467 protein-coding genes, 8 tRNA genes and 1 other RNA gene (1 of these 476 cut by a window edge) are annotated in these 434767 nt (G+C 64.7%); 204 read left to right on the forward strand and 272 right to left on the reverse strand.

Annotated features, from left to right (window positions below):
* On the forward strand, positions 1–110 hold the end of the coding sequence (locus HWV23_RS04845; protein WP_178289298.1) for a mechanosensitive ion channel family protein. Its footprint begins 793 nt before the window's first position; 110 of the gene's 903 nt are visible here — the last part of the coding sequence; its start codon lies off the left edge, out of view; its stop codon occupies positions 108–110.
* A gap of 30 nt (positions 111–140) precedes the next feature.
* On the opposite strand, the gene HWV23_RS04850 is transcribed toward HWV23_RS04845, so the two are convergent.
* Both HWV23_RS04850 and mvaD read right to left on the reverse strand, forming a co-directional pair.
* Positions 141–881: a DUF429 domain-containing protein gene (locus HWV23_RS04850; protein ID WP_178289299.1), complete on the reverse strand. Its 741-nt coding sequence runs from the start codon at positions 879–881 to the stop codon at positions 141–143.
* A gap of 302 nt (positions 882–1183) precedes the next feature.
* Positions 1184–2158 carry a phosphomevalonate decarboxylase MvaD gene (gene mvaD, locus HWV23_RS04855; RefSeq protein WP_178289300.1) on the reverse strand — a complete coding sequence of 325 codons (975 nt, stop codon included), beginning with the start codon at positions 2156–2158 and terminating at the stop codon, positions 1184–1186.
* 137 nt (positions 2159–2295) lie between these two features.
* Between mvaD and ffs the strand changes: the two genes are divergently transcribed.
* Positions 2296–2610, forward strand: an RNA gene (gene ffs / locus HWV23_RS04860) — signal recognition particle sRNA.
* A 200-nt stretch (positions 2611–2810) separates the two neighbouring features.
* Here ffs and HWV23_RS04865 read toward each other — a convergent pair.
* The gene (locus HWV23_RS04865) at positions 2811–3254 is read right to left on the reverse strand and encodes a DUF7548 family protein (protein WP_178289301.1); all 444 of its coding nucleotides are present in this window, start codon (positions 3252–3254) and stop codon (positions 2811–2813) included.
* Positions 3255–3341: 87 nt separating this feature from the next.
* Between HWV23_RS04865 and HWV23_RS04870 the strand changes: the two genes are divergently transcribed.
* Positions 3342–3662, forward strand: coding sequence for a DUF5798 family protein (locus tag HWV23_RS04870; protein WP_178289302.1), 321 nt, complete (start codon positions 3342–3344; stop codon positions 3660–3662).
* Here the strand turns inward: HWV23_RS04870 and HWV23_RS04875 are convergent, their stop codons facing one another.
* Together HWV23_RS04875 and HWV23_RS04880 are read right to left on the reverse strand one after the other, a co-directional pair.
* The gene (locus tag HWV23_RS04875; RefSeq protein ID WP_178289303.1) at positions 3663–4070 is read right to left on the reverse strand and encodes a CoA-binding protein; all 408 of its coding nucleotides are present in this window, start codon (positions 4068–4070) and stop codon (positions 3663–3665) included.
* Positions 4071–4100: 30 nt separating this feature from the next.
* Positions 4101–4934 carry a geranylgeranylglycerol-phosphate geranylgeranyltransferase gene (locus HWV23_RS04880; protein WP_178289304.1) on the reverse strand — a complete coding sequence of 278 codons (834 nt, stop codon included), beginning with the start codon at positions 4932–4934 and terminating at the stop codon, positions 4101–4103.
* 91 nt (positions 4935–5025) lie between these two features.
* Between HWV23_RS04880 and HWV23_RS04885 the strand changes: the two genes are divergently transcribed.
* Positions 5026–5100 (forward strand) — tRNA-Arg (locus HWV23_RS04885).
* A 79-nt stretch (positions 5101–5179) separates the two neighbouring features.
* Positions 5180–5794: a TetR/AcrR family transcriptional regulator gene (locus HWV23_RS04890; RefSeq protein ID WP_178289305.1), complete on the forward strand. Its 615-nt coding sequence runs from the start codon at positions 5180–5182 to the stop codon at positions 5792–5794.
* A 124-nt stretch (positions 5795–5918) separates the two neighbouring features.
* On the opposite strand, the gene HWV23_RS04895 is transcribed toward HWV23_RS04890, so the two are convergent.
* The 4 genes from HWV23_RS04895 to HWV23_RS04910 form a co-directional block, all read right to left on the reverse strand.
* Complete coding sequence (locus tag HWV23_RS04895) at positions 5919–6479, reverse strand: NAD(P)/FAD-dependent oxidoreductase (protein WP_178289306.1); 561 nt, start codon at positions 6477–6479, stop codon at positions 5919–5921.
* Positions 6480–6614: 135 nt separating this feature from the next.
* A complete protein-coding gene (locus HWV23_RS04900) occupies positions 6615–6806 on the reverse strand; it encodes a MarR family transcriptional regulator (RefSeq protein WP_178289307.1) in 192 nt (63 codons plus the stop codon).
* A 71-nt stretch (positions 6807–6877) separates the two neighbouring features.
* Complete coding sequence (locus tag HWV23_RS04905) at positions 6878–7411, reverse strand: GNAT family N-acetyltransferase (protein ID WP_178289308.1); 534 nt, start codon at positions 7409–7411, stop codon at positions 6878–6880.
* Positions 7412–7468: 57 nt separating this feature from the next.
* Positions 7469–7777: a hypothetical protein gene (locus HWV23_RS04910; RefSeq protein WP_178289309.1), complete on the reverse strand. Its 309-nt coding sequence runs from the start codon at positions 7775–7777 to the stop codon at positions 7469–7471.
* A gap of 105 nt (positions 7778–7882) precedes the next feature.
* Here HWV23_RS04910 and HWV23_RS04915 point away from each other — a divergent pair, with 105 nt between their 5' ends.
* Positions 7883–8122, forward strand: coding sequence for a DUF7120 family protein (locus HWV23_RS04915; RefSeq protein ID WP_178289310.1), 240 nt, complete (start codon positions 7883–7885; stop codon positions 8120–8122).
* Between the two features lie 104 nt (positions 8123–8226).
* On the opposite strand, the gene HWV23_RS04920 is transcribed toward HWV23_RS04915, so the two are convergent.
* From HWV23_RS04920 to HWV23_RS04935, 4 genes are all read right to left on the reverse strand, one after another.
* Positions 8227–9849, reverse strand: a complete 1623-nt coding sequence (locus HWV23_RS04920) for a cytochrome P450 (protein ID WP_178289311.1) — start codon at positions 9847–9849, stop codon at positions 8227–8229.
* Positions 9850–9938: 89 nt separating this feature from the next.
* On the reverse strand, positions 9939–11201 hold the full coding sequence (locus HWV23_RS04925) for a Glu/Leu/Phe/Val family dehydrogenase (protein WP_178289312.1): 1263 nt from the start codon (positions 11199–11201) through the stop codon (positions 9939–9941).
* Positions 11202–11299: 98 nt separating this feature from the next.
* Positions 11300–12148 (reverse strand): HpcH/HpaI aldolase/citrate lyase family protein, encoded by an 849-nt coding sequence (locus tag HWV23_RS04930; protein ID WP_178289313.1) that lies wholly within the window; start codon positions 12146–12148, stop codon positions 11300–11302.
* Positions 12149–12207: 59 nt separating this feature from the next.
* On the reverse strand, positions 12208–13560 hold the full coding sequence (locus tag HWV23_RS04935; RefSeq protein WP_178289314.1) for a hypothetical protein: 1353 nt from the start codon (positions 13558–13560) through the stop codon (positions 12208–12210).
* A 157-nt stretch (positions 13561–13717) separates the two neighbouring features.
* Here HWV23_RS04935 and HWV23_RS04940 point away from each other — a divergent pair, with 157 nt between their 5' ends.
* The 3 genes from HWV23_RS04940 to HWV23_RS04950 are packed head-to-tail and all read left to right on the forward strand — an operon-like array spanning position 13718 to position 15284.
* Entirely contained in the window at positions 13718–14179 is a 462-nt protein-coding gene (locus HWV23_RS04940) for a MaoC family dehydratase (protein WP_178289315.1), read from the forward strand.
* A gap of 50 nt (positions 14180–14229) precedes the next feature.
* A complete protein-coding gene (locus tag HWV23_RS04945) occupies positions 14230–14748 on the forward strand; it encodes a PH domain-containing protein (RefSeq protein WP_178289316.1) in 519 nt (172 codons plus the stop codon).
* Positions 14745–15284 carry a PH domain-containing protein gene (locus HWV23_RS04950; protein ID WP_178289317.1) on the forward strand — a complete coding sequence of 180 codons (540 nt, stop codon included), beginning with the start codon at positions 14745–14747 and terminating at the stop codon, positions 15282–15284. Before HWV23_RS04945 ends, HWV23_RS04950 begins: the two co-directional genes overlap by 4 nt.
* Here HWV23_RS04950 and HWV23_RS04955 read toward each other — a convergent pair.
* Positions 15272–15802 carry a redoxin domain-containing protein gene (locus HWV23_RS04955; protein WP_178289318.1) on the reverse strand — a complete coding sequence of 177 codons (531 nt, stop codon included), beginning with the start codon at positions 15800–15802 and terminating at the stop codon, positions 15272–15274. The two genes, HWV23_RS04950 and HWV23_RS04955, sit on opposite strands and share 13 nt — an antisense overlap.
* Before the next feature lie 111 nt (positions 15803–15913).
* Between HWV23_RS04955 and HWV23_RS04960 the strand changes: the two genes are divergently transcribed.
* A complete protein-coding gene (locus HWV23_RS04960; protein ID WP_178289319.1) occupies positions 15914–16417 on the forward strand; it encodes a DedA family protein in 504 nt (167 codons plus the stop codon).
* A 21-nt stretch (positions 16418–16438) separates the two neighbouring features.
* Here the strand turns inward: HWV23_RS04960 and HWV23_RS04965 are convergent, their stop codons facing one another.
* Entirely contained in the window at positions 16439–17200 is a 762-nt protein-coding gene (locus HWV23_RS04965; RefSeq protein ID WP_178289320.1) for a response regulator, read from the reverse strand.
* Between the two features lie 72 nt (positions 17201–17272).
* Positions 17273–18973 carry an acyl-CoA carboxylase subunit beta gene (locus HWV23_RS04970; RefSeq protein ID WP_178289321.1) on the reverse strand — a complete coding sequence of 567 codons (1701 nt, stop codon included), beginning with the start codon at positions 18971–18973 and terminating at the stop codon, positions 17273–17275.
* Positions 18974–19110: 137 nt separating this feature from the next.
* Here HWV23_RS04970 and HWV23_RS04975 point away from each other — a divergent pair, with 137 nt between their 5' ends.
* From HWV23_RS04975 to HWV23_RS04985, 3 genes are read left to right on the forward strand one after another with little or no spacing between them, the layout of a single operon-like run.
* Entirely contained in the window at positions 19111–20268 is a 1158-nt protein-coding gene (locus tag HWV23_RS04975; RefSeq protein ID WP_178289322.1) for an alpha-1 4-glucan-protein synthase, read from the forward strand.
* A gap of 40 nt (positions 20269–20308) precedes the next feature.
* Positions 20309–21442 (forward strand): extracellular solute-binding protein, encoded by a 1134-nt coding sequence (locus HWV23_RS04980; RefSeq protein WP_178289323.1) that lies wholly within the window; start codon positions 20309–20311, stop codon positions 21440–21442.
* Positions 21443–21446: 4 nt separating this feature from the next.
* On the forward strand, positions 21447–23567 hold the full coding sequence (locus HWV23_RS04985) for a DUF7846 domain-containing protein (protein WP_178289324.1): 2121 nt from the start codon (positions 21447–21449) through the stop codon (positions 23565–23567).
* 9 nt (positions 23568–23576) lie between these two features.
* Here HWV23_RS04985 and HWV23_RS04990 read toward each other — a convergent pair whose 3' ends face one another.
* The 4 genes from HWV23_RS04990 to HWV23_RS05005 form a co-directional block, all read right to left on the reverse strand.
* Complete coding sequence (locus tag HWV23_RS04990) at positions 23577–24305, reverse strand: hypothetical protein (RefSeq protein ID WP_178291604.1); 729 nt, start codon at positions 24303–24305, stop codon at positions 23577–23579.
* A 122-nt stretch (positions 24306–24427) separates the two neighbouring features.
* Complete coding sequence (locus HWV23_RS04995; protein ID WP_246282746.1) at positions 24428–25075, reverse strand: dolichyl-phosphate hexose transferase; 648 nt, start codon at positions 25073–25075, stop codon at positions 24428–24430.
* Between the two features lie 161 nt (positions 25076–25236).
* On the reverse strand, positions 25237–26820 hold the full coding sequence (locus tag HWV23_RS05000) for a GMC family oxidoreductase (protein ID WP_178289326.1): 1584 nt from the start codon (positions 26818–26820) through the stop codon (positions 25237–25239).
* Positions 26817–27347, reverse strand: a complete 531-nt coding sequence (locus HWV23_RS05005) for a gluconate 2-dehydrogenase subunit 3 family protein (RefSeq protein WP_178289327.1) — start codon at positions 27345–27347, stop codon at positions 26817–26819. The genes HWV23_RS05000 and HWV23_RS05005 overlap by 4 nt, the downstream gene beginning before the upstream one ends.
* A gap of 72 nt (positions 27348–27419) precedes the next feature.
* Between HWV23_RS05005 and HWV23_RS05010 the strand changes: the two genes are divergently transcribed.
* Complete coding sequence (locus tag HWV23_RS05010; protein ID WP_178289328.1) at positions 27420–29012, forward strand: ABC transporter permease; 1593 nt, start codon at positions 27420–27422, stop codon at positions 29010–29012.
* Between the two features lie 21 nt (positions 29013–29033).
* Here HWV23_RS05010 and HWV23_RS05015 read toward each other — a convergent pair whose 3' ends face one another.
* On the reverse strand, positions 29034–29924 hold the full coding sequence (locus HWV23_RS05015; protein ID WP_178289329.1) for a class 1 fructose-bisphosphatase: 891 nt from the start codon (positions 29922–29924) through the stop codon (positions 29034–29036).
* Positions 29925–30719, reverse strand: coding sequence for a class I fructose-bisphosphate aldolase (locus HWV23_RS05020; protein WP_178289330.1), 795 nt, complete (start codon positions 30717–30719; stop codon positions 29925–29927).
* Between the two features lie 259 nt (positions 30720–30978).
* Between HWV23_RS05020 and HWV23_RS05025 the strand changes: the two genes are divergently transcribed.
* Both HWV23_RS05025 and HWV23_RS05030 read left to right on the forward strand, forming a co-directional pair.
* Positions 30979–31839 carry a 3-hydroxyacyl-CoA dehydrogenase family protein gene (locus tag HWV23_RS05025; RefSeq protein WP_178289331.1) on the forward strand — a complete coding sequence of 287 codons (861 nt, stop codon included), beginning with the start codon at positions 30979–30981 and terminating at the stop codon, positions 31837–31839.
* Between the two features lie 100 nt (positions 31840–31939).
* Entirely contained in the window at positions 31940–33082 is a 1143-nt protein-coding gene (locus HWV23_RS05030) for an acyl-CoA dehydrogenase (protein WP_178289332.1), read from the forward strand.
* Here the strand turns inward: HWV23_RS05030 and HWV23_RS05035 are convergent.
* On the reverse strand, positions 33079–33348 hold the full coding sequence (locus HWV23_RS05035; protein WP_178289333.1) for a PadR family transcriptional regulator: 270 nt from the start codon (positions 33346–33348) through the stop codon (positions 33079–33081). The genes HWV23_RS05030 and HWV23_RS05035 overlap by 4 nt on opposite strands.
* 85 nt (positions 33349–33433) lie before the next feature.
* Here HWV23_RS05035 and HWV23_RS05040 point away from each other — a divergent pair, with 85 nt between their 5' ends.
* From HWV23_RS05040 to HWV23_RS05055, 4 genes are all read left to right on the forward strand, one after another.
* Entirely contained in the window at positions 33434–33703 is a 270-nt protein-coding gene (locus HWV23_RS05040; protein WP_178289334.1) for a DUF7111 family protein, read from the forward strand.
* Between the two features lie 267 nt (positions 33704–33970).
* Positions 33971–35146: a thiolase domain-containing protein gene (locus tag HWV23_RS05045; RefSeq protein ID WP_178289335.1), complete on the forward strand. Its 1176-nt coding sequence runs from the start codon at positions 33971–33973 to the stop codon at positions 35144–35146.
* Complete coding sequence (locus tag HWV23_RS05050; RefSeq protein WP_211693322.1) at positions 35143–35526, forward strand: Zn-ribbon domain-containing OB-fold protein; 384 nt, start codon at positions 35143–35145, stop codon at positions 35524–35526. Before HWV23_RS05045 ends, HWV23_RS05050 begins: the two co-directional genes overlap by 4 nt.
* A 46-nt stretch (positions 35527–35572) precedes the next feature.
* Positions 35573–36601, forward strand: coding sequence for a response regulator (locus HWV23_RS05055; protein ID WP_178289336.1), 1029 nt, complete (start codon positions 35573–35575; stop codon positions 36599–36601).
* Here HWV23_RS05055 and HWV23_RS05060 read toward each other — a convergent pair.
* From HWV23_RS05060 to HWV23_RS05070, 3 genes are read right to left on the reverse strand one after another with little or no spacing between them, the layout of a single operon-like run.
* Positions 36598–37503 (reverse strand): alpha/beta fold hydrolase, encoded by a 906-nt coding sequence (locus HWV23_RS05060; RefSeq protein WP_178289337.1) that lies wholly within the window; start codon positions 37501–37503, stop codon positions 36598–36600. The genes HWV23_RS05055 and HWV23_RS05060 overlap by 4 nt on opposite strands.
* A 43-nt stretch (positions 37504–37546) precedes the next feature.
* Entirely contained in the window at positions 37547–38590 is a 1044-nt protein-coding gene (gene meaB, locus HWV23_RS05065; protein ID WP_178289338.1) for a methylmalonyl Co-A mutase-associated GTPase MeaB, read from the reverse strand.
* Positions 38591–39019, reverse strand: a complete 429-nt coding sequence (locus HWV23_RS05070; protein ID WP_178289339.1) for a cobalamin B12-binding domain-containing protein — start codon at positions 39017–39019, stop codon at positions 38591–38593.
* 187 nt (positions 39020–39206) lie between these two features.
* On the opposite strand from HWV23_RS05070, the gene HWV23_RS05075 reads away from it, so the two are divergent.
* A tRNA-Ala gene (locus tag HWV23_RS05075) sits at positions 39207–39278 on the forward strand.
* A 179-nt stretch (positions 39279–39457) separates the two neighbouring features.
* Here the strand turns inward: HWV23_RS05075 and HWV23_RS05080 are convergent.
* Entirely contained in the window at positions 39458–39898 is a 441-nt protein-coding gene (locus tag HWV23_RS05080; protein WP_178289340.1) for a DUF8159 domain-containing protein, read from the reverse strand.
* Between the two features lie 224 nt (positions 39899–40122).
* On the opposite strand from HWV23_RS05080, the gene HWV23_RS05085 reads away from it, so the two are divergent.
* On the forward strand, positions 40123–40314 hold the full coding sequence (locus HWV23_RS05085) for a hypothetical protein (RefSeq protein ID WP_178289341.1): 192 nt from the start codon (positions 40123–40125) through the stop codon (positions 40312–40314).
* An 18-nt stretch (positions 40315–40332) separates the two neighbouring features.
* Here the strand turns inward: HWV23_RS05085 and HWV23_RS05090 are convergent, their stop codons facing one another.
* A complete protein-coding gene (locus tag HWV23_RS05090) occupies positions 40333–40566 on the reverse strand; it encodes a DUF7385 family protein (protein ID WP_178289342.1) in 234 nt (77 codons plus the stop codon).
* 90 nt (positions 40567–40656) lie between these two features.
* Complete coding sequence (locus HWV23_RS17320; protein WP_484549436.1) at positions 40657–40755, reverse strand: DUF7989 family protein; 99 nt, start codon at positions 40753–40755, stop codon at positions 40657–40659.
* Between the two features lie 255 nt (positions 40756–41010).
* Here HWV23_RS17320 and HWV23_RS05095 point away from each other — a divergent pair, with 255 nt between their 5' ends.
* On the forward strand, positions 41011–42483 hold the full coding sequence (locus tag HWV23_RS05095; protein ID WP_178289343.1) for a DUF7289 family protein: 1473 nt from the start codon (positions 41011–41013) through the stop codon (positions 42481–42483).
* Positions 42484–42486: 3 nt separating this feature from the next.
* Here the strand turns inward: HWV23_RS05095 and HWV23_RS05100 are convergent, their stop codons facing one another.
* The 8 genes from HWV23_RS05100 to HWV23_RS05135 form a co-directional block, all read right to left on the reverse strand.
* Positions 42487–43248 (reverse strand): DUF7289 family protein, encoded by a 762-nt coding sequence (locus HWV23_RS05100; RefSeq protein WP_178289344.1) that lies wholly within the window; start codon positions 43246–43248, stop codon positions 42487–42489.
* On the reverse strand, positions 43241–43711 hold the full coding sequence (locus HWV23_RS05105) for a DUF7266 family protein (RefSeq protein WP_178289345.1): 471 nt from the start codon (positions 43709–43711) through the stop codon (positions 43241–43243). Before HWV23_RS05105 ends, HWV23_RS05100 begins: the two co-directional genes overlap by 8 nt.
* Positions 43699–44295, reverse strand: a complete 597-nt coding sequence (locus tag HWV23_RS05110) for a DUF7288 family protein (RefSeq protein WP_178289346.1) — start codon at positions 44293–44295, stop codon at positions 43699–43701. The genes HWV23_RS05105 and HWV23_RS05110 overlap by 13 nt, the downstream gene beginning before the upstream one ends.
* 1 nt (position 44296) lies before the next feature.
* A complete protein-coding gene (locus tag HWV23_RS05115) occupies positions 44297–44875 on the reverse strand; it encodes a DUF7287 family protein (protein WP_178289347.1) in 579 nt (192 codons plus the stop codon).
* Between the two features lies 1 nt (position 44876).
* A complete protein-coding gene (locus tag HWV23_RS05120; protein ID WP_178289348.1) occupies positions 44877–46898 on the reverse strand; it encodes a type II secretion system F family protein in 2022 nt (673 codons plus the stop codon).
* Entirely contained in the window at positions 46895–49414 is a 2520-nt protein-coding gene (locus tag HWV23_RS05125) for a type II/IV secretion system ATPase subunit (RefSeq protein WP_178289349.1), read from the reverse strand. The genes HWV23_RS05120 and HWV23_RS05125 overlap by 4 nt, the downstream gene beginning before the upstream one ends.
* A gap of 149 nt (positions 49415–49563) precedes the next feature.
* Positions 49564–50706: a pyridoxal phosphate-dependent aminotransferase gene (locus HWV23_RS05130; RefSeq protein ID WP_178289350.1), complete on the reverse strand. Its 1143-nt coding sequence runs from the start codon at positions 50704–50706 to the stop codon at positions 49564–49566.
* The gene (locus HWV23_RS05135; protein WP_178289351.1) at positions 50703–51191 is read right to left on the reverse strand and encodes an Lrp/AsnC family transcriptional regulator; all 489 of its coding nucleotides are present in this window, start codon (positions 51189–51191) and stop codon (positions 50703–50705) included. The genes HWV23_RS05130 and HWV23_RS05135 overlap by 4 nt, the downstream gene beginning before the upstream one ends.
* A 176-nt stretch (positions 51192–51367) precedes the next feature.
* Here HWV23_RS05135 and HWV23_RS05140 point away from each other — a divergent pair, with 176 nt between their 5' ends.
* Positions 51368–51550 carry a DUF7317 family protein gene (locus HWV23_RS05140; RefSeq protein ID WP_178289352.1) on the forward strand — a complete coding sequence of 61 codons (183 nt, stop codon included), beginning with the start codon at positions 51368–51370 and terminating at the stop codon, positions 51548–51550.
* 124 nt (positions 51551–51674) lie between these two features.
* Positions 51675–52925, forward strand: a complete 1251-nt coding sequence (locus HWV23_RS05145) for an MFS transporter (RefSeq protein WP_178289353.1) — start codon at positions 51675–51677, stop codon at positions 52923–52925.
* 25 nt (positions 52926–52950) lie between these two features.
* Here HWV23_RS05145 and HWV23_RS05150 read toward each other — a convergent pair whose 3' ends face one another.
* Positions 52951–54105, reverse strand: a complete 1155-nt coding sequence (locus HWV23_RS05150) for an acyl-CoA dehydrogenase family protein (protein WP_178289354.1) — start codon at positions 54103–54105, stop codon at positions 52951–52953.
* A 95-nt stretch (positions 54106–54200) separates the two neighbouring features.
* Between HWV23_RS05150 and HWV23_RS05155 the strand changes: the two genes are divergently transcribed.
* From HWV23_RS05155 to HWV23_RS05165, 3 genes are all read left to right on the forward strand, one after another.
* Complete coding sequence (locus HWV23_RS05155; protein ID WP_178289355.1) at positions 54201–55160, forward strand: mechanosensitive ion channel family protein; 960 nt, start codon at positions 54201–54203, stop codon at positions 55158–55160.
* Positions 55161–55210: 50 nt separating this feature from the next.
* Complete coding sequence (locus HWV23_RS05160; protein WP_178289356.1) at positions 55211–55867, forward strand: O-methyltransferase; 657 nt, start codon at positions 55211–55213, stop codon at positions 55865–55867.
* 80 nt (positions 55868–55947) lie between these two features.
* Positions 55948–57597 carry a long-chain fatty acid--CoA ligase gene (locus HWV23_RS05165; RefSeq protein WP_178289357.1) on the forward strand — a complete coding sequence of 550 codons (1650 nt, stop codon included), beginning with the start codon at positions 55948–55950 and terminating at the stop codon, positions 57595–57597.
* Between the two features lie 39 nt (positions 57598–57636).
* On the opposite strand, the gene HWV23_RS05170 is transcribed toward HWV23_RS05165, so the two are convergent.
* Together HWV23_RS05170 and HWV23_RS05175 are read right to left on the reverse strand one after the other, a co-directional pair.
* Positions 57637–58209 carry a thioredoxin family protein gene (locus HWV23_RS05170; RefSeq protein WP_178289358.1) on the reverse strand — a complete coding sequence of 191 codons (573 nt, stop codon included), beginning with the start codon at positions 58207–58209 and terminating at the stop codon, positions 57637–57639.
* Positions 58210–58260: 51 nt separating this feature from the next.
* On the reverse strand, positions 58261–58680 hold the full coding sequence (locus HWV23_RS05175; protein WP_178289359.1) for an EamA family transporter: 420 nt from the start codon (positions 58678–58680) through the stop codon (positions 58261–58263).
* Positions 58681–58794: 114 nt separating this feature from the next.
* Here HWV23_RS05175 and HWV23_RS05180 point away from each other — a divergent pair, with 114 nt between their 5' ends.
* A complete protein-coding gene (locus HWV23_RS05180; protein WP_178289360.1) occupies positions 58795–59397 on the forward strand; it encodes a DUF420 domain-containing protein in 603 nt (200 codons plus the stop codon).
* Positions 59398–60099: a 5-formyltetrahydrofolate cyclo-ligase gene (locus HWV23_RS05185; RefSeq protein ID WP_178289361.1), complete on the forward strand. Its 702-nt coding sequence runs from the start codon at positions 59398–59400 to the stop codon at positions 60097–60099.
* 21 nt (positions 60100–60120) lie between these two features.
* On the opposite strand, the gene HWV23_RS05190 is transcribed toward HWV23_RS05185, so the two are convergent.
* The 3 genes from HWV23_RS05190 to HWV23_RS05200 all read right to left on the reverse strand — a co-directional run bounded on the left by HWV23_RS05190 (position 60121) and on the right by HWV23_RS05200 (position 62457).
* Positions 60121–60915, reverse strand: a complete 795-nt coding sequence (locus HWV23_RS05190; RefSeq protein ID WP_178289362.1) for an ABC transporter permease — start codon at positions 60913–60915, stop codon at positions 60121–60123.
* Complete coding sequence (locus tag HWV23_RS05195; RefSeq protein ID WP_178289363.1) at positions 60912–61832, reverse strand: ABC transporter ATP-binding protein; 921 nt, start codon at positions 61830–61832, stop codon at positions 60912–60914. The genes HWV23_RS05190 and HWV23_RS05195 overlap by 4 nt, the downstream gene beginning before the upstream one ends.
* Positions 61833–61944: 112 nt before the next feature.
* On the reverse strand, positions 61945–62457 hold the full coding sequence (locus HWV23_RS05200) for a DUF6789 family protein (protein ID WP_178289364.1): 513 nt from the start codon (positions 62455–62457) through the stop codon (positions 61945–61947).
* Between the two features lie 76 nt (positions 62458–62533).
* Between HWV23_RS05200 and HWV23_RS05205 the strand changes: the two genes are divergently transcribed.
* The gene (locus tag HWV23_RS05205; RefSeq protein WP_178289365.1) at positions 62534–62719 is read left to right on the forward strand and encodes a hypothetical protein; all 186 of its coding nucleotides are present in this window, start codon (positions 62534–62536) and stop codon (positions 62717–62719) included.
* Positions 62720–62726: 7 nt separating this feature from the next.
* Here HWV23_RS05205 and HWV23_RS05210 read toward each other — a convergent pair whose 3' ends face one another.
* From HWV23_RS05210 to coxB (HWV23_RS05230), 6 genes are all read right to left on the reverse strand, one after another.
* Entirely contained in the window at positions 62727–63383 is a 657-nt protein-coding gene (locus tag HWV23_RS05210) for a DUF7546 family protein (protein ID WP_178289366.1), read from the reverse strand.
* Between the two features lie 4 nt (positions 63384–63387).
* Positions 63388–63666, reverse strand: coding sequence for a cytochrome C oxidase subunit IV family protein (locus HWV23_RS05215; protein ID WP_178289367.1), 279 nt, complete (start codon positions 63664–63666; stop codon positions 63388–63390).
* 149 nt (positions 63667–63815) lie between these two features.
* Positions 63816–63947 carry a hypothetical protein gene (locus HWV23_RS17165; RefSeq protein WP_281362692.1) on the reverse strand — a complete coding sequence of 44 codons (132 nt, stop codon included), beginning with the start codon at positions 63945–63947 and terminating at the stop codon, positions 63816–63818.
* A gap of 24 nt (positions 63948–63971) precedes the next feature.
* On the reverse strand, positions 63972–64436 hold the full coding sequence (locus tag HWV23_RS05220) for a hypothetical protein (protein WP_178289368.1): 465 nt from the start codon (positions 64434–64436) through the stop codon (positions 63972–63974).
* Positions 64437–64920: 484 nt separating this feature from the next.
* A complete protein-coding gene (locus HWV23_RS05225; RefSeq protein WP_178289369.1) occupies positions 64921–67395 on the reverse strand; it encodes a cbb3-type cytochrome c oxidase subunit I in 2475 nt (824 codons plus the stop codon).
* Positions 67392–68156, reverse strand: coding sequence for a cytochrome c oxidase subunit II (gene coxB, locus HWV23_RS05230; protein ID WP_178289370.1), 765 nt, complete (start codon positions 68154–68156; stop codon positions 67392–67394). The genes HWV23_RS05225 and coxB (HWV23_RS05230) overlap by 4 nt, the downstream gene beginning before the upstream one ends.
* Positions 68157–68295: 139 nt before the next feature.
* Here coxB (HWV23_RS05230) and HWV23_RS05235 point away from each other — a divergent pair, with 139 nt between their 5' ends.
* Positions 68296–68739 (forward strand): hypothetical protein, encoded by a 444-nt coding sequence (locus tag HWV23_RS05235; protein WP_178289371.1) that lies wholly within the window; start codon positions 68296–68298, stop codon positions 68737–68739.
* A gap of 2 nt (positions 68740–68741) precedes the next feature.
* Here the strand turns inward: HWV23_RS05235 and HWV23_RS05240 are convergent, their stop codons facing one another.
* From HWV23_RS05240 to cyoE, 3 genes are read right to left on the reverse strand one after another with little or no spacing between them, the layout of a single operon-like run.
* The gene (locus HWV23_RS05240; protein WP_178289372.1) at positions 68742–68972 is read right to left on the reverse strand and encodes an Rdx family protein; all 231 of its coding nucleotides are present in this window, start codon (positions 68970–68972) and stop codon (positions 68742–68744) included.
* Between the two features lie 22 nt (positions 68973–68994).
* Positions 68995–69690, reverse strand: a complete 696-nt coding sequence (locus tag HWV23_RS05245) for a DUF7546 family protein (protein WP_178289373.1) — start codon at positions 69688–69690, stop codon at positions 68995–68997.
* Positions 69687–71048 carry a heme o synthase gene (gene cyoE, locus HWV23_RS05250; protein ID WP_178289374.1) on the reverse strand — a complete coding sequence of 454 codons (1362 nt, stop codon included), beginning with the start codon at positions 71046–71048 and terminating at the stop codon, positions 69687–69689. The genes HWV23_RS05245 and cyoE overlap by 4 nt, the downstream gene beginning before the upstream one ends.
* 99 nt (positions 71049–71147) lie before the next feature.
* Between cyoE and coxB (HWV23_RS05255) the strand changes: the two genes are divergently transcribed.
* Positions 71148–71906: a cytochrome c oxidase subunit II gene (coxB, locus tag HWV23_RS05255; RefSeq protein WP_178289375.1), complete on the forward strand. Its 759-nt coding sequence runs from the start codon at positions 71148–71150 to the stop codon at positions 71904–71906.
* A gap of 58 nt (positions 71907–71964) precedes the next feature.
* Here coxB (HWV23_RS05255) and HWV23_RS05260 read toward each other — a convergent pair whose 3' ends face one another.
* On the reverse strand, positions 71965–72354 hold the full coding sequence (locus tag HWV23_RS05260) for a zinc ribbon domain-containing protein (protein WP_178289376.1): 390 nt from the start codon (positions 72352–72354) through the stop codon (positions 71965–71967).
* A gap of 166 nt (positions 72355–72520) precedes the next feature.
* On the opposite strand from HWV23_RS05260, the gene HWV23_RS05265 reads away from it, so the two are divergent.
* From HWV23_RS05265 to HWV23_RS05300, 8 genes are all read left to right on the forward strand, one after another.
* Positions 72521–73402 (forward strand): cytochrome c oxidase subunit 3, encoded by an 882-nt coding sequence (locus tag HWV23_RS05265; protein WP_178289377.1) that lies wholly within the window; start codon positions 72521–72523, stop codon positions 73400–73402.
* Positions 73403–73755: 353 nt separating this feature from the next.
* A complete protein-coding gene (locus tag HWV23_RS05270; RefSeq protein WP_178289378.1) occupies positions 73756–75123 on the forward strand; it encodes a hypothetical protein in 1368 nt (455 codons plus the stop codon).
* Position 75124: 1 nt separating this feature from the next.
* On the forward strand, positions 75125–75412 hold the full coding sequence (locus tag HWV23_RS05275; RefSeq protein ID WP_211693325.1) for a C2H2-type zinc finger protein: 288 nt from the start codon (positions 75125–75127) through the stop codon (positions 75410–75412).
* A 56-nt stretch (positions 75413–75468) separates the two neighbouring features.
* Positions 75469–75870, forward strand: a complete 402-nt coding sequence (locus tag HWV23_RS05280) for a DUF7541 family protein (RefSeq protein WP_246282731.1) — start codon at positions 75469–75471, stop codon at positions 75868–75870.
* Between the two features lie 32 nt (positions 75871–75902).
* Entirely contained in the window at positions 75903–76217 is a 315-nt protein-coding gene (locus tag HWV23_RS05285; RefSeq protein ID WP_178289379.1) for a DUF6684 family protein, read from the forward strand.
* A 131-nt stretch (positions 76218–76348) separates the two neighbouring features.
* Positions 76349–78127: a cytochrome c oxidase subunit I gene (ctaD, locus tag HWV23_RS05290; RefSeq protein WP_178289380.1), complete on the forward strand. Its 1779-nt coding sequence runs from the start codon at positions 76349–76351 to the stop codon at positions 78125–78127.
* Positions 78128–78498: 371 nt separating this feature from the next.
* Positions 78499–78768, forward strand: coding sequence for a DUF7520 family protein (locus tag HWV23_RS05295; protein WP_246282732.1), 270 nt, complete (start codon positions 78499–78501; stop codon positions 78766–78768).
* Between the two features lie 42 nt (positions 78769–78810).
* Positions 78811–79230 (forward strand): universal stress protein, encoded by a 420-nt coding sequence (locus HWV23_RS05300; protein WP_178289381.1) that lies wholly within the window; start codon positions 78811–78813, stop codon positions 79228–79230.
* Between the two features lie 3 nt (positions 79231–79233).
* On the opposite strand, the gene HWV23_RS05305 is transcribed toward HWV23_RS05300, so the two are convergent.
* The 18 genes from HWV23_RS05305 to HWV23_RS05390 all read right to left on the reverse strand — a co-directional run bounded on the left by HWV23_RS05305 (position 79234) and on the right by HWV23_RS05390 (position 97971).
* The gene (locus HWV23_RS05305) at positions 79234–80844 is read right to left on the reverse strand and encodes a long-chain-fatty-acid--CoA ligase (RefSeq protein ID WP_178289382.1); all 1611 of its coding nucleotides are present in this window, start codon (positions 80842–80844) and stop codon (positions 79234–79236) included.
* Between the two features lie 126 nt (positions 80845–80970).
* A complete protein-coding gene (locus HWV23_RS05310) occupies positions 80971–82668 on the reverse strand; it encodes an acyl-CoA mutase large subunit family protein (protein ID WP_178289383.1) in 1698 nt (565 codons plus the stop codon).
* Between the two features lie 51 nt (positions 82669–82719).
* Complete coding sequence (locus HWV23_RS05315; protein ID WP_178289384.1) at positions 82720–83544, reverse strand: CBS pair associated ParBc domain-containing protein; 825 nt, start codon at positions 83542–83544, stop codon at positions 82720–82722.
* Positions 83545–83577: 33 nt separating this feature from the next.
* A complete protein-coding gene (locus tag HWV23_RS05320; RefSeq protein ID WP_178289385.1) occupies positions 83578–85038 on the reverse strand; it encodes a DHH family phosphoesterase in 1461 nt (486 codons plus the stop codon).
* 55 nt (positions 85039–85093) lie between these two features.
* The gene (locus HWV23_RS05325; protein WP_178289386.1) at positions 85094–86602 is read right to left on the reverse strand and encodes an NADH-quinone oxidoreductase subunit N; all 1509 of its coding nucleotides are present in this window, start codon (positions 86600–86602) and stop codon (positions 85094–85096) included.
* A complete protein-coding gene (locus HWV23_RS05330; RefSeq protein ID WP_178289387.1) occupies positions 86602–88131 on the reverse strand; it encodes a complex I subunit 4 family protein in 1530 nt (509 codons plus the stop codon). Before HWV23_RS05330 ends, HWV23_RS05325 begins: the two co-directional genes overlap by 1 nt.
* The gene (nuoL, locus tag HWV23_RS05335) at positions 88132–90165 is read right to left on the reverse strand and encodes an NADH-quinone oxidoreductase subunit L (RefSeq protein ID WP_178289388.1); all 2034 of its coding nucleotides are present in this window, start codon (positions 90163–90165) and stop codon (positions 88132–88134) included.
* Between the two features lies 1 nt (position 90166).
* Positions 90167–90481: an NADH-quinone oxidoreductase subunit NuoK gene (gene nuoK / locus HWV23_RS05340; protein WP_178289389.1), complete on the reverse strand. Its 315-nt coding sequence runs from the start codon at positions 90479–90481 to the stop codon at positions 90167–90169.
* The gene (locus tag HWV23_RS05345) at positions 90481–90774 is read right to left on the reverse strand and encodes a hypothetical protein (protein WP_178289390.1); all 294 of its coding nucleotides are present in this window, start codon (positions 90772–90774) and stop codon (positions 90481–90483) included. The genes nuoK and HWV23_RS05345 overlap by 1 nt, the downstream gene beginning before the upstream one ends.
* Positions 90771–91052 carry an NADH-quinone oxidoreductase subunit J gene (locus HWV23_RS05350; RefSeq protein ID WP_178289391.1) on the reverse strand — a complete coding sequence of 94 codons (282 nt, stop codon included), beginning with the start codon at positions 91050–91052 and terminating at the stop codon, positions 90771–90773. The genes HWV23_RS05345 and HWV23_RS05350 overlap by 4 nt, the downstream gene beginning before the upstream one ends.
* A 90-nt stretch (positions 91053–91142) precedes the next feature.
* Positions 91143–91349 (reverse strand): DUF8149 family protein, encoded by a 207-nt coding sequence (locus HWV23_RS05355; protein WP_178289392.1) that lies wholly within the window; start codon positions 91347–91349, stop codon positions 91143–91145.
* Positions 91350–91631: 282 nt separating this feature from the next.
* Positions 91632–92093, reverse strand: a complete 462-nt coding sequence (locus HWV23_RS05360) for a NuoI/complex I 23 kDa subunit family protein (protein WP_178289393.1) — start codon at positions 92091–92093, stop codon at positions 91632–91634.
* 2 nt (positions 92094–92095) lie between these two features.
* The gene (locus HWV23_RS05365) at positions 92096–93145 is read right to left on the reverse strand and encodes a complex I subunit 1/NuoH family protein (protein WP_178289394.1); all 1050 of its coding nucleotides are present in this window, start codon (positions 93143–93145) and stop codon (positions 92096–92098) included.
* Entirely contained in the window at positions 93145–94830 is a 1686-nt protein-coding gene (locus HWV23_RS05370) for an NADH-quinone oxidoreductase subunit D (RefSeq protein WP_178289395.1), read from the reverse strand. The genes HWV23_RS05365 and HWV23_RS05370 overlap by 1 nt, the downstream gene beginning before the upstream one ends.
* Before the next feature lie 79 nt (positions 94831–94909).
* Positions 94910–95596 carry an NADH-quinone oxidoreductase subunit B gene (locus HWV23_RS05375; protein WP_178289396.1) on the reverse strand — a complete coding sequence of 229 codons (687 nt, stop codon included), beginning with the start codon at positions 95594–95596 and terminating at the stop codon, positions 94910–94912.
* Positions 95593–95997 (reverse strand): NADH-quinone oxidoreductase subunit A, encoded by a 405-nt coding sequence (locus HWV23_RS05380; protein ID WP_178289397.1) that lies wholly within the window; start codon positions 95995–95997, stop codon positions 95593–95595. Before HWV23_RS05380 ends, HWV23_RS05375 begins: the two co-directional genes overlap by 4 nt.
* 146 nt (positions 95998–96143) lie before the next feature.
* Entirely contained in the window at positions 96144–96767 is a 624-nt protein-coding gene (gene purE, locus HWV23_RS05385; RefSeq protein WP_178289398.1) for a 5-(carboxyamino)imidazole ribonucleotide mutase, read from the reverse strand.
* A gap of 49 nt (positions 96768–96816) precedes the next feature.
* The gene (locus HWV23_RS05390; RefSeq protein WP_178289399.1) at positions 96817–97971 is read right to left on the reverse strand and encodes a 5-(carboxyamino)imidazole ribonucleotide synthase; all 1155 of its coding nucleotides are present in this window, start codon (positions 97969–97971) and stop codon (positions 96817–96819) included.
* 116 nt (positions 97972–98087) lie between these two features.
* On the opposite strand from HWV23_RS05390, the gene HWV23_RS05395 reads away from it, so the two are divergent.
* From HWV23_RS05395 to HWV23_RS05405, 3 genes are all read left to right on the forward strand, one after another.
* Complete coding sequence (locus HWV23_RS05395; protein ID WP_178289400.1) at positions 98088–98819, forward strand: GNAT family N-acetyltransferase; 732 nt, start codon at positions 98088–98090, stop codon at positions 98817–98819.
* 195 nt (positions 98820–99014) lie between these two features.
* Positions 99015–99425, forward strand: coding sequence for a 6,7-dimethyl-8-ribityllumazine synthase (ribH, locus tag HWV23_RS05400; RefSeq protein ID WP_178289401.1), 411 nt, complete (start codon positions 99015–99017; stop codon positions 99423–99425).
* A complete protein-coding gene (locus HWV23_RS05405) occupies positions 99422–100570 on the forward strand; it encodes a pyridoxal phosphate-dependent aminotransferase (protein ID WP_178289402.1) in 1149 nt (382 codons plus the stop codon). The genes ribH and HWV23_RS05405 overlap by 4 nt, the downstream gene beginning before the upstream one ends.
* 253 nt (positions 100571–100823) lie before the next feature.
* Here the strand turns inward: HWV23_RS05405 and HWV23_RS05410 are convergent, their stop codons facing one another.
* The 5 genes from HWV23_RS05410 to HWV23_RS05430 all read right to left on the reverse strand — a co-directional run bounded on the left by HWV23_RS05410 (position 100824) and on the right by HWV23_RS05430 (position 105149).
* Positions 100824–102407 (reverse strand): bacterio-opsin activator domain-containing protein, encoded by a 1584-nt coding sequence (locus HWV23_RS05410; protein WP_178289403.1) that lies wholly within the window; start codon positions 102405–102407, stop codon positions 100824–100826.
* Positions 102408–102544: 137 nt separating this feature from the next.
* Positions 102545–102961: a hypothetical protein gene (locus HWV23_RS05415; protein WP_178289404.1), complete on the reverse strand. Its 417-nt coding sequence runs from the start codon at positions 102959–102961 to the stop codon at positions 102545–102547.
* A gap of 47 nt (positions 102962–103008) precedes the next feature.
* Positions 103009–103329, reverse strand: coding sequence for a DUF8060 family membrane protein (locus HWV23_RS05420; protein WP_178289405.1), 321 nt, complete (start codon positions 103327–103329; stop codon positions 103009–103011).
* Positions 103326–104324 (reverse strand): DUF7490 domain-containing protein, encoded by a 999-nt coding sequence (locus tag HWV23_RS05425; protein ID WP_178289406.1) that lies wholly within the window; start codon positions 104322–104324, stop codon positions 103326–103328. The genes HWV23_RS05420 and HWV23_RS05425 overlap by 4 nt, the downstream gene beginning before the upstream one ends.
* 54 nt (positions 104325–104378) lie before the next feature.
* Positions 104379–105149 (reverse strand): DUF2797 domain-containing protein, encoded by a 771-nt coding sequence (locus HWV23_RS05430; protein ID WP_178289407.1) that lies wholly within the window; start codon positions 105147–105149, stop codon positions 104379–104381.
* A gap of 79 nt (positions 105150–105228) precedes the next feature.
* Here HWV23_RS05430 and HWV23_RS05435 point away from each other — a divergent pair, with 79 nt between their 5' ends.
* On the forward strand, positions 105229–105555 hold the full coding sequence (locus HWV23_RS05435; RefSeq protein ID WP_178289408.1) for a BsuPI-related putative proteinase inhibitor: 327 nt from the start codon (positions 105229–105231) through the stop codon (positions 105553–105555).
* On the opposite strand, the gene HWV23_RS05440 is transcribed toward HWV23_RS05435, so the two are convergent.
* A complete protein-coding gene (locus tag HWV23_RS05440; protein WP_178289409.1) occupies positions 105547–106485 on the reverse strand; it encodes an NAD-dependent epimerase/dehydratase family protein in 939 nt (312 codons plus the stop codon). The genes HWV23_RS05435 and HWV23_RS05440 overlap by 9 nt on opposite strands.
* Positions 106486–106606: 121 nt before the next feature.
* Here HWV23_RS05440 and HWV23_RS05445 point away from each other — a divergent pair, with 121 nt between their 5' ends.
* The 7 genes from HWV23_RS05445 (at position 106607) to HWV23_RS05475 (ending at position 113813) form a co-directional block, all read left to right on the forward strand.
* Positions 106607–109003 carry a PAS domain S-box protein gene (locus HWV23_RS05445; RefSeq protein WP_178289410.1) on the forward strand — a complete coding sequence of 799 codons (2397 nt, stop codon included), beginning with the start codon at positions 106607–106609 and terminating at the stop codon, positions 109001–109003.
* Positions 109004–109027: 24 nt separating this feature from the next.
* Positions 109028–109570, forward strand: a complete 543-nt coding sequence (locus HWV23_RS05450) for a tRNA (cytidine(56)-2'-O)-methyltransferase (protein ID WP_178289411.1) — start codon at positions 109028–109030, stop codon at positions 109568–109570.
* A 116-nt stretch (positions 109571–109686) separates the two neighbouring features.
* Positions 109687–110214 carry a transcription factor E gene (gene tfe, locus HWV23_RS05455; RefSeq protein ID WP_178289412.1) on the forward strand — a complete coding sequence of 176 codons (528 nt, stop codon included), beginning with the start codon at positions 109687–109689 and terminating at the stop codon, positions 110212–110214.
* The gene (locus HWV23_RS05460) at positions 110214–110888 is read left to right on the forward strand and encodes a DUF2110 family protein (protein ID WP_178289413.1); all 675 of its coding nucleotides are present in this window, start codon (positions 110214–110216) and stop codon (positions 110886–110888) included. The genes tfe and HWV23_RS05460 overlap by 1 nt, the downstream gene beginning before the upstream one ends.
* A 6-nt stretch (positions 110889–110894) precedes the next feature.
* Positions 110895–111719: a DUF5803 family protein gene (locus tag HWV23_RS05465; RefSeq protein ID WP_178289414.1), complete on the forward strand. Its 825-nt coding sequence runs from the start codon at positions 110895–110897 to the stop codon at positions 111717–111719.
* A gap of 65 nt (positions 111720–111784) precedes the next feature.
* A complete protein-coding gene (locus HWV23_RS05470; RefSeq protein WP_178289415.1) occupies positions 111785–112471 on the forward strand; it encodes a competence/damage-inducible protein A in 687 nt (228 codons plus the stop codon).
* 262 nt (positions 112472–112733) lie between these two features.
* Positions 112734–113813 (forward strand): ATP-NAD kinase family protein, encoded by a 1080-nt coding sequence (locus HWV23_RS05475; RefSeq protein ID WP_178289416.1) that lies wholly within the window; start codon positions 112734–112736, stop codon positions 113811–113813.
* Between the two features lie 10 nt (positions 113814–113823).
* Here HWV23_RS05475 and HWV23_RS05480 read toward each other — a convergent pair whose 3' ends face one another.
* The 4 genes from HWV23_RS05480 to HWV23_RS05495 all read right to left on the reverse strand — a co-directional run bounded on the left by HWV23_RS05480 (position 113824) and on the right by HWV23_RS05495 (position 119497).
* On the reverse strand, positions 113824–114783 hold the full coding sequence (locus HWV23_RS05480; protein ID WP_178289417.1) for an isocitrate lyase/PEP mutase family protein: 960 nt from the start codon (positions 114781–114783) through the stop codon (positions 113824–113826).
* Positions 114784–114899: 116 nt separating this feature from the next.
* Positions 114900–115541 (reverse strand): isochorismatase family protein, encoded by a 642-nt coding sequence (locus tag HWV23_RS05485; RefSeq protein WP_178289418.1) that lies wholly within the window; start codon positions 115539–115541, stop codon positions 114900–114902.
* 39 nt (positions 115542–115580) lie between these two features.
* A complete protein-coding gene (locus HWV23_RS05490; protein WP_178289419.1) occupies positions 115581–117437 on the reverse strand; it encodes a hydantoinase B/oxoprolinase family protein in 1857 nt (618 codons plus the stop codon).
* On the reverse strand, positions 117434–119497 hold the full coding sequence (locus HWV23_RS05495; protein WP_178289420.1) for a hydantoinase/oxoprolinase family protein: 2064 nt from the start codon (positions 119495–119497) through the stop codon (positions 117434–117436). The genes HWV23_RS05490 and HWV23_RS05495 overlap by 4 nt, the downstream gene beginning before the upstream one ends.
* A 97-nt stretch (positions 119498–119594) precedes the next feature.
* On the opposite strand from HWV23_RS05495, the gene HWV23_RS05500 reads away from it, so the two are divergent.
* Positions 119595–120359 carry a helix-turn-helix domain-containing protein gene (locus HWV23_RS05500; RefSeq protein WP_246282733.1) on the forward strand — a complete coding sequence of 255 codons (765 nt, stop codon included), beginning with the start codon at positions 119595–119597 and terminating at the stop codon, positions 120357–120359.
* Here the strand turns inward: HWV23_RS05500 and HWV23_RS05505 are convergent, their stop codons facing one another.
* Complete coding sequence (locus tag HWV23_RS05505) at positions 120360–121502, reverse strand: acyl-CoA dehydrogenase family protein (RefSeq protein WP_178289421.1); 1143 nt, start codon at positions 121500–121502, stop codon at positions 120360–120362. It lies immediately after the preceding gene.
* Positions 121503–121607: 105 nt separating this feature from the next.
* Here HWV23_RS05505 and HWV23_RS05510 point away from each other — a divergent pair, with 105 nt between their 5' ends.
* Together HWV23_RS05510 and HWV23_RS05515 are read left to right on the forward strand one after the other, a co-directional pair.
* Positions 121608–122417: an RIO1 family regulatory kinase/ATPase domain-containing protein gene (locus HWV23_RS05510; RefSeq protein ID WP_178289422.1), complete on the forward strand. Its 810-nt coding sequence runs from the start codon at positions 121608–121610 to the stop codon at positions 122415–122417.
* Between the two features lie 48 nt (positions 122418–122465).
* Positions 122466–122963 carry a LabA-like NYN domain-containing protein gene (locus HWV23_RS05515; protein ID WP_178289423.1) on the forward strand — a complete coding sequence of 166 codons (498 nt, stop codon included), beginning with the start codon at positions 122466–122468 and terminating at the stop codon, positions 122961–122963.
* A gap of 48 nt (positions 122964–123011) precedes the next feature.
* Here HWV23_RS05515 and HWV23_RS05520 read toward each other — a convergent pair whose 3' ends face one another.
* Both HWV23_RS05520 and HWV23_RS05525 read right to left on the reverse strand, forming a co-directional pair.
* On the reverse strand, positions 123012–123245 hold the full coding sequence (locus tag HWV23_RS05520) for a hypothetical protein (RefSeq protein WP_178289424.1): 234 nt from the start codon (positions 123243–123245) through the stop codon (positions 123012–123014).
* A 34-nt stretch (positions 123246–123279) separates the two neighbouring features.
* Complete coding sequence (locus HWV23_RS05525) at positions 123280–124569, reverse strand: amidohydrolase (RefSeq protein ID WP_178289425.1); 1290 nt, start codon at positions 124567–124569, stop codon at positions 123280–123282.
* Positions 124570–124656: 87 nt separating this feature from the next.
* Between HWV23_RS05525 and HWV23_RS05530 the strand changes: the two genes are divergently transcribed.
* Positions 124657–125133, forward strand: a complete 477-nt coding sequence (locus HWV23_RS05530) for a hypothetical protein (protein ID WP_178289426.1) — start codon at positions 124657–124659, stop codon at positions 125131–125133.
* Here the strand turns inward: HWV23_RS05530 and HWV23_RS05535 are convergent.
* The gene (locus tag HWV23_RS05535; protein WP_178289427.1) at positions 125130–125459 is read right to left on the reverse strand and encodes an uS10/mL48 family ribosomal protein; all 330 of its coding nucleotides are present in this window, start codon (positions 125457–125459) and stop codon (positions 125130–125132) included. The genes HWV23_RS05530 and HWV23_RS05535 overlap by 4 nt on opposite strands.
* Positions 125460–125582: 123 nt before the next feature.
* Here HWV23_RS05535 and HWV23_RS05540 point away from each other — a divergent pair, with 123 nt between their 5' ends.
* Both HWV23_RS05540 and HWV23_RS05545 read left to right on the forward strand, forming a co-directional pair.
* Positions 125583–126035 carry a bis(5'-nucleosyl)-tetraphosphatase gene (locus tag HWV23_RS05540; protein WP_178289428.1) on the forward strand — a complete coding sequence of 151 codons (453 nt, stop codon included), beginning with the start codon at positions 125583–125585 and terminating at the stop codon, positions 126033–126035.
* 103 nt (positions 126036–126138) lie between these two features.
* On the forward strand, positions 126139–126906 hold the full coding sequence (locus HWV23_RS05545) for a CPBP family intramembrane glutamic endopeptidase (RefSeq protein WP_178289429.1): 768 nt from the start codon (positions 126139–126141) through the stop codon (positions 126904–126906).
* A 14-nt stretch (positions 126907–126920) separates the two neighbouring features.
* On the opposite strand, the gene HWV23_RS05550 is transcribed toward HWV23_RS05545, so the two are convergent.
* Positions 126921–127658, reverse strand: a complete 738-nt coding sequence (locus tag HWV23_RS05550; RefSeq protein WP_178289430.1) for a proteasome assembly chaperone family protein — start codon at positions 127656–127658, stop codon at positions 126921–126923.
* Between the two features lie 130 nt (positions 127659–127788).
* Here HWV23_RS05550 and HWV23_RS05555 point away from each other — a divergent pair, with 130 nt between their 5' ends.
* The 3 genes from HWV23_RS05555 to HWV23_RS05565 are packed head-to-tail and all read left to right on the forward strand — an operon-like array spanning position 127789 to position 129733.
* A complete protein-coding gene (locus HWV23_RS05555; protein WP_178289431.1) occupies positions 127789–128700 on the forward strand; it encodes an RsmB/NOP family class I SAM-dependent RNA methyltransferase in 912 nt (303 codons plus the stop codon).
* Positions 128697–129197, forward strand: a complete 501-nt coding sequence (locus HWV23_RS05560; RefSeq protein WP_178289432.1) for a DUF7122 family protein — start codon at positions 128697–128699, stop codon at positions 129195–129197. Before HWV23_RS05555 ends, HWV23_RS05560 begins: the two co-directional genes overlap by 4 nt.
* A 2-nt stretch (positions 129198–129199) precedes the next feature.
* On the forward strand, positions 129200–129733 hold the full coding sequence (locus HWV23_RS05565; protein ID WP_178289433.1) for a metallophosphoesterase: 534 nt from the start codon (positions 129200–129202) through the stop codon (positions 129731–129733).
* 1 nt (position 129734) lies between these two features.
* Here HWV23_RS05565 and HWV23_RS05570 read toward each other — a convergent pair whose 3' ends face one another.
* Complete coding sequence (locus HWV23_RS05570) at positions 129735–131237, reverse strand: DUF790 family protein (protein ID WP_178289434.1); 1503 nt, start codon at positions 131235–131237, stop codon at positions 129735–129737.
* 92 nt (positions 131238–131329) lie between these two features.
* On the opposite strand from HWV23_RS05570, the gene HWV23_RS05575 reads away from it, so the two are divergent.
* Positions 131330–132247, forward strand: a complete 918-nt coding sequence (locus HWV23_RS05575) for a hypothetical protein (protein WP_178289435.1) — start codon at positions 131330–131332, stop codon at positions 132245–132247.
* A gap of 1 nt (position 132248) precedes the next feature.
* On the opposite strand, the gene HWV23_RS05580 is transcribed toward HWV23_RS05575, so the two are convergent.
* Positions 132249–133070, reverse strand: coding sequence for an endonuclease III domain-containing protein (locus tag HWV23_RS05580; protein WP_178289436.1), 822 nt, complete (start codon positions 133068–133070; stop codon positions 132249–132251).
* Positions 133071–133154: 84 nt separating this feature from the next.
* The gene (locus HWV23_RS05585; protein ID WP_178289437.1) at positions 133155–133571 is read right to left on the reverse strand and encodes a DUF371 domain-containing protein; all 417 of its coding nucleotides are present in this window, start codon (positions 133569–133571) and stop codon (positions 133155–133157) included.
* A gap of 317 nt (positions 133572–133888) precedes the next feature.
* On the opposite strand from HWV23_RS05585, the gene HWV23_RS05590 reads away from it, so the two are divergent.
* The gene (locus HWV23_RS05590) at positions 133889–134779 is read left to right on the forward strand and encodes a coiled-coil protein (RefSeq protein WP_178289438.1); all 891 of its coding nucleotides are present in this window, start codon (positions 133889–133891) and stop codon (positions 134777–134779) included.
* 339 nt (positions 134780–135118) lie between these two features.
* Here HWV23_RS05590 and HWV23_RS05595 read toward each other — a convergent pair whose 3' ends face one another.
* On the reverse strand, positions 135119–135445 hold the full coding sequence (locus HWV23_RS05595) for a transcription factor S (protein ID WP_178289439.1): 327 nt from the start codon (positions 135443–135445) through the stop codon (positions 135119–135121).
* Between the two features lie 42 nt (positions 135446–135487).
* Positions 135488–135745, reverse strand: a complete 258-nt coding sequence (locus HWV23_RS05600) for a DUF5789 family protein (RefSeq protein ID WP_178289440.1) — start codon at positions 135743–135745, stop codon at positions 135488–135490.
* Between the two features lie 79 nt (positions 135746–135824).
* Here HWV23_RS05600 and HWV23_RS05605 point away from each other — a divergent pair, with 79 nt between their 5' ends.
* Complete coding sequence (locus HWV23_RS05605; protein ID WP_178289441.1) at positions 135825–137117, forward strand: MFS transporter; 1293 nt, start codon at positions 135825–135827, stop codon at positions 137115–137117.
* A 6-nt stretch (positions 137118–137123) separates the two neighbouring features.
* Here the strand turns inward: HWV23_RS05605 and HWV23_RS17170 are convergent, their stop codons facing one another.
* The 5 genes from HWV23_RS17170 to HWV23_RS05625 form a co-directional block, all read right to left on the reverse strand.
* Complete coding sequence (locus tag HWV23_RS17170; RefSeq protein WP_281362693.1) at positions 137124–137252, reverse strand: hypothetical protein; 129 nt, start codon at positions 137250–137252, stop codon at positions 137124–137126.
* Positions 137253–137321: 69 nt separating this feature from the next.
* Complete coding sequence (locus tag HWV23_RS05610; RefSeq protein ID WP_178289442.1) at positions 137322–137510, reverse strand: hypothetical protein; 189 nt, start codon at positions 137508–137510, stop codon at positions 137322–137324.
* A 92-nt stretch (positions 137511–137602) separates the two neighbouring features.
* Positions 137603–139222, reverse strand: a complete 1620-nt coding sequence (locus HWV23_RS05615; protein ID WP_178289443.1) for a hydroxymethylglutaryl-CoA reductase — start codon at positions 139220–139222, stop codon at positions 137603–137605.
* A 140-nt stretch (positions 139223–139362) separates the two neighbouring features.
* A complete protein-coding gene (locus HWV23_RS05620; protein WP_178289444.1) occupies positions 139363–140109 on the reverse strand; it encodes an enoyl-CoA hydratase/isomerase family protein in 747 nt (248 codons plus the stop codon).
* A 70-nt stretch (positions 140110–140179) separates the two neighbouring features.
* Positions 140180–141439, reverse strand: a complete 1260-nt coding sequence (locus HWV23_RS05625; protein WP_178289445.1) for a hypothetical protein — start codon at positions 141437–141439, stop codon at positions 140180–140182.
* A gap of 139 nt (positions 141440–141578) precedes the next feature.
* Between HWV23_RS05625 and HWV23_RS05630 the strand changes: the two genes are divergently transcribed.
* From HWV23_RS05630 to HWV23_RS05645, 4 genes are all read left to right on the forward strand, one after another.
* Positions 141579–142274, forward strand: coding sequence for a helix-turn-helix domain-containing protein (locus HWV23_RS05630; RefSeq protein ID WP_425487435.1), 696 nt, complete (start codon positions 141579–141581; stop codon positions 142272–142274).
* A gap of 53 nt (positions 142275–142327) precedes the next feature.
* A complete protein-coding gene (locus HWV23_RS05635) occupies positions 142328–142816 on the forward strand; it encodes a DUF5797 family protein (protein ID WP_178289447.1) in 489 nt (162 codons plus the stop codon).
* Between the two features lie 142 nt (positions 142817–142958).
* Positions 142959–144002 (forward strand): NAD(P)/FAD-dependent oxidoreductase, encoded by a 1044-nt coding sequence (locus HWV23_RS05640; RefSeq protein WP_178289448.1) that lies wholly within the window; start codon positions 142959–142961, stop codon positions 144000–144002.
* A gap of 244 nt (positions 144003–144246) precedes the next feature.
* Positions 144247–145281 (forward strand): phosphate signaling complex PhoU family protein, encoded by a 1035-nt coding sequence (locus tag HWV23_RS05645; RefSeq protein WP_178289449.1) that lies wholly within the window; start codon positions 144247–144249, stop codon positions 145279–145281.
* A 178-nt stretch (positions 145282–145459) separates the two neighbouring features.
* Here HWV23_RS05645 and HWV23_RS05650 read toward each other — a convergent pair whose 3' ends face one another.
* Together HWV23_RS05650 and HWV23_RS05655 are read right to left on the reverse strand one after the other, a co-directional pair.
* Positions 145460–145897, reverse strand: a complete 438-nt coding sequence (locus HWV23_RS05650) for a DUF7528 family protein (RefSeq protein WP_178289450.1) — start codon at positions 145895–145897, stop codon at positions 145460–145462.
* 104 nt (positions 145898–146001) lie between these two features.
* Positions 146002–147126: an LEA/WHy family protein gene (locus HWV23_RS05655; RefSeq protein WP_178289451.1), complete on the reverse strand. Its 1125-nt coding sequence runs from the start codon at positions 147124–147126 to the stop codon at positions 146002–146004.
* Positions 147127–147241: 115 nt separating this feature from the next.
* Here HWV23_RS05655 and HWV23_RS05660 point away from each other — a divergent pair, with 115 nt between their 5' ends.
* From HWV23_RS05660 to HWV23_RS05670, 3 genes are read left to right on the forward strand one after another with little or no spacing between them, the layout of a single operon-like run.
* Entirely contained in the window at positions 147242–147430 is a 189-nt protein-coding gene (locus HWV23_RS05660; protein WP_178289452.1) for a DUF7525 family protein, read from the forward strand.
* A 39-nt stretch (positions 147431–147469) separates the two neighbouring features.
* Positions 147470–147694 (forward strand): DUF7123 family protein, encoded by a 225-nt coding sequence (locus HWV23_RS05665; protein ID WP_178289453.1) that lies wholly within the window; start codon positions 147470–147472, stop codon positions 147692–147694.
* Between the two features lie 5 nt (positions 147695–147699).
* Entirely contained in the window at positions 147700–148506 is an 807-nt protein-coding gene (locus HWV23_RS05670; protein WP_178289454.1) for a carbon-nitrogen family hydrolase, read from the forward strand.
* Positions 148507–148742: 236 nt separating this feature from the next.
* Here HWV23_RS05670 and HWV23_RS05675 read toward each other — a convergent pair whose 3' ends face one another.
* On the reverse strand, positions 148743–150257 hold the full coding sequence (locus HWV23_RS05675; protein WP_178289455.1) for an aldehyde dehydrogenase family protein: 1515 nt from the start codon (positions 150255–150257) through the stop codon (positions 148743–148745).
* A gap of 85 nt (positions 150258–150342) precedes the next feature.
* Between HWV23_RS05675 and HWV23_RS05680 the strand changes: the two genes are divergently transcribed.
* The 3 genes from HWV23_RS05680 (at position 150343) to HWV23_RS05690 (ending at position 152562) form a co-directional block, all read left to right on the forward strand.
* Entirely contained in the window at positions 150343–151389 is a 1047-nt protein-coding gene (locus HWV23_RS05680; protein WP_178289456.1) for a DUF5787 family protein, read from the forward strand.
* Between the two features lie 61 nt (positions 151390–151450).
* Entirely contained in the window at positions 151451–151786 is a 336-nt protein-coding gene (locus HWV23_RS05685) for a glutaredoxin family protein (RefSeq protein WP_178289457.1), read from the forward strand.
* Positions 151787–151911: 125 nt separating this feature from the next.
* Entirely contained in the window at positions 151912–152562 is a 651-nt protein-coding gene (locus HWV23_RS05690; protein WP_178289458.1) for a DUF7110 family protein, read from the forward strand.
* Positions 152563–152692: 130 nt separating this feature from the next.
* Here HWV23_RS05690 and HWV23_RS05695 read toward each other — a convergent pair whose 3' ends face one another.
* Entirely contained in the window at positions 152693–152902 is a 210-nt protein-coding gene (locus tag HWV23_RS05695) for a hypothetical protein (protein ID WP_178289459.1), read from the reverse strand.
* A 160-nt stretch (positions 152903–153062) separates the two neighbouring features.
* On the opposite strand from HWV23_RS05695, the gene HWV23_RS05700 reads away from it, so the two are divergent.
* Positions 153063–154031 (forward strand): phosphoadenosine phosphosulfate reductase family protein, encoded by a 969-nt coding sequence (locus tag HWV23_RS05700; protein WP_178289460.1) that lies wholly within the window; start codon positions 153063–153065, stop codon positions 154029–154031.
* Between the two features lie 223 nt (positions 154032–154254).
* Here the strand turns inward: HWV23_RS05700 and HWV23_RS05705 are convergent, their stop codons facing one another.
* Together HWV23_RS05705 and HWV23_RS05710 are read right to left on the reverse strand one after the other, a co-directional pair.
* Positions 154255–154995, reverse strand: coding sequence for a hypothetical protein (locus tag HWV23_RS05705; protein ID WP_178289461.1), 741 nt, complete (start codon positions 154993–154995; stop codon positions 154255–154257).
* Positions 154996–155040: 45 nt separating this feature from the next.
* Positions 155041–155829, reverse strand: coding sequence for an aldo/keto reductase (locus HWV23_RS05710; protein WP_178291609.1), 789 nt, complete (start codon positions 155827–155829; stop codon positions 155041–155043).
* A 171-nt stretch (positions 155830–156000) separates the two neighbouring features.
* Between HWV23_RS05710 and HWV23_RS05715 the strand changes: the two genes are divergently transcribed.
* Positions 156001–157371, forward strand: coding sequence for a geranylgeranyl reductase family protein (locus HWV23_RS05715; RefSeq protein ID WP_178289462.1), 1371 nt, complete (start codon positions 156001–156003; stop codon positions 157369–157371).
* 542 nt (positions 157372–157913) lie between these two features.
* Here HWV23_RS05715 and pan2 read toward each other — a convergent pair.
* From pan2 to HWV23_RS05795, 16 genes are all read right to left on the reverse strand, one after another.
* Positions 157914–159131 carry a proteasome-activating nucleotidase Pan2 gene (pan2, locus tag HWV23_RS05720; RefSeq protein WP_178289463.1) on the reverse strand — a complete coding sequence of 406 codons (1218 nt, stop codon included), beginning with the start codon at positions 159129–159131 and terminating at the stop codon, positions 157914–157916.
* Positions 159132–159237: 106 nt separating this feature from the next.
* On the reverse strand, positions 159238–161028 hold the full coding sequence (pepF, locus tag HWV23_RS05725) for an oligoendopeptidase F (protein ID WP_178289464.1): 1791 nt from the start codon (positions 161026–161028) through the stop codon (positions 159238–159240).
* Between the two features lie 37 nt (positions 161029–161065).
* Positions 161066–161872, reverse strand: coding sequence for a tRNA pseudouridine(38-40) synthase TruA (truA, locus tag HWV23_RS05730; RefSeq protein ID WP_178289465.1), 807 nt, complete (start codon positions 161870–161872; stop codon positions 161066–161068).
* Positions 161873–162122: 250 nt separating this feature from the next.
* The gene (locus tag HWV23_RS05735; protein ID WP_178289466.1) at positions 162123–162368 is read right to left on the reverse strand and encodes a hypothetical protein; all 246 of its coding nucleotides are present in this window, start codon (positions 162366–162368) and stop codon (positions 162123–162125) included.
* A gap of 47 nt (positions 162369–162415) precedes the next feature.
* Positions 162416–163714: a histidine--tRNA ligase gene (hisS, locus tag HWV23_RS05740; protein WP_178289467.1), complete on the reverse strand. Its 1299-nt coding sequence runs from the start codon at positions 163712–163714 to the stop codon at positions 162416–162418.
* 135 nt (positions 163715–163849) lie between these two features.
* Entirely contained in the window at positions 163850–164125 is a 276-nt protein-coding gene (locus tag HWV23_RS05745; RefSeq protein WP_178289468.1) for a DUF5808 domain-containing protein, read from the reverse strand.
* A gap of 55 nt (positions 164126–164180) precedes the next feature.
* The gene (locus HWV23_RS05750) at positions 164181–165797 is read right to left on the reverse strand and encodes a bifunctional N(6)-L-threonylcarbamoyladenine synthase/serine/threonine protein kinase (RefSeq protein WP_178289469.1); all 1617 of its coding nucleotides are present in this window, start codon (positions 165795–165797) and stop codon (positions 164181–164183) included.
* Positions 165798–165800: 3 nt separating this feature from the next.
* Complete coding sequence (locus HWV23_RS05755; RefSeq protein ID WP_178289470.1) at positions 165801–165935, reverse strand: 30S ribosomal protein S27ae; 135 nt, start codon at positions 165933–165935, stop codon at positions 165801–165803.
* Positions 165936–166265 carry a 30S ribosomal protein S24e gene (locus HWV23_RS05760; RefSeq protein ID WP_178289471.1) on the reverse strand — a complete coding sequence of 110 codons (330 nt, stop codon included), beginning with the start codon at positions 166263–166265 and terminating at the stop codon, positions 165936–165938. It lies immediately after the preceding gene.
* A 138-nt stretch (positions 166266–166403) separates the two neighbouring features.
* Positions 166404–166601 (reverse strand): hypothetical protein, encoded by a 198-nt coding sequence (locus HWV23_RS05765; protein WP_178289472.1) that lies wholly within the window; start codon positions 166599–166601, stop codon positions 166404–166406.
* Positions 166602–166659: 58 nt separating this feature from the next.
* Positions 166660–168894, reverse strand: a complete 2235-nt coding sequence (locus HWV23_RS05770; protein ID WP_178289473.1) for a CocE/NonD family hydrolase — start codon at positions 168892–168894, stop codon at positions 166660–166662.
* A 104-nt stretch (positions 168895–168998) separates the two neighbouring features.
* Entirely contained in the window at positions 168999–169538 is a 540-nt protein-coding gene (locus HWV23_RS05775; RefSeq protein ID WP_178289474.1) for a GTP-dependent dephospho-CoA kinase family protein, read from the reverse strand.
* A complete protein-coding gene (gene spt4 / locus HWV23_RS05780) occupies positions 169539–169736 on the reverse strand; it encodes a transcription elongation factor subunit Spt4 (RefSeq protein WP_178289475.1) in 198 nt (65 codons plus the stop codon).
* Positions 169737–170306: a DNA-directed RNA polymerase gene (locus HWV23_RS05785; protein WP_178289476.1), complete on the reverse strand. Its 570-nt coding sequence runs from the start codon at positions 170304–170306 to the stop codon at positions 169737–169739. It lies immediately after the preceding gene.
* Position 170307: 1 nt separating this feature from the next.
* The gene (locus HWV23_RS05790) at positions 170308–170682 is read right to left on the reverse strand and encodes a PIN domain-containing protein (RefSeq protein ID WP_178289477.1); all 375 of its coding nucleotides are present in this window, start codon (positions 170680–170682) and stop codon (positions 170308–170310) included.
* The gene (locus tag HWV23_RS05795; RefSeq protein ID WP_178289478.1) at positions 170682–171905 is read right to left on the reverse strand and encodes a translation initiation factor IF-2 subunit gamma; all 1224 of its coding nucleotides are present in this window, start codon (positions 171903–171905) and stop codon (positions 170682–170684) included. The genes HWV23_RS05790 and HWV23_RS05795 overlap by 1 nt, the downstream gene beginning before the upstream one ends.
* Before the next feature lie 143 nt (positions 171906–172048).
* On the opposite strand from HWV23_RS05795, the gene HWV23_RS05800 reads away from it, so the two are divergent.
* The 4 genes from HWV23_RS05800 (at position 172049) to HWV23_RS05815 (ending at position 175970) form a co-directional block, all read left to right on the forward strand.
* Positions 172049–172726, forward strand: coding sequence for a haloacid dehalogenase type II (locus HWV23_RS05800; RefSeq protein WP_178289479.1), 678 nt, complete (start codon positions 172049–172051; stop codon positions 172724–172726).
* A 73-nt stretch (positions 172727–172799) separates the two neighbouring features.
* Positions 172800–173687: a winged helix-turn-helix domain-containing protein gene (locus tag HWV23_RS05805; protein WP_178289480.1), complete on the forward strand. Its 888-nt coding sequence runs from the start codon at positions 172800–172802 to the stop codon at positions 173685–173687.
* 59 nt (positions 173688–173746) lie between these two features.
* Entirely contained in the window at positions 173747–174715 is a 969-nt protein-coding gene (locus HWV23_RS05810) for a DUF5787 family protein (RefSeq protein WP_178289481.1), read from the forward strand.
* A 73-nt stretch (positions 174716–174788) separates the two neighbouring features.
* Positions 174789–175970 (forward strand): NHL repeat-containing protein, encoded by a 1182-nt coding sequence (locus tag HWV23_RS05815; RefSeq protein WP_178289482.1) that lies wholly within the window; start codon positions 174789–174791, stop codon positions 175968–175970.
* On the opposite strand, the gene HWV23_RS05820 is transcribed toward HWV23_RS05815, so the two are convergent.
* Positions 175960–176784 carry an MBL fold metallo-hydrolase gene (locus HWV23_RS05820; protein WP_178289483.1) on the reverse strand — a complete coding sequence of 275 codons (825 nt, stop codon included), beginning with the start codon at positions 176782–176784 and terminating at the stop codon, positions 175960–175962. The genes HWV23_RS05815 and HWV23_RS05820 overlap by 11 nt on opposite strands.
* A gap of 76 nt (positions 176785–176860) precedes the next feature.
* Positions 176861–178180, reverse strand: coding sequence for an ATP-binding protein (locus tag HWV23_RS05825; protein ID WP_178289484.1), 1320 nt, complete (start codon positions 178178–178180; stop codon positions 176861–176863).
* A 220-nt stretch (positions 178181–178400) separates the two neighbouring features.
* On the opposite strand from HWV23_RS05825, the gene HWV23_RS05830 reads away from it, so the two are divergent.
* Complete coding sequence (locus HWV23_RS05830) at positions 178401–179555, forward strand: thiolase family protein (protein WP_178289485.1); 1155 nt, start codon at positions 178401–178403, stop codon at positions 179553–179555.
* Between the two features lie 88 nt (positions 179556–179643).
* Complete coding sequence (locus HWV23_RS05835; RefSeq protein WP_178289486.1) at positions 179644–179865, forward strand: hypothetical protein; 222 nt, start codon at positions 179644–179646, stop codon at positions 179863–179865.
* 6 nt (positions 179866–179871) lie between these two features.
* Here HWV23_RS05835 and hisB read toward each other — a convergent pair whose 3' ends face one another.
* Positions 179872–180459: an imidazoleglycerol-phosphate dehydratase HisB gene (gene hisB, locus HWV23_RS05840; protein ID WP_178289487.1), complete on the reverse strand. Its 588-nt coding sequence runs from the start codon at positions 180457–180459 to the stop codon at positions 179872–179874.
* 655 nt (positions 180460–181114) lie between these two features.
* On the reverse strand, positions 181115–183142 hold the full coding sequence (locus HWV23_RS05845) for a DEAD/DEAH box helicase (RefSeq protein WP_178289488.1): 2028 nt from the start codon (positions 183140–183142) through the stop codon (positions 181115–181117).
* 153 nt (positions 183143–183295) lie between these two features.
* Here HWV23_RS05845 and HWV23_RS05850 point away from each other — a divergent pair, with 153 nt between their 5' ends.
* Positions 183296–183592, forward strand: coding sequence for a GYD domain-containing protein (locus tag HWV23_RS05850; protein WP_178289489.1), 297 nt, complete (start codon positions 183296–183298; stop codon positions 183590–183592).
* 18 nt (positions 183593–183610) lie between these two features.
* Here HWV23_RS05850 and HWV23_RS05855 read toward each other — a convergent pair whose 3' ends face one another.
* Complete coding sequence (locus tag HWV23_RS05855; RefSeq protein ID WP_178289490.1) at positions 183611–184036, reverse strand: cupin domain-containing protein; 426 nt, start codon at positions 184034–184036, stop codon at positions 183611–183613.
* 93 nt (positions 184037–184129) lie between these two features.
* Here HWV23_RS05855 and HWV23_RS05860 point away from each other — a divergent pair, with 93 nt between their 5' ends.
* Complete coding sequence (locus HWV23_RS05860; RefSeq protein WP_178289491.1) at positions 184130–185401, forward strand: site-2 protease family protein; 1272 nt, start codon at positions 184130–184132, stop codon at positions 185399–185401.
* On the opposite strand, the gene HWV23_RS05865 is transcribed toward HWV23_RS05860, so the two are convergent.
* The 3 genes from HWV23_RS05865 to HWV23_RS05875 form a co-directional block, all read right to left on the reverse strand.
* Complete coding sequence (locus HWV23_RS05865; protein WP_178289492.1) at positions 185398–185535, reverse strand: hypothetical protein; 138 nt, start codon at positions 185533–185535, stop codon at positions 185398–185400. The genes HWV23_RS05860 and HWV23_RS05865 overlap by 4 nt on opposite strands.
* A 62-nt stretch (positions 185536–185597) precedes the next feature.
* The gene (locus HWV23_RS05870; RefSeq protein ID WP_178289493.1) at positions 185598–186311 is read right to left on the reverse strand and encodes a competence/damage-inducible protein A; all 714 of its coding nucleotides are present in this window, start codon (positions 186309–186311) and stop codon (positions 185598–185600) included.
* A 60-nt stretch (positions 186312–186371) separates the two neighbouring features.
* Positions 186372–187085, reverse strand: coding sequence for an HNH endonuclease (locus HWV23_RS05875; RefSeq protein ID WP_343045281.1), 714 nt, complete (start codon positions 187083–187085; stop codon positions 186372–186374).
* 357 nt (positions 187086–187442) lie between these two features.
* Between HWV23_RS05875 and HWV23_RS05880 the strand changes: the two genes are divergently transcribed.
* The gene (locus tag HWV23_RS05880) at positions 187443–187898 is read left to right on the forward strand and encodes a DUF5814 domain-containing protein (RefSeq protein WP_178289495.1); all 456 of its coding nucleotides are present in this window, start codon (positions 187443–187445) and stop codon (positions 187896–187898) included.
* An 18-nt stretch (positions 187899–187916) separates the two neighbouring features.
* Here the strand turns inward: HWV23_RS05880 and HWV23_RS05885 are convergent, their stop codons facing one another.
* Positions 187917–188342 (reverse strand): DUF8146 domain-containing protein, encoded by a 426-nt coding sequence (locus HWV23_RS05885; protein ID WP_178289496.1) that lies wholly within the window; start codon positions 188340–188342, stop codon positions 187917–187919.
* A gap of 167 nt (positions 188343–188509) precedes the next feature.
* Between HWV23_RS05885 and HWV23_RS05890 the strand changes: the two genes are divergently transcribed.
* The gene (locus tag HWV23_RS05890) at positions 188510–189085 is read left to right on the forward strand and encodes a DUF8121 family protein (RefSeq protein WP_178289497.1); all 576 of its coding nucleotides are present in this window, start codon (positions 188510–188512) and stop codon (positions 189083–189085) included.
* Positions 189086–189229: 144 nt separating this feature from the next.
* Positions 189230–190063, forward strand: coding sequence for a ribose-phosphate diphosphokinase (gene prs, locus HWV23_RS05895; RefSeq protein WP_178289498.1), 834 nt, complete (start codon positions 189230–189232; stop codon positions 190061–190063).
* Here prs and HWV23_RS05900 read toward each other — a convergent pair.
* The 3 genes from HWV23_RS05900 to HWV23_RS05910 all read right to left on the reverse strand — a co-directional run bounded on the left by HWV23_RS05900 (position 190060) and on the right by HWV23_RS05910 (position 195538).
* A complete protein-coding gene (locus tag HWV23_RS05900; RefSeq protein WP_178289499.1) occupies positions 190060–192015 on the reverse strand; it encodes a CARDB domain-containing protein in 1956 nt (651 codons plus the stop codon). The genes prs and HWV23_RS05900 overlap by 4 nt on opposite strands.
* Positions 192016–195201 (reverse strand): isoleucine--tRNA ligase, encoded by a 3186-nt coding sequence (ileS, locus tag HWV23_RS05905; protein ID WP_178289500.1) that lies wholly within the window; start codon positions 195199–195201, stop codon positions 192016–192018.
* 109 nt (positions 195202–195310) lie between these two features.
* Complete coding sequence (locus HWV23_RS05910; RefSeq protein WP_178289501.1) at positions 195311–195538, reverse strand: DUF8151 family protein; 228 nt, start codon at positions 195536–195538, stop codon at positions 195311–195313.
* A gap of 80 nt (positions 195539–195618) precedes the next feature.
* Between HWV23_RS05910 and HWV23_RS05915 the strand changes: the two genes are divergently transcribed.
* A complete protein-coding gene (locus HWV23_RS05915; protein WP_178289502.1) occupies positions 195619–195855 on the forward strand; it encodes a DUF7860 family protein in 237 nt (78 codons plus the stop codon).
* Positions 195856–195873: 18 nt separating this feature from the next.
* Here the strand turns inward: HWV23_RS05915 and HWV23_RS05920 are convergent, their stop codons facing one another.
* Positions 195874–196047: a hypothetical protein gene (locus HWV23_RS05920; RefSeq protein WP_178289503.1), complete on the reverse strand. Its 174-nt coding sequence runs from the start codon at positions 196045–196047 to the stop codon at positions 195874–195876.
* Between the two features lie 101 nt (positions 196048–196148).
* Here HWV23_RS05920 and HWV23_RS05925 point away from each other — a divergent pair, with 101 nt between their 5' ends.
* From HWV23_RS05925 to HWV23_RS05935, 3 genes are read left to right on the forward strand one after another with little or no spacing between them, the layout of a single operon-like run.
* The gene (locus HWV23_RS05925) at positions 196149–196790 is read left to right on the forward strand and encodes a uracil-DNA glycosylase (RefSeq protein WP_178289504.1); all 642 of its coding nucleotides are present in this window, start codon (positions 196149–196151) and stop codon (positions 196788–196790) included.
* A 38-nt stretch (positions 196791–196828) separates the two neighbouring features.
* A complete protein-coding gene (locus tag HWV23_RS05930) occupies positions 196829–198076 on the forward strand; it encodes an outer membrane protein assembly factor BamB family protein (RefSeq protein WP_178289505.1) in 1248 nt (415 codons plus the stop codon).
* 59 nt (positions 198077–198135) lie between these two features.
* Positions 198136–198570 (forward strand): HIT family protein, encoded by a 435-nt coding sequence (locus HWV23_RS05935; protein WP_178289506.1) that lies wholly within the window; start codon positions 198136–198138, stop codon positions 198568–198570.
* A gap of 39 nt (positions 198571–198609) precedes the next feature.
* Here HWV23_RS05935 and HWV23_RS05940 read toward each other — a convergent pair whose 3' ends face one another.
* Positions 198610–199425: a hypothetical protein gene (locus HWV23_RS05940; protein WP_178289507.1), complete on the reverse strand. Its 816-nt coding sequence runs from the start codon at positions 199423–199425 to the stop codon at positions 198610–198612.
* Positions 199426–199533: 108 nt separating this feature from the next.
* On the opposite strand from HWV23_RS05940, the gene HWV23_RS05945 reads away from it, so the two are divergent.
* Positions 199534–200406, forward strand: coding sequence for a hypothetical protein (locus HWV23_RS05945; RefSeq protein WP_178289508.1), 873 nt, complete (start codon positions 199534–199536; stop codon positions 200404–200406).
* 31 nt (positions 200407–200437) lie between these two features.
* Here the strand turns inward: HWV23_RS05945 and HWV23_RS05950 are convergent, their stop codons facing one another.
* From HWV23_RS05950 to HWV23_RS05965, 4 genes are all read right to left on the reverse strand, one after another.
* On the reverse strand, positions 200438–201583 hold the full coding sequence (locus HWV23_RS05950; RefSeq protein ID WP_178289509.1) for a tyrosine-type recombinase/integrase: 1146 nt from the start codon (positions 201581–201583) through the stop codon (positions 200438–200440).
* Positions 201576–202064 (reverse strand): hypothetical protein, encoded by a 489-nt coding sequence (locus HWV23_RS05955; protein ID WP_178289510.1) that lies wholly within the window; start codon positions 202062–202064, stop codon positions 201576–201578. Before HWV23_RS05955 ends, HWV23_RS05950 begins: the two co-directional genes overlap by 8 nt.
* 399 nt (positions 202065–202463) lie before the next feature.
* Complete coding sequence (locus tag HWV23_RS05960; RefSeq protein ID WP_178289511.1) at positions 202464–204746, reverse strand: copper-translocating P-type ATPase; 2283 nt, start codon at positions 204744–204746, stop codon at positions 202464–202466.
* A 151-nt stretch (positions 204747–204897) separates the two neighbouring features.
* Entirely contained in the window at positions 204898–205095 is a 198-nt protein-coding gene (locus tag HWV23_RS05965) for a heavy-metal-associated domain-containing protein (RefSeq protein WP_178289512.1), read from the reverse strand.
* A gap of 130 nt (positions 205096–205225) precedes the next feature.
* On the opposite strand from HWV23_RS05965, the gene HWV23_RS05970 reads away from it, so the two are divergent.
* Positions 205226–205825: an AsnC family transcriptional regulator gene (locus tag HWV23_RS05970; RefSeq protein ID WP_178289513.1), complete on the forward strand. Its 600-nt coding sequence runs from the start codon at positions 205226–205228 to the stop codon at positions 205823–205825.
* Between the two features lie 174 nt (positions 205826–205999).
* Here the strand turns inward: HWV23_RS05970 and HWV23_RS05975 are convergent, their stop codons facing one another.
* The 3 genes from HWV23_RS05975 to HWV23_RS05985 form a co-directional block, all read right to left on the reverse strand.
* Positions 206000–206734 carry a hypothetical protein gene (locus HWV23_RS05975; RefSeq protein WP_178289514.1) on the reverse strand — a complete coding sequence of 245 codons (735 nt, stop codon included), beginning with the start codon at positions 206732–206734 and terminating at the stop codon, positions 206000–206002.
* The gene (locus tag HWV23_RS05980) at positions 206734–207480 is read right to left on the reverse strand and encodes a hypothetical protein (protein WP_178289515.1); all 747 of its coding nucleotides are present in this window, start codon (positions 207478–207480) and stop codon (positions 206734–206736) included. The genes HWV23_RS05975 and HWV23_RS05980 overlap by 1 nt, the downstream gene beginning before the upstream one ends.
* Before the next feature lie 1096 nt (positions 207481–208576).
* The gene (locus HWV23_RS05985; RefSeq protein ID WP_178289516.1) at positions 208577–212242 is read right to left on the reverse strand and encodes an LAGLIDADG family homing endonuclease; all 3666 of its coding nucleotides are present in this window, start codon (positions 212240–212242) and stop codon (positions 208577–208579) included.
* Positions 212243–212427: 185 nt separating this feature from the next.
* Between HWV23_RS05985 and HWV23_RS05990 the strand changes: the two genes are divergently transcribed.
* Positions 212428–213132, forward strand: coding sequence for a helix-turn-helix domain-containing protein (locus HWV23_RS05990; protein ID WP_178291610.1), 705 nt, complete (start codon positions 212428–212430; stop codon positions 213130–213132).
* A 42-nt stretch (positions 213133–213174) separates the two neighbouring features.
* Here HWV23_RS05990 and HWV23_RS05995 read toward each other — a convergent pair whose 3' ends face one another.
* The 5 genes from HWV23_RS05995 to HWV23_RS06015 form a co-directional block, all read right to left on the reverse strand.
* Positions 213175–213507 carry a HalOD1 output domain-containing protein gene (locus HWV23_RS05995; RefSeq protein ID WP_178289517.1) on the reverse strand — a complete coding sequence of 111 codons (333 nt, stop codon included), beginning with the start codon at positions 213505–213507 and terminating at the stop codon, positions 213175–213177.
* 147 nt (positions 213508–213654) lie between these two features.
* Positions 213655–214443: a VOC family protein gene (locus HWV23_RS06000; protein WP_178289518.1), complete on the reverse strand. Its 789-nt coding sequence runs from the start codon at positions 214441–214443 to the stop codon at positions 213655–213657.
* An 89-nt stretch (positions 214444–214532) separates the two neighbouring features.
* The gene (locus HWV23_RS06005) at positions 214533–217202 is read right to left on the reverse strand and encodes a M14 family metallopeptidase (protein WP_178289519.1); all 2670 of its coding nucleotides are present in this window, start codon (positions 217200–217202) and stop codon (positions 214533–214535) included.
* Between the two features lie 69 nt (positions 217203–217271).
* A complete protein-coding gene (locus tag HWV23_RS06010) occupies positions 217272–218066 on the reverse strand; it encodes a group I intron-associated PD-(D/E)XK endonuclease (RefSeq protein WP_178289520.1) in 795 nt (264 codons plus the stop codon).
* Between the two features lie 168 nt (positions 218067–218234).
* Positions 218235–218309, reverse strand: a tRNA-Pro gene (locus HWV23_RS06015).
* A gap of 82 nt (positions 218310–218391) precedes the next feature.
* On the opposite strand from HWV23_RS06015, the gene HWV23_RS06020 reads away from it, so the two are divergent.
* Entirely contained in the window at positions 218392–218676 is a 285-nt protein-coding gene (locus HWV23_RS06020; protein WP_178289521.1) for a pro-sigmaK processing inhibitor BofA family protein, read from the forward strand.
* An 18-nt stretch (positions 218677–218694) separates the two neighbouring features.
* On the opposite strand, the gene nreA is transcribed toward HWV23_RS06020, so the two are convergent.
* Positions 218695–219963, reverse strand: coding sequence for a DNA repair protein NreA (nreA, locus tag HWV23_RS06025; RefSeq protein ID WP_178289522.1), 1269 nt, complete (start codon positions 219961–219963; stop codon positions 218695–218697).
* Positions 219964–220037: 74 nt separating this feature from the next.
* Entirely contained in the window at positions 220038–221003 is a 966-nt protein-coding gene (locus tag HWV23_RS06030) for a transcription initiation factor IIB (protein ID WP_178289523.1), read from the reverse strand.
* A gap of 161 nt (positions 221004–221164) precedes the next feature.
* On the opposite strand from HWV23_RS06030, the gene rnhA reads away from it, so the two are divergent.
* Positions 221165–221755 (forward strand): ribonuclease HI, encoded by a 591-nt coding sequence (gene rnhA, locus HWV23_RS06035; RefSeq protein WP_178289524.1) that lies wholly within the window; start codon positions 221165–221167, stop codon positions 221753–221755.
* On the forward strand, positions 221748–222344 hold the full coding sequence (locus tag HWV23_RS06040) for a DUF7108 family protein (RefSeq protein WP_246282734.1): 597 nt from the start codon (positions 221748–221750) through the stop codon (positions 222342–222344). Before rnhA ends, HWV23_RS06040 begins: the two co-directional genes overlap by 8 nt.
* Here the strand turns inward: HWV23_RS06040 and HWV23_RS06045 are convergent.
* Positions 222341–222700 carry a PadR family transcriptional regulator gene (locus HWV23_RS06045; RefSeq protein ID WP_178289525.1) on the reverse strand — a complete coding sequence of 120 codons (360 nt, stop codon included), beginning with the start codon at positions 222698–222700 and terminating at the stop codon, positions 222341–222343. The genes HWV23_RS06040 and HWV23_RS06045 overlap by 4 nt on opposite strands.
* Before the next feature lie 235 nt (positions 222701–222935).
* On the opposite strand from HWV23_RS06045, the gene HWV23_RS06050 reads away from it, so the two are divergent.
* The 8 genes from HWV23_RS06050 to HWV23_RS06085 all read left to right on the forward strand — a co-directional run bounded on the left by HWV23_RS06050 (position 222936) and on the right by HWV23_RS06085 (position 231330).
* Entirely contained in the window at positions 222936–223475 is a 540-nt protein-coding gene (locus HWV23_RS06050; RefSeq protein ID WP_178289526.1) for an inorganic diphosphatase, read from the forward strand.
* A 478-nt stretch (positions 223476–223953) separates the two neighbouring features.
* The gene (locus tag HWV23_RS06055) at positions 223954–225297 is read left to right on the forward strand and encodes an alkaline phosphatase family protein (protein WP_178289527.1); all 1344 of its coding nucleotides are present in this window, start codon (positions 223954–223956) and stop codon (positions 225295–225297) included.
* A 95-nt stretch (positions 225298–225392) separates the two neighbouring features.
* Positions 225393–227789 carry an ATP-dependent DNA helicase gene (locus HWV23_RS06060; RefSeq protein WP_178289528.1) on the forward strand — a complete coding sequence of 799 codons (2397 nt, stop codon included), beginning with the start codon at positions 225393–225395 and terminating at the stop codon, positions 227787–227789.
* A gap of 719 nt (positions 227790–228508) precedes the next feature.
* Positions 228509–228682: a 50S ribosomal protein L18Ae gene (gene rpl18a, locus HWV23_RS06065; RefSeq protein WP_178289529.1), complete on the forward strand. Its 174-nt coding sequence runs from the start codon at positions 228509–228511 to the stop codon at positions 228680–228682.
* The gene (gene pfdA / locus HWV23_RS06070; RefSeq protein ID WP_178289530.1) at positions 228679–229137 is read left to right on the forward strand and encodes a prefoldin subunit alpha; all 459 of its coding nucleotides are present in this window, start codon (positions 228679–228681) and stop codon (positions 229135–229137) included. Before rpl18a ends, pfdA begins: the two co-directional genes overlap by 4 nt.
* A 5-nt stretch (positions 229138–229142) precedes the next feature.
* Entirely contained in the window at positions 229143–230195 is a 1053-nt protein-coding gene (gene ftsY / locus HWV23_RS06075) for a signal recognition particle-docking protein FtsY (RefSeq protein ID WP_178289531.1), read from the forward strand.
* Between the two features lie 12 nt (positions 230196–230207).
* On the forward strand, positions 230208–230597 hold the full coding sequence (locus HWV23_RS06080) for a type IV pilin N-terminal domain-containing protein (RefSeq protein WP_178289532.1): 390 nt from the start codon (positions 230208–230210) through the stop codon (positions 230595–230597).
* A gap of 109 nt (positions 230598–230706) precedes the next feature.
* Positions 230707–231330: a hypothetical protein gene (locus tag HWV23_RS06085; RefSeq protein WP_178289533.1), complete on the forward strand. Its 624-nt coding sequence runs from the start codon at positions 230707–230709 to the stop codon at positions 231328–231330.
* A gap of 38 nt (positions 231331–231368) precedes the next feature.
* Here the strand turns inward: HWV23_RS06085 and HWV23_RS06090 are convergent, their stop codons facing one another.
* Entirely contained in the window at positions 231369–232121 is a 753-nt protein-coding gene (locus tag HWV23_RS06090; protein ID WP_178289534.1) for a crotonase/enoyl-CoA hydratase family protein, read from the reverse strand.
* Positions 232122–232572: 451 nt separating this feature from the next.
* On the opposite strand from HWV23_RS06090, the gene HWV23_RS06095 reads away from it, so the two are divergent.
* Positions 232573–233034 carry a YqaA family protein gene (locus tag HWV23_RS06095; RefSeq protein WP_178289535.1) on the forward strand — a complete coding sequence of 154 codons (462 nt, stop codon included), beginning with the start codon at positions 232573–232575 and terminating at the stop codon, positions 233032–233034.
* Positions 233035–233067: 33 nt separating this feature from the next.
* Here HWV23_RS06095 and recJ read toward each other — a convergent pair whose 3' ends face one another.
* Positions 233068–234501, reverse strand: a complete 1434-nt coding sequence (recJ, locus tag HWV23_RS06100) for a RecJ family nuclease (RefSeq protein ID WP_178289536.1) — start codon at positions 234499–234501, stop codon at positions 233068–233070.
* Positions 234502–234555: 54 nt separating this feature from the next.
* On the opposite strand from recJ, the gene HWV23_RS06105 reads away from it, so the two are divergent.
* Positions 234556–235032: a GNAT family N-acetyltransferase gene (locus tag HWV23_RS06105; protein ID WP_178289537.1), complete on the forward strand. Its 477-nt coding sequence runs from the start codon at positions 234556–234558 to the stop codon at positions 235030–235032.
* On the opposite strand, the gene HWV23_RS06110 is transcribed toward HWV23_RS06105, so the two are convergent.
* From HWV23_RS06110 to hemC, 3 genes are read right to left on the reverse strand one after another with little or no spacing between them, the layout of a single operon-like run.
* Complete coding sequence (locus tag HWV23_RS06110) at positions 235029–235745, reverse strand: uroporphyrinogen-III synthase (protein WP_178289538.1); 717 nt, start codon at positions 235743–235745, stop codon at positions 235029–235031. The two genes, HWV23_RS06105 and HWV23_RS06110, sit on opposite strands and share 4 nt — an antisense overlap.
* A 57-nt stretch (positions 235746–235802) precedes the next feature.
* A complete protein-coding gene (cobA, locus tag HWV23_RS06115) occupies positions 235803–236573 on the reverse strand; it encodes a uroporphyrinogen-III C-methyltransferase (RefSeq protein WP_178289539.1) in 771 nt (256 codons plus the stop codon).
* Positions 236570–237634: a hydroxymethylbilane synthase gene (gene hemC, locus HWV23_RS06120; protein ID WP_178289540.1), complete on the reverse strand. Its 1065-nt coding sequence runs from the start codon at positions 237632–237634 to the stop codon at positions 236570–236572. The genes cobA and hemC overlap by 4 nt, the downstream gene beginning before the upstream one ends.
* Positions 237635–238008: 374 nt before the next feature.
* Here hemC and HWV23_RS06125 point away from each other — a divergent pair, with 374 nt between their 5' ends.
* On the forward strand, positions 238009–239001 hold the full coding sequence (locus HWV23_RS06125) for an Hsp20/alpha crystallin family protein (protein ID WP_178289541.1): 993 nt from the start codon (positions 238009–238011) through the stop codon (positions 238999–239001).
* A 320-nt stretch (positions 239002–239321) separates the two neighbouring features.
* Here HWV23_RS06125 and HWV23_RS06130 read toward each other — a convergent pair whose 3' ends face one another.
* On the reverse strand, positions 239322–240281 hold the full coding sequence (locus HWV23_RS06130; protein ID WP_178289542.1) for a transcriptional regulator: 960 nt from the start codon (positions 240279–240281) through the stop codon (positions 239322–239324).
* A gap of 142 nt (positions 240282–240423) precedes the next feature.
* Here HWV23_RS06130 and HWV23_RS06135 point away from each other — a divergent pair, with 142 nt between their 5' ends.
* Positions 240424–241689 carry a tRNA(Ile)(2)-agmatinylcytidine synthase gene (locus HWV23_RS06135; RefSeq protein WP_178289543.1) on the forward strand — a complete coding sequence of 422 codons (1266 nt, stop codon included), beginning with the start codon at positions 240424–240426 and terminating at the stop codon, positions 241687–241689.
* Positions 241690–241741: 52 nt separating this feature from the next.
* Positions 241742–241951 carry a hypothetical protein gene (locus HWV23_RS06140; protein WP_178289544.1) on the forward strand — a complete coding sequence of 70 codons (210 nt, stop codon included), beginning with the start codon at positions 241742–241744 and terminating at the stop codon, positions 241949–241951.
* 2 nt (positions 241952–241953) lie between these two features.
* Here HWV23_RS06140 and HWV23_RS06145 read toward each other — a convergent pair whose 3' ends face one another.
* Both HWV23_RS06145 and HWV23_RS06150 read right to left on the reverse strand, forming a co-directional pair.
* Positions 241954–243042, reverse strand: a complete 1089-nt coding sequence (locus tag HWV23_RS06145) for a pyridoxal-phosphate dependent enzyme (RefSeq protein ID WP_178289545.1) — start codon at positions 243040–243042, stop codon at positions 241954–241956.
* A gap of 369 nt (positions 243043–243411) precedes the next feature.
* Positions 243412–244368, reverse strand: coding sequence for a succinylglutamate desuccinylase/aspartoacylase family protein (locus tag HWV23_RS06150; protein ID WP_178289546.1), 957 nt, complete (start codon positions 244366–244368; stop codon positions 243412–243414).
* Between the two features lie 139 nt (positions 244369–244507).
* On the opposite strand from HWV23_RS06150, the gene hisI reads away from it, so the two are divergent.
* Together hisI and HWV23_RS06160 are read left to right on the forward strand one after the other, a co-directional pair.
* Positions 244508–244870 carry a phosphoribosyl-AMP cyclohydrolase gene (hisI, locus tag HWV23_RS06155; RefSeq protein ID WP_178289547.1) on the forward strand — a complete coding sequence of 121 codons (363 nt, stop codon included), beginning with the start codon at positions 244508–244510 and terminating at the stop codon, positions 244868–244870.
* Position 244871: 1 nt separating this feature from the next.
* Complete coding sequence (locus tag HWV23_RS06160; RefSeq protein ID WP_178289548.1) at positions 244872–245987, forward strand: DUF7118 family protein; 1116 nt, start codon at positions 244872–244874, stop codon at positions 245985–245987.
* 15 nt (positions 245988–246002) lie between these two features.
* Here HWV23_RS06160 and glmM read toward each other — a convergent pair whose 3' ends face one another.
* On the reverse strand, positions 246003–247373 hold the full coding sequence (glmM, locus tag HWV23_RS06165; protein WP_178289549.1) for a phosphoglucosamine mutase: 1371 nt from the start codon (positions 247371–247373) through the stop codon (positions 246003–246005).
* A gap of 203 nt (positions 247374–247576) precedes the next feature.
* On the opposite strand from glmM, the gene HWV23_RS06170 reads away from it, so the two are divergent.
* Both HWV23_RS06170 and HWV23_RS06175 read left to right on the forward strand, forming a co-directional pair.
* Positions 247577–248350, forward strand: coding sequence for a helix-turn-helix transcriptional regulator (locus tag HWV23_RS06170; protein WP_178289550.1), 774 nt, complete (start codon positions 247577–247579; stop codon positions 248348–248350).
* Between the two features lie 33 nt (positions 248351–248383).
* A complete protein-coding gene (locus tag HWV23_RS06175; RefSeq protein WP_178289551.1) occupies positions 248384–249172 on the forward strand; it encodes an HVO_0234 family beta-propeller protein in 789 nt (262 codons plus the stop codon).
* A 6-nt stretch (positions 249173–249178) separates the two neighbouring features.
* Here HWV23_RS06175 and HWV23_RS06180 read toward each other — a convergent pair whose 3' ends face one another.
* Together HWV23_RS06180 and HWV23_RS06185 are read right to left on the reverse strand one after the other, a co-directional pair.
* A complete protein-coding gene (locus HWV23_RS06180) occupies positions 249179–250276 on the reverse strand; it encodes a DUF373 family protein (protein WP_178289552.1) in 1098 nt (365 codons plus the stop codon).
* Positions 250277–250498: 222 nt separating this feature from the next.
* Positions 250499–251155 carry a DUF6517 family protein gene (locus HWV23_RS06185; RefSeq protein ID WP_178289553.1) on the reverse strand — a complete coding sequence of 219 codons (657 nt, stop codon included), beginning with the start codon at positions 251153–251155 and terminating at the stop codon, positions 250499–250501.
* A gap of 152 nt (positions 251156–251307) precedes the next feature.
* Here HWV23_RS06185 and HWV23_RS06190 point away from each other — a divergent pair, with 152 nt between their 5' ends.
* Together HWV23_RS06190 and HWV23_RS06195 are read left to right on the forward strand one after the other, a co-directional pair.
* On the forward strand, positions 251308–252306 hold the full coding sequence (locus HWV23_RS06190; RefSeq protein WP_178289554.1) for a radical SAM protein: 999 nt from the start codon (positions 251308–251310) through the stop codon (positions 252304–252306).
* Between the two features lie 210 nt (positions 252307–252516).
* A complete protein-coding gene (locus HWV23_RS06195) occupies positions 252517–252783 on the forward strand; it encodes a hypothetical protein (protein WP_178289555.1) in 267 nt (88 codons plus the stop codon).
* Here HWV23_RS06195 and HWV23_RS06200 read toward each other — a convergent pair.
* Entirely contained in the window at positions 252780–253433 is a 654-nt protein-coding gene (locus HWV23_RS06200; protein ID WP_178289556.1) for a hypothetical protein, read from the reverse strand. The genes HWV23_RS06195 and HWV23_RS06200 overlap by 4 nt on opposite strands.
* 97 nt (positions 253434–253530) lie before the next feature.
* Between HWV23_RS06200 and HWV23_RS06205 the strand changes: the two genes are divergently transcribed.
* The 4 genes from HWV23_RS06205 to HWV23_RS06220 all read left to right on the forward strand — a co-directional run bounded on the left by HWV23_RS06205 (position 253531) and on the right by HWV23_RS06220 (position 256269).
* A complete protein-coding gene (locus HWV23_RS06205; RefSeq protein WP_178289557.1) occupies positions 253531–254037 on the forward strand; it encodes a TRAM domain-containing protein in 507 nt (168 codons plus the stop codon).
* A 69-nt stretch (positions 254038–254106) separates the two neighbouring features.
* Positions 254107–254562: a Tfx family DNA-binding protein gene (locus HWV23_RS06210; RefSeq protein WP_178289558.1), complete on the forward strand. Its 456-nt coding sequence runs from the start codon at positions 254107–254109 to the stop codon at positions 254560–254562.
* 63 nt (positions 254563–254625) lie between these two features.
* The gene (locus tag HWV23_RS06215) at positions 254626–255414 is read left to right on the forward strand and encodes an SDR family oxidoreductase (protein ID WP_178289559.1); all 789 of its coding nucleotides are present in this window, start codon (positions 254626–254628) and stop codon (positions 255412–255414) included.
* Positions 255415–255498: 84 nt separating this feature from the next.
* Entirely contained in the window at positions 255499–256269 is a 771-nt protein-coding gene (locus HWV23_RS06220) for a DICT sensory domain-containing protein (RefSeq protein WP_178289560.1), read from the forward strand.
* On the opposite strand, the gene HWV23_RS06225 is transcribed toward HWV23_RS06220, so the two are convergent.
* From HWV23_RS06225 to HWV23_RS06235, 3 genes are all read right to left on the reverse strand, one after another.
* Complete coding sequence (locus tag HWV23_RS06225) at positions 256270–256698, reverse strand: universal stress protein (protein ID WP_178289561.1); 429 nt, start codon at positions 256696–256698, stop codon at positions 256270–256272.
* 36 nt (positions 256699–256734) lie between these two features.
* A complete protein-coding gene (locus HWV23_RS06230; RefSeq protein ID WP_178289562.1) occupies positions 256735–256998 on the reverse strand; it encodes a hypothetical protein in 264 nt (87 codons plus the stop codon).
* Between the two features lie 72 nt (positions 256999–257070).
* Entirely contained in the window at positions 257071–257355 is a 285-nt protein-coding gene (locus tag HWV23_RS06235; protein ID WP_178289563.1) for a DUF7091 family protein, read from the reverse strand.
* 189 nt (positions 257356–257544) lie between these two features.
* Between HWV23_RS06235 and HWV23_RS06240 the strand changes: the two genes are divergently transcribed.
* Together HWV23_RS06240 and HWV23_RS06245 are read left to right on the forward strand one after the other, a co-directional pair.
* Complete coding sequence (locus HWV23_RS06240; protein ID WP_178289564.1) at positions 257545–258474, forward strand: replication factor A; 930 nt, start codon at positions 257545–257547, stop codon at positions 258472–258474.
* Positions 258474–259064: an RPA family protein gene (locus HWV23_RS06245; protein ID WP_178289565.1), complete on the forward strand. Its 591-nt coding sequence runs from the start codon at positions 258474–258476 to the stop codon at positions 259062–259064. Before HWV23_RS06240 ends, HWV23_RS06245 begins: the two co-directional genes overlap by 1 nt.
* Before the next feature lie 54 nt (positions 259065–259118).
* Here the strand turns inward: HWV23_RS06245 and HWV23_RS06250 are convergent, their stop codons facing one another.
* Positions 259119–260135 (reverse strand): A24 family peptidase, encoded by a 1017-nt coding sequence (locus HWV23_RS06250; protein ID WP_246282735.1) that lies wholly within the window; start codon positions 260133–260135, stop codon positions 259119–259121.
* A 139-nt stretch (positions 260136–260274) separates the two neighbouring features.
* Between HWV23_RS06250 and HWV23_RS06255 the strand changes: the two genes are divergently transcribed.
* Positions 260275–260859, forward strand: a complete 585-nt coding sequence (locus tag HWV23_RS06255) for a cysteine hydrolase family protein (protein WP_178289566.1) — start codon at positions 260275–260277, stop codon at positions 260857–260859.
* A gap of 54 nt (positions 260860–260913) precedes the next feature.
* On the opposite strand, the gene fer is transcribed toward HWV23_RS06255, so the two are convergent.
* Both fer and HWV23_RS06265 read right to left on the reverse strand, forming a co-directional pair.
* On the reverse strand, positions 260914–261303 hold the full coding sequence (fer, locus tag HWV23_RS06260) for a ferredoxin Fer (RefSeq protein WP_178289567.1): 390 nt from the start codon (positions 261301–261303) through the stop codon (positions 260914–260916).
* Positions 261304–261482: 179 nt separating this feature from the next.
* A complete protein-coding gene (locus tag HWV23_RS06265) occupies positions 261483–262634 on the reverse strand; it encodes an inorganic phosphate transporter (RefSeq protein ID WP_178289568.1) in 1152 nt (383 codons plus the stop codon).
* An 87-nt stretch (positions 262635–262721) separates the two neighbouring features.
* Here HWV23_RS06265 and hisA point away from each other — a divergent pair, with 87 nt between their 5' ends.
* The gene (gene hisA / locus HWV23_RS06270) at positions 262722–263438 is read left to right on the forward strand and encodes a 1-(5-phosphoribosyl)-5-[(5-phosphoribosylamino)methylideneamino]imidazole-4-carboxamide isomerase (protein WP_178289569.1); all 717 of its coding nucleotides are present in this window, start codon (positions 262722–262724) and stop codon (positions 263436–263438) included.
* A gap of 6 nt (positions 263439–263444) precedes the next feature.
* Here hisA and HWV23_RS06275 read toward each other — a convergent pair whose 3' ends face one another.
* Both HWV23_RS06275 and HWV23_RS06280 read right to left on the reverse strand, forming a co-directional pair.
* Positions 263445–263582, reverse strand: coding sequence for a hypothetical protein (locus tag HWV23_RS06275; protein WP_178289570.1), 138 nt, complete (start codon positions 263580–263582; stop codon positions 263445–263447).
* A 70-nt stretch (positions 263583–263652) separates the two neighbouring features.
* Positions 263653–263826 (reverse strand): hypothetical protein, encoded by a 174-nt coding sequence (locus tag HWV23_RS06280; RefSeq protein WP_178289571.1) that lies wholly within the window; start codon positions 263824–263826, stop codon positions 263653–263655.
* A 118-nt stretch (positions 263827–263944) separates the two neighbouring features.
* On the opposite strand from HWV23_RS06280, the gene HWV23_RS06285 reads away from it, so the two are divergent.
* Positions 263945–264874 carry a branched-chain amino acid transaminase gene (locus HWV23_RS06285; protein WP_178289572.1) on the forward strand — a complete coding sequence of 310 codons (930 nt, stop codon included), beginning with the start codon at positions 263945–263947 and terminating at the stop codon, positions 264872–264874.
* Between the two features lie 65 nt (positions 264875–264939).
* Positions 264940–265779 (forward strand): ABC transporter permease, encoded by an 840-nt coding sequence (locus HWV23_RS06290; protein WP_178289573.1) that lies wholly within the window; start codon positions 264940–264942, stop codon positions 265777–265779.
* A gap of 66 nt (positions 265780–265845) precedes the next feature.
* Here the strand turns inward: HWV23_RS06290 and HWV23_RS06295 are convergent, their stop codons facing one another.
* Positions 265846–268272, reverse strand: a complete 2427-nt coding sequence (locus HWV23_RS06295; protein ID WP_211693329.1) for a hypothetical protein — start codon at positions 268270–268272, stop codon at positions 265846–265848.
* 86 nt (positions 268273–268358) lie between these two features.
* Between HWV23_RS06295 and rnz the strand changes: the two genes are divergently transcribed.
* Positions 268359–269285 (forward strand): ribonuclease Z, encoded by a 927-nt coding sequence (rnz, locus tag HWV23_RS06300; RefSeq protein WP_178289574.1) that lies wholly within the window; start codon positions 268359–268361, stop codon positions 269283–269285.
* A gap of 604 nt (positions 269286–269889) precedes the next feature.
* On the opposite strand, the gene twy1 is transcribed toward rnz, so the two are convergent.
* On the reverse strand, positions 269890–270855 hold the full coding sequence (twy1, locus tag HWV23_RS06305) for a 4-demethylwyosine synthase TYW1 (protein WP_178289575.1): 966 nt from the start codon (positions 270853–270855) through the stop codon (positions 269890–269892).
* 241 nt (positions 270856–271096) lie between these two features.
* Between twy1 and HWV23_RS06310 the strand changes: the two genes are divergently transcribed.
* Both HWV23_RS06310 and argS read left to right on the forward strand, forming a co-directional pair.
* Positions 271097–271585, forward strand: a complete 489-nt coding sequence (locus HWV23_RS06310; RefSeq protein WP_178289576.1) for an HTH domain-containing protein — start codon at positions 271097–271099, stop codon at positions 271583–271585.
* 168 nt (positions 271586–271753) lie between these two features.
* Positions 271754–273496, forward strand: a complete 1743-nt coding sequence (gene argS, locus HWV23_RS06315) for an arginine--tRNA ligase (protein WP_178289577.1) — start codon at positions 271754–271756, stop codon at positions 273494–273496.
* Positions 273497–273821: 325 nt separating this feature from the next.
* Here the strand turns inward: argS and HWV23_RS06320 are convergent, their stop codons facing one another.
* The 3 genes from HWV23_RS06320 to HWV23_RS06330 form a co-directional block, all read right to left on the reverse strand.
* The gene (locus tag HWV23_RS06320; RefSeq protein WP_178289578.1) at positions 273822–274685 is read right to left on the reverse strand and encodes a universal stress protein; all 864 of its coding nucleotides are present in this window, start codon (positions 274683–274685) and stop codon (positions 273822–273824) included.
* Between the two features lie 40 nt (positions 274686–274725).
* Positions 274726–275646, reverse strand: a complete 921-nt coding sequence (locus tag HWV23_RS06325) for a sodium:calcium antiporter (RefSeq protein WP_178289579.1) — start codon at positions 275644–275646, stop codon at positions 274726–274728.
* Between the two features lie 147 nt (positions 275647–275793).
* Positions 275794–275934, reverse strand: coding sequence for a hypothetical protein (locus HWV23_RS06330; protein WP_178289580.1), 141 nt, complete (start codon positions 275932–275934; stop codon positions 275794–275796).
* Positions 275935–276035: 101 nt separating this feature from the next.
* On the opposite strand from HWV23_RS06330, the gene prf1 reads away from it, so the two are divergent.
* Positions 276036–277277 carry a peptide chain release factor aRF-1 gene (prf1, locus tag HWV23_RS06335; protein ID WP_178289581.1) on the forward strand — a complete coding sequence of 414 codons (1242 nt, stop codon included), beginning with the start codon at positions 276036–276038 and terminating at the stop codon, positions 277275–277277.
* A 178-nt stretch (positions 277278–277455) separates the two neighbouring features.
* Here the strand turns inward: prf1 and HWV23_RS06340 are convergent, their stop codons facing one another.
* The 12 genes from HWV23_RS06340 to ahaH all read right to left on the reverse strand — a co-directional run bounded on the left by HWV23_RS06340 (position 277456) and on the right by ahaH (position 288881).
* Entirely contained in the window at positions 277456–277845 is a 390-nt protein-coding gene (locus HWV23_RS06340) for a DUF6276 family protein (RefSeq protein WP_178289582.1), read from the reverse strand.
* Positions 277846–277884: 39 nt separating this feature from the next.
* Positions 277885–279270 (reverse strand): wax ester/triacylglycerol synthase family O-acyltransferase, encoded by a 1386-nt coding sequence (locus HWV23_RS06345; protein WP_178289583.1) that lies wholly within the window; start codon positions 279268–279270, stop codon positions 277885–277887.
* Between the two features lie 139 nt (positions 279271–279409).
* Positions 279410–280093, reverse strand: coding sequence for a V-type ATP synthase subunit D (locus HWV23_RS06350; RefSeq protein WP_178289584.1), 684 nt, complete (start codon positions 280091–280093; stop codon positions 279410–279412).
* Positions 280094–280121: 28 nt separating this feature from the next.
* Positions 280122–280646 carry a DUF7504 family protein gene (locus HWV23_RS06355; RefSeq protein WP_178289585.1) on the reverse strand — a complete coding sequence of 175 codons (525 nt, stop codon included), beginning with the start codon at positions 280644–280646 and terminating at the stop codon, positions 280122–280124.
* Between the two features lie 117 nt (positions 280647–280763).
* Positions 280764–282176, reverse strand: a complete 1413-nt coding sequence (locus HWV23_RS06360) for an ATP synthase subunit B (RefSeq protein ID WP_178289586.1) — start codon at positions 282174–282176, stop codon at positions 280764–280766.
* Positions 282177–282178: 2 nt separating this feature from the next.
* Positions 282179–283936, reverse strand: coding sequence for an ATP synthase subunit A (locus tag HWV23_RS06365; RefSeq protein WP_178289587.1), 1758 nt, complete (start codon positions 283934–283936; stop codon positions 282179–282181).
* Positions 283937–283938: 2 nt separating this feature from the next.
* Complete coding sequence (locus HWV23_RS06370; RefSeq protein WP_178289588.1) at positions 283939–284259, reverse strand: V-type ATP synthase subunit F; 321 nt, start codon at positions 284257–284259, stop codon at positions 283939–283941.
* Positions 284256–285317 carry a V-type ATP synthase subunit C gene (locus tag HWV23_RS06375; RefSeq protein WP_178289589.1) on the reverse strand — a complete coding sequence of 354 codons (1062 nt, stop codon included), beginning with the start codon at positions 285315–285317 and terminating at the stop codon, positions 284256–284258. The genes HWV23_RS06370 and HWV23_RS06375 overlap by 4 nt, the downstream gene beginning before the upstream one ends.
* On the reverse strand, positions 285314–285895 hold the full coding sequence (locus HWV23_RS06380; RefSeq protein WP_178289590.1) for a V-type ATP synthase subunit E: 582 nt from the start codon (positions 285893–285895) through the stop codon (positions 285314–285316). The genes HWV23_RS06375 and HWV23_RS06380 overlap by 4 nt, the downstream gene beginning before the upstream one ends.
* 23 nt (positions 285896–285918) lie before the next feature.
* The gene (locus HWV23_RS06385; RefSeq protein WP_178289591.1) at positions 285919–286185 is read right to left on the reverse strand and encodes a F0F1 ATP synthase subunit C; all 267 of its coding nucleotides are present in this window, start codon (positions 286183–286185) and stop codon (positions 285919–285921) included.
* A gap of 181 nt (positions 286186–286366) precedes the next feature.
* Positions 286367–288562 (reverse strand): V-type ATP synthase subunit I, encoded by a 2196-nt coding sequence (locus tag HWV23_RS06390; RefSeq protein WP_246282736.1) that lies wholly within the window; start codon positions 288560–288562, stop codon positions 286367–286369.
* Positions 288543–288881 carry an ATP synthase archaeal subunit H gene (gene ahaH / locus HWV23_RS06395; protein WP_178289592.1) on the reverse strand — a complete coding sequence of 113 codons (339 nt, stop codon included), beginning with the start codon at positions 288879–288881 and terminating at the stop codon, positions 288543–288545. Before ahaH ends, HWV23_RS06390 begins: the two co-directional genes overlap by 20 nt.
* Positions 288882–289030: 149 nt before the next feature.
* Here ahaH and HWV23_RS06400 point away from each other — a divergent pair, with 149 nt between their 5' ends.
* The gene (locus HWV23_RS06400) at positions 289031–289702 is read left to right on the forward strand and encodes a methyltransferase domain-containing protein (RefSeq protein WP_178289593.1); all 672 of its coding nucleotides are present in this window, start codon (positions 289031–289033) and stop codon (positions 289700–289702) included.
* Between the two features lies 1 nt (position 289703).
* Here HWV23_RS06400 and HWV23_RS06405 read toward each other — a convergent pair whose 3' ends face one another.
* Both HWV23_RS06405 and HWV23_RS06410 read right to left on the reverse strand, forming a co-directional pair.
* A complete protein-coding gene (locus HWV23_RS06405) occupies positions 289704–290171 on the reverse strand; it encodes a type IV pilin domain-containing protein (protein ID WP_178289594.1) in 468 nt (155 codons plus the stop codon).
* 47 nt (positions 290172–290218) lie between these two features.
* Positions 290219–291472, reverse strand: coding sequence for a DUF7096 domain-containing protein (locus HWV23_RS06410; protein WP_178289595.1), 1254 nt, complete (start codon positions 291470–291472; stop codon positions 290219–290221).
* 153 nt (positions 291473–291625) lie between these two features.
* Between HWV23_RS06410 and HWV23_RS06415 the strand changes: the two genes are divergently transcribed.
* From HWV23_RS06415 to HWV23_RS06445, 7 genes are all read left to right on the forward strand, one after another.
* Positions 291626–292744 carry a helix-turn-helix transcriptional regulator gene (locus HWV23_RS06415; RefSeq protein WP_178289596.1) on the forward strand — a complete coding sequence of 373 codons (1119 nt, stop codon included), beginning with the start codon at positions 291626–291628 and terminating at the stop codon, positions 292742–292744.
* A gap of 124 nt (positions 292745–292868) precedes the next feature.
* Positions 292869–293663 (forward strand): electron transfer flavoprotein subunit beta/FixA family protein, encoded by a 795-nt coding sequence (locus HWV23_RS06420; protein WP_178289597.1) that lies wholly within the window; start codon positions 292869–292871, stop codon positions 293661–293663.
* Complete coding sequence (locus tag HWV23_RS06425; RefSeq protein ID WP_178289598.1) at positions 293660–294628, forward strand: electron transfer flavoprotein subunit alpha/FixB family protein; 969 nt, start codon at positions 293660–293662, stop codon at positions 294626–294628. Before HWV23_RS06420 ends, HWV23_RS06425 begins: the two co-directional genes overlap by 4 nt.
* Before the next feature lie 472 nt (positions 294629–295100).
* Positions 295101–295976, forward strand: coding sequence for a polyprenyl synthetase family protein (locus tag HWV23_RS06430; RefSeq protein WP_178289599.1), 876 nt, complete (start codon positions 295101–295103; stop codon positions 295974–295976).
* Between the two features lie 68 nt (positions 295977–296044).
* A complete protein-coding gene (locus HWV23_RS06435; protein ID WP_178289600.1) occupies positions 296045–296932 on the forward strand; it encodes a DUF7536 family protein in 888 nt (295 codons plus the stop codon).
* Between the two features lie 65 nt (positions 296933–296997).
* The gene (citZ, locus tag HWV23_RS06440; protein WP_178289601.1) at positions 296998–298131 is read left to right on the forward strand and encodes a citrate synthase; all 1134 of its coding nucleotides are present in this window, start codon (positions 296998–297000) and stop codon (positions 298129–298131) included.
* Positions 298132–298341: 210 nt separating this feature from the next.
* Positions 298342–298923 carry a hypothetical protein gene (locus HWV23_RS06445; RefSeq protein ID WP_178289602.1) on the forward strand — a complete coding sequence of 194 codons (582 nt, stop codon included), beginning with the start codon at positions 298342–298344 and terminating at the stop codon, positions 298921–298923.
* 9 nt (positions 298924–298932) lie between these two features.
* Here HWV23_RS06445 and HWV23_RS06450 read toward each other — a convergent pair whose 3' ends face one another.
* Both HWV23_RS06450 and HWV23_RS06455 read right to left on the reverse strand, forming a co-directional pair.
* Positions 298933–299568 (reverse strand): DedA family protein, encoded by a 636-nt coding sequence (locus tag HWV23_RS06450; RefSeq protein WP_178289603.1) that lies wholly within the window; start codon positions 299566–299568, stop codon positions 298933–298935.
* Positions 299569–299645: 77 nt separating this feature from the next.
* Positions 299646–300125, reverse strand: a complete 480-nt coding sequence (locus HWV23_RS06455; RefSeq protein ID WP_178289604.1) for a TspO/MBR family protein — start codon at positions 300123–300125, stop codon at positions 299646–299648.
* 80 nt (positions 300126–300205) lie between these two features.
* Between HWV23_RS06455 and hemB the strand changes: the two genes are divergently transcribed.
* The 3 genes from hemB (at position 300206) to HWV23_RS06470 (ending at position 303699) form a co-directional block, all read left to right on the forward strand.
* Positions 300206–301186: a porphobilinogen synthase gene (gene hemB / locus HWV23_RS06460; RefSeq protein ID WP_178289605.1), complete on the forward strand. Its 981-nt coding sequence runs from the start codon at positions 300206–300208 to the stop codon at positions 301184–301186.
* A 391-nt stretch (positions 301187–301577) separates the two neighbouring features.
* Positions 301578–303254, forward strand: coding sequence for an ammonium transporter (locus HWV23_RS06465; RefSeq protein ID WP_178289606.1), 1677 nt, complete (start codon positions 301578–301580; stop codon positions 303252–303254).
* Between the two features lies 1 nt (position 303255).
* Positions 303256–303699, forward strand: coding sequence for a winged helix-turn-helix transcriptional regulator (locus HWV23_RS06470; RefSeq protein ID WP_178289607.1), 444 nt, complete (start codon positions 303256–303258; stop codon positions 303697–303699).
* A 122-nt stretch (positions 303700–303821) separates the two neighbouring features.
* Here the strand turns inward: HWV23_RS06470 and HWV23_RS06475 are convergent, their stop codons facing one another.
* The 5 genes from HWV23_RS06475 to nasA form a co-directional block, all read right to left on the reverse strand.
* Positions 303822–305360: a sodium:solute symporter family transporter gene (locus HWV23_RS06475; RefSeq protein WP_178289608.1), complete on the reverse strand. Its 1539-nt coding sequence runs from the start codon at positions 305358–305360 to the stop codon at positions 303822–303824.
* 37 nt (positions 305361–305397) lie between these two features.
* Positions 305398–306057: a thiaminase II gene (tenA, locus tag HWV23_RS06480; protein WP_178289609.1), complete on the reverse strand. Its 660-nt coding sequence runs from the start codon at positions 306055–306057 to the stop codon at positions 305398–305400.
* 195 nt (positions 306058–306252) lie between these two features.
* A complete protein-coding gene (locus tag HWV23_RS06485) occupies positions 306253–308013 on the reverse strand; it encodes a nitrite/sulfite reductase (RefSeq protein ID WP_178289610.1) in 1761 nt (586 codons plus the stop codon).
* A gap of 218 nt (positions 308014–308231) precedes the next feature.
* Positions 308232–308831 carry a molybdenum cofactor guanylyltransferase gene (locus HWV23_RS06490; protein ID WP_178289611.1) on the reverse strand — a complete coding sequence of 200 codons (600 nt, stop codon included), beginning with the start codon at positions 308829–308831 and terminating at the stop codon, positions 308232–308234.
* A 93-nt stretch (positions 308832–308924) separates the two neighbouring features.
* The gene (nasA, locus tag HWV23_RS06495) at positions 308925–310997 is read right to left on the reverse strand and encodes an assimilatory nitrate reductase NasA (RefSeq protein WP_281362694.1); all 2073 of its coding nucleotides are present in this window, start codon (positions 310995–310997) and stop codon (positions 308925–308927) included.
* A 647-nt stretch (positions 310998–311644) separates the two neighbouring features.
* Here nasA and hemL point away from each other — a divergent pair.
* Positions 311645–312985, forward strand: a complete 1341-nt coding sequence (gene hemL, locus HWV23_RS06500; protein WP_178289612.1) for a glutamate-1-semialdehyde 2,1-aminomutase — start codon at positions 311645–311647, stop codon at positions 312983–312985.
* A 5-nt stretch (positions 312986–312990) separates the two neighbouring features.
* Here the strand turns inward: hemL and HWV23_RS06505 are convergent, their stop codons facing one another.
* From HWV23_RS06505 to HWV23_RS06535, 7 genes are all read right to left on the reverse strand, one after another.
* Complete coding sequence (locus HWV23_RS06505) at positions 312991–313245, reverse strand: glutaredoxin family protein (RefSeq protein ID WP_178289613.1); 255 nt, start codon at positions 313243–313245, stop codon at positions 312991–312993.
* 104 nt (positions 313246–313349) lie between these two features.
* Positions 313350–314771 carry an aryl-sulfate sulfotransferase gene (locus tag HWV23_RS06510; RefSeq protein WP_178289614.1) on the reverse strand — a complete coding sequence of 474 codons (1422 nt, stop codon included), beginning with the start codon at positions 314769–314771 and terminating at the stop codon, positions 313350–313352.
* Positions 314772–314853: 82 nt separating this feature from the next.
* A complete protein-coding gene (locus tag HWV23_RS06515) occupies positions 314854–316332 on the reverse strand; it encodes an NCS2 family permease (RefSeq protein ID WP_178289615.1) in 1479 nt (492 codons plus the stop codon).
* A 111-nt stretch (positions 316333–316443) separates the two neighbouring features.
* On the reverse strand, positions 316444–317157 hold the full coding sequence (locus HWV23_RS06520) for a phosphoribosyltransferase family protein (protein WP_178289616.1): 714 nt from the start codon (positions 317155–317157) through the stop codon (positions 316444–316446).
* Positions 317158–317259: 102 nt separating this feature from the next.
* Positions 317260–317805: an orotate phosphoribosyltransferase gene (pyrE, locus tag HWV23_RS06525; RefSeq protein WP_178289617.1), complete on the reverse strand. Its 546-nt coding sequence runs from the start codon at positions 317803–317805 to the stop codon at positions 317260–317262.
* Positions 317806–317872: 67 nt separating this feature from the next.
* Positions 317873–318379 carry an NUDIX hydrolase gene (locus tag HWV23_RS06530; RefSeq protein WP_178289618.1) on the reverse strand — a complete coding sequence of 169 codons (507 nt, stop codon included), beginning with the start codon at positions 318377–318379 and terminating at the stop codon, positions 317873–317875.
* Between the two features lie 259 nt (positions 318380–318638).
* The gene (locus HWV23_RS06535; protein WP_178289619.1) at positions 318639–319235 is read right to left on the reverse strand and encodes a conditioned medium-induced protein 4; all 597 of its coding nucleotides are present in this window, start codon (positions 319233–319235) and stop codon (positions 318639–318641) included.
* Positions 319236–319330: 95 nt separating this feature from the next.
* Between HWV23_RS06535 and HWV23_RS06540 the strand changes: the two genes are divergently transcribed.
* Genes HWV23_RS06540 through HWV23_RS06550 form a run of 3 tightly spaced genes read left to right on the forward strand, consistent with a single transcriptional unit; the run spans position 319331 to position 321323 of the window.
* Positions 319331–319915 carry a biotin transporter BioY gene (locus tag HWV23_RS06540; RefSeq protein WP_178289620.1) on the forward strand — a complete coding sequence of 195 codons (585 nt, stop codon included), beginning with the start codon at positions 319331–319333 and terminating at the stop codon, positions 319913–319915.
* Positions 319912–320610: an energy-coupling factor ABC transporter ATP-binding protein gene (locus tag HWV23_RS06545; RefSeq protein WP_178289621.1), complete on the forward strand. Its 699-nt coding sequence runs from the start codon at positions 319912–319914 to the stop codon at positions 320608–320610. Before HWV23_RS06540 ends, HWV23_RS06545 begins: the two co-directional genes overlap by 4 nt.
* A complete protein-coding gene (locus HWV23_RS06550; protein ID WP_178289622.1) occupies positions 320604–321323 on the forward strand; it encodes an energy-coupling factor transporter transmembrane component T family protein in 720 nt (239 codons plus the stop codon). The genes HWV23_RS06545 and HWV23_RS06550 overlap by 7 nt, the downstream gene beginning before the upstream one ends.
* Before the next feature lie 13 nt (positions 321324–321336).
* Here HWV23_RS06550 and ribB read toward each other — a convergent pair whose 3' ends face one another.
* Entirely contained in the window at positions 321337–322062 is a 726-nt protein-coding gene (gene ribB / locus HWV23_RS06555; protein ID WP_178289623.1) for a 3,4-dihydroxy-2-butanone-4-phosphate synthase, read from the reverse strand.
* Positions 322046–322747, reverse strand: a complete 702-nt coding sequence (locus tag HWV23_RS06560; protein WP_178289624.1) for a DUF120 domain-containing protein — start codon at positions 322745–322747, stop codon at positions 322046–322048. The genes ribB and HWV23_RS06560 overlap by 17 nt, the downstream gene beginning before the upstream one ends.
* A gap of 222 nt (positions 322748–322969) precedes the next feature.
* Between HWV23_RS06560 and HWV23_RS06565 the strand changes: the two genes are divergently transcribed.
* Entirely contained in the window at positions 322970–323554 is a 585-nt protein-coding gene (locus HWV23_RS06565) for a class I SAM-dependent methyltransferase (protein ID WP_178289625.1), read from the forward strand.
* 19 nt (positions 323555–323573) lie between these two features.
* Here the strand turns inward: HWV23_RS06565 and HWV23_RS06570 are convergent, their stop codons facing one another.
* Complete coding sequence (locus HWV23_RS06570) at positions 323574–324029, reverse strand: MaoC family dehydratase (RefSeq protein WP_178289626.1); 456 nt, start codon at positions 324027–324029, stop codon at positions 323574–323576.
* Positions 324030–324134: 105 nt separating this feature from the next.
* Here HWV23_RS06570 and HWV23_RS06575 point away from each other — a divergent pair, with 105 nt between their 5' ends.
* From HWV23_RS06575 to HWV23_RS06590, 4 genes are read left to right on the forward strand one after another with little or no spacing between them, the layout of a single operon-like run.
* Positions 324135–326114, forward strand: a complete 1980-nt coding sequence (locus HWV23_RS06575) for a DUF460 domain-containing protein (protein WP_178289627.1) — start codon at positions 324135–324137, stop codon at positions 326112–326114.
* Between the two features lie 56 nt (positions 326115–326170).
* Entirely contained in the window at positions 326171–326398 is a 228-nt protein-coding gene (locus HWV23_RS06580) for a hypothetical protein (protein WP_178289628.1), read from the forward strand.
* Between the two features lie 34 nt (positions 326399–326432).
* Positions 326433–326678: a hypothetical protein gene (locus HWV23_RS06585; RefSeq protein ID WP_178289629.1), complete on the forward strand. Its 246-nt coding sequence runs from the start codon at positions 326433–326435 to the stop codon at positions 326676–326678.
* A gap of 2 nt (positions 326679–326680) precedes the next feature.
* Positions 326681–326905 carry a hypothetical protein gene (locus HWV23_RS06590; protein ID WP_178288259.1) on the forward strand — a complete coding sequence of 75 codons (225 nt, stop codon included), beginning with the start codon at positions 326681–326683 and terminating at the stop codon, positions 326903–326905.
* On the opposite strand, the gene HWV23_RS06595 is transcribed toward HWV23_RS06590, so the two are convergent.
* Together HWV23_RS06595 and HWV23_RS06600 are read right to left on the reverse strand one after the other, a co-directional pair.
* The gene (locus HWV23_RS06595) at positions 326902–327111 is read right to left on the reverse strand and encodes a hypothetical protein (protein WP_178289630.1); all 210 of its coding nucleotides are present in this window, start codon (positions 327109–327111) and stop codon (positions 326902–326904) included. The genes HWV23_RS06590 and HWV23_RS06595 overlap by 4 nt on opposite strands.
* A gap of 224 nt (positions 327112–327335) precedes the next feature.
* Positions 327336–328403: a zinc-dependent alcohol dehydrogenase family protein gene (locus tag HWV23_RS06600; RefSeq protein ID WP_178291616.1), complete on the reverse strand. Its 1068-nt coding sequence runs from the start codon at positions 328401–328403 to the stop codon at positions 327336–327338.
* Between the two features lie 275 nt (positions 328404–328678).
* Between HWV23_RS06600 and eif1A the strand changes: the two genes are divergently transcribed.
* Complete coding sequence (gene eif1A / locus HWV23_RS06605) at positions 328679–328972, forward strand: translation initiation factor eIF-1A (RefSeq protein WP_178289631.1); 294 nt, start codon at positions 328679–328681, stop codon at positions 328970–328972.
* A gap of 49 nt (positions 328973–329021) precedes the next feature.
* On the forward strand, positions 329022–329903 hold the full coding sequence (gene rio1 / locus HWV23_RS06610; protein WP_178289632.1) for a serine/threonine-protein kinase Rio1: 882 nt from the start codon (positions 329022–329024) through the stop codon (positions 329901–329903).
* Here the strand turns inward: rio1 and HWV23_RS06615 are convergent.
* A complete protein-coding gene (locus tag HWV23_RS06615; protein WP_178289633.1) occupies positions 329894–330280 on the reverse strand; it encodes a DUF2237 family protein in 387 nt (128 codons plus the stop codon). The two genes, rio1 and HWV23_RS06615, sit on opposite strands and share 10 nt — an antisense overlap.
* 96 nt (positions 330281–330376) lie before the next feature.
* On the opposite strand from HWV23_RS06615, the gene HWV23_RS06620 reads away from it, so the two are divergent.
* The gene (locus tag HWV23_RS06620) at positions 330377–330889 is read left to right on the forward strand and encodes a metallophosphoesterase (RefSeq protein WP_178289634.1); all 513 of its coding nucleotides are present in this window, start codon (positions 330377–330379) and stop codon (positions 330887–330889) included.
* Positions 330886–331380 carry a GNAT family N-acetyltransferase gene (locus tag HWV23_RS06625; RefSeq protein ID WP_178289635.1) on the forward strand — a complete coding sequence of 165 codons (495 nt, stop codon included), beginning with the start codon at positions 330886–330888 and terminating at the stop codon, positions 331378–331380. The genes HWV23_RS06620 and HWV23_RS06625 overlap by 4 nt, the downstream gene beginning before the upstream one ends.
* Here HWV23_RS06625 and HWV23_RS06630 read toward each other — a convergent pair.
* A complete protein-coding gene (locus HWV23_RS06630; RefSeq protein ID WP_178289636.1) occupies positions 331375–331770 on the reverse strand; it encodes a DUF5518 domain-containing protein in 396 nt (131 codons plus the stop codon). The two genes, HWV23_RS06625 and HWV23_RS06630, sit on opposite strands and share 6 nt — an antisense overlap.
* A 192-nt stretch (positions 331771–331962) precedes the next feature.
* Between HWV23_RS06630 and HWV23_RS06635 the strand changes: the two genes are divergently transcribed.
* On the forward strand, positions 331963–332511 hold the full coding sequence (locus HWV23_RS06635; RefSeq protein WP_178289637.1) for a KH domain-containing protein: 549 nt from the start codon (positions 331963–331965) through the stop codon (positions 332509–332511).
* A 7-nt stretch (positions 332512–332518) separates the two neighbouring features.
* On the opposite strand, the gene HWV23_RS06640 is transcribed toward HWV23_RS06635, so the two are convergent.
* Positions 332519–334147, reverse strand: coding sequence for a GMC family oxidoreductase (locus tag HWV23_RS06640; RefSeq protein WP_178289638.1), 1629 nt, complete (start codon positions 334145–334147; stop codon positions 332519–332521).
* Between the two features lie 213 nt (positions 334148–334360).
* On the opposite strand from HWV23_RS06640, the gene thsA reads away from it, so the two are divergent.
* Together thsA and HWV23_RS06650 are read left to right on the forward strand one after the other, a co-directional pair.
* Positions 334361–336040 (forward strand): thermosome subunit alpha, encoded by a 1680-nt coding sequence (gene thsA / locus HWV23_RS06645; protein WP_178291617.1) that lies wholly within the window; start codon positions 334361–334363, stop codon positions 336038–336040.
* A gap of 279 nt (positions 336041–336319) precedes the next feature.
* Positions 336320–337066 (forward strand): SprT-like domain-containing protein, encoded by a 747-nt coding sequence (locus tag HWV23_RS06650; protein WP_178289639.1) that lies wholly within the window; start codon positions 336320–336322, stop codon positions 337064–337066.
* An 80-nt stretch (positions 337067–337146) separates the two neighbouring features.
* Here HWV23_RS06650 and HWV23_RS06655 read toward each other — a convergent pair whose 3' ends face one another.
* Positions 337147–337692 (reverse strand): CDP-2,3-bis-(O-geranylgeranyl)-sn-glycerol synthase, encoded by a 546-nt coding sequence (locus HWV23_RS06655; RefSeq protein WP_178289640.1) that lies wholly within the window; start codon positions 337690–337692, stop codon positions 337147–337149.
* Between the two features lie 87 nt (positions 337693–337779).
* Between HWV23_RS06655 and HWV23_RS06660 the strand changes: the two genes are divergently transcribed.
* On the forward strand, positions 337780–338616 hold the full coding sequence (locus HWV23_RS06660; RefSeq protein WP_178289641.1) for a proline dehydrogenase family protein: 837 nt from the start codon (positions 337780–337782) through the stop codon (positions 338614–338616).
* Here HWV23_RS06660 and HWV23_RS06665 read toward each other — a convergent pair.
* The 6 genes from HWV23_RS06665 to HWV23_RS06690 all read right to left on the reverse strand — a co-directional run bounded on the left by HWV23_RS06665 (position 338613) and on the right by HWV23_RS06690 (position 344825).
* Positions 338613–339254, reverse strand: coding sequence for a DUF502 domain-containing protein (locus HWV23_RS06665; protein ID WP_178289642.1), 642 nt, complete (start codon positions 339252–339254; stop codon positions 338613–338615). The two genes, HWV23_RS06660 and HWV23_RS06665, sit on opposite strands and share 4 nt — an antisense overlap.
* Before the next feature lie 124 nt (positions 339255–339378).
* Positions 339379–340683, reverse strand: a complete 1305-nt coding sequence (locus HWV23_RS06670) for an MATE family efflux transporter (protein WP_178291618.1) — start codon at positions 340681–340683, stop codon at positions 339379–339381.
* A 279-nt stretch (positions 340684–340962) separates the two neighbouring features.
* On the reverse strand, positions 340963–341616 hold the full coding sequence (locus tag HWV23_RS06675) for a CRISPR-associated protein Cas4 (RefSeq protein WP_178289643.1): 654 nt from the start codon (positions 341614–341616) through the stop codon (positions 340963–340965).
* A gap of 55 nt (positions 341617–341671) precedes the next feature.
* Positions 341672–342061, reverse strand: coding sequence for a MaoC/PaaZ C-terminal domain-containing protein (locus HWV23_RS06680; protein WP_178289644.1), 390 nt, complete (start codon positions 342059–342061; stop codon positions 341672–341674).
* 63 nt (positions 342062–342124) lie between these two features.
* A complete protein-coding gene (locus HWV23_RS06685; protein ID WP_178289645.1) occupies positions 342125–344302 on the reverse strand; it encodes a heterodisulfide reductase-related iron-sulfur binding cluster in 2178 nt (725 codons plus the stop codon).
* Positions 344303–344477: 175 nt separating this feature from the next.
* A complete protein-coding gene (locus HWV23_RS06690; protein ID WP_178289646.1) occupies positions 344478–344825 on the reverse strand; it encodes a hypothetical protein in 348 nt (115 codons plus the stop codon).
* A gap of 88 nt (positions 344826–344913) precedes the next feature.
* On the opposite strand from HWV23_RS06690, the gene HWV23_RS06695 reads away from it, so the two are divergent.
* Genes HWV23_RS06695 through HWV23_RS06710 form a run of 4 tightly spaced genes read left to right on the forward strand, consistent with a single transcriptional unit; the run spans position 344914 to position 349077 of the window.
* Complete coding sequence (locus HWV23_RS06695; protein ID WP_178289647.1) at positions 344914–346014, forward strand: tRNA (guanine(26)-N(2))-dimethyltransferase; 1101 nt, start codon at positions 344914–344916, stop codon at positions 346012–346014.
* A gap of 60 nt (positions 346015–346074) precedes the next feature.
* Positions 346075–346899, forward strand: coding sequence for a YihY/virulence factor BrkB family protein (locus HWV23_RS06700; protein WP_178289648.1), 825 nt, complete (start codon positions 346075–346077; stop codon positions 346897–346899).
* Between the two features lie 16 nt (positions 346900–346915).
* Complete coding sequence (locus HWV23_RS06705) at positions 346916–348184, forward strand: YihY/virulence factor BrkB family protein (protein ID WP_178289649.1); 1269 nt, start codon at positions 346916–346918, stop codon at positions 348182–348184.
* Positions 348181–349077, forward strand: a complete 897-nt coding sequence (locus tag HWV23_RS06710) for a phosphatase PAP2 family protein (RefSeq protein WP_178289650.1) — start codon at positions 348181–348183, stop codon at positions 349075–349077. The genes HWV23_RS06705 and HWV23_RS06710 overlap by 4 nt, the downstream gene beginning before the upstream one ends.
* A gap of 229 nt (positions 349078–349306) precedes the next feature.
* Here the strand turns inward: HWV23_RS06710 and glnA are convergent, their stop codons facing one another.
* Positions 349307–350680, reverse strand: a complete 1374-nt coding sequence (gene glnA / locus HWV23_RS06715; RefSeq protein WP_178289651.1) for a type I glutamate--ammonia ligase — start codon at positions 350678–350680, stop codon at positions 349307–349309.
* 127 nt (positions 350681–350807) lie between these two features.
* On the opposite strand from glnA, the gene lrp reads away from it, so the two are divergent.
* Entirely contained in the window at positions 350808–351260 is a 453-nt protein-coding gene (gene lrp / locus HWV23_RS06720; RefSeq protein ID WP_178289652.1) for an HTH-type transcriptional regulator Lrp, read from the forward strand.
* A 63-nt stretch (positions 351261–351323) separates the two neighbouring features.
* On the opposite strand, the gene hisH is transcribed toward lrp, so the two are convergent.
* From hisH to HWV23_RS06755, 7 genes are all read right to left on the reverse strand, one after another.
* Positions 351324–351968 (reverse strand): imidazole glycerol phosphate synthase subunit HisH, encoded by a 645-nt coding sequence (gene hisH, locus HWV23_RS06725; RefSeq protein WP_178289653.1) that lies wholly within the window; start codon positions 351966–351968, stop codon positions 351324–351326.
* Positions 351969–352043: 75 nt separating this feature from the next.
* A complete protein-coding gene (locus tag HWV23_RS06730; protein WP_178289654.1) occupies positions 352044–353099 on the reverse strand; it encodes a PhnE/PtxC family ABC transporter permease in 1056 nt (351 codons plus the stop codon).
* Positions 353099–353917 carry a phosphonate ABC transporter ATP-binding protein gene (phnC, locus tag HWV23_RS06735; protein WP_178289655.1) on the reverse strand — a complete coding sequence of 273 codons (819 nt, stop codon included), beginning with the start codon at positions 353915–353917 and terminating at the stop codon, positions 353099–353101. The genes HWV23_RS06730 and phnC overlap by 1 nt, the downstream gene beginning before the upstream one ends.
* A gap of 26 nt (positions 353918–353943) precedes the next feature.
* On the reverse strand, positions 353944–354951 hold the full coding sequence (locus HWV23_RS06740; protein ID WP_178289656.1) for a PhnD/SsuA/transferrin family substrate-binding protein: 1008 nt from the start codon (positions 354949–354951) through the stop codon (positions 353944–353946).
* Positions 354952–355052: 101 nt separating this feature from the next.
* A complete protein-coding gene (locus HWV23_RS06745) occupies positions 355053–355637 on the reverse strand; it encodes a uracil-DNA glycosylase (RefSeq protein ID WP_178289657.1) in 585 nt (194 codons plus the stop codon).
* Between the two features lie 24 nt (positions 355638–355661).
* On the reverse strand, positions 355662–356246 hold the full coding sequence (locus HWV23_RS06750; protein ID WP_178289658.1) for an endonuclease dU: 585 nt from the start codon (positions 356244–356246) through the stop codon (positions 355662–355664).
* Positions 356243–356419 (reverse strand): DUF5786 family protein, encoded by a 177-nt coding sequence (locus HWV23_RS06755; protein ID WP_178289659.1) that lies wholly within the window; start codon positions 356417–356419, stop codon positions 356243–356245. The genes HWV23_RS06750 and HWV23_RS06755 overlap by 4 nt, the downstream gene beginning before the upstream one ends.
* Positions 356420–356570: 151 nt before the next feature.
* On the opposite strand from HWV23_RS06755, the gene HWV23_RS06760 reads away from it, so the two are divergent.
* Positions 356571–357185: an MBL fold metallo-hydrolase gene (locus HWV23_RS06760; RefSeq protein WP_178291619.1), complete on the forward strand. Its 615-nt coding sequence runs from the start codon at positions 356571–356573 to the stop codon at positions 357183–357185.
* A 56-nt stretch (positions 357186–357241) separates the two neighbouring features.
* Here the strand turns inward: HWV23_RS06760 and HWV23_RS06765 are convergent, their stop codons facing one another.
* The 3 genes from HWV23_RS06765 to HWV23_RS06775 all read right to left on the reverse strand — a co-directional run bounded on the left by HWV23_RS06765 (position 357242) and on the right by HWV23_RS06775 (position 358537).
* Positions 357242–357391 (reverse strand): 50S ribosomal protein L40e, encoded by a 150-nt coding sequence (locus HWV23_RS06765; RefSeq protein WP_178289660.1) that lies wholly within the window; start codon positions 357389–357391, stop codon positions 357242–357244.
* Positions 357392–357712: 321 nt separating this feature from the next.
* Complete coding sequence (locus tag HWV23_RS06770) at positions 357713–357928, reverse strand: hypothetical protein (protein ID WP_178289661.1); 216 nt, start codon at positions 357926–357928, stop codon at positions 357713–357715.
* Between the two features lie 90 nt (positions 357929–358018).
* Positions 358019–358537, reverse strand: coding sequence for a DUF367 family protein (locus tag HWV23_RS06775; protein ID WP_178289662.1), 519 nt, complete (start codon positions 358535–358537; stop codon positions 358019–358021).
* A gap of 100 nt (positions 358538–358637) precedes the next feature.
* Here HWV23_RS06775 and HWV23_RS06780 point away from each other — a divergent pair, with 100 nt between their 5' ends.
* The gene (locus HWV23_RS06780; RefSeq protein ID WP_178289663.1) at positions 358638–358982 is read left to right on the forward strand and encodes a nuclear transport factor 2 family protein; all 345 of its coding nucleotides are present in this window, start codon (positions 358638–358640) and stop codon (positions 358980–358982) included.
* Between the two features lie 89 nt (positions 358983–359071).
* A complete protein-coding gene (locus HWV23_RS06785; protein WP_178289664.1) occupies positions 359072–359335 on the forward strand; it encodes a zinc ribbon domain-containing protein in 264 nt (87 codons plus the stop codon).
* Here HWV23_RS06785 and serS read toward each other — a convergent pair whose 3' ends face one another.
* Positions 359336–360724 carry a serine--tRNA ligase gene (serS, locus tag HWV23_RS06790; protein ID WP_178289665.1) on the reverse strand — a complete coding sequence of 463 codons (1389 nt, stop codon included), beginning with the start codon at positions 360722–360724 and terminating at the stop codon, positions 359336–359338. It lies immediately after the preceding gene.
* Between the two features lie 716 nt (positions 360725–361440).
* On the opposite strand from serS, the gene HWV23_RS06795 reads away from it, so the two are divergent.
* The 3 genes from HWV23_RS06795 to HWV23_RS06805 all read left to right on the forward strand — a co-directional run bounded on the left by HWV23_RS06795 (position 361441) and on the right by HWV23_RS06805 (position 365173).
* Positions 361441–362298, forward strand: a complete 858-nt coding sequence (locus HWV23_RS06795) for a hypothetical protein (RefSeq protein WP_178289666.1) — start codon at positions 361441–361443, stop codon at positions 362296–362298.
* A gap of 56 nt (positions 362299–362354) precedes the next feature.
* Positions 362355–363254 carry an MBL fold metallo-hydrolase gene (locus tag HWV23_RS06800; protein ID WP_178289667.1) on the forward strand — a complete coding sequence of 300 codons (900 nt, stop codon included), beginning with the start codon at positions 362355–362357 and terminating at the stop codon, positions 363252–363254.
* 68 nt (positions 363255–363322) lie between these two features.
* A complete protein-coding gene (locus tag HWV23_RS06805) occupies positions 363323–365173 on the forward strand; it encodes a cation:proton antiporter domain-containing protein (protein WP_178289668.1) in 1851 nt (616 codons plus the stop codon).
* Between the two features lie 9 nt (positions 365174–365182).
* On the opposite strand, the gene HWV23_RS06810 is transcribed toward HWV23_RS06805, so the two are convergent.
* Positions 365183–366148, reverse strand: a complete 966-nt coding sequence (locus tag HWV23_RS06810; protein WP_178289669.1) for a hypothetical protein — start codon at positions 366146–366148, stop codon at positions 365183–365185.
* A 167-nt stretch (positions 366149–366315) separates the two neighbouring features.
* On the opposite strand from HWV23_RS06810, the gene HWV23_RS06815 reads away from it, so the two are divergent.
* The gene (locus HWV23_RS06815; protein ID WP_178289670.1) at positions 366316–368013 is read left to right on the forward strand and encodes an aldehyde ferredoxin oxidoreductase family protein; all 1698 of its coding nucleotides are present in this window, start codon (positions 366316–366318) and stop codon (positions 368011–368013) included.
* A gap of 193 nt (positions 368014–368206) precedes the next feature.
* On the opposite strand, the gene HWV23_RS06820 is transcribed toward HWV23_RS06815, so the two are convergent.
* Positions 368207–368635 carry a PaaI family thioesterase gene (locus tag HWV23_RS06820; protein ID WP_178289671.1) on the reverse strand — a complete coding sequence of 143 codons (429 nt, stop codon included), beginning with the start codon at positions 368633–368635 and terminating at the stop codon, positions 368207–368209.
* A gap of 110 nt (positions 368636–368745) precedes the next feature.
* On the opposite strand from HWV23_RS06820, the gene trpY reads away from it, so the two are divergent.
* The gene (gene trpY, locus HWV23_RS06825; RefSeq protein WP_178289672.1) at positions 368746–369249 is read left to right on the forward strand and encodes a TrpY family transcription regulator; all 504 of its coding nucleotides are present in this window, start codon (positions 368746–368748) and stop codon (positions 369247–369249) included.
* A 106-nt stretch (positions 369250–369355) separates the two neighbouring features.
* Here trpY and HWV23_RS06830 read toward each other — a convergent pair whose 3' ends face one another.
* Positions 369356–370063 (reverse strand): DUF5828 family protein, encoded by a 708-nt coding sequence (locus HWV23_RS06830; RefSeq protein ID WP_178289673.1) that lies wholly within the window; start codon positions 370061–370063, stop codon positions 369356–369358.
* An 81-nt stretch (positions 370064–370144) separates the two neighbouring features.
* Here HWV23_RS06830 and upp point away from each other — a divergent pair, with 81 nt between their 5' ends.
* The gene (gene upp / locus HWV23_RS06835; protein ID WP_178289674.1) at positions 370145–370816 is read left to right on the forward strand and encodes a uracil phosphoribosyltransferase; all 672 of its coding nucleotides are present in this window, start codon (positions 370145–370147) and stop codon (positions 370814–370816) included.
* A 153-nt stretch (positions 370817–370969) separates the two neighbouring features.
* Here the strand turns inward: upp and HWV23_RS06840 are convergent, their stop codons facing one another.
* On the reverse strand, positions 370970–371596 hold the full coding sequence (locus tag HWV23_RS06840) for an IMPACT family protein (RefSeq protein ID WP_178289675.1): 627 nt from the start codon (positions 371594–371596) through the stop codon (positions 370970–370972).
* A 95-nt stretch (positions 371597–371691) separates the two neighbouring features.
* Here HWV23_RS06840 and HWV23_RS06845 point away from each other — a divergent pair, with 95 nt between their 5' ends.
* The gene (locus HWV23_RS06845; protein ID WP_178289676.1) at positions 371692–372864 is read left to right on the forward strand and encodes an inorganic phosphate transporter; all 1173 of its coding nucleotides are present in this window, start codon (positions 371692–371694) and stop codon (positions 372862–372864) included.
* Between the two features lie 23 nt (positions 372865–372887).
* On the opposite strand, the gene HWV23_RS06850 is transcribed toward HWV23_RS06845, so the two are convergent.
* Complete coding sequence (locus tag HWV23_RS06850; RefSeq protein ID WP_178289677.1) at positions 372888–374261, reverse strand: hemolysin family protein; 1374 nt, start codon at positions 374259–374261, stop codon at positions 372888–372890.
* A 117-nt stretch (positions 374262–374378) separates the two neighbouring features.
* On the opposite strand from HWV23_RS06850, the gene HWV23_RS06855 reads away from it, so the two are divergent.
* The 5 genes from HWV23_RS06855 (at position 374379) to HWV23_RS06875 (ending at position 378518) form a co-directional block, all read left to right on the forward strand.
* On the forward strand, positions 374379–374687 hold the full coding sequence (locus tag HWV23_RS06855; RefSeq protein WP_178289678.1) for a glutaredoxin family protein: 309 nt from the start codon (positions 374379–374381) through the stop codon (positions 374685–374687).
* The gene (locus tag HWV23_RS06860) at positions 374684–375199 is read left to right on the forward strand and encodes a redoxin domain-containing protein (RefSeq protein WP_178289679.1); all 516 of its coding nucleotides are present in this window, start codon (positions 374684–374686) and stop codon (positions 375197–375199) included. The genes HWV23_RS06855 and HWV23_RS06860 overlap by 4 nt, the downstream gene beginning before the upstream one ends.
* A gap of 24 nt (positions 375200–375223) precedes the next feature.
* Complete coding sequence (locus HWV23_RS06865) at positions 375224–375817, forward strand: L-threonylcarbamoyladenylate synthase (RefSeq protein ID WP_246282738.1); 594 nt, start codon at positions 375224–375226, stop codon at positions 375815–375817.
* 82 nt (positions 375818–375899) lie between these two features.
* Entirely contained in the window at positions 375900–376277 is a 378-nt protein-coding gene (locus tag HWV23_RS06870) for an Hsp20/alpha crystallin family protein (RefSeq protein ID WP_178289680.1), read from the forward strand.
* Between the two features lie 60 nt (positions 376278–376337).
* Entirely contained in the window at positions 376338–378518 is a 2181-nt protein-coding gene (locus tag HWV23_RS06875; protein ID WP_178289681.1) for a PAS domain S-box protein, read from the forward strand.
* Here HWV23_RS06875 and HWV23_RS06880 read toward each other — a convergent pair.
* The 3 genes from HWV23_RS06880 to HWV23_RS06890 all read right to left on the reverse strand — a co-directional run bounded on the left by HWV23_RS06880 (position 378496) and on the right by HWV23_RS06890 (position 381963).
* Entirely contained in the window at positions 378496–379359 is an 864-nt protein-coding gene (locus tag HWV23_RS06880; protein WP_178289682.1) for an ATP-grasp domain-containing protein, read from the reverse strand. The genes HWV23_RS06875 and HWV23_RS06880 overlap by 23 nt on opposite strands.
* Before the next feature lie 52 nt (positions 379360–379411).
* Positions 379412–381358, reverse strand: coding sequence for an ABC transporter ATP-binding protein (locus HWV23_RS06885; protein WP_178289683.1), 1947 nt, complete (start codon positions 381356–381358; stop codon positions 379412–379414).
* 74 nt (positions 381359–381432) lie between these two features.
* Positions 381433–381963, reverse strand: a complete 531-nt coding sequence (locus HWV23_RS06890; RefSeq protein ID WP_178289684.1) for a DUF192 domain-containing protein — start codon at positions 381961–381963, stop codon at positions 381433–381435.
* An 85-nt stretch (positions 381964–382048) separates the two neighbouring features.
* On the opposite strand from HWV23_RS06890, the gene HWV23_RS06895 reads away from it, so the two are divergent.
* From HWV23_RS06895 to HWV23_RS06905, 3 genes are all read left to right on the forward strand, one after another.
* Positions 382049–382122: transfer RNA gene (locus tag HWV23_RS06895), tRNA-Val, on the forward strand.
* A gap of 350 nt (positions 382123–382472) precedes the next feature.
* A tRNA-Phe gene (locus tag HWV23_RS06900) sits at positions 382473–382546 on the forward strand.
* 246 nt (positions 382547–382792) lie between these two features.
* A complete protein-coding gene (locus HWV23_RS06905) occupies positions 382793–383434 on the forward strand; it encodes a class I SAM-dependent methyltransferase (RefSeq protein WP_178289685.1) in 642 nt (213 codons plus the stop codon).
* Positions 383435–383534: 100 nt separating this feature from the next.
* Here HWV23_RS06905 and HWV23_RS06910 read toward each other — a convergent pair whose 3' ends face one another.
* From HWV23_RS06910 to HWV23_RS06925, 4 genes are all read right to left on the reverse strand, one after another.
* The gene (locus HWV23_RS06910; RefSeq protein ID WP_178289686.1) at positions 383535–384254 is read right to left on the reverse strand and encodes an MBL fold metallo-hydrolase; all 720 of its coding nucleotides are present in this window, start codon (positions 384252–384254) and stop codon (positions 383535–383537) included.
* Between the two features lie 75 nt (positions 384255–384329).
* Positions 384330–385559, reverse strand: a complete 1230-nt coding sequence (locus HWV23_RS06915; RefSeq protein WP_178289687.1) for an MFS transporter — start codon at positions 385557–385559, stop codon at positions 384330–384332.
* 156 nt (positions 385560–385715) lie between these two features.
* Complete coding sequence (locus HWV23_RS06920) at positions 385716–386039, reverse strand: hypothetical protein (RefSeq protein WP_178289688.1); 324 nt, start codon at positions 386037–386039, stop codon at positions 385716–385718.
* A gap of 88 nt (positions 386040–386127) precedes the next feature.
* Positions 386128–386388 carry a zinc ribbon domain-containing protein gene (locus HWV23_RS06925; RefSeq protein WP_178289689.1) on the reverse strand — a complete coding sequence of 87 codons (261 nt, stop codon included), beginning with the start codon at positions 386386–386388 and terminating at the stop codon, positions 386128–386130.
* 93 nt (positions 386389–386481) lie between these two features.
* On the opposite strand from HWV23_RS06925, the gene HWV23_RS06930 reads away from it, so the two are divergent.
* Together HWV23_RS06930 and HWV23_RS06935 are read left to right on the forward strand one after the other, a co-directional pair.
* Positions 386482–386952, forward strand: a complete 471-nt coding sequence (locus tag HWV23_RS06930) for a carotenoid biosynthesis protein (RefSeq protein ID WP_178289690.1) — start codon at positions 386482–386484, stop codon at positions 386950–386952.
* 58 nt (positions 386953–387010) lie between these two features.
* Complete coding sequence (locus HWV23_RS06935) at positions 387011–387910, forward strand: restriction endonuclease (RefSeq protein WP_178289691.1); 900 nt, start codon at positions 387011–387013, stop codon at positions 387908–387910.
* Between the two features lie 6 nt (positions 387911–387916).
* Here HWV23_RS06935 and HWV23_RS06940 read toward each other — a convergent pair whose 3' ends face one another.
* Positions 387917–388210 (reverse strand): hypothetical protein, encoded by a 294-nt coding sequence (locus HWV23_RS06940; protein ID WP_178289692.1) that lies wholly within the window; start codon positions 388208–388210, stop codon positions 387917–387919.
* A 122-nt stretch (positions 388211–388332) separates the two neighbouring features.
* Between HWV23_RS06940 and HWV23_RS06945 the strand changes: the two genes are divergently transcribed.
* From HWV23_RS06945 to HWV23_RS06965, 5 genes are all read left to right on the forward strand, one after another.
* Positions 388333–389139 carry a tetratricopeptide repeat protein gene (locus HWV23_RS06945; protein WP_178289693.1) on the forward strand — a complete coding sequence of 269 codons (807 nt, stop codon included), beginning with the start codon at positions 388333–388335 and terminating at the stop codon, positions 389137–389139.
* Complete coding sequence (locus HWV23_RS06950) at positions 389139–389429, forward strand: DUF424 domain-containing protein (RefSeq protein ID WP_178291621.1); 291 nt, start codon at positions 389139–389141, stop codon at positions 389427–389429. The genes HWV23_RS06945 and HWV23_RS06950 overlap by 1 nt, the downstream gene beginning before the upstream one ends.
* Before the next feature lie 83 nt (positions 389430–389512).
* A complete protein-coding gene (locus HWV23_RS06955; protein ID WP_178289694.1) occupies positions 389513–391201 on the forward strand; it encodes a sensor histidine kinase in 1689 nt (562 codons plus the stop codon).
* Positions 391202–391256: 55 nt separating this feature from the next.
* Positions 391257–392360 carry a mandelate racemase/muconate lactonizing enzyme family protein gene (locus HWV23_RS06960; protein ID WP_178289695.1) on the forward strand — a complete coding sequence of 368 codons (1104 nt, stop codon included), beginning with the start codon at positions 391257–391259 and terminating at the stop codon, positions 392358–392360.
* Between the two features lie 99 nt (positions 392361–392459).
* Positions 392460–393701, forward strand: a complete 1242-nt coding sequence (locus tag HWV23_RS06965) for an aminotransferase class V-fold PLP-dependent enzyme (RefSeq protein ID WP_178289696.1) — start codon at positions 392460–392462, stop codon at positions 393699–393701.
* Between the two features lies 1 nt (position 393702).
* On the opposite strand, the gene HWV23_RS06970 is transcribed toward HWV23_RS06965, so the two are convergent.
* Positions 393703–394071 carry a hypothetical protein gene (locus tag HWV23_RS06970; protein ID WP_178289697.1) on the reverse strand — a complete coding sequence of 123 codons (369 nt, stop codon included), beginning with the start codon at positions 394069–394071 and terminating at the stop codon, positions 393703–393705.
* Between the two features lie 171 nt (positions 394072–394242).
* On the opposite strand from HWV23_RS06970, the gene HWV23_RS06975 reads away from it, so the two are divergent.
* Genes HWV23_RS06975 through HWV23_RS06985 form a run of 3 tightly spaced genes read left to right on the forward strand, consistent with a single transcriptional unit; the run spans position 394243 to position 395927 of the window.
* A complete protein-coding gene (locus HWV23_RS06975) occupies positions 394243–394659 on the forward strand; it encodes an iron-sulfur cluster assembly scaffold protein (RefSeq protein ID WP_178289698.1) in 417 nt (138 codons plus the stop codon).
* A 47-nt stretch (positions 394660–394706) separates the two neighbouring features.
* Entirely contained in the window at positions 394707–394991 is a 285-nt protein-coding gene (locus HWV23_RS06980) for a DUF7130 family rubredoxin-like protein (protein WP_178289699.1), read from the forward strand.
* A gap of 39 nt (positions 394992–395030) precedes the next feature.
* Complete coding sequence (locus tag HWV23_RS06985; RefSeq protein WP_178289700.1) at positions 395031–395927, forward strand: ketopantoate reductase family protein; 897 nt, start codon at positions 395031–395033, stop codon at positions 395925–395927.
* 18 nt (positions 395928–395945) lie between these two features.
* Here HWV23_RS06985 and HWV23_RS06990 read toward each other — a convergent pair whose 3' ends face one another.
* The 4 genes from HWV23_RS06990 to HWV23_RS07005 all read right to left on the reverse strand — a co-directional run bounded on the left by HWV23_RS06990 (position 395946) and on the right by HWV23_RS07005 (position 398680).
* Complete coding sequence (locus HWV23_RS06990; protein ID WP_178289701.1) at positions 395946–396437, reverse strand: GNAT family N-acetyltransferase; 492 nt, start codon at positions 396435–396437, stop codon at positions 395946–395948.
* A gap of 67 nt (positions 396438–396504) precedes the next feature.
* Positions 396505–397995, reverse strand: a complete 1491-nt coding sequence (locus tag HWV23_RS06995; protein WP_178289702.1) for a sulfatase — start codon at positions 397993–397995, stop codon at positions 396505–396507.
* A gap of 72 nt (positions 397996–398067) precedes the next feature.
* Complete coding sequence (locus HWV23_RS07000; RefSeq protein WP_178289703.1) at positions 398068–398220, reverse strand: hypothetical protein; 153 nt, start codon at positions 398218–398220, stop codon at positions 398068–398070.
* 91 nt (positions 398221–398311) lie between these two features.
* A complete protein-coding gene (locus HWV23_RS07005) occupies positions 398312–398680 on the reverse strand; it encodes a NifU family protein (RefSeq protein ID WP_178289704.1) in 369 nt (122 codons plus the stop codon).
* A 131-nt stretch (positions 398681–398811) separates the two neighbouring features.
* Here HWV23_RS07005 and HWV23_RS07010 point away from each other — a divergent pair, with 131 nt between their 5' ends.
* On the forward strand, positions 398812–399261 hold the full coding sequence (locus HWV23_RS07010) for an Ig-like domain-containing protein (protein WP_178289705.1): 450 nt from the start codon (positions 398812–398814) through the stop codon (positions 399259–399261).
* Here the strand turns inward: HWV23_RS07010 and HWV23_RS07015 are convergent.
* Complete coding sequence (locus HWV23_RS07015) at positions 399258–399566, reverse strand: DUF5783 family protein (RefSeq protein WP_178289706.1); 309 nt, start codon at positions 399564–399566, stop codon at positions 399258–399260. The genes HWV23_RS07010 and HWV23_RS07015 overlap by 4 nt on opposite strands.
* Before the next feature lie 92 nt (positions 399567–399658).
* Here HWV23_RS07015 and HWV23_RS07020 point away from each other — a divergent pair, with 92 nt between their 5' ends.
* Both HWV23_RS07020 and HWV23_RS07025 read left to right on the forward strand, forming a co-directional pair.
* Positions 399659–400162 (forward strand): deoxyuridine 5'-triphosphate nucleotidohydrolase, encoded by a 504-nt coding sequence (locus HWV23_RS07020; protein WP_178289707.1) that lies wholly within the window; start codon positions 399659–399661, stop codon positions 400160–400162.
* A gap of 254 nt (positions 400163–400416) precedes the next feature.
* Positions 400417–401787 (forward strand): winged helix-turn-helix transcriptional regulator, encoded by a 1371-nt coding sequence (locus tag HWV23_RS07025; RefSeq protein ID WP_178289708.1) that lies wholly within the window; start codon positions 400417–400419, stop codon positions 401785–401787.
* Positions 401788–401829: 42 nt separating this feature from the next.
* Here HWV23_RS07025 and HWV23_RS07030 read toward each other — a convergent pair whose 3' ends face one another.
* Together HWV23_RS07030 and HWV23_RS07035 are read right to left on the reverse strand one after the other, a co-directional pair.
* On the reverse strand, positions 401830–402138 hold the full coding sequence (locus tag HWV23_RS07030) for a hypothetical protein (RefSeq protein ID WP_178289709.1): 309 nt from the start codon (positions 402136–402138) through the stop codon (positions 401830–401832).
* Between the two features lie 69 nt (positions 402139–402207).
* Positions 402208–402711, reverse strand: a complete 504-nt coding sequence (locus HWV23_RS07035; protein WP_178289710.1) for a hypothetical protein — start codon at positions 402709–402711, stop codon at positions 402208–402210.
* A gap of 224 nt (positions 402712–402935) precedes the next feature.
* Here HWV23_RS07035 and HWV23_RS07040 point away from each other — a divergent pair, with 224 nt between their 5' ends.
* On the forward strand, positions 402936–403406 hold the full coding sequence (locus HWV23_RS07040; RefSeq protein WP_178289711.1) for an FKBP-type peptidyl-prolyl cis-trans isomerase: 471 nt from the start codon (positions 402936–402938) through the stop codon (positions 403404–403406).
* A 117-nt stretch (positions 403407–403523) separates the two neighbouring features.
* Here the strand turns inward: HWV23_RS07040 and HWV23_RS07045 are convergent.
* The 7 genes from HWV23_RS07045 to HWV23_RS07075 all read right to left on the reverse strand — a co-directional run bounded on the left by HWV23_RS07045 (position 403524) and on the right by HWV23_RS07075 (position 409343).
* Positions 403524–403595, reverse strand: a tRNA-Ala gene (locus tag HWV23_RS07045).
* A gap of 159 nt (positions 403596–403754) precedes the next feature.
* The gene (gene rpsJ / locus HWV23_RS07050) at positions 403755–404063 is read right to left on the reverse strand and encodes a 30S ribosomal protein S10 (protein ID WP_178289712.1); all 309 of its coding nucleotides are present in this window, start codon (positions 404061–404063) and stop codon (positions 403755–403757) included.
* Positions 404064–404066: 3 nt separating this feature from the next.
* Positions 404067–405332, reverse strand: coding sequence for a translation elongation factor EF-1 subunit alpha (gene tuf, locus HWV23_RS07055; protein WP_178289713.1), 1266 nt, complete (start codon positions 405330–405332; stop codon positions 404067–404069).
* Positions 405333–405482: 150 nt separating this feature from the next.
* Complete coding sequence (locus HWV23_RS07060; protein ID WP_178289714.1) at positions 405483–406430, reverse strand: homoserine dehydrogenase; 948 nt, start codon at positions 406428–406430, stop codon at positions 405483–405485.
* Positions 406427–406951, reverse strand: a complete 525-nt coding sequence (locus HWV23_RS07065; protein ID WP_178289715.1) for an amino acid-binding protein — start codon at positions 406949–406951, stop codon at positions 406427–406429. The genes HWV23_RS07060 and HWV23_RS07065 overlap by 4 nt, the downstream gene beginning before the upstream one ends.
* Before the next feature lie 91 nt (positions 406952–407042).
* The gene (locus HWV23_RS07070; protein WP_178289716.1) at positions 407043–407933 is read right to left on the reverse strand and encodes a DUF7537 family lipoprotein; all 891 of its coding nucleotides are present in this window, start codon (positions 407931–407933) and stop codon (positions 407043–407045) included.
* 27 nt (positions 407934–407960) lie between these two features.
* The gene (locus HWV23_RS07075) at positions 407961–409343 is read right to left on the reverse strand and encodes a hypothetical protein (protein ID WP_178289717.1); all 1383 of its coding nucleotides are present in this window, start codon (positions 409341–409343) and stop codon (positions 407961–407963) included.
* Positions 409344–409490: 147 nt separating this feature from the next.
* On the opposite strand from HWV23_RS07075, the gene HWV23_RS07080 reads away from it, so the two are divergent.
* On the forward strand, positions 409491–409901 hold the full coding sequence (locus tag HWV23_RS07080; RefSeq protein ID WP_178289718.1) for a hypothetical protein: 411 nt from the start codon (positions 409491–409493) through the stop codon (positions 409899–409901).
* Positions 409902–410175: 274 nt separating this feature from the next.
* Here the strand turns inward: HWV23_RS07080 and HWV23_RS07085 are convergent, their stop codons facing one another.
* On the reverse strand, positions 410176–412365 hold the full coding sequence (locus tag HWV23_RS07085) for an elongation factor EF-2 (protein ID WP_178289719.1): 2190 nt from the start codon (positions 412363–412365) through the stop codon (positions 410176–410178).
* 191 nt (positions 412366–412556) lie between these two features.
* On the opposite strand from HWV23_RS07085, the gene HWV23_RS07090 reads away from it, so the two are divergent.
* Complete coding sequence (locus HWV23_RS07090) at positions 412557–413309, forward strand: DUF5781 family protein (RefSeq protein ID WP_178289720.1); 753 nt, start codon at positions 412557–412559, stop codon at positions 413307–413309.
* An 85-nt stretch (positions 413310–413394) separates the two neighbouring features.
* On the opposite strand, the gene HWV23_RS07095 is transcribed toward HWV23_RS07090, so the two are convergent.
* From HWV23_RS07095 to HWV23_RS07105, 3 genes are all read right to left on the reverse strand, one after another.
* On the reverse strand, positions 413395–414732 hold the full coding sequence (locus tag HWV23_RS07095) for a PQQ-dependent sugar dehydrogenase (protein WP_178289721.1): 1338 nt from the start codon (positions 414730–414732) through the stop codon (positions 413395–413397).
* 94 nt (positions 414733–414826) lie between these two features.
* Entirely contained in the window at positions 414827–415438 is a 612-nt protein-coding gene (locus HWV23_RS07100; RefSeq protein ID WP_178289722.1) for a 30S ribosomal protein S7, read from the reverse strand.
* Positions 415438–415866 carry a 30S ribosomal protein S12 gene (locus tag HWV23_RS07105; protein ID WP_178289723.1) on the reverse strand — a complete coding sequence of 143 codons (429 nt, stop codon included), beginning with the start codon at positions 415864–415866 and terminating at the stop codon, positions 415438–415440. Before HWV23_RS07105 ends, HWV23_RS07100 begins: the two co-directional genes overlap by 1 nt.
* 171 nt (positions 415867–416037) lie before the next feature.
* Between HWV23_RS07105 and HWV23_RS07110 the strand changes: the two genes are divergently transcribed.
* On the forward strand, positions 416038–416358 hold the full coding sequence (locus HWV23_RS07110) for a hypothetical protein (protein WP_178289724.1): 321 nt from the start codon (positions 416038–416040) through the stop codon (positions 416356–416358).
* A gap of 249 nt (positions 416359–416607) precedes the next feature.
* Here the strand turns inward: HWV23_RS07110 and HWV23_RS07115 are convergent, their stop codons facing one another.
* Genes HWV23_RS07115 through HWV23_RS07140 form a run of 6 tightly spaced genes read right to left on the reverse strand, consistent with a single transcriptional unit; the run spans position 416608 to position 424834 of the window.
* Positions 416608–417033 (reverse strand): NusA-like transcription termination signal-binding factor, encoded by a 426-nt coding sequence (locus tag HWV23_RS07115; protein WP_178289725.1) that lies wholly within the window; start codon positions 417031–417033, stop codon positions 416608–416610.
* 28 nt (positions 417034–417061) lie between these two features.
* Complete coding sequence (gene rpoA2 / locus HWV23_RS07120) at positions 417062–418267, reverse strand: DNA-directed RNA polymerase subunit A'' (protein ID WP_178289726.1); 1206 nt, start codon at positions 418265–418267, stop codon at positions 417062–417064.
* On the reverse strand, positions 418260–421214 hold the full coding sequence (locus HWV23_RS07125; protein WP_178289727.1) for a DNA-directed RNA polymerase subunit A': 2955 nt from the start codon (positions 421212–421214) through the stop codon (positions 418260–418262). Before HWV23_RS07125 ends, rpoA2 begins: the two co-directional genes overlap by 8 nt.
* Positions 421214–423040 (reverse strand): DNA-directed RNA polymerase subunit B, encoded by a 1827-nt coding sequence (rpoB, locus tag HWV23_RS07130; protein WP_178289728.1) that lies wholly within the window; start codon positions 423038–423040, stop codon positions 421214–421216. Before rpoB ends, HWV23_RS07125 begins: the two co-directional genes overlap by 1 nt.
* A 1-nt stretch (position 423041) precedes the next feature.
* On the reverse strand, positions 423042–424607 hold the full coding sequence (locus HWV23_RS07135) for a DNA-directed RNA polymerase subunit B'' (RefSeq protein WP_178289729.1): 1566 nt from the start codon (positions 424605–424607) through the stop codon (positions 423042–423044).
* Entirely contained in the window at positions 424604–424834 is a 231-nt protein-coding gene (locus HWV23_RS07140; protein WP_178289730.1) for a DNA-directed RNA polymerase subunit H, read from the reverse strand. The genes HWV23_RS07135 and HWV23_RS07140 overlap by 4 nt, the downstream gene beginning before the upstream one ends.
* A 299-nt stretch (positions 424835–425133) precedes the next feature.
* Here HWV23_RS07140 and HWV23_RS07145 point away from each other — a divergent pair.
* The 3 genes from HWV23_RS07145 (at position 425134) to HWV23_RS07155 (ending at position 426280) form a co-directional block, all read left to right on the forward strand.
* Positions 425134–425206: transfer RNA gene (locus HWV23_RS07145), tRNA-Asp, on the forward strand.
* A 154-nt stretch (positions 425207–425360) separates the two neighbouring features.
* A complete protein-coding gene (locus HWV23_RS07150) occupies positions 425361–425780 on the forward strand; it encodes a group I intron-associated PD-(D/E)XK endonuclease (RefSeq protein ID WP_178289731.1) in 420 nt (139 codons plus the stop codon).
* Positions 425781–425833: 53 nt separating this feature from the next.
* Positions 425834–426280 carry a pyridoxamine 5'-phosphate oxidase family protein gene (locus HWV23_RS07155; RefSeq protein ID WP_178289732.1) on the forward strand — a complete coding sequence of 149 codons (447 nt, stop codon included), beginning with the start codon at positions 425834–425836 and terminating at the stop codon, positions 426278–426280.
* A 20-nt stretch (positions 426281–426300) separates the two neighbouring features.
* Here HWV23_RS07155 and HWV23_RS07160 read toward each other — a convergent pair whose 3' ends face one another.
* Positions 426301–427605: a ribonuclease catalytic domain-containing protein gene (locus HWV23_RS07160; protein WP_178289733.1), complete on the reverse strand. Its 1305-nt coding sequence runs from the start codon at positions 427603–427605 to the stop codon at positions 426301–426303.
* Positions 427606–427672: 67 nt separating this feature from the next.
* Positions 427673–427972 carry a DUF7562 family protein gene (locus HWV23_RS07165; RefSeq protein ID WP_178289734.1) on the reverse strand — a complete coding sequence of 100 codons (300 nt, stop codon included), beginning with the start codon at positions 427970–427972 and terminating at the stop codon, positions 427673–427675.
* Positions 427973–428056: 84 nt separating this feature from the next.
* Between HWV23_RS07165 and HWV23_RS07170 the strand changes: the two genes are divergently transcribed.
* Positions 428057–429148 (forward strand): aminopeptidase, encoded by a 1092-nt coding sequence (locus HWV23_RS07170; protein WP_178289735.1) that lies wholly within the window; start codon positions 428057–428059, stop codon positions 429146–429148.
* A 42-nt stretch (positions 429149–429190) separates the two neighbouring features.
* Here the strand turns inward: HWV23_RS07170 and HWV23_RS07175 are convergent, their stop codons facing one another.
* The 3 genes from HWV23_RS07175 to HWV23_RS07185 form a co-directional block, all read right to left on the reverse strand.
* Positions 429191–431425: an LVIVD repeat-containing protein gene (locus tag HWV23_RS07175; protein ID WP_178289736.1), complete on the reverse strand. Its 2235-nt coding sequence runs from the start codon at positions 431423–431425 to the stop codon at positions 429191–429193.
* 376 nt (positions 431426–431801) lie between these two features.
* Positions 431802–431905, reverse strand: a tRNA-Arg gene (locus tag HWV23_RS07180).
* A 41-nt stretch (positions 431906–431946) separates the two neighbouring features.
* Positions 431947–432324, reverse strand: coding sequence for a YccF domain-containing protein (locus tag HWV23_RS07185; RefSeq protein ID WP_178289737.1), 378 nt, complete (start codon positions 432322–432324; stop codon positions 431947–431949).
* Positions 432325–432408: 84 nt separating this feature from the next.
* Here HWV23_RS07185 and HWV23_RS07190 point away from each other — a divergent pair, with 84 nt between their 5' ends.
* Together HWV23_RS07190 and HWV23_RS07195 are read left to right on the forward strand one after the other, a co-directional pair.
* The gene (locus HWV23_RS07190) at positions 432409–432948 is read left to right on the forward strand and encodes an AAA family ATPase (protein ID WP_178289738.1); all 540 of its coding nucleotides are present in this window, start codon (positions 432409–432411) and stop codon (positions 432946–432948) included.
* Positions 432945–433361 (forward strand): RNA-binding domain-containing protein, encoded by a 417-nt coding sequence (locus HWV23_RS07195; RefSeq protein WP_178289739.1) that lies wholly within the window; start codon positions 432945–432947, stop codon positions 433359–433361. Before HWV23_RS07190 ends, HWV23_RS07195 begins: the two co-directional genes overlap by 4 nt.
* A gap of 6 nt (positions 433362–433367) precedes the next feature.
* Here HWV23_RS07195 and HWV23_RS07200 read toward each other — a convergent pair whose 3' ends face one another.
* Positions 433368–434429, reverse strand: a complete 1062-nt coding sequence (locus HWV23_RS07200) for a molybdopterin-dependent oxidoreductase (RefSeq protein WP_178289740.1) — start codon at positions 434427–434429, stop codon at positions 433368–433370.
* 61 nt (positions 434430–434490) lie between these two features.
* Positions 434491–434700, reverse strand: a complete 210-nt coding sequence (locus HWV23_RS07205; RefSeq protein ID WP_178289741.1) for a hypothetical protein — start codon at positions 434698–434700, stop codon at positions 434491–434493.
* Positions 434701–434767 lie beyond the last annotated feature (67 nt).

Consider the following 434767-nt stretch of genomic DNA (forward strand, 5'->3'; position numbering starts at 1 on the left):
TCCGGAACGTCAAACAGCGGTTCGACGAGGAAGGCATCGACATCCCCTACCCGCACCGCACCCTCACCGGCGGCATCGAGTTCGCCGACGGCCCGGTTGCCGAATCCTAACGGCGGACTGCACCCTTTTCGCGTTTCTTCTTATTCACCGGTAACGAGCGGCGTGTCGCTCCGGTAGACGTACTGCATCGGCAGGCCCTCCTCGTCGGTCGGCGGGTCCGCCGGCAGCGACCGGAGGTCGCCAGCCCCCGGTCGCATCGTCAGACCGAGCGCGACCGCGTCGAGAACGGCCGGAATCGGAACCTCGCGTCCCTCGGTCGCCTCGGCGACCGACTGGACCGTCGGCGGGGCGTCGCGGTCGAACCCCGCAAGCACGCGCATCCGCTCGGCGTAGCCGGCGGCGACATCGGGAGAATGAGAGAGCGGGTCGCCGGCAAAGGCACGATAACAGAGTTCGGGCAGCGCCTCGACGAACATCGGCCGGGCCTCGTCGATGGTCGTCATGAACTCGTCCATGCCGGTGGTCACGCGGGCACGCTCGAAGGCGTCCCGCGAGAGACTGCGTCCCGTCTTGCGCTCGTGGACGCGGGCCGCGGCCCGGTAGCGCTGCTTGCGCGCGGCCTCGCGGACGGGCGCCGGCACGAGCGCCTGGCGTCGCTCGCCGAGCAGTTCGGCGGCCGCGGCCTCGTTCGGCCGCGGCGCCTCGGTGGATTCGAGGCCGATGGGAACGTCGACGGCCACGCGTTCGGCGGTCTCCTCGTAGCGCGTCCACAGTTCGCCGACGCCATCGAGGACGGCCGCGTGGTCGTAGCCGTCGTTCGTGTAGGCGACCGCGAGCCAGACGCCGCTTCGGGCGACCGCCCCGACGTAGTAGTCGCTCACAGGCGTGTGCTACAACTGCGGGAAGGTAGGTGTATCGCCGGCGTCGGACGCGCGTCGTGCGTGCGTCTGCCGGTTCGTCGGCCGGAATCGGGATTCATCTACGGCCGAAACAGCAGCGGCCGAACGACGAACCAGGCGACGATCGCCAGCACGAGGAGGCCGAAAAAGAGCCACATCGCGACTGGCAGCGTCGTCTCCATATCCAGTCGTACTTGATACAACTATTTAAAAGAGCTAGAAAACCCGAGTATTTGTCGCCCACACTCCGCCATCTTGGCGCGGCGAACGCCGCTGTCGGCGCCTTAGAACAGCGCCTCGCTCTCGTCGAGGACCTGCGCCGGGCCGCCGACGCCCCAGACGTGGGTGTCGATTCCGAGGTCCGCGATGGCTGCCTCGACGCGGTCGACGAATTGGTCGGTCGTGTTGACGTAGACCGACGCGCCCGTGTCCGTCGAGAAGTAGACTGGAACGTCCTCTTCCTCGCGGAGGGTCCGGACCGTCTCGAAGACCTTCAGGGATTCCGGTTGCCAGTAGACCCACCCGGAGGGGCCGGTCATCGTCGTCGCCGCCAGCGACAGCGAGTCGTGTTCGGCGGTCTCGAAGGTCGTCTCGAAGTCCCCCTCCCGCAAGGCGTGTCGGGCCGTCGCGATTTGCTCGTGGATGTGGGCCATCCGCGCCTGGAACATGTGGCTGTCGGCGGCCTCCTTGTGGGCCTCCTCGGTTTCCTTGTAGGCCGGCACCTCCGCGGCGACGACGCGTAGGTCGTCCTCGAGGTCCGTCTCGATGCGCTCCGAGCGGCAGTCGATGTCGTCCTTCCCGGTACGGAGATGGGAGAACGCGCCGGTGACGGCCCGCGCCGCCGAGGCGGACCCGCGGCGAGCAATCGTCGACATCTCCGGATGTGAGAGGTCGAGGTCGGCGGCGGCACACAGCGCGACAGCGGCGGCCGCAAAGCCGGATGCCGAGGAGCCAAAGCCGATGTTCGTCGGGAAGTCGTTGACCGACTCGAAGCGCACGCGCTCGTCGATGCCCGCGAGTTCGCGGACCCGGTCGACGACGCCACGGATGCGGTCGGCGCCGTGGCCCTCGAGCACCTCGCCGTCGACCACGTACCGGTCGGCATCCAGAGCCGAATCGAACTCGACGGTGGTCTTGGAGTGACTCGGCGCGGTACAGACGGAAATCGAGTCGTGGTAGGGAAGCCGCAACTCGTGGTCGAACATCCCGTGGTACTTGACGATGCCCTGAATCGGGTGGGCCTTGGCGGTCGCTTTCATACCCGCAGGTCCGGCGGAGGCGCCTTGGCAGTTTCGTTGTCCGCTCTCTCGTCGGCACGCCCGTGTATTTCGGAAAACCGCCAGACAGCAGTCGTATCCATTGACGAAAGACACTTAAGTCGGTGTCGTCTACGATAGGGTGGACTCAGGTCGGGCGGTTAGGCCCCGCTCGCTACCCGCGCTATGGTCTTTAGCGGGGACCGAATCCGGGGTTCGTCTGGCCCGACCAGTACGGGCCCCGCAAGCCAACGTCGAAGCCTCGTCCTACGAGGGCAGCGGTCCGGGTGCTGGCGTCTGCAAGGACGTTCAGGCCAGGTTAACCGTGGGTAATCCGTCAGGCACGGAAGTGAGCAGCGGGCCCACGGACAGCTGTCGCCCGTAGGGTCGCGGGGCTGAGGAGGCAAGCGGGACTCCCCGTATTGGAACGGCCAGGCAACCCCCGGCGTCCAACCATTCATCTCGAACTTTTTGCACGGCGAGCCTTCGGCTCGCCGGCAAAAACTTCGATGAAAAAGACACTGCGGCCCTCCCTACGGTCGGGCCTTGGTCCCGCGCCTCACTTCGTTCGGCGCGGCGGAACCGCGAGCACGCCTTCGGCGTGCTCGCGGATGCTTAACCACGTATTCTGCTGCGGTTAGCTACGAAGAGTCATTTAAATTAGCCGCAGCGCTCGCGCATACCAGCCGCCAGCGACGGGGACCAGCACCGACACCGCGGCGAGCGCCCAGCGGTGATATTCGAGGACGACACCGGTCGTCAACGGGCCGGCGAGTGGGTCATCGGTCGCCAACTGGAGCGGTACCTCGGCGGGCACGGTGACGGCCCACAGAAGCGAGATGAGGAAGACGACGAAACCGAGACCGACGCCCGCGCCTGCGGCCGTTTCGGGGTCGGTTCGGTCCTTGAGGCCCGCGGCAAAGATGATGATGCCAGCCAACGCCATCAGGCCGGCCGCCCACGGGGTCGGGGTGCCGGCGCCGTAGTAACTCGAAATCGCGGCGCTGTCGGCGACGATGAGATACGGGACGACGAGGAGAACGACCACGAGCAACGACGCGACGATGCCGAGTTGCGGTGCGGCGCGACGGCTATCCATATCGGGAATCCGTCGCCGGGCGCCTTAACGCCCGTGGATACGCTGCGACACCGCAAGGCACACCACCACGGCCGCCGATATACGGGTATGGGACTCGGAGGCGCGACCAAGAAACTCCAGAAAGTCGCCGACATGGGCGACGAACTGTACAGCAAGATCAACGAACTCCGCGAGCAAATCATCGAGATGCGCGAGACGGTTCAGGACACGAACCAGCGGGTCGACACCCTCGAGAACAAACTCGACCAGCAGGGCGCCATCCTCGAAGCCCTCGCAGAAAAGGAGGGTCTCAACGTCGACGAACTCCTCACCGAAGTCGCCATCGAGGAGGCCGAACCCGCGGTGACGAAAGCCGAGGACGGCGTCGACGACGCCGAATCAGGTACCGGCACCGGCAGCGGCGAGTAACTACTTCAGGCGGTTATACTCTACTTTCAGACACTTGTCTTCGACGTATTTCCGGCCGGATTCCTCGACGCGCTCGCCGGCCTCGGAGTCACGGATTCCGAGTTGCGTCCAGACGACCTCGACGTCGTCACGCTCCAGCACCTCGTCGACGATGTCGCTGACTTCCTCGCTCGGCCGGAAGATATCGACCATGTCGATTTCTTCCTCGACCTCCACGAGGGAGTCGTATGCCTCCTTGCCGAAGATTTCGTCGGCGTAGGGATTGATGGGAATGATTTCGTAGCCCCGCTCCAGCATGAACTTCGGAATCGCGTGGGCGTCCTTCTGGGGCGTCGTCGAACACCCGACGACGGCGATGGTATCGACATCGAGTGCGTCTCGGAGTTCGTCGTCGCTCTCGACAGGCATACCAGAGGGGAGGGTCGGCGCAGCAAAAACCTACACGACGACGGCAAGCCGTCCGACGACGAACGCGACTGCCGCAGCGAACATCGACGCCTTGAGCCACTTTTGCCCCGTCGTCGGGTCCTCGAAGGACCGGTAGGTCGCGACGGCCATCGCGACGACTGACGGCACCAGCGCGACGAGATACACCGGCCCGAAGATATCGAGCACGTACGGCGCTGGACTGGCGAGAATCGCCGCCGCGACGAAGGCCGCCGCCACGTACAGCGCTCGCCGTTCGCCGATGGCGATTGGCAGCGTGTTCAGTCCCTCCTCGCGGTCCCCCTCGACGTCCTCGACGTCCTTGACGATTTCACGCGCCATCGTCGCACCCGCGGCGAGCGCGAACAGCACGAGCACCGCGACCAGACTCCCGCCAACGGCGGCGCCGCCGTAGAGGAACGTACTCCCCGTCAGCGCCGCCACCAACGCGTTGCCGACGCCCGGCATACCCTTGAAAACCTCCGTGTAGGCGACCAAGCCGACGAGGTTGATAACCGCGATAGCGATTGCCAATGGTGGCAACAGCAGCGTCAGTGCGACTGCGCCGCCGAAAAGGGCGACACTGAATGCCAAGGCGCCACGTGGGGAGACCGCACCCCGAGGGATGGGACGGTCCGGCTGGTTGATGGCGTCGATTTCCCGGTCGAAGTAGTCGTTGATGGCGTTACCGCCGCCGGTCGCGAGTACCGTCGCCACCACGGCGAACGCCGTCGGCAGGGGCGCGTTCAAGCCGCCGGCTACGAACGCGCCGATAAAGGTCAACCCGCCCGCGGCGATAGAATTTCCGGGGCGCGTCAACTCCACTAACCCACGCACCTGCACCATATTTCGGGGTCCGACGCCGACCGCTTGAAGCCACCGGAACTTCGCCCGAATGAACAGGGTTAAGAGCACGACTCCAGTTAGGTACGGGTGCGGGCGCTTAGCTCAGCTTGGACAGAGCACTTGGCTTCGGACCAAGATGCCGCGGGTTCAAATCCTGCAGCGCCCATTCTTTTGCCACACGTTTCGACGCTAATCCCGAATGATGGAGAAACCGACTTGTATCTCCTTCGCCAAGAGGAGTCGAGATGAGTAGACGGGAAGGCGGGACCGATTCGCAGGACACCCGCGAGGTTATCATGGAAGCGACCTTCCGGGCGCTGAGCAAGCACGGGTACAAGGACCTGCGAGTCCGCGATATCGGCGAGGAGATGGACGTCTCCCGACAGCTGATTCACTACCACTTCGACGGGAAGTACGACCTGCTGTCGTCGTTTCTGGAGTACGTCATCGACCAGTACGAGGGCAGCGTCGAAGTCGACGAACAGACGGGCCCTCGTGCGGAACTCGATGCCCGAATCGACCGGTGTCTGTTCGGCCCGGAGTTCGACGAGTTCTCCCACTGGGACCGGATGAAGGTCTACCACGAACTCTACGCCTACGCCCGGAACGACGAGGACCATCGGGAACTCTTCGACGAGCATTACGACAGGCTCCGCGGAAGCATCGTCTCGGTCATCGAGGTCGGCATCGAGCAGGGTGAGTTCCGCGAGGTGAACGCCAAGCGGATGGGGCAACTCATCACCGACGTGATTCATGCGGCCAGAGAGCGACGCATCGCGCTGGGCCACGACGACGCCCCGGAAGAGGCCCGGCAGGCCATCGACGAGTTCATCCTCGATTCGCTGTATCCGCCCCAGTAGCGACTCACAGCGGAGACCCCTCTGAAAGGCGGAATATCACGTTGTACGACAGAGAACGAACGGCCGGTAGAATACCCAAATTGCGTGATGCCACTCGCTAGAGCTTACTGCGGGGCCGTCCGATTCAGAGTTCCAGGACGTCCGAGGGCATATCGAAGTCGTGGTAGTATTCGCCCTTCTCCTTCGAGAGGATGTCGAGGACGGCAGCGGAGCCGTCGCCGGCGGCGATGGCGGCCTGCCACTTCTCGGCGCGGCCCATCGCGCCGGTCGCGTAGACGTTTTCGACGGACGTCTCCATGTCGAGGTTCACGTCGACGACCTCCTCGTCGGTGAACGCACAGCCGAGTGCTTCGGCGAGGCTACGGTCGCCACCGGTCGCGAGAACGACGTACGTCGCGGTGTATTCCTCGTCGTCAGTCGTCACGACGAACCCGTCGTCGGTCTGCTCGACGTCGGTGACCTCCGCGTCGTGGAGCGTCGCGCCGCGGTCGCGGGCCTGCCCGCGCGCGATGGTGAGGAACTCGTCGCCGCTGATGCTCCGAATGCCCGGGTAGTTGAACAGGTGGGCCTTGTGCATCCACGACTCGTCGGTGTCGAAGAGGACGGTCTCGAGGTCGTTTTTCGCCGCGAACTGTGCTGCACTCAGGCCGGCGGGACCCCCGCCGACGACTGCTACGTCTACCATACAATCTGTTATTGCTCGCTCGGGGAAGTAGTTTACCATCTGGTAAAGAGCGAGTCACATGCGGTTTCCGACGAGGAGGAAGAAGAGGCCCGAACCCGCGGATAATGATTCGTCGTCGTTCCCGGCAACAGGGGCCTACGCGACGGTGTAGGCGTCGTCGCGCCGTTCGACGAAGGCGGCCGCTTCGAGGTCCGAGAGAATCGGCAACAGCGTCAGCAGACGGAGGTCCAGCGCCTCGCGCAGTTCGTCGGCGGTCGCCGCCCCGTATTCGCGGAGGTACAGGTACACCAGTTTCTTCCGTTCGGTCGGGAGTTCGTCGAGGGTCATATCCGGGCCAAGGAATCGACTATTCCTAAACCTTTCTACGACAGTTGTCGAACCTCGCGAGTGAGGCGCACTCACAGCGACAGCGCCATCACGACGGCGTGGTCCTCGTCGTCCGTGACGGTAAACCCGACGTCGTCGTACAGCTGCCGCGCGGGCTCGTTTTCATGTTCGACCAGCAGCCAGACGTTGTCGACGCCCTGGTCTTTACCGTAGGCAAGCAGCGCCTCGACGAGGTGCGTGCCGATGCCGGCGTGGTGGTAGTCCTGATGGATGAACACGGCGAGTTCGTGGTTGGTGTGTTCGTCTTCGACGAGGACCGCCTGTCCGATGGCTCGCTCGTCGTCCCACGCGAGGACGCAATAGCCGTCGAGAATCCGGCCCTGCCACGTTCGAATCCGGGACTCCCGTATCGGTGGAACCCCGAGGGACCGCTCCGCGGGGTCGAAAGCAAGATACATATCAACGAGTGCTTCCCGTTCGTCATCGACGGGATCGTTACCGAACGTACGGAGTGCAATCGCACGGCCCTCGTCGTCCTCGAAGTCGACCGGCGGCGCGTGCCGCGACCGCCCGAGAGTCAGTCGCGGAAAACGGCCCGTATACATGGAGACGAGGTTCGATGGGCGCGTCCGTAAACGCTCCCCCGCTCGGAAACGTCGCGGTCACCCCCGGTCGTCCATCGGCCGTCCACAGCGCTCGCACTCACAGAACGGCCCCGTGGCACACTCAACCGCGTGCCCGACGGTGTGGCAGACGAGGACGACGCCACCGGCGAAGACGGCTCCCGTCGTTCCGAGCGCGGCGAGAGCCACCGCGATGGAGACGCCAAGCACGGCCTGCAACACCACGAACACGACAACTCCGACGAGAACCGCAAGGGCACCGAGTACCCGACGCTGGGTAGTCACCGACCCGCCGTCGCCCAGTATCGGCGGGAAGCGGCCCTCATCGTCCGGTTCGCTGTGCGCCATGTCACGCCAACACACGCCCGCGTCGGACAAGTACGTTTCCCCGCAACCGGCAGGGGCGGGCGAGGGAACCAAGGGTTTAGGCCCATGAGCCCCGAAACGGCTGATATGCCCGACGTAGAAGTGTCGTTGCCGGACCGCATCGACAGCGAGATCGACCGACTCATCGAACAAGGCGAGTTCCTCAACCGCGAGCAGGCGGTCGAAGAACTGCTCTCGATGGGCGTCTCCGCGTACGCACCGACCGAGGAAGAGGACGATGAGGAGAAGCTCTTCACCCAGATGACCGACGACCAGCAGGACCCCGCCGCCCGACAGGACGACGAAGGCGACGAGTACACGCTCTAACCCCGCCGGCCCAGTTTATGTCCGTCGGCGTCGACTGTCGAAGCGGATTTTGAAATCGCGGACTCGCTCGAATCCAACAGTCACGGCTTCGACCCTCGGCACCCTTATTCTCCGTCCGCCTCCGTCTCGCGGGGCACGAACCGAACCACGATATCCCGGTCCGGCTGGAGATTGATGGCCGAATCGACGCCGACCTCCGGCGCCGCGTGTGGGTCCTCGACGTCGGGGCCGGCGAACTCGATGCGGTGGGTCGCGAGCATCGTCGCCAGCACCGTCGTTGCCTCCGTCGTGGCGATGGCCTCGCCGAGACAGGCGTGGCGGCCGCCCGAGAAGGGGAAGTAAGCGAACGGCGGCCGGCCGTTGTCGCCCTCGAACCGAGAGGGGTCGAACGTCTCGGGGTCGTCCCACCAGCGTTCGTCGCGGTGGACGACGTAGGGACTCGTCAGCACGTGGCTGCCGGCCTCGATATCGATGCCGTCGAATTCGACCGACTCGTCGACGGTGCGGCCGAAGACCGGCAGCGAGGGGTAGAGTCGGAGCGTCTCCTTCCAGACCCGCTTGGTGTAGGGGACCGACTCCAGAAACGCCGCTCCCTCGACGGGGTGGCAGGCGTCGGCGCGTTCGGGGCCCTCCTCGCCGATGGCCTCGGGACCGGACAGCAGCGTCGTCGCCCGGGCCTCCTCGTGGATGCGCTCCTGTGCTTCGGGGCGGGCCGCAAGCAGGTAACAGGCCCATGTCAGGCCGGCACTCATCGTTGCGTGGCCGGCGATGAGCAGGCCCATCACCTCCTGTCGGAGCGCTGCCGGCGGGATGCGCTCGCCGGTGACCGGGTCGCGGCGCCGGAGCCACTCGCCGAGGGCGTCGTCGAAGACCAGCGGCGTCCGCTCCCGGCGGGCGACGACGTCGCTGGCGGCCGCCTGAAGGGTTTCGACGGCCTCGGTCGTCCGGCGCTCGTGGCGGCCGGTCAGCCGGATGTGCGGATTGACACCGAGCGGCCGGTGGACCCACCCCGGCAGCGGCACCCGGTCCGGTAACTGCCGGGTCACGTAACTGGTGACGAGATGGAGTTGGCGGCGCTTGAACAGCGACCGTAGCGTGTGAACCGCCTGAATCACCTCGGCCTCGTGGGCGCGCATATCCCGGCCGAAAAGCGAGACGCCGAGCAACCGGAGCGTCAGTCGACGCATGGCGGGCAACAGCCGGACGCCGTCGCTTTCGGGCGTCCAGACGCGAGCGCCGTCGGGCACCGATGAGGGGTCGCCCGCGCTCACCTGCCCCGGCAGGCCGTCGGCGAACTCCCCGAGGGTGGCCAGCGTCGTCTCGGCCAGTTCCGGGACGTGTTCCTGGGCCGCCTCCTCGCCGAACTCGGTGCCGACCAGACGGAGTCGCTGCGTCCACGACCCCTCCTCGCTGTCCGAATGGAGGCTGACGATGCTGTTGCGGACGACGCGACTGAAATCCCGCGACCCGGGTACGTCGAGGGCTCGAAACGACGATGGGTGCGACTGGAGGACGTACTGGATGTCCTCGGGGTTCGACAGGAGGTAGACATCCGAATCCAGCGCCGGGTGGAGCGGCGGCACCGCGACGACGTCGCCGTAGCGCTCCCGAAGCCTCTCGGCGACGACCACCGGGTCGTCGTTGACGAGCATCGGCACGAACTCGACGAGTTCCGTCAGCGTCGGCCCCGGTTCGCCGCCGTCGCCGCCCGGATTCAGAATGCTCATAGTTGTGTGTTAGCAATACACACGTTTTAATTCGTTGGCCGGCCCCCGATTCGCGAGAAACCGTCGGAAAAGGAAACGTCGCTACCGCGTTACGGCCACGAACCGGCTTCCTCGTAGGCCGAGAGGACGCGCTTGAGGGCGACGACGTAGGCGGCGGTTCGGAAGTTCGGCAGGTCGTACTCCTCGTAGGCGTCGACGAGGCCGTCGAAGGCCTCGACGATGTGGCGTTCGAGTTCGTCGTTGACCTTCTCCTCGGTCCAGTAGAAGCGCTGGCGGTTCTGGACCCACTCGAAGTAGGAAACGGTAACGCCGCCCGCGTTGGCGAGGATGTCGGGGAAGACGTAGACGTCGCGGTCGGTCAACACGTCGTCGGCGTCCGGCGTCAGCGGCCCATTGGCCGCCTCGACGATGACGTCGGCCTCCACGTCCTCGGCGAGGTCCGCGTCGATGGCGTTTTCCAGCGCGGCGGGTACCAGCAGGTCGACGTCGAGGGTCAGCAGTTCCTCGTTGGTCAACTCCCTGGCGGAGTCGCTCTCGAAGTCGGTGACGGCGCCCGTCTCGTTTTTCTTTGCTTTGACCTCGTGGGCGTCGAGGCCGGCCGGGTCGTGGACCGCACCGGAGGAATCGGAGACCGCGACGATATTCGCGCCGAGTTCGTCCTGCAGGAGTTTCGCGGCGATGCTGCCGGCGTTGCCGTAGCCCTGCACCGCGACGGAGGCGCCGGTCATGTCCTTGCCGAGCAGGTCGAAGGCCTCCCGGGCGGTGAGCATCGTCGACCGACCCGTCGCCTCGACGCGGCCACGGGAGCCACCCGATTCGATTGCTTTCCCGGTGACGACGCCGGGTTCGGTCGTGTTCTCCAGCGTCTCGTAGGTGTCTTTGATCCAGTTCATCTCCCGCTGGCCGGTGTTGACGTCCGGGGCGGGGATGTCCCGGTCCTCGCCGATGAGGGGCCGCAGTTCCTCGGCGAAGGCGCGGGTGATACGTTCGAGTTCGGTCTCGGAGTACTGATGAGGGTCGATGACGATGCCACCCTTCCCGCCGCCGTAGGGGATATCGACGACCGCGCATTTATAAACCATCCAGCCGGAGAGCGCCTTTACCTCGTCGCGGGAGACGCCCGGATGATAGCGGATACCGCCCTTATAAGGGCCTCGGTCACCGTTGAACTGGGAGCGGTACGCACGGAACACGCCGATGTCCCCATCGTCTAGTTCGACCGAGAGGTTCGTCTCCAGTACACGTTCGGGGTTTTTCAGGCGTTCGAGCGTGTCCGCACCGATATCAAGATAGGCGGCGGCGTCGTCTATCTGTTCCTGCAGACTCTCGAAGGGATTGACATCCTCGGCCATACCTGCACGGTCGTTCAGTCAGCGCTTAAGCGTGGCGACTCAATATAAATAAATATTGATAACGTTCCTGAGATTTATGCCGAACCGGGCGGGGCCGGTCACTCCTCGGCGGCGCGATACCGTTCCATGATGCGTTCGGCGCGGGCGATAAGCGGGGCGTCGATCATCTCGCCGTCGACGCGAAACACCCCTCGCTCCTCGTCGTCGGCCTCCTCCCGGGCGTCGAGGACGCGCTCGGCCCATTCGACATCCCCCTCGTCGGGCGTAAACGCCTCGTTGATGACCGGCACCTGCCCGGGATGGATAGCCATCTTGCCGCCGTAGCCCAGTTGGGCCGCGAAGGCCGTCTCCTCGGCCAGTCGGTCGGTGTCCTCGATATCGGTAAAGACCGTATCGATAGCGTCGATATCGGCCGCGCCTGCTGCGAGGACGACGTGCTGGCGGGCATACGAGACCTCCTCGCCGGATTCCGTGCGAGTCGCCCCGATGTCCGCCGAGAGGTCCTCGGCACCGAACGCGACCGCATCGACCGCGGGCGTGGCTGCTATCTCCTGTGCGTTGAGCACGCCGGCGGCCGACTCACACAGCGCGAACACCGGCAGGTCGTAGCCGTGTTCGCGGACCAACTCGTCCATCTCGCGGACGCCCGCCGCCGACTCGGCTTTCGGTACCATCACCGCGTCGAGACGGGGGTCGCCGGCCAGCGCGGTTTCGAGGTCCGCATCGGCCGTCGCGGGGTCGGCGTTGACGCGGAGACACACCTCACAATCGGGGTCGAATCCCGGGTCCGTCAGGACGTCGTTGACCGCCTCGCGGGCCTGGGCCTTCCGGCCGGGGGCGACGGCGTCTTCGAGGTCGAAGACGACCGTATCCGCGCCCGCGTTCGGGGCCTTGTGCATCAACGCCGGCTGGTCGGCAGGCGAGAAAAGTACGCTTCTGCGGGCCATGTCCGGAGCAACGAACGGCCGCCTTGTAAAGAATCAGGCCGAAAAGAGGGGGGTTGCGGTTACAGCCGCCGGCTGGCGAGCAGCGCCACCGCCAACAGCGCGAGAGCCGTTAGGACGGCGAAGGCGATGCCACCCTCACCAGCGGAGCCGTCGGGTTCGGTGGTGGCGGTGTTCTCGCTGGCGTCGGAGGCCGCGGCTTCATCCGCGCTCGCGTCATACACCTCGTAGACCGAGTACGGACTCGTCATCGAATCGTTCGCGTTGGGCGCCTCGTCGCCCAGCCGTTCCTGGCCGGAGACGGCGATGTAGTGTCTGAGGTCCTCGGTCAGTTCCGCGTTGCCGGGGCCGAGCTGGACGAGCCACACCGCATCGACCGTGAAGCTCGTCCGGTTGTCGTCGACGTCGAACGTCACGCGCACCGTCGTGTTGCCGTCGTTCTGGTTGACGTTCTGGTCGACGAGCGTGGCGTTGTGCACCTCGCTGTCGTTGACCCGGACGTTCAGGCTATCGAGGTCGAAGTCGGCCGCCTCGAGACTCGTGACGTTGATGTAGATGTCAACCTCGTCCTGCCCGGGGTCGGTGTTACTGACCTCCAGGTCGTAGATTGGCTGCTCGGTGCTCTCGACCGTGATGTGGCCCGCGTCGGCGTCGGTGATTTCGGGGGTGTCGGGCGTTGGTGTCGGCGTCGGGGTGGGAGTCGGCGTCGCCGTGTCAGTATCGCTTCCACCGCCGCTGTCACCACCACCGCCGGAGTCGCTCTCGGTCGGCGTCGGGGTGGGTGTCGGCGTCGCCGTCGACGTAGACGACGTCTCCGTCGGCGTGGATGTGGACGTTTCCGTCGGCGTCGACGTGGACGTTTCCGTCGGCGTCGGCGTGGATGTCGCAGTCGGCGTCGGTGTGCTCTCGGAAATCGAAAGCGTTCCACTCGACGTATCGGATGCCGACTGCGGGTTCACGATGAACTCGATTTGGTAGTCGCCCGCGTCCGGGTTCTGGACGTCGGCGTACTCGGCGATGACGTGGTCGCCATCGGTGAGGTCGTAGGACCCACCAAGGTTGATTTCGAGCGTTTCACCGTTGTTCGACGAACTGACACCCTGTACGTCGTTGCTGACGTCGGTTTCGATGCTCCCGTCGTCGTCGGTGTCGATACCGATACGCTGGATGTCGTTCTCGCCGACGTTGCTGACGTCACCGTTCTGACCGGTGGCCTGATAATCGACGTTGAGCCCGTTCAACGACGAGCCGCCGGCGTCCGACCCGACGGACGCCACGACGGTGTGGGTCGAGGTGTCGCCAGGGGTGTCCGGTTCGGCCGTAATAGAGGCACTCGATGCGCTACCGACGAACGCGAACGTGCTCGCCACGACAAGCACGGCGAGCAGTACGCTGAGTGTTGTTTTCCGGTTCATGAATGGAAATCACAGGGTTGGCTCCCTGAAATGTTCAACCGCACGTTATGATTGAAAAGAGACAACAGTATACGGATTAGGCCAAACAAATTAGGTATATCTTCGCTGCCCCGGCACCTCCGATATCGTTTTGCGTCTGCCCGCCGTCGGCCGGTCCATGCCCGGACTGTACTACGAGGAGTTCGAGGTCGGCGAGACCATCGAACACGACAAGCGACGCACGATAAGCGAGGCCGACAATCAGCAGTTCTGCGACATGACGATGAACCAGCAACCGCTCCATCTGGACGCGGATTTCGCCGCCGACACCCAGTTCGGCGACCGGCTCGTCAACGGCCTCTACACGATGAGTCTCGCCGTCGGCCTCTCGATTCCCGATACGACGGACGGCACCATCGTCGCCAACCTCTCCTACGACAACGTCGAGCACCCCAACCCCGTCTTCCACGGCGATACCGTCTACGCACGGACCACCGTCACCGACAAGCACGAGACCTCCGACGGCGAGCGCGGCATCGTCGAGATGCACGTCGAGGCCTATAAAGCCGAATCCGACGGCGAGGATACCCTCGTCTGTGAGTTCGACCGGACCGCGCTGTCGCTGAAGAAGCCGGAGTAATCGCGGAATCGCCGCGGGTATTTATAATGGACGGCCGATAACGGCGGCGTATGGCCGATCCCTCCACCGGTTCGCCGTCGCTCGATTGGTTGACGCTGGACGACGACGAGGAACTCCTGTGGTCGAGCCGTCCTCACCGGAGTAGCGTCGTCCCCGCACTCGTCGTCGGGATTCCGCTTTCCTTCGTCCTCATCGGCATCCCCATCGTCCTCGGGGCGTATCTCACCTATCAGAACACCCACTACGTCGTCACCGACGCCGGCCTCTACAAGAAGACCGGCATCCTCTCTCGGGACGTACAGAAGATCGGCTTCGACAAGGTCCAGAACACCTCCTACAGCCAGTCGGCCGTCGGCGGCTACTTCGGCTACGGCAACGTCGACGTCTCGACGGCCGGCGGCAGCGGCGTCGAGATGCGCTTCCGGTCGGTCCCGAACCCCGCGGACGTCCAGCAGCGCATCAACAAGCGCGTCAAATCGAAGGAACCGGCGACCGACGACAAAAGCGAGGTCCTCGAAGACGTGCTGACGGAACTCCGGGCCATCCGCGCCGAACTCGAAGAGCGATGACCGACGCGTGGCTGACGCCCGAACCCGGCGAAACCGTCGAGTGGGAGGCCAGTCCACGGCTGATGCGCGCCCTCCCGGCATTCCTTATCAGCCTCGCGCTCGTCGTCGGGGCCGTCGGCGGTGCCGTCGTGGTCGACCGTCTCGCGGTCGCCGGTCTGTTCGTGGCACCGCTTCCCGGAGCGTACGCCTACCTCCGGGTCGTCAACACCCGGTTCGTGCTCACGAACCGCGCTCTGTATCGGAAGACCGGCATTCTCGGGGTCGACGTACGGACCGTCGAACTCGACCGCGTCCAGAACAGCAAATCCTCACAGGGCATTCTCGGAACCGCCTTCGGCTACGGGAGCGTCACCGTCGACGTCGCCGGCGGTTCCGACCTCCGGTATTTCGACATCTACGACCCCGACGAGGTCCGTGCGGATATCGAACGCCTCGCTGGCGGCAGCAACGAGATCCCGGGCACCATCGAGCAGTGGCGCGAGGTCCGCGAGGAACTGCGGGCGATTCGCCGCCTGATCGATGGTCAGCCGAAATAGGCGTCGTAGTCGACGGACACGTCCGTCTCGATGTTCGGAAACATCTCGTCGAGTACGGACGCGACGTCCGCGACCGGCGAGGGGTCCGACCGCGCGAACGCGTCGTCGGTCGCCCACGCGAAGGCGACGTCCCAGTCCGAACCGACGAGGAAGACCGCCCGTTTCGGCGGCCCGTAGTGGCCTTCCCACTCCTCGTGGCGGACGCCGTAGTAGTCGGCCGCGCTCCCGCCGTCGCCGAGCAGGGCCATCGGCAGGTCGTACTGGTCGGCGTAGGACGACGCCGCGTAGATGCTATCCATCGAGATACCCCACACCCGGAGGCCGTCGGCGTCGTGCCACCCGGCGTCCCGAATCGCCGCCAGTTCCGCGGTCGCCGTCGGCAGAAACGTCGCCGGGAAGAACCACAGCAGCACGGCGTCGCCGGCCTCGATAGCCCGAAAGAGTTCGTAGACGTCCGGTTCACCCCGCTCGATGCCCGGGAGCGCGAAATCCGGGGCTTTCTGACCCTGCTGAATCATACGCGAAGGTCGTCCGGGACGGCCTTGGCGCTGCCGGTCGTGGCGTCGTGAGGTGTGGTATCATGAAAGCAAGAAGACGTAAATACGGCGGCCGACTCCCTACGAGGGAGTATGTACACCACCGTCATCGACGCTGGGGCGTCGCTCGTCGCCCAGTACGGGGTTTTCGCCCTGCTGGTCGTCTTCGCCCTGGAGGGTGCGCTCGTGGGGAAGGTCATTCCCACGCGCACGCTGTTCGTCGCCGCGGTGCTGGCTATCGGCACCACGACGGCCGGGATGCTGTCGGTGGCTGCCGCCGCCGTCGCCGGCGCGACGGCCGGACAGGTAGTCCTCTTCGCGCTCGTCCGCCACACCGACGTGGCATCCGACCGGTTCGCAGGCGAGGCCACGGACGAGTCGAGTCGCGTCGCCCGCTGGTTCGACCGCTGGGGACTGTCGGCTGTCGCCCTATCGAACACCCTGCCGGTCGCTCGCGGGACGCTTACCGTTCCGGCGGCGATGACCGACGAGAACGCAGTCCGGTTTTCGGCCTCCTCGATGGTCGGCTCGTCGATCTACGCCTGTGGCCTGCTGGCGGTCGGTGGCGGTATCGAACTGCTGTTGACCATCGCGTAGCCATCGACCGCTCCCTGCGGTTCACTGAACGTTATTTATAAACCAGACGTGGGCGCCGTTGCCGATGTTGCTCACGCGGAGTTGCTGTTTGATTCGGGTACCGTCGGCACGCACGGCGGTCGCCTCGCCGCTCCAAGACGTCTGGTGGTCCAGTTGCGGCAGAACCTCCTCCTCGAAGCGCCTGATTTCGCCCTTCGGGTAGAGGCGGTGCCAGGATTTGCCGATGAGGTCCTCCGGCTGGAGGCCGTAGGTCGCCGCATAGGAGGGGTTGACGAACATGTATCGACCGTCGGTGTCGATGATTCCCACCGACTGTTTGCCGTTGTAGAGCGCCGTAAATGCCTGCATGAGGCGGCTCTCGGCCCGATAGCCTTCGACCGCGTTGATGATGCGGTTGAGCAGCACCCGGTACTGGTCGCTCCCGCGTTTCTTCTGGAGGTAATCGGTCACGTCGTGGGAGATGGCTTCGCTGGCGACTTCCTCGCTCCCCTTGCCGGTAAAGAGGATGAAGGGCACCCGCGGGTCCGCTCGCCGGACGCGTTTCAGGAACTCGATGCCGTTCATCTCGGGCATATCGTAGTCACTGACGATACAGTCGACGTCCTCGTCATCGAAGACCTCCAGTCCCTCGGCCGCGGATCCGGCGGAGATGACGGACACACGGTCGTCCTCGGATTCGAGGAACTCGGCCGCCAGTGCGCCGAAATCCGGGTCGTCCTCGACGTGGAGCAGCCGGATGGTATCCGGAACGAGGGACGGAAGCAGGTCCTGAACGGCACCCATCTCAGGTGTTTCGTCCTGACCTCACAGCAAGAAACTATCGCCTAATTCACTCGGCGAACCGCGGTCGGCCGGTCAGAGAACGGTGCCGTGTTTCTTCGAGGGCCGGTCCTTCTCGACGTCCTCGTAGAAGCGGAACCGCGTGGCCAACTCCTCTCGCAGGCTGGACGGCGGGATGATTTCGTCGATGACGACTTCGCTGGCCATCCGCCGGACGTCGATGTCCTCGCGGTACTCCTCGCGGAGTTCTCGTTCCTTCTCCTTGCGCTCTTCCTCGTCGTCGATTTCGGCGAGTTTGCGGGCATAAACGGCGTTGATGGCCGCCTCGGGGCCCATAATCCCGATTTCGCCGGAGGGGAGCGCGATGGTCGATTCGGGGTCGTAGGCCGGCCCGGACATGGCGTAGATACCGGCGCCGTAGGCCTTCCGGACGACGACGCTCTGTTTCGGCACCGTCGCCTCGCTGGTGGCGTAAATCATCTTTTTGCCCTTTTCGAGGATGCCCTCCTTTTCGACCTGTGAGCCGGCCATGAAACCGGGCGTGTCACAGAGATACAGCAGCGGGATATTGTAGGCGTCACACTTCCAGACGAACTGGGCGGCCTTCTCGGCGGCATCGGGGAAGATGGCACCCGCGCGTTCGGCCGGCTGGTTGGCGACGATGCCGACCGGACTGCCGTCGAGATGGGCAAAGCCCGTCAGGATTTCGGGGCCGTAGTCGGGCTGGAGTTCGAAGAAGGAATCCCGGTCGACGACGCGGTCGATGACGTCGTGCATGTCGTAGCCCTTGTTCGGTTCCTGCGGGATGACCGAGTCGATGCCGTTGGGCTGGTATTTCGGCGGCTTCGAGGCGACCTCGGGTGGGTCCTCGTCGCTGTTGTTCGGGAGGTACTGAACGAGTTGGGCGACCAACTCGCGGGCGTGTTCCTCGTCGCGAGCGATAAGGTCGGCACTGCCGGATTCGGTGGTGTGGACCTTCGGACCGCCCAGCGTATCGAGGTCGATGTCCTCGCCGGTGACCATCTTCACCATCCGCGGCGAGGCGATGGCCATCGAGGACATCCCCTCGACCATGACGGTGAAGTCGGCGAAGACGGGCGTGTAGGCGGCCCCGGCGATACACGGCCCATAGAGGACACAGATCTGCGGGACGCGACCCGAAAGCCGCGAGTGGTTGTAGTAGTACTTCCCGATGCCCTCGCGGTTGGCGAAGAAGCCGGTCTGCTGGTCGATGCGGCCGCCCGAGGAGTCCATCAGATACAGCACCGGCTTGCCCGTCTTGAGGGCGCGCTGCTGCATCCGGAGGAACTTCTCGACGCCCTTGGCGGCCATACTGCCGCGTTTGACCGTGTAGTCGTTGGCCATGAAGTGGACGTCCCGGCCCTCGAACTCCGCGCCGCCGGTGATGAGGCCGTCCGCCGGCAGTTGGTCGTCGGCGTCGAACTCCGCGAACTTGCCGTCCTCGAAGAGGAAGCCGTCGTTGAACCACAAATCGATGCGGTCCCGGACGAAGCGTTTGCCCTGCTCGGGCAGTTGTTCCTTGTACTTCTCGGGGCCGCCCGCTTCGATTGCCTCGATCTGCTCGAGGAGTTCCTCCTCGCGTTCGGTCGGGCCGAGGTCGTCCTCGATTGGCGACTGGTCGGCCTCGCTGGTCGCGGCCGGTTCGTCGGCGTCGCCGATGTAAACCTCCACGTCGGCCTCGGCGTGGGTCGCCATGGCTTGGGCGATGGCCTCGGCCTCCTCGACGCTGGCCTCTCCCGCGATGCGGACTCTCATACACCTATCGTCCAGCGTCGCCACTAAACCGTTTTCCATCACCAGAAACGAACATCGTGTTCTGTGTTTATCAGTTCGTTTAGGGCCGCCTAAACATCGACAACCTCTTTAGGGTAGCCTAAATCTAACCGGATAGGATGAGTCAGGACATCTGTGTCGTCGTCCCCACGATACGGGAGTACGACTGCATGCGGGCGTATTTCGACAACGCTCGGCAACACGATTTCGACCTCTCGCGACTGCACGTCGTCCTCGTCACCGAGGACTTCTGTGAGACCGACGCGATGCGTGAGATGCTCGACGAGGAAGGCGTCTCCGGCGAGGTTTTCGACGGAACGCGCCGTCAGGAATGGTACGACGAGCAGGGCATCTCGGAGTACAGCCACCTCGTACCGGCCGCCAGCCACGCCGAGACGAGTTTCGGTCTGCTGTACATGTGGGCCAACCCGCAGTTCGAGTACGGCTTCTTCATCGACGACGACACCCTGCCGCACGACGAGGACGACTTCTTCGGCCAGCACCTCCGCAACCTCGCCTTCGACGGCGAAATCGAGTCGGTCTCCTCCGACGAGAACTGGGTCAACGTCCTCTACCAGAACCACGACGACCACGGCCTCTATCCGCGCGGATATCCCTACTCCGCGATGCACGAGTCCGTCGAAACCGAGACGACCCACGTCGACAGCGTCGTCGCCTCGCAGGGCCTCTGGACCAACGTCCCGGACCTCGACGCCGTCCGCATCCTCATGGACGGCGACCTGCAGGGGCAGGCCCAGACCCGCACCACGCGCGAGGACTTCACCAACGACTTCGTCGCCGCCGACGGCGACTACCTCACCGTCTGCTCGATGAACCTCGCCTTCGAGCGGGAGGTCATCCCCGCCTTCTATCAGTTGCCGATGGACGACAACCAGTGGGACGTCGGCCGCTTCGACGACATCTGGAGCGGCGTCTTCCTCAAGCGGGCCTGCGACGTTCTCGGCAAGCAGATTTACAACGGCTTCCCGCTGTGTGAGCACAACAAGGCGCCGCGGTCGACGTTCGACGACCTCCACAACGAGGTCGCCGGCCTCGAACTCAACGAACACGTCTGGGAACTCATCGACGGCGTCGGCTCCGATTCCGATTCCTACGCCGGCGTCTTCGAGGCGATGGGCCAGCGACTGGCCGACGGCGACTTCGAGGAGTACCAGAACGGCGCGTTCTTCAACCACGTCGGCGAGTACATGCTCGATTGGCTGGACTGTCTCGACCAACTGGAATCGGCACGCGTCCCCGCCGCGGCGGACGACTGAAACGACGCTTACAAACACGCCACAATCGACCCACACAACAATGACTGAACGACCATATTTCAACGACGCACAGAGTCGCCGTCGGTTCCTCGTGACCGCCGGGACGGCCGGTGCGGTCGGCCTCGCCGGCTGTTCCGACGTCCTCCCCGGCGGCAATGGCAACGGCAACGGTGAGGACCCGCCCGTCGGCCAGATCGGTTCCGGCCGCGAGGGCCGTTCGCCCGGCGGCGTCTCCATGGAGGAGATGCCCGACCTCGAAGGCGAACTGACCGTCTACTCCGGCCGCGGGGAGTTCCTCGTCGGCGAGCTCGTCGAGTACATCGAGAGCCTCTACGACGACTTCACGCTCAACATCCGCTACGGCGGCTCGACCGACCTCGTCAACCAGATTATCAACGAGGGCGAGGGTACGCCCGCCGACGTCTTCTACTCTGTCAACTCCGGGTCCCTCGGCGCACTCGCTTCCGAGGGCCGTACCCAGCCCCTGCCCGACGAGGTGCTGGATTTCGTTCGCGAGGAGTTCCACACCGACGAGTGGGTCGGCACCTCCGGTCGCGCGCGGACGGTCCCCTTCAACACGAACGCACTCTCGGAAGGAGACCTCCCCGACGACATCATGGAATACCCCGACGTCGACGCCGACCTCGGGTGGGCGCCGTCCTACGGCTCCTGTCAGGCGTTCGTGACCGCGATGCGCCTCCTGGAGGGCGAGGAGGCCACCAAGCAGTGGCTCGAAGGCGTCCTCGATGCGGGCATCACGAGCTACCCCGACGAGTTCGTCGCCTGTCAGGCCATCGCCGACGGCGAAATCGACGCCGCGTTCACCAACCACTACTACATCCAGCGCGTCCTCGATGGCTCGCCGGACGCGCCCATCGCGACCTCCTTTACCGAGGGCGACGCCGGCGCGATGTTCAACGTCGCCGGCGCGGCCGTCACCGACGCCGCCTCCGACGCCGACCTCGCCTCGAACTTCGTCCGTCACCTCCTGTCCGGCGAGGCCCAGGACTACTTCGCCCGCACCACCTTCGAGTACCCGCTCATCCCGGGCGTCGAACCCATCGGCGACCTGCCGACCATCGACGAACTCGACGTGCCGGACCTCGACCTCACCCAGCTTTCGGACCTCGAACCGACCATCGACCTGATGCGCGAGGCCGGCGTCAACATCTGACGTGATGGACGCGGGTCGGGACAGGCTGGAAACCCTCGTTCGCGGCGCGGGCGCCCGCGAACGACTCCTCGCCGCCGCCATCGCCGTAGCCGCCGGTCTCTTCACGTTCCTCATCGCCGCGACGATTTTCAAGTATCACTCCATCAACCACGACGAGGGCGTCTACCTCCAGCAGGCCTCGATGATTCTGGCGGGGCAACTCGAACTCCACGCCGGCGAACTCGCCGACGCTTTCCACCCCTGGTTCTTCATCGAGGACGGGGGCCGTCTCTACCCGAAATATCAGCCCTATCCTGCCGTCCTCTTTGCCGCGGCTATCGGTCTGTTCGGCGAACCGCGGGTCGCACTGGCAGCCGTCGCGGCCGCCAACGTCGCCCTCGTCTATCTGCTGGCAAGCGAGGCCCTGGACCGACGGGTCGGCGTCGTCGCCGCCGCCGTCTTCGCCGCCGCGCCGCTTTCGGTCGTCACCACCTCCGTCTTCCTGCCCTACGCCCCGACGACGATGCTCAATCTGACCTTCGCAGTCCTGTATTTACGGGGCGTTCGAAGGGGCCACCTCCCGAGCGCTCTCGGCGCCGGCCTCGCTATCGGACTGGCCTTCTTCGGCCGGCCATACACCGCCGTCCTCTTCGCGACGCCGTTCATCCTCCATGCGCTGGTCGCTGTCGTCGGCTCGCTCCGCGCCGACGGATTGCAGCCGTTTCCCGACGCGCTCCGTCGGAACCTGCTCACGGCGGCCGGCGGCCTCTCGGGCGTGGCGCTGACGCTTGCGTATAACGTTCGGATAACGGGCGCTCCCTTCCGGTTTCCCTACGCCGTCTTCGCTCCGGAGGACGGCCCCGGTTTCGGCCACCGGCAGATTCTCGGCCACTCGCTGGAGTACACCCCCGAACTGGCCGTCGAGACCAACGCCTACGTCCTCTGGTATTTCGTCACCCGATGGTTCACGCTGGGGTCGGTCGGCACTGTCTGTGCGCTCGCCGGCGTCGCCCTCGTCGCGTACCGACTCCGGAGTGCGGCCGATTCGGTCGTCCCCGATATCGAATCGCCCGCCGCGTGGACGCTCGGCGGCGTCCTGCTTTCCGTGCCGCTCGGCAACATCGCCTTCTGGGGCAACTACAATATCCTCGGGGACATGACGGACCCGACGGACGGATTCATCTCGCAGTTCGGGCCGTTCTATCACTTCGATCTGCTCGTCCCGCTCTCGGTTTTCGCGGCCGTCGCCCTCGTCGCAGGGTATCGCTTCGCGAGACGCCGACTGGCCGCCGGCTACTCGCCCGAGAAGGCCCGCGTCGCCCTCGCTATTGCCCTCGTCCTCACGCTTCCGGTGGTCGGCGTCGCCAACGCCGGCCTCGTCAACGAACCGCTGGAACGACACGCCGCCTACACCGACAAGTACGAGGCGGCCTACGAACCCTTCGAGAACGAATCGTTCGACAACGCCCTGGTGTTCGTCCCGACACCGTACGGCGAGTGGCAGAACCACCCCTTCCAGTCGCTCCGCAACGACCCCGGCTTCGACGGCCCCGTCGTCTACGCGCTGAACCGCGACCCCGGCGAGGACTTCGCGGTGCTGGACGCCTACCCCGACCGGAGCCACTACCGCTACACCTATCGCGGCGAGTGGACGCCCAGCACCGAAGGCCACGTCACGCCGAAACTCGAACCGCTCGACGTCCGCGAGGGCGAACGACTGGCCGCGAGTACGACCGTCGGTATCCCCGACCGCGTCGACCGGGCGCAGGTCCGTCTGACGGTCGATGACCGCTACCAGACCTACACCGTCGAGGACCCCGGCGACAGCCAGACCGTCGACTGGGAACTGGCCGGCGACGGCGTTCGTCTCCGGGACACCGACCGGGAGCCGTTGGCCGTCGACGGCCCCGAGGAAGTCGCTCTGACGGTCACGCTCGTCGCCCCCGGCGGGTCGACGTTTACCTACCGCCAGGAGGCGCTGGTGCGGGCCGACGGCGAGCAGGTCGACGTCGTCTGGCCGCCCGACCGGAGCGTCTGTCCGCTGGTCACCGACTGCGGTCGCGAAGGGACCTATCTCCCGAACCAACCCGATGAACACAGCGAGTGGGTCGTCTTCGAGACGCGACTGGAGGAAGGGGCGGCCTGACGCCGGGGCTTACGGCGGGTTCCAGCGCAGATAGACCATCAGCGCGATGATGGCCAACTGGAAGAACCCCTGGACGCCGCTGAGTTTCGCGTTCCGCATCCCGAGGCGACTGATGCGCTCCTTGTCAGGGTCCGACGACAGCAATTCCCGATAAACCAGCACCTCGTTCGGCAGGAGGAAGCCGAAGCCCTGCACCGTCAGGATGAACATCACCGCGAGGATGGCCAGTATTATCGTCGACGTGCTCGGCATCGTCATGCCCGCCGCCGCGAGTTCGCTGGCGAAATAGGCGCCGTTGCCGATTACGACGAGCGCGAAGAACGCCTGCCAACGGCGGTCGCCGAAGGCGTCGAAGACCTTGCCCAGAAGCAGCGTCGCGACGCCGAAGGTGACCAGCGTGAACAGGCCGATCCACGGCCCGGAGTTCGGGAAGACGCCGATTCGGACCGCGAGCGTGATGCCGGCGAAAATCGTCACCATCGCCAGCGTCGGCAGCAGAAACGACATCTTCGGCGTGAACTTCTCGAACCAGTCCGCCCGGGCCGAGAGCCCAAGCGACCCCAATACAGGGCCCATCACCATCGCCATGAACAGGTCGATGCCCGTCCACAGCACCCCCGCCATCACGTGGACGTAGATGTGTGTCTCCACCGAACCGACCGTCGCCGCCAGCAGGAAGGCCGCGAGCGGAATCCCGACCGCCCCCGCGGCGAAGGCCGGGTTGGCTCGCTCCGCCATCCCCCGAATCGTGTTTCGAACCGTCATACGGGTTCGTCGTCTGGCGGTTGGAACTTATAATGTCGTGTGGGCCCGTGTTTTGCGGCGAGCCCTCCTCGGAAAAGGGGCCGTGACGAACGCCGTTACCGGAACCGCTCTTCGAGGCCGACCTTGATGATGGATTTCGCGATTTCGGCGCCGCCCTGCAGCGGGTCGAGTTTGGTCTCACCGAGGCGCTCGGCGTACTCGATGGGGTGCTCGCGCACGTCGTAGCCGCGAGCGAGCGGGCGCATCAGCAGTTCGGCCGACAGCCCCGTGTTCTCGGTCCACTCGATGTCCTGAACGACCTCGCGCCGGTAGGCACGCATCCCGGTCGTCGTGTCGTGGACGCGCTCGCCGAGCAGGACGCTCGCGATGGCGGCGAAGGCGTGGTTGCCGAAGCGGTTGAACGCGGGCATCGCGTCGGCGCCGTGGTAGAGTCGGTCGCCGCTGACGACGTCGTAGCCCTCGTTGATGTACTCGAGGAACTCCGGCAGTTGCTCCATCGGGTAGGTGTCGTCGCAGTCGGTGGTGACGACGATGGAGCGGTCCGGCGTCAGAACCGCCTCCCGGACGGCGACGCCGTAGCCCTGCGGTTCCTGTCGGATGACCGTCGCGCCGTGTTCCTCGGCGATTTCGGGCGTCCGGTCCGACGAGCCGTCGACACAGACGACTTCGGCCTTGCCGTCGGTGACCTCGTCGATGTCGTTCAGGACCGTCTCGATGGCCTCCTCCTCGTTGTAGGTGCCCATGACGACCGCGAGATCGTCGAAGGTGAATTCGTCGCTATCGGCGTCAGCGTCGGCGTCGGTTCCGGTGCCGTTTTTCGTCGCGTCTCCGCTCTGGGTCTGACTCATTGATTCGTCTTTTCTACCACATACACTTGAGTTTTTAGGTTCGCCTAAACCAGCAGTCAGAGCGACGCTTCGATGCTGTCGGCGGCTTTCAGCGCGAGCGCGGCGATGGTCAGCGTCGGGTTCATCGCGCCGCCGGTCGGGAAGACTGACGAGGATGCAATCCAGCAGTTCTCGAGGTCGTGGGTCCGGAGGGTCGAGTCGACGACGCCCTCGGAGGGGTCCGCACTCATTCGGGTCGTTCCCATGTGGTGGTAGGCCGGGCCGGTGCTTTCGGGGCCGGCGGTCCACTGGATATCGGCGCCGAGAGTCTCCAGAATCTCGTGTTGGATGTCGTTGACGCGCTCGATGGTCCGAAGGGCGCGGTCGCCGACGTTCCAGTGGACGTCCGGCACCGGATTGCCGAGGTCGTCGGTGCGCTCGGGGTCGAGACCGACGTAACTGTCCTCGCGGGGGAGTTGTTCGACCAGGCCGCCGAGGGCGACGTGGTTGCCGTAACTCCCCTTGAGCCGGTCGAGTTGCTCGTCGCCCCAGTCGTCACCGGACAGCGCCATCTCGACCGGCGAAGGGCCGGCGTAGTTGAAGAACTCCAGTTTGAACGGCGCGAACTCCGCGTCGGCGTCGTCGTAGAACTGGTGGCTCTCGCTGGTCAGGAAGCCGACGTGGTTCTGTCGGGTCTGCTCGTCGAGGACGCCGCCGGCGCCCGCAAAGAGGTGGTCCATGAAGTACCGGCCGACGAGGCCACTGGAGTTGGCGAGGCCGTCGGGGTAGTGTTCGGACTCCGAGAGAAGGAGCAGGCGCGGAATCTCGACGCCACCTGCGGCGAGAACGAAGGCATCGGCTTCCTGTCGGTGTTCGGTGCCGTCCGGCGTGACGTAGACCGCCGATTCGATGCGGTCGGGGCCGTGTTCCAGTTCAGTCACGCGCGCCCGGTCAATGACCGCCGCGCCCTTCTCCTCGGCTGATTCGGCGTGGACCGTCCCGTCGTACTTCGCGCCGGAGGGACAGACCGGCTGGCAGGTCCCGTAGCCGACGCATTCGCTGCGGCCGTCGTAGGACTCGGAGTTGCGGGCGTTCGGTACCGGATGCATCGCGATGCCGAGTTCGTCGCAGGCCTCGGCGAACAGCGAGTCGCTGTAGGAGGGCGGAAACGCGCCCATCGGATGCGGTTCCTCCCGTGGCGGCCCGAAGGGGATATCCGCGCCCGAGACGCCGAGTTCGTCCTCGGCGTCCGCATAGTACGGCCGCAAGTCCGCGTAGTCGATGGGCCAGTCGGGACCGACACCCCGCTCGCTGCCGGAGTTGAAATCAGCCTCGTGAAGCCGCATAACCATCCCCTGCCAGTGGAGCGTCGACCCGCCGATTCCCTTCACGCGTGCGTGGTTGAGGGGGTAGAACCACTCGCCGGTGGCCGAATAGGCGTCGCGTTCGGGGTCGCCGTCCCAGACATCGGGGCGGCCGTAGTACGGTCGAATCGCACGCTCCTGCCGGCGGCGGCGGTCTTCGGGGTCGAACCGCGGGCCGGCATCGAGAACGACGACCCGATAGCCGGCACCCGCGAGCCGGTCCGCGACAAGCGACCCCGCGGGGCCGCCGCCGACGATGCAGACGTCCGCGTCCGAAACGGGTGTGCGGTCGTTCATCGCTGCGGCCCCCGCTGGTAACTGTCGGTGCCGCCGGGGTGGCCCTGCGGGTTCTCGATGCCGACCAGTTTCCCGCCTTTCGGCGACGAATACAGCGCCAACAGGAGTTCGTTGACGACGTAATACCGCACCCGTTCGGCGGTCGTCCCGTCGGGGACCTCCTCGGCGGTGTCGGCACCGATTTCTCTGAGCAGGCTATCGCGCGTCTCGGCCGACAGGGAAACGAAGCGGTCGTCGTACCACGAGCGGGCGTGGTCGTCCAGTTCCGTGACGGCGGTTCGCACGCCCTCCGCGTGCTCGGAGTCGTCGAGACGGCCGTCCAGAAACCGCCGGACGAACGGTTCGATGCCGTCGACCTCCGAGGGATAGACGACTTCGGCCGCCGCGACGAGCGTCGCGCGGACGTCCTCGTCGTCGGAAGCGTCGTCTTCGCTGTCTCCCTGAGAGAGGTGGTAACCGCCGGCCGCAGCGCCGCCAGCACCGAGTGCCGCAAGCGCCGCGACCGCGTCCCGCCGGGTCAGCTCCATATCGTTCTTAGGTAAACCTAAAACCTTATACTCGGCGGACTGCGATTCACGGGATAACGATGGTGAGTAGCCGTGAGTAACCCACTTTCGAGACGAGTCAGCGGCGGTGAGATATCGTTCGGCCTCGCGGTCCTCGCCGGTGCCGTAGCCGCGTGTGTCGTCCTCCCGCTGACGTGGCTGTTCCTCGAGGCCGCGACCATCGACCCCGAACGCGCGTGGTCGTTGCTCTTCCGGCAGGCAACCCTCGATATCGTCCTCAACAGCCTGCTTTTGATGGGACTCGTCACCGGCTTTTCCATCCTGCTGGGCGTTCCACTGGCCTATCTCACCACTCGGACCGACCTCCCGTTCCGGCGGTTCTGGTCGGTCGCCGTCGCCCTGCCGCTCGTCGTGCCGAGCTATCTGGGCGCCTTCGCCTTCGTGTCGGCGTTCGGCCCCCGGGGGGAGTTTCACGACCTGCTCGCGCCGCTCGGAATTCAGCGACTCCCCGAAATCTACGGCTTCCCGGGCGCGACGCTCGTCATCACGCTGTATACGTTCCCCTACGTCTACCTGACGACCCGCGGGGCACTGCTGTCGTTCGACACTCGACTGGTCGACGCCGCGCGCACGCTCAACCACGACCGCTGGCGGGCGTTCAAACGGGTGACTCTGCCGCATCTCCGGCCCGCTATCGCTGCGGGCGGCCTGCTGTCGGCGCTGTATGCGGTCTCTGATTTCGGGACGCCGGCAATCATGCGCCTGCCGGTCTTCACCCGGCAGATATACGTCGAGTACAGGTCCTTCGGTCAGGGGTACGCGGCGCTGCTTTCCCTGCAACTGCTCGTTATCGTCCTTGCGGTGCTCGCCCTCGAACGATGGGTTCGGCCCGGCGAGGACGTCCACGGCTCAGGCACCAGCCGCGCCGAGGAACCGCCGGTCCGACTCGGCAAATGGCGCTGGCCCGCGATGGCGCTGCCCGCCAGCATCGTCTTTCTCGCACTCGTCGTTCCGCTGTGGATTTTCGGCCGGTGGCTCGTCACAGCAGGTCGGAGCCACCCCTCGATGGGGTTCCAGTGGAGCTACGCGTTCAACTCCGTCGGCATCGCCGCCGCCGCAGCGTTCGTGGCCGTACTGGCGTCCCTCCCTGTCGCCTACTACGCCGCACGGAGCGATTCTCTACTATCGACCCTGTTCGAGCGCGCCACCTACGTCGGCTTCGCGGTGCCCGGCATCGTCCTCGCACTCACGCTGGTCTACTTCGGCACCAGATTGGTGCCGTGGTTCTACCAGACGCTCCCGCTGCTCGTGTTTGCCTACGTTATTCGGTTCATGCCGCAGTCGGTCGGTTCCATCCGCACCTCGACCCTCCAGACGGACCCCACGCTCTTCGAGGCCGCACAGACGCTCGGGGAATCCTCGTTCGGGGCCTTCCGCCGCGTCACGCTGCCCCTTATCGCACCCGGAATCGTCGCCGGCGCCGCGCTCGTTTTCCTGACGACCATGAAGGAACTGCCCATTACCATCATGCTCCGACCAGGCGGCTTCGAGACACTCGTTACCCAAATCTGGCAAGCGCGGAATAGCGTCAACCTCGAGTACGTCGCCGTCCCTGCACTCATACTCATCGTCGTCTCGGGGCTGTCGCTGGTCGTCTTGCTCTCTCAGGAAGGCAACGAATACTGAAACCGGCGACCGACGCCCCGACTACAGCGCGTCTTCCAGCCGGTCGATGTACTCGTCGTTGCCGACGAAAAGCGGCGTCCGCTCGTGAAGCCGTTCGGGGTCACAGTCCAGCAGCGACCGGTCGCCGTTCGAGGAGGCCCCACCGGCCGACTCGACGACGTAGGCGATGGGATGGCCTTCGAAGAGAAGTCGGAGCTTCCCTTCGGAGCGGTCCTGCAGGCCGGGATAGCCGAAAATCCCGCCGTAGGTGAGCACCTGATTCACGTCGCCAATCATTGCCCCGCCGTATCGGAGTTTGAGTTCCTGTTCGACCGACTCGACGTAGGCCGCGAAGTCGTCGGTCCAGTTCGGCACGCGGCCGCCGAAGCCGTAGACCGTCGGGTCGTCGGGCAGCGTCAGGTCCTCGGTAACGACCTCTCGCTCGCCGTCGTCGGTGATGACCTCCTCGGTCACCTCGCCGTCGCGCGCGACGACCATCGTCGTAATCGGGCCGTACAGCACGAACCCGGAGGCGACGAGGTTCCGACCCGCGGTTGGCAGAGGTTCGTCGTAGACGCCGAAGAGCGTCCCCATCGTGTTGTTCGATTTCAGGTTCGAGGAGCCATCGAGGGGGTCAGCGGCGACGTGGAGGTCACCCTCGCCTCGCGGCTGTTCGCCGCTCGTCGATTCCGAGGCGCGTTGCGCCTCGCTCTCCGCGACATCGTCGCGTTCCTCGCTGGCGTAGCTACCGACCGCATCGAGGTCGAGCAGGCGCTCTTCGAGCAGTTCGTCGGCGTAGACGTCCGCCGCGAGTTGCTGCTCGCCGGAGGGGTTCTCGCCGCTCTCGTAGACGCGTCGGCCCGCCAGCCCACCGCGGACGTCCGGCGCGGTCGAGGCGACGACGTCCAGTATCGCGTCGATGGCGTCCGACATCTATTCGGCCGCTTCCAGTGCTTCGTCGACGCTGGTCTCCTCGAAGATGACCTTCTCGAGGGCATCGAGGATGCGCGTCGGGTCCTCGCGCTGCCAGACGTTCCGGCCGACCGCGAGGCCCTTCCCACCGGCGTCGATGGTCTGTTTGACCGATTCGAGGAACTCGCGGTCGGTCGTCTTCGAGCCGCCGGACATGACGACCTTCGTCTTACCGGCCATCCGGACGGCGTCCTCCATCGCTTCGCGGGAGCCGGGATGCTTGACCTTCGCCACGTCGGCGCCGAGTTCGAGGGCGAGGCGCGCGGCGTAGGAGATGGTCGAGGGCTTGGTGTCGTTCTTGAGACCCTGCCCGCGCGGGTAGGACCACATGACCGTCGGCAGGCCGTGGTCGCGCGCGGCCTCCTGTACGTCGCGGAACTCCTCGGCCATCTCGACCTCGTTGTTCGACCCGCCGTAGAGGGTGAAGCCGACCGACGAGGCGCCGACGTCCGCGGCGTAGTCGACGGTGCAGTTGACCGCCGAATCCGGCTCGCCCATCCAGAGGTTCGACGTGCCGTTGAGTTTCATCAGCAGGTCGACGTCGTCCTCGTAGCTCGGATAGTAGGCCTCAGCGATGCCCTTCTGGACCGCGATGGAGGTGACGGCGTCGTGGGTCGCCGCCTCGAAGGTCCGTTCGGGGTCGGCACTCTCCGGGACGCCTCGGAAGTCGACCGGGCCGTGTTCGAGCCCGTGGTCGTAGGCAAGGATGAGTATCTTGCCGTCGCGACAGAGCGGCGTATCGTCGATGGGAATCATACGGGCGAATCTCCGGTGAGATGGACAAAGAAGATTCTGGTATGGGGGACTCACCGTAGGGAGAGTCCCCGGATAAGTGAGCGGCGAACGAAGTGAGCCGCGAACAGGGTGGTCCGAGCGAAGCGAGGACCACCGAATAAGCGAACGGCGAGGAGCGGAGCGACGAGCACAACGAACCGTGAACAGCCAGCCGTACCGATCATCCATCGAATGCTCCATCTCGGCAATCTTTACCATTCAGCCACGCACAGGCCGAGATATGTACGACCTCGAAGATATCGAAACGGTCGGCGTCGTCGGTGCGGGCACCATGGGCAGCGGCATCGCACAGGTGGCCGCCACCGCAGGCTACGACGTCGTGATACGCGATATCGAGGCCGAATTCGTCGAGGAGGGCCTCGACACTGTCGACTCAAGCCTCTCGAAGTTCGTCGACAAGGACGAACTGACCGCCGAGGAGGCAGAGGCGGCCCGCGGGCGTATCGAGGGCACTACGGACCTCGTGGACCTCTCCGACTGTGACCTCGTCGTCGAGGCGGCCGTCGAGAAGATGGATATCAAGCAGGACATCTTCGCGGACCTCGATGAGGTGACCGACGGCGACGCAGTGTTGGCGACTAACACCTCGACGCTGTCGATTACGACCATCGCCGCGGCGACCGAGCGGCCCGAAGCCGTGGTCGGCATCCACTTCATGAATCCCGTCCAGTTGATGGAAGGCGTCGAAATCGTCGTCGGCGAGAAGACCACCGACGAAGTCGTCGAGTTGGCTCACGGCTTCTCTGAGGCGCTCGGCAAGACGACCTGGGAATCCGACGACAAACCCGGCTTCGTCTCGAATCGGATTCTGATGCCGTGGATAAACGAGGGCGTTCGCGCCTTCGACGAGGGCGTTGCGACGAAGGAGGACATCGACCGCGGGATGAAACTCGGGACGAACGTGCCGATGGGGCCGCTGGAGTTGGCCGACCACATCGGCCTCGATATCTGTCTGGACGCAACCCAGACGCTCCACGAGGAGTTGGGCGACCGCTACAAGCCGGCGTACCTGCTCAAGCGGAAGGTCGAAGCCGGCGACCTCGGGAAAAAGACGGGCGAAGGCTTCTACGAATACGACTAACTCGACTGGATTTCCGACGGTATGGCCCGCTGGTTCGTGAGAAACGGGTCGTACCCGCAGAGAAAGGAAACGTAAAGTGCGGAGCGTCGAACGCACAGGTATGGACTTCAGCCTCACGGCCGAACAGAAGCAAATCAAGGAGATGGTCGCCGACTTCGTCGACGAGGAAGTCGTCCCCGTCGCCGACGACATCGACAAGGACGACGAGTTCCCGTGGGACCTCGTCGAGGAACTGGCCGACCTCGATCTGATGGGCATGCCGTTCCCCGAGGAGTACGGCGGTGCCGGCCTCGATTATCACGCCTATCCCGCCGCCCTCGAAGAAATCGCTCGCGGTTCCGGCGGCCTCGGGACCATCGTCGCCGCCCACATCTCGCTGGCCGGCAACATGGTCTACGAGTTCGGCAACGAAGAACAGAAGCAGGAATACCTCACCCCGCTCGCACAGGGCGAGGACATCGGCGCCTTCGCACTCTCGGAACCCGGCGCCGGCAGCGACGTGCCTGCCATGGAGACGACCGCCGAGAAGGAGGGCGACGAGTACGTCATCAACGGCGGCAAACTCTGGATTTCCAACGGTTCGGTCGCCGACACCGTCACGGTGTTCGCCAAGACCGACCCCGACGCCGGCAACAAGGGTATCTCCTCCTTTATCGTCCGTCCCGAGGAGGACGACGGCTTCATCGTCGAGGGCACCGAGGACAAACTCGGCGACAAGGGCTGTCCGACCGCCGAACTCCGCTTCGATAACCTCACCATCTCAGAATCCCGCCGTCTCGGCGAGGAGGGCCGCGGCTTCGTCCACGCGCTGAAGACGCTCAACGGCGGTCGAATTACCATCGCCGCCCGCTCCATCGGTATCGCACAGGCCTCACTCGATGCCGCCCTCGAGTACAGCCAGGACCGCGAACAGTTCGACCAGCCGATTTCGGACTTCCAGGCCATCCAGCACAAACTCGCCGACATGGACACCAAGACGCGTGCGGCCCGCCTGCTCATGCACTCCGCTGCTGACAAGAAAATCGCCGGCGACTACTTCGCCAAGGAGGCCGCACAGGCCAAACTCTACGCCTCGGAGGTCTCCCGTGAAGTCGCCAACGAGGGCATCCAGATTCACGGCGGCTACGGCTACACCAAGGACTTCCCGGCCGAACGGTTCTACCGCGACGCCAAACTCAACGAGATTTACGAGGGTACGAGCGAAGTCCTCCGGAACACCATCGCCAACGAATTATTGAATTAGTCGATTCGCTCTTCCATCCATTCGAACTGCGCCTCGACCGATTCGGCGCCCGCGTCGGTCAGCGAATAGACGTCTTCCAGCCCCTCGACGTGTTTTTCGACGTAGCCGTTCTTTTCCAGCGAATCCAGCGCGCCGTAGAACCGGTCGGGCTTGACCCGCCGGTCGTAGCGCGCTTCGAGGTCCGATTTCAGCGACTGGGCGCGACGCTCCTCGCCGTACAGCAGCACGCAGATATCGCGGCGCAGGCCGCTCGTGAGCCACTCCATACCCCCGATTCGGTGGCGGCCTCAAAAAGCCCATCCGTCGGCCGCGACCGGTAGTTTCGCATACGCCGCCGTCCTATTCGCGGGTATGTCAACCGCCGAGGCCGACGGAATCTCCGCACGCTATCGGGAGACCGACGAGGAACGCCTGCTCGAATTCGAGGCCGACGGCCGCACCGCCGCCATCGCACAGAACATCGAAGGCTACGCCATGCTCAAAGTGCGGCCCAGCGCCGACGGCGACGAACTCAAACGCTACTACGGCTTCGACATGGCGCTGGACCACGCCGCAGAACTGCTGGCGGTGCCCGTTCACGACCTGCCGATTCCCGACGAGGCCGAAGATATGGGGATGTAAACCCACTTTTTGCACGGCGGGCCTGCGGCCCGCCGGCAAAAACATGGGGAAAATATGCGCGAGAGCCTCCAGCCGCGCCCTTCGGGCGCGTTAGTCGGCTCTCGCTACGGCGACTCGGCCCTTCGGGTCTCGTCGCCGCGAACCGCCTCGGGGGCCTTCTTCGAAGGCCCCGCTCGGCGGATGCTTGGTGACAGGTATCGATATCCGATTTATAAGACCGCTTGCCGCGTTCGGTACTCGGTTAAGTCCGACTGACAGAATGAGAGTATGGCAACCGTACGTATCGCAGGGACGGGGCTGACCCCGTTCGGCGAACACTCGGGGCGAACCGGCCGGGACCTCTTCGCCGAGGCCGGCCTCACGGCGCTCAACGACGCCGACGTCGACCCCGATGCCGTCGAACACCTGTTCTACGGGAACTTCATGGGCGAGTTGGCAGAACACCAGGGCCATCAGGGGCCGCTGATGGCCGAAGCCGTCGGCGTACAGGCACCGGCGACACGGCTGGAAGCGGCGTGTGCCTCCAGCGGCGTCGCGGTCCGCGAGGGCGTCAAAACCATCCGCAGTGGCGAGGCCGACGTCGTACTGGTCGGCGGCGCCGAACGGATGACCGACATGGGGACCTCAGGAGCGACCGACGGACTCTCGATTGCCGCCGACGACCTCTTCGAAATCAAGGCCGGGATGACCTTCCCCGGCGCCTACGCGCTGATGGCCTCGGCGTACATGCGCGACAACGACGCCGACGCCGATGACCTCGGCCACATCGCGGTCAAGAACCACGACAACGCCCTCGAAAACGACAAGGCCCACTTCCAGTCGGCGATTACGCTGGAGGACGCTATCGAGGCCCCGCGCGTGGCGACCCCGCTCGGCCTCTACGACGCCTGTCCCATCTCCGATGGCGCGGCGGCCGTCGTGCTGACCAGCGAGAAATTCGCCGCCGAACACGACCTCGACGCCCCGGTATCGGTGACCGGGTCGGGACAGGGTGGCGACAACCTCGCACTGCAGGAACGGGACACCCTCTGGAAGACACCGGCCGCCGAGGTGGCCGCCGAGGAGGCCTACGCCGAGGCCGGCATCGACGCCGACGACGTCGACTGCGCCGAGGTCCACGACTGCTTTACCATCGCCGAGGTGCTCGCGACCGAATCCCTCGGCTTCTTCGAGCCCGGCGAAGGACTCGAAGCCGCCAAAAACGGCGAAACGACTCGCGACGGTTCGCTGCCGGTCAACCTCTCGGGCGGCCTGAAGGCCAAGGGCCATCCCGTCGGCGCGACGGGCGCCGCACAAATCGCGGAACTCACCGAACTGCTGGCGGGCCATCACGCCCGGTCGGATTCGGTTCCCGGCGCGAGCGTTGGCGTTGCGCACAACGCCGGTGGAACGGTCGCGACGGCGACGGTACACGTCCTCGAACACGAGGAGGTCGAATCATGACGATCGAGATGCGCCACGACGGCTACGACGACCTGCTGGACGCCATCAAGGAGGGTGACGGCTACTATCTGGCCTGCCCGAACGGCCACGGCACCGTGCCACCGCGGCGAATCTGCCCGGACTGCGGGAGTCGCGAACTGACCGAAGCGTCGCTGCCGGAAACGGGCGACATCGTCGCCGCGACGACCATCTCCGTCTCCGGGCCGCAGTTCGAGGAGGACACCCCGTACGTGACGGCCATCGCCGAGTTCGACGAGGTGCGCCTGACGGGACTCGTCCGCGGAGCGGACGCCGAACCGACGCCCGGAGCGACTGTACGTGTCACCGTCGGTGAAACGGCGACCGAAAACGACAGAGCGCTCGTCTTCCGACTCGACTGACCGATTCGGTCGGAACCATTATCCCAATCTACCACGGGTTTATATCATGGCGCGCCCCACCCGCGTTCTCATCGTCGATGACGACCCCTCCCTCGCCGATTTGATGGCGAGTCAGTTGCGGGACCTTCGCGATGAGTTCTCCATCCGGGTCGAAACCGACCCCAACGACGCGCTCGACGCCGTCGACGAGGAGGACATCGACTGCGTGCTGAGCGACTACCACATGCCCGAGATGAACGGCCTGGAGTTGCTCCGATACGTCCGGCAGATGGACCCGAACATCCCGTTTATTCTCTTTACCGCCCGTGGCAGCGAGGAAATCGCCAGCAACGCTGTTTCGGAGGGCGTCACCGACTACTTCCGGAAACGCCGGGGCGAAGAACAGTGGCGCGTCCTCGCCAACCGCATCGAGAACGTCGCCGCCCGCTACCGCGCCGAAAAGGCCGCCCACCGCCGCGAGAACGCGCTTCGAGAACTCACCCGAACGGTCATCGACAGCGTCTCGACGCCCGTCGACGAACTGCTCGAACTCGGCCGGGAGACGCTCGAACTCGAATACGCTGCCTTCCTCCGCATCGACGACGGCGAAAGCGAACTCCTCGTCGAGAGCGTCGCCGACGGGACCGACATCGCGACCGGTCACGGTGTCCCGCTCTCCGAGGCCCTCGCCGACGTCGACTTCGATGACGGCGGCGTAACCGCAGTTACCGCGGAGGAATCCGCAGAGACGGACGCCCCCAATGGATTCCGAACCTACGTCGGCGCCCCGGTCTACGTCGGGGACCGCCGCTACGGCACGATGTGTTTCTGTGACCGCGAGTCGCCCATCGAGTTCACCGCCTGGGAGCGCGCCTTCGTCGAGTTGCTCGCCAACCTGCTCGGCCACGAACTCACGGACGAGTGGGCCCGCGACCAGAGCGAGGCGGTCCGCTCGGCCAAGAGTCGCCTCGACCACGCCCGCGAGGCGCTCGACGAGGGCGACGAAGCGACGGCCCGCGCCGAACTGGACGCCATCGAGGAACTGCTCGAACGCGACCCGCCGGCGTCGATTCCCGTCTCCGTCGAACTCTCCTAGAACAGTTCGTCGACGAACGCCTCGGGGTGTTCTGCGTGCGGCAACAGGTCCGCGTTATCGAAGACGACTAGCCGCGCGTCGGCTTCCTTCGCGAGTTCTCGACCCTCCGACAGCGGCGGGAGGTCGGCCTCGCGACCCCAGACGATGGTCGTCGGAACGTCGGCCTCCCGAAGCGCCGCCGCGACGTCGACGTCGGAATCGAGGAAACCACTGATGAACGAGGCCGGCGCAAAGCGGGCGCCATGCTGATGGGCGGTCAGCCAGTCGTATTCGACCCATTCCTCGGATACCCGCCCGTCGAAGGCGTGGTCGGCGAGGAAATACCGAATCGCCGGCTTGGAGACGAGGAGGTTGTAGAGCCCCTCGCCGGCGACCGGTAGTCGGAACAGCGAGCGGAGCCACGCCCGGCGACCGGGAATGGTCGACGCCGTCGGGCAGACGAAGACGAACGACTCGACGTCAAGGTCATCGGCCGCATCCGCGACGTAGGCTGCCGTAAGTGACGAGGCCACCACCGTCGGTTCGTAGGTCAGTTCGTCGGTGAAATCCCGGATAAACGTGGCATAGAGACCGTCCGAATACAGCAAGGGCGGTCGGTCGGAGTGGCCGAATCCGGGTAGGTCAGGTGCCAGCACGTGATACTCCTCGGCCAGCGCGTCGACGATGTATCGGAACTCGTGGCTCGATGCCGCCGCATTGATGCCGTGCAGGAGAAGCAGGTCGGGGTCCGTCGGGTCGCCCGCCTCCGTGTACGCGATGTCGAAGCCCCGCCAGCGATAGGTCGACAGGTCATGGCCGAGCGGCGGCGGCAGGTCGCTCTCGTCGCGACTCAGGAGTCGATTGCCGGCGACAGTCGCGCCGATGCCGACAGCGGTCCCACCCAGCAGTCGCTTCAGGTTCATATCGGCACAAGGGAGAGCGCGCGCTTAGAAATACCGCTCGCGGCTATTCGTCGCGGCGTTCCCGAACGCACTCCTCAAGCGGGTCGATGAGGTCGTCGGCAACCGAATAGGGGTCCGTCTCTCGGGCGACGACCTGGTCGACGTACTGGTCGAGGCCGCCCTGAGTGTCGATTTCTTCGGCCAACAGCGAGGCGCTATCCTCCCGGAGCAGCGTCCGGATTTCCGCGGCGTAGCGCTGGCGTTCCTGCGTTTCGAGTTCGCCCGTCTCGACGAGCCAGTCGGCGTGGTCCGCCAGCGTCGCCAGGAACTCGTCGACGCCCTCGCCGGTCTTGGCGACCGTCTCGACGATAGCCGGTTCCCAGCCGTCGTCCTCCTCGTCTTCGTCGTCGCCCTCGTCGGGATTGATGGTCCCGGCGCCGTGGTGGCCCGCCATCGGCGATGCATCACGCATGTGGACCATCTCGCGCAGTTCCTTGACAGTCCGGTCGGCGCCGTCCATATCAGCCTTGTTGACGACGAAGACATCGGCGATTTCGAGGATGCCCGCCTTCAGCATCTGGACGTCGTCGCCCGACCCCGGCGGCACCAGCACCGCGACGGTGTCGGCCGTCTTGACGATTTCAATCTCGTTTTGACCGGCACCCACGGTCTCGACGATGATTTTGTCCTTGCCGAAGGCGTCCAGTGCCTTCACCGCGTCCGTCGTCGCCGTCGAGAGGCCACCGAGCGAGCCGCGGGCGGACATGGACCGAAAGAAGACGTCCATGTCGCCGCGGTTGGAGGCCATCCGAATCCGGTCGCCGAGGACGGCCCCGCCGGTAAACGGCGAGGAGGGGTCGATGGCGATGACGCCGACCGTCTCCCCGCGGTCGCGGTACTCGGCGGCCATCTTGTCCACGAGCGTCGATTTGCCGGCGCCGGGCGAGCCTGTGATACCGATGACTTCGGCATCGCCCGTATCCTCGTGGAGTTGCGACACCAGGTCGCGATAGCCCGGCGAGCGGTTTTCGATTTTCGTGATGACGCGTGCGAGCGCGCGATGCTTGCCCGCCAGCAACTCGTCGACGAGCGTCTCGTTGTCGCTCATTTATCGCTCAGGGACGTTCTCGCGCACGAAGTCGATGGTTTCCTGCATCGACGCGCCGGGGCCGAATATCTCGGCGACGCCCAACTCGTAGAGTTCCTCGCGGTCCTCGTCGGGGACGATACCGCCGACAAGAATGAGGGTGTCCTCGAAGGCGTCGTATTCTTTGAGGCCGTCGATAATCTTCGGCACCAGCGTGTCGTGCGCACCGGAGAGAATCGAAATCCCGAGGACGTCGACGTCCTCCTGAACGGCCGCCTGCACGATTTCGTCCGGGGACTTGTGAAGGCCCGAATAGATGACTTCGAAGCCGGCATCGCGGAACGCCCGAGCGATGACGTGTGCGCCGCGGTCGTGCCCATCGAGACCTACTTTGGCCACGAGACACCGAATCGTTCGCCCGTCGCCGTGCTCCTCCTGCTCTGTGCTCATACCACACACATTCGCTGGCAGGTGTTTGACTCTAACGGAGTTTCGCATCTCATTCGGCGAGTTTGTGCTACTTCAAGCGTGCTTGTGGACACGCGTAGAATGCCTCGTACCGTGTTGGAATCACCCACAGATGCCGTCGCTTCGATGGGTTTATGAGTCGGACCCCGATACAATCGAATGCGTTCGAGGGCTCGTAGATCAGTGGTAGATCATCCCCCTGGCACGGGGAAGGCCCCGGGTTCAAATCCCGGCGAGTCCATTTCCTTCCGTCGCTTCGCTCCGTCAGTCATTGGACTCGCCGACCCTCGCGAAGCCTTCGGCTTCGCTCAGTCCCGGCGAGTCCGAGCTAGTATTTGTTCTCGTCTTCGTCACGACCGTGGAATCCGTTCCTGCCGTCGATACAAGGTCCTTGCGAGGCCAGCCAAAGGCACTTCCCAACTATTCGCCGTGACGCTCGACGCTTCCCTGAATCTTCTCGCCGAGTTCGTCCCTGCTGATTTCGCCGTCGAGATGCTGTTGGACCCACTCGCTTTCCATCCGCCAGGTGGCGACGAGGCTGTCGTCGACGAACGCGGCGGCCTCCATGCGCTCGACGTCCCAGCCACCGTAGATGCGGTCGTAGTAGGCGCGAGCAATCTTTCGGACGCTTTCCTCGACGCTTTCCTCGGTGGCTTCGGCGGGTACGTATTCGAGGTCGAGAACGCCCTCGCTGACCGCGAAGGTCCGAATCGTGATGTCCGCCTCGGTGAGCGCGTTTCGGAACGCGTTGCGGTAGGCCTCGTTTGGGTCCCCCTCGGCGGCGGGCTGGCTGCCCGTACACCCGACGAGCGTGAGGCCGAGGCCGGTTACGAGGCCGGCGAGATAGCGACGGCGATGCATGAAACGGCCGTTGGTGAGACGCTACCTAAGCCTTCGGCCACGTATGTGAGGCATCAGAAGAACGGTGGACGCCACGCCGAAGCGGCGGGCGTCCACATCTCTCGTCCGGTTTCCACAACGAGGGGGACAGGGACGTCGCCCCGCTGGGAACCCGGATGGAACTCCATCGATGCCGCGTATAAGCGTTTGGGTACACTCTTCCGTGCCGGGCGGCAACGACGGCTATGTTCGAGCAGGGTCGGTCGATACTTCGGCGTTCGCTCCCGCTTTTGGGGACGCTGTATCTCGTCTATCTCGCCCTCCAGCCGCCGCCGGTTCGCTACGTCGGTATCGCCTGTCTGGCCGTCCTGACGCCGTTCCTGCTGGGGTGGGTCGCCGGCAACGTCTTCGGGGTCGGCCCGTGGGCCGGGGACTGAGGCGGTCGGACGACTGCCTCACTCGGGTTTGTGGGTGAAGATGAACGCCTGGTCGTCCTCGACGCCGACACAGAGGTCCAGCTGTTTCGAGAGGTTGAGACTGGTCGGGTTCTGCTTGCAGACGACGAGGTCGTCGAACGGTTCCTCGCAGGCCGGGCAGGCGACGGCGACGGTGTTCTGATAGGACTTGATAGCCTGGTTTTCCTCACGCGGCGTCAGCGACGCCAGCAGTTCGTCGGTATCGATGTCCATAGCGGACAGTACGCGGCGTCCCTATTGAATCTCGTGGACGGGGCGAAGCCAACGGCTAACGGCGGTGAGTGGCCGAAAAAGACGTCGACGTTACTCCGAGCGGTCGGCGCCGCGGTCCCAGACGTTGGAGACGGATTCGCCGGTCGGCGGTGTGTGGTCCATGTCCTTCAGGGTCTCTTTTTGACTCATCGTGGCAAAGCGTATCACATCCAGCGTACTTAAGGGTTTCTCGGGAGTGCCTATAACACATTATAACATATATATTATTTAGAATCCGTATCTTATTCCTCTTTTTAAACGCTATCCACCCAATAACAGCCGTGAAACGTCGTCTTTTATCGCCAACCATCCACACAAGATTGGCGGGCGCTCAAGCCGGGGGCCCGCTCATCGAACGCCGAATCGGCCCCTCCGCTTATAGTTCTCCGACGCCCCAGAGACAGTATGCAGCCTTCGGGGAGCCAACACGACCGAGCACAGACGTCGCCGCTCAGCGTGTTACTCATCCTCTCGATTACGCTCACCGCGGCGGCCGTCATCGTCGTCTTCGGCGGGTCCGCCCTCGAAGGAGTCCAGCAGGAATCCCAGGTCGGCCAGGCCGAACAGGCCATGACCCAGTTCGACTCCCGAGCGGCACAGGTCGCGTTGGGCGACTCCTCATCCCAGAACGTCAACATCGGCCAGCAGAACGGGAACTATCGGGTCGACGAGGACGCCGGCGCCATCCGTATATATCACGGGAATTATAATAATTCGCAGACCGAATACATCTACGGCAGCGAAACCGACTGGGTCTCGCTCGGGGCCGTCGTCTATCAGGGCCAGAACACCCAGATAGCCTATCAGGGCGGCGGCGTCTGGCGACAGGACGCCGGCGGTAACGCCATGATGGTCTCCCCACCGGAGTTCCACTACCGGTATGCGACCCTGACCTTCCCCCTGATTCGCGTCAACGGCACCGACTCCGCGGGCGGCCGAACCAATGCCCGCATTACCCGCGTCGAAACCGCGTCGAGCATCTATCCCGTTCCCGGCAAACACTATAACGGCGACTCGAACAACCGCGAGTACCTCAATCCGGTACAGGACGGGAACATGACTATCGAAGTCAGAAGCGAGTACTGTGAGGGCTGGCGAACCTATCTGGCCGAGCGGACCGAAGGCGAGGTCACCGAGTGTGACAGCAACAACACCGTCACGGCACAGCTAATCACCCTCGGGACACAGGGCGAGTTCAGCGTCATGAGAGGTTCAACGCTCCGAATCCGAGGACAGGAAGGCGACGAACCGCTTAACAATTTCAACCTGACCTTCGAGAGCGATTCAAATTCCGGCTTCAACAACTTCGAGTGGAAGATGGCAAATGACGATGGCGCCGACAAGCAGTTCGAAATCTACATCGAATCCGAGGGGGATGGAACCGGCACGCCGGTGCATATGCATCTCTACTACAGCGAGGACGGGGGTGAACCCTACCGAAGTTGGACGCTCAACAGTTCGAGTTCCGACGCTTTCAAAGTCGAGGGGAGTGGCGAGGACGCGACGCTCACGGTGGACCTACTCAACGGGAGTCGACAGATGGTCTACGAGGACTTCGGCACCTACGATTTGGCGCAGGGCAACAGCGATGGTGCAGGACCGATCTTCCGAAGTGGGGACGGAGAATTCAATAGTAGCGAGACGATTACCGTCAATGGAACCGACTACAACCCCGGTGATACCGCACCCCTCGACACGGTCATACAGCACTACTTCGCCAAGGTCGGCGACCTCGATTTGACCATCGACGAGCGCCAACAGGGGAACGCCGGTCTCGACCCCGATGGGTCGTCCGGCACCATCATGTATGACGGCGGCGGCCGCGTCGTTACGTATCTCCACATCACCGAAAACCGAATTCGCATCGAACTGAACTGAGATTCAAGTCGATATCTGAACGTCGACGAGCACCCGTGAGACGTAGAGTTCGTTGGTATCGACGCTACAGGTAATCGTCACGAGCGTCTCTCCTTCCGCATCGCTCGGTGACATAGTACACCCATTGAGACTCTCCTGCGTGTCGAAATATCGCATCCAGGCCGGCGCGCGCGCCGCCGTCGTTTCGAGGTCGAATTCGACGTCCACCCCCGAGACGTTCTGTCCGTAAACCAGGAACGGACTGGTTCGCTGGCCGCGAACCAGTGCCGTCGTCGTTCCGCCGACGCTTTGCTCGCCGCCGCGCGGTTCGATGTACCTGACGACGGTCCGCTGGGAACCGAACAGGTAATCCGGCGTCCGCAGCATCCGAGCGCCGCCACCGACGTCGTTGCGGATAACCGCGCCCTGCTCGTAGACGATGCGGACACCCGTCCCCCCGTCGAAGACGATGGGCCGTGGCGCCGCCTCGGAGACGTTATTCTCGTTGACCCGAAACCGCGACCGGTACCGTTCTTCCATCATCAATTGGGAGTCGGCCAGACGGATTTCGGTCGCCCGGTTCGGGGCCTCACCGCGGCCGAGTTCCTGAAAGTTGTTCGCCAGCACGTCGAAGGCGCGCTCGGCGTTCTGGAGCCGTTCGGCGTCCCGCGTATCGTGGAGACCCTGAAGACCGGCGATGTAGACCACGCTCACCGTACCCAACACCAGCGAGAACACCAACACGAAGCCGATAAGCTCGCTGACGGCCCGCTCGTCGTCACGCATCGCGAATCACCAAGTCCCCGCCGTCTACTTCGACCATGACTTGGCCGCCTCCGGTACTGCTTTCGGCGACAGTCGTCGACGGTGCCACCGCAAGGCCGACCGTTACCGTCACCTCGGGGTCGGTTACCCGCAATTCGAGATACGGGTCGGTCGGCCCGTTTCCGCCGGTTCGGAGGTAGATTCGATAGGACGAGCCGACGATGCGTTGAGGAACCGTCCGCGTTATCGATAGCTCGGAGGTGTCGACGCCGTTCGTCCGACTGAGTCGGTCGGCCGCCGCGATGTCCGCCGCGACCTGATGGCCGATGACCTCCAGTTCGTTTTCCGACGTCAGCTCGCGCTGGTTGTCGACGAACCCGCCGGCAGCGACCAGCAGTCCGGTGATAAGCAGCGTCGAGATGCTCAAGGTAAGGGCGTACCCGAAGACCGGCGAAACGGCCCGGTCGTCGCCTACATCCGCCATACGGTCACCTCCACCCGGACCACGTTGTAGACGTCGCTGTTCGTCCGTTCGGGGACGGCCCGGCCGTAGCTGCTGGCCGACGAGAGGTTCGTATTCTCGTGGCCCGGCGCCGTCAGCGTGTCCTCGTCGTACAGCGTTATCATCCGACTCGCGGTGACGGCGTTGTCGCTCGGTTCGCCGCGATACACCATCGGCTGTGGGGAGGATTGGCCGGGGGTATGCAGTTCGACGTTGACCGCGAGCCCTCGGCCCACGAACGCGCGGTCGAGGATGCGCCCGAACTCGTTGTCGGGATGTTCGTTGGTGTAGTAGTTGAACAGGGATGTGTTGTAGAACCGCTGTGCCGTGTCGTTCCAGTAGAGGACGGCCTCTTTCAGCGCGCCGGATTCCTGGGCGGCCGTCAACACGCCGTTGGCCGACGCACGCTGCTGGTTTTCGATGTGCTGGTTCGACGTGCTCGCCGACAGGGGCGTAACCGCCGTCACCTGCAGCGCGAAGGTGAGACTCGACACGATGAGCAGCGCCGCGATAATCGCCTCCAGCGTGTACGCCTGCCCTCGCGTTCCGTCGCTGTCGTCCCACATCTCAGTACACCTCCACCAGCAGGGTCGCGTCACAGGCGTCGGCCCCTTCGAAGTCACACGGTTCGACCGTGACGATGCGTCGGGCGACCGTTACCGAACTCGACGTGGTCGGCTCCGTGCCGATCTCGTAGCGAACGTCGCAGGCCCGGGTGCTATCCTCCTCGTGGATGACCGTCGTGCCGTTGTTGCAGGCCGTCCGATACCGGTCCGCATCGGAAGCGCTGGCATCGACGTGAACGAGACGGATGTGGTAGCCGACGTCGTCGCTGAGTCCGAGCCGTTTGCGGGGCTGGTCGCTACCGTGGTCACCGAACCCATCACACTCGGTGGGCACGCTGTTGTTCCCGAAGAAGGCCGTTGCACACGGCTCCTCGACGATGAGCGGCCGGTTGGGGTCGCCCAGCGCCCCCTCCGCGAGATGGCTCGCGGTGCGGTCGGCTACCACGCTGCGTTCCTGATTGCTATCGACGAACGGCGACGTCAGCGATGGGATGAACGTAAAGACGAACGCCACCGCCAAGAGGAAGATCCCCATCGCGATGGCGAAATCCAGCGTCGTCTGTGCGCGCGTTCCCGACATACTACACCATCATGAACACGAGGAGTGCGAGCGTGGGCAGGACGACCACGAACTTCAGGCCGGCCATGATGCTCACGTCGCGGATATAGCCCGCGATCAGTCCGGAGATGATACCCTGCAGCGTGACGGCGTGGAAGAACAACATCGTCAGCTTATCGATGTCGAGTCCGCCACCGAACTCGCCGGCACCGCCTCCACCACCGCCCCCACCGCCGCCGGAGGCCTGCTCGGTCAAGCCGGCCATCGTGTCGAGGAACTCGACTTTCAGCAGGGCCATCACGCCGAGCAGCGTGATGTAGGTCATGATGATGATGACCATCTGCATCCGCGTGCGGGACTTCCGGTCCATCTCGATGTCGTCCTGGTTCTCGGAGGCCTGTGCGGCGGTCGATAGGACCTGCGTAATCTGACTGGAGGCCTCCTGAGCCTTCGAGATGAGTTTCATCGTCCGGGCCAAGCGTGGGATGTGGTATTTGTTGTTGAACTCCCGGAGAGCCGTCTTGAGGCTCGTCCCGTAGTTGACCTTCGCGTACATGACGCGGAACTCCTCGGAGAGTTTCCCCGAGGAGGTGTCGGCGACGACCTTCAGCGACTCCAAGAGCGTCATCCCGGTGTCGTTCGCGCTGGAGAGTTTCCGGAGGTTATCGGAGAGTTTGTTCGTGATGGCGTTCCGCGAGTGGACGTTCCACTCGTGGAAGATCGTCAGCGGCAGCAGGTTGAGATAGAGCGGCACGAAGACCCAGAAGAAGGTTCCCTGAATCGGTTCGCTCATCATCCCATCGACGTTCGTCGGCGCGAACCCGGCCATCACCGAAAACACCATCGCGACGATGGTCGCCGGGACCGTAATCGCCAACACCGCAAGCGGGTAGTCCCGGAAGAACAGATGCGGGTCCTTCAGGACGTTCATCGTGATGTAGGTCCCCTCGCGGGACTTGATGCGGTCGAAAATCCCGTAGCGGCCGGCGTAATCCTCCGCGAGGCCGAGGTCGAACATCGACTCGGATTCGTCGACGAACCCTTCGCCCTCATCGGGGCGGAGGTAGCCGTCGCCGACCTCGTCCTGAACGACCGTCGAGACCATGACGAGGAAACCGACCCCGATGAGCGGAATCAGGCCGTAGACGGTGCCGTACAGCAGCATGTCCTTCGACGGCCCGAGCATCGACATGATGACGAGGATGATGATAAGCAGAAGCGGGAACAGCGACAGCGTCATGTACATCTCCCCGAACAGCTCCAGGGTCTCGAGGACGAGTTCCTGTTCCTGCTTGGAGGTCCGCATGTGTTTTTCCTTCTGGTCTTCGAGGAACTTCTCCATGTCACCACCGGAGTTGATAATCGAGAGCATGTCCGTCAGGAACTGCCCGAGTTCGTCCGACGGCGTCTGCATCGCCTGATTCCTGACGGCCGTCCGGTAGTCCGTATCGAAATACTGCGTCTCCAGCACGATGGACTGGAACTCCTTTGCCACCTCGCCGTAGGTGTCGTCGGCCTTCGCCATCGCCTCGAGGATCTCCAGTTGGTTCAGTCCCCCCACCGACAGCGCGTACATGAAGGAGACCGAGTCCGACAGCAGGACGTTGATTTCGCGTTTACGGGCGCCCGAGTCGAGATACGGCTTGGCGACCATCCCGCCGAAGCCGGACCCGAACCCGATGGAGCCGAACACCAGCCCGGAAATCACGATGATGAAGGGTATCTTCAGCGAGTTGACGACGGAGAGATACGGCTCGGGCATCGGCAACCCGAATATCGTCGGCGGTTCGGTGATGATGAACGTGACGATGGCCCATCCCAGAAGCGTCCCCAGCAGCCACAGCCCGATGCCGGCGATGGCGCCGATAGCCAGGGATTTCGACAGGTAGATTTCGACCGTCTGGGGAATGCGGGCCTCGGCGAGTTTGGTCTCGACGTTGGCGACGAAGTCGCTGTCGTCGTCGAAGAGGCGGTTGTACAGCGGGTAAAACAGGTCGGCGAGCGTGCTGGTACTGCTCGAAGAACCTGCCGTCCCGAGGCTCATATATCGTCCTCGTCGAAGGTGTCGAACCCGTCCTCATCGTCGTCGAACAGGTCACGGTCGGCGTCCGCCGCCGGGTCCGACTCGTCGGATCGGTCGGGCTCATCGGGCAGTTCGTCGTCGAGGTCGGCCGGTTCGCCGCCGTCGGTGGTCGCCTCGCCGTCCCCGGGCGTTTCGTCGCCGCCGCCGCCGGCTTCGAAGGAGAAGCCGCCGTAATCGAAGTCGCCGTCACCGTCCCCTTCGCCGACGTCGATGTCCTCTTCCTCGTCGATTTCGAGGATGTCGGCCACTCCCTCGTCGGGCATCTCGCCGCTGTACTCTTCGAGCATCGCCGACGCATCGTCGAGGACCCGACCCGTCTCCTCGAGCATCGTCTCGTCGGCGGAGGGTCGCGGCACCATCGCCTCCTTGTCGGGGTCGATGTCGATTTTGACCGACTCCATCTCACGGAGGTCTTCGAGGGACCGTTCCAGTTCGTCGTTGGCGATGAGCGTCAGGATGGTCTCGGGGTCGTTGATAAAGGCCTGCAGCGTCGCCGCCACCTGCGTGTAGGTGTTGAGGCCGTTCTCGATGAGGTAGGCCAGAACGATCTGGCGTTTGAACATCTCGTCGTCCAGTTGCTGGCGGGTCCACCCGCGGTCGAACTGAATCTCGTCGAGGGTGTTGGACTCACCCATCTGCAGGAACTCGTCGGTTTCGGCCTGCCACTGGTAGACGTCCTGAACGTTGATCTCGTCGTTTTCGGGGTCGTAGTGGTTGATTTCGGTCAGCGACTTGTTCCGGCGGACCTTGTTGCCCTGCACCCGCGTCGAGGTCTGAATCGAGACGAGGTCCAGCGCCGTGAACATCGTCTTCGAGACGTTGATGGGGTCGGTCGTAAAGCGCTTGATGACCTCGCCGACGGAGTCGGCGTGGAACGTCGTCAGCGTGGTGTGCCCCGTCGACATGACCTGGAAGAGGGTCCGACCCTCCTCGCCACGAATCTCACCCATGACGATGTATTCCGGCCGTTGTCGGAGCGCGGCCTCCAGCAGGTCGAACTCGTCGACGTCACCCTTGTCACCCTCGCTGAAGGAGGGCCGGGTGACGCTTGCAATCCAGTTTCGCTGCGGGAGTTCGACCTCGCGGGTGTCCTCGATGGAGACGATTTTCGCCTTCGAGGGGATAAACAGCGAGACGGCGTTCAGCGAGGTGGTCTTCCCGGATGCCGTACCGCCGGCGAAGATCAGGCTCTTGTGGTTCTCGATACAGAGCCACAGGAACGCCATCTCGTCCAGCGAGAAGGTGTTCCAGTTGATGAGGTCGATTGGCGTGAACGGGACGTCCTTGAACTGCCGGATGGTGTAGTTCGTCCCGTGGTCGGAGACCTCGCGGCCGAGCGTGAGCTGTGACCGCGAGCCGTCCGGTAGCGTCGCGTCGACCTGTGGGTTCCGTTTGGAGATACCTTTCCCGGACCGCTGGGCCATCTTGACGACGAAGTCGTCGAGTTCTTCCTCGCCGTGGTAGACGTTCGAGATGATCTGCTCGTAGTCGCCGTGGTAGACGAAGACCGGCGAGTTGTAGCCGTCACAGGAGATGTCCTCGATGTTGATGTCGTGTTTGATGCCGTCGATGCGCTCGAAGCCGATGAAGTCCCGCTTGAGCAGGTAGAGGAGTTTCTCGATCTGGTACTCCGAGAGCGTCTCGGAGTCCTCCTCCAGAAGGGCGGGTTCGGGGCGTGCCTTGACGCCATGTAGCCCGACGTGCTCTTCCGCTTCCGTCTCTTCCGTGAGACCGACGAGTCCCTTGACGCTGTCGACGAAGCCACCGTTGGCGGGGCGGGCGCCCTCCTCGTAGAGGTCGTAGCGTTCGAGCAGGTTGTGGGTCTCCCGTTCGATGACGCCGGCACGGGCGTCGTCGTCACCCTGGATGACCACCTCGTCGCTCGAATACTTGATGGCGGTTCTGAGTTTGCCGGAGATGAACTCCCGGAGGTCCGATTCGATGGGGGTGAGATGCGGTTCGATGAGGTAGTACTTCTTCTCGTTTTCCTTCTCGGAGTGGAAGATGATGACGAAGGCGTAGGGTTTGTTGACCCAGTAGCGTTCGACCTCGCGGAAGTGGCCCTTCTTTTCCTGCGGGACGGCCTTTTCGAGGTCGTAGCGATTGACGACGGTCGTGACGCCGTTCTCGTCGCTGAAAAACGCGTCCTCGTCGAGTTCGGGATTGACGCGGACGGTCCGCTCGTTGGCGACTTCGGTCAGCTGGGTCGCGCCGAAGCCGGCCCCGCCGAACACCGAATCGAGTTCCTCGGGGTCGTAGCCGAGATACTCCTCGGGGTCGAACTCCTCGCCTTCCGGCGGGTTTCCGTCCTCGTCGTAGTAGTATTCCGCCTTGAAGTCCTCCCAGTCGTATTCACCGACGGCCGCCGGCGGGTCCTCCGGTTCCGCCTCGGCGTCCACGTCGGAGTTCGTTTCTGCGTCGGCGTCGGGCGCTGGCCCTCCAACAGCACCCTCACCGTCCGCATCATCGATAGCCATTAGCAAACGATTGAACACATCAGCGAAAAAGGTTTGCGGCCCTATCGATACGTGATTCGCACGGGCGAGCGCCCGAGCCCCGAAATTCGAGGCGAATAGCGAATACGGGGAATCGCCGGGATTCTACCCGCTAAGGGGGAAGAGGCGTGTCAATCGATAAACCGTTCGAGGCGGTTCATCGCTTCCTTCAGTTCCGAGAGGCCCGTCGCATACGAGGCGCGCAGATGGCCCTCGGCGCCGGCGCCGAAAGCGGTGCCGGGCACCATCGCCACCTGCTCGGCTTCCAGCAGGTCCTCGGCGAACTGTTCGGCGTCGTCGCCGGGACACTCCGGGAAGACGTAGAAGGCGCCGGTCGCTTCGAAGCAGTCGATGCCCATCTCCTCGAACCGCGAGAGGACGAAGTTCCGTCGGCGGTCGTACTGGGCGCGCATCTCTTCGACTTCCTCGCGGCAGTTCTGGAGGGCCTCGATGGCCGCGTACTGGGCAGTCGTCGGCGCCGACAGCATCGTGTACTGGTGGACCCGGTTCATCGCCGTGATGACCTCGCTGGGGCCCATCGCGTAGCCGAGACGCAGGCCCGTCATCGCGTAGGCCTTCGAGAAGCCGTTGAAGACGACGGTCCGCTCGCGCATCCCGTCGAGTTCGGCGATAGAGACGTGGTCGCCCTCGTAGGTGAGGTCCGCATAAATCTCGTCGGAGAGGACGTCGACGTCGTGCTCGCGGCAGAACTGCGCGACTTCGGCGAGTTCCTCGCGATTCATGGTCGCGCCGGTGGGGTTGTTCGGATAACAGTAGACCAGCAGGTCGGCGTCCTCGGCGCCCGCTTCGGAGAGCACCTCGGGGGTGAGTTTGAACTCGTCTTCGACGCGGGTCGGGACGTCGAGCACCTCGCCGCCGGCGAAGGTGACGCCCGGCGAATAGGAGACGTAGCAGGGCTGGGCGACTGCGACGGTGTCGCCAGGGTTGACGAGCGCACGGAAGGCGACGTCGAGGGCCTCGCTGGCGCCCGCAGTGACGAGGATTTCCTCGTCGGGGTCGTAGTCGAGGTTCCAGCGCTTGGCGTCCTTGGCGATTTCCTCGCGGAGTTCGCGCATGCCGCGGTTGGCGGTGTAGGATGTCTGGCCGCGTTCCAGCGAGGTGATGGCGGCCTCGCGGGCGGCCCACGGCGCCGAGAAGTCGGGTTCGCCGACGCCGAGCGAGATGACGTCGTCCATCTCCTCGGCCAACTCGAAGAACCGGCGGATACCGGAGGGCGGTACCTCCGCGACGCGGTCGGAGGGCTCGAACGTCATGGCGTGACCGACAGGCGGTCGTCATCCCCGCCGTCGTCGAAGCGATAGCCGCCCTGCTTGTAGGTCTCCATGATGTAGTGGGTGACCGTCTGGGTAATCTCGGGGAGGGGCGCGACCTTGTCGCTGATAAAGCGGGAGACCTCCCGCATCGAATCGCCCTCGACTTCGAGCGCGAAGTCGTAATCGCCCGAAACGAGACGGAGCCCCTGTACCTCGGGGAAGCCGGCGAGTCGCTTGGCCACGTCCCGGTAGGTCGTTTCCCGGTCGAGCGTGACGTTACACTCGACGTGGGCCTGCACGCGGTCGTCGCCGACGGCGTCCCAGTCGACGATGGCGGTGTATCCCTGGATGACTCCCTCGGCTTCCAGTTCCGCGATCCCCTCCTCGACCGTCTCGGCCGACAGGCCCGTCAGTCGGGCGAGGTCGGCCGTCGAGTAGCGGGCGTTCTCGGAAAGCAACTCGAGGAGTTCGTCGGCGTGGTCCATATCGGATAGGACAGTAGCGCGGACTAAAGCGTTGCGAGGCACCGTCAGTTCCTGTCACACGACCCACTATCCGACTACCTAGTATAATGGTCGTTCATGTTCTTCGGCATATAAGGTCATCCCTTGATATATTATCTCTCGATACTATTATAATCCCTTGGTGGGTTGTAGTGGGTATGAAGCAGCACGCGCTTCGAACGGCGATGACTCTGTACCAGGGCGGCACACTCGAACTGGACGACGCGGCCCGTCAGGCCGGCGTCTCGCCCGACCGCCTTCGCCGTGCCGTCGACCGCCTCGGCGTCGCCGTCACCCCCGCGACGACCGAGACCGAGCGCACGCCCATCCACGCCGACTAAGCCGTCGGCGTTCCCACGTCAGCCACGGCGCTGAACGAGCTTTTCTCACCCCCAGTTCTTCCGACAGTCAGCAACCGCTTCGGGGACCGCAAGGTGCTTGGTGAACCGGCGAAGATCCTTCACCGTGCCGCGTGACGCGCCGCTGGTCGTCGGGTTGGTCTCCGGGTCCCACGTCGTCAACCACGCCTACCTCCTGCTTTTCGCGCCCGCCTTCTCGCTTCTGAGCGCCGACTTCGGCGTCTCGCTGGCCCAGTTGGGTCTCGCGGTCGGCCTGATCAACGCCGTCGTCACCGTCGGCCAACTTCCGCTGGGCTACATCTCGGACAGCTACAGCCACGCCGCGGTGCTCGTCGGTTCGCTGGCCGTCGGCACCCTCGGCTGTGGACTGGCCGCGCTCGCGCCCTCCTACGAGTGGCTGCTGGCTGCCGCCGCCGTCATGGGACTGGGCGTGGCCGGCCACCACCCGGCCCACTACCCGCTCATCTCAGCGGCCGCGCCGGATGCCTACCGTTCGCGGGCCTACAGTGCCCACGGCTTCGCCGGCGCCCTCGGCCTTGCGCTGCCCTTCGCCGTCGTCCCCGCCGCCGTCGCGCTCGGCTTCGGCTGGCAGGCCGCCTTCGGCGCCATCGCCGCCCTCGGGGCAGTCTACACCGTCATCACCGTCCTCGTCGTCCGCCGTCTCCCCCATAGCATCACCCGCGCCGGCGCCGAGGCCCGCGACGGGGAGGAAAGCGTCGTCGACGCCCTCCGAACCGTCGAGACCACCGCCGACCGACTCCGGCTTCTCGGCGCGCGGGCAGCCGCCTACTTCCGGACCATCGCCGGCGCGCCGCTCATCCTCCTGCTGACCGCGCTGTGGTTCGTCAACAGCGCGGCCATCTGGGGCGTCCGCGCCTACGCCGCGACGCTGCTCGATGTCGGTTACGGTCTCGATTCGGGGACCGCCAGCCTCGTCGCCAGCGCGATGCTGGTCGTCGGGGCGGTCATCCTGCTGGGCGGTGGCTACGTCGCCGACCGAATCGGGCCGACGCCGATGCTCTTCGTCGGCTACGGGTCGCTGGTCGTCTTCGCGGCCGCGCTCTCGACGGCCCTGCTGCCCGCGCTCGCGGCCGTCGGCGTCGTCCTGCTCCTTGCGGCTACCGTCGACATCTCGCGGCCGGCGCGGGCGACGCTCACCGACCTGGCCTCCGAGCGCCGCGACGTGGGCAAGAACTTCGCGCTGATGACCATCGGCATCTCCGCGGGCGGGGCTGTCGCCCCGCCGGCCTTCGGCTATGCTATCGAGGTCGCTGGCGTCTACGCCGCATTCACCGGGGTTGCCGCGACCGCCGGCATCGCGCTCCTGTTGTCGGTGTCGGTCGCGCGTGCGGCCTGACGGCACCCCGGAGGCGACCGGAGCCTCACCACCCGGCCTGTCCGTAGATGAGGTTGCGCTGAATCTCGTTGGCGCCCTCGTAGATGACGGGGACCCGGACGTCACGGTAGATGCGGGAGATGCGGTTCTCGGTGAGGACCGACCGGCCGCCGTGGAGTTGCATCCCGCGTTCGGCGCAGTCGTTGGCGGTTTCGGTGGACTTGACCTTCGCCATCGCCGCCCAGAAGCCGGCGTTGTCCTTTTCGGCGACCTTGTCGGCGGCCCGCCAGTTGAGCGCGCGAGCAGCCTGGAACTCGGTCATCATGTCCGCGAGGATGTGCTGGACCTTCTGGAACTCGGTGATGGTCCGGTCGAAGGCTTTCCGGCCGTGGGCGAACTCGGAAGCCTCCTCGATGGCCGCCGCCGCGAGGCCGAGGCCGTGGCCGCCGACGACGACTCGGCCGTAGTTGAAGAACTCCGCGAGCATGTAGAAGCCTGCACCCTCGGTTCCGATGATGTTTTCCTCGGGTACCCGCGCGTCGTTCAGTTCGATGCGGGCCTGCTTGGAGGCGCGGAAGCCCATCTTCTCGGGGATGTGTTCAGCGTCGTAGCCGTCGGTGTCCGTCGGGACGATGAAAAGCGAGTAGTTGCCGTAGCGGTCGTCGGGGTCATCGCCCGTCTTCACGTACATCGTCACCCAGTCGGCCTCGACGCCGTTGCCGACCCAGTACTTCTCGCCGTTCAGGACGTACTCGTCGCCGTCCTTTTCGGCGGCCGTCTCCATGCCCGCAAGGTCCGACCCCGTCTCCGGTTCGGAGACCGCCAACCCCGAGATCTGGTCGTTTTCGGCGACCGGCCGGAGATAGTCCTCCTTCTGTTCCTCGGTGCCGTACTCCTCGGTGATTTTCGACCCGAAACTCGCCAACTGCATCGTCAGCGCGATGCCCGCGTCCGCCCGATACAGTTCCTCGGTCATCGCGAGGAGTTGGTGGAGGTCGAGGCCTCGACCGCCGTACTCCTCGGAGATGTCCTGTGCGACGAGACCCGCGTCCATTCCCGCCTCCAGTACCTCCCAGGGATACTCGCCGGCCTCGTAACACTCCGCGGCGTTCGGTTCGATGTGTTCCTCGGCGAACGCCCGCGCTTCGGCCTTGATATCGTGGGCGTGCTCCGGAACGATGGTTTCGTCTAGCAGGTCCATACCGGACGAAAGTAGGGGCGCGAAACGGATATACCGCGGGATGCCAGCAAGCAACAGGCTGCCACCTTTTTATTACCGGCCGTCCACGTTCGAGCGTGAAACGCCGCCTCGGCTATCTCTCGCTCCTCGCCGCCGTTCTCTGTGCGGCCGCCGCCAGCGCCGTCAGCCGGACGCCGGTCGGCGTCCCGGACTGGGAACTCGGCGGTGTCGCTATCGCGCCGCTGGTCGTCCAGGCGCTACTCGTCGGGGCCGTGGTCCTCGCGACCATGGGCGCCTACGCCATCCTCCTGCGGTTCCTCGTCGACCACACCGAGAGCAAGCGCCGGAAACACGACGCCCGCAACCTGCTGCGCTTCGTCTTCATCATCCTCGCCATCGTCGGCATCTTCGCCGTCCTCACGAACCAGTACGTCGGCCTCCTGTTCTCGCTCGGTATCGTCGGCTTCGCCGTCACCTTCGCGCTCCAGCAGCCACTCTTCTCGCTTATCGGCTGGATGTACATCATGGTCAAAAAGCCCTACAGCGTCGGCGACCGGGTCGCCATCGAGGGCTCGAAGGGCGACGTCGTCGAAGTCGATTTCCTCGTGACGACGCTGTGGGAGATAAACGGCGAGTTGGTCTCCTCCAATCAGCCCTCCGGGCGGGTCATCACCCTCCCGAACAGCGTCGTCCTCTCCTCGCACGTCTTCAACTACTCCTACCGGGAGTTCCCCTACGTCTGGAACGAACTCTCGGTTCAGGTGGCCTACGAGACGGACCTCGAATTCGCCCGCGAGTTGATGGTCGAGGAAGCCGACGACTACCTCGGCGACGAGATGGAGGAGGCCATCGACCGGTACCGCAAGCGCCTCGCCGAAACACCGGTCGAACTGGAGGTCGGCGACCGGCCGACGGTCAACATCCAGCAGGAACAGTCGTGGGTCGAACTGCGACTCCGCTATCTCGTCCATCCCCGCCAGGGCACGCGAGTTCGCAACGCCCTCTACGAGCGCATCCTCGACCGGATGAACGACCACCCCGACCGCGTCGCGTTCCCGGTGAGCCGGAGCCGGTAAGCCCCCGCCCTGACCCGAGTTCTTTTGCGCCGGCGACGTAACCCACGCCCATGACCGTGCCCGACGACGTCGAAACGTTCGCAGCGGCGGTCGGCCCCGACCCCGACGACGTGCTCCGCGAGATGGACGACCGCGCCGAGGAGACCGGCTTTCCGACCGTCGGCCCCGCCGTCGGCGGCTGGCTCCAGCAGTTGGCCGGCCTCGTCGACGCCGACCGCGTCTTCGAGTTCGGCTCGGGCTTCGGCTATTCGGCCTACTGGTTCGCCCGCAGCCTCCCAGAAGATGGTGAAATCGTGCTGACGGAAATCGACGCCGACGAACTCGACGACGCCCGCGAGAATCTCGCTCGCGGCGGTTACGCTGAGATGTCTCGCTTCGAATTGGGCGATGCCATCGACATCGTCACCGACTACGATGGCCCCTTCGACGTCGTCCTCATCGACAACGAGAAGGACCGCTACGTCGAGGCCTTCGAGGCGGTCCGTGAGAAGGTCCCCGTCGGCGGGGTCGTCGTCGCCGACAACATGACCGCCGGCCCCTTCGACTTCGAGGAGATTCACCGGGTCGTCATGGAGGGCGGCGAGACGGACAACGAGATGGCACGCGGCGTCGCCGACTACCTCGGCCACGTCCGCAGCGCCGACGACTTCGAGACGACGCTGTTGCCGCTCGGTGAGGGCCTCGCAGTGACCCGTCGGCTGGCGTAAACGGTGGGCCCGTTCCTGTCATCAGTGTCATGGAAAGCCATGGCAAAACCCAAGTCAGGACCATCCGTAGGTGTGGTCCCATGCCGGGAGGCACTGACCAGACACTTCGACCGTTCCTGTGGCGTGCGGCGAATCTCTACCCCGATACGGAGATCGTCTCACGGACCCACGAAGGCATCGAGCGATACACTTACGAGGACTACGACGAGCGAACGGCGCAACTCGCCAACGCACTCGACGAATACGGCATCGAGGAGGGCGACCGAGTCGCGACGTTCTGCTGGAACCACCATCGGCACTTCGAGACCTACTTCGCGGTACCGACCATCGGCGCACAACTCCACACCATCAACCCCCTGCTGCCCGACGAACACATCCAGTATATCGTCGACAACGCCGACGACGAACTGATTTTCGTCGACGAGTCGCTGGCGCCGAAACTGGCACAGGCGGCCGCCGACGCCCCCGAATTCGAGGGCGTCGACTTCGTGGTAATGTCGTCCAGTGGGACCGACGCACTCGATGCGACGCCCTACGAGGAGTTCGTCGACGGCCACTCGACCGACTACGACTGGCCCCAACTCGACGAGAAACAGCCCGCCGGGATGTGTTATACCTCCGGGACCACGGGCAACCCGAAGGGCGTCGAGTACACCCACCAGATGCTGTGGAGCCACACGATGGCGACCCTGACGCCACAGGGGATTCCCATGGCCGACGACGACGTCGTCATGCCCGTCGTGCCGATGTTCCACGTCAACGCCTGGGGCATGCCCTTTACCGCGACCGCCGCGGGGTCGAAGCACGTCTATCCCGGCCCCTCGCCGGAACCCGAGGACATCGCCTCCCTCATCGAAAACGAGGGCGTCACCATCACCGCCGGCGTGCCCACGGTCTGGCTCGGCCTGATGGAGTACATGGAGGACAACGAGGTCGACCTCTCGACGCTGGACACCGTCATCGTCGGCGGGTCGGCCGCGCCCGAATCCATGATTCGCTGGTTCGACGACCACGACGTCGAACTGCTCCACGCGTGGGGCATGACCGAAATGTCCCCCATCGGGTCGGTCTCCCAACTCAAATCCAGCCTACAGGACGCCGATTACGAGACCCAGCTCGAACACCGCAAGAAGCAGGGCCTGCTCGCCCCCGGCCTCGAGATGAAAATCATCGACGAGGACGGCGAGGAAATCGCCTGGGACGGCGAGGAGTTCGGCGAACTGTGGGTCCGCGGCCCGTGGGTCACCAAGGAGTACTTCAAGCGGCCCGAAGCCAACGAGGAGGACTTCGAGGACGGCTGGCTCAAGACGGGTGACGTCGTCACCGTCGACGACGAAGGCTACATCAAAATCGTCGACCGGGCGAAGGACGTCATCAAGTCCGGTGGCGAGTGGATTTCCTCGGTCGAACTCGAAAACGCCATCATGGCCCACGACGATATCGCCGAAGCCGCCGTCGTCGGCGTCCCCCACGAGCGCTGGCAGGAACGGCCCGTCGCCTTCGTCGTCCCCGGCGAGGGCGCCGACGAAACGACGCTGGAGGACGAAATCATGGACATGCTCCGGGAGGACTACCCCAAGTGGTGGCTGCCGGACGCTATCGAGTTCATCGACGAAGTGCCGAAGACCGCCACCGGCAAGTTCTCCAAGAAGGACATCCGCGAGCAGTACACCGACGAATCGCTGGTCGAAGGTCGCGTCCCCGAGGAAGCCGCCCCGGACGACGACTAACCGGCGTCGCCGCTTTCCTCACGCCTTTTTATTGCCGACTCAGTTCCGCCACTTGATGGAACAGCCACGCGAGGGGCCGCGCTCGTCTTCGGGGTCCCCGCCGGCTAACACGCTGTCGATGGCGTCCTTGATTTCGAAGCCGGGTTCGCCGGAGGGCTCTTCGTCGGGGGTCATCGCGTCGTCGAAACGGCCGTGGTAGACCAGTCGGAAGACGTCGTCGTCGTTCTCGAAGAGGAAGGGGTCGGGCGTACAGACCGCGCCGTAGGCTTCGGCGACCTCCTGGCTCTCGTCGCGGAGGTACGCGGTGATGTCGATATCGCCCGATTCGACGTATTCGACCATCGTCTCGAAGGAGTCCTCGGGGTACTCCTCGGCGTTATTGGGGTTGATTCCGACGACGGCCACCTCCCCGTACTCGTCGGCGATGTCGTTCATCGCCCCGAACTTCGCCTGTGCGTAGGGACAGTGGTTACAGGTGAAGACGACGAGCAGTGCCTCGTGGTCGTCGAAATCACCCAGCGAGTAGGTCTCGCCGTCGGTCCCGTCCAGTTCGAAGCCGGGCGCTTGGTCGCCGTGGTCCAGTTTGTCGGATTCTGATTCGAGAGCAACCATACCGGACCTACGGGCGGAAGCGACCTAAAGTCACCCCTCCGGGGAACCGGCTTATCCCTCGAAGGTGGTGAGGAAGACGGCGACCACCGCGAGGACGATACCGGTCACCTTGCGGACCGTCAGCACCTCGTCGAGGAAGACGATGCCGATGAGGGAACTGGCGACCAGAAAGAGGCCGAAGATGGGTACGACGACGCTGACGGGACCGACCGCGAGCGCGCGATAGTAGGAGATGATACCGACCGCCAGACAGGCGCCGGCAGCGTACATGTACGGTGCGTGCTGGTGGGTCAGCGCCGAGAGCAGCGGTCGGTCGGTGGCGACGATGATACCGAGCGCCGTCAGCGCGAGCATGCCGTTCGTGACGAAGGCGACCGTATCGGCCGGCAACTGCTGGGTCGCCAGTTTCGTCAGCGGTGCGACGACCGAGTAGGCCGCCAGAGCGAGGAGTGCATACCAGATATACTGCATATCGGCACGCAGTCTGCCGACGGCAAGGCCGTATCGGTCTCCGGGCGAGTCGACTTTCCGGCACTCGAGGAGGAAACCCAAGCGACCTTTGTCGGCGAGTCCGAACGGGCAGATATGTCGACAGCGCGCGGCCCGGCCTTCGCCCGGGAGCACCCGCGGATACTGACAGCCCTCTTGACCGTCGTCGGCTACGTCGTCGTCATCGGGACGCTCTACGGTGACGTCGGCGTCTACCCGACCATCACCGAATCGACCGTCGACCTCTTTGCCCACGCTATCGCCGTCATCAACTCGGCGACGGTGGTCTGTCTGGCCGCCGGGTGGTACTGGATTCGCAACGACGAAATCGAGAAACACCGCAAGGCGATGACCGCCGCCTTCTCGCTCATCCTGCTGTTCCTCGTCTTCTACCTCCTGAAGACGGGCGGTGGCGGCCGCAAGGAAATCGTCGCCGGCGCGCCGCTGCGGAGCCTCTATCTCGGCATGCTGGCGATTCATATCGTCCTGTCGGTGCTGGCGGTGCCGCTGGTCCTGTATGCCATCACGCTCGGTATTACGCACACGCCGGCCGAACTCCGCGAGACGGCCCACGCGAGGGTCGGCCGCATCGCCGTCTCGACGTGGCTCATCAGCCTCGTGTTGGGCGTCGTCGCCTACCTCATGCTCACATTCTACTACGGGCCGGAGCAAATCGAGTTCATCCGCGGGATGGCGTAGATGACCGACAAGGGAGCCATCCGCGAGCGCGTCTGGGACCGCCTCGAAGCGGAGGGCTACGCCCGGTTTCCCTTCCCGCCGCACGGCCGCATCACCAACTTCGAGGGCGCGAAAGAGGCCGCGGAACGGGCGCTCGACCTACCGGAACTCGCCGACGCCGAGGCGGTCAAGGCCAACCCCGACGCCCCACAGTTGCCGCTCCGGCGGGGCCTGTTGAAGCAGGGAACGACCGTCTACATGGCGGTGCCCCGACTGTCCGAGGCCGATTGCTTCGTCGAGTTGGACCCCGCGAAACTCGACGACCTCGATGCCGCGCCGACCGTCTCACACATGAGCGAACACGGCCGACAGGTCGGCCCCGACGAGGTGCCGGAACTGGACGCCATCGTCCTCGGCAGCGTGGCTGTCACCGAAGCCGGCGCCCGCATCGGCAAGGGCGAGGGCTACAGCGACCTCGAATACGCCGTCCTCCGGGAACTCGGCCTCGTCGACGACGAGACGCCGACGATTACGACCGTTCACGACACGCAGGTCATCGACGAGGACATCTCGGTCGGCGACCACGACGTGCCGCTGGACGTCATCTGTACGCCGACCCGGACGATTCGCACCGACGCCGGCGAGAAACCGGAGGGCCTCTTCTGGGACGACCTGAGCGAGGAGCGCATCGCCGAGATACCCGTCCTCGACGAACTGCGATAGGAGAAAACCCGACGAGCCTTTTCAATCGGTCCGCGGCAGAGCCACCGCGCCGACGGCGAAGAAGACGACCGCCAGCACCGTCAGGACCGCGAGGTTCAGATAGGGGTCGGCACCGACGAGTCCCTGCTGTGCCCCACGCCACGTCGCCATCGTTCCCGGCGGCTGGTAGGTCGCTCCCCGGACGCCGCGGGCGAAGTACGTCAGCGGCGAGATGTTCATGAAGGGAACGAACCACTCGGGCAGCATCGACGGCGGGACGAACGTCTCCGAGAGGAAGAGTAGGGGAATGGCAAGGCCGTTCGAGGCGGCGATGACCCCGTCCTGGGAGTCGGCAACGCGGCCGAGAATCGCGCCGACCGCACAGAACAGCGCCACGCCGACGGCGACGTACGGCACGAGTAGGAGTGAGAAGGAGAACACCGCATCGGTGACCAGCAGGACGAGGCCGAGAATCAGCAACGACGCCAGGCCGATGACGACGACGTTGACGAGCGTCTGGGCCAGCAGCCACTCCGCGCGCGTCAGCGGCGTCGTCGCAAGTTTCTCGAAGCGGTTGCCCTCCCGGTGGCGCGCGACCTCGCTGCCGACCCGAGAGAGGGGCGTAAAGAGGACGACGACGGCGAGATAGCCGGCGACGTAGTAGCCCGGCGGTTCCGCGAAGAGGCCGCCGCCACTGGGGTCGGTCTGGACCAGTGCACCGAAGATGAGGATGATGATGACCGGGAAGAAGAACGTGAAGAAGACGGCCGTCCGACGGCGGGTGAAGCCGTACCACGCGGCTTTCGTCTCGGCGGCGACGCGTCCGAGGCGACTCATGCGTCGACCTCCTCGCGGGGGCGGCCGCCAGCGCCGACATCAGTTCCCGTCAATGCGACGTAGACGTCGTCGAGGCTCGGCTGTCGCCAGACCAGCCCCTCGTAGTCGACGCCGGCGTCTTCGAGGGTTTCGACGACGTCCGGAATCTCCTTGGGGCCGACCGGGACGGCGACGTGTCGCTGGTCGGGCAGGAGGTGATAGCCGGCCGTCTCCAGCGCGCGGGTCGCCGTACCCTCGTCGTCGGCTTCGATGACGAGTCGGCTATCGCCGCCGTGCCGTTCGATGAGTTCTCGGGGCGAACCGAGCGCGACCAACTGGCCCTCCGAGAGCAGGCCGACGCGGTCGGCCAGTTCCTCGGCTTCCTCCATGTAGTGGGTCGTCAAAAGCACCGTCGTGCCGCCGTCGGCGAGGTCCTCGATGAGGGCCCAGAGGTCGCGGCGACCCGTCGGGTCGATGCCTGTCGTCGGTTCGTCGAGGATGAGCAGGTCGGGGTCGTTGACCAGCGCCGTGCCCACGCAGGCGCGGCGCTTCTGGCCGCCCGAGAGGTTCTCGTAGAAGGCATCGGCCTTCTCCGAAAGGCCCACGTCTTCGAGGACGGCGTCGACGTCGCGGGATTCCTCGTAGAGGCCGGCGTAGTACGCGAGCAGTTCGCGGGCCGTGAGGCGCTCGGCGGGGCCGAATTCCTGCGGGAGGACGCCGAGGCGGTCGCGGGCGACCTCGGTCGGTGATTGCCCGAAGACCTGCACCTCGCCGTCGGCCTTCGTCGTTCCCGTGAGTGCGCGCACGAGCGTCGTCTTTCCGGCGCCGTTCGGGCCGATGAGGGCAAACACCTCGCCTTCCTCGACGGCCAGCGAGACGCCGTCCAGCGCCACCGTGTCACCGTATCGTCGGCGAACGTCCTGGGCGCGAATGACCATGTCGAAACCGCACGCGGCGCCCGGGTAAAGCCTGCCGTTTCAGGCCGTCACGCTCGGGGTCGTGGGCGGTCGCTACGCGTTATTTATAAAAGAAGCAGTCCGCCGGAACGTCTCAGACGAGCGGTTCCTCGCGGCCGCCGAGGTAATCGAAGACGGCCCCCAGCGAGAAGCCGTAGACGAGGTGGGCGATGAACGTGAAGACGACGTACAGCGGCAGGGCGATGCCGGCGTAGCCGTCGTAGAACGCCAGTACGAACCCCGTCCAGAGGACGAACCCGAAGAAGGCGCCCTGTTTCGCGTAACTCCCGCCGGGGAGGTACCGACCGACCGAGGCGAAAAGCAGCGGCCACGTCACCATCCCGCCGGCCAGGAAGAGCACGTATCCGACCGCGGTCGGATCGCCGGGAACGACGGCCGCGATACCGGTCAACTCGACGACCATCGACAGCGAGGTCATGTCGAAGGCCCCCAGCGAGGCCGCGACGAACAGTACGACGGTCATCGCGGCGGTGCCGACAGCACCCGCTATCGCCCCGATGAGACCGTCGAAGACGATGCCAGTCATCGAGTTCGTCTCGTCGTCGTGGGCATCGAGTGGCCCAACTTCCGTGTCGCCAGGTCCCATGGGTAGTAGTGACACACCACGTGTATAAATATTGTCGCCGGGAAAGAGGTATGCCACTCCGGTCACAGCATCGGATATGGACGCCAAGACGGCCTTCGGCATCGCGCTGGCGCTGGCGCTGGGGCTTCCCTACGTCACCGTCGGCCTCATGGAGGGCGGCCGCCTCGGCATCCTCGCCTTCAGCGCGCTTTTCGTGGTTGCCATCGCCGTCATCATCGTCAGCGACCGCCGGACGGGCGAATCCGCCTCCGGCGAGGAGTAAGCAGCCCTCAGCGGATGCCCGGTCGCCAGTAGAGCAGTCCGAGCGTGAGGACGAACACCGCCGTCGAGAGGTCATACGAGGCGTTCAGCGCGGCCGCGCCGAGGATTCCCGCCCCGCCGACGAGCGACGTGCCGATGCTCGCCAGAATCGGCCACGTACAGGAGACACACGAAAAAAGTCCGAGCAGTCCCGCGACCGCCGACCCGGAGGCCTCCAGCACCGTCACGTAGACGAGATACGCGAGCGCCGCGTATCCGACCAGAAACGCCGGCATGGCGGCGATGACGACGTACTCGCCCGCGTAGACGAAGGCCGGGCCCCACCCCGGTGGGAGCCACGCGATGCGGACGCCGGAGGCCGCATCACCGAGGCCCGTACTGATTACACCGCCAAAAACCGCGAGCACGCCGAAGTAGGCCGCCGCCAGCGCCGCCGCCCGCCGTCGGGTGGCGAAATCCGGTCCCTCCGGTGGGTCCGTCGCGTATATCGCCACCGCGCCGAGGTTGACCCACAGGAGGCCGTAGAGGGCATACCGGAGTTCGGTCGGTTCGGCGGTCGTCAGCGTGTAGTAGGCGACGATGGAGACCAGTTGGAGGTTCAAAAGCAGCGCGCCCCAGCCGAGTCGACGCGCGGGCAGTCGGCGCCCGAGGGAGACGGTGGCCATTCCGTTAGGCGACCGAGTAACTGGCAGCGGCCATCAACAGTAACACGAGGCCGAGGCTGAGTCCCATCAGCCACGACAGCGACCGGCTTTCCCAGCGGAGGTGCTGATAATACCCGACGATGAGGCTCGTCTTGGCGACGGCCGCACCCATGGTCAGCCCGAAGGACTGCCAGTAACTGAACTCGATGCCGCCCGGTGGGTGGAAGAACACGTACTTCGAGGCCGCGAGGGCGACGAGGGCGACGTAAACCGCCGCGTAGAATCTGACGGAATCGGACGCCATGTGTGTGTGTACGTCACCCAATGTCACAGCCCCATATATAATTACCCCCGAGCGGCCGCGCCGCCCTCGAATACGGACGGTCGTAGCCGGTTAGCGGCGGTTACCGAACCGCGCTGACGATTCCCGGGAAACCGTTACAGCCGTCCGTCTCAGTCCTCGTTTCGCCACCGCTTCCAGAGGTAGTTGGCGCCGAGGAGGCCGCCGACCCAGAAGCCAACCCCGAGGAGCGCGAAGACGAGACCCTGAACGAACGGCGAGGCACCCATGAACCCGACTACCATACCAACATCTTCACGCACGGCGCCTTATCGTTGCTGGTCAGTCCGGTAAAGCGTGACCAGACACGCAAGCACCCCCAGTTCCGCGACTTTCGAGACGAGCGCGAGGCGTTCGACGCGCAAGTGTGCGAGCACGACCGGAATCGGGTTCTCGTCGTGGGTACCGTGGGCCTCGATGTAGGGCCAGAAAGAGCCGTGGTCGAGGAGCGTGTGCCACGCCGCGTAGCCGGCGAAAAACGGGAGGACGACGAGGACGCCCGCCAGATAGAGCCGCCGACCCGCAAAGCCGTTATAGCCAAGCAGGACGCCGAACACGAGCGCGAAGCCACCGAGCGTAAAGAGGAGCGGTCGCGGGTCGCCGAGATATCCGGCCGCCGCGTAGACGACCAGCGCATGTCCCCCGTGACTCGGATGGAGGAGATGAATCCCGGCGACGACGAGGGCGAGCACGGCCGCCGCCAATCGAATCCGACGGACCGTCGAATCGTCCATACCCGGCGTATCCGTCCCTTCATCCTAACTTTACCGACCCACTTTTTGCACGCTCCGCCAGTCTGGCGCGCTACGGCGCCAGACCTGGCTCCGCGGCAAAAACGTGGTGAAAATATGCGCGCGTACTCCTTTCGCGCGCCTTCGCCGCGCTCCAGTCCGTGCGCGCTACGGCGACTCGCTTCGCTCGTCGCCGGGAACCGCCTCGGGGGCCTTCTCTGAAGGCCCCGCTCGGCGGATGCTTCTCCCTATCCAAGGCTGGCCAGCCAAAGAGCGAGGATGGTGTCCGCTTTGGGGGCGTCCGAAGGTCGCCCCCGAAGCGGTTCTCCGGACGCGAACGGAGTGAGCGCCCGGTAGCGAGCGGTGACTAACGCCGACCGTAGGGAGGCGGCTGGAACCGCTCGCGCATATTTTCACCACGTTTTTGCCGCGGAGGCGGGTTCGGCGCCGCAGCGCGCCGAACCGCCGGAGCGTGCAAAAAGTGGGTCTAGAAGAGGTAAAACAGCGGGAACAGGAAGACCCAGACGATGTCGACGAAGTGCCAGTAGAGGCCGAAGTACTCGACCGGGCGGTGGTCCGTCGTGTATTTGCCCTGGTAGGCACGGACGAACAGGAACGCCGCGACGATGAGCCCGAGGATGACGTGGATGCCGTGCAGGCCCGTCGTCACGTAGTAAATCGTCGCCTGCACGGGTGGGCCCTTCGGGTTCTGGGTGAGCGTGATGCCGACGTCGTAAATCTCGTGGTGCCACTCCCAGCCTTTGATGCCGAGGAACGTGAAGCCGAGCAGCATCGTCGCGCCGAGACTCGCGAGCAGGCCCTTGCGGCTGTTGCGCTTTGCCGCCACCAAGGCGAGGATGACGGTGAACGAGGAGGTCAGCAGGACGAACGTGTTAATGAGGCCGGGCAGTGACTCGGGTAGGGGATGCCAGCTCCGCCAGCCGGCGTGGACACGGATGAAGACCGCCGCCGAGATGAACGCGCCGAAAACCAGCACGTCGGAGGCGAGGAAGAACCACATGCCGAGTTTGTTCTTCTCGACGCCGTCGAACGGCCAGCGGTTGGCGACCTCCATCGGCGGCGCGTAGAAGTCCTCCAGGCCCCACTGGATGCCCGAGTACAGCATGCCGAGGATACCGAGGACGATGCAGGTCGGATACAGCGGATTGGAGACGGTTACGCCGGCCGCCCCGAGCGAACTGCCGACCGTGAACTCGACGGCCTCGTTGAAGCCCGAAAGGCCCAGCAGGAAGACGAACGTCGCGAAACTTATCGCGAAGGGCCAGATGCTGGCGTGGGATGGGTGTTTGTCGCCGAGGATGTAGTCGCTGGCCTCGTTGGTTTCGGTGTGGCCACCGTCCGCAGCAGCGTGGCCATCCTGCAGTTCGGGGCTGTCCTCGATGAACTCCAGATGGCCGCTGGCGTAGGAGGGGCGGCCGTCCCAGTTTTCCAGCGGCGGCGGCGAGGAGACGGCCCATTCGGCGCTGCGGGCGAACTTCCAGGGGTTGTCGGGTGCATCCTCGCCGCTGACGTAGGACTTAGTGAAGTTGTAGAACATGATGAAGAAGGAAAAGCCGAGCAGGAAGGCGCCGATGGTCCCGACCTGATGGGAGGTCATTAGCGACTGGCTGTACTCGAAGACCCGACGGGGGGTCTGCCACGCCGTGAACATCGAGAAGTAGACGACGTTGAAGCCGACGAAGAACAGGACGAAGTGGACCTTTCCGAGGAACTCATCGTACATCTTCCCGGTCATCTTCGGGAACCAGTAGTAGGCGGCACCGAACAGCGCGGTCGCGCCGCCGAACATGACGTAGTGGAAGTGGGCGACGACCCAGTAGGTGCCCCGGAACTCGTAGTCGAGGACGATAGCGCCGAGGAAGACGCCGGTGATGCCACCGAGGATGAACAACAGCAACGCGCCGAACGCGAAGAGGAACGGCGTTTTGAGTCGTATGCGTCCCTTCGCGAGGGTGTAGATGAGCGCGAAGACAAGCAGGTCGAACGGCAGGGAGATACCGATGGTCGTCGCCATCATCAGCGTCTTGATTTCGAGGTTGATGGTCGTCAGGAACATGTGGTGCATCCACACGAGGAACGACTGCAGCGAGATGAGGACGATGGCGATGATGACCCACTTGCGGCCGACGAGGCGGTTACCCGAGAACGTCTGGAACAACTCCAGCATTGCGCCAAGCGCCGGGAAGAAGACGATGTACACCTCGGGGTGGCCGAAGAACCAGAAGAGGTGGCCCCACAGCAATGAACCGCCCTCCGTCGCCGTGAAGTAGAGGCTCCCGAGCACGCGGTCGGAGGCGAGGATGAGACCCGTCCCTAGCAGGACGGCGAAGGCGAACAGCATCATCCAGACCGTCGCGAGGATGGACCACGTGAACATCGGCATGTCCATCAGGCCCATTCCCTCCGCCCGCGAGTGGTGGATAGTCGTCAGGAAGTTGACCGTCGAGGCGGTGACGCCGACGGTGAACATCGCAAGCGCGAGTATCGCGCCGGTCGACCCGATGGTCGGCGTGTAGGCCGGGACGTTCAGCGGCGCGTAGAGCGTCCAGCCAGCGTTCATCGTCCCGCCCTGGAAGAAGGAGATGCCGAGCAGGACGCCCGAAAGCGCGTACATCCAGTAGGACAGCGCGTTCAGCCGCGGGAACGCGAGGTCGTCGGCCCCGATCTGAAGCGGGACCAGGTAGTTCGCGAAGCCGAACGCGAACGGCGAGAGGAACCAGAAGACCATGATGAGCCCGTGGGCGGTGACGGTCTCGTTGTAGGCCATCCCCGAGAGGATGTTCACCGTCGGGTCCCACAACTGGACGCGCAACAGCAGCGCGAGGACGCCGCCGAAAAGCAGGAAGAAGGTCGAGGTGAGCAGATAGAGGATGCCGATGTCCTTGTGGTTGGTCGTCAGCAGCCAGCGCTTGACCGAACTGGAAGGCGGGAGTTCGCTCATTGGCCGTCACCTCCCTCGGAGCCACCGTTGCTGTCGTCCGATTCGCTCTCCGCGTACCACTCGTCGAATTCCTCTTGGTCCATGATGATTATCTCGCCGACCATCTGGGAGTGGCCGACGCCGCATAGCTCGAAGCACTCGATGCGATGGGTGCCCTGTTCGTCGGGGATGAACCACGTCGTGTCGGTCTGTCCCGGGATAGCGTCGGCCTTGACGTGCATCGACTGCACGCCGAAGGCGTGCCAGACGTCCCTGGAGGTGACGTGTAATCGTATCGTCGTGTTTGCCCCCTGCGGCACCCGGAGCGTGTTCTGTTCGACGCGGCCGTTGGGATACTCGAACTGCCAGCCGAACTGGTAGGCGGTCACCTCTATCTCCATCGCCTCGCCGCCGGTGTCGATATCCTCCGAGGGCCCCTGCTCGACGTAGAGCAACAGGCCATAGGAGTAGACGACGAGACTGATGACGATAATCGCGCTGAGGCCGAACGACATGAAGAGTTTCTTGCTCTTGCCGCCCTCCTGTCCGCGCGGGAGTTCGCCGAGTTGGGGCGCGTCGAATCCCTCGTCTTTCTCGCTGTCGGCCTCCGCGTCCTCGCCGCCGTCACGGTACTTGTACAGGTGATACAGCGTGTACGTGACGACGACGATACCGACGGTGGTACCGATGGCGAGAAAGACGAAGAATATCTCGGAGAACACCTCGGCTTGAGCCCGCCAGCTCTCCGGAACCGCGTGCTCTAATACGAGGGAATCAATCATGATATACTGTGACGTGGTATCTCTTGCCAGTAGAACCCACTTAGCTTTTGCGTGCGAACGGGGTGGACTCGTGCGATTTACCGGCGAAGGATATTTGTGTGTTGCAAGTTATCAGACCACATCTACAGGTGAGGACAGGATGGTAACGTCAGCGTTCGTCAGCGCGGTAGTAATGGGCCTGCTCATCGTCGGTGTCTTCGCTGCGACCGCGCGGTTGAACGCGTTTTCACCGCACTCTACGGAGGCGGCGAAACCCGAGGTCTATCGCGAAGGCGGACGACTGGCAGAACTGGAAGAACGGCCGGGCCTGTTGGGAACGGGGTTCGTCGTCGTCACGCTGCTTGTGGGCCTCGTTACCGTCGGCGCCGTCGGCGGGTTCCCGATGCTGTCGGGACTCAACCCCTTCTCGCTTATCATGGGCGGCATCGGCCTTATTGTGGCGTCGTTCCTCTTTCTGGGCCCCTACGCGGTGGTCCGACAGAACGGCCTCGGCAACGCCCTCGGCATCGGGGCCGGCATCGCCGGTCTCGGCTTCGCTTTTCTCGCGCTCATCGTCGCACAACTGGTCTACGGCGTTGTTTGAGTTTATAACGCCGTTCGGACCGACCGCGTAATCGCGTCGATATCGTACTCGTCCTCCGCCTTATCGAAGACCGTCTCCCCGTCGACCCGTACCTGAAAGACGCCACCGTCGCCCGTGACCAGCGCGACGCGGTCGATATCGGCACCGAACGTCGATAGCAGAACCTCCGCGGTATCGGTCGCACGGTTCAGGTGGCCACACGGGACGCAGTATTCGATTTCGACATCGCTCATACCCGTATCTACGGGTGGGCACTCATAAGCGCTGTCGGAGCCAGTCGAACCCGGGCCGCAGCGACAACAGGAGGACGGTGACGACGAAGACGACGGTGCCGACGCCGTAGGACTGGGCCGAGGCCGCGGCCGCCAGCGCCGCCCCGCCGCCGACGAACCCGCCGACCAGCGACGCGATGACCGGAAGCGTACAGGAGACACACGAAAAAAGCCCGAGGAGGCCGCCCGCGACCGCGCCGCGGGCCTCGACGGCCGTCGCGTAGACGAGATACGAAAGGACGGCGTAGCCAAACGCGGTGTAGGGGACGAGCGCGACCCGGACCGTCTCACCGGCGTAGAGAATCGACGGGTTCCAGCCCGGCGGCAACTGCGTGACCTGGACCGTCAGGCCGGTTGCGACAGGTCCGGCCGGGCCGACCAAACCGCCGACGAACGCGAGGACGGCGAAGTAGCCGACCGCAATCGCACCCGCGGCCCGTTTCGTCCCCCGACTCGACGGCGTCGGCGAGGTCCGAATCAGCGCCCACGTTCCGACGGCGAACCAGACGACCGGAAACAGCCAGATGCGGGTCGGCGTTCGGTCCGAAAGGACCGCAAAAAGCAACAGGAGTACGACGAGCGTGTTCGCGACGGTGCCCGCATACAGCAGCGCGCGCTTTCGTCGGTCCTCGAACGTTTCGAATCGTTCGCCGAGGTTCAGGCTCAGGTCCGAATTCATATCGCCAGTGTGTCGACGACGATGGCGACCAGAAGCAGGCCGAGGTACGCGTTCGAGGCGTGGAAGGCGCGGAACGCGGCGTCGTCGGTGCGCTCCCGATGGAGTCGCACGACGGTCCAGAGGAAGACCGCACCCAGCGACACCGTCGTCGCGGCGTAGAGCCACCCGAGATTCGACAGTGCGGTCAGGGCGGCGGCGCCCAGAAGCGTCGCACCGAGGTACAACAGGACGTGTTTTCGGGTCTCGGTCTCGCCGCGGACGACGGGCATCATCGGGAAACCGCCGCGCTCGTAGTCGTCCTTGTAGGCCAACGCGAGGTTGTAGAAGTGCGCGGGCGTCCACAGGAAGATGACGCCGGCCAGCGCGAGACCGACGACGCCGACCGATTCGGTCACCGCCGCGTAGCCGATAAGTGCCGGGAGGGCACCGGCAGCCCCGCCGATGACCGTGTTCTGTACCGTGTTCGGCTTCAACAGCAGCGTGTAGACGACGCTGTAGAAGACGATGGCCGCAAGCCCGAGGGCAGCCACGAGCAGGTTCACCGAGAGGAACGCCCACAGCGAGGCGACCGTCAGCAGCGCGCCGAAGGCGAGGGCGTTGCGGACCGGCACCTCGTGGGTCGCGACCGGCCGGTCGGAGGTCCGTTCCATCCGGCGATCGATATCCCGTTCGAGGACGTGGTTGTAGGTCCCAGAGGCGCCGATAGCGAGGACGCCGCCGCCGAGCGTGAGCAGGACCGTCCGGACCGTTGGCGTGCCGCCGAGGGCCATCCCGGCGCCCGCGACGAGACAGAGGAGCCACATCAGCCGCGGCTTCATCAACTCGAAATACGCCCACGCGGTCGCTTTGAGGCGGGCGAGTCCCGTTAGCGTCGTCGGACCGCCGGCCTCGACCGGCTCTTCTGGCAGGGCCGGTTCCGGGTCGGTGACGGGCGTATCGTCCGTGGCCGTCTCGGCTTCGAGTTGCCACGCCAGCGCGAGGACCAGGGCACCGAAGATACTCATCGCGACGAGGAGATGGAGGCCGCCGAACCCCGTACCGTTTGCGACGAGAGCCCCGACCGCAATCTGGGCGGGATACAGGAGGACGGCAGCAGCGAGGGCGACTTTCGCGCGGCCGTCGAGGTGACGCCAGCCGAAGACGGCCACCGCGAGGATGAGGAGGCCGACCACTCCGGCGGCCGCTCGATGGAGGAGGGCGACGAGGACTGCGGGGTTCGTGAGGTCGCCGCCGCAGAGCGGCCAGCCGTGGCAGGCGGCCGCCGCGTCGGCCAGCGCCGCCGTCGCACCGACGACCACGAGGACGTAGACGCCGACGACCGCCGCCGCGAGCAGCGACGTGGGGCGTTCGGAACGCATTAGCTAGCCACTTCGCCCGCGCGTACTTAGACCATGCGCTTCCGATAGTTGGCGCCGAAAGTCGGCAGTTACTTTAGCCGGTACTCCTAACCGCCGACAATGAGAGTTGCGCGCATCTTCCCGGTCGCCCTGCTGGGCTTTCTGGGCCTCCTCGCGGCCGACCCCGTGGCTGCGCAGAATTCAATCAACGACGAGCTCATCACGGACCTGAATCTGACGCTGCTGTACGCGGCGATTCCGATTACCATCTTGGTCGAGGCCGTGCTGATTTACGCCGTCGTCAAGTTCAAGGACAACGACGAGCCGCAGCCAACACAGGAGAACCGCCGACTCGAGATTACCTGGACGGTCGCGACGGCCGTCGTCCTGCTTTTCGTCGGCTTCGCCTCCTATCAGGTGCTGGCCGTCGAGGAAATCGGCAACCCCGTCGACAACGAGGAACGCCTCGAACCCACCGTCTCACAGGACCTCGAAGGCGCCGTCGGGCCCTATCCTGAGGAGGGAAACGCCGTCGAAATCGAGGTTGAAGCCTATCCCTACGCGTGGTCGGTGACCTACGAGGGGACCGACGTGACCACGACGAACGAGATACGGATACCGACAGACAGGCCGGTCTACCTCCATATCTACTCCAGCGAATGGCTCCACATGCTGCACGTCCCTGACATGGGCATCAAGCAGACGGCCTTCGTCGGCCAGTACAACACGGTCAAAACTGAGGCCTACGAGGAGGGCAACTACCAGTTCTACTGTACGGAATACTGCGGCGTCGGCCACTCCCAGATGAACGGCGAATTCATCGTCATGGACGGCGAGTCCTACGACGAGTGGCTTCAGGAACAGCAGAGCAGCGAATAACACCCGTTTTCTCCGTTCTCCGCTTCTCGACCTTTCCAGTACCGCGCAACTCTCGGTTTCAGGGTCGCGCCGGTGCCGGCATCCCCGTTAGTTCCGCATCACGCCGCTCGGCCGACTTGGCCGCATCGTACATCGCATACAGCCAGATGGCCGGGACCAGCACGAACCCGATGAATACGGTCAGCGAGAGGACGGCAAGCACGAAGGCGACGGCGAAGAAAAACCCCATATCTATCTCGCGTGCGTAGATGTGGCCGAGGCCGGGGAAGACCGCCGAGAGGACCGCTGCTATTAGCGGGTTTCGACCATCCAGCAGACTCTCGACGGCCGGTGACGACGGGGGCGACCGCTGTCGGACGCCGCACTCGGGACAGATTTCGGCGGCGCGTCGAATCTCGGACCCACACTCCCGGCAGTAAACGGTCGTCTCGGGGTCGGCGTTCGTCATGGCGCTACTACGGCAGGAACCGAGATAAACCTCGCTGGCCGTGGGGGCGTAGGGATTCGACCACATCGCGGATGTCCGAACGCATACGGCAACATACCACACACAAAAGTCGGGCGGTCCGGGCGCTTTGGGAGGGTTTTTACCCCTTCACTCGAATGTCCCGCGTATGAGCGTTGAGACCGACGACGGTCACGGCCACGACGGCGGCCACGACCACCACCTTCCGGCAGTCGAGGATTGGCCGCAGGGGTTCGGCGAGGCCTCCTGGTGGCCCTTCATCACGGCACTCGGTGGCTCCGGGTTCTACATCGGTGCCGCACTGTTCGTCCTCGGCCAGCCCGGCACCGACATCGTGCCCGCATCACTTGGACCGATAGTTTTCATCCTGAGCACGTTCGCGTTCCTCACGGGACTGTACGGCTGGCTTTACCACGCCTTCATCGTCGACTTCTGGTCCGGCGAAGCCGACGACTACGGCTTCCCGTTGAAACTGACGATGCTACTGTTCCTGGGGACCGAAGTCGCCACGTTCGGTGCCGGCTTCATCTACTACTTCTTCATCCGCGGGTCGGCCGTCTGGACTGAAGAAGCCCTCCCCGAACTGGTCGTCTCCGGTGACGTCCTCAGTTCGCTGGTCATCATCAACACCCTCATCCTGATCGCCAGTTCGATTACCATCCACTTCGCCCACCACGCCCTTCTGGAGAACAACCGCAAGCGGTTCGTTCGCCTCCTCGGCGTCACGCTCCTTTTGGGTGTTATCTTCCTCGGCGGGCAGGTCTACGAGTACTTCGAGTTCATCGTCCACGAAGGCTTCACGCTCACCGCGGGCCCCTACGGAACGGCCTTCTACGCGCTGACGGGCCTCCACGGCCTCCACGTCGGCCTCGGCGCGGTCCTCATCAGCATCGTCTTCATCCGCTCGCTGTTCGGCCACTACTCCGCCGAAAAGCACGTCTCGGTCAGTACCGTCTCGATGTACTGGCACTTCGTCGACATCGTCTGGGTCTTCCTCGTCGTCGTGCTGTACGCCGGCGCCATCATCTGAGTCCACTTTTTGCACGCTCGGCGCGGCTTCGCCGCGCCTCGCGGTCATCAGATTCCGCAGTAATCTGATGGGCAATCAGACCGCGCAGCGGTCTGATAACGGCAAAAACGTGTGGGGAATATGCGCGCGCTCCTTCCAGCCGCTCAGCCTCCCTGCGGTCGGCTGAGCGTTAGTCAGTCGGCGCTACGGCACTTTGCTTCGCTCGGTGCCGGGAACCGCCTCGGGGGCGTTCTTCGAACGCCCCACTCGGCGGATACTTTTTCGTCGCTTGCGAACCCAGCGCGAATCCCTCGGATGATAGTCTGCCATCGCCTTTCGCAAGGTACTCCCAACACCGTTCCCAAGTCGCGATAATGAGCCGTCGTCGCCGCTTCCTGTTGGTCGCCGTCGGGGTGTTCGCTGGCCTCGTCGGGTCGGTCGCCGCCCACGGCGCCGGTCTCGCGAGCGCGCCCGACCGCGGGACCGACGTACCGACGTGGCTGTTCCTTCTGACCGGCGGGGGCGTCATCGGCGCCTCCTTCCTGCTGGCTTCCTTCATCACCGACCGGTCGTTTATCCGAGCGATTCATCGCTCCCGCGGGCGATGGACCCCACCAGCCAAGGGGACGATTCGACGCCTCGGTGGCGTCATCGGCGTCATTGGCCTCGGTTTCGTCCTTGGGGTCGGCTTCTTCGGGCCCCGAGAAGCGCTGTACAACGCCGCCGTCCTCCTCGTCTGGGCCGGGTGGTGGTCCGGCTACGCGATGACGACCTATCTGGTCGGCAACAGCTGGCCGCTCGTCAATCCGTGGCGCGCAATCGCCGAGGCGCTGCCGTCGCTGGACCGCGAGTATCCCGAACGGTTCGGGGCATGGCCCAGCGTCGTCGGCCTGCTCGCGCTCGTCTGGTTGGAAGTCATCAGCCCCGTTGCCGACCGCCCGCGGATTCTGGCCGGCGTCGTACTCGGCTACACACTCCTCACGCTCGCGGGCGCTGTCGTCTTCGGCCCGGTGACGTGGTTCGAGACCGTCGACCCGATCGCCCGCGTATTCCGGTATTTCGGCCGCGTCGCGCCGCTTCACTACGACGACGGCATCCGGGTTCGCTTGCCGGGGGCAGGCCTCAACGAGACGGCGCTCGTCTCCGACCGCAGCGAGGTGGGCTTCGTCGTCGCCATCCTCTGGGTGACCACCTACGACGGCCTCGTCGCCACGCCGCCGTGGCGCCGCTTTGCCGTCACCGTCGTCGAAGCCGGCGTGCCGGCACACCTGCTGTATCCGGCCGCACTGGTCGCCGGCTACGCCGTCTTCCTGGGCGTCTTCCGAGTTGCCGCCGTCTACAGCAAGCGACACGCCCGGACCTACACGTCCGCCGACGCGCTGGCACGGCGGTTTGCCCCGCCGCTGCTCGCCATCGCGGCCGGCTATCACCTCGCGCACTTCCTCGGCTACTTCGTCGAACTGTCGCCGGCTCTGTTCCGCGCGCTGGCGGCACCGCTTGCGCCGCCAGCCCCGGTTGCCGTCGTCTTGCCGTCGTGGTTCACCGGGGTCGAAATCGCGTTCGTGATTCTCGGCCATCTGCTGGCCATCTGGGCGGCCCACGCGGCCGCTTACGAGGTCTTCCCCGGCAAGATGCAGGCCATCCGCAGCCAGTATGCGGTCACGCTGGCGATGGTCTGTTACACCATGCTCAGTCTCTGGATCGTCACGCAACCGTACGCCACACCACCCTACGTCTCCTGAGATGTCCACCGAAAACACCCCATCCGAGTCGACTCGAACGCCGCCGCCGGATGCCCCCGACGAACCGGCGACCTGCGAGTACTGCGGCGAGCGCTTCGTCGAAGACGACCTGCTCGCACTCCACCGCGGACAGGCACACGAGGGCGACCTGAACGAGGCCGAAATCGAAGCCTACCGGGAAGCCCGCGAGAGCGAACGTGACGAGGTTCGGCTGTTCCGCCTGCAGGCGCTGGCGGCGCTCGTCGCTATCTACTTCGGCTTCATCTTCGTCTACGCGTTCGTCATCTGAAACGGCTCCGGGTCCGGAACCGACGGTCATTTGAGGCGGTAGTCCAAGGGATACGCATGGAAGCGGAACCGGAACCGGGCGTCTCCGAGCGCTACGAGAAGACGAGCGCGTGGCCGCTCGTGGTCGCGTTCGGGCTCGTTCTCAGTGAAATCGGAATCCTGTTCAACCTCTATCCCGTCGCCGTCGGCGGCCTCGTCATGTTCGTCGCCAGCATCGCTGGCATCGTCAATGAGGCGGGATACGTGACTCGACCCTGGCGGCTTCTCGCGGGACTCGGTGTCACGCTCGCCGTCGTCGGGATGCTCGTCGTCTCGACGCAGGTCGACGGCGGCCTGTCGGCGTACATCGCCCAAGCGTCGATGTCGAATCAGATCAGCCAGCGCGGCTTTACCATCGCCGCGACGGGCGTCGTCGTTGTCGTCGCCGGCCTCGTCGCTCCGCGCGTTCTGAATCAGTAATCTCTTAGTGTATCTCTCCAAACCCACGAACAATGAGTGAACGAACCTTCGACCGGGAGACCCTGCTTGACCTGTTCGTCAACGCCATCCCGCTCGGCATCCTTCTGTTCTTCGTGGTGCTGTACGCGGTCGTCGCACCGTTCCCCGAGAACTCGGTCGTCCTCGTCGTCCAGCTGTCCATCATCTCGCTGACGGCGCTCGGACTGGCGATTCTGACCTACTACTCCGGGAAGGCCATCAGTACCGCCGAAAAGGAGGCGGGCGAATCCATCCCGCCCGGCTACTCCGAAGCGGACGCCGAAGTCGCAGGCATGCCCGGCGAGGAAGCCGGAGAAGCCACCGAGTAACGCACCCCTCCGTTCTCCGAGTTCGTTTCGAGCCGCTTAGTCCCGGATTCGTGCAGGCAAAATCATCCGACAGGGCGGCGGCATAACGCAACCTTTCTTTACCCATGGTCCTACACCTCGCCTAGATACACATGGCTGCAGAACAGCTTGCGCTAACTGTTCTCATGGGGGTGCTCCTCATCGCGGTGTTCGCGATGCTGGGCCGCATGGAGAACTGGCGCAGTTACACTTCGCTGGCAAGCGGCGAGGCGAGCGCGGCGGGCCACGGCCACAAGCCCCCGGGTATCGTCCGCTGGTTGACGACGGTCGACCACAAGGATATCGGGATACTGTACGGGACCTACGGCGTCATCGCGTTCCTCTGGGGCGGCGTCGCCGTGCTGTTGATGCGCATCGAGTTGTTCACGCCCAACTCGACCCTCATCGAACCCTCGTTCTACAACGCGCTGTTGACGAGTCACGGCATCACGATGCTGTTCCTCTTCGGGACGCCCATCATCGCCGCTTTCTCGAACTACTTCGTTCCGCTGCTCATCGGCGCGGACGACATGGCGTTCCCGCGTATCAACGCCATCGCCTTCTGGCTGCTGCCGCCGGGGGCGCTGCTCATCTGGGCCGGCTTCTTCGCGATGCCGCTCGATTTGGGTATCGCCCCCGCCCAGACGTCCTGGACGATGTACGCCCCGCTGTCGGTCGACCAGCCCAACCCGGGCGTCGACCTGATGCTTCTGGGTCTCCATCTGACCGGTATTTCAGCGACCATGGGTGCGATTAACTTCGTCGCGACCATCTTCACCGAGCGCGGCGACGACGTCACCTGGGCCAACCTCGACATCTTCAGCTGGACGATTCTCACCCAGTCGGGGCTCATCATCTTCGCGTTCCCGCTGCTCGGGAGCGCGCTCATTATGCTGCTTCTCGACCGGAACTTCGGGACGACGTTCTTCGCCGTCGAGGGCGGCGGACCCATCCTCTGGCAACACCTCTTCTGGTTCTTCGGCCATCCGGAGGTGTACATCCTCGTCCTGCCGATGATGGGGCTGGTCTCGTGGATTCTGCCGAAGTTCGCCGGCCGGAAGATCTTCGGCTTCAAGTTCGTCGTCTACTCGACGCTCGCTATCGGTGTGCTCTCCTTCGGCGTCTGGGCCCACCACATGTTCGGCAGCGGGATGGACCCCCGTATCCGGGCGTCGTTCATGGCGACGTCGCTTGCCATCGCGATTCCCTCCGCAGTCAAGACGTTCAACTGGATCACGACGCTGTGGAACGGTAACGTCCGCCTGACAGCGCCGATGCTGTTCTGTCTCGGCTTCGTCTCGAACTTCGTTCTCGGGGGCATCACCGGCGTCTTCCTGGCGGCGATTCCGGTGAACCTCGTGCTCCACGAGACGTACTACGTTGTCGGCCACTTCCACTACATCGTCATGGGGATGATTACCTTCGCCGGCTTCGGTGCCGTCTACTACTGGTTCCCCATCGTCACCGGGAAGATGTACCAGCGCACCCTCGCGAAGTGGCACTTCTGGCTGTCGATGATCGGCGTCAACATCACCTTCTTCGCGATGCTCGTCGCCGGCTACCTCGAAATGCCGCGCCGGTATGCGACCTACGAGTTCGACCCCGCACTCGCGCCGCTGGCCGAAATCACGCTGCTGCACCGTGCGATGACCGTCGGCGCCTTCCTCATCGCCATCGGGACGGTCATCTGGCTGTGGAACATCGTCCAGTCGTGGGCCGAAGGCCCCGAGGTCACCGACCCCGACCCGTGGGACACCAAGCAGTACGGCCTCCACGGCCGTGAGTTCGCCTGGTTCGAAGACCAGCTCGAAGAGGAAGGCCTGCTGGCGACCACCGACGGCGGCGAGGACGAAGACGTCGCAACCGACGGCGGTACGACCACCGACGACTAACCGCGTTCCGCTTTTCTCGCTGGACTGACAGACCTGCTTTTCCGGAGGTTCCCACCGCGAACTAGTCCACAGTAGGCACTGACAGAGGAAAACCGAGGACAGTACGTCCTCGTTGGTCAAAAACGGCTCGGATGGTGGCTATTGGGCTGAGCTGTGCCGCACGAATCGGCTTAAATCGACGTCAGCACCAGAATCAGCCCGGTCGCTGCCATCAGTAGTGCGACCCCGACGAGGACGAACAAGAGGTACTCCTTTTCGGTGAACGTCCGGCGTTCCTCGGCCATAGTTGGTGTTGGAACCACCGCGTCAAAAGGGTTTCAGAACGGCCGCGATTCCGAAGGCTCATCGGGGCCCCAGACGTAGACGACGACGTGACGGAAACCGACACCGAAGGCCTCGGTGGCCACCGCATCATCATCTTCCTCTATGTCGTCGTCGTGAGTGTCGCCGGCTTCATGGGCGCAGTCATCGGGAGTATCGGGCTTCGGGACCTCGAAGCCGTCTCGTTTTTCGGCCTCGTTACTTTCCAGCCGACGCCGTTCGGGCTGGCCGCGTTCGGCATGACCACTGTCGGGACGGTTCTCGGTATCCTGCTCGTACTCGTCGTCGGCGTTTCGGAGCGCTACGTCGACGACGTCTGATAAGCGAAAGCGATTACCACGGCCGTCTCGGAACTATTGGATATGTACCACGTCGTGATGGCGGTCGCCAAGGACGACGAGGGGCTCGCGGCGAAGGTCGACACTATCGCGGGCCTGCCGTCGGCGACCGACGCGGTCCGAGTGACGCTCGTCCACGTCCACGAAGCGGACGCGGTGGGCGAAGAGCCGGTTGCGAACCAGCCCGCCGTCGCGGAGGCACTGGAGTTGTGTTCCGAGGCGGAACTGCAGGTAGATACCTACGGTCTCATCGCGGAGACGGTACCGGAGGGACTCGTCGAGGCCATCGAAAAGCTGGACCCGGACCTCGTCTGTCTGGGCGGTCGCCGACGTTCGCCGGCCGGCAAGCGGCAACTCAAACCCGGCGCACAGGAGGTCATCCTCCAGTCCGGCGTCCCCGTCGTGATTGCCGGCGAACTCGACCATCAGGTTCCCCGAACCTGACGGCTATCCCTGTCCGACCATCCGGTCTTCGTCGTCCCACTCCTCCTGTCTGAGTTCGAACTTCTGGACCTTGCCCGTCGCCGTCGTCGGGAGTTCCTCGACGAACTCGATACGCCGAACCGTCTTGTAAGATGCCAGTTGCTCGCGCGTGAACGCGACGAGTTCGTCCCCGGTGACACCCGGCTCTTCGGGGTCGCCGTTGGCGGGGACGACGAAGGCCTTCGGCGTCTCACCCCACTCGTCGCTCGGCGAGGGGATGACCGCCACGTCGTCGACCGCCTCGTGTTCGAAGAGGGTATCCTCCAGTTCGATAGAGGAGATGTTCTCGCCGCCGGAGATGATGATGTCCTTCTTGCGGTCCTGAATCGAAATCATCCCGTTTTCGTCGATGGTCGCGAGGTCGCCCATGTGATAGTAGCCCTCGATGCGGTCGTTGAAGGCCTCCTCGGTGGCGTCGGGTTTCTCCCAGTAGCCTTCCATCACCTGATTGCCGCGGACGACGATCTCGCCGATCGTCTGGCCGTCCTGAGCCACGTCGTTGCCGTCCTCGTCGACGACCCGGACCTCGGTGCCGAGATAGCCGAGCCCCTGCTTTTTCTTGACCGCGAAGCGGTCGGCGCTGTCGCCCTCGAAGTGCCGGCGGGCGTCGGAGGTAGTGATAAGCGGGCCCGTCTCCGTCGCGCCGTAGACGTGCTTGAGATACCAGCCGAACTCGTCTTCGACCGTCCGGATTGTCGCCTCGGGCGGGGCGCTTCCCGCGGTTGCGACGCGCACGTCGCGAGCGCCGGTCGTCTCGGGGGCCCGCTCCTCGTAGTAGCTGATAAGCTGGTTGAGGACGGTCGGTGCGGCACAGAAGTAGGAGACGTCCTCGGCAGCGATGGTCTCGAAGATTCCCTCGACGTCGACCCCGCGGGTACAGACGTGTTTGGCGCCGAGACCGGTCACGGCGTAGATGTGGCCCCAGCCGTTGACGTGGAACATCGGCAGCGTCCACAGATAGGTGTCGTCATCGGAGATCTCCTGATGGATGGAGATGAGATAGGCGTGCAGGGTCTCAGCCCGGTGGGTCCGCATGACACCCTTCGGGTCGCCCGTCGTCCCCGAGGTGTAGTTGATGGTGATGACATCGTCCTCGTCCATCGTCGGCCGCTCGTAGTCGCCGTCGTTGTCCAGCCACGCCTCGAAGTCGTCCCAGTCGCCGTCGACTGCCTCGGGGTCGTTGGTCACGAACAGGTCGGTCGGGACCTCGTCGCGAATCGCCTCGATTTTGTCGGCATACTCGTAGTCGGCGTACACTGCCGACACGCCCGCGTTTTCGAGGATGTATTTGAAATCGTCGGGCGTCAGTCGATAGTTCAGCGGCGTGTGAATCGCGCCACACTGCATCGTCCCGTAGGCGGCTTCCAGATGGAAATGCGTGTTCGGGTCGAGCACGGCCACCCGGTCGCCCTTCTCGATACTGCGTTCCTGCAGGGCCGCCGAAAACCGGTCGGCGCGGTCGCCGAGTTCCGCGTAACTGTATCGCTCCCCCGTCGTCGCCACGACCGCTTCCTCGTCGCCGTAGTGTCGCCGGGCGCGGTCGAGGAAGTCGGTCACGAGCAATGGCTTGTGCATGCGTGCCAACGTATAGACGGAAACGCGTTAACTGTTTTGTACTGACAGCAGGCGATTTTTCCGCCAGAACGCCGCGGTACTGACCGGTAGTTCGTCGAAGGAATCGAGGGGACGGTCCGTGGACGCTCAGGCCAGCCCGATGGCTTCCTGATAGGCGCCGTGGTGGTCCTCGAAGACCTCCATAATCTCGCCCATCGTGGCGTAGGCTTTCACCGCGTCGATGATGGCCGGCATGACGTTCTCGTCGCTCTCGATAGCCGCCGACAGGTCATCGAGCGCGGCGTCCACCGCGTCGTCGTCACGTTCCTGCTTGACCTCTTTGAGGCGGTTCAGTTGCCGGTCGCGGGTCTCGGGGTCGACTTTCAGGATGTCCGGGTCGGCCTCCTCGTCGATCTGGTATTCGTTGACGCCGACGACGACTTCCTTGCCCGCGTCGACGCGCTTTTGGTACTCGTAGGACGCCTCCTGAATCTCCCGGTGGAAGTAGCCCTGTTCGATACCCTCGAGGACGCCGTCGCGGACCGAGCCGTCGCCGATTTCCTTGATTTCCTCGATGTAGGCCATGATTTCGGCTTCCATCTCGTTGGTCAGTTTCTCGATGGCGAAGGAGCCGCCCATCGGGTCGACGATGTCAGCGACACCAGACTCCTCGGCGAGAATCTGCTGGGTCCGAAGCGCGACCCGGACGGCATCCTCGCTCGGCAACGCCAGCGCCTCGTCGTAGCTGTTGGTGTGGAGGCTCTGGGTCCCACCCAGCACCGCAGCCATCGCCTGGACGGTGGTGCGGACGATGTTGTTCAGCGGCTGTTGGGCCGTCAGGCTCTGGCCGGCCGTCTGGGTGTGGAACTTCAGCCGCTTTGCGGCGTCCGTCTCGGCGCCGTACCACTCCTCCATGACGTTGGCATAGACCCGACGGGAGGCCCGGAACTTGGCGATTTCCTCGAAGATGGAGTTGTGGGAGTTGAAGAAGAAGGACAGGAGTGGTGCGAACTCGTCGACGTCCATTCCGCGGTCCATACAATCCTCGACGTAGGCGAACCCGTCGGCGAGCGTGAAGGCGGCCTCCTGAGCGGCGGTCGACCCAGCCTCGCGGATGTGATAGCCCGACACCGACACCGGATGGAACTTCGGCGTTTCCTCGACGGCGAACTCGATGGTGTCGGTCACGATATCGAGGGAGGGTTCCGGCGGGATGACCCACTCTTTCTGCGCGATGAACTCCTTGAGCATGTCGTTCTGGAGGGTCCCACGAATCTCCTCGCGGTCGAGGCCCTGCTGGTCCGCGAGCGCGATATACATCGCGTAGATGACCGGCGCGGAGGGGTTGATGGTAAACGACGTCGAGATTTCGCCGATATCGATCCCGTCGAAGAGGATTTCCATATCCCGCAGCGTGTCGACGGCGACGCCCTCCTTGCCGACTTCCCCCTCGCTCATCGGGTGGTCGGAGTCGATACCCATCAGGCTCGGCATGTCGAAGGCCGTCGACAGGCCGGTCTGGCCCTCGTCGATGAGATAGTGGAACCGCTCGTTGGTCTCCTCGGCGGTGCCGAAGCCCGCGAACTGCCGCATCGTCCACGTCCGACCGCGATACATCGTCGGATAGACGCCACGCGTGTAGGGCGGTTCGCCGGGGAAACCGAGGTCCTCGTCATAATCCATATCGGCGACGTCTTCCGGCCCGTAGAGGCGGTCGACCTCGTGGTTCGAGACGGTCACGAAGTCCTCTTTCCGCTCGCCACGTTCCAAGAAGGGGTCGAGCGTGTCGTCTTCCCACCGCTCTCGCTCTGCACGGATTTCCGAAAGGTCCTCCTCGTCGAACATGACCAGTTTTTCGGATGGGGCAGATATGAAGGTTGGCGTCGATATGTCGGCCTACTGGTCCTGATTCTGCTGGAGGCGCTTGGTGGTCTCCACGAGCGGGTGGTGGGCGTAGTCGACTTCCTGAATGTCGTCGATTGATTCGAGGTCGCCTTTCCGTGCCGTTTCGGCCATGCCGAGTTTGACCCGCTCGTCGAGGACGATGACGTAGGCGTCGATTTCGTCGATGCCGAGTCGGTCGGCCGCTTTCACGCGGTGGTGCCCGTCAGCCAGCAGGAGTTCGCCCGCGTTGTCGATGACTACGAGCGGTTCGGCGAGGCCGTTTTCCAGTTCGTAGGTTCGGCCTTCCAGTTCGTCCGTGTAGACTTTCGTCTGGGTCGGCGTCAGTTCCGAGAGCTGGACCGTGCGACGCTCCTCGGTGGCACCGACGCCGTGGATGCTTTCGAGCGTCTGCATCAGTTTCCCCACCTTCTCGGGGGTCGCCCGCTCGATCTGGGAGCGGATGACATCCGCGTTCGAGATGATGCCGACGAGATTGCCGGCGTCATCGACCACGGGAAGCCGCTGAATCCCCGACCGGAGGATGACGCGAGCGGCGTCGTTGATCTTCATCTCGGGGTGGGCGACGATGATGTCCTCGGTCATCACCTTGAAAATCGGCTCGTGGTCCTCGGCGAGCAGCAGGTCGCGGGCGCTGACGAACCCGTCGACGCGGCGGCCGTCACAGACCGGGAAGCCGCTGTGGGCGTCGCTGTCGGCGATTCGTTTGGCTACCTCGCCGACGGTATCGTCCGGCGATACCGTATCGACGTCGCGGGTCATGTAATCCTTCACCCGCGGCTTGTCCTCGTAGAGACCGTCTTCGGGCTCGTCGTCCATCAACCGGATGAAGGAACCGACGCCGCAAAAAGTTCACTCACCGACGTCCGTCCCGAGGAAATCCGCATAGACCGCCGTCGCGGGGCGGTTCAACTCGATACCGAGCGTTTCGAGGAACCGTTCGGTGATGACTTCCTCGATGACGTCGCCGTGTTCGTCCTCGTCGGCCTCCTCGACGAGCATCCCGACCGGAATCTGTGCGCCGGCCATCTCCGCGTGGCCGCCGGCGCTGCCGATCTGGCTGAAGGCGTCCCGGAGCGCCTCGCCCAAATCGAGGTCCGTCCCGCGCGACCGCGCCGAGGCGTACACCGTCTCCTCGGTGTAGCCGAACACGAGCGTCGTCGAGATACCGTCCATTTCGAGGAGTTTGTCCGCCGCCTGCGCGAGGGCGTCGCGGTCGTGAATCTGCCCGACGCCGGTCGTCAGCACGCCCTCCTCGACGCGCCGGTTCGTGATGGCGCCGGCGATTATCTCCAGCGTCTCGGCGGTCACGCTCGGGGATTCGATGCGCTGGAGCGCGCCGCTGTCGGCCCGGTCGACCAAGCGGGCGGCCGCCTCGAAGTCCGCAACCGAGACCTCTCGGCTGAAATCGTTCGTGTCGGTCTGAAGGCCGTAGAGTAGCCCCGTCGCGATATCCTCGGGCGGGTCGATACCCAACTGGTCGAAATACCCCGCGACGAGCGTGCTCGTCGACCCGACGCTACTCCGGAGGTCGACGAATCGGGCCTCGACGGGCGCCCGCGGCGGGTGGTGGTCGATGACGATATCGATGGGCGTCGATTCCGGCAAGCCGTCGTTGATGCCGGGTCTGGAGTGGTCGACGAGCGCGAAGCCCGCGAACTCCTCCTCGAGGTCGACCTCGTCGGTCAGATTGCGGAGGTCGTACTCCAGAAGGTTGACCAGTGCCCGGTTCTCCTGATGGTTGATGTTGCCGTAATAGCAGGGCGTCGCGTCGGTGCCGGTCGCCTCCGCGATTCGCGTCAGGCCGACTGCCGAGGCGATGGCGTCCGGGTCGGGGTTGTCGTGGGCGACGACTGCGAGCGTCCCGTCGATATCCCGCAGGATGCGTTTGAGCTTTCGCGTCCGAATCCCCTCGTCGCCCGCCCGCTCCAGCAGGTATTCGGTGGTTTCTGCGGCCGGCTCTATCGTTCTATCGGCGATGTCCTCGACGGTGTTCCGGTCGGCGTCGGTCATCCCCGTGCCGAGACACGTCAGCAGGAACGCGTCCGGATAGGCCTCGTTGGCGGTTCGGGTCAGCGAGAGGCGCCGGGCGTCCTCGTCGGGGGCGACGATGACCGAATCGACCGACCCTGCGACAGTCCGGAGGCCGTCCGCGTCGGTCGTTTCGAGCGACCGCGCGTCGATGCCCTCCTCGCGGAGCGAGTCGGCGCGTCGCTCGTCATCGACGACGACGACCAGCGACTCCGGCCGGCGTGCCAGTCGCTCGACGAGCGGCAAGCCGACCGACCCACACCCCAGCACCAACCGGTCCATGCGTAGCGCTGGGAGCGGGAGCGTCTAAAACGTGCGGAAAAAGACGTGCGGAACGTTATCCCTGCAGGACCGCCGCGGCCGCGTCGAAAGCGGCCGTATCGAAGACGGCGAGACCGGGCAGCAGGGCGACGGTCATGACCGCGGCGATGAGAATCGCCGCGTACAGGGCCGTCGGATAGCTCTCGATTTCGCGCGGTTCGTCGGCTTCCTCGAGCCACATCGCCTTGATGACGCGGCTGTAGTAGAAGAGGCTCAGCGCGCTGTTGACCGCGCCCACGAGGGCGAGCCACCAGACGCCGGCGCCGACCGCGCCCGCGAAGAGGTAGTACTTCGAGATGAAGCCGCCGCCGACCGGCAGGCCGGCCAGCGAGAACAGGAAGACGGTCATCGCGACACAGGCCAGCGGCGCCTCCTTGGCGAGGCCGTTGTAGTCGCGGAAGGTCCGACCGACGTCCCAGTACTCGACGAGGGCGATGAACAGGAACGCGCCCGTGTTCATGAAGCCGTAGACGAGCAGGTGAATCATCCCGGCACCGAGGACTGTCGCTTCCGTGCCCGGGCCGCCGATGCCCGTCAGCGCGGCAAGCGCGATGAGGACGTAGCCGGCGTGGCCGATGCTCGAATACGCGAGCATCCGCTTGACGTTCTCCTGGGTGGCCGCCGCGAAGTTACCCACCGTCATCGTGAGGACGGCGAGAATCTGGAAGGCGAGCACCCAGTCGATGGCGTAGACCTCACCGGCGATAGCGTCGATGGGGAACGCGACCACGAAGACGCGGAACGCGACCACGAAGCCGGCGGCCTTCGAGGCCGACGAGAGGAACGCCGCGATGGGTGCGGGCGCGCCCTCGTAGGCGTCGGGCGCCCAGAAGTGGAACGGCACGGAGGCCGTCTTGTACGCGAACCCGGCCAGAATCATCAGGACGCCGATGCCGAAGACGCCGGGATAGTCGGCCGCGGCCGTGCCGGCGGCCGCCGCCACGTCGGGCAGCAGGAGGCTTCCGGTCGAGGCGTAGACCAGCGAGATGCCGTAGACCAGGATGGACGACGACAGCGCGCCGATGAGGAAGTACTTCAGGCCCGCCTCGACGGAACCGCGGTTGTGTTTGAGATAGGCCACCAGCGCGTAGGAAGGCAGGGAGGCCAGCTCCAGCGAGACGAAGACGACGGCGAGGCTGTTGGCAGAGGCCATGATGGACATGCCGGTCGCCGCCAGCAGGACGAGCAGATAATACTCGGCCTGATGTGCGAGGTCCCGGATGTAGTCGATGGAGCCGAGCGTGACGAGCGCGGTCACGCTTCCGAAGATGAACGTGAACAGGAGGCTCATCCCGTCGACGACCAGTTGGCCCTGGAAGAGTTCGACGCCACCCTCGGCGGCGCCGGACAGCAGCAGGATGCCGGAGATGGCCATCGCGACGACCGAACCGCCAGTCGCGATAGCTGCGAGCACTCCTTGGTGGGTACTATCCGGGTCAATAGCGTCGACGACGAACAGCGCCAGCGCCGCGAGGACGAACGCGCCGACCGGCGATAACAGCAGCCAGTTACTCAGATGCTCCATTAGAGGTCACCTCCGAATTCGATAACGTCGATTGTGGCGTCCCGAATCATCTCGAAGAAGATGTCGGGAGCCGTCCCCAGCGCGATGATGAGGAGGACGAGCGTCACCAGCGGCACCACGTCGTGGACGGGCGCGCGGGTGATTTCGTAATCAGTTTCGAGCCGGAAGGGCCCGAACAGCGACCGCTGCATCGCCCACAGCAGGTAGCCGGCGACGATGACGATACCGAACATCGCCACTGCGGTAAACAGCGGCGCGCTCGGCAGGACCGTCGACTCGAAGGCGCCGAGGAAGATGAACAGTTCCGCGGCGAAGCCGGCCATCAGCGGCAGGCCCATGTAGCCGAACGCGCCGGCGACGAAGACACCCGACGTGACGGGCATCTTGTCGGCGATACCCGACATGTCACCGACCATCCGGGTGTGGGTCGTGTTGTAGATGACGCCGACCGTCATGAACAACAGCCCGGAGATGAGGCCGTGGGCGATCATCTGGAAGGTCGCGCCGCCGACGCCGTAGACGGTGTAGGCGACGAGTCCGAGGATGACGTAACCCATCGACGACACCGAGGAGTACGCAACGATGCGCTTGAGGTCCGACTGCGCCAGCGCGAGCAGCGCGCCGTAGATGATCGAGATCACGGCGATAGCCGCGATGGGGACTGCGAGCGTGGCGGCCTGCTCGGGCAGCATCGTGAAGTTGAACCGGAGCAGGGCGTAGGTACCCATCTTCAGGAGGACGCCGGCCAGCATGACGGATGCGGGCGTCGGCGCCTCGACGTGGGCGTCCGGCAGCCACGTATGGACCGGGACGACGGGGACCTTCACCGCGAAGCCGATGAACATGGCGATGAAGGCCAGCAGGGCCAACGTCTCAGGGCCGAGCGGGCCGAGTGCCCCGAGTTGGCCGGCCCGGAGCGCCTGTGCGACCGCCGGCAAGCCCGTCGTGGAGACGGCGCCACCGAGGCCGAACAGGAGCGCGAAGTAGCCGACGAACATCACCAGCGAGGCGATGTTCGTGTAGACGAAGAACTTGATCGCCGCGTACTTCCGGCGCGGGCCGCCCCAGACGCCGATGAGGAAGTACATCGGAACGAGGACGGCCTCCCAGAAGACGAACCAGAGGATGAAATCCAGCGCGCCGAAGACACCGATGAGGCTCGCCTCCATGAACAGCATGAGGCCGTAGAACTGGCTCTGCCGTTCGTCGATGGGCGTCCACGCACTCAGGATGGCCAGCGTCGTCAGGACCGTCGAGAGGACGACAAGCGGCAGCGAGATGCCGTCCAGCCCCATGTGGTAGTTGACCGCGTAGGGACCGAGTTCGAGCCACTCGAAGAACGTCTCGTAGGCGATGTCGCCGCCCAGCAGGGCGTTACCGCTGCCGTCGAAGGCGGCGTACATGTACAGCGAGATGACGAGCGGAACGAGGCTGACGCCGAAGGCGAGTTTCTTCGCGTAGCGGTTCGGGGCGACGAAGACGCCCACGGCGCCGAGCAGACACAGCGCGATGAGGGCTTCGATGTACATTCAGAACCACCCCCCGAGCGCCGCGAAGACGCCCAGCAGTACGAGCAGGCTGAGCACGAGCAGCGCTGCGTAGTTGGTTACGATACCTGTCTGAAGCCGACGCAGGCGGTCGCCGGAGAAGAGACTCACGCTGGAGACCGCGTTGACCGCGCCGTCGATGACACCCTGGTCGAAGGTGTCGGCGAGACGCGAAACGCGGAGCGTGAGGCCCTCGGCGAGCCATACCTGATACTCGTCTTGGTAGTAGTTGTGCATGAGCAGCGTCTGAATCCCGCCGAGTTTCTCGGTGTGACGGGTCGGTTCGGCACCGCGGTAGAGGAAGAACGCCGACCCGGCGCCGGCCAGCGCGAGACCGAGGCTGAGGCCGGCACCGAGCAGCATCGTTCCGACTTCGCCGCCGACGAGCGTGCCCGACGAGTAGTGCGCGAAGTCGTGGGTCAACTCGCCGTAGTGGTGGGCGCTCGTCAGGAAGCCCTCGCTGGCCTCGTTATCGAGGAACGCATGGAGGAAGTCGACGTTCGCGCCCGTGAGTTTCTTGATGGGCAGCGGGTTGATGAAGCCGATGACGACCGCGAGGACGCCGAGCACGCTGAGCGGGAACTTGACGTTCCAGCGGACGGCGTGGGGGTCTTCGGCGGTGTCGCTTCGGGGCTCACCGTGGAAGGTCAGCATGACCATCCGGAGGGTGTAGAAGCCCGTCAGGAAGACCGCTGCGAGGCCCATCGCGTAGGCACCGAGCAGCAGCGGGCTGCCGCCGAGACCGTGGACGAGCGCCTCGTAGAGCACCTCGTCCTTGGACCAGAAGCCCGAGAACGGGAAGATGCCCGCAAGCGCGAGCGACCCGGCGAGGAACGTAAGGTAGGTCACGCGCATCTCGTCTTTCAGGCCGCCCATGTCCCACATGTCCTCGTTGTGGTGCATGGCGATGATGACCGACCCGGCACCGAGGAACAGCAGCGCCTTGAACACGGCGTGAGTCGTGAGGTGGAAGAACGCGGCCACGTAGCCGCCCGACCCAAGCGCGAGCATCATGTAGCCGTACTGGCTGATGGTCGAGTACGCCAGCACCTGCTTGATCTCGTTCTTGACGAGGCCCATCGTCGCCGCGAACAGCGCGGTGAAGCCGCCGATGAAGGCGATAATGGCAAGCACCGTCGGCAGCAGCGCGTAGAAGCCGTACATCCGGGCGACGAGGAAGACACCGGCGGCAACCATCGTCGCTGCGTGAATCAGCGCGGAGACGGGCGTCGGGCCTTCCATCGCGTCCGGCAGCCACGTGTGCAGCGGGAACTGGGCGGATTTGCCCATCACGCCGCCGAGCACGAGGAGGCCGAGAATCGAGAACCACGTCGCGGCGTCGAAGCCGAAGTACGTGGCCGACCCGGAGAGTGCTTCCTCGGCCAGCGCCGGGAAGCCCTCGGCACCCGCGAACTGCGCGGTACCGAACGTCGCCAGAACGCCGACGACGCCGATGAGGAAGAAGTAGTCACCGAAGCGGGTGACGAGGAAGGCCTTCTTCGCTGCGGACGGCGGGGCGTCCTCGCGGAACCAGTGGCCGATGAGCAGGAACGAACAGAGGCCCACCAGTTCGAAGAACATGAAGGCCATCAGCAGGTTGTCCGAGAAGACGAACGCGAGCATGCTCGCGCTGAAGAGGCCGAGGCCGGCGTAGTAGCGCGGCAGGCCCGGTTCGCCCTCGTCGTTCATGTAGCCGAGCGAGAAGATGTGGACGAGGAAGGCGATAAGCGAGACGATGACCAGCATCGACGCCGACAGCGGGTCGATGAGCAGGCCGAAGCTGAGGTCGAACGTCTCGGTGGCGTCGACGAACGTATATAGCGTTTCGTTGTAGCCTTCGCCGGTCAGGGCGACGGTCCCGAGCACCACGAGCGACAGGCCGAGCGAGCCGGCCGTCGCGAGGATGCCCGCGAGGGCGCCCTTCTTGGGCATCCACTTGCCCGCGAGGAGGGCTACAAGGAACGACACGAACGGGAGTGCGGCGATAGCCGGCGCGTATGCGAATATTCCTGCCATATTACCACTTCAGAGTCGTTGCCTCGGTTACGTCTACGTCCTCGAAGTTACGGTAGAGGACGAGGATGATGCCGATACCGATGGCGACCTCCGCGGCGGCAAGCGCCATCGTGAACAGCGCGAAGGTCTGACCGGTCACCTCTCCCCAGTAAAACGAGAACGCGACGAGGTTGATGTTCGCTGCGTTCAGCATCAACTCGACGCTCATCAAGAACATCAGCGCGTTCTTGCGCGTCAGGATGCCGAAGAGGCCGGTACAGAAGACGGCCGCCGACAGAACGAGGTAGTACTCGACGGGAACGGTTTCGAGCACCATCAGGAACCACCCTCCTCGTCCCGCTCGGCGAGCATGACGGCGCCGTCCAGCGCGGCGTCGAGGACGACGGCAATGGTGATGAAGGACACGAGGAAGCCTTCACCGGCGATGTCGCCCCCGGGAAGGTCGAACATCGTGTAGGCGAGGGACCTCGTCACCGACCCATCCCCGAAGCCGGCCGGCGACCCGAAGCCGGCGGTGAGGAAGACGGCGGCGAGGAAGCCGAACAACGCCACCGCCAGGATTCCGGCCACCTTGCTCGTTTCCGTATGGAGGCGGGGACGCGTCGTCATGCCGTCACCTCCTCGGTGTCGACGTCTTCATCCCGGCGGACTAACATGACGGCGAAGGTGATCAGGACGAGCACCCCACCGACATACACGAGTACCTGCATCGCCGCCAGGAACTCGGCGCTTAACATCACGTAGTGGACCGCGACGGACAGCAACGCTGCACCCAAAAGCAGCGCCGAATGCCACACGTCACGGACCAACACGACGCCCAAGCTCGCTCCGACCGTCACCAGAGCGAACAGGAGGAACGCCAGTGTCTCAAGCGGTACTACAGCCATTGTTTACCCCTGAAGCGGGGTACCCTTTGAAGATTTCCTTATGTAGTCGAAAACCGGGGGCAATCGGGGCCGATTCGGAGCCGAATCGGCCTATTCGTCGAGCAGTCCCATGTCTTCGGCGACGAAATCCGCGAGCTGGTCGAGCACGGCGGGGTCGACTTCGGCAATCTCCTCGCCATCGTGGAGTTGTTCGTTGTGGCGCGCGACCGCATCCTCGACGTCCTCGAACGGCACGCGCGTTCGGGTATCACACGCCGAACAGACCACGGGCACCTCGGGGAGTTCCTCGTCGCTCATACCCGTTGGGACGCCTGCAGCCCTAAAAACCGGCGCGGTTCCGAACGCGACAGGCACGGACTCGAAGTCAGGAACGCAGATGTCGGAAGCACGACTATCCACGGTGTTTCAGCCATTTAAATAGAGATAGGAGAAGCATCCGCGAGCGCCCGAAGGGCGCGAGCGGTTCCGCCGCGCCGAACGAAGTGAGGCACGGGACCAAGGGCCGACCGTAGGGAGGCCCGCCGTGTCTTTTTCATGAACGTTTTTGCCGGCGCGCGAAGCGCGCCGTGCAAAAAGGTTCTATTGGTAGTCCACTTCGCCTTCGCCTTCGTCGATCCACGCGCCGCGGTCGGGTTCGCGGGAGGCGAGGGGGTCGATGTCCTTGAACCAGGGAACGTTCTTGAGCTGTTCCTTGTTGTAGGCGAGTTCGTCCTTCGTGTCGGCGGTGAACTCGAAGTTCTGGGTCAGGAGGATGGCGTCGACGGGACAGACCTCCTCGCAGAGTCGGCAGTAGATACACTGGCCGATGTGGAGGTTGTACTCCTCGCCGTTGCGCTGTTCGTCCGTGATAATCTGGATGGTGTCGTTCGGACAGACGTTCTCACACTGTCGGCACCAGATACAACGCTCCTGGCTGAACTTGTGGACGCCGCGGAACCGCGGGGAGACGTCGGGCGTCTCCTCGGGGTACTGGACGGTGAACTTCTCACCGTCGAGGGCGTGTTTCATCGTCGTTGCCATCGATTTGAGCATTCCGATCATGGTTAGGCGATCACCCCAACGATAACGGCGGTGAGGATGAGGTTCGCGAGTGCGAGGACCAACATCCCCTTCCAGCCGATTTCGATGAGTTGGTCGATACGCAGGCGGGGCAGCGCCGACCGCGCCCACTGCGTGAACAGGAAGACGGCCCAGATCTTGATGATGAACCAGAGGATGCCGGGCAGGACGGGACCGGCCGGACCCCCGAGGAAGAGGGTCGTGATGATGGCCCCGCCGAGGAAGATGTGGATGAACTCCCCGAGGTAGACGAGCACGAAGTAGACGCTCGAATACTCGGTCTGGTAGCCGGCGACGATTTCGGTCGGCGCCTCCGGGATGTCGAAGGGGTTACGACCGACTTCCATCAGGTTCGCGATCATGAACAGCACGAACGCGAACGGGTTGACGAAGGCATACCAGGACGGAATCGCGACGCCGCCGACCGAGACGAGCGTCTCGGCCTGTGCGGCGACGATTTCGCTCATCTGGAGCGAGCCGGCGAACAGCACCACGGAGGCGGCGATGAGCACGAGCGGAATCTCGTAGGCGAGGTTCTGGGCCACCGCGCGCAGGCCGCCGAGGAACGAGAACTTGTTGTTCGATGCGTAGCCGGCCATCACCAGCGCCAGGGAGGCGATGGAGGCGACGGCGAAGACGTACACCAGGCCGGTTTCGGGGTCGGCCAGATGAATGCCGTTGCCCATCGGGATGACGGCGAAGCCGAGCAGCGCGGACCACGCCAGAAGCAGCGGTGCGATGTCCCACGCGGGACGGTCGACACCTTCGGGAACGATGAGTTCCTTCGACAGCAGGCGGAGGGCGTCGGCCACGATAATGAGCAACCCGGCAGGGCCGTGACGATTGACCGCATAGCGGTCGGTGAAGGCGGCGGTGATCTTCCGTTTGGCCCACGGTCCGGCGATAGCGGTCATCGTCAGCATGAGCGTGCCGACGAGCGCCGCACCGATGATGGCCGCGACGAACTCGCCGAGCGTCCCGCCGAGACCCAGCAGGTCGGCGATGGTCTCGGGAAGCGGTGCCGTCTGCAGCATCAGCGGTCCACCTCCCCGAGGACGATGTCGAGGCTGCCGAGCGACGCGATGAGGTCGGGGATGTACTCGCCTTCGGACATCTCACGCAGCGTGTGCAGGTTACAGAAGCACGGGCTGCGAATCTTGAACCGGGCGGGTTTGTCGGTGCCGTCCGAGCGCATGTAGATGCCGAGTTCGCCCTTGGCGGCCTCGACGCCGCGGTAGATTTCGGTATCGGGGTCGGGCTTGAGCGTCCGCGGGACGTTGGCCTGAATGTTCCGCTCGTCTTCCGGCCACTCTTCGAGCAGGTCGACACACTGCTCGATGATTTTCGCGGATTCCTCGACCTCGCGTAGACGGACGAGGACGCGGCTGTAGTTGTCACAGCCGTCCTCGGTGACGACGTCCCAATCGAGTTCGTCGTAGTAGCCGTAGGGGTCGTCACGGCGCAGGTCGATGTCGATGCCCGAACCGCGGGCGACCGGACCCGTGGCGCCGTACTGCTTGGCGACTTCCGGCGGAAGCTCGCCGGTGTTGACACACCGGACCTGGAAGATCTCGTTGGAGGTGACCAGGTTGTGGTACTCCTTCATCTTCTCCGGCAGGTCGTCGAGGAAGTCGCGGGTCTTCTCGAAGAAGTCCTCGCGGGGTTCCGGAATGTCCCAGGCGACCCCGCCGAGGCGGAGGTAGTTGAACATCAGCCGCTGGCCGGTGAGGTCTTCGAGGATGTCCTGAACGACTTCACGGTCGCGGAACGCGTACTGGAAGGTCGCGGTGAAGTCGCCGAAGACGTCCAGACAGAAGGTACCGAGCGCGAGCATGTGGCTCGCGATACGGCACAGTTCCGCGGACATGGTGCGGATGACCTGTGCGTACTCGGGTACCTCGATGTCCGCCATGTCCTCGGCCGCGCGGGCGTAGGCCCACTCGTTGAGGATGCCGGCCGAGACGTAGTCCCAGCGGTCCGGGTACGGCATAATCTGGTGCCGATAGGTTCCCTGCTGGCACATCTGCTCCTCACAGCGGTGCAGGTAGCCGATGTCGGGTTCGACGTCGACGATCTGCTCGCCGTCCAGCACCGTCTCGACGTGGAGCACGCCGTGGGTCGCCGGGTGGTGCGGGCCGACGTTGATGAACATCGTGTCGGACTCGTCGCCACCGCCGCGCTGGTCCTCTTCGAGCGGGTTGGCGTTCTCACGGAACGGGACGACCTGCGGTTTCTCGGGGTTGTAGTCCTTCCCGAGGGGGTGGCCCTGCCACGTCTCCGGCAGGAGGATCCGGCGCAGGTCGGGGTGGTCGTCGTACTCGATGCCGACGAGGTCGTAGGCCTCACGCTCGTGCCAGTCGGCGGTCCGGTAGACGGCTTCGCCGGATTCCGAGACGGGCTCGTCGTGGGAGGTGGGGACGACGACGCCGACCTCGTGGGCCGGGTTGTCGTACTTCTTCAGGTGGTAAATCGATTCGTAGCGGTCGTCGTACTCCTGGGCGGTGACACACGAGAGGTAATCGAAGCCTGCCTCGTCGCGGAGCGTGAAGAGTGCGTCCTGTACCTCGTCGGGTCGAACGACGAAGGCGGGCGCGTTGACGTGCTCCTCGCGGTCGATGACCGTGTCACCGAGCAGGGCTTCCAGTTCCGCGTAGTCGACCTCGCCATCGTCCGTAACCCCGAGTTCGGGTTCGTCGGGGCGTTTCTTCTCGATGCTCATGCGAGACACCCCCGGTGTCGAGCATGAGTAGATGAGTCGCAGCCCGCGCAGCGAAGCGAGCAGGAACGTCTTATCGTACTCATGGCGAGTTAGCCCAGTTGTAGCGCATGACGAGGTCTTCCTCGTCGATTTCGTCTGCGAGATGCTGTACGAGTTCGTCCGAGTCGAGGTCGCCGAACTCCTCGAGTTCGTAGGGCTTGACCGTCACCGGCGACGTCTCGCCGTTGGCGACGCGCTCCTGCAGTTTGGCGATTCCGTAGATCAGCGCCTCGGGACGGGGCGGACAGCCAGGCACGTGGATGTCGACCGGGATGACCTCCTCGGCGCCCTTGATGACGTTGTAGCCCTCCTGGAAGGGGCCGCCGGAGATGGTACACGAACCCATTCCGATGACGAACTTGGGTTCGGCCATCTGGTCGTAGACTCGTTTCATCCGCGGGGCGAACTTCGAGACGATGGTCCCCGGGACGATGATGACGTCGGCCTGTCGCGGCGAGGCCCGCGGCACACCCGCGCCGAAGCGGTCGACGTCGTGCTTGATGGCGTAGGTGTGAATCATCTCGATGCTGCAGCACGCAATACCGAACTGCAGCATGAACATGGACGAGCCCCGGACCCAGTTCATGAACTTGTCGAACTTCGTGAGGATGAACGGCGAGGAGCCGAACGCCTCGCGAAGTTTCGAATTGAACCGGCTGTCGACGCCTTCGCCCATCCGGGCTTCCTGCGTCGAGACTGTGTCGTGGATTTCCTGTTCGCTACTCATAGTTCACTCTTGATTTCCGCACGCTCGCTTTTGACCCAGCGAACGGCACCGTTGCGCCACGCCCATCCGAGTCCGATGATGAGGATTGCGAGGAAGACGAGCATCGGCGCCAGTACCGAATTCAGACCATGCTGGGCTACTGCGTCGTTGTAGATGAGTGCCCACGGGAAGATGAGCACCGTCTCGATGTCGAAGACGACGAACAGCAGCGCCACCATGTAGTACTGGATGTTGAACCGAATGCGCGTCGAGCCCGTCGGTACCTCACCGGACTCGTAGATGGCACGCTTACCTTGCTCGGGAACGCTGGGGCGGAGGAGACTCGAGATTGCGATCATCGAGAGGGGAATCGCGAGCCCCACCAGCGCCAGCGCACCGACAGCGATCCATGGATTGCTCATCGCGTCTGTATCGTATGACGGTTAGAAGCAACCCTACATAAGAGTTGATTTACGCCGCGGGACGCCCTTATGTGCTATCGCGCGGTTCCCCGGGCGTTCGCCGGCCTCAGTTTTGCCTGTTTATAAAAGGTGACGCCGACCACATCTCAGTCGCGACTCGCGCGGAACGTCTCGGTCCCCTTCTCGTGGAGTTCACGCGATACCTCGCCGACGCCGTCCTGCAGGGAATCGTGGTACTCGTCCAGACGCTCTTCCAGTTCGGGATGGGCGCGCGCGAGAACCTGCGTCGCCGAGAGCGCGGCGTTGAACGACTTGCCAGCGTCAACGGCAACGATTGGCGCACCCGTCGGCATCCCGATGACCGAATCGACCGATTTCTCTTGGACGGGAACACCGACCACCGGAATCGGATAGGCGATAGAAGCCGTCATATTCGGCAGGTCGGCGGACTTGCCGCCCGCGCCAGCGATGATGACGTCGAGACCGCGCTCGCGGGCCGTCTCGCCGTAGACGTACATGAGTTCGGGCGTCCGGTGGGCCGAGACGACGAAGGTTTCGAAGGTAAAGCGGCTCTCGGGTGGGTCGTCGTAGTCGGTGACCTCCTCGAAGCCGAGTTCGGTCAGCGCCTCGTAGGCGCCGTACATGGTGTCGAGGTCCGAATCCGACCCCATGATGATGCCGACGTCCGGCGTATCCTCGGGGTCGCGGTCGGTTTCGGCCTCCGCCTCCAGCAGGTCGATGAGGTCCTGCACCTCCTCGGAACGGGTCATATGGGGGATACCGCAGGGCCGGCGCTTTGGCGTTGTGGTTGCGACAGCGCTATTCGAAGGTCAACCCATCGCGCAACTCGCGAGCGCGGGCCAGCAGGCCCTCGCAGTCGGCCGCCTCGTCGTCGACTAGCGTCACGTGGCCCATCTTCCGGAGCGGGCGTACCTCGCGCTTGCCGTACCAGTGCAGGGCAGCGCCGTGGGCTTCCAGCACCGATTGGGTCCCGGACAGCGAGGCGATTTCGGATTCGTCGACGTCCCCGAGGATGTTCGTCGTCACCGTTGGACAGCGGCGTTCCGCGGCGCCGAGGGGCCATCCAAGTACCGCGCGAACGTGCTGTTCGAACTGGGAGGTGAGTGCACCCTCGATGGTCCAATGACCGGAGTTGTGGGGTCGGGGAGCGATCTCGTTGACCAGAATCTCGCCGTCCTCGGTTTCGAACATCTCGATACCGTAGACGCCGCGACCCTCCAGCACGTCGAGGACGTCGAAGGCCACCTCTCGCGCACGCGAGCGAACCGACGTATCGGTGCGGGCAGGACAGGCCGTTTCTCGGAGGATTTCCTCCTCGTGAATCGTCTCGGTGACCGGATACGCACGAACCTCGTCGTCGCCGCGGACGCCCATGACGGCCAACTCGCGTTCGAAATCGACCAGTTCCTCGGCGAGGGCCGCCCCGCCGACCGCCGCAAGCGCGTCCTCGGCCTCGTCCGGCCCCTCGACGGGCAGGTTTCCGCGGCCGTCGTAGCCGCCCTCGCGGGCCTTGAGCATCAGGGGCCAGTCCAGTTCCTCGCCCGCCGCGAGGAGGTCGTCCTCGCCGTCGACCTGTCGGTATTCGGGCAGCGGAATCCCGGCGTCGTCGAGCGCCCGGTTCTGGACGAGTTTGTCCTGAATCGTCCGGAGGGTGTCGGGGTCGGGATGGACCGGCGTGTCCGTCTCCTCGCTGACCCGCTCCATCTCGTCGGGGTCCGCGAGTTCGATTTCGAAGGTGAGGACGTCGACCCGTTCGGCCAACTCCCGAATCGCGTCGTAGTCGTCGAAGTCACCGACGATTTGGTCGCGGACGACCGGCGCCGCCGGGCAGTCGGGCGTCGGGTCCGAAACGACCAACTCCACGCCGAGGGGGCCCGCGGCCTCGCCCATCATCCGTCCCAACTGGCCGCCGCCGACGACACCGAGCGTCGCCGCTGGCGTACTGTGTTCCATGTGCGTGGTTCCTTCCTCCCCTCCCGATAAGGTTTCTATTCATAGACGTGCTCTTCGTGTTGTACGTCAACAACCACCAAGTTTCAAGCCGTTGGCGACCAAACGTCAGGGGAGCCATGACCGAACAGCGACCGACCTTCGAGACGCGGGACCGCGAGCGAATCTACGAGTTCGTCGACGAGCACGGGGAGGCGACCTTCGAGGAGTTGGTCGACGCGAACCTGCTGACCGACCCTGACCGCTACCAGCAGTTGATCGCGGTCATGAAACGCGACGGCTTGCTGGAGGAAGACGGCGGAACACTCCGTCCCGCCATGGATGCCGGCATCGAGGAGACACATCACCTCGACGGCACCGAGGTAACCATTCGACCGGCGCGTCAGGAGGACATTTCCGGCATCATCGGCGTAATGAAACAGATCGCGGGCGAGAAACGCTACATCGTCGCCGAGGACGTCGCGCGGGAGTTGGCCGCCGACAGCGCGCTGATGCGTGGGGACCTCGAGGACCGGCGCTTCTTCGTCGCGACCATCGATGACGAGGTCGTCGGGGGGTGTGGCGTCGAGCGCCCGCAACTCGAAAAACTCGCCCACACCGCGGAACTGACCCTCGGTATCCTCGAGGAATACCGCGGCGAGGATATCGGCAGCCACCTTCTCCAGCGGGCGATGTCGTGGGCGAAAAAGGAGGACTTCCACAAGGTGTACAACAGCGTGCCGTCGACCAACATCCCCGGCATCGAATTCCTCGAAGACCACGGCTGGGACACCGAGGCCATCCGCCGAAACCACTACCGAATCGACGGCGAGTTCGTCGACGAAGTGATGATGGCCTACCGGATGAATTGAGGCCACTTAGAGGCCCCATTTTTATAGCTCAACGAAACAGGAACGGTCGAGTAGCATCCGCGAGCGCGCCGGAGGCGCTCGAAGTCCGGTAGCGCGCATATTTTCCCATGTTTTTGCCGGAGCGTCACAGGCGCTCCGTGCAAAAAGTGGGGTTGTTCCGGCACTTCTTTTACCGGCCGTCGCCCACCGTCGGGTATGGTAGCGCTCGGGCTGGTGGTCGCGCAGTTCAACAAAGAGCGGCCGATTACCCACGAGATGGAAGAGTGTGGACGGGAGGCGGCCGCCGACGCCGGCGCCGACATCGTCGAGACCATCGAGGTCCCGGGGGCGTACGACACGCCGCTGGCCGCGGACCGGCTGGCGCGGCGCGACGATATCGACGCCGTGGCCGTCCTCGGGGCGATTATCACCGGCGACACCGACCACGACCAGGTCATCGCCGACGCCGCGGCACAGGGGCTGACCGATGTCTCGCTGGAGCGGGATACGCCCGTGGCCTTCGGCGTCATCGGCCCCGGGATGAGTCAGGCCGAAGCCGAGGAACGCATCGACTACGGTGCGACCACCGTCGAGAGCGCTATTGAACTCGCCGAGGAACTACAATGACTATGGATTTCGCAGACCGCGTCGAACGGGTCGAACCGAGCGCGACGCTGGCGATAAGCAACCTCGCATCGGAACTGGAAGCAGACGGTGTCGACGTCGTCGACCTCTCGGTCGGCGAACCGGACTTCCCGACGCCGGAGAACATCTCGGCGGCGGGCAAGCAGGCCATCGACGACGGCCACACGGGCTACCCGCCGTCGAACGGCATTCCGCCGCTGAAGGAGGCCATCGTCGAGAAACTCGACAGTGACGGCCTCGAGTACACGACGGACGAGATTATCGTCACGCCGGGGGCCAAGCAGGCCCTCTACGAGACGTTCCAGACGCTCATCGACGGCGGCGATGAAGTGGTTCTGCTGGACCCCGCATGGGTCAGCTACGAGGCGATGGCGAAGATGGCCGGCGGCGATCTCTCGCGTGTCGACCTCTCGGCCCACGACTTCCAGCTCGAACCCGCGCTGGACGACCTCGCAGCGACGGTTTCGGACGAGACGGAACTGCTCGTCATCAACTCCCCGTCGAACCCCTCGGGCGCCGTCTTCACCGACGAGGCGCTGGAGGGCGTGCGTGACCTCGCGGTCGAACACGACATCACCGTCATCTCCGACGAGATATACGACGCCATCACCTACGGCGTCGAACAGACCTCGCTGGGCTCGCTGGAGGGGATGGACGGCCGGACGGTCACCATCAACGGCTTCTCGAAGGCCTACTCGATGACCGGCTGGCGGCTCGGCTACGTCGCCGCGCCCCAGTCGCTCATCGACCAAGCAGGCAAGCTCCACTCTCATTCGGTGTCGTCGGCCGCCCACTTCGTCCAGTACGCGGGCGTCGAGGCGCTGGAAAACACCGACGAGGCCGTCGAGGAGATGCGCGCGGCCTTCGCCGAGCGCCGCGATATGCTCGTGGACCTCTTCGCCGAACACGGCAAGGACGTCCCGAACCCCGACGGCGCCTTCTACATGATGCTGCCCGTCGACGACGACGACCAAGCATGGTGTAAAGGGGCCCTCGAGGACGCCCACGTCGCGACGGTGCCGGGCAGTGCCTTCGGGACGCCGGGCTACGCGCGGCTCTCCTATGCGGCCAGCGAAGAACGGCTCAAGGAAGGCGTCGAACGGCTCGCCGACGCCGGCTATCTGTAACCGGCCGAACCGCTTTTTTGGAGCGGAGCCATATCGTGCGGCCGAAAGCGCCGCGAGGACCGAAAGGTGTGTTGCGGGTGCATCCCCACCCCTGCTACCGGGCCGTCGGCCCCGCTTCGAGGCCTGCGACGGCCGGTCAGAAGACCCATTCATGGACCGAAACGGACGGGACCACAGCGGCCCGAAAGCATCGGCCACGGCTATCAGGGGTCTCCGTTGTATCCCTTATACCACACCGACATCAAGGGTTGCTCTAGCCATCTAGATGCTGGAAATATGCCTCCACGAGCGCCTGCTGGGCCCGCCGGATGTGGTAGTGGAAGGTGGCTGAACTGATGCCCATCACCTCGGCGATTTCCTCGGCGGTCGCGTCCCGCGGCCAGGCGAAATACCCGCCCAGACTGGCGTGTCTGAGGGCGGCCTGCTGGCGCTCGGTCAGGCAGTCGGCGACCGTATCGTAGAACTCCTCGGCGGTCCGAACCGACCGTTCGACCTCGCGTTTCGAGACCAGTTCCGCACCGTAGAGGTCCTTCGCCGCCTCGACGATGGGGCGGGGGTCGGCGTCGCTCGGGAGTTCGGCCACGATGGTCGTCTCACCGTCCCGCGCGACGAGCGAGGCGGGGGAGGCGCCGTTTTCGACGAATCGCTGGACGAGCGAATCCGTCGTCACGACGGTGAAGACGTGGTCGCCGTCCGTACCGCCGACATGGTCTATCGACTCGACGGTCGGGACGCCCTCTGCGATGGCCTCGACGCGTTCGGGGTCGATACCCGAAACCGTAACGTAATGGCGGTAGCGGCCGGCGCTCATCGGCGTCGACCACTCCTGTTGGCAGGGCCCGTCGGACTCCTCCGAGACCCGCGCGAGGAACGCGTCCGACCCCGAAACCCGGAGGGTGAGTTCCATCGCCGTATCGGACATCAGTAGCCGTTCGGTCTGGACCGCGTTGATAGCGAAGCCGATGACCTCGCCGAGCCGCCGGAAGGCGGCCTGTTCACGGTCGCTGAAGGCCTCCGGCCGCGACGAGTAGACACAGAGAACGCCCAGCACGGTCGACTGGTGGACGATGGGGACCGCGGTCCCCGATTCGATGTTCATCCGGGCCGCCGCGGTCCGGGCCGTCTCCGGGATGTCTGCTTCGGAGATTCGCTGGACGACCTGTGCCTCGCCCGTCTCGATGGCGACCTGCGCCGGGCGGTCCCAATCGAGGGTGTTGATTTCGTCTACCACTTCGAGGAAGTCCTCGATAGTGCCGACGCCGGTGTCCGGTTTGGCGACATCCCCCGGTCCATCGCGGGCGATCCATACCGACCGATACAGTTCCGATGCCGCCAGTCGCTCGCAGACGGCGTCCTCGATCTCCGCGCGGGTCGCCGCGTCGACGACCGCCTGAATGACCTCGTGGACCGTCTCGCTGATGCGGTTCAGCGTTTCGAGTTCGTCGCGCTGGCGGCGGATGGCCGTCTCGCGCTCGCGGCGGTCGGAGACGTCACGAGCGATACCGACCACGTACGTCTCGCCGTTGGAGGTCAGGGTCGTGCCGTTGAACTCGTGGGGGATTCGCTCCCCGTCGGCGGTGAGGACGTCGAACTCCCGGGTTTCGGTCGGTTCGAACGTCCCCACGGCCCCGAAGGACGCCGCGAGGTCCTCCCGCTGGTCCGGCGCGATCAACTCGAAGACGTCCCGACCGGCGAGTTCGTCGGCGGCGTAGCCCGTCACCTCACGAACCCGGTCGTTCCACCACGCCAGTCGCGCGTCGGCGTCCACGATATACGCCATATCGGGCACCGATTCCAGCAGCGTCGCCGTCAACTCGTCCAGGTCGATCTCCGCCATTATCCCCACTTGCCTTAGACTGATAGCGGCGATAAATAAATGGAGGGATACCGGTGTGTGTCGATTCGTATCGGCGGGAGCCGGCGCTGACGGCTATCGGGAAAACGCACGGAAAAGCGAAGAACGGCTGTCGGCGTTTAGTCTTCGAGCGCGTCGGCGATGCGCTGGACCTCGCGGCGGAGGTCGTGGAGTTCGTCTCGAACCTTGCGGACCTCGCGGACGAGTTCCTCGTTGTCCTCGCCTTCGCTGGGGGCGCCACCGGGGCCGCCGCCGAGTGCGCCGCCCGCACCGCCGGGACCGCCGCCGCCCATCATGCCGCCCATCATCTGTGCGAAGGGGCTGCCGCCACCGCCGCCCATACCGCCGGGCGCGCCGCCGGGGCCACCGCCGCCCATCATCTCTTCCATCTTCTCCTCGCGGCTCAGACCCTCGCCCTCACCCTCGCCTTCGCGCTCTTCCGCGCGCTGCTGTCGAATCTCCTCGACGCGCTCGCGGAACGATTTCTCCTCGCCGCCTTCCTCGCCCTCGTCGGGGGCATCTTCGTTATCCGTCATACCCCCTCCTTTCGGCTCCCGGCAGAAAAGTCCATAGGTCTCGCGACCTATGAGCGCCGCAATCGCCGCGCTATCACGACGATACCGGCGGCGGCGACACACAGCACCGCGAAGTTGAGTGCCGACCGCGCGAACGGCTGGTACCGATTCGCGACCCAGACGTCGATAATCGCCGAGAGGCTCCCGTACAGCCCGGCCGTCGCGACGGCGGCGAGGATGCCGAGACCGATGAGCGCCCCCCACATGAGGTAGCCGACGACGGCATCGACGTCGATATCGGGGCCGGGCTGTGAGTCGGTCGTCTCCTCGGGCGAGGCCTCAGCGGTGGTCTCGTGGTCCGCCTCGTCGGCGCCCTCGACGTCGCTCATGCCGACCACCTCCGGACGGCGAGCAGCGACCCACAGAGGGCCACGAGCGCGACGCCGACGCCGAACCCGGGCTGGTTCTGGGCGCCCGCCTCGGTTTCGCGAGGCGGTCGGCCGCCGGACCCGTCGCCCGTCTCGAAGTCGCCGGCCTCGAACTCGACCTCGCGGCGCGTCTCGTTGACCGAAATCGTCTCCTGTGGGTCGAGGTTCGCGGCGGCCCGGGTGGATTCGAGGACGACGCCGTCCCGCCACAGCGTCACGTCGAGGTAGTAGTTGTTGTCGTCGGGCACGGAGACCTGCACCTCGGGCGAGACGGTCAGTCCGGGGTCGACCGTTCCGACGGACGTCTCCGTGCGGTCCGCCACGACGTAGGCGTCGGCGTGGCGGGCCGTGACGACGAGGCGAAGCCCGGATTCGGGGTCGTCGCCGCCGTTTGTCAGGTAACTCGTCACGTCGAGGGTCACCCGGTCCCCGTCGGTCGACGCGATGCGATATTCGACCGAGGGCCGGTCGGGGAAGTCGTGGAACGCGACCGACGTGCGGACGCGGGGCGGTTTCAGGGCATCGACCCCCGAAACCGACGCCGTGGCCGTATCGACCCGCTGGCCGTCGACGTAGAGTATCGTCGACACCTCGTAGCCGCCTTCCCGGGGCACGGTTACCGAAAGCGATACTTCGCGCTCCCCGTCGTTCCGGACGTCGCCGAGTTCGCGGCTCGTCGTGTCGGCGACGAGGCCGCTTTCGGCGTCCGTCGCGCGGACGACCACCGTCACGTTCTCGGCGGGGCCGCCGCGATGGCTGACGTAGGTCGTGACATCGAGCGTGGCCGTCTCGCCGGTCACCTCGCCGGCGGCAAGCGTCGTTTCGGCCACGTCGAGGCGGGCGGGCGGTTCGTCGGGTCCCGGGTCCGCAACGAACCCGGAGACGAGCGCCGCGACGCCGACCGTCGCAAGCAGGACGACGACGGCGGCACTCGCCAGGAGGGCTTCGAGTCGCATGGCATAACGTGACGCAGACGGCGATAAACCTCTTGTGGTGAGACAAGCAACGAATTAACCGAACGCGCCGAGGCTCGATTGCAGTTCCCGGGAGGACGCACCCGCCTCCAGTTCGTAGCCGACCAGATCGCGCATGTCGACGGCGAATCGGCCGCCGCCGCGTTCGAGGACGAGGATTCGGCCTTTCGTCCCGACGACGGTGCCGGAGGCCAGCGTCTCGGCGACCGGCGCGGCATCGAGGTCGAAACCGTAGTCGAACGAATAGGTCTCTTTGATATCGAACTCCGAAAGCAGCCGGTTCCATGCGGCTTCATCGACCGTGCGGCCCATTCCCTGGATTTTACGCGGCACGCGAACCGCATCAGGAACCGGAATTTCGGCGGCGAGTTCGGCCTCGATTTCCCGCGCGATGCGGCCGTTCTCGACCGTATAGACGTGTACCCCGCGGTCGGCGCCCTGCTCGCGGAACCGGGTCCGCAGGCGGGGCAGTTTCGTCACGCCGACCTTGAACGTATCCGGCGCGAACGCCGCGAAATAGACGGCGTGCTGCTGGTAGCAGTCCATCTCGGCCTTCAGACAGTCGCCGGTACATCGGGCACAGACCCACGTCGAGTCGTGGGCCTCACAGTAGGGTGCCGCCGGTTCGTCGCAGGCGATATGCTCCGTGCCGTCGAGGGCGCCCGCACACCGCCGCTCGCCGAGCGTGAAATCCAGCGTCCGGCCCGCCGGTAGCGGTTCGCGGTCGACGGCGCCCTCCCGGGCGACGAGCAGCGCGGCTTCCGACGCCCCGGCGCGTTCGCCCGTCTCGTAGCCGACGACTTGCACGCCTGTCCCTACTCGAAGAACGGCTTTAGGCTTTGCTTCCCCGGCGTACTCATTTAAACCGGGACGCCGAACGGGAGGTATGCTCGAATCGTCGCTGGAGGTCACCGTCGGCGACGGCGTCTCGTTTCGGTTTACGGTCGCCAACGGCGGGGATACGCCCGTCGAACTGACCTTCCGGGACGCCTGCAAGGCCGATTTCGCCGTCTACGAGGACGGCGCGGAGGTGTGGCGATACAGCGACGACCGGGCGTTCGCACAGACGCTGACCACCGCGGAACTCCAGCCCGGCGAGACGGCGACCTTCGAGGAGGTGTGGCCGGACCCCACTCCCGGCGATTACACTGCCGAGGTGATGCTGCGGGTCGTCGAGCGGGATGTCGCGGCGCGGACGCCCTTTTCAGTCTGAACTGAAGTCCTGTTCCAGCAGTTCCCGCGTCGCCTGTCGGACGGCGTCGTCCGAGGAGTCGTCGGGTTCCCAGCCGAGCGCGGCGAGTTTCTCGATGGAGAGTCGCATCCGCGGCACGTCGCCGACCCAGCCACGGTCACCGCCGGTAAAGGAATAGTCGGGGTCGAGTCCCATCTCGTCGGCGACGATATCGGCGATGGTTCTGACGGAGGTGGTCGTCCGGGTGCCGAGGTTGTAGGTGTTCACGGGCGCATCGGCGTGTTCGACGACGTAGCACATCGCCTCGACGCAGTCGGAGACGTGCATGTACGATTTCTCCTGTCGACCGTCGCCGAGGATTTCTAACTCCGAGGGGTCCTCGCGAAGCTTCCGGATGAAATCCGGAATCACGGCGCCCAACTGGAGGCGTCGGCCGACGATGTTGGCGAACCGGAAGTTCCAGACGGTGAAGTCGTGGCTGTGGGCGTGGACCGACAGCAGCGACTCCTCGCCGAGTTTCGAGGCGCCGTAGATGCTGATGGGCTCCAGCGGCGCGTAATCCTCGGGCGTCGGCCGTGGGGCCTCGCCGTAGACGACCGACGAGGAGGTAAAGGCGATGTTCCGGACGTCGGCCTCGCGACAGCGTTCGACGACGGATTCGGTCAGCGCGTTGTTCTCGCGAAACTGCCCGACCTCGTCGCGGCTGGGGTCCTTGTCGGCCGCCAGATGGAAGACGAGGTCCGTTTCGGGAGTGATGGCCTCGCCGATGACCGTGTCTTCGCGGATGTCGCCTTCGACGATATCGACGCCGTCGGGGAGCCATTCGCGGCGGCCGTTGTCGAACGTGTCGACGACGGTGAGGTCGTTGTCGGGTGCGAGGCGGTCGGCGAGATGCGAGCCGACGAAGCCCGCCCCGCCAGTGAGGCAGATACGTTTGCCGTCGAGGTTCATTACCGGCGATGCGTCCGGGGGCGGCAAGTGGGTTTCGACACGGCGAGAGATGCGGACGAGTCGGCAGTTCAGGCCTCGAAGCGTCGAGAGAATTTATGTCGCCGCGTGATATTGTTCGGCTATGGGAAAGGGGGGACGCGGAACGAAGCGGGGTCCGGACCATACACGTCCGGACCGCCAGTCAGGGCCCGTCCGCCCCGACTACGTTCTCTACGCCGTCGCGGCGACGTACGCCGCGACCGGCGCCGCAGCGATGGCGGGGGTCGGCGGTGCTGTACCGATTTACGAGGTCCTCTTCGAGGGGTTCATGCACGTCGGTCTCGCGGTGGTCGTGCTGGCGGGCGCCTACTACCTGCGGCGGTCGGAACTCCCTCAAGAGATGTGGTGGAGCGTCCTCGGCGGCTACGTTTCGGGTATCGTATTCCTCAGCGTGTTGCTGACGTGGGCGAACCTCTCGCCGCTGCTTTCCGGGGCGCCGATTACCTCGCTGTGGGACGATTTCGTCTTCTTCGGCAATCTCGGCGGGCTGTTCGGGTTCGTCACCGGTGTCAGCCACGCCCGGAGCCGGTACAACCGGCATCTGCGGCAGAACCTCGAAGCGAGCAACGAACTCGTCGAGAGCGCCGAGGAGGCCCTCTGGATGTTCCGGGCCGACTGGTCGGAACTCCTCTATATCAACTCCGCCTACGAGGAGATTCACGGCCAGCCAATAGAACGGCTCGAAGCCGAACCGGAGGCCGTCCTCGAAACGGTCCACCCCGACGACAGACAACGAACGCGGGCGGCGATGGACCAGCTCTCGAACGGTGAACCCATCGACATCGAAATCCGGGTCAACGCCGAGGAGGGATTCGGTCGATGGGTCTGGGTCAAGGGCCAGCCGGTCTACCGGGACGGCGACCTCTACGCCGTTTCGGGGCTCGCCCGCGATATCACCGACCGAAAGGAGCGCCAGCGGCGCTTCGAGGCGATTTTCAACCAGACCTACCAGTTCACCGGCCTGCTGTCGCCGGACGGGACGCTGCTGGAAGCCAACGACACCGCGCTGGCGTTCGGCGGTATCACCCGCGATGACGTCATCGGCGAGAAGGTCTGGGACGCCTACTGGTTTCGGGTCTCCGAGGACGTCCGCGAGCGGGCGAAGGAAGCCGTCAAGCAGGCTGCCGACGGCGAGTTCGCCCGTGAAGAACTGGAGGTTCAGGGCGCGGACGGTACCGTCATCATCGACTTCTCGGTCCGGCCGGTAACCGACGAGGACGGCGAGGTGACGCTGCTCGTCCCCGAGGGGCGGGACATCACCCAACTGAAGAACCACGAACGCCGGGTCGTCGAACTCCACGAAACGACCCGGCGGCTCTTCCGGGCCGAAACGAAGACCGAAGCCGCCGAGGTGGCCACGTCGGCCGCGCGCGACCTGCTCGAGTTGTCGCTCAATACGGTCGCCCTCTACGACAGCACCGAGAACGCGCTACGCCCGGTGGTCTCGACGCCCGAGGCCGAGGAACTGTTCGGCGACATGGGCCCGATGGGGCCGGAAGACGGAATCGGCTGGATAGTCTTCGAGACCGGCGAGCCGAAGATATACGACGACGTGAGTCAGGTACCGGAACGCTCCAACCCGGAGACGCCGGTTCGCAGCGAGATGGTCCTGCCGCTCGGCAATCACGGCGTCTTCATGATCGGTGCGACCGAGGAGGCCGCCTTCGACGAACAGGCCGAGTCGCTGGCGAAGTTGCTGACGACGAACCTCGAAGCCGCGCTGGACCGCATCGAACAGCAACGCGATCTCGAGGCGCGACGGCGCGAACTCGAACGGCAGAACGAACGGCTCGACGAGTTCGCGGGCGTCGTCAGCCACGACCTCCGGAACCCGCTGACCGTCGCCAAGGGTCGCCTCGAACTCATGGACGCCGAGAGCGACGAGGACGAGGCTGACGAGAACGTGACGGCCGCACGCGACGCCCTCGACCGGATGGAGGCGCTCATCGACGACCTGCTGGAGTTGGCCCGCGCCGGCGAAGTCGTCGACGATCCGGACTGCGTCGACCTTGCCGGACACGCCGAAACCTGCTGGGGGAACGTCGAGACGGACGGGGCCACGCTGGAATCGGACCTGACGAACGCCGTCTGGGCCGACGAGAACCGACTGGCACAGCTCTTCGAGAACCTCTTTCGGAACGCCGTCGAGCACGGCTCGACAAGCCCTCCTTCACAGGCTCAGGAGGACACCGTCGAACACGGCGGCGACGACGTCACGATTCGGGTCGGCGACCTCGACGACGGCTTTTATATCGAGGACGACGGCCCCGGCATTCCGCCCGAGGAACGCGACGATATCTTCGAGGCGGGCTACACCACGGCCGCGGACGGCAACGGGTTCGGCCTCAGTATCGTCCAGAAAATCGTCGAGGCACAGGGTTGGACCATCGACGTGACCGAAAGCGAGTCCGGCGGTGCCCGCTTCGAAATCCGGGGTGTCAAAGCCGTCACACCCCATCCGACAAACGAAACCCCCTAACGAACGGGCGCGCAAGAGGCCGGTATGCAGAACGAACCCGAGGTCGTCGTCCTCCGGCTCGGCCATCGGCCCGGCCGGGACAACCGGATGACGACCCACGTCGGCCTCACGGCACGGGCCCTCGGCGCGGACCGGGTGGTCATCGCGGGCGAGGCCTCGAACCCGAAGGGGACAATCGAGGACATCACCGGCCGGTTCGGCGGCCCCTTCGAGGTGGAGTTGACCGACAGCCACCGCCAGTTGCTCCGAAACTGGGACGGCGCGGTCATCCACCTCACGATGTACGGCCTGCCGGTACAGGACGTCGAAAGCGACATTCGCGAGGACCACCGCGAGGGGCCGCTTTTGGTCGTCGTCGGTGCCGAAAAAGTGCCGTTCGACGTCTACGAGGCCGCCGACTACAACGTCGGCGTGACGAACCAGCCACACTCGGAGGTAGCGGGACTGGCCGTCTTCCTCGACCGCCTCTTCGAGGGCCGGGAACTCGACCGCGAATGGGAAGACGCCGACCGGACCGTCGTACCGAAGGAGACGGGCAAGCAGGTCGAACCCGTCGACGAGGAGTAGCGAGGGTGAGCGTAGCGAACCCTCGGAAAGGAGTAGCGCGGGGCCGTCGGTCCCGCGCGCGATGAATAACAGGCCTTTCGGAGCTTTTAAACGACTCGCTGGCGCAATTTAACACAATGGCTTTTGAGGAACTGCTGAACGACCCGGTGATTCAGAAGTACCTCCACGAGCTCGTCGGCCCCTCGGGGATGCCGGTCGCGGCGGCCCCGCCGGACGGTGAGGTCACCGACGAGGAACTCGCGGAGGAACTCGGGTTAGAGCTCAACGACGTTCGCCGGGCGCTGTTCATTCTCTACGAGAACGACCTCGCTTCCTATCGGCGCCTCCGCGACGAGGATTCGGGCTGGCTCACCTATCTGTGGACCTTCCAGTACGAGAACATCCCCGAACAACTCGAAGAGGAGATGGAACGCCTGCTGGAGGCCCTCGAAGAGCGCCGCCAGTACGAGCGGGAAAACGAGTTCTACCTCTGTAACAACTGTCAGGTCCGCTTCGAGTTCGGCGAGGCGATGGAGTTCGGCTTCGAATGCCCCGAATGCGGCGGCCCGCTGGAAACGATGGACAACGAACGACTCATCGATGCGATGAACGAGCGCATCGAAAAGCTCCGTGACGCACTGCACGTCGAGGACGGCGAGCGCTAATGGTCATCCTCGCAACCAAGGTCTACGTCAAGGGTGAGGCCCGCGACCGGGCCCTCGATTCGCTGGAATCGCTCGTCGCCAACGACCTCGCGGACCTGGAGGCCGAATTTACCCTCGGCCTCAGGGACGATGGCTTCCCGTCGGTGACGCTGACCGGCGAGGACGCCCCCGCCGCCCGAAGCCTCCTGACCGAGGAATGGGGCGCTATCACCCCCCACCGCGAGGCCGGCGAAACCTACGTCGGCACGCTCGATTCGTGGGACGACGACGGCTTCGTCCTCGATGCCGGTACGTCGGTCCGGATTCCGAGCGACGAATTCGGGCTCGGGCAGGGGTCGCCCTCCCAGATTCGCAAGCGGTTCGGCCTCGTCCAGCACATGCCCCTTCGATTCGTGGAGGGCGACGAGGGCGAACCCGCGCGTCTGGCCGACGAAGAACGGGACCGCCTCTACGAGTGGACCCGTGGCACCGGCCGCGTCAACGTCAACAGCGCGACCCGCGCCGAGGTTCGCGCGACGGTCAACCGGTCGGGCCATCCCCACGACATCGTCACCGTCGAGCGGCTCGGACTGCTCGAACAGAGTATCGTCTGCCGTGAGGAGACCGACGCACCGGGCCTCCTCTCGGACATCGGACCGCACCTCCAGGCCGAACTCCTCGCTGTCGTTCCCTGATACCTCATGAACCGCCGCCTGCTCGCCGCCGTCGCGCTCGTAGCAATGCTCGCGCTCGCGGGCTGTTCGACGATTCTCGGCCCCGACGTCGAGGACCCCGAGGCGCTCTCCGAGGAGGCCGACTACACCTTCGATACCGACCGGGACGCCTACATCGAAATCAACCGCAACAACTACACCGCGGTCTACAACGTCTCGGCGAAGACGACCGGCGACAACGGCACTATCGAACTCTACCGGACCGACGCTTTCGCCATCGAGCGGCCGCTGGAACTCCACGCCCTCCAGTTCCGCTATCCGAACGGCACCGTCGTCAAATACGTCGACGGCAACCAGACGCGCGTCTACCCCAACGGCACCACCGAGCAGACCGACGAACTGGCCGTCGATTCCACGCGGCAGCGCGCCATCGTCCACCTGCCTCACGACGAGGGGAAACTCGCCTTCACGACGCCGAAGAACGGCAAGCAGGTCGCACTCGAAACGCCGGTCGAAGGCAGCTACGAGGTCGCGCTACCGCCGAACACCGACGCCTCGATTCCGCTGCTCTCGCAGGTCCGACCCGGCAGTGATGACCGACAGGAAATCGGCGACCGCGTCCATTTCGTCTGGGAGGACCTCGACAGTTCGGTCCTCATCCTGCGGTGGTATCTGGACCGTGACATCTGGCTGTTCGGCGGCCTCACCGCCATCGCGACGGCGGTCGGCATCGTCGGCGCCGTCTATTATTACCTCCAGATTCAGCGGGCCAAGGACCGCCGCGAGGAGGAGGGCATCGGCATCGACTACGACGACGATGACCGCGACGGCCCGCCGCCCGGGATGAGATAATCACCGCGGTCCCCCACTGACACCGGAGTCGGAGCCGTTTACCCGCTGGCACTACAACCGCGAGTATGAACGTCGCGCTGGTATCCGTCGGCGACGAGTTGCTCTCGGGGGATACCGTCAACACGAACGCCGCGTGGCTGGGCGAGTGCCTGACCGAACGCGGCGCGGACGTCGAGCGGGCGACGACCGTCCCCGACCGCGAGGCCGACATCGCCCGCGTCGTCAACGAGTACGCCGCCGAATACGACGCCGTCATCACGACCGGCGGCCTCGGCCCGACCCACGACGACCGGACCATCGAGGGCGTCGCCGCCGCCGTCGGCCGCGAGGTCGAGACCAACGAGACGGCCCTCGAATGGCTTGCCACCGAAGGGGGCTACCAACACGAGGACCTCGCCGAGGGCACCGCCGAACTGCCGGTCGGCGCCCGCCCGCTACACAACACCGAGGGCGTCGCCCCCGGCTGTGTTATCGAGAACGTCTACGTCCTCCCGGGCGTTCCCGAGGAGATGAAGGCGATGTTCGAACGGGTCGAAGACGACTTCGAGGGCGAGACGCGACACGTCGCCTTCGTCGTCGTGGACGAACCCGAAAGCGCGCTTATCAGTCGCTTCGAGGAACTACAGGAACGCTTCGACGTGACCGTCGGCAGTTATCCCGGCGACCACGTCCGGGTGAAAATCCAGAGTCCCGACGAGGATGCAGTCGACGAGGCGGCCGCGTGGCTCCACGAGAACGCGGATGTACTGTAGAAGGCGCGAGCGGTTCTATCGGTAGAGATACCAGAGCCAGCCGACGGTGACGACGAGGCTGGCAATCAGTACGGCCCACCCCGACGCGTCGATGATGCCCGGAGCGTCCTGAAACGCCTGCAGTGGAAGGTTCATACGCGCCCCTTTTTCGGGCCGTCCCTTAATCGATTCGCTTCCCGCCGCCTCAGCGGGTCGCCGCCGGCAACCAATCGTTCACCCGTGTAACCACGCAGTTTTTGGCTCCGGCGGCCCGCCATCCGGTATGCGACGAATCGGGCTGGTCGTCAACCCAATCGCCGGCATGGGCGGCCGCGTCGGACTGAAAGGCACCGACAACAAGGTCGAGGAGGCCCGCCGCCGCGGCGCCGAACCCCGCGCGCCCTCCCGTGGCCAGCAGGCGCTCGAACACCTCCGCGAACAGCCCACTGAGGTCGAGATATACACCTACGGCGGCGTGATGGGCGAAGACGAGGCCGTCGCCGCCGGCTTCTCACCCACCGTCGTCGGCCATCCAGAGGGCGGCGACGAGAAGGACACCGCCTCCGCCGACACCAGCGAGGCGGTCCGGCGACTGGTCGAAGAGGACGTCGACCTCATCCTCTTCGTCGGCGGCGACGGCACCGCCGTCGACGTCGCCGAGACGCTGGACGAACTCGACGACGACACGCCCATCCTCGGCGTTCCCGGCGGTGTCAAGGTCTACTCGTCGGTTTTCGCCGTCACGCCCCGTGCAGCCGGCCGCATCGCCGCCACCTTCGACCGCACGGAGACCCGCGAGGTGAACGACATCGACGAGGACGCCTACCGCGGCGGCGACGTGACGACCGAACTCAAGGCCCTCGCCGAAGTCCCCGTGGGCGACGAAATCCAGTCCTCCAAACAGATCGGCGGCGGCACCATCGAGGCGCTGGCCGAGGCCGTCGCCGGCGACATCGGTGACGAAGGCGGCACCTACATCCTCGGGCCGGGGTCGACCGTCGACGCCGTCAAGACCGAACTCGGCTTCAACGGGTCGCCGCTCGGCGTCGACGTCTGGCGGGACCACGAGGTGCTGGCTCGCGACGCGGGCGAATCGGATATCCTCGCGAACCTCGGCGAGCGCAACGTCATCGTCGTCTCGCCCATCGGCGGGCAGGGGTTCATCTTCGGTCGCGGCAACGACCAGATTTCACCCGACGTGATTCGGCAATCGGAGGTCGAAGTCATCGCCTCCAAGCAGAAACTCGATGACATCGGTGTCCTCCGCGTCGACACCGGCGACCCCGAACTCGACGAGGAACTGCGCGGCTGGCAGCGGGTGCGGGTCGGAAAGTTCGAGCGGCGGCTTCTGAAAGTGGTTTAGCGCCGCCCCCTCACGTATCGGTCAGTTCGTCACCGAGTGACCCCGTGTACTTGTCCTGTTCCTCCTCCGGGAGGTACGCTTCCTCCCACTCGACGATCTCGGGGAATCCCGAGAACTCGTGGAGGCTACCGACCGGTTCGGCGGCGAAATCATCGTCGACGCTTCGCATCGCGTCGACCGGGTCCTCGGCGAACGCCGCGAGGTCCGCGTGGACGTTGGCTATCGTCGACAGCGTCGAGACGATCGGGAACAACACGAGGTCGAAGCCCCACTCGTCGAGCGACTCCAGCGGCACGTACGGCGAGGTTCCGATATCGCCGACGAAGTTGTAGAGGATCGGCCCATCCACTTCGCGGCCGATGCGCTGGAGTTCGTCCGTATCGGTCGGGCCTTCGACGAACGCGACATCGGCGCCGACATCAAGGAACGCGTTGGCCCGGTCGATAGCTTCATCGAGTGACCCGCCCCCGGTGCCCCGCGCGTCGGTCCGGGCGATGATGACGAAGTCTTCGGCCCGGTCGTCGCGAACGTCGGCGGCGGCGGCTATCTTCCCGACCGCTTCGTCCTTCAGGATGACCTGCCGGCCCTTCGTGTGGCCGCAGCGTTTCGGGAACGTCTGGTCCTCGATGTGGATGGCTGCGACGCCGGCCTTGACGTATTCGCGGACCGTCCGGATGACGTTCGTCGCGTTACCGTATCCGTTGTCGGCATCGGCGACGAGCGGCACGTCGACCCGCTCTTGAATATTTTCGGCATTGGCTATCATCTCCGGCATCGTGATGAATCCGGCGTCCGGATAGCCGACCTTCGAGATGGAGGTTCCGTACCCCGTCATATACATCGCATCGAAGCCGACGTGGTCCGCGATGGCCGCCGTCAGTGGGTCGTGAACGCCGGGACAGACCAGCAGTTCGTCCTGCTGGAGTCGCTCCCGGAGTTCCCCACCGTAGGTTTGCGTACCGTTAGACATGGTTCGACTCGCTGACCGAGTGTCGGTTGGCACCGTCGATACCGACGGGGACTGGTGATACCTTCGCCGATGGGGCCGGCGGTGTGTTCGCTGCTGAGTCCGATAGTCGTGTCATACTAAGTTTCGTGGTCTTGGTCGAGGTGGGCGATTACGTCGTCGGTCTCGACGACATCTCCGTACTTGGCGTCGATATCGAGGAGGTTCGCGCGATGGGGGCCCTCGGCGCGGTCGCCGACGGCATCGGCCGGGACGATAGTACGATAGCCGTGTTGCAGGCTATCGACGGCCGTCGCTCGGACACACCCGCTCGTCGTGACGCCGGCGATGACGAGCGTGTCGACGCGGTGGGTCGTCAACTCCGTTTCGAGGTCGGTCCCGAAGAACGCGCTCGCGTACTTCTTGAGGATGACCCGCTCGTCATCGACGGGCGCGATTCGGTCGTCGACCTCGACGGCCTCCGTCCCGAGGCGGAGTTCCCGTAGCGCCGGCACCTTCTCGATGAATCGGCCGGCGTCGCCGTACGATTCCTCGAAGGCGACCGTCGTGAAATAGCGGGGCAGGTCGTGCTCGCGGAAGGCCGACAGGAGGCGTTCGGTCTGCTCGAGGACGCCGCCGACCTCCGAGCCGAGTTCCGTTTTCGGGTCCGTAAAGGCGTTTATAAGGTCGATGACCACGAGTGCTGGTCGTTCGCCGAGTCCGACGCTCGCGCCGAACTCCTCGCCCTCGTAGTATTCGTCGATTTCGGTTGACCGGTCCATGTTGTTAGGTTTCGCTGAAAGTCGAAATGGTCGGGGGTCTCAGTCGTGCCGTCCCTCGAACTCGCGGCGTTCGGCCGCAATCTGCTCGGCGAGTTCGTCGTCGTCCGGCAGCGGGCCGTAATCGAAGTCCGCCAGTTCGTCGCGATTCTGACGAATCTCGTCGCGCCGCCGGTCGGTCGCGTCGGCGTCGACGGTGTCGTCATCGTCGAGGACGACACCGTATTCGTCGCGAGCGGCTTCGGCCGATATCAGCCCGCGGCGGACCTCCGTCGCGACGGTTTCGGTCTCGCGTTCGAGCGGGTCGCCGAGCCCGCCGCCGCCGGCGGTGCTGAAGACGAGTTTGTCGCCGGCCTGCACCGCGACGTTCTCGACCTTCGACGGGAGTTCCTCCACGGTTCCGTCGGTTCGGATGAGCTTCTTCTCGCTCGTCTGTGCGTGCGAGCCCCCGTCGACGCCCCACGGGTAGGTGTGGGCGCGGTCGTCCTGGAAGGTAATCGCGCCGTCTTCCTCGAAGGTGTAGACTTTCGTAATCCCGTGGCCGCCGCGGAAGGTGCCCGCCCCGCCGGTGTCCGCTCGGGTGCTGTACTCGTCGATAGTCAGCGGGTAGTACGCTTCCTGATACTCGGCGGGAACCGTCCGGAAGAGCGGCCACCACGAGTGGCCGTCGAGGCCGTCGCCGCCCGGTCGGGCTGGGATGCCGCCGTAGAGGATTTCGAGCATCTGGAAGTCGTTGCCCTCCGAGTCGGTGCCGGCGTAGACGAGGTTCGGTGACGTGCCGTAGCTGCCGGCCACCGAGAAGCCGTCGATGAGCTTCGAGAACGTCGCCTGCAGGACGTCGAACTGCCGAGCCATCATCGGGAGTCGGTTCCCGAGCGCGGCCGGATATTCGGGTTGGACGACCGTTCCCTCTGGTAGGGTCACCTCGAAGAGGTCGTAGTACCCGTCGTTGAACGTCAACAGCGGGTCGAACGCCATGATGAGGAAGACCCCTGTGAACATCTTGAACATCTTCTCGTTCAGGAGGAAGTTCACCGTCCCGGGTACCTGCTCGTCGGTCCCGGTCCAGTCCAGATGGACGGTATCGCCTTCCCGGTAGATTTCGAGGTGGAGTTTGATGGGGCCGTTGCCCATCCCGTCGTCGTCGACGTAATCCTCGAACGTGTAGCGTTCGCCCTCGGGGACGAACTCGTTGATGAGGTTTATCATCCCGTCCCGGGTGCGGTCGAGGATGGCGTCACAGCCCTCCAGATACGTCTCCTTGCCGAATCGGTCACAGAGTTCGTGGACGCGTGTCTCGGCGGCCTTCGTTCCGGCCGCCAGTGCCTTGATGTCGGCTTCGGCGTGGTCCGGCAGGCGCGTGTTGTGCGCGAACGTCTCGAGGAGTTCGCTGTCGAACTCCCCGCCCTTGTACAACTTGACCGGTGGGAGGCGAATCCCCTCCTCGAAGATGGTCGTCGCCTGCACCGGCATGCTCCCGGGAGTCTTCCCCCCGACGTCCATCAGGTTGCCCCACTGGCTGGAGAAGCCGACGAGGTCGCCCTCGTAGAAGATGGGCCGCAGCAGCAACATGTCCGGCGTGTGGGAGACGGCGCCGGCACACATGTACGGGTCGTTGGTGGCGATGACGTCGCCGTCCTCGAGGTCGTCCCAGTCGAACGGCGAGTTCTCGATTATCGTGTCGATGGCCGACCCGAACTGGCCCATGACCATTCGCCCGTGACGGTCGGCGATGAGCGGGAACTGGTCGGACTGTTCCCGGATGACCGGGCTGATGGCGGTCGTCTCGACGACACGGTCCATCTCGTCGCGGGTGTTGGCCAGCGTGCTCTCGATGATATCGAGCGTCGTCGCGTCGATATCGTGTTCGCCGACGAAATCCGGCGATTCAGCGCTCATCGGCCATCACCTCGCGTGATTTCGATGTTCGCATAGCGGTCGATGGTCGCGGTGTGGTCCGGCTGAACGACGACCGTCGAGTCGTCGTCGATGACGATGGCCGGCCCCGCAATCTCGTTGCCCGGTCGCAGCTCGGTTCGGTCGTAGATTGGCGTGTCATGGTAGCTGCCGTCGAAATACACCTCGTCGGTGTCCACCAACGCGTCGCTGGGGTCGGTACCTTCGAGGTCCGCCGCTTCGATCGTGACGCCTTGCATCGTCCCCTTGCCGATGACCCGAAGGTTGGCGATCTCCAGCGGCGCATCGAGGGAGAAGCCGAACCGGCGGTCGTGGCGACTCTCGAAGTCGCCCTTGATTTCGGCGAGGCCCGTCTCGCTTCGCAGGTTGTCGATGTCGATAGGGATGGACATCTGGATGTCCTGTCGGAAGTAGCGACACTCCGCGAAGTACTCGAAGGCGTGGTTTTCCTCGTCGACGCCTTCGGAGTTCAGCCAGTCGGTCGCTTCCTCGCGCAGGGTCCGGAGTTCGTCGTAGACATCGTCGCCGGTGACATCGTCGTCAGTCTGGAGGTAGGTTTCCGAGAACTCGTTTTGCACGTCGGAGGTGAGAAAGCCGAACGCCGACATGACGCCGGGGCCCGGCGGGATGACGAGCGGATACGAATCCATCACGTCCGCGAGCGCGTTGGCGTGCATCGGGCCCGCGCCGCCGAAGGCGACGAGACCGAAGTCGCGCGGGTCGTACCCTCGCTCGACGGATACCACACGGAGGGCACCGTGCATGTTCTCGTTGACGATATCGAGAATTGCCTGTGCGGCCTCCTCAATCGAACTGCCTCGCTCCTCGGCGATACCGGCGATGGCCTCGCGGGCCGCCTCATGGTCGAGGTCCATCTTCCCGCCCAGTTGAACACCCGATGGGATGCGACCGAGGACGACGTTCGCATCGGTAACCGTCGGCTCCTCGCCACCCTGTCCGTAGCAGGCTGGACCGGGGTCGGCACCGCTGCTTTCCGGGCCAACCTGCAGCGATCCGCTCAACTGGACGCGAGCGACCGAACCGCCGCCCGCACCTACCGTGTTCACGTCGACCGACCGGGACTTGAACTCCCGATACCCGACCTTTGTTTGGCGCGTCGTCTCGGGCGTCCCGTCTTCGACCAGCGAGACGTCCGTCGACGTACCGCCCATGTCCAGCGTGAGTACATCGGGAACGCCCTTTTTCGCGGCGATAGCTGCGGCACCGACGACGCCGCCACTCGGGCCGGAGAGCGCGAGTTCGACCGGCTGACTCTTGGCGGCCTCCGAACTCATCAGTCCGCCGTCGGACCGAACGACGTTCATTTTGGCCGTCGACCCGGCCTCGTCCAGCGACGCGTCGAGGTCGTCGAGATACTGAATGACCTTCGGGCGGGCGTAGTCGTTGATAACCGTCGTGAGCGTCCGTTCGTACTCGCCGTACTCCGGGACGATTTCCGAGGATATCGAAACGGGCAATTCAGAGGTTTCCTCTTCGACGATCTCCCGGACCCGTTCTTCATGTTCCGGATTGAGATACGAGTTGAGCAGGGCGACGGTCAACGACTCGACGCCTGCGTCCTCCAGTTCCCGAACGGCCTCGCGGACCTCCGTCTCGTCGAGCGGTTCCGTCTCCTCGCCATCCGGCGAATTAATCGTCCCCGAGATACCTCTCGTGTCGACGAGGTCCGCGAGCGGGTCGGGCTTCTCCATGTCCATCCAGCCGTACAGCGGGCCGGGTGTCCAGGCACGCGCCAGATGCAGGACGTCCTCGTGGCCTTCGGTTGTGATAAGTCCGACTCGAGAGCCGGTCTCCTCGAGCAGCATGTTCGTTACGACCGTCGTCCCGTGAAAGAGGTGGTCCAGTTCCCCGACCGACGTACCGGCTTTCGTAGTCGCCTCCTCGATACCCTGTAAGACGCCTTCAGAGGGGTTTTCCGGCGTTGATAGTACTTTGTCTATCGTGAGTTCATGCGTGGATTCGTCGAAGACGATGACGTCCGTAAAGGTGCCACCGACGTCCACGCCGAGGTTGTGTGTCATTTGGTATCGTACACTTGGGATACAGTCGTTCGGAGGGTAAGAATTCTCCCAACAGCTGTTGGGTCTTTTTATACTATATCCGAGTCATCGCTCGCTAATGCTCGGCCGGGAGGATGATGAAACGTTCGAAATATGGCATAATGCACGACCATTTATCGTCGTCGGGCGCGGATACTCCGGGAACCCCGAGATGTTCACCGCGACGATTCACTTCACGCAACACCGGGAATGCATCCTCCAGCGACTTACGGCGGATACCGACACGCCGCTGCCGATCGAGATCGAAGAGGTCAGAGACGGGTCGGTGACGTTCGTCATCCGGGCGGGCGACCACGCCGAGCGGTTCCACCGGGAACTCGACGCCGCCGAGCAGGTCGAACACGTCGACAGGCTCGATTCCGACAACCTCCTCGTGACGAAGCCGTCGTGTGGCGCGTATTCAGCGATTTACCGGAACCACGGGACGCTACGGCGTTCGAACACGGTCCACGGCCAACAGCGGGAATACAACGTGTTGGTGTTTCGTCGGGACGACCTCAAGGACATCATCGACGACCTCGAAGCGTTCGGAACCGTCACGCTCGGGAAACTCGAACAGTTCAGCGCCACCTCCGAATCCCCGCTGACCGAACGCCAGCAGGAAGTCGCCGGGGAGGCACTCGCCCGTGGCTACTACGAGTGGCCTCGGAAGATCAACAACGAAGAACTCGCTGAGGCGCTCGAGATCAGTCGAGCAACGTTGCACGAACACCTCCGAAAGGCCGAACGAAAACTCCTGTCGGCGGCGCTCGACGACGAAGCAAACCGTACGGATGGCCTCCGGGCCGAACACGGACCGCCCGCGAAACCGAACAGATGGTAGTTACAGTCCCAGTTCCCGCCCTAACACGAGATGCTGAATCTCGCTGGTCCCCTCGCCGATTTCCATGAGTTTCGCGTCCCGGTAGAAGCGTTGCGGTGCGAAATCAGTCGTGTAGCCGTAGCCGCCGAGCACCTGCACGGCGTCCTCGGCGACTTCCCGTGAAATCTCGGAGGCGTCGAGTTTGGCCAGCGAGGAGATGCGGGTCACGTCCTCGCCGTTGTCGTATTTGACCGCAGCCTTGTGGGTAAGCAACCGCGCGCGCTCGATTTTCCGGTCCATCGAGACGATCATGTCGCGGACCGCGTCGAACTTGGAGATTGGCTGGTCGAACTGCTCACGCTCGGTGGCGTACTCACGGGCAGCCTCGAAGGCGCCCTGACCGAGGCCCGTCGAGAGCGCGGCAATCGAGATGCGGCCGCCGTCCAGCGTCTTCTTGGTCTGGTCCCAGCCGTCGCCTTCCTCGCCGAGCAGGCGGTCCTCGGGGACCCGGACGTCATCGAGTTGGATTTCGCAGGTCGGCGAGGCGTTGAGGCCCATCTTGTCCCAGACGGTGGTGACCTCGAAGCCATCGTCCTCATCGGGGTCGACGATGAACGTCGAGATGCCGTCGTAGCCGGCGTCGGGGTCGGTGACTGCCTTCACGAGGACCGAGCCAGCGACGTTGGCGTTGGTGATGAACTGCTTGGTGCCGTTGAGGACGTACTCGTCGCCGTCTTTCTCGGCCATCGTGTCCATATCGGAGGCGTCCGACCCGGATTCGGGTTCGGTCAGCGCCCACGAACCGAGGTATTCGCCCTCGGCGAGCGGCTTGGCCCAGCGTTCCTTCTGTTCCTCGGTGCCGAACTTGATAATCGGCATCGTCGCCAGCGAGGTGTGGGCGACATACGAGAGGCCGACCGACCCCGAGACGCGGCCGAGTTCCTCGGCGACGAGCGCGTACATGAGGTAGTCGCCGCCGGCGCCGCCGTACTCCTCGGGGACGGGCACGCCCATCAAATCGAGGTCGGCCAATTCCTCGAAGATTTCCTCGGGGAACCGGTGTTCGTCCTCGATGTCCTGAGCGATGGGTTCGATTTCCGTCTCACAGAAATCCCGGACGACCTCACGGGTCATCTCGTGTTCGTCGGGGAGCGTGAAGTCCATGCGGGACACCTTCGACGGCGACAAAATAAACGTGCCGGCACGACTTACCACGCGTTTATAATTTCTTCACGCAGTTTAAGTCCCGAGGCGGCCTACCGAAAACGAATGGCGTTCCGACGCGTCCTCCGAGCGAGCGTGCCCCAGTCCCGACTCCGGGCGGTGGGCGAGGAGGTCGCGAAACGCTACGGCGAACCGCTGGACTCCATCGAATCGCTGGAAGCCGACAACTGGCTGTCGGTGCCGTGTGTCGTCAACGAACGCTGGTTCGTGAAGGTCATCGCCGACCAGCACACGCTGGTTCACGGCCTGCTGACGACGGGCCGCAACCTCGGCGCCTTCTCCTCCGGAACCGAGGGCTTTTTCGAACACTTCTCGACGCCCGTCGAGATGGCCGAACACGAACTCGAATCGACCCGCCGAATGCGCGAGTTGGGCGTCAACGCCCCCGAACCGCTCGAAGCCTTCGAACACGACGGCCTCGGCGTGCTCGTCCTCGAATACCTGCCCTCCTTCCGTACGCTCGATGCGGTGTCCTCCGAGGAACTCTCCGACCTCGTCGACGGCCTCTTCGGGAACCTCTCGCGGATGCACGAGGCCGGCATCGCCCACGGCGATTTGCGGGCTGAAAACGTCCTCGTCGCGCCGAAAGACGGCGACCCGACCCTCTATTTCATCGACGCGACGCGGGTCAACGACGACGCCATCGAGGACGCGCGGGCCTACGACCTCGCGTGTGCGCTGGCCTCGCTGGCACCGCTTTTGGGGCCGGCCGACGCCGTGTCGGCGGCCGCCGACCACTACTCGGCCGAGGACCTGCTGTCGGCGCGGGAGTTCCTCGATTTCGTCAATCTCCGGCCGGACCACGATTTCGACGCGGCGCAGGTCAAAGGCGAAATCGAGAAATTCGCCGCGTAACCGGGGCCGATACGAAGGCATTTCCGGGAGGCCGAACCACATTCGACTATGCCGCCGATTCACGAGAGCCAGCGAGTGGCCGTACTCGCAGACTCGCAGAACCTCTATCACACCGCCCACACCCTCTATTCGCAGAACCTGGATTACACCGCGCTGCTCGATGACGCCGTCGCCGACCGCGAACTCGTGCGTGCCATCGCCTACGTCATTCGCGCGGATTCGCCCTCGGAGGAGGACTTCTTCGAAGCCCTCCGCGATATCGGCTTCGAGACGAAAATCAAGGACATCAAGACCTTCGCCGACGGCAGCCAGAAGGCCAACTGGGACCTCGGAATGACGCTGGACGCCGTGACGCTGGCGCCCAAAATCGACACGTTCGTCCTCTTCAGCGGCGACGGCGATTTCGCCCGCCTCTGTACCCACCTCCGACACGAGGGCGTCCGCACCGAGGTGATGGGCTTCCGCTCTTCGACCGCCGAGGAGCTAATCGAGGCCGCCGACTCCTTCGTCGATTTGAGCGAAAACGAGGACCGCTACCTGCTGTAAGCAGGGCCAGTCACGTCGTAAGGACGGCAAGTGGGGCAACGAGTGGACTCACTCCTCGCGCCGTTCGATGGACTGAACCGGCGTGTGCTCGGGGAGGTCGACCACGAGTTCGGTAAACGCCGCGGCCGTCTCGATGTCACCGGCGTCGCTGTGGGCGGCCGCCACCTCGGAGACGACCTGCTCGATGGCCGCCTCCCACTCGCCGTCGTAGTTGACCGACAAATCAGCCGATATCGTGCCGTGGGAACCGTTCGCGTCTCGAAACGCGAGGAACACGTACACCCCGTTCTCAATCCGTCCTGATTATAGCAACGGATTAGCTATCGCCGTTCGACGACGGCGACTCTCGACTGGTCGCCTCGATAGCCTCGCTCAGCACGTCGACGCCGATTTCCAGTGAGTCCTCGTCGACGTCGAAGGTCTCGGTGTGATGGCCACCGGGGTGGTCCGTCCCGATGCCGACGTAGGTCGCGAGACCGCCGTTGTCCTGAACGTACTGCATGAGGAAAGTGGCGTCCTCGCTGCCGCCCAACTCGCCGCGGCGGGTCGGTTGGCGGACGTCCGGATGGGACTCGGAGATGCCGTGGACGATATCGACCAGTTCCTCGTCGCTTTCCGCGGAGGGGGCCTCGCCTTCGATTTTGATGTCGCATTCACAGTCGTGGGACAGCGCCGCGCCCTCGAAGACCTTCTCCGCGCGGTCGAAGGTGTAATCGCGGATTTCGGTCGTCTCGCCGCGGACTTCGCCGTGGACGAACGCCTCCTCGGGGATGATGTTCGTTGCCGTGCCGCCGCCGACCCGGCCGGCGTTGACGCGGGAGGCGCCGTCGCTGTGTCGCGGGATACCGTAGAGGTTCTGGACGGCGGTTGCCATCGCCTGCACGGCGTTGCGACCCTCCTCCGGGCGTGCGCCCGCATGGCCCGGCGCGCCGGTGAAGGTGGTGTAGAACTGCGTTACCGCGAGGATGCCGCCGACGCCGGCGACGACTTCGCCGGTCGGGAAGTCGAGGCCGACGTGAATCGCATAGAGGTAGTCCACGTCGTCGAGGTGGCCGGATTCGGCCATCGGCTTGCCGCCGCCGATGACCTCCTCGGCCGGCTGGAAGAAGACTTTCAGCGTCCCCGCAAAGTCGCTGTCCTTGATTGCCTCGATGACGCCGAGACCGATGGTCGCGTGGGCGTCGTGGCCGCAGGCGTGCATCGCGCCCGTCTCCGAGCGGAAGCCCTCGCGGGCGGGGTCGTGGGATTCCTCGGTTGATTCCTCCCGCGGGAGGCCGTCGATATCGACCCGGAGGCCGACCGTCGGGCCCTCGCCCTGTTCGATGACGGCGACGGCGCCGGTCCAGCCGCCGTCCATCTTCTCGACCAGTTCGGGGTCGGCGCCCGCCTCGCGAGCGCGGTCCATCCACGGGCCGAGTTCCTCGTCGTCGGGCACCGAGAGCCGCTGGTCGGCCAGCGCGTCCCGACCGACGTAGAGGTCGTCGACGCCGATGGATTCCAGTTCCTCGACGATGCGTGCGGTCGTCCAGAACTCCTTCCAGGCGGGTTCGGGATGGCGATGTAACTCCCGACGCAGTTCGACCAGTCGGTCACGTCGCGTGCTCATACGTTGGCCGAAGCACGCCCCGAATATATACTGTCGGTGCTCGGCCGACGACGACACGCTCTTTGAGGCGCGGCGGCTACGCGCCGTATGGACGTTTCACGACGGCGCCTGCTCGCCGGTCTCGGGGGCGCGTCCGCCGTCGCGCTTGCGGGATGTACCGGCGGGTCGCCGGGGCGAACCTCGACGGCCGTCTTCGTCACGAACGAACGCGACGAGGAGACGCGGGTAACGCTGCGGATATACCGGCTCCCGCCGGGCGCGGCCAGTACTGAAACGGCCAGCACCGAAACGGACGGTACTGAAACCGCCGGTACGGAGACCACCACGCAAACGGCCAGTCCGGGCCCCGACGACCTCGAACAGGTGTATTTCGAGCGGGCGACACTCGCGCCCGACGGCGGGTTCGCCGTCGCCGGTGAGAACGTGCCGAACGCGGACCTGCGGCTTCGGGTCGTGACGACGAACGGTCCCGAAGGAAGTTACGACTGGGACCGTATCGACGAACTCTCGTCGATAGATATCCGAATCGAGGCGTCGGGCGTGCAGTTCGTGGAACTGGACTAGCGACTGCCGGGCGCGGAGACGCGCTCGACGTCGACGTCGAGGTGGATGCCGGCCGGGAACTCCTGTCCGGCGACGTTGCGGGCGAACTCGTCGTGGCCGACGATTTCCATCGTTCGCGTGTAGATCGTGTAGTTCCACGACCGGAATCGGGGGCCGCTGGCCGAGAGCCGCTTGGACTGTGGTATCGACGCGTCGTGCGGCGATTCGGCGTGCGGACCTCGCAGTTCGACGCCCTTCCGTTCGGCGCGCTCCTTTATCGACCCGACGATGCGTTCCAGAACGTTGCGGTCCCCGCTCTGGAGCGTCAGGGTTGTGACGAAGGGCATACACCCTACTGGATGCTCGATGCTCAAAAGCGCACCTATCCGGCCGAAGGTGTGCGTCCGTGGGGCAAACGGCCGAACGACCGTCCGATATTCCTTTAAGCGGTGCCCGTTTACCCGAAAGTAATGCAAGAGGCCACGAGCGCGGGAGCCATCCTCTTTCGCGATACGCGTGGCCGGCGTGAGTACCTGCTGCTCAAGTCCCGTCCCGGTGATTGGGAGTTTCCCAAAGGCGGCGTCGAGGGCGAGGAGGAACTACAGCAGACCGCCATCCGCGAAGTGAAAGAGGAGGCCGGAATCGAGGATTTCCGGCTGTTAGACGGCTTCCGAGAGGACTACGACTACGTGTTCGAAGCGAACGGTACGACCATCCACAAGACCGTCCACCTGTTCATCGCCAAATCCTACGAGGCGTCGGCGGAGCTCTCCGAGGAGCACCGCGACATGCAGTGGCGCGACTACGAGCAGGCCATCAACACCATCACGCAGGACGGCCCCCGTGAGATTCTGGAGGACGCCCACGAGTTCCTCGACGAGAAACTCGAGAGCGATGACGAAGACGAGGACGACGAGGAGTAACCCCCTCGCATCGCCGGTCGGCGTCCGATAGCGACGGCGAACGCCACCGCCGACGGACCGCGAACCGCGAACGCTTTTCGGTTCGGCGGTCGACGCCCCGACAATGAGTCGCATCGACCGGACGGCGTTCGTCGCCCTCTTTTCGGCCGGCCTCCTCGGCGTCCTCGCGCTGCTGCCCTACCTCTTTGCCCTCGTCCCGCCGACCGAGGGCGTGTCGTTGACAGTCATCGCCGCCGCGGCGGTCGTCCAGTTGGGCGCAATCGTCGCCGTTTCCTGCCTCGTCGGCCTCTATCTCGGTCCGAAAGTCGGCCTCGGCGCACCGCTGCTCCGGGCACGACTGAACGGACACCCGGTCGCCGACGAACTCCGCGGGACGGTCCGAGTTGCCGTGCCGCTCGGCGTCGCGGCGGCCGTCGTCATCGTCGTCCTCGATGTCGCCTTCGGGGCTGCCGGCGTCTCGATACCCGCCGGTTCCGTCGAGCAGCCCGAACTCTGGAAGCGCGCGCTCGCGTCACTGTACGGGGGAATCACGGAGGAACTGCTCGTTCGGTTCGGCCTCATGACGCTGCTTGTGTGGCTATCGACGTTCGTCGTCGGCGAGGACGGCCCCGCGGACGGCGCCGTCTGGGCCGCCATCGTCGTCACCGCCCTCGCGTTCGGCGCCGGCCATCTCGGCACGCTCGCGTCGATTACCGACCCGACGCCGCTGCTCGTGGTTCGCACTGTCCTTTTGAACGCCGTCGGGGGCATCGTCTTCGGGTGGCTCTACTGGCGTCGGGGCATCGAGGCCGCGATGGCCGCCCACCTCACGGCGGACCTGACGCTGCACGTCGTCGCGGCGGAACTGCTGGCGGTCGCCGTCGGTGGCTGAATGGTTTAAAACAGTTACTGGAAGCCCCGAATCGATTGGGCCTGCGTGCTCTCCTCGCCGGCTTCGTGGAGTCGCTGAGCCAACTCCTCGCGGGCCTCCTGAATCTCGTCGGCGCGTTCCAGCAGTGCGTCCGTCTCCACGTCGATATCCGCAATCGGCCCGATACCGTGTTCGAGGAGGACCCGTGCGGCCTCGGGGTCCGGGAACTGGGCCTCCGTCTGGACGATGAGGCCGACGGAGTCGAGGCCGGTCTGGCCGGCATGATAGAGCAGCGCCCCCGTCGGACCGGTGACGATGCCGCCCTGTCGAGGCGGGACGATACCCTGGTCTTCGATGTATTCGTGGCCGTCGCCGGTGGCGACGCCGTACATATCGGGGATGTCCTTTTTCTCCTCCGGGAGGCCGCTGAGATACAGGGGGAGAACGTCGTTTTCGTCGAGCCAGTCGGTGATACAGGTCGCGAACCCGCTGGCCTGCGTCGGGGAGACTGGCACGTCGCTCTGGAGGACTAGCAGGTCGTTGTCGCCGTCCGCATAGAGCCGAACTGGCGGGCGGATATCGGACTGTTCGCCCTCGTAGATGGCGACTTCGGGAAGCCCCTCACACCGGACCGCGCCGTAGTAGTCCATGTCGAACTCCTCGACGAGGTGGTCGGCTGCAATCTTCCCGACGAGGCCGGCACCCGGCAGTCCTTCGACCAGCACGGGCGAATCGAGGTCGATAGCCTCGGCGTGAACCTGAACGTGTGCCATACGCGTACGGTGGCGTGGACGGCCCTTAACTGTGGCCGCCGAACGGATGGATTCAACGGATGCGGTAGCGGCCCGACCGCTGCCGGTCACGGACCGACACCGACAAACCCGCGGCAATCGGAGCGTGTGTATGGACCCGCTCGAGAGATACGACTCGCTCGTGGACGACCCCGAGGCGTTCCACGAGGCCTGCGCCCGGTCGCTGCCCTCGGTCGTCCGGGTCAACGACATCAAGGCGACCCCGGACCGCGTCCGCCGTGCCTTCGACGAAGCGGGCGTCGACTACGAGCGCGTCGACTGGCACGACGGCCTCTTCCGGTTGGCCGACGACGTCTCCCCCGGCAACACCTGGCCCTACGTCCACGGCTGGGTGCACGGCCAAGAGGAGGTCTCGGCTATCCCACCGCTGGCGCTGTCCCCCGAGGCCGGCGACCGCGTGCTCGACTGCTGTGCCGCGCCGGGCAGCAAGACGACACAACTGGCCTCGTTGATGGACGACCACGGAACGCTGGTCGGCAACGACAACAACCTCGGCCGGCTGTCGGCCCTTCGCTCCAATGCCGAGCGCTGCGGCGTGACGAACGTCGTCGTCACCCGACAGGACGCCCGGAACTTCTCGCTGAAACCCTTCGGTGGCGAACCGTTCGACGGCGTCCTCGTCGACGTGCCCTGCTCGTGTGAGGGGACGATTCGGAAGAACCCCGACGCCCTCAAGAACTGGTCGCTGGGCCACATCGAGAGCATCGCGGAGGTTCAGCGGGCAATCCTCGACCGCTCTATCGAGATTACGCGCGAGGGCGGCACCGTCGTCTACTCGACGTGTACCTTCGCCCCCGAAGAAAACGAGGCCGTCCTGCAGGACGCCCTCGATACCGGCGACGTCCGACTCGTCGACTACGACCTCGGCCTCGAACACGCGCCCGGCATCACCGAGTGGGAAGGCGAGGAATTCGACGAGACGATGACCCGCGCCAAGCGCGTCTACCCGCACCACAACGACACGGGCGGGTTCTTCTGTGCGAAACTGGAGGTGACCGCATGAGCAACGACGGCCAGGTGTTCAATCGACTCCCCGCGACGGAGGCCGAACGCGAAACCGAGGGCCGCGCCACCCGTGAGGCAGTCATCGACTGGTGGGTCGACCGGTTCGGCCTCGACCCCGAGACTTTCGCCGGCCACACCTTCTGGGAGAAGGGCGCCGGGAAAATCTGGGCCTTCGCCGACGACATCGACTCGCCGGCCGAGGTGGAGGGTCTCGGCATGACCTTCCTCCGGACTCGGCAGGAACACTGGAAGCCGACGACCGACGCCGTCCAGCGGTTCGGTCGCGAGGCAACGAAGAACATTATCGTTCTCGACGACGACGAAGCCAAGGCCTTCCTGCAGGGCGAGGACCTCGACCCCGACTGGGCGGGCGACTGGGGGTATCTCATCGCCGCCCACGAAATCGCGGGCGAGGTCGAACCCATCGGCGTCGGCCTCTACGTCCACGACGAGTTCCGCTCCCAGATGCCGAAGGGCCGCCAGCGCGACGTCTGACCGTGACCCGCTATCTCGCCGCCGACCTGCATTTCGACCACGGCGAGGTACTGGAGTACACCGACCGCCCCTTCGCGTCGGTCGGCGAGATGAACGACCGCCTGCTGGCAAACTGGAATCGGGTCGTCGGCCCCGACGACGAGGTGGTCTATCTCGGCGACCTCGTGGTACCGTCCGAACCGACGACGGTCCGGCGGTGGCTCCGCCGCCTGAACGGTGATATCACGTTCGTCGTTGGCGACCACGACGAGGGCGTCCGCCGGACCCGCGCGGTTACCGCACGCCGGCAGTACCGCTTCGAGGCCGACGGCTCCGGGTTTCTCTGTATCCACGACCCCGCCGATGCGCCGTCAGAGCGAAGCGACTGGCTGATTCACGGCCACCACCACGACATGCGACCCGAGGAGTTCCCCTTCGTCGACCCCGAAACCCGCCGAAGTAACGTCTCCGTCGAACTGACGGGCTACGAACCCGTGCCGGTCGCGGAACTGGTCGATTACGTACGACGACGGAAGCGACTGCGGACCCGCCCGTAGCCTATTTTTCGCGAACCGTGCCGCCACCGAGGCCTTCCCATTCGACGCGATAACCGAGTCGCGACAGCACGGCGCTCGTCTCGTCGATACCGCGCTGGTCCAGCAACGCTTCGACTTCCGAGAGGTCCAACCCCGCCTCGATATCCTCAGCGATGTCCTCAAGCACAGCGGGTCGGACCAGCGTTCGGCCGACCAACTCGTGGTCCGGGAACGCGGCGTCTTCGATTGCCGACTCGGGGACGCCGTACTCCTCGGCGAGTCCGGCGATGGTGGTCACGTCAGTCTCGGGTGACAGTTCGTCCGGCAGCGAATCGGCGCTTTCGGCCCGGAGGTCCTCCTCGTAGTGTCGCAGGGCGTCCCGAATGTCCTTGAGGCGGACGGTCCGCTTGTAGGGAATCGCCCGGTGGCCCGCGGCCTCGATGTCCTCGCCGACGCCGAGGCTCTCGTCGTAGGCGACGATGAAGGCCACGTCCTCGAGGTCCGCAAACCGGGAGAGTTTCTTGTCGACGTACTCGGGCGTCCAGAACCCCATAATCTCGAAGAACACGCGGAACTCCGAGTGCTTCCAGTCGAAGGCGAAGTCGGGGATGACGACGTGTTCGCCGGCCGCCAGCGGTTCGGGTTCGCGGACGATGCCCCAATCGAGGTCCAGCGACTCGAAGCGAGCGTAGAAGTCCGATTCGACGCCGCTGTCGAAGGTCGGTTCGGCAACGGGGTCGGTTCCCGGAACCGTCACGTCGCCCGTGTCGAGCCGTAGCAGGCGTTCGGTGCCGCGGTCGTCGATGGTCGCTTCGAGGTGCCATTCGTTGGCTTTCGCGACCGTCCGTAGAAGGCGGGCAAAGCGCGTGCCGTAGCGGCGGGAGCGCCGAAAGAGCGCGTCGGGGCCGGTGACGATGACCTCACGGCCCTCGTCCGTCCGCTCGATTTCGTACATCAACCGAAGCCGTTTGACCGCCGAGACGAGCGCTTTCGGGTCCGACGAGCGAACATGGACCTCCGTGGCATCGAAGAGGGCGGTCTGGGCGAGCGAGAGGTCGTACTGCTCGCGGAGGCTTTCAGGGTCGTATCGAGTATCGCAATCGACCAGTACCTGCTCGATATCGCGGTCGGCAAAGAGCGAGGCATCGATATCGCCGGCCTCGGCGTCGAGTCGGTCCGCCGCACGGTTCAGAGCGGCTTCGCGGGCCTCCTCGGTGACGACGCCACCGGCGGCTTCGGCGGCCTCGAAGGCGGCCGTCCGTGCGCGAATCGGGTCGACCGGCGCGCGCGTCTCGAAGGTCGCCTCCCGTTCGAGGAGTTTGGCGAATCCCCGGACCAGTTTGAAATCGTCGGCCTCCCGTTCGAGGTCCGTCAGGGCTGCCTCCAGCTCCTCGCGGCGCTTGTCGACGTGGCCCTGATAGACGCCGAGAACGCGGGCAGCGAGCGCCTCGTCGTCGGGGCCGGTGAACTGCGGGTGGTAGCCGCCGCCGGCCCGCGAGACGCGGAGGAGGTCCTTCGTCAGCACTACCCGACCATCGGCCGCCGGGGGCCAAAAACTCCCCGGCGTGTCGCCGAAACCGCAAGACACTATTGTCGGATTCCGCTACGCCCTCGGTAGTGTTTGGTTTCCGCCGCGTGCTTGGATATCTCGCGCTGGTAGCGACGCCGACCGCGCTGCTTGCCTCCTCGCTTTTCGGTGACGTCACCGACACCCCGCTCGTCAGTGTTTACGGCCTCATTGGCCTCACCGGCGCTACGACGGTCGTCGCCGAACGGGACCGCGTCTTCGGCGTCGGCACGACCTCGCTCACGGCCGACGACACGCTGGACGCCGTCGCCGTCGTGGCCGGGGCCGTCCTCACGCACGTGGCGAGCGTCGACGTCGGCCTCGGTCCCGTCGTCGCCTCGGCGCTGGTCGGCCTGCTCGCCGGCCTCCTGACGCCACGGGTCGACGCCGCGGCCTACTGTGGCTCCTTCGTCGGCATGGCCTCGGCACAGGTGTTTCCGGCCGTCGAATACCTGCTTCTCGCGGGGGGCGTCTCGGCTCTCGCCTTCGTCGCGGCAAAGGGCGCCTTCGAGGGAGTCGGTGGGAAACTCGGCACGCTGGCGCTGTTCGGCTGTGTGACGACGGTCGCACTCACGGGCGCCGACTTCACCGCTGGCGAGGCCCTCGCGCCGACGGCAGCGGTTTCCGTCGTCCCGGTCGCCGCCCTCGCCGCCGTCGCGACCGTCGTCGTGAGCCTGCGGTTCGACCACGGGGCCGTCGTCGGGTCCGCGCTCGTCGGGCTGGTCGCGGGGCTCTTCCTGACCGCAGTCGGTTCCGAGACGCTGGCCGTCGTCACGTTCTGTGCCACCTTCGTCGGCATGTCCTCACGTGACCGGCTCCGCCATGAGGGCTACGTCGCGCTCGCGGGCGCGCTATCGGGCATCGTCTTCATCGCCGTCGCAACGGCCTTCGCTGGCGCAGGGGGCAAACTCGGTACGATTGCCTTTATCGCCTGTATCTCGATTGCTGGCGCCGAACGGTTCGTCTGATTCAGTCCTCGGCCGCTTCGGGCGCCTCCGCCGGGTCGACGAGTTCGCCGGTTTCGGGGTAGACGCCGACCTGTTCACAGAGGTCGGCCATCGGACAGGCGTCGGGGTCGTCGAGACACGCGGGTTTGCGCGCCGAACAGAACTCCCGACCGAACTGAATCATCGCCGTGTGGCCGAACCCGCATTTCTCGGCGGGGACCGCGGCTTCGAGGTGTTCGCGGACTTCCTCGTGGTCGGCATCCGCAGGCGCCAGTCCCATCCGGCGGGCGATGCGGTGGACGTGGGTATCCACGGGAAAGACGCCGCCGCGGCCACCCGAGAACAACAGGACGCAATCGGCGGTTTTCGGCCCGACACCCTTCATATCGAGGAGGGCGTCTCGAACCTCGTCGGGGTCACCGTCCTTGACGAACTCGTCGAAGCCGTCCGCGCCGCCGTATTCCTCGACGATACCGCCGGCGAGACGGATGAGCGTCTCGGACTTTTGATTGTACAGGCCCGCCGAGGAGATGGTTTCGGCGAGTTCGTCCTGCGGAGCGTCGGTGAGGGCTTCCGCGAGGTCACCCGGATTGCCGGTGTCGTATTTTTCCATCAGCGCGTCGTGGGCCGGCTGGCTCGCCTTATCCGAGGTGTTCTGGCTCAGAATCGTCCGGACCAGACACTCGAAGCCATCCCGGCCGCCGTACGTCTTCTGCCAGTAGCGGTCGCCGAGGCGGTCGACGACGCGCTCGGCGCGCGTATCGGCGGTTTCGGGGTCGAAATCGGCGAAGGCACCGCCGCCAGACGCGCCCCCGGAGATGTTCTCGGCGGGTTCGTCGTTCATGGATGTGGGTAGGGCTTGCTTCGAAAAAACGCTACGTCCCCCGGCAGTCACGTCATCGACGCCCCCGCGTTTCGAGTCGAATCGCTACGCGTCGACTCGCAGGACGCATTCGAGGTCGGCGCCCTCGGCGAGTGCGGCCACGAGATTGCGGTCGATGTCCGCGGCGGCCTTGTCCGCGCCGACCATAATCGTGCGGTCGTCGACGTAGTCGCTGGTGCGGCCGACCATGCTCCGGTCGTTCTCGAAGGAGAGGTCGGGATGGCCGCGGCCCTCGATGGTCTCCTCGTGGCCGTCGGCCCGGAGCGTGGCCGTAATCGTCGCTTTGTGGGACTGGCAGGCCTCGACGAACTCCGCATCGAGGTCGGCAGGGACGGTATCGGCCTCGACGGCGAGGATACAGTCGCCCGCGGGCGTGAGCCAGTCGTCGCTGGTGAGTTCGAAGGTGCTCGCGTGTTCGGCCGAGACGTTCTCGTGGCCGCTCGCGCGTACGCGTCGTTCCATGGTCGGTCGGAAACGGTGCCGGTACTTCAGACCGTCCGTTCGCGTCGACGTCTACGGATAGTATTTATATACTAGCCGAACACCGTTTGGTAACCAATAACGTACGAATTTCGGTGTGTGATAGCTGTTTTCACGGGGGTAAACCTCCGCAATTTTTAAATACGGCAATCCAGTATGTACAGGTACCAGAACGCGTCCGGCGTTCGGCAGCATCGTAAGCCGACCAGAATGACAGGAGCACTTCCTTATATGGCGACTGGCCTTTCCAGTAGTGGTAGCTGTCGCCGCCGGAGCGGTAATGGAGTAGATCGATAACCATGGCAGAGTCAATTAACGAATCCGATAACGTAGAACTCACAGACGACGACCTCGAAAACAAATCCAAAGGGCAGCTCATCAAGCTCGCCGGTCAACTGCGCGACCGACGAAACGAGCTGAACCAGATGGCCTCCGAGCGGGCCTCCAAACGCGACGAACTCAACGCGAAGACGCGTGAGAAGGTCGACGAGGCCCAGGAACACCGCGAGAAGCGGGACGAACTGAACGAGCAGGTTCAGGAACACAAGGAAAGCCGAAACGAGCTGAACGCGAAGGCCAACGAGCTTTTCGACAAGGTCGACGACCTCAAAGAGGACCTCGAACTCGACGAGGGCAAGAGTGTCGACCAGCTCAAAGAGGAGATCGAGGAGTTGGAGTTCAAACAGCAGACCGAGGTTCTCTCGACCGAGGACGAGCGCGAACTCATCGAGAAAATCGAGGAGAAACGCGAGAAGCTTCAGGACCGCAAGGACAAGCTCAACCAGACGGACGACCTCGACGAGCTGAAAGAGGAAGCCCAGGAAGTCCGCGCCGAAGCCTCCCAGCACCACCAGAAGGTGACCGAGCTTGCGGACAAGGCCCAAGAGCACCACAACGAGATGATCGAGGCTTACCGCGAGGCCGACGACATCCGTGACGAGGCCGACGAATGGCACGAGAAGTTCGTCGACGCTCAGGAAGCCGCCGACCGGCACCACGAGGACTTCGTCCGCGTCCAGAAGCGCCTCCGCGAACTCGACAAGGAAGAAGAGGAAGAGCGCGAGGACGAGCGTGCCGAGGAACGCGAGGCCGCCAAGGAAGAGGCCGAGGAAATCTACCAGAAGTTCAAGGAAGGCGAAACCCTCGACACCGAGGACCTCATGAAGCTGCAGAAGGCCGGCAAACTCTAATACTGCTCCACAACGCGACTCGCTCCTGTCGCGGCCTGACGGCCGCCGGATAGTCGCACACCACGATTTGCAGTTTTCTCACTTTCACGATATTCGCACCTCATAGCGGTAGCACTGGCGAAGCTACGAACTATCGTTTCGCGATATTACACAGAAATAGTAGTTAGCATCCGCGAGGGCGGGTTCGAAGAACCCGCCCGAAGCGGTTCACCGCGCGAGCGAAGCGAGCGCGGGACCGAGGCCTGACCGAAGGGAAGGCCGAAGTGTCTTTTTCATCGAAGTTTTTGCCGGCGCGCGAAGCGCGCCGTGCAAAAAGTTCGGTGTAAAACGTGGGGGTTTCTAGTGATCGTCCTCGCGCCACTTGTGGTCGCACTCGACGCAGGTGAAAAAGCGGGTTTCGGATTCGTCGGCGGCGCGAATCTGTTTCATCTCGTAGCGGGCGCGGTCGTGGCCGCATTCGGGACAGCGGGCGTTGGTCGTCGGGCCGATTTCGGCGTCGTCGACTTCGGACATGTCGACGGGGCCGCTGTCGTGGTCCTGGCCTTCGGTCGTGGTCATGCGGTCGGCGTCGCTGTCGCCCTGTGCTTTCTCGAAATCACAAGAACTGCAGACCCACAGCCCGTCCTCGCTGTGCATCATCGAACCGCACTCGTCGCAGAATTCCATCTTGGTTCGGAAGAGGCCAGCCGCGTATTTAAACGGCGGGATTCAGCCCTCGCCTTCGGACTGGCCGGGTTCGCCGATGGCTTCCGTCGGGAGATACTCGTAGAGTTCGTCCCGGAACTCGGCAGCGGAGTCGTAGCTGTCGCTGGTGGTCTCGCTGATGAGGTCGCCGAGGTTGGCCTCGCCGTCGGCCAACTCGACGGTGACGTCGGCGAGTTCGTCGGCGGCAACCTCGCGGTCGACGGGGTAGGAAAGCGAATTGAGGACGGCCTCGATGCGGCTGAGTTTGACAGTACGTGACATGGTTTGGATAGGGCGGCCGACCACAAAGTCCCGTCGGCGTTCGGAAAGGTGATACGGCGCCCGTTCGACGGATGGATAGATGCTGGGGACGGACCGACGAGTTATCGTGCTGGCGTTGGCGCGGATGGCCGACGCCGTCGCGAACTCCTTTCTGATTATCGTCCTGCCGCTGTACATCGCTAGCGGCGAGTTGGCGCTGCCGGGGCTCGAAGGGCTAGTGATATTCGGCTATCAGATTACGCTGGAGTTGCTCATCGGCTTTGCGCTGTCGCTTTTCGGCTTTCTGAACAGTTTTGCCCAGCCGTTTACGGGCCGGCTCTCGGACCGAACCGGCCGACGGAAAATCTACATCCTCTTCGGGTTGTCCGTGCTGGCGGTGACGGCGGTGGCGTACGCCTTCGTCGACACCTACGAGGCGCTGTTGGTCGTGCGGGCGCTGCAGGGCCTCGGCGGTGCCTTCGTCATCCCGACGACCATCGCGCTGGTGAACGACCTCGCCCGGAGCGACGCCGAGCGGGGCGGCAACTTCGGGGTGTTCAACACCTTCCGACTCATCGGGTTCGGCTTCGGGCCCATCGTCGCCGGCCTCGTGGTACAGGCCGGTCCCTATACGCTCGTGAACGGCGTCGTCCTTTCGGGGTTCAACGCCGCCTTCGGGGTGGCCGTCATGGGCGCGCTGGTCAGTTTCACGCTGGTCACGATTCTCGTCGAGGAGCCGGAGATCGCCAAGGCCGACGCCACCGACGACATCTCGATTTCGGTCACGGGCGAGCCCGCCGACCAGTTGCTCGACCCGATCTTCGTTCTCGGAATCGGCACCCTGTTCATGGCCATCAGTATCGCGCTGTTCGCGACGCTGCAGGAGGCGGTCAACACGCGACTGGACCAAGGGCCGATGTGGTTCGGCATCCAGTTTTCGGCGGTCGTCATCGCCAACGTCGTCCTCCAGATGCCAATCGGTCGGGCATCGGACCGTATCGGCCGGCGGCCATTCCTCGTCGGCGGACTGGTCATCCTCGCGCCGGCCGTCCTCGCACAGGGACTGGTTACCTCCCCGTGGACGATGCTCGTCGCGCGCCTCTTCCACGGGGTCTCGGTAGCGATGGTGTTCGCACCGGCGCTGGCCGTCGCGGGCGACCTCGCCGAGGAGGGCCAATCCGGAACCACGCTGTCGGTACTGACGATGGCGTTCGGCTTCGGCACCGCCATCGGGCCGCTCGCGTCGGGGCTGCTGTTCGGGTACGGCTTCGTCGTTCCCTTCGCCTTCGGCGCCGTGCTGGCGGTCGCGGCGCTCGTACTCGTCGCGACGCAGGTCGAAGAAACGCTGGAGGGGGCCGTCGTCCCGCAACTCATCCCGCGGCGGGGCGAGTGAGGGCCATCAGAAATCCGTCGTCCAGCAGTGACTACATTCCGCACACTCGAAGGCCGTCTGAATCCCCGCATCGGTTATCTCGCGGTTCATGATTCGTCCTGCCTCCGCCGCACACTCCGGACAGGTCCGTCGCACACATCTAGATTCGACGCTGTCCGTATGAGGGGTTTCCCTAATTACTTGGATGAGTAACAGGACAGCCGGTCAGTAGCCGCCGGTCACGTCGAAGCAGTTTCCACACCGTGCGACGTCGCCGTCGAGTTCCTCCACGGAGACCAGTCGGGTTCGTGTCGGTGGAACATCCCTGAGCGACCCGCACGCTGCCACCCCCATGCCGTCCTCGTTGCAGGGTTTGTGGAGCGTCTCGGTGTGCGTATTGAGGACGTGCGCCATGAAACATGGATAGGCGACAATCGGGTATAGTCTTCCACCCTTAACGTTTAGGGCGGGAACGGAAGCGAGAGGAACGGAACGCGCCGGGAGCGTTACCGGTTACGACCGAGCGATTCGTGGCTGGTCACCCAGTCGGAGGCGGAGATGGCGGCACCCAGCGAGATTTCACCGGCGAGAACGGTCGCGGCAGCGATTTCGGCGAGTTTGTTGACGTTACCGGGGCCCTTGCAGTCGATCATCTCCAGACACTCCTGTTGAGTCGCCATCCCCGTCCCGCCGCCGTAGGTGGCGACGATAAGCGAGGGAATGGTCACCGAGATGTGCAGCGAGTCGTCGTCCAGTAGCGTCGTGTTGAGGATGGCCGCCGAGGATTCGGCGACGTTGGCCTCGTCCTGTCCGGTCGCGATAAACAGCGACGCCAGCCCATTTGCGGGGTGGGCGCCGTTGGTGTTCGCGCCCGAGAAGAAGGAGCCGATGGTCGCGATTTTGCCGTGGTGGGCGAGGCTTTCGGGTTCGGCACCGAGGTGGTGGATGCACGTCTCACGGTCCAGCGTCACCTCGGCGGTGACGCGCTTGCCGCGAGTCATCAGGTCGTTGACCTTGGAGGCCTTCTTGTCCGTCCCGAAGTTGCCCTCCAGATAGAAGTTCTCGACGTAGCCGGGATACTCCTGTAGAATCCAGTTGCAGGCCGCGAAGGTAGCCTTCCCGACCATGTTCTGGCCGGCGGCGTCGCCCGTTTTGAAACTGAACCGCAGGTGGGCGAAGTTGTTGGTGAGGTAGTCCTCGACCTCGATGAGTTCGGCGACGCTGGAGGTCTCTTCGGCCTTCTCCTTGATGGTGTCAAAGTGGTCGGCGACCCAGTCACGGAAGTCCCGGGCGTTGCGGGCGTCCTCGAAGACGAAGACGGGCGCGCGGTTCATCCGGTCGTCGGCGACGGTCGTTTTCGCGCCGCCGTTCATGTTGATGGCCTTCATCCCGCGGCTGTAAGAGGCCACGAGCGTCCCCTCGGTCGTCGCCAGCGGAATCGGATAGTAGCCCTCGGCGTGTTCGCCGTTGACCTTCACGGGACCGGCGATGCCCAGCGGCATCTGGGCGACGCCGACGAAGTTCTCGATGTTGCCCTGCCCCATCGAGGAATCGAATGAGTACTGCGGGACGTGTTCGAGGTCGACCCCGGTCTCCTCCTCGAGCCACTCGTGGCGCTCGGCGATGGCCTCCTCGCTGTAGTTGTCCTCTTCGGACCGAGGAACGCTCGGCAGTTGGCCCTCATCGCGGATGGTATCGCTAATCTCCAGGGAGAGTTCGCCGAACGGTTCGGCGAGGAAGTCGATATCGATGTCGTGGTCGCCCGAGGGGAGGTTGAACCCCTCGACGATGACCGTGACGGTACGGCCGACCGGGAACGGAATCGGGTCGTTCTCGGAGATTTCGTCGAGCGTGAACGTCTTGCCGTCCGCAGTCTCCAGCCGAACCGATTCGGGGTCGATTTCCTCGCCGTTGACGACCAGCCGCGACACTCCCGCGAACTTGGCGTCCTGCAGCCGGTTTTTCACTTCGAACTCGATGCCGTCGTCGGTGTCCTTCAGGCTCCCGTAGGTGTAGAGCCGTTTCAGAATCTTATCCGGGATGTCGAGGGAGACGAACCGCCCCGCCCCGATGAGGTTCGCGTAGAGACGCTTCAGAATCCCGCTATCTGGGGTTGGAATGACCATCGCTGTGGCTCATGCTCAATACAAGCACTGAAAAAGATTGTGTGGAACCCCTAGGAACAGCCTAAAGGAATCGATATCAGTTCGCGTGACACACGGCTTAAACAGCCATTTTGAGACGGCCTCGAGCCGTATTTTATACGTTAGCGGTCGAGGAATTCCCGCATCGCTTCCCGCTGGGTGTCGGTGCCGAACAGTTCCCCCCAGAGGCGGCGCTGGTAGCCTCGCTCGGCGTCCGGTTCCCGCCAGGCGTACTCGAACGCTTCCTTTGCGGCCCGCATCGCGAAGGACGGCTGAGAGGCGAGGTCCTCCGCCAGCCCCTCGGCGTAGTCGGTGACGTTGTCGTGGGCCATCACGTCGCCCACCAGACCGAGTTCGTAGGCGTCCTGTGCGTCGATACGTTCGGCGAAGAATACCAGTCGCCGGGCCGTCTCGTCGTCGACCAGTCGGACCAGTTTCCGGACGCCGCCCCAGACGGGCACGACCGCGAGGTCGAGTTCGGTGTGGCCGAGGACTGCACGTTCGCTGGCGACGCGAATATCGCAGTTCAGCGCGAACTCCCAGCCGCCGCCGAGACAGTAGCCGTTGATGGCGGCGATTGTCGGTACCGGAAAGCGGGCGATATCTCGTGTGACGCGCTGGGCGGTTTCGATGTAGGCGTCGGCTTCGGCAACCGTCGCATCGACGAGTTCCCGAACGTCCGCGCCGACCGAGAAGGCCTCCTCGCCCCCGCCGGTCAGCACCAGAGCGTCGATATCGGAATCGCGGGCGTCGGCGAGGGCGCCTTCCAAGGCCTCCAGCGTCGCCGAATCCAAGGCGTTGTACCGCTCCGGGCGGTCGATAGTGAGCGTCCCCACGCCGCCGTCGGTGTCGAGCCGGACCGTGGTCATGCGTCGGCAAACGGGCGGGGAGGATATAAGGCCCGGTGGCCGAGAGGATACCGCGCCCGAAGAGACCGGATTACAGCCCGGTCGTGTACCCGTCGAAGTCGTCGAGGCCACCCTCCACGGAGCCGACGCTATCGAGGCTTTCACCGACCGGTCCGAGCCGCTCTTCCATGATTCGTTCGAGTTCCGTGACGGGCGTCGTCTCCAGCAACTCCCGTGGCAGGTCGTCGATGACTTCGAGTTCGCGTTCGAGGCGTTCCGGCATCGCTGCCTCCCGGACGGATTCGGGCAGTACGTCGAGACTGAGTTCGTCTTCGCCGGGGATGGCAGGCGTCGGGTATCCGGGCTGGTTCGGCGGGCCACCGGGCCGGTACTCGCGAGGCGGCGCGCCGGCAGTACTGCCGTGGGGACCGTCTGGCGTCGGGTAAATCCACGCGTGCATCATCGGCGCCGTATAACAGGGCAACGTGAGGTCCTCCGGGTTGCCGGAGGCGTAGTCCGATTCGTGGACCTGCCGGTAGTACCACCACGCGAACCGACCTGGAACCCCGTCGTGGGGGTGATACGGGAAGCACTCACCGCAGTTGTTCTCGTAGCCCCACGCGTCGCGGACCTCCATGATTTCGTCTTCCCTGTCGGCCCAGTTCGGGTCGCCGTTCTTCGCCGCGACGTACATCGGGCCGAGCGGCTTCCACCATTTGTTGTCGAGGATGATGGCGTCCGGCCGCCACGGTTTGGGTGCGTAATACTCGTCGCCGATATAGCGCGGGTTCAACCAGTGGGAGACGCCATCGTTGACCGGTCCCGGTGTGGCGATATCGAAGTAGGGAATGTACCCCTGCGCGATGAGCGCGCCCGGGTTGTTGAGCGCCGGCGATGTAAGCGCCTCTCTGGAGGCCTTGATAAGGTCGATCGTTTGCTGGGGCCAATCGGTGCAGTCCGGCCAATCCGCTTCGGTACAGCCGCTGGATGCGTGGTCCGGGCTGTTGCCGCTGGGCTCCGAAAGGCCCGTGCCGTACGGACAGGCGCCCATCGACGCGTTGACGTGATGCATCGTATGGCCCGGCCCGGTTGAAGCGTGCGGGTGGTCCGGACACATCAGTTCCTGCACCCGGTCGTCGTGTTCCCCTTCGCCGTGTTCACCGCCGCCGTGCATCTCGCCCGCCGCGGCGATACTGTAATACTGGCAGTTCCCGCCGCCGTGGCCGTCATCTCCCCCGTGGCCGCCTTCGTCTGCGCTCGCGGCACCGACGAGCGTGAGACTCGCCGCCGTACCGCTCGTCGCCTTCAGGACTCGCCGTCGGGAGAGGCCGTTCGGTTCGGAGTTCGACATGCGACTAGCGCGTCAATCACTACCAAAGTCATTCTTGGGCCGCAGATATGCAACTCGGTCGAAACCACCCGTAATGACGGATATACCCCCGGTTATGTTCGCCACATTGCTATTGGGTCCGAAGCGTGTCGCCCGAACTATGCGGTCTGTTGACATACACTTAACTACGGCCCGTGGGTGGTTCGGGCCGTTTCACAGGGGTGTCGTCGAATCGGCGGCGGTTCGGCTACGGGCAGTCCACGAGATACGACTGCTGAACGACGGAACGACGGTCATGCTCTACGAGTATGCTGGCGACGAGGCCGCGGCCCGACGACTCGCAGCCGAATATTTCGACTCCGAGCAGGCGAACTGGCAAACCGCGACCATCGACGGCACGCAGTTGATGTACGCGAACGCGAGACCGAGCACCCTCGTCGCCGGCATACTGTCCGTGCTCGATGAGTGGCGCATCGCCGTCGACTGGCCGATTACGTTCTCAACCGACGAACGACTCAAGGCGACGCTCGTCGGCGACCACGAAGCGATTCGCGAGGCGCTTCGGTCGGTGCCCGACGACGTCAACGTACAGGTCAACCGCACCGGCGAGTACCGCTCCGAGCGGGACGCCATTCTGACGGACTTGACTCCCCGAGAGCGCGAAATCCTGGAAACTGCCGTCGCCCTCGGCTACTACCGTAACCCTCGGGGGGCCAACTACACCGACCTTGCGGCGGCGCTGGACTGCTCGACGGGGACTGTCGGCGAGCACCTCCGCAACGCCGAAACGAAGGTGATGGCCGCGCTGTTCGACAGCCACGACACCGACCGAAGCCGTCTCGCCGAGGCTGACTGAGCGCTGTATCGAAACATCCCCTTTTTGTACGCGACGCCGCGTAGTCGTCCTCAATGACGCTCTCGGAGGAGGCCGAATCCCGTCTGGAGGACCTCGTGGCCCTGCAACCGACGAAGAACAGCGAACTGCAGGACCGCTGGAGCATGGACAGCGGCAGCGACGTCCACCAGTACCTCGAATCGGAACTGAAGGAGTACTACTACCGCGACGAGGACAGCCTCATCCGCGCGACGCCGGAAGCCGCCGACCTCGTCGGAATGGACGTCGGTGAGGACATCGTCCGCGTTCCCGAACTGCAGGCCCGGATTCTGGACGTCATCGCCGGCCCCGACGAGGACCCCCAGAGTGTCGTCTCCGTCCTCCATGCCCTCCGTGAGGAGACCGACCTCGACCCCGATACCGATTCCGTCCGTTCGGGCCTCCGGAGCCTCGAAGACAAGGGCGTCGTCGAAGTCATCTCGAAGACCGTTCCCACCTTCCGGCTGGCCGTCGAACGTGCGGACCTACAGGTCGAGGTGCTGGACGACCCCGTCGAAGCCTGACGCGCCTGCTCGGTCCTCCTCTCAGTTTTCATTTGCAGGGCAGACCTGCGGTGCCGCGATGCTATATCAACTGCCGGGTGGTATGCGTTCGGCCGGCACATGAGCCCGACAGTTAAGCCCGAGGGACGGATACGGACCCACAATGACGGACCACTATCAGGTGACGGTCGTCGGCGGGGGTCCCGCCGGACTGACGACAGCGCTGTATACCACGCGACTCGGCCACGACACGGCGGTCATCAACCGCGGCGGCGGCCGTGCGGCGATGATGCTGGATACCCACAACGTCATCGGCGTCACCGAGGACGTCTCGGGCAACGAGTTCCTCGAGACGGCAACCGAGCAGGTGCAGGAGTACGGCGCCGACTACTACCAGGACTTCGTCTCCGACATCGAGGAAACCGACGACGGCTACCGTGTCACCGCCGGCAACGTCGAGGTGACGACCGACCACGTCGTGTTGGCGACGGGCTTCTCCGACGAACGACCCGACCCGCCGCTGCCCCGTACCGGCAAGGGCCTCCACTACTGTCTGCACTGTGACGCCTACATGTTCGTCGACGAGCCGGTCTACGTGATGGGCACCGGCGATTCGGCGGCCTACGTCGCGATGATTATGCTCAACTTCACGCCCGAAGTCGACCTCCTCACCCGCGGCGACGAGCCGGAATGGTCCGAGGAGACGGGCGAGATGCTCGACAACCACCCCATCGACGTCATCCACGAGGAGATTACGGGCATGGAAAAGCGCGACGACGGCTGGCTCGAAGCCTTCGAGTTCGAGGATGGGACCAGCCGTGAATACCGCGGCGGCTTCCCGATGTACGGCTCCGATTATAACACCGACCTCGCCGAGTCGCTCGGCGTCGAACTCAACGACGACGGCACCATCGCCGTCGACGACCACGGCCGCACCAACGTCGACGGCATCTACGCGGTCGGCGACGTGACGCCCGGCCACAACCAGATTCCGACCGCGATGGGCGAAGGCGCCCGCTGTGGCATCGGCAACCACTACGACCTGCGGCCGTTCCCCCGCTCGCTGGACGAAATCGAAGAGCAGGGCCCCGTCACGAAAGACGACATCCCCGCCATCTCCGGCGACCTCCGCGAACACGCGGTCGACCACGAGGGCCATCCCGGCGAAGGACAGGCCAGGGCGGCAGCCGAAACGGACGACGACTAACCATTTTTTGCACGGGCCGGGTTCGCCGGCCCGTGCAAAAACATGGTGAAAATATGCGCGCGTGTTCCTTCCGGCGGCCTTCGGACGCCCCCTCGGCGGATGCTCGACAAAACACACTTCTCCCGCGCTGGAAGCGACTAAGGATTCGAGTCTTGCCGCATTGTTCCTGACACAATATTATGGGACGTGTCGGATATACCTCGTATATAGTGAATATTAAGGTGTCTGGCAACGAGGATAGGGTATGGAGACACGCAAGGTACAGCGGCTAGGGCCGTCGACGCTGGCGATGACCCTGCCCGCCGAGTGGGCCAGCAAACAGGACGTCGAGAAAGGCGACGAGGTCTCGCTGCGGATGGGTTCGAAGGGCACGCTGACGGTCATGCCCGAGTCCGTCCAACAGGAGGAAAGCGAGGCGGTCATCCACGCCCAGAACCTCGACGCCGACGCCGTCGAGCGCGCGATTATCGCCCAGTACGTTCTCGGCCGACGTATCATCCACGTCGAAGTCGGCGAGGGCAACACGCTCGATTCCGCCCAGATTAACGCCGTCTACAACGCCGAAACCCAGCTGATGGGCCTCGGTGTCATCGAGGAAACGCCCGAACGCATCGCCATCCGCTGTTCGGTCGACCCCGAGGACTTCACCCTCGACAACCTTCTCGAACGGCTGGAATCGACCGGTTCGACCATGCGAAACGAGGCCATCAAGGCGCTCGCCCACGGCAATCCCGACCTCGCCCAGCGCGCCCTGAACCGCGAGCGACAGGCGAACAAGATTTTCGTCCTCCTGCTTCGCCTCATCTTCACCGCCTACCAGAACCCGAACCTCGCACGCGCGGTCGGCCTCGATTCGGGCTTCCCGCTTATCGGCTACCGGTCTATCGCCAAGAACCTCGAACTCACCGCCGACAACGCCGAGGACATCGCCGAAATCGTCCTCGAAACCGAGGGCCACTCCCTCGACGTCGACCAGGCGACGATGCGTCGCATCCGGGAGTTCACCGACCAGGTCAACGAAATCACCGAACTCGGCGTCGCCGCCGCCGTCGAACGCGACTACGACAAGGCCATCCAGACCCGCGAGAAGTTCGCCGACATCGGCGACCGCGAGGCCGAAATCCTCGATGACCTCGATGAGATGTCCAACGAGGACCTCCTGCGGGTCCGCGAAGTACTCGTCAGCCTCGGCCAGACCGCACAGTACGCCGTCCGAAACGCCGAAATCGCGACGAACCTCGCGCTGAACGAGGACAGCGACCACGTTTCCATCAAATAGAACCTTTTTGCACGCTCGGGCGCCTGCGGCGCCCTCGCGGCAAAAACGTTCATGAAAAAGACACTTCGACCCTCCCTACGGTCGGGTCTCGGTCCCGCGCCTCACTTCGTTCGGCGCGGCGGAACCGCTCGCTCACTACGTTCGCTCGCGGATGCTCTACGTTTCTGCTTTCTCAGCCTTAGTCAGCGATGACCGCCTCCTCAGCCATCGCTTCCGCTGTTTCCTTCCGTATTCGCAGCGGGTTCCGCGACACCGTCTCGCAGTCGAAGGCGGGGTGTTCCGCGAAGTGTCTGAGTACCATATGCCGACGGGTGCCGGTGATTCCGGTGCGGCCGACGGCCTCCGCGTCGAACTCCTCGGGTAAGCGCTCGTAGAGCCGTTGCAGTCGTTCGAAGGAATCGAACACCTTCTCGTTGCCCGAGGAGTCGGCCCCGCGTCGGGAAACCACGTAGGAGCCATCGGCGCGATGCTCGCCAGCGGTTCGGAAGAACTCCTGACGGGTTGCCATCGCTTCGCCGATATCGTCGGCTAACTGGCTGGCAACGTCGCGCGGTAACTCGTGGGTGGTTCCGTCGATACTGATGGCGATACGATCAGCGCCGGATTCGACGTTCACGTCGCTATCCGAGAACTCGATCCGGAGAGTGGCTACTCCGTTCCATACACTGGCATGGGGCGAGGACCGATATAATGCTACCGCCCGGGAGAGTGTCTCATTCCTTAAACGATACCGTCGTCAGTCGGCGTTTCGGTGTCCGTCGCGGTGTCGGTCTCGTCCAGAAGGCCGCCGTCGTCCGGCGTCGACGTGGGCGTCGGGGTCGGCGTTGGTGTCGGCGTCGTCTCACCGTTCGGCGTGGTTGCCGTTTCGTTGCTGCCGCCGCTGTTCTTGTTGCCGAAGATATCCGTCTCGATGGTCTCCTCGTAGGTGAGTTCGTCCAGCGGGACCCGAATCGTGTTGCCGGTCGGCAACTCGACACGAGCGTAGAACTCGATGCGGAGGTCCGTCACCTGCCCGCGCTGGAGGTGGGAGACCCACCACTCGTCGAGCTGCTGGTTCTGGATAGCCGCACGCGTGTTGAGAGTCTCGGTCGACCCGCCCTCGATGACGTAGGCGTCCTCGGTCGCCCCCTCACCGACGAGCAGGCCGTTCATCGTGATTTCGTAGCCCAGTTCGGTGACGACGTAGGGCTCCAGTTGCGGGTTATAGACGTCGAACCGCATGTTGATGGGCGTCTCCTGTTCGGTGACGCTACCCCACTGAGCACCGGTTCGGTTGACATAGAGGATGGGGTTGGATGTGGTCGGCGGCGGGTCATCGGCGTTGATTGGCCGGGTCTCGTCGGAATTGAACTGGCCGATGAGGTCCGTCTCGATTTGTCGCTCCTGTGTGATGTCGAACTTGCGTTGGCCGAGGACGGAAGTGTGGACGGTTGCGTTGATGCTGACCTGTGTCACCTCGCCGTTCTCGATGTGACTGCGCCACCACGGCGGAATCTGGCCGTTGTCCATCTCGGTGGTGAACTCCTCGGTGGAGTTGCCGGTCTTGATGTTCAGGCCCTCGCCGCCACCGGTTGCCATCGGCACCTCGTTCATCCGAACGGTGTAGTTGATGCGGGTGTCCCCGAGTTGGACGCCGATGGGATTCGGGTTGTTGACCACGAGGTCGGTGTGGATGACCGTGGTCTCGTTCGTGACCTCACCGAACTCGTTGTCGACGGCTTCGACGGACGGCGCGCCGATGACGCCGAACGCCGCGGCGCCGACAAGCGACACAGTCAGAACGCCGAGAACCGCCGCTGCGACCTTCAGTTTCGCGAGGCCGAGCAGGCCACGGTCCCATGTCATCGTTGTTTCACGACGAGGAACTCCGGAGAGATATAGCCTATGGCTCCCGCCGACGGCCCGCGTCTGACGAACCGCGAACGGCGGGATTTATGTGCGCCGTGCCGTAGCCTCGGATATGGCAACTGCTTCCACGACGGACAAGAGTGTCGGCTTCCCGCTGGTGTTGGGCGTTCTCGCGGTGCTCGGCGCCGTCGGGATGACTGTCTTCGGCTTCACTGGCGACCAGCTCGCGTCCGGGCTTTCCTTCGGCGTCGCGATGCTGGCCGGGTCGCTGGCCGTGGCGGCCTACCACGTCTACGACTGAAGGGCGTATCTTAAGCCCGTCCATCAACTAGGGACAGCCATGAGTGAACTCAGCGAGGAAGACGAGCGGATTCTCTCGCATCTCCGCGAACGCGCCGCCGGTGGTGACCGGTATTTCCGCGCGAAACACATCGCTGATGCCATCGGCCTGACAGCCAAGCAGGTCGGGGCCCGTCTGCCACGACTCGCCGAGCGCTCCGAGGACGTCGACATCGAGAAGTGGTCCCGTGCCCGGTCGACGACCTGGCGAGTCACGCCCGAATAACGCCGATGCGTCTCGCACTCGCACAGCTTCGTATCGAAGCCGCGGCCGTCGACGACAACGTCGACCGCGCCGTTTCGACCATCGCAACCGCCGCCGAGGAAGGCGCCGACCTGGTGGCCCTCCCCGAAATCTTCAACGTCGGCTATTTCGCCTTCGAGTCCTACGAACGCGCCAGCGAGCCGCTCGGCGGCGACACCCACCAGCGGGTCCGCGAGGCGGCTATCGAACACGACGTGTCGGTGCTGGCGGGCACCATCGTCGAGGACCTCGCGGGTTCCGCGGATGCGGGCGAAGCCGTCCCCGCCGAATCGGGACTGGCCAACACGGCGGTCCTCTTCGATTCGGACGGCAAGCGCCGCCTCGTCTACCGCAAGCACCACCTCTTCGGCTACGATTCGGCGGAGGCTGAACTGCTCGTGCCCGGCGAGCAGTTGCCGACCGCCGACATCGGCGGCCACACCGTCGGCGTGACGACCTGCTATGACCTGCGGTTTCCGGAACTCTACCGCCGACTGGTCGACGACGGCGCCACGATGGTGCTGGTCCCGAGCGCGTGGCCCTACCCGCGCGTCGAACACTGGAAACTCCTGCCGCGCGCTCGCGCCGTCGAGAACCTGCTCTATGTCGGCGCCGTCAACGGGTCGGCGGCCTTCGACGACGCCTCCCTCGTCGGCCGGTCGACGGTCTACGACCCCTGGGGAACGCCGCTGGCGTCCTCGGACGACGACGCGACCATCGTCTACGCCGATTGTGACCCCGAGCGCGTCGATGACGTCCGAACGGATTTCCCGGCACTCCGTGACCGCCGCTAGCGGTTTGGAAACAAGGGTTTATAAGTCAGCCCGAAGTACAATCGAATGCCTAAACGACGCTTTTCTCGTCGTGATGGCAGACTACAAGCCCGCCGCGCGCCCGTCCCACCGAGTCGAGGTTGCCCGGTCCTCGGCTCGCTCGTCCGCCTCCCCCACTCCTCTCCGCCACCTCGTTTCCACGCGTGCATCACCGAGAGAGGCGTGTCTCGACGAGATAGACGAAAACCGGTGCCTCCTCAGTCGTCCTCGGTCTTGATATCCGCCGACAGCCCCTGTGCCATCTCGATGTCCTTGGAGTTGTTCAGCGTCCACGCCGTCCGCTCGGTAACGGCTTCGATGACCTCACGAGCGGAGGGGTAGCCGTTGCCCGATTTCTTGACGCCGCCGAACGGCAGTTGGACCTCGGCGCCGATACACGGCAGGTTGCCGTAGGCAAGCCCGAGGTCCGCGCGGTCGCGGAACCGGTTGATTTGTCGGTAGTCGTCGCTGATAATCGCGCCCGCAAGTCCGTAGGGCGTGTCGTTGTGGATTTCGATGGCGCGGTCGATATCGCCGTCGTACTCCAGCAGGGCGACGTGGGGGCCGAAGACCTCCTCCTTGATACACCGGCGGTCCGGGTCGTAGTCGATTTCGTAGACGAACGGGCCGACCCAATGGCCCGCTTCGTGCCCGTCCGGAATCTCGTCGGTACCTAACTCCTCGCGGTCGACGAGCACGTTCGCGCCCTCTTCTCGGGCGAGGTCGTTATACCGGCCGAACTTCTCGATTTGGTCCGCATCGACCAGCGGGCCCATGAAGGTGGCCTCGTCGAGCGGGTCGCCGACGGCGATTTTCTCGGCGACGTCAACGAAGCGCTCCTTGAACTCGTCGTAGACGTCGGTGTGAACGATGAGGCGTTCGCTCGACACGCAGCGCTGGCCCGTCGTCTTGAAGGAGGACATCACCGCCGAGTGGACGGCGATATCGAGGTCCGCCTCCTCGGTGATGACGACGGCGTTCTTGCCGCCCATTTCGCAGGCCGCGAGTTTGCCGGGCGTGCCGCCCACCTCGTCGGCGATGGAGTGGCCGACCTCCGAGGACCCGGTAAAGAGGACGGTATCGACCCGCTGGTCCTCGACGATAGCGGCCCCGGCGTCGCCGTAGCCCTGAACCATATTGAAGACGCCGTCCGGGATGCCCGTATCATCGAACATCTCGGCGATGATCTGGCCGCACCACGGGGTCTGTTCGGCGGGTTTCCAGACGACGGCGTTGCCCTCGACCAGCGCGACGGCCATATGCCAGAAGGGAATCGCGACCGGGAAGTTCCACGGCGTGATACAGCCGACGACACCGCGGGGCTTCCGCCGCATGTAGGCGTCCTTGCTCGGGATTTCCGAGGGGACGACATCGCCGTGCGGATGGCGGGCGTTCCCGGCGGCCCACTCGACCATGTGCCAGGCTTCCGTGACGTCGGCTTTGCCCTCCGAGATTTCCTTGCCGCACTCCTTGGTGACGATTTCGCCCAACTCCTCGTGGCGGTCACGCAACTCGTGGTAAATATCCCAGAGGTACTCGGCGCGGTCGATGTAGGAGAGTTCGCGCCACTCCTCGAACGCCTCGTCGGCGGCCGCCAGCGCGCGGTCGACCTCACTTTCGGTCCCGCGGGGGAAGGTCCCCAGCGTCTCCCCGGTTGCGGGGTTCCTGCTCTCGAAAGTGTCGCCGTCACCGTCGACCCATTCGCCGTCGATGTAATGTTGGTATTCAGCCATGTGTCAATATTTGCAATGGCGTGGTGAAAAAGCTAGCCGCCGCGTCGTCGAACCGCTTAGGTTTCCGCGACTCCGAGGGCGGACCGTGAAGGAGTTCGGCTTCGAGTTGCGGGTCTGTTCGTGGGCCGAGCGCAACTGGCCGCCCGCGGAACGAGGACGGTCCGACGCCGGGAGCGACGCCGACGGTGCGGCCCTCGTTGCCCGCCAACTCGGGACCCGTCGCCGCCGCTGGGACACCCTCGTCGTCGAGACGAGCGAGGACGCGCTCGACCACCGGGCGCCCTTCGGCGACGAGCGACTGGATTCGGACCTGCTACATATCGCCCGCAACGCACCGGGGTCGTGGGCCTTCTATCGGGACGCCCTGCCCGACCCCGGCTATCCGTGGCGCTACGTTCGTGAGGCCGTCCATCGCGCCGCCGACCGCGGGTTCATCGAGAAGCGCAGGGACGGCAACCGCATCGAGATTCGTCGTCGCTATCGCTACCCCGAGTGGGTCGACCGCATCGTCGCCATCGAGAACAAACCGGACCTCGATGCGTCCGCCGCGCGCGTGCTCGCCGACCAACTCGAACACGACGTGGCCCTGTCGCTGGCCGACGAGGTATGGCTGGCGACGCGGGCGACCCGTGGGGAAATCGAACCCGCGCTCTTGGAGGCGATGCCGGTCGAGGTCGGCATCCTCGCCGTCTCCGAGGGCCCCGACGGCTGGCGTGCCGACCCGGTCTGGAATCCCCGGACGCTATCCGTGTCGGACCCCGGAACGCGGATTCTGGAACGTCCGGACGGCGGCGACCACGACGCCTCGGCGTGTCGCTTCGAGTACGCCGACCCCGACTGGAAGGCCCGCAAACGACTCGAAATCGCCGAACGGGCCTACGAGCGCGGGTGGCGCTCCTACGCCGATACGATGCGGCCCGACTGCCGCCATTTCGAGATTCGAGAACCGGAAGGACCGTTCCCGTACTGTGCCGCCAAAGGACGCGAGCAGACGGCCGCCGAGTGTTCCGGCCGGTGTTCGGAGTTCGCGCCCGAACCGCCCGCCTGGCGCTCGAAGGGTTGGCCCATCGAGGGCGGCCCCGGGAAAGCCACGAAACGGCTGCTCGACGAGAAACGCCGGCGTCGGCGCTGACGGCCCCGTAGAATCCCGCCGGTGGCGCAATCGCTTTCCCCCCGGAGCAGGTAGGAGAGGTATGTCACTCGACGAGGGCCTCCCGCAGGAACAGGTCAACGAACTGGTCGACGAAACCATCGAGGAAAACGAGGTGGTGCTGTTCATGAAGGGGACACCCATCGCGCCGCAGTGCGGCTACTCCGAGAAGGCCGTCAACCACATCCAGCGACACCGCGACGACGTCGAAGCCGTCGACGTGCTGGTCTCCAACGAGGAGTTCCGGACGGCACTGGAGCGACACAGCGGCTGGACGACGATTCCGCAGGTCTACGTCGACGGGGAGTTCATCGGCGGCAGCGACATCCTCGAGGAACTCGACGAGCAGGGCGAACTCGCCGCCGAACTGAACGCCTGAATCCCGCGGTAGAGCCGTGTCATTCCCTCACAAAGGGAAGGACAGGTGATATAAGTGAGGAACCCCTACATTTAGCTGGACCACTCGCGTCAGAGGGTAAGCGCCCTCTGTGGGACAGGGATACCATGACCAGTCGTGTTTACAGACTTCATTCGACGCTGGAACTGCAACTCGACGACGTTCACGAATTTTTCGACGGGTACGAGCTACCCGTCGAAATCGAGGACGTCGAAGTAACGAGGCGAAACAATACGCTCATCGTGAGTGCCGTCGCGGCCGAAGACAACATTTCGAAGTATACGCCCACGGCACAACTCAAGGCGAGCGTCACCGAAAACCGGATTTACGAGACCGAAGACGGGTGGTCGGAGACACCACCCGACCCGCAGAACGGCGCCGCATCCACCGACAGCGACGACGACGACGATGACGGCCCGCAGTGGGGCAGCCTCGGCGAAGGCGGCCAACTGCAGGAGGAAGAAGAGGAGATCAACTCCAAACTCGTCGAGTACGCCTGTTTCAAGGGCGACCGCGAAACCGTCCTCCAGAACACCGCACTCCAGTACCCGATGTTCGTGGTACTGTGTGACCTCGCCAAGTTCGCCGAGAAAGGCACGTTGACGGCCATCGCCGCCGTCGACGACGAACTCGAAGCGACCCGCATCGTCGATGGCGAGGAACGGTCGGCCAGCATCGAGGTCATCGACGACCCACGAGAGCGCGAGGGCGAAAACACCGTCAACTGGCGCGATAACAAGTTCATCAGCGACGACTGAGACCGACGACGGTCGTTTCCTTTTGTCACGGCACGATACCACTGCAAAGCCTGTTGACCGACTGGTCGGACGACTGGCTGGCGAGTGTAACCGATTCGGTGGGTGAAAACAGGACGTTCGGCGCGGGCGCCTACCGCTGTTCAAGCGGGCCACCGCAGACGCCGCATGTCACGTTGGAACCCCCCATCGTATTGATGTCCTTCTCGCGTTTACACGTCGTACACAGCATCGCGCCGCAACTCCTGCAGACGTAGCCGTCGGGCGAGGAAAACGACAGCAACCCCCGGAGACCACCTTTTTCGGGTTCCATCTCCGCACCGCAGTTGCTGCACTCGGGCATTACCGCGCACTCGAACGCGCCGACGAAAAGTCGTTTCGGAGGACTACCCCATACAACCAGAATTTTTTACCGGGAGTACCGACGACGCGTCACCGGTCGGCCCGGCGCTCGCCGAACCCAAAAAACCCTTTACGCTCCTAATGAGATGTAATTATACGCCATGAGCGAATTCCCAGACTACGTCGACGTCGACTATACCGACGGCGAAGGCGAAGACCCCGAGGACTACCCGAACCTCGAGGACAAAATCGAGAAGGCCATCGAGGTCGTCACGACGGGCCTCGAAGAGTACGAGAACCCCGCCATCATGTGGACCGGCGGCAAGGACTCGACGCTCACCCTGTACTTCGTGAAGGAAGTCGTCGAGCAGTTCGACTACGAGATGCCGCCGACGGTCTTCATCGACCACTACCAGCACTTCGACGAGCTGCTCGACTTCGTCGAGCGCTGGGCCGACGAGTGGGACCTCGAAGTCATCTTCGCGCGCAACGAGGACGTCGGCGCCTACGTCGACGAGAACGGGCTCGAACCCGGCGACGACATCCCCGTCGACGCCCTCGACGAGAACAACCAGCACCACATCCGCAACATCCTCGAATACGAGGAGGACACCTTCCCGTTCCTGCTGGACACCTACGTCGGCAACCACCTGCTGAAGACCGTCGCGCTCAACAACACCCTCGAAGAACACGACATCGACGGCATCATCTCGGGCATCCGCTGGGACGAGCAGGAAGCCCGCGCCGACGAGACGTTCTTCAGCCCACGTCACGACCCCGACATCTACCCCCCGCACGACCGCGTCCAGCCCATCCTGCAGTTCGACGAAGCCGACGTCTGGGACGCCTTCTGGTTCTACGTCGTCCCCGAAACCGTCGAGGGCTTCCCGGACGACGGCTACGTCCCCCAGGACTACGACGACCTGCCGAACGACCTCACCCACGAGGACATCCCGGTCTCGCCGAAGTACTTCGCCGGGTTCCGCTCGCTGGGTAGCGAAATCTCGACCGAAAAGTCCGACGAAGAGCCTGCCTGGCTGCAGGACCTCGAGAACACGACCGAGCGCGCCGGCCGCGCCCAGGACAAAGAAGACCTGATGGAGCGCCTGCGCGACCTCGGCTACATGTAAACCCACTTTTTGCACTTCCCTCGCGCGCCTTCGGCGCGCTCAGTCAGGCAAAAACGTGGTGAAAATATGCGCGCGCTCCTCCTGTCGCGGGCCTGACGGCCGGCCCGCGGTAGTCGTCGCGCGCTACGGCGGCCTACGGCCGCCGCGAACCGCCTCGGGGGCCTTCTTCGAAGGCCCCGCTCGGCGGATGCTTTTCGTATAAATAGTCCAGTCGAAACGCTAGCTATTCCTCGCCCGAGCGCGGACGAATCGCGTCAGCCAGTGTCACCACGAAGCCGAGGAACCAGCCCAGCGGCGTCGCGATGGCGAACCACATCAGCGCGACCACGACCCCTTCGAAGTCGTAGTTGTTGCTGAGATACTCGCTGACCGGGTCAAGCGGCCCGACGAAGACGGTATCGCGGAAGAAGTTCGCGATGGCCGTGCTTTGCTCGATGATGACGCCCAGCGAGGGGTCGTAGAGCGCCGCGACGACCGGCGGCAGGAAGACGGCGTTCATCGCGAACGGATACGCGAAGAAGACCGTCGTACCGCGACCGCCCACGCGGCTGAAGAGGGCTGCCAATCCGGCGGAGACGACGGCGACGGCGCTTGCGGCGCCGACCGCGACGAACCCATCGAAGGATAGCCGGACGCGCGCGAGCGCTGTCAAACCGCCCCAGACGACCGCCGCCAGGATGACGACGCCGATGATACCGAGTCGGGTCGTCGCGCTGTCGAACCGCTTGGCGTTGAATCGGACCGCGAAGCCGACCACCAAGAGCGGATAGAGCAGCGCCACGACGAGGACGCCGAGGGCGGCCCAGATGCGGTACTTGATTCGGTCCCCCCGCGTCCGCGGCGTCCACTTGCCGAGGACCTTGTGGACGGCCGTCCGCTGACGCGGGAACACGAGCTCCATCCACGTCTCATGGAGCCGCACGATGTCGATTTTGATCCCGTCGAGGAGACCGCCCGCTGACATACTCCCACTCTCCCGTCGGGCCGCAAAATAGGTTCCGGCCTCGGGTTACCAGCTATCGGGCGCGAAATCCGGGTGGACCTTCCGGTCCGTCCGGTCGAGGTCGTCGATACGCGCCATCTCGGCATCCGAGAGCGTGATATCCAGCGACTCGAAGTTGTCGCGGATGTGGTCGGCGCCGGTCGCCTTCGGAATCGCCGTCACGTCCTTCTGACGGAGCCACGCGAGGCTCACTTGCGCCGCGGAGGCATCGTGTGCGTCGGCGATGTCGGTCAGTACATCCACGTCGAAGACGTCGCCGCGCGCGAGCGGCGAGTAGGCGACCAGTTCGACGTCCGCGTCCTCACAGTACTCTCGAAGCTCGCGCTGCTGGAGCAGCGGATGCATCTCGACCTGATTGGCGAAGATGGGCGCGTCGATGGCCTCCTGTGCGGACTCCAGATGCGACGGCTCGAAGTTCGAGACGCCGATGTTGTTGATACGGCCGTCCTCGCGGAGTTCCTCGAAGGCAGAGAGGGTCTGTTCGGCGTCGTAGGCGTCCGCAGGCCAGTGAACGTACAGCAGGTCGACGTAGTCGACGCCCAGCCTGTCGAGGCTCTTTTCGGTCGATTCGAGCACGTCGTCGTGGCCGAGCTGGTCGATCCAGACCTTCGTCGCGAGGAAGATGTCCTCGCGGTCGACCGACGCCGAGGCGATGCCCTCGCCGACGGCGGCCTCGTTGCCGTAGGCCTGCGCGGTATCGATGTGTCGATACCCCATCTCCAGTGCGTTGCGAACCGACGCCGCGCATTGGTCGGGGTCGTCGTTCTGCCACGTTCCAAGCCCGAGCGCCGGCATCCCGCTGTGTTCGGGGGCGCTGCGGCTGGTTTCCTGTTGGACCATACCGGCGCTTCGAGCCTGACGTCGAAAACGGTTGGGACACCGGCGAGCCCGTGGGGAAACCGCGACACGCGGCGAGGGAACAGCCAAAGGTGGGTTATTTATGCTATTCCGTGTTAACGCCCGAACATGCCCGCAGAAACGTATGATATGGTCGTTGTCGGCGGCGGGACCGCCGGCTGTTTCGCCGCGGCAACGGCCGCTCAGGAAGGGCTGGACGTGGCCCTTCTGGAGCGAAAAACCGAGGACGAGGGCGGCCGCATCGCTTGTGGCGACGCCATCAAGGGGACGAGCACGTTCCCCGAAGTCATCGACCTCGATTACCTCCGTGAGGAATCGTTCACCAACGAGGGGATCACCCTCGCCCGCTTCGAGAACCCGAAAACCGGCGAGGACCTCGACATCGGCTTCCGCGGCGGCAACGGCGCCATCGTCGACCGGAAACGCTACGGCGAGGTCCTCCTCGAAGAGGCCGAACGCGCCGGCGCCGACATCCACTACGAGACCGTCGTCCGCGACGTCGTCCAGAACGGCTCGGTCAAGGGCGTCACCGCCACTCAGCGCGGCTCGGTCAAGGAGTTCGAGGCCGACGTCCTCATCGACGCCGCCGGCTCGCTGTCGCTCCTGCAGGACAAGACCGACTTCGATAACACCACCTTCGACACCAACGTCAACTACCAGCAGTTCTGTTCGGCCTACCGCGAAGTCATCGAAATCGACGAACCCGTCGACTGGCACAACGCAATCGTCTTCAAGCCCACCGCCGAACTCGGCTACCTCTGGTATTTCCCGCGGACCCCCACCGAAATCAACGTCGGCCTCGGCTTCCAGATGAACAAGGAGCCGATGAAACTCGTCGAACATCTCCGCGAGGACCTCCGCAAGCGCGACGAGTTCAAAAACGCCACCGTCAAGGACAAACTCGGCGCCGCGCTCCCGACTCGCCGCCCCTACGACTCGGCGGTCGCCCCCGGCTACATGGCCGTCGGCGACGCAGCCGCCCACGTCAACCCCTGTACCGGCGGCGGCATCCCCGGCGCCGCGAAGGCCGGCACCTGGGCCGCCGAAGCCGCCATCGAGGCCATCAGCGACGGCGACGTCAGCGAGGGCGCCCTCTGGGAGTACAACCGCCGCGTCCAGACGGACTTCGGCAAGCGCTTCGCCGCCATGGACCTCTACAACATCTGGGGTGGCACCTACGACGTCGATTACCTCGTCGACATCATCAGCGCGATGCCCGGCCAGCAACTCGCCGACGCGCTCGCGCTCGAAGGCACCGCCTCCATGAGTTGGCCGCTCAAAATCAAGACCGCAATCAAAACCTTCGGCCACTGGAGTACCCTCTTCGAACTCAAGAAACTCAACGAGTACGCGACCGACCTCAAAGGCATCTACGACGACTACCCCACGACGCCCGGCGAGTTCGACGACTGGCAAACCCGCCGTGACGGCCTCATGGACGACGTCTACGAACTCACGGACGCCGATCCTAAATACTAACAGCCACTTTTTGCACCTCCTTCACGCGCCTGCGGCGCGCTCAGTCGGGCAAAAACGTGGTGAAAATATGCGCGCCTCCTTCCTGCCGCCTCGCTTCGCTCGGCGTTAGTCAGTCGGCGCTACGGCGACTCGGCCCTACGGGCCTCGTCGCCGCGAACCGCCTCGGGGGCGTTTTTCAAACGCCCCGCTCGGCGGATACAAGATTGTAGTTGTTTCAGCAAGTCGGAGTAGAGTTCCCTCTTAGTCAGTCAAGTTAACGTATAAGATTAGCATCCGCGAGGGCGGGTTCTTCGAACCCGCCCGAAGCGGTTCACCGCGCGAGCGAAGCGAGCGCGGGACCGAGACTCGACCGTAGGTCCCGCGAACGGAGTGAGCGGGAGCGTTGGAAGACGAGCGCTAGCGAGTCTTCCTGAGGGAGAGTCGAAGTGTCTTTTTCATGAACGTTCGGAAGACGCCGAAGGCGTCTTCCGCAGCCCATCAGAAGCGCTTCGCGCTTCTGAGGACGTTTTTGCCGGCGCCCGCAGGGCGCCGTGCAAAAAGGTTCAGTAGAAAGCTATGGGTTTCCCGGCGGATTCCTCGCGGGAGACCTTCTCGAGTGCGTCCTCGAAGTCCTCCTCGGTGACTTCAGTGCGGCCGTCGCGGATGGCGAACATACCCGCCTCAGTGGCGAGGCTTTCGAGTTCGGCACCGGAGAAGCCCTCGGTCTGCTCGGCGACCGCTTCGAGGTCGATGTCCGGCGAGAGGTTCATCTTCTTGGTGTGGATGTGGAGAATCTGCTCGCGGCCCTCGATATCCGGTTCGGGCACCTCGATGAGTCGGTCGAAGCGGCCGGGGCGGAGGATGGCGCGGTCGAGCATATCGAAGCGGTTGGTCGCAGCGATAATCGAGATGTCGCCGCGCTGGTCGAAGCCGTCCATCTCCGAGAGGAGTTGCATCATCGTCCGCTGGACCTCGGCGTCGCCCGACGTTTTGGATTCGGTGCGCTTCGAGGCGATAGCGTCGATTTCGTCGATGAAGATGATGGCGGGTTCCCGCTCCGCGGCGAGTTCGAAGAGGTCACGGACGAGGCGTGCGCCCTCGCCGATGAACTTCTGGACGAGTTCCGAGCCGGCCATCTTGATGAAGGTCGCGTCGGTCTGGTTGGCGACGGCCTTGGCCATCATCGTCTTGCCGGTGCCGGGCGGCCCGTGCAGGAGGACGCCGCTCGGCGGTTCGATGCCGACCTGCTGGAACTTCTCGGGGTTTGTGAGGGGGTCCTCGACGGCTTCCCGGACCTCCTGAATCTGCTCTTCGAGGCCACCGATGTCTTCGTAGTGGACGGTGGGCTTCTCGGAAATCTCCATGGCCTGTGCGCGAGCGTCGGTCTCCTGGTCGAGGACCGTCTGGATAGCGAAGGAGTCGTTGATGGCGACGCGGTCGCCGGCCTGGAGTTTCTGGTAGAGCCGCGGGGAGACGTCCGTCAGAACCTCCTGATTGTTGCCGTGCTGTTTGAGCAGGACCTGGTCGTCGGTGAGTTCTTCGACCGTGGCGATGTACAGTGACGACGTCTTCAGCGCCTCGTTTTCCTCTTGGAGGTCGCTGACCTCCTCTCGGAGTTCCGATTGACGCGAGCGCGCGTCTTCGAGCTGGTCCGCGAGTTCCTCGTGGACCCGAGAGACGTCGATGTAGTGTTCCCGGAGGGCGGCGAGCCGCTCTTCCTCGGACATATCGGGGTCGAGGTCGAGGGTCGGCCGGTCCGGAAGAGAGGGGCTATGCGACATTGATGGTCCGTAGGGGTTGGAGATTAAAAGTGGCTTTGGGTGGGGGAAACGGTTGCGGTAGGAAATACCACACCACACGAACCGGCGGCGAACCGAGCGTCGCCCGCTATCGGAGCGACTCGTATTCGCCGACCATCTCGTCGTAGGCTTCGATGGCCGATTCGACGGGTGCAGGCGTCGACATGTCGATGCCGGCGGTCTCCAGCAGTTCCAGCGGGTAGCCGTGCGACCCCGACTGGAGGAACTCCCGATAGTCGGCCGCGGCCTCCTCGCCGTCCTCATCGATGCGCTCGACGATGGCGTTGGCCGCGCTGATGCCCGTCGCGTACTGGTAGACGTAGTAGGCCCGGTAGAAGTGCGGAATCCGCATCCACTCGCGGGCGATGCGGTCGTCGACATCCGCCGACGCGTAATACTGGCTCTTGAGGTCGCCGTAGAGGTCGTCCAGCCGGTCCGGGGTCAGCGCCTCGCCGGCCTCGCTGAGTTCGTGGGCGCGGTGCTCGAAGGAGGCGAACATCGTCTGGCGGAACAACGTCGACCGGAAGCGTTCGAGGTATTCGTCGAGGACGTGCTTGCGGAACGCCTCGTCCTCGACCGTCTCCAGCAGATGCCGGGTCAAAAGTGCCTCATTGACCGTCGAAGCGACTTCGGCGACGAAAATCTCGTAGCCCGAGTAGACGTAGGGCTGTTCCTCGCTGGTCAACTCCGAGTGCATCGAGTGGCCGAGTTCGTGGGCCAGCGTGTACATCGAGGTGATGTCGTCCTGATAGTTCATCAGGATGTACGGCTGGCTGTCGTAGGTGCCGCCGCTGTAGGCGCCCGACTGCTTGTTGGCCGTCTCGTAGACGTCGACCCACCTCGACTCGAGTCCTTCGGCCATCCGCTCCTGATAGGCCTCACCGAGCGGGGCGACGGCTTCGATGACGTACTCCTTGGCCTGTTCGTAGTCGACTTCGGGGCTCTCGTCGCCGGCCAGCGGCGCGTAGAGGTCCCACATCTTCAGTTCGTCGACGCCGAGACAGTCCTGTTTCAGTTCGGCGTGTCGATGGAGAACGTCGAGGTTGTCCTCGACGGTATCGACGAGCGTGTCGTAGACTTCGATGGGCACGTTCGGGCCGTCGAGGGCGGCCTCACGAGCAGTCTCGTAGTTACGGGCCGCCGCGAGCTTGGAGTCGGACTTGACGCTGTTTTTGTAGGCGGTCCCGACGGAGTTGCGGTACTCGCTCCACTCGTCGTAGAAGGCCTCGTAGACCCGCTGGCGGAACTCGCGATTGGGGTGTTTCTGGAGTTTCGCGAAGTTCGACAGCGTGACACGCTGGGGTTCGCCCTCAGGGTTCTCGACGGCGGGGAACTCCATGTCCGCATTGGTCAGCATGTTGTAGACGTCGCCTGCGGCGTCGGTCACCTCGCTGAGGTCGGCCAGCAGCGCCTCGATTTCGGCCGAGCGGGTGTGGGGCTTCATCCGCAGCACGTCGTCGAAATAGTGGTCGTAGGTCTCCAGTTTCGGGTTCTCGTCGACGAACGCGTCGATGGCCTCGCGGTCGAGTTCCTGCAGTTCCGGTTCGATGAAACTCGCGGCGCTGGAGGCGTCGGCGGCCAGCGACTGCGAGCGAGCGGCGAGGGCCTGATAGGTCTGGTTCGTCGTGTCCTCGTCCTTCCGCATCCGGGCGTAGGCGGCGACGTTCGACACCTGCCGCATGATGGATTCGCGGAGTTCCAGCACCTCCTGAAGGGTCTCGGCGTCCTCGGTGACACGTCCTTCATAGGCTTCCAGTTCGTCGAGGCGTTCCTCGACGGCCTCGTAGGCCTCCTCCCACTCCTCGTCGTCGGCGAAGAGGTCCGTGAGGTCCCACGTATACTCCTCGGCGATATCGCTTCGTTCGGGAACCGAACTCATACCCCCGGGTATGGGCGGTACCGTCCTAAACCCGTCGTCACGGGTCGCTGTGTTCCGGCGCCAGCGTGCCGGCGACGCGAGCCGTCGCGAGCCGTCGGCGTCGCCGCTCGCCGAAGACCACACGGGCGCTCTCGGCGGCCTCCTCGTCGACCACGAACTCGATACCGGGGTACGTCACGTCGAGCAACACGAGCGGTTCGGGCGCTGCGGGGGCGATTCCGTCCGGTCCCTCCAGCGGGTCGTTACCGAGCGCCCGGTCGAGGAACGCCGGTTCGCGCTCACCGAGGCCGACCGCTTCGACCGTCGAGACGACCCGCCGAACGAGTTGGCGTGCGAACCCACCGGCGATGCAGTCGACCAGCAGGAAGGGGCCGTCCCGCCGGAGTCGCACCGTCAGGTCGCGTTCGGTGCCCGTCTCGTCGGGCGTGAAGTTGTGGAAATCGTGTTTTCCCGAGAGTCGCCCAGTAGCCTGTTCGGCGCGTTCGTCGTTCACGTCGGGTGCATACAGGAAGTAGCGATAGGTCCGCTCGACGGCATCGTGTGTCGCGTGGAACCCCTCCCTCACGTCCGCGTGTGCCCACGCTCGAATATCCGCGGGGAGTTCGCTATTGAGTGCGCGGGGCGTCAGCCAGTCCGGCGCCTCGATAGCGACCGTCTGTGCGCGGGCCGAGACCCCCGCATCGGTCCGGCCGGCCGCCGAGTAGCCGACGGGGGCGCCGTCCTCGAACGGGATATCGAGCGTCGCGAGCGCGTCGAAGAGCGTATCCGCGACCGTCTCGCCGTGAGGCTGTCGCTGGAACCCCCGATAATCTTCCCCGTCGTATGCCACTCGAAACGCGCGCATGTCTCGGGGACGGGACGGCCAGCGGCTTGGAGATGGCGGTCGGCGTGTTAGCTGTTACCACAAGAATTAACTCTCGGCAGGCTCTAGCTCTGCTGATGAATTCGGAACACGGATACAGCGTCATGGGCGGCTATCTCAGCCGAGATGCCGACGAAGACGAGGAGCCGCAACCCGCGGCCGCATCGCTGGGACGGCCGGACCGGTAAACGGTCCGCTGAGCACGCTCGCGTCTCGAATCAGGAACGGCCGCTTATCGGTCGGTGGGGATGCGAACCTCCGTGTCGGTGATCGTTTCGACGGCATCGGCCGAGATTTTGATATCGTCCTCGTCGGCCTCGCCGAAGCCGAGTCCCTGAATGATGGCGTCGGTAACGCCCGGTTCCGGTTCGACGTAGGCGATCTGCCTGTCGACGTCGACGTCGGTGATGATACCGATTTCCTCGGCGTGCTCGTTCGTGAGCACTTTCCCCTGGTCCTGCAACGAGAGCAGCGACATCCTGAGGAAACCTGCGTGCCGGCCCGATAAATACCTCGTGGCCCCCGTTACTCGTAGTCCTCGAAGGTCGGCCGGCCCTCTTCGGGCGGGAACTCGTCGATGGGAATCTGCATCTGGTCACCGGACTCCATGTCCTTGATGGTGACCGCGTCGTCTTCGAGGTCCTGTTCGCCGACGACGATGACCGTCTCGGCGTTGATACCGTCGGCGTAGGACAGCTGGTCGCCGAAGCCGCGGCCCGTCAGGTTCAGTTCGACGACGTGGCCCAACTCGCGGAGTTCCCGAGCGATTTCGGCGGCCGTCTCCCGCGTGTCGCCGACGGTCAGCACGTAGTAGTCGGTCGCGACTTCCTCCTCGGGCCAGACGCCCGCGCGCTGGCAGAGCAACGAGAGCGTCTCGTGACCGATACCGACGCCGACGGCGGGCGTCGGTTCGCCGCCGAAGCCCTCGATGAGGTCGTCGTAGCGGCCGCCGCCGAAGACTGACCGGGAAACCTCACCAGCGGTGTCGAAACACTCGAAGACGACGCCGGTGTAGTAGTCGAGGCCACGCGCCGTCTCCAGCGAAATCGTACAGTACTCCCGAGCGCCGAAGTCCTCGGCGGCGGCAAGCACCGCACGCAGGTTTGCGACGGCCTCGGCGACCCGGTCGGTTCCCGCGAAATCGACGAGGTCATCGAGGTCGTCGGTACCCAGCACGTCGTCGAAGGCCTCGGCTTCCTCGTAATCGAGGCCCGCCGCGACCAGCAGGTCGTAGTACTCCTCGATGTCGATTTTCTCCTTCTTGTCGACCGCGCGAATCGCGTCAGTCGTATCGACGTCGCTATCGAGGGATTCCAACAGACCACCGAGGATGTCGCGATGGGACACCCGGAACTCGAAGTCCTCGCCGGAGAGGCCGAGGTCGGTCATGATATCGGCGGCCGCCGCGAGGATTTCGGCGTCGGCTTCGGGTTCCTCGGAGCCGAAGATGTCGACGTTGGTCTGGTAGAACTCCCGGAACCGTCCCTGCTGGACCTGCTCGTAGCGCCAGAAGGGCCGCGTCGAGAACCACTTGATGGGCTTCTGGAGGGCCTGCTGGCGCGCGACGACCATCCGCGCGACCGTCGGCGTCAGTTCGGGGGTCAGCGATACGTCGCGGCCGCCCTTGTCCTCGAAGTGGTAGAGTTCCTCGACGATTTCCTCGCCCGATTTGTCCACGTACATCTGGGTCCGCTCCATCGCCGGCGTCCCCACCTCGCGGAAGCCGTACCGACGCACGCGCTCCTCGATAGCGTCGGTGACCTCCCGTCGGGCGGACATCTCGCCGGGGTAGAAATCACGGAACCCCTTCAGGCCGTCGTACATGGACGCGACTTCGGCGGCCGGCGCACTAAAAGGTCCGATTGTGGCTCGGTCAGGGAATCGAATGCTCGCTATCTCGCGGCTCACTCCGTTCACCGCTCGATTTAATCGAGACCCCTCGCTACGCTCGGCGTCTCGCTAGTCTTCCACGACCACTTCGACCGGCTCTTCGTCCTCCGTCTCCTCGCTTTCGGACCCGGACTGCTGTTGCTGGTAGAAAAGCAGGCCCGCGACCGCCAGCACGACCCACGAGCGCCAGTTGGCGAGGTTCAGCGTGTAGCCGACGCCGAAGGGCTTCTCGACGAGCATCCCATCGTCGGGTTGCCAGTAGGCGGACATCATACGACCCAGCGAGGGCTTGTCGAAGTTATACGGGATTCCGAACAGTTCGCCGGACTGCGGTTTTTCTGGCATACTCGGGCATAGGGCGGGCCGGAACTTATAGGCCCCGGGGACGACGGCCCCGGAACTACTGATACCGGCCGCGTTCCTCGATTTCGCGCAACTGCTCGACGACCCGCTCGTCACCAGTCTCGCGGTAGGCGGCCTCGAAGGCGTCGATAAGTGCGGGCGCGTCGTCCGCGGTTCCGCCGACCGACCCCTCGAAGACGTGGAGGTCCATCGCGTAGTCCTCGATGTCGTCGGTGTAGTAGCCGAGGCCGAAGTCGATGAGGTAGGCGCGGCCGCCGTCGGCCTCTCCGGACGCGACGCGGACGTTCCGCGGCGTCGGGTCGCCGTGGACGAAGCCGGCCTCGTGACACAACGCGAGATGGCGGCCCACGTCGGCGACGTGGGGTTCGGTCAGTACCTCTCGGAGGTCCGACTCGCCGACGAACTCGAAATCAAGCGTCGCCTCGACGGGGTCGATATCGTAGACGACTGGTGTCGGCACGCCAAGTCGCCGCGCCTCGCTCGTCAATCGGGCCTCCGAACGGGTGCGCAGCTGCCGGAGTTTCGCGTCCAGTTCCGGATGCCGGTAGGCCTTGGCCAACCGGTGTTTGTGAACGCGCTCGTCGTCGGGGTTGAGGTCGACGATGGCCTCGGCGCCCTGTGCGCGTTCGTCTGCAGGAACGGGCTTGGCGACCGCTTCGCCGGAGCGCCAGGTCACGTCGACCTCGTCGGGACGGAAATCCGGCAGCACGCGTGATTCGTCGATAGGAACCGTATCGCCCGCCTCGTACATCTTCGCGCCGAGAACGGCTATCATGCCGGCGTTGTCCCGCAGGAAACGCGGTTCGGGCGCGTAGAAGTCGGCGCCGCGTTCCTCGCACATCGATTCGAGCATCGCCCGGAGGCGGTCGTTCTGCCCGACGCCGCCGCCCAACACGAGTTCGTCAGCGCCCGTCAGCGACAGTGCGCGCTCGCTGACCTCGGTAAGCATCGCGAAGATGGTCTCCTGAAGCCCACAGCAGACGTCCTCGACGGGCGTGCCGCCGTCGTAGGCCTGCTTGGCTGCGGACATGATGCCCGAAAACGAGAAGTCCATCCCCTTGACGACGTAGGGGAGGTCGATGTAGTCGCCCTCGCGGGCGTGTTCCTCGACCTTGGGGCCGCCCGGATGCTGCCAGCCGACGTGGCGGGTGAACTTGTCGATGGCGTTGCCAACGCCGGTGTCCATCGTCTCCCCGAGGACGCGATACCGGCCGTTGCGGAACCCGAGGATGTGGGCGTTGGCGCCTGATGCGTTCAGACAGACCGGCGAATCGAACCCCGAGCGATGCCGCCCGATTTCGAGATGGGCGACCATGTGGTTGGCGCCGACCAGCGGTATTTCGAGCGCACCGGCGAGCGCGCGCGCCGCGGTACCGGCGATACGGAGACACGGACCGATACCCGGCCCGCGGGAGAAGGCGATGGCGTCGAGGGCATCGGCCGGGGCGCCGTACTCCTCGCGGACGTGGTCGAGAGCGTCTTCGACGACGGCGGGAATCGCCGAGCGCATATGCTCGGCGGCCTCGCGCGGGTGAATGCCGCCGCTCTCTGGGACGTACGCGTTGGATTCGATAGAAACGGAATCGGTCTCGGAATCGAAGACGGCCGCGCTGGCACACCAGGCGGTCCCCTCGATGCCGAGCACGCGGGTCACGGCCTATTTGAATTCGGTGTAGCTACACTTGCCACAGTGCTGGCGGTCGCCGTAGTCACCGAGGAAGGTGTCACCACAGCGGGGACACTGCTCCTTGTCGGTGGAGCCGTCGTCGTTGTAGTACTCGTAGCGAGGCATTTAGGCTTCCTCCGCTTCGGCCTCGGCTTCGGCTTCTTCGGCTTCCTCGTCGGCCGTAATCTTGTTCCGTTCGAGCATGTACTCCTGCTCGACTTCCTTGGCCTGTTCGGCGCTGTCGTAGACCTTCGCGTAGCCGACGCTCTTGCGCATGCCGTATTTCGTGTCGAGTTTGTGCACGACGACTTCGCTGGCGTCCTTGTTGAGTTTCGCAGCGAGGGAGTCGCGAACGGAGAGGCGGGAGGGCGTGGCTTCCTCGTGGGTCAGTTGAAACCGAACGTCAGTCCGGTGCAACATCGGATTCTCGTCTTCATCGATGATTTCGACGTCCATGGTTACGTTACCGCTTTTTTCCCGCGAAGCGCGTAAAAGGATTTCGAAGCGGCGGATTCATACGGATCGCTGTAGTCCTTCACTGGTCATCGCCGACCCGTACTCGTGATAATCAGTGAATCGTTACAACGATCCGTATCAGGCGAACCGGGCATAAATCGACCGGCCGAACTCGATTGCCAACACGACGATGACCGCCAGCACCAGCGGCGGCCCACCGATGACCCAGTCCTCCCCGTGGACCAGTAGAACGTAGAGGTTTCCGACGACGATGATGACGACGCCGATAAGGAACGGCCAGTATTCGCGAACCCACTCCTTGCGGTCCTCGTCCATAGCACCGCCTCACGCCCGGAACGCAAAAGGACTGGGACGGGCCGAATCGGTCGCCGCCTTACGTATCGACGCCGACGACGAACGCCTCGCCGGTGGTCCCGGAGATGTCCGCCCACGAATCGCCCTGCTTGCGCTGGGCCGGCCCGAACGTGTAATAGCCCGTCCCGGTCGGCTCCGTCGGCGCCTCCAGCAGATAGTCGTAAGTCGCCTCGTCTGTGGCGCCGCCGGTGAAGTAGACGTACTGGACGCTGCCGTCCGTTTCGACGCGCTGGACGTCCTCGCAGGCGTCGACGAGCACGTTCCACGAAGCCGGGACGACGTCCCGGACCTTGCCTGGCGATGGCGCCTCGACGGAGACGGTCTGTCGGCTCAGTTGACCGGCGGTGTAGGCCGTCGAGTCCACAGTCCGGGTGCCGGAAAGCGCCTGCGGCGCCGCCGCGAAGCCGCCGCCCCACGCGTTCACGACGAGGGTGTTCTCCCCGCCCGTCTCCACCTGAACGGGCGTCGGCGTCGGTGAGTAGGTCCGGCCGCTGACGAAGCCCTGATGGAGAACGAGTGCCAGTCGCTGGCCCGCCTCGACGACGGCATCCAGCGGCTCGATAGGAATGTTCACGTCGATGGCTTCGCCGGGAACCACGGTACCAGCCTCGGGGGCCGCCTGTGCGTACCGGAGGTCGACCTGTCCCCAGCCGAGCCGCTGGGCGTTGTCGTTCTCGTCGACGGCGTACAGATAGGCCGTCAGATGCGGCGCCGGTCCCGTCGGCGTCGCCGTGACGTTTACCTCGGGCACGCCGGCAATACGGAGCCGTTCGTCGACCGCCTCGGAGACGAAGGAGGCACAGGACCGACAGCCCGGTTCGGGGTTCGACGGCTGCGTCGGGTCGTACTCGCGGGTCTCGTCGACGTAGACGACCTGACTGCCCGTCGACGAATCGGCGCTGGTGCGCAGGTCGCCGTTCGTGCCGAGATACAGCGTCTTCGGGTCAGCCTCCTTTGGCGGCCACTCGTCGGCGCTGTACCACTCGCCCGCCGAGTTCTGCGCGTGGACCCGTGCCTCGAAGGCCCGCGAGAGGTCGCCGTCCGGGTCGTCCGGAATCGCGTCCCCCAGCGCGTTCTCGTTGCGTCCTTTCAGTTCGCTTTCGAACCACTGCAGGAGGTAGTCGGCCCAGTCGGGGTTGTAGGACGCCGACACGACGGGGTCGCTACTGTCCTTCATCCGGCCGTCGTCGGGATAGCGGTGGCTGAACTGCCCGAAGTAGATGTGGGTCTTGATGCCGGCTTCCTCCAGGGCATCGACCCACGGGTACACCTGCGAGGGGTCGACGTTCCAGTCCTGCAGGCCGTGAACGAGCAGGATGCTTCCCTCGTAGTTGCGCGCGACACCCGGCTTGAGGACGCGCTCGGTCCAGTAACCGCTGGGGTCGTACTCGCCGGTCGCACCCGCATACACCGACCACAGCGCCCCCTGCGTGTAGTTGTCGGGACATTGGGCCCGCGAAAGGTAGGTCGAAAGCCCCGTCCCGGAGGCCGGCGAATGCTCCGCCAGCGAGATGGCGTAGTAAAGCCCCGGCAGAACGCCATAGCCGCGTTGCTCCGGCGCGCCACGCTTGTACATCAGGTCGTGGATATCCGGCACGCCCGAGAAGGGGACGATAGTCGCCAGATAGGGGTTGCCCGCCCGCGCGGCCATCCACGGCGTCGTCCCGTCGTAGGACCGGCCGATGATGGCGACGTTCTCGTTGGAGTTCTCGTGTTCGCCGAGCCACGTCACCGCCTGATTGACGTCGGCCTGCTCGTTCGGCCCCATCAGTTCCATACAGCCGCCGGAACCGCCGGTGCCGCGAACCGCGACGGCGGCGACCGCATACCCCTGCTGGACGTAGTTCTCGGCCAGCCGGCGGGTGCGGATACAGTCCCGGACCGAAAAGCCGCGCAGGTCACTGATATACGGCGTCGCCCGCAGGATGACGGGCGCCGTCTCGCCCTCGTCGAGGTCCGGCCAGAGGACGCCGATTTGTATCTTCTCGCCGTCGCGGCCGCTTTCGAGTTCGACCGTCTGCTCCTCGCCGAAGTCGTGGGTCGGTTCCCGGGAAACCTCGGTGTAGTGTTCGGTCCGGCTCGGGTCACAGTCGTAGCCGAAGAACGTGACGTTCGGACCCGGTGCGGGTTCGTCCGGAACGAGTTCGTCCGCGCTCGCGTTGCCGACGAGCGATACCCCTGCCGTGCCGGCCGCCGCCGACCGCAGTAGCGTTCGTCGCGAAAGTCCTGTGTCGTGCCCCTCGTTGTCCGTCATGGTACAGCACCACACGGGCGACCGGTATGCAAAAACCCTAGTGATACTAACAGGTTATAATCGCCCGACGTAAGCCGGGTAGCGCCGGTATTACAAGTAGGAAATCAAGGTGCGAGAATCGAGGCGACGCGAGTATAGTCGCCGTCCATCTTCTCCAACAGATTGCGGCAGTCGATGCGGAGACCCTCCTCGACGATGGCCAGCACCATCCCCTCGTCGGGTTGGCCGTAGACGACCGAGGCGCCATCCGGCGCGGTAACGATTGCGGGCAGCGCCGCGAGGTCCTCCTCGCCGACGACGGTGATGACGACGGTGCCGGGCCGTTCGATGGCGTCGACCAGCGCCTCCAGCAGGTCGTCGGTCAGCGTCCCCGGCGGGTTCTCGACCTCGATTTTGTGGTCGAACCCGTCGATTGCTTCGACGACCTCGCGTTCGACCTCCTCGCGTTTCGTCTTGCCGTCGACAAGCGCCACGTCGGGCTGATAGCCCGCCGTCAGCAGGTGGTAGGTGACGATGTCGCCGACGGCGATGATAGGTTCGGTCGCGTCCCCCAGCAGGACCTCGGCGTCCGTGTAGACGGGGCCCATCGGGTCTTTGAGTTCGTGCCGGAGCGCCTCGGGGAGTTCGGCGACCACCTCGGCCATCTATCTGACCTTCAGCGCGTAGCGGCCGGGTTCGGTGACTTCCATCTCCGCCGCAATCTGGCTCTGTTCGGGGTGGGCGATGACGACGTAGCCCGCCCAGTCCTCGGTCAGCGAGTTCGACCCGCAGGCCGTACATTGCTCGCCTTCCTCGACTTCGAGGACGCGATGGCAGTCACGACACACCAGTCGATCGGCCATCTAATCACCCGCCTGCGCCTCGCGGCGCTGCCGTTCCTCTTCGAGCCAGCCGTGCTTGCCGAGGCCGGGCTGTTTGGCCGTCAGGCCGATCTTCGTATCGCGGGGGTTCCGCTCGTCGATGCTCTTGGTGACGATGCGTGCGCGCACCGAGTCGCCCACCGAAAGCACGCGGTTGGAGTCCCGCGAGGCCAGTTGCTGGTTCTCCTCGTCATAGGCCAGATACTCGTCCGAAATCTGGGAGACGTGGAGCAGGCCGTCGACGGGGCCGATGCCGACGAAGGCGCCGAAGTTGACGACCTCGACGACCTCGCCATCGACGACTTCCTGCATCTGGGGGTCGAACGTGACGGCGTCGAACTCCGCCTCGTAGTAGACGCCCGGTCGGTTCGGCAGGACCGCACCCTGTCCGATGTCGTGGACCTCCGAGATGGAGACCACGCTCCCGACGTTTTCGTCCATCTGTCCTTCGAGCTTGTCCTGCAGCAGCCGCTTGACGAGCTCGGGCGACACATCCGCGAGGTGCTTCGGCGGCACCTCAACCGTATCCTTGAGTCGTACCCGTTTGTACATGCTATGGTTCGTTGATATCCAGTTTGTTGCTCCCGCGTAAACTAATTACGGGAACGTTCGCCTCTAAAAGCCGCTTTTGGAGCGGCTTGTCGTTCGTCACCACGTAGTCGGCCGCCTGGCCGAGTTCCAACACCGCGTCGTCCGCATATTCTGCGTCGTGCTCGAGTGGTTCGCACTCCCGGCGGGCGAGGTCCGCGCCGACGCTTGCCGCCGTCGCCTCCTCGCCGTGGTCGCCGGCCAGTTCCTCGAGTTCCTCGAGGACCGCCTCGGGGACCACCGCTTCGTAGTCGCCGAGCAGGCGGTCGAGTTCCTCGAAGGTCCGCACCCCGACTTCGACCGGCATCATCAGTGCGTTCGTATCGAGCACCACGCGCATCACCGAAGCGTACCGACGCCGATGAGCCGCCAGCGCGCGCCGACGCGGCGGTTGATGGCTATCTTGGCGCCCTCCTGTGCACAGACGGGGCGTTTGAGTTTGACCTCACACTCGCCCTCGCGGGCACTCGTGACCGACCCGACGGTCGTCGCCGTCCCGACGGTGAGCATGAGCGGTTCGCCCGTGCTGATGGGTTCGACGTCCTCCTCGCCGACGATGCGGTCCAGCAGTTCGACGTCCATCGTGAAGTCGTCGTGGGTCGGCGGGAGCGTGCCCGGCGGGCCCGCGACCTGTCCGGCTAAGGCGTCGCCCTTCGTCAGCGAGGGGTCGAGGCCGGTCCCGACGCCGAGCAGACCGCCCGGCGTCACCTCGTCGACGAACTCGCCGCCGGCCTGTAGCGACCGGATGGATGTCTCGACGGGGCGGTACTCGGACTTGCCGCCTTCCTCGACCTCGCGGCCGGGCTTAATCTCGATTTCGTCGTCGTTTTCGAGGCGGCCCTGCGTGAGCGAGCCACCCAGAACGCCGCCGGTGAGGTCCTCGAACGTCGTGCCGGGGCGGTTGATGTCGAACGACCGCGCGACCTGCAGGCGCGCGTCGGCATCGGGGTCGCGGTCCGGCGTCGGAATCTCCTCCTCGATGGTCTGGATGAGGAGGTCCATGTTGACCTCCTGCTGGGCGGAGGTGGGGACGATGGGCGCGTCCTCGGCGACCGTGCCCTCGACGAACTCCTGTATCTGTTCGTAGTTGTCGACGGCCTGCTCGCGGTCGACGAGGTCGATCTTGTTCTGGGCGATGACGATGTTGTCGATGCCGATGATGTCCAGCGCCATCAGGTGTTCTTCGGTCTGGGCACGGGGGACCGGCTCGTTGGCGGCGATGACGAGCACGGCGCCGTCCATGATGGACGCCCCCGAGAGCATCGTCGCCATGAGCGTCTCGTGGCCCGGCGCGTCGACGAACGACACCGTTCGGAGATGCTCGCTCTCCGAGCCGTCCGCGCACGTCTCGTCGACGGTGTAGCGGTCCGGTTCCTCAAGGTCCGGACACTCCCGGAACGTCGCGTCGGCGTATCCGAGGCGAATGGAGATGCCGCGTTTCATCTCCTCGGAGTGCTGGTCGGTCCACTCGCCCGAAAGCGCCTGGACGAGGGTCGTCTTGCCGTGGTCGACGTGCCCAACCAGTCCGATGTTCACCTCCGGTTGTCGGTGTTCTTGCGTCATTTAGTAATGACGTGAATCTCCGCCCGTGCGCCTGATAACGCTTACTATACCTTCGGCGGCGATTTGGGCGAAACCGAGACCGATTCGCGACGCCGACTCGCCGCTTCCAAAACAATCACCCCCATTGTGTGCCAACTAAAGTCATGGCCCGCATCGAGACCGTCACCTTCGATTCGTACAGCACTCTCGTCGACGTCGAGGCCGTCGAATCGGCGCTTGCCGACGCCGTTTCCGACCCCGAACCCGTCTCGAACCACTGGCGCTCGCGGTCGCTCATGTATACGATGGTGACGAACGAGGTCGACGCCTACGACACCTTCTACGCGCTGAACCGCGCGGCGCTGGAACACGCACTTGCCGCCCACGGCGTCGACCTCCCCGAAGCAGAGCGGGAGGCTATCCTCGAAACCTACCACGAACTCGCCGTCTTCGACGACGTCCGGGAGGGCCTCCAGCGCCTCCACGATGCCGGCGTCGACACCTACGTCGTCTCGAACGGCAACCCCGACATGCTCTCGTCGATGGTCGACCACGCGGGCATCGGCGACTACATCGCCGATACAATCAGCGCCGACGAGGTGGCGACGTTCAAGCCGAACGCCGAACTCTACCGGCATGCCGCGGCCCGAACGGGCACGCCCATCGACCGCATCGCCCACGTCAGCGCGCTCTTCTACGACGTCCTCGGCGCCAAACACGCGGGGATGACCGGCGTCTGGCTGGACCGCGGGAAGGTTCCGTGGGACGATTTCGCCGGTAATCCCGACGCCATCATCGACGATATCCGCGCGCTGGACGGGACGCTCGATATCGACGGATAACGGATGTTGACAGCAATATTACAAAAGCGTCGTTGAGGCAAGTTATTAGCCGGTAGCGGTACATGGAGCGAATATGAGCGACGCAGAAAGCGCGGGCGCGTTCGCCTGCGAGGAGTGTCTCCAGCCCGCCGAAGCCTTCGCGGTCATCGGCAACGAGACGCGCCTCGCCATCCTCGAAGCCCTCTGGGAATCGCCCGAACGTCCCGTGTCATTTTCCGACCTCCGCCGCCGGGTCGGCACCCGCGACAGCGCGCAGTTCAACTACCACCTCCAGAAACTGACCGGCCAGTTCGTCAAGAAGACGGAGTGTGGCTACGACTTCCGCGGCGCCGGCCGTGCCGTCATCCAGGCCGTCCTCTCGGGTAGCCTCAATCAGGACCCCGAGTTCGGCCCCGTCGAAGTCGACGGCGAATGTGTCGATTGTGGGGCCACGCTGGTCGCGCACTATCAGGACGAAACCCTCCGTGTGGAGTGTGCGGACTGCGGCCGACTCCACGCCGACGGCGAGTTCCCGCCCGGCGGCCTCGAAGACCGGACCAAAACCGAGGTGATGGACGCGTTCAATCAGCGCGTTCGCCACCTGATGTGTCTCATCTCCGACGGCGTCTGTCCGGCCTGCAACGGCCGCACCGAGATGACCATCACCCGCACCGGCGAGTTCGTCGATTACGACGTCCACATCGAACACGAATGCCAGCGCTGCGGGCAGACCAACCCCACCTCGGTCACTATCGCCCTCCTCGACGACGCCGAAGTCGTCTCCTTCTACCGGGACCACGGCATCGACCTCAACGCCGCGGCGTTCTGGACGCTAGAGTGGTGTGTCTCCGACGACCACACCGAAATCATCTCGGAGGATCCCTGGGAGTTCCGGGTTCACATCGAACTCGACGACGAACGCCTCGTCGTCGACCTCGACGAGAACCTCGTGGTCGAAGAGGCGAGACGGGAACCCCTGTAGGCAGGATTTCCATCGCCGGGAGCGCGCTGTTTTTCCTCCTGCCGCCCGTTGCTGCGGACGTGCGGGAGTACGCCTTCGAGTTGGCGATGTGTGCCGCCGTCGAGGCCGACAGCGACGGCCTCGTCGCCCGCCAACTCGGCAGTCACACCCGCATCGTCGACGCGGTCGAAGTCCTCCCAGGCCCCGACTTTTCGGCCCGGACCGAGGTTACCGCCGAGGCGATTCCCGACCTCGCCATCGAAAGCGAGGTCGGCGTCGGCCGCGCCCGCTACTGGAAGGACGCCGTCGACGCCGCGCCCGACCGCGCCGAAAGCGCCGTCGACCGCGCAGTCGATATCGGCTTTTTCACCGATGAGCGTCGCAACGGCCGTCGCTACGTCCGCCAGACGGCTCGCTATCCGGAGTGGTTCGACGGCCTCCGCGCCTTCGAGAACAAACCCGACCTCGGTCGTCCCGGCGACCTGCAGTTGCAGTTGCGAAAGGACGTCTCGCTGGGCCTCTTCGACGAGGTCGTACTGGTCACCGAATCCTACGTCACCGGCGCACACCTGAACCGCATCCCAGAATCAGTCGGTGTCTGGCGCTTCTCCCCCGATGAGGGCCGCTTCGAGGTGATTCGCGAGGCGACCCCGCTCGCGTCCTCCGGGCCCGGTATCGCCGTCCTCGACGAGACCCCCACCAAGGTCGACATCGAACCAGTCACCGCCGACGAGAAGGCCCGCTACCGCCGCCGCATCGCCGAACGCGCCTACGGGAAGGGCTGGCGACCCGACGCGCTGCCGGCCTGCGAGAAAGCGGAAGCGCGCGGCCCCGAGTTCCGCCCCGACGACGCACTGCCCTACTGTGGCTGGAAGGGCCGCTTTGTCGACCCTGCCAGGGAGTGCGGCGCGGACTGCGACGGATACGCGGCCGCCGACCCGCCCGAAGCCGATGTTGAGGCCGCACGCGCCCGGCATTCACCGTGGAATCCCGACCCGGAGGGGCGGGAGCGCCGGCAGGTCGGTCTCGACCGCTTCGGCGAAGAGTAATCGTCCCTTCGACCCGCACGACCGGCACCGTGCCGCGGGTAAACCTCTTGACGCCGGCACTCGCGTATCGACCGTGAACCGTGCCGGCCTCGCCTCGCTGACGGCCCTCGTTTTCGTCATAGCGCTCTGTGTCACCGCCGCCACGGGGGCCACTGCGGCCACCGAAACCGCTGATACCGCTACCTGTGTCGGTCCCGTCGACCGGCCCGCGAACGCCGAGACGCTCGTCACCACGCAGGGACTGCAGGTCGTCGGCAACCGTTACGAGAAACGGCCGGCGATGCTGGCGGCGTACGGCCCCACGGCGCGGCCGGTCTGGAGCCACGACCTCGACGAGCGAGGCCGCTTCGTCGGGCGAAGCGTTGCTGACACCCCAAACGGGACGTTGCTGGTCACACAGGAGGGAAGCCACACCGTCGTCGAACTGCTGGACGACGAGCGGCGACCGGTCTGGGCGCTCCGGTTCGGCATCGGCGACGGACCGAGAGCCAGTATCGATGTTCGAGACGCACTGCTCGAACCGGAGGGCCTGCTCGTCGCCGACCGGGACCGACTGGTCCGGTACGACCGGGAGACGGACCGTATCGTCCGTGAGTGGCCCGTGCCGGCCGCGTCACGCGACAACCGGACGATTACCGGCGTCGCGTCGCTTTCGAACGGGTATCTCGTTACCGTTGCTGGAGAGAACAACGGGTCGGTGCTGGCCGTGGGCGACGCCGGCGTCCGCTGGCAGGTCGACGGCCTACAGGAACCGTACAGTCCGCAGCATCTCGGCGGAAGGGTCCTGTTTGCCGAGATGGGCGCCGACCGTGTCGTGGAGATGACCCCCGACGGCGAGGTCGTCTGGGCCCTGACGGGACTCGACCGCCCCCGAAGCGCCGAACGCCTGCCCCGCGGGACGACGCTGGTTTCGGACCGGCGGAACCACCGCGTGCTCGAAATCGGGCCGCGCGGGCGCGTCGTCTGGACGGCGTTTGCGCCGTGGGAACCCGCCGACGCGACCCGGACCGTCGACGGAAAACGGCAGAGCGTGACCGCCGAAAACGTGACCGGGACCTACGGAGTCACCGCCGCCAACGCGAGTTACGACGAACTGGCCGCCTGCGAGGACGGGTTACTCGCGCTGGCACCGAACCGGACCGAGCGGGCGACGACGCTGGTCGAGGACGGCACCGACCGCGTCGCTCTCGGCGCACTAATCGGGTCGCTCGTGCTCGTCGGCGCGCTGGTGGCCCGCCGCCGGGCTACAGCGTGAACGTCTCGCCGTCGACGGCCATGTCCTCGTCGAAGGCATCCTCGGCCGGGATGTAGTGGGAAAGGTGGACGAGACGGTGGGTTTCGGCATCGAGGTCCGCGGCTAGCCGTCGCGCGCCTTCGATGGTCATATGCTTGGTACCGAAGGTGCGGTAGACCCCGTCCCCGTCGGCGTGGTCGCCGCCGTAGGGGTGGTACTCGCAGTAGTCGGCGGGCACGATACCGTCGGCCAAAAGCAGGTCCGGATTCCGGAGGATGTCACGAGCACGCTCGTCGATGCCGTAGTTGGTATCGCCCGAAAGCGAGAGTTTCGCGCCGGTGTCGGGGTCCTCGATGGCGAGGCCGTAGCAGACCAGCGGCGGGTGTTCGACCGGCACGAGCGTTACCTCGAACCCGCAGGCTTCGAAGGATTCGTACGGCGAACAGGGTTGGACGTCGATGGCGTCGAGGTAGTCGTATTTCCGGGCGACCGTCCCGGCGACGCTCTCGTCGGTCACCGGGTCGGTTTCGTCGGCAGCGTAGACGGGTACGTCGTCGATGAGCCGATAGACGTTGCCGAGGCCGTCGAGGTGGTCGAAGTGAATATGGGAGATCAGAATCGCATCGGGAAGCGCGACGTCGGCATCGAGGAACTGCTGGCGGAAGTCGGGGCTGGCGTCGACCAGCAGGCACTCGCCGGTGCGTTCGTTGCGGACGTGGACCGAAAAGCGCGAGCGCTCGACGCCGCGCTCGCGGGCCTCGGTGCAGGTGTCACAGTCGCAGTTCGGCGTCGGTGTGCCCGTCGTGTCGCCGGTGCCCAGCAGCGTGACCTCCATCGTCGGATGGGAGGGGAGACGGACGCCTAAAGGCCGCGGTTCCGGTGACGAAAGCGCGAGGAAAGCGAGGGCGCCGTCAGTCGTCGTGGTCGTGGTCGTGACCGTCGGTACCGCCGGCGACCAGCGCGTCGGCGTCGCCCTCGATCATGTCCATGTTCTTGAGGTTGTCCCGCTCTTCGAAGTCCTCGATAGCTTCCAGCATGTCCTGCTGGGTGAGCGTCGTCCGGTTCTCGGTCAGCGCGTCGAGGACGGCCTCCCGAAGGACGAGTCGGAGGTCGCTGCCGGTCAGGCCCTCCGTCGCGTCGGCGAGTTCGTCGGGGTCGAAATCGTCGACGTCCATCCGTCGGGTGACGATGCGAAGGATGTCCGAGCGCATGTCGCGGTCCGGCTTGGGGAAGTTGACGATCTCGTCGAAGCGGCGCCACGCGGCGGCGTCCAGTTGGTCGGGGTGGTTCGTCGCCCCGATGAGGAGTACGTCGTCCTGAATCAGCGAAATCTCGTCGATGCTCTTCAGGAGGGTGTTCACAGCGCGTTTGATGGCGGCGTGTTCGTCCGACGACCGCGTCTTCGCGACGAAGTCGAACTCGTCCATGAAGAGGATACACGGCGAGAGCCGTTTGGCGACCTCGAAGGTCTTGTCGACGTTCTTGGCCGTCTCGCCGAGGTACTGGCTCGTAATCATCGAGAGTTTGACCTCGACGAACGGCAGGTCGAGGTCCTGTGCGAGCGCGCGGGCGACCGACGTCTTCCCGGTGCCCGGCGGGCCGACGAAGAGGAGTTTCCCGATTTCTCTAAGGCCGATTTCCGCGAGGTAATCGCGGTGTTCGATGGCCTTGACGACCTTGTGAATCTCCTGTTCCTGGTCCTCGGTCAAGACGAGGTCCTCGAGGGTCATCTCGATTTCCTCGGGCGCGCGGATGTCGACGAGGTCGAGCATCTCCTCTTCGTCCTCGTCGAACATCTCCTCGAGTAGGGAGTCAATCCAGACCCGGTCGGCGTGGATGGGGCGGTTCTGTTCGCGGGCTTGTTCGTAGGTGATGTCGTCGAGTCGGTCCTCGAAGGCGTAGACGAGCGTGGGGTTGTTGGCGAGGCGCTCGTCGCTGATGCGCTCCAGAAGCCACGATTCGGCCATATCGCGGTCGGTGAAGTCGATTTTGCCGGAGAAGTCGTCGCGGTCGGTGAACATCAGACCGGAGACGGCCTCCCACGGGCGTTCGACGCCCGTCGCGGCGGCGGCCGTGTTCGTGGTGGTGGTCAGGGGGCGTTCGACTTCGCCGTCCTCCCAGAAGACGCGGCGGTAGCGCGGGGGAAGGTCCCGTTCGTCCAGGTCCCGGTTTTCCGTATAGAGGGACGCAGTCAGCAGAAACTCAACGACGTCGAGCTCGGGGCTGCTCATTCTCCAAGAAATTACCGCGCGTGCGGTATAAGGCCGTCGAATCGTCCATATTTCAGGCGCCCCCGACGAGCGAGTCGCGAACCCAGTTCCTGTCCGGCGCGTTATATAAACACCCTCCCGTAACCGGCTTACAATATAAGACAAATACAGGATTTAGCCTAACAAGTAAAACCCGCCCGAGTAGCAGGTTTAACGTAGGTGGACAATAATGACAGAGTGTATGAGTGACAACACGCCCGTTGTAGTAAAAGCGTACCGGACCCCGTTCGGGAAGGAGGACGGCGTCTTCGCGGACGTCCGGCCGGAAGACCTGTCGATTCCGCTCATCGACCGGATCCTCGAAGAGACCGACCTCACCGGCGAGGACGTCGACGACCTGAAGTGGGGTTGTGCCCAGCAGCGCAGCGAGCAGGGCAACAACATGGCCCGCGTCATCGCGCTGATGAGCGACCTCGGCGAGGACACCCCCGCGACGACCATCAACCGCTGGTGTGCCTCCTCCGCAGAGGCAGTCATCTCCGCCGCCGACGCCATCCGCGCCGGCCAGCGTGACTGCATCATCGCCGGCGGCGTCGAGTCGATGTCCCGCGTGAAGATGGGTCAGAACAACGAGGTCCACCCCGGCCTCAACGACTACCACAACATCGCCGCCCTCCAGATGGGTATCACCGCCGAGGAGGTCGCCGAACGCTACGACGTCTCCCGTGAGACCCAAGACGAGTACGCCGCCCAGTCCCAGCAGCGCGCCGTCGCAGCCACCGAGGAAGGCCGCTTCGACGACGAAATCGTCCCCATCGAGGGCCACGACGACGAGGGCAACGAAATCGTCGTCGAGAAGGACGAAGGCCTCCGCCCCGGTACGACCGCCGAGAAACTCGCCGAACTGCCGACGGTCTTCAAATCCGATGGGACGGTCACGCCCGGAAACGCCTCCCAGACGACCGACGGCGCCGCCGCGCTGCTCATCACCTCCGAGGAATACGCCGAGGAGCAGGGCTTCGAAATCCTCGCCGAACTCGGTAACAACGCCATCGCCGGCGTCGAACCCGAAGTGATGGGCATCGGTCCCATCCCGGCCTGTGAGAACCTCTTCGAGCGCTCCGGCACGACGGCCGACGACTACGACCTCGTCGAACTCAACGAGGCCTTCGCCTCCCAGTGTGTCTACTGTCGTGACCAGCTCGGCTTCGACAACGACAGCTACAACGTCAACGGCGGCGCAATCGCCATCGGCCACCCCCTCGGTGCCACCGGCGCGCGCCTCCCCGTGACGCTCATCCACGAGATGCAGAAGCGCGACGACGCCGAGCGCGGCATCGCGACCGAGTGTGTCGGCTTCGGTCAGGGCGCCGCCATCGAGATCTTCTCGCGATAACACGGCCAACTCCCGCATTTCTTTCGCGTCGCTACATCCCACAGCCACGGCGCCAGCGTTTTGCCCGACTGGACCGTCCGTCTACCCGATGAACCCACTGGAGAGCGACCTCGGCGTCTACGTCGTCTCGGGGCTTTTCGCCCTCGTCGTCTTCGCCGTCGCGATGACCGTGCTGGTCACTCGGACGGCCGTCGACCTCTCGGTCGGGACGGTCGCCATGTTCTCGGTCGGGTTTCTGCTCTTCGTCGGCGTCTATTTCACCGCGATGGCGGTCTATCGAGGCATCGACAGTCGAGAAGAAGTGCGGTAATCGGCGTTACAGTTCGCCTTTCGTGCTCGGCGTGTCGCTGCGCCGCTCGTCGACCCGCGTCGCGTCGTCCAGCGTCCGGGCCAGCCCTTTGAATAGCGCCTCGACCTCGTGGTGGGCGTTCTCGCCCTCTATCGAGGCGTGCAGCGTCAGACCGGCGTTCAGCGCCAGCGATTCGGCGAAGTGTCGGGCCATGTCGCTGGTGAAATCGCCAATCGAGGGCTGGCTGAACTCGCCGTCGAAGTAGAAGCGCGGCCGCCCCGAAACGTCGACGACGACCTCGGCGACGGCCTCGTCCAGCGGCACCTTTCGGTCGGCATAGCGGACGATGCCCCGCTTGTCGCCGAGTGACTCCTCGAAGGCCTCGCCCAAGGTGATACCGACGTCCTCGACGGTGTGGTGGTCGTCGATATCCAAATCGCCGTCACAGCGGACCGTGAGGTCGAAGAGGCCGTGCTTGGCGAGGGCTTCGAGCATGTGGTCGAAAAAGCCGATTCCGGTGTCGACGGTGCTGTCGCCGTCGCCGTCCAAATCGAGAGTCACCTCGATATCCGTCTCGGCCGTCTCGCGGGTCACGGCCGCCGTCCGGTCGGTCATGGCTGTGTATTTGCGCGCTCGTTTAAGGTGATTGCGGCGCTAGGAGGCCTTGTTTTTGAGGGTGGCATCCGTCCGAACCACAACACCTCCGAAGCCCTCAGCCGGCTGGCGGTCGCTAAGCGGGATATCCTCGCTCCGCTCGGATAGGGCCCGCTTAGCGACTAAACTGAACGCCACCCGGCTTCGCCCTTCGATTCCGCCAAGGAACCGCACCACACGCCTCCCCAGCCGACTCCTTCCCTCACTCCGTTCGGTCAGTCGTCCCTCGCGCGCTGGCTGGCCGGACCCCCGCTCGCTGTCGCTCGCGAGGTCGGCCAGCGCGCGCCATTTAAATAATCAATCGGCCGGGAGCGCGTGCGGCCCCTTGGGCCGTCGCGCGACCCGGGGAAGGGCAGGGCTGTGCAGTTCCTGGTGTCCTCGTGAGCGACCGAAGGGAGCGAACGAGGGCTCAGGAGAGCTTGCTCTCCTGGTGGACTGAAAGGGCGAGGTGCGGAGGCGTTCAGTTTAGTCGCTACTCAGGCCCTATCCGAGCGAGCGGAGCGAGCGAGGATATCCTGAGTAGCGACCGCCTCCGCGCCGAGGGCTTTCTACATCATCGTGGTCAGCGAGTCGCCACGCTCGAGGTAGAAAGAAACGCGGAGATACCCATTCAATCCTAGTGCTCGTCCCGCAACTCAATCTCGGCAACGAGTTCGTAGGGGTCCTTCCCCTTCCGAATCGCGTCGAGCATCGCGAAGGCCTCGTCGGGTTCGAGGAAGTGCTCGGTGACGGCCCGACCGATGGGTGTCGGGGTGAAGCCGTCGATGAAGTCGTATTCGAGCAGTTTCCCGACGGCGTGTTTCGTCGGCACCTCGCCGACCATCCGGTCGTTGAGGCGCTTGGCACCCTTCCCAGCGACGGTGATGTTGGCCAGCGTCTCCTCGATGGCCGAGGTCTCGTCGTAACGGGTGATGACCGGCTCCATCTCGCCCTTGAGGAGTTTGAAGGCAACCTCGTCCTCGCTCATTTCCATCGAGTTGTGGTAGGTGGTATCCGGTTCGACCAGCATGTACATCGTCCCCTGGTCGTGGTAGTCCGGCCGGCCCGCACGCCCGAGCATCTGCTCGAACTCCTGAACGTTGAGCCACTCGATGCCCATCGCCAGCGAGTCGAAGACGACCTGCGAGGCAGGGAAGTCGACACCCGCAGCGAGCGCGGCAGTAGTGACGACCGCGGCGAGGTCCTGATTACCGAACTGGCGTTCGACCTTCTTCCGGCGGCCGTAATCGAGGCCGGCGTGGTACGGCGCGGAATCGTATTCCAGTTTCCGCGAAATCTCGTGGCAGCGCCGCCGCGAGTTCGTGAAGATGATGGTCTGACCGCGATAGCCCATCGAGGATTTCGAGTCGAAAGCGCGTTTGACCAGTTTGTTCTCGATATCGAGTTTCTCCTGGCCGTCCGCGAAGGTGACGTGGCGTTCGATGGGCACCGGCCGCTCCTCGAACTCGATGCATTTGGCGCCGAGTTTTCTGGCGAGTTCGCCGGGGTTGCCGACCGTCGCCGAGAGGTAGACCCACTGCGTATCGCAGCGGTTCGTCTCGCAGTAGTGTTTCAGGCGGGAGATGAGGCCGTCGAGGCGGTGGCCGCGGCCCTCCTCGCCGAGGTTGTGGACTTCGTCGATGACGACGGTGCCGATGTCGCCCATGTCCTTGCCCGTCCGGAGGGCGTGGTCGATGCCCTCGTAGGTGCCGACGATGACGTCGGCGTGGGGGTCGAAGCGGTTGCCGTCGTCGCGGATGCGCGAGGACCCGACCCGAATCGAGACGTCGAGCAGGTCGCCGTAATCGTCCTCGAAGTCCTCGTGTTTCTGGTTGGCCAGCGCCACGAGGGGGACGAGAAAGAGCATCTTCCCCTCGCCTTTCAGCGCGCGGTCAATGCCGGCCAGTTCGCCGACGAGCGTCTTCCCGGTCGCCGTCGCGGAGACGACCAGTTGGTCGTCGCCGTCCAGCAGGCCGTTTTCGACGGCCAGACTCTGGACCGGCAGGAGTTCGTCGAACTTCTGGAGTTGGGATTTCAGGTCGCCGTGGACGTCGATATCGCGCGTGGAGACGAGGTCGATATCGTCCGTCGTGGCGCTGATTTCGTCGAACTTCGTGAGTTCGGGGTCGAGTTGCCCCGACAGCAGGTTCTTGACGCGTTCGAGGTCGCCGACTTCCAGCAGGAGGTCTTCGAGGCGGTCGCGGGCCCCCGACCGGAGGCCGCGGTAGTTGGCCTCACGTTCGAGTTCGCGGCGGGCACAGTCCGGGCAGATGTGCTCGTCGTCGGCCTGAATGGCCGTCTCGGAGGTCAGCGGCGAGTAGCGGCCCTTGCCGGCGCAGTACCGGCAGGTCCGGACCTGCTTGGCGTCGAGTTGGTAGCCGTCGAGCATCGCTTCGAGTTCCCGCCGTCCGTCGCGGGAGGTCTGCTCGGAGATGCGGATACGGCGAGCACGGCGGGCCATCTCGACGAACTGTTCGGGGCGGCGCGGCACCTCGTCGTCGCCGTCCTTGACGCGGAAGCGGCCGGGTCGCGGGCCGGCGCTCGTCTGCTTCATCTCGAGGCGCCCGCGGAGCAGTCGCTCGCCATCGCGGCGGACGACGACGGTGTACTCGTCGCGACCCTCATGCAGGAAGAGGGTATCGACGTCGGCGACCTGCTGTGACACGGGCGTCTGTAGTGTATCAGGGTATTTCAGTCGTCCGGGATTGGTGTGGACGGATGACACAGCGAGGCCCGCCTTATAAGACGGATCGTGTGTAATATTACCATACTGTCCTCCCCGCAGGCGCGGCGCGAGGGGGACGGCGAGGGGAGCACAATGCCAACCTACGTCCACCTGATGGAACTCGGCAAGGAGAGCCTCGAAACGATGGAGAAAAGCCCGGACCGACGGCAGGCGGCACGGGAGATGATTACCGGGGAGGGCGGCGAGTTACTGGCCATCTACTACACGTTCGGCCGCTACGACGTCGTCGCCGTGGCCGAATACCCGGACGACGGCGCGGCCGCCCGGGCGGCAATCACGTTCCGCGGCGAGGGCAACACGAGCGTCGAGACGCTACCGGCCTTCACCGAAGGCGAGTGGGACGAAGAGGTGGTCGAAAAGATGGAGTAGGCCAGTCGCCCCGACCGCCTACTCGTCGACCAGTTCGATGCTGTCGTCGCCGGTCGGCACCGCACAGATAAAGGAACCCTGCTGGTCGCTTTCGTTGCGGTACCAGTGGACCGTTCCGGCCGGGATGAGCAGCGAGTCGCCGGCGCTGACAGTGTGTTCTTCGTCGCCGCTCACGGCTTCGCCGTTCGCCCGAGGCGTCTCCGACGCCTCGCTGATCCCGACGACGTACTTGCCTTCGAGAACGTACTGCTCGTGTTCGATGTCGTTGGTGTGTTTCGGCACCTCGGCGCCCGCTTCGAGGACGAACCGGCGGATGGCGAGGTTCGGCGCGCCGTGTTCGGGGCCGACGAGCACGCCCTTTTTCATGCCCTCGGCGGCGTCGACGGCTTCGTAGTCGATGTCCTCCGCACGACGGAGCAGCGGCTTGGGTTCGGATGCGGTCATACCGTCACCTACCGCGGCAACCACTACGAAACCCCCGGTCCGACCGCGGGCGACCGGTCGGGCTTTAAGGAGACGGCGGCCCGACGGTGGGATATGAAGGGTTTTCGCGTCGGGAGCGCCTTCGGTATCCCGATCCGGCTTGACCTGACGTTTCTGCTCGTGTTGCCGGTGTTTGCCTACATTATCGGCGCCCAGATCGGCGAGTTGGTCGTCCTGCTCAACGACTCGGTCGCACTCGGTATCGACCCCGACGCGCTGACCGGGTCGGGACTGGCCCGCTACGGCATCGGCACTATCACCGCCATCGGCCTCTTCGTCTGTGTCGTCGCCCACGAATTCGGCCACTCGCTCGTGGCCCGGCGATACGACGTCCCCATCGAATCCATCACGCTGTGGCTGCTCGGCGGCGTCGCACAGATGGAGGAAATCCCCGAAGACTGGAAGACGGAGTTCAACATCGCCATCGCCGGCCCCATCGTCTCGGTTCTTCTCGGCATCGGTGCCTACGCCGCCTTCCAGTTCGTGCCGAGCGACGGCTTCCTGCTGGCGGCGACCCGCTTCATCCTCGCGTATCTCGCTCTCATGAACGTCGTGTTGGCCGGATTCAACCTGCTGCCCGGCTTCCCGATGGACGGCGGCCGAATCCTTCGGGCGTTTCTGGCCCGCGACCGCCCGCACGCGCAGGCGACCCAGCAGGCCGCGAAGGTCGGCCAGGCTTTCGCCGTCATGCTGGGCCTCTTCGGCCTGCTCGCCGGCTTCAACATCCTCCTCATCCTGCTGGCCTTCTTCATCTACATCGCCGCCGCCTCCGAATCCAAGCGGACGGTTATGAACGCCGCCTTCGAGGGAGTCACCGTCGGCGACGTGATGACCCCGCGGGACCGCCTCGACACGGTGTCCCCGAAGACGTCGGTCGCCGAGTTCATGGACCGAATGTTCCGCGAGCGCCACACCGGCTATCCCGTTACTGAGGGCGGGGCGGGAACCGCCCCGGACAGTGCGAGCGGCGACAAGCCGCGAGCGGGCGGCCGCCCCGTCGGCGTCGTCACCCTCTCGGACGCACAGCAAATCGACGAGGTCGAACGCGACGCCTACCGCGTCGAGGACGTGATGAGTCGCGACCTCCAGGCGGTCACGCCGGACACGCCGGTCATGGACGCCTTCGAGACGATGCAGCGCAACGACATCGGCCGCCTACTGGTCGTCGACGACGCCGAGGACCCGAACAGCCTCGTCGGCCTCCTTTCCCGGACCGACGTGATGACGGCGCTGGAAATCATCAAATCCGGCGGCCAACCGGGCGCTCAGCGACTCCGCAACGAAAGCCCGATGCCCGCCGAAACCATCGACAGAGAGCGCACCTAGAACTCACGCAGGTAGCCGCACTGCCGGCATTTCCATTTTCCCTCCTCGATTTTCTCGAACTGGGTTTTCTCGAACGGCCCGCCGAGGTCGTCCGGGCAGTCCGGGTTCGGACATCTATCCGGTGGCGCCCTCATATGTTATCACCCATCACGGTCGGTTGCCATATAATACCCCGTCGGACGCCCGACCGCCGCTGTCAGTCCGCCAACTCGACGTTCGAGGAGAGCCACGCCTCGGCCTCCTCGAGCGCGTCGACGTCGGAAGCCGTCAGTTTCAACCGATTGTGGCCGGCCTCCTGGTCGGGATAACAGCCGACCCTGACGTCGAAGCGGTCGCGTACCTCGTCGAGGCGACTCAGCAGTTTTGCCTCGGGTTCGTCCGTGTAGACGAACCGCGATTCGACGTCTCCCGAGAACTCGCCGTCGACCTCCTCGAACATCCGCTTCATCTCCGCGGGGATGCCGGGGAAGACGTAGACGTTTTCGAGAACACAGCCCGGCGACAGCCCCGCGTGATTGATGAGCGGCCGAGAGCCCTCCGGCAGGGTCGCCTCCTCCGCTGCGTCGACATCGAGGTCCGGATACTCCCCGGCGATGGCCTCCAGCGTCCGCTCGACGTCCGCGAGCGCGAGGTCGTCGACGGCGAGTTCGCGGTCGAAGGCCGCCGCGACGGCGTCCATCGTCACGTCGTCCGGCGTCCGGCCGAGGCCCCCCGTCACGATGACGGCGTCGAAGGCGTCGCTGTACCGCTGGACTGCCTCGACGATGGCCGCCTCGTCGTCGGGAACCGTCAGAATCCGCGCGACGGAGACGCCGCGTTCGGTCAACTGCGTCGCCAGCCACGTCGCGTTGGTGTTCTCCGTGTCGCCGGCGAGAAGTTCGTCACCGACCGTCAGAAGTGCCGCCTGCATGCCCGTTCGTCGGGGGCGCTGACGGTTAGGCCTTCTCACCGATGAGGCTCGACGGCCTTGTCAGGTCGCCGCTTCCAGTTGTGCGCGGTCGACATGTCCAAACTCCGCCTTCCGGTGGCAGGACGGACACAGCGAGACGACGTTTTCGAGGTAGTGGGCGTCTGCTTCGGTCGTGACTGGCGTCTCGACGAACGCCCGGACCGGCACGATATGGTGGACGTCCGGGTTCCGGCCGAGTTCTTCTTTCGACGTACCGCAGAGGACACACTGGTAGCCATCCCGTTCGAGCGCCTGCCTGCGGACGCGGTTCCATCCCCTGCCGTAGTTGGCCTCGACGCCGCCCTTCCAGTTCGGATGGCCCTTACCGGTGAACTCCTCGGATATCCATTCGTACTGACACTCGTCGCTACAAAAGACGTGTTCGCTGTTGATGTTGTTCTGCTGGCGGACGACCTTGGCATTACACCAGTCGCAAGCGAGTTCCTGTTTTCCTCCGGACCAGCGGGGGTTCCTTTCCCCTGAGACGTCCGGTCGATACCGCCAGTTCGCCTCTTCAACGCAGTCGCCACAGTATAAGCCCGTTTTCTCCGACGGATAGTAGTCGAATTCCGTACGACAGATTATACACTCGGTCGTTTCCTTCCCGCCGCTGTAATTGGGATTGTTTGCTCCAGCGAACGAGACGACCGCATCGCGACACTCGTCGCTACAGTATTTCCGTTTCGTCTCGGAGTAGAATTCGGTACGACAGTGGCTACACGTTCTATTCGGCAACGGTTCGTCATGGCCCTGACTGTGATGAACCCGAAGGCCACGCTCAGTGTCGAACGCTCGGTTACAGGTCGGACACCGATGCATAAATCCGGATTCTTCCCGATATCACAAATAGTAACGCACCGTGGAGAAAGAACTCACCGAGCGAATATTACCAAGGATAATTAGGTCCGGGTGCGGAAATTGAATCCGCCTCACAGCCGCCACAGGGCTGTAGGATGCCACTACCCCAACCCGGACACGCATGTAAATCTAAGCGCACTCCGCTTCATATACGTTACGACTTTTCCAACCTGTGCAACGTCTACGCATACCTGTCAGTCCATTTTTAAGCGCCGACCGACTAGCACCGATACCGTGGCGATTACGGACAAAATCTACGTGAAGAACCACCGGCAGTTGGCCTCCCAACTGGAGACGTCCTTCCCCAAGAGCGCCTTCTCCGGGGCGACGCTGGATATCCTCTTTACCGGCGACGCCCTCGCCAAACTCGACGACGCCTCCCGGGACCGTGCCCTGGAGTTCGCCGAGGATTTCCTGGACTGTGACTGCCAGTCCAATCCCCACTGTGGCTGTCCCCAGCGGAAGTTCATCGCCTACCTGCTGGAGTTACGCGCGGAGGGACTCGGTCCCGATGCCATCGTCGACGTGATGGGCGACGATTACATGCTGTATGCGTATCCCGGTGACGTCCTATCGTTCCTCGATAACGGCGTTCGGACGCTGGAGGCCGCCGAGCAACTGGCCGATGTCGACGAACGGCAGGAGATGGCCGAGAAGATTCGGCAGAAGAAACGCGAACTATCGGGCTAGGGTCGCCGAGGCGACGAATCAGCCGAGGCGGAACGGTTCTTCTTCGTTTTCCTCGCTATCGAGGTCTTCGAGCTGGATGACGTCTTCGGCTTCCTGCTCTTCCACCTGCTGGCTGAGTTTGGTGACGTACTGCTTGTACTCGTCGAGCTGCTCGCGGAGGTGTTCGGCTTCCAGTTCCAGCCGCTCGTGTTCGCGGACGAAGCTCTTCGGCACCTCGACTTTCGGCGGGAAGCTCTCGGCCGGCGAGGAGGTTTCGGTGGCGCTGCCCTGCTTGAGTTCGTGTTCGGGGACGACGCGCACCTGCCCGTCGTGAGCAACCAGCGTGTCGACGTAGTCCCGGAACACGGCTGAAAGCGAGATGTCCCGCTCCTCGGCTATCTCCCGGAGGGTCTCGAACGCGTCCTCGTTGACCCGAAAGGAGATAGTTTTGTTCTTGTTGCCCATAGCTAATCCCTAACTGAACGGTCCATCCATATAAGGGTTTGTCAGACGCACGCAAGCCTACTTTTACGGGCCAGTATGCAGCCAAGCGCTGACCCCTCAAAAGGAAATTTCCGAGTCCAGAATGTCGAATCTTGAACGTTCTTAATGCTACCAACGAATCGCCACCTATGCGCCGCCGCGCATTCCTCGCGTCCGCCCTGACCGCCGCCTCCACCATCGCTGCGGGATGTGGTGCTGTCGAATCACGAACCGAACACACGGACCCAACGATAAAAACCGATGACAATCCCCGGGATAACGCGAAGTACCTCGAATTTCGCGGAGAGAGCGGGGAACTCGCCACCGTGGGCGTCGACCCCAGGTTCGACCCCCTGCCGAGCAATCTCTTCACGACGATTTCGCACCGTGAGGACACCGAACTGCAGTCGTTAACACAACGGTTCGCGGCACCGGACGGTGACGGCACGCCGCCGCGACTCTCGCTCCGAGGGCCGTTTATGGGCGACCGCGAACCCCACCCGTCCGTATCACTGTATCGGGAGGGAGCGGCCGCAGTTGTCGAAGTCCACCGGTTCGGCGAACTCGCCGACGAGACCGTGTTCATAGACCTCCCGGTCACTCGATGGCCTGAGTCGGCCCGCCGACTCGTCGTCGAGAGTACCGTCGAACTCACCGAGCCGGGGCTAACAGACCGGACGCACGTCCTCGATGGCCGATTCGAATTCGAGTTCGACGATGAATGAACGGCGTTCGATTGGTTCGGCGCTGTCGACGTAGCTTCGTCGCGAGAGCCTCGTGAACTGTAAATAGCGCGCTTAAAAGGGAGACACGCCAGCCCGTACCAGCGAACGAAAACGGGTTTACCGACGGCCGACTCACCCACACCCATGATACTCCCGGGCTCCGCCTCACAGGACCTCGCCGCGGCGCTTGCGGCCGAACTCGACGAGCCGCTCGCCGCCGTCGAGTACGACCGCTTCGCCGACGGCGAGCAAATCGTCCGCGTCCCCGAGTCGGCCGACCGTGCGGTCGTCGTCGCCTCGACCGTCTCCGATGCCGCCCACGTCCAGTTGCTCCAGTTGCAGGACGCCGCCCGCCAGCAGGCCGACGAGGTCGTGACCGTCCTACCGTACATGGGCTATGCCCGGCAGGACGAACCCTTCGAGGAGGGCCAGCCGGTCTCGGCCCGCGCGATGGCGAAGGCGATTTCGACCGGCACCGACCGCGTACTGACGGTCAATCCCCACGAGGACGCCGTCTGTGACTTCTTCGACGCCCCCTGCGAGTCGGTCGACGCGGCAGGCCGCCTCGCCGAACCGCTGCCCGACCTCACCAGACCCCTCTTTCTCTCACCCGACGCCGGGGCCATCGACCTCGCTGAGACCGTCCGGGACGCCTACGGGGCCGGTGAGACAGACTACTTCGAGAAACACCGCGTTTCCGATACCGAAGTCGAAATCCAGCCCAGCGACGCCGACACGACGGGCCGGGACGTCGTCTTGGTCGACGACATCATCGCCACGGGGTCGACGATGAGCAGCGCTATCGCCCAACTGTCGGGGCCATCCCACATCTTCGTCACCTGCATCCACCCGATGTTGGCCGCCAGCGCCCGGACGAAACTGGCCAACGCGGGCGTGGATGCGGTCTACGGCACCGACACCATCGAACGCGCCGTCTCGGCGGTCAGCGCCGCGCCGGCAATCGCCGAGCACCTCTAAGACCGCCGCGCGAGAAGAAGGCTGCCCGCGAGCACGAGTGCCGCGAGGCCGGCGCCGAGGCCGGACCCGCTGCCTTCGGTGGGCGTGGCTCCGTCCCCCTGCCGGGAAGTGCCGCCGGGTCCAGCCGTCGACGTTTCGGGAGCGGCCGTCTCGTCGCGGACCGTCACCGTCGTCGACCGGTCCCCGGCAGCAACTGTGTACTCGCCCGGGCTATCGAAACGCGTCGTCGTGGCGACTGTCGTCGTTCCGTCGTCGATTTCTACCGCTTTCGCGTCGATTCGCTGGCCGTCGACCGAGAACTCGACGTTGCCAGCGGCCGGCCGGTCGGCCGACGATTCGACGGTCGCTTCTATCGTCACCTGCTCGCCGAGCGCGGCATCGGTCGGTGCGACGCTGAGGCCGGTCACTACGGGGTCGGCGGGCGCCTCGACGGTGACCGTATCGGTGGCGCCGCCGACGCTGATGGCGTAGTCGCCGGTCGCATCGAAGGCTCGTGAGAACTCGACGGTCGTCTCCTCGTCGGGCGCGAGCGTCCCGGTTTCGGTCGCGACGGTCTCGCCGTCGACGGTGAACTCAGCCGTGAAGTCGCCCTCCTGACTGCCGACGTTCCGGATACGGACCGTCGGCCGAAGCGTCTCGCCGGTCACGATACGCGGCTCGTCGAGAGCGGTCGTCCGGTAGGGGCCGTCGACGCCGAAGCCGACGAACGCATAGCGCATCTGGGGGCCGCCGAAGGCCGCGACGTGTTCCTCGCGGCTCCAGACCGGCGGCGTGTCCGTCGTCTGGGTGAAGCGTTCGGCATCCGACCGGATATCGACGTTGCCCGCCTGCTCGATGGCATCGAGAAAGGTCTGCTGGGTCAACTCCTCGTTCGGTTGGTTGAACTCACGGATGGCCGCATCGAGGGAGCTATCGGCGTCGGTTCGAAGCCGCCGGTCGAGGTGGCCGAAGACGAGCGCCCCCTTCTTGTAGTTGCCGCGCGTGCCCTCCCACGTCGCGGGGTCGGTGAGTTGGACGTCGTCGTAGCGGTCCGTGGTCCCATCCTTCATGGCGCGGCGGAAGTCCTCGTAGTCGATGTAGCCCTGTTCGTAGGAGATGAGCGCCGCATAGTAGTTGGCCATCCCCTCGATAGTCCAGCGGGTCTTCTCGGTCCGGTCGTAATCCTGCCGGGTGTGGACGTACTCGTGAACCCACGTGTTCGAGGGGGTATCGAGCCGTTCGACGTCGCGAACCCACATATCCGAATCGCCGCGCTGGAGGCCGGTCGCGGCCCAGTCGACGGTCGAGGGGACGGTGAACACGAGCACCTCGGCATCGCGTTCGCCGCCCACGATACGCCGCGAGGAGGCTTCGAAGGCGTCGAGTACGTCATCTGGCGACTCCCGCATATCGCTGTGGTCCGAGACGATGAGCCGGAACCGCTGGCCTGCGGCCGTCCGGTCGTGTTCGGTGTACGGCCCGAGATAGGCCATGTGGGAGCCGGCGATTCCCTCGCCGTCGACGGTGTAGGTCCGGTCGACCTCCGCCTGCACGCCGGACCACTGGACGCCGATGTTCGGCGTTCGGACGATGGCCCACTCGTCGGTGACCGCGTAGACGTACTCCGAACCCTGCCCGCGGTCGACGGTGTCGTTGCCCTCGTAAGCGTAGCGAAGCGACGGCTGGTCGGTCTCACGCGTCCACTCGTAGGTGTTCGGGTCGCTCGCCGACTGCTGGAAGCCGTTCGTCTCGTAGACGTCGGTCCCCTCGGGAATCGTGATTTGCAGGGAGGTAATGCCGGTCGGGACCGTCGCCTGAGTACGAACGTCGACCGTTCCGGAGTCCGGCGACTCCGACAGCGTGCTGTCGATATCGATGGTCTCGGCGGCGGCCGGCGCGGCGAAAAGGGCGCTTCCCGCGAGCAGCACGCAGACGAGCAGCGTCGCGACGACGACCGGCCGGCCTGTCCTCATTTACTGGCCGGCTACGGGTTCGATAGTTATCCGCATGTCGGTGCCTTCGACGTCCCAGTCGCGTTCGTGGCCGTCGGCGACGTCGCCGAACTCCGCGGCCCGCACCTCGCTGGCGATGAGGTCGCGATGTTCGTCGACGAGGCCGGCCACCCGGTCATCGTCGATGTCGAGGTCGACGCGGATTTCGGCCTCGATATCGAGGTCGAGGTCCTTGCGCATCTCCTGGACGCGGCGGATGACCTCGCGGGCGTAGCCCTCCGACTCGATGTCCTCGGTCAGCGACGTGTCGACGTAGACGACGCCGCGGTCGTCGCCGTCGACGGTGAAGGCCGTCCCCTCAACCGTTTCGGGGGTGTCGGTGTTGAACGTCACCATCTCCTCGGTGAGTTCGACCTCGCGACCGAGTTCCTCGACGACGGCTTCCTGCAGCGTGTCGACGCGCTGTTCGGTGACGGTGACGGCGTTGATGGCGTTCATCACGTCGCCGGCCTCGTCGCCGAACTTCGGCCCGAGGACGGACATGTCCGCGCGGGCGCTGTAACTGAGTTCTTCCCAGTCGGCGCCGGGTTCGACCAACTCGATTTCGCGGGCGTTCAGGCGGTCACGGAGCAGGTCGCGGTGCCGGTCGACGGCCTGTGCTGCCTCGTCGTCGTCCGCGGCCACGACCACGCGCGTGACGGGCCAGCGGAGTTTCCGCTCGGCCTGCTGGCGGGCGTTCGAGCCGGCTTCCTCGACGGCGTCGACGACCTCGATATCGGATTCGAGTTGCGGGTCGTGGAACCGTGCGTCGACCTCCGGCCAGTCGCACATGTGAACCGTCTCGTGGCCGGCATCGCCGGTCAGCGTGCCGTAAATCTCCTCGGCGACGAAGGGCGCGTAGGGCGCCAGCAGCTTCGTCGTCTCACGGAGGACGTGATACAGCGTCGCGTAGGCGGCCTGCTTGCTCTTGGAGTCTTCCTCCTCCCACATCCGCTCGCGGACGACCTGAATGTAGAACCGCGAGACGTCCTCGACGATGAACGAAAGCAGTTCGTCGAGACCCTTGTCCTGTCGGCGTTCCTCCCATTGGGTAGTCATCTCCCCGGTGACCGACTGGAGCCGCGAGAGGACCCACTCGTCGACGGTTTCGAGTTCGGCGTCGTCCAGCGAGACCGCCTCGGGGTCGAAGTCGTCCAGTCGCATGTACGGCAGCGGGAACCGGAAGACGTTCCAGAGGATGTTGAGGTCCCGCTGGCGGTTCTCCAGTTCGTCCCACGAGAAGCGCATGTCGTCGCCCTGCGGGGTCTGCCCGAGCAGGAACAGCCGCATCGGGTCGACGCCGTGCTGGTCGATGACCTCCTGGGGTTCGACGAGGATACCCTTCGATTTGGACATCGTCCGGCCGTCGGGCATCAGCGCCCAGCCGTGCATCAGCACCTCCTTGTACGGAATCTCGCCGAGTGCGGCCGACCCCATGCCGAGTTGCGACCAGAACCACCCGCGGGTCTGGTCGTGGGCCTCCATGATGAGGTCCGCGGGCCACAGGTCCTCGAATTGCTCCTCGTCGCTCGGGTAGCCGAGCGTACCCCACGAGGCCACCGAGGAGTCGAGCCAGACGTCGAAGACGTCGGGGACGCGGGTGTAGGTCGTCCCGTCCTCGGTGATGGTCAACTCGTCGACGGTGTCCTTGTGCAGGTCGACCGACTCGGGGTCGACGTCCTGGTCGACCCGCTCGGCGAGTTCCTCGCGCGTGCCGACGACGAGGGCGTCCTCGACGTCGCCCGACCAGTCCTCAGGAACCCAGATGGGGATGGGAATGCCCCAGTAGCGCTGCCGGGAGACGTTCCAGTCCGGCGACCCCTCGACGAAGTCACGGAAGCGGTTGTCGCGGGCCTCCTGAGGGTGCCATTCGCTGTCCTCGATGTTTTCGAGGAGTTCGTCTTTGATATCGGAGACGGTGATGAACCACTGGTCGGTCACCATCTGGATGATGCCCGTATCGCAGCGCCAACAGTGGCCGTAGTCGTGGTGGACCGTCCCGCGCGAGAGGAGCAGGCCCTTCGCCTCGAGGTCGTCCATGATCTCGTCGTCGGCGTCCTTGACGAACTGACCGGCGTACTTGCCGGCCTCGTCCTCGTAGACCCCGTCCGGGCCGACCGGACAGAAGATGTCGAGTCCGAGTTCGCGGCCGCGCTCGAAGTCGACCTCACCGTGGCCGGGCGCGGAGTGCACGAGACCGGTTCGGTCGGCTTCGACGTAGTCGGCCGTGTAGACCTGCAGGGCGTCGGCTTCGTTCGGTGAGTCCGGCACCTCGTCGGCCAGCGGGTGGTCGTACTCCCAGCCGACCATCTCCTCGCCCGAAACCTCCTCGACGATTTCGTAGTCGCCGTAGCCGCCCTCCTCGAGGACGTCCTCGACGCAGGACTCCTCGAGATAGAGCGTCTCCGTCTCGCCGCCGCGGTCGGCCTCGACGGCCACGTAGGTCATCTCCTCGTCGACGGCGACGAAGGTGTTGGCGGGTACCGTCCACGGGGTCGTCGTCCAGATGACGAGATAGCCGTCGCGGTCCCGAAGGGGGAACTTCACGTAGATGGAGGGGTCCTCGACGTGGTCGTATTCGACCTCGTTGTTGGCGATGGCCGTCTCACACCGGGGACACTGGCTGATGGACCGCTGGCCCTGCTCGACGAGGTCGCGGTCGTGGGCCTGCTGGAAACCCCACCACGCGGCCTCCATGTACTCGGGGTCGACCGTCTTGTAGGGGTCGTCCCAGTCCATCCAGACGCCGAAGGACTGGAAGTCCTCCTGAAGGCCGTCGAGTTGCTCCTCGGCGAAGGACTTGCACTCCTCGATGAACTTCTCCTCGCCGAAGGCCTCGATGTCCTTCTTGTTCTCGAAGCCGAGTTCCTCCTCGACGCGCGTCTCGATCGGGAGGCCGTGCATGTCGTAGCCCGGCCGGTCGGTGACGTTGTACCCCTGCATCCGGTGATAGCGGATGTAAGCGTCCTTGAGGGTCTTGTTCCAGGTCGTCCCCATGTGGGCCGCACCGGAGGTGTAGGGCGGGCCGTCCACGAAGAAGAAATCCTCGCCGTCCGCGCGGTGCTGCTTCGTCTTTTCGTAGGCGTCGACCGCATCCCAGTAGTCGAAGACCTCGTCTTCGACCTCGTCGGGGTCGTACTGGTCGTCCACCTCGGCGAACCTGCTCATATCCCATCCAATTCGCGCCGTTGTTAAAGGACAATCGGTACTGTGCGAGGGGTTCTACCGGGGACACAGCGGCGTACCGCTACCGAAAACTGCGACTTAAAAAAACGTCTCAGGCCGTCAGTTCGCGCAGTCGGGGCAGGACCTTCTCGGTGCCGACCGAATAGGCGGCGTACAGCGCGAGCGCGCCGATGACCACCAGCCACCCGGCGAAGAGGTGGTTGCCGGCCGAGAGGTAGGACAGACTGTTCAACTCCGCGAAGAGGCCGACGACGGCGAAGACGACGGTCCCGAGCAGGTAGCCGCCGAGTTCGAGCGCCGCGACCAGTAGTTCGCGCATAGCACCACTCGGCCGGTCAGTGAGATAGGCCTTTCGGACGGACCGAAAGGACTTCAACCGTCGATAAGCAACCGCGGACAATGAGTTACGGCGGGCGACAGCAGAACCTCGATTACGGACGCATCGCAAAACTCGGCTTCTTCGCGGGAGCCGCCATGTTCATCATCGGCGCCGTCGGCGGCGTCATCGGCCGCTCGCTGGCCGCGGGAATGCCGGACGTTGCCGGCCAGTTGTTCATCAGCCTCGAAGTCGTCGGCGTCCTCGTCGGGCTGCTCGTCCCGCTGGTGTTCGGTATCGTCCTCCCACTCGTCGAGTAACGCTTCTACCGATCCGTATCAGGCCGACACGTCGACCACGAGGTCCGACTGCAGCCACGTCTCGGTCCCCTCCCGGTCGAAAATGACGTAATCCCCGTTATCCAGCAGCAACGACGAATAGCGGCCGCTATCCAGGGCCGTCGACGACGCCTCGAAGGGCGAACCGGCATCCGGGGCAGGTGTGTCGTTCATCCTACCACCCAGAGGCTATTGGGGGATTTAAGCGTTCGCCAGAAAGCTACCCGGAAGCGGGACCCGAAGACTGACAGCACCCGAAGCCACACTACCGCCGGATGGCGACGTTTCCGGACCCCGAGGACCGTAACCCCCTGACAGCGGACTGCCGGCGCTGTCCCGCCCTCGTGGAGGACCGCACCTGCATCTCGTGGGGCGTCGGGTCGCTCGGTGCCACGCTCGTCGTCGTGGGCGAAGCGCCGGGCGCCGGCAACCCCGAGGCCGACCGCTGGCAGGGCGGCAACCACACGGGAATGGCCTACACCGCCCGCCACAGCGGCCGCCGGGTGCGTGACCTCTTCGAGGGACTGGGCTACGCGCCCGAGGAACTCTATTTCACGAACGCCGTCAAGTGCTTCCCAAGTGACGGTGAAGGCTCGAATCGCGAACCAACACCCGAAGAACGCGCGAACTGCCGGCCCTACCTGCTAGAGGAACTCCGAGAAATCGACCCCGCCTGCGTCGTGCCGACGGGCCGACACGCCACCGAATCGCTGCTGGCGGCGACCGACCGGCGCCTCGACGGCTTCCTCGATAGCGTCCTCACGCCCATCGAAACCGACGAACTGCCGCCGCTGTTGCCGATTCTTCACCCATCGTATCAGGACGTCTGGGTGTCGCGACTGAGCTACGAACCCGATGAGTACCGACAGGCCATCGGCAAGGCACTGGCTGACCTCGATGCCGGACCGCCCGCGTAGCGTGTCTTTATAAGCGAGCGGTGAGCACTCGTCGCCGAATGGCCCCGACAGAGCCGACCCGGCGTGCGGTTCTCGCCAGCGGGGTCGCCGGACTCACTTCGCTCGGCGGCTGTCTGGGCCGCTCGTCAGCCGACCCCGTGCCGCCGGGCAGCGACTACCCGATGGACCGATACTCCCCCGGGCGGGCCGCGAGAGTCGAGAACGCGCTTACACCGCCGGAGTCGCTGGCGGCCTCGTGGTCGCTGTCCGTCCCTGCCACGTCGACGCCGCCGCCGAGCATCCACGACGGGCGCGCCTACGTCAACGACTGGGAAGGCACCCTGTTCGCGCTGGATGCCACCGAGGGCACGACCGAGTGGTCGGCCAGCCTCGGCGACGACCGGGCAGGGGGTACCCGACCCACCGTCGACGATAGCGGTATCTACACCGCGACGCGGTACGGCCTGTTCGCCCACGACCACGACGGCACCCAGCGCTGGCACGCCGAGGACGTCAGCAGCGCCCGCGGTTCGCCCATCATCTCCGATGGAACGGTCTATATCACCTACGTCTCGACGGTCAAGGCCTTCGACGCCGCCAGCGGCGACCTCCGCTGGAGTCGCAAGCCGGGCGAGGCCTACGGCTCCGGTAACGTCACGCTGAATCGCACGCTCGCAGTTGCCGACGACACGGTCTATGCCGTCCGGGAACGCGGCGGCTACGACGTCCCCGACGTCTTCGCGCTCGATGCCGCCGACGGCGACGAGTTGTGGCACGCCGGAACGAATCTCGTCTACCACCGACCTGCCGTCACTCCCGGAGGTGACCTCGTGACCGTCGGCCAGCGGCAGGTCGAACCCGACGACCCCGACGAGCACATCGACGCGTGGGACGTCGTGGTCCGCTGGAGCGACGACGGCACCCCCGCGTGGCGAACCGAACTCGACGGCTACCGGACCTACACCCAACCCGCAGTCGATGGCGAGCGCGTCTACGCGCCGACGACGGAGGGCATCGAAGCCGTGTCGCTGTCCGATGGCGACCCGCTGTGGCAAGTCGGCGATGGACTCACCGGCGCGCCCGTCGTCGCCGGCGACCACGTCTGGGTCCGGGTCGGGGACACCAGCGATGGCGAACTCCGGGTCTACACACGCAACGGCGAGGCGGTCGCAACCTACGGCGACGTCCGCGCACGGCCCGCTGTGACCGCGAACGCAGTGTATCTGGTCAGGCCCGCGTCGGCCATCGAAACGCTACTCGGTGATACGAGCGAAATCGTCGCGCTGGTTCCGACATCGGGGGCCTGACTCGCTACCCGGCGCCCTCGGGGTGAACGTTGATAGGCCCGCCGCCCACAGACACGCGTATGTCCGAGCGAACCATCTTCGAGAAAATCGTCGACGGGGACATCCCCGCCCGCGTCGTCCACGAAACCGACACCACGCTGGCCTTCCTCGATGCCAACCCGCTGGCGCCGGGTCACACGCTCGTCATCCCGAAGGAGCGCTACAAGCGCCTGCGCGATACGCCGCCGGAACTCTCGGCTGACGTCTTCGAGACCGTCCGCGAACTCGCGCCCGTCATCGAGGACGCCGTCGAGGCCGACGCGACGAACATCGGCGTCAACGACGGCCCCGATGCCGGTCAGGAGGTCCCGCACCTCCACGTCCACATCGTCCCCCGATTCAAGGACGACGGCGGCGGCCCCATCCACGCCGTCGCCGGGGCGCCGCCGGACCTCGACGACGACGAACTGGACGTCATTGCCGAGGAGATTTCGACGGCCGCCAAGGACGCCTGACTCGCTGAACGACCCGGTCGCGTCAGTATCGGCCAACTCTCAGGACTCGTCGCGGGCGTCGTCGACCCACGCCGGACGGTCGAGGTTGGAATCACCGGGGACGAACTCGTAGGAAATCTCGTAGACCCGCGGGTCTGGACCCGTGAGACGTGCGAGTAGGTATTCGGCGTAAGACCCGGCGGGGTCGGTCACCGCCCACGAGACCGACGCCGATTCGACCGCGGCGGTGCCGGCATCGGTGCGGACGGTCCCCGAGGCGTCCGTAATGCGATACGGCTGAGTCCCCTCGTACCAGCCGTTTTGCGGCTCGTAGACGGCCGTTTCGGTCGAATTGCCGTCGACTCGTTCGTAGCGGGTAACGTGGAGGCTCCGGACGATAACCGACGCCGACCCGGGAATCTCGTCGGCCACGTCGGTCCCGTTCGACGCGACGACGAGGGAAACCCGCTCCGTCGTGGATTCCTCGCTGAGAAGTCGGCGGTCTTCGGTCTCCAGAATCTGGTTTTTCAGCCGTTCGGCGTCCGCTGCGTCGTCGATTTCGAGTCGCTCGTAGACGGTGGCGTTCGGCGACGCCTGATACTGTTCGGAACGAACTCCCGCCTCCTGGAGCGAGTGATAGCGCGCGCCATCGGCTGTCACCACGCCGTCGAACGCCAGTCGTTTCTCGCCGTCAACGACGATGCGGCCGCTCGCGCGGTAGGCATCGGCATCAGCGTCGCCGACCGTAAACCGCTCCTCGGCCGGCGCCGCGGCGTGCGGTTCTGCCGTGGTACCGGGATAGACGGCCGCGAGGACGAACGCGAGACAACACAGGGCCAGCACGCCGATGATGGCGCCGGCCGTCCGGGGTTCCATACCCAGGCGCACTTCCCGCATGGTCAAAAAGGTCGTTCCCCGAAGTTCGACGCCAATCGCTTATAAACGGGAGAAGATAGATAGCGTCGGCGGCACACACGGTTCGTGATGCCCTCCATACGCTCCATTGCGGTCAGCCTGCTCGCCGGGCTGTTGCACGCGGCGGCACTCCTCGTCGTCGCGCTCGAACTCGGATACGCCGTCGGTCCCGCCGAATACTCACTTCTCGGTGCCGCGTGGCGATACGGCGGCCTCGTCGTCCTCGCCGCCGTTCCCGTCTGGCTCGCGGTTCGACATCGCCTCGTCACTCCCCTCGTGGCGCTGGTTCTGACGACTGGCTACGTGCTCGGTATGGAACTGACGCCGCCCGGCCCGACCTTCCGTGACGTCGCGGAACTGGAAGGCCTCGCCGAACCGACCGGCTACATCGTCGTCGAAAACGGCCTCTACATCGTTCGGTACATGGTGAACGCGTCGGTCTGGACGGTCGGCTTCCTGTTTGCCGGGCTGGTCGAACACGCCATCCGGTCGAGATGGGACCGGCTTCCGACAGTACCCGACGTCCCGTCGTGGCTGTCGGTGCCCGCGTCCAGCCGGGATGCCGCTGCTATCGCCACCGGGGGCGGGCTACTCCACGCGGCCGCCATGACGTGGTTCGCGGTTCGCCTCGGCGTCTCGGTTTCGGGCGGGTTCGCGTGGGCCATCTACGCCTTCGGCGCCATGGGGATGTTCGTCCTTGCCGCCGTCCCGCTGTACCTGCTGGTTCGTCGGGAGTTGCTCGCGCCGATGACGCTTCTGACCGCGTTCGTGTTCCTCGACGCCCGCGCGGAGTTCACCGCGAGCGTTGAGGACCCACACGCGCTGTACTTCGGTGCCTGGTTCTTCTATCTCGGCATCCTGCTCATCGCGGCGGGTATCGAATACGGGATCTACCGCGTCGATGCCGCGCGACGGGTGCGTTCGCTACTGAAACCTAACTAGAATGGGAAACCAGTAAGGAGATTCGCCAAGTTTAGCAGCTATCGTCTACTGTATCGTTCAAACCGAGTTTGAAGATGTTATTCCGGTAGACGGGTTCGATATCCGCATAGTACGTGTGTAGGTAGCTATCGATCGTTTCTCGGCCACGGTCTTCCATCACCTGTGGCGTATCTCCCCGCATATACTTCACGAGTTCTCTGTTCAGATCCTGTTCGATCCGCCAGTACGTGGAGAACCGATGACGACCGAAGTGGCTCGTCACAGCACGATGTTCGTCAGTTTCAGCGTATTCCGGCCGGAAGACGTCAGTCCAGAGTTCGTTCGTATATTCCTGTGTAAGCTGGCTGTGAGTCGTCTGAGAGAGGAACACCCACGAACTACCGATATCTGGTCGCACCAGTAGATACCGGGATAGCAATTGGTCGAGTTCCTCGTCGATCGGCAGAACTCGTGGCTTCCGAGATTTGTTCCCCTCTCTTTCTTCCCGTGTTGCGATATACACCGCATTCGGCCGGTCGGAGACTGCGCTATGAGTGCCTAGCTCCGGATAGGCTTGTTTCAGTTCCGCGCTTTCGAGGTTGAAATCGCCAATCTGCAGATTACACAACTCGGAGGCTCGAAGGCCGAGCTTCAATTGGGTCGCGATTATAGCGCGGTCACGTAGGTGTGTGACCGAGGCAAGCATCGTCCGCAGTTTCGGAATGGGGATACGTGGTGGATCTTTCACTTCGGGGCGCTGAAGATCCATCTTCGACAGAACGACCACGAACGGGTTGAAATCCCGCGGATGCGGAAACACGCTGTCACTCTGCCAATACTGATAGATATTGGTCAGGCGACGGAGTTTGGTTCTGACCGTATCCGGCTGATTCTCTCGTTCTTCGAGGCAGTATTCGGCGAATGACCGGACATGTTTCTCGTTGGGACACGCAGGATGCCGCCCGTGTTCAGCCATATGATCACGCCACTGGCCGATAAGCCGTCGATACCCCGCCCGTGTACTCTCCCTGTAGTTCTGTCTCTGAAGGATTTCTACCTGAAAAAGTTCGAACGGGTCAACGTCACTTTCGGTGAACTTCTCGGCGTGTTTCGCAAGAGGATCCAGATTACGGTCAAAGGTCTCCGCTAGCTCTGCCCGCCGGTCTTCCACGGATGGCGCTTCGTCCGCATCACTCATCGATACCACCTCCAAGAGTGTCGTCGTTCCTACCCATTTTCACCCACCACATGGATTTTGCAATCTCGTGATTGGCTGCCGCCATGAGACACGGATTATAGACGTGTGGGTGGTCCGTATGCCACAACAGCCACCTGTAGAACTCCTCAAGCCGAACCCAATACTCCTTATACACGGTCATTAGCGTCCGGTCCGGGACGAGTTTCGCACACCAGAGTTCGATATCGTACGGATTCGCCAGCGCATGGTGACGTCCACGATCGGAGATATGTGTCTTCCAAGAGCGCTCCGTTTTCTGGAAGGTCTGTTTGTAGTGTTCGGAATCGGATGGTTCTATTTTCGCTTGCTGGAAATCGCTCCAGACATCATATCCCTCGTATTCCGAACGGTAACGCTGGAGACGATGCTTCGAAGGCACCGCATCAAGCTGTTTGTATGCACCTAATCGTCGCTCCGGTTTCGGGGATTTTCGTCTTGGCATCGGTATCTAACCCGGCTCTGTCAGCCGCCACCCGTGGCGGCTGACGAAAAACACCACCAGCGACGTTTCTCTCGGAGATTCCCGCTTACGAACGAAGAGTTCAGTTAGTCGAAGAGGTGGCACTGAACAACCCCTTCAGTCATCGTCCGCGTGGACCGGGGAGCCCTCTTCTTTATTCACTTGGGGGAGTTGAGAGGTTTCGTTCTCGATAACAGCCGTTTCCTGTGGTAACGCCCGAACCTCGATGCCCCGCCATTCCCCATCGATACCGAGTAATGCCTGCGAGTAGCCCTTCTCTTTGTCCCCCGTCACCGCATTCTGAACGAACCGCATCTGGGCGTGGTTCAGGTCGAATTTCTCCGCGATATTCGGATCCCTCTTGAAGGAACCAGAAAGCCCTCAGTCAGTGGGTTGTGCCTCCGTAGATGGTGTCCTGCCTGGAAGATCGGGGAGGGACAGATCCACGCGGCGAAGCAACTGGGCGTTGATGGCGACGATGACCGTACTTAGCGACATCAGGAGCGCGCCCACAGCGGGCGACAGTAGAATCCCGATCGGCGCCAACACGCCTGCAGCCAGCGGAATCGCGAAGACGTTATAGCCGGCTGCCCAGACGATGTTCTCCTGCATCTTCCGGTAGCTCGCCTTGCTCAATTTCACGAGGCGAACGACGTCCATCGGATTATTCTGCACGAGGATGACATCTGCTGACTGGACGGCGACGTCGGTGCCGCTTCCGATGGCGATCCCCACGTCTGCTCGCGTCAGCGCCGGCGCGTCGTTAACGCCGTCGCCAACCATCCCCACGAGCTTCCCCTCGTCCTGGAGTTCCTGCACTTTCTTGTCCTTGTCCCCAGGAAGAACCTCCGCGAACACCGTGTCGATACCCAGTTCGTCGGCGACAGCGTCAGCGACGTCTTGGGAGTCACCAGTCAGCATCGCCACCTCGATATCGAGGTCGTGCAGTGCGTCGACGACGGCGTAGCTTTCCTCACGAATCACGTCAGCCATCGCGAACGCGGCGATCAACTCCCCTCCGCGGACGAGATACACCACGGTCTGGGCGTTCTGGCCGGCTTCGTCAGCGAAGCGCTGGAGGTGGTCGGGGACCTCGCTGTCGAGCTGGGTCAGTAAATTCGGCCCGCCGACGTACACCTCGTCTCCGTTGACGTTCGCACAGACGCCTCGGCCTTTGATTGCCTCGAAGCCGGACGCGTCAGGTGAGGTAAGGTTTCGCTCGTTGGCGGCCTCGCGGATAGCTCGCGCGATCATGTGTTCGGAGTCGCTCTCGACGGCCGCCGCCAGCGCGAGTGCATCGTCCTCGTCGACGCCGTTGACAGTCGCCATATCGACGACGCCGTGCTCGCCTTCGGTGAGCGTCCCTGTCTTGTCAAAGATGATGGCGTCCAGATTCCGTGCGTCCTCCATCGCGATGCGGTCGCGGACGAGCATCCCATTACGAGCAGCGAGTGATGTGTTAATCGCGACGACTAGCGGGATGGCGAGTCCGAGGGCGTGCGGGCAGGCGATGACGAGTACCGTTACGACGCGCTCGATAACCGTTGCGTTGAACGAGACCGCAATCGTCCACGCGATTGCTGTCACGACTGCCGCCGCGAGGGCAACGTAGAACAGCCAGCCGGCAGCCCGGTCGGCCAGCACCTGCGTCTTGGACTTGCTCTGCTGGGCTTCCTCGACGAGTCGCATGATGCCCGCAAGCGTCGTCTCCTCGCCCGTCGCACCGACGCGGACGCGGAGACTGCCGTCGCCGTTGATCGTCCCGCCGATGACCTCGTCGCCGGGTTCTTTCGAGACCGGTTTCGACTCGCCGGTAATCATCGCCTCTTCGACGTCCGAATCTCCCTCCTCAACGATGCCATCAGCAGGCACACTCGCGCCCGGGCGGATGAGCACGAGGTCGCCCTCGGAGAGTTCACTAACGGGGACATCTTCGGTGTCACCGTCATCGGTGATCCGCTCAGCGGTATCGGGCATCAGCTTCGCCAACTCGTCGACTGCGCTTGAGGCGCGTCGAACGGATCGCATTTCGATCCAGTGGCCCAGCAGCATAATGTCGATCAGGGTAACGAGTTCCCAGAAGAACGCTGACTGCGTCGGGAAGACCACGCTCGCGAGGCTGTAGACGAACGCGACGGTGATCGCCATCGAAATCAGCGTCATCATCCCCGGCGACCGGTCTTTCAGCTCCGGGACCGCCATCTGGAGGAACGGAATCCCACCGTACGCGAAGACGATTATCGCGAAGACGGGGTTGATCCACTCGCTACCCGGGAATGCGGGGACGGAGAACCCGAGCCACTCCTGGAGCATTTCGCTGTACAGGAGGACCGGGATCGACAGGAGCGTCGAAACGAAAAAGCGCCGCCGGAACATCTGTTCATGGCCCTCGTGCATCCCGCCATGCCCCTCACCGTGCCCCTCGTGTGACCCGTGACCGTGCCCTTCGCCTTCGTCTCCGGCGTGCTCGTGCTGTTCGTGGAGCGCAGCCTCCCCTTCTGCAGTAGGATGAGCCTCTTCCTCCAGTAACTCCTGTTCTACCCGTTGCTCGTCGGACTCGACGACCGCTTCGTCGGACTCGCCGTGTCCGTGCTGGTGACTGCTGTCATCCTGCTGGTCTTCCTCTCTCGGGGGATTCTCATTTGTGTCTTTGTGGTCGTCCATAGATCATGTTCTCTTTAGAAGTGGATTCGCTTGCTTCCTGAATGTTCGGACCCTGAGACCGTGCAACGGAGTCAGTGTGGACAAGCCCCGAAGAGAACGGTTGAATCGTTCACTTAAGAGCGTTCTATGTTATCCTCTGATCGGGATATACTCAGGTCTCAACGGTGTATCCGGCGTCTTCGACGGCTTCCACGAGGGTTGCGGTATCTGCGTCACCATCAACCTCCACCTGATCGTCCTCTTGATCTGCGGTCGCGTCGGTCACACCGGGTACATTTTGAAGTGCTTCTTCTACTGTCTGTTCACAGTGGCCACAGGTCATCCCTTCAACGCTGATAGTCGTCGTCATACGAGTGTACGTATGGTCCCTCCCTTTAGCGGATTTCTCCTTTGGTCGATTGGTTCGAGAGCCAGGTTGACTTTAGAATCAAAACGGATATCGCCGTATACATTTATTTACCCGATAGTATCGTACTACCATGCGCGACCTGGATGAAACTGACCTCGAGATCATTCAGCTACTGATGTTGGACGCTCGTCGACCGTACAGTGAGATAGCGGATGTTGTAGACCTCTCTGCGCCGGCTGTGTCGGATCGAGTCGAACGACTACAGGAGATGGGGATTATTAATCGTTTCACGCTTGACGTCGATCGCTCACAGCTCCGAGGCGGAATTCCGGTACTGATTACGCTCGATGTCGAATCAGACAGCCATAGCGCTGCATCGATCAAAGACGATCTCATCAACGAAGGCGCCATCGAACACGTATTCACCACGGCCGAAGCTGACCTAGTCCTGTACGCCAGAGTTCCAGATACTGACATCGCAGGCTGGCTTGCTGATACCATCGACACCGGAGCAGTCGACGACTTTGAGGTAACGCTTCTCGCAGGCGCTAACTGGGCACCAGAATTGGGGGAAATGGAGTTCGCGCTCTCCTGCGCTCAATGTGGAAATACAGTTGACAGTGAAGGAACAGCCACCCGCATCGATGGAGAGCTGTACCAGTTCTGTTGTCCATCGTGTGAGGCTCGGTTTGAAGAGAAATACGAGCAACTCCGAGAAGAGGCTGACTGACTCGGGCGCGCCCGCACCCGCTTCGTAATCGGGAGTTTTGCTACTGATTAACTGAACCCCTGAGTGGGAGCGACAGAATACGGAACCCGTGTATATGGTTGTAGCCGCAGACCTACGTCTGCAACGACGCGTTCCCAGTGTCGGCTCACGCCGACGAAAACGATCTCACTCCGATCACTCAACGTCCGTCGCCTGATAGAAGACCAGCACGCCGACGACGAGGAGGGTGACGGCATATACGACGGCACCGCCGAAGTCCCACGCGTCGATGCTCGACGTGAATGCCGCGTCGAAGAGCGCGTTCGTCGCGTAGTGGCTCGGCAGTAGTGTCGTCCACTCGGGCGCGTCGGTCGCGAGCGGAGTCTGGAACAGGAGAACGTCGACCATCGGCGAGAACAGCATCACGTACACCCCGCCCAGCCGACCCAGAACGATGCCGACGACAACGCCGAGGATACCGTACGTGAGCCCAACCACCAGCGTCGCGGCGACGAACGGAACGATCGATTCGGGCGTAAACGCGAACACGGCGACGAGGACCGACGCCATCGTGACGACGACGATACCGAGTCCGAGCGTGCCGACCCGTGAGACGACGAGGTCAGTCGCGGTATAGCCGGCCAGCCGGAGCCTGTCGTCGGCCGCTTGCGACGTCTGGACGAGGAACAATCCGACGATTCCCGAGAGAATGGCGAAGGTTACGGGCGTCATGAATGCCGCCGCGAAGTCCGTCATGGGGACAGTGATCCTCGTTCCGTCAATGGTCGCGGGGACGTCGACATCCGGGACGAGCAGGACGAACGCGCCGATGATGTACGCCGGCAGGAACACGAGCTGCGCCAGTAGGACCGGTGTCCGGCGGAACTCTCGAACGCTCATCCTCATTGCGGTCGTGACGCGGCGGTTCATCAGGCGTCACCTCCTGACTCGATCTGGTATGTGTACGCGGCCACACTCAGGAGGGCAAATAGCGAGAGGTGGCCGAGAGCTGGGACGAGGTGTTCGGTCGCTAGCGAGCCCTCGACGACGGCCTGCGTCACGATGGCGTGAGGGTGCGCGAGCGGTGCGAACTGCGTGATGCTATCCTCGATGCCGAACAGGCCACTCGCGAAGACGTTGTCCACGTCGGCCAGGATGACGAGCAGGAGTGAGCCCTCGAGTTCCCTGGGGAGCATGCTGCCGACGACGATGCCGAGCAGGCCGTATATGGCACCGGCTATCGCGAGCCCGCTGAACGTGGCGATTGGTGCTGTGATCGGATCGTCGACGAGAACAACCAGAGAAAGCGTGGCGACCACCCCGACGACGGCGCTCGCTACGGCAACGGTCGCGAACCGTGCGGTGACGAGTTCGACGCCGCGAAAGCCACAGATGGCGAGTCTACGGTCGGCGTGGCGGGCGCTAATCATCTGGAAGAGGCCTAGGACGCCCGCGAGCGCGCCAGTGGCGAACACGGCGCCGGTGATTCGTCCGACTGTCGCGACCGACCCGCTCACCGCAAAGATCCCGACGTCGGGGAACTGCCCCATGCCGACGCCGTAAATCTGGATCGACAGCGCCGGTAGGACGACCAGCAACACGACGGTGAACGGCTCCCGGATAAACGAACGCGCGCTCGCTTGGATTCCCGCAAGGGTCCGGTGAACGCCGCTCATTTGCTCTCCTCCTGGCCGGCGGTCGCTCGCTGACCGCTCCGGCGCCAGCCTCGTCGACAAAGGAGGCGGTCCGCTCACAGGCGACGCCGTCGTCTGTCGGGTCCGGGTTGAGGCTTTCGTCGTCGCCGACAATTGGGTCCGAATCGGTGAACACGAAGCCGAGGCCGTCCTCCTGCCCGAACTGTACTTGCTCACGGGCCGTCTCGAAGGCCGCCCACGTCTCCGGGTCGGTCGTCGACGCGAACTCTCCGCTGGTCGGGTCGATCGGTATCTTCGTCGTCTTCCCATCGCGTTCCTCCGCGTGCCAACAGAGCCATTGGTCGTACGCCAAGAGGGTATCCGGGATTGCATCTTGACTTGGTGGCGATTCGACCATTTATTTTCAAGTTCTAGTACGTATGCTAAGATATTCGGTTCACGGCGGTAGTTGCAGTTCCTACACCCCCTCATGGAAGAAGGATATAGGGTGTAAACGCTCCGTACAAACCGATCCGGTGGGTGTACATGCATCCGAAATCCCCGCAATATAGCTGTAATCTAGGTGTGTAGAACTTCCAAACGTCCCCAGCTAATCAACATCATAGCGATACCAGTCTCCATCATTCCCCACTGTTTCGGGTCGAACGCCACGATACTGAGAGTCAACGCCCGTTTTTGAGGATTCAGAGAAGGGTGTAGACTGACGACAAATCGCGTCTCGCTACAGGTATCGGTATTTCTGAAAGCCGCCTACACCCCCTGAAGTATGGGGGTGTATCGCCGTTTTTCCAGAATTGAGATATGGAATGCTCGGCGACTCGTCGTCATCGTATTCGCTTCGTGAAATCAGATTTTCCGCGAAGAACCCCTCTGACAGCGAGTTACGAATTGCGTCCTGCTCTCGCTTCGGTGAGTTCCAGATGCTGTTTCGCAAACCGGGTTTACACCCTTGCTCACGACTCCTATTGCGGACAAATTGCTGTATGTACACCCGGGCAGACGCCGCTCAAATCCTCTTTAACCCAGAGACTTCGATATAGAGGGATGTACTTCGTTTATAAAAGGAAAGAGAGGATGACCAACCACCGTCCGAGTTGGACTCGCTCGATTCGCGTTTTCAGACCGTCCGTAGGTGGTCCGTCTTCGGTTCGTAGACGTCACCCTTCTGCCGCAGTTTCTCGATTTCGTGTTCGGCCTTCGAGCGCTCGGTGCCCATCTCCTCGGCGCGGTCCAACACTTCCTCGATGGGCGCGCCCTCGTCGTACTCCTCCTCGATTTCGCTGATGAGGGATTTGATGTCCTTGATGCGGTCGCGCTGGCTCTTGGATTGACCCGTCTCGACGACATCGGCGTCGAACTCCCCCGTCTCGGGGTCGACGCCGATGTCCTGCAGACACGACCGGACGATTTCGATGACCCGCGTCGCGTCTTCCTGCTCGACGGAATCCGCGAGGCGCATCCGGGCGGACGCCTCCGCGAGGCGAACCAGCGCCTCCAGTTTCCGGGCCGTCACGGGAACTGGCGCGTCGTCGTCCTGCCCGCGGGCCCGCAGGTCGACGTAGAAGTCCCGAATCTCCTTTTTGGCCTCCTCGGTCATCGTCGGATAGCAGTTCCGCTTGGCGTAGGCGATGTACTTCCGGAGGAGTTCGGCCTCGATGGTCGGTTCGACCTCCTCGGTGACGTTGGCGACCTCCTCCTCGGTGACGTTCGAGGTGGCGGTGTTCTCCCGATGGGTGTGCAACTCGCCGGCGTAGTTGGTGTTGATGATGTGCTCGGCGAGGTTGGCGTCCTCCTCCTCGTCGGGCTGGTCCGTGACGGTGAATATGAGGTCGAACCGGGAGACGAGCGCGGGTTCGAGATCGATTTGCTCGCCGATGGGTTCGTACTGGTCGAACCGGCCGTATTTCGGGTTCGCCGCGCCGAGCAGCGAACAGCGGGATTTCAGGGTTGCGTTGATACCAGCTTTTGACACGCTGATGGAGTTGTGGAGCACGACACCTTGACTGACGAACGTGTTCGTCGGTTCGACGGTCACGTCGTAGACCCACTCGCAGGCGTCTTCACCTTCGTTCGGGACCGTCTCGACGTCACGAACGCGGTAGTATCGTAGGTCACACCGCTTTTCGAGCGCGGCGGCACGACGGTCGAACTCGTCGAGGGCCTCATATACGGCTTCGCGGGCGCGGTTCGTCAAATCAGCACGTCGTGCGGCGTCGTAGCCGTCGTCCTCGGCGTAGTGAATCGCGCTAGAAGTTTCGTCGTCGAGACGCTCCGCGAGTTGTCGACCCGACCAGCCGACGGCCTCGCGGACCGAAGCGAGGTCATCAGCACCTCCGAGCGCGTCCTCGATTTCCTCGGCGTGCTTCCGCAAATCCGTGAGTTCCCGCTCGACCGTCTCGACCTGCACACCGAATTCCTCATCGAGATGGGAGCGGAATTTTCCCGTCAGACTGACGCCAAGCAGGCGTTTCAAATCACGAATCTCACGTGCCGCACTCGTCGGCAACACGTCGTGGTGGCGCTTCGTCTCGTTGCTCCGCTCGACGAAAGCCATCGCGTCGTCATGTCGGTCATCGGCAGGTTCGACGACGCGCTCGACGAACCGCTCGGTCGAATCACCCATCACGTAGATCTTCCACGAATCCTCGACGCTGTCGTGATGAATCCGCGAGGCGACACCGATCTTCGAAAGCGCGTCGGCGTAGTCCTGCGCGAGGCCTTCGGAGGCAGTCGAGAACGACATCGCCTCGCTTTCGACACCGCCATCACCGGCAAATGCCCCCACGAGGAACCGTCTGATTTCCTCCTCCGATGCACCGAGCACGCGTGACGGAATCCGCTTGTCCCGTGCCGTATGCATGAACTCGGGGAAGTTGCTCTCGAACCAGCGATACAGTTTCGTCGAAACCCACCGCTTTGTCACCGTACCGGCCTCGTTCGTGGTATCGGTGCTCTCCATGCCGAACACCGACTGCATCAGGCCATCCATCCGCTCCAGCAAACGTTCGTCCTGATTCGAGAAGCCGATTTCGTGAGCCGAACCGGCATAGGAGTGGCCTTCGGCAATCAGGAACCCGAGGATCTCCGCGAGGTCACCGGAGAGTTCCGATGGTAGGTCGATGTCCTTCTCCTTGCCGACGTGGGGCTCACTGGCGAGTTCGACCGCCGCGCTCGAATTCGGTAACTTCCGGGGCGCAGGTACGAAGGCACCTTCCTCGATATCTCGTGCTTCGACGGTGCCGACCTCGCCACCGTCGTCGACGAACATCGGGTGTTCGGGCGTCACGGTGACTTCCCGGCCGTTCGAGAACGTCACCCGGACGAACTCGTCGGGCGCCTCGTGACGGCTCACGCGGTCGACCGGCAGTTTCGTCGTCTCGTTGGTCTCGAAGTCAACCGAGTGCACGCCGATATCGTCGACCGGGAGGATTTCGCAGTTCACTCCATCCACCACTTCATCGGAGTTCGTCGCCATCTGGCTGTCGACGAATTCCCCAATATCGACCCGACGTCCGTCGGAAAGTAGAACCTCAGTATCCGGATGATAGGACTGCTGCTCTAGTGCTTCGTGCATGGCAGAACGGTCCTCCGGGCGCATCTTGTCGAGTTCGTCCACCGCCGCAATCCCCTGGTCCGCGAGCACGAGCGCGCCGGCTTCCAGCGTCCATTGCTGGCCGTCGCCGAAGTCGTCGCGAACCGCGGCAGCGGTCAGACCCGCACTCGATGAACCCTTACCGGAGGTGTAGACCGAGCGTGGTGCGAGGTTTCGGACGTACTGAAGCAGCTGCGATTTCCCCGTACCGGGGTCACCGATAAGAAGCATGTGCAGGTCGCCACGAATCCGGGAGCCGTCCGGCAGGTGTTTCGTAACGCCGGAGAACAACTGCATGATGATGGCGAGTTTCTGCTGTTCGTAGCCGTAGATGGAGGGCGCCATCGACCCGACCATCTTCTCGTAGATGTCGTCGTCGTTGGAGAGTTCGATGATTTCCTTCTTGTCCTCGTCGGTGATGTTCATGTCCTCGAACTGCTCGTCTTCGATTTCCACCGAGAGGCCGTCCATGTAGACGTCGAAGATGGGCGATTTCTCCTGATTGGATTCCTGCTGGTCGAGGTGGAGAATCCCCGAGACGCGGACGTGGTCGCCGGCGGTCACCTGCCCCGTGATGTCGTCCTCGATGTGAATGTCGATGCTCTGGGGCGTTTCGCCACCGCGGAGGCCTTCGGGGGATTCCTGCACGCGGAGTTTCTGGGCGTCGACGAACTCCGATTGGTCGAAGTTGATGTTGAACGGCCCCTGGCGTTCACACCCCTGACACTCGTGGGGTTCGTGGAACTCCCCGGAGGTCTGGGGGATGCGCGTGAGGGTGCCACAGCGCTGACACTCGAAGGCTGCCTCGGTGACCTTCGGGCGGACGTCGGTCGCTTTGCGGACGATACCGGAGACGGAGATGAGTTGGCCGCGGTGGCGCGCTCGGATATCACGGATGGCGGTGGACGTCTGGAGGTTCTGGACGCGAACGTGGGCCTGCCCGAGTTTGACGTCGACCGGGAGGTCGTAGAGTCGGAGCGCCTCCTCGGCGTAATCGCGCATCTGCTCGGGTTGGGCGATGAAGTCGTCGGCGAGGTCCGGGTCGAAGCGGTAGAGGTCGTCCCAGTCGATGTACAGCGAGCGCTGTTCGTTCGGGTACTTCTGGGCGAGTTCCCCGATTTCGTTGCGATAGTAATCGCGGTAGAACTGCTCGAACTTGTCAATGACTTCCGTGTTCTCCGCGCGCGCCATGAGAGTACTCCGTCTTGGCGCCTCACCGAATAAGAAGTTTCGCAACCGGGGTGAAAGTAGAAGGTACGTATTTATATAGAGGCAATCGTCCCGGATTCCGGTCCGAAGCGAACCGGCTCTCGAAGAGGTGCTGTCAGGCCCGAAGTTTCATATCTCGATAGGTGGTAGCACTCAACGAGCAACTCATGAGCAAAACTCCGTCTCGCAGCCGGCACTCGTCCGTCATCGAAGCGGAATTTTCGCTTCAGGGGTCGAAGTACCCGTTCGTAGGCGTCTCCGAGACGGAATCCTGCACGTTCGAACTCGCCAAGATACTGCCCCGCTGCGGCGGCGAATACTCGGAGTTCTTCAACGTTACCGACGTCCGTCCGGGCCGTATCATGGATGCTGCGGCCGGCAACGAACTGGTCGAGGTTGACCTCCTCAACGAATACGACGATGGCGGCCTCTTCGAGTTCCAGGTAGGGACCAGCTGTCCGGCCGTGACGCTCGCCGAACTCGGCGCCCACCCGCGGGAGGTCCACAGCAGCGACGGTGACGGCCGCATCGTCGCCGAGATCCCGCCGCAAAACGAACCCCCGGAAGTCATCAAAGCGTTCCTCGATGAGGTTCCGGAGGCGGAGTTCACCGGAAAACGGACGAAGGAGACCATCACGCCGCTTTTCACCCCGGAAGCGATTCAGCAGGTGCTCCATTCCCAGTTGACCGACCGACAGCTCGAACTGCTGGAAGCCGCCTTCGAGGCGGGCTACTACGACTGGCCGCGGCGCTGTACGGGCGAGGAACTCGCCGAGGAGTTCGACATCTCGTCGGCGACCTTCTCCGAACACATCCACACCGCCGAACGGCGACTGCTTACCGTGCTGTTCGATGGGTTGAATTCACCCTGAAAGTGAGGCTACCCGAAGGGTTCGGACGTTTCGGTTTCGCGATCAGGATTCGTCGGAATCGAGCCGTGAGACGGTCGTTCGGCCGTCCGCATACACCGTTACCTCAGTGCCTTCGTAGCGGAATCTGGCGAAGCCATCCGAAAGCGCCGTCCCGTGGGGGTCCTCCCGGGCGAACAATTGGTCGAGCGCGTCCGAATCGATTACCTCGTAGAGCGGTTGCATCTCATCGGGCGCCGTCGCCGTTGCTTGGGAAACGGCCTTGATGACGCTATAAGACGGCGACAGGTCCGCTTCGGCTCGGTTGATAATGTACACCTGCGTCTCCGGGTCGAATTCCGCAACGGCGTCGACTCCAAGGCGCTCGGGTATTGCCATGATAGAGGACTAGTAAGGATTGGCAATAGCCATGGTCCCTAAGCATCAAGGGTTGGATAGAGATGTAGGCGTCGTGAGACGTCGATTTAGCCGGGGATTCTGCGGAGAGCAAGAAGGACAGCAACCAACGCGGGGGGTGGGTCCCGCTTAGAACGGGAACAGCGAGTCGGCGTCGGTATCGCGCTCGATGAGTTCGATTTCGTGGCCGTCCTGGTCCTTCGTGAACGCGTAGAGGTCGTCACAGTCGGCGGGGTCCCGGTAGTCGTCGGCCTCCCGTGTCACGAGCGTCTCCCAGTCGTCGTGGAGGTCGTCGATGCGGACACAGAGGTGGCCCCACGCGTCGCCGAACTCGTAGGAGCGGCCGTCGTAGTTGTAGGTCAACTCGACGGACATCTCCTCGGGGGCGGCGTCCCGCGGTTCGACGAAGTAGTTGGCGAAGGTGTCGGCTTCCCAGCGGCCGACCTCGTCGTACTCGAACTTGCGGGTCCAGAAGCCGAGCGCCTCGTCGGCGTTCTCGACGCGAATCATGGTGTGGTCGAGGCTCCAGCGGGCGCCGTGGTCGCGCTGTACGATTTCGATTTCGTGGCCGTCGGGGTCCTTGACGAACGCATAGCGGCCGCCGCAGGATTCGGGGTCCCGGTAGTCCTCGACGCCGCCCTCCATCAGACCGTCGTAGGCGGCTTCGAGTTCGCCCTCCGGAACGCGGACGGCGATGTGACCCCACGCATCGCCGACTTCCGGTTCTTCGCCCTCGTTGTGCGTGAGTTCGAGCAGGGCGCCGTCCTCGTGCATGTCCTCGGGGCCGAGATAGACGATGGTGAAGCCGTCGCCCTCGTAGCGGTCCTTCTCCTCGTAGTCGAAGTGCGTTCCGTACCAGTCGAGGGATTCCTCGAGGTCCGAGACGCGAAGCATCACGTGGTCGAGCGTACCGTCCATAGCTACCCGATCGTTGCCTCGGGACGGGCAAAAACATGCTGAAAGGCCAACTTCCGGGGGACTACCGAAAGCAGGCGGTGGGGAGCCGACTACTCGTCGCCGCGGCCGATGCGGAGCGTCTCCTCGCCGTCGACCTCCCGGACCTGCTGGCCGCGCAAGGCGTTGGTCATGACGAGGTGGCCGAAATACGTCGCCGCGTAGTCGGTCATGCCGAATGGATGGAGGTTGCCCTGCCACGCCGGCGGCAGGAGACTGCCGATGACCTGTATCTCGCCGGCCTCCGACCCGGCGTCGATGGTCCCGACGACCACGTCGCCACCGGTCGTCCCCGCGACGGTGCCGCCCGAACTCTCGAAGGCCGCGTTATCGAGTCCGTAGATGGGCGCCTCGTCCTCCGAGTAGCCGACCGGCGCGATATACCAGAGGTGGTCCTGAATCGGCCGCCGGTCGGTGACCAGCGGGTGGTCGTCGTTGACGTCGTCGAGTTGGCCGACGTAGGCCGTCTGCTGGGTGATATCGCCAGCGCCGAGGCCGACGTCGAGGTCGGCGAGCAGGTTCAACCCCTCGTCGGTCAGGACGAGATTACCACCGTCGTCGACGAACCGCTGGATGGCGTTGCGGTATTTTTGCGGCTTGTTTCCGGTGTCGTCGTGGATGACGACCAGATGGTCGTATCCCTTGAGACGGCCGGGGTTGAGGTCCTCGGGCGCGTACGCGTCCACGTCGACATCCGCGTCCTCGTCGAGGTCCTCGAAGTACCGCAGCGGCGTCACCTCGTAATCCCGCTGTGCGTAACCGAGTTCCTTGCGTGGGTCGGGCGCCTCGCCGGCGCCGCGAGCGGTGACGAACCGCGCCTCCGCGTTGCTTTCGGTCGGCAGGACGTTCGTCAGTTCGAGGGTCCACTCGCCGGCCGCGGGGTCCGAGACTTCCCACGTCGGCAGGCCGCAGCAGGCGCCGCCGAGCGCGCGTCCGTCCTCCGCGTCGAACTCCCGAACCACCTCGCCGTCGGGGTCGAGCAAGCGCGCGCTCGCGACCGATTCGTGGACGTGCGGGTGAACCGCGAGACTACCGATGTCGTCTTCAACCGTGTAAGCCACAGCAGTCGTCCCCGCCGATGGGACCGTCGTTTCGGTCGTCGTCGCATCGCCGGAGGGGTCGTACGTCACTGCTTCACTGTCCTCTCCGCCGACGTACGGCAGGTCCTCGGCGCTGGCAGTCAGCTCGTCGGTCGTCACGTAGGCGACGTCGCCGCTGCCTTCGAAGCGGCCCTCGACGTCGCGGGTCGCGTAGTCGATAGCACCCAGAATCGACCCCCGGTAGCCGTCGGCCTGCATCCCGACCCGAACCGGGTCGAAGACGTTGCCACCGACGGTGTTCGAGTAGGCCATCTCCATCGTCAGACTCGGGATGCCGAGCCCGCCCAGTTCCTCGGGGAAGGCCATCCACTCGTCGACGAAGCCGGTGCCCGAATAGCCGATGGTCTCGACGGGCGTCCCGTAGTTGAACGCCTGCTCGGGCAGCACCGACAGCGTGGAGACGCTCGGGTTGGCCTGCTCGGTTATCGGCGACAGCGCCTGCCCCAGTTGCTCCCACTCCGGCAGGTTCTCCGTCACCCGCTCGTCGATGGCCTCGATGAGTTCGAAGCTGTTTTGCAACTCCGAGGTCGACGATTGGGAGGCCCCATCGAGCGCGAGCACGAAGTCCTTCGAACTCAACATCCCGTGGAGGTCGATGCCGCATTCGAGGTTCTCGTAACTCCGACAGTGGTCGACGAACGCCAGCATATCCGGCGTCGTATCGACGACGTAATCCGGCGCCGGCGTCTCCCCGTCCAGCGTCGCCCCGAGCGGTTCCGCGATGGTGTGGGCCGCCGATACCCACCCCGGGTTCGGGAACTGCCGGTTGGTGTCACCGCCCGCGTTCCCGCGTTCGTGCAGCGGCGCGCCCGGCACGCCGTTGCTCGCGTACTGCGGCCGCCGCGCGGCCCATCCGTCGGGGTTCGTAAACGCGAAAATCAGTGCGATATCGTCGAGGAGCGTATCGACCTCCGGATACTCCCCGCGAAGCACTTGCTCGATGAAGCGCGTCGCCGCCTCTCCGCCCGCGCGCTCGTTGCCGTGGATGGTGCAGTTGACCAACACCCCCTTCTTCTCGGCGAAGGCCTCGCGGTCCTCAACGTCGTTTGTCACCTCCACGAACAGCACGTCCCGCGGGTCCGGCCGGTCGGAGACGTAGTTGTACTTGCCGGCGCTTTCGCCCACCGAGAACACGCGCATCCGGTCGTCGTGCTCGTCGGCGAGGTGGTCGAACCCTGCCGCTACCTCCTCGTAATCGAGGAAGTCGACGCTCCGTTCCGGCTCCGGGAAGACGCCCAGCGGGTAGTATCCCAGTCGCCAGAACGGGTTCGCACCCGGCGAGAAATGGATGGTTTCGGCGGTCGGCAACGCCGCGACCTCCTCGGCCTGCGTCGTCGACAGTTGCGCGTACGCCGCCGGCTCCGGGCTGGTCGTGGTGCGGACGTCCGACGCGATGGACTCCATCGTGCCCATCGAAGCCGTATCGCTGAACTCGACCAGCGTCGGCACCTCGTATTCCTCCGGCGTGTGGTTCAGTACGTACTCGTATTCGGCGTCGAACGCCGCCGACGATACCTCGGCGCTCGCCGCGCCCGGCAGCGCCAGCGCCCCACCCGTCGCGGCCGACAGCCGGACGAACTGGCGGCGGGAAATCGGCGACCCGTCGAATGGATTCTCGGACATAGACGTTGCTCTACCGGCCCGTGGCCGACACCGATACAAAAGGTTCTGACAAGGCCGTCCAAACGACGGCTATGGCGGCCACCGCTCGTCGAAAGCGTAGTCCGACGCCCAATTTATCGAGGCGTCAGGTTGGTCGGGAGCTTCGACGCGGAGGGAAAACGACTGGTCGAACGCATCGTCCGGGACGAGATAAATCTCGCCTGTTTCGGAGCAATGGACACAGTAGGCGTCGATAGAAGGAGATTCTGCTGTCGGAAACAGTACTCTTCCGTTTACGATACTTCCCGAACAGGCCCGCAGGCCGTAGTCATCACCTGATGGACCGCGGACTGTGAAATGATGGTCTTTGTCGGTCTCTTGAATAAAGGGGATACCACGTTCCTGTAGTAGCTCGCCAACTGGTTTGACGGCTGGACTACGTCCGCCAGTGACCGAGCGAATCCGCTGGTTTTCTGGGGGCCACCGGGCATCGTAGGCGTACTCATCGGCCCAGTTCGTGGAAGCGTGGTGTTGCTCCGGGTCCTCGATTCGAATCGTCATATTCGTCTCTATTTCGTCTTCCCAGACGAGGAACAACCGCTCTACCTCATGGGCATAGACGAGAAAACAGTCGATACCATCGGTATACGGCTTGTAGGTGTTCCCCTCCGAGTTCGTATGCTGGCTGTATCCTTTGAACTGCACGACACCGTCCCGTTTCCAGCCCGTCTTAATCTGAGCGCGGAGGAGTCGTCCGGCCGGCGTTTCGACGGCCACGTCGTAGCGTTCGTTATCACCGAACGGCAGGGAGACTGGCACCTCCCGACGCTTGAGTTCGGTGATGACGGCTGCTTCGGTCAAGTCACCTTTCCGATGAGATTCCATGGTTCACGGATACTGCTGCCGGTATAGTATAAAAGTCGAGCCATGGGCAGAGTGGAAGTAAAGACGCGGGGTGGACGTATTCACTCGTTAAACGGGGAGAAACACCATCCCCACTATTACTTAAAGAGAGAATGCCCGATAGAGGTCTCTCGTCGGTATAGAACGAAGTGGGATCGCCCGGATTTGAACCGGGGTGACGGGCACCCAAGGCCCGAAGTATAGACCAAGCTAACCCACGATCCCGTACCGATTCCTACCCCCTGCCCCCGTGAAAACGTTTCGTTCCGGCCGGAACGGCTTTTTGTCACCCCTGAGAACTGTCGCTATGGTCACACCTGTCGAAATCGGCTTGCTCGTGCTCGTGTTGGCGCTGCTGTTCGGTGCCTACCGGATTATCAAGGCGGTCAAGCCGCTCATCGTCAACGCAATCGTCGGGGTTATCATCCTCTTTATCGCCAACTACCTCGGCATCGCGGGGGGCATCGACATATCAGTGATAGCCATCCTCGTCTGTGCAGTCGGCGGGATTCCGGGCGCGATACTGGTCATCATCCTCGCGTATCTGGACATCGCGTTCGTCGGGATGATGGCGCCGCTCGCGTTGCTCTAAGCGAGCAGTAAGCCGACCTTACTCGATGCCGAAGGCCGAGAGGTCGGTCTGAATGCCGGCGGCCATCGTCGACTTTCTGCGGAGGTCGTTCAGCGAGACGGGCAGTTGCGGCACCAGTTGGCGGACGGCGTCGTGGAAGGTTTCGGCGACGGCCGGTTCGGTATCGAAGGCGTCGCGAACCGATTCGCGAATCTGCCAGACGCCGACGGGCGCCCAGTATTCGTTGGTAGCGTGGCGGATGACGAACACCTTGGCCTGTCGGCCGCGGTCGGCGAGTTCTTCGAGGACGCCGAGCCGGGAGGCGTAGTAGGCGCCGGAGGTCTCGTCGACGTACTCCGTTCGGCCCTCGAAGCCCTCGCTGTCAGCAGCCATGTAGAGTTGGCCGTTCGGGTCGGGATTCCAGATAGAGCCGGGGGCTTTCAGTTCGACCAACTCGAACTCCCAGTCGCCGGGCGCCGCGATGACCCAGTAGTCGTTGCCGATGTAGCTGTTGTGCCACACGAGCGTCTCGTTGATGGTGGGGGCGTTGCGGATGGTGCCACGGAGGTATTTCCCGACAGTGTCGTCGACTGCGGTAATCGACCAGCGCGTGGGGACGAGTCGGCGGTTGTCGCCCTGCCCTAAGGCACCGACCGAGAGGACGTTGTTGATGTCGTAGACGTCGAAGCCCTTGCGGTAGAGGTAGGTCATCGCGCCCTCGGCGCGCCAGTCGTCATCCGAGAGGGTTTTCTCGATGGCGCGGGGGACGTGTGGGTTCTCGGTTAGCTGTGCGGATTCCGCGCTGGCGCGGGGGCCGCGCGGCGCGGCGATGTCCTCTAAGGTGCCGTCGAGGTCGAATCCGGGCGTCTCGTCCAATCCGAGTTCCACGTCAACCGGGCGGTCCGCGATGGCGACCTCTCGCTGGGTGCCGACGAAGCCGTCCCAGACGTCGTCGACGTCGACGTTCGAGCGCCGGGTGGAATTGAGCAGGTTGGTCCGGCGCTGGAAGACGTCGTCGATGGAGTAGCCCTGCTGGTACCACTTGCCGGAGGTGACGTACTGTTCGGCGTCGTCCTCGTCGCCGACGGGCGCCAGCAGGCCGGCGGAGACGCTGGGATAGGAGCCGCTGCCGACGAATACCGAGGGAGCGGTCGAGCCGACCAGCGTGTCGTCCGAGAGGGTCTCGTCGAGGCGTGTCTTGGCCGAATCGAGGTGGTCGGTGATGGCGTAGGATTTCTCCTCGGCGAGTTTCCGCAACTCGACCGACTCGTCGCGGTCGAGGTCGTCGACGTACTCGTCGAGGCGCATGGCGGACCTTACGGGTGGACTAATAAAGACTGTTCGGACGGCGAGGGGAGAACGGAGGCGTCGGACGACTCAGGTCAGGAGTGGATGCCCATCGCTTCGATCTGCTCTTGATACCGGTTGCGGATGGTGACCTCGGTCACCTGCGCGACGTCGGCGACTTCGCGTTGGGTCTTCTTCTCGTTGCAGAGCAGCGAGGCGGCGTAGATGGCCGCGGCGGCGTAGCCGGTCGGGGATTTGCCGGAGAGCAGGCCCTTCTCGGCGGTCGTTTCGATGATTTCGTTGGCTTTGGTCTGGACTTCTTCGGAGAGTTCGAGTTCGGAGCAAAAGCGTGGGACGTACTTCTTGGGGTCGACGGGTTCCATCTCGAGGCCGAGTTCCTGTGAGATATAGCGGTAGGTCCGGCCGATTTCCTTCCGTTCGACCCGTGAGACTTCGCTGATTTCCTCCAGCGAGCGGGGGATGCCTTCCTTCCGACAGGCGGCATAGAGGGCGGCGGTGGCGACGCCCTCGATGGAGCGGCCACGAATCAGGTCGTCGTCGAGGGCGCGCCGGTAGATGACGGAGGCGACTTCGCGTACCGAGCGGGGAACGCCCAGCGCGGAGGCCATCCGGTCGATTTCGCTGAGGGCGAACTGGAGGTTGCGTTCGCCGGCGTCCTTGGTCCGGATGCGTTCCTGCCATTTCCGGAGGCGGTGCATCTGGCTGCGTTTCTTCGAGGAGATGGAGCGACCGTAGGCGTCCTTGTCCTTCCAGTCGATGGTGGTCGTCAGCCCCTTGTCGTGCATCGTCTGGGTGGTCGGCGCGCCGACGCGGGATTTCTCCTGACGCTCCGAGTGGTTGAACGCCCGCCACTCCGGGCCGGGGTCGATGTGGTCTTCCTCAACGACGAGCCCACAGTCGTCGCAGACCATCTCACCCCTGTCAGCATCCTTAACGATATTGTCAGATGAACACTCCGGACAGGTCGTCCCTTCGTCCTGTTCGGCGGTTTCCCCCTCGGATTCGGTCTCGCGCTCCCGTTGACGGGTGGGCCGTGTCATCGCATTTTTATACTGATAGGAGCATGTGACTTAAACCCTCGCAAACCTATTATTAATTCTGACATGAACCGGCAGAAGGCGGCGTCCCGTAATCTGTCGCCTCGGTGGAAACGGGTCGGAAACCGGAAGGGCTAAAACCGGGACGATGGGAAGCGGGAACGATGCCCGTCATCGACTGCGACCCCGAAACCGCGCGCGAACGGCTCGAAGACGCCGGTATCGACGTCGAGCCGGGGAACACGGAACACGAACTGTGGCGTGCGAGCCACGCGGGCGCGACGGCGGTCGCCTACGAGGACAAGGTCGTCGTTCAGGGCGGGTCGGCGGGCCGACTCGTCGGCGTCATCGAGGGGGGTGGCGGGCGCGCCCACGTCTACTTCGACGGCGGGTCTCGGGGGAATCCCGGGCCCGCCGCCATCGGGTGGGTCATCGTCACCAGCGACGGTATCGCCGCCGAAGGGTCCGAACGCATCGGCAAGGCGACGAACAATCAGGCCGAATACGAGGCCCTGATTCGGGCGCTGGAAGCGGCCGCCGACATCGGCTTCGAGGAACTCATCGTCAAGGGCGATTCCCAACTCATCGTCAAACAGGTTCGCGGGGAATGGGACACGAACGACCCGACGCTCCGCGAGAAACGCGTCCGGGCCCGCGAGTTGTTCCGGCAGTTCGACGAGTGGTCCATCGACCACGTTCCGCGGGAGATAAACGAACGCGCCGACGAACTAGTCAACGAAGCACTCGATGGTTGACGAACGCTCAGACAGCACTCAAACCGACGACGGCGACGCTCCGGACGACAGCCCCCCGGCCACGGTCATCGACCGCGTCGTGACGCTCACACGGCGCGCACGCGAGGCCGTCGACGACAACGAACGCGAGGCGTACCTCGACGAACGGGAGGCCCTGCTCGCCGACCACGATTACGTCCCTCGCGTCCGCGAGGAAGACACCGGCGAGACGCTCGTCATGTACCCGGAAGAATGGGTCGAGGAGGGCGTCGTCCAGATAGAACGCATCGAGGACACGGACCGCGCGGTCGAGGTGTCGCTGTCGGGCGTCGGCGACCCCGACGACTGGGACGCCGTCGCCGAGCACAACCGCCGCGTGGCCGACAAAATCGAGACCGAACACGGCGAGCCACACGGGGCGACCGCCCACGCCTTTGCGGATTTCATGAGCAACCACTACGCCAAACGCGTCGAGGAAGCCACCGAGAGCGAACGCGAGGAGTTCACCGCCGAGTATCTGCCGCGGAACGCGTGGCCGACCGACGAACAGCTCGATGCCGTCGCTGCGTCGCTCGAACTGGTCGAAGAAGTCGGTCAGTCGCTGCGTTAGACGCGCTGGTCGACGAGGTCGTGGAGCCGCTCGGCGCGCTCCTCGTCGGTCGCGACGTTCGCGAAGACCCACGAGAGCTGGTCGAGGACCGCTTCGAGGCCCTCGTCGGTGAGGGCGTACTCGTTGGTCCGCTTGTCGAGTTCGCTCTTCTCGACGAGACCCATCTCGACGAGGTCATCGAGGTTGGGGTAGAGCCGCCCGTGGTTTACCTCGCTGCCGTAGTAGGATTCGAGTTCGCGCTTGATGGCGAGGCCGTATCGTGCGTCCTCCGCGAGGATGGTCAAAATGTTCTGCTGGAACGCCGTGAGCTCCCGAGCGATGCCCGGATCGGGAACAGTTGTCTGTGCCTCTGACATACCAATCAACACGATGGGAACACACTTAACATTTATCGAACATCACGGAAACGGCCGGAACTGCCCCGATACGTCCCAATTCGTGCGTCCGAGTTATAAAACTTCGAACGATAGAGAGGTGTCAGACGCCTGTTGGCCAGTTCCGGGACGAACACCCAGCAAGTCGACGGCCGTCAAATCCCGCTGTCGACCGCGTGTCGAAAGCTCTTTGCGGGCGTCACACCCATCGCCGAATATGGCTGGAGCGAACCTCTGGGAAGACCTCGAAACGGGCCCGAACGCCCCCGACGAGATTTACGCCGTCGTTGAGTGTCTGAAAGGCGAGCGCAACAAATACGAGTACGACAAGGACATCCCCGGCGTCGTGCTGGACCGCGTGCTCCACTCGAACGTCCACTACCCCTCGGACTACGGCTTCATCCCGCAGTCCTACTACGACGACGAGGACCCCTTCGACGTGCTCGTGCTGGTCGAAGACCAGACCTTCCCCGGCTGTGTCATCGAGGCCCGCCCCGTCGCCCTCATGAAGATGGACGACGACGGCGAGCAGGACGACAAGGTCATCGCCGTCCCCACCGAGGACCCCCGCTACGACCACATCGAGGACCTCGAGGACATCCCCCAGCAGCAACTCGACGAGATCGACGAGTTCTTCTCGACCTACAAGAACCTCGAGGAGGGCAAGGAAGTCGAAACGCTGGGCTGGGAGGACAAGCAGGCGGCCAAGGACGCCATCGAACACGCCCAGGACCTCTACGAAGAGCACTTCGAATAACGCGGCCGACGAATCACCGATTTCTTACCCGACGAACCCACCCGATAGCCACGGCGCCGGGGTCCGTCGGACGACGTGTCTCGCCCGCGCGAAGCGAGCGCCGAACACGTCGTTGGATTCGCTTGGGACATACGAATGCCCTGTATATACCTTGAAGTAATTACAAGAAAACCGTCCGAAGTAACGCGTTTTTCCCACCTATTATGCCCACAGAGCATACCCAGTATGAGGACCATACATTATGTTTATGGTGTGATATATGTGGGTTGAAGCCGTTCAGTCGTGTATGAGCACCCAAGAGGAGGTTCCGATGGGGATGAACCACATGACCGTCGTTCCGGAGAACTTCGAGGTGCCGGCGGACGACGACGAGGACGACGAATAGCGGTTCGGCGACGCCTTTGCCGGTTTCCGCGAGCGGTGCCGGTTTTGGCACGGGAAACGAAGCTTCTTGTAGCCGCCTGTCCCACACGCGTGTATGGGACTGTTCGACCGGCTTCGCGGCGGTGAGGGACCGCGAGTCGCCTTTTTCGGTATCGACGGTGTGCCGTATAGCCTCATTTCGGACAACGAGGAAGTCTTCGAGAACCTCAACGAGCTTCAGGCCGCCGGCAGCGGCGGCCCCATCGACTCCATCGTGCCGCCGGAATCCAGCGCCTGCTGGCCGGCGTTGACCACGGGCGTCAACCCCGGCGAGACGGGTGTCTACGGCTTCCAGGACCGCGAAGTCGGCAGTTACGACACCTACGTCCCGATGGGTCGTGACGTCCAGGCCACCCGCCTGTGGAGTCGCGTCGACGACGCCGGCCGCGAGGCAACGGTGATGAACGTCCCCGTCACGTTCCCACCCGACCGCGACATCCAGCGGATGGTTTCGGGCTTCCTCTCGCCCGGCGTCGAGAAGGCCGCCTACCCCGACGAACTCCGCGAGACGCTCGAGGACCTCGAATACAAAATCGACGTCAACGCCAAACTGGGCCACAAGGAGGACAAAGAGGAGTTCATCGAGGACGCCCACCGCACCCTCGACGCCCGGTTCGACGCGTTCAAACACTACATCCAAGAGGACGACTGGAACCTCTTTTTCGGCGTCTTCATGACGACCGACCGGGTCAACCACTTCCTGTTCAAACATTACACCCAGGACGGCGAGTACAAACAGGAGTTCCTGGACTTCTACGAGAAGGTCGACCAGTACCTCGGCGAACTGCGCGACATGCTCGACGACGAGACGACGATGGTCGTCGCCTCCGACCACGGATTCACCCAACTCGACCACGAGGTCAAATGCAACGTCTGGCTGGAGGAGAACGACTGGCTCTCCTACGAGGACGACGACCACGACAGCCTCGGCGACATCAGCGACGACACCACGGCCTACTCCCTAATTCCGGGTCGCTTCTACATCAATCTCGAAGGCCGCGAACCGCGCGGGTCCGTCCCCGAAGACGAATACGAGGAGGTCCGTGCCGAACTCAAGGCCGAACTCGAAGAACTGGAAGGCCCCGACGGCCGCAAGGTCGCCGACCGCGTCGTCACCAAGGAGAAGGCTTTCCGCGGCGACCACGACGACATCGCCCCGGACCTCGTGGTCATCCCGAACCACGGCTTCGACCTCAAATCCGGCTTCAAGGGCGGCGACGACGTGTTCACGACCGGCCCCCGAAACGGCATGCACAGCTTCGACAACGCGTGTCTGTTCATCGATGACGACGACGCGACCGTCTCGGATTCGGACCTCTACGACATCGCGCCGACCATCCTCGACTTGCTGGATATCGAAACCGACCGCAAGGAGTTCGACGGCGCGAGCCTCATCTAAGCCGGTCCCGAAACGCGGCTGGTTTTTCTGCCTTTCATCCTCGTTCTACCGCCCCGTTCGACACGTCTTTAGGTGAAGGCGCGTCAGTTCGCGGTGTGTCCTCCGAGGGTGACGAGGCGGCCGCAACCGCCGACGACGAGACGAGTGCTCGCCCCGACTGGCGGCCGATTTTCGGCCACGACGAGCCCTACGGCGACCAGATAGACGGCATCGAGACGGCCATCGAGACCGCCGAAGACGGCGGCTTTCTCGCCTTAGAAGGTGCCTGCGGGACGGGCAAGACGATGCTGGCGCTGACCGCCGGCATCCACCTCGTTCGGGACCCCGACTCGAAATTCGAGCGCGTGTTCGTCCTCACGAGCGTCAAACAGCAACTCCGGCAGTTCGAGGAGGACCTCGAAACCATCAACGCCAACCTGCCCGACGACTGGCAGCCGATTTCGGCGATGACGCTCGTCGGCAAGGCCGACGTCTGCCCGTACAACCTCGCCAACGCCGGCGATATCGACGATACGAACGTCTACGAACGGTGTGAGGGCCTCCGCGAGCGCACGCGAGGGCTAGCCGATGAGACGACGCCCGGGTCGTTGGTCGACCAGGCCCGAAGCCAGCAGGTCGGCCTCGCCGACTCCGGCGCCCAAAACAACGGCGCGAGTTTTCTGGAAGCCGCGGGTGAACCGACACCGTATCCCCACGACACGCCCGAATCCGGGGAGCACGACGTCGAATACTGCCCCTTCTACGCGCAGTACCTCGATGACCTGCCCGAGGACGGCGACCCCGTCGAGGCCGTTCCCTTCGACCACACCGAGATGGGTCTCATCGAAAGCGAGGACCTCGTCCGGCGGGCGGGCAGCCACGGCTCCTGCCCCCACTCGGTGATGGGCGCGCTCCTGCCGCACGTCGAGGTCCTCGTGGGCAACTACTACCACGCCTTCGACCCGACGACCGTCGAATCCTTCACCGGCGCGCTCATCGACGACGAGACGTTCGTCGTCTGTGACGAGGCCCACATGCTGGAACCCCGCGTCCGGGACCTCGTCGGCGACAGCGTCTCCGACCGGGCGCTGCAGGACGCCGAAAACGAACTCTCGCGTGTCATCCAGCCCGTCGCAGCCATCGAGGAAGCCGGGCAAGGCGCCCAGCACGGCGCCGAAGCAAAGCAGAAAGCCCAGACGATTCGGGAGGAACTTCAGGAGACCGAGGTCTCGCTCTCGGAGTTGCGCGACACGCGTCGCTTCTTCACCGCGCTCGGCGACGAACTCGACCGCCGGGTGACCGACCATCTGGACGAGGAACGACCGGGCTGGAAACGGAACCTGACGGACCTCGAGGACGACGAGATTCCGCTTCGGGACCCCGAGACGCCCGGCACCGACGAGTTGACGCGGTGGGCCGAGCGCAACGGCTTCGACGCGCGGGTCTGGACGCGCGCGGAGACGGTCTGTGCGGTCGCCAAGCACGTCCTGGATACCATCGATGACGACGACAAGCGCCGCGCGGTCTCGGGCGTCGGCCGCACGCTGGCGACGTGGTACCGGGTCGACCACACCGACTTCTTCCGGGAAATCGACCTCGAACGGACGTGGGACGACACCCAACCGGCCGAATCCTGGAAGCGGGTCTACACCGCCAGTTTCTCGCTGCACAACTGTCTGCCGGCGGGTGCCATCGGCGAGCAGTTAGGGGAGTTCGGCGCGGGCGTGCTGATGAGCGCGACGCTGGAGCCGCTGGACGTCTTCACCGAAGTGACGGGCCTCCAGCATCTCGAAGAGGAGGAAGACCGACCCGTCGTCGAGCGGACGTACGGCCTCGAATTCCCCGAGGACAACCGCGCCTCCTTCGCGCTATCGGCGCCGAAGTTCACCTACTCGAACCGAGGGGACCCCGGCGAGGAGACCGACACGCGGCGGGCCCACGCCACGGCGATACAGCGGGTCGCCGACTCGCCGGGCAACGTCCTCGTCGGGATGCCCTCCTATCGGGAAGCCGAGTGGGCCGCCTCGGTGCTGGAGGACTGCGACAAGGAAGTCCTGCTCGACGAGGCGACCGACGACGTGGCCACGGAGAACCTCAAACAGGAGTTCTTCGAGGGCGACCCGAAGGTGCTGGTGACCAGTCTTCGGGGCACGCTGACTGAGGGCGTCGACTACAAGGGCGACCGCCTCTCGGCGGCCATCGTCTGCGGCGTCCCGATTATCAACACCGCCAGCCCCCGGACGCGGGCCGTTCGGACGGCCTACGACCGGGCCTTCGGGGACGGCTTCAAATACGCGCTGTCGGTGCCCGCCGTCCGGAAGGCCCGACAGGCAATCGGCCGCGTGATTCGTGGCCCCGAGGAGACGGGCGTGCGGGTGCTCTGCGATGAGCGGTTCGCCCGCGACTCCTGGGACAGCGTTCGGGGGTTGCTCGGCGAGGCCGAACGGGAGGAATTCCAGCCCGTCAGCACCGATATGTTCGATTTCGCGCTAGACAGGTTCTGGTCGGGATAGTACGGGCTATCGAATCGTTTCGGCTGTGTTCTTTTATAAATAGAGCGTGTCATCTCATCCGTTAACACCACCTCCGAAGCCCTCAGCCGGCGGGCGGTCGCTGAGCGACATATCCTCGCTCCCTGCGGTCGCTCGGATAGTGGTCGCTCAGACGACCAAGCAAGCGCCTGCCGGTCGTCCGAAAGGCGCTTCGCGCCTTTCGTGATGACGAGAGAGCTTCGCTCTCTCGAACCACTTCGCCCTTCGAGTCCGCCAAGGACCGCAGCCACATGCCTCCCCAACCGACTCCCTCAGCCTCGCATTGCTCGGCTTCGGTCGTCCCTCGCGCGCGGGCACCCGACCGCCGTTCGCGAGGGCGCTCACGGCGGTCGGCCAGCGCGCGCCATTTATAAAAGACAGTTGGCCGGGAGGATGGGTCGGCCGCACGGCCGACCATCCGACCCGGGGAAGGGCAGGCCTGTGTGGTCCTGGCGGAATGAAAGGGCGAGGCCCGTCTGGCGTTTATATAGTCGCTAAGCGGGCCCTATCCGAGCGAGCGAAGCGAGCGAGGATATCCCGCTTAGCGACCGCCAGCGGGCTGAGGGCTTTCAAGGTGGTTGCAGTCAGGAAGTCGCCCCCACGAGTTATAAACAGATGTCGAGACGAATTTCCCAATCCACACGGGCTTCAACAGAGTCGGGTTAGGAAGATACTTCCCGCTCGCGCGCCGTGTCTCGTGTATGAGTGAGTTTACTGTCCGCGGTTCCTTCCCCGCTCGCTTCGGCGAGCAGGACTTCGAAAAGCAGATCGACGCACCGAACGAGAACGTCGCCGTCGAGCGTGTCTACACGAACTTCGGCTCCCAGCACGGTCTGAAGCGCACCCAGATCGACATCGCTGAGGTGGACGCATGAGCCTCGGTGGCGGCGGTGGCGGCGGCGCAATGCAGCAGATTCAGCAGCAGATGCAGGCCCTCGAAGAGGAGAAGGAGGCCATCGAGGCCGAAATCGAGAGCGTCGAGCAAGAGCAGGACGAGATCGACGAGGCCATCGAGGCCATCGAGACGCTCGAAACCGACTCGACCGTGCAGGTCCCCCTCGGCGGCGGCGCCTACGTCCGCGCAGAGGTTCAGGACATGGACGAGGTCGTCGTCGGCCTCGGCGGCGGCTACGCGGCCGAACGAGACAGCGAGGGCGCCATCGAATCCCTCAAGACCAAGAAGGACACGCTCGACGACCGCATCGCGGAACTCGAAGCCGAAATCGAGGAAGTCGAAGAGGAGTCCTCGGAACTCGAGGAGCGCGCCCAGGAGATGCAGCAGCAGCAGATGCAGCAGATGCAGCAGCAGATGCAGCAGGAAGACGAGTAGGGTAGATGTTCGACGGACTGAAGGACAAACTCGGCCGGTTCAAGGACGACGTCGAGGAGGACGCCGACGAACCCGAAGCGGAAGCCGAGGGCGAGGCGACCACCGAAGAGCCGACGGAATCGGCCGAGGAGCCGGCCGCAGAAGCCGAGGAAGGCGAGGACGAGGACGGCCCCGGCCTCGCGAAGAAGGCCGCCCTCGCGGCGACCGGCAAGACCATCATCACCGAAGAGGAGCTCGAAGAGCCCCTCGAACAGCTCGAACTCGAACTCCTGCAGGGCGACGTGGAGATGAGCGTCGCCCGCGAAATCACCGAACGCATCCGCGAGGAACTGGTCGGTGAAACCCGCAAGCAGGTCGAGTCGGGCGAGCAGGTGGTCGAACGCGCCATCGCCGACGCGCTCCGGGACGTCATCAGCGTCGGCCAGTTCGACTTCGAGCAGCGACTCGCCGACACCGACAAGCCCGCCGTCGTCGTCTTCACCGGCGTCAACGGCGTCGGCAAGACCACCACCATCGCGAAGATGTCCCGGTGGCTCGAGGAGCGCGGCTACTCGTCGGTCATCGCCAACGGCGACACCTACCGGGCGGGCGCCAACGAGCAAATCGAGGAACACGCCGACGCCCTCGACAAGAAGATTATCACCCACGAGCAGGGCGGCGACCCGGCGGCGGTCATCTACGACGCCGTCGAGTACGCCGAGGCCAACGACGTCGACGTCGTGTTGGGCGACACCGCCGGTCGCCTGCATACCTCCAACGACCTGATGGCCCAACTGGAGAAAATCGACCGCGTCGTCGACCCCGATATGACGCTGTTCGTCGACGAGGCCGTCGCCGGCCAAGACGCGACCAACCGCGCCAAGGAGTTCAACGACGCCGCCGAAATCGACGGCGTCGTGCTGACGAAGGCCGACGCCGACTCACAGGGCGGCGCGGCCATCTCTATCGCCCACGTCACCGGCAAGCCGATTCTGTTCCTCGGCACCGGGCAGGGCTACGACCACCTCGAACGGTTCGACCCCGACGAAATCGTCAATCGCCTGCTCCGCGAGGAGTAGCGAGACGCTCGAATGCGTCGCGTTCCCGCGGTCGCGCTGCTTTTGGTCGTCGTCGCCGCGGTCGGACTCTGGTTACTGCCCGCGTTTCTTCAGGCCCCGCCCGAGGCCGTCCCGAACGCTTCCTTCGACGTGAGTGGCGACCCTACCGAGGACCGACTCGTCGTCGAACACGCCGGCGGCGAAACCTTCGAATCCGGCGAACTCGCCGTGCTCGTCTACGAGGACCGGCCGGTCGTCCCCGACCGCACGGTCCACCGGACGACGTGGGAGACGAACACGACGGTTCGGCCCGGCGACCGACTGGAACTCGAGGATACCCGGTTCGAACCGAAACAGCGCGTCGTCGTTCGATGGTTCGGCGAGGCCGGACAGGCGAACCTCCACGAAACCGTCCTTAAATAGTATAGTGCATACTCGGGGCAATCCTTTTTTCCGAGACTGTGGGAAAGGGACACATGATTCGACAGGAGCGTGCGCTTCCGGGTCGGGCCGCGCCCGGAGGTGAGCAGTGATGTCGACGGGGCGAAAGGGACCGGTCGACTGGTCGGAACTCCGCGAACGGGCCAACGAGTTCTACGAATACGCCTTCCTTCCGCCGAGTTACACGAACGACGACTTCGACGCCGAGACGTCCTCGGAAGCCGGTATCGAGACTGACCCTGACGACTTCGACGGATTCGTCTTCACCGACTGGCTCGAGGCCGCCCGGCCGACCGGGCCCACGAAACCGCCCGCGGAGCCACGGGTCGTCTCCGAGGCCACCCCAACCGAGACGACCATCGACCAGGACCGGCGCTTCGAGTTCGTCGAGTGGCTCGAAAGCGAGGAACCCGACGTTGGAACGGCGACCCCGCCGACGCCCGAACCGACCGCCGAGGCGGAGTACGGCGAGTTCGCGTTCACCGAATGGCTCGATTCCGGCGAGTCGGACTTCGAACCCCTCAGCATCAGCGAGGAACCCGCCGAACCGACCGAACCCACGTCCCCGGACCCCGCTACGCCACGCCTCGGCATCAAGCCGCATCCCGCGAAAGCGGCCACCTACGCCCTCTTCTTGGCGGTGTTGACCCTCTCAGTTCTCACAGTCGTCGGCTACGCACCCATACTCGGCCCGGCAACCGGACTGGGCGGCTAACGGCGCCGAGGCCCCGACGTTTCTCGTCTCGCCTCGGGTTATTCCTCGTCAGGCACACCCTCACCGCTTCGTCCTTCGCCGCCAGCGAAGCGGTCGGCCCCCTCGCGTGCGGTTTCCATCGCCCGTGAGCCATGCCAGCCCTCGACCGATAGGCCCCGTTCGAGGGTCGTCCCGAGGCCGTCGTAGACCGCTTGCCGGTCGGTTCGGACCGTTTCCTGGGGGAATCCCGCGATTACCTCGCCGAGTTCGACGGCCGTATCGAGCGCCTCGCCCTCCTCGGCAAGGCGGTTGACCAACCCCCACTCCTTGGCGGTCTCGGGGTCCAACTCGCGGCCGGTGAGGATGAGTTCGAGGGCGCGGCCCAGCCCCACGATATGAGGGAGTCGCTGGGTGCCACCATCGACGAGCGGAACACCGAAACGGCGCTCGAAACAGCCGAACGTGGCCGACTCGCTGGCAACGCGCAGGTCACACCACAGCGCCATCTCCAGACCACCGGCGACACAATGGCCCTCGATGGCGGCGATGGTCGGCTTCGAGACGCGCGTGCGGGTGAACCCGAGCCACCCCTCGGGGCGGTCCTGCAGGTCCATCGCTTTCAGGTCCGCGCCCGCCGAGAACGTGCCCTCGCTACCGGTCAACACGCCGACGAGGGCATCCTCGTCTTCGTCGAACCGCTCCCACGCCTCGCCGAGTCGCTCGGCAGTCGCGTTGTCGATAGCGTTGCGCCGCTCCGGCCGGTCGACTCTGATGACGGCGACCGGACCCGCTCGCTCGTAGTGAACGGTCATGGCCCGCTGAACGACCGATATAGGTATAAAAGGAGGGCAGCGGAACGAAAATAAACCATATTCCACGATATGAAATTCGACATCAGCGTGAACCGCCGGCCACAGATTACAACACGGAACCGGTGAGTCAGTCGTGCAAGCGGCGTGCGATGGGTTTCGAGACGGGATGAAGGAGGGAGAGGTACCACGGACCGTCGCGACGCGCGGCTCGGTTTCGTAGGCGAAACCGCTGGCTGCAGTTCGTTCGGCGATGAAAAACGACCTGAGCGCCGCGACGGCCGACTCGCCATAATCGGCATCAGCGTCCGGCATCGACACGTACTATTCGGAGGAGAAATACGGATTATCTAGCGACTTGCCCATAGCATTATCCGTGCCGCTGAGTTCGCTGCCGCTGTCCCTTATGGGGAGTGTGGAGACGCTCGTCGAGTCAGCGACCGGGTGGCCCGGTATGGGCATCGTATTCGTGTACTCGTTTCTGATTGCGTTCGTACTTCCCGGCCCGAGCGAGGTCGTTCTCGTCGCGCCGCTGGATCTCGGGATTCCGGCGTGGGCCAGTCTCGGGAGTATCATGCTCGTGAGCGCCGTCGGGAAGGCCGCCGGAAGCGTGTTGGCCTTCCACATCGGCCAAGAGGTCAAACGCGCCGGGCCGATCGTTCGGTGGTTACGCCGGTCGCGGTGGAATATACTCGAATGGTCGGAGCGGCGTTCCGTCCAACTCGCACAACGCTACGGATACGGCGGCCTCGCTATCGCGCTCTCGGTTCCGTTCTTCCCCGACACTATCTCGATATACGCCTTCGCCGTGCTCGAACGGGACTACGTCCGGTTCGCTGCGGCGACCTTCGTCGGGAGCCTCGGGCGACTCATCGTCACGGTCGGCCTCTTTGGAAGCATCTCGCTCGCGTTTTGAACCAGTGGTCGGCACCCACCCGACAAACCCGCGTTACAACTGTTCGCCGACGATACGGTCGGCGTGGTCGATGAACGCCTCCTCCTCACCGGCCGGAATCGTCGCGCCCGCCGCGACGTCGTGGCCGCCGCCGTCGCCGCCGACGGCCTGTGAGGCCTCCCGCATCACGACCGACAGGTCCAGCCCCTGACTCACCAGCGGGCCGGTGCCGCGGCCCGAAACCTTCGTCTCCTCGTCGTTCTTCCGGGCGAAGGCGACGATGGGCATATCGCGGGAGACGCCGTCCGCGCCCATCGACATGCCCGCGATGATGCCGACGATGGTCTCGCGAATCTCCTCGCCCGAATCGAACCACTGGAGGTGGTCTTCGGTCGTGACGCCGTGTTCTTCGACCCACTCGATGCCCTCCGAGAGGTTCCGGCGGTGGTTCCGCAGGAGTTCCTTCGCGCGGTCGTAGGCGCTTCCGCGGTCACCGAGACAGACGGCAAGGCCAACGTCAGCCCGTTCGTATCGGGCCGTCGCGTTCAACAGCGTCGAGAACTCGCTTGCGTCCCGCAGTTCCGTTCCGACCTCCTCCTCGCGGAGGACGTAGGTCGTCCCGACGAGGCGGTCGATTTTGAACGCCGGGACGCCGCGGCTGACGGCGTGCTGAACGAGGGCGCTGGCGACCGTCTGCCGTTCGTCGTCGGTGAGGTCGACCCACCGCTTCCAGGCACCGTCGGCCCGACACTCGACGTCGAGGTCATCGAGGAACGAGACGGCCCCGCGCTCGTCGTTGGTGATGCCCGGAATCCGCACGTCGGAGGCGAACTCCAGCAGTTTGGGGAGGGGACGCGTCTGCTTGCCGTAGACCGCGAGGTCCTTCGTTTCCTCCAGAACGCCCGCCTCGACGCCGTCGGCGACGATATCTTCGTTGGCGCCGTGGAGTTCACCGTCGGAAGCCTGCATGTCGCCGACGGCGCCGACGACCGCGAGGGCCGCAAGGTCGCGGTTATCGAGGCGCTCGTCCTGCCCGGAGTTGGCCGCCAGCGCCCGCGCGAGCACGTAGGCCGCGCCCGCGCCGGACATCTCGGAGGCGCCGTCGATGCCCTCAAGGAGGGGGTTGAGGTGGAACTCCGTTTCGGCGTCCGCGGGCTGGTGGTGGTCGGCGATGACCGGGATGAAATCGCCTGCCTGCTCGTGGTCAGCGATGATGTCGAGTTGGCCGCTCCCGAAGTCAGTGAAAAGCACCGTGTCGTAGTCCCGTTCGGCGATGCCCGCAATCGAGTCGGCATCGAGTTGTTTCTCGAAGACCGTCTCGAAGGGCAATCCGGCCCGTTCCAGCGCCGTCGACGCGACGGCGGCGCTCGTCAGGCCGTCGGCGTCGATGTGTGAGGCGAGCAACACGCGGTCGGCCTGGAGGAGCCGCTCGGCACACGCCTCGGCGCGGGCCTGCAACTTCGGAACGGGGACATCGGCGAGAGCCATCGTGGGTTTCCTAATGCAGTATGGAATTTAAACCTCCGCACAGTCGACTCGCACATGCGTATCCGTCCGGCCGAACGCGGGGACTGCGAGTCGGTCATGCTCGTCCATGTCAGCGCTATCATCGAACACGGCCCGAAAGCGTACGACGACCGGCAGGTGGCAGCCTGGGCAGCCAAAACCGAGGGTGTCGCACGCTACGAGCGAGCAATCGAGGAACCGACGACCGACCTGCTTGTCGCGGAAATCGATAGTGAGATAGCAGGGTTCGCCGAACTCGACCGGGACGGTCCGGAAATCAAAGCGCTGTTCGTCGCTCCCGCGCACGGCGGGTCAGGTGTCGGAACCGCGCTCTTGGAGGAATGCGAAACGCGTCTGCAATCCCTCGGCGCCGAAACCAGTCGCCTCGAAGCGGTGCTGAACGCGGTCGGCTTCTACGAGGCGGCCGGCTACGAGCCGGTCGAACGGGTCACGAACACGACGACTGCCGACGTCGAGGTGGAGTCGATGAAAATGCGAAAGCCGCTCGATTAGAGTCGCCGAGCGACTGCTTCTGCGAGTACTTCGAACTCCGCGATTTCGGGGACGACGTCGATTTGAATACCGTTCGCCTCGGCCGTCTCGGCGGTCGGGTCTCCGATAGCGCCGACGACGGCCTGATTCAGACCGGTTACGGCCTCGGCCCGGATGCCGCGCTCGTCGGCCGCATCGAGGAAGTGTTCGACGGTTAGCGAGGAGGTAAAACAGACCCCAGCGAGTTCGCCTTCGGCAGCCAACTCGGCTGATTGCCCCGCTTCCGCCGGGCGAACCAGCCGATAGAGGACCGTTTCGTGGACGTACGCGCCAGCATCCTCCAGCCCGTCGGTCAGAACCGGCGACCCGTGGTCCGACCGGGCGACTTCGACGCGGGTACCGTCGACGGCATCGCGCAGGTGGGCGACGAGGCCCGTCGAGGAGAACTCCTCGGGGATGTGGTCGACGGCATAGCCCGCCGACCGCAAGGCTTCGGCGGTTGGCGAGCCGATGGCAGCCACCTCCCCGGACGGTTCCCATCCGGCCTCGGCGGCGAGTTCGACGCCCGTCTTGCTCGTCAACACCGTGTAGTCGGCGTCGGTTCGAGGCGATTCGTCCGTCGGGTCGACTTCGAGCATCGGGTCCGAAACCGGCTCGTGGCCAAGTCCTCGGACGATTTCGGCCGCCTCGGCCGCGCGGTCGTCGTCGGGACGGAAGAAGGCGAGTTTACTCATTTGCTGTGGCCTCCGTGTAGCATGCCGGACGTATTTGATATAGCGACATGGGATATATCACCTCTCGTCGGCCGCATCGCGGCCGTTTTGCAGGAACGCCGAAACGCGCTCGTGTGAGGCCGCAACGCCGCCAATAACGGTAATCGCCGGCGGTTCGATACCTTCCTCGTCGCGAACGTCGACAATGGTTTCCAGCGTGCCGACGGCGACCTGCTGGTCGGGCCAGGTCGCCCGTTCGACCAGCGCGACGGGCGTGTCAGGCGTCATCCCTGCCGAAAGCAGTTCGCCGGTGTACATCGGGAGTTTGCCGACACCCATCAGCACGACGAGCGTTCCGCCCGTGGCCGCAAGGGCATCCCAGTCGACGGCCGACTCGTCTTTCGTCGGGTCCTCGTGGCCGGTGACGAAAGTCACCGACGAGGCGTGGTCGCGATGCGTGACCGGAACGCCAGCGACACCGGGGCCGGCGATGGCACTCGTCACGCCCGGCACGTACTCGAAGGGGATTTCGTTGGCCGCGAGATGTTCGGCTTCCTCGCCACCGCGACCGAAGACGAACGGGTCGCCGCCCTTGAGTCGGACGACGGTCTTGCCCGCCTCGGCCAACTCGACGAGGCGCTGGTTGGTGTATTCCTGGGAGGTGCGCTCGCCGCCGGCCCGTTTGCCCACGTCCTCGCGTTTTGCCTCGGGGATGGAGCCGAGAATTTCCGGGCCCGGCAGTTTGTCGTGAAGGACGACGTCGGCCTCGTCGATGAGGCGCTGGGCCTTCACGGTCAACAGTTCGGGGTCGCCGGGACCGCTGCCGACCAGATAGACTTTGCCAGTCATTCGCCCGTCTCTTTGCGCGCCTGCTCGATAAGGTCGGCGGCGCCGCGGTCGGCCAGTTCCTCGGCGAACTCCCGGGCGGCCGAGGGATGCTTTTCGGCCGGAATATCCTCGGTCGCTTTGATTTCCTCGGTGCCGTCCTGCGAGAGGACGCGCACCCGCGTGTGAACGTACTCGCCCTGCAGGACCGCGTGGATGCCGATGGGTGCGACACAACCGCCACCGAGCGTTCCGAGAATCGTCCGCTCGACGGTGGTTTCGACACGCGTTCGCGGATGGTCGAGGTCGGCGTGCAGTCGCTCGGCGAGTTCGTCGTCCCGGGCCGTCACCGCGATGGTGCCCTGCCCCGGGGCGGGGACGAACGTCTCCGGAAGGCGCTCGTAGTCGAGTTGCGAAAGCAGGTCGCTCCGTTCGAGACCGGCCTCAGCGAGGACGATGGCGTCGAATTCAGTATCGGGGTCGCGCTCCAGTGCCTGCCGTTCGAGTTCGGTAAGCCCGTCGAACCAGTCATCGACGCTCTGGTCGAAGGTGGCCTCGCTGTCGCCCTCTTCGGCTTCGACCCGTCGCTCGTGTTCGGCTTGTAGGGTCGGCGCCAGCAGTTTCTGGACGCGCGTGTCGACGTTCCCCCGCAGGGGCTGGACGTCGAGGTCCGGGCGCGCAGCGAGCAGTTGTGCCTTCCGGCGGAGGCTCGAAGTGCCAACCATCGCGCCGTCGGGCAGGTTTTCCAGCGTCGTGCCATCCGGCGTAAGGAGGACGTCACCCGGGGCAGCGCGTTCGGGCACGCCCGCGACGACGAGGTCCTCCGGGAACTCGGTCGGCATGTCCTTCAGCGAGTGGACCGCCGCGTCGACCTCGCCATCGAGGACTTTCTCGTCGAGACTGCGGACGAACGCGCCGGTTTTGCCGAGTCGATGGATGAGTTCGTCCCGTAACTCGTCGCCGGTCGTCGACACCTCCACGAGTTCGACCTCCCGGCGGCGGCTCCCCAACTGGTCGGCCACCGACTGGGCCTGCCGTAACGCGAGGTCGGACCCGCGAGTTGCCAGCCGTATCGTTTCTGTCATACCCGAATCTCCGTTGCGCCGGTTGAAACGCCCTTCGGCTTCTCCGAAGGCAATGCTGTGTCACCGACTATCGCGCCAATAAACCATTGGTAGCTATATAGAATCGCCAGTAGTCGATCTCGATAGCCGATGCTAAGGCCACCATACCGTTCGCTACGTGCTCGTTTCTCGATTCTGAGCGATTCGAATTCCGGATTTAAACGGCAGAAACGTAGGTTTTCACGCTTCTAAGCCGATAGTACGTGAATCACGATTGGATTACCGTCGAGGAGGGGTGCGTATAACAATGCGCCTCCGGAGAAATCTCTCGGACGCGTACGCAGGTGCGTACGCGAACGCGTGGTCCGCTAAACGCCGGACAGAAACAGAGAACCATGACACAGCAGCAGAACCCGAACCGTCAAGTACAGCAGGAGCCCTTCCAGTCCTCCTTCGGGGGCGGGACGCAACTAGGAACCGCGGCCCCACAGACACAACGACTCGGTCAACAGGGTCAATCACACCAGGTCGGAACACAGCAAACTCAGCCGCAGACGACGCCACAGCAGCTGCCCCAGTTCGCACAGCAGATACCGCAACAGGCCCAACCCACACAGCAAGCCGAACGGACGCCGCAACCTTCCCAGCAGTACCTCCAAGAGCCCAAGCAGGTACACCAACCCCAGCAGTTCCCGCAACTGACGCAGCAACCGACACAACAGCCCGGCCAGTACTCACAGCCGCCGGAACAGCAGCCCCGAGGGTTCGGCTTCCCGGCACAGCAAGGATGGACCGCCACGGAGCAGCCTCAGTTGGAACCCCTTTCGGCGACCCGACTGCCGGTCCGGCAAGGTATCGGCACGTCGATGCAAGCGAGGCCCCAACCGGTGCAAGCCGGCCAGGCCTCTCTCGAAGCGACCGCTCCCACCGCGCCGCCACAGGAGATGACCGGCCAGCAGACCCAGCCCACAGGTCAGGCCCAGTCTTTCGGCCAGCCGACAGGCGCGTTCGCCGGGGCGACGGGGGAACAGACCGTCCCCAATAAGGCCCCCTCGTCACAGCTCGGGTCCTCGGAGATACCGCCGGTAGATATGTACGAGGGTGAAGACGAGTTCGTCCTGCTTGCGAACCTCGCCGGATACGGCAGCGACGAGATCGATCTCGAAGCCTCCGGCGAGACGCTACGAATCGTGGCTGCACGGCAGGAGGCGCCCGACGAGGACCTTCGACCGGTTCAACGCGAACGGCTGAACCGCGCCGAGCGAGTCATCCAGCTCCCGTCATTGGTCGACATCGAAACCGCGGAAGCGACCTGCGAGAACGGAGTCTGTCGTATCACGCTACCGAAGGCAAAGGAAGGCAGCAACCGACGAATCGGCGTCGAGTAACGGGGCCGCCTCTTTTATTCGAACCCGTAGTGGTCCCGGTTGACCACGGCGTCTCGGGTGTCGACGATCTCGATCGTTTTCGTTTCTGCGCCGCAATACCTACACGCCTCCGTTCGACGCTGGCGGTGGTAGCCACACGTCAGGCACCGCCTGCTCGATACGCCCGGTAATCGGTTCATACCCGCGCTTGTTGGTATGCTAACTTATACCTACTGGCAGCAAACCGGGAGAAGCGTTCAAAATAGGCGTACATCGTGTGAAATCGAGTAGAGCGACCTTGCCGTGCTTCACGCGAGTTGGCAAAGAAGAGCCGATTCAGGTCAGGCCTGCATCTCCGCGCGCTCGCGGATGAGGTCTTCCAGTTCGTCGGGGTCAGTGATGTGCTCGATTTCCTCCCGTTCGATAAGGGCCGTCCCTTCGACGGAATCCTGTCGGGCCCGGTCGACGACGTACACCGACCGGGTTCGGGTGACCTCGCCGACGGAGGACATGATACGAGCGCGCTTTTCGGCGGTGCGGTTGAAATCCGAGTGGCCGGTGAGCATCTTCCGTTCGCGCTGTTCGTCCTCGCTGACGGCCTTGAACGGCGCGCGCATCGTCGGGTGGACCTCGAAGCCGACGCGGGTGAGGACGGTGATGAGATGGGAGTCGTCGGGGTCAGCCTCCGGTTCGTCGGGGTCGTCCATCTCGTCCCGAACCTCGTCGGCGCCTTCGAGGACTTCCACGGGGCTGGCAAGCGGCCGGTCGAAGAGGTCCTCCAGTTCCGCGGCCACCTCGACGGAGGCGTTCATGCCGTCCTCGTACTTCGAGACAGTGCGCCGCGAGACGCCGAGTTCGTTGGCGAGTTTGCCGAGCGACCAGTCCCGCTTCGAGCGGGCGTCCTCGAGCAATTCACCGTCGATGTTGACATAGAGGCCGCCGGGCGCGGCGTAGATGAGCGGTGGTACTTCCTCGATAAAGAGGTCCATCGCGGTCTCCGGCGAGAACACCGGGACGCCGTGCCGGAAGTAGACGACGCCCGGCTTCAGGTCCTCGTCGCGGGTCCGAAGCCCAATAACGAGCGGCGTGGCATCGAGATACTCGCCGAGACGGCGCATCTCGGCGCCCGTGTAGCCATCGAAGGCGTCGATGTTCGCCAGGATTTTCAACAACAACACGTCGTCGCCGCGGCGAGCGGCGATGTCGAAACTCTTCGGCCGGATGGCACACCGGTCGCTCACCGTGAAGCCAGCGTCGTCGAGCATCGCGGTGATGTTGCCGACCAGTGCGGACCGTGACATAGTGGTATGTAAGCGTTTCGCCGGTTAAATGTGTTTCCCCGATTCAGACCGACGCTATCCGGCGGTTCTCCGCCCTTACCGAAGGTTCAACTGAGCGAGACGGACCGAAACGCGGTTGGCCCGTCGTTCCCAACGGCCGACAGTGACCGTCCTCGGCCTCGATGACACGGATTCCCGAGAACGCGGGATGTGTACGACGTACGTCGCCGATACCGTCGCTCGCCGATTAGCCGACACCGGAGCAACCGTCGAACGCGTCCTCTTGATTCGGTGCAACCCCGCGGTCGAACACAAGACCCGGGGGAACGCGGCGCTGGCGATCCACACCGACGCCGCCGTAGAGACGGCGTTCAACATTGCCGAAGGAATTGTCGACGACATCGCTGAAACCGCTGACGACCGGACCAACCCCGGCATCGTCGTTGCACCCGGGGGGCCCGACGGCGTTCCGGACGACATCGCCACCTTCGCTCGTGCGGCCGCTCGAAGCCATCACACGCGTGAGGACGCCCGTGAACACGTCGATTCAGCCGGCTATCGAACCCGCGGCTGGAAGAACGGCCGCGGGGTCATCGGCGCGCTTGCGGCAGTCGGCGCCTGGCGCGCCTTCGATGACTGGACCTACGAACACATCGCCTACCGGGAGCCGAGTCGGTGGGGCACCGAACGCGATGTGGACTTCGATTCCGTCTTCGAGGCCGCGAACGCCTACTACCCGGAGGTGTGGGATACCGTCGACCGCGGAAGCGGAGAGGCCGTCTGCGTCCCGCGGACGCCGGGGCCTGTACTCTACGGAATCCGTGGTGACGACCCCGATTCCTGTCATGCTGTGTCCGACCACATCGAAAGCGAGTCCGTCGACCGCGCACGGACCTTCGTGACGAATCAGGGCACCGATTCCCACATTCGGGCGGGCACCGTTTCGACTGCACGCGACGGACACTCCTACCATCTCGACGGGCGCGTCGCCGAATCCCCCGAGACGCGCCGCGGTGGCCACGTTTTCTTCAGCATCGAGGATGATGCGACACTCACCTGTGCGGCCTTCGAACCCACGAAGCGGTTCCGTGACCGGGTACGAAACCTCCGTGTCGGTGACTACCTCACCGTCTGTGGCGAGGTAAGCGACGGGACGCTGAAACTCGAGAAGTTCGCTGTCCGCGAGTTGAACCGGACGGAACCGGTGACACCGACCTGTCCCGACTGCGGTCGAACCATGAAATCAGCGGGTCGCGAACAGGGCTATCGCTGTCGGGACTGCGGCACCTCGACTGAGGGGAAAGCCGAACGCCGAATCGAGCGCGACCTGGAAATCGGCTGGTATGAGGTTCCACCACGGGCACGCCGGCACATCGCCAAACCCCTGATTCGCGGCGGGTTCGACGCGCCGACGCACCCCGAGAAATGACCCGTGTGAACGATACCCACTATTCACATCACAGGGGTGTTATTATCCCGATATGGCCCAGCGAACTGCCAGCCGAGAGCGAGTCGTCTGCAGCCAGTGTGACCTGCCGTACTACGGCGACAAGAGTGGCTGTCCGTACTGTCAGGAGGCCGGTCTCGCACGTGGCGCGGCGGACGAACCCACCGCGGAGGCTACATCGGGCACCTCAGATACCGACCGAGAAAGCCTGCTCGGCCGTCTCAAACGAACGCTCGGGATGTGACCTCATCCCTTGAGGCCGCTTCCGGTGAGCGGGACGACGACGTCATCGTCGGCATCGACGACGCCTCGCTCTCGGTACTCACGGAGTCCGGCGGGAGCGACCGCACAGGTCGGCTCCGTGTAGAAGCCGGCCTCGTGAAGCCGGTCGAGTTCCGTCGCGACAGCCTGCTCCGAGAGGGCGATAGCATCGCCGTCGGTCCGGTCGATGGCCTCCATAATCCGACCTTTCTGTACCGGTTCCCGAATCTGGATACCGTCGGCAATTTCGTTGTTTTCTCCCACAGCGCTTTCGCCGTGGAGTTCCGCAGCGATGGGCGCATACCCCGCCGCCTGTGCCCCGAGAAGTTTCGGCAGCCGGTCGGTCCAGCCGGCGTCCCGGAGCGCTCGGAACCCGTAGTAGGCGCCGAGAAACAGCGTGCCGTGGCCAAGCGGCGTGACGACGGCATCGGGAACCGACCAGTCCCGCTGGTGGGCGACCTCGTAGGCGAAGGTCGCCGTCCCAGCGAAGAAGGCGGGTTTCCACGCGTGGCTGGCGTACCAGCCATCACCGCTTTCGACGGCCTCGATGCAGGCGTCGGTGACGTCCTGTCGACTGCCCTCGACGCGGTTGACCGACGCACCGGCGCGGCGGATAGCCCTGACTTTCGACTCCTTGACGCCAGCAGGAACGTAGATTTCGGCCGGGATATCCGCGCGTGCGGCGTAGGTGGCGATGGCGGCGCCGGCGTTGCCGGAGGAGTCCTCGACGACGACGTCGGCGCCGACCTCCTTCGCGCGGGTGAGCGTCGTCGTCGCACCGCGGTCCTTGAACGACCCGGTTGGGAAGACGTACTCCAGTTTGAACGTCGCATCCCACTCGGGGGCTTCGACCAGCGGCGTGTAGCCCTCTCCGAGCGTGACGCGGTCCTCGACGTCCGCGCCGACGGGCAGGAACTCCTCGAAGGTCCACAGGCCGTCTCGGGGGTCGATAGACGCTTCCTCGGGAGAATCGACCGACGGCAAGGGCTGGTCAGCAAATTCCAGCGGCGCGCCGCACTCACAGCGCCAGCGGTCGGCGTAGGTCCGGCTGCACTCCGGGCAGGCGAGGTCCATACCGACGAATCGGCGGACGTGCCCCTGTGGGTTTCGGTGGCGAGCAGGCGGAACGCTCCCAGCGGCTATCCGTGTTCCACGCTACTGCCTCGGCGGATAGCCGACGAGTCGTCAGGTCACGAGCCGTCTGGCCGTGCTATTGTTTATAAAGAACCGGCTGTAGCATCCGCCGAGGGGCGTTCGGAGAACGCCCCCGAGGCGGTTCCCGCTGGCGACCGAAGGGAGCCAGCGTAGCGCCGACTGACTAACGCTCAGCCGACCATAGGGAGGCTGAGCGGCTGGAGGGAGGCGCGCATATTTTCCCCAAGTTTTTGCCGAGAACCGGGGTCGCGGCAACGCCGCGACCCGCGTTCTCGTGCAAAAAGTGGGCTAGAATTGATCGATATCCGTCCCGACCGAACAGACGTATTCGCCGGTCGCGACCTGCGGAAGGCGGCGGTGTCGCCAGAAGACGCCGTCGGAATCGGCAGTGACCTCGGCTTTGACGGTTCCGAAGGGGTCAGTGACCTCGAAGAGGGTGTCGCCACGCTCGACTTCGTCGCCGAGGTCGACCTTGAAATCGACGAGACCGCCGGCGGGCGAGCCGTGCTGTTCGAAGCCGGTCGCGCGGGTCTGGGGCTGGCGGTCGATGTCGCCGTCGAGGAAGCCGTAGTAGTGGAGGACGTTGAAGACGCCCTTCACGCCCTTTTGAATGGATTCTTCGTCCCAGCCGACGGCGCCGCCGAGTTCGGGGTCGATGGTCGGAATGCCCTCGTCGGGCGCGGCGCGGGCGAGTTGGCCGTCGGGACCCTTCTGGTCGAGGATGTGGCCACAGCCGAAGACCTTCGCGAGTTCGAGACAGTCCCGATGGAGGCGGTGGCGGGTGCCACAGCGGACCCGCGTCTCGTTTATCATACAGGAGGTCGAGCCCTGATGGAGGTCGAGCACGAGGTCGGCGCGACTGGCGGCATCGAACGTCGCGGCGGCGATGCGTTCGGAGGCCGTCCCGGAGCTATCGCCGGGGTAGGCGCGGTTGAGTTTCGTGTCGTCGATGGGGTTGCGGTGTTCGGCGACCTGAAAGCCGTAGTAGTTGACGATGCCGACGATGAGGATTTCGCCGGCCAGTTCCGCCGGGTCGAGTTGGGGAACGAGTCGCTGGAGCACGCCCAGTCCGTTGAGTTCGTCCCCGTCGGAGACCGCCTGCATATAGAGTGTCTTGCCGTCGCGTGCGCCGTTGATGACCGCGACGGGCAGACCCACCTCGGACCCGTCTCTGGCCTCGCCGACCGACAGCCGCCCGGTGTCCATCTCGCCGGGGCCCGCATTCGCCGTGCCGAGGGTCGTCATTACTACCAATCGTCGGCCGGGCGTTCTTAGACCTACTGATACCCGTCGGCTTTTCCGACGGCCGCGTCCGTGGCTGATTCCGACCCTTTCGACCGGCTAACGAAAAGGCCTATTCCCCCGTGAGACCCACGTTCGAGTAATGAGTGTCGACCTCGCTTTCGATGAACAGGAGCTACTACCGGCCGTCGCACAGGACGCCGAGACGGGCGACGTGCTGATGCTCGCCTACGTCTCCGAGGCGGCCTTCGAGAAGACCCGTGAGACGGGCTATGCGCACTACTACTCCCGGAGCCGCGAGGAACTCTGGAAGAAGGGCGGTTCCAGCGGCCACACCCAGGAAATCGAGGAGATTCGCGTCGACTGCGACGGTGACGCAATCCTGTATCTCGTCGACCAGGAGAGCGGCGCCTGCCACACGGGCTATGAGAGCTGTTTCCACCGGACGCCCGACGGCGAGGTCGTCGGCGAACGAGTCTTCGACCCCGACGAGGTCTACGAATAACGTGTCCGACGTCGCCGCGGAACTCCGAGAGGCCTGCGAGACCGTCCACGAGTACCGGGACCGCGCCGACGACCACGAGCACCTCGACGAGGTGGCCGACGCCTACGAATCCGTCGAGCGCGTGCTGGACCGCTGGGAGGAGCGGGCCACCGACTGGGACGACTTCGAGGGCTACATGGAGTTCCGAAACGACATCTCGGAGACGCTCGAATCGATTCCCGAGGACGTCCCCGAAAGCGACGCCTTCGTCGAAGCGGACCGCCACGTCAAGACGAAGGGCGTCTCCAAATCCCTCGACGAGGGGGACTTCGAGGCCGCCCGGGAGGCCCTTTCACCCGCCGCAGAATACGCCGAACTGCGCGAGGACTTGGAGGCCGCCGAAACCCGCTACCGAAAGACACGCCAGCGGGCCAAAAACCGACTCCGAGAACTCGGCGAGCGTATCGACGACCTCGAACGGCTGGTCGAGTTAGGTGAGGCCGACCTCGATGCCCCCGTCGAGGAATTGCGCGAGCCAGTCGAGCGCTACAACGAAGCCGTCCGGGAGGATTTCGCGGCGTTCCGTCGGGACGAATCGGCCCGCGAGTTCCTCGGATGGGTCGAAACCGCGGCGGCGTCACCGCTGGTCGACTACGAGGCTCCGTCGGAACGACTGCTGGAGTACGTGCGCGAGCGACCGGCCGGCGAGCAGTCGGTCCCCGACCTGCTGGAGTACGCCGACTACTCGCAGTCGAAACTGAGCCACTACGTCGAGGACGCGGACCGCCTCAAACGCCGCGTCGCGACCAACCGGACGTACCTCGAAGGCCTCTCGGCCGACCCGCTGTGTATCGGCTGGCCGACCCCGCCCGCCGACACGCTCCGGTTTTTGGCGGACGAACTCGTCTCGGTCGTCGGCCGGTTCGCCGACGAGGAAACGGTCGCGGCGCTGCGCGAGGTACGGGCGCTGACGCGGCGCGACGACTACGGCCGCCTACAGACGGCCGCCGTCGCGCGGGCGGAGATGACCGAGGAGGAACGAGAGCGGGTAGCGAGCGGTGCGGTCGCCGAGGAACTCGAAGCCACTCGCGAGGAGAAAGAGCGCATCGAGGCGGCGCTGGAGGACTGCGATATATGAGTCAGTAGGTCCCGTTTATTTTCGGGCCGAGTCCATCGCCTCACGCATCCCCGCCAGCAGCGTTTCGGCGCGGTCGCGGTCGCGGGCCTCGGCGTAGATGCGGACGAGCGGTTCGGTGCCGCTCGGGCGGGCGAGTACCCACGCGTCGCCGTAATCCAGCCGGTAGCCGTCGATGGTCGTCAACTCGGCGTCGGCCTCGGCGGCGTAGGATTCGGCCGCGGCGAGCATGGCCTCGCGTTCGTCGTCGTCCGCGTAATCGAGATTGACGCGGACGTTGGCGTAGCCGCCGTGTTCGGCGGCGATTTCGCTGGCCGGGCGGTCGGCGAGCAACGAGAGGAAGCGGGCGGCAGTGTAGGCGCCGTCCCGGGCGATGCGGTAGTCGGGGAAGATGATGCCACCGTTGCCCTCGCCGGCGACCGGGACGGCACGGCCCGCCTCGCGGAGTTCGCGAATCCGGGTGATGATGTAGGTGCTGCCGATGGGCGTGAGTTCGAGGGTAGCGTCGGCGTCGTCGACGGCGTCGACGAGGCGCTGGGAGACGTTGACCGCCGAGACGGCCGTCTCGCCCGCATCGAGTTCGGCGGCCGCGAGAGCGGCCAGTGCGGCGTCGCCCTCGATATGGGCACCCGTCTCGTCGACGAAGATTGCGCGGTCGGCGTCGCCGTCGTGGGCGATACCGACGTCGGCGTCGGTGGCCCGGACGAGTCGGCGGAGGTCCGCGAGGTTCTCGGCGACAGGCTCGGGGTTTCGCCCGGGGAAGTGGCCGTCGGGCTGGCCGTTGACGGTGACGACGCGACAGCCGAGTTCGCGGAAGAACTCGGGGCTCGTGAGACAGCCGGCGCCGTGGCCGGGATCGAGCGCGACGGTCAACTCGGCGTCGGCGATACGCTCGCGGTGGCCCTCCGTTTCGAGGCGGGCCAGCAGGTCCTCGACGTAGGCGTTGCGGGCCGTGTCGATTCGGTGATGACCGCCGGTGGCATCGTAGCCGACGAGGCCGATATCGTCACCGAGAAGCCGTTTCTCGACGCGTTCGAGGGTTTCACGGGGGAGTTCGACGCCGTCGGCGCCCACGAGTTTCACACCGTTGTATTCGGGCGGGTTGTGACTCGCGGTAATCATCACGACGGGGACGCCCGCGCGCTGGGCGTAGGCCTGTGCGCCGGGCGTCGGGACGACGCCGAGTCGGTGGACCGTACAGCCGACGCCGGCGAGCGCGCTGGCGGCGGCGTCGGCGAACATCCGGCCGGTCGTACGGGTGTCACGGGCGACCGCGACCGCGTCGGCGTCGAGTACCGTCCCGGCGGCAGCGGCGATACGGCCGACGAAGGGCGGCGTCAACTCCTCGCCGGCGATGCCACGTACCCCGCTCGACCCGAACACTTGCATAAACGAGTCCTCGGAGGCGGGCGGCAAATGGGTTCCGGCACGGGAAAGTCCCGCTTGGAAGGATAGGAGGGCAGCGCCAGCGGGCGCAATCGCTTCTGCGGACGGTTGGCCCTTCATGTTACGCCCCGACGTGTGTCTCGGACAGCGAACGATGTTTCGCGAGTCGAAACGTTCACCATTGCCCCGCCGGAAACTATCGGGACATGAGCAACCGGCCGGACGTGGGGGCCGACCGAGGGACCGTCGCCGACCTGCTGAACAAACGGGCGGAACTGCTGACGTGTCTCGCCGACGGCCCGAAACCACAGCGGGTCCTCCGCGATGAACTCGACCGGTCGCGGTCGACCGTCTACAAGGCGGTCACCGAACTGGAAGACCACGGCCTCATCACCGAGGGTGCCGACGGCTACGAACTGACGGGTATCGGGCGGTTGGCGTGGCGACGCCACGACGACTACCGGGGCCGCCTCGACCGCCTCGTCGCGGCCGAACAGCTGTTGAACGCGATTCCGGATGCGACCCGCGTGCCGCTGGCGGTCTTCGAACACGGGCGGGTCATCGTTCCCGGCCGACACGCTCCCGAGCGGCCACTCGACCACCTCGAATCCCTCGGTGAGGGTACCGATACCATCCGGTGTTTCTCGCCGGCCGGCATGCCCCGGTATTTCGCCGGCATCCACGATGACGTCGAGTCCGGCGACCGGACGGCGAAACTGGTCATCGAGGACGACGGTATCGACCGCGTCCGGTCGATTTACGACGACTTCGAGGCGGCCGTCTCCGAACCTTCCTTCGACGTCCGCATCGCCGACGGGGAACTTCCCTTCGCCATCGTCGTCTTCGACGAGGCCGATTTAGGGCTGTTCGTCTACGACGAGGGCACCCTCGCCGGCGCGGTCTTCTGTGACGACGATGCCGTCCTCGCGTGGGCGAACCGGCTGTTCGAACGCGAACACGAGCGGGCGACGCCTGTATAAACGCTTTCGTCGGCCGCCGTCCCCTGTTCATACATGACCGACGAGGACATCACCATCGACGAAAAGCGGGTCTACGACGAGAAGGCGGGAGCGACGACGGCCTACGTGGGGACGAGCGCCGGCCTCGCACGTGTGAACGTCTCCGACGATATCGTCGGCGAGTTCAGCCTCGAATACCGCGGCGAAGTGGTCGACGTCGCGGCGGACGGCCGCCTCGCCGTCGCCACGCCGACGGACGTCCTGCTCGAAACCGAGGAGGGGTTCGCCGAAACCGGCTTCGGCCCGGCGACGGCGGTCGGCTTCGACGACGGACTCCTCACTGCGGGCGAGGGCCGACTCGCCCGCTACGACGACGGCTGGGAGACCGTCGCCGAAATCGATGACGTTCGAGCGATTTCGGGCGGGTTGGTCGCGGCCGCCGGCGGCGTCTACCGGACCGATGGCACGCCCGTCGGCCTCGATGCGGCCAACGACGTGGCGGCCGACAGCGACCTGCTGGCGGCGACCGACGAGGGGCTTTACTACCTCGCCAACGGCTGGATGCAGGCACGGGAGGGCATCTTTTCCGTCGTCGCGGCCACCGAGGGACGGGCGCACGCCGCCACCGCCGAGGAGTTGTTCGCGCGCGCGACCAGCGATGAATCGGAGGGCGGCGACTGGGAACCGGTCGACCTGCCCGTCGACGGCCGAATTGCGGGCGTGGCCTACGACGAGGCGACCTACGCGGTCACCGAGGACGGGACGTTCCTCGCGAACGCGGGCGACGGCTGGCGGCACCGCTCGCTCGGCCTGCCGGGCGTCGTCGGCGTTGTCGTGCGCTGAACGCACTTAGCCGATCAGTTCGGACTCCGAGTCGGAGTCGGCACTCGTCGAGAGCCGCTGTTCGGCGACGGCGAAGGCGAGCGTGCTGGCGAGGCCGAGCAGCGTGCCGGCGGTCAGCGTCGCCGCGAGATACGAGAGGCCGACCGACTCGATATCGAGGAAGAAGGCACTCAGGCCGTGGAGGACGATGGCGATAGCAACCACGTAGAAGGGGGCGTTGAGGTAGCGCCAGCGGAAGTTGCCGGCGAGGTACTCGTCGGTGATGCGGCCGAGCGCGGCGACGATGCCCGCGGCGGCGACCCACTGGACGGCGCCGAAGACGAACGCGGCCGCCGCCGGAAGCAGGTCGGGGTTGCCCATCCCCTCAACGACTTCGAGGCCGCCGACGCCGCCGACGACGACCAGCGCCGCCGCGACGACGTAGGTTATGAGTTGGGCCCGCCCCGAAAACAGCCCGACTCGGACGCGTTCGAGCGACCGGTCGATGGCGTCTTCGAGACCGAGACCGCGGAAGAGGATATACAGCCCGATGAGCGCTGAAACCACACCCAGCGTCGATCCCGGCAGGCCGATGACGTCGGCCACGATAGCGACCGGGTAGATGAGCAGCAAAATTCCGAGCGGGATGAGGATAGTCCCGCGGGTCTCGGGGTCTGCAAGCACCTGCTTGAACGTGTAGTACATCGATTCGAGGTCCTGAGCCTGCCGGACGACCACCCGGCGAACGGCGTCGATGGGCACCCGCGAGCGGATGACCGGCAGGACGGATTCGTCCTGTGCGCCGTCGGTCACGACCAGCGCGCGGACGTCTTCACCGGTCGACAGCGAGGCAAGGACGGTGTCGACCTCCTCGCCGACCTTCCGGTTCGCGGAGACGTCGGCCTTCGCCGTGCCCGTGACGACCGCAACCTCCACGCTCTCGTCGTCGATGGCGTCGTGGAGGTGGACGCCCTGAAAGCAGACGTTGACGTCGGAGTCCTCGGGGTCGGCGTTCGCGAGGGCGACGGCCGCCTCTTCGACGTTATCGCGGCCGACGACGGGGGTATCGAACTCCGTCTTCCGGCCGAGGTCGTCGTCGAGGTCGACACAGAGGATGAGCAGCATCGCTCGTTGTCACTCCCTTTCACGCGGGCGCTTAAGTTCCTTCCGTCGAACTTTTTGCACGGCGAGCCTACGGCTCGCCGGCAAAAACTTCGATGAAAAAGACACTTCGACCCTCCCTCCGGTCGGGTCTCGGTCCCCCGCCTCGCTTCGCTCGGCGCGGTGAACCGCTCGCTCACTTCGTTCGCTCGCGGACGCTTCACCACCCCCGTGAGATTTTCCGCGTTACTCGTACGTGACGCCGCCCATCAGCGTCCGGACCGTCTCCTCGTTCTGGCCGAAGGCCGTCGGATGGCCCGCAAGCGTCACGACGAAGTCCTCCCCCACCTCTGCGGGTTCGCTGACGTAGAGGTATATTTCGACGCCCTGCCCGATTTCGGCGAGTTGCGCGTCAGCGGTAAACCGCGTGACACTCGTCGTTTCACCGGCGACCTCAGCCTCCAGAGTAGCCTCCTCCTGAACGTTGTGGATGTTGTCGTATCGCTCCTGAATCATGTTGGCGATGGCCGTCGTGTCCATCTCCGCGAGCGGGTTGAAATCCTTGCCGAGGAGACTGATTTGCGGCGTCGACAGCGTCGCGAAGACGGCCGCCTGAACCCGCGTTCCGATGAGGCCGAGTTCGATGGCTCGGTCGTACTCCGAGATGACGCTTGTCACCTCGACGGTTCGGCTGATACCGAACCGGCTGAACTGTCGGGTCTGGGTGTCCTTGATCGTCCGGTGGTGCGAATAGTCCGTCTCGCTCTGCACGCTCGCCGACAGGCTCGCCTCTACCGCCCCGAAGGCGGCGCCGTCGGAGGTGAGGCGTCCGTTACAGCCAGCCAGCCCCACTGCACCGACCGTTCCCGTCGCGGCGAGGAATTCACGTCGCGTCTTTTTCATTACGTGTGGGAAGGCGATTCTCGCTCATTAGTCCGTCGGCCCGGAGATACCGCGATTCCTTTTAAACCCCTTACACCGTAGCCCGCAAATCCCGCCCGCAGAAATCCACAACGCACGACTTTTCCCGCTGGGTGGATAAAGGGGAACAACGAATGATTTCGAAGGGCTGTGAACAGTGCGCCGTGGGCGGCAAGATGGTACTCTTCGTCTACGGGTACTGCGACCAGCGTGACTGTTTCTACTGCCCGCTGGGCGAGAACCGCAAGAACGTCACCCAGACGTACGCCAACGAGCGGCCCATCGAGAACGACGAGGAAATCATCGAGGAAGCAAAGCGCATGGACGCGCTCGGCTCCTCGATTACCGGCGGCGAACCGCAGGAAGCCATGGAGAAGACCTGCCGATACATCGAACTCCTCAAAGACGAGTTCGGCGAGGACCACCACATCCACCTCTATACCGGCATCACGGGCGGCCGCGAGAACATGCGCCGCCTCGCCGAGGCCGGCCTCGACGAGATTCGCTTCCACCCGCCGCTGGAGTTGTGGGGCGACATGCACGGCACCGAATGGGAGGAGATTCTCTACATCGCTCGCGAAGAAGGTCTAACGCCGGCCTTCGAGATTCCGGGCATCCGCGCGGAACCGGAGTTCCTCGAATTCCTCGATGAGGGCGCCGCCGACTTCTGTAACATCAACGAGTTCGAGATGTCCGACGGGAACTACCGCCGGATGCAGGAGGAGGGCTTCGAACTGCAGGAAGACCACATGTCCGCCGTCGAGGGGTCGAAGGACGACGCAATCCTGGAGGACATGGCCTCCCACGAGAAGGTCTACTTCTGTACCTCGGTCTTCAAGGACGCCGCACAGCACCGCTCGCGACTCAAGCGGATGGCCCGAAATATCCAGCGGGAGTTCGACGAGATTACCGACGACGGCACCATCGTCTACGGGAAGACGTGGGTGACCGAACAGCGCCTCGACGAGTTGGGCGTCCCCGAGGAGTTCTACACCGTCAAATCCGACCACGTCGAGTTGGCGTGGTGGCTCCTCGAGGAGATGGTCGAGGACGGCGACGTCGAGGACGGCGAAATCGTCGAGCAGTATCCGACCTACGACGGGACCGTCGTGGAACGGACGCCGTTAGCGTAGAGGGAACATCCGGCCGATCGTAGCGAGGCCGGCCTTTTTCATCAACGTTTTTCAAGGAGTGGTCGCGCGTAGCGCGACCCGACGCCGAAAAAGGTTGGATGGTACTGTGGTCGAGCGGACGCCGCTGGCGTAATCGATTGATTTCCCCTGCTGGTTCTGCAAAACTGCCACGGCCAGTATCCCTTTTGTACCCCCAGCGGTAGGGCCGCTATGGCAAACGGTGGGCCACCACTCTTGGGGCTGCTCGGCATCGGCGAGGACAATCGCGTGCCGGCACGCGTCGACCTCCACGACGACCTGAACCTCGTCGCCGTCGTCGACCGACTCGAACTCGGTGGCATACTCTTCCTCGGGCAACTGGTGATATTGGGCCTGCTGACGAACCTGCCGACCACCGCACAGGTCGGTATCGCCGGACTGGTCGTAATCGCGCTGGACCTGTTCGACCGGAAACTGCTGACGAAGTATCTCGATTAGGCCATCTCGGCGCCGGCCGCGACGAACGCACCGATGACGACCAGTACGCCGCCGATAGCCAGCCCCTCAGTCGACCGGCCGGCCGCCGCCAACGCGCCGAAGGCGAGGAGGCCGCCGCCGAGACAGCCCACCAGCGCAATCGTTCGGGTCCGCCGGTCGATGGGGCCGCCGCGCTGGCGTCGGTAATCGACCGCCGCGGCACCGAGGATGGCGGCCGCCGCCGACCCGGCGAGCAGGTCGGAGACGGTGGCGTAGGCCAGCAGGCCGACCGTTCCGAGCAGGCCGGCGGCGAGAGACCCGTCGGGCGAGAGCGGATTGACCGACTCGCCGAACCGGGCGTGATACAGCGCTGGCGGAACGCCGACGACCAGCGCCACGAGCGACCCGAAAAGGGCCCGCTGGATGACGATTCCGTAGAGGAAGACGGGCGCGCTCGCGAGGAAGCCCGCGGCGAGAACGTAGTCCGGAACGAAGACGTCCTCGGGCGACTCCGAGCGGACGATGCCGAACGCCACGAACGGATAGAGGATGAGGGCGCTGACCAGCAGGGTGCCGAGGTGGTTCGGTGAGAACAGGAGGCCGAACAGTCCGAAGGCGAAGGCGAGTACCAGACCGACGAGCGGGGCGGCCTCGGGGACGCGGCGACTCATCTATCCGTGATTGGGCGTCGACCGGCAAAGCGCTGGCGTTGGCGGCGGACGCGTTCGACCCGCAAGCGTTTAATCGACTGCGGGGCAAAGCATCGCTATGGCGGACTGCCCACTCGCGGACGACTGCCCGAGTTTTTCCGAACGCGTCGAAGGAATGGGATGTCAACACTACGGGGACCGCGGTGGTGCCGAGTGGTGTTCGCACTACAACCAGCCCATCCGCGACCTCAAACAGCAGCCGGTCAAGATGGGCGAGAAGGTCGTCGTCGACGTCGAGGACATCCACGAGTCCGGCGCCGGCGTCGGCAAAACCGAGGACGGCTTCATCGTGATGGTCGACGGCCTGCTGCCGCCGGCCCGCGCCGAGGTCAAGATTACCGAGGTCCGGTCGAGTCACGCCCGCGCCGACGTCGTCGAGCGGCTTCCCGAGGAAGACGAGGAGGACGAAGCCGAAGCGGAAGCCGACGAGGGCGAGGAGGCCGGCGAGGCCGAGGATGACGAAGCCGAAGGCGAGGACGCCGACGAGAGCGAGGGGAAAAGCGACCGCGAGAAGGCACTCAGCCGCGAGCGACTGGGCAGTCGCGAGAACTTCTGGGGCAACTAGGCTAACCGTGCCAGTCCGACCTGCCGCATCGACGTTTCGACCGCACGATTCGACCGTTCTACACAACCCATGAGCCTGCCGAACGTCGACGACCTGTTGGACCGCGCCGGCTTCGACGCCGATGAAAGCGTTTTGACCCGCCGGCAGGCGGAGGTGCTCGCGCTCCGCGAGCAGGGCATCCAGCAGTCGGCCATCGCCGAGGAGTTGGGCACCTCCCGAGCCAACGTCTCCAGCATCGAGGCCAGCGCCCGCGAGAACATCGCCAAGGCCCGCGAGACGGTGGCCTTCGCCGAGGCGCTGTCGGCGCCGGTCAAACTGACCGTCGAGGCCGGCACCGACCTCTACGACGTGCCGAACCGGGTGTATTCGGCCTGCGACGACGCGGGCGTGAAGGTAAATCGGACCGCCCCCGAGTTGATGAAACTGGTCGGGGACGCCGCCGGCGACGCCGTCCACGGCCGCGAGGTCCGACGGGACATCACGGTCACCGTCACCACTGACGGGACCGTACAGGTCCGCGAGTAGCCGACGACGGCCCGGCGCTGCCGCGAAGACCCCTTTTATACTTCCGGCGGGCGATTTCCCGATATGGACCTCGGAATCGACGGTAACGCAGCGCTCGTAACGGCTGGAACCGCAGGACTGGGCCTCGCAAGTGCGGAGGCGCTGGCCCGGGCGAACTGCGACGTCGCGGTCTGTGGCCGGGATACGGACCGCCTTGCACAGGCAGAGGCTCAACTGGAATCGCTCGGTGACGGCGACGTACTGGCCGTCGAGGCCGATATCACCGACGAGGCCGAACTGGAGGGTTTCGTCGGCAAGACCATCGAGACGTTCGGCCGTCTGGACCACGTCGTCACCAGCGCGGGCGGCCCGCCCTCGGGCCCCTTTGCGGAGACGACCGACGAGGAGTGGTACGACGCCTACGACCTGCTGGTGATGAGCGTCGTCCGGACCGTCCGGGCCGCACAGCCGACCCTCTCGGAGGACGGCGGCGGCACCGTCGTCAACATCACCTCCCGGTCGGTCAAGGAGGTCATCGACGACCTCGTGCTCTCGAACTCCGTCCGGCGGGCCGTCATCGGCCTGATGAAGACCCTCTCTCATGAGTTCGCCCCCGACGTGCGCGTCAACGCGGTCATGCCGGGTGCCCACGAGACGAGCCGCATCGAGGAACTGGTCGAACAGGGCGTCGAGCGCGGCGATTACGCCGACTACGAGTCGGGGCTGGACGATTGGTCGGAAGGCATCCCGCTGGAACGCGTCGGCGACCCCGAGGAACTCGGCGAGACCGTCGCGTGGCTCTCCAGCGACCGCGCTTCGTACATCAACGGCGCGTCCGTGCCGGTCGACGGCGGGTCGACCCGAAGCGTCTGAGCGGATACCCGATTCGACGGGACGGCCCCGACCGAGAGGTCCGCCCGTAGTTTAAATATCGTCGTCCCCGTACTTCGATACCGGATGGACCAGAACCGACCCGATTCGCTTCGGGGCTTTCTCACCGAGGACGACGTTCCCGAACGAACGCTCGTCGTCCTCAACCGGCAGGAACCGGAGCCGATACAGCGACTCTTCGAGGAGTCGTTCGGGGCGCTCGCTATCGATATCGAGGAACGGGACCTGCCCGACGAGGCGGACAACGTCGTCGCGCTCCTCGAAGACGGCACTGTCGTCGCCACCTCGCCGCTGAAGGAGTTGCAGAACGCGGTGCTGCTCGTCAACGCCGACCTCTACAAGACGGGAACGAGCGGCGTCGACAAGTACGAGGCCCCCGACGTGTTGACCGCGCTCGACGAGATGGTCTTCTCGCTGCGGGGCTTCCCGAAATCGAACAAGGAGAAACTTCTGCTCATCGTGATGTCCCGATTCATCGAGAACCGGGCGCTCACGGCCGACAAGGGCCGACTCGACGTCGCGTTTCAGGAACTCTCGCGGATTCGAGACGAGCGAGGGACCGAGATTGTTTATAAACGGTTGGCCGAAAACAACGTCGAGACACACATCTACGGCCTGCCGGATATCGAATACGACCGGGAGGGCCTCCACATCCACACCGGCACCGACGAGGAGTACCAGCGGTCGTGGTTCGTCGTCTACACGCCCGAGGACCCCAATCTCGACCCGGCGGCCCTTCTGGCTATCGAGACGGGGCCGAACATCTGGGATGCGATATGGACCTACGACGGCGAGCGAGTCGAGGCCATCCAGCAGTACGTCATCGAGAACTTCTGATTACGACGAGCGAACGATGAAGACGTCGTATTCGAGGCTGCTGGCGACCGTTCCGCCGACACTGGTGACTGGTTTGACGATGCGGCCCGCGTTGTCGCTACCGAGGAAGACGATTTCGGCGTCCACCTCTCGGGCCGCCCGGCGGATTTTGGAACCGATCTGTCCTTTACCCGCATAACGGTCGATATTGTCGAAGCGAACGTCGGCGTTCGGGGCGATTTCCAGGACGGCCTCTCGAAGCCGTTCGGCGGCGGCCTCCGGGTCGTATTCGTCGCCCTCGACCAGCCCGTACGTCTCGGCGAGCGACCGGTCGGTCGGGAGAACGCACACGACGACGAGTCGCTGGTCGTTCTGCTCGGCGAACAATACCGCCCGGTCCAGCGCGGCACGTGACAGGTCGGTCCCGTCGAACGCGGCGAGGTAGGTCATATCGGGCCTATCGACGGGAGGATTAATATTACCCGGTTACAGCGAGAAATCGTCCGTTCCGTCGCGGGCGACCAGCCAGTAGACCGGCAGCGCGACGGCCAGTCCGAAGGCCACGAGTGCGGCGAAACTGCCGAGGGTCCGAGAGCCCGTTACCGCCGTCGTCGCGACGAGGACGCCGACGAGGACCAGCACGCTGAGGCCGATACCGACACAGACAGCGAGCGTATAGAGGAGCACGCGGAGGATACGCCGAGCGACCGCCAGCGTTCGGTCGACGGGAAACGGGTCGCTTCGGGCCATCTGAATCGGGATACAGCAGGGCAACCGGCCCCGACCGTCATAATCCTTACTGCAGGACGGCGCCGCGACGGGCTACCACGTTTCGATGCGACCCTCACGGATGTCCTCGACGCAACCGCGGCAGTCCTGATGCTCGGGGTCGAAACAGGCCGGTCGGGCCTCCGAATCGAGCGAAACCGCCCGTTTCTCGGCGTGGCGGCGGCAGACGATTTTCGCGCGGCCCTCCTCGTCGGTCGGGAGGTCGGCGAGCGTCGACGTTTTCGCGTCGCTGTAGGCCTTTCTGGCCTCCGCGTACTGCTGGCCCGCCGAGCGGAGTTTCGTCCGCAGGAGCCGTTCGAGGCGACGACGGTTGCTCACGGACGCCGTTTGGAACGCGGGCCACAAAGAGCCGTCGGCAGCACACGAGCGGCCACGGATACCCGAGAACGGCACCGGACGCCCTCCTTCCGTCGGTTTTCACTTTCACCGCGCTACCGACGACTTTTATACCATCAAGCACCAACCGGCGTACGTCTCCCATTGAAAACACGCGGAGACGGACACACCATGACAGACCTGCGACAGCACGCGGACGAGATACACGAACAGTTCTCCGACTCGCTCGATGTGAGCGTCGACGAAATCGAAGACCGCCTCGAGACGCTCGTCTCCGAATACCGCGTCCCCATCGAGGAAGCGCGGCGGAGCGTGGTTTCGACGTACCTCGATGAGGCCGACATGGACCGCGAGGAGTTGGCCGGCGGCGGCAGCGAAGCCGCGAACGTCGAGGATATCGACGCCCCCGAAGAGTGGCTCGACCTCACCGTCAAGGTGGTCGACCTCTGGGAGCCCCGCGCGGACTCCATCGCACAGGTCGGCCTCGTCGGCGACGAGACCGGGCGCATCAAGTTCACCAAGTGGGCCAAAAGCGACCTTCCCGAACTCGAAGAGGGGACGGTCTACCGCCTCGGCAACCTCGTCACCGACGAGTACGAGGGCAGTTTCTCGGTGAAACTCAACTCCACGACCACCATCGAGGAGGTCGACGAGGATATCGAAGTCGGCGACAACGCCGACGAAGTCGAGGGCGCACTGGTCGACATCCAGTCCGGTTCGGGGCTCATCAAGCGCTGTCCCGAGGACGGCTGTACCCGAGTCCTCCAGAACGGTCGCTGTTCGGAACACGGCGACGTCGAAGGCGAGTTCGACCTGCGCATCAAGGGCGTCATCGACGACGGCGAGGCCGTCCACGAGGTCATCTTCAATCAGGAAGCCACCGAGGAGTTGACCGGCATCACCCTCGACGAGGCTCAGGAGATGGCGATGGACGCCCTCGACACCGAAGTCGTCGTCGAGGAGATGGGCGAAACCGTCCTCGGCCGCTACTACCGCGTTCGCGGCCCGACGATGGGCCGGTACGTGCTGGCCGACGACATCGAGACGCTGGGCGCACCGGACGATGCCGAAAGCGTGCTGATCAAAGCGAGGTCCCTGTAATGAGTGAATCCGCACCCACCCGCGAGGTCGCCCGACGCGCCTTCGCGGCCGAGTTCAACGACGCAACGTACACGTTCAAGGAATCCGACGACGAGCGCGCGCCCGTCTACTCGCTGCTCCCCACCGGCGAGCGGGCCAACCGCGTCTTCGTCGTCGGGACGCTCACCGAGACGGAGGACGTCGGCGAGGACTCCGAGTACTGGCGTGGCCGCATCGTCGACCCGACGGGCACGTTCTTCGCCTACGCCGGCCAGTACCAGCCCGAGGCCACCTCGGTGCTCCGGGACGCCGAAACGCCGGCCTACGTGGCCGTTGTCGGCAAACCCCGCACCTACGAGACCGACGAGGGCGACGTGAACGTCTCCCTGCGGCCGGAATCCATCACCGTCGTCGACGCCGGCACCCGTGACCGCTGGGTCGTCGAGACGGCCGAACGCACCCTCGACCGTATCGAGACGTTCGACACCGCCGACGAGTACGACGCGATGTCCGAAACCCAGTACGAGGTCGACCTCGGTATCTACCGCGACCAGGTCGTCAAGGCGCTGGAAGACCTCGAAGACGAGGCCGAAGTCGCCGCCGAAGCGTAACCCCACACGCTCTTTCCCCTTTTCGCGTCGCCGACCTGCCGAGGGACGACTATCCTAAGTTAATCCGAGGAACTGCATCAGCGCGAACAGCAGGTCGCCGAACGTGAAGGCCAGCAGCAGGCCGACGAACATCGGGACGATGAACGGAATCCCGGGCGTAATCCAGACCTGCTCGCGGTCAGGGGCGGTGAGCGTCTCCAGCCCCTCCCGCAGCATCTCGGGGGTCGTCCCGTAGGCGTCGTGTTCCGACAGGAATCGTTCGACGCCCCACTCGTCGAGCGGCCGGACGGCGGGTCTCGGGGCATCGGTCGCTTCGTCCCTCGCGACACCGCCGTCGGTCAGCGCGCGCTCGTCCTCGACGATAGAGCCGTCCCCGGGGTCGTTGCGCTCGGTCGGCAGCGGATGGCGATAGCGGTCGGGGGTTTCGCGAATCTCGGCGAAGGAAACACCGCGCCAGCGCAGATACATCCGGAGGGCGTCGATATCGAGGCCGCGACGGGTGAAGCCCTCGGGGGACTCCAGCAGGCGGCCGTACTCCGAGAGGACGTCCTCGACGGCGACGGGCCGGCCGATGAACATGGCCGGCGTGGGTTCCCCGTTCGGGAGGTTTCGGACCGCCAGTGCGATGGGATAGAAGAGGCCGACCAGCACCGTGTTCGACAGTACCGTCAGCGAGAAGACGCCCAGCGGGGCCCCGTAGGCGGGGTAGGCGCCGCTTGCGAGATAGAAGGTCGGATAGACGGGGACCAGTACCGCCAGCGTGATGACGGCCTTGGCGTCGGCGCCGCCGAAGCCACCGAGTCGCCAGAAGACGTAGCCGAGCGGCGCCACGAGGCCGAGCGAGAGGCCGACCTGTATCGCGAAGAGTTGCTGTCGGTAGGGCGAGAGCTCGGTGACGAGCCACGCGTCCCAGACGAGGGCGATGATGCCGACGACCAAAAGCGGCGCCCACGTCCGGTTCGGGACCCGCCGCGTCTCGAGGTCGCGGTAGGCCGCCCACGCGAAGACCGGCACCGCGAGCAACCGGAGGAGGTCGGGGACGGTCGCGAGACCGAAGACGAGCGACGACACACCCCGTCTTGCGTCGAGCGGGTATATAAACGCCCGGCTTCAGCAAGCGAGCATCGATGGTGGACGTTCGTCCACCAGCCTGGAGATACCGCCGGAGAAGGAAGGTATATCCCCGGTGGTTCGGTACCTACTCGTACACATGCCGTACCGGGATTACGAGACGCTCGATATCGAGCGGGTCGCGCTGGTCCCCATCGACGTCCAGCAGGGGTTCGACGACGAACGGTGGGGCGACCGAAACAACCCCGACGCCGAGCGGCATATCGGGGAACTCCTCACTGCCTTCCGCGAGGCCGACCTCCCGGTGGTTCACGTCAAACACGACTCCACGGAACGGGGGTCGCCGCTGCGGCCCGACCGCCCCGGGAACGTATTTAAACCCGAGGCCGAACCGACCGAGGACGAACCCGTCATCTCGAAGGAGGTAAACAGCGCCTTCATCGGGACGGACCTGGAGACGCGCCTCCGGGAGGCGGGCGTCCGGCGGCCCGTCTTCGTCGGCTTCACGACCGACCACTGTGTCTCGACGACGACGCGAATGGCCGAAAACCTCGGCTTCGAGCCGTTCGTCGTCGGCGACGCGTGTGTCACCCACGACCGGGAACTGAACGGCACGCGCTATGCGGCCGAGCAGAACCACCGCCTGTCGCTGGCACAGCTTTCGGGTGAGTTCGCCGAAATCGTCGAGACGGCGACGCTTCTCGCAGCACTGGAAGCACGATAGCCGGTCGCACGGCTACTCGGGAAAAACAGCAAAGGACGGCGAGAAGATGCCGAATTAGATGACGCGGTTCTGCAGGTAGTCGAGGTGCTTGGCGTTGTAGACAATTTTGACCGTGTCGGCGGCGGGGCTGCCGATACAGGTCAGACGGACGCCCTTCTCCTCGACTTCCTCGTCCGAGAGGATCTGCTGCATGTCCATCTCGATTTCGCCCTCTTTGATGATGGCGGCGCAGTTCGCACAGGCACCAGCACGGCACGAGAAGGGCCAGTCGTAGCCCTGTGCTTCGGCCGCTTCGAGGATGTACTCGCCTTCGGCGACGTCGAGGGTACCGTAGTCCTCGCCGTCGAGGCCGGCGTCCGCCGCTTCCTCGAAGAGACCGTCGTCGTCAATGTCCCAGCCGTGGTCGTCCAGTACTTCGTAGTTAAGGTATTCTACCGTGGGCATCAACACGTGAGTTCACACCCCTATGTGTTGAAGGTTGCTGTTACGGCCGGCGTTTCGACCCTATACGAACGATTGTTCACTTTTTATCGTTGACGGCGGGGGCGTCTGTCGAACGTCGGCGAAGAACGGGACAAACGGCAGAGAGACCATCAGGCGCCCGAACCGATGGCAAAGCGGGCTCAGAAGGGGAAAAATCGGAAGACGAGGAACGCGCCGGCGGTCGCCAGCGTCGGCACGAAGTTCTGCATCAGAATGACCCGGCCAGTCGTTTCGGGGTCGAAGAGGTCCGAGGCCGCAGGGATGTCGTCGGGCTCCTCCTCGCCGATTGGCGGCGCGTTCTCGCCGCGTTTCTCGGTGTCGCCGACGGTCGCACCTTCGTCGGCCGCCAGCGCGCCGACCGAGACGTTCGCACCCTCGCCGCGGACCGCATCGCGGGCCGTCGTCGTCCGGGTCGCACGACCCCAACCGAGGCCGATAATGCTCATCGTCGCGATGATGACGAAACTCGCGGGAATGCCGATGGCCGCGAGGGCCGCTGTGGCCGTCGAGGAGACGACGGCGACGATGATAGCCGCCGTCAACGGGAGTTGAGTCAGGTCGCTACCCATCGTGTCCAGCGTCTTCCGGGCGATGGTAAAGGCGCCGACGCCGACAGCCACCACCGCGAGGATGATGGCGGCGTTCATCGAGAGTTCGCCGCTGCCGACAAGCGGTGCGACGGCGTTGGCGGCGTTGGAGGCGCCCGCTGAAAACGCCATCAGACAGCCGATGGAGATGACGACGATTGCACCGAACATCTCCCGGCGGGTCGCGTCACCGGAGAAGGGGCTGCCGTCGGATTCGGGGATGGCGATCCACTCGTTGAGTACGGGATAGAAATATCGGCCGATGACGCCGCAAATCCAGAAGGTGATGATAGGGGAGACGATCCACCACGAGACGATGCGGCCCATCACGCCCCAGTTGAGCGACCCCGTCGCCAGTCCGAGGCCCGCGATAGAGCCGACGGCGGTCATCGACGTCGAGGCGGGAACGCCGAAGGAATTGGAGATGAAGAGCGCGAAGCCGATGAAAAACAGGACGATGATGCTCGCTTCGAGCGTAAAGAGCGCGCTCGGGACGATTCGGCCACCGAGCGTTTCGATGACCTCTCGCCCGATGGTCCAGCCACCGATGAAGAAAAAGACCGTCATGAGCCCGGCCGCGAGGAGTTTCGAAAGGACGCCGGCGCCGACGGCGGGGCCGAAGGCCGGCGCCGTCGAGGAGCCGCCGATGTTGTATCCGACGAAAGCGGCGACCGCGAGACCGACAACGAGGAGAAGTTCCACCATATAAGTCGAAAACGATGGGACGGCAGATAAGCGCCCTGCTTGCGACTAACGGGTAGGCTTTTGATGCGGCGGTGCCCCGACTCGAATATGTTCTCGGAGTTCGAGGTGGTTCCGGCCGTCGACATGCAGGACGGACAGGTCGTCCAGCTGGTCGGCGGCGAGCGCGGCACGGGCAAAGAGTACGGCGACCCCGTCGAGGCGGCCGAACGCTGGGTCGACGCGGGCGCCGAGACGCTGCATCTGGTCGACCTCGACGGCGCTTTCGAGGGCGAACGGGGGAACGCTCCCGCCGTCGAGGCGATTCTGGACGCCGTCGACACCGACGTCCAGTTGGGCGGCGGCATCCGGACCACAGAGGACGCGACGGGCCTGCTGGAGTTGGGCGTCGACCGCGTCATCCTCGGGACCGCGGCGGTCGAAAACCCCGATATCGTCGCCGACATCAGTGAGGAGTATCCGGGCACGGTGATGGTCAGCCTCGACGCCAAGGGCGGCGAAGTCGTCGTTTCCGGCTGGACCGAGGGCACGGGGCTGGACCCCGCCGAAGCCGCCGCGCGCTACGAGGAACTGGGCGCGGGCGCGATTCTGTTTACCGACGTGGACGTCGAGGGGCAACTGGAGGGCATCCGTCGCGAACCCGTCGAGCGCGTGGTCGACGCGGTCGATATTCCGGTCGTCGCCAGCGGCGGCGTCGCGACGCTGGCGGACGTGCGGGCGCTGAAGGAAGTGGGCGCCGCTGCCGTCGTCGTCGGGACCGCCCTCTACGAGGGCCGCTTTACGCTCGAAGAAGCGATGGCGGTGTAGGCGCCGCTACGTCACCAGCGCGTGAAGCCGCCAGTAGACGGCCGCCACTCGCGCCAGGAGGCCGGCCCTGGTGGTCGGCGGCAACGCGGGCTTGATTGGGTCCGTAAGGGCTGCCGCGACGGGCAGCAGGTTGCGGGCGCTCATCGCCACTCCTCCTTCAGGACGGTGACACAAAACGTTCAGTCAGACGGCCGTCACGCGGTCGTCGGACCGCTTATACCGCTTTTTCGAGGGCCTCGCTGACGTTCGGGTAACGGTCGGCGACCCAGTCCCGAAACAGGACGAAGGCGACGACCGACGCGAGCGCGAAGACGACACCGCCGACCGGGCCCAGTCGCTTGGCACTCAGTTTCCAGGCTGACCACGCGAGGCCGAGCAGTTCGAGCATGATTTCGACATCGGCCGCGTGACATAAAAATAGGCGGCCCAATCGGCGAGGTAGGGACCGTGTAAACCAGCGACAGTAATCGTCAACACTCATTACGGGCCCGGCCCACAGACGGAGTATGTCTTTCGAGGAAATGGACGTCGACACTATCTGGCAGGACGGTGAGTTCGTCGACTGGGACGACGCACAGACCCACATCCTGACGCATTCGCTGCATTACGGGACGGCCGTCTTCGAGGGCGCCCGCTGTTACGATACGGTCAGCGGCCCCGCGCTCTTCCGGTGGGAGGAACACCTCGACCGGCTGTTCGATTCGGCGAAGGTGCTGGACCACGACATCGACCACACCCGCGAGGAGATCACCGAGGCGACGCTGGAACTCATCCGAAGTCAGGACCTCGAATCCTGTTACATCCGGCCGCTCGTCTACTACGGCTACAACTCGCTGGGCGTCTCGCCGAAGGACTGCCCGACCGAAACGATGGTCGCCTGCTGGCCGTGGGGCGCCTACCTCGGCGAGGACGCCCTCGAAAACGGCGTCGACGTGATGGTCTCCTCGTGGCGCAAGCACGCCTCCAGCCAGATTCCGACCAACGTGAAGGCCACCGGCCCCTACGTCAACTCCATGCTGGCCGGCGAGGAGGCCCGCCGCAACGGCTACGTCGAGGCCATCGTCCTCAACAAGGAGGGCAACGTCGCGGAAGGCCCCGGCGAGAACATCTTCATGGTCAACGACGGCGAGATTTACACTACGGGCCTCTCCGAGTCTATCCTCGACGGCATCACCCGCGATACCGTCATCCAGCTGGCCCGCGACATGGGCTATACGGTCCACGACGACACGGCCATCTCCCGTGGCCAACTCTACACGGCCGACGAACTGTTCTTCAGCGGCACCGCCGCCGAAGTCACCCCGATTCGGAGCGTCGACGACACCGAAATCGGCAACGGCTCCCGCGGTCCCGTCACCGAGGACATCCAACAGCAGTTCTTCGACCTCGTCGAAGGGAAACTGGGCGGCTACGACGACTGGTTCCTGTACGTCTAGAACACCCACGTTTTGCACGGGGACGAGTCACACTTTATTGACGAACCGAGACAACGGCTTAACAAATGTCCCTCCCTGCGGTCGTCAGAAAGGACGTCAAAGAGTCCATCCGGTCGAAGTCTTTCCTCGCGACCACGCTGTTGTTCGTCCTCGTCTCCGGGTTCTGGGCGGCGATTCAGCACGTTCCTCGGATGGCTTCGAATAGCGACGTCCCGACCAGCACGCTGGCACTGCTCAATAGCATGGGCCAGCCGATGGCCTTCTTCGTCCCGCTGCTCGGGTTGGCCATCTCCTACGGCGCCATCGTCGGTGAGCGCGACAGCGGGAGCCTCAAAATCACGCTCGGGCTGCCGAACTCGCGACGTGATATCGTTCTCGGGAAGTTCATCGGTCGGTGTGCGGTTTTATCCGTCGCCATCCTCAGCGGCTATGCGGTCGTTGCCGCCTTCGCACTGGCAACCTACGAGTCATTCGCGGCCACCGAGTTCGCCCTCTACACCGTATTGACGGTTTTCTATGGTCTGGTCTACGTCGCAATCGGCATCGGATTCTCGTCAGTGATGACGTCGCAGTATACGGCGTTCGGCGGTGCGGTGAGCCTCTATGCCTTCTTTCAGCTAGGCTGGGACCTCGTAATGGCGGTTCTACAGACGATTACCGTCGGATACGTCCCCCCGGATTCCGGTGCCCCGCCCTGGCTGATCGTCGTCCACGCCCTCAACCCGACCGCAGCAGTCGGCTATGCGGCCCGGGCGATAATCCCCACCTTCGACGCGCTAATGTCGTATCCGGTATCGGCTTCGTTCTACCCGCCGAAGTGGGCCGGCTTCGCCATTCTCGCGGCCTGGCTCGTTCTATCCCTCGGGTTCGGCTATCTTCGGTTCCAGTCGATGGAGATTATGTAAACTGTATGGCGTCACCCGCCCACTGAACTCGTCCTTCATCCCTCGAAGCCTGAAACCAAGCCCGCCTCAGGCCGTCTCGGTTTCCAGCGCCTGCTCGATTCGTCGGTCCGCCTGTTCGAGGCGGTTCTGAACGGTCATATCCAGCGTCTCGTCGAAGTCGTTTTTCGATAGCGCCTCGCCGACCTTTTCCAGTCGCGTCCGGGCCGCTTCCAGCGCGCGGTCGGCGCCTCGCGTGTCGGATTGTTCGGCGCGTTCGACGGCCCGTTCGGCGGAGGCGGCGACCGCCTGAAGCGCCCGCTGGAGGCCGGTAACGCCGCTCACGTCGATATCGCCGGGGTCCGCAAGCGGGTCGTCGAGCGCGCCACCGCCGCTGCCACCATCGCTACCGTCGCCGTTCGTCGGCGTTTCGGTCCGGTCGTCATCGTCGTCGTCGGAATCGCCGTCGTCGCTAGAGTCGTCATCGCCGTCCCCCGAGAACGCGGGGGCCTGCTCGGAGGTTTCGGTCGTGATGTTCGCGACGAACTCGGCCAGCGAGGCCTTCCCAGTTCGTGGATTCTCGATGGTTCGGCGGTTCTCGTCGCCGGGGTTGACGCGGTAGGCGCCGGGAACATCCTCGCTGTCGCGGATTTCGGTCGTATAAGCGCCGTCGGTGTGGACGTAGGCCGCGAACTTGTCGGGCGAATCCGGCCTGAAGTCGAAGAGGCGGCCGCCGAAGTCGTCCTCGATTGCGACACGCTGGATGTCCGGGCCGTCGCTGGAATCGCCGTCGACTTTGACCGCGTTCTCGTTCGCGACGAGCGTGACCTGCCCGTCGGCACCGAGGACGGTCGGCGTGGGTGCAGTCCCATCGCCATCGGCAGTCGAGGTTTCCGTCTCGGTTGCCGTCGCTGATTCGGTCGCCGTCGCTGATTCGGTCGCCGTCGCTGATTCGGTCGCCGTCGCTGATTCGGTCGACGTCGACGTTCCCGTCTCGGATTCGGTCGACGTCGACGTCTCCGTCGGCGACTCCGTCTCACGTTCCGTAGGCGTTTCCGCTGTCGCGTCGTCGTTCCCGACGGTGATACGTTCGCTGTACGGCGCAGTACCGGGCGCGTTGACCGTCAGGCGATGTTCGCCGGGGTCGACGTCCTGCATCACGACGGCGCCGCCGACGCTCGGGGCGGCCGTGGGCTCGCTTTCCAGCAGACAGAAGGCGAGCGTGCCGGTAGCCGCCGTCGTCACGCCGTTGCCGTCCGGGGCCTCGGCGTCCTGAACGGCCTCGCCGAGCGCGCCGGCGAGGGAGGTAGTGGGGCCGCCGTAGTCGATGGCCTCGTAGCGGTCCGCCAGCACGCGCCGGTGGTTCGGGTCCGTGATGTCCTCGGCGGGGTTCTCGTATCGGGGCTGGTCCCACGGGACGCCGGAGGTGGTGAGATGGCCGGCGATGGCGTCCTCGGCGAAGTCCGGTACTGAGAACTCGAAGCGGAGCATCGGGCCGGTGACGTCCTCGATGTGTTCAAGTTCGGTGGTCGGCTGGAGGTCGTACTCCACGTCGGCGTCCCCCGAGGCGTTGGTCGCGGCCGTAAAGTGCAGGCCGGTCTCCCGCGTCGGGAGCTCAGTCGGCGGCGAGGACAGCTCCTCGAAGGACCGGACGGTGAGGGCGGCGTCGATGAACGCCTCCCGTGTCACGTCCGGCAGGCGGTCGTCCTCGTAGAGCGGTTGGCCGTCGAGTTCCGGCATCGCGAAAGCCAGCGTCAGGTTCTCGTCGCGCGGCAACCCGTAGGCAAGCGGGAGTTCGGCGAGTTCCTCGACGCCCTCGATGACCTGATTCGTGATGTCCGCCGAGAGGTCGCCATTCGGGAACCGCTGGAATCGGTCGGGATTCGCGTTGACACCGAGGCCGCTCGCGTGGGCGCCGAGTTCGGTAACGATAGCGGGTTGGGCGTTGGGGTCGAGATATTCGTTGTTCGGAATCTTTCGGCTGTGGGCGCTGGCGACGTACAACTGCACTTCCTCGGTTTCGGTATCGACGAAGACGTGCAGTACCTCCCAGTCGTGCCAGTGGAAGTTCGTCGTGAACTGGTCGAACACCGAGTACATCCAGAACTGGACGACTGCCAGCGGCGAGTCCTCGTACTGGACGGCGTTGTAGAAGACGACCGGCTCGGGCGGCTCGCCCGTCTCCTCGAAGGTTTGGGTGTAGTCGTTGAGCGCTGAAAAGCCGTCCACGACCGTCTGGCCGTCCTGCTCGGTCGTGTAGGGTCGCGGGTCGGTCATGAACCACTTCTCGTAGCGGTCGAAGTAGACGTCGGGCGCGAACTGCTCGGCGAGGCGACGGGACTCCTCATCGTCGACCGCGGTCGTCTCGGCGTCCTGTGGGTCCGTGGCCATTCGTCCGCCGATGGCGGCGCCGCCGAGGCCGAGGCCGCCGACTCCGAGGACCGCGAGCAGTTGTCGGCGGGTCCACTCACGGGGGTCCGCACGGCCGCGGAGGGAGACGTCGGAGCCCATTGTCATCGTTGCGAGTGTTAGCGGCAGACAGCACAAGTACCTGCCGGCCAGACACCGAAGCGGGTTTATCCGCGCCGCCGCTTCCCTCGCGTATGTCCTTGTGTGTGACGTTCCTCGGGACGGGTGGGGCCGTGCCGACGACCCAGCGAAACACGAGTTCGGTCTTCCTCCGCCGCGACGGCGACCGCTTCCTCTTCGATTGCGGCGAGGGAACCCAGCGGCAGATGATGCGGTTCGGCACCGGTTTCGCCGTCTCCGAAATCTTCGTCACACACCTCCACGGCGACCACGTCCTCGGCATTCCCGGCCTCCTGCAGACGATGGACTTCAACGAGCGGGAGGCCCCCATCACCATCCACACCCCGGTCGGCACCCAACCCGACATCGACCGTCTGATTTCGGCGACCGGTGCCGAACCCTCCTATCCCGTCCACATCGACGCCGTCTCCGACGGCGACGTGGCCTACGAGGGCGACGACTACGAGATTCGGGCCTTCGAGACCGACCACGACGCCAAGTCGGTCGGCTACACGCTCATCGAGGAGAAACGCAAGGGGCGGTTCCACCGCGACCGCGCCGAGGAGTTGGGCGTCCCCGTCGGTCCGAAGTTCCAGAAACTCCACCGCGGCGAGAGCGTCGAGCTCGACGACGGCACCGTCGTCGACGCCGAACAGGTCGTCGGCGATGCCCGCCCCGGCCGCCGGGTCGTCTACACCGGTGATACCCGACCCTCGGACCGGACCGTCGAGGTCGCCGAAAACGCCGACCTGCTGATTCACGACGCCACCTTCGCCGCCGACAACGCCGGCCGTGCCGGTCAGACCGGCCATACGACTGCGACACGGGCTGCCGAAGTCGCCAACGACGCTGGCGCGAAACGGCTGGCGCTGGTTCACGTCTCTTCTCGGTACGCCGGCAACGTCTCGCCGATTGAGCGGGAAGCACGCGAGGTGTTCGAGGGAGAGCGGGCCTTCGTTCCTGATGATGGTGACGAGATTGAGGTCCCGTTCCCGGAGTAGTTTCTGTCGACTATTTATAAGTAGAATTCCGTAACTGCGTGACTGCGAACAGCCGGAAAGCCCTCGGCCCGCTGGCGGTCGCTAAGCAGGATATCCTCGCTCGCTCCGCTCGCTCGGATAGGGCCTGCTTAGCGACTATATAAACGCCAGCGTGCCTCGCCCTTTCATTTCTCCAAGGACAGCACCGCACCTGCCCTTCCCCGGGTCGCGCGACGGCCTACGGCCGCCCGCGCTCCCGGCCAACTGACTTTATAAATGGCGCGCGCTGGTCGACCGCCGTGAGCGCCTCCGCGAACGGCGGTCAGGCCAGCAGCGCGCGAGGGACGACCGACTGAGCGCAAGCGAAGGAGGGAGTCGGCTGGGGAGGTGTGTGGCTGCGGTTTCCTGGCGGACTCGAAGGGCGAGGCTGGCGTGGCGGCCTGCGGCCGCCACGTTATAGGCGGGCGGCGGAGCCGCCCGCCCGGTGGACGAAGCACGGCGACGCAAGCACCGCAGGAGTGAGCAGAGCGAACGACGAGGAGCGCAGCGAGCCGCGCGAGTCGAGCCGGCCGAGGGCTTTGGAGATGCAGCTATCGGGATACCGCAATTCCAGAAAATCAGTCTCCTAGTCGCTTTTCGCGTAGGTGCCCTCACTCCAGAACTCGGAGCCACCCTTAAGCTCGGGCACCCAAGTGTCCTCCTCCTGCGCGAGCAACGCAACACGCGACGCCTCGATATCCCGAATCACGGGGAACTCGGGGAGGAACTCGCCGACGTCCTCGGTGAACGCGAGGACGTCTTCGTGATCGGGCATGATATCACGGTCGAGCCTATCTCGGGAGTTGCCGACGTGCATGTAGGCCTTCATTTCGACGAAGTCGGCGTCGGCGCGGTCGACCATCGCGGCGTACCATTCGGGCGTCTCCATGTTGTAGCCGTTCAGGAGCGTGGTCCGGAGGACGGTGCGGGTCTCGTCCTTCTCGGCCAGCACGTCCAGCGTGTCGATAAGGTTGTCCCACGCGTCGTCGTCGACGGCCTTGACGACCTCGTCGAAGGTCTTGCGGTCGGGGGCGTCGACGCTGACGTAGAGTTGCGTGGGGTCGCATTCGGCCAGCACGTCCGGGTTGGTACCGTTGGAGACGAGGAACGTGGTGATATCGCGGTCGTGGAAGGCCTCGATGAGTTCCGGGAGGTAGGGATACAGCGTCGGTTCGCCGTCCAGCGAGATGGCGACGTGACGTGGTTCCATGGCCTCCTCGAAAACTTCGCGGGGGACGTCGTCGTTGCCGCCGAATCCAGAGAGGAGTTTGCGCTGGAGGTCGATGGAGGCGTCGACGACCGCCTCGGGGTCGTCCCATTCGACGCCGTCGAGTTCGTAGGCGTGGCCGGAGTGGTCCCGCCAGCAGAAGACACACCGCTCGTTGCACTTGACGACGGGCGTCATCTGGATACAGCGGTGCGATTGGATACCGTAGAAGTGGTTCTTGTAACAGCGGCCCTCTCCCCGGAGGGCGTTGGCCGTCCACCCGCAGGTCTGGGCGGCCGTGTGGTTCTCGCTGTGGTAATCGGGGTCGCTGACCTGCTTGGGCATATCCGGCCCTAGACGCAGCAGGCCCTAAAGGCCGTGGTTCGGGCCGCGAGACGCACGCTGTGGCACCCCGAAAACGGGGCCGACAAGCAGCGCAATCCCGAGGGGTCCCCACCGAACGGTCGACAGCATTCAACCCATTTCCCATTCGTATATCCGATATCAGGTGTGGTGGGTGTTCACGTAGAAACCCCTAATACACATTGTACAGAACCCTTATGCTTCGTCTCAGGAGTTTTCACGTATGCTTCGCGGACTCGACGTATGGGGGAAATCCGACGGGGAACCGACGATAATCAAAGCGGCCGACCGGGACGCACTCAGCGGCAGCGTGACCGTCTACGTCTCGAACTCGCTCTCCCCGGAGAGCCACGACCGTCTGCGGTCGGTGCTCGATAACTTCGACCGGCTCGAGGCCGCCGAAGTCGTCGACGACGTTCGCGTCACGCGCTGGCCCGAGACGGTCGAAGCGCCGACCGACGGTCCCGCCGCCGCGGCGCTTGCCTGCTACGACGAGTTCGCCGATGCCGTTGGCGCCGACACTCTCGAACCGCACTTCGAGGAACACAGCGGCGAGGGCGCCCACGAGCGGACCGTCGAGTTCGCCGACATCTGTGTCGCCATCCGCGATGACGGCGAACTGACCGGCCTCTACCCCCGTGCCGACGAGGGCGCGTCTATCGAGGACTGCCTGACCGCGCTGGCGGCGGGCAACCCCGTCGAGAACGTCTAAACCGTCCAAACCACGTTTCCCCCGCGAGTCCGCAGTCGAGAACCCCTGACTTACCTCGGCCCGTTCGTTTTTCGAGAGTGTCGATACGCCCCCGGTAGTACGACCGACCCGAACTGATTCGCGCCGCCAACCCGTTATCCCTATACCCCGCGCTCGGGAAGTGCAGGTATGTTCCTTGCGTTCCGCGAGTCGGTTACCCGGGCGCTTCGGGCCACGCTCGAGGCCAACGGCTACCCGACCGACGACCTCGGCATCGAGGAGCCACCGGAAGACGTCGACGCCGTCCTGGCCTCCAGCGTCGCCTTCCGACTGGCCGGCGAGGCCCAAGCGCCCCCGCCGCAGGTCGCCGCCGAACTCGCCGACGAAATCGACGCCGACGACTACGACTACATCGCCGCCGTCCATCAGCAGGGCCCCTACCTCAACTTCCTGCCGGACGAATCCTACTTCCAGGGCGCGGTCCGGGCCGGCCAAGACGATGACTTCGGCGCGCTCGCCGACCGCGAGACCTCCGTCGTCGTCGAACACACCTCCGCCAACCCGACCGGCCCCGTCCACGTCGGGCGCGCGCGTAACCCGATAATCGGCGACGCCGTCGCAAATCTGCTGGATTACGCCGGTTACGACGTCGAACGCCACTACTACGTCAACGACGCCGGCCGACAGATCGCCGTCTTCACGTGGGCCTACGAGACTTTCGACGAGGAGGAACTTCCGGAACCCGCCCGCGACCGCGAAGAGTACCACATGGTCCGCTACTACCGGAAGGGCAACGCGTTCCTCGAAGAGGCCGACCCCGAAGAGGTCGAGGCCGCCGAAGACGAGATTCAGACCATCCTCCAGGGCCTCGAAGAGGGCGACGAAGAGGTCTACGAGCGCGTCGAGGAGGTCGTCGACACCGTCCTCGGCGGCATGAAGGAGTGTCTCGCGCGCCTGCCCGCCGAGTTCGACGAGTTCGTCAAGGAGACCCGATTCATCCGCAACGGCGCGACCGACGACCTCGTTGCCCGCCTCAAAGAACACGACCAGTCGGTCTACGAAGAGGACGCCTGGCAACTCGAATTCGAGGATATCGACAAGAACCTCGTCTTCCTCCGCGCGGACGGCACCTCCCTCTACACCACCCGAGACCTCGCCCACCACGAGTGGAAGTTCGACAACTTCGACCGCGCCGTGACCGTCCTCGGCGAGGACCACAAACTCCAGGCCGACCAACTGCAGTCGGCCCTCGAACTGCTGGGCAACGACACCGACCAACTGGCGAACGTCATCTACTCCTACGTCAACCTCCCCGAGGGCAAGATGTCCACCCGGAAAGGGACGGGCGTCCAACTGGACGACCTGCTCGACGAGGCCATCGCCCGCGCCCGCGATGAAGTCGAGGACCGCCTCGACGACCGCCTCCGGAACGACGAACTCGACGAGGACGATATCGACCGCATCGCCCGTCAGGTCGGCATCGGCGCCGTCCGCTACGATATCGTCTCCAAACAGCCGACCAAGGGAATCACCTTCGAGTGGGAACAGGCGCTGGACTTCGAAGCCCAGTCCGCACCCTACGTCCAGTACGTCCACGCGCGCTGTTGCGGTATCTTGGACGAAGCCGACGGCGTCGACCCCGTCGCCGACACCGACTACCTGACGACCGACGCCGAACGCGACCTCATCCGCTCCATCGCCCGTTTCCCCGGCGTCATCGACACCGCCGCCGACGAACTCGAACCCCACCAGGTCGCCACCTACACCCGCGAACTCGCCGACCGGTTCAACACCTTCTACCGGGAGTGTCCCGTCCTCACCGCCGACGACGCGGAAACCCGCGCCGCCCGCCTGGCGCTTGTCGCTGCCTCGAAACACGCCATGGCGAACGCGCTGGACGTGCTCGGAGTCGAGGCGCCTACTTCAATGTAGGAAGAACTTTTTGCACGGGTCGGCTTCGGCCGTCTGCTCGCGGGCCGCAGGCCCGCTCGCATGGTCCGAGGGACCTTCGGTCCCTCGCTACCCGGCAAAAATCCATGCGAATCGCCGGAGGCGATTCGCTGGATGACGAGAGTCGCCGGCGGCGACTCTCGAACCACTTCGATGAAAAAGACACGGCGGCCCTCCCTACGGTCGGCCCTTGGTCCCGCGCCTCGCTAACGCTCGGCGCGGAGAACCGCTCGCGCCCTTCGGGCGCTCGCGGATGCTAACGACTGGTTTCTCTCCAATTCAGCATCAAGAAGATAGTCCAATCCGCCTACGATTCCTCGGGGACGGCCATCACGGGTACCGGCGCGTTGCGAATCAGCTTCTCTGTCGTGCTCCCGATGAGATACTGGCCCAGCCCCGACCCGCCGCTGGACCCGGAGACGACGAGGTCGATGCCGTTGGCCTCGGCGTAGTCGAGCAGGCCCTTCTCGACCGACGAAGCCTGCTGGACGCTCGTCGTCACTGACCCCGAGAACGTCGATTCGATGCCCTCGGTGGCCGCATCGAGTATCGATTCGGCTTCGGTTTCGACGTCCTCCGTTGACCCGGGGAACCGACCACCGAGAAGCGATTCCTCGACGACGTGGACGAGGTGAAGCGAGGCCCCGTGGCGTCGCGCCGCGTCCGCGGCGGCGACCACCGCCGCATCCGAGGGGTCGCTGCCGTCGACGGCGACGAGGATGTCTTCGTAGGGATAGTGTGCCTCGGCATCGACGCCGGGCGGGAGCGCGAGGACGGGCATCGGCGCGCGTCGGAGGACCCGTTCGGTGACGCTGCCGACGAGGTGTTCGACGCCCTGCCGGCCGCGGGTCGGCATCACGATGGCGTCGATGTCGTACTCCTCGGCGTACTGGACGATGGTTTCGTCGGGGACGCCCTGCACCACGTCCGTCGTCACGTCGACGTCGTGCGTATCGGTGTTTCCGACCGTCTCCTCGACGATGGATTCACCCTCGCGGACGAACGCATCGACGACCTCGCCGTCGATACGCGTGTGGCTGATTTCGGAGGTGTCGGCGACGTGGAGGACGACGAGTTCGGCGTTCGCGTCGGCCGCCACCGCGAGCGCGTAGGCGACTCCGTCCTGTGCGGCGTCGCTGCCGTCCGTCGGAAAGAGGAGACGGTCGACCATACGTCAGCCAACGGCGATGGAACGTATAAAACCACGCGGGCTAGCCGACCAGATACGTCGGGAGGTACAGCAGGACACAGAGGATGCCCTCCGCCCGCCCGAACGTCTCCCGCCAGTAGGCCAGAAGGAGGACGGTTGCCGACGCCGCCAGCATGTAGGCCGTCCCGACGACGGCAACCCGTGGGTCGCTGATGGCGATAGTGCCGACGGCGGCGCCGATACCCAGCGAGAAGAGCGGGTCGGTGATGTTGCTCCCCAGCAGCGTCCCGACGGCGATGGATTCCTCGTCGTGGTAAATCGAGGAGGCGCCGATAGCGATTTCCGGAATCGTCGTTCCGAGGCCGGTGACGACGCCGAGGAGGTACCACGGCACGCCGAGTTCGACGGCGACGCCCCTCGCGCCCGTAATCAGGAGATGGCCGCCGACGATGACCATCGCGATGCCGACGACGAACTGGACCGTGAGACGCGGAACCGACCGGTCCGACTCGACCCGCGATTCGACCGACTGGCGATAGCCGTCGTGTTCGAACCGAAAGAGCAGGAAGAAGGCGTATAGCACGACCATGACCGCCCCGAGGAGTCGCGAGATGCGGCCGCCCCAGACGGCGACCAGCATAATGGCCATGGCGGCGACCATCGCAGTCCCGTACCGGTAGACCGTCCGGCGCTCGAAGGTAAGCGACGCCGTGAGTGCGAGAACGCCGATACCGAGCGTAATCTGTGACGTCGCCGAGCCGACGATGTGGGCGATGACGAAATCGCCGGTGTCGTAGACCGACCCGTAAATCGACGTCGCGATTTCCGGCAGGGAACTCCCGACGGCGACGATGGTGATGCCGATAAAGAGCGTCGAGACGCCGAGCGCGTGGGCGAACGCCGAGGCCGAGTCGACCGTCCGGTCGCTGCCGTAAACGAGCAACAGCAGTCCGCCGAACAGGCCCCCGAGTTCGTAGAGCATCAGCGACCGACCACCGGGGGCGGGCCGACCCGAGAACGTAGTTCTCGTCGGGAACCGTCGAGGCGTCGGGAGGGTCCGGATACGGGCACCGTACGGGGGAAACGAGCGGCGGGCGATTAGGGTTTGTCCTGTCGCCGGAGGCGAGGCTTACAGGAGCGGCGCGATGGACGGGAGGACCGACCCGCCGGCGAAGAGGATGGCGGAGGCGCCCAATCCGAGCGCCAACAGCAGGAAGATCGCGATCCACGAAAGCGGGACACCGTCGTTCGACTCCGTTGATGTTGCCATATCGAAGGGTTGGGAATTTTCCCCGATATGCCTTGCCCTCTCGACCGAGGCCCCATCCCAAAGGACGGAGTTTTACCGTTCGGGGAGCAAAAGATGGAGTAATGAGCGAAGACGAAGGGGAGCAGTCGGATAAACAAAAATACGAATTCCAGAAGGTCATCGAGGAACTCGACGACTACTCTGGGTCCGGCACGCAGCTCGTCTCGATTTATATTCCCGAGGACCGACAGATAAGCGACGTCGTCGCCCACGTCACCCAAGAGCACAGCGAAGCCTCCAACATCAAATCCAAGCAGACCCGCACCGCGGTTCAGGACGCCCTCACCAGCATCAAGGACCGCCTGAAATACTACGACGTCTACCCACCGGAAAACGGGATGGTCATCTTCTCCGGTGCGGTCGATGCCGGCGGCGGCCAGACCGACATGGTCACCGAGGTACTCGAATCGCCGCCGGACCCCATCGAGTCGTTCCGGTATCACTGTGACTCGCATTTCCTGACCGAACCGCTTCAGGAGATGCTGGGCGACAAGGGCCTCTACGGCCTCATCGTCCTCGACCGACGGGAGGCAAACGTCGGGTGGCTGAAAGGCAAGCGCGTCGAACCCGTCAAGTCAGCCTCCTCGCTGGTCCCCGGCAAGCAGCGAAAAGGTGGCCAGTCAGCCCAGCGGTTCGCCCGCCTGCGACTGGAGGCCATCGACAACTTCTATCAGGAGGTCGCGGAGATGGCCGACGACCTCTTCGTCCCCAAGCGCCACGAAATGGACGGCATATTGGTCGGCGGTCCCTCCCCGACCAAAGACGAGTTCCTCGACGGCGATTACCTCCACCACGAACTGCAGGACCTCGTGTTGGGCAAGTTCGACGTCTCCTACACAGACGAATCCGGCCTCTACGACCTCGTCGACGCCGGACAGGACGTGCTGGCCGAGGCCGAACTCATGCAGGACAAGGCCGAGATGGAGGAGTTCTTCGAGCAACTCCACGACGGCCAGAAGGCGACCTACGGCTTCGACGCCACCCGACAGAACCTGATGATGGGGTCGGTCGACCGCCTGCTCATCAGCGAGGACCTCCGGAAGGACGTCGTCACCTACGACTGCGGCGGCCGCGAGGAGTTCGAACTCGTCGACCGGCGGGCCGACACGCCCGACCACACCTGCGAGGACGGCAGCGAGGCCGACGTCGCCGAACGCGAGGACGCCATCGACCACCTGATGGAACTGGCCGAACAGCGCGGCTCCGATATGCAGTTCATCTCGACGGACTTCGAGAAAGGCGAACAGTTGCTGACCGCCTTCGGCGGTATCGCCGGCATTCTCCGCTACTCGACGGGCGTCTAAGACGGCGCAAAGTCGGAACCGAGGGGCCTCCCCACGGCCACCGCCGGTTCCACGCACTCCCCCACCCCACAGCGGGTGCAGCCCCCACCCCCCATCGAACGCCTACGAGCGAATCGCTATTACCTCACCGCGTGACCTAGCCGCTCAGGAGGTGAAAACACATATATAAATATTCCGCTCAATCGAGGAGCTGTTCGATCTGATGACGCCGCCGCTCGATATCGAATTCGGGGTCGACGCCGCCCTGTGCGTGGAGTCGGTCGAGAATCAGCAGCGGGTCGGTACCGGCCTTCTCGACGGTCTCCAGCAGGGCTTCGATATCGCGGCGGTGCAGCGCCAGCGAATCCAGCAGGCCGATGGCGAGGGCGAGCGAAACGGCCGCCTCGTCGTCGGGGAACGCACTGCTGATGCGGTCGAAGCGCGGCGATTCGGGCGCCGAGTCAGCGGCCGAAAGCGTGAGACACTCCGGACAGAGCGCAGCGTGGTCGCTTTCGTCGGGCGCGTGTTCGCGGAACCGTTCGGGAACCACAAAGGAAACCATCGGGGCACCGCAGGTCGGACAATCCATACCGGACGTAGCCCGCCCCGCCTGATAGGGAGCGCGGTCCTATTCGATGTCGGCGGCTTCGGCGTCGATTTCCGCCCGGAAGGCCTCCGAGAGTTCGTCGGGGTCCGAAAGCAGGTTCGAATCGCCCGCGATACCGAGTCGGACGCCGCCGTCGTAACTGAAGATGCTGATGCCGATGCCCTGGTCGGTCGCCTGCGGTACCCAGAACATGATGTCGCTGACCTCATGGCCCGCGAACTCGACGGTGTCCAGCGGCCCCGGCACGTTCGTCACGACGCCGGTCGCCTGATTTTCGAACTGCTTGATGAGCAAATCGAGGATGAAATCCGGCGTGTGGCCGCCGAACGTCAGCGTCAGATACATCAGGAACGCTTCGAGGCCCGCCGTCTCCTCATCCATCCGCTCGTGGATGATGCGAATGCGCTCGCCGAGGTCCGGTTCACCGACGGGCAGCGGAACGAACGCTAACCCGAAGTAGTTGCCCAGCGACCCGTCGCGGCGATGCATCGGCCGCAGATTGATGGGAACGGTCACCCGGAGTTCCCGGCCATCGACCGGGTCACCCCGCTCCTGCAGCACGCGGCGGAACGCGCCCGCAAGCGCCGCCAGCAACACGTCGTTGACCGTCGCATCGCACGCGCCGCCGACCTCCTTGACCGTCGCGAGGTCGATTTCCTCGGTCCAACCCGCCCGCTTGACCGTCCCGATGTTTCCCCGAAAGGAGGTCTCGGTTTCGTCCTCCTGAGTCAGCATGTTCCAGCCGGTTTTGGCCGCCTTGCCCGCGAGTCGGACGGCGTCGAGGGGGCCGTCGGGACCGAGCGACCGGGACCGCTCGTGGCTCGATTCGCCGGCCGAAGTATCGTCCGCCGACGCGGTATCGGTCGCGGCCGTCTCCGCTTTCCCGTCTCGGAACTCCTCGGCACTCGGGGGGTCAGGGACGATGCCCATCGGCATCTCGAGTTCCTCGGGAGAATCGACCAGCCCGAAGAGGACGTACAGGAGGGCGAACCCGTCGCCGATACTGTGGTTGATACGGAAGACGACGGCGTTGCCGTCGCCCGCGCCCTCGACGAGATAGGCCTCCCACAGCGGCCGGCGCTCGTCGAGCGGCCGACTCATCAGGTTACTGACGAACTGCTTGAACGTCGCCGTATCCGCCGGGTCCGGCAAGGAGAGATGGTAGATATGCGTCTCAATGTCGAAATCCTCGGTGAACTCCCAGCGGGCCCGCCCGATGCCGCTCGAATCCACCCCCTGCTTGAATCGGTCGAACCGGAGCAGTCGCTCCTGGAGGCGGTCCCGTAACTCCTCGTAGGTTATCGGATCCTCGAACCAGAGCACGCCGGTGATGGTCGTCAGGTTATCGACCGTTCCGAGTCGCCGCCACGCGTTGTCGGCCCCCGAAAGCGGGTCAGACTCCGGCATTCGTCCGTTCCCCCTCGATTCCGCGCTCGGTCGGTTCCAGTCGTCGCGCGTCCCCGGCGGTCCAGCCCACTAACATCTGTTAGTGGCGCTTTCGGATACAGTAAAATGAAGCTACCGCCGGAAAAAGACGGGCCTTACCTTAGTCGTCGGCCGGAACTGGTTCGGCCTCAGTCTCGGCCTCGCGCTCCTCGGCCTCCTCTTCTTCCTTCTTGGCCTTGATCTTCTTCATGCGGAAGATCTCCTCGCGTTCCTGCTCTTCGAGTTTCTGCTCGATGTACTCCTGAGCCTCGTGGAGTTCGGGCAGGAGTTTGAATTCCAGCGCGTTGACACGGCGCTTGGTCTTCTCGATTTCGTCGAGCATCTTCTTCATCGCCGTCTCGACCTCGGCCGCGAGGATGATGGACTCCAGCAGTTCCTCGTAGGCGTCCGCGGCCTCGTCGATGCGCGCGGAGGTACCGACCAGCCCGTAGCCACGCTGGTCCAGCGACTTCTTGACCTTCGTGGATTCGATCTGCGGCACGACCACGCCCATGATGTTCTTCGATTGGGTCGTGATTTCGGGGTGTTCCTTCAGGGCCGCCGCGGCACCGCGAACCGCAACGTCGCCCTCCATGGCACGGGCCATGTTGATGTTCCGCTGGGCGCGCTCGTAGTTGTCGTCCAGGTCGGAACGAACGTCCTGTGCCTGATCGAGGATGTCCATGAACTCCATGATGAGGCCGTCACGCTTCTTTTCGAGCGTGTCGTGGCCCCGCTCGGAGAGTTCGATGCGGTCCTCGATCTGCATGAGGTTCTTCCGCGTCGGCTTGACGTCCTGGGCCATTCTTGGCGGTGCTTCTGTCCGAACCGGGTTAATCCTTCTGGAGTTCCGGCCGCACCCGCAGTCTTCCGGCCTCAACGTCGACGACCGCATCCATCAGCGTCGACATCGCGGCCACGGTCTGTTCGTCGGCCGTTTCGGGGTCGAGATGGTAATGAATGCTCGCGGAGGCGGCGGCACACCGCTCGCCCAGCGAATGCAAAAACCGGAAGGCCCGCTCGCGGTCGGCATACTGTAAGAGCGCGGTCAGCGAGTCGAAACACACCTCGGTGCCGGCACTCACTGCCTCGGCAATCGCGATTCCCTGTCTCGTCAGGTCGTTCGGGTCGACGTCCGCCCCGATTTCGAGTTCCTCGATAGACGGCGGGTCGGCATCGTGGTCATCGAATGCCCGTCGGAGCGCCGTCCCATTGGCACCGGCGTAGGCGACCACGAGGACGTCCCTCGCGCGCGCGGACAACTCAACACAGACGTCGGCGTCGCTGTCGATAGTCGGTGACAACACCAGCACCGTCGTGGCGCTGTCGGGAATCTCCCCCACGAGGTGCTGGGCCATGTACAATTCGTATAGAATGGGGCGTTAAAGAAGGCGTTGGCCGATTCGTAGAGAGCCCGGTCATCGCCGTACGGCCAGCGAAGGCCGGAACCGGCGACGACTTCCGCTCTCGGAGCGTCAGTCCGCGGTCTGGGTCGCTGCTTCTTCCTCGACGTAGTACTCTTCGATGAGTTCCTCGTCGATACGGTTGAGTTCCTCTTTCGGCAGGTTGCTCAGGAGGTCCCAACCGAGGTCCAGCGTCTCGCTGATGTCGCGGTTCGTGTCGTAGCCCTGCTGGACGAACTCCTCTTCGAACTCGTCGGCGAAGTCCAGATACTTGTTGTCACGCTCGGAAAGCGCTTCACGACCGACGATGTTCACGAGGTCACGCAGGTCCTCACCCTCTGCGTACGCAGCGTACAGCTGGTCGGAGACGTCGGCGTGGTCCTCGCGGGTGTAGCCCTCGCCGATACCGTCGTCCATCAGCCGCGAGAGGCTCGGCAGGACGTCGACGGGCGGTTCGATACCCTGACTGTCGAGGTCACGGTCGACGTAAATCTGCCCTTCGGTAATGTAGCCGGTCAGGTCCGGAATCGGGTGGGTGTCGTCGTCACCCGGCATCGTGAGGATCGGAATCTGGGTGACAGAGCCCTCACGACCCTCGATACGGCCGGCGCGCTCGTAGAGCTGTGCCAGGTCCGTGTACATGTAACCGGGGTAGCCACGGCGGCCCGGGACCTCCTCACGCGCGGCGCCGATTTCGCGCAGCGCCTCGCAGTAGTTGGTCATGTCCGTCAGGATGACGAGCACGTGGTAGCCCTTGTCGAAGGCGAGATACTCGGCGGTCGTCAGCGCCATCCGCGGCGTGACCGTCCGCTCGACTGCGGGGTCGTCCGCAAGGTTCATGAAGACGACCGACCGTTCCAGCGCGCCGGTGCGCTCGAAGTCGTCCATGAACTCGTTGGCCTCTTCGGCCGTGATACCCATGGCGCCGAAGATGACTGCGAACTCCGAGCCCTCGTCGCCTTCCTCTTCTTCCTCGGGCACCGTCGCCTGGCGGGCGATCTGGAGCGCGAGGTCGTTGTGCGGCAGGCCGGACCCCGAGAAGATGGGGAGCTTCTGGCCCCGAATGAGGGTGTTCATGCCGTCGATGGCCGAGACACCCGTCTGGATGAACTCCTCGGGATATTCGCGGGCCGTCGGGTTGATAGCCGCGCCGACGATGGGTCGTTCCTCGTCCGGTTCGATTTCGGGTCCGCCGTCGATGGGTTCACCGGAACCTGACAGGACGCGCCCGAGGAGGTCCTCGGTCAGCGGCATCTGCAGGGTCTCACCGAGGAACCGAACCGACGAGTTGCGGTCGATGCCCGAGGTACCCTCGAACACCTGAATCGCGACGTACTCGGAGGTGGATTCCAGCACCTGACCGCGTCGCGTTTCGCCGTTCGGCGTCTCGATCTCGACGATCTCGTCGTAGCCGACCGGCTCGTCGATCTCGGCGAACACCAGCGGTCCGCTGATCTCCGTGATAGTTTGGTATTCCTTCTGCATCGTTAGTACAGCTCCCGGAGCTGCTCCGTAATGTCGTCTTTCAGCTCCTCGATGTACGATTCCCACTCTTCCTGGGTGTTCATCCGGTTGAGTCGCGGGGCGGCGTCGATGTCGATGATTTCCTCGACGGGGACGCCGGCCTCCAGCGCCTCGAAGGCCTCGTCGTTGAAGTGCTGAATCGCCACGAGCATCTCGTGGGTCTTCTCGGGCTCACAGTAGGTGTCCACGTCGTGGAACGCGTTCTGCTGGAGCCACGCTTCGCGGATGTACCGGGCGATCTCGAGGGTAAGCTGCTGGTCTTCCGGCAGGGCGTCCTTCCCGACGAGCTGAACGATTTCCTGCAGTTCGCTCTCCTCGTCGAGGACGTCGACGCCCCACTGGCGGACCTCGGGGAACTCCTCGTGGACGTTCTCCCGCCACCACGGGTCGAGCTGTTCCTTGTACAGCGAGTACGACTCGTTCCAGTTGATAGACGGGAAGTGCCGACGTTCCGCGAGGTCGGCGTCCAGCGCCCAGAAGCACTTCACGATACGCAGCGTGTTCTGGGTGACCGGCTCGGAGAAGTCACCGCCCGGCGGCGAGACGGCGCCGATAACCGAAATCGAGCCCTCGCTGCCGTTGATGTTCTGGAACTTGCCGGCGCGCTCGTAGAACTCGCTGAGGCGCGCGGCCAGGTATGCCGGGTAGCCCTCTTCGCCGGGCATCTCCTCGAGACGCGAGGAGATTTCGCGCATGGCCTCGGCCCACCGCGAGGTGGAGTCGGCCATCAGCGCGACGTCGTAGCCCATGTCGCGGTAGTACTCGGCGATGGTGATGCCCGTGTAGACACAGGACTCACGCGCCGCGACCGGCATGTTGGAGGTGTTCGCGATGAGGCAGGTCCGGGACATCAGGGGCTTGCCCGTCTTGGGGTCTTCCAGTTCCGGGAAGTCCTCGATGACCTCGGTCATCTCGTTGCCACGCTCGCCACAGCCGACGTAGACGACGATGTCCGCGTCGGCCCACTTGGCGAGCTGGTGCTGGGTGACCGTCTTCCCGGAACCGAACGGGCCCGGAATGGCGGCTGTCCCACCCTTCGCGATGGGGAACAGACCGTCGAGGACGCGCTGGCCCGAAACCAGCGGCGTCGTCGGCGTCTCCTTCTCGACAGTCGGGCGGGCCTCTCGGACCGGCCACTCCTGTCGCATCTTGATTTCCTCGCCGTTGTCGAGTTCGACGACCGTCTCCTCGACGGTGTAGTTACCCGACTTGGCCTCGACGACTTCGCCGCCCTCGTAGCCGGGCGGCACCAGCACTTTGTGGTCGATACTCTCGGTCTCGGGGACGATACCGACGACGTCGCCAGATTCGACTTCGTCGCCCTCCTCGACTTCGGGGTTGAACTCCCAGGTCTTTTCGAGGTCGATACCGGGCGCGTCGACACCGCGGTCGAGGAAGGCTCCCATCTGTTCTTCGAGGACGTCCAGCGGGCGCTGGACGCCGTCGTAGATACTGTCCAGCATCCCCGGTCCGAGGTCGACGGAGAGCGGTTCTCCCGTGTTCTTGACCGGTTCGCCGGGGGCGACGTCGGAGGTCTCCTCGTACACCTGGATGGTGGTGAGGTTCCCCTCGATCTCGATGACCTCGCCCATCAGGCCTTCCTCGCCCACGTAGACGACGTCGTTCATCCGGGCGTCGAGGTCGACGGCGGTCACGACCGGACCACTGACGCTCTCGATGACGCCCTCGTCCGTGATTTCGCTTGCAGTTGCTTGACTCATGATTAGTCTTCCATCAGGTCGATGCCGATGGCGCGTTTGATTTGCTCGCGTAGGTTGCCCGAACCGGTTCCGCCACCCAGCGTGACGACGACCGGTTCGACGCTCGTTTCGACGCGCTGTCGAACTGTGCGGGAAAGGTACTCGATGTCCTCGTCGTGCATCACGACGATGCCGACGTTCTCGTCGTCCAGCACCGACTCGACGGCGTCGTCCAGTTGCTCCTCTTTGTCGGCGTCCGGGACGTTCTCGGACCGGCGCACGCCAGCGAGGCGAAAGCCGGTCGTGAAGTCCGGACTGCCGACGACTGCGATTTCCTGGCTCATTCTATCACCAGTTCCTCCTCGATTTCCTCGACGTCGAGTCCGGCCTCGCGGCCACGGGCGATCGCCCGGATGTTCTCGACTTCCCGCTCCTTTGCGAGGATATAGGAGAGAACCGGACAGACCGACAGCGGGTAGCGGTTCGAAAGCTTCCCGGAGTATTCCAGAAGCGCCGCCTCCAGTCCGTGTTCGAACTGGATGAGGCTATCGGCGTCCTCCAGTTCCGTCAGCGCTTCATCGAGGTCGTCGCCGTAGGTGCTCTCCCGAATCCGGGAGACCAACTCGTCGACGTTCGTCGCCAACTGGCGGAGTTCCTCGCCGCTGAACAGGCGACCGCCTTCGATGAAGTACTCGGCGGGGTCGATGTCGGCGCCACTGCGTGCGATACGCAGGCCGTTCCGGAGGTTCCGGAAGTCGACTTCCGCTTCGAGGAACTCACGGTACAGCGCCGTCGGCGTGTCGGGTTCCGGCTGGCCGATGTCGTCCAGCAGGTGCGCGTAGAACGCGCGGTCGACGGCGTTCTCGAGCGGCACGAGCACGCCCTCGCTTTCGAAGTCCTCGAAGGCCTCCTCCAGCGGGTCGCCGAAGATGGTATCCGAAAGCTGTTCGACGACGTCCTCGATGCTCGTCGATTCGACGAGGCGGTCGAGGCGCTTGTCGGAGAACTCGCCCGTCCGGATGAGGTCGTCCTCGATGTCCTCGCGGGCGGCGTCGGTGTAGACGCCACGGATGACCGTCTTGACGTTCCAGGCGTCGAACTTCCGAAGGTAGTTCGCGATGTATCCGTAGAGGTCACCGTTGGACCACGAAAGCAGGTCGTCGAAATGCTTGGCCTGGTTCCGGTTGAGAGCGTACTCGACGAGGTCGACGCCCGAGTGGCGCGCACCCAGAGCGTTCATCTCGGCCTCGTATTCGGTGTCCTCCATGAAGCGGGCGATTTCGCTCGGGCCCATCCGGACCAGTTTGCGGTAATCGTCCGCGTCGAAGAGTTTCGCCCGCCGCGAACGGACTCGCGCCGTGACGTATTCGTAGTTCGAACTCCCTTCCGTTTTGATGCTCATTCTTCGAAGAGGCGTGCGCTGATTTCGCGCAGGTTGTCGTCCCAGACATCCTCGAGGACGGAGTCGAACGTGTTATCGACGCGAACACGCGACTCGTCCGACTCGACGACGACGCCGCCGAGACAGTCGACGGGGTCGCCGACCTCGAAGCCGTCGTAGTCGGCGACGACCGACTCGAGCAGCTCCTGGTCGTTCTCGCGGCCGTGAACCCGGACCGACTCCGCGTCCTCGAATTCCTCGGCTGCGCCGTCGAGCAACGCCCGCGTAAGCTCCTCGCGTTCGTCGCCGGAGATGTCGGCTATCTGTGCTTCGACATCGTCGCGGACCTCCTCGAGAACCTCGCGGCGAGCCTCGAGGCGCTCCTGCTTGGCCTCGAGTTTCGCGCTGGAGAGTTTCTGCTCGCGTTCCTGGTCGACCGTCTTCTCGACCTCGCGTTCGGCCTCGGATCGGATGTCGTCGGCCTCCTGCTCGGCTTCGGAGACGATCTCCTCGGCACGCTCCTCTCCCTCTGCGCGAATCTCGTCCGCACGCGCGCGGGCTTCGTCTCGGATGTCCTCTACGACCGTATCAAGGCTCATTGTTTGGAAAAGTTGGATGCGGTTTAGACGACGAAGACGACGACCAGCGCCAGAATCACGAGCGTCTCCGGCAGGACCGTCAGAATCAGGCCACGACCGAAGAGGTCCTCGTTTTCTGCCATAGCGCCGACCGCCGCTGCGCCGATACCGCGTTCCGCATAGCCCGCACCGAAGGCCGCCAGACCGACCGCAAGCGCCGCAGCCGCCGCGGGTTCGAGGGCGGGGCCGCCCGTCGCGCCTTCTTGGAGAACCGGTGCAACACTGCTCAGGACCGTGGCAAGTTCAAGCATGGTTTGAGTTTCCGTCGGGTGGATTGACTGCTATCCGAACAGACGGATATGTTCGTACTGAGTTCATAAAACTTCCCAAACGCCGCCGAAAACCGCCGTCCTATCGGTGTGTGAACGTTACACAGTACTGCGGCTATCCGACACCTCAAAAAACGGAAAATACCGAACCGAAGAGAGATCGCTACTCTTCGGTGGTGTACTGGCGGTCGTAGCCGAACGGCTCGTAGGGCTTGCCGCCACCCTCGTAGAACTTCCCGAAGAACTCGACGTACTCGAGACGCACGCCCTGTAGACCGGCGCTCGTAATCCCGAGCACGAGCACGAGGATGTGCCCGATGACGAGGATGAGGATACCGCCGACCACGCCAGCGACGCTGCCGTGGACCAGGCCTGCGGACATGATCTCGACGACCTCGTGGCCGTGGAACGTCGTCCCGACCTCCGATGGCATGCCGCCGACGCCGAAGTGCCAGTACTCGGTGGTCTCGCCGCCGTGGGTTTCCTCGGTGACGTAGACGCCGAACACCAGCAGGTTGACCACGAAGGCCATCCCGGCCTTCGCGAGCAGGACTGCGGCGATCCGGGTGTACGAGAGGACGTTGACGAGCACGTTGAGGAACTCGACGCCCTCGATGGGTTCACCGACGACCAGCAGCACGAGCCCGACCGCGAATACGGCGAGGCCGACGAAGCCGACTATCTCGGAAAAGCCGGTGAAGCCGAGATGGAACGGGTGGCCCGCGAAGACGCCGTGGTCGGCGCTGACGAGCAGGTCAGGCGCGGCGCCGGACGGCGGGGCGTCCGCGAAGATCCACGCCCAGAACCCGAACATCATCATCAGCCACGAACCGCTCTCCATGACCGCGTCCGCGAAACTGTGGGAGAGGTTCTGGTAGAAGTCGATGATCCAGCCGATAGCCAGATGGACCATCCCGACCAGCAGGCTGATAGCGAGCCAACCGAGCGCGTAGTCGGCGTAGGCGGGGTTGAGACCCTTGTGAATCGGCGGGCTACCGCCCCAGACGACTTCCCCGAGCTGGTGTAGCCCGAAGAACTCGCCGTACAGAACGCCGAAAATAGCGGTGAACAGGCCGGCCCAGATGCCGACGCCGCCAAGCGACCGGATACCCTCGGATTCGAACCGGCTCATCAGCAGGTAGCCGAGCCCCATATAGAGGAGCCCGTAGCCGAGGTCGCCGATCATGAACCCGAAGAACGCCGGGAACGTCAGGAACAGCACGAACGTCGGGTCGATTTCGTCGTATCGCGGGCGGTTGATGACGCCGACAAGCGTCTCGAACGGTTTGACCGTCTTGGCGTTGTCCTGCACGACCGGCGGTTCGCCGCCGCTCATCGCCTGGCCGCCGTCCGCGACGGCCTCGCCGTCGTCGGTGGCGCCGTGTTCGATTTCGTCGTGGTCGTGTGCGTGGCCGTCCTCGTAGTCGGCCCGTTCGAGTTCCTCGACCTCGACGTGGTCGCCGACGTCCGCGCTCAGCGTCTCGGCGAGGTCGGCGTACTGGTCGCTGGGAATCCAGCCTTCGGCGATGAAGGCGTTGTCCGTCGTCGCGAAGGTCAGCGGTGCCTCGCGCTTCTGGACCTCGATGGAGAGTTTCTCCTCGGCGGCCAGGAGGAACCCGGCGACCTCGTGTTTGAGGTCTTCGAGTTCGTTTTCGACCGTCTCCAGTTTGGATTCGACCTGTTCGTGACGGTGCTGGAGGTCCTCGATGTAGGCTTCGGGGCTCGTCGCCTCGTCGCCGTCACCGAGGTCCGGAATCTCGTAGGGCGTAAAGGCCGCACCCACGAGCGCGTCGTCGAGGTCGACGTCCGGGTAGACGAAGACGGCGACGTAGTCGCCCTCCTCGAAGAGTTCGAACGACGTGACGCCGGAGGCGTCCGCGAGGGAGCGCCGGACCGCTTCGGCGTTACCTTCGCCGACGGCCGTCGTCAGCGAGTCGTAGCCCGAAAGCAGGTCGAGGTCGATGCCGAGTTCGGCGAAGGGCCGTGCGGTATCGACTTTCTCCTCGATGTCCCGGAGTTCCGCTTCCAGTTCGGAGCGGCGGTCGTCGAGTTCGTTGACGCGCTGGCGGGTCTCTTCGAGTTCCGCCTCGAGTTCCCCGTCGTCGAGGATACGCGTCCGCCCGGCGTCTTCCTCGGTGATGTCGAGGGTGCTTTCCAGCGCCCGGACGGTGACGAGTTTCTGGGCGGCCTCCTCGGCGCCCTCGATTGGGTCGCCGGGGTCGAAGCCGTCCCACGCGTCGTCGTAATCGGTGACGTGCAGGAGGTTGACCGAGTGAATCGCCTCGATGGTCTCCTCCATGACCCGTTTGGATCCCGTCACCGAGACCCGACTCATTTTCTTAGGTCTGAGACTGGACATCCACCGCCTCCTTGAACAGGTCTACCGCGTGGTCGACAGCCTCATCTCGGCGCTTTTCGGCGCGTGTTTCGAGGGCCTCACGCTCCTCTTTGCCCGTCGCGAGGATCTTCTCGCGTTCGGCCTCGATCTCCTCGCGTGCCTCCGCGAGACGCTCCTCTTTGAGCTCGGAGGCATCCTCACGAGCCTCTTCGCGGATGCGGTCGGCCTCCTCACGCGCCTCCGCGATGCGCTCTTCGCGCGATTCTTTCGCGTCGGCGACGATCTCGTCGGCCTCACGCTCGGCCTCCTTGATTCGGTCAAGAACCTCTGGCCTGGCCATAATTATATCATCTGACGCTTCGGAAAGCGCCTATTTGGTAGTTGCGAAAGCGATTAACCGTGTTCGGGTGATTTGGCGTGTTAGCGACACCCACAGTCGAGGCGCCAGGATAAGCAGAATTATGCCCGGACCGTTCCAAGGACCCCCCAATGGGAGTCCTCGAAGACAAGTCGCGAGCGCGGGTCTTCTACAAGTACCTCTCGAAGGCGTACGACGCCATCAACCCGTTCATCTGGAACGAGGAGATGCGCGACGAAGCCCTCGAATGGCTCGACGCCGACGAGGGCGACCGCGTCCTCGACGTCGGCTGCGGGACCGGCTTCGCCACCGAAGGCCTGCTCCGATACACCGACGACATCTGGGCGCTCGACCAGTCGGCCCACCAACTCGAGAAGGCCTTCGCCAAGTTCGGCAAGCGCGGCGACGTGAAGTTCCACCGCGGCGACGCCGAGCGCCTCCCCTTCGAGGACGACAGTTTCGACGCCTACTGGTCCTCCGGGTCCATCGAGTACTGGCCCAACCCCGTCGCGGCGCTCCGGGAGGCCCGCCGCGTGACCAAACCCGGCGGCACCGTCCTCGTCGTCGGCCCCGACTACCCCAACTCGACGCTGTTTCAGAAACTCGCCGACGCCATCATGCTGTTTTACGACGAGGACGAGGCCGACCGGATGTTCGCCGAGGCCGGCTTCGAGGAGTTCGAACACCACATCCAGCAGCGCGCTCCCGGCACGCCCCGAGCCATCACCACCGTCGCGCGCGTCCCCGACGACACGGACGAGGCCGGCGAGGAAGCGACAGACACACGGACATCGACCGCCTGAATCAGCCCGCCTCGCGGACACGGACGGCCAATTCTGCGGTTTCGGTTCCACCGACGTAGATTCGTATCTCGACGGTCGCACCCACAGCCAGCGTCGGCTCGTTCGTCCCCGCAATCCGGAGTTCCGCCGTTTCGCCCGCCTGCCACTCGCCGGTGTACGCGGAATTGAACGGCCCGGTCGGCCCGCTCTCGAAGCCGCGGGCCGAAAAGAAGGGGACGGGTGGCTGTGCCGCCAGCGGTTCGCCGTCGACGCGAACCCGTACTCGGAGGGTCTCGGGAGCGATGGCGGCACCGCCGAGATGTGTCACCCGGACCGCGCCGCTCGCGTCGGCCTCGGCCTCGAAATGCGCGGCGGGCGCAGGGGTAGGTGGGTCGACGGCAACCGCTGTACCGACGATAACGGCACCGGTGACGGTTATCGCCGTCAACAGCAGACAGCCGATAACTGGGGAGAGGGCGCGGTCGGACACGCGGGGACTGGCCGCGTTCTCCGATAAAAAGGCGCGGGTGGAGGCTGTCAGTCCAGTCGCGTTTCGACCGACACCGTCCGGCCGCCGTGCGTCGCGTTGACCGTCAGGTCTCCGCGGGGAGCGACCGTCCACAGCCGTCGGCTATCCGTCGTTCCGAGCGAATCGCCGTTGACGTCGACGGCCGCATCGACGCGCTCGCCGGTCTCGTTGTCGAGGACAGCGATGCCGAGCGGGCCGCCTGCCCGCGTCGTATTGACGACGAGCCGAAGGTCACCGTCGGTCGTCGTGTTTTCGACGGTCGTCGTCGGAACGAGCGTCGGGTCCTTGAACTGTAGCTCGTAGAAGACGTCGGCGGTCGTTCCGTCGAAGAAGGTGACCAGCGCAGGCGTGGTCGCCGCATGGGAGTGGCCGATGTCGAGCGGCCAAACGCCCGCATAGGTGAAGTGGTGTGGCGGCCCACCGTAGCGACCGATCTGAATCCCGCCTTCCTGGTTTTCCTCGGTCCAGGGGTAGAGTTGCGCGAACCGCTGTTCGACTTCTTCGGCGGTGAGCCCCGACTGCTCCGCCGAGCCACGGGCACCACGGATGTGAGTTTCCCGAACGTACTGTGGGTTCTCGATGGAGGGCTCGTCGACAGTCGCGAGCGCGATATTCGCATCGCCCGTCTCGAGATATACGCGCTGGCCGTCGCCGGTCCGAGTCGTCTCCTCCAGATGCTGTCGGACGGGGCCGTACAGGGGGAGCAACCGCGCCCTGAACGTCCCGAACTCCTGTCTGGACAGGACCGGCTCATCCAGTCGGCTGTTCTGTCGGTAAAGCGTCGTGACGAGCCCATCGAGTTCACGGGCTTCGGCGTCGACGACGGCGAGGGTACGGAGGAGTTGTGTCACGGTTATCTCTCCCGCCGCGTAGCCGCTGATCGCACGCCGTTCCCTGCTTTCGAGCCGTTGGATTCGCGTATCGAGCCGGTCGGCGGTCCGCCGAACCGCCGCCTGACGCTCGGTTTCGTTGTCCGAACCCCGCATCACGCCTCGGAGCGCGATTTCGGTCGACTGGGTGCGGATAGTCGCCGTATTACTGCTGACGGCCGCTGCGACGTCGAGTTGACCCCTGGCCGTGGACGTTCGGTCAATATCCGATTCGGGAATCGCGAGGTATTCCGACGTATTGCCGGCGCTGACGACGTTCGAATCGCCGTGTTCGGTCGACGACGCCTGCGCGCCGTCGGCGGCGACCGGAACTCCGGCGACCAGCGACAGACAGCAGAGGAGGGCGAGCGTGACCGCGCGGAGGCCGTTCATATCGGGTGGTCAACACGGGAGAACAAAAATCCGACCGTCATATCCTCGTCAGGCATCGTCCACGGAGAACCGCCGAGACCGTTTATAAGACGTGGAAACCTTTTATCACCCGATAGAAAGCGTTTTCCCGCGGGGGTGTGCATCAATCGCCCAATGCGGTATTGCCGCCCCGTACTCCTGTGTGCCCTCCTCCTCGTGGCGTCCACCGTCGGGGCCGTACCGGCCAGCGCCCAGCCCGCCACCGAGGAGACCACCTTCGATGTGCAACTCCAGGACAACGGGGACGCCCGCTGGACCATCGTCATCGGCGTCCCGCTGGAGGACCAACGGGATCTCGAGGACTTCCGCGCGTTCGGCCAGCGGTTCGAGAACAACCAGGAGGACTTCCCGGTCGGCGTCGATACCTTCGAGTTGGCCGCTTCGGAGGCCTCGACAGCGACCGGCAGGGAGATGTCCATCGAGTCCACCGAGCGCCGTGCCGTCGTCGTCAACGACACCGTAGCGGGCGAGTCGGCGACGGGCTACGGCGAGTTGCAGGTGTCGTTTACCTGGACTTCCTTCGCCCGCGTCGACAACGGAACGATGTACGTCGGTGACGCGTTCAACACCACCAACGGCACCTGGCTTCCGGGGCTGGAACCCGACCAGAACCTGGTCATCCGCGCGCCGCCGGGCTACGGCGGCCCGACGACCTCACCCATCGGCGCCGAAGGCGGCGACCTGAGATGGGAAGGTCCCCAGACCTTCGACCCCGGCTACTTCGAAATCGAATACGAGTCGCGCGGAATCGGTGGAGTCGACACGGGGATGGACCTCCCGACGCTACTGCTCGTCGGTGCGTTGATTACGAGCGGTGCCGCACTCTTGCTCGGCCTGTATCTCCTGTGGCGCCGCCGCAACGGGGAGAGCGAGACGTCGGCGACGGATTCCGAACCGGGCGGGGAGCCGACATCCGCGCCCGACTCCGAGACACAGACCGGCGCCAACGGCACGGCCGGGGCCGGAACCGGAGCGGCAGCAGCCACCGACGAGGAACCGGACCCCGAACTCCTCTCGGACGAGGAGCGCGTCGAATACCTGCTCGAACGGAACGGCGGGCGGATGAAACAGGCCAACATCGTCAAGGAGACCGGCTGGTCGAACGCCAAGGTCTCACAACTCCTCTCGTCGATGGAGGAAGAAGGCCGCGTCGACAAACTCCGAATCGGTCGGGAGAACCTCATCAGCCTCCCGGACGAGGGCCTCGGCGAGATTCCTGAAGACGACGAATAGCCGCGTCCATCGACATCCCGCAGCCCGTTGAACACTGTTTATCACCGTATAAGACAACGACAAACGCTGTACGATTCGGAAACGTTTAACCACGGACAGTCGTCATATCCGGTGACTAGCCACTATGAAGATACTTGTCACTGTCAAAGAGGTGGCTGAAGTCGAGGACGAGTTCGAAATCTCGGGTCTCGACATCGCCGACAGCTCCCTCGAATACGACCTCAACGAATGGGACGACTACGCCGTTGAGGAAGCCGTACAGATCAGCGAAGAACACGACGACGTGGAGGTCGTCACCGTCACCATCGGCCCCGAACGCGCCGAGGAGACGGTCCGCATGGCCCTCGCGAAAGGTGCCGACCGCGCCATCCGCGTATGGGACGACTCCATCGAGGACGCCCAGTTCCTCGACGTCGACACCAAAGCCGAAATCATCGCCGCCGTCGCCGAAGAAGAGGACCCCGACTTCATCCTCTCCGGCGTGCAGGCCGGCGACGACGCCAACGGTGCGACCGGCGTCGCCGTCGCCGAGCGTCTCGACTTCGAGTGGGGCGCCGTCGTCAACGCCCTCGACCTCGACGTCGACGAGGGCGTCGCCTCCGTCCACCGCGAACTGGAAGGCGGCGTCGAGGAACTCACCGACATCGAGATTCCCGCCGTCCTCACCATCCAGACCGGTATCAACGAGCCCCGGTATGCCAGCCTCCGTGGTATCCGGCAGGCCCAGCGCAAGCCGCTGGACGTCCAGACCCTCGACGACGTCGGTCTCGACGCCAGCGTCGTCGATTCGGAAATCGAGCGCACCGACATGTACGAACCCGAATCCGAAGGCGACGCCACCCTCTGGGAGGGCAGCGCCGAGGACACCGCCAACGAACTGGCTGACTTCCTCCGCGACAAAGGAGTGGTCGAAGGATGAGCGTCCTTGCAGTCACCGAACACCGCCGCGGCGAACTGCGTGACATCTCCTTCGAGATCATCACCGCCGGCCGCGAACTCGCCGACGAACTCGGCGAGGACCTGAACCTCGTCGTCATCGGCGGCGACGTCGACGGCTTCGCCGAGGACCTCAACCGCGACGGCGTCGACACCATCTACACCGTCAACGAGGGCGAGGAATTCAACCACGGCATCTACAAGCAGGCCATCGAGCAGCTCCACGCCGAACTGGACCCGACGGCCCTGCTGACGCCGAACTCGGTCAATGGCCTCGACTACACGCCCGCCGTCGCCGAGAGCCTCGACCTCCCGCTTGTGACCGACGCCGTCGCCCTCGAGGGCGGCCAGCCCGTCGAAGTCACCCGCGAGCAGTACGGTGGCAAGGTCGAGACGACCTACGACGTCGACGCCGACCAGTACGCCATCAGCATCCGTTCCGCTGAGTGGCCGACCGCCGAAGACGCCGGCGACGCCGCTATCGAGTCCTTCGAGGCCGACATCGACCACGACGCCATCGGCGCGACCGTCAACGGCTTCGAGGAAGTCGGCGGCGGCGACGTCGACATCACCGAAGCGGACGTCCTCGTCTCCATCGGCCGCGGTATCGAGGAAGAGGAGAACCTCCCGCTCGTCGAGTCCCTCGCTGACACCCTCGGCGCGACGCTGTCCTCCTCGCGTCCCATCGTCGACAACGGCTGGCTCCCGAAGAACCGGCAGGTCGGCCAGTCCGGCAAAGTCGTCGAACCCGACGTCTACATCGCCATCGGCATCTCCGGCGCCGTCCAGCACGTCGCCGGCATGAAGGGCGCCGACACGATTATCGCCATCAACACCGACCCCAACGCGCCCATCTACGACATCGCCGACTACGGTATCGTCGACGACCTCTTCGACGTCGTTCCGCAGCTCATCGAGGAGTTCGGCGGCGAAGCGCCTGACGTCTAGCCACTTTTTGCACGAGAACGCGGGTCGCGCCCGCTTCGGGGCGCGACCCCGGTTCTCGGCAAAAACGTGGTGAAAATATGCGCGCGCTCCTCCTGTCGCGGCGCCTGACGGCGCCGCGGTAGTCGTCGCGCGCTACGGCGACTCGACGGCTTCGCCGTCTCGTCGCCGCGAACCGCCTCGGGGGCCTTCTTTGAAGGCCCCCCTCGGCGGATGCTATCTCCCATTCTATTATAAATCAAGCTTGACCGAGGTCGTAGTACCCGCCTCAACCCCCAACAGGAGCAGCATCCGCGAGGCGCGCGAAGCGCGCCGAGCGGTTCACCGCACGAGCGAAGCGAGTGCGGGACCGAGACCCGACCGTAGGGAGGGTCGACGTGTCTTTTTCATCGAAGTTTTTGCCGGCGAGCCACAGGCTCGCCGTGCAAAAAGTTCGATCCGTTAGGTACTTGCGGGAAACAGACCTACCAGTTTTATGGAGTATCTGGAGCGCCGCCGGTCGTTGGTCGACGACCGGATGGAGGCGGTCCTCGACGCCACCGAACCCGAGACGATGACCGACCGATTGGAACACGTCTCGCTGTCGGGAGGCAAGCGCGTCCGACCGATCGTGACGCTGCTGACGTTCGAGGCCGCTGGTGGCGAGTTGGCGGGCGAGGACGGCCTCGGGTCGGAGGCGTCACGTAACGCGGTCGATTTCGCCGTCGGAGTGGAGTTGGTCCACAACGCCTCCCTGGTCGTCGACGACATCATCGACGAGTCGGAACTTCGACGCGGCGTCGCCAGCGCGTGGTCGGCGTTCGGCCACGGGGCGGCCATCATCGCCAGCGACGGCTTGCTCGGCGAGGCGTTCGAACTGTTTTCGGCCGACGAACGGGCGATGCAGGCGGTCACCGAGTCGATGGTCGAACTCGGCGAAGGGGAGGCGACCGAACTGGTCGAACAGCCCTCCAGCGAATCGGAGTACATGGAACTGGCCCGCCGAAAGACCGGCGCGCTGTTCCGGGCCGCGGCCGAACTCGGCGCGGTAGCCGCCGACGCCGACCCGCATACCGTCGAGGCGTTCGGGCAGTACGCCGAACGGGTCGGTATCGCCTTCCAGATTCGCGACGACGTCCTCGACGCGACGGCCGACCCCGAGGAACTCGGCAAGCCGACGGGGCAGGACGCCGAGATGGAACGGCCCTCGCTGGTCCAGATTACGCGCCTGACGCCCGAGGAGGCAAACGAGCGCGCACAGGACGAATCCGACGCCGCGCTGGCGGCGCTGGATGCGACCGATTCGACCGATTCCGAGGCCGTCGGCTATCTCGAGGACCTCGCGAGGTTCGTGGTCGTCCGCGAACGGTAGCGAGACGCGACCAGAGAGAGCGTCTCGGAAACCTGTACGGCTATGTGCCCGCCGTCGCTAGGTGGGGTGTGTCCGCCGACACTGACCGTCCCGACCGCCCGGGTGTCGCCGCGCTCGTCGAGGAGTTGGAGGTTCGCCGCCACGCGCGCACCGCGCTCGTCGTCGGCGTGGCCTTCGCCGCCATGGTGTTCCTGCTTTTCGCGTACCTGCCGGGAACCGACGAGTCGCTGGTCTTCTGGGCCGGCCTGAGTTTCGTCCTCGCGTTTTCGGTGTTCGGACTGGTCGCGACGGTGCTGGTCGGTATCGCGGCCTATCGTCGCGCACTCGAAGTCAGGGGCCGCGAACCGGGACGGCGCTCGCCGTCGACGCTGGCCATCGTCTTCGGCCTCCTCGGGTGGGTGCTCGTGCCCGTCGCGGCGACGCTGGCCTTCGAGCGACCGTCGGAGGGCCTTCGCCTCGCTATCGCGCTGGTGACAAGCGGCTTCGTCGCGCTCACCGCGGGCGGCATCGGCCTGCGAATCGTCGGCGCGCTGACGCTGGAGCACGTCTGGCAACCACCCGAGGCGATTGCTGGTGCGGTCGTCTACACCGTCGCCGTCGCCGCGCCCGCGGTCGACTGTCCCTCGGGGGGTCTCTGTCTCGGGACGCCCGATTCGCTGGTCGCGGCAACGGTCGGCCTGCAGGTCGGCGCCGTCACGCCAGCCTACGCGGCGGTCGCGCTCGGCGGGGGCGCACTCGTCGGCCTCGCGCTCGGCATCCGTGGCGTCTCGCCGCCCCACGGGTTCTTCGCGGGAACGGTCGCCGCCCTGAGCGTGCTGCCCATCGTCGCGGCCGCCTCGGGAGTGCCGGACGTCGTCCGAACGACGGCGCTGTATCTGCCGTTCGTCCTCGGAACGGTCGCAGCGGTCGGTAACGCCGCTGGTATCGCCGCTATCGGGGCGCTTTCGGACGATTGAACGAATTTCTATGGGTCTTACGTGAACGATAACCCTTTTCTCCCGGGCATAGAAACCGGTAGCACATGTCCGAGGAGCTCAAGAAAGGGCTAGAGGGTGTCCTGGTCGCCGAGTCGTCGTTGAGTTACATCGACGGCGACGAGGGGAAACTGGTCTATCGTGGGTATACCATCGATGACCTCGCGCGGAACGCGAGTTTCGAGGAGGTCCTCTACCTGCTGTGGCACGGCGAACTGCCGGCCGCCGACGAACTCGAGTCGTTCAAGGCGTCGATGGCCAAGGAACGCCACATCACCGACGAGGTCCACGACCTCGTGGCCGACCTCGCTGAAGCCGACGAGGAGCCGATGGCTGCGCTGCGTACCATGGTCTCGAACCTCTCGGCGTACGACCCCGACACCGACGCCGACCCGACCGACGAGGAAGCCAATCTCCGGAAGGGCCGCCGTATCACGGCGAAGATTCCGACCGCGCTCGCGGCCTTCGCACGCCAGCGCAACGGCAACGACCCCGTCCAACCCCGCGAGGACCTTGACCACGCCGCGAACTTCCTCTACATGCTCAACGACGAGGAACCGGACGACGTGCTCGCCGATACCTTCGACATGGCGCTCGTCCTCCACGCCGACCACGGTCTGAACGCCTCGACGTTCTCCGCGATGGTCACGTCCTCGACGCTGGCCGACATGCACGCCTCCGTCACCTCCGCGGTCGGCGCGCTCTCGGGGAGCCTCCACGGCGGCGCCAATCAGGACGTCATGGAGATGCTCAAGGAAGTCGACGAATCCGGTAAGGACCCCCACCAGTGGGTCAAAGACGCCCTCGACAACGGGCGCCGCGTCCCTGGGTTCGGCCACCGCGTCTACAACGTCAAGGACCCCCGCGCTCGCATCCTCAGCGAGAAGTCGAAGGCCCTCGGCGAGGCCGGCGACATGAAGTGGTACGAATACTCGACGACAATCGAGGACTACCTCGTCGAACAGAAGGGGTTGGCCCCGAACGTCGACTTCTACTCGGCGTCGACGTACTACCAGATGGGTATCCCGGTCGACATCTACACGCCCATCTTCGCGATGAGCCGCGTCGGCGGCTGGATCGCCCACGTCCTTGAACAGTACGAGGACAACCGCCTCATCCGGCCGCGCGCCCGCTACGTTGGCCCGAAGGACAAGACGGTCACGCCCATCGACGAGCGGTAACGACCGCCGTTTCCTTTTTTGCCGCCCTCACGCCCTTAGCAGTGGATAGCAGCGCGGATTCGCGGCTCAGCGCACGGCCGCCGCCCACCGGAGGAGAACGCCGACTCCGAACCCGAGACTACCGAGAAGCAGGGCAGTCGGCCGTATTTCTTTTGTCCGCCGGTCGTGTCACGCCGTCTATGCGTCGTCGCGTCGGGAGGTGCGTCGTGGATGGTCGTCGATAGGCTCCGCCGAAATCGGCGGAAAGGCCAAAGCGGGAAGTATCTCGTCAGCACTGGCCTGGTCGTGTTGACGGCCGGGATGTTCACGGACACGCTTGGTCGGCAGGTCGGCCTTGCCGGCCTTCGCGTGTCGGTACTCGAAGCCGGTCTACTGGTCCTCGGCGTCGCTCTCGGTCGGTTGCTCGTCCGGGCAGTAGTCCGGAAACTCAAACGGTCGGCGATAAAGGGTCTCGCCATCGGCGGCCTCTCGCTCGGCATCGGGTTACCGGCGCTTCCGGCGCTCGTATCGGTGCCCTTCATCGGCCGAATCGCAAAACGGCTTCCCTACGACGCCGCCCTCGGACGACTACCCTGGTTCGGAACCTCCCGTTATCAGCGACTGCTCCGGACCCTCGGCGGGAAACGCGGCCTCGGCACAGGGAGTCTGAGCGCGACGCTTTTCGTCTACGGGAATCAGGCGGGGAAGCTATCGGAGGTGTACGACGTCTTCGGCCATCGGCTATCCCTGTCGGCCGTCTTCGGCCTGCTTGCGGTTCCGGGGGCGCTGATATACATCGTCCGGAACGCTTGACGCCGAGCCTCAGAGCCCCGCGAGCCGAACGCCGACCAGCAGCCACGCGCCCGCGAGCCACGACTGGAAGAGCAGGCTGCCGAGCGCCGACAGCAGGAGGAACTGCCGGTCGTCCATGTCGGCGACGCCGGCAGGGACGGTGAGCATCCCCCGGGTAAACAGCAGGGCGTTCGAGACGGGAATCGCGAGCGGCCCCCAGCGGTCGAACCAGTTGTCGAACCGCGCCAGTTGGTCCTCGGAGACGCGGAACCACGACTGGTCGAGGAGGTACTCCCGGCCGGCGCGTTTGGCGATAGTAAACAGCGCGAACTGGCCGACGGTGGCGCCGACGACGGCGACGCCGATGACGGCGGCGATACCCGGTACGTCACCGGACCCGGCAGTCAGCAGCGCGATACCGGCCGGAACGAGCGCCTCGCTCGGGGCGAAATACAGCAGCATCGCGCCTTCGAGGATGAGGATGAAAAACAGCGCGGCGAGGCCGTATCGCTGGAGGAGTTCGGCGGCGTAGGCCGAATCCGCGACGAGAAAGAGGTAGATGCCGACCGCGGCACACGCAAGCGTCAGGGCGACGACGATGTGGACGAGGTACCCTTCGAGGAACGCTTTGGCGCGTTCGAGGGCGGAGGGCCTGCCGTGGGACATTCAGTTCAGATTCGGCAGAGATTACTTATAGGCGTTGTGACCGCACCGTCGCACGCCGGCCGATAGCCGCCGAGGAGTCAGCCCGTATAAATGGCGTAGTTGAGGACCGAAGCGAAGGACACCCACAGGAGGTACGGGACCTGCAGTGCGGCCGCCCGCCGGTCGACGCGGTCGAAGGCGACAATCATGCCGACGATGGCGACCCAGAGCGCGAGGATGACGACGAGGCCGAGGTCCGGGCGCTGGAGGCCGAAGAAGACGGGGGTCCAGAGGACGTTCAGGACCATCTGAATGCCGAAAGTGACGAACGCGATTCGGACGGGCCGGCGGTTGGGACCCTGCCGCCAGACCAGAAATAGCGATATTCCGAGCAGCGTAAACAGGAGCGTCCAGACGACGGGAAAGATGATTTCCGGCGGGAAGAACCACGGACGGGTAATCCAGTTGGTTCCCGAACCGAAGAGGAAAGCCGGGGCGGCGCCGACGAGGTTCACGCCGAGGACCATGCCGACCGCGACGAGCAGGTCGCGGCGTGAGCGACCCCGTAGGAGCGTCATAGCGTATAAACGGCAGCCGGGACCGTAGGTGTGTCGCCGGGAGCGACGCGCATTTGAGCGATGCGCTCGGAGGGCCGCGTATGGACTTCACGGACCGCCCCCGGCGGTTGCGCACCGACGGCGTGCGCCCGCTGGTCAGCGAGACGGAACTGCAGGCCTCCGACCTCATCGCGCCCGTCTTCGTCGACGCGACGACGGACGAGCGCGTCGAAATCGAATCGATGCCGGGCCACGAACGCGTGCCCGTCGACGAGAGCGTCGACCGCGTGCGCGAGGTCATGGAGACCGGCGTCGAAGCGGTGATGGTCTTCGGTATTCCGGAATCGAAAGACGAGACGGGGTCGCGGGCGTGGGCCGACGACGGCGTCGTCCAGCGTGCGGTCCGCCGAATCGTCGACGCGACGAACGCCTACGTCATCACCGACGTCTGTCTCTGTGAGTACACCGACCACGGCCACTGCGGCGTCCTCGAGGAATCGGCCGAGGAGGACCCCCGGCTGACGGTCAAAAACGACGAGACGCTGGAGTTGCTCTCCAAGACGGCCGTCTCTCACGCCGAGGCCGGCGCCGACATGGTCGCCCCCTCCAGCATGACCGACGGCATGGTCGGCGCGATTCGGGAGGGACTGGACGAGGCGGGCTACGAGAACCTGCCGGTCATGTCCTACGCCGCGAAATACGAGTCGGCCTTCTACGGGCCGTTCCGCGATGCGGCCGACGGCGCGCCGGCCTTCGGCGACCGGCGGCACTACCAGATGGACCCCGCGAACGCGCGCGAGGCCATGCGCGAGGTGCAACTCGACGTCGAGCAGGGCGCCGACGTGCTGATGGTCAAACCCGCCCTGCCGTATCTCGATATCGTCGCCGAGATTCGCCGGGAGTTCGACCATCCCGTCGCGGCCTACAACGTCTCGGGGGAGTACGCGATGCTGCATGCAGCCGCCGAGAAGGGCTGGCTCTCGCTGGACGAGGTCGCCCACGAATCGCTGCTGTCCATCAAACGGGCCGGCGCAGACCTGATTCTGACGTACTTCGCCGAGGACATCGCCGCCCAGTTGTAGCGTCGTCGGGATTCGAACCTCATCAGTCCCGCTCGTTTTATATTCGAACAGTCGAATCGCCGCGAACCGGACGCCCGCCAATTCGGCGCGCGCGACGCGAATCGGGTTCCGATTCGGGTAGTTGGCAAGCTTTGCAGTTTATGGACGTCCAGAAATTCTCGAATAGAGTCGGACTTCCTTGAACAAGAGCCGACCTTATACAGATATTATCCTACCCAATATCCGACGACCGTTCACTAAGGATATTCGAAATTGAACATTCCTAACTCAAGGATTTATGTAGGGTGATTCGATAAGGTTCTCGCGTGAAGCAGAAGACAATCATGAAGCAAATTGGAAAAACCATGGACGGACATTCAGATATGAGCGGCAACAGTATCGAGGTGGAAGTATGCTAGATCTCGCGCTACAGGTCGACGCCGCAGGCGTCGCCGGGGCGCTCAACTACACATGGATACTGGTGGTGTCGTTCCTCATCTTCTTCATGCACGCGGGCTTCGCGATGCTGGAGGCCGGGCAGGTACGCTCGAAGAACGTCGCCAACCAGCTGACGAAGAACATGCTCACCTGGAGTGTGGGTGTCGTCGTGTTCTTCCTCGTCGGGGCAGGCGTGAGTAGTCTCGTCGGGGGCAGCGGCTTCAACTGGGTCGCCGGCAACGACCCCGCCTCGTGGGCCAGCGGATGGCTCTACGGCGCGGTGTTCGCGATGACCGCGGCGACCATCGTCTCCGGGGCCGTCGCCGGCCGCGCGAAACTCCGTGCGTACGTCGGCTACACGATCCTGCTGGCAGCGATCATCTACCCCGTCGTCACGGGCATCACCTGGAGCGGTGCCTACGTCAGCCAGTACCTCGGTACCGGCTTTCAGGACTTCGCCGGCGGGATGATCGTCCACGGCATGGGCGGCATCGCCGGCCTCACCGCCGCCTGGGTGCTCGGTCCGCGCATGGACCGCTACAACGAGGACGGCAGCGTCAACGTCATTCCCGGTCACTCGATGACGTTCGCGGTACTCGGAACGCTGCTCCTCTGTTTCGGCTGGTACGGGTTCAACGTCGGCACGGCGTCCATCTTCGTCGAGAACGCCGCCGGTGAGATGGTGTTCAACGGCGCCGCGCTCGGTCGCGTCGCGCTGACAACCACCCTCGCGATGGCGATGGGTGCGGTCGGTTCGGGAGCGGTCTCGGTGCTGAAGACCGGAAAAGTCGATACGCTATACGTCGCGAACGGTCTGCTGGCCGGCCTCGTCGGCATCACCGCGATTCCGAACGTCGCGGCGTGGTGGGGCGCGCTGGTCGTCGGCCTGCTGGCCGGGGCACAGCTCCCCATCGTCTTCGAGTTCGTCGAACGGACGCTGAAAATCGACGACGTGTGTGCGGTCTTCCCCGTCCACGGCTCGGCCGGGGTCCTCGGAACGCTGCTGTTCCCGTTCGTCGCCGCACCGGGCGTCGTCGACAGTGTCGCACAGGCGTTCCTCGCACAGCTCGCCGGCGTCGTCGCCATCACGGTCTGGACGGTCGCCGCGACCGCCCTCGTCTTCGGCGTCTTCAAGGCGCTCGGCCAGGCTCGCGTCACCCCCGAACACGAACAGGAAGGTCTCGACATCGCCGAGCACGGCGTCGACACCTACCCCGAGTTCGGTGGCCGCGATACGGTCGCTACGGACGGCGGCTTCAGCGAGGACAACGGCATTGTCCGCCCCGACGGCGGCGTTGCCAACGACGGCCAGATCAAGATGGTCACCGCGTTCATCCGTCCGGACAAGCTCTCGGACGTCAAGCAGGGCCTCGCCGAGGTCGGCGCGCCCTCGCTTTCGGTGACGAACGTCTCCGGTCGCGGCTCTCAGCCCGCGAAGAAAGGTCAGTGGCGCGGCGAGGAGTTCACGGTCGACCTCCACCAGAAGGTGAAGGTCGAATGCGTCGTCGCGGACATCCCGGCCGAAGACGTCGCCGAGGCCATCCGCGACTCCGCCTCGACCGGCGAACCGGGCGACGGGAAGGTGTTCATCCTCCCGGTCGAGAACGCCTACCAGATCCGTACCGGTGAGGTCGGTCCGAACGCGGTCTAACGTGACCGACTCGCTCGACAGGCGGCTCGTCGCCGCGCTCTGTGCGGACGGCCGCGCCGATGTCCGGTCGCTCGCCGCCGAAACCGACACGGCCGCGACGACGGTTCAGGACCGCCTGCGGGCGCTCGAAGACAACGGCGTCATCACGGGCTACACCGCCCGGCTGGATTACGACCGACTCGGCTACGAGACGGCCATCTTCCAGTTGTCGGTCGACCAGCAGGACGTCGACGACGTGGCGACTCGGCTCCGCGAGCGGCCGGAGTTCGTCACGGTCTACGAGACGAGCGGTCGCCACACTGTCGTCGCCGTTGGCAAGTTCGGCGACGAGAACGCCATCGGCTCCTGTTTGCAGGAACTGCACGCCGATGCCGCGATTCGGGCCGTCGACATCGCCCGCGCCGACGTCGTCAGCGAGGCCAACTGCCCGCTGGCGCCCGAATAGCGGCCCTTTTTATTTCGACGCACGCGCCGATAGCAGCGCGCGCACGACGTATCCGAATCCGACCAGCACCAGCAGGACGGAACCCCACGTGAGAACGGCAAACGTCGTCGCTCCGACGGCGCTCATCGGTCGGTCGCCTCCGTTTCTCCGTCGGCAAGTTCGACGCCGCCGTCGGCGACCGGCTCGTCGAGCGTCCGTATCCGCCGATCCAGCGCATCGAGGTCGACCCCGGCGCTTCCGGCGAGCGTACCGAGGACGGTACCGACCGCGGCGACCCCTGTCGCGCCGACGAAGGCAACCAGAAACGAGGGTGCTGGAAGGCTCTCGGTGAGGCCGGGCACGAACGCCAGCGGGCCGCGCAACAGCGGGAAGAAGGCGACGCCGACGGCTACCCCCGCGACGCTGGCGGCGACGGCACCCACCCCCGAGAGGTCACGAGTGTAGAGGCCGGCGATGAAGGGAACGAAGACGGCCGCCGCCAGCAGGTCCGCCGTCAGGAAGAGTTCGAGGACGCTGTAGCCCCGCGAGCCGATGGCGATGGCACCCAACGCGACGGCAACGGTCAGGCCACGGCCACCGAGCCAGAGCGTCCGCTGGTCCGGGTTATCGAGCAGGCGTGCGAGGTCCGCGGTCACGACGCTGGCGATGGCGTTGACCATCGTATCGGCGGAACTCATCACGAGCAGAACGGCGAGGACGACGACAGCGAGGATGACCCACGGCGGGAACGCCTCCTGCAACACGAGGAAGAAGGCGATGCTCGCGGTGTCGGATTGGGTGAGGCCGAGCGCGGCCGCGGCGACGCCGAAAAGCCCCGCAAGCAGGACCATCGGGACGACGAGCGCCGCCGCGGCGCCGAAACCCGACCGGAGCGTCGCCTCGCTGTCGGCGGCGTAGACGCGCTGCCAGACGCCCTGGTTCAGCATATTGGCGCCGATGACGGCGAAGACGACGTAGGCGCCGAACGCCAGCCCCGGCCGAAAGCCGGGGTCCAGCAGGGCAGCGTCGGCCGCGGTCGCCGAGGCATGGATTTCGCCGGGACCGCCAAGCGCGAGCAGGGCGCCGCCGAAGCCGACCGCCAACAGCGGCAGGACGACGAGCGTCTGGACGGTGTCGGTGACGATGCTGGCGACGAGGCCGCCGTAGACTGTATAGACGAGGACGAACCCGCCGATGAGCAGGGAGGTGACCCACAGCGGGACGCCCGCGACGAGCGACAGCGCGCTCGCGATGCCCGTCATCTCGGCGGCGAGGAAGACGAACATGTAGAAGACGGAGACGGCGAGGACGAAGACGTACATCACCGGCCCGAACCGGGCGTAGGCGTACTCGGTCAGCGAGTGGCCCGCCGGGAGGAGTTTCCGGATACGAAGACCGACCGGGATGAAAAGCAGGAACGGAATCGCGCTCCCGATGGCGTAGCCGAGGATAGCGGGCAGGCCGCCGAAGGCCGCCCCCGCCTCGGCGGGACTGAAGAGTATCCAGACGCCCATCGACGAGGCGACCAGCGTCGCGGTGAGGGTGCCGCGGTTCGCCGAGTCCCGGGCCGAGATGAAGTCCTCGACCGAGCGAACCCGGCCCCGTGCCGCGAGCAGGCCGACAGCGCTGAACGCGAGGACGGCGGCGACGGTCGCGCCGAGGGCGACGGTCGTCGAGACCATCAGGCGTCCACCCCCGCAGCGTCGGCGTCGGCGCCGCTCACAGTCCCCACCCCTCCTGCGTGTAGGCCATCTCCCAGAAGCGATATTCGAGTTTCGCGCTCGTGAGGAAGGCCCGCTCCATCGCGTCGTGTTCGCCGGGGAAGCGCTCCCCACAGCGGTCGACGAAGGCGCGTGACCACGCCACCGAGTCGCGGAACTCCTCGCTGGTGTAGTTCTCGATGAACGGGGTGTACTGGTGGTCACCGTCGGCTAACTCGGCCATGTGTTCGGCGACGTCGAGATACCCCTGCATGCAGGGGTACAGCGCCGCCGCGATTTCGGCGATGGACCCCTCGTGGGCCGTCCGCAGCAGGAAGTTGGTGTAGGCGACACAGGTCGGCGCCTTCTCGGTGGCCTCCAGTTCCCGTTCATCGAGCCCGTAATCAGCCGCGAAGGAGCGGTGGAGGTCCATCTCCTCGTCGAGTACCTGATGAGCGATCCCCAACAGGTGTGTCATCGTCGCCTCGTCGCGGGCTTTCGTGCCCGCAATCGCGAAGAGGCGGGCATAATCCAGCAGATACCGGTAGTCCTGCCGCATCCACGTTTCGAAGGCCGCCGAATCGAGTGTGCCGGCGGCGAGTTCGGTCACGAACGGGTGTTCCTTCTGTGCCTCCCAGATGTGCTCGCCTGCATCGAGCAGGTGATCGCTGAACGCCATATCGTTCCACACTGGGACGGCATTCGTGATATAATCTAGTGGTACAACCTAGTTATATTACGTAACAGAAGGAACCGCGACGGCGAGTCGACCCGACGGGCACGAAACCAGTCGCTCGAAAATAGCGGACAGCGTCAGTCGTCGCCAGTTTCGAACAGTTCGGGCGCGGCGTCGAATGGTGCCGCCGTCTCCTCGTCAATCATCGCTCGCCACCTCCGCGGCCGAGGTGCCCGTCTCCTCGGCGAAGGGGTACCACGCCTGCTTGCCGTCGTATAGGCAGGGGTCCTCGTAGCTGGTTTCCTCGCCCTCACAGAGTTCGACGAGGGGTTCCGTGCCCATCCGGCCGACCCACTGCCGGAAGGATTCGCCCTCCTCGCGGTGGGCGGCGAAGGCCTCCACGAGCGTCTTGATGGCGCCCGGCGCCTCGTCGGCAGGGACGCGCTGGTTGATCCACTCGATGAACTCGGGGTTCTCGCCCAGTCCGCCGCCGACGCCGATGTCGACGGCCTCGACCATCTCGCCGTCCTTCCGGGCACGCATCCCCTGCAGGCCGATGTCGGCGGTCATCGCCTGTCCGCAGTCGGCGGTACAGCCCGAGAAGTGCATGTGGATGTGTTCGACGTCGTCGGGCAGCTCGACGTTGTCGCGGAGCCACCGGAGCATACGGGCCATCCGGGCTTTCGTCTCCGTCAGCGCGAGCGAGCAGAACTCGGTGCCGGTGCAGGCGATGGCACCCCGCTGGAAGGGGTTGGGCTTCGGCGCGTGTTTGTCCAGCAGGTCCTCGTTCAGCAGGTCGGGCAGATTCGCGTCGGGAACGTCGACGATGACGGGGTTCTGCCGGCGGGTCAGTCGAACCTCGCCGGAGCCGTACTCGTCGGCGAGGTCGGCAATCTTGATTGCGTCTTCGGCGGCGAGCCGGCCGACGGCAACCGAGAGGCCGATGTAGTTCTTGCCGTCGGCCTGGTCGCCGACGCCGACGTGGTCCGCGCGGCCGGCGTCGGAGGGCAGGCCGGCGTTGTAGGTGTATTTCTCACGGAAGTCCTCGCCCGCGGGTTCGAGGCTGCCGACACGGTCTTCGAGTTCGTCACGAATCCAGTCGGTACCGTGTTCGTCGACGAAGAAGCGCGCGCGGTTCTTGTTGCGGTTCTGCCGGTTGCCCTCCTCGTGGTAGAGTTCGACGAAGGCCCGGACCACCTCGTAGGCCTCGTCTTCGCCCTCGACGAAGACGTCCAGCGAGCGGGCACGCCGGGGCTGGCGGCCGCCGGTGCCGCCGCCGACGCGGACGTTGAAGCCGCGGCGGACGACCGTTTCGCCCTCGTCGTCCTCGGTGACCTTGCGGGCCGGTTCGAGGCCGATGTCGTTGATGGAATCCTGCGCACAACCCTCGTGACAGCCCGTCGCCGAGATATTGAACTTCCGGGGGAGGTTCGCCAGTGCGTCATCGCCGCGCAGTTCCTCCTGGAAGCGGTCCAAGAGAGGCTGGGTTTCGACGTACTCCTCGCCCTTGCCGGCCAGCGGACAGCCGGCGATGTTACGCATCGTGTCGCCGCCCGCGGAGCGAGAGGTAACGCCGACGGATTCGAGTTTCTCCCAGATCGCGGGGATGTCCTCCAGTTTGAGCCAGTGCAACTGCACGGACTGTCGGGTCGTCAGGTCGATGTAGCCGTTGCCGAACTCGGGGTTCTCGATGGGGCCGGTCGCGTAATCGCGAGCGACTTCGCCGATGGCACGGAGTTGGCCCGGCTCCAGCACGCCGTTGGCGTTCGACAGCCGCATCATGAAGTAGCTCTCCTGACCGTCGCGCTGGTGGAAGAGCCCCCAGAACTTGAACCGGGAGAACCACGCCGCCTTCTCGTCGTCCGGGATGGAGTCGAAGCCGTCCTCGGCGAACTCCAGAATCTTCTCCCGAACCTCGTCGCCGTAGCAGTCCTCCTTGTATTCCTCTTTCTTGTGCATCGTTCAGGCAACCCCCGCTAGTGGTGGCTGTCCGTCCACCGATACCGCGAATTCATGTCCGAATACGACCTTCATCACGTGTGATGGGTATCGTCTTTTCGAGTATAAGGATACGCGTTGACGGACGTCCATAATAAGTCGAGTAGTCCGTTCGGACGTGGCGTATTAGGACGAATATAGGGAATATAAGTTGTATGAAACGGCGGTTTCGGTTCCGATTATTGAACGGGCGTTCGTCGTTCGAGCGCGTCGGCCGCCGCATCGATTTCGTCGGGGCAGTTGCAGTTGCGCACCGCGCGCGCGTCAGCATCGACCGAAGCGATATCGAGGCGGGCAACGGCATCGACTAGTCGTTTCGAACCGCAGGCAAGCGTCGTCTCGCAGGCTTCGCGAGCGGGGGCGACGCGATAGGCGGCCCCGAGTGGCTGGGGTTGCCCCTCGACATCGACCAGCGCCGCGTCGGCGTCATCGAGCGTATCAGCCAACGCGCGTGCGGTCGCACGGTCGAAGAAGGGCATGTCACAGGCGACGACGATGGCCCGGTCGGCCGCAGTCAGGCGGAACGCCGTCAGCAGGCCCGCCAGCGGCCCCCGGTCGGGCACGGGGTCGACCGCGAACCGGGGGTTCAGACCGCCGAGGGCCTCCCGGAGCGCCGGCCGCTGGTCCTCCCGGCAGTTCACCACGAGTTCCTCGCCGGGTAAGCCGGCGACGACACGTCGGCACATCGGCTGGCCGCCGAGTTCGACCAGCGCCTTGTCGCCGTCCGGATAGCGCCGCGAGCGACCGCCCGCAAGCAGGACGACGGCAGGGTCAGCCATCGGCTCGTTCCACCTCGGTTCCGGACCAGATGAGAGAGGAGTGGGCGAATCCGGCGGTCGCCAGCGGGAGCGTCCACCATCTCGTCATCGAGGTCACGCGATTGCCTCCGCTTCGGCGCGCTTCTCGCGGTCCTCGTCGACGAGCAGTCGGACGGCACACTGCTTGAAGTTCGGTTCGCCGGTCGGGTCCCGCTGTTTCGTCGTCAGTTCGTTGGTTCGCGGGTGGTGGATGGGCAGCCAGACGACGCCCTCGGGGACCGCCGCATCGGGTTCGACGACGGCCGGAATCGACCCGCGACGCGATTCGACGTGGACCGTCTCGCCGGCCTCAGCCGGCGCGGTATCGGGATGGACCCGAACCGTCACCGCTTCGGGGGCGGTCGACCGCGACCGGATGCCGGTGTTGTAGCCGTCGGCCTCGCGTGCGGTCGTCAGCGTCAGCGGGTACGCCTCGGAAACGGGTTCGGCGAGGCCCTCGAAGCCGGCCGTCGAAAAGCGTGCCTTCCCGGACGGCGTCGGGAACGACCAGTCGGCGGCGCTCGCGTCCTCGCCCTCGTAGTAGCGGTAGCTCCCGCGGCTTTCCGCGTCCGGCGCGGGCCACCGGACGGCGTGTTCGGCGTCGAGTCGCTCGTAACTGATGCCCGAGCAGTCGGCGACGGTGCCACGGGTGAGCGCGGCGAACTCCTCGAAGACGGCGGCGGGGTCGGACGACTCGATGAGCCCCGGTTCCAGCGCGTTGGCGACCGTCGCGATGAGTTCGAGGTCGGTCTTGACCCCCGACGGTGGGTCGGTCACCCGGCGGACCCGAGAGATTGTCCGCTCCATGTTCGTCGTCGTGCCGTCGCTTTCGCCCCACGTCGCCGCGGGCAGGACGACGTCGGCCAGTTCGGTCGTTTCGGTGTGGAAGGCGTCCTGCACGACGAGGAAGGCGTCGTCGAGGGCCTCCCGAACGGCCGTCGCGTCGGGCATCCCCGCCGCGGGATTGGTGGCGACGGCGTAGATGGCCTCGACTTCCTCACCAACTGACTCGAACATACCGACCGGGCCGGGACCGGGGTCGTCCGGCAGGCGCTCGACGGGGACGCCCCACGCGCTCGCGACGTCGCGACGTGCGTTCGGGTCGTCGAAGTCCCGGTGGCCGGGCCAGGTGCCCTTCGAGGAGCAGACCCGGGTTCCCATCGAGTTGGCCTGCCCGGTCAGCGAGAAGGGGCCGCTTCCGGGGCCCATGTTCCCCGAGGCGAGACAGAGGTCGACCAGCGCACTGGCGGTGTCGGTACCCTGAACGTGCTGGTTGATGCCCATGCCCCAGTAGAGGAGCGTCGGTGCGTCGAGCGCCGCACAGAGTCGGTCGAGGTCGGCCACGTCGACGCCGGCTTCGCGGGCGGCCGTCTCGGGTGTCGGCAGCGACTGGCGGAGTTCGTCGAAGCCCTCTGTGTGGGCCTCGACGAACGCCTCGTCGATGCCGTCGCGTTCGACCAGTCGCGCGAGGACCCCGCGGGCCAACGCGAGGTCGGTCCCGGGATCGGGAGCGATGTGGTCGTCGGCCGCGCCCGCCGTCTTCGTCTCGACGGGGTCGACGACGATGAGTTCGCTGTCGTCCTCCTGGGCCGAACCGTGTATCCATCGGAAGAGCACGGGGTGGGCGACGGCGGGATTGGCGCCCCAGACGAGATGGGTTTCGGCGTCGGGGACGTCGTCGTAGGTCGGCGGCGGCGCGTCGCTGCCGAAGGCGTCGTAGTAGGCGGCGACCGCGCTCGCCATACAGAGCGTGGTGTTGGCGTCGTAGTTGCGGGTGCCGATGGCGCCGCGGGCGAGTTTCCCGAGCGCGTAGGCCGCCTCGTTGGTCTGTTGGCCGCTGCCGAGGACGGCAACGCTGTCGGGGTCTTGGGCCGCCTGCTCGCGAAGCCCGGTGACGGCCTCACCCAGCGCGATGTCCCACGTCGTCGGGACGAGTTCGTCGCCGCGGCGGACCATCGGGCGGGTGAGCCACTCGCCGTCGGGGTCGGTGCTCTCTCTGAGTCCCCGACCGCAAGCCAGTCCCTCGTTGGTCGGGTGGGCGGGGTCGCCGCGGGCGACGTCGACGCCGACGCCGAGGTCAACACCCTGATGCACGTGGCCACAGCCGACCGCACACCGCATACACGTCGTCGGCACGGGGTCAGTCACGGACGCCCCTCCCCACTGGGCGTGTGCCCCGCGAACGGCGAGTGTTCGTCCGTTTTTCGCCCCCAAACTGCACAGACGTCTCCAAATAAATCGTATCTAGCGTCGAACGACGTCTCTGTCATCGGATAAGGAAACAGACCGCCATCACTAAACCATACTCGTTGCCGAACACCCAGTATCTCGCCCCGAAGGCGCGTGTTTGCCTGATTTATGTGTGAGTATTACGACTTAATATCCGTTTAGCGGAAATATCCGGACGGATGTTTGGACGGACGTACGCAAGTGGCCGAGGAGACGCCGGATAACCATACGACCCCCTATCAGACGGTATGGGCCTCGTAGAAACGAACGAGGGGCCGGCCGGGCCCCTCCGGAGGAACCGTTGGATGCCAGCCGAACGGTCGTGTCGTCCTGAGCGATCGATACAGCCAGCCGCGGTTGCCCGCGACAACCGGTGATACGACATCCATCCTAAATACGCTGATTAGTGCGGCAATATCTAGAACTAGACCGAGTATTCAAGCATGAATATCTAATTCTGTCCCGATACCTTTCGATTTTATCCAGTTTCTAGGCTCACAGCAGCGAGAGGTCCCTTCCACAGGGAGACGGTAACGCCTTTCGGGCGGGCAATCCAACGGCAGTGTATGAATCACGAAGCCTCGCGTTCGCTGTACGGCCGGGCGCTGTCGGTTATGCCGGGCGGTGTCAACTCGTCGGTGCGGGCCGCCCCGCAGCCGTATCCCCTCTTCGTCGAGCGCGGCGACGGCGGCCACGTCATCGACGCCGACGGCAACCGCTACATCGACTGGGTGCAGGGACTCGGGCCGCTCCTTCTGGGCCACGATATGCCCGAACCCGTCCAGTCGGCCGTCCAGTCGCGGGCCGCCGAGGGGCCGATGTACGGCATGCCCTCGGAGATCGAGGTCGAACACGCCGAGTTCGTCTGCCGGCACGTCCCCGGCGTCGAGATGATTCGCTTCGTCAACAGCGGCACCGAAGCGACCGTCTCCGCGTGCCGCCTCGCCCGAGGAGTAACCGAACGGAACAAAATAGTCGTCATGCAGGGCGGCTACCACGGCGCCCAGGAGACGACCCTCGTCGAAGGCGACGCCGACCACCCCAAGCCCTCGACGTCGGGAATCCCACAGTCGTTCGCCAAGCACACCCTGCCGATTCCGTTCAACGACACCGAGGCCGCCCGCGAGGTTTTCGCGGAACACGGCGACGATATCGCCGCCGTCCTCGTCGAACCCGTGCAGGCCAACATGGGCATCGTCTACCCCGAAGACGGCTACCACGAGACGCTGCGGGAGTTGACCGACGACCACGGCGCCTTGCTCATCTTCGACGAGGTCATCACCGGGTTCCGGGTCGGCGGCCTCCAGTGTGCGCAGGGCAAGTTCGATATCGACCCCGACATCACGACGTTCGGCAAGATCATCGGCGGCGGCTACCCCGTCGGCGCCATCGGCGGCAAGACCGAATACATCGAACAGTTCACGCCCGCGGGCGACGTCTTCCAGGCCGGCACCTTCTCCGGCCATCCCGTGACGATGGCCGCCGGGCTGGAGACCCTGAAATACTGCGCCGAAAACGACGTCTACGAGCACGTCAACGAACTCGGCCGGCAACTCCGGGAGGGCCTGTCGGATATCGTCGCCGACCAGGCGCCCGAGTACACCGTCGTCGGCACCGACTCCATATTCAAGGTCGTCTTCACCCGCGGCGAGGACGGCCCGCAGGACGAGTGTTGCGCCAACGGCTGTCGACAGGACCACTCCTGTAGCCGGTACGGGTCGTGTCCGAAGCGGGGCACCGACGTCAAAGGCGCCGAAACCGAACGGTACGCACGGCTGTTCCGCCCGCAGATGTTAGAGGAAGGGGTGCTGGTCTCCCAGAACCAGTTCGAGTCCAACTTCGTCTCCTACGGCCACACCGAGGAAGACGTCGAGGAGACGCTGGAAGCCTACAAGTCCGCGCTGTAGACGCGTCAGGCCTCAGCGCCGTAGGTCTCGTCGAGGTACTCGACGATGTCGTCGGATTCGGGCATCCCCTCGATGCCGTGTTCCTCGTCGACGATGACGGGCACGCCCGTCTGACCGCTTACTTCTTCGACTTCGTCGCGTTCGCTGTGTGCGCTCGGGACCTCGATGCTGTCGTATTCGAGGCCGAGTTCGTCGAGTTTGTCGATGACCTTCGCGCAGTACGGACAACCGGGCAGTTCGTAGAGGGTGATGTTCGCCATCACCGTCGAATAGACGACCATCGGTTAAAGGGCCGACGGTGGTGTGTCGGCCGGCGACCAGACCGCGAAAACCGTGGGCCAGGACTGCCGAAATCGACCCGAGGTTACGGAAGCCGACGCTGGACACCGCGGCGAAGTCGCTTGCGGTTGACGACGAGTTCGCTGAGGCCCCACCCGACGGCGACCAGCAGGCCGATAACCGCCGAGAGGAAGGCCCACGAGCCGACGCCGACCGGGCGGAACCACGGTTCGACGTGGGCGTACGTCGAGGCGAGCGACCGGAACTGCGCCTCAAAGGGCGTGTAGGACCCGAGGTCGTTGATGGCGTTGGCGACCTGATAGCGGGAGGCCGGCCCCGTATCGCCGCCGCCGGAGACGGTGTAGGACCCCGTCGTTCCGAAATCGGCCATCGCGGGGCCGTGGCTGTCGTCGGTCCCGCGTTCGGCGTTGTACGGCGCCCACGCGGCGTAGAACTCCCAGACGACTTCGCCCTCCGGCGTGATTTCGACCACGCGGTGGTTGAGCGTGTCCGTCACCAGCGTGTTGCCGTTCGGGAGCCGGTCGGCGTCTCGCGGCCAGTTGAATCCCTCGACGGACCACACGAGGTTCCAGTCGCACTCCGAGGGCGGCGTTCCGGCGCCGAGGCGTGGGTCGGCGTCGCCGCAGTCGCGTTCGTATTCGACGACGCGGTCGTTTTCGCTGTCGGCGACGATGAGGACGGGCGTGCCGTCCTCCCGTTCGATGTAGTCGGGGTTGTGCTGCTCGTAGAGGGTGCCGTGGTCGCCGTCCTCGCCGAGGCGCATGACGATAGCATCCGTTTCGCGGTCGATGACGATGACCTGGTCGAAGTTCCGGGGCGAGGTGAGGATGTAGCGGTCGTCCTCGCCGATGGTATCGAGGTCGTTGACGTGGGTCCAGTCGGCGTTGAACCCGCCGTCGGTGCTGTTGGGGTAGTGTTCGTGGAAGACCCACTCCCACTCGGTTTCGTTCGTCTCGGTGTTCTCGATATAGAGGCGGTCACGGCTGACCTCTCCGTCGTACTCGCGCATGTTGGCGACGAGGATGCGGTTCTCCGAGAGGCGGTCGACGTTGTGGGTGTCCATGTCGCCGGGCAACCGATGGCTCCAGACCGCCTCCCGAGTCTCGGGGTCGAACTCGAAGACGACGGTCCCCCCGCGGTACGTCGAGGTGACGAAGAGGTTACCGTTCTTCTGGAGGTCGATTTCGTAAAACCAGTCGGCGCCGACGTCGTCGCCCTCGAAATGCCACTTCAGGCTCGCGTTCCCGTCGGCGGCCACGAGACGGGCGGGCTTTTTGGCCGCGCCGTAGCCGGCGAGGTGAAAGCCCTGTACGCTGACGTAGGTCGTGTTGTCTGCGGGGGCTTCGACCTCGCCGGGGCCGAGTTCCAGCGTGTCGGAGTCGGCATACGAGACGGCCGCCGGAAGGAGCAGCGCGACGACAAGCAGGGCGAGGCCCGCGCGAAGCAGGGTACGACGAGGGTAGTCGGCCGGACGCGGGCGCTCCATACCCTCTCTGGGAGCAGAGCGATAGGAATGTGTTACGGTTCAGCAAGGAAAGAACGGACGTAGAAAACGGGGACGGGTCGGGTTAGAACGACAGTTGGCCGGCCTGCGCGCTGAAGTAGACGACGAAGTAGAGGACGAAGACGGCCGCAAGCGTCCACTGGCCGAGCGAGACGTCCTCGCGCTCGCCGACGGCAGCCTTGACGAGCGGGTAACTCATGATACCGGCCGCGAGCCCGTTGGCGATGGAGGTCGTCAGCGGCATGACGGTGATGGTAAGGCCCGCGGAGACGGCCCACGCGGGGTCCTGCCAGTCGATGTCGGCGACACCCTGCAGCATGATAATCCCGACGACGACCAGCGCGATGTAGGTCGCGTACTGCGGAATCGCCGACACGAGCGGGACGACGAGCAGGGAGGCCGAGAAGAGTAGCCCGACGACCAGAGCGGTAAACCCGGTCCGGCCGCCCTCCTCGAGGCCCGTCGCGGATTCGATGTAGGTGGTGACCGTCGAGGTTCCCATGACGGCGCCGGCGGTCGTCCCGATGGCGTCGGCCATCAGCGGCTTGTCCATCTCGGGGAGGTTGCCGTCCTCATCGAGGAAGCCGCCAATCTGGGAGACGCCGATGAGCGTGCCCGCGGTGTCGAAGAAGTCGACGAAGAAGAAGGTGAAGACGACCAGCGCGAAGGTAAGCGGGTCCTGTGTGATGAGGCCGAGACCCTCGATGAAGCCGTATACCAGCGGCGTGAAGTCGTACTGGACGCCGAACAGCAGCGCGCCGATGCCCCCGGATTCGACCTGACTGACCGTGCCAGGTTCGAGGACGCCGCGCTCGACGACGCCGGCCAGCGTGAGGGCGTAGCCCGTGATGGCCGTCGTCAGGATACCGATGACGATAGAGCCCTTCACGTCACGCGCGTACAGCAGCAGCGTGAGCGCGAGGCCGAGCAGCGACAGGGCTGCCGGGGGACTCTGGAGGACGTTGCCCAGCGTCACGAGCGTGTCCGGATGGTTGACGACGATACCCATGTTCTGGAGGCCGAGGAACAGGAGGAAGATACCGATACCGGCCCCGACCGCGAACTTGACTGGTTCGGGGAAGAGTTCGATGACGTAGGTCCGCGCGCCGACCGCCGTGAGCGCGATGAAGATGAGGCCTTCGACGAAGACGGCCGCGAGAGCGACCTGCCACGGGACGCCCAGCGTGAGGACGACGGTGAAGGTGAAGAAGGCGTTCAGCCCCATTCCGGGCGCCAGCCCGAAGGGTCGCTTGGCGTAGAAAGCCATCACGAAGATGGCGATGGCGGACGCCAGAATCGTGACGACCGTCAGCATCTCGACGACCTGGAAGTAGTCGTAGGTAGCGCCGTTGATAGTCGTCGTCGGGATGCTGTCACCCTCCGGGAAGCCGCCGACGATGGCCGGCGCGAGGATACCCGGATTGACGACGATGATGTAAGCCATCGCGAGGAACGTGGTCACGCCCGCGAGGCTCTCGGTTCGGAAGTCGGTGTCGTGCTCGTCGAACTCGAAGTAGTCCGCGAGCGATTCAGTAAGACCCATAATTCACGTTCGGGCATACCACAGGACGTGGACTTAAGAGTTGTCGTCTAAATTTTCAATTAAATATACACATATATGCAACACCGCGCCGCGGCGGTGGGGACTGACCGTTCAGTCCAGTTCGATGAGCGCGCCGACGGGGGCGTCGGTGTGGCGCTTTGCGCGGTCGATGCCCTCGTCGCCGACGGCGATAAGCGCGAAGACGCCGGCGACCTCCGCGTCGGCGGATTTGGCGATATCCAGCAGGAGTTCCTGTGTCTCGCCGGACCGGATGAGGTCGTCGACCACGAGGACGGATTCGCCGGACTCGATGGCGTTGGCGGGGAGGTAATAGTCGATTTCGATGCCCGAGGAGAGCCGCTGGCGGGCCTCGATGAACTCCTCGACGGCCGTCTCGCGGGACTTCTTGGCGTAGGCACACCGGGCGCCGAAATACCGGGCCATCGCCGCGGCCAGCGTGATGCCGTCCGTCGCGGCGGTCAGTACGGCATCGGGCGGTTCGATGTCGAGTTTCTCCGCGGCGACCGGCGGGACTAGCGAGAGCAGCGACTGGTCGAAGACGACACGCGAGTTGTCGACGTAGCCCTCGTCGTCGACGGCGATGCGGGCGTCGAGTTCCTCGGCGAGCAGCGTCTCGCCGACGCCTTCGACGACGTCGCGGGCGCGGGCCTCGCTTGGCAGGACGTGCCCGTTGACGTAGCGATTGAGGTCGCCGGCCGGCAGACCCGTCTCCGCGGCGAGCTCCTCGTAGGTGCGCGTCTCCTTGAGCGTCCGCAACACGTCGACGGCACGCAACTGGAGGGCTGCCTTCTCCGAACGGTTCATAAATAGAGGCCAACCCCCGCACGTGTATGAATACTTCGGTGTGTAATTCCGAGAAGATAGACAGATGAATGGATAGAACCGACGAACGACCGCGGACGAACGTTACTGTCGGTCCGCGTCGGCCAGCAACTCGGAGGCGGTCACCAGCGACTCCAGTTCGATGTCGTGTTCCGCGAGGTTCTCGCGGGCGCCCTCCTCGCGGTCGACGACGACCATCACGCGGTCGACGACGGCGCCGGCATCCCGCAGGGCCTCGACGGCGTCGATGGCGCTTTGGCCCGTCGTGGCGATGTCCTCGATGACGATGACCTCCTCGCCGTCCTCGAATTCGCCCTCGATCTGATTTCCGGTGCCGTATTCTTTGGCCTTCTTGCGGACGATGACGTAGGGGTTGCCCGTCTCGACGGCCGTCGCGGCGACGAGCGGGACGGCGCCCAGTGCGACGCCGGCGAGTTTGGTGTCGCCAGCGCCGAGGTCGTCGAGTCGCTCGGCGAAGGCCTCGGCGATGCGTTCCAGACAGTCCGGGTTCGTCTCGAAGACGTACTTGTCGACGTAGTACTCCGAGGTGCCGCCGTGGGAGAGTTCGAACTCCCCGAACTTGACCGCGTCCGCGTCGCGGAGCGCGTCGATGAGTTGCTGGTCGGCCATACTGGGAACTGGCGGCACCGGGTAAAAAGCGGCGTGGAATTGGGCGGGCGGAGAACCTCCGAGGGTGCTACTCAAGGAACAGCCGGATATCATCTCCGAGTTCGTCACTCGTTCCTTCGGGCACCTCGGCGAACCAGCCGATGTCCTGAACCTCCGTATGACCGAGCGTTGGCTCCGAGGCGACTGGACGCCCGTCCACGGGCGATGCGCGAAGGATTACGTTGTACATGCTGAACTGCCGCGCGTCGTCACCATCCGACCGAAACTCGATGTGACGGACCCGCTCCGGGCAATCGAGACTAATCGAGATTCCCGTCAGATTTTCGAGGGCCTGCCGGGCGGTCACCGCCGCATCCTCGGCTGATTCGAGCGGGAAGGCGGCCAACGTCCATCCATGAGACCCGTCGTTCACCAGCAGGACCTCCCCCGAATCGTTCGTGACACCGACCACGATATGGCTATCTACGTTCTCGCGAGTGGCATCGAACTCCTCTCGGTCGACGACGTGTGTTTCCTCGTGGAATGAGACATCAGCGCGGTCACGTAACTGCTCAGGGTCGTGGAGGGACTTCACACAACACCCTCGCGCCGCCAGACTGTAAAACCGTCTAAGGCCACGATGGGACCGGTCTTATAATAAGCGTCCGCGCGAGCGAAGCGAGCGCGGTTCCCGGCGCCGACCGCAGGGAGGCGCCGTAGTGCCCGACGACTACCGCGGCGCCGTCAGGCGCCGCGACTGGAGGAGGGCGCGCATACTTTCACCACGTTTTTGCCGAGAACCGGGGTCGCGCCCCTTCGCGGGCGCGACCCGCGTTCTCGTGCAAAAAGTGGTTTCAGAAGGAAACGTTCGTCTCCATCCCGTCGGTGGCGTCCTGCAGGCCGTCTTCCTTCATGTCGGTCGTCAGGCGGGCGGTCAGGTCGGCGTCGGCGACGACGTCCTCGAACTCGCTGCGGAAGCGCTCGCTGACGCTACGTGCTTCCTCACGTGCGCGGAGAACGCGTCGATAGCGGCGGACGGTATCCGGAGCGACGTCGAGTTCCGCGGCGATATCGCCCGTCGAGGCGTCCTCGCCGAGCAGGTTCCGGAGGTCGGCGAGGTCGAAGGGGGCGTCGGCGTCGCGGTCGCGAATCAGATGGAGGTCGAGGCGAGCGCGGAAGACGGTATCCGGAGCGACGCCGAGTTCCTCGGCGATGGCCGTGTCGGAATCCCCACCGTAAAACCCCTCGACGACGGTGACGAGGTCGTCGTCGGAAAGCGAGGTGTCGAAGCCGAATTCCTCGCGCATACGAGCGACGATATCGCCGAGACGGCCGTCGTCGGAGCCGTCATCGGCAATGGAGCCACGGGGGTTTTCCTGTTGCTCCGTTACGGTCTCCGCGTCCGTAACGTCGACGAACAACTCCCGAAGCTCCTCGGTTTTTTCGTCCATAGTGGAACGAAACGTATGTCGTTCCCATATAAAACCCTTCGCCGAGTTTGTCGTCAACCGACACTACCAAGGTAGTTGACTGAAACAGGTTGGGTATGAGTCAGACCTCGACCGCCGACGTCGACCTCGTCGGCGAGGAGATAGCGGTGAACATCGCACAGTCGGCCGTGTTTGCGGCCCTCATCGGTGCGTTCGCGTACGTGGCGATTCCGTATCCCCTCTCGCCGGCGCCGGTAACGCTGCAGGTACTCGGCGTCTTCCTCGCGGGACTCCTTTTGGGGCCGACGTGGGGGGCCGCCTCGATGGTGCTGTATCTGGCCGCCGGCGCCCTCGGCGCGCCGGTTTTCGCACAGGGGACGGCCGGCCTCGGGGAACTCCTCGGGCCGACCGGCGGGTACCTGTTCTCTTATCCCGTCGCGGCGGCCGCCGTCGGCTATATCGCCCACGGGGGCCTGGAGTTCCGTTCGCTCGCTGAGAGTTCCATCCCACGGATGGTCGCCGGGATGGCCGCCGGCACGCTCGTCATCTACGGGTTCGGTGTCCCCTTCATGTGGTGGAACCTCGACATGACGGTCCAGACGGCGATTATTAGCGGCGCCGTCGTCTTCGTTCCCGCCGAGGCGGCCAAGATGGCCGCCGCCGTCGGTCTCGTCCGCAGTAACGCGATTCGCGCCGAATGATTGCCGCCGAGGACCTGACGCATCGCTACGGCGAAACCGCCGCCCTCGACGGCGTCTCCCTTGCCATCGACGACGGCGAGTTCGTCGTCATCGCGGGCGCGAACGGCTCCGGCAAGACGACGCTGGTGCGGCATTTCAACGGCCTGCTATCGCCCGACGAGGGTGAGGTCCGTGTCGACGGCGAGTCCGTCGAGGACAATCCCGTCCTCGCTCGGACGACCGTCGGGATGGTGTTTCAGAACCCCCGCGACTGCTTCGTCGCCGCGACGGTCGGCGAGGACGTCGCCTTCGGTCCCGAGAACCTCGGCCTACCGCGGGAGGAAATCGAATCACGCGTCGCGACCGCGCTCGAAGCGGTCGATATGGCCGACCAGCGGGCGGCCCGCATCGACCAACTCTCCGGTGGCGAACAGGCCCGCGTCGCCATCGCCGGCGCCCTGGCGATGGACCCCGACCATCTCGTCCTCGACGAACCCTTTACGGGACTGGACTGGCCGGCCCAGAAGGCAGTCCTCGAACGCCTCGACGAACTCGCTGCGGCCGGAACCAGCATCGTCGTCGTTACCCACGGCCTGCGTGACCTGCTGGAACGGGCCGACCGCGTCGTCGCGCTCTCGGCGGGCCGAATCGCCTTCGACGAACCGCCGGAGCAGGCGCGTGACCGTCTCGCGGATGCCGATATTCGACCGTGCTGACCTACGAACCCGGCGCCTCACTGGCCCACCGGCTCGACCCGCGGTCGAAACTGGCGGTACAGGTGACCTTCGCCATCGCCGCGTTCGTCTACACGACGCCGCGAGGGTTGGCGGTGCTGACGGTGCTTACGCTCGGTCTGCTGGGTGTGGCTCGAACCGCACCCCATCGCGTCCTCTGGGAGTATCGGTTCGTCTTCCCGTTCCTGCTGGCGGCCCCGCTGCTTGACAGCGTGACGTGGGGGGCCCCGTGGTTCCTCGTCGAGAACGCCATCGCACCCGCACTTGCCGGCTACCGCGTCCTGCTGGTACTGCTCGTCGCGGCGGCCTACGTCCGGACGACGCCAGTCCGGGAGTCGCGGGCGGCAGTTCAGTGGGCCGTCCCGGGCAAGCCCGGACAGTTCCTCGGGATGGGCGTCTCCTTCGTCTTCCGGTTTCTGCCCGTCCTCCGGGCCGACCTCGGGCGGATTCGTGACGCCCACCGCGCCCGTCTCGGCACGGAACGCTCCTTTTCGGAACGGGCCCGAAACATCGTCATCGCGGCGTTCAATCGCGCGTTCGACCGGGCCGATACGTTCGCGCTCGCGCTACAAGCCCGGTGTTTCTCGTGGAACCCGACGCTTCCGGAACTCCGATTCGGTCGGTGGGATGGACCGGCGTTGCTTCTGGCAGCGGCGCTGCTCGTCGTTGCCGTCGTGCCGCTCGTACCGATATAAATAGACGAGAACCCTAGCCGAGGCGGGCGATGAGTTCGCTCCCCTCGACGTAGGGGAAACCGTGCCGGTCGGCGTAGGTGCGGGCCGCGGCAGGCGAGAGCGCGCCGCCGGACTCGTCGTCCATCATCTCACAGACGACGACGGCGGGTTCGGTGTCGGCCGCTTCCGCGAGGACGAGGCCGAGTTCGGTGTGTCCCTCCCGGTCGCCGAGCAGGTCCGGCGCGGCACGGAGGAGGTGGACGTGGCCCGGCGCGCGGAACTGCTGGGCGAAGGCCTCCGCGTCGGGAGCGATGGCGTCCTCGGCGGCGTCGCCGGCGATTTCGCTCGCGCGGCGGACGCTCGCGGCGGCCTCGCCGAGTTTCGAGATGGTGAGCGCACGGTCCTCGTCGGTGATTCCGGTGAACGTGTCGCGGTGGTTGACCGTCAGCGAGAACGACGAGCGCTCGTCGTAGCCGAGTTCATGGGAAGCACCGGCCGGGTGGTCGATGACCTCCTGCACGAAGGGCAACTCCCAGCGCTCGCAGACGTCGTCGGCCAGCGCGACACAGATGAGGCCGCCCGCGTCGTTGCGCATCCGGGCGACGGCGTCCGAATCGACGGCCGCGGCGGGGTAGACGAGGTCGACCTCGCCCTCGCGGTCGGCGGCGTCGTGGACGAGGACGGGTCGGCCGGCGGCGAAGGCCGCGATGGCGTCGTCGACGCCGCGTTTCGGCTGGGTGGTATTACTGCTCTGAGACATGGATGGTGACGTGGTCGTCGTCTTCGAGGTCTAGTTCCTCGCGGAGTTTGTCCGGGGCGATGATTTCGAGTTGGTCCTCGCCGTGGTGGGTCCGTTCCGGCGCGATGACGTGGGCCTGCTCGTAGCGGCGGCCGTCCGCCGTTTCGATGGTGGCGGGCCAACAGAAGGCGGGCCCGTAGGTGCGTTCGTCGTCCTCCCAGCCGTCGATACCGACGGGGTCCAGAGCGTCCATCCGAGCGCGGGCGCGGACGCTGTCGTCGTCGAGGTCGACGTTGAGCGTGCCCTCGAACGGTTCGTAGTCGAGGCGCTCGCGGAACTGCTCCATGTAACCGGGCAGGGAGATGTAGTGGCGACCCTCGCCCATGCCGCTGGTGACGATACCGGTGAGTTCGACGTCGGCGTCGCCCTCGAAGAGGCGGCGATAGTCGGCGTATTCACGCTGGAGGGCGCGTTCGCCGGCCTCCGTGACGGCGACCCGCTGGCCATCGCCGGCCATCTCGCGTTCGAGGAGGTCGGCGTCTTCGAGTCGCTGGAGGCGGCGGGAAGCGGTCTGGTTCGAGGCGTCGAGTCGGTCGGCGAGTGTCGCACACGTCACCGTGACCCGACCCTCGAGCGCGCCATCGAGGGCGACGAGTTTCAGCGTCGCCAACTCGTCGTGTCCGACGCGCTCGGTTGACTGTGACATAGCCGTGGCTACGAGGTTCCCTCGCATAAGTATAACGAATGTGGAAATCGTTCCAGAACTGAGAAAGGTAGCGGCGAGCCGACAGCAGTACCCGTGTTTGGTAACTCGCCACATAAGAAAGCGTCGTTTCTGGCGACATCGACCGACTCGGTATCCGTCGGCCCTCCTGAAACGGGGTGAAATCCCGAAAGCGGTTTTTTCCGGTCCGGCGATGAGTCGTCCATGGACGAATTCGGGCGGACCCGTTCGGGCTATGAATCCGCCTCCGAGGCGTACGTCGAAAAGTACCTCTCGGAGTCGATTGCCGCACGCTTCGGTGAGGCGTTTCTCGATGCTGTCGACGGTCCCCAACTGCTGGATATCGGATGCGGTCCGGGCGCCGATATCGAGACGTTCGCCGCCGACGGCTTCGACGTAACCGGCCTCGATATCACGCGACCGTTCCTCCGGGAAGCCGACGACCGCCTTCCCGAGTCCGCGCTCGTGCAGGGCGATATGCGACGACTCCCGTTCGATGCGGCGGCGTTCGACGGCGTCTGGGCCAGCGCGTCCTTCCATCACGTCCCTCGCCGGGCGGCTACGGCGACGCTCCGGGAGTTCCGACGAGTCCTGCGGTCAGACGGTGTCGCCTACATCTCCGTGAAACGAGAGGGCTACCAGAAACCGGCCGACCAGGACCGGCATTTCGAATATTATCGGCCCGACGGCTTCCGGTCGCTGATAGGGGAGGGTGGACTCCGCGCTGTCGAGTTCCGTACCGGGGAAAACTGGCTTTCGGCGCTCGCAAAACCGGATGCCTCGCCGTAGCCGGGCGTGAAACTATCGGCTACTCCTCGGCCGTCCGACGCCGCTGCATCCCGAGGCCGACCCACTCGATGACCGGGTCGTCGTCCTGATTGAACCCGGTCGTCCGCATCCGGACGTGGCCCATCGCCGGATTGCTCTCTGAGGGGCGCTTGTCGATGATTTCGACCTCGACGCGGAGCGTATCGCCGGGATGGACCGGCTGTTTCCACCGCAGTTCGTCGACGCCGCGGGCCCCCATCGACGTCTCTTCCTCGAGGAAGTCATCCACCAGCAGGCGCATACACATCGACGCGGTGTGCCATCCGGAGGCCGCCAGCGAGCCGAAAATCGACTCTTCGGCCGCCTCCTCGTCGAGGTGGAACGGCTGAGGGTCGTACTTCTCTGCGAACTCCGTTATCTCCTCTTCGGTCACCTCATAGCGACCGTCGAGTTCGTACACGTCGCCGACCTCGATATCTTCGAAATAGCGTGCCATCGATGGAGTCTCGACGCCCGGCGATAAAAAGCCGCCCGCCCCGGAAACCCGCACACGGTACCCCCGGCACGGAGTTTATATCGACACACTCCCTACCCGGGGGTAGTGAGTACGCGAACGAGCGCCCTCGACTCCATCATCTTCGGGGTCGACATCCAGAGCGGCGATATTCGGGGGGATTCGCCCTCCTACGCCCTCGTTACCTTCGACGGTGAGTCCATCGAGCGCGACGTGGTCTCCCACCGGAAACTCCGCCGGCGCATCGACGACGAGGGGCCCGCCATCGTCGCGACGGACAACACCTACGAACTCGCCGAGGACAAGGCCGGTCTCGTCGGCTTCCTCCGCGAGTTGCCGACCGAGACCAAACTCGTCCAGGTGACCGGCGACGAGCGCCCGGAACCCCTCTCGCGGGTCGCCTCCCGGCACGGCGTCCCCTACGGCAAAAAGCCGATGCAGGAAGCCGAGGCCGCCGCCCGGCTTGCGGCCCACAACGTCGGCTACGAGGTGTCGGCCTTTACCAACACCACCGAAATCAAGGTCGCCAGAGGGCGCTCGACCGGCGGCGGTGGCGGCTGGAGCGAGGACCGCTTTACCCGCCGCATCCACGGGTCGGTCAAGACGACCGCCCGCGACGTCGAGTCGAAACTCGACGAGGCCGCCCTCGACTACGAGAAGGACGTCACCGAGAAGTACGGCGGCTACTCCCGGGCCATCTTCGAGGTCGAAGCCAAGCCCTCCGAGATACCCGTTTCCGCCCGTCGCTCCGGCGATACGCGCATCGAAATCGAGCGAGAACGACGCGACGGCATCGAATACCGCCCGCTGGCCCAGCGACAGGACCACGTCGTCGTCGGCATCGACCCCGGGACGACGACCGCGGTCGCGCTGCTGGACTTGGACGGCCAGACCCTCGACGTCTGGTCGAGTCGGACCAGCGACACCGCCGAGGTCATCGAGTGGATTATCGAACACGGCCGGCCGGTCGTCGTCGCTGCCGACGTCGAACCGATGCCCGAAACCGTCGAGAAGATACGCCGGAGTTTCGATGCGGCCGGCTGGATTCCCGAACGCGACCTGCCGGTCGACGAGAAACTCCACCGCACGCGCGATGAGAGCTACGACAACGACCACCAGCGGGACGCGCTTGCCGCCGCGCTCTTCGCCTTCGACGGCCACGAGGACCAGTTCGAGCGCATCACCGCGAAAACGCCGCCGCAGTTCGACCGCGGGGAAGTCATCGACCGCGTCGTCGCCGGCGAGGAAAGCGTCGAAACGGTCCTCGAGGACCTCTCGGAGGACGGCGAGTCCGACGAGGAGACGACCGAACACGACCCCCGCGAGTTGACCGACGACGAGAAGGAAATCAAGCGCTTGCAGGCCCGTATCGACCGCCTCGAGGACCACGTCGAGGACCTCAAGGACACCATCGCGAGCAAGGACGACCGCATCGACGAGCTCGAATCCGAACTCTCCGAGGCCAAACGCGAGGAGCGCAAGGAGGCTCGCGAGCGCCGCGAGGTCACCCGCCTCGAACGGGAAAACGAGCGGCTCAAGCGCGAACTCGCCGAGGCCGAGCAGGCCAACGAGGAACTCGACGGCAAACTCGAACGCCTCAAGGAACTGTGGAAAATCGACCACTCGAACTTCGCCGAGGTTTCGGAGGCCAAGGAGGGCCTCGTTCCCGTCAAGCCCATCGCGCAGTTCACCAAGGACGCCATCGAGACGGCCGACGAGGAATACGGCATCGCGTCCGGCGACGTGGTCTACCTCCGGGATGCCAGCGGCGCCGGTCGGGCGACTGCCGAACTGCTCGCCGAGCGGACTCCCCGCGTCGTCCTCCGTGACGGCGGCCTCTCCGAGCAGGCCGACGAGGTGCTCTTCGACCACGAGATTCCGGTCGGCCCCGCCGACGACGTCGACATCCAAGAAATCGACGAACTCGCCGTCGCCGAGGAGGGCGACATCGAGGCCGTCATCGACGACTGGGAGGCCCGCGCCGAGGAGCGCCGCAAGGAGGAGAAATCCGAGCAGCTCGACCAGCTCATCAGCGAACACCGCGCTCGCGACCCGGAGCACGGCTGAGGCGAGGGGGGCTGACGGCCAGCAGTCTTTTTAAATAGACGTTACTCACTTCGGGTATGCTACCGCTACAGGCAGGACCGGGACCGCTTGCTGGTGTGCTGGGCCTTCTCGGGACGCTCATCGTCTTGGTCATCGCCTTCCTCGTCGGTCGGTGGGTCTACCGGGACGCGCAGGGCAGGGGTATGAACGCGATGCTGTGGGGCCTCGGTACCGGCATCGCGATATTCGTCGGCCTTATTCCGGGAATCGTCGTCTTCGCCATCTACTACGTCCTGCGAGACTGATATTTTATAAGGAGGGACGCAGAATCCGGTAACGATGCTTGCCCTCCAGCTCGGTATTCCCGGTGGTCCAGAACTGCTGTTACTCGGCCTGCTGTTCCTCATCCTGCCGTTCGTGTTCGCGTACTACGTCTACACGGACGCGGAGGAACGCGGCGAGGAAAACGCCGCCCTGTGGGCAGTCGTGGCCGGCGTGGTGAGTTTCATCGCCTCGCCGTTCGCGGGACTGCTGGTCGTAATCGTCTACATCTGGCAGCGTGACGAAAAGGAAACCGGGGTGTAACCATGTTCCCGCTTCAACTCGGCGTGCCGGGCGGCCCGGAGTTGCTCGTCATCCTGCTCATCGTCCTGATTCCGATAGCCATCGGCTACGCCATGTACCAGTACGCGGCTTCACGCGGTGACGAGAACGCAGCGCTGTGGGCAGTCGTCGCTGCCGTCGCGAGTCTGGTCGCGACGCCCATCGCCTCACTCGTCGTCTTCGTCGTCTACATCTGGCAGCGCGATTAGGTCAGGTCGGAAAAGCCCATTCCCATTTCCTTGAGGAACTGGCCGAACAGTCCGAAAATGACGAGCACGGCCCCCGAGCCGATGGCGAGCGCGCCGAGGCCCTCACGGAGACTCTTCCGGCCGAATACGACGACGCCGACGGCGACCAACAGGAGGCCGACGGTTCCGGTATCTCCGACCGACTTCCGTACGAGTTCGATGTCCATACCTTGGGGTTTCCCGACCGTATTCTAAAAAGGCGCGGTCGGCAGTTGCTACGCGAAGGGAAACAGGCACCCAAAAAGCATCCGCGAGCGCCCGGAGGGCGCGAGTGGTTCTCCGCGCGACCGGAGGGAGCGCGGGACCAAGGGCCGACCGTAGGGAGGCCCGCAGTGTCTTTTTCATCGAAGTTTTTGCCGGCGAGCCGAAGGCTCGCCGTGCAAAAAGTTCGCTAGAATTCGTCGCAGACCGGAATCCCGATGGTGTCGAAATCGCCCATCGAGGCGATGGTCTCGGGGACCTCATCGAGCGAGACGGTCTTCGAGACGATTTTGCCGGGGCTGATTTTGCCCTGCTCCATCATCGAGAAGATTTCCTCGTACTCGTGGGGCGGCATGCCGAAGGAGCCGATGAACTCCCGTTCGTCCATGACGATGTTGTCGACGGGCAGGGAGACCTCGCCTTCCTCCTCGCTGGTGGTGAGACCGATCTGGAGGTTCTGACCGCCCTTCCCGAGAGAGTTGACGGAGTTGCGGCAGGTCTCGGCGACGCCGAGGGCGTCGACGCTGACCTCGACCCCGCGGCTGCTCGGGGTGTGACCCTTGACGGCCTGCGGGACGTCCTGAACGTCCTTGACGTTGACCGTCTCGTCGGCGCCGAGTTCCTCGGCCTTGCGGAGTTTGTCGTCGTCGAGGTCGACGGCGATGACGTTGGCGCCGAGGGCGTCGGCGATGTGGACCGCCGAGAGGCCGACGCCGCCACAGCCGTGGACGGCGACCCAGTCGCCGGCGGTGACATCGACGCGGTGGACGAGGCCGTGGAAGGCCGTTGCGAACCGACAGCCGAGGCCCGCGACCTCGACGGGGTCGACGCCGTCGGGGAGTTTGATGACGTTGTGGTCGGCGTTGCGGACGGGGAACTCCTCGGCGAAGGCGCCGGGCTGGAAGGAGACGAAGCCGAGCGGGACGACTCGTTCACAGATGTTCGCGCGGCCCTGTTTGCAGTAGCGGCAGGTGCCGTCGCTGAGGTTGAAGGGGACGCAGACGCGGTCGCCAACGCTGAAGTTCTCGACGTCCTCGCCGACTTCCTTGACCGTGCCGACGGGTTCGTGGCCGAAGATGAGGCCGGGCGTGGGCATGACGCCGACCCAGTCCCAGTCGCCCTGCCAGGCGTGCCAGTCCGAGCGGCAGACGCCGCAGGCCTCGGTTTCGACGACGATGCCGTCCGCGTCCGGTTCGGGGCGGTCGACCTCCTCGACTTCCATCATCTCGCCGGCTTCCTGGAAGACGACCGCTCGCATGCTGTCCGAATCTTGCTCCGTGTCGGCTTTGCTCATGACGCGCGTACACTACCTCGCCACCGGTTTAACCCTTGTCACCGCCTATTAATGCCCCGCGGTTGGCAGGCCCCGGGGTTATGTAGCGAATTCCCGCTGGCCGAACAACCAGATATATTTACCGGTAACCGATGCCGTTCGGACACCCGTTGTGAGTCGCGCGCGGAGTCGGGCGGGCCGCACGGCGGCGTTTCGACCCGTAATAAAGGGTTAAAGGGCTGCCTATCCAACCCTCGGGTATGAGCGACAACGAGGGGCGTAAGAACCTCCGGATGCCTGACGACGACGAGGTATTCGCTGTCGTCACGAACATGCTCGGTGCGAACCGGGTCAAAGTCCGCTGTATGGACGGGACGGAACGAACCGCCCGGATTCCGGGCCGGATGCAGAAACGCGTCTGGATTCGTGAGGACGACGTGGTCCTCGTCGAGCCGTGGGACTGGCAAGACGAGAAGGCCGACATCACCTGGCGCTACGAGAAGCAGGAGGCCGACCAACTCCGCGAGGAAGGCCACATTCAGGACAGCGTCTAGTTCTCCCGACCGGTGGGGCTTTCCGTCCCGCGCGTCTACCTATTATATAATGAGCGAGGAGTACGGCCTGCTTGAACCGGACGAGGAGGGCGCCCCCGGCGACGAGTGGGAGGAAATCGACGTCGCCGACACGGAGGCCGACCGAATCGCCCGCAAGCAGGACCGCGAGTTCCTCGAATTCCGCAAGCGCATCAAGAACACCGAGCAGTTCAAAGTCGAGGCGTCGGTCTTCGACGACGCCACGCTCGGTGCCCTGTATAAGCTCGTACAGGACGGCTACATCGACGCCTTCGGCGGCCCCATCTCGACCGGCAAGGAAGCCAACGTCTACACCGCCCTCGCACCGGACGGCGAGGTGGCGGTCAAGGTCTACCGCATCAACGCCTCCGATTTCAAGCAGATGCGGGAGTATCTGGAAGGCGACCCCCGTTTCGAGGGCATCGGCTCCGACAAGAAGAAGGTCGTCGTCGCGTGGACCAAAAAGGAGTACGCGAACCTCATGCGCGCACGCAAGGCGGGCGTTCGCGTGCCCGAACCCCTCGCCGTCGAGCGGAACGTGCTGGTGATGGAGTACCTCGGCGGCGAGACCCAGCGTGCCCAGCGGCTCAACGAGGTCCACGTCGAGAACCCCCAGACCGCCTACGAGGTCGTCCGGGAGTACACCAGGCGACTCTATGCGGCCGGGCTCATCCACGGCGACCTCTCGGAGTACAACATCGTCGTCACCGAGGGCGAACTCTGCTTTCTCGATTTGGGTCAGGCCATCACGGTCCACCACCCGAACTCCCGGGAGTACCTCGAACGGGACTGTCACAACGTCGCCGCCTTCTTCCGCCGGCAGGGACTGGAGGTCAGCGACCAGGACCTCCTCGACTACGTGACCGAGGCCGACCCGACGCCGAACGAGGACCTCGACGAACCTCAGTCGTAGGCGTGGGCCTGTAGCGTCTCCAACTCGACGGTATCCAGTACGGCCTCGTTCGTCGCTTCGAGGATGACCGGCGGGACCGTCGTCTCGGGGATGTGTCGCCGCCGGACGGCCTCAAGCGTCTCGACCCACCGTGGAACGCAGAGACACCAGCAGTCGCCGGGTTCCAGCCCCGGGAAGTCCAGTTCGGGCCGCGGCGTCACGAGGTCGTTGCCCTGCTGTTTGCTGAACTGCAGGAAGTCCTCGGTCATCATCGCACAGAGTTCGTGCCGGCCGTGGTCGGCGTCGTGACACGAGCAATGGCCGTCGCGTTCGAAGCCGGTCGTGGGGTCGGTGCTACACGGCTGGAGCGGTTCGCCGAGGACGTTCTTTTCGGGCATATCGAGGCGACGGCCGCCGGCCTCAAAAGCCCCGGCGCCTCCGGGGTGCTGAGGCCCGCCCGAGGCTTCTTTTCGGAGCGCACAGAATCCCCGAACATGAACGTCGGCATCATCTCCGATACCCACGACAACGTGCCCGCGATTCAGGATGCGATGGATATCTTCGAGGACCGCGGCGTCGAGACGGTCGTCCACTGTGGCGACTTCGTCGCACCGCCGGCCGTCCGCCATCTGGAACGGGAGGGCATCGACGTTCACGCCGTCCGCGGGAACAACGACGGCGAGCGGGAGGGGCTCGTGTCCGCATTCGAGAACCTGCAGGGCGGCGAGTTGCACGGCCGCTTTGCCGAACTCGAACTCGGCGGCCGCGAGTTCGCCGTCCTCCACGGCGAGGACAAGCCGCTCATCGAGGCGCTGGCGGATTCCGACGAGTACGACTACGTCCTCCACGGCCACTGGCACGTCCGCGAACACCGGGACGCCGACGGGACGACGGTCATCAACCCCGGTGGCCACTTCCCGACGATTCCGGAAGAACACCGGACGGTCGCCATCGTCGAGACCGACAGCGACACCGTCGAGTTCGTCGACGTCGAGGAGTCGGTATGAGCGCCGACGTGCGACCCGCCACCGACGACGACGTCGAGGCGATTCAGGACGTGGCGTGGGACGCGTGGTACGCCGCCTACGGAGGGTTTCTGTCGCCGTCGACCATCGAGAGCGGCCTCACCGAGTACTACGACGAGGAGTTGCTGGCAGCGGCAGTCGACCACGACGACATCGCCTTCTACGTCGCCGAACGCGACGGCGAGGTGGTCGGCTTCGCCAGCGCCGAACAGACGTGGGCCGACGAAGTCGAGTTACACACCATCTACGTCGACCCCGACTACTGGGGCGAGGGAATCGGACCGGAACTCTTCGAGGAAATCGAGGCGTGGGCCGACGAGCAGGGCGTCGACCGCATCGCGTGTGCCGTCTTTTCGGACAACACCGTCGGGACCCAGTTCTTCGAATCCCTCGGCTTCGAGGAGGGAACCGAGGCAAGCGGCGAGGTGGCGGGGGAACTCCACCCAGAATACGAGTTCGAGTACGAGCTATAGGTCGAACTCGTCTTCGACGTAGATGCCGACGATGCCGCCGAGCGCCGAGAGGCCGACCGTGTAGATGGCGACGAAAAATAGGAAGACGGCGAGGAGCGGGACCAATCGGACGGCGCCCGGCGCGATGAGGATGACGGCGGCGAGCATGCCGAAGAGGACGAAGGGAATCAGCGCGATGACGCCGGCAATCGTGCCGACGACGAGGCCGTCTCGCTGGTCGCCGCCTTCGAGATAACCGGCGACTGCGCCGCCGAGAATCGGCGAGAGCGGGATGAAGGAAAGGACGACCGCGACGACGCCGCCGATGACGCCGTTCAATATCGTGTTGGGCGCGCGCTCGTCGGCATCGGTGGAGGGGGTTTCGGGCGGGGTTGTATCCGGGCGTGACATGGTGCTCCAAAGGCGTGGCTGCCTCATATACGCACCGCAGCAGCGCTACGGATCATTGTAGTCTTTTACCGGGGAGCGCCGAACCGAATCGGACACTCGCCGGTAAATCGTTACAATGGTCCGTAGAAAGCGTGTGATACGGCAACGTCCGAATCGGCGAACCCTTAAAAGGAGGGACTTCCAAAGACTGGTATGAAACACGTCACGATTCCTGGCGACCGTATCGGCGCGCTCATCGGCGACGGAGGTGAGACCATGCGCGAAATCGAATCGCGCGCCGAGGTACGTCTGGATATCGACTCCGAGACGGGGTCGGTGAAGGTCGAATCCGTCGGCGACCCGATTCTCGGTCTGAAGGGCCCCGACATCGTCAAGGCCATCGGTCGCGGCTTCGCCCCCGAGGACGCGATGCGCCTGCTCGAGGACGACATGCAGATGTTCGAGATGGTCGACCTCGATGCCGCCACCCGCAACAAGAAGGACCTCCGCCGCAAGAAGGGTCGACTCATCGGTGAGGACGGCCGCACCCGCGAACTGATGGAGGAACTCAGCGGTGCCGACGTCGTCATCTACGGATCGACACTGGGCGCCATCGGCAAGCCCGAACAGGTCGACGCCGTCCGCAGCGCCACCGAGATGATCCTCGACGGCGCGCCCCACGGCGCGGTCTATTCGTTCCTCGAACGGCGGCACAACGAGATGAAAGCAAACGACATCAGTTACACCCAGCGGACCGGATAACGCGGTTCTATCGGTCCTCGCGAATCATATCGACCGCCTTTTCTGCGATCATCATCGTCGGCGCGTTCGTGTTCCCGCCCGTGAGCGTCGGCATTACCGACGCGTCGACGACCCGCAGGCCGTCGACGCCGTGGACGCGCAGTCGGTCGTCGACGACGGCCATCTCGTCGTCGCCCATCTTGCACGTCCCGACGGGGTGATAGACCGTGTGTGCGGTCTCGCGGACGTGCGCGGCGATTTCCTCGTCCGACTGGACGTCCTCGCCGGGCCAGACTTCCTCGCCGCGGACGTCGTCGAAGGCCTCGGCCTGCATGATTTCTCGGCCCCGCTTGACGCCCTCGACCAGCACGTCGAGGTCCTTCTCGGCGTCGAGGTAGTTCGGGTCGATAACCGGGTCCTCGAAGGGGTCGGCCGACTGCAAGGAGATGCGGCCCCGACTCTCGGGGCGTAGTTGCGTGGCGCCCACGGAGAGGCCGTGGCCGTCCTCGGGGTTGTCGAAGCCGTGGTTCATGAAGTAACCCGGCGCGAAGTGGAACTGCAGGTCGGGCGCGTCGAGGTCCGGGTCAGTCCGAGCGAACCCGCCTGCTTCGGCGATGTTGGAGGTAAGGAGTCCTCGCTTGAGCAGGAAGTATTTCGCGAAGTCACGGATTCGGCCGGCGTCGTCGAGCGTCCCGGACCGGGTCGATTCGTAGGCCACGAACGAGAAGAGATGGTCCTGAAGGTTCCGGCCGACGCCGGGCAACTCGGCGGTCGGGTCGATATCGTGGTCCGCGAGGTGGTCGGGGGCGCCGATGCCCGACAACAGCAGCAACTGCGGGGAGTTGACCGCGCCAGCGGAGACGATGACCTCCTCGGTGGCCTCCGCATAGAGGTCCGTCCCGTTCTGCTGGAACGCGACGCCGGTAGCCCGGTCGCCGTCGAAGCGGACTTCGGTCGCCTGCGCGCCCGTTTCGACGGTGAGGTTTCGCCGGTCAAGCGCGGGCTTGAGATACGCGTCGGCGGCGCTGTGGCGTTTGCCGTCCTTCTGGGTGAGGTGGTACTTCCCGATGCCGGCCTGCGTTTCGCCGTTGAAATCCGTGTTGCGGTCGTAGCCGACGTCGACGGCGGCCTCGACGAATTTCTCGGAGATCGAATGCAGCGATTTGGGGTTCGAAACCGCCAGCGGGCCGTCGGTGCCGTGGTATGCCTCGTCGGCGCCGCTCGCGTTCCGCCCGAGAAGGGAGCGTTTCCCGGCGGGGCGGAACCGCTCGCTTCGCTTGAAGTAGGGAAGGACGTCCTCGTAACCCCAGCCGTCGTTGCCGAGTTCGGCCCACGTATCGTAGTCGTGGGCGTGTCCGCGGATGTATATCATCGCGTTAATCGAACTGGAGCCACCGAGCATCTTCCCGCGGGGCCAGTAGAGTTCGCGGTCGTTCAGTCCCGATTGCGGTTCGGTGTAGTACTCCCAGTCGTACTCCGTCTTGAACAGATCCGAGAAGGCGGCCGGAATCCCGATTTCGCGTTTCTCGTCCGGTTTGCCCGCTTCGAGCAACAGGACCGAGGTATCCGGCTGTTCGCTGAGCCGCCCCGCCAGCACACACCCCGCCGACCCGGCACCGACGACCACGTAATCGTAGGCCGCTGTCTTGGTTGCCATAGTATGTCACACACGTAGTGTTTATATAAGCAGTAGGGAGGCGGAAGGCACCGACGGCCCCGCGATTATCGAACCGCGAAAACATCATATATAAACCTTGTTCGTCATCTCTTCACACGCGTGTTCCGCCCCCGTACCGTGGTTTTTCGCTCCCGTTTCAGCAAACTTTATATAGAACCACAGACAATCTTTCGAGTGACTATGGCTCAGCAGATGGGTAACCAGCCCCTCATCATTCTCGGGGAGGACAGCCAACGTACCTCCGGACAGGACGCACAGTCGATGAACATCACCGCCGGCAAGGCGGTCGCCGAGTCCGTACGGACCACGCTCGGCCCGAAAGGGATGGACAAGATGCTCGTCGACTCGACGGGCAACGTCGTCGTCACGAACGACGGCGTCACCATCCTCAAAGAGATGGACATCGAGCACCCGGCGGCCAACATGATCGTCGAAGTCGCCGAGACCCAGGAAGAAGAGGTCGGCGACGGTACGACCACCTCCGTGGTCGTCGCCGGTGAGCTCCTCTCGCAGGCCGAAGACCTGCTCGAGCAGGACATCCACGCCACCATCCTCGCACAGGGGTACCGCCAGGCCGCCGCCGAGGCCAAGGACATCCTCGAGGACATCGCCATCGACGTCGATGCCGACGACACCGACATCCTCGAATCCATCGCCGCGACGGCGATGACCGGCAAAGGCGCCGAGGCCTCCAAGGACCTGCTGGCCGAACTCGTCGTCGACGCCGTCAGCGCGGTCGCTGACGAGGACGAAGTCGACACGGACAACATCAAAGTCGAGAAGGTCGTCGGCGGCGCCGTCGACGAATCCGAACTCGTCGAGGGCGTCATCGTGGGCAAGGAGCGCGTCCACGACAACATGCCCTACTTCGCCGAGGACGCCGACATCGCGCTGCTCGACAGCGCCATCGAGGTCAAGGAGACCGAAATCGACGCCGAGGTCAACGTCACCGACCCCGACCAGCTCGAGCAGTTCCTCGAACAGGAAGAACAGCAGCTCCGCGAGATGGTCGACCAGCTTAAGGAAGTCGGCGCCGACGTCGTCTTCTGCCAGAAGGGCATCGACGACATGGCCCAGCACTACCTCGCACAGGAGGGCATCATCGCCGTCCGCCGTGCGAAGAAGTCCGACATGAAGGCCCTCTCGCGTGCGACCGGCGCGCGCATCGTCTCCAACCTCGACGACATCACCGCCGACGACCTCGGCTTCGCCGGCTCCGTCGCCCAGAAAGACATCGCTGGCGACGAGAAGATCTTCGTCGAGGACGTCGACGAGGCCCGCTCGGTCACGCTCATCCTCCGCGGTGGCACCGAGCACGTCGTCGACGAGGTCGAACGCGCCATCGAGGACTCGCTGGGCGTCGTTCGCACCACCCTCGAGGAGGGCAAGGTCCTCCCCGGCGGTGGCGCCCCCGAGACGGCCCTCGCGCTGGGGCTGCGTGACTACGCCGACTCCGTCGGCGGCCGCGAGCAGCTGGCCGTCGAGGCCTTCGCCGACGCAGTCGACGTCATCCCGCGCACCCTCGCCGAGAACGCCGGTCTCGACCCCATCGACTCGCTCGTGGACCTCCGCAGCCAGCACGCCGACGGCGAATCCGGCGCTGGTCTCGACGCCTACACCGGCGACGTCATCGACATGGAGAACGAGGGCGTCGTCGAGCCCCTCCGTGTCAAGACCCAGGCTATCGAGTCCGCGACCGAAGCAGCCGTCATGATCCTCCGCATCGACGACGTCATCGCTGCCGGCGACCTCAAGGGCGGCGGCACCGACGACGACGATGACGAGGAGATGCCCGGCGGCCCCGGCGGCGGCATGGGCGGTATGGGCGGCGGCATGGGCGGTATGGGCGGCGGCATGGGCGGCATGATGTAGAACGTTTTTGCACCTCACTCGCGGCCCTTCGGGCCGCTCGTTCGGGCAAAAACGTTCATCAAAAAGACACGGCGGGCCTCCCTACGGTCGGCCCTTGGTCCCGCGCTCACTCCGTTCGCGCGGGGAACCGCTCGCGCCCCTCGGGCGCTCGCGGATGCCTCCTCCGCTGTCAGCCCACCCGCACCGCCTTCCGAACGCTTCTCTTATTTATTCACCGCGTAGCGATAGCCTCGCTCGGAGCCGATTCTTTATATACGAAACCGACGGACGTACACCCGAGTGACGGGACGTTCGAGCGGTCGACGGCGAGGCAGTCTGCGTGACGACCACCACCTCTCCGAGCGAGCGCGAACGTATGGGGAAGCCGTGGTCCGGAGCGACGGCTGGCCGCTGTCGGCGCTCGACTGCTCCGATATCGCGTGGGCGACCACCACACGTACCCGACGGCGAAACGGTCGCTGCGCCTACGAACCCGACGGCGGGTGTGTCATCACCATCGGCGAACACGTCTACGAGCGGGGCGGCTTCGCGGCCTGCGAGGAAATCATCCGCCACGAACTCGTCCACGCGTGGCAACACCAGCACCGCGGTGAACGGGTAGTGATTTCCGACGACGTCGCAAGCATCATCGACGGAGACACGACAGCCGAAACCGTCCGTATCGAACCGGGCCACGGCCCCTCGTTTCAGACGTGGGTCGAGCCGCTGGACCTCTCTGGGCGGTGTTCGACGCCCTACGAGCGAGAGCGTGCCGACTACAACTACGTCGTCGAATGTCCCGACTGCGGCGAGTGGTGGGGGAAGTTCCGCCTCTGCAAAACCGTTCGACAGGCCGCTCACGGCCGGGTCGGCACGACGGGCTATCGCTACTGTACGGACTGCGAGACGCTTCTGTATCTCCGTTCGGGCGACCGGTATCTCGACCACGGACCGCACGACGACGAGGCGATTCGTGCTTTCACTGAGGAGGAGATAGAGACCGTTCCGACGACACCCGTTAGGCTGCTAGAGCCAGCCAGTCGGTAAACCGAGTGCATACGACGCGCCGAGAAAACATCTGGAGCATCCGCGAGCGCCGGTGGCGCTCGCTCGCGTGCAAAAAGTTTCTACCACGGCTCGTCTTTCAGCCCGAACGCGTAGGCGAGCATGTTCGTGCCGACGTGTAGGACGGGCGTGAGCACGAGGATGGCGACGATAACTGGGAGGGTGAAGGTAGCGCGGAACCAGCCGGTCGCGACGATGAACGTCAAGAGGAGCGAGACGACGACGAAATCGAGTTGGTCGACGCCCGGGAAGACGGCGCCTCGTTCGCGGCCGGTGCGGCGCTTGAGGAACGAGGCGAGGATGTCGCCGAGCATCGCACCGAAGGCCAGTGCGACGGCCGCATGGAGGGGGAATTCGGGGACGCCGACGCCACTGAGGCTGGCGAATCCATCATGGAGTTGATTGAGCAGGAGGGCGACGACGACGCCGGCCGCGGTACCGAAGGCGGTGCCGCGCCAGGTCTTGCCGTCCCCGAGGATGCGTTTGCCGTCATCGAGCGTTCGACCGCCGTCGATGGGGCGGCCCCCACCCGCGAGGACGGCCACGTTGTTCGGGATGTAGGCGGGCAACATGGCCCAGAAGGCGATGACGACCGTCTCGACTACCATATCCCGTCTGCACCCGGCGGGAGTATAAGAACGGCGGAACGCGGTCCGAGGGGTACGCTCTTGGGGCCGCCGGCAGTAGTTGGACGCATGATACCGCCAATCGCCCGGCGGTTCGTTGCCGGCGAATCGGCCGCGAGCGCGATGGACCACGCGCGGGGGCTCAACGACGACGGCATCGGCGCGATACTCAACCTCCTCGGGGAGCATTACGACGAACGGCGGCCCGCCGACGAGGATACCCGAACCTACTGCGACCTCCTCGATGAGATTGGCGAGACGAGCCTCGATGCCTGCATCTCGGTCAAGCCTTCCCAGTTGGGTCTCGACGTCGGTGAGGGCGTCTTCCGGGAGAACCTCGAACGAATCGTCGAAGCCGCGGCGGCCAACGAGGCGTTCGTCTGGATGGATATGGAGGACCACACGACCACCGAGGCGACGCTGGACGCCTTCGAGGCACAGGTCGAAACGTACCCCAAGATGGGCCTGTGTCTGCAGGCGAACCTCAAGCGGACCCCGAGCGACATCGAGCGACTGGCTGACCGTCCCGGGCGGATGCGGCTGGTCAAGGGTGCCTACGACGAGCCGCCCGAAGTTTCGTACACCGACAAGGCCCGGGTCAACGAGGCCTACCGTGAGAACCTCGAATTCGCATTTCAGGAGTTCGACGCCGGCGTCGCCGTCGGCAGCCACGACCCCGAAATGATCGACTACGCGAAGGACCTTCACGAGGAGTACGGCACCCCCTACGAGGTGCAGATGCTGATGGGCGTCCGCGAGGAAGCCCAGCGGGACCTCGCCGCCGACGGCGTCACCGTCTACCAGTACGCGCCCTACGGCGATAGATGGCTCTCGTATTTCTACCGGCGCGTCATGGAGCGCAAGGAAAACGCGCTGTTCGCCCTCAGAGCCGTCCTGGGGCGTTAATCCTGGTCTCGGTCGTCACGGTCGTCCTCGGAGGCCGACATCTCCTCGGTCACGTCGATGTGGATGCCGTGGTCGCGGCTCTCACCGAACCCGGCGCTGAGGATTCGTGTGAGTGCGTCCTCGACGTTCTCGTCGACCTCGGTGTAGCGGTCGGGTTCGACTTCGACCACGTAGCCGGTGGTGATGTTGGGTGCGGTCGGCAAAAAGAGTACATCTCGTCCGTCTTCGGTCTGTTTTCCGGTTTTGAACGCGGTCATACGCATGCCGTCCCACGTTTCCAGTTTCACGGGCGTCTGCAGGTCCTCGGGACCCGAAACCGCGGTTTCGACTGCCATCTTCGAGGCGTTGTAGACGATTCGAAGCCCGGGCAGTCGATTCATCATGCCGTCGAGGGCGCCTTCGAGGAAGTCCCCAACTGCGGTCCGCATCAGATAGCCGACAGAGAGGACGAGCAGGCCGAAAAGCACCAGCGTAATCGCGACCCGGGCCTCCACGGGCTGGCCCTCAAGGGTGGATTCCAGAAACGGGAGATTGGCGATAGCCTGATAGATGAACGCGACCACGTACGCCGTCACCAGAATCGGGACGAGAACGATGAGCCCGCTCGCAATATCACGTTTCCAGGAGGACGACAGCATTCGTTCATAGATTTACCTGCCGCGTATTCAGCGCTTCGACCGAGCGACGTCCAAAAGACGGGGATCGGACATGCTACGATGATGCCGCCTACTGAGGCGGAGGTGGGCAAGCCCACGGAAGAAATCAGGGTGCGCTGCCACGTTCTGCGAGCATCGACGCTGCTCGTTCCGCCCACCCGCCCCGGTGGAAGCTCACGACGACGACCACAGCCATCCAGACGTAGGCCAGACCGATGCCGAAATACGCGCCGATGACGCCGTAGTCGAGTACGACGCCGACGAGATAGGTAAAGCCGAGCATAAATATCGCAAGCCCCGACGTTCGGGCGACGAACGGGATTCGCGTTTCGCTCGCCCCGGCGAAGGCACCCTGTAGGATGGCGAAGGTAACGAGGAAGACAGCGGTGAGTCCGTAGACCCGCGCGAACCCGGTCGCGTAGGTAATCGTCGCCACGTCGTCGGTGAACACCGATACGAAGGGTTCGGCAACGAGCGCCAGTATCGCACCGAAACCACCGACGAGCAGGGCCCCGAGTCCGGCCGTCGCCCATCCCTGAAACCGTGCGAGTTCGGCGTCGCCGTCGCCGAGCGCCTGCCCGACGAGGACGCTCGCACCGACGTGGAATCCGCGGGATATCGGTCCCGTCAACTGCTGATAGAGTCGGCGGCCGATGTGGAACGCCGCGTTGATTTCGGTCCCGAAGCCGAGCAGGATGGCGTTCAACGGGAACTCAACGAGCGTCGAGATGAGCCCCTCACCGACGGACGGCGCGCTCACCTGTAGCAGTTGTTTGGTGATGACGAGGTCCTGCGGTCGCGCCAGGTTGGCATCGGCCCACCCCGTCGCGAGCGCCACGAGCAGCATGACGGCGGTGAAGACGTTGGCGGCGGCCGTCGCCAGACCGACGCCGACGACCGAAAGCCGTGGCGCGCCGAGCAGACCGAGGCCGAGCGTCACCGAACCCGCGATGTTGAGGACGTTGGCGACTATATTGACGTACATCGGCGTTCGCGTATCCCCGGTTCCCTGCAGCGACCGGGCCGCGATGAGGCCGACGTGGCGGGCCGGCGCGGTCGCCAGCACGATGGCGAGATACGTTCCGCCGAGCGAGGCGACATCGTCCGGGGCACCGAGCAGCGCGATGGCTTGCTCGCCGAAGAGGATACCGCCAACTGCGAACGGAACGCCGATGACCGCTCCGACGACCAGTGCCTGTGAAATCGCCTCGTCACGATTGGCGATGGCACCGCTGCCGGTGTCCTGTGAGGACAGCGCGATGGCGCCGCTACCCATCCCGAGGCCGACCCATAGCGGAAACCGCGCATAGAGATCGGCCAGCCCGATGGCGGCGACAGCGATGGGCGAAAACAGCGCCGTCACGAGGATGTCGACGGTCCGCATCAGCGTCCGGGTGGTCTGTTCGACCATCACCGGCCACGACAGCGAGAGGACCTGACGCCACACCGACAGCAGTCGCTCGCGCACGGCGGGGGCTTCGCTCGCCGCCGATTTTACACTTCTGTATCTGCTGGCCGAACGAGGGTTACATCAGCCGTACGGACCGACGTATCGAGCGATAGCGAGCAGGCGGAACGACCGCTCCGACAGTCCGTGTTCCACGCTCCGGCCCCGGCGGACTGTCGGCTGATTCTCAGCGCATAGCGCCGATGGTCGCGTTTCCGTACTTAAATCCACGCCGTCGACTGCTCACAGCGATAGCCGTGACCGCAGCGACCGCGTTTTCATCCCGCATTCCTCGCGGTACTCGCAGGCACCACATCGGGCATCGTCGTGGAGCCGAGGCGGCGGCCCATCCAGCGATTCCGCGGTTCGGAGCGCACGCCGGTACAGCGCCTTCTTCCGCGTGGTCAGCCGAACCTCGCGAACGATGCCGTGGGTGGGATACTCGATAAAACCCCGTTCTATCGGCTCTTCGCGCTCCCACGACAGCGCCTTCGCGGCCGCCGTCAGGTGGACCGACTGTGGCCCCCAGACCCCCTGTTCGGGCGGCTCCCCTGTCGATACTAGAACCGGGACCGCCGGCTCGTCGAGCAGTTTGTGCGCGATGCCGCGACAGTCCTTGCCCTCCAGCAGGACATCGCGATTCGGCGGGTCAGCGAGGTGCTCCCAGCAGTCGAGTCGAGCCTTCACGCTGCCGAGGTTGGCGCGGTACTGCGTCGGCGTGACGTCGATTGGTTCGTCTGCGAGGTCCGTTTCAGGAGCTAGCAGTTCCTCGTACCGAAAGGCGAGTTCGCGTATCCGCTCGATGCCCTCGGGTGGCGCGCCGTCGTCGTGTTTGCGCCGGTAGTAGAGCTTTCGCGGACAGTAGGCCGCAGTCGCGAGGTCGGTAAAGGTCTGCACGCGGCGTCTGGGCGCTCTTTTGTATATAAATAGGCGGCGTGAGGCGACGAGCGGGCTACTCCTTCCAGATGATGCCGTCGGTTTCGCCGGTCATGACCTCGGTTCCGGTCTCGTTCGTACAGGAGAGGGAAACCGATAGTTCGTAGCGGTCCGGTCGTTCGGTGACGTCCTCGTTGGTCCAAATGCAGGTAATCGTCTCGCCGGTGTAGACGGGCTTGTGGAACTCGTATTCCATCCGAGTCGCCAGCACTTCGAGGTCGCCCCCGATTTTCGTCGGGAGGGTCGCGGTCAGAAGCCCCTGGACGACGAGACGGCCCTCCTCGTCGGGGTCGGTGTGGATGGCCTGTGTATCGCCCGACAGTTCGCCGAATCGCTCGACGTCCTCGGCGGTAAAGGTCCGTTCGTAGGTGTGGGTATCCCCGACAGCAGGTGTGTCATCGCTCATGAAAGAGCGCTACGGTGGCAGGAAAAAAGACGTTCGCGTTGGGTTGTGTCGTCAGTTGGTTCGTTAGTCGTCAGCAGGGGCGGCGCCGGTGCCGCTCTCGGCGGAGGCAGCGATGGTCGCACCGTTGGATTCCAGCGCCTCGACGATGAGTTCGGCCACGTCGACGATTTCGATGTCGTCCTCGAAGCCGCCGGTCTTGCGACCGTCCTCGTACATCGTCATGCACATCGGGCAGGCAACGACGAACTTCTCGACGGCCTGGCCCGCTTCGGTGTCTTCGAGTGCCTCGCGGAGACGCTCCTCGCTGGGCTTGGTTTCCTCTTCGAGGTCCATCCAGAGGCCGCCGCCACCGCCGCCACAGCAGAAACTGTTGTCGCGGTTGCGGGGCATCTCGTGGAGGTCACACCCGGTCGCACGCACGAGTTCGCGCGGCGCCTCGTACTCGTCGTTGTACCGGCCGAGGTGACAGGGGTCGTGGTAGGTGACCGTGTAGTCGAGTTCGGTCCCGGAGAGGCCGAGGACGTTGGCCTCGACCAGTTCCTCGACGGTCTGGGTCCAGTGCTGGACCTCGACGTCGCCGTCGCGGTTCCAGTAGCCCTCGATGGCGAACTCCATCATCGGGTCGTCGGCGAACTCGTCGAAGTCGACCTCGGGGTACTCGTTCTTGAACGTATTGTAGGAGTGGGGGTCCGTACAGACGATTTTGTCGTAGTCGCACTCCTCGAAGGTGTCGACGAGCGTGCCGGCCTGCTCGACGAAGAGGAACTCCTCGCCGATACGCCGGATGTCGTTGCCGTCGTAGACCTCGTCCTCGTAGAGGATGCCGACCTCGACGTCGGCGTGTTCGAAAATCTTCGCCAGCGAACGGGCGACCTTCTTGTTCCGTTCGTCGTAACTCGGGTAGTCGCCGACGTACCAGAGGTATTCGACCGATTCCTCGCGGGCGTCCGTGACCTCGAACTCCAGTTCCTCGGTCCAGTTGCCGCGGTCCGAGGGGGAGTCACCGAAGGTGTTGCCCTTCTGCATGACGTTCTGGAAGGTGTCCTGGATTTCGGGGCGGATGTCACCCTGGTCGGCCATCTGGCGATTGAGTCGGGTGAAGCTCTTGAGGTGCTCGATTTCGACGGGACAGGCGTCCATACAGGCCATACAGGCCATGCAGGATTCCATCGTCTCGGTGTCGATGACGCCGCTGCCGTCGGCGACGATTTCCTTGGTGTCGCCGCCGGCATCGATCTCTTCGCGGTACTCCTTGAGGTCGAGAATCACGTCACGCGGGTCCAGCGGCCGGCCGGAGGCGTTGGCGGGACACACGGAGGAACAGCGACCACACTTCGTACAGGCGTCCTGGTCGAGCAGTTCCTTCCAGGTGAAGTCGTCGATGGATTCGGCGTTCGTGGCGTCGAGGTCCGAGGGGACGCCGGGCAGGCGGGCGCCGGCCTTCTCGTCGCGGGTGACGACGTTGGCGAACGACGAGAACATGTGGAACGGCTTGGCGTAGGGGATGGCCGCGATGAAGACGAAGGCCAACAGCGCGTGGGACCACCAGGCCAGCGGGTAGACGGCCGCGGCACCGGAGGCATCAAGGCCGATAGCAGCGAGGGCGCCAGCGACGGCCATGCCGACGAAGCTCACCGATTCGGGGCCCTGCCCGATGATGCGGATGCCTTCGAGCAGGAAGCCGCCGATGCCGAGGAAGAACAGCGACCACACGAGGAAGGCGTCCTCCCAGTTGGTGTGTTTGCCCCACAGGCGGTCGTTGCGGGCGACGTAGCGGCGCCAGATGGCGACGCCGAGACCGACCACGAACAGGAGGCCGAGAGCGTCGGTCACCAGCTGATAGGAGAGATAGAAGTCACCGACCCAGAAGGACTCGCCAGTAGCGACGCGGTAGACGTCGACATCGATGGTGAGGATGGCGGTCGCGATAAACAGGGTCAGAAAGCCCCACAGGATGAAGGCGTGCATCAGCCCGCCCACCAGATCGCGGTTGAACTGTTTCTCGTTCGATGCGACGATTTTCGCCGCGCTGATGACCCGGTTCGGCAGGTCATCGAGGCGGTCGAACCAGTCGTCTTCACCCTCGGCATAGCGCGCGAAGCGCCCATAGATGCCGATGGCGGCGACCAGAACGGTCAGCGCGGCGAGGAAGTAGAACACGACCTTCTGAACGGGGCCGATCTGCCAGTAGACCTCGCGGGCAACGCTTTCTCCCGCCTGAATCGGAAGCGCCGGTAGCATACGGAGAAATCCGTGGTGCTATCCGCTTAAGCTTTGTTACACAGTCCCGCGAGAGCGCCGCCGTCCGGCAAATATTGGGGTTTGAGAGGCCGGGACTGTGAATAGCCGGCTAGTTTATATTGCCGGGGATAGGCGGTGGTCCGCGACGGTCCACCAGTGGGGCGAATCCGACGGTTCAGATGAACTCACGAACCTCGGAGTACCACATATCGTGGTGGTCCAAGGCGTCGATGTTGCGAGCGATTTTCGCCGCGATAACGTGCCAACAGAGGTCCGTCGGGTCCTCGGGGTCGAGGTTGTAGCGGGAGTCCTCGCACTCGCAGGTGTCGTCCTCGACGACGTGTTCCTCGGAGTGGCCGACGACGACGGTGAAATCCCGGTATTCCTTGACTCGCTTTTCGCCGACGGCTTCGATGGCCTTCACGCCGCGGTCGCCGTGGGTGGCGATGATGCGGTCGACGGCGTCGCTACTCAACTCGCCGTCGGCTTCCAGTATCGCCTCCCACTCATCGACCGCTGTCACTATCGGAGACGTGTGTGCCCGGGAGGAAAACAGGTTCGGTCGGCCGAGGAACCCGTTGCTTTTCTTGCCGGACCGACCAACCACAGACATGGAAGTCCGCGAGGGGGACGTCAGAATCGAGGTGCCCGAGGAACGCCACGGCGCCAGCGAAGGCTCCGGGTCAGGCGTTTTTTATAACCCCGTTCAGGAATTGAATCGCGACATCACGGCGGGCGTCCTCCGTGCGGTCGCCGACGATTGTGAGACGTATCTCGATGCCATGACTGCAAGCGGCGTGCGAGCAGTTCGGGCCGCCGAGGCCGGCTACGAGGCGACTGGGTGTGACGTCGACCCCGACGCGGTCGAATTGGCACGCCGGAACTTCGAGTTGAACGACCTCGACGGCGACGTCGTCCATCGGAACGTCAACGCGCACATGCACGAGACGGATTACGACGTCATCGACCTGGACCCCTTCGGGACGCCGATTCCCTTCGCTGACGCGGCGTTTCAGAGCGGCCGCGAGTACGTCTGTGTCACCGCAACCGATACCGCCCCGCTCTGTGGCGCCCACTTCGAAAGCGGCGTCCGGAGTTACGGTGCCGTCCCCCGGAACACCGAGTTCCACAGCGAGATGGGCCTGCGCGTGCTGCTGTCGGCGCTCGTCCGGACCGCCGCCCGCTACGACGTGGCTGCCCGGCCCGTCTTGAGCCACGCGACAAGCCACTACGTGCGCACGTATCTGGAACTCGAATCAGGCGCGAAAGCCGCCAACCGACTCATCGAGCAGTTGGGCTACCTCGACCACTGCCAGCAGTGTCTCTGGCGCGAGAGCGAGCAGACGCTCATCGCCGACCCGACTCACGAATGTCCGAACTGTGGGCAGTCGACGTGGACGGCCGGCCAGATATGGCTCGGCCCCGCCCACGACGCCGAGTTCGTCGAACGGGTGTCCGAAGCGATTCCGCCAACCTTCGGCACTGCCGAGAAATCGAAGGATCTGCTGGCGACGATTGCCGACGAACTCCACGAACCGACCCACTACGACCAGCACAAACTCTACAAGCGGTGGGGCGAACCCAACCCCGCGATGGACGACTTTCTGGAGGACCTGCGAGCGGCCGGCCACGAAACCTCCCGGACGCACTTCGGCGGAACGACGTTCAAGACGGACGCCGACGTGACCGAGATTCGCGACGCGGTCGAGTAACGGCGACATACCCTCCGATAGCGCTCATCTAACTATGGACCGCCCACGAGAACACCCGCCGTGTCGTTCCGTAAAAGGCTCCGAAACACCGCCTACGCGGAAACGCTTTTCGAGACGGTGGCGGTCGCTCGGCGCGCACAAATTTCCCTCCTGGCTGCCAGCCTCGCGTACTTCGGCTTCCTGTCGCTGTTTCCCTTCGCGTTGCTCGTCGTCATCGTCCTGACGACTCTCGGGGGCGAATACGTCGGCGACGTTGCCGCCGACGTGCTGGCCGACGTCCTCGGCGAGCAAATCAGTCGCCAGTTCGACGACGAGGGATTCATCATGAGCGCCGGCCTGCCCAGCACCCTCGGCAGTCTGGCGGTGCTCCTCTGGGGTGCGATGCGTCTCTACTGGAGTTCCGACCAGGCGTTCGCTGCCATCTACGGCGAACACGGCGATACCACCCTGATATCGACGCTCCGGAACGCGACCCTGGTCTTCCTGACGAACCTGGTCGCGATAGTGCTGTTGGGCGGTATCGGCATCTGGTTCGGCCTCGCCGGCCGGGTCGCCGCGCTGGCCGCCTCGATTCTCCTCTTTCTCGCGCTCATCGTCGTCTTCCTGCCCATCTTCTACATCTTCCCACACGTCGACGTGACCGTCCGCGAGGTGCTCCCGGGCACCGTCCTCACGGCGGGGGTCTGGTCCGTCGCGAGTTCCGGCTTTCGAGTCTACGCGGGGACCGCGAGCACGGTGGCCTACGGGACCGCGGGTGCCATCGTCCTGTTGCTCTCGTGGCTCTACGTCGTCGGTCTCGCCACGCTCGTCGGAGCAGCGCTGAACGCCGTCCTCGGCGGCCACATCGACCCCGACGACGAATGGGTTCCCACCGATTATATGTAGTGTACGGGTACAACCGATGAACGTGAAAGGGCATCTCGACAGGGCTGTGACGGTGACACGGGGCGTCGTCAACGGCGCCCAGTCCGACCGGATTACCTTCATCGCCGCCAGTCTCGCCTACTATGCGTTCATCTCGCTTCTGCCGCTCGTTTTGCTGGCGCTGGTGGCGGCGTCGATACTCGGCGACACCGAAATCGTCGACACGCTGGTGACCGCGGCCGCCGAGACGCTCGGCGAACAGGCCGGCACGCTCGTACAGGACGCCGTCACGGGGGCTGCCGGCCGCGGCGGCGCGACCGTCCTCGGTGTCGTCGTTCTGCTGTGGTCCGGCCTCAAGCTATTCCGCGGCCTCGATATCGCCTTCTCGGAAGTCTACGGTACCCCGGGGCCGGAATCGCTGCTCGACCAGGTCCGCAACGGCGCCGTCGCCCTCGGCGCCGTCGCGCTGGGCGTGGCCGGCACCATCGCCGTCGGTGCCGCCATCGCCTTCCTCGGCGTGAGCGCCATCGCGCAGGGACTCGACGTCATCGGCCTGCTCGGTACGCTCGCGCTCATCGTCGGCCTCACGGTTGCCTTCGTTCCGCTCTACTACGTCCTGCCCGGCACCGACGTCGACCTCCGGGAGGCGCTGCCGGGCGCCGTCTTCGCCGCCGTTGGCTGGGCCGTCCTCCAGACCGGCTTTCGTATCTACGCCGCCAACGCCGGCAGTTACGAGGCCTACGGCGTGCTCGGGGGCGTCCTCCTGCTCGTTACCTTCCTCTATTTCGGCGCGCTCGTATTGCTGCTTGGGGTCGTCCTCAACGCCGTGCTGGCGGGGCGTGCCGACGAGGAAACCGGCCTCGCCGAACCCGACGAAGAACCCGAACCGAAACCGACCGCGATACTCGACGGAATCATGACACGGGACCGCATCGACGACGACGCATCGGACGAGGAGTTGCGCGATGAACTCGAAACGCTCTACGACGAACTCGACCGCTTCGAGGAGCGCATCGACGACCGAACGGTTCACCGCGAGGAGGTCGAAGCCGACCTGAAACGCTACGTGCGCCAGCAGGTCCGCCGCGGGAAGGCCCGCGGCTGGGGGCCGTATCTCGTCTTGCTGTACGGCACCGCGATGACCCTCGGCGCCTTCGCGTACCTCTCCAGCGGCTGGGCCGTCCTCGCGATGCTCGTCATCTGGCTGTCGACGCTCGGCCTCTATGCCCTGATGCTCATCGTCGGCGGAACCGCAAGCGCCGCTCGCCTGCCATTTAGCCTGAAAGAGCGCTTCGAAGACCGATGAACGACCGCGGCATCGGCGAATCCGAAATCATCGCCGCCCTCCCGGAGTTCGTCCTCGTCCTCGCGGCCCTCGTCACGCAACTCGGCGACGTGTGGTTCCTCTTCGGCATCGTCGGCCTGCTGTACTGGTTCGGTGAGACGCTTCCGGGGCCGGTGGCCTTCGACCGGCGCCGAGCGGCCTTCGCTCTGGCGCTCACCATGGGCTACCGTGCGACCGCGACGACGCTGAAGGAGTGGCTGGCGTATCCCCGCCCGCCGGGCGCGGACGTTCCGCCGGCCACCGACCTCGTGCCGGCCGCCATCGAACCGCTGTATGCCGCCGCTTCGACCGGTTCAGGGTTCGGCTTCCCGAGCGGCCACGCGGTCGGTGCGACGGTCGTCTTCGGTGGTATCGCCCTACTGGTCGGTACCCGGCGCGCCTACGCCACCGCCGCTGCTTTGACGGCCATCGTTGCCCTCTCGCGTGTGGTCCTCGGCGTTCACTACTTCGTCGACGTGGTCGCCGGAACCGCCGTCGGCCTCCTCTTCCTCGCGGCCGCCTACCGCGGTTGTGGCGAGGGTTCCAAGCCCGGCCGCGTGTTCTCCATCGCGCTCGCTATCGCCCTCCTCGGCCCGGTTTTGGGCAGTTTCTCCTTCGATTCGATGGCCGTCCTCGGACTCACGCTGGGGGCGCGTATCATGTGGGGCGCCCTCGGTGATGCGGTCCTCCACGAGGAGACGACCCGCGTGGGCGGCGTCGCTTCTGCCGTCTTCGGCGGTATCCTCGCCGCACCGGGCGGTGTCGCCTACGCTATCGACGCCGAACCGTACGTCGCCTTCCTGACGATGGCGGTCGGCCTCGGTGGCGTCATCGCGGCGCCAGTCGTCGGTGAAGCCGTCGCTCGACGTCTGTGAGAAAGGCCCGCGAAACCGACCACGGAGGCGCGGGCAGATGTTTTAGAAAGCATCCGCGCGAGCGAAGCGAGCGCGGTTCCCGGCGCCGAACGCAGTGAGGCGCCGTAGCGAGAGCCTCCAGCCGCGGCCTGCGGGCCGCGTTAGTCGGCTCTCGCGCATATTTTCACCACGTTTTTGCCGAGTGGGTCGCGGCTACGCCGCGACCCGCGTTCTCGTGCAAAAAGTGGGCCTAGAACGTCTCGAGGTACCGGTCGAGTTCCCACTGGGAGACGTCGACGAGGTACTCCTCGAATTCCTGGGTTTTGGCTTCGACGAACTTCTCGCCGATGTGTTCGCCGAGGGCGTCGAGGATGACTTCGTCGTTCTCGAGTTCTTCGACGGCTTCGCCGAGGTTGCTCGGGAGCGTCTCGATGCCATACTCCTCGCGTTTCTGCTCGTCGAACTCGTAGATGTTCTCGCGGACGGGGTCGGGACACTCGAGGCCCTTCTCGATGCCGTCGAGACCGGCGTGGATGAGCGCGGCGAAGGCGAGGTAGGGGTTACACGACGGGTCGGGGAAGCGGGCCTCGATACGGGAGGCGGCCGGGACGCGGGCGGCCGGTTTCCGGATGAGGGCCGAGCGGTTGCGGTCCGACCATGCGACGTAGACCGGCGCCTCGTAACCGGGGACGAGGCGCTTGTAGGAGTTGACCGTCGGGTCGGTGACCGCCGTGATGGCGGGCGCGTGTTCGAGGATGCCAGCGGTGAACTGCTTGGCCGTCTCGCTGAGGTTGAACTCGTCGTCCGCGTCGTGGAAGGCGTTCTCGCCGTCCTCGGTGAAAAGCGAGAGGTGGGTGTGCATCCCCGAGCCGTTGATCTTCGGGATGGGCTTCGGCATGAACGTCGCGTGGAGGTCGTGCTGGGCGGCGATAGCACGGACGACGGTCCGGAAGGTGCCGACGTTGTCGGCGGTGGTCAGGGCGTCGTCGTACTCGAAGTTAATCTCGTGCTGGCCGCGGGCGACCTCGTGGTGGCTGGCCTCGATTTCGAAGCCCATGTCCTCCAGTCCGTAGATGATGTCGCGGCGGACGTCGCTCGCGAGGTCCTTCGGCGCGAGGTCGAAGTAGCCGCCGGCGTCGTTGGTCTTGGTCGTCGCGCGGCCGTCCTCGTCTTCCTCGAAGAGGAAGAACTCGGGTTCGGGCGCGGCGTTGACCTTGTAGCCCATGTCGTGGGCACGCTGCAGGGCGTTCTTCAGGACGCGGCGCGGGTCGCCCTCGAAGGGTTCGCCCGTGGAGGTGTTGTAGACGTCACAGATCATCCGCGCGGAAGCGCCTTCTTCGCGGTCACGCCACGGGAGGATGGCGAACGTCGTCGGGTCGGGCATGAGCCGCATGTCGGATTCCTGGATGCGGACGAAGCCCTCGATAGAGGAACCGTCGAAGTAGATGCCCTCGGTGAAGGCTTTCTCCGCCTGTTCGGCCGGCACGGAGACGTTCTTCACCGTGCCGAGGATGTCGGTGAACTGCAGGCGAAGGAAGTCGACGTTCTCTTCCTCGATCTCGTCGAGGACGTTCTGTTCTTCCGGGGAAAGGCCACCGTCAGTGGCTACGTTTTCGTTCGTCATCTTTCTCGTCACCTGTTTCGTTGAGAGCCATTACTAAAGCCTTGCTCCTTTGCGCAAACCTTCCCTCTATTGCTGTGAAAATGAATATTCGTAAAGTTCTAAACCCCAGGGGTAGTATTGGGGTGTAATGACGTACGAAAATCTCGACCGCAAGTTGGTAAACGCGCTATTGGCTGACGGCCGCGCCTCGCTGCGCTCGCTCGGAGAGGACCTCGACGTCTCGGTGACGACCGTCTCGAACCACATCTCCGACCTCGAAGACCAGGGCATCATTCAGGGGTACAGCCCCGAAATCGACTACGGTGAACTGGGCTACGACGTGACCGCGGTCATCCAGATGAAAGTCGAGGGGAGCGCCCTCCCCGAAATTACCGACCGTCTCTCGGACCACAAACACATGGTCTCGGTCTACGAGGTCACCGGCGACCACGACATCATCGCCATCGGCAAATTCACCGACACCGACCACATGAACGAGCAAATCAAGGAACTGCTCATCGACCCCGACATCAAGGAGTCCAACACCTCGGTCGTCCTCAATACGGTCACCGAACACGAACAGTTCGACCTCGACTTCTGAACGCGGACCGAACGCCCGCCCGACCGTTTCCCACGGCGTCACGCGGGCGCTTGCGAACACGAATTATTCCAGGCAGTAGTCGACGAAGTTCCGCAGAATGCGGAGCCCCGTCTCCCCGGATTTTTCGGGGTGGAACTGCGTGCCGAAGACGTTGCCCGCCTCGTTGGCGACGATTGCGGGGAACTCCACGCTGTAGTCCGTGCTGACGACGACGGCATCGTCGTCGTCGGGGTCGGCGTAGTAGGAGTGGACGAAGTAGGCGTACTCGCCGTCGATGCCCTCCGCGAGCGGGTGTTCGCGCTGGACGTTCAGTTCGTTCCAGCCCATGTGCGGGACCTTCTGGCCCTCGGCGAAGCGGACGTTGGTACCCGGAATCAAATCGAGGCCCTCGACGTCGCCCTGGCCGACGCGTTCGGCCTCCTCGCTGGACGTGAGCAGCATCTGCATGCCGAGACAGATGCCGAAAAGCGGCTTGCCCTCTGCTGCGGCGTCGGCCAACGCGTCACGGAACGGCCCGGCGTTTTCCATCCCCTCGCTGAAGGCGCCGACCCCGGGCAGGACGATGCCGTCCGCCGAATCGAAATCCGCCGGGTCGTCGGTTATCGTCGGCTCGGCGCCGGCGCGTTCCAGCCCCCGCGTCACGCTCCGAAGGTTGCCGAGCCCGTAATCGACGAGGACGACCTCGGCGGTCCGCTGGGTGATGCTCATATCCGAAGATGGGCGGCCACACGCCAAGTGGGTTTCCATCGCGACAGAACGGCGAGAACGGAAAACGGGCGGGCGTTACTTCATGAGCGATTCGGCGAACCGCTCGGGGAACCCGAGGATGAGTTCCTTGATGCTCATCGCCTCGGTGTCGGCCCGCAGTCGCGCGCGGACGCGCTGGCTGAGCAGTTCGACGGAGATGATGAGCAGGAAGATACACAGCAGCGTCGCCATGGCGTTGGTGAACTGGAAGAGGCCGACCTGCGTCTCGACGACCTGCCCGAGTCCGCCCGCGCCGTAAACGCCCAGCGACACCGCGATACGGACGTTAATCTCGAAGATGTAGAGCGTCCACGCGATGTAGGGCGTGGTCACCTGACTCAGCATGCCGAAGGTGACCGTTTGGGGGCGGTCGGCGCCGGTGGTCTTCATGGCCTCGATGGGGCCGTCCTCGATTTCCTCGAGTTCGTCGGTGAACAACCGACCGAGGTTCCCGACGGTGTCCGTCGCGATGGCGAGCACCGCGGAGACGGGCGTCAGCCCCGCCAGCGGGATGTAAATGAGAATCCACACCAGCGCCGGAATCGCGCGGATGGCCGACATCGTGCCCCGGAAGATGAAGTTGAAGGGGAACGGCGTGACGCGCTCGGAGCCGATGACGCCGAACAGCAGCGCCAGCGGGAAGCCGAGAATCGTCCCGGCAAAGCCCATCGCGAGCGTGATGCCGGCGACGCCGAACACCGAGAAGATACCCTCGTCGGCGATGAGCGCCGACACCTCGGAAGCCAACTGGACGGGGTCGGTCCACAGCAGCGAGATGTCACTGGCGAAAAGCAGGTTCCGCTGGCCGATGTAGTCGAGATACTGGCCGAAGTCGATGAAGGGTAGAAAGCCGAAGTAGGTCGTCAGCGGGAAGAAGTCCCGCAGGGATTCGAGGAAGAAGCCGGAGGTGTATTGGGTAGAAAGCGTCCCCGCCGCGCTCAGCGACTGGACGAACAGGATGCCGAGGAGCGCGAGAAGCGCAACCCCGCCGACCGCGCGTCGTTTCCGCGCCGTCCGGATTCGGTCGAGTTGCTCGCTCAGACGCCCCTCGTCGGCGGTGGCACCGGCCGCAGCGTCGTCCGTTTCGGCCATTATACGGCACCCCCTTCGCTCTGAATGCGGCTTCCGCTTGTGGTGTCGCCGCCGCCGGCGTTGTCGTCGTCGACGTCGGTTTCGGCGAGCATTCCTTCCGTGTCGATATCACCGTAAATCTCGTCGATAACGTCCATAGTCATCTCGTCGCGGTAGCCGTCGAAGACCTTCTCGCCGTCCCGGAGGCCGATGAAGCGCTGGCCGAACTTCCGGGCGAGGTTGACCTGATGGAGGCTAATCATCGTCGTGAGGCCGCGTTCGGAGGCAGCGGTGCGGAGATACCCCATCACCTGCTGGGCGCTGCCGGGGTCGAGGCTGGCGACGGGTTCGTCGGCGAGCAGGACGTCGGGTTGCTGGACGAGCGCACGGGCGATGCCGACGCGCTGTTGTTGGCCGCCGCTCATCTGGCGGGCCTTCTGTTGGGCCTCGTCAAGCAGGCCGACGGTATCCAGCGCCTCCAGCGCGCGGAGTTTCTCCTCGCGACTCTGGAGTTGTAGGAGGCTCTCGACGAATCCCGAGCGGTTCAGGGTGCCGGTCAGCGCGTTCGAGTAGGCGCTCAGTTGTCCGATGATGTTGTGCTGTTGGAAAATCATGGCCACGTCGTCGCGCGGTTCGGTCACCGGGTCCCCGCCGATGGAGACGGAGCCATCGGTGGGTTGCGTCAACCCGTTGAGACAGCGCAACAGCGTGGATTTTCCGGAGCCGGAGACGCCGAGGACGATGGTGAACTCTCCTTCGGGAATCTCGAACGAGACGTCATCGAGCGCCACGACATCGCCGTACTCCTTCGTGAGGCTATCGACCGTGATGCGACTCATAAGATGGGATAGAGTAGTTTACGTCGTTACTCGAGGTCCTCGAATTCGAGACCGAGTTCGTCGAGGATGGCGGCGATGGGCTGGAAGTCTTCGTGGCTGCCTTCGTTGACGCCGGTGAACCAGAGTTCCTCGCCCTCGTAGTCCTCGCCGTGGGAGAGGTCTTCCTCGGTGGCGCTCAGGATGGCTTCCTCGACGTCCGAGCGGACGTCGGCCTCCCAGTCGGACCGGGACATAAGCGGTGCGCGCGGCAGCGGGTCCGAAACCGCCAGCAGCTTCAGTTCGGCCTCGTCGGTCGCCGACCCGGCGCTTTCGTACTCCGCGGAGATGTCGACGAAGTCCTGAGACATCTCGTCGAACTGCTCTTGAGGGACGTGGGGGGCCGTCGAGAAGGCGCCGGTCGTCGCGGCCGCAATCGAGGGGTTCTCGATGAGCTGGTCGCGAGCGGTCGAGTGGTCGGAGTATCGCGCAGTGAAGTCGTTGGCTTCGCCGTCAGGAGCCGTGCCAACGTCGAGGCCGGCGTTTTTGAGCATGACCATCGGGGCCAGCGTGCCGCTGACCGACAGCGTCGAGCCCATGGCGATCTCTTTGCCTTCGAGTGCGGACAGCGAGTCGACGCCGTTGTCGTCGGGCGTCGTCGTGATGAGCGAGAAGTACTGTGCGGCGCCGTAGGCGACACGGATGCCGATAACGTCGGCCTGGTCCTGAGCCGCGACGGCCGCCGAGGGCGAGGTGTCGGCGACTTCGCCGCCGCCACGACGGATTTCCTGAATCGTCGCCGCGTAACTGGCCGTTTCGACGGGTTCGACCGTCGCGTCGGTCTCCGACTCGATGTGGTCGAACATCGGCTGGTACTGCTCGGAGATGTCGACGTCGGCTTCGGCCGGGTTGAGGATGAATCGAACCTCGTTGTTGCCGCCGGCGTCGCCGCGTGTGCCGTTGCCACCGTCGCCGAGGCAGCCAGCGAGACTGAAAATCCCCGCTGCACCGGTCGTTTTGAGAACCGTCCGTCGGGAAACCGAGGAGCCGTTGGACATACACGAGCCTATCACGAGCCGGAGTTAAGCGTTTCTGAATAGTTGCCGCGAACAGTACCGCTAACACGGGTGTGCGTATACCTCAGGGAGGAACCGGTCTTTCAAAAGTCCCCGAGTCGGGACTGGCCCTCTCCGTCGTCGTCTATCAGCGCGACTGCTTCGTCGAGCGCCGCTCCGAACGTCTCCCGCTGGCTCGGGTCGTACAGCGTCGCTGCGGGGTGTACACAGACCAGCACGCGGCGGGGAGCCCCCGCGATGCGGGCGTCGTAGAGTTCTCCTGCCTCCTTCGTGACCGCGACCGACCGCTCCAGCAGGTGCTCGGAGGGTACCTTGCCGAGCGTGACGACGACCTCCGGGTCGACCGCGTCGATTTCGCGTTCGAGGTACTCCCGACAGTTCGCCAGCTCGTCGGTCGTCGGGTCGCGGTTCTCCGGCGGGCGACACCGCACGCAGTTGGTGATTCGGATATCCCGGCGGGCCAGTCCTCGGTCCCGGAGTGCATCGTCGAGGACGTCGCCCGACCGGCCGACGAAGGGTTCGCCCTGTTCGTCTTCGTTCTCGCCGGGTGCCTCGCCGACGAAAAGCAGGTCCGCGTCGTCGGGGCCGACGCCGTTGACGATGCGGCTCCGGGAGGCACACAACTCCTCACACCGCGTACAGTCGATGACGGCGATGTCGTCGCTCATGGTTGGCGGTCGACCCGCCGCAAGTTAATCTCGCCGGAAGACGTCGCGGGCGGCGTCAGCACGACGGGCCGCCCGCTTTGCGACCCGAAGCGGTTCGGGGCGGCGTTCGTGGGTGTAGGCCCGAACCACCGTTTCGGTGGTTTCAGCGTCGAGGCCGACGCTCCGGACGAACAGGTCGCCACCGTCGCTGCCCGCCTCGATGCGGCGCCGCTCCGGCAGCGCCCCGTAGGCGTCGAGTCGTCGCCGCCGTTCCTCTCCCTCGAAGGCCTCGCGGATGGCGTCGCCGAGACCCTCGCTTTCCTCGAAGCTGACTGCGATAACGGGCCGGTCGATGGCCTCGGCGACGGCCTCGACGTCGACGATGTTGTACCACGCGGGGGCGATACCGGCGAGAAAACAGTACTGTACGTCGGGGCGGTCGAGACGCTGCCAGCAGTCGATGATGGCCTCGGTCGCATCGCGTCCACCGACGGTACAGGCGCCAAAAACGAAGTCGTCGACCGCCCGGTCGGCACGAACCACCGCACCCGCAAGGGTGCTTCTCGCGTGGTCGTCGTCGGTGCCCCGATACGATTCGGCGATACCGAGCGCCCGTCGCCCGGACTTCACTGGTTCTGGTGCTCCCGGTAGGTCTCCAGGAGGTCCTCGCTCGAAGCGTCGTCGTACTCGAACTCGAAGTCGCCGTCGTGGGTCGGCAACGTGGACTGCTCGCTTTCGTCGATGTCGTCGGTATCGAGTTGCTGGTTGTCCTGTTCGGATTCGTCGTAACTGCCGAAGCCCATGCTTCATCCGAACGTAATGGCTCCTCCGAGTTAAGCGCCACGCCGACCCATGGGTGATGTTCACATGGCAGGGGCCGTAGGGTGGCGCTATCACCGACGGCACGCCATCGACAGCCGCCAGCGTGATTACGATGGGGGCCCGCCCATCGGTATGAACGTCACCAACGTCACCGCGAACGCCGACGCGTTCACCTGTAACGCCTATCTCGTCGAGGGCGACCGGACCGTCCTCGTCGACCCCGGCGCGATGGAGGGCGTCGTCGACGTCATCGACGGACTCACCGACGAACTCGATGCCGTCGTGTTGACCCACCAGCACGGCGACCACGTCGCACAGCTCGACGCCGTCCTCGATGCCTTCGACGCGCCGCTGTACGCCTACGGCGAACACCCCCGCCGGACGACGGAACTCGAAGACGACGACCAGGTCTTCATCGGCGACGAGGCCTTCGACGTGGTCTACACCCCCGGACACGCCGACGACCACGTCTCCTTCGTCTCCGAGTCGACGCTGTTCAGCGGCGACGTGGTCGTCCACGACGACGGCGCCTTCGACTACGGCAGTTTCGGCCGAACCGACATGCCCGGCCAATCGCGGGAACGGCTCATCGAGAGCATCGAAGCCCTGCTGGAGCAAATGCCCGACGGCGTCGAACACATGTACGCCGGCCACGGCGACGACTTCCACGGTGACGTCCGTGACGTCGTCGAGACGGCGCTGGACCGGGCCGAAAAGCGCGAACCGAAATATCCTGACGACGAGTAACCGAGGGCGAAGCCGTCGCTACGCGGCGAGAATTCGAAGTAAAAACGGAGCGAACCTTATGCGGCGCGGCGTTCCTTCGCTTTCGGGCGAAGCTTCTTGTAGCCGCACTTGCGGCACTGGTCGGCCCGCTTGGGGTTTCGGGCGTTACAGCGCATGCAGATCATCTTCTCGAGGGTGCGGTCCTCAGCCGGGTCGAACTTAGCCATACTCGTAGCCAATCAGTGCGCGCGGATAAACCTAACCGTTCACAACCACTTTTTGCACGCTCCGGCGGTTCGGCGCGTTTGCGCGCCGAACCCGCCTCCGCGGTCATCAGATTCCGTAGGAATCTGATGGGCAATCAGACCGCGTCGCGGTCTGATGACGGCAAAAACATGGGGAAAATATGCGCGCGCTCCTCCTGTCGCGGGCCTAACGGCCCGCGGTAGTCGTCGCGCGCTACCGGACGCTCACTTCGTTCGCGTCCGGGGAAACGGCGCGCTTCGCGCGCCGTATGCTTGAAAACAGCAGGACTGCACCACCGTCCCCTATCCAAACAGAAGCGTCGACCAGACGACGACGGTCACGCTCACGACGATACAACAGACCGAAACGATTCGGACGAGCCGTTCGTGGATACGGCGGTCCGTCGCGTCGGTCGGCGGTCCCCAGTACCGATGCATGACGATGAGCCCGAACACGGGGCGGAACCACAACACCAGCCCGATGACGAACACCACCCCCGAGAGGCTCAGTTCGTACATACATTCACGAACGCCGACACGTTTCTAATACGTTCGCCCGGTTACCAGCAGCGAACCAACGTCGAATAACCGCCTTCGGCACTCGGTCGACTATTCGTCGGCTTCGAGGTACTCCTCTTGAACCGCGACGACCTCCGCCGAGTCCGAACAGTCGGCGTACCGCGCGAGCGGTTCCTCGTTCAATTCGAGGAAGGTGTGGCCCCACCGGAACTTGCCGAGGATGTCCTCGGCCTGCTCGCGATGGCCGAGGATACAGAGCGCGCCCGCGAAGGCCTCCACGGTGTTGAGTTGAAACGGCGTGCCGTAGTTGACGGGATTGGCGGCAACGAGGAAGGGGAGTGCGCGATGCGGGCCGTCGAGTTTGAACGCCTCCTTTTCGGCGGTCTCCCACGAGCAATCGAGGGCGACGAGGCGGTCTGCGGCGCTGCCGTGCCGCTCCGCATCCCCATCGGCCGGGGACAGCGCCTGTTCGGCGTAGGGGTCCAGCACGATACCCGCCGGCGTCTCGCGGGCCGTGTGATGCAACTCCGCGAGGTCGAACCGCGCGAGTTTGCGGGCCGAACACTTCTCGGGGTCGTCGTCGCCCTCGTACCGGACGTGGAGTTCCACACCGGAAACAGACGGTCGGGCGGCAAAAGTCGCTCGCCCCGCGCCCGTCCGAGTCTGCCGCTCCGACAGCGTATTTCCGTCCGGCGTTCCTACCGCCGGTATGGACGGTCCTGCGCTGACCCGGACGTATTATCGCGCGATAGACGACGGTGACTACGAGGCGCTGCGCGCGGCCCTCGCAGCCGAGTTCGTCCACCGGCGGCCCGACATGACCATCGAGGGCCGCGAGGAGTTCGTCTCCTTTATGCGCTCGGACCGCCCCGACACCGAGACCGAACACGCCCTCGATTCGGTCTATGAGGCCGAAGACGGCGCCCGGGTCGCGGTTGAGGGACGCCTGCTGCAGGCCGACGGGAACGTCTGGTTCCGCTTCGTGGATATGTTCGAGATCAGCGAGCGCGGCATCAAAGCCATCCGGACCTACACCGACGTCCACGGCGACTGAGAGGCGGTAACGCGGCCCAGCGGCCGCGTTAAAGCCGCCGGCAGAGCGTGGCGTTTACCACAAGCAACAACAGACCGACGTAATGAGTGATGCTTTCCCTCTATATCCTGCTCGGACTCTGCGGGCTCGCGGGGCTGGTGTTTCTCCTCGAACCCCTCGTCCGCGACGAGGGTGACGTCCGGCGGCTGACGGGGCGGCTGGAACGGTATCCCGACGTGGAGCTATCGGCACGCGAGAAAAACACGAACGACGACGCGGAGCCGCCGCACCGCTGTCCGCACTGTGGTAGCGAGGTAGAACGAGGATACACCTTCTGTGGGAACTGCGCCGAACCGCTCCCGGTTCCGGCCTGATTACTCGCCGTCGCCGTCCCCTTCGCCGAGCGCCGATTCGCCGACCGATTCCTGACCTTCGATGCGCTCCTGACCGCCCATGTAGGGTCGGAGCGGTTCCGGTACCGTGACCGTCCCGTCGTCGTTCTGGTAGTACTCCAGAATCGCGACCATCACGCGCGGAATCGCCAGTCCCGAGCCGTTCAGGGTGTGGATGTACTCGGCCGATTCGTGCTGTTCGGGCCGGTACTGAATCTTCGCCCGTCGGGCCTGGAAGTCCTCGAAGTTCGATACCGACGAGACTTCGAGCCACCGGCCGCCGACCTCGGGGCCGTCCTCCATGTCGTCGCCGGGTGCCCACACCTCGATATCGTACTTCTTGGCCTGCGTGAATCCCATGTCGCCAGTACACATCTCCAGAACGCGGTAGGGGAGGCCGAGGCGTTCAAGGATGTCGGTCGCCTCGCCGAGCAGGCCTTCGAGGCGGTCGTAACTGTTCTCCGGCCGGACGAAGTTGACCATTTCGACCTTGTTGAACTGGTGGACGCGGACGATACCGCGCGTCTCGGTGCCGTGTTCGCCCGCTTCCCGCCGGAAGTTCGGCGAGTAGGCCTGATGTTTCAGCGGCAGGTCGTCGTCGGTCAGAATCTCGTCGCGGTACATGTTCGTGACCGGTACCTCCGCGGTCGGCAGCAGCCACAGGTCGTCGTCATCGTAGGGTTCGTCGTTGTCGCCGCCGAGGCGGTAGGCGTCCTCGACGAACTTCGGGAACTGGCCCGTCCCGCGCATCGACGCCGAGTTGACCGGAATCGGCGGGAAGACGTCCACGTAGTCGTGGTCCTCGCGGTGGACCTCCAGCATGTACTGGACCAGCGCGTGTTCGAGGCGGGCGCCCTCGCCCTTCGAGAAGTAGAACCCGCCACCCGAGACCTTCGCGCCGCGCTCGAAGTCGAGGATTTCGAGGTCCTCGCCGAGGTCGTAGTGCGGAATTACCTCCTCCGGGAGGTCTCGGCGGTCATCGAAGCCCCACCGCTCGGCCTCGACGTTGTCCGATTCGTCATCACCGACCGGGGCGTCCGGGTGCGGTACGTTCGGCAACCGGAGCAGCGCCTTCTCGAGTTCGGCTTCGAGTTCCTCGGCGCGCTCCTCGACTGCTTCGAGTTCCTCTTTCAGTTCCTGGGAGCGCTCGATTGCCTCCTCGGCCTCCTCGTCTTTGCCGTCGCGTTTGAGTTCGCCGATTTTGCTGGAGACCTCGTTGCGCTTGTGCCGGAGGTTATCGCCCTCCGCTTTCAGTTCGCGCCACTCCTCGTCGATGTCGAGGATCCGGTCGAGGTCGACGTTGACGCCCTTGGTGTCGAGCGCCCGCCGCACCTCGTCGGGATTCTCCCTGACGAACTGCCTCGATAGCATTTGCCGGCGATTCGACTGGCCCGGGCAAAGTCGTGTCGGTACCGTGGCGAGGAGTTTCAGGGTCTGGTAATTTTTAAATAGAACATTTCGATATCCTGACCACGAACAGCCGGAAAGCCCTCGGCGGGGAGGCGGTCGCTGAGCGGGATACCCTCGCTTCGCTCGGGTAGAGCCCGCTCAGCGACTATATAAACGCCTCCCCGCCTCGCCCTTTCATTCCACCAGGGACCGTGCCGGGCCTGCCCTCCCCCGGGTCGCGAGGGCCGCCACGGGCGGCCACTCGCTCCCGGCCGAGTATCTTTTATAAATGGCGCGCGCTGGCCGACCGCCGCGAGCAGTAGCGAGGGTCGGAGCGTAGCGAGACCCTCGACCGCGAACGGCGGTCGGACGGAGCCGTGCGAGGGACGACCGACTGAGTGGAGCGAAGGAGGGAGTCGGTTGGGGAGGTGAGTGGTGCGGTCGCCGTCCCTGGTGGACTCGAAGGGCGAATCTGGCTGGCGTTCAGTTTAGTCGCTAATCAGGCCCTATCCAACCGAGCGGAGCGAGGGAGGATATCCTGATTAGCGACCGCCAGCCGGCTGAGGGCTTCGAAGGTAGCGGTAGATTCGTTCGCGCAGACGAATACGGAACAACCACATCCAGACCGACAAACAACGGAAATTCCAGAGTATCGAGTTGACGACAGACCGAAGTACGCGGAGGGAAACCGCACAGGTATGATAGAGCAGTATCTCGAGCGGCTCTTCACCTGGGGAAGCCTCGAAAACACGGAGCGGGGTGTCGAGTTCGAGTTGAAAAACCGGCTCATCGAGGCGGAGTTCCAGGGCGTCACGACGGCGAGGTTGGACGAGGAACCCGTTGATAAAGGGAACATCATTCTCGAACTCTCCGAGGACGAACGCTACACGGCCGACGAAATCACGCCGGAGAACCCGCTGGAACTCGACCTTGCGGAGACAGTTCAGGTAATTCTGGACCGCGAGCGCCTGCGTATCGGCGTCCACGAAATCGAGATCGGCCTGCGCGTCGAGGGGTACGGCGAGGTGGGCTTCGTTACCGACGACGAAATCACGGCGGAGGACCTCATCGACATCGACCCCGGCGGGTTGACCGTCGAGGAGTTGCGCGAGTTGGCCGACGTGGTAACCGAACCGGTCTCGCTGGAGCGACTCATCGAACGCGAGGAGGCAGGCAAGGCCCGGAAGACGGCGCTCCAGCATCTGGAAACGCGCCTACAGGAGGCCGAACCGCTGACCGAAGAGGAGATGGTCAAGGCGGAAGTCTCCACCAAGGACACCGGCGGCGGCCTCGTCAACGAGTTGCTCGTCGAGGTGCTGGAAAGCCCACAGCGGGTGTCGGTGTATCTGGCCGCCCAGACGCTCGGCAGCGGGACGCCCGAGGAAATCTCTAGTCGCGTCGTCTTCTCGGCGGACGTCGTCGAATCGACGCTAGAATCGCTGGAAAGCGAGGGACTGGCCGAAGAAGAGGATGGTGAATACAGTGTTGCCTCGCCGGTTGCCGTCCTCCAGAAGCGGCAGAACGACCTCTGGAACGTGCTCCGGCAGACGCTTTGAGACGAACGACCCTCGAGAGCCGCTGGCTTTAGGGCCGCCGGGCGCCCACCACCAGTATGGGAATCGGAGACGTTCACGAAGTCGACGCGGCGACGGACCTCTTCTACGTCGATACCGGGATGTACGACACGCCCCAGTACGGCGCGGTCTACATCCTCGATACCGAGAAACCGGCCATCGTCGACGCCGGCATCGGCAACTACGAGCGAATCCTCGACGCCTTGGAGACGGTCGGCATTGCGCCCACGGACCTGGAATCCATCATCGCCACGCACGTCCATCTCGACCACGCCGGGGGCGCCGGCTTCCTCGCCGAGGAGACGGGCGCGGACGTCTACGTCCACGAGAGCGGCGCGAAGTTCCTCGCCGACCCCGACCCGCTCTGGGAGGGGACCAAGGAGGCGGTCGGCGACCAGATTCGCCACTACACGAAGCCGAAGCCCGTCCCCGCCGACCGCATCGAGCCGATTCACGATGGCGCGACCCTCGACCTCGGCGACCGAGAGCTCCACGCCCACCACGCGCCGGGCCATGCCTTCCACCAGCTCGTCTTTCACGAACGCGAGGACGACGTGATGTTCGTCGCCGACGCGGCGGGCATCTACGTCCCTCAACTGGACAGCATGCGCGAGACGTCGCCCCCGCCGGGCTTCCATCTCGAAGAGGTCATCGAGGACGCCCGCATGATAGCTCGCATCGACCCCGAGATACTCTGTTATGGCCACTTCGGCCACGCGCCGACCGACGACCGAATCTCGGAGTACGTCGACGCGATTACCGAGTGGGTCGAGGCGGTCGCCGAGAAACGCCAGGAACTCGACGACGACCAGGCGGTCATCGAGTATTTCGTCGCCGAAGACGACATCGGCGAGGTCTGGGGCGAAGAGAAGGCCGACGGCGAAGTCGCGATGAACGTCCGCGGCGTGTTACACTATCTGGACTCCCGCGAAGAGTAAGTACACCCTCGTCTTCTCGAGGGTTTATTCGACTGGCCGCAGAACCTGTAGTCGATGGAGTCGAAACCGTGTCGAGTCAACTAATCCCCCTCGTTGCGGCCATCATCGCCATCGGCGTCGCCGCACAGATACTCGCGGACCGATTCGAGATCCCGAGTATCGTCTTCCTGCTCGCCGCCGGTATCGCGCTCGGCCCCGAGGGACTCGGCATCGTCACCGAAGACTCCTTTGCCGCGCTGCCGGCTATCGTCGGCCTCTCGGTGGCGATTATCGTCTTCGAGGGCGCCTTCCACCTCCGTATCGAGAAGCTCCGGCAGGCGACCAGCGAGAGTTTCCGTCTCATAACCATCGGCGCGCTCATCGCGCTCGTCGGGACGGCCGGCGTCGTCAGGTTCGCGCTCGGGGTCGGATGGGGGATTTCCTTCCTCATCGGCGCGCTGCTTATCGCGACGGGGCCGACCGTCATCACGCCGATTCTGTCGGTCGTGCCGGTCCGCGACCGGGTGCAGGCCGCCCTGGAAATCGAGGGCATCGTCAATGACGTGACGGCCGCGATTCTCGCCGTCGTCGTGTTCAAGACGCTTCGGCTCGACGAGCCGACGCTGTCGGCGTTCCTCGGCCTCTTCATCGAACGGTTCGGTGGTGGCGTGGCAGTCGGCCTCACCGTCGCGGTACTCGTCTGGCTGGTCCTCCGCTATATCGACCTTTCGCCGGGGAACGCTCCACAGAACGCTCGCCTCGTGATTCTCGCGGGCGCGCTGGTCGCCTTCGGCGCCGCCGAGACGATAGCCAGCGAGGCCGGCGTCGCCGCCGTCGCAACCGCGGGCGTCGTGCTCGGCAACCTCGATTTGCCCTACGAAAAACAGATTTCGGAGTTCAAAGGCGACATCACGCTCATCGTCCTCTCCTTCGTCTTCATCGCGCTGGCTGCGCTCCTCGAATTCGAGGACCTGCTCGCCCTCGGGATGGGTGGCGTGGTCGTCGTTCTCGCGGTCATGTTCGTGATTCGACCCCTGCTGGTGTACCTCTCGACGCTCGGCGGGGACTTCACCCCCAACGAGCGACTGTTCGTCGGCTTCGTCGGCCCGCGCGGCATCATCCCCGCCTCGGTCGCGACGCTTTTCGCCATCGAACTGCAGGCGGCGGGCAACGGCGACGCCGCGTCGCTGCTGGTCGGCACCGTCTTCCTCGTCATCCTCTCGACTGTCGTCGTGCAGGGCGGGCTTGCCCGCCATATCGCGGAGTTCCTGGATGTGATACCAATGCGTGTACTCGTCATCGGCGGCGGTCAGGTCGGCCGCGAGGTCGCCCGCCGACTCGAAGACCGGGGAGAGAACGTCGTTATCATCGAAAACGACGAAACAATCGTCGAACGCGCTCGCGATGAGGGCTTTGCGGTCCACATCGGCGACGGGACAGATATCGATACCCTCCGCTCGGCCGGGGGTGACAACGCCCGAACGATAATCGCGACGACCGGTGACGACGAGGTGAACCTGCTTATCGGTCAGCTCGCCACGACGAAATTCGACACCGAACGGATCATCAGTCGCGTGAACGACCCCGAGAACCTCGAGGCCTTCGAGGAGTTGAACGTCGACACCATCTCCTCGACGCTGGCGACCGCACAGGCCATCGACAACGCCATCGAGCGGCCCGCGATGGCACAGTGGGCCAGAAACCTCGACGAAGGGGGCGACGTTCAGGAGGTCATACTCGACAACGACGAGTTCATCGGCCGCCCCGTCCGCGAGGTCGGACCGGAACTCCCCGGCCGCTGTCTCATCGCGCTCGTGACACACGGCGACGAGACGTTCGTTCCGGAAGCCGACTACGTCCTCGAGCGCGGCGACCACATCACGCTCATGGGCGAACACGATTCGGTCCGGAAATCGATGGCCCGCTGCCGCGGCGAATAGTCGCCGGCTCTACAACTCGCCTTGCTGGACGACGGCGATATTCAGGCCGACGTCCTCGTTTGCCATCTCCTTGCATCGCTCGATAGTCGTCCCTGCCGTTCCCTGTGCCGTGAGGTGGGTCAGCGCGCCGGCCGCTACCGTCCCCTCGGGGTCGGCGGTCGGGTCCGCGCCCAAGATTGCGGACCCGGAATCGCCGGGGGTCCCGCGGAGGGCGGCATGCCAACTCCGGTAGTTGTCGAGGTCGCCAAGCGAGGCGCCACGACGGCCCTTCGTCGCGAACACTTCGCCGTTCCCGACGCCGTTTCCGTACTGGCAAATCGGCTCACCCGAGGGGAGCGCCCCCGAGTCGACGACGCCGGTCGGTCCGCCGAACTGCGGTAGCGAGGGGTTAACGACGCCCTCCCTAACCGCCGCGTCCGGTATTTCGACCAGCCCGAAGTCGTGGCCGACCTGCGTCCCGTCGGCGGCGGCCTGCCGTGCGTAGACCACGTCGCCGAGTTCGTAGGTCGTCCCGCGGAGGCCGTTCAGAGCGGTTAGCCCGCCGAAGGTGTAGTCGATACCGACACGGACGGTGACGTTTCTCAAGTCGTCGCCGTCCGGCGAGGTGTTGTCGCCGACGGCACCGTTTCCGAGGAAACAGTGGCCCGCCGCGCCGAGGTAGTAGGAGCCGCCATCCTCCCAGACGAAGTTCGCGGTACAACCGGCGGTGGTGCCGTCGCGCTCGACGAGGAGCATCGACCCCGGACCGATACCCGAGGACCGTTCGGGGACCGACGCCGCGGTTACCGTTTCAGTGCGGTCGGTGACGCCGCTCAGGTCTCGCGGGCCGAGGCGTTCGGCGGAATCCCGCAACGCCGCCTCGTCCACGTCGGTCGGTTCCGCGGCCGATGCCGCGCCGATACCGCCGAGTCCGGCAATCCCGGCGACTCCGGCACGAAGGACGTGCCGCCGTGTCGTTGAATCGTACTCGGTCATTCGATAACGTTGTTCGCTGATTCCCGAATAGGCCTGCTGGTGGCCATAAGCGGGAGTTTTAGTGCTTGGTTGCGACGTCGCCGCGGAAACCGGATGCCCGTTTAAGAATGCCCTGTCGTCCAACGGCGTACGCTTTATTGTGGGCGGGTGTAACCTACCCACAGAGAATGATACACAGCGAGGGTCCGCTACTCACTATCGACGTCGGCGCACAGGAGACGACTGAGGAGGCAATCGACGACGTCCTCGAATCGTTCATCGGCGGCCGCGGCGCCGGGACGAAACTCGCCCACGACCGCATCCCCTTCGATGCCGACCCGCTCGGCCCGGAGAACCGACTGGTCTTCGCGGCCGGCCCCCTGCAGACCTCGATAATGAGCTACACCGGCCGGATGTCCTGTACGGGCCTCTCGCCGCTTACCGATGGCCTGCTGTCGTCGAACGCCGGCGGCTTCATGTCCCGTCCGTTCATCGACACCGGCTATTCGGCGGTCGAAATCACCGGGTCGAGCGACGAACTCGTCGGCATCCACGTCACCGACGAGGGCGTCGAGTTCGAGACGGTCGACGAACTCGAAGCAGCCACCGTCGAGGAGACCATCGAGCACATCGAGGAGGCGACCGGCCTCGACAAGGAACACACCGCCGTCGTCGGTCCGGCCGGTGAAAACGAGGTGCGGTTCGCCTCGATTATGACCTCCGAATCCCGCGCGTTCGGCCGCGGCGGGCTGGGTGCGGTCCTCGGGTCGAAGAACGTCAAGTTCCTCACCTTCGACGGCGACTCCCGACCCGACATCGAGGGGCTGAACGACGACCTCATCCGCGAGATTCACGCGGAGGCTTCCCAGTCCAGCAGCCCCATGAAGGACGCCGGCACCGTGTCGGTCTCCGATTACGCCAACTCCGTCGGCGCGCTGCCGACGAAGTACTTCGAGGAACTCAGCTACGACAAGGTCGACCAGATCGGCTCGGCGGCCGTCATCGAGCACAAATACAAGAAGGGCACCTGCTCGTCGTGTGCCTTCGCGTGCAAACTCCCGACCCGCGACGAGGAAAGCGGCCTCGAAACCGAGGGGCCCGAATACGAGACGATGATGTCCTTCGGCTCGAACGCGCTGGTCGATGACTTCGTCGCCATCATGAAATCCAACGAGCTGTGCGACACCTACGGGCTGGACACCATCTCCTGTGGCGACGCCATCGCCGCCTACCTCGCCGCCGAAGACGAGTTCGGCAACGTCGACCTCATCCACGACCTCATCGAGAAAATCGCCCACCGCGAGGGCGTCGGCGACACCCTCGCCGAGGGCATCGACCGCTTCCACGACGAACTGGGCGTCGACAACTGGACGATGAAGGGCATGGAGTTCGCCGCCCACGACGGCCGCACGCTCAACGGGCAGGGCCTCTCCTTTGCCACCTCGAACCGCGGTGCCGACCACATGTACGCCGAGATGTACCAACTGGAGTACCCGCTCGTCGCGCCCGACCAGGCGCTGGATTCCGACGGCGTCGAGGGGAAATCCGAACGCCTCATCGAGATGGAGAACAAGAACGCCGTCCACGACTCCGGCGTCCTCTGTAAGTTCGCCTTCTCGAATATGACCCATGAGCGGTACGCGCGCCTGTTCGATACCGACTGGGACACGCTACAGGACGTCGGCAGCCGAATCATCGAACTCGAACGCCACTTCAACAGCAAGCGCGGCTTCGACCGCTCGGACGACAACGACCTGCCCTACGAACTGGAGGGCCTCGACGACGAACTCGACAACTACTACGACCTGCGCGGCTGGAACGACGACGGTACTGTGCCTGATGCAAGCGTTGGTGGGTCGACGGGCGCGACGCCCGCTGACGACTAGCTTCTCACGTCTTTCTTTATAAATCGCGTTTCGTTGGCTTCTCGACTACCACGGCCCCGACCATCGGCCCGCTGGCAGCCGAGTATTTATAACCCAAAACGAGACCATCGACGCCATGACCTGAGAACTGCCGGCCGGCGTCTCGCGGGAGCGTGGTGCAGCGCCGGTCGAGAGGTATCGCACCGCCTGTTCGCTATTCGGCTTCCTCGCCGCGCCACGCCGAGCCGTCGTCGCCGCCGCCCGTCTTGTAGGTCCCGCGAGCGGTTGCGATGTCGGTTCCGTCCTCGTCGGTGACGTCGACCGAGACGGTGGCGACGCTGTCGCCGTTGCGGATGACCTCGGCCTCCGCACGGAGCGTCCCGCCGGTCGCGGGTGCGAGATAATCCATCCGCATGTTGATAGTCGGCGTGACGGTGAAGTTCGCGGACATGACCGCCGCGCCGCCGACGGTGTCGGCCAGCGAGTAGGCCACGCCGCCGTGGGCGACCAACTGGTTCGGGTTCGAGGAGTGTTCCTGGGAGAGCTCCAGCTCCCCGACCGCGTAGCCGTCTTCAGCTTCCAGTAGCTCGATGCCGAGGTGGTCGTTGTACGGCATCCGAGCGAACATCTCGGAGAGGTCCATACTCGCCGATGAACCGCCGGCGACCAAAAGGCCGTTCAATCGCGACGGTCGACCCGCCGCCAGTTCGCGGACGGCGCAACTAACAACACCCCGGACCGTGACCAACGGGTATGTTCGACGAGATTATGCGGAAGTTCGAGGACAGCCCGAGCCAGCAGGCTGTCATTCGGCTCCTGCTCGAACGCGGCTTCTCCGTCAACGACGACGGCCGCGTCGTCTCCGGCGGCATCGAGATTCCGAACACGGGCATCGCCCGCGAAATCGACGTCGACCGCCGGGTCGTCGACGCGACGACCGACGCCATCCTCGAAGACGACGAACTCCGTCGTATCTTCCAGAACATCTCGGCGATTCCGTCGCTAATGGACCTCGCGCCCGTGTTGGACCTGAACGTCCTGACGGTTCGGGTGGGAAATGCCGACCAGCCGGGTATCGTCGCGGAAATCACGGGGATGCTCGCCGACAACGACATCTCGATTCGCCAGACTATCAGCGAGGACCCGGAGTTCACCGACGAGCCGAAACTCTACATCATCACCGACGAACCGCTGCCGGGCGAGTTGCTCAACGAGATTCGCGCCCTCGACTTCGTCCGCAAAATCGAACTGGAGTAGATACTGTCGGACGTAATTTCGTGAATATTCGAATAGCCGACGTGTCTGAGCCCCATCTCAGGGCTTGCCAACGGGACAGAAATCCGAGTAGTTACGTCCGACAGTACTAATTCTTCGTCGGTTCGGACTCGCCGTGGGTTTCCTCTTCGCCTTCCTCCGGCGGCGGGTGACCTTCGACGGCTTCGGCCACGTTGGTTTCCTTCGGGATGTCGACGTGCCAGCGGTCGACCGAGGTTTCGTAGTCCGCGAGTTTGTTGGAGACGCGAATCTTCAGGTCGTCGTCGTTGATGTTGACCTCGAAGACGTAGTCGTCGCCATCGCCGGCCGACTGGACGTTCGCACTGACCAGTTGGTTGTCGAAGTAGTACGGCGATACCTGTGTCATGACCTTCTTGTAAACGCCCCCCTCGACTTTCCGGAGCGCTTTCCGGGTCGCCGAGTCTGCCGCGCGAGCAACGTGATTGATGGAATCGCGCCACTCGCCGACGGCCTCGACTGGCTCTTCGAGGCTCTCGTAGGAGTCCGCCAACTTCTCGCCGGCGGTCTTGAGATCGTCCTCGGGCTCTTTGCCCGCCTTCTCGCCTTCGCCCTCCGCGACGGCCGCTTGCTCGGCGGTCTTTTCGCTGACGTCCTTGCTGAGCCGTTCTTCGGCTTTCGGTCGCCAGTCGTCCCATTCTTCGAGTGCGTCCTCGTCGACCGGCTGGTCCTCATCCGCGAGGTCCTTGAGTGCTCGCGTGATTCGTTCGCCGTGTTCGACGATGTCTCCCCAGCGTCCGCGGACCTTGAACCCGGAGACGCTCTCTTCGACCTCCATTACGGTCCGGTTCGTGCCACGTGGCCTTACGTTTTGTCGCCCATCGGCGGGCTTTAAGCCGACGGGGGCCACGATACCTGTATGCCCATCGAGGACCGCGATGACGCACACGTCATCACCCACTCGCTGGCGAAGCATACCCTCTCGGAGCTTCGCTCGGTCGAAACCGACCAGGTGGCGTTTCGGAACGGCCTCGTCGACCTCGGTCGTCTCTGTGGTTTCGAAATCATCGACGGGATGCTGGAAACCGAATACGTCTCGATTACGACGCCGCTGGCCGAAACCACCGGCGAGGTCGTCAAAGGCCTCGACGACGTCGTCATCGTCAACGTACTTCGCGCGGCGACGCCCTTCGTGGAGGGGCTCGTCGAAGCGTTCCCGCACGCCCGTCAGGGCGTCATTTCCGCGGGGCGCGACGAGGAAGCCGGCATGGACGAGGACGGCGAGTTCCCCATCACCGTCGACTACGTGAAACTCCCCGAAATCAACGAGGACGATACGGTTATCGTCGCCGACCCGATGCTCGCGACGGGGTCGACGATGGTCGCCGTCCTTGAAGAGGTCATGAATATGGGCGACCCCGAACGGCTGGTCGTCCTCTCGGCGGTGAGCGCGCCGCCGGGACTCGTCCGCGTCGACGAGGCGTTCCCGAGCGTCGACATCCTCACCGTCAGCATCGACGAGCGCCTCGACGACGACGGCTACATCGTCCCCGGCGTCGGCGACGCGGGCGACCGCGCGTTCGGTACCTGAGCTCGCCCACCGTTTCAGGTCGAAATCCGATACGCGACGCGTGGGAACTATCTCCACGAGAACCCGGCACAACCCCTCGTTTTCACCTGGAGATAACCGCCCTCCTGCGGTTTCGTTCCTCCCGAAGCGTCAGACGCTCGGCAGACGTCGCTATCAGGGGTCGGCGCGACCGCTCGTTGCACTCCGAAGGCGGTCCCGAAGCGCCTCGGCTTCGGCGACGGGGACACGAATATCGAAGGCGACGGCCTCGCCGTACTCGGCCTCGAACTCGACGCCCTCGCTTTCGAGGATTCTGCGGACCGTACCAGAGTCGTCGTAGTCGACGGTAATCGAAAACTGCTCGTGAGGCCGTTCCTCGACGATATCGGCGGCATCGAGGACGTCCTTAACTGCCCCGGAGTAGGCGCGCACGAGTCCGCCGACGCCGAGTTCGGTGCCGCCGTAATAGCGGGTGATGACGACACAGACGTTCTCTATCTCCTGACCCTGTAGCACCGACAACATCGGCTTGCCCGCGCTCCCGGAGGGTTCGCCGTCGTCCGAGGAGTACTCGCGGAACGGGTCCGCGCGGACGCGATAGGCCGGGACGTTGTGGGTCGCATCAGCGTAGGTGTCCTCGATGTCCTCGATGAACGACTCGGCGGCGTCGACGCCCTCGACGGGCGCGGCATGGGCGAGAAACTCCGAGCCCTGAACGGTGAAACTCGCCTCCGCGCGGTCGGCGAGCGTCAGGTAGGCGTCGTCAGCGTCGGCCGCAGCGTCAGCATCATCGTCCGGCACACCTGCGTTTCGGGGATGCTAGCCCAAACCCGTTTCGCGTTCGCGGGCGGGCGTCCAACGGGTATTTATACGGCGGGCCGACCTATCGGACGCCAATGGATACGGTCACCCTCGTGACGTTTCTGGCTGCCGGCGGCGCGAGTCTCTTTATGGCGTGGGCCATCGGCGCCGGGTCCTCGGGGTCGACGCCCTTTGCCCCCGCGGTCGGCGCCAACGCCATCTCGGTGATGCGCGCCGGGTTCTTCGTCGGGATTCTCGGCTTGCTCGGCGCCACCCTGCAGGGTGCGAACGTGACCGAAGCCGTCGGCCGCGAACTCGTCGTCGGGGCGACCCTCTCGCCGATTGCGGCCATCGTCGCGCTGACGATTGCCGCCGGCCTCGTCGCAATCGGCATCTTCACCGGTTATCCCATCGCCACCGCCTTCACCGTCACCGGGGCCGTCGTCGGTGCCGGACTGGCGATGGGCGGCGGCCCAGCGTGGGCGAAATACGGCGAGATTCTGGCCGTCTGGACGCTGACGCCGTTCGTCGGCGGCGGCATCGCCTACGGGACGGCCAGAGCCCTCCGAAACGATGCCGTGCCGGAACTGGTCGCGATTCCCCTCCTCGCGGGCGTCGTCGGCGCCATCATCGCCAACGTCGAGTTCGTCCTGCTCGGGCCACCGGGCGAGGCCGCCTCCCTCGCCACCTCGGTTACCGCGTCGATGGCCGGCCGCCTCGGCGTGACGCTACTTTTGGCGGCCGCCGCGGCCGCCGCCCTCGGCGCCGACATGCGCAACGAGCGGGCGGCCGGCCAGCGGCACTTCCTGCTGGCGCTTGGCGGCCTGGTGGCCTTCTCGGCCGGCGGCAGTCAGGTCGGCCTCGCACTGGGGCCGCTGCTACCGCTGTTCGATACGGTCGATTTCGCGATACCGCTCGTCGCCCTGCTGTTCGGCGGCGGCCTCGGCCTCCTGTTGGGTTCGTGGACCGCCGCCCCGCGGATGATAAAGGCCATCGCACAGGACTACTCCTCGCTCGGGCCGCGACGCTCCATCGCCGCGCTCATTCCCTCCTTTACTATCGCACAGGTGGCTATCTTCCTCGGCGTCCCCATCTCTTTCAACGAAATCATCGTCTCGGGTGTCATCGGCGCGGGCGCGGCCGCCGGCACCGGCGGCGTCAGCGGCGGGAAAATCGGCTACACCGTCCTCGCGTGGTTCGGGTCGCTGCTCAGTGCCGGCGTCCTCAGTTACACGCTGTATACGGGGCTGTCGCTGGTGTTTCTGTAACCGACAAAACAGGCGGGCGTCCCTTACTCCTCTTCGGGTGCCTCTTCGACCGCCGCTTCCTCGTCGTAGGCCTCGGTTCGGGTGACCCGGGCTTTCATGATGCGCGTGTTCTCGACGCGCTCGACGAGGATTTCGAGGCCGTCGTACTCGATGACCTCGCCTTCCTCGACGAGGCGACCCGCGAGGTTGAAGATGAAGCCCGCGAGCGTCTCGAACTCCTCGCCTTCGGGGATGTTGACGTCGAGTTCCTCGTTGACCTCGTCGATGTTGACCTCGCCTTTGACGATGGCCGTATCGTCGTCGATGAACTCGATAGGCTCTTCCTCGCCGGCTTCGAGCAGTTCGCCGACGATTTCCTCGGTGATGTCCTCCATCGTCACCAGCCCCTCGGTGGTGCCGAACTCGTCGATGACGATGACCATGTGGAGGCGCTTGCGGCGCATCTCCTTGAGCAACTCGTCGACGTTCTTCGATTCGGGGACGTGAAGCGTCTCCTCGATGAGATCCTCGAGTTCGATGTCCTCCTTTTCGCCGTAGGTGTAGTCCCGCACGAGGTCGCTGACGTGAACGATGCCGAGGACGTTGTCGAGGCTCCCCTCGTAGACCGGCAGCCGAGTGTGGCCGCCCTGCACGCATTTCTGGAGAGCGTCCTCGATGGTCGCGTCCGTCGAGACGGCCTCCATATCGAGCCGCGGCGTCATGACCTCCTTGGCGATGGTATTGGTAAACCGGAAGATGCGCTGGAGCATCTCGCGTTCGTCCTCTTCGAGGACGCCCGCGCGCTCGCCCGTCTCGATGATGTCGCGGATTTCCTCGCGGGTGACGTAGGTGGATTCGATTTCCCCGCGGCCGCCGGTGATGCGGTTGACCTGCCGGGTGAGGTAATCGAAGGTGACGATAAGCGGCAACAGCAGGTATTCGGAGTACTTCAGCGGGCGCGCGATGCGGAGGGCCCACGATTCGGTGTTCTCGACGGCGTAGGATTTCGGGGCACTCTCGCCGAACAGCAACACGAGCGCGGTGATGCCGAAGGTGGCGATGAAGACGGCGAGGGACTGCCGGAAGTAGAGCGCGAGCAGTCCCGTTGCGATGGAGGACATCGCGATATTGACGATGTTGTTGCCCACCAGAATCGTGACGAGCAGGCGGTGAGGGTCGTCCTTCAACGATTTCAGCGTCTCCGCGCCGGGCATGCCGTCGGACACGAGCGAGTCGACGCGATGCGGCGGCAAGGAGAACATCGCAATCTCCGACGAGGAGAAGAACGCCGACAGCAACAACAGCGCGAAAATCGCCACCCCGCCGAGGGCGGCGATGGTCGTGTCACTAAAGGGGAGTTCACCCGGATCGGGGCCGACCTGTATCGCACTAACGACGTACCACGCGAGAGAGCCCATCTGGACGTGCGCTTTTCTGCGGGCGCGGGATTAAGGCTTACTCATGTCTCACGCGGTCGTGTCGAACCGATGGCCGCGGGCGACACGCTTACGCGCGGACCGCTCGTATGGTCAGCCATGAGCGAACCAGCAATCACGCTATATCGACTACAGGCGTGTCCGTTCTGCGAACGCGTCGTCCGCGTCCTGAACGACCTCGACCTCGAGTACGAATCCCGCTTCGTCGAGGCCCGACACTCCCGTCGGGACGCCGTCAAGCGACTGACCGGCGCCCGGACGGTTCCCGCCATCGTCGACGACAACACCGGCATCACGATGAGCGAGAGCGCGAACATCGTCGAGTACCTTCAGGCGACCTATGGCGACGGCGCGACCGACGCCACGCGCGTCACCGCAAGCGCCGCGAGCGGGGGTGACGACGAATGAATCTGGGCTTCGATATCGTCGAACTCGGCCCCGCCGACCACCCCGAGGCCGGCGAGAAGGCGCCCGACTTCACCCGCCCGCTGGTCAACGACGAGTACTGGGCCGACGCCTCGCTGTCGGAGTTGACCGACGACGGCCCCGTCATCCTCGTTTTCCACCCGATGGACGGCGACTTCCCGTCGACGTACATCTGGCAGGAAATCGACGACCGCGACTGGGACGACTACGACGCCTCCGTCGTCGGTCTCTCGATTTCCTCGCCGTACGAACACTCGCGGTTCCTCGAAGAGTGGGACGTCGAGCAGTATCGGCTCTTCTCGGACCCCCAGAACGGCGTCGCCGAGGAGTACGGCATCGTCCACGAACTCGACGGGATGGAGGGTATCGCCGAACCGCGGCCCGCCGTCTTCGTCATCGACGGGGACCGCACCATCGAGTTCGCGTGGGTCGCCACCGACTGGCCGGAGTTCCCGCCGTACGACGATATCGAATCGGCCATCGAAGGACTGTAAACGCCAGCAACCCTACGTCCGGCCGTGACCGAGACCGACATCGACCTCACCGACGCCGTCGCCGCGATTCGCCGCGGTGACCTCGTGGTCTATCCGACCGAGACGGTCTACGGACTGGCCGCCGACGCGCTGGACCCCGAGGCCATCGAGCGCGTCTTCGAAGCGAAGGGTCGGGCCCGCGACAAGCCGATTTCGATGGCGCTGCCCGACGCCGAGGTCGCACGGGATTTTGCGGAGGTTTCGGACCGTGAGGCCTCCTTCTGTGCCCGCTTTCTGCCCGGCCCCGTGACCGTCCTTCTGGAGCGGACCGACCGCGTACCGGACGTGCTGGTCGCCGGCGAGGACCGCGTCGGGATTCGCGTCCCCGACCACGACCTCTCGCGGGAACTGGCGCGACGGACCGGCCCGATTACCTCGACCAGCGCGAACAAGAGCGGCCAACCGAGCGCCCGGCGTGTCGAGGACATCGCCCCCGAAGTCCGGGAGCGAGCAGCCGTCGTGCTCGATACCGGCGAGACGCCGGGCACGGAGAGCACGGTTGTCAACATCGCCGAAAACGACATCGTCCGTCGGGGCGCCCGCGCCGACGAAATCGAGGGTTGGCTGGCGGAGAACTGAAAGGCAGTCACACCGCTTTCGTGCAGTATCGAGTTCTGCCCGCGACAGAAGGCTTTTGAGCGATACAGACCAACCTTCGTCCATGCGCCGAGACGACCGCGACGACCCCTTCGACGACATCTTCAGCGAGATAGAGCGGATGATGGAGGAGATGACGGGCGGCGTGAGCGGCCCGGGCAACGCCGGCTTCGGCGACGATGCCCACGTCTCCGTCTACGAGAGCGACGAGGAACTCACCGTCGTCGCGGACATGCCGGGCGTCGACAAGGAGAACATCGACATCAAATGCGACGGCCGGCACGTCACCATCTCGGCTTCGACCGCCCGCAGCGAGTACGAGGAGCGCATCGAGTTGCCCGCCCGCGTCGACGAACACTCTGCCACCGCGACGTTCAACAACGGCGTCCTCGAAATCCGCCTCGACCGCACCGGCAGTTCCGCGAACATCGATCTCTCGTAGCGCCGCTCAGTCGTCGAAATCGTCGGCACTTTTATTCGAGATAAATCGTTGGATGAGATAATGGATTCCCACGGGAGGGGGGCTCGGGATTCTGCCTCCGTCGACGGTTCCGCAAACGCGGGACGAGGGGCCGATTCGACGGCGCGCGTCCTACATCTGGACGACGAACCGACCTTTCTGGAGACGTCGAAACGCCTTCTGGAACACCACGAGGATTTCGTCGTCAAACTCGAGACGGACCCGGAGGCCGCACTCGACCGACTGGATTCGGTCGACTGTATCGTCTCCGATTACGACATGCCGACGATGAACGGCATCGAGTTTCTGGAGGCCGTCCGGGCGCAGGACCCCGACCTACCGTTCATCCTCTTTACCGGGAAGGGAAGCGAGGAAATCGCCAGCGAGGCCATCCGGGCCGGCGTCACCGACTACCTCCAGAAGGGGGCCGATTCAGACCGCTTTGCCATCCTCGCGAACCGGATTACGAACGCCGTCGAGCGGCATCGCGCGGAAAAGCGGGCAACCGCCGCAGACCATCGGGCCCGCCGCGTCTACGAACGCATCGACGACGCCTTCATCGCCGTCGACGACGAGTGGCGCTTTACCTACGTCAACCAGCGGGCCGGCGAACTGCTCGATTCGGACCCCGAAGCACTGGTTGGAACGAAGGTTCGGGACGCCTTCCCCGAGGTAGTCGGCAGCCGGTTCGACGAAGAATACAGACGCGCCGTCGAACAGCAGGAGACGGTCACTTTCGAGGAGTATTACGAGCCACTCGACGCGTGGTTCGAGGTGCGGGCCTATCCCGACGACTCCGGCCTGTCGGTGTACTTCCGTGACGTGACCGAAAAGAAGGAACGGGAACGTCGCTACGACGCCGTCTTCAACAACACCTACCAGTTCACGGGGCTGCTCGAACCCGACGGCACGCTTATCGAGGCCAACGAGGCGGCCCTCTCCTTCGTCGATGCCGACCGCGAGGAGGTGGTCGACCGGTCGCTGTGGGAGACGCCGTGGTTCCAGTTGAACGACGAGACGCGCCGCATCGCCCGCCAGTCGGTCCAGCAGGCGCGAGAGGGGTCCTTCTATCGCGACGAACTCCCCGTCGAGGGCGCCGACGGCCAGACCATCATCGTCGATTACTCCGTGCGGCCGGTCACCGACGAATCCGGCGAGGTGACGCTTCTGGTCCCCGAGGGTCGGGACATCACCGACCGTAAAGAGCGGGAGGCGGAACTCCGCGAGGAGCGAGCGATAACCGAGAGCATCTTCTCGGCGCTTCCTGATGTCCTCTACGTGTTCGACGAGAGCGGGCGGTTCATCCGCTGGAACGACCAACTCTCGTCGGTGACCGGCTACAGCGACGAGGAGATAACCGAGATGCGCCCGTGGGATTTCGTCCCGGAATCCGAGCGCGAGAAGATTCAAGAGGCCATCGACGGCGTCTTCGACGCCGACCGGACGATGACCGTCGAATCGGCGTTCGTAACGAAGGACGGCGAGCGAATCCCCTACGAGTTCACGGGCGCCCAACTGACTGACGACGACGGTCAGACGCTCGGCCTCGTCGGCATCGGCCGCGACATCAGCGAGCGGAAGGAGCGAGAGCAGCAACTCGAACGGAAAAACGAGCAGTTAGAGGAGTTCGCCTCGCTCATCTCCCACGACCTCAAGACGCCGCTGTCGGTCGCCAGCGGGAACCTTCGACTCGCTCGCGAGACGGGCGAAGACCGGTATCTCGACGAGATAGAAACCGCCCTCGACCGGATGGGGACGCTCGTCGACGAGGTCCTGGAGTTGGCCAAGCAGGGCGAAGTCGTCGACGACGTGGCGCCAGTCAGGCTCCGGCCGATGCTCTCGGATATCGAGACGGCCACCGGAGCAGACGTCGAGACGGCCTATCCAGACGGCGCCGCCGTCATGGCCGAGAAATCCCGACTCTATTCGCTTTTGAGTAACCTGGTCGCGAATTCCGACGACCACGGCGGCGAGGACGTCACCGTCGAAGTCGGCCTTGATGGCGAAACGCTCTACGTCGCCGACGACGGCCGTGGCATACCCGAAGAGGAACGCGACACCGTCTTCGACCCCGGATATTCGGGCGACGACGGCAGCGGTTTCGGTCTCGCCATCGCCGAAGCCATCGCCGACGCACACGGCTGGGAGATCGACGTCACCGACAGCGAGGCGGGCGGCGCGCGCTTCGAAATCAGCGGCGTCAATGCGCAGTCCGTCGAATGAGGTCCGCCAGTCGGTCGTAGAAATCCGCCTCGTATTTCGTCACCTCGTCGACGGTCGGCCGGGCGTTGGTTTCGTTGACGACGGCCCGGTCGTCGGTCGCGAGGATGTCGACGCCGAGCCAGTCGATATCGAGCGCATCGGCCGCGTCTTCCGCGAGCGTTCGGAGGTCCGGGGGCAGGTCGACGCCCTCGGCGACGGCCCCCCGGTGGACGTTGTGCTTCCAGCGGCCCGCCTCGCGTTCGGCCTCGGGCAGGCGCCGTTCGACGGCCCCGACGAACTCGCCGTCGACGACCATCGCCCGGTAGTCGCGAGCGTCGGGAAGATACTCCTGAACGAGGAACGACCGGTCGTCGGCCGCCCGGTAGTCGTGGACCAGGGAGAGGTAATCGCAGACGCCGAGGAAGGAATCGAGGTCGTGGGCTTTCGCGATGCCGACCCCGCGAGTCGTGGAGTTGGGTTTGACGACGACGGGCGGGTCGAACCGCTCGAAGGCGGCCCGGAGTTCCGACTCGTCGACGGGGTTCGAGACGTAGACGCTGGCGGGCGTATCGAGGCCGGCCTTGCCGAGACGGGCGAGCGCGCCGGCCTTGTTCCGACTCCGTAGAATCGCTTCGCGGTCGTTGACCCACGGCACGCCGAGCAACGCGTCGCCGACGCCGCCCTCCATGATGCGGGGCGGGTAGACGAAGCCGACGTCGAAGGCCTCGTCGACGAGCGGTTCGTCCAGCGGTTGGGCACGCTCGCGGGTCGGCACGTGTTCGGCCTCGATGCCACGCTCACGGAGGGGTTCGCGGATACGACCGAGGGTTTCGGCGTTCGTCGCCACCGCCAACCGGAGCATACACGGGCGTCGGGTGCCCGCGCCTTGAATCCGCCGCCCTGCGATTGCCCTGTCAGTCGTCGTCGGTTTCGGCCTCGACGTCGGTCCGGGCCTGCCGTTCGGCGGCGCGCTCGATGAACTCCTGTGGGAGTTCGTCGATTTCGCCGGCTTGCACGCCCCAGAGGTGGGCGTACAGACCCTCGTTGTCCAGCAAATCCTCGTGGGTGCCGCGCTCGACGATTTGACCGTCCTCAAGGACGAGAATCGTGTCGGCGTCCTTGATGGTCGACAGGCGGTGGGCGATGGCGAAGGTGGTCCGGTCGGCCGTCAGTTTGTCCAGCGACCGCTGGATGAGCATCTCGGTTTCGGTGTCGACGTCCGAGGTGGCCTCGTCGAGGACGAGGATATCGGGGTCTTTGAGGACCGCGCGGGCGATGGAGATGCGCTGCCGTTGGCCGCCGGAGAGTTTCACGCCCCGCTCGCCGACCATCGTATCGTAACCGTCCGGCAGGTTCTGGATGAAATCGTGGGCCTCGGCGGCCTTTGCGGCCTCGACGACGGCCTCGTCGTCGGCTTCGAAGGTGCCGTAGGTGATGTTCTCCCGGACTGTCCCGTAGAAGAGGAACGTGTCCTGACCGACGTAGCCGATGGCCTGCCGCAGCGAGGGCAGCGTCACCTCTCGGAGGTCCTGGCCGTCGATGCGAATCCCACCGTCGTCGACGTCGTAGAGGCGAAGCAGGAGTTTCAGAACGGTGGATTTGCCGGCACCCGTCGGGCCCACCAGCGCGAGCGTCTCGCCGCCCTCGACCTCGAAGTCGACGTCCTCGATGATGGTCTCGTCGTCGTAGCCGAAGGAGACGTCGTCGTATACGACGTTGCCCTCCCCGACTTCGAGCGGTTCGGCGTCGGGGTCGACCACGAGTCGGTTGGGCTCGTCCATCAGGCCGAAAATCCGCTCGGCGGAGGCGTAGGCCCGCTGGTACATATTGATAATTTGCCCGAACTGCGCCATCGGCCAGATGAACCGCTGGGTCAGGAGGATGAACGTGACGAACTCGCCGGTGTAGAGCGGTTCGGTGAGGGGGCCGGGGGCAGCGCCGGTAGTCTCGGTCGCCAGCACCCAGATACCGCCGACGAGGAACGTGAGGACGAAGCCGATGCCCGCGATGACCCGCAGGCCGGGGAAGAACTTGATGCGGGTCTCGATGGCGTCCCAGTTGGCGTCGAAGTAATCCCCGGAGACGTCCTCGACGCGCTCGGATTCGTAGGGTTCGGTGTTGGCCGATTTGATGACCTGAATCCCGCCGAGATTGTTTTCGAGTCGGGAGTTGACCTGCCCGACAGTCGAGCGAACCTCGGCGTATTTCGGCTGGATAATCTGGATGAACTTGTAGGTAAACAGCGCGATGAGCGGCACCGGCACTAAGGCGATGAGCGCGAGCTGCCAGTTGAGCCAAAAGAGGATGCCGGCGATACCGAGGACCATCACAGACAGCCGGAACGTCGAATTGAGGCCGTCGTTGAGGAAGCGTTCGAGGCGGTTGACGTCGTTCGAGAGGATGGACATTAGTTCGCCGGTCTGCTTGTCGGCGAAGAAGTCCATGTTCAGCCGCTGCATCGTGTCGTAGGTGTCGGTCCGGATGCTGTGCTGGATGTTCTGGGCGAAGGAGTTGAACCCCCAGTTACGCACCCAGTGGAATATCGCGCCGGAGAAGAAGGCCGCCGCGATGAGGCCGACCGTAAAGAGCAACTGCTCGTCCTGCGTCGTCGGCGTCCACGCATCCGGCACCAGCAACAGCGTGAACGCCTTGTCGTTCCGGAAGATGGCGTCGACAGCCAACCCCAGCAGGACTGGCGGCAGCAAATCGAGGAGTCGCGCGAAGATACTCGCCGTGACAGCAACGGCGAACTGGAAGCTGTTCGGCCGACCGTATTCGCCGAACAGACGGCGCATCGGGTCCTCGGCGTTCTCGCGTTGCTCCTCGAAGGGATCGTCGTCCTCCGGCGCGATATCTCCCATTCGTGTTAAACTGACCGTTCAGTCAGCATAACCCTTCGGCTTGGGTGAGACCGGATGGCAAATCGCCAGCCGCCTCACACGTCGAACTCGACGCGGTCGCCTTCCTCGATGCCGCGGTCGGTCGTCCAGCCCTTGTTGACTTCGAGGACGTACTGGCCCTCACCGGAGTAGCGCTGGTCCTCACCGTCCTCGTTCGGCCCCGGTTTCGGCGCCTCGTGAATCGTCGTAATCGTCCCGTTCGGCGCGATGAAGACGATATCGATGCCGAAGGACATGTTCCGCATCACGTAGGTGCGTTCGGCCGAGCCGTCGTGGATGAAGAGCATGCCACGTTCCTCTGGCAACTCGTCGGTCTCGCTGAGTCCGACGTACCGCTTGGAGAAGGTATCGGCGACTGCGGCCGTAACGCTGCCGAGTTCCTCGCCCGTCTCGTCGTCGGTGACGACGACCTCGGTGTGGTTGTAGTCCCGCGATTCGTTGAAATCGGCGTCGGCGTCGTAGCCGCCGAGATACGGCGCGAGCATGCCGGTCGACAGCCCCAACAGGACGACCGCGAGGACGACGGCTACCAGCCCGAAGCCGACGCCAACCAACCGAGTGTTCATCGCCGAAACGAACGGCCCGCGAGCGGGTAAGCGTTCCGTCGCGGAAAGTAAGGCTTACCCGCACGGGCGCTCTCCCGTCGGATGCGGGCGCGTGGTCTAGTTGGCTATGACGCGGCCCTTACAAGGCCGAGATCGGCGGTTCGAACCCGCCCGCGCCCATCCTGCGGCGAGCTATACCCCGAGCCGCAGGTGTGGAGAAGGGTTCGAAGCCCGAAAGACGCAGCGGCGAGCGAAGCGAGCCGACCGGCTTTCCTCGGTTCGAACCCGCCCGCGCCCATACTCCCGTGGCGAACAACTCCGTGAGCCACGGGTGTACGCCCGGCAGGTTCGCACCCTGGAAGTCGCGCACAACGAGCGAAGCGAGTGAGCACGTCTCCCTCCGGTTCGAACCCGCCCGCGCCCACTTCTCTGACGGAACATCGCGAACAGTGCTGGCCCCGCGGCCGACCCACGCAGGGCGGCGGTTTTCGAAACCCTTTTTGATAGCCTCGGCGTCGGTGGGCATGCAAGCCGCCTTAGCTCAGATTGGGAGAGCACTCGACTGAAGATCGAGCTGTCCCCGGTTCAAATCCGGGAGGCGGCATTTTCCTGCGACCGAAGGGAGCAGTGAAAACGCCCCCGACCGCGATTTGAATGTCGGGAGTCGCAGCCGAGCGAAGCGAGGACCGTCTCCCGGAAGTTCATCCGGGAGGCGGCATACTTCTCTGAAGCCGCTCGCTGGGCGTAGCGAACGCAGCAGGTGGCGCGAATAGTCCTGACCGGCCAACGGAGCTGGAAGTGCTCCACCCGAACGCCTATATGGGCAGGTGAACCCCACAACGAAGAAGACATGGCCGGAGACGAGATCGGGTTTCATCCAGTCGTGGCCGCGCTGTACGACCCGGTGCAGTGGTACTTCGAGCGGGTACAGGCGCCCGAACACCGGGCATATCTGGCGGCGGGGCTCGACGGTCGGGTGCTGGAAATCGGCGTGGGGACGGGCGCGATGCTGCCCTACTACGAAGGGGGAATCGAGTCGGGGGCCGATATCCACGGCGTCGAACCGGACCCGACGATGTGGCAACGCGCTCGCGAGAAAATCGCCGACAGCACCGTCGATATGCAACTGGTCAGTGCGCGCGGGGAGTCGCTTCCCTACGAGGACGACTCGTTCGACTACGTCGTCGAATGCGGGGTGTTCTGTTCGGTTCCGTCGATACCGCCGATGCTGTCGGAGGTCGCCCGCGTGCTACGAGACGGAGGCGAGTTCCGATTTCTCGACCACGTCCGTTCCGATGGGCTGGTCGGGCGAAGCCAAGACGCGTTGACGCCGCTGTGGCGTCGAATCGGCGGAAACTGCCATCTGAACCGTCGAGTCCGGCCGCTGCTCGAGACGTCCGACCGGCTGACGCTGGAGGAGTTCGACCGTCCGACGATCGGCTACTGGCCAATCCGGAAGTTCGCTCGCGGCACCGCGACACTCAGCGGCTGACGACGGTGTAATCCGACTGATTGGATATCGTTCAGGAAACGTCGTTTACATCGGAAGAGCAGCATCCGGTTTCAACACGCCGTTCGAATTCCTCGATATCTCAAACCGACAACGCCTCGCCATCCTCAGGAATCAATACCTCCGAAACCGCGTCTCCCAGGTCCTCACGGGTCAGCAGGCAGTGGTTGATGGCGTCCATGTGGACCGCCGCGACGGGGCAGTCGGCGGCTTCGACAGTCGATGTGACATCCTCGGCGTCCATCGTGATTGGGTCGCCCTCCACGAACTGCGCGGCGCCGGCGTTGACCACGGCAGCGTCGGGGTCGTGGCGGTCGATGGTCTCGGCGACCGGGTCGTACCAGACGGTATCGCCGGCGAGATACAGGGTTCGGTCGCCATCGAGGACGAACCCCGAGGCGGGGCCCATCTGCTCGGCGAGGCCACCGTGGCCGTGGCGGGCCGGCGTCCGGGTAATCTCGATGCCGTCGAAGGTCACCGACTCGTCGACGGGGCGGACGTCGGTGAAGCCGTCCTCGCGGAAGGCGTCGGCCTCTTCGGGCTGACAGAGCAGCGGGACATCATCGTCTAGCCGTTCGGTCGCAGCGTCATCGAAGTGGTCGCGGTGCCGGTGGGAGACGAGGACCGCGTCGTGTGCGAGGTCGACGTCGGGAAGCGGAACTAGCGGGTTTTCTCGGTCGTTCGGCGAGTTTGGGATGGGTGGAATATCACCGGGCGCGCCGAGCATTGGGTCGACTAGGATGGTCGTTCCGTCCATGGAGACGAGCAGCGTCGCATGGCGAACGAGCTGGATGGTTGCCATACGGGCACAGCGATTTCGTCGGGGGTAAGGGTACGGCTTCCGGTCGGTACGGCCGGGGCTGTCCTTCGGGGCCACTCAGCCACGGCCGCCTGCGAGCGCCTCCGCCTCCGGCAGCCGCCGCAGCGTGAGCATCGCGACAGTGCCGATTAGCGGGCCGACCGCAAGCGGTGCGAAAGCCCACCGCCAGCCGACCGACTCGGCGACGATGGGCGTCAACTGAATCGAACCCAGAGTCAGCAGGTAGCCGATAGCGGTCTGGAAGGTGAGCGCACTGCCGACGTAGGAATCCTCGGCGAGTTCCGAGACGGCCGTCGAGAACTGCGCGGAGTCGGCGACGATGGCGAAGCCCCACAGGAGGACGAACGGGACGACGATGAGCGTCGAGGCGCCGAAGACGAAGCCGGCTGCCACACAGGCGCTACCGCTGATAATCATGCTGGCGCTTGTAACCGTCGTTCGCCCGAGTCGGTCGGAGGTGACCCCGGCGATGACGGCCCCGAGGCCGCCGATTGCGATGGTGCCGAAGGTCACGAACGCGGCGAAGGCTTCGGTTTCGCCGCCGTTGGCAGTGAAGCTCGCCGAGAGGTACACCGGAATCCAGGCCCAGACCGCGTAGAGTTCCCACATGTGGCCGAAGTAGCCGAGATTGGCGAGGACCGTCCCGCGGTCCCCCGCGATTCGGCGGATAGCGCTCGGGTCGAATGGCGCGGCGGGCGCCTGATACGGCCCGGGTTCGACGAAGAGGACGAGAATCGCACCGAGGACGGCGAGGCCCGAAGCCCCGAGCAACACCGGCGTCGGCCGACCGACGCCACCCACTCCGCGCAGGAGATGCGGCATCGCGGAGCCGACGGTGAGCGCGCCGACCAGCACGCCGATGGCGAACCCGCGGCCCTTCCGGAACCAGCCGGCCATAATTTTCATGCCCGGCGGATACACCCCCGCGAGAGCCATCCCGGTCAGGAACCGGAGGACGACCGCCGGGAGGAACGACCCGACGCTTGTGGCGATGACGACGGTCGCGGCGGCGCCGACGACCGCCGACGCCGAAAACAGGTATCGCGGCTGGACGACGTCCGAGATGGTAAACACCGCCGAGAGCAGCGCACCGGCGACGAAGCCGAGTTGGACCGCGTTGGTGAGCCACGCCGTCTCGGCGGCCGAAAGGCCCCACATCGTCGCGAGTTCCGGCCCGACTGCGGAGACGCTGAACCACAGCGTCATCGCCAGCAGTTCGGCGGTCGCAAGCAGGCCGAGCACCCGGTATTTCCGGTATCGTCCCGGTGGTTCGTTGCCGTCTGTCATCCTGTGTCACCTCCTTCGTCTCCGGCAGGGTAGTTATTCGATTGGGTAGTCCCATCGAACAGGAACAAAAAGGAGACGTTCCCCGGATGACCCGGCCGCGGCGGAGGCGGTTCGACGCAGTGGAACGGCCCGCGTCACTCGGCGCCTATTCGGCCCTTACTCCAGACAGGCGTCGTGGACGGTGTCGCCCTCGTCGTTCGGCTGGCGGCCCTGTCCGACGACGATGGGTTCACCGCACGCCGCACAGCGCATGCCCTCGCGTTCGCTCGTCGGTTCGATGCTGCTCGTTCGGGGGGCCTGCTCCGCCGAGGTGTCCCCCGCCGTCGCCGTATAGCCGAGCGCGACCGCGCCGGCGCCCGACAGCAACGCGAGCAACCGCTTGCGTTTCCGGAGCGAGGCGATAGCGACCGCGCCCAGAGCGACGGCGGACAGGAGACGGACGGGCCCCTCTCGACTGACGTCGGTTTCGGTAGATTCCATAGACGTATTTCGGGCCCCACACGCTTGTAGTTCACCCTCACCCGTCGGCCCCAGTCGCCGGCCGCCGAGTCAGGCTCGGGGCGACCCGTTAGAGGCGGGCACCACACTCCCGGCAGTAGGAAAAGTCAGGGTCGTTCGGCGTCCCGCAGTCGGCACAGACGGCGTGCGGCCCGACGGACCCGTCCGGCGACGATTCTTCGGCGGTAGCCGACCGTACGGTTGTATCGCCCTCCCGATTGCGCTCGATGCCGTCGATGACGATACCCTTGAGTACGGGGATGGCGACCCCCAGCGCGATGAGCAACAACAGGGCCGTGACGACGATATAGAGGTTCTCGGGCGAAACCACGGGGCGCACTACGTGCGGCATCGGTTTAGCTATCCCGCCGGTCGAGCGGTGCCGTTCCCGGAGTCCTAATACGAACGCGTCCGGAGTCAGACCATGACCGATGGCCGCACCTTCGCCGCGAGCGCAGCCGCGCTTGGCCTCGCCGCCCTCGCCCACGCGATACTGAGTTGGCCCGCCGAGATGACGCTCGCGTTCTTCGGGGTCGGCGCCGCCGTCGCCTTCGTCGCGGAAGCGGTCGTCATCCGCCTCGGGTTCCTAGAGCACCACATCGGCCCGAAGGTCCTCGGCGTACCCCTCTACGCCCTCTTCGGGTGGACGGGCGTGATTTACGTCGCCTTCCGGTTCGCGCTGCTCGTCGCCGAGGGCTGGGGCGCCGTCGCCCTCGCGGCTCTGCTGGCGACCGGATACGACGCCCTCACGGACCCCAGAGGCGTCAGCGAGGGCTTCTGGAGTTATACGGACGACCTGCCCGGACCCCGGTATCGCGGCATCCCGTGGTGGAACACCGTCGGCTGGCTGGTCATCAGCGCCGTCACCGCCGGGGCCGCCGTCCTCGTCCGTTGAGGTGGCCACCAGTGTTTTGCCCGTTTCCCGCGAACGAGCTACTGGATGAATAGTTGACATGAGTTCGGAGTCAGCCGCCGAACAGCCGGATCCGATTTCCGTCGCCGAAGCCCTCCAGCGTCTCGATACGCGGACGTTGCGCGACCTCGTGAGGCGGCTGTGGGAGGAACGCGGCTGGACGCTGGAGGACGAATCCAGCCCGGACGACGGGGGCGTCGACCTGGTGTTCGCCCGCGAGTGGCCACAACACCGCCGGGTGCTGCTTCGGGTCCGGTCCTTCGACGCGAACGACCACCTCAACACCGCCGACGTGCAGGCGTTCGTCCGGACCGTCCAGCGCGAGGAGGTCGACATCGCCCGCATCGTCACGACAACCGAGACGCCCTCCAGCGTCGAGGCGAAGGCCCGCGAGTACGGCGTCGACGTCATGGGACCGGCGGCGCTCGGTACCCTGCTCGACCGACTCGGCGAGCGGGCGGCGCTGGCGGCCCACGTCGACGCACCCGTGATAACCGACACCGGAACGTCGCTGCCGGCCTGGGTGCCCGACCGACTGGCCGCCGCGGCCGACCGCCTGAACCTCGCGGACCGACTGGAGCGACTGTTGGCCCGGTATCTCCCGCCGGACCCGACGATGGCCGATATGGCCGCGCTGAGTTTCACCGGCCACCGAATCGCGCTCGTCGCCTCGGCGCTTGCACTCCTGTTCTTGGTGCCGGTCGGAACCCAGGCGGTCCTTTTCTGGGTGCTGATGACCGCCTATCTGCTCGTCACCTACGGCGCGCTGCTGCCGGCGATGACCGCGGACATCTATCTCCGCCGGCAGATTCGCGGCGAGTGGGTGCCGTCGTGGTGGTATCTCGGGGCGTTCATCGCCGTCCCGTTGCCGCTGCTGGCGGGGGCGCTCTACTGGTATCGGCGCCGGAACCACCGACCGGCGAGAAACGATGTCGTCTGAGCCGCTTCAGGTGTGGTCCAGTTTGGTCGCGTCGACGACGGTTCCGGCGTCCTCCCAGTCGTCCTCGTAGAAGGACTGCTGTTCGAGGTGGATGTCCCCACCGGGCTGTGGGCCGGTCGTCAGCCGGAAGCGGAGTTCTTCCCCCTCGTTTCGGCCCTCGGCTTCCAGCCCGCGGTTCTCGTCGACGTCGACCTCGTCGAGGTCCGCCTCGACGGTCTCACCGCTTTCGAGGGTCAGTTCCCAGGGCCCTTCGCCGAGCTTCCCGATGGTAATCGCGAGTTCGTCGAACTCCTCGGGCATACGCCATTGTTGACAGCCTATCAACAAAAGAGTCGGGGCCACGCGGGGAGCAAAGCCCCGTTTTGACGGCCTGTGCGCTCCAGCCCGCAACCCTTACCCGCGCGCGTGGCTAACGACGGAACATGACTGACGAGGAGCCAGCCGACTCCCACGAGTTCTCCGAGGGGCAGGGCTTCGAGGACCCCTACGATGGGTTCGACCTCGACCCGCCGGAACTCGACGTCGACCCCGAGCAGGTCGACCCCGTCGACTCCCGTGTCGTCGCCGACACGCTCGACCGCCGACAGATCGCGGCCGACGAGGTCGACGCCGAGGAACTGCTCGACGTCGGGCTGGAGTACATGCGCATCAACCGCCACGAACAGGCGACCGACGCCTTCGAGCGCGTCGCCAGCTACGCCGACGACGACATCATCGAGCAGGAAGCGTGGGTGAACAAGGGCGCCGCTCACGCGGAGATGCAGGAGTTCGAGGCGGCCATCGACGCCTACCGGCAGGCGCTGCACATCGACGACGAATCCGAGCACGCCGCCACCGCCGAGACCAACCTCGCCTACGCGCTGTGGGAATCCGGCCGCAGCGAGCAGGCACTCGAACACGCCGAACGCGCCGTCGAACTCGACCCGCGCTTCCCGCAGGCGTGGTACAACCGTGGGTTCTTCCTGCTGGAGCGCGGCCTCGCCGAGGACGCCGTCTCCTGTTTCGACAACGCGATGCGGCTCGGCCAGCGGTCGGTCGACGTCCTCGAAGAGAAGGCCCGTGCACTCGAACAGCAGGGCAAGGACGAGGAAGCCGAGAAGGTCGCCGAGGAAGCCGAGGAGATGCGCCAGCGCGCCGAAGACCAGCTCGTCGACGACCACGGCTCGGGCGGCCCCGCGGGCGGTCCCGGCGGCGACCGCGGCGGGCGTGAACGCCAGCGCGAACGATGATGCTACTGTGCGAACGGGAAACGCAGGAGGGGACGCTCGTCTCCGTCTGTGACGCCGACGTACTCGGCGAGACCTTCGAGAACGGCGAGGTTTCGCTAACGGTCGAACGCGACTTCTACGACGGCGAGGAGGCGACCGCCGAGGAGGTCGTCGCCAGCCTCTCGCGGGCCGCCGTCGCCAACCTCGTCGGCTACGAATCGGTCGACGTGGCCGTCGAACACGGCTTCGTCGAGGAGACGAACGTCCTCGAGTTCGAGGGGACGGTACACGCCCAGTACCTCCGGCTCTAAGCGGACCGACGCGTCGACGCCCCGCGATTTTTCGGCGTAATGCCCGATAGTATTAACCACCACCCCTGTTATTCAGGCACTTAATGGCGACGGCCACGTCGTGGACGGTGTTACTGCTGGTGGGCTATGCGATGGCCGCCGGTATCACCGCCAGCATCGCCGCCTACTGTTTCCTCCGGCGGTCGGGGCGCGCACCGCGGGCGTTCGGCGGCTGTATGCTCGCGCTGGTGCTGTGGTCGCTGGGAGCGTTCGGCCGACTGCTCGCCGCGACGGAAGTCGGCTGGTACGCCTGGACGGTCGTGATGTATCTCGGCGTCGTCTCGACGGCGGTGTTGCTTTTCGTCTTTGCAGCCCTCTATACGGGCTCCGGGTTCCCGCTCTCGCGGTGGCGAACGGGGGCGCTTTTCGCCGTCCCCGGCGTGTCGATGCTACTGCTGGCGACAAACGGGCACCACGGCCTCTTCTTCGCCGATATCTCGCTCGTCTCCTTCTGGGGGATGGCGACGTTCACGCCGGAGACGGGGCCGTGGTTCTGGGTGCATGCGACGTACAACTACCTCCTTTTCGGCGCCGCGACGACCCTGCTGGCCCGGTTTGCCATCGGCAGCCACCGGCTCTATCGCCGCCAGACCCTCGCCGTCCTCGGCGGCGCCGCGATTCCGTGGGTTGCCAACGTCACGTACGTCTTCGTGCTCGGACCGGGCGTCCCCATCGACCCGACGCCGCTCGGCTTTGCCTTCGGGAGCCTCCTGTTCGCCTACGCCGTCTTCGGCCTCGGGTTGACGGACCTGACGCCGGTCGCCCGCTCGACGGTCATCGACGCCATCGACGACGCCGTCTTCGTCCTCGGCGAGGACGGCCGACTCGTCGACCTCAATCCCGCCGCGGAGGCGCTCGCCCGCGGCGAGGACCCCATCGGTCGACCCCTCGATGCCGCGCTTCCGGCCGAATTGCCGGGCGAAACCGACGACCCACAGCCGGTCACCGTCGACGGCCAGCAACGGTGGTATCAGACGCGCGAACTCCCTCTCGACGGCCGAAGCGGCGGCACCGTCCTGCTGGCTTCGGATTTGACCGAGCAGATGCGGCGGCGGCGACAACTCCGCGAGCAGAACCGCCGCCTCGAGGAGTTCACCCGCGTCGCCGCACACGACCTCCGGAACCCGCTCAATGCGGTTTCCGGCTACACCGAACTGGCCCGCGAGACGGGTAACGTCGACCACCTCGAAAAGGTCGACCCCGCGACCGACCGGATGGAGGCGCTCATCGACGACCTGTTGACGCTCGGCCAGGAGACCCGCGTCATCGAGGAAACCATCCCCGTCTCGCTTCCGGAGGCCGCTCGGCGGGCGTGGGGCGGCGTCGAAACGGGCAGCGCATGCCTCGACGTCGTCGACGAGGGCGTCCTTCTGGCCCACGAAAAGCGGTTCGTCCAACTGCTGGAGAACCTCTTTCGGAACGCTGCGGCCCACGGCGGCGAGGACGTCACCGTCCGGGTCGGCATGCCCCCGAACGGCTTTTTCGTCGCCGACGACGGCACCGGCATCCCGACCGACCGGCGGGCCGACGTCTTCGAGTACGGCTACTCGACGCACGGCGGCACCGGTCTCGGGCTACCGGTCGTCCGTTCCATCGCCGTCGCCCACGGCTGGACGGTCGACGTCACCGACGCCGACGACGGCGGCGCGCGCTTCGAGTTCACGGACGTCCGGGTCCGCTCGGGGCCTGCCTCGGAGGGAGCAATCGAGGAGGAAGCCGACTCCCGCTCTTAAGTCCCCGTCAAGGCTCGGCAAAGCGTTGAAGCCACCGGGGCGCGCGAGGCCGCCCATGCAGATAACCGGCGTCAACCAGTACCACCTCGACCACACCCTCGAGGAGCCGTTCTATCCGACGTGGATACCGGGCTATCCGCAATCGACCCACGAACTCGAACTGTTCGAGATCGAGACCGACGAGGGAATAACGGGCTACGGCGCCTCACCCTCCTTTGCCGGCGGCCTCGATTACGAGACGCCGCTGGAACTCTTCCTGACCGGCGAGGACCCCCACGACGTCGAGTCGATTCTCGGGAAACTGGAAACGGTCAACCTCGTCGGGCCGCGCCCGTGGCACGTCGAGATGGCGCTGTGGGACATCATCGGCAAGGATTCGGGCAAGCCCGTCTACGAACTCTTCGGCGCCAGCCAGCGGGAGATTCCGGTCTACGCCTCGACGGGCGAGTTGATGGACGCCGACGAGCGCATCGACTACGTCGAACAGCGCGTCGAGGAGGGATTCGAGGCAGTCAAACTCCGCGTCACGGAGGTCGACCACATCGAGACTGTCCGGCGGGTCCGCGAAGCCTTCCCCGACCTCACGCTGATGGTCGACGCGAACAAGGGGTGGGCCGTCCGGGTCATGGAAGACCCCGTCGAGTGGTCCTTCTCCGACGCCTTGGAGTTCGCTCGCGGCCTCGAAGAGGTGGGCAATATCGGCTGGCTGGAAGAGCCGCTTCACCGCCACGACTACGAGGGCTATGCCCGCCTCCGGGATGCCGTCGACATCGACATCGCCGGCGGCGAGTTCAACAACGGCACCCACCATTTTCGGGAGTTCATCGACCACGGCTCGCTCGATATCCTCCAGCCAGACGCGGCGCTGGCGACGGGCATCCGACAGGGCGTCGACGTCGCCCGGATGGCCCAGGAGCACGGCCTGCAGTTCGTCCCGCACACGTGGACGAACGCGCTGGGCTTCGCCGCGAACCTCCACGTCATGACCGCCGTCGGGAGCCCGTGGTGTGAGTACCCGATGGAGCCGCCGTGGACGCCCGACGTCTGGTCGTTCATGCTCGAAGACGGCTTCGAACAGGAGGACGGGACGATTACCGCGCCCGACGCCCCCGGCCTCGGGATTACGATTCCGGACGACGTACTTGAGGACGCAGAGTGACGGCGCCGCCGCCCACGAGCGGCGCGTAACCGGTTTCAGTTCCGACTGTGGGGTCCGGGACCGAAGGAGTAACCACCCTCGAAGCCGTGTTCCTATCTAATGAGTCAACAGGCCGAGCCGCTCGATGTCGAGCGTCTCCGCGAGGACTTCCCCATCCTGGAGCGGGAGTTCGACGGAACGCAACTCGTCTATCTCGACAACGCGGCCACCACCCAGACGCCCGAGCCGGTTATCGAGGCCATCACGGACTACTACCGGGGCTACAACGCCAACGTCCACCGCGGTATCCACCAACTGAGCCAGGAGGCCTCCATTGCCTACGAGGAGGCCCACGACCGCGTCGCGGAGTTCATCGGCGCCTCCGGCGGCCGAAAGGAAGTCGTCTTCACGAAGAACACGACGGAGGCGATGAACCTCGTCGCCTACGCGTGGGGGCTCAACGAACTCGGACCCGGCGACGAAGTCGTCCTGACCGAGATGGAACATCACTCGTCGCTGGTCACGTGGCAGCAAATCGCCAAGCGCACCGGCGCCGATTGTAAGTACATCCCCATCACCGACGAGGGCCGTCTCGACATGGACGCCGCCCGCGAGATGATTACCGACGACACGCAGATGGTGTCGGCAGTCCACGTCTCGAACACGCTTGGGACGATTAATCCGGTCTCCCAACTGGCCGACATCGCCCACGACCACGACGCCTATATGTTCGTCGACGGCGCCCAGTCGGTCCCGAACCGACCGGTCGACGTCGAGGAGTTGGACGCCGACTTCATGGCCTTCTCCGGCCACAAGATGTGCGGCCCGACGGGTATCGGCGTCCTCTACGGCAAGGAGCACATCCTCGAAGGGATGGAGCCGTACCTCTACGGCGGTGAGATGATTCTGAAGGTCACCTTTGAAGACTCCAAATGGAACGAACTGCCCTGGAAGTACGAGGCCGGCACGCCGGTCATCTCGCAGGGCATCGCGCTGGCGGAGGCCTGCGATTATCTGGACGACATCGGTCTGGAGAACATCCAGCGCCACGAGGCCGAACTCGCCGAATACGCCTACGAGCAGTTGACCGCGAAGGACGACGTCGAAGTCTACGGCCCGCCCGCCGACGACCGGGGTGGCCTCGTCGCCTTCAACCTCGATGGCGTCCACGCCCACGACCTCTCGTCGATTCTCAACGACAGCGCCGTCGCCATCCGGGCCGGCGACCACTGCACCCAGCCGCTCCACGACGTGCTCGGCGCCACCGCCTCGGCCCGAGCGTCGTTCTACCTCTACAATACGAAGGAAGAGGTCGACAAACTCGTCGAGGCCGTCGACGACGCGCGGCAACTATTTAAATAACTCAGGACTCCTTTCCTCGATATTCGACTTCGAAAACCCGTCCGAGACCCATCAGCCCCGCGACGGCGAGCGTCGCGATGTTGGCGTAGTGTCGGCCGGGAACGGCGAAAGCGGCGCCGACGAGCGCGCTGGCGCCCAACAGGAGGTGGATGCGGATGGTGGGCACGTAGTCGGTCGCGAGGTCGGCGACGACGGCGGCGAGGGCGGGTACCGCGGCCAGCATCGCGAAGACGATGACGGCGTCGGGTTGGCTCCGACTGTAAGCGGTGTTGGCCGCGAGGAGACACGCCGCGCCTGCGAGCGCGAGGATGAGGCCGTCGTCGGACAGCCGCTTCTCGCCGCTCTCGTCGCCACCGGACTCGTCGCTCATACACACCCCTGCTGGCGGGAGGGTATTCGCCTTTGTGCTCCGACGCTTCGGTTCCGGGGTTCTCGCGGCGACTACCGATAGGGACACGAAGTCCGGAATCACGGCCTCTGCCGGGGAGTACCACCCCGACCGACGCCCTTTTGGGTGTCATCCTCCTTTCCTAGGATAACAATGGGTATGGGCTCGGACATGTACCGCCAGCAGATCCTCGATCACTACAAGAACCCCCGTAACTACGGGGAAATCGAGGACCCCGACATCGAGCACGTCGGCGAGAACCCGATGTGCGGCGACACCATCAAGATGTTCGTGGTGCTGGCGGACGACGACGAGACGATAGAGCACGTGAGTTTCATCGGCGACGGCTGTGCCATCAGCCAGGCCTCCGCGAGCATGCTGTCGAGCGAACTGCAGGGTATGACGCTCGACGAGGTCCGGAAGATGGACCGCGAGGACATCGAGGACATGCTGGGCGTCGAACTCAGCCCGATGCGTATCAAATGCGCCGTCCTCGCCGAGAAAGTCGCCCAGGACGGCATCAAAATCCACCAGGGCGAGGCCGACATCGACGAGACGACGACCGAATAGCGGAACGGACCTCCGGTTTTTTGGCGTGTGAGGACATACCACACAGTATGGCCATCGAGGACCAACAGCCCCGAGTACGGTTCGGACAGACCGTCTACGACGACGAGGGCAACGAACTGGGACAGGTCCGGAACTTCGGCGACGATGGGTTCTACGTGACGACCATAGAGGGCGTCTCGACAACCACACAGGCCGAAAGCAAGGCCGGCGAGAAGACGCTGATGTGGCGCTGTATGGAGTGCGGTGAAGTCGGAGAAATCGACGATTTCCCCGATATGTGTCCCTCCTGTGGCGCCTCCGGGGAGAGCATCGGCTACGTGCAGGAGGACTGAATCCGGTATTTTTCTACCCGGCCGGTCGAAGCCGTCGGTATGAACGTCGTCGTTTTCGGCGCCGGCAGTCTCGGGAGCCTGCTCGGCGGCCTGCTCGCCCGCGAACACGCAGTGACACTCGTCGGGCGCGACCCGCACATGGACGCCGTCCGGGCCGAGGGGCTCCGCATCACCGGCGCCGTCGAGGAGACGGTCCATCCCGACGCGCGAACGGAGGCTCCGGAAAGCGCCGACCTCGCTGTCGTCTGCGTGAAAGCCTTCGATACGCCCGAAGCGGCCGACGCACTCGCTGACGTTGACCTCGACTACTGCCTCTCGGTCCAGAATGGCATGGGCAACGAGGAGCAGTTGGCCGACGCCCTCGACGCCCCCGTCCTCGCAGGAACCTGCACCTATGGGGCGCTCACTCCGAAACCCGGCGTCGTCCGCTGTACCGGCATCGGCGAAGTCGTCCTCGGCGCACGAGAAGGCGGCCACTCTGCGGCCGCCGACACGGTCGGCGAGGCCTTCGAAGCAGCCAATATCGTCACCACCGTCGCCGAGGACATGCCGCGGCGCCTCTGGGAGAAACTCGCGGTCAACGCCGGTATCAACGCGACGACGGCGCTGGCCCGCGTCGACAACGGCGCGCTCTTGGACGGCGACGCGAACGCGGTAGCGACAGCGGCGGGCCGGGAAGTCGCCCGCGTCGCCCGCGCGGAGGGAGTCGACCTGTCGAACGCCGAGGCCGAGCGGGCGGTCGAACGCGTCGCCGAGGCGACCGCCGACAACACCTCCTCGATGCAGCAGGACGTACTGGCCGAGCGGCGAACCGAAGTCGACGCCATCGGCGGCTACGTCCTCGAACGGGCCGATGAACACGCTATCGACGTGCCGGTCAACGAGACGATGACGCGACTGTTGCGGGCCTGGGAGAGAGGACGGGGGCTGCGCTGAGCATCGCGTCGGTGCGGCTCACACCTCTAGCACGTAGCGGGTTTCCTGATAGGTTTCCTCGCCGATTTGCGTCTCACTTTCGTCCGCCCGCTCGAATCCGAACCGTTCGTAGAAGGCGTTTCCGGGCTCGTTTTCGGCCAGGACCATCGCGTGTATCCGGTCGACGCCGTAGCCCGAAAGGGCCTTCCGCGTCCGTTCGAGCAGTTCCGCGCCGACGCCGCGGCTCCGGTGGTCCGGGTGGACGTAGAGCCGGAGGATGTACCCCTCGTCCTCGCTCGCGTTCCAGGTTGCGTGGGCGAAGCCGACCACCGCGCCGTCGCGTTCGGCGACCAGCAGTTCCGTCCGCCCCTCGGCGATGGCCTCGGCGATGCTGTCGGCGTCGTACCACTGCGCAACCGCCTCCTCGGCCGTCTCTCGGGTCAGAATCGTCGGATAATCCACCTCCCAGGACCGCTCGGCGACTCCTCTGATAGCGTCGATGTCACCATCCGTCGCCTCGCGCACGTTCATGCTATTCTATAGCACGGCCTATCCGTTAGGCCTTTCTCCGCACCCAGCAGCACGAAAACCGAAGCCGCTATTCCATGTAGCCGAGGTCCTGTAGGCGCTCTTTGGCTTCCTCGTCCATATGGTCGAGGGCCTCGTCCGCATCGGCGGCGGCCGGAGCGTCCCACTCGTCGGCCGCCCGGTCTTCGAAGCGTTCGAGCGCAGCGAAAACTTCCTCGATGACCTCGTCGTCGGTGCTCACGCGCTCGGTTTCGCCGGGGTCCGAATCGAGACGATAGGCTTCGTCCGGAATCCGCTCGTTTCGGATGTACTTGCCGTCGGGGCGACGGGCCGCGCGCATCCGGGAGTAGAACCGCGAATCCTCATCGAGTTCGATGCCGGCCTCGGCGGCCTTGGTTTCGAGTTGGTTGAGTTCGACGACCGGCCGGTGGTAGTCGACGAAGGCGTACTCGCCGTCCTCGATATCCCGGCCTTCGGTCAGCAGCGAGCGGTTCGAGTCGAAACTCCGGGCGCCCACCCGGTCGGTGTAGTCGCCCGCTTCCGTCACGTCGAGGACGGTGTCGTAGAGGTCCAGCAGTTCGACTTGCTCGTCGGTGCGGCCCGCCTCGACGTCGGGGTGTTTGACCATCAGCGGGACGTTGACAAGCGGGTCGTAGATGCCGAACTCGTGGCCGTAGAGGCCGTGTTCGCCGTGGAGTTCGCCGTGGTCCGCACAGACGACGACCAGCGTGTCCTCCCACTGGTCGGTTTCCTTGAGGTGGTCGAAAAGCCGCTCCAGTTCCGCGTCGATGTGTCTGATTTCGGCGTCGTAGAGGCCCTCGATGTCCTCGAACTCCTCGTCGCTGATATCGCGGGCCCCCGAGTTGTACTCCTTGGAGTTCTGACAGACCGCGTGGGGGTCGACGCCCGGCGCGAACTCCTCGCGGTACTCCTCGGGCGGGTAGTACGGCAGGTGGGCGTCCATCAGGTTGATAAAGGCGAACCAGTCGTCGTTGTCGTCGACGAAATCCATCGTGTTGTCGACGATGCGGGGCGTTTTCGATGCCTCGCCCTCGCCGCTGGCGAGGTACTCGTGGATCTCGTTGCCGAACTCGACGAGGCGGTCGGCGACCCCGCGGAAGCGGCTATCGGTGAGTTTCTGCCAGAACGAGGCCAGCGCGCCGGAGAGGACGTCACCCGGGAGGACCTTGAAGAAGTTGTCCTGGTCCTCGAAGCCGGCGGTCAGCCGCGTGTAGGGCGTAATCCACGCGTTCGAGGAGTAGCAGGCGGTTGCATAGCCCGCCTCGGAGAGGGTCTGAGCGAGCGTGCCCATATCGTCGGGAAGGTAGGGCGCCTCCTGTGTGGCGGTGTGCTGGGACGGATAGCGGCCGGTGAACATCGACGCGTGGACCGGCAGCGTCCACGGTGCCTGCGCGACGGCCTGTTCGTAGACGAGCGCCTCCTCGGCGAAGTCCTCCAGGCCGGGCGTCGTCGGCCGGTCGTAGCCGTACGGCGTCAGATGGCTCTTGCGAACCGTGTCCATTACCACGAAGAGCACGTTCCGACCGTCGTCAGCGGGCATTCTGGCTGACACTCCGGGAGTGGCAGGCTTAAAGACCGTGGTGTGGATTCTCGGCGCGTGCCCGGCCCGGCGTCACTCGAAAACCGGTTCGAGTTCGCGCTCGTAGCAGGCCCGACAGACGTACCGGTCGACCACCCCCGATTCCCCGTGCGTGTGGACGAGAACGTGCACGGTCTCGTCGAACGGGACCTCGCGTTCGCACAGACCGCAGGCCTCCACCGCCATGGGATACTCTTTGGTCCGTGTAACCAAATAGCATTCCCCGAAGCGCGGCGCTACGGCTATGGAGCGTTAAAAACAGGAAGTTGAAACGGATTTAGAACGGGGCTTCGGGGCCTTCGTCGGCCTCGTCGTCGCTGTCGCCCTCGTGGCCGGGGAAGGACGGCGACATCTGGCCGCCGGCCATGCCCTCGCTGCCGCCGTCCATGCCGGTGTCGGCGTGGACGGTGTCGATCTCGGGGATCTCCTCGGTCATCCGGCTCTTGATGGCCTGAATCGTCATGGGGGAGATGCCACAGCCGGAACAGGCACCACCGAGCATGATGGTGACCTCGCCGGCCTCGCGGTCGAGGTTCTGGACGGCGGCGCTGCCACCGTGCATCTGAATCTGCGGGAAGTTACGCCGGAGGAAGTTGCTGATGCGCTCGCGAAGGTCCTCGTCGGCGTCGGCGGATTCGGTACTCATGAACGACCCTATGCGGCGCAGCCGTATGAAGATTTGGCTCCGCACGCCGATTGCCTCCAACGGCGACGTCCGACGGCGCGGCGACGGGCGTCTGACGGGAGTTTATGCGTGATGGTGACCGCTAGGAAGGTATGCCAACGCGCCGCCACCTGCTCGCGACCGTCGGCCTCGCCGCCACGGGAGCCGGCTGTATGGGTGCCCTCGGCGACGAGGGCGACGGCGACTCCGAGGGGACCGCCACCCCAACCACGACGGGCGGTACCGTCCGCCTCGGGGAACTCGCCGTCGAGAACAACCACGAGGAGAACCACCAGATACAACTCGCCATCGAGGACGGCGACGACGTCCTCCACCTCGGCACCTACGACCTGGAGGCCGGTGGTAGCACGACCGTCGACGGGGAGTGGCTCGAAGAGGACGGCGACTACCGTATCCACGCGCGGCTGGACGACGGCGAGGTTCGAACCGCCGACATCTCCGAGAAGGGCAGCGAGGAGACCGACTGCGTTCGCGTGCTGGTCCGGGTCGGTCGCTCCGGGCGCCTCGACATCTGGGACGGCGCAGGCTGCGAGGAGACCTAGTCCTCGAAGGTCCGTTCGAGTTCCGTTTCTATCTCTTCGACGTACTCCTCGAGAACCGCTTCGAACTTCTCTTCGCTCGTCACGACGCCGGTCAGTCGGTCGTAGGGGTTCTCCGGAAGCTCCAGACTGAACCCCTCCTCGTCGTCGTAGACTGGCTCGGACTCGTTGAGAATCTGCTGGTCGATGCCGTGGACCAGCGTCGAATCGTACGTCTCGTTGACGCGGTTGAACGCGTTCTTGTACGCCTGCTGGAGTTGTGGGAAGAAGTCGGTGAACTTCTTTTCCTCGAAGGTTTCGGCGTCCATACCCCGTCGTATGGCGCCGTCGCCTAAAAGCCGGTCGAACGCTCGCCGCACGCGAGCGCAAGCGACTTTAGCGACGCGGGAGAGACGCCGCTATGTATCGGAGCGGGGAGTTCGTCGCCGAACACGTCACGCCCACGAGCGAGGAACAGGTCCAGCCCAACGGCATCGATCTGACGCTGCAGGCGGTCTACGAACAGCGCGAACCCGGCCGCATCGGCCGCGACGGCAAGGAAGTCGGTACCCGGAACCGCCGGCCCGCCGACCCCGTCGTCGAAGGGTCATCCATCGACGAAGTGACCGAACAGAACGACACCTACTACCTCCCGCCGGGCGGCTACGTCGTCCAGTACGCCGAAATCGTCTCCGTGCCCGAGGACCACATCGGCTTTATCTACCCCCGGTCGTCGCTGATGCGGAACTCCTGTATGCTCAACACCGCCGTCTGGGACGCCGGCTACGAGGGGAAAGGCGAGGGGCTCCTGCAGGTCCACCACGACATCGAGATCGAGACCGGCGCTCGCATCGCGCAGTTCGTCCTCGCGGAGGCCGAAGGCGAGGACACCTACGACGGGAGCTACCAGAAGGAGAACATCTGAACGACAAGCAAGAGCCCACCACGGCCCGCGGTTCGTGTTCCTGCAAGTGTTGACATGGTTGGACGGTGTTGCCACTACCCTTAATGCGGAGACCCAGAGCCCTTTATCAACCTTCCCCCGGAGAAGGGCCGGATACCGGGAAGACAGCCCCTCTTCGGCTCCTCGCCTTAAAGCCCCAGATATGCACAGCCAAATCACTATGCGTAGCCGAGCGAATGAGCCAGTAACTCCGAGGTTTGGGCCTGCCTCACACCATGTCATTTAATAACAAACGCCGGCTGTTCGCGCTGTTGGCCGCGATTCTGGTCGTCTGTTCGTTCGCCGCCGTCCCCGCAGCGGGGGCGGGCGGAACCAGCGACTGGAGCAGCGGCCTGGACGGGTCGAGCAGTTCGAACGACACCAACAGCACCGACTCCCAGACCACAGAGTCGGACGGTGACGGCTCCAGCGACACCAACGAGACGGCCGAGTCGGACGGCGACGCCAGCGACGAATCCACCAATAGCAGTACGACGTCGGACGGTAGCGAGACGACATCCGACGGGAGCGACGACGCGACCGAGCACATCAACGACACCGTCGAGGACACGGCCGACACGCTCGAAGATACGACCGAAAGCACGACCGACACCGTCGAGGATACCACCGACACGCTCGAAGACACGACCGAAAGCACGACCGACACCGTCGAGGGCACCACCGACACGCTCGCGCTTGAGGCGGCCTTCGTGAACGCCGATCACATCGACCGTACCGACACGACCTATCTCAAGCTAGCGACCGACGGCTCGCTACAGGTCGACGCCGAATCCGATACCGAGCCGACGCGGACGGGTATCCACGAAGTCGCCGCCGCCGATGCCGATGATGCCGACGCCGGCAGCGATGACGTCGCGATGTCGACCCGCGCCGCCAACGGTGGCCAGCCGCTGCCGAGCGTGCCGGTCGGTGCCGGCGGCATCGCCGTCAGTTTCAGTCTGCTCGCCGGGATGGCCGCCCTGCGAAGTACGCCGCTGGTCGCCGGCGGGCTCCCCTCCCTGAGTTCCCTCGGGACCGGCATCTCGACGCCAGCCATCCTGAGCAAGCTCCGGCCGTTCCTCTTCCCGCTTCGGTACAGCCGCTACGACGATTCCGACCCGCTCGAACACGAGGCCCGCGAGGAAGTCTACGAAATCGTCAACGAATCGCCGGGCGCGTACCTCTCGGAACTCTCCGAGGAGGCCGGCCTCCCGCTGTCGACGACGCGACACCACATCAAAGTCCTCGAACGAGAAGACCTCGTTTCCGGGGCCAAACTTCGGGGAAAGCGTCGGTTCTACCCCGCCTACGCCGAGGGCGTCGAACTCGCCGCCGCGCTCAACGACGAGGCGACCGCCTCTATCATCGACGCCATCGCCCGCCTCGGGTCGGCCTCCGTCAGCGACCTCGCCGACGACATCGGCCGTGACCCCTCGACCATCAGCCACCACCTCCAGCGACTCGAAGAGGACGGCATCATCACCCGCGAACGCGAGGGGCGTGCGGTCATGAACAAGCTCTCCGGGGAAGCCCGGACGGCGCTGGAACCCGACTCGACGCCCAAGCCTGACGACACCGGCAGCGCGGTCGCGGGCGGCGCCGACTGACGACGCTTTCGCTGTCGCGTTCTTCGTCTCGATACCGCCGAATTAGCGGTCCGAGCGCGACAGGTCCAGAACCTCACGTTCGTCCCCCTCTTCGGGGAACCGTACGACGGGCCGACTGAATTTCTGTGTGTTCGACCCCGCTGTCGAACGGATTTCGAGCAGGTCGCCGTCGAAGTCACCGCCCTCGATTCGGACGTCGATACCGACGACGCCCTCCTCGCGACTCTCGGGCGCCGCGTAGTGGGTGGCCTCGATATCGCCACCGTATTCTTCGGTATCTGTCCGAACGGTCACGTGGTCGCCCTCCTCGGCCCGGTTCATCTCGTCGATGAGTTCCGTCGTCGTCTTCATTGCTGAGGGCGTTCTTCCCGTATCGCCGTAAAAGGTTGCTAAACTGAACGGAATCGATACGACGGTAGCCTATTCGATGGAGACCGTATCCGTCGCGGTCTGCTCGTCGTTCAGCCGTATCTCGACCTCGTAATCGCCCGGCTCCGAGGGGTTATCGACTGCCGGATAGCTGACGACGACCGTATCGCCCTCCTGAAGCGTGTAGCCGGTGTCCAGCGAGATGTCGAAGGAGTAGTCGTTGTTGTTGACACCGCTGATATGCGTCTCGTTGAACTCGGTTTCGAGTTCACCGTCGCCGTCGGTATCGACGCCGAGTTCTATTTGGTCGTGTTGGGCGGAATCGACGGTGAAGTTCTCGCGCGGATAGGTCGCACCGATGGCCGTCAACTCGGAGTCGGCCGTCGTCTCGTTGACGTCGATGCGGAGCGTCTGGGTCACGTTCGTCGCTCCGGGGTCATCGTTCTCGATGGCAACGTCGTCAGGTGTTCCGTCCGGTGAGCCGCCATTGAGCGCCGCACACCCGGAGAACGCTACCAGCGTTACGACTGCAACGACCAGTAGAATCCGTCGCACACCGAATCGTGTTGCTTCGATAAGGGGTAAATCTTCTGGGAGACGGACAGGGAGCCTCGCTCTCCATATGCGTCATGGGTCATCGGCTGCTCGTCCGGCAGCCCAACAGAGTGAGTCGGCGCGGCGTCCTTCTCGGCATCACCGTCACACCCCTGCCGCCCCGTCCCGCCGAATCGTCGTCGCTCGATACGATGGGTTTTCCGTCTGGCTCCCGTCGTCTCCGTATGACGATAGCAACTGGCGATTCCGTTACGCTCGAATACACCGGCCGACTGGACGACGAAACCGTCTTCGACACCTCACGCGAATCCGTCGCCGAGGAGAACGGCCTGGACGAGGCCCAGCCCGACCGGGAGTATACTCCGCTGACAGTCGACGTCGGCGCCGAACAGGTCATCGAAGGCATGGAGGAAGGCCTCATCGGCATGGAAGCCGGCGAGACGACCACCCTGACGATTCCGCCCGAGAAGGCCTACGGCGAGCGAAGCGAGGAGAACGTCCAGGAGTTCGACGCCGACGAACTGCAGGAGATGCTCGGCGGCCAGACGCCCGAGGAAGGCGCCTACCTCGAAGCCCAGAACGGCCAGCACGGCGAAATCATCCACTCCGGCGACGACGTCGTTCGCGTAGATTTCAACCCCGAACTCGCCGGCGAAACGCTGACGTTCGATATCGAAATCATCGACGTCAACTAACGCCTGAGCGTTTCTAACGACTGCTGGCAGTAATTCTACGATACCATTTTATTAGACTCGCCGGGACGCCTGCGAGCGAAGCAAGCAGGGCTAGGCGAACGTAGCGAAGTGAAGGAATGGACCAGCTGGGATTTGAACCCAGGGCCTCTTCCTTGCGAAGGAAGCGATCTGCCGCTGATCTACTGGCCCGCGATTTTCAGTTAACGATTCGGCCGTTTGTACCTTCCGTTTTGCAACACCAAAGGCGACGAAAGCAGTCGCGCGTGAGTGTTGCGGCGGGCGGAACCCGGGGTGAACGACCGGTCGAAAGCGCCCTCGTTCGCAACCCGCGATTCCCGCGGAGTCGCGTTAGTCTTCGAGGACGATCTCGATGGAGACGTCGTTCGGGACCTGAATCCGCATTAGCTGGCGGAGGGCGCGTTCGTCGGCGTCGATGTCGATGAGACGCTTGTGGACGCGCATCTCCCAGTGTTCCCACGTCGCGGTCCCCTCACCGTCGGGGGACTTGCGTGCGGGGATTTCCAGCGTTTTCGTCGGCAGCGGAACCGGACCCGACAGCTCGACGCCGGTCTTGTCCGCGATTTCGCGGACGTCTTCCGTGATGTCGTCGAGGTCCTCGGGTGCCGTGCCCGCGAGGCGAACGCGTGCCTGCTGCATGCGTTATCGCTCGTTGATGCTGAGGACCTTGCCGGCCGCGACGGTCTGACCCATGTCACGGATGGCGAAGCTGCCCAGCTCCGGGATCTCGTTCGAGGACTCGATGCTGAGCGGCTTCTGGGGTCGGACCGTCACGACAGCGGCGTCGCCGGACTGGATGAAGTCCGGGTTCTCCTCGGCGACCTCGCCGGAGGAGGGGTCGATTTTCTTGTCGATGGACTCGATGGTACACGCGACCTGCGCCGTGTGGGCGTGGAAGACCGGCGTGTAGCCAGCGGTGATGACCGACGGGTGCTGCATGACGACGACCTGCGCCTGGAAGGTCTCGGCGACCGACGGCGGGTCGTCAGCGGGACCACAGACGTCACCACGGCGGATGTCGTCCTTACCGATGCCACGGACGTTGAAGCCAACGTTGTCACCGGGCTCGGCCTTGGGGACCTCTTCGTGGTGCATCTCGATGGTCTTGACCTCGCCACCGACGTCAGACGGCTGGAACGAGACGTTGTCGCCGGTGTTGAGGATGCCGGTCTCGATACGGCCGACCGGGACCGTACCGATGCCGGAAATCGTGTAAACGTCCTGAATCGGGAGGCGCAGCGGCGCGTCCGTCGGCGGCTGCGGCTCCGGCAGATCGTTGAGGGCCTCGAGCAGGCTCGGGCCATCGTACCAGGGCGTGTTCTCGGAGGCTTCGGAGACGTTGTCGCCTTCGAAGGCCGAGGTCGGGATGTACTTGGCGTCGTCCGTGTTGAAGCGGACCTGCTGGAGCAGTTCGTTGACCTCGTCAACGACGGCCTTGTACTTGTTCTCGTCGTAGTCGACGAGGTCCATCTTGTTGACCGCGATGATGAGTTCGTCGATGCCGAGGGTACGAGCCAGGAAAACGTGCTCCTGGGTCTGCGGCTGGACACCGTCGTCGGCGGCGACGACGAGGACCGCGTTGTCGGCCTGGCTCGCGCCAGTAATCATGTTCTTGACGAAGTCGCGGTGGCCCGGACAGTCGACGATAGTGAAGTAGTACTCGTCGGTGTCGAACTCCTGGTGGGCGATGTCGATGGTGACACCACGCTCTCGCTCCTCGGCGAGGTTGTCCATCACGTAGGCGAACTCGAAGCCGCCCTTGCCCTTCTCTTCTGCTTCTTCCTTGTGCTGTTCGATGACGTGTTCGGGGACGCTCCCGGTCTCGTAGAGGAGTCGCCCGACCATCGTGCTCTTACCGTGGTCGACGTGGCCGATTACGGCCAAGTTCTGGTGCGGTTTGTCACTCATTGTATTCTCACGCGCGAATGCGCTGTGTCCGAATCTTTGGTCGGTGGCCCGTAAAACGATTTCGAAAGGGATTCGGCCGAAACCGGGCGCGTCGGGCGGTTTGCGAGCAGATACCACGGCGTACGGTGAAACCAGCCCCGAGGCGCGTACTCACTCGCGTGGCGGCAATCGCCCCACGTCCGCCAGCACCGCACTCGCCGTCTCCGGCCCGCCGGCGCCCCGCCCCGAGATGTTGAGGCGGCCGGCGTGTTTGGTTTCCAGTTGGACGATGTTCAGCGTCCCCGAAACCGCAAGCGTGCCGTTCTCGGGAACGAGGCGGGGACCGACACGAACCTCGCCGTCCGCAACCTCGCCGATGAGTCGAATCGTCCGGCCGTCCTCGGCCGCCAACTCCAGCGGGCTTCCCGGCAGGTCCGCGATGCCCTCGACCTCGGCGTCCTCGAGCGTGTACGTCTCGTCGTAGAGGACGTTCGCGAGGATGACACACTTCAGCGCGGCGTCGGTGCCCTCCACGTCGAAGGTGGGGTCGGCTTCCGCGACCCCGAGGTCCTGGGCCTCGGCCAGCACGTGCTCGTAGTCCAGTCCCTCGGCGGCCATCCGACTGAGGATGAAGTTGGCCGTCCCGTTGAGGACGCCGCGGGCCGCCGTGACCTGCCCGTTGAGGTCGTCGATGGTCGACAGTACCGGAATCGCACCGCCGACCGCGGCCTCGAACAGTACCGACCCCTGCGAGTCGGCATCCAGTTGCCGAACGTCCTCGTAGCGTTCGGCGACCGGTCCCTTGTTGGCGAGGACGACGTGGCGGTCACGCTCCAGCGCGCGCTCGACGTGGGAGAAGCCGGGTTCGGCGTCGCCGAGCGTCGTCGGCGTTGCTTCGACGAGGACGTCGTAGTCGGCTGCAAGCGCCGCCTCGACGTCGGCGTCGCCGACGACACCGCGACTCCGCTTTCGGGAGAGGACGTCCTCGGCATTGAGGCCCTCCTCGTCGACGGCGGCCGTCGAGGAGTCGGCGACTGCGACGATGTCGTGGCCGTATTCGCCGGCCAACTCGACGACGGAGGTGCCGACCGCGCCGGCACCCAGTACGGCGAGTTTCATTGGGACCCCTCCGTCAGCGGTTCGATGACGCGCAGGTCCTTCTCGTCGGCTATTTCACGGACGGTCGTCAGGGCATCGGACGTCTGGCCCTCGCTGGCGACGATTCGAAGCCGTGCGCTGGAGGGGTTTTCGGTGCCCTGCGGCGCCGAAAGCGAGACGTCAGCCACGGAGACGCCGCCACACTCCTGGAACCGCTGAAGGGTATCCGACAGGTCGGTATCGACGAGATGGCCGACCAACACCACCGTCAGTTCCTCGCTGTACCGCTCGGCGCCCGCCTGAATGATATTGACGCCGGCGTCCCGAAGCGCGTCGACGATGACGTCGAACTGCGATTGGGTCGCTTCGAGGTCGACCTCGACGGGGATGTGTCCCCGGGGTGTGAGGTTGCCACGCTCGTGGAATATCGAGAGGAGGTTCCCACCGTTGTTGGCGATGGGTTCGAGCGCGCGCAGTAGTTCACCGGGTTCGTCGACGAGTTCGAGACGCACCGTGTAGGACCGCACGTCCGCCTCGCTCATCGGCTCACCTCCGAACGTTCACTCATTACCCAATCTCAGGTGGCGGCGGCTATAAGAACGACGGGGTTTGCAAATCTCTCCGGGTCAGCGGTCAGGCCTCATCGGTCCAGTCGGGCCGCCGGACGTTCGTCCCGCCGACATCGACGTAGGTGGCCTCGTAGCTGTAGGTCGTCCGCTCGCCGGAGACTGTCGTGACGAACTGATAGGCGACGTACCGGACGGCCCCGTTCTCGTCAACCGCCATCGTGGCCGCCCCCTCGGCGTTCGGTCCCAGTTGTCCGGCCCCAAACCGCTCGCCCGAGGTATCGTATCGCGTGACCCTCTCGCCGTCGAACGTGCCGGAGCCGGTTTCGTTCCACGTCGAGTTGTCGATGACTTCACGGGCGATTTCGCCGAGCGAGTAGGCGACCGACCGGTTGACCGGCTGGAGGCCCGAGTCGTTGTACGGCGCCGACGCCGACCGGTAGCCGACCTCCGTGCCGTTGTCGGTGCGAGCGACCTGTCGTTCGTAGGTCGTGTCACTCTCGGTGTATCTGGTCGACGTCGGGAAATCCCGCGTCCCGTTCGGGCCGACGAAGGTGATGTTCGCCGTGTTCGCCGCGGGGCCGCCACGCTCGATGGCGTAGCTCCCGTTTATATACCGCACCGAGTCCTCGCTACGGATAATCAGCGAGCTTTCGGCGGTGAAGCTTCCGGCGTTTTGTAGTGCCGTAACGTGGCCATCGTTGAGTGCCGCAGCATCGAAGGTGGACAACGACGCCGACGATGCCGGTGTCCGGGTCGGCGTCGAGTCGTCGCTGTCCGCCGGCGTCGAAGAACCACCGGTCGTCGGGGTCGAAGTCGCCTCACCCGCTGGCACCGGCGTCGACCCGTCGTCACCTGTCGGTGCTGGCGTCGAAACATCGCCGACCGGCGCCGAGTCGCCGTCATCGAGGAGTACCGAACACCCCGAAAGCATCGCGAGGACGAGGACTGCAACCACCAGTAATGGACGTGAACGCATCGGTGATTAGAGGCTTAGCAGGTTATCCGGATTGATGGGGAGTTCCTCGCCGGGGAGCAGCGGCTCTTCGCCGACGCTATCGCCGGCCCCGAGAACGATATCCAGAATTTGTGCGGGTCCGATGGGCGGGTTCATCAGACCGATGACCGTGTACTCACAGGGACCGAGCGGGTCTTCCTGTAGCTCGCCGAGGTCCAGACTGACCTGTTCGGGTCGCTCACAGGAGACGCCCGCACCGAGGTTCTTGCCGAGCAGGACGAGTTTGGCTTCACCCCAGATACGCTCGTCGTTGTACCGCAGTCGCGGGTCGACGGCGTATTCCTTTTCGCCGTCTTTGACGCCGTATCGCAGGTCGATGTCACCGTAGTCGGGGTTCGCGCCGATGGCGGTCACCGTCGAGATCCCGGGGCCGTTGCCCGACTCGTTCAGCGTCGCGTCGTAGAGCACCACGGCGAGAATGCCACCGTCGTTCTCGCCGATGTACTGGATTTCCTCGTCTTGTGCGGGGTCGAACTCGTCGTCACCGGTTATCGGGTCGTAGGGCGGGTCGTTCGGGTTGAAGACCTCACAGGGCGCGGGGATGATACCGAGCGCGATACCGAGAAGCGCCTGCGTCGAAAGCAGGTCGGTCGGCACGCCGGCGGGGACCACTTCGGACGGAAGGTCATCGAGTCCGGGCAGGGACTCCGCAGGCAAGTCGTCCGTGCCGATATCGAGCGTATCACAGGCGTTTATCGGCGCATCCTCGCCACCGATCGGGAAGTCTTGGGAGGGAACCGAATCACCGGCGCCCGAAAGCGAGTCGTCGGGAAGCGTTTCGACACCATGGTCGCCTCCCGTGAGGCCGTCGATTTCCGATGTCACGTCGCTGGGGTTGCCGTCAACGCCGCCGATGCCGTCGGAGTTCTCGACGGGAAGGCTTTCGATACCGTCACTGCCGATATCTTCGCCGGCGACGGACACGCCGTCGCTATCGACACCAGCGGCGTCCTCGCCGGCAGCATCGACATCGACGCCGTCCTCGGTATCCGCGCCGACATCAACGCCACGGTCACCGCCAACGGCGACGTCGACGCCGTCCTCGGTATCGGCACCGACTTCGACGCCGCTGTCCCCGCCAGCGCCGATTTCCACGCCGTCTTCGGTATCAGCACCGACCTCGACGCCACGGTCACCGCCGGCACTGACTTCGATGCCGTCGCCGGAACTGGTATTGATATCGATGCCCTCATCGCCGCCGATGCTAACGCCGTCGGTCCCGATACTGACGCTGTCGTCGTCGCCGATGTTGACTCCGTCGGCCGCCGCGACGGGAGCGACCGACATCGCGCTGAAGACGCTTATCGCGAGTGCGATAACCGCCAGTCGGTGGAGGCTTCGTCTCATCATACCGAATAAGCCCCGTATATATTAATCAGTATTTAGCCGGATTTAGCCGCTGTTTTAAGTATAAACGGGGAATCCGGCCGAACGCGGGTTTCGAGCCGCGATATCCATCCCTCGTTTATAAGATATCGGAACGAACCAATATGAGAGATGGTGCTCGGTCGACCGACGGAGTGGCTCGTCGCGGTGGTCGCCAGCGGCGTCATCACACTCGTCGCCGCATCCGCCGTGTTCGTCGACCCGACCCGCACCGAGTTACTGGTGGCCGCCCTCACCGTCTGGGTCCCGCTCGCGGCCGTGTTCGGCGCCGCGGGGACCGACCCGGCACGGCTATCGCGGTTCACGGTCGTCTTCTGTGGCTCGCTCGTCGGGCTGACGCTGCTGACGAATTCGCTATCCAGCGGTCCCGTCCTCGATGCCGCGTTCTACGGCCTCGAAGCGGGCCGCCTCGCGGTCCCGATTAACCCCGTGATGGCCGTCCTCGTCGGCGGCGCGACGTCGCTGTCCTACTACGGTGTCTTCGAGTGGGGCCCCGAGACGAACGACGGCACGCCGGTCTGATTTCGCTCGGTCTTTATTAGTCGGCTGCTGCTAATCGTCACCAGCAAGGTCAGCTGTTTAGAAACGGTAGTGTCACGTCTGGCGGTAGTACGCGAGAGGAAAGCAATCAATAAGATAGCATCCGCGAGGCGCGCGAAGCGCGCTGAGCGGTTCAACCGCGCCGAGCGTCAGCGAGGCGCGGGACCGAGGCCTGACCGTAGGGAAGGCCGACGTGTCTTTTTCATCGAAGTTTTTGCCGGGGCGCCGCAGGCGCCCCGTGCAAAAAGTTCGAGGTTTAGAAGTAGTCGATACGCTCGGGCAGTTCCGTCTTCATGCCCTTCCGCTCGCGGATCTCCGTGATGGTCTCCGGCTGGAGGTTGTCGGCCATGACGCGGAAGCCGGCGTTCTCCGTGTTCCAGGAGGCGCGACCCTCGGTCGCACTACGGATGTCCGAGGAGAAGCCGATCATCTCGTCGACGGGTGCGATACCCTCGACGACCATGAGGTCGCCTTCCTGGTACATGTCGTCGACGCGGCCACGGCGGCCCTGAATCTCGCCGGATGCGGCGCCCATGTGCTCGTTGGGCACGTCGATGCGGACTTCCTGAATCGGCTCCAAGAGCTTGATGTCCGCGTCGATGAGGGCGTTGTGGACGGCCTCGCGGACGGCGGGGATGACCTGCGCCGGACCGCGGTGGATGGCGTCCTCGTGGAGGCGAGCGTCGTGGAGGCGGATGAGTGCGCCTTCGACGGGCTCAGCAGCGAGGGGACCGTCGTCGAGCGCCTCTTCGAGGCCCTCGATGACGAGTTCCATCGTCTCGTTGAGGTGCTGGATACCCTTCGTGTCGTCGATGAAGACGTTCGTGTTGTGGATCTCCTCGACGTTCTGGGCGGTGTCCTTGTCCATGCCCTCTTCCATGAGCGCCTCGCGGCGTTCGAGTTCGGGCATGTCCATCGAGATGTCGCCCATCTTGATGCCCTCGACGATGTCGTCGCTGAGGGGTTCGACGGTGATGTAGAAGCGGTTGTGGTTGTTCGGCGAGCGGCCTTCGACCTCGCGGGATTCGGTCTGCGGCGCCTCGCGGAAGACGACGATGGGTTCGCCGGTGTGGACCGGGATACCCTGATTCCGCTCGATACGCTGGGTGATGACCTCGAGGTGGAGTTCACCCTGCCCGGAGATGAGGTGTTCGCCGGTGTCCTCGTTGATCTCGATCTGGATGGTCGGGTCTTCCTTGGCGACCTGCTGGAGCGTCTCGATGAGCTTCGGCAGGTCGTCCATGTTCTTCGCCTCGACGGACTTCGTGATGACCGGCTCCGAGATGTGTTCGATGGACTCGAACGGCGTCATCTCGACGGAGGAGACGGTCGAACCGGCGATGGCGTCCTTGAGGCCGGTGACGGCGGCGATGTTCCCAGCGGGAACGCGCTCGACTTCCTCGCGTTCGCCACCCATGTAGATGCCGACGCTCTGGACGCGGTTCTTGCCGGCGGTCCCGGAGACGTAGAGCTCTTGGCCCTTCTCGATGGTCCCGGAGAAGACACGCCCCGCGGCGATTTCGCCGGCGTGGGGGTCGACACCGATGTCGGTGACCATCATGACGACTTCGCCGTCCTCGTCGACCAGCCGCATCGTGTCGGCGATGTCGGATTCGGGGTCGCCACGCCAGATACGCGGGATACGCATCGGCTGGGCGTCGATGGGGTTCGGGAAGTGCTCACAGACCATGTCGAGCACGACGTCCGAAAGCGGCGTCCGCTCGTGGAGTTCCTGCCGCTTGTCGGCCCGTTCGAGGTCGATGATTTCGCCGAAGTCCATGCCGGTGCGCTGCATCGACGGCATCGAGACGCCCCACTTGTAGAGGGCAGACCCGAAGCCGACGGTGCCTTCCTCGACGGAAACCGTCCAGTCTTCCTCGATTTCGTCCATCTCCTCGGTCATCCCGCGGATGAGCTCGTTGACGTCGGCGATGACGCCAAGGAGTCGCTCCTGCATTTCCTCGGGACCTTCCTGCAGTTCGGAGATGAGGCGGTCGACCTTGTTGATGAACAGCGTCGGCTTGACGCCCTCACGGAGCGCCTGCCGGAGCACGGTCTCCGTCTGAGGCATGGCGCCCTCGACGGCGTCGACGACGACGAGCGCGCCGTCGACGGCACGCATCGCCCGCGTCACGTCGCCACCGAAGTCGACGTGGCCCGGCGTGTCGATGAGGTTGACGAGGTGGTTCTTGTCCTCGTACTCGTGGGTCATCGAAACGTTTGCCGCGTCGATGGTGATGCCGCGTTCCTGTTCGTCCTCTTCGGTGTCCATCGCGAGCTGTTCGCCGGCGCTCTCCTCGGCGATCATGCCCGCACCAGCCAGCAGATTGTCGGTGAGAGTGGTCTTCCCGTGGTCAACGTGGGCGGCAATGGCGATGTTCCGGATGTTCTCCGGTTCGTCCATCAGCCGTTCGCACTCCTGTACGATCTTCTTACGTCGGCCCATTATACAGTCAGTTTTCACCAGCAGGGTGAAAAGGGTAGTGTTTTGCCGCGGCCAAAACCGGCGTTTTCGGGATGTATCCCCTGTTTTCGTCCCGCACGGTACGACGTCACGAGTCGTGGTTCCGGGAAAGCCGGCCATTCCCTTCACCATACGTAAGAGTCAAACGGCAACATCCCCTGTGAATAGATGACATGGATGTTCGCGTGACGGGACGTGGGCCGGCCGAGCCGTTTCTGAGCGCGCGTGACGTCTTCGAGACGGAGTACGAACTCGCGTTGCCGGTCGACGTCGAGATACGGGAAAACCCCGACGAACGGACCGTGGCAGGCCACTACGACGACCACCACGAGTTGCTGGTCTCCCGGCGCGCAGCGACGTCGGCGATGGCCCGGGAACTCGCCCTCCACGAGTTCGCCCACATGGCGCGCTACGAGGAGGAACACCCCTCCCACGTCCAATCGACCGAGGAGGCCCTCTATCTTGCCTTGGCCGGCAAAAGCGTCGAACGGCGAAAGCTATCCCACTGTTATCAGATCGCGAATCACATGAAAGACATCTACGCTGACGACATCACGCTCGATATCGGGCCGACGGAGAAACTGGTCGCGTTCATGGAGTCGTCGCTGGCCAGCGCCGTCGCCGATTCGCCGCCCGCCGCACCCGGTGACTGGCAGCGGCGAACCAGTGCCGCCGACCCGGAGATTACGGCGGTCAACGCCGCCTTCGCACTCGCGCTCTTGGAGCGACACGACGCCATCGCTGCGGACCACCGGCTTTACGACCTCGCGGACGCCGCCGCGGCCGACGCGCCCGGCGTCTCCCTGTCGGCGTTCAAAACCCACTTCCTGTCGCTACAGCGGAACCCCGACGAATCGGAGTATCGGCAGGCCCTCGTGGACGTGACCCGCGAGTACGCCATCGACAGCGGGCAGGCCGCTGACTGATACGGTTTATTGTAACGAGTTGCCGGTCATCGCCAACATGGGGCTGGCGATGACCGGTAAAAGGCTACAATAATCCGTATGAGCCTCAGTTCTGGACGATACGCACGAGGCGGTCGTCACCCTCCTTCGGGAACGCCTCGGTCGCGCGGCCGTCCCGGTTAGAGGTAATCGCATAGAGGTTGCCGTCCGGCCCCTGTTCGACGTGACGGATACGACCGAGTTCGTCCTCGAAGATGTGGTGAGCGACCGCGTCGTATTCGGGATGCTGCCAGTCGGCCTCGAATCGCTGACCACCGATGTCGGGGGCCTGACCCTCGAAGGCCGTGACGATGTTGACCCGCTGTGAGACGAGTCCACCCGTGACGAAGCGGTTCTGCAGCGCAGGGACCGAATCGCCGGTGTAGAAGACGCCGCCACAGGGCGCCCACGATTCGCCGGCACCGGTGTTGACAAGCGGGTTCACGACATCGTCGTGGGCCGAATAGGATTCGTACTCGCCGTCGTTCGGCCCGCCGCGAACGCCGCGCCAGCCGTAGTTGCCGCCTGACTCGATGAGGTTGACCTCGTCGCGGCCGGCGGGGCCGTGTTCGGGCGCGATGGGCATCCCGTCGGGAAGGTAGGAGATACCCTGTGGGTTCCGATGACCGTAGCTGTATACGCGGGGGTCCTCGAAGCCGGGGTTACCGTCGGGGGCCGTCCCGTCAGGCTTGATTCGGAGGATTTTGCCGGCGAGGTTCCCCGTGTTCTGGGGCGCCGACTCGATGTTCGCGTCGCCGGTCGTCACCCACAGGTAGTTTCGGGGGCCGAAGGCGAGGCGAGCGCCGTTGTGGATGATGCGATGGCCCGGGATATCGTCGATGACGACTGACTCCTCGTTGCCGTTATCGAGGTCGTAGAGGACCAGCCGATTGCGGTAGTCTTCCTCGCCCGCCTGATACGTGTAGAAGGCATACAGCACGGGCACGTCGGGGTAGTTCGGGTGGAGCGCGATGCCGAGCAGGCCGCCTTCGCTGCCGCCGGCCCACCAGCCGCCTTCCTCACCGGTTTCGATGGCGTCGGCGTGGTCGATGACGGCGTCGGGGTCGGCGACCGACTCCAGTTCGCCGGAACTGTAGTGGCTGATGCGGCCGACGCGCTCGGAGATGAACACCTCGCCGTCGGGGGCGAACTCGAGGTCCCAGGGGACTTCGAGGCCTTCGATAATCGTCTCCGTGCCGAAGGAGGCATCCAGCGGCGAGGATTGGGGCGCCGACCACTCGGGGTCGTGGCGGTCCCAGTCGTCGATGTCGTGGTCGACCGAGAGGTCGTATTCGGAGTCGACCGGTTCGGTGTCGTCGAAGGGACTGAAACAGCCAGCGAGGGCAGCGATGCCGGCCGCCCCGGTGGAGGCGAGGAACCGTCGTCGGGAGGCAAGCGGGCGCATACCGGTTGCTATGAGGCAAGCCGCTAAAGATTGCTGATACTGTCGGACGTTGGTAGCTATCCGTCCGCGAAAACGAAAGAAGGGTGACGAACGGTTAGCGAGCGGCGGCCGCGACGCGTTCCTGTTCTTCCTTCTGGCTGACCGGGTAGGCCTGCAGGTCGTAGTTGGCCGCGCCGACGAGCTGGTTGGCCAGCGCCTCGGCGGCGGGCGTCGTCGTCTTGAACGACCCGCTGTAGGTGCCCTGGGCAATGAACTTCAGCGCCTGGTCGACGCGCCGCTGAGGGGCGACGTCGACGGCCTTCGGGACCGAGATGCCACCGTACTTCAGGCGGACGGTCTCCTCCCGCGGGCCGGCGTTCTCGACGGCCGTCACGAGTACCTGCACCGGGTTCTCCTCGGTGCGCTCGTGGACGAGTTCGAAGGCGTCCTGCACGATGCTGGTCGCCTTCTGCTTTTTGCCGGTGTTCTCATCGGTCTGCATGAGGCGGTTGATGAGCCGCTCGACGATAGAGATTTCCGACTTCTTGAACTGCTTTTCGGAGTGTCGACCCATCGTGTGGGCAATCGGCGTGACGGTGATGTACCGTCGCGTCGAGGGGTCCGAATACTCGATGCCGTCGACGTCCCATTCGCCGAAGAGCTTGGCCGACACGCGCTCGTCCTCGGTGGAGGCGGGCGCGTCGGGTTCGGGTGCTTCCGAGCTCATTATCGGACCGGTTTCTCCGCGTTCCCGCGGACGAGTTCGATCAGGGAGACGCCGTTCACCTTCTCGACCTTGTAGTTGACACCCGAGAGGTCGCCCATCGCACGACCCTTGGCACCGCCGATACCGGCGATGGTAACCTCGTCGTGCTCGTCGATGAACGAAATTGCACCGTCACCGGGACAGAAGGCGGTGACCTGCTTGCCGTTCTTGATGAGCTGCACCCGGACGCATTTCCGGATGGCCGAGTTGGGCTGCTTTGCTTCGATACCGACCTTCTCGAGGACGATGCCCCGACCCTGCGGGGCGCCCTCGAGGGGGTCGGACTTCTTGCCGAGTCCGCGGGCACGGCGCGCGTAATCCGAGTCGGACCACCGATGCTTCTGGCGGTCCTTCTTGAGTTTCCGCGCGGCGTATTTGCCGTTCGCCATAGTGCCAGTAGCTTCCCGACGGAGCTACTTAAGCATCCCTTTTCGAAACAGCGGGCGTGAGCCACCACCACGGCGCGATTCGCCACGCCGACCCGACCCTGACCTGCCCCACCGTCGGCACCTCCGACAACACGAAGATTTAGTTTCCGTGGGAACGTATGCCACAGTACGATGCCCTCGGACAACGAGCGGCGACTCTTCGCCATCGCGGGCGACCCCGACTGCGACCACGACGCCGCTCGCGAACTCGGCAGCGACGGCGCCAACCGCTTCTTCGAGTGTCCGGACTGCGGCAGCGCCCTGATAAAGGAAGGCCGCACCACCGACCGACAGAAGGCCACCAACGAGTTTGGCGACATGGATTCACGCCTCGGCGACCTGCTGGACGATATCGACGCCTACCACAAGGGCGAGCCCACCGCGTTCTCCCAACAGCGACCCGACTCCTTCGTGGACCGACTCGCGGCCGCGCTCGCCCGGCTGTTGCCCTGACGAAAACCGATTGAGCAGACAACGGAGGTAGCATCCGCCGAGCGGGGCCTTCGGAGAAGGCCCCCGAGGCGGTTCCCCGGACAAGGGCGCCGAAGGCGCCCGCAGTCCGGTAGCGCCCGACGACTACCGCGCCCACGAGCGAAGCGAGTGGGCGCGACTGGAGGAGGGCGCGCATATTTTCCCCATGTTTTTGCCGAGAACCGGGGTCGCGGCAACGCCGCGACCCGCGTTCTCGTGCAAAAAGTGGGGTTACGGCAGCTCAATCTCGTCCACGTCGAAGTGCCGCTTCGCCAACCGCCGAGCGAGGTCGATGTTCCGGCCGTCCGTCCCGATGGCGACGCCGACATCGTCGCGGTCCACTTCAGCGTAAGCGACGGTAGTGTCGTTCTCGGAAATCGTGACGTTGTAGACCGCTGCCGGGGCCAACGCGTTGGCGACGAAGTTCTCGGGTGTGTCGGCACCCTCGACGATTTCGATGTCTTGGCCGATTTTGTCCTCGAGTTGCTGGACGTGCGTGCCGCCAGGGCCGATGGCCTTGCCCATCGTGCCGGGCGGGACGACGAAGACGACCCGGTCGTACTCGTCGTCGACAATGCAGTCGGTGGCCGCCACGTCGGTTTCCTCGTCGAAGAGGGCGATATACTGTCGTGCCTCGTCGGTTAGCGTGACGGCCATGGAAAGAACGTAGTGTGGGGGTAGCGGGTTAGTCGTCGGCGGGTTCGACGCTCTGGGTGGCGCCCATCCGGAGGTCGACGTCGCCGGTGCCCAGTTTGATGGGCTTGCCGACGATGACGTTCTCGGTGACGCCGTCGAGTTCGTCGACTTCACCGTGGATGGCCGCATCGAGCAGGTGGTTGACCGTAACCTCGAATGCGGCACGGGCGAGCACGGAGTCCTTGTTGCCGGAGATGCCGTGCCGGCCGATGGACTCGATTTCGCCGTTGTTGGTCATGATGTCAGCCACGAGCATCAGGTGCCGGATGTTCACGTCGTCGAGGCCCTGCTCTTCGAGCGTGTTCATCGTCTCCTCGATGATGGCTTCGCGGGCAGCCTCGATGCCGAGGTTGTTGCGAATCTCGTGGATGTTGTTACACGTCGTCCGCGAGGCGTCGACGCCCTCGATGTCGAGGACGTCCTTCAGCGAGGAGCCCTCGGTGTAGAGGACGAACTCCTCGCCGTTCTCGGTTTCTTCCTTGCGGATGACGACGCGGGTGATGTCCTCGATGCCCTTGAAGACGATTTCGCGCAGCTCCTCGACGAGTTGGAGGAGCTGGCGGTAGGAGGGCTGGTCGGGGCCGAACTCGATGAGCGTCGGTTCGGGCTGGACCGTCTCGACGCCGAGTTTGGATTCGATGGTGTCGGCGATTTCGCCGGCCACCTCGTCGGTGTTCGGGGCGGTCGGCCAGCGCTCTTCCAGCGTCTCCTCGTTGAGGTCGATCTGGACGAGCATGTCGGCGACGTTCGTCGAGACGTCACCCAGCGCGAGGATTTTCGTGGCCTCGATCTTCCAGACGACCTCGTGGGCGCGGTCCCGTTCTTCGGCGAACTCGTCTTCGAGATGGACCGTCATCATCGGCGTGTCGGGCGTCTTCCGGGCGTCCACCAGCTCGATGAGCCGGGGCAGCCCCTGCGTGACGTCGATTTCCGCGACGCCCGCGTAGTGGAAGGTGTTCATCGTCATCTGCGTGCCCGGTTCGCCGATGGACTGGGCGGAGACGGTCCCGACGGGGTCCAGCGGGTCGACGCGGGATTCGAGGTACTGGGATTCGACGGCCTCGACGATATCCGCAGCATCGTCGGCGGTCACGTCGCTTCGGTCCTCAATGGTCGCGTACAGTTCGTCCTTCAGTCGTCGAGGCAGGTCGGTGCCCTCGACGAGGTTTTCGATGTCGCCGGTGATCTCAGTCATCGGATTCTACCCCCGTAGCGGAGTCAGCCCGCCAGCGCTCGCCGTGTTCCGAGAGGTTCGTTTCGTGTTCCTCGATGCCGAGGAACTCCTGTTTCTCCTGTTCGCTGGCGAACTCCTCGTCGACGATGCGGTCCGTGATGGACTCGATGTCGATGTCGTAGTCCTCGCTGGAGGAGACCCGAACCGGCGAGGTGCCGTCCTCGCCGAACTCGAACTGGACGATGGTGTCGGAAGTGTCCCGAACCGTACCGTCGTACTGGGCTTCGAGTTCGGAGAGGGCGTTGATGAGCCGACGCTGCAGGTAACCGGACTTGGAGGTCCGGACTGCAGTGTCGACAAGCCCCTCGCGGCCGCCCATCGCGTGGAAGAAGAACTCCTTGGGGGTCAGGCCGTTCCGGTAGGAGTTCTCGACGAAGCCGTGGGCGTCCGCCGACAGGTCGTTGCGCTTGAAGTGGCTGAGGGTGCGGTCCTCGTAGCCGCGGTTGATACGCTCGCCGCGGACCGCCTGCTGGCCGACACAGCCGGCCATCTGCGTGAGGTTGAGCATCGACCCACGCGCGCCGGATTCGGCCATGACGACCGCCGGGTTGTCGTTGTCGAAGTGGTCGTCGGCGATGTCACCCGCGGAGTCGCGGGCCTTGCCGAGCGTCTGCATGATCTTCATCTCCAGGGTCTCGTCGACCGTCCGCCCCGGCAGCGATTCGAGTTCGCCGTCGCGGTACGCCTGAATGAGGTCCTGAACGCGGTCGTAGGCGCCGTCGATTGCCTCGGCGATCTGCTCTTCGGCCTCTCGCTCGATGGATTCGTCGTCGATACCGATCGAGAACCCGAAGTGCATGATCGAGCGCATCGCCAGCGTGGCGACCTCGTTGACGAACACGCGCGCTCGCGTGTTGCCGTAGACCTTACAGATGGTGTCGACGACCTCGCCGCCGAAGGCACCGGCAGCGTCCTCGTCGATGGTCCCGGAGACGAGTTCGCCGTCCTCGATAAGCACCGTGTCGCCCGCGGAGGAGGTGAACTCGAGGTTGAGTCCGTCCGGCAGCAGTTCGGAGAAGACCGTCCGGCCGGTCCAGTACTGCTTGCCCTCCTCGTCGGTGCCGTCCGATTCGGGGAGTTCGTCGATGCTGGTCGCACGGAGCAGGTCCAGCGCCTGCGTCTCGTTGAACTTGGGGTTCTGGTTGGTCAGCAGGTAGAGCCCCGAGATGTGGTCCTGAATCGCGCCGATGATGTTCTCACCGAAGCGCGGGCTGAGAATCTGCTCCTGGACGCGCATGAGGACGCGCGCCTCGGCACGGGCCTCCTCGTTCTGGAGGGCGTGCATGTTCATCTCGTCGCCGTCGAAGTCGGCGTTGTACGGCGGACAGACCGTCGTGTTCAGGCGGAACGTCTTGTACGGCATCACGACCACTTCGTGGGCCATGATGGACATCCGGTGCAACGAGGGCTGCCGGTTGAAGATGATGATGTCGCCGTCGATGAGGTGTCGGGCGACCTCCCAGCCGGGTTCGATCTTCTCGGCGAGTTCCTCGCAGTTCTTCTCGGTGACCTTCAGACGTCGGCCGTCGGGTCGCTTGACGTAGTTGGCGCCCGGATGTACTTCGGGGCCGTTGGCGACGTAGCGACGGGCGTCATCGAGGTTCCGGTCGTTGACGATCATCGTCTGGGTCATCTCGCTGGCGACGCGGTCGGGGACGCCGACCTCGTTCAGCGACAGGGTCGGGTCCGGCGAGATGACGGTCCGCGCGGAGAAGTTGACACGCTTGCCGGAGAGGCTGCCACGGAATCGGCCTTCCTTGCCCTTCAGCCGCTGGCTGAGGGTCTTGAGCGGCCGGCCGGAGCGGTGTCGGGCCGGCGGCGTGCCCGAAATCTCGTTGTCCATGAACGTCGTGACGTGGTACTGGAGCAGTTCCCAGAGGTCCTCGATAATCAGCTGGGGCGCACCCGCCTCGCGGTTCTCCATGAACCGCTGGTTGATGCGGATGATGTCGACCAGCTTGTGGGTGAGGTCGTCCTCGCTCCGCTGGCCGTTGTCCAGCGTAATCGACGGCCGCGCGGTTACCGGCGGGACCGGAAGCACCGTCAGGATGATCCACTCGGGACGGGACTTCTCGGCGTCGATGCCGAGCGTGCGCATGTCCTCGTCCGGGATGTCCTCGAACCAGTCGCGGATGTCCGAGGGCATCAGCTTGTTCATGTCCTCCTCGGTCAGGTCGACGTCCAGCGCCTTCTCGAGGGCCTTCCGGTCGTCCTTCTTGGGGCGGAACTCCCCGGAGAGGATCTGGTTGATGCGTTCGAGGTCGATGCCCGTCTCCTCGGAGAGTTCGTTCGGCGAGACCGGTTCGCGGTCCTCGTCTTCCTCGCCCTCTTCGGCATCGGGGTCGCGACCTTCCATGGCCGCGGCGATGCGCTCGGGGTACTCCGACGAGAGGACCTGCTGGACCTCGTAGTAGGTCGTCGGCTTCTCGTGGTTGATGTCGAACTGCTTTTCGCCGCAGTGCGGACAGCGGTCCTTCTTCCGTGCGAGGCGGATGGCCGCCTTCGTCACGTCGTTGAGGTCCTCGCCGAGTTGGCGGGTCCGGTCGAGTCGGTCGCGGAACTCCGCCTGTTCGTCCTCGGTCAGACAGAGTCGCGAACACTCACGACAGGTACCGCGAAGCAGGCGGCGGATGAGTTTCGCGAAGCCGACGTGGATGACGGGCGCGGCGAGTTCGATGTGGCCGAAGTGGCCGTTACACGAACCCGAGTGCTTCCCGCAGGTCTTACATTCCAGACCGGGGTCGATGACGCCCAGTCGGGGGTCCATCAGCCCCATGTCGATGGGGAAACCGTCGTCGTCGTAGGTGTCGGCCGTAATCACTTTCGTGGCCGACATGTCACGGTACTCCTCGGGGTCCATGAGGCCGAAACTGAGCTGGCCGATTTCTTTGGGGGCTTTGCCTTGCATTATACTGCGTCCTCCAGTTCGATTCGCGGGGCGATACCCAGCGCCTTCATCTCGTCGAGCAGGAGTTTGAACGCGTAACTCATCTCGACTTCGTGGACGTCGGTCTCCTCGTCACAGTTCGGACAGTAGACTCGGCGTTGCTCGACGTTCTCGACGGCGCTCATCCCACACTGCCCACAGACGTGGATGAGTTCGCGGTCGGATTCGTCCAGCAGGCGCTCTTTGAGCGTCATGGCCGCGCCGTGGCCGATGAAGACGTCACGTTCCATCTCACCGATACGGAGGCCACCCTCACGGGCGCGCCCCTCGGTGGGTTGGCGGGTCAGCACCTGCACCGGCCCGCGGGAGCGGGCGTGCAGCTTGTTGGAGACCATGTGGTAGAGCTTCTGGTAGAAAATCACGCCGACGAAGATTTCGGCCTCGATTTTCTCGCCAGTAATCCCGGAGTACATGACCTCCTTGCCGTTGGACTTGTAGCCGCGGTCGACGAGTGCCTCGCGGAGTTCGTCCTCGTCTTCGCCCTGGAACGGCGTCCCGTCGACACGGCGGCCCTCCAGCGAGCCGACCTTGCCGCCGAGCATCTCCAGAATGTGGCCCACCGTCATCCGCGACGGGAGGGCGTGGGGGTTCAGGATGAGGTCCGGTACGACGCCGTCCTGCGTAAAGGGCATGTCCTCCTGCGGTGCGAGGTGGCCCACGACACCCTTCTGGCCGTGCCGGGAGGCGAACTTGTCGCCGAGTTCCGGCACCCGCTCGTCGCGGACCTTGACCTTCGAGAGCTTCGAGCCGTCCTCGCCTTCCATCAGCGTGACGGTGTCGACGACCCCGGACTCGCCGGAGCGCATCGTCACCGACGTCTCACGCCGCTTCTGCGGGGAGAGACCGCCCATCTCCTCCGGCTCTTCGAGGAACCGGGGCGGGCTGGTCTTGCCCAGCAGGACGTCGTTTTCGCCGACACGCGTTTCGGGGTTGACGAGGCCGTCCTCGTCGAGGTGCGTGTAGGCTTCCTCGCCGCGTGCGCCGCGGACCTCGTCGTCCGGAATCTCGAAGCGGTCCTCCTGACCGCCGGGGTAGCGCCGTTCCTCGCCCTCGTAGGTCCGGAAGAAGTGCGACCGCGCGAGCGCGCGTTCGACGCTGGCCTTGTTCATGACGAGGGCGTCCTCGATGTTGAAACCCTCGTAGGACATGACCGCGACGACGAAGTTCTGTGCGGCCGGTCGGTCGTCGTAGCCGATCTGTTCGGTCGTCTGGGTCTTGACGATGGACAGTTGCGGATAGTGAAGCAGGTGCTGGCGGGTGTCCGGCCGGATACGGTAGTTGGCCGACGGCAGACCGAGCGACTGCTTGATCATCCCCGACCCCATCGTAATCCGCGGCGACGCGTTGTGTTCGGGGTACGGAATCATGCCCGCGCCGATACCGAACATCAGCTGCGGGTCGACCTCGAGGTGCGTGTGGTCCTCGGTCAGTTCGTCCTCGTCGACGGCGACGTAGATGTCCTCTTCCTCCTCGGCGTCGATGAACTCGACGTAGCCGCGGTCGACGAGGTCCTCGAATTCGAGTTCGTCGTTCTCGACGGCTTCGAGTTCTTCGTCCGAGAGGAGCGGTTCGCCGTCCTCGACGACGATGAGGGGCCGCCGGGCACGGCCGGCGTCGGCATTGACGATGACCTCGTCGGTCCGGTCACGTACCGCGACGTTGACCATCTCGTCGATTTCACCGCGGCGGCGTGCCTCACGGATGTCGTCTGCGAGTTTATGCGGGTCCGGATGGGTGCCGATGAGGCTCCCGTTGACGTAGACTTTGGCTTCTCTTCCCTGGCTCATATTAGTCGTCTGCCGTGTGTGTTTCGACCGTCTCGATTCCCGGAATGCCCTCGACGCCCATCGAGGCGAGTTCGCGTTTCAACCCGCGCTCGTCGTCGACGTTCTGGGACAGTTCCATCGCCTGTGCGAAGTTCTTCACCAGCCCACAGTTCGGACCCTCCGGCGTCTCGGAGGGGCAGATACGACCCCACTGGGTCGCGTGCAGGTCACGCGCTTCGAAGTGCGGCTGCGAGCGGGAAAGCGGCGACCGAAGGCGACGGAGGTGGGACAGCACACCCATGTAGTCCGTCCGGTCGACCAGCTGGCTCACGCCGGAGCGGCCACCCACCCAGTTCCCGGTCGCGATGGGGTGTTCGAGCCGCTCGGTCAGGACGTCCGACCGAACGACGGTGTTGACCGACAGCTGTCGGTTCCGCATGTTGGCGCGTTCGAGCTGGTACTTCACGTCGCGTGCCAGCTTGTTCAGCGCCGTCCGGAAGAGGTCCTTCATCAGGTCGCCCGAAACCTTCAGGCGCTTGTTGGCGTAGTGGTCCTTGTCGTCGGATTCGCGGCGTTCGAGCGCCAGCTCGAAACACGCCTCGGCCATCCGACAGAGGTAGACCGCCTTGTTCATGCGGACTTCCTCGTCCTCGACGCCCTCCTCGTGGAGGTGCGGGAGGAGATAGCGGTCGATGACGTAGTTGGCCCGCTTGAGCTGGTAGTTCTTGCCCTGCCCGGAGGCGACGCGCTGGCCCAGTTTCTCGATGGCCTCGGCGGTCGACTGGACCTCCGCTTCCTCCAGGTTTTCGAGCATGAACTTCACGATCTCCGGGTCGTCGGAGACGCGGTGAACGATTTCCTCGTCGGATTCCAAGCCGAGCGCCCGCACGAGGGTCACGAAGTTGATAGAGCCGGAGACCGACGGGAAGGAGACCTCCAGAATCCCGCTGCGGTTCCGCTCACAGAGAACCAGCGCGCGGTAGCCACGGCGCTGGGAGAACGTCTTGGCAATCTGAATCTGGTCGCCGTATTTGGTGTCGTATTCGGCGAGAATCTTGTTCGGCGCGAGGTCCTCGCTCGTCATCAGGACGCGCTCGGAGCCGTTGACGATGAAGTAACCACCGGGGTCGGCGGGGTCCTCACCGATTTCGATGAGTTCCTCGTCGGTGAAATCGGCGATGTTACACTTGTTGGAGCCGACCATAATCGGCATCCGGCCGACCTTCGTCTCGGACTGGTCGACGATGTGTTCTTCCTCCTCGTCGCCGCCGCGGATGATGCTCATCTCCATGAACACCGGCGCCGAGTAGGTGATGTTACGCAGGCGGGCTTCCTGCGGATAGAGGAGTTCTTCGGAGCCGTCGGCCTCGCGGACGCGCGGGGTCACGATGCGGACGTTCCCGAGGTCGACGCGGACCGGCTCTTGGCCTTCCTTGTCGCCGATGTCGGTGTCGATGCTTTCCTTCTCGTCAACAACGTCCTGCATCCCCCGGTCGAGGAAGTTGTTGAACGAGCGGAAGTGGTGCTCTGCGAGTCGGTCCCGCGAGAAGTACTCCCGGGAAATCGAACGTCGGTCTTGCCTATTCATTCTACCACCAGTCGATAAACGACGGCTTCGTTCGGTGCCGTCCGCGAATCGCGGACGATTTTGAGCACGTCGCCGACCTCTGCCTCGCTCGGCAGGGCAGGGTCACGACGCTCGATTTTCGGCAGGTCTGTGCGGTCGATGTCGTACTCCGCGAGCACCTCCTCGACTTCGTCTTCCTCGAGGACCGTGTGCTCCGGAACCAGATTGTGTTGGCTTACGTCTACCATGTGTTGGGCTGGCCGGGTGAAGAAGCTGTCACGAGATACTACAGCGTGCTACTGTCGCGAGGGATTTAACAGTTACCAAATCCGACGGCAGCCGCTATGCGTGTCGGCCCTCGACCGGGCGAGCACCGACGGGTCGTTATCACCCCTTGGAGACCGGATAGCAAAAAACCTCGACTTTTTTCGACCCCCGAACGCGCCGGATGCACAGAATCGCCGGACGGTGGTGTGTGAGCGCACACCGGGGCGCCATCCATTGGAAAGCCTTAAGGTTCAAACCCGGTTACGAGTGAGTGCAGGGAGCCCGGGTGGTGTAGTGGCCCATCATACAACCCTGTCACGGTTGTGACGCGGGTTCAAATCCCGCCTCGGGCGCTTTCTCCGAACGTTACTTCGATAGAGACCCGTGCAGCCGGAGCACAGGTATTCCTCCGGCAGACGTCGTGGGTTAGTGGATGCTGAAACAGCAACCCAGTATAGCCGCAACCTCCTCAAACCTATCCGATATCCAGAAGCAAGGCGACGCAGGATGAAGAACAGCAAACGCCGGGGTGATGAAACCGAGTCCAAAGTCATCCACGAACTGATTACACGAGGTTACAGCGTTTCGGTTCCATTCGGTGACAACGACAAGTACGACCTGATTGCGGATATCGACAGCCAGCTATACCGGCTCCAATGCAAGACTGCCTGGCGAAACAAGCAGGAAACGATTCGGTTCAACACCCATAGCCAGACGACGAATCAGGGCGAGTATTCCGAGGAAACGTATCATGGGGAGATAGACGCCTTTGTCGTCCGCTATCCCGAAACGGAACAGCTCTACTGGATCGACGTCGCCGATGCCACCGACCAGAAGATGGAACTTCGGTTCGACGCCGAAATCGATCACCCATCAATCAACTGGGCAGTCGACTACGAACTCGGCGATAGCGTTCCCCCGGAATAAGAACGCCTGTCCTGAGCACGAACTACTTACAACCGGGAGTACGGATACTGACTATGCCAACGTGGAACGGGGCGTGGTCGGCCGCCGAGGCGACGGCGTATCTGGAAGACGCAACAGTGCCGATTCGGCTCGCGTGCAATCGGCCGAACGGCGGACTGTGGATGCTCTCGCTGTGGTACGCCTATCGGGACGGCGAGTTCCTCTGTGCGACGGGCGCCAGCGCCGATATCGTCGAGTATCTCGAAGCCAACGGCTCGATTGCGTTCGAGGTATCGGACAACGACCCGCCGTACCGGGGGGTCCGCGGGGCGGGAACCGTGAGCATCGAACCGGACCCAGAGAAGGAACTCCTCCAAGAGTTGTTCGAGCGGTATCTGGGCGGGACGGACAACTCGTTGGCCGACAAACTGCTCGTGGAGGGCCGAAAGGAAGTGCGGCTCCGAATCCAGCCAGAACGGCTCTACACGTGGGATTTCTCCGACCGGATGGCCGACGTCTAAGCCAGATGGCCGATGTCTAGTCAGGCCGTGTGGTCGGCTTCCTCGGGGTCCTCGACGACTTCGAGGCCGCGGTTGTTGATGGCGTGGGCGTCGAGGCCGACCTCTTCGAGGAAGTCTTTATAAATCCGCTCGCAGGTTTCGCCGTCCTTCTGCTTGTCGCTGGCGTGGTCACAGAGGTCCGCGATACCCTCGGGCACCTCGTTGGTGTAGATGATCCAGTGGTTGACGAGGTCCGAGAGTCGGCGGATGGGGGAGGTGAAGTGGCCGTAAATCTCGAAGTTCAGGGCGTGGTGGCCGCCGAAGGGGTCGGACATGTACTTCGCCCGGGGCATGACCTTCATCACGGCCCACTGAATCTTGTTGAGTTGGCGACCGGGTGCCTCTTCGAGCGTGGCGTTGACGGCCTTCCGGGGGTCGTCCCACGCGCTGCCCGGAATCGAGACGCCGTCGAGGTCCTGAATCTCCTGGAGGGCCTCGTCCCACTCCTCGGGGGTCGGCTGGGGGTGGACGCGGAACATGGCTTCGAGGCCGCGGTCCCACTGGAGCGTGTGGGTGACGGCCTTGTTCGCCTTCAGCATGCACTCCTCGATGATGGTGTGGGCGCGGTCCCGCTTGGGGTTGAGCACGAGCGACCCGTCCTCTTTCCGCTGTTCGTGGAGTTTCTCGGCGAGTTCGTAGGCGAGTTTGTTCTCCTTGTGAAGCGGCGCGTCGGGGTCGTCCAGTCGGTCCTCGCAGTCGTTGTAGGTCTGGCGGGCGTCCGAGTGGATGACCGATTTATAAATGTCGATGGACTCGTGGGAGAGTGTCTCGCCGTTGATGTGCATCTCGACGGTGTGGGCCAGTCGGTCCTCGTTGGGAACGAGCGAGCAAACCGTCTCGGCGAGGATGGGCGGCAGCATGTGCATCGTGTAGCCCGGCAGGTAGACCGTGTTGCCGCGCTTCTGGGCTTCCTCCCACATCTTGGTCTCGGGATTGACGTAGTGGGTGACGTCGGCGATGTGGACCCACAGCCGGTAGCCCTCCTCGGTGCGTTCGATGGAGATGGCGTCGTCGAAGTCCTGGGCGTCGGCGGGGTCGGTCGTCCACGTCGTCAGGTCCCGGAGGTCCTTGCGCTCTTCGAGTTCCGTCTCGATGTCGCCTTCGGGGTCGCTGGCGACCTCTTCGGCCTCGTTGAGTACTTCACGGGGGAATTCGTCGCGGATGTCGAACTCCTCGAAGAGTTCCTCCCGCTTGTTTTCGAGGTGCCGGGCGAGTTCCTCGTCGATGACGACGGGGCCTTGCCCCTCCGCAGTGCCGGCATGCGCCTGTTCGTCGGTGTCAGTCATACCGACAGGTAGTAGCGAGGAGTAGTTAGGAGTTGTGTGCGACAGCCACGTTCGAGACGGGACTGGGCTACTGTTCGGGGCCGCGTTCGCTCTCGCCGTCGGCCGCGCCGTCGACCGCTTCGCTGTATCGTCGGAGGAACTCCGATCGGGGAACGTCGCCAGCGCCGGACTCCGACAGCAGCGATTCCAGACCTTTGCGGGGCTGGTGGCACAGCGTCCGGTAACAGGGTTTACAGAGGTGTTCGAACTCCTTGTCCTCCCGGTCCCAGCGGTCGCCGTGTTTGTCGTACTCGCGGGCCTTCGACCGGGGGACGCTCTCGCCGCAGGCGATACAGGTCACCTCGGTCCGGCTTCCCCGTTGCCACATGACTGGGCGTAACACGGGCCGGCACTTAGCATTATCTCAGTCGGAGAGTCGAAGACATATAGGGGTGCATAACAACACTCGGATATGGACCCGCGAATCCGTGAACACGCAGAAATCATCGTCGACCACTCCACCGGGGTCGAACAGGGGGACAACGTCGTCATCAGCACGCCGCCTTCGGCCGAGGACCTCGCGGTCGCCCTCCACGAAGTCGTCGGCGACCGGGGCGCGACGCCCATCCATCTCGCCAGCAACGCCCGCGCCGGTCGCGCCTACCTACAGGCCGTCGACGACGACGAGATCGAGACGCCGACCCACGCGAAGGCCCTCTACGAGGAAACCGACGTCCTGATTCGCGTTCGCGGCGAGGGTAACGCGACCGAACAGAGCGACGTCCCGCCCGAAACGCAGGCCGCCCACACGAAGGCCCGCCGGCCCGTCCAGGAGGAAGCCCTCTCGAAGCGCTGGTGTCTCACTCAGTTCCCGACGCAGAGCCACGCCCAACTCGCGGGCATGAGCACCGAGGGCTACGAGAACTTCGTCTACGACGCCGTCAACAAGGACTGGGACGCCCAGCGAGAGCATCAGGCCCAGATGGTCGATATCCTCGACCCCGCCAGTGAGGTCCGCATCAAAAGCGGCGACACGACCGACGTGACGATGTCCGTCGACGGCATGACGACCATCAACGACTACGCCGAGAAGAACCTCCCCGGCGGCGAGGTCTTCACCGCGCCCGTCCCCGACAGCGTCGAGGGCGAAGTCCTCTTCGACAAGCCCCTCTACCATCAGGGTCGCGAGATTACGGGCGCCCACCTCGTCTTCGAGGACGGCGAAGTCGTCGAACACAGCGCCGACCAAAACGAGAACCTGCTGACCGAGGTGCTCGATACCGACGAGGGCGCGCGCCGTCTCGGCGAACTCGGGATCGGCATGAACCGTGACATCGACCAGTTCACCTACAACATGCTCTTCGACGAGAAGATGGGCGATACCGTCCACATGGCCATCGGCCGCGCCTACGACGAGTGCGTCGGCGAGGACCGCGAGGCCAACCAGTCGGCCGTCCATCTGGACATGATCGTCGACATGAGCGAGGACTCCTTCATCGAAGTCGACGGCGACATCGTCCAGCGTGACGGTGCGTTCCGTTTCGAAGACGACTTCGAGGAATAAGCGCGGAATCGCAGGCGGTTCTCTTAAAAGGAACGTCGGGCCTTAGAGCGCCGTGTCGATACCGACGACGTTGATGGACGTGACCGCGCCGTTTTCCTTCCGCCAGAGGCGGTTGGTCGTCGAGTTGCCGCCGCCGAACTTGCTGTCGACGAGGGCGTTGCCGTTTCCGTCGGAGCGGGCATACTCGACCGGTCCGAAGGTGTAGCTGCCGGAGTTTTCGGGTGCGGTCCCATCGGGCGCTTCGACGACGTAGGTGCCTTCGAGGACGCCATCGTTCTCCGTGAGTTCGACTTCGACGAGATTTCGGTAGCCCTCGATTTCGGTAATCTCGACGTTGCTCGGGGTGTACTTCTCGTAGACGGTCCATGTCGCGGGGACGGCGTCACGAACCACGACGTCCTCGTCGGCGTCGGCGCGGATGGTCACGCGGTGGGTCTGGCCGGCCGTCACGACCGAGGCGTCGTGTTCACGTTCGATATCGACGTCGACCGGCGTGTCATTGCCGACGGCCGCGCCCTCTTTATGCATCACATGCGGGCCGGAGTTGATGCCGCCCGCGAAGACGACGCCGTTGCGCTCGACGGCGTTCCAGAAGAACGGCGTCGAGGCGGTCAGGCCGTCGATGGAAACGGGCGACTGTTCGGGCGTGTCGTAGGCCATCGCGCGGTCGGTGGGAATCTCCTTGCCCTCGCGGAAGTAGCCGGCCGGGTCGATGGTGCCGTCGGCCGTCTCGAAGAACCGGGCGCCGGCGTGGTAGTGGCCGGCGTAGAGGCGGCCGTCGGTGTCCATGTCGATGTTGTGGGTCGAGACGCGGAAGTCGGAGAAGCCGTTCTCCTGAAACGCTCCGGGGTCTTTGCCTTGTTCGGCCCGGCCCGCCTCATCGTCGAAGCCGGGCGCCTGTCCCCAACCCTGACCGTCCTCGATGAGGGCCCAGTAGTCGAGTTCCGACTCGTCGCGGAGCGTCTTCACCGTCGGGTCGTCCGGCGCGTCGTACATCTGGTAGGGAGCGCGCGAGAGCTGTTCGGCGGGGCCCTCTCGGACGGATGTCGCACAGCCGAGGTAGACCTTCTCGACGTCGGATTCGGGGTCCAGTGCGTCGTCCAGTGGGTCACAGTCCACGAGGTTGTACCGACCCGTCTCGTGGCCGTCGATGTGTGCGTGGTAGCTCGAATCGGGGTTCTCGTGGCCGGTAACTGCGACGCGCCTTTCCTCGCCGTCGATTTCAATCAGCGCGGGCGCGGGCACGGCGTGGTGAGCGCCGTACTGTTCGAAGACGCCGACTTCCTGAACGTTCAGCGGGTCGGAGACGTCGAAGATGCGCAGGCCGGCGTCCCAGCAGTGGAGGTACGCCAGCGGCACGCCGTATCGAGGGTCCTCCTGAACGTTGATGTCGTGGTGATACCACTGGTTGCTGTCGGCGCCGTAGGAGCCCTGCGAGAGGTTGGTGTCCCACGACCAGGCGTTGACCTGCTGGAGTTGGCCGCTCGCGCGGTCGAACTGGAACGTGTTGACCTTGCTCGCCGCGCCGGAGGTGCCGTGGACGGTGAAGAAGTACTCCTCGCCGCCGATCTGGTGGTACCAGCCGTTGTGCGGCCCGACCGACCAGTGGCTCAGGGATTCCTCGTCGGTCACCTCGGGATTGCCGGGGTCCGAAACGTCGACTGCGACGAGCGACGCGGCACCCGCGCTGTTACCGTGGTTGTCCGTGTTCGGTTCGGCACCCTGCGCCTCGCCGAACAGCGCCGTGACGGCCTGCTTGCAGACGAAGATGTAGTTCCCGTCGTCGCTGACCTTCACGTCCATGCAGGCGGCCTGAGTGTTGTCGTTGCGGACGAAGGACAGCAGCGAGAGTTCGGCGCTGTCGAGTTCTTCGGCCCCTTCCGCGCGGGTGAAATCGCTGATATCGAAGATGGCGACCCCGCGCTGGGAGTCCTCCCCGCGGGCGGAGAAGACGCTCGCGAACGCGAGGTCGTCGTGGATGCGGAACTCCGAGAAGGCGCCCCGGTGGGCGTTCTCCGGCTGGCCCGAATAGCTCGCGGGTCCGACACCGCCGCCGCTGTGGTAGCCGACGAGGCTGACGTTGTCGGACGAGGTTTCTGCGACGTTGTTACCGAGATAGCCCTCGGTGCCGCCGTAGAACTTGTTGTTCTCGCCCGTGAGGGAGCCGGGATGGCCCGCTGCCGTCCCGATGGACGCTACGCCGAGGGCCGCGCCTGCTGCTTTCAGGACGGCACGCCGGGTCTTTTCGCCGATGTCGATGTTGGGTTTGGGAAGCATGACTCTCTGTCCCAACCATCCCTGTACTCCCTTTGAAGGCTTCTGGCAAACCCGTCCAAAGGTCGGCCCGAAACACGCGCGAGACCGTACAATAGGGGACAGAGATGGATATTCGTGGAATAAACATCCGTCACAGAGCAGGCATCACCTCCCCCGACAGCAAGCAGACGCCGAGCGATAGCGAGGCGTTTCTCCGGACGCGAGCGGAGCGAGACGCGACTGCAAGGAGCGTCTCGGAAACGCGAACGGGGAGCGAAGCGACCCGTGAGCGAAGGGAGCGTCCGGCAGAGTTTTTCCCCAAGTTTTTGCGACGAGTAGTGCCCGCAGCGCGCCGGAGGCGCGCGAGGACACCCGAGGAGTAAAAAGTGGGTGTGAACGGGCGCGATGGGATTTGAACCCACGACCGTCGGATGTCTCCCCACGCCGGAGTCCCGGCGCGGATAGAAGTCCGACGCTCTATCCGGACTGAGCTACGCGCCCTCGGATGCGAAAAAGGACGGTATCCTCAAAAGCGATACGGGTTAGCCGTCGTAGCGGTACAGCGACAGCACGAACGGCAGCCGATGCAGCATCCAGATGGCCACGGGCAGGCCGACGACGGTAATCGCGAGGACGTTGGCGACGTTCGCCCAGATGAAACTGGCCCACCAGCCGACGAAGACGAAGTAGAGGGCACGAACGAGCAGATTATGCTGGCCGCGGCCGGCTTCGGGGCCGATGGTCGATTCGGGCGATTTCAGCGTCAGTGCGGTCGGCACGAGGTTGATGAGTTTGACCGAAACCGGCAGGAGGACGACAGTAAGGCCGAGCAGCCACGCCGCGTTGACCAGAATCGGCGTCAGCCACCAGCCGACGAAGACGAACCACAGCGCGCGTGTGAGGAGGGAGCGTTGGGCCATAGCTTCGATAGCGTCGCGGCGGGGATGAGACTGGCGGCCGCCGAGCAAAGCGGTTAAACGGCCGCTCGGACTACCGACGTACGAATGCAGGTCATCGGAACCGTCGGGCTGGCCGGCAGCGGCAAAGGCGAGTTCGCGAACGTCGCCGAGGAGCTGGGCGTCCCCGTGGTCACGATGGGCGACGTCATCCGCTCGGAGTGTCGCGAACGCGGGCTGGACCCCGCCGAACACCACGGCGAAATCGCCCAGAAGTTGCGGCAGGAGAACGGTCCCGCCGCCATCGCCGAGGAGTCGCTGCCGCACATCGAAGCGGCACTGGAAGACGACGATACGGTACTGGTCGACGGCATCCGGTCGGGCGTCGAGGTCGATGTCTTCGAGGAGCGGTTCGGCGACGATTTCACGCTGGTGAGCATCGAAGCGCCGTTCGAAGTGCGGAGAGAGCGGGTCACCGACCGCGGCCGCGACAAGGTCGGCGAGGACGGCGAGAGCCTCGAAGCCCGCGACGAACGCGAGTTGAGTTTCGGCCTCGACGAGGCGCTCGCACGCGCCGACGTGACAATCGACAATACGGGCACGCTCGAGGAGTTCCGCGAGCAGGCCCGGGAGCTACTCGACCAATGATTTACAGCGTCGACATCCAGATTACCGCGCCGGTAAAGGACACCGAGGTAAGCGACCGGGTGGCCGACGCCATCCGCAACCTCTTCCCGGAGGCCGACATCGAATCGCATCCGGGCGAACTGATGGCGACCTGCCATACGATGGACCATTTCTCGGAGCGTCTCCACGAGCAGGCGATTCTCGACACCGCCCGCGGGCAGTTCTTCGCGAACCTCGAAAACGAGACGTTCAGTTTCGACCTGAAAAAGCAGGCGGCCTTCCGCGACGTCATCAACTTCGCCGTCGGCAACGGCAGCGAGTTGGGCGACATCCACGTCCGCGTGTCGGTGACCGACCCCGACGCCGAGACGTTCATCGACCACATCGCGCCGCCGACCGAAGAGGGCCGGCCGGTCGATTCCGAGCGTCGATAGCCCGAGTTAGCGGACGCCGCTGACGAAAATCGCGACGCGCTCGCTGTGGTCCCGACGCCGCTTGATTCGGACTTCTTCGACCCATTTCACCCACTGGAAGCCGCGGCGCCCGGGCGCGACCAGTCGGACCGGAAAACCGTGGCCGTGGGTCAGCCGGTCGCCGTCGACATGGGTCGCGAGCAGGGCATCCCGGGCCTCTTCGATGGGGAGGCTCCAGCGGTAGCCGGTGACCGACCGGAAGGAAACCCAGCGGGCCTCAGCGTCGGGGTTGGCCGCATCAAGCAGCGAGGCGACCGACACGCCCTGCCAGTCGTGTTCGGAGTACCAGCCGCTGGTACAATCGAGGACGGCTCGGCGTTCGTCGCCGCCGAGTTCCTCGTAGTCGAACTCCAGCGGGTCGGCGACGGCGCCGTCAACGGACAGTGACCACTCTGTGCGGTCGACAGGTCCGGGGTCGTCGGCGACCCAACTCGTGACCGGGAAGCCGTTGCCGTCGTCGCTGCCTTCCTCCCGGGAGCCGGTAAAGCGGCGCTCCGAGCCGGCGGTTTCGAGGGCGCTGTTGACCGCCGTCTGCGCCCGGTAGGTCGCCGCCCCCGCGACGACGAGGGCGGTGTAGCGGAGCGCGGTCCGTCGGCCCTCGAAGTCCGACCGACTGGGCAGGCGAAACCGCGAGCGGAGATGGACGACGAGTAGGGCTGCGACGACCAATCCGAGGCCGATATGCAGGTTCAGCAGGCCCCATGGCCCCAAATCCAGCGAGGCGCCGAAAACCCACGCGACGCCGGAGGTCAGGGCGGCGAGCGTGACGACGGCGAGAAGTACCGAGAGGGCGATAACGGCGCTTTGGCGGGCGCCGGCCACGCGGTGGCGAACGCGCCGGAGTTTTAGGCCGACGAGGCCCGCCAGCACGAGGCCGCCGAGGCCGTGGGTGAGAAACACCCATGCCCGCGAGGGGCGGCCGGAAAACAGGCTCACGATGCCCGTCGCGAGCACGAAGCCGACGCCGAGCAGGAGCGACCAGTCGAGAACGCGGGGGTTGGGCGCGGTCAACCACGCGGGCCGGGCCATTGCCGAGAATTGGCGTTGCAGTCGCTAATAAGTTCGGCTGGCGGGAAAGCGAGAAACCGAGTTAGCGGCAGTAGGCGTTGTCGTCGTCCATGAGGTTCCGCATCCGCGCGAGCGAGAGCGGGTCGAACTGCTGGGGGGCGTCGGCCGCGGTAAGGTCGGCGGCCTCGTTGGTCTCCTCGGTCGCCCAGGGGTCGGTACCGCGGGCGCTGATTTCGGTCGTGCGGGCGTCGGTCAACTGCGAGTCGTACGTCGTGGAAGGTTCGGTGCTCATTGGTTCGGTGGGTCGTGTGGTCGTCGTCGGTGCGGTCGGCCGGGGAGAATCAGGGATGTACACCTAC

The sequence above is a fragment of the Natronomonas halophila genome (assembly GCF_013391085.1).
Taxonomy (GTDB): Archaea; Halobacteriota; Halobacteria; order Halobacteriales; family Haloarculaceae; genus Natronomonas; species Natronomonas halophila.

Excerpts from the sequence above, each read along its gene's own strand:
- mvaD (WP_178289300.1), bottom strand. The coding sequence starts at position 2,158 with ATGAAAGCGACCGCCAAGGCCCACCCGATTCAGGGCATCGTCAAGTAC.
- HWV23_RS04865 (WP_178289301.1), bottom strand. The coding sequence starts at position 3,254 with ATGGATAGCCGTCGCGCCGCACCGCAACTCGGCATCGTCGCGTCGTTG.
- HWV23_RS04870 (WP_178289302.1), top strand. The coding sequence starts at position 3,342 with ATGGGACTCGGAGGCGCGACCAAGAAACTCCAGAAAGTCGCCGACATG.
- HWV23_RS04875 (WP_178289303.1), bottom strand. The coding sequence starts at position 4,070 with ATGCCTGTCGAGAGCGACGACGAACTCCGAGACGCACTCGATGTCGAT.
- HWV23_RS04880 (WP_178289304.1), bottom strand. The coding sequence starts at position 4,934 with ATGGTGCAGGTGCGTGGGTTAGTGGAGTTGACGCGCCCCGGAAATTCT.
- HWV23_RS04890 (WP_178289305.1), top strand. The coding sequence starts at position 5,180 with ATGAGTAGACGGGAAGGCGGGACCGATTCGCAGGACACCCGCGAGGTT.
- HWV23_RS04895 (WP_178289306.1), bottom strand. The coding sequence starts at position 6,479 with ATGGTAGACGTAGCAGTCGTCGGCGGGGGTCCCGCCGGCCTGAGTGCA.
- HWV23_RS04900 (WP_178289307.1), bottom strand. The coding sequence starts at position 6,806 with ATGACCCTCGACGAACTCCCGACCGAACGGAAGAAACTGGTGTACCTG.
- HWV23_RS04905 (WP_178289308.1), bottom strand. The coding sequence starts at position 7,411 with ATGTATACGGGCCGTTTTCCGCGACTGACTCTCGGGCGGTCGCGGCAC.
- HWV23_RS04910 (WP_178289309.1), bottom strand. The coding sequence starts at position 7,777 with ATGGCGCACAGCGAACCGGACGATGAGGGCCGCTTCCCGCCGATACTG.
- HWV23_RS04915 (WP_178289310.1), top strand. The coding sequence starts at position 7,883 with ATGCCCGACGTAGAAGTGTCGTTGCCGGACCGCATCGACAGCGAGATC.
- HWV23_RS04920 (WP_178289311.1), bottom strand. The coding sequence starts at position 9,849 with ATGAGCATTCTGAATCCGGGCGGCGACGGCGGCGAACCGGGGCCGACG.
- HWV23_RS04925 (WP_178289312.1), bottom strand. The coding sequence starts at position 11,201 with ATGGCCGAGGATGTCAATCCCTTCGAGAGTCTGCAGGAACAGATAGAC.
- HWV23_RS04930 (WP_178289313.1), bottom strand. The coding sequence starts at position 12,148 with ATGGCCCGCAGAAGCGTACTTTTCTCGCCTGCCGACCAGCCGGCGTTG.
- HWV23_RS04935 (WP_178289314.1), bottom strand. The coding sequence starts at position 13,560 with ATGAACCGGAAAACAACACTCAGCGTACTGCTCGCCGTGCTTGTCGTG.
- HWV23_RS04940 (WP_178289315.1), top strand. The coding sequence starts at position 13,718 with ATGCCCGGACTGTACTACGAGGAGTTCGAGGTCGGCGAGACCATCGAA.
- HWV23_RS04945 (WP_178289316.1), top strand. The coding sequence starts at position 14,230 with ATGGCCGATCCCTCCACCGGTTCGCCGTCGCTCGATTGGTTGACGCTG.
- HWV23_RS04950 (WP_178289317.1), top strand. The coding sequence starts at position 14,745 with ATGACCGACGCGTGGCTGACGCCCGAACCCGGCGAAACCGTCGAGTGG.
- HWV23_RS04955 (WP_178289318.1), bottom strand. The coding sequence starts at position 15,802 with ATGATTCAGCAGGGTCAGAAAGCCCCGGATTTCGCGCTCCCGGGCATC.
- HWV23_RS04960 (WP_178289319.1), top strand. The coding sequence starts at position 15,914 with ATGTACACCACCGTCATCGACGCTGGGGCGTCGCTCGTCGCCCAGTAC.
- HWV23_RS04965 (WP_178289320.1), bottom strand. The coding sequence starts at position 17,200 with ATGGGTGCCGTTCAGGACCTGCTTCCGTCCCTCGTTCCGGATACCATC.
- HWV23_RS04970 (WP_178289321.1), bottom strand. The coding sequence starts at position 18,973 with ATGAGAGTCCGCATCGCGGGAGAGGCCAGCGTCGAGGAGGCCGAGGCC.
- HWV23_RS04975 (WP_178289322.1), top strand. The coding sequence starts at position 19,111 with ATGAGTCAGGACATCTGTGTCGTCGTCCCCACGATACGGGAGTACGAC.
- HWV23_RS04980 (WP_178289323.1), top strand. The coding sequence starts at position 20,309 with ATGACTGAACGACCATATTTCAACGACGCACAGAGTCGCCGTCGGTTC.
- HWV23_RS04985 (WP_178289324.1), top strand. The coding sequence starts at position 21,447 with ATGGACGCGGGTCGGGACAGGCTGGAAACCCTCGTTCGCGGCGCGGGC.
- HWV23_RS04990 (WP_178291604.1), bottom strand. The coding sequence starts at position 24,305 with ATGGCGGAGCGAGCCAACCCGGCCTTCGCCGCGGGGGCGGTCGGGATT.
- HWV23_RS04995 (WP_246282746.1), bottom strand. The coding sequence starts at position 25,075 with ATGGGCACCTACAACGAGGAGGAGGCCATCGAGACGGTCCTGAACGAC.
- HWV23_RS05000 (WP_178289326.1), bottom strand. The coding sequence starts at position 26,820 with ATGAACGACCGCACACCCGTTTCGGACGCGGACGTCTGCATCGTCGGC.
- HWV23_RS05005 (WP_178289327.1), bottom strand. The coding sequence starts at position 27,347 with ATGGAGCTGACCCGGCGGGACGCGGTCGCGGCGCTTGCGGCACTCGGT.
- HWV23_RS05015 (WP_178289329.1), bottom strand. The coding sequence starts at position 29,924 with ATGTCGGACGCCATCGACGCGATACTGGACGTCGTCGCCTCGACCGCG.
- HWV23_RS05020 (WP_178289330.1), bottom strand. The coding sequence starts at position 30,719 with ATGATTCCCATCGACGATACGCCGCTCTGTCGCGACGGCAAGATACTC.
- HWV23_RS05025 (WP_178289331.1), top strand. The coding sequence starts at position 30,979 with ATGTACGACCTCGAAGATATCGAAACGGTCGGCGTCGTCGGTGCGGGC.
- HWV23_RS05030 (WP_178289332.1), top strand. The coding sequence starts at position 31,940 with ATGGACTTCAGCCTCACGGCCGAACAGAAGCAAATCAAGGAGATGGTC.
- HWV23_RS05035 (WP_178289333.1), bottom strand. The coding sequence starts at position 33,348 with ATGGAGTGGCTCACGAGCGGCCTGCGCCGCGATATCTGCGTGCTGCTG.
- HWV23_RS05040 (WP_178289334.1), top strand. The coding sequence starts at position 33,434 with ATGTCAACCGCCGAGGCCGACGGAATCTCCGCACGCTATCGGGAGACC.
- HWV23_RS05045 (WP_178289335.1), top strand. The coding sequence starts at position 33,971 with ATGGCAACCGTACGTATCGCAGGGACGGGGCTGACCCCGTTCGGCGAA.
- HWV23_RS05050 (WP_211693322.1), top strand. The coding sequence starts at position 35,143 with ATGACGATCGAGATGCGCCACGACGGCTACGACGACCTGCTGGACGCC.
- HWV23_RS05055 (WP_178289336.1), top strand. The coding sequence starts at position 35,573 with ATGGCGCGCCCCACCCGCGTTCTCATCGTCGATGACGACCCCTCCCTC.
- HWV23_RS05060 (WP_178289337.1), bottom strand. The coding sequence starts at position 37,503 with ATGAACCTGAAGCGACTGCTGGGTGGGACCGCTGTCGGCATCGGCGCG.
- meaB (WP_178289338.1), bottom strand. The coding sequence starts at position 38,590 with ATGAGCGACAACGAGACGCTCGTCGACGAGTTGCTGGCGGGCAAGCAT.
- HWV23_RS05070 (WP_178289339.1), bottom strand. The coding sequence starts at position 39,019 with ATGAGCACAGAGCAGGAGGAGCACGGCGACGGGCGAACGATTCGGTGT.
- HWV23_RS05080 (WP_178289340.1), bottom strand. The coding sequence starts at position 39,898 with ATGCATCGCCGTCGCTATCTCGCCGGCCTCGTAACCGGCCTCGGCCTC.
- HWV23_RS05085 (WP_178289341.1), top strand. The coding sequence starts at position 40,123 with ATGTTCGAGCAGGGTCGGTCGATACTTCGGCGTTCGCTCCCGCTTTTG.
- HWV23_RS05090 (WP_178289342.1), bottom strand. The coding sequence starts at position 40,566 with ATGGACATCGATACCGACGAACTGCTGGCGTCGCTGACGCCGCGTGAG.
- HWV23_RS17320 (WP_484549436.1), bottom strand. The coding sequence starts at position 40,755 with ATGAGTCAAAAAGAGACCCTGAAGGACATGGACCACACACCGCCGACC.
- HWV23_RS05095 (WP_178289343.1), top strand. The coding sequence starts at position 41,011 with ATGCAGCCTTCGGGGAGCCAACACGACCGAGCACAGACGTCGCCGCTC.
- HWV23_RS05100 (WP_178289344.1), bottom strand. The coding sequence starts at position 43,248 with ATGCGTGACGACGAGCGGGCCGTCAGCGAGCTTATCGGCTTCGTGTTG.
- HWV23_RS05105 (WP_178289345.1), bottom strand. The coding sequence starts at position 43,711 with ATGGCGGATGTAGGCGACGACCGGGCCGTTTCGCCGGTCTTCGGGTAC.
- HWV23_RS05110 (WP_178289346.1), bottom strand. The coding sequence starts at position 44,295 with ATGTGGGACGACAGCGACGGAACGCGAGGGCAGGCGTACACGCTGGAG.
- HWV23_RS05115 (WP_178289347.1), bottom strand. The coding sequence starts at position 44,875 with ATGTCGGGAACGCGCGCACAGACGACGCTGGATTTCGCCATCGCGATG.
- HWV23_RS05120 (WP_178289348.1), bottom strand. The coding sequence starts at position 46,898 with ATGAGCCTCGGGACGGCAGGTTCTTCGAGCAGTACCAGCACGCTCGCC.
- HWV23_RS05125 (WP_178289349.1), bottom strand. The coding sequence starts at position 49,414 with ATGGCTATCGATGATGCGGACGGTGAGGGTGCTGTTGGAGGGCCAGCG.
- HWV23_RS05130 (WP_178289350.1), bottom strand. The coding sequence starts at position 50,706 with ATGACGTTCGAGCCCTCCGACCGCGTCGCGGAGGTACCGCCCTCCGGT.
- HWV23_RS05135 (WP_178289351.1), bottom strand. The coding sequence starts at position 51,191 with ATGGACCACGCCGACGAACTCCTCGAGTTGCTTTCCGAGAACGCCCGC.
- HWV23_RS05140 (WP_178289352.1), top strand. The coding sequence starts at position 51,368 with ATGAAGCAGCACGCGCTTCGAACGGCGATGACTCTGTACCAGGGCGGC.
- HWV23_RS05150 (WP_178289354.1), bottom strand. The coding sequence starts at position 54,105 with ATGGACCTGCTAGACGAAACCATCGTTCCGGAGCACGCCCACGATATC.
- HWV23_RS05160 (WP_178289356.1), top strand. The coding sequence starts at position 55,211 with ATGACCGTGCCCGACGACGTCGAAACGTTCGCAGCGGCGGTCGGCCCC.
- HWV23_RS05165 (WP_178289357.1), top strand. The coding sequence starts at position 55,948 with ATGCCGGGAGGCACTGACCAGACACTTCGACCGTTCCTGTGGCGTGCG.
- HWV23_RS05170 (WP_178289358.1), bottom strand. The coding sequence starts at position 58,209 with ATGGTTGCTCTCGAATCAGAATCCGACAAACTGGACCACGGCGACCAA.
- HWV23_RS05175 (WP_178289359.1), bottom strand. The coding sequence starts at position 58,680 with ATGCAGTATATCTGGTATGCACTCCTCGCTCTGGCGGCCTACTCGGTC.
- HWV23_RS05180 (WP_178289360.1), top strand. The coding sequence starts at position 58,795 with ATGTCGACAGCGCGCGGCCCGGCCTTCGCCCGGGAGCACCCGCGGATA.
- HWV23_RS05185 (WP_178289361.1), top strand. The coding sequence starts at position 59,398 with ATGACCGACAAGGGAGCCATCCGCGAGCGCGTCTGGGACCGCCTCGAA.
- HWV23_RS05190 (WP_178289362.1), bottom strand. The coding sequence starts at position 60,915 with ATGAGTCGCCTCGGACGCGTCGCCGCCGAGACGAAAGCCGCGTGGTAC.
- HWV23_RS05195 (WP_178289363.1), bottom strand. The coding sequence starts at position 61,832 with ATGGTCATTCGCGCCCAGGACGTTCGCCGACGATACGGTGACACGGTG.
- HWV23_RS05200 (WP_178289364.1), bottom strand. The coding sequence starts at position 62,457 with ATGGGACCTGGCGACACGGAAGTTGGGCCACTCGATGCCCACGACGAC.
- HWV23_RS05205 (WP_178289365.1), top strand. The coding sequence starts at position 62,534 with ATGGACGCCAAGACGGCCTTCGGCATCGCGCTGGCGCTGGCGCTGGGG.
- HWV23_RS05210 (WP_178289366.1), bottom strand. The coding sequence starts at position 63,383 with ATGGCCACCGTCTCCCTCGGGCGCCGACTGCCCGCGCGTCGACTCGGC.
- HWV23_RS05215 (WP_178289367.1), bottom strand. The coding sequence starts at position 63,666 with ATGGCGTCCGATTCCGTCAGATTCTACGCGGCGGTTTACGTCGCCCTC.
- HWV23_RS17165 (WP_281362692.1), bottom strand. The coding sequence starts at position 63,947 with ATGGTAGTCGGGTTCATGGGTGCCTCGCCGTTCGTTCAGGGTCTCGTC.
- HWV23_RS05220 (WP_178289368.1), bottom strand. The coding sequence starts at position 64,436 with ATGGACGATTCGACGGTCCGTCGGATTCGATTGGCGGCGGCCGTGCTC.
- HWV23_RS05225 (WP_178289369.1), bottom strand. The coding sequence starts at position 67,395 with ATGAGCGAACTCCCGCCTTCCAGTTCGGTCAAGCGCTGGCTGCTGACG.
- coxB (WP_178289370.1), bottom strand. The coding sequence starts at position 68,156 with ATGATTGATTCCCTCGTATTAGAGCACGCGGTTCCGGAGAGCTGGCGG.
- HWV23_RS05235 (WP_178289371.1), top strand. The coding sequence starts at position 68,296 with ATGGTAACGTCAGCGTTCGTCAGCGCGGTAGTAATGGGCCTGCTCATC.
- HWV23_RS05240 (WP_178289372.1), bottom strand. The coding sequence starts at position 68,972 with ATGAGCGATGTCGAAATCGAATACTGCGTCCCGTGTGGCCACCTGAAC.
- HWV23_RS05245 (WP_178289373.1), bottom strand. The coding sequence starts at position 69,690 with ATGAATTCGGACCTGAGCCTGAACCTCGGCGAACGATTCGAAACGTTC.
- cyoE (WP_178289374.1), bottom strand. The coding sequence starts at position 71,048 with ATGCGTTCCGAACGCCCCACGTCGCTGCTCGCGGCGGCGGTCGTCGGC.
- coxB (WP_178289375.1), top strand. The coding sequence starts at position 71,148 with ATGAGAGTTGCGCGCATCTTCCCGGTCGCCCTGCTGGGCTTTCTGGGC.
- HWV23_RS05260 (WP_178289376.1), bottom strand. The coding sequence starts at position 72,354 with ATGACGAACGCCGACCCCGAGACGACCGTTTACTGCCGGGAGTGTGGG.
- HWV23_RS05265 (WP_178289377.1), top strand. The coding sequence starts at position 72,521 with ATGAGCGTTGAGACCGACGACGGTCACGGCCACGACGGCGGCCACGAC.
- HWV23_RS05270 (WP_178289378.1), top strand. The coding sequence starts at position 73,756 with ATGAGCCGTCGTCGCCGCTTCCTGTTGGTCGCCGTCGGGGTGTTCGCT.
- HWV23_RS05275 (WP_211693325.1), top strand. The coding sequence starts at position 75,125 with ATGTCCACCGAAAACACCCCATCCGAGTCGACTCGAACGCCGCCGCCG.
- HWV23_RS05280 (WP_246282731.1), top strand. The coding sequence starts at position 75,469 with ATGGAAGCGGAACCGGAACCGGGCGTCTCCGAGCGCTACGAGAAGACG.
- HWV23_RS05285 (WP_178289379.1), top strand. The coding sequence starts at position 75,903 with ATGAGTGAACGAACCTTCGACCGGGAGACCCTGCTTGACCTGTTCGTC.
- ctaD (WP_178289380.1), top strand. The coding sequence starts at position 76,349 with ATGGCTGCAGAACAGCTTGCGCTAACTGTTCTCATGGGGGTGCTCCTC.
- HWV23_RS05300 (WP_178289381.1), top strand. The coding sequence starts at position 78,811 with ATGTACCACGTCGTGATGGCGGTCGCCAAGGACGACGAGGGGCTCGCG.
- HWV23_RS05305 (WP_178289382.1), bottom strand. The coding sequence starts at position 80,844 with ATGCACAAGCCATTGCTCGTGACCGACTTCCTCGACCGCGCCCGGCGA.
- HWV23_RS05310 (WP_178289383.1), bottom strand. The coding sequence starts at position 82,668 with ATGTTCGACGAGGAGGACCTTTCGGAAATCCGTGCAGAGCGAGAGCGG.
- HWV23_RS05315 (WP_178289384.1), bottom strand. The coding sequence starts at position 83,544 with ATGGACGACGAGCCCGAAGACGGTCTCTACGAGGACAAGCCGCGGGTG.
- HWV23_RS05320 (WP_178289385.1), bottom strand. The coding sequence starts at position 85,038 with ATGGACCGGTTGGTGCTGGGGTGTGGGTCGGTCGGCTTGCCGCTCGTC.
- HWV23_RS05325 (WP_178289386.1), bottom strand. The coding sequence starts at position 86,602 with ATGGAGCATCTGAGTAACTGGCTGCTGTTATCGCCGGTCGGCGCGTTC.
- HWV23_RS05330 (WP_178289387.1), bottom strand. The coding sequence starts at position 88,131 with ATGTACATCGAAGCCCTCATCGCGCTGTGTCTGCTCGGCGCCGTGGGC.
- nuoL (WP_178289388.1), bottom strand. The coding sequence starts at position 90,165 with ATGGCAGGAATATTCGCATACGCGCCGGCTATCGCCGCACTCCCGTTC.
- nuoK (WP_178289389.1), bottom strand. The coding sequence starts at position 90,481 with ATGGTGCTCGAAACCGTTCCCGTCGAGTACTACCTCGTTCTGTCGGCG.
- HWV23_RS05345 (WP_178289390.1), bottom strand. The coding sequence starts at position 90,774 with ATGACGACGCGTCCCCGCCTCCATACGGAAACGAGCAAGGTGGCCGGA.
- HWV23_RS05350 (WP_178289391.1), bottom strand. The coding sequence starts at position 91,052 with ATGGCTGTAGTACCGCTTGAGACACTGGCGTTCCTCCTGTTCGCTCTG.
- HWV23_RS05355 (WP_178289392.1), bottom strand. The coding sequence starts at position 91,349 with ATGAGCGACGAGGAACTCCCCGAGGTGCCCGTGGTCTGTTCGGCGTGT.
- HWV23_RS05360 (WP_178289393.1), bottom strand. The coding sequence starts at position 92,093 with ATGATCGGAATGCTCAAATCGATGGCAACGACGATGAAACACGCCCTC.
- HWV23_RS05365 (WP_178289394.1), bottom strand. The coding sequence starts at position 93,145 with ATGCTGCAGACGGCACCGCTTCCCGAGACCATCGCCGACCTGCTGGGT.
- HWV23_RS05370 (WP_178289395.1), bottom strand. The coding sequence starts at position 94,830 with ATGAGCATCGAGAAGAAACGCCCCGACGAACCCGAACTCGGGGTTACG.
- HWV23_RS05375 (WP_178289396.1), bottom strand. The coding sequence starts at position 95,596 with ATGAGTAGCGAACAGGAAATCCACGACACAGTCTCGACGCAGGAAGCC.
- HWV23_RS05380 (WP_178289397.1), bottom strand. The coding sequence starts at position 95,997 with ATGAGCAATCCATGGATCGCTGTCGGTGCGCTGGCGCTGGTGGGGCTC.
- purE (WP_178289398.1), bottom strand. The coding sequence starts at position 96,767 with ATGACCCGTTCCGAGGAGGTGCAGGACCTCATCGACCTGCTGGAGGCG.
- HWV23_RS05390 (WP_178289399.1), bottom strand. The coding sequence starts at position 97,971 with ATGGAACACAGTACGCCAGCGGCGACGCTCGGTGTCGTCGGCGGCGGC.
- HWV23_RS05395 (WP_178289400.1), top strand. The coding sequence starts at position 98,088 with ATGACCGAACAGCGACCGACCTTCGAGACGCGGGACCGCGAGCGAATC.
- ribH (WP_178289401.1), top strand. The coding sequence starts at position 99,015 with ATGGTAGCGCTCGGGCTGGTGGTCGCGCAGTTCAACAAAGAGCGGCCG.
- HWV23_RS05405 (WP_178289402.1), top strand. The coding sequence starts at position 99,422 with ATGACTATGGATTTCGCAGACCGCGTCGAACGGGTCGAACCGAGCGCG.
- HWV23_RS05410 (WP_178289403.1), bottom strand. The coding sequence starts at position 102,407 with ATGGCGGAGATCGACCTGGACGAGTTGACGGCGACGCTGCTGGAATCG.
- HWV23_RS05415 (WP_178289404.1), bottom strand. The coding sequence starts at position 102,961 with ATGACGGATAACGAAGATGCCCCCGACGAGGGCGAGGAAGGCGGCGAG.
- HWV23_RS05420 (WP_178289405.1), bottom strand. The coding sequence starts at position 103,329 with ATGAGCGACGTCGAGGGCGCCGACGAGGCGGACCACGAGACCACCGCT.
- HWV23_RS05425 (WP_178289406.1), bottom strand. The coding sequence starts at position 104,324 with ATGCGACTCGAAGCCCTCCTGGCGAGTGCCGCCGTCGTCGTCCTGCTT.
- HWV23_RS05435 (WP_178289408.1), top strand. The coding sequence starts at position 105,229 with ATGCTCGAATCGTCGCTGGAGGTCACCGTCGGCGACGGCGTCTCGTTT.
- HWV23_RS05440 (WP_178289409.1), bottom strand. The coding sequence starts at position 106,485 with ATGAACCTCGACGGCAAACGTATCTGCCTCACTGGCGGGGCGGGCTTC.
- HWV23_RS05445 (WP_178289410.1), top strand. The coding sequence starts at position 106,607 with ATGGGAAAGGGGGGACGCGGAACGAAGCGGGGTCCGGACCATACACGT.
- HWV23_RS05450 (WP_178289411.1), top strand. The coding sequence starts at position 109,028 with ATGCAGAACGAACCCGAGGTCGTCGTCCTCCGGCTCGGCCATCGGCCC.
- tfe (WP_178289412.1), top strand. The coding sequence starts at position 109,687 with ATGGCTTTTGAGGAACTGCTGAACGACCCGGTGATTCAGAAGTACCTC.
- HWV23_RS05460 (WP_178289413.1), top strand. The coding sequence starts at position 110,214 with ATGGTCATCCTCGCAACCAAGGTCTACGTCAAGGGTGAGGCCCGCGAC.
- HWV23_RS05465 (WP_178289414.1), top strand. The coding sequence starts at position 110,895 with ATGAACCGCCGCCTGCTCGCCGCCGTCGCGCTCGTAGCAATGCTCGCG.
- HWV23_RS05470 (WP_178289415.1), top strand. The coding sequence starts at position 111,785 with ATGAACGTCGCGCTGGTATCCGTCGGCGACGAGTTGCTCTCGGGGGAT.
- HWV23_RS05475 (WP_178289416.1), top strand. The coding sequence starts at position 112,734 with ATGCGACGAATCGGGCTGGTCGTCAACCCAATCGCCGGCATGGGCGGC.
- HWV23_RS05480 (WP_178289417.1), bottom strand. The coding sequence starts at position 114,783 with ATGTCTAACGGTACGCAAACCTACGGTGGGGAACTCCGGGAGCGACTC.
- HWV23_RS05485 (WP_178289418.1), bottom strand. The coding sequence starts at position 115,541 with ATGGACCGGTCAACCGAAATCGACGAATACTACGAGGGCGAGGAGTTC.
- HWV23_RS05490 (WP_178289419.1), bottom strand. The coding sequence starts at position 117,437 with ATGAGCGCTGAATCGCCGGATTTCGTCGGCGAACACGATATCGACGCG.
- HWV23_RS05495 (WP_178289420.1), bottom strand. The coding sequence starts at position 119,497 with ATGACACACAACCTCGGCGTGGACGTCGGTGGCACCTTTACGGACGTC.
- HWV23_RS05500 (WP_246282733.1), top strand. The coding sequence starts at position 119,595 with ATGCTCGGCCGGGAGGATGATGAAACGTTCGAAATATGGCATAATGCA.
- HWV23_RS05505 (WP_178289421.1), bottom strand. The coding sequence starts at position 121,502 with ATGGACTTCACGCTCCCCGACGAACACGAGATGACCCGTGAGGTCGTC.
- HWV23_RS05510 (WP_178289422.1), top strand. The coding sequence starts at position 121,608 with ATGGCGTTCCGACGCGTCCTCCGAGCGAGCGTGCCCCAGTCCCGACTC.
- HWV23_RS05515 (WP_178289423.1), top strand. The coding sequence starts at position 122,466 with ATGCCGCCGATTCACGAGAGCCAGCGAGTGGCCGTACTCGCAGACTCG.
- HWV23_RS05525 (WP_178289425.1), bottom strand. The coding sequence starts at position 124,569 with ATGAGCACGCGACGTGACCGACTGGTCGAACTGCGTCGGGAGTTACAT.
- HWV23_RS05530 (WP_178289426.1), top strand. The coding sequence starts at position 124,657 with ATGGACGTTTCACGACGGCGCCTGCTCGCCGGTCTCGGGGGCGCGTCC.
- HWV23_RS05535 (WP_178289427.1), bottom strand. The coding sequence starts at position 125,459 with ATGCCCTTCGTCACAACCCTGACGCTCCAGAGCGGGGACCGCAACGTT.
- HWV23_RS05540 (WP_178289428.1), top strand. The coding sequence starts at position 125,583 with ATGCAAGAGGCCACGAGCGCGGGAGCCATCCTCTTTCGCGATACGCGT.
- HWV23_RS05545 (WP_178289429.1), top strand. The coding sequence starts at position 126,139 with ATGAGTCGCATCGACCGGACGGCGTTCGTCGCCCTCTTTTCGGCCGGC.
- HWV23_RS05550 (WP_178289430.1), bottom strand. The coding sequence starts at position 127,658 with ATGGCACACGTTCAGGTTCACGCCGAGGCTATCGACCTCGATTCGCCC.
- HWV23_RS05555 (WP_178289431.1), top strand. The coding sequence starts at position 127,789 with ATGGACCCGCTCGAGAGATACGACTCGCTCGTGGACGACCCCGAGGCG.
- HWV23_RS05560 (WP_178289432.1), top strand. The coding sequence starts at position 128,697 with ATGAGCAACGACGGCCAGGTGTTCAATCGACTCCCCGCGACGGAGGCC.
- HWV23_RS05580 (WP_178289436.1), bottom strand. The coding sequence starts at position 133,070 with ATGAACGACGAACCCGCCGAGAACATCTCCGGGGGCGCGTCTGGCGGC.
- HWV23_RS05585 (WP_178289437.1), bottom strand. The coding sequence starts at position 133,571 with ATGGAACGACGCGTACGCGCGAGCGGCCACGAGAACGTCTCGGCCGAA.
- HWV23_RS05590 (WP_178289438.1), top strand. The coding sequence starts at position 133,889 with ATGGCAGAGTCAATTAACGAATCCGATAACGTAGAACTCACAGACGAC.
- HWV23_RS05595 (WP_178289439.1), bottom strand. The coding sequence starts at position 135,445 with ATGGAATTCTGCGACGAGTGCGGTTCGATGATGCACAGCGAGGACGGG.
- HWV23_RS05600 (WP_178289440.1), bottom strand. The coding sequence starts at position 135,745 with ATGTCACGTACTGTCAAACTCAGCCGCATCGAGGCCGTCCTCAATTCG.
- HWV23_RS05605 (WP_178289441.1), top strand. The coding sequence starts at position 135,825 with ATGCTGGGGACGGACCGACGAGTTATCGTGCTGGCGTTGGCGCGGATG.
- HWV23_RS05610 (WP_178289442.1), bottom strand. The coding sequence starts at position 137,510 with ATGGCGCACGTCCTCAATACGCACACCGAGACGCTCCACAAACCCTGC.
- HWV23_RS05615 (WP_178289443.1), bottom strand. The coding sequence starts at position 139,222 with ATGGTCATTCCAACCCCAGATAGCGGGATTCTGAAGCGTCTCTACGCG.
- HWV23_RS05620 (WP_178289444.1), bottom strand. The coding sequence starts at position 140,109 with ATGACCACGGTCCGGCTCGACACCGACGGCGGCGTGGGGACGCTCACT.
- HWV23_RS05625 (WP_178289445.1), bottom strand. The coding sequence starts at position 141,439 with ATGTCGAACTCCGAACCGAACGGCCTCTCCCGACGGCGAGTCCTGAAG.
- HWV23_RS05630 (WP_425487435.1), top strand. The coding sequence starts at position 141,579 with ATGCGGTCTGTTGACATACACTTAACTACGGCCCGTGGGTGGTTCGGG.
- HWV23_RS05635 (WP_178289447.1), top strand. The coding sequence starts at position 142,328 with ATGACGCTCTCGGAGGAGGCCGAATCCCGTCTGGAGGACCTCGTGGCC.
- HWV23_RS05640 (WP_178289448.1), top strand. The coding sequence starts at position 142,959 with ATGACGGACCACTATCAGGTGACGGTCGTCGGCGGGGGTCCCGCCGGA.
- HWV23_RS05645 (WP_178289449.1), top strand. The coding sequence starts at position 144,247 with ATGGAGACACGCAAGGTACAGCGGCTAGGGCCGTCGACGCTGGCGATG.
- HWV23_RS05655 (WP_178289451.1), bottom strand. The coding sequence starts at position 147,126 with ATGACATGGGACCGTGGCCTGCTCGGCCTCGCGAAACTGAAGGTCGCA.
- HWV23_RS05660 (WP_178289452.1), top strand. The coding sequence starts at position 147,242 with ATGGCAACTGCTTCCACGACGGACAAGAGTGTCGGCTTCCCGCTGGTG.
- HWV23_RS05665 (WP_178289453.1), top strand. The coding sequence starts at position 147,470 with ATGAGTGAACTCAGCGAGGAAGACGAGCGGATTCTCTCGCATCTCCGC.
- HWV23_RS05670 (WP_178289454.1), top strand. The coding sequence starts at position 147,700 with ATGCGTCTCGCACTCGCACAGCTTCGTATCGAAGCCGCGGCCGTCGAC.
- HWV23_RS05675 (WP_178289455.1), bottom strand. The coding sequence starts at position 150,257 with ATGGCTGAATACCAACATTACATCGACGGCGAATGGGTCGACGGTGAC.
- HWV23_RS05685 (WP_178289457.1), top strand. The coding sequence starts at position 151,451 with ATGTCACTCGACGAGGGCCTCCCGCAGGAACAGGTCAACGAACTGGTC.
- HWV23_RS05690 (WP_178289458.1), top strand. The coding sequence starts at position 151,912 with ATGACCAGTCGTGTTTACAGACTTCATTCGACGCTGGAACTGCAACTC.
- HWV23_RS05695 (WP_178289459.1), bottom strand. The coding sequence starts at position 152,902 with ATGCCCGAGTGCAGCAACTGCGGTGCGGAGATGGAACCCGAAAAAGGT.
- HWV23_RS05700 (WP_178289460.1), top strand. The coding sequence starts at position 153,063 with ATGAGCGAATTCCCAGACTACGTCGACGTCGACTATACCGACGGCGAA.
- HWV23_RS05705 (WP_178289461.1), bottom strand. The coding sequence starts at position 154,995 with ATGTCAGCGGGCGGTCTCCTCGACGGGATCAAAATCGACATCGTGCGG.
- HWV23_RS05710 (WP_178291609.1), bottom strand. The coding sequence starts at position 155,829 with ATGCCGGCGCTCGGGCTTGGAACGTGGCAGAACGACGACCCCGACCAA.
- HWV23_RS05715 (WP_178289462.1), top strand. The coding sequence starts at position 156,001 with ATGCCCGCAGAAACGTATGATATGGTCGTTGTCGGCGGCGGGACCGCC.
- pan2 (WP_178289463.1), bottom strand. The coding sequence starts at position 159,131 with ATGTCGCATAGCCCCTCTCTTCCGGACCGGCCGACCCTCGACCTCGAC.
- pepF (WP_178289464.1), bottom strand. The coding sequence starts at position 161,028 with ATGAGTTCGGTTCCCGAACGAAGCGATATCGCCGAGGAGTATACGTGG.
- truA (WP_178289465.1), bottom strand. The coding sequence starts at position 161,872 with ATGCGCGCGTTTCGAGTGGCATACGACGGGGAAGATTATCGGGGGTTC.
- HWV23_RS05735 (WP_178289466.1), bottom strand. The coding sequence starts at position 162,368 with ATGTCGCTGCTCTCGTTGCAGGACCAGGGGAAAGTGCTCACGAACGAG.
- hisS (WP_178289467.1), bottom strand. The coding sequence starts at position 163,714 with ATGTACGACGGCCTGAAGGGGTTCCGTGATTTCTACCCCGGCGAGATG.
- HWV23_RS05745 (WP_178289468.1), bottom strand. The coding sequence starts at position 164,125 with ATGCCAGAAAAACCGCAGTCCGGCGAACTGTTCGGAATCCCGTATAAC.
- HWV23_RS05755 (WP_178289470.1), bottom strand. The coding sequence starts at position 165,935 with ATGCCTCGCTACGAGTACTACAACGACGACGGCTCCACCGACAAGGAG.
- HWV23_RS05760 (WP_178289471.1), bottom strand. The coding sequence starts at position 166,265 with ATGGACGTCGAAATCATCGATGAAGACGAGAATCCGATGTTGCACCGG.
- HWV23_RS05765 (WP_178289472.1), bottom strand. The coding sequence starts at position 166,601 with ATGGACGAGGACCGCAAGGAGTGGGTTCGCGAATACTGGCCGTTCCTT.
- HWV23_RS05770 (WP_178289473.1), bottom strand. The coding sequence starts at position 168,894 with ATGACGGACAACGAGGGGCACGACACAGGACTTTCGCGACGAACGCTA.
- HWV23_RS05775 (WP_178289474.1), bottom strand. The coding sequence starts at position 169,538 with ATGGCCGAGGTGGTCGCCGAACTCCCCGAGGCGCTCCGGCACGAACTC.
- spt4 (WP_178289475.1), bottom strand. The coding sequence starts at position 169,736 with ATGGCCGATCGACTGGTGTGTCGTGACTGCCATCGCGTCCTCGAAGTC.
- HWV23_RS05785 (WP_178289476.1), bottom strand. The coding sequence starts at position 170,306 with ATGTACAAACGGGTACGACTCAAGGATACGGTTGAGGTGCCGCCGAAG.
- HWV23_RS05790 (WP_178289477.1), bottom strand. The coding sequence starts at position 170,682 with ATGCGCGTGGTGCTCGATACGAACGCACTGATGATGCCGGTCGAAGTC.
- HWV23_RS05795 (WP_178289478.1), bottom strand. The coding sequence starts at position 171,905 with ATGACGCAAGAACACCGACAACCGGAGGTGAACATCGGACTGGTTGGG.
- HWV23_RS05800 (WP_178289479.1), top strand. The coding sequence starts at position 172,049 with ATGGCCCGCATCGAGACCGTCACCTTCGATTCGTACAGCACTCTCGTC.
- HWV23_RS05805 (WP_178289480.1), top strand. The coding sequence starts at position 172,800 with ATGAGCGACGCAGAAAGCGCGGGCGCGTTCGCCTGCGAGGAGTGTCTC.
- HWV23_RS05820 (WP_178289483.1), bottom strand. The coding sequence starts at position 176,784 with ATGGAGGTCACGCTGCTGGGCACCGGCGACACGACGGGCACACCGACG.
- HWV23_RS05825 (WP_178289484.1), bottom strand. The coding sequence starts at position 178,180 with ATGAGCAGCCCCGAGCTCGACGTCGTTGAGTTTCTGCTGACTGCGTCC.
- HWV23_RS05830 (WP_178289485.1), top strand. The coding sequence starts at position 178,401 with ATGAGTGACAACACGCCCGTTGTAGTAAAAGCGTACCGGACCCCGTTC.
- HWV23_RS05835 (WP_178289486.1), top strand. The coding sequence starts at position 179,644 with ATGAACCCACTGGAGAGCGACCTCGGCGTCTACGTCGTCTCGGGGCTT.
- hisB (WP_178289487.1), bottom strand. The coding sequence starts at position 180,459 with ATGACCGACCGGACGGCGGCCGTGACCCGCGAGACGGCCGAGACGGAT.
- HWV23_RS05850 (WP_178289489.1), top strand. The coding sequence starts at position 183,296 with ATGCCAACCTACGTCCACCTGATGGAACTCGGCAAGGAGAGCCTCGAA.
- HWV23_RS05855 (WP_178289490.1), bottom strand. The coding sequence starts at position 184,036 with ATGACCGCATCCGAACCCAAGCCGCTGCTCCGTCGTGCGGAGGACATC.
- HWV23_RS05860 (WP_178289491.1), top strand. The coding sequence starts at position 184,130 with ATGAAGGGTTTTCGCGTCGGGAGCGCCTTCGGTATCCCGATCCGGCTT.
- HWV23_RS05865 (WP_178289492.1), bottom strand. The coding sequence starts at position 185,535 with ATGAGGGCGCCACCGGATAGATGTCCGAACCCGGACTGCCCGGACGAC.
- HWV23_RS05870 (WP_178289493.1), bottom strand. The coding sequence starts at position 186,311 with ATGCAGGCGGCACTTCTGACGGTCGGTGACGAACTTCTCGCCGGCGAC.
- HWV23_RS05885 (WP_178289496.1), bottom strand. The coding sequence starts at position 188,342 with ATGGGCAACAAGAACAAAACTATCTCCTTTCGGGTCAACGAGGACGCG.
- HWV23_RS05890 (WP_178289497.1), top strand. The coding sequence starts at position 188,510 with ATGCGCCGCCGCGCATTCCTCGCGTCCGCCCTGACCGCCGCCTCCACC.
- prs (WP_178289498.1), top strand. The coding sequence starts at position 189,230 with ATGATACTCCCGGGCTCCGCCTCACAGGACCTCGCCGCGGCGCTTGCG.
- HWV23_RS05900 (WP_178289499.1), bottom strand. The coding sequence starts at position 192,015 with ATGAGGACAGGCCGGCCGGTCGTCGTCGCGACGCTGCTCGTCTGCGTG.
- ileS (WP_178289500.1), bottom strand. The coding sequence starts at position 195,201 with ATGAGCAGGTTCGCCGAGGTGGACGACCAGTACGACCCCGACGAGGTC.
- HWV23_RS05910 (WP_178289501.1), bottom strand. The coding sequence starts at position 195,538 with ATGCGCGAACTACTGGTCGCGGCGCTCGAACTCGGCGGCTACCTGCTC.
- HWV23_RS05915 (WP_178289502.1), top strand. The coding sequence starts at position 195,619 with ATGAGTTACGGCGGGCGACAGCAGAACCTCGATTACGGACGCATCGCA.
- HWV23_RS05920 (WP_178289503.1), bottom strand. The coding sequence starts at position 196,047 with ATGAACGACACACCTGCCCCGGATGCCGGTTCGCCCTTCGAGGCGTCG.
- HWV23_RS05925 (WP_178289504.1), top strand. The coding sequence starts at position 196,149 with ATGGCGACGTTTCCGGACCCCGAGGACCGTAACCCCCTGACAGCGGAC.
- HWV23_RS05930 (WP_178289505.1), top strand. The coding sequence starts at position 196,829 with ATGGCCCCGACAGAGCCGACCCGGCGTGCGGTTCTCGCCAGCGGGGTC.
- HWV23_RS05935 (WP_178289506.1), top strand. The coding sequence starts at position 198,136 with ATGTCCGAGCGAACCATCTTCGAGAAAATCGTCGACGGGGACATCCCC.
- HWV23_RS05940 (WP_178289507.1), bottom strand. The coding sequence starts at position 199,425 with ATGGAACCCCGGACGGCCGGCGCCATCATCGGCGTGCTGGCCCTGTGT.
- HWV23_RS05945 (WP_178289508.1), top strand. The coding sequence starts at position 199,534 with ATGCCCTCCATACGCTCCATTGCGGTCAGCCTGCTCGCCGGGCTGTTG.
- HWV23_RS05950 (WP_178289509.1), bottom strand. The coding sequence starts at position 201,583 with ATGAGTGATGCGGACGAAGCGCCATCCGTGGAAGACCGGCGGGCAGAG.
- HWV23_RS05955 (WP_178289510.1), bottom strand. The coding sequence starts at position 202,064 with ATGCCAAGACGAAAATCCCCGAAACCGGAGCGACGATTAGGTGCATAC.
- HWV23_RS05960 (WP_178289511.1), bottom strand. The coding sequence starts at position 204,746 with ATGGACGACCACAAAGACACAAATGAGAATCCCCCGAGAGAGGAAGAC.
- HWV23_RS05965 (WP_178289512.1), bottom strand. The coding sequence starts at position 205,095 with ATGACGACGACTATCAGCGTTGAAGGGATGACCTGTGGCCACTGTGAA.
- HWV23_RS05970 (WP_178289513.1), top strand. The coding sequence starts at position 205,226 with ATGCGCGACCTGGATGAAACTGACCTCGAGATCATTCAGCTACTGATG.
- HWV23_RS05975 (WP_178289514.1), bottom strand. The coding sequence starts at position 206,734 with ATGAACCGCCGCGTCACGACCGCAATGAGGATGAGCGTTCGAGAGTTC.
- HWV23_RS05980 (WP_178289515.1), bottom strand. The coding sequence starts at position 207,480 with ATGAGCGGCGTTCACCGGACCCTTGCGGGAATCCAAGCGAGCGCGCGT.
- HWV23_RS05985 (WP_178289516.1), bottom strand. The coding sequence starts at position 212,242 with ATGGCGCGCGCGGAGAACACGGAAGTCATTGACAAGTTCGAGCAGTTC.
- HWV23_RS05990 (WP_178291610.1), top strand. The coding sequence starts at position 212,428 with ATGAGCAAAACTCCGTCTCGCAGCCGGCACTCGTCCGTCATCGAAGCG.
- HWV23_RS05995 (WP_178289517.1), bottom strand. The coding sequence starts at position 213,507 with ATGGCAATACCCGAGCGCCTTGGAGTCGACGCCGTTGCGGAATTCGAC.
- HWV23_RS06000 (WP_178289518.1), bottom strand. The coding sequence starts at position 214,443 with ATGGACGGTACGCTCGACCACGTGATGCTTCGCGTCTCGGACCTCGAG.
- HWV23_RS06005 (WP_178289519.1), bottom strand. The coding sequence starts at position 217,202 with ATGTCCGAGAATCCATTCGACGGGTCGCCGATTTCCCGCCGCCAGTTC.
- HWV23_RS06010 (WP_178289520.1), bottom strand. The coding sequence starts at position 218,066 with ATGGAATCTCATCGGAAAGGTGACTTGACCGAAGCAGCCGTCATCACC.
- HWV23_RS06020 (WP_178289521.1), top strand. The coding sequence starts at position 218,392 with ATGGTCACACCTGTCGAAATCGGCTTGCTCGTGCTCGTGTTGGCGCTG.
- nreA (WP_178289522.1), bottom strand. The coding sequence starts at position 219,963 with ATGCGCCTCGACGAGTACGTCGACGACCTCGACCGCGACGAGTCGGTC.
- HWV23_RS06030 (WP_178289523.1), bottom strand. The coding sequence starts at position 221,003 with ATGACACGGCCCACCCGTCAACGGGAGCGCGAGACCGAATCCGAGGGG.
- rnhA (WP_178289524.1), top strand. The coding sequence starts at position 221,165 with ATGCCCGTCATCGACTGCGACCCCGAAACCGCGCGCGAACGGCTCGAA.
- HWV23_RS06040 (WP_246282734.1), top strand. The coding sequence starts at position 221,748 with ATGGTTGACGAACGCTCAGACAGCACTCAAACCGACGACGGCGACGCT.
- HWV23_RS06045 (WP_178289525.1), bottom strand. The coding sequence starts at position 222,700 with ATGTCAGAGGCACAGACAACTGTTCCCGATCCGGGCATCGCTCGGGAG.
- HWV23_RS06050 (WP_178289526.1), top strand. The coding sequence starts at position 222,936 with ATGGCTGGAGCGAACCTCTGGGAAGACCTCGAAACGGGCCCGAACGCC.
- HWV23_RS06055 (WP_178289527.1), top strand. The coding sequence starts at position 223,954 with ATGGGACTGTTCGACCGGCTTCGCGGCGGTGAGGGACCGCGAGTCGCC.
- rpl18a (WP_178289529.1), top strand. The coding sequence starts at position 228,509 with ATGAGTGAGTTTACTGTCCGCGGTTCCTTCCCCGCTCGCTTCGGCGAG.
- pfdA (WP_178289530.1), top strand. The coding sequence starts at position 228,679 with ATGAGCCTCGGTGGCGGCGGTGGCGGCGGCGCAATGCAGCAGATTCAG.
- ftsY (WP_178289531.1), top strand. The coding sequence starts at position 229,143 with ATGTTCGACGGACTGAAGGACAAACTCGGCCGGTTCAAGGACGACGTC.
- HWV23_RS06080 (WP_178289532.1), top strand. The coding sequence starts at position 230,208 with ATGCGTCGCGTTCCCGCGGTCGCGCTGCTTTTGGTCGTCGTCGCCGCG.
- HWV23_RS06085 (WP_178289533.1), top strand. The coding sequence starts at position 230,707 with ATGTCGACGGGGCGAAAGGGACCGGTCGACTGGTCGGAACTCCGCGAA.
- HWV23_RS06090 (WP_178289534.1), bottom strand. The coding sequence starts at position 232,121 with ATGACCGTTCACTACGAGCGAGCGGGTCCGGTCGCCGTCATCAGAGTC.
- HWV23_RS06095 (WP_178289535.1), top strand. The coding sequence starts at position 232,573 with ATGGGCATCGTATTCGTGTACTCGTTTCTGATTGCGTTCGTACTTCCC.
- recJ (WP_178289536.1), bottom strand. The coding sequence starts at position 234,501 with ATGGCTCTCGCCGATGTCCCCGTTCCGAAGTTGCAGGCCCGCGCCGAG.
- HWV23_RS06105 (WP_178289537.1), top strand. The coding sequence starts at position 234,556 with ATGCGTATCCGTCCGGCCGAACGCGGGGACTGCGAGTCGGTCATGCTC.
- HWV23_RS06110 (WP_178289538.1), bottom strand. The coding sequence starts at position 235,745 with ATGAGTAAACTCGCCTTCTTCCGTCCCGACGACGACCGCGCGGCCGAG.
- cobA (WP_178289539.1), bottom strand. The coding sequence starts at position 236,573 with ATGACTGGCAAAGTCTATCTGGTCGGCAGCGGTCCCGGCGACCCCGAA.
- hemC (WP_178289540.1), bottom strand. The coding sequence starts at position 237,634 with ATGACAGAAACGATACGGCTGGCAACTCGCGGGTCCGACCTCGCGTTA.
- HWV23_RS06125 (WP_178289541.1), top strand. The coding sequence starts at position 238,009 with ATGACACAGCAGCAGAACCCGAACCGTCAAGTACAGCAGGAGCCCTTC.
- HWV23_RS06130 (WP_178289542.1), bottom strand. The coding sequence starts at position 240,281 with ATGTCACGGTCCGCACTGGTCGGCAACATCACCGCGATGCTCGACGAC.
- HWV23_RS06140 (WP_178289544.1), top strand. The coding sequence starts at position 241,742 with ATGGCCCAGCGAACTGCCAGCCGAGAGCGAGTCGTCTGCAGCCAGTGT.
- HWV23_RS06145 (WP_178289545.1), bottom strand. The coding sequence starts at position 243,042 with ATGGACCTCGCCTGCCCGGAGTGCAGCCGGACCTACGCCGACCGCTGG.
- HWV23_RS06150 (WP_178289546.1), bottom strand. The coding sequence starts at position 244,368 with ATGACGACCCTCGGCACGGCGAATGCGGGCCCCGGCGAGATGGACACC.
- hisI (WP_178289547.1), top strand. The coding sequence starts at position 244,508 with ATGAGTGTCGACCTCGCTTTCGATGAACAGGAGCTACTACCGGCCGTC.
- glmM (WP_178289549.1), bottom strand. The coding sequence starts at position 247,373 with ATGCAAGTGTTCGGGTCGAGCGGGGTACGTGGCATCGCCGGCGAGGAG.
- HWV23_RS06170 (WP_178289550.1), top strand. The coding sequence starts at position 247,577 with ATGAGCAACCGGCCGGACGTGGGGGCCGACCGAGGGACCGTCGCCGAC.
- HWV23_RS06175 (WP_178289551.1), top strand. The coding sequence starts at position 248,384 with ATGACCGACGAGGACATCACCATCGACGAAAAGCGGGTCTACGACGAG.
- HWV23_RS06180 (WP_178289552.1), bottom strand. The coding sequence starts at position 250,276 with ATGCTGCTCATCCTCTGTGTCGACCTCGACGACGACCTCGGCCGGAAG.
- HWV23_RS06185 (WP_178289553.1), bottom strand. The coding sequence starts at position 251,155 with ATGAAAAAGACGCGACGTGAATTCCTCGCCGCGACGGGAACGGTCGGT.
- HWV23_RS06190 (WP_178289554.1), top strand. The coding sequence starts at position 251,308 with ATGATTTCGAAGGGCTGTGAACAGTGCGCCGTGGGCGGCAAGATGGTA.
- HWV23_RS06195 (WP_178289555.1), top strand. The coding sequence starts at position 252,517 with ATGGCAAACGGTGGGCCACCACTCTTGGGGCTGCTCGGCATCGGCGAG.
- HWV23_RS06200 (WP_178289556.1), bottom strand. The coding sequence starts at position 253,433 with ATGAGTCGCCGCGTCCCCGAGGCCGCCCCGCTCGTCGGTCTGGTACTC.
- HWV23_RS06205 (WP_178289557.1), top strand. The coding sequence starts at position 253,531 with ATGGCGGACTGCCCACTCGCGGACGACTGCCCGAGTTTTTCCGAACGC.
- HWV23_RS06210 (WP_178289558.1), top strand. The coding sequence starts at position 254,107 with ATGAGCCTGCCGAACGTCGACGACCTGTTGGACCGCGCCGGCTTCGAC.
- HWV23_RS06215 (WP_178289559.1), top strand. The coding sequence starts at position 254,626 with ATGGACCTCGGAATCGACGGTAACGCAGCGCTCGTAACGGCTGGAACC.
- HWV23_RS06220 (WP_178289560.1), top strand. The coding sequence starts at position 255,499 with ATGGACCAGAACCGACCCGATTCGCTTCGGGGCTTTCTCACCGAGGAC.
- HWV23_RS06225 (WP_178289561.1), bottom strand. The coding sequence starts at position 256,698 with ATGACCTACCTCGCCGCGTTCGACGGGACCGACCTGTCACGTGCCGCG.
- HWV23_RS06230 (WP_178289562.1), bottom strand. The coding sequence starts at position 256,998 with ATGGCCCGAAGCGACCCGTTTCCCGTCGACCGAACGCTGGCGGTCGCT.
- HWV23_RS06240 (WP_178289564.1), top strand. The coding sequence starts at position 257,545 with ATGACAGACCTGCGACAGCACGCGGACGAGATACACGAACAGTTCTCC.
- HWV23_RS06245 (WP_178289565.1), top strand. The coding sequence starts at position 258,474 with ATGAGTGAATCCGCACCCACCCGCGAGGTCGCCCGACGCGCCTTCGCG.
- HWV23_RS06255 (WP_178289566.1), top strand. The coding sequence starts at position 260,275 with ATGCCGTACCGGGATTACGAGACGCTCGATATCGAGCGGGTCGCGCTG.
- fer (WP_178289567.1), bottom strand. The coding sequence starts at position 261,303 with ATGCCCACGGTAGAATACCTTAACTACGAAGTACTGGACGACCACGGC.
- HWV23_RS06265 (WP_178289568.1), bottom strand. The coding sequence starts at position 262,634 with ATGGTGGAACTTCTCCTCGTTGTCGGTCTCGCGGTCGCCGCTTTCGTC.
- hisA (WP_178289569.1), top strand. The coding sequence starts at position 262,722 with ATGTTCTCGGAGTTCGAGGTGGTTCCGGCCGTCGACATGCAGGACGGA.
- HWV23_RS06275 (WP_178289570.1), bottom strand. The coding sequence starts at position 263,582 with ATGAGCGCCCGCAACCTGCTGCCCGTCGCGGCAGCCCTTACGGACCCA.
- HWV23_RS06280 (WP_178289571.1), bottom strand. The coding sequence starts at position 263,826 with ATGCTCGAACTGCTCGGCCTCGCGTGGTCAGCCTGGAAACTGAGTGCC.
- HWV23_RS06285 (WP_178289572.1), top strand. The coding sequence starts at position 263,945 with ATGTCTTTCGAGGAAATGGACGTCGACACTATCTGGCAGGACGGTGAG.
- HWV23_RS06290 (WP_178289573.1), top strand. The coding sequence starts at position 264,940 with ATGTCCCTCCCTGCGGTCGTCAGAAAGGACGTCAAAGAGTCCATCCGG.
- HWV23_RS06295 (WP_211693329.1), bottom strand. The coding sequence starts at position 268,272 with ATGACAATGGGCTCCGACGTCTCCCTCCGCGGCCGTGCGGACCCCCGT.
- rnz (WP_178289574.1), top strand. The coding sequence starts at position 268,359 with ATGTCCTTGTGTGTGACGTTCCTCGGGACGGGTGGGGCCGTGCCGACG.
- twy1 (WP_178289575.1), bottom strand. The coding sequence starts at position 270,855 with ATGCCCAAGCAGGTCAGCGACCCCGATTACCACAGCGAGAACCACACG.
- HWV23_RS06310 (WP_178289576.1), top strand. The coding sequence starts at position 271,097 with ATGCTTCGCGGACTCGACGTATGGGGGAAATCCGACGGGGAACCGACG.
- argS (WP_178289577.1), top strand. The coding sequence starts at position 271,754 with ATGTTCCTTGCGTTCCGCGAGTCGGTTACCCGGGCGCTTCGGGCCACG.
- HWV23_RS06320 (WP_178289578.1), bottom strand. The coding sequence starts at position 274,685 with ATGGTCGACCGTCTCCTCTTTCCGACGGACGGCAGCGACGCCGCACAG.
- HWV23_RS06325 (WP_178289579.1), bottom strand. The coding sequence starts at position 275,646 with ATGCTCTACGAACTCGGGGGCCTGTTCGGCGGACTGCTGTTGCTCGTT.
- HWV23_RS06330 (WP_178289580.1), bottom strand. The coding sequence starts at position 275,934 with ATGGCAACATCAACGGAGTCGAACGACGGTGTCCCGCTTTCGTGGATC.
- prf1 (WP_178289581.1), top strand. The coding sequence starts at position 276,036 with ATGAGCGAAGACGAAGGGGAGCAGTCGGATAAACAAAAATACGAATTC.
- HWV23_RS06340 (WP_178289582.1), bottom strand. The coding sequence starts at position 277,845 with ATGGATTGTCCGACCTGCGGTGCCCCGATGGTTTCCTTTGTGGTTCCC.
- HWV23_RS06345 (WP_178289583.1), bottom strand. The coding sequence starts at position 279,270 with ATGCCGGAGTCTGACCCGCTTTCGGGGGCCGACAACGCGTGGCGGCGA.
- HWV23_RS06350 (WP_178289584.1), bottom strand. The coding sequence starts at position 280,093 with ATGGCCCAGGACGTCAAGCCGACGCGGAAGAACCTCATGCAGATCGAG.
- HWV23_RS06355 (WP_178289585.1), bottom strand. The coding sequence starts at position 280,646 with ATGGCCCAGCACCTCGTGGGGGAGATTCCCGACAGCGCCACGACGGTG.
- HWV23_RS06360 (WP_178289586.1), bottom strand. The coding sequence starts at position 282,176 with ATGCAGAAGGAATACCAAACTATCACGGAGATCAGCGGACCGCTGGTG.
- HWV23_RS06365 (WP_178289587.1), bottom strand. The coding sequence starts at position 283,936 with ATGAGTCAAGCAACTGCAAGCGAAATCACGGACGAGGGCGTCATCGAG.
- HWV23_RS06370 (WP_178289588.1), bottom strand. The coding sequence starts at position 284,259 with ATGAGCCAGGAAATCGCAGTCGTCGGCAGTCCGGACTTCACGACCGGC.
- HWV23_RS06375 (WP_178289589.1), bottom strand. The coding sequence starts at position 285,317 with ATGAGCATCAAAACGGAAGGGAGTTCGAACTACGAATACGTCACGGCG.
- HWV23_RS06380 (WP_178289590.1), bottom strand. The coding sequence starts at position 285,895 with ATGAGCCTTGATACGGTCGTAGAGGACATCCGAGACGAAGCCCGCGCG.
- HWV23_RS06385 (WP_178289591.1), bottom strand. The coding sequence starts at position 286,185 with ATGCTTGAACTTGCCACGGTCCTGAGCAGTGTTGCACCGGTTCTCCAA.
- HWV23_RS06390 (WP_246282736.1), bottom strand. The coding sequence starts at position 288,562 with ATGTCCAGTCTCAGACCTAAGAAAATGAGTCGGGTCTCGGTGACGGGA.
- ahaH (WP_178289592.1), bottom strand. The coding sequence starts at position 288,881 with ATGGCCAGGCCAGAGGTTCTTGACCGAATCAAGGAGGCCGAGCGTGAG.
- HWV23_RS06400 (WP_178289593.1), top strand. The coding sequence starts at position 289,031 with ATGGGAGTCCTCGAAGACAAGTCGCGAGCGCGGGTCTTCTACAAGTAC.
- HWV23_RS06410 (WP_178289595.1), bottom strand. The coding sequence starts at position 291,472 with ATGAACGGCCTCCGCGCGGTCACGCTCGCCCTCCTCTGCTGTCTGTCG.
- HWV23_RS06415 (WP_178289596.1), top strand. The coding sequence starts at position 291,626 with ATGCGGTATTGCCGCCCCGTACTCCTGTGTGCCCTCCTCCTCGTGGCG.
- HWV23_RS06420 (WP_178289597.1), top strand. The coding sequence starts at position 292,869 with ATGAAGATACTTGTCACTGTCAAAGAGGTGGCTGAAGTCGAGGACGAG.
- HWV23_RS06425 (WP_178289598.1), top strand. The coding sequence starts at position 293,660 with ATGAGCGTCCTTGCAGTCACCGAACACCGCCGCGGCGAACTGCGTGAC.
- HWV23_RS06430 (WP_178289599.1), top strand. The coding sequence starts at position 295,101 with ATGGAGTATCTGGAGCGCCGCCGGTCGTTGGTCGACGACCGGATGGAG.
- citZ (WP_178289601.1), top strand. The coding sequence starts at position 296,998 with ATGTCCGAGGAGCTCAAGAAAGGGCTAGAGGGTGTCCTGGTCGCCGAG.
- HWV23_RS06445 (WP_178289602.1), top strand. The coding sequence starts at position 298,342 with ATGGTCGTCGATAGGCTCCGCCGAAATCGGCGGAAAGGCCAAAGCGGG.
- HWV23_RS06450 (WP_178289603.1), bottom strand. The coding sequence starts at position 299,568 with ATGTCCCACGGCAGGCCCTCCGCCCTCGAACGCGCCAAAGCGTTCCTC.
- HWV23_RS06455 (WP_178289604.1), bottom strand. The coding sequence starts at position 300,125 with ATGACGCTCCTACGGGGTCGCTCACGCCGCGACCTGCTCGTCGCGGTC.
- hemB (WP_178289605.1), top strand. The coding sequence starts at position 300,206 with ATGGACTTCACGGACCGCCCCCGGCGGTTGCGCACCGACGGCGTGCGC.
- HWV23_RS06465 (WP_178289606.1), top strand. The coding sequence starts at position 301,578 with ATGCTAGATCTCGCGCTACAGGTCGACGCCGCAGGCGTCGCCGGGGCG.
- HWV23_RS06475 (WP_178289608.1), bottom strand. The coding sequence starts at position 305,360 with ATGGTCTCGACGACCGTCGCCCTCGGCGCGACCGTCGCCGCCGTCCTC.
- tenA (WP_178289609.1), bottom strand. The coding sequence starts at position 306,057 with ATGGCGTTCAGCGATCACCTGCTCGATGCAGGCGAGCACATCTGGGAG.
- HWV23_RS06485 (WP_178289610.1), bottom strand. The coding sequence starts at position 308,013 with ATGCACAAGAAAGAGGAATACAAGGAGGACTGCTACGGCGACGAGGTT.
- HWV23_RS06490 (WP_178289611.1), bottom strand. The coding sequence starts at position 308,831 with ATGGCTGACCCTGCCGTCGTCCTGCTTGCGGGCGGTCGCTCGCGGCGC.
- hemL (WP_178289612.1), top strand. The coding sequence starts at position 311,645 with ATGAATCACGAAGCCTCGCGTTCGCTGTACGGCCGGGCGCTGTCGGTT.
- HWV23_RS06505 (WP_178289613.1), bottom strand. The coding sequence starts at position 313,245 with ATGGCGAACATCACCCTCTACGAACTGCCCGGTTGTCCGTACTGCGCG.
- HWV23_RS06510 (WP_178289614.1), bottom strand. The coding sequence starts at position 314,771 with ATGGAGCGCCCGCGTCCGGCCGACTACCCTCGTCGTACCCTGCTTCGC.
- HWV23_RS06515 (WP_178289615.1), bottom strand. The coding sequence starts at position 316,332 with ATGGGTCTTACTGAATCGCTCGCGGACTACTTCGAGTTCGACGAGCAC.
- HWV23_RS06520 (WP_178289616.1), bottom strand. The coding sequence starts at position 317,157 with ATGAACCGTTCGGAGAAGGCAGCCCTCCAGTTGCGTGCCGTCGACGTG.
- pyrE (WP_178289617.1), bottom strand. The coding sequence starts at position 317,805 with ATGGCCGACCAGCAACTCATCGACGCGCTCCGCGACGCGGACGCGGTC.
- HWV23_RS06535 (WP_178289619.1), bottom strand. The coding sequence starts at position 319,235 with ATGGACGAAAAAACCGAGGAGCTTCGGGAGTTGTTCGTCGACGTTACG.
- HWV23_RS06540 (WP_178289620.1), top strand. The coding sequence starts at position 319,331 with ATGAGTCAGACCTCGACCGCCGACGTCGACCTCGTCGGCGAGGAGATA.
- HWV23_RS06545 (WP_178289621.1), top strand. The coding sequence starts at position 319,912 with ATGATTGCCGCCGAGGACCTGACGCATCGCTACGGCGAAACCGCCGCC.
- ribB (WP_178289623.1), bottom strand. The coding sequence starts at position 322,062 with ATGTCTCAGAGCAGTAATACCACCCAGCCGAAACGCGGCGTCGACGAC.
- HWV23_RS06560 (WP_178289624.1), bottom strand. The coding sequence starts at position 322,747 with ATGTCACAGTCAACCGAGCGCGTCGGACACGACGAGTTGGCGACGCTG.
- HWV23_RS06565 (WP_178289625.1), top strand. The coding sequence starts at position 322,970 with ATGGACGAATTCGGGCGGACCCGTTCGGGCTATGAATCCGCCTCCGAG.
- HWV23_RS06570 (WP_178289626.1), bottom strand. The coding sequence starts at position 324,029 with ATGGCACGCTATTTCGAAGATATCGAGGTCGGCGACGTGTACGAACTC.
- HWV23_RS06580 (WP_178289628.1), top strand. The coding sequence starts at position 326,171 with ATGCTACCGCTACAGGCAGGACCGGGACCGCTTGCTGGTGTGCTGGGC.
- HWV23_RS06585 (WP_178289629.1), top strand. The coding sequence starts at position 326,433 with ATGCTTGCCCTCCAGCTCGGTATTCCCGGTGGTCCAGAACTGCTGTTA.
- HWV23_RS06590 (WP_178288259.1), top strand. The coding sequence starts at position 326,681 with ATGTTCCCGCTTCAACTCGGCGTGCCGGGCGGCCCGGAGTTGCTCGTC.
- HWV23_RS06595 (WP_178289630.1), bottom strand. The coding sequence starts at position 327,111 with ATGGACATCGAACTCGTACGGAAGTCGGTCGGAGATACCGGAACCGTC.
- HWV23_RS06600 (WP_178291616.1), bottom strand. The coding sequence starts at position 328,403 with ATGCGAGCGGTCGTCTTCCAGGAAGCCGGCGAGATGATGGAAGTCGAG.
- eif1A (WP_178289631.1), top strand. The coding sequence starts at position 328,679 with ATGAGCGACAACGAGGGGCGTAAGAACCTCCGGATGCCTGACGACGAC.
- rio1 (WP_178289632.1), top strand. The coding sequence starts at position 329,022 with ATGAGCGAGGAGTACGGCCTGCTTGAACCGGACGAGGAGGGCGCCCCC.
- HWV23_RS06615 (WP_178289633.1), bottom strand. The coding sequence starts at position 330,280 with ATGCCCGAAAAGAACGTCCTCGGCGAACCGCTCCAGCCGTGTAGCACC.
- HWV23_RS06620 (WP_178289634.1), top strand. The coding sequence starts at position 330,377 with ATGAACGTCGGCATCATCTCCGATACCCACGACAACGTGCCCGCGATT.
- HWV23_RS06625 (WP_178289635.1), top strand. The coding sequence starts at position 330,886 with ATGAGCGCCGACGTGCGACCCGCCACCGACGACGACGTCGAGGCGATT.
- HWV23_RS06630 (WP_178289636.1), bottom strand. The coding sequence starts at position 331,770 with ATGTCACGCCCGGATACAACCCCGCCCGAAACCCCCTCCACCGATGCC.
- HWV23_RS06635 (WP_178289637.1), top strand. The coding sequence starts at position 331,963 with ATGAAACACGTCACGATTCCTGGCGACCGTATCGGCGCGCTCATCGGC.
- HWV23_RS06640 (WP_178289638.1), bottom strand. The coding sequence starts at position 334,147 with ATGGCAACCAAGACAGCGGCCTACGATTACGTGGTCGTCGGTGCCGGG.
- thsA (WP_178291617.1), top strand. The coding sequence starts at position 334,361 with ATGGGTAACCAGCCCCTCATCATTCTCGGGGAGGACAGCCAACGTACC.
- HWV23_RS06655 (WP_178289640.1), bottom strand. The coding sequence starts at position 337,692 with ATGGTAGTCGAGACGGTCGTCATCGCCTTCTGGGCCATGTTGCCCGCC.
- HWV23_RS06660 (WP_178289641.1), top strand. The coding sequence starts at position 337,780 with ATGATACCGCCAATCGCCCGGCGGTTCGTTGCCGGCGAATCGGCCGCG.
- HWV23_RS06665 (WP_178289642.1), bottom strand. The coding sequence starts at position 339,254 with ATGCTGTCGTCCTCCTGGAAACGTGATATTGCGAGCGGGCTCATCGTT.
- HWV23_RS06670 (WP_178291618.1), bottom strand. The coding sequence starts at position 340,683 with ATGGTCGAACAGACCACCCGGACGCTGATGCGGACCGTCGACATCCTC.
- HWV23_RS06680 (WP_178289644.1), bottom strand. The coding sequence starts at position 342,061 with ATGAGCGATGACACACCTGCTGTCGGGGATACCCACACCTACGAACGG.
- HWV23_RS06685 (WP_178289645.1), bottom strand. The coding sequence starts at position 344,302 with ATGCTACCGGCGCTTCCGATTCAGGCGGGAGAAAGCGTTGCCCGCGAG.
- HWV23_RS06695 (WP_178289647.1), top strand. The coding sequence starts at position 344,914 with ATGGAAGTCCGCGAGGGGGACGTCAGAATCGAGGTGCCCGAGGAACGC.
- HWV23_RS06705 (WP_178289649.1), top strand. The coding sequence starts at position 346,916 with ATGAACGTGAAAGGGCATCTCGACAGGGCTGTGACGGTGACACGGGGC.
- HWV23_RS06710 (WP_178289650.1), top strand. The coding sequence starts at position 348,181 with ATGAACGACCGCGGCATCGGCGAATCCGAAATCATCGCCGCCCTCCCG.
- glnA (WP_178289651.1), bottom strand. The coding sequence starts at position 350,680 with ATGACGAACGAAAACGTAGCCACTGACGGTGGCCTTTCCCCGGAAGAA.
- lrp (WP_178289652.1), top strand. The coding sequence starts at position 350,808 with ATGACGTACGAAAATCTCGACCGCAAGTTGGTAAACGCGCTATTGGCT.
- hisH (WP_178289653.1), bottom strand. The coding sequence starts at position 351,968 with ATGAGCATCACCCAGCGGACCGCCGAGGTCGTCCTCGTCGATTACGGG.
- HWV23_RS06730 (WP_178289654.1), bottom strand. The coding sequence starts at position 353,099 with ATGGCCGAAACGGACGACGCTGCGGCCGGTGCCACCGCCGACGAGGGG.
- phnC (WP_178289655.1), bottom strand. The coding sequence starts at position 353,917 with ATGAGTCGCATCACGGTCGATAGCCTCACGAAGGAGTACGGCGATGTC.
- HWV23_RS06740 (WP_178289656.1), bottom strand. The coding sequence starts at position 354,951 with ATGTCCAACGGCTCCTCGGTTTCCCGACGGACGGTTCTCAAAACGACC.
- HWV23_RS06745 (WP_178289657.1), bottom strand. The coding sequence starts at position 355,637 with ATGAGCGACGACATCGCCGTCATCGACTGTACGCGGTGTGAGGAGTTG.
- HWV23_RS06755 (WP_178289659.1), bottom strand. The coding sequence starts at position 356,419 with ATGGGCTTCGGCAGTTACGACGAATCCGAACAGGACAACCAGCAACTC.
- HWV23_RS06760 (WP_178291619.1), top strand. The coding sequence starts at position 356,571 with ATGAACGTCACCAACGTCACCGCGAACGCCGACGCGTTCACCTGTAAC.
- HWV23_RS06765 (WP_178289660.1), bottom strand. The coding sequence starts at position 357,391 with ATGGCTAAGTTCGACCCGGCTGAGGACCGCACCCTCGAGAAGATGATC.
- HWV23_RS06770 (WP_178289661.1), bottom strand. The coding sequence starts at position 357,928 with ATGTACGAACTGAGCCTCTCGGGGGTGGTGTTCGTCATCGGGCTGGTG.
- HWV23_RS06780 (WP_178289663.1), top strand. The coding sequence starts at position 358,638 with ATGGACGGTCCTGCGCTGACCCGGACGTATTATCGCGCGATAGACGAC.
- HWV23_RS06785 (WP_178289664.1), top strand. The coding sequence starts at position 359,072 with ATGCTTTCCCTCTATATCCTGCTCGGACTCTGCGGGCTCGCGGGGCTG.
- serS (WP_178289665.1), bottom strand. The coding sequence starts at position 360,724 with ATGCTATCGAGGCAGTTCGTCAGGGAGAATCCCGACGAGGTGCGGCGG.
- HWV23_RS06795 (WP_178289666.1), top strand. The coding sequence starts at position 361,441 with ATGATAGAGCAGTATCTCGAGCGGCTCTTCACCTGGGGAAGCCTCGAA.
- HWV23_RS06800 (WP_178289667.1), top strand. The coding sequence starts at position 362,355 with ATGGGAATCGGAGACGTTCACGAAGTCGACGCGGCGACGGACCTCTTC.
- HWV23_RS06810 (WP_178289669.1), bottom strand. The coding sequence starts at position 366,148 with ATGACCGAGTACGATTCAACGACACGGCGGCACGTCCTTCGTGCCGGA.
- HWV23_RS06815 (WP_178289670.1), top strand. The coding sequence starts at position 366,316 with ATGATACACAGCGAGGGTCCGCTACTCACTATCGACGTCGGCGCACAG.
- HWV23_RS06820 (WP_178289671.1), bottom strand. The coding sequence starts at position 368,635 with ATGGACCTCTCCGAGATGTTCGCTCGGATGCCGTACAACGACCACCTC.
- trpY (WP_178289672.1), top strand. The coding sequence starts at position 368,746 with ATGTTCGACGAGATTATGCGGAAGTTCGAGGACAGCCCGAGCCAGCAG.
- HWV23_RS06830 (WP_178289673.1), bottom strand. The coding sequence starts at position 370,063 with ATGGAGGTCGAAGAGAGCGTCTCCGGGTTCAAGGTCCGCGGACGCTGG.
- upp (WP_178289674.1), top strand. The coding sequence starts at position 370,145 with ATGCCCATCGAGGACCGCGATGACGCACACGTCATCACCCACTCGCTG.
- HWV23_RS06845 (WP_178289676.1), top strand. The coding sequence starts at position 371,692 with ATGGATACGGTCACCCTCGTGACGTTTCTGGCTGCCGGCGGCGCGAGT.
- HWV23_RS06850 (WP_178289677.1), bottom strand. The coding sequence starts at position 374,261 with ATGGGCTCTCTCGCGTGGTACGTCGTTAGTGCGATACAGGTCGGCCCC.
- HWV23_RS06855 (WP_178289678.1), top strand. The coding sequence starts at position 374,379 with ATGAGCGAACCAGCAATCACGCTATATCGACTACAGGCGTGTCCGTTC.
- HWV23_RS06860 (WP_178289679.1), top strand. The coding sequence starts at position 374,684 with ATGAATCTGGGCTTCGATATCGTCGAACTCGGCCCCGCCGACCACCCC.
- HWV23_RS06870 (WP_178289680.1), top strand. The coding sequence starts at position 375,900 with ATGCGCCGAGACGACCGCGACGACCCCTTCGACGACATCTTCAGCGAG.
- HWV23_RS06875 (WP_178289681.1), top strand. The coding sequence starts at position 376,338 with ATGGATTCCCACGGGAGGGGGGCTCGGGATTCTGCCTCCGTCGACGGT.
- HWV23_RS06880 (WP_178289682.1), bottom strand. The coding sequence starts at position 379,359 with ATGCTCCGGTTGGCGGTGGCGACGAACGCCGAAACCCTCGGTCGTATC.
- HWV23_RS06885 (WP_178289683.1), bottom strand. The coding sequence starts at position 381,358 with ATGGGAGATATCGCGCCGGAGGACGACGATCCCTTCGAGGAGCAACGC.
- HWV23_RS06890 (WP_178289684.1), bottom strand. The coding sequence starts at position 381,963 with ATGAACACTCGGTTGGTTGGCGTCGGCTTCGGGCTGGTAGCCGTCGTC.
- HWV23_RS06905 (WP_178289685.1), top strand. The coding sequence starts at position 382,793 with ATGGCCGGAGACGAGATCGGGTTTCATCCAGTCGTGGCCGCGCTGTAC.
- HWV23_RS06910 (WP_178289686.1), bottom strand. The coding sequence starts at position 384,254 with ATGGCAACCATCCAGCTCGTTCGCCATGCGACGCTGCTCGTCTCCATG.
- HWV23_RS06915 (WP_178289687.1), bottom strand. The coding sequence starts at position 385,559 with ATGACAGACGGCAACGAACCACCGGGACGATACCGGAAATACCGGGTG.
- HWV23_RS06920 (WP_178289688.1), bottom strand. The coding sequence starts at position 386,039 with ATGGAATCTACCGAAACCGACGTCAGTCGAGAGGGGCCCGTCCGTCTC.
- HWV23_RS06930 (WP_178289690.1), top strand. The coding sequence starts at position 386,482 with ATGACCGATGGCCGCACCTTCGCCGCGAGCGCAGCCGCGCTTGGCCTC.
- HWV23_RS06935 (WP_178289691.1), top strand. The coding sequence starts at position 387,011 with ATGAGTTCGGAGTCAGCCGCCGAACAGCCGGATCCGATTTCCGTCGCC.
- HWV23_RS06940 (WP_178289692.1), bottom strand. The coding sequence starts at position 388,210 with ATGCCCGAGGAGTTCGACGAACTCGCGATTACCATCGGGAAGCTCGGC.
- HWV23_RS06945 (WP_178289693.1), top strand. The coding sequence starts at position 388,333 with ATGACTGACGAGGAGCCAGCCGACTCCCACGAGTTCTCCGAGGGGCAG.
- HWV23_RS06950 (WP_178291621.1), top strand. The coding sequence starts at position 389,139 with ATGCTACTGTGCGAACGGGAAACGCAGGAGGGGACGCTCGTCTCCGTC.
- HWV23_RS06955 (WP_178289694.1), top strand. The coding sequence starts at position 389,513 with ATGGCGACGGCCACGTCGTGGACGGTGTTACTGCTGGTGGGCTATGCG.
- HWV23_RS06960 (WP_178289695.1), top strand. The coding sequence starts at position 391,257 with ATGCAGATAACCGGCGTCAACCAGTACCACCTCGACCACACCCTCGAG.
- HWV23_RS06965 (WP_178289696.1), top strand. The coding sequence starts at position 392,460 with ATGAGTCAACAGGCCGAGCCGCTCGATGTCGAGCGTCTCCGCGAGGAC.
- HWV23_RS06970 (WP_178289697.1), bottom strand. The coding sequence starts at position 394,071 with ATGAGCGACGAGTCCGGTGGCGACGAGAGCGGCGAGAAGCGGCTGTCC.
- HWV23_RS06975 (WP_178289698.1), top strand. The coding sequence starts at position 394,243 with ATGGGTATGGGCTCGGACATGTACCGCCAGCAGATCCTCGATCACTAC.
- HWV23_RS06980 (WP_178289699.1), top strand. The coding sequence starts at position 394,707 with ATGGCCATCGAGGACCAACAGCCCCGAGTACGGTTCGGACAGACCGTC.
- HWV23_RS06985 (WP_178289700.1), top strand. The coding sequence starts at position 395,031 with ATGAACGTCGTCGTTTTCGGCGCCGGCAGTCTCGGGAGCCTGCTCGGC.
- HWV23_RS06990 (WP_178289701.1), bottom strand. The coding sequence starts at position 396,437 with ATGAACGTGCGCGAGGCGACGGATGGTGACATCGACGCTATCAGAGGA.
- HWV23_RS06995 (WP_178289702.1), bottom strand. The coding sequence starts at position 397,995 with ATGCCCGCTGACGACGGTCGGAACGTGCTCTTCGTGGTAATGGACACG.
- HWV23_RS07000 (WP_178289703.1), bottom strand. The coding sequence starts at position 398,220 with ATGGCGGTGGAGGCCTGCGGTCTGTGCGAACGCGAGGTCCCGTTCGAC.
- HWV23_RS07005 (WP_178289704.1), bottom strand. The coding sequence starts at position 398,680 with ATGAGTACCGAATCCGCCGACGCCGACGAGGACCTTCGCGAGCGCATC.
- HWV23_RS07010 (WP_178289705.1), top strand. The coding sequence starts at position 398,812 with ATGCCAACGCGCCGCCACCTGCTCGCGACCGTCGGCCTCGCCGCCACG.
- HWV23_RS07015 (WP_178289706.1), bottom strand. The coding sequence starts at position 399,566 with ATGGACGCCGAAACCTTCGAGGAAAAGAAGTTCACCGACTTCTTCCCA.
- HWV23_RS07020 (WP_178289707.1), top strand. The coding sequence starts at position 399,659 with ATGTATCGGAGCGGGGAGTTCGTCGCCGAACACGTCACGCCCACGAGC.
- HWV23_RS07025 (WP_178289708.1), top strand. The coding sequence starts at position 400,417 with ATGTCATTTAATAACAAACGCCGGCTGTTCGCGCTGTTGGCCGCGATT.
- HWV23_RS07030 (WP_178289709.1), bottom strand. The coding sequence starts at position 402,138 with ATGAAGACGACGACGGAACTCATCGACGAGATGAACCGGGCCGAGGAG.
- HWV23_RS07040 (WP_178289711.1), top strand. The coding sequence starts at position 402,936 with ATGACGATAGCAACTGGCGATTCCGTTACGCTCGAATACACCGGCCGA.
- rpsJ (WP_178289712.1), bottom strand. The coding sequence starts at position 404,063 with ATGCAGCAGGCACGCGTTCGCCTCGCGGGCACGGCACCCGAGGACCTC.
- tuf (WP_178289713.1), bottom strand. The coding sequence starts at position 405,332 with ATGAGTGACAAACCGCACCAGAACTTGGCCGTAATCGGCCACGTCGAC.
- HWV23_RS07060 (WP_178289714.1), bottom strand. The coding sequence starts at position 406,430 with ATGAAACTCGCCGTACTGGGTGCCGGCGCGGTCGGCACCTCCGTCGTC.
- HWV23_RS07065 (WP_178289715.1), bottom strand. The coding sequence starts at position 406,951 with ATGAGCGAGGCGGACGTGCGGTCCTACACGGTGCGTCTCGAACTCGTC.
- HWV23_RS07075 (WP_178289717.1), bottom strand. The coding sequence starts at position 409,343 with ATGATGAGACGAAGCCTCCACCGACTGGCGGTTATCGCACTCGCGATA.
- HWV23_RS07080 (WP_178289718.1), top strand. The coding sequence starts at position 409,491 with ATGGTGCTCGGTCGACCGACGGAGTGGCTCGTCGCGGTGGTCGCCAGC.
- HWV23_RS07085 (WP_178289719.1), bottom strand. The coding sequence starts at position 412,365 with ATGGGCCGACGTAAGAAGATCGTACAGGAGTGCGAACGGCTGATGGAC.
- HWV23_RS07090 (WP_178289720.1), top strand. The coding sequence starts at position 412,557 with ATGGATGTTCGCGTGACGGGACGTGGGCCGGCCGAGCCGTTTCTGAGC.
- HWV23_RS07095 (WP_178289721.1), bottom strand. The coding sequence starts at position 414,732 with ATGCGCCCGCTTGCCTCCCGACGACGGTTCCTCGCCTCCACCGGGGCG.
- HWV23_RS07100 (WP_178289722.1), bottom strand. The coding sequence starts at position 415,438 with ATGAGCTCGGAAGCACCCGAACCCGACGCGCCCGCCTCCACCGAGGAC.
- HWV23_RS07105 (WP_178289723.1), bottom strand. The coding sequence starts at position 415,866 with ATGGCGAACGGCAAATACGCCGCGCGGAAACTCAAGAAGGACCGCCAG.
- HWV23_RS07110 (WP_178289724.1), top strand. The coding sequence starts at position 416,038 with ATGCCCTCGGACAACGAGCGGCGACTCTTCGCCATCGCGGGCGACCCC.
- HWV23_RS07115 (WP_178289725.1), bottom strand. The coding sequence starts at position 417,033 with ATGGCCGTCACGCTAACCGACGAGGCACGACAGTATATCGCCCTCTTC.
- rpoA2 (WP_178289726.1), bottom strand. The coding sequence starts at position 418,267 with ATGACTGAGATCACCGGCGACATCGAAAACCTCGTCGAGGGCACCGAC.
- HWV23_RS07125 (WP_178289727.1), bottom strand. The coding sequence starts at position 421,214 with ATGCAAGGCAAAGCCCCCAAAGAAATCGGCCAGCTCAGTTTCGGCCTC.
- rpoB (WP_178289728.1), bottom strand. The coding sequence starts at position 423,040 with ATGAGCCAGGGAAGAGAAGCCAAAGTCTACGTCAACGGGAGCCTCATC.
- HWV23_RS07135 (WP_178289729.1), bottom strand. The coding sequence starts at position 424,607 with ATGAATAGGCAAGACCGACGTTCGATTTCCCGGGAGTACTTCTCGCGG.
- HWV23_RS07140 (WP_178289730.1), bottom strand. The coding sequence starts at position 424,834 with ATGGTAGACGTAAGCCAACACAATCTGGTTCCGGAGCACACGGTCCTC.
- HWV23_RS07150 (WP_178289731.1), top strand. The coding sequence starts at position 425,361 with ATGAAGAACAGCAAACGCCGGGGTGATGAAACCGAGTCCAAAGTCATC.
- HWV23_RS07155 (WP_178289732.1), top strand. The coding sequence starts at position 425,834 with ATGCCAACGTGGAACGGGGCGTGGTCGGCCGCCGAGGCGACGGCGTAT.
- HWV23_RS07160 (WP_178289733.1), bottom strand. The coding sequence starts at position 427,605 with ATGACTGACACCGACGAACAGGCGCATGCCGGCACTGCGGAGGGGCAA.
- HWV23_RS07165 (WP_178289734.1), bottom strand. The coding sequence starts at position 427,972 with ATGTGGCAACGGGGAAGCCGGACCGAGGTGACCTGTATCGCCTGCGGC.
- HWV23_RS07170 (WP_178289735.1), top strand. The coding sequence starts at position 428,057 with ATGGACCCGCGAATCCGTGAACACGCAGAAATCATCGTCGACCACTCC.
- HWV23_RS07175 (WP_178289736.1), bottom strand. The coding sequence starts at position 431,425 with ATGCTTCCCAAACCCAACATCGACATCGGCGAAAAGACCCGGCGTGCC.
- HWV23_RS07185 (WP_178289737.1), bottom strand. The coding sequence starts at position 432,324 with ATGGCCCAACGCTCCCTCCTCACACGCGCGCTGTGGTTCGTCTTCGTC.
- HWV23_RS07190 (WP_178289738.1), top strand. The coding sequence starts at position 432,409 with ATGCAGGTCATCGGAACCGTCGGGCTGGCCGGCAGCGGCAAAGGCGAG.
- HWV23_RS07195 (WP_178289739.1), top strand. The coding sequence starts at position 432,945 with ATGATTTACAGCGTCGACATCCAGATTACCGCGCCGGTAAAGGACACC.
- HWV23_RS07200 (WP_178289740.1), bottom strand. The coding sequence starts at position 434,429 with ATGGCCCGGCCCGCGTGGTTGACCGCGCCCAACCCCCGCGTTCTCGAC.
- HWV23_RS07205 (WP_178289741.1), bottom strand. The coding sequence starts at position 434,700 with ATGAGCACCGAACCTTCCACGACGTACGACTCGCAGTTGACCGACGCC.